The organism is Chryseobacterium sp. Chry.R1 (genome assembly GCF_039645525.1).
Classification (GTDB): Bacteria; Bacteroidota; Bacteroidia; order Flavobacteriales; family Weeksellaceae; genus Chryseobacterium; species Chryseobacterium proteolyticum.
On sequence record NZ_CP151793.1, the window covers coordinates 4,325,364 to 4,786,736 of the forward strand.

Below are 461,373 nucleotides of genomic sequence, written 5' to 3' on the forward strand. Positions count from 1 at the left end.
AGGAGGTTTGAAGATCGGTAATAACAGCATTAACAAATTTGGTATTTCAGCAGGGGTAATGCTTCCGTTCAAAACCAGTAGTATAACGAGAATGAGTGGATTGGAACTAGGTATCGAGCTTGGTAAGCGCGGAACTTTAAAAGACAACCTGATCAACCAGAATTTCATCAACCTGAGGGTAGGATTTAATTTTGCTGACAAGTGGTTCAGAAAGAGTTTATATAACTAAAATGAAGTTTAAAAACTTATCATATAAAAAAAATATAGCATGCCTTTTTAGTTGTGCTATATTTTTTATATTGACATCCTGTGAAGAGGATCTTACCAAACGAAACGGCAATCAAAGCAAAAATTTCCCTTCACAGATCATTAATAATGCCCGTATCATCCAGAGAGATTCCGGATTCGTCACACTAAAGGCGTTAGCTCCTATTATTGAAAAGTACGAGCTCATAGATAGCCCGTATGTAGTTGCCCGAAAAGGAATCAATATTGAATTTTTTGATAAGAAAAAGCCCAAGGTACCGGGAAAAATTACTGCCAAATACGCACGGATCTTCGAATATAAAAAATTCTATGAGGCAAAAGGTAATGTGAGAATTACCACCAACGAAGGACAAAGATTTGCCATGCAGAGCATCTACTGGGATCAGAGGAAAAACCGTATTTACACCAAAGATACCGTATATGTAACGATGGAAGATGGCTCTACGCTTGTAGGCGCCAACGGAATGACTGCCAAGGATGACTTCTCTGAATATACTTTCTTTAACAGTTCCGGAGATTTCAGCTCTAAACAACTGTCCGAATCCAAAAAATAATTTCTATGATTTTCCGAGCGATAGGTTTAATGTCGGGTACCAGTTTAGATGGACTGGATATTTGCTTTGTCCGGTTTGAAAAGCAGGAGCAGTGGAGTTTTCAGATTGTAATTGCCGAAACCATTCCCTACCCTGAGACCTGGGAAGAGCGACTGAGGAATTCTATTCATCTATCCGCTGAAGAACTCCTGGAGCTCAATGCTGAATACGGCTTCTATCTGGGAAAACAGGTTCATCAGTTTATAGAAACTCATCAATTAAAAAACATTGACCTTATCGCCTCTCACGGGCACACCGTTTTTCATCAGCCTCAGAAAAAGTTCACCCTACAAATCGGAGATGGAAGAGCCATAAAGCTTGAAACGGGATTACCTGTTATTTATGATTTCAGGACACAGGACGTTTTGATGGGTGGAAATGGAGCTCCCCTGGTCCCGATTGGTGACGAACTATTGTTCTCAACATATGACGCATGTCTTAACCTGGGAGGATTTTCAAATATCTCATTTCAGTCTCATCATAGAAGAATAGCATTTGATATCGTTCCGGTAAATATTGTTCTGAATAAATTAGCGGAACAGTCAGGTAAACGTTTTGATAAAAATGGTGAACTTGCCCAAAAAGGAACTGTTAACAAAGCTTTACTGGACAAACTAAGCTCAATCCATTTCTATAGACAACCATACCCTAAGTCCTTAGGTATTGAATGGTGTAATGAAAATATCTTTAACAGTTTTAAAAATATTGAAACCCTTGATCTCCTGGCAACCTTCACTGAGCATATTGCCGAACAAATTTCTCAAGTTATCAATGAGAATGCCTTGAAAAACATTCTTTTTACCGGTGGCGGAACCCATAATTCTTATCTGATTGAAAAGATAAAGGCAAAAACAAAAGCAGAAATTGTTATTCCTGAAAAACAGCTTATAGATTATAAAGAAGCATTGATATTTGCGTTTATGGGGATCTTACGACTCAACCAGCAAGTGAATGTATTATCCTCTGCTACGGGTAGCTTTAAAGATCACAGCTCCGGTATCATTGCATAAAAAAACCTCCATTTCTGAAGGTTGATATATTACTTGTAAGCTTCTATCTTATCCGTTAAGGTATTGATAAAATTCTGAAGAGGCTTCTCAACCATCATTTTTATAAATGGATTAAACTTACCCTCAAAAAGCATTTGTACTTCCGTTTGGCTGTCATTGACAGGGTTTAAAGTTGCTGTTAATGAAAAATCCAGACTTGAACTTGCCGATTTCAAAACAGCTTTTTGGTCTGTAACTTCATCTATTTTTAAAGCAATTTCCGGCATCCCCTGCAGTCCAAATTTAAATCCATCTTCTCTGCTTTCAAACTTTTGAAGTCCGTCCGGCATAAATTCTTTATAGTTGTCTGGTGTTTTTAATAGTTCCGCCAACTCTTTAGATGATTTATTGACAATAATTTTTCGTCCTTCTAAATTCATTTTTTATTTTTGTATTTAAATTCTTTGATATAAAGTTTTACATCATATTCATAATTGACTACTTATCAATATATTATACAACTCAGTAAAACAGTGCAGTAAAAAATTATCCAAACAAAATAGATAATTTTGAAGCTCGCATATTTTCACCTTAAAATTTAAATGAAAAATCGTACATCTATATTTACCACTGCAACAAAAGTATAAAAAAAAACTTTAAAGGCATCAATTCTGAGAGTTCTTTTGATGAAACAATTCTAAAAGATAAATCTTTCAAAAACATTATAGAAAAAGAAATAGGAAGGTTAGAAGCCTAACAAAATATAGTAAAACTTTAATACACTAAGCTATTCTTTCTGAACCTATTACATTTTTTGTTCAATAATATATTACATTGGTAAAAGAATTAGCAAGTTATTAAGAATAAATGTTAAGACTTAAGCCCTGATAAAAGAATAAGTATAATTAATAGATTTACATATGTAAAAAGCAGTTTAAAACGATACGAAAAACCCCATATTGTGAATTAAAAAAAATTTTAAATTAGCAAACTAAAATTATTAACTGTTTATGAAGAGAAAACTCATTGTATCATTACTTTTATTAGTAATGGGCCTGTTCTTTTTCAATTCCTGTAGAACAGATGAAACAGCGCAGGAAGAAAAAAGAACGGAAAGAGAAAAAATTGGAGCTTTTGCGAGGTTTGAAGAAAACCTTGCCTCTAAAAAGCTCTTGCAAAAGGAAGGTTTTGAATACGTGAGTTACCATGAACCTTTCATGAATATCATAAAAACTTTTATGGATAAGAATCCTGATTATTCAAAAAAGTTTAATGAACAAGTAGGAGATGTATATTTTGATTTAAGAAGTCTCACTTACGGAGATGCAAACAAGGGTATTGTCTATCCCATTATGAAAGACGGCAAGGTAAATGCTGCATTATTTGGAATCATAAATCTTGAAAGAGATTGGGTAAACTTTAGTGTATTAAAAAATGACTCTCCTGAGGTACAAAGTATTCTTGCAAAACTTCAGAAAGCTTATGATGCAATGCAACTCTCAAAAGGGAGAGAACAAATGCATGAAGAAGCAATCGAGGAGGTTATTATTACCGTATATCAATCAATACCTGGTCCATCTTACATTTTTTATTATCCATTTTTAGATTATGGAAGTAATGGAGGGAGCGGTGGTCTTGGCGGAGGAATGAGTGGCGGAGGGGCTATTCATGGAGGCGGTGGTGGAACTCCTGTAACTCCTCCAAATCCTTGTGAGAAAGCTAAAAATATTTTGAGCAAACCCGATGTACAAGCAAAAATCAAAGAACTAAAGGTTCAAGCCCCTAAGGGTGGCGAAATTGGAGTAAAAATAAAATCAGATGGAACAACTAGTGCTACAATTCCTGGGGGTGCACATGAAGTAGATTTAGGTGATACAGCCGGATACCTGGGCGGTTATCATAATCATACACCAAATGGCATTAAAATGCTTTCTCCTCCGGATATTATTAAACTTCTAAATTTTTCAATTGCTCAACCTAACGGAAATATTGGTGATGGTTTTATGGGAATGATTGGTTCAGAGTCCTGTAGTACATGTCCTAACGGGATTAAATATTACAACTATATGATTAACTTTAGTGGTACTGCCCAAGAGTTATCACAGTTTTTGTATAACAATAATTGGGATTCTAAAAAGTTAATAAAAGAGTTTCAAGTATTAGAAGGGCAGATGACATTAGATTTGTCAAATGTTGATTACCTCGGTGCAGACCTTAATAATCAAGGATTAGAAAAGCTTTTTTTTGAAACTTTAAAAGGTATGGGAATGGAAGGTAAAGTAAATTTGCAAAGAATCGAGGATAACGGAATAGTAAATAACATAAAATTAAATAGTGGTGGTACTGGCACAACAGCTACCCCATGTTCATAGGAAATAAAATCATGAAAACAATATTTTTGAGAGTTATAATTGTATTAGAACTAATTATAAACTTAACAGCTTGTAAAGCACAACAAATACAGCCCTTAAATACTAATTTGAAAGATATTACTTCTAATTCCTATCTGAAGGATTTGAATAATGAATTGGATAGTTACGTGGGAAATTTTTCTGCAAATTTTGATGGAAAAATAATTAATCTGTTTATAACAAAAGAAGTAAAGAAAAAAATTGATCTACAAACTAAAAGTTACTATCAAGATGTTCTTTGCATCAAATTTATAGTAAAAAAAACAAGTGGTCAAGTTTTACAGGATACCAAAAACATGTCAATTCCTATAAACCAAGATACTCATACAATCTACAGCTTCGGAACAAGTCCAAGTCAAAATTTAGTACTACTATATTATGGAGGCACTAATTGTGGAATTGGTTGGGGAAAGATACTTCTAAAAAAAATAAATTCAACACAGCTTTCATGGATATATAAACCAAATGATTCTCTAATTGATAGTGCCACTTGTCCTCCCAGTACAGATAAAACAGTATACTTACCTGAAATAAAGGACTTGGTATTTACTAAGCTATAGACTTAATTAATCTTAATTAAACATTAAATAAGCCTTTACCTCAATTGGTAAAGGTTTATTATTAGTGCTTATTGAATAAATCATATCTAAAGACACTAATTTTGCTCGTAATTTATAGGTCAATACAACAGCTACACCGTGTTCTTAAAACATTAAAAAATAAAATTATGAAAATTCACTTTAAAATATTTCTAATTGCGGGATTAATTATAAACTTTATTTCCTGTAAAGCACAACAACAATATCCCTTAAATACAGATTATGAAGACATCCCAAACAATTCATATTTAAAAGACCTAAATCATGAGTTAGATCCATACGTAGGAAAATACAAGGCTAATTATCAAGGAAACGAAATAATAATTTTCATCACAAAAGTAGATAATAAATTAGAAAAAAGTACTCATAAAAGCTATTTTACAGATGCATTAGTAGTAAAATATATAATAAAAAATTCTTCTGGAACAATACTTCAAGATACGCAAAGCATGGTTTTAAATAATGATTCTTATTTTAATATTGTAAGTATTGGAACCAGACCTACACTGGGAGATATAATCTTTATCTATGATGGTACAAATTGTGGTATTGGATGGGGTAAAATAATACTAAAAAAGATTAATTCGAATCAAATATCTTGGGAATATAAGCCAAACAGTTTAGTAATTGATGCTGCAACTTGTCCTCCAAGCACTGATAAAACAGTATACTTACCAGAAACAAAGGGCTTAGTATTTACTAAACAATAGAGTTAATTAATCTTAATTAAACATTAAATAGATCTTTACCTAAATTGGTAAAGATTTATTATTGATGCTCATTGAATAAATCATATCTGAAAACACTCATTTTACCCGTAATTTAAAGGTCAATACAACAGATACACCGTGTTCTTAAATCATGAAAACAATATTTTTGAGAGTTATAATTGTATTAGAATTAATTATAAACATAACTGCTTGTAAAGCACAACAAATACAGCCATTAAATACTAGTTTGAAAGATATTACTTCTAATTCTTATCTGAAGGATTTGAATAATGAATTGGATAGTTACGTGGGAAATTTTTCTGCAAATTTTGATGGAAAAATAATTAATCTGTTTATAACAAAAGAAGTAAAGAAAAAAATTGATCTACAAACTAAAAGTTACTATTAAGATGTTCTTTGCATCAAATTTATAGTAAAAAAAACAAGTGGTCAAGTTTTACAGGATACCAAAAACATGTCAATTCCTATAAACCAAGATACTCATACAATCTACAGCTTCGGAACAAGTCCAAGTCAAAATTTAGTACTGCTATATTATGGAGGCACTAATTGTGGAATTGGTTGGGGAAAGATACTTCTAAAAAAATAAATTCAACACAGCTTTCATGGATATATAAACCAAATGATTCTCTAATTGATAGTGCCACTTGTCCTCCCAGTACAGATAAAACAGTATACTTACCTAAAATAAAGGACTTGGTATTTACTAAGCTATAGACTTAATTAATCTTAATTAAACATTAAATAAGCCTTTACATCAATTGGTAAAGGTTTATTATTAGTGCTTATTGAATAAATCATATCTAAAGACACTAATTTTGCTCGTAATTTATAGGTCAACACAACAGTTACACCGCAGCCCTTATTTTTATAAATTTCATCTAAACTATATTTTTTATATTTGTAGTCAAATAAAATAGCAATTTTATTTTGCAGTAAAAACACCCTCAAAAAGTCATAAAAGCACAAATGGTAAAAAATTAAATAATTGATTATTAATGCGCTAGTAAATATATTGGAATGTATAAAGTTTTTGTGAACGAAAAAAAATTATTGCTGTCTAAACAGTCTGAAAACCTGGAAAAAAATGTAAGGTATGAGAACTTCACAACTTTTGAAATCGCATTAGATCTTCTTGAAAATACATCTGTAAAAGAATTGAATGTATTCGGAGACGATATTGATACTATTTGGAAAGAATTTCAGAGTCTCTTCAGAATTATTGAGGCAGCAGGCGGGCTTGTGAATAACAGCAAAAGTGAAATGCTTTTCATCAAAAGACTGGGCAAATGGGATCTTCCCAAAGGAAAAATGGAAAAAGGAGAATCCCGTGAGGAATCTGCTGTTAGGGAAATCGAGGAAGAAACAGGACTTAAGGATGTTGAATTAGTAAAATTCATCAACACCACTTACCATATCTACGTAGAAAGAAACGGTGAAAAAATTCTGAAATGTACCCATTGGTTCGAAATGAATTTTAATGGTGAAGACACTTCTAAACCTCAGATTGAAGAAGGTATTACAGAGGTAGCATGGAAAAACAACACTCAAATAGAAAATGAAGTTTTTCCAAATACTTTTAAAAACATTCGTCTGATCGTCACTGAATTCAGGGATGGCCAGCCTAAATAAAATCCAGCGCTTTTTCCAGCGATATACCCCGTGAAGCTTTTAATAGAATATTCTCTGATTGAATTTTATTCAGTTTAAGGTATTCTATTAATTCCTGGGTATTTTCAAAAGATAGTGTTGATTGATTTATTTGCTTAAAATTTCTGCCAACAGTGATGATTTGATCAAAACCCAGGTCCAATGCCTGTTTTAAAATGATCTGATGCTCCAGTTCACTTTCATTTCCCAGCTCAAGCATATCACCAATAATAATGGCCTTGGCTCCTTCAAAAGTTACAAAGTTATTTAGAGAGGCCGTCATTGAGCTTGGATTAGCATTGTAAGTATCCAGAACAAGTGTCCTACCCTCTTTTTTTACGATCTGGGATCGCATATTGGTCGGCGTATAGCTTTCAATAGCATGTTGTATTTTACTAATTTCTATTCCAAAATGAAGCCCCAGACTAACTGCTGCACAAAGGTTTGTAAAATTATAATTCCCTGTAAGCCTAGATAATGCTCTGGTCCCCTGATAAGATAAACCTACACAATGATTTTCTGAAAAGGCCTCAAAATAATAATCCGAATCTGGTTTTCCGAATGTGATTTTAGGATTATAATTTTCTGTTTTATCACGCTGTATCTCATCATTCTCGTTAACAATAATAGTCTTATGGAATGTTTTCAGATAGTCATACAATTCGGATTTTCCTTTGATCACCCCTTCAAATCCACCAAATCCCTCCAGGTGTGCTTTCCCGAAGTTGGTAATGTATCCGAAATCAGGTTTCGATAGCGAACATAACAGCTCTATTTCTTTCTGATGATTTGCTCCCATTTCTATTACCGCCATTTCATGTTCAGGTCTGATGGATAAAATGGTAAGAGGAACTCCAATGTGGTTATTCAGATTACCGTAGGTATACTGCACGTTATATTTTTCAGAAAGAACAGCATGGATCAGTTCTTTTGTAGTTGTTTTTCCATTACTCCCTGTAAGCCCTATGAATGGAATATTCAGCTTATTTCTGTGATGTATGGCAAGAGCCTGTAAAAAATCCAGTGTAGAAGGAACATAGAAGATATTTCCATTTGTATTTTCATATTCTTTATCCTCCACAATTACTGCCAAAGCGCCTTCGGAAACAGCCTTTTCTGCCAAAGTAGCTGCGTTAAAATTATCTCCTGAAAAGGCAAAGAAAATATCATTATTTTCTATTTTTCTGCTGTCAATAGTAACTTTATTAGCTTGCAGAAACAAAGGATAAAACTGTTCTATATTCATAGTCCAAAAATAAAAAAACCTTCCTGTATTTAGGAAGGTTTTTTTCAATTATTTTTTGATAAATATTATCTTCTAGTTCTATTCTTGTCAGCAACTCTGGCATCTTGAGCGACACGGAATCCAATCCAGCCATAAGCTCTGTTTTGATCTTTATATCTTCTTTGTCCCGGATCCAGCCAGTATGCCGTATCCTGCCAAGAACCACCTTTTACTACTCTGATGTCGTTAGACATAGCAGATGTTCTGTCTCTGGTGTCTTTTTGCAGTATTACTTTACCGCTTCCATCTACAATGAATCTTTGTTTAGGAGAGTTGTACATATCATATGCTGTTGCAGAATCTCCGGCTTTATAGTACTCTAAAGAAGATTGTCTGTCACCGTCTCTATAATTTCTGTAATCAGCGATTGTTTGTCTTTCAAACTGTCCAGGTAAGTTTCTGTAAACTAATCTTCCGTCAGCTAAAGTATCATATTTAATGCTTCCTTCATCTACCATTTTGTAAGTTCCGTCTCCGTTCTTTACAACAGCCTGAGGCATATTTCCTCTATAGTAATTGAAGTCACTGAAATCTTCATCAATAATAGGTCTGTAAACATCCGCTGTCCATTCAGACACGTTTCCATACATTCCATAGATTCCAAGATCGTTAGACGGATATTGTCTAACATCTGAAGTTCTTGCAGAACCGTCATTCTTCCAACCTGCGATACCTGAGTAATCTCCTCTACCCATTTTGAAGTTTTCAAGGAACATTCCTCTGTCTCTTCCTTTGGTACCTCTTAATCTTTCAATTTCAGGCTTCTTTCCAAGATATTGGTTATATTCTCTGTTTTTAGCCATACCAAGCGCTGCGTATTCCCATTCAACTTCTGTAGGAAGTCTGAACTTCTGAACCATTGCAGAGTTTGGAGCTCTGTTAGCAGCAAGCAATCTTTGGTTGGTTGTTTTCAAACCCGTTTTTTGCTGCATTCTTTGTTCGTTAATATATCCTTGCATTTCAGGATCATTCGCTTTGAATTTATCCATGTTAAATGCAGTTCCTCCTTGATTATTGGATTCGTTGATATACAAATCTTTAGCGATGATCCCTGCAGACATTAAAGCTTTTTCATTAGCTCTGTCTGTTAACCATTCGCAATATCTGTTTGCCTGAGTCCAGGAAACACCTACTACCGGATAGTAATCAAACTCCGGAGAACGGAAATACGTCTCGTTGTAATCATTTCTAGATAGTTTGTTATCCCATAATAAGGTATCTGGTAAGGCACCATTATAGATTTCCTTAAAACTTGGATCACTAGGTGGGAACACATACTTCAACCATGTAAGGTATTCGCGGTATTCGTAGTTAGTAATCTCTGTTTCACCGATAAAGAAAGAACTTACCTGCATTCTGCGAGGCGAATTATTCCAATCGTGCATGACATCATCTTTCACTAATCCCATTGTAAAAGTTCCACCTTCTACATATACCATCCCCGGCCAACCTTTCTGTTTTTGTTGCTTTCCTGCAAAAAACCAACCTTGTTTTTCGTTTGGTTTCCAACCCGTCTTACTGATAAATTTTTTAGTACCTCCACCTTTGTTGGTACCCGATCCACCACAACTGGTTAATGCAAGTGTAGAACTTAATGCTATTAATGAAAACAACTTTAGTTTTTTCATAGTCGATATAAATATTTTCAAAGTACAAAGAAAAAATAAATTATTCAATAAATCAAGTAATCATTTGATTTTTTTGAAAAACGTTAACAAATTAATTTTATTGTATCGCAATTTAATTATAAAATTTTCATTTATTTTGTAATTTAGTAATTTCAAAAACAAACATGAAACAAATAATTACGTTTTTACTTCTATTAACTTCTGTATCAACGATTTATGCTCAAAGAATCACCATCGAGTGGGATGGATCAAAAATTCAAGATTTTGGAGACACAAAAATCAATCTTCCCAATTTTAAAAATAAGGGATTTTCATATGGCCAAAATAACATTTTTATAATAACCACACAAAAAATAGGTGAAAAGCAATTAAAAATTTCCAATTTAGTTTGGGAAGCAGTTTCAAACCGGGAGCTATTTGAGTTAAGCAAAAACGCATTACCTGATTATGATGTTTCTAATGTTTCTTATTATTACTCAGAAGGGGAACAATACGCCAGCGTACATGTTGGCCTGTTTAAAAATGTAAAAGGAAGAATACAAAGACTTTCATCATTTGAAATTTCAGAAGGAAACGGCTCTAATCAGATGATGAATGCAGCTAAGGTGGGAACGACCAACAACCCTTTGGCTAGCGGCGCTTTTTATAAAATTAAAGTAGACAAGTCCGGTATTTTTAAAATTACCACTCAGTTTTTAAAGGATAACGGGATCAATCCTTCATCTGTAAATCCAAGAAATTTCAGGATATATGGGAACGGAGGAATCATGTTACCGGAATATAACCAGGATGTAAAATACAGTGCTCTTCAGGAAAACGCCATACAGGTAGTGGGTGAAGATGATGGAATATGGAACGATAATGATTATGCCCTATTCTATGCTCAGGGACCTAATGGATACAATCTGTATAATAGTTCCAATGGTAAAGGATTCAAAAGAGCGGAAGAAAGAATTGACCGCAGTGAAAACGTAAAGAATATTTATGAAGATTTTTCCTATTACTACATCAATTTTGATAAAGGTGCGGGAAAAAGGGTTCAGCCTATAGATGCCAACCTGCCGGCTTCCCCACTAATTACACGATTTGATAATTACCAGGTGATCAATAATGATCAGAAAAACATCATGAAAGTCGGAAGGGTATGGACAGAGGAAGCTCCGTTTACCACCGACAAATCGGTTACCTTTAACCTCACCACTCCGATCCTGGGCGGCGATCCCGTAAAATACAGAACACGGGTAATTGGATATAAGTCTCAGGGAAACAGTATAACTTTTGATATTAATAATCAAAATGCTCAGCCTTTTTCATCCGGTTCAACGGACCCTGATTATGTCCCATATGTTTATTTTGGAGATGTTACCAATTTAAGTGGCAATCAGCTCACGATCAACTATAAACCGAACATCGCTACAAATCCTAATGGTTTATTTTATTTTGATTATGCCGAAGTTCAATATAAAGAGGACCTTAGATATAACGGGTCACAGATGAATTTCAGGGATTTTTCCCTTGTAAGCGGATCCAACACCAGTTATGGATTCAGCGTAAGCAATACGGCGGGATTGGAACAGATCTGGGATGTCACGGATATCACCAATGCCAACAGAAGAGTCAACAAAGCAACGGGAGGTGGTAATTTTAATTTCGGGTATATTACTTCTGATTTAAATTTCAATAACGAATTTGTTGCATTTAAAGCTGATGCCGCTTATTCACCTCAATTCGTAGAGAGAATTGCCAACCAGAACCTTTCAGGATTACAAAATGTAGATTATCTGATTATTACAGTCCCTGAAATGATGTCCCAGGCTCAAAGGCTTGCCACCTACCATCAGACTAAAAATAATTATAATGTACAGATTGTAGATGTTAATAAGATCTATAATGAATTTGGAAGCGGAAGTAAAGATCTTACTGCTATCCGTGATTTTATAACCAAATTAAATACACCACTGGGAAGTTTAAAATATGTATTTATTCTGGGTGATACCTCTTACGATTATAAAAACAGGGTTCCTAACAATTCCAATGTGGTATCCAGCTATGAAAGTGAACAGTCTTCAGATTTCATTACTTCGTTTGTTACCGATGATTATATCGTAATGACAAAACCACAAACTTCTGCTTCGATCCCGAATAACTTACCTGATGTGCCGGTAGGAAGACTTCCTGCGGCAAATGCTACTGAAGCAGCGGTAATGATGGATAAAACCCTTGCATATTACAATTCTTTACCGGGGCAGTCGACTCCTTTTGGGGAATGGCGTATGAAGCTTGATTTCGTAGTAGATGATGATGATGATGGCGGAGGTCCTTTCCATGATGTAATGAACACTACATTAGCAACTGTTTTCGAGCAGCCGGGATCTACAAATCTTAAAGAATATAATGTAAGAAAACTCTATCTGGATGCTTTTCAGGCTCAGAGTACAGCAGGCGGACAAAGATACCCACAGGTTAACCAGGCAATCTCCAATGATATCGGAAACAGTATGTACCTGTTTTATTTCGGACATGGAGGAATCAGCGGATGGGCTCAGGAAAGAGTGCTTACCCTTGATGAGATCAATAATGCCAATAACTTTTCCAATGTGTACAGCAGATTTCCATTCGTGTCTACGATTACTTGTGAATTTACGCTCTGGGATGAACCGGAAACCTTTTCTGCCGGAGAACGTTTTCTAAAAATGAAACAGGGAGGGCCGGCAACAATGATCACCTCAAGCCGTGCTATTGGTGTGGATTATGGTCGTGATTTTACAGACCTTTACACCAAAGATATTTTCAAACTTGTGAATGATGATTTTGAAACCCTTGGTGTTGCCCATTTAAATGCTAAAAGACAAAAAGGTCCGCAAGCAGACCACTTGAAAGTAAACCTTCTGGGTGATCCTGCTATGAAATTAAGCAGACCAAAAAGGTTATTGGTAATCGATGCTATAGAAACTCCGGTACCGGGACTGATCAGAGGTCTGGACTTTGTAAAAGTAAAAGGACATATCAACAATACAAACGGAAGTATTAATACCTCTTTTAACGGAAGAGTGGTTATCAATATCTTCGATAAGAGGCTTAATAAAAAAACATTGAATAACGACGGAAACCTCACCCCTATCCTTGAATATACTGAAGAAGGAAGTGCTATTGTGAAGGCGTCAGGTACTGCTGTGAATGGGGTATTCACTGTAGAATTTTATGTACCGAAAGATATTAATTATGCCGTAGGTGAAGGAAGAATCCTCGGATATGCTGACAATAAAGCTACGGACGTATTCAATAATCAGGCGGTACAGGTTGGAGATATTAACCCGAACGGAATTAATGACAGCCAGCCCCCTAAGGTAAAGCTGTACATGAACAATACAAACTTTGCGGATGGAGGTATTACAGACCAGAATCCGATGTTGCTTGCCTGTATCACAGATGATACGGGAATAAATTCAACAGGATCCGGTATTGGCCATGATATTACTGTATATTTGGATGGCCAGATCATCAATACTATTGTTTTAAACGATTTTTATTCTTCGGGAGAAGGAAATGGATGTCTGAGTCCGAGTCTTGCAGATTATCAGAAAGGAAATGTAACCTACCCTTTCAGGAATTTATCGGTAGGTCAGCATCAATTATCATTTAAAGTTTGGGATATAAACAATAATTCTACATCTGCAACGTTAAACTTTGAAGTTAAGGATGAAGCGGATCAGCATCTGGTAATCAACAGACCTCTTAACTGGCCGAATCCGTTTACCAATAAAACGTATGTTCAGTTTGAGCATAATTGTGATGATATTCTGAATGTAAATGTTCAAATCTATACAATAACAGGAAAATTGGTAAGAACTTTATCACAGGCTGTAGTTGCAGAACCTTTCCTACAGGGCTTTAGAACGCCACGTCAGGCAATTGAATGGGATGGAAGAGACGATTTTGGGGCAACTGTTGGGAAGGGAACATATATTTTTAAGATATTTGCAAAAAGTCAAAACCAAGAAAAATGCAAAGGAAGTGCCACAGCTGTAGAAAAAATGGTACTTTTGAAGTAAAATAAAATAAGGATAATAATAATATTAATAAAAAACTGATAATATATAAAAGACAACATATGAATTTAACTACTAAACTGCTTTTAGGAATTGGTTTAAGTGCTGGTTTTTTAGGCTATTCGCAAGATCTGGGGCAGGTAAGACCTGTATTGACCGGAGCTCCATTTCTAAGAATTGCACCAGATGCAAGATCTGGAGGTATGGGTGATCAGGGTGTCGTTACCTCTCCGGATGCATTTTCACAATTCTGGAATGCAGCGAAATATCCTTTTAGCAGAACGAGTTCTTCCGTAGGCCTTAACTACACCCCTTATATGGGAAAATTAACCAATGACGTATTTCTATTATATGGTGCATTCCATAAATTCTTAGGTCAGGATGAAAGATCTACGATCTCAGCAAGTATTTATTACTTCAACATGGGACAGGTAGACTTGACTCAGTTAGTAGGTAGCGAAGTAGCTTCAATGGGAACATCAAAACCAAATGAATTCTCTATTGATGTTGCTTATGGATTAAAGCTTTCAGATTCATACTCAATGGCTGTAACGGGTAGATTCATCCGTTCAGATTTGGCCGGAGGGTTCAACACAGATACTACATTAAAACCTGCCAATTCATTTGCGGTAGACGTTTCAGGATACTATACCTCTCCAAGATTTTCAAGTATCGGAGGATATGATGGTAAAGTGAATGCCGGTTTTGCTATTCAGAACCTGGGTCCGAAACTGGATTACACAGGAAATGAAGAATCAAGATCTTATCTTCCTACCATGGCAAGATTAGGGGTTGGTTATGATATGTATCTGGATGACCTTAATAAAATCGGGATCAGTGTAGAAGGTTCTAAAATCTTAGTTCCGGGATCAGAATTCGTAGGAATGGATCCTAATACCAGACAGCCTATGTATGCGGTACCAAATGTGGGACCTATTGCGGGAATCGGAAAGTCTTTCAAAAACAAGAACAGTATCATGTATAGTGGTGCATTGGAATATTCATACGATAATGCTTTTGCAGTAAGAACTGGTTATTTCCGCGAAAGCCCTGAACAGGGAGCCAGAGAGTTCGCAACAGCAGGTATTGGTTTGAAGTACCGTTCTTTCGGACTTGATATTTCTTATCTGATCAATATGTCTAAAATTAATACAGCTTTAGATAACACGCTTCGTTTCGGTTTGACCTGGAATATCGGAGATGAAACATCTAATGTTGATAATTAAAAAAATATAACATTTAAGTTTAGAAAAGTCTCATATTTATGAGGCTTTTTTGTTTGTCAATAATTATTTTTGTAATATGAACTATTCGGCGGAACTAAAAAAATTTGTAACCAGTCAGTATGTATATTCTGCAATCAGGATTACATTAGCCACTGTATTACCTTGTTTGGTTCTCGCCCACTTTGGAATTTTAAAAGAATATTTTCTCTTCCCTCTGGGAACCAGCTTCGTAGCCCTTACTGATCAGCCGGGACCGTTTATCAGAAGAAGGAATGCCCTTACTTTTGCCATTGTCTGTTTTGTGTTTGTAGCACTTATTGCCAGCCTGGTGATGCATATCAAAGTACTGGTGATCCTCGAGATCATCGTATTTGCCATGTTTTTTTCACTTATCGGGGTATACGGGCAAAGGCTGGCTGCCGTTGGTTCTTTATCTCTGGTGGTACTAGCGATCTTTATCGACGGACATCTGACCGGAGACAATATTTTTAAAAGTCTGCTGATCTTTGCGTCAGGCTGTATATGGTTTTTATTGATCTTCCTTATTGTTACGACTATCCAGCCTTATAAGCTGGCAAGCCAGATGATCGGCGAAAATTATCTCCAGCTGGCAGAATTTTTAAAAATAAAAGCAAATTATTACCAAAAGAATCCCGATTTCGATAAACTGACCACCCAGGTTATTGCCAAGCAGATAGGAATCAAGAACCTTCAGGAGGAAACCCGGGAAACCGTTTTTAAGACAAGAACCATTGTTAATGAATCTACGACGACCAGCAGATTATTGATGCTGATGTTCCTGAACTCAATGGACCTTCATGAGAAACTGATGACTTCTGAAAGTGATTATCAGAAGTTGCAGGAAAGTTTCAAGGACAGCATGATATTGGTTAATATCCATGATTACCTCAACCTGCTTTCCGAAGAAATAACAAACATTGGAATTTCCTTACAGTTGGGTACCCGTGCAAAACCTATTTTTGATCTGGAAATGGAACTTAAGAAACTGAATACCCTGTATTTTGAACTAAGGAACAGGCAGATCACACCCGAAACATTAGAAAACTTTATGATCCTGCGTCAGATCCTGATGCGTATCAGCGAGATTACAAAGGAAATCAACGAGATCTATAAAGTTTTTTCACAAGATGTAAAACTTGCAAAAAGTCTTTCAACAGGATTAGACCTAAGAAAGTTTATGCCTAATGAAGAAAAGCTGAATTTCAAAGTCCTTAGAAACAACATATCCCTATCTTCCTCTCAGTTTCGTCATGCCATTCGCATTACGACCGCTTTACTGATCGGGTATCTGTTTTCTCTTTTTCAGTTTTTAGGAATCGGCCATACCTACTGGATATTAATTACGATTACCGCTATATTAAAACCGGCTTATTCCATAACAAAACAAAGAAACGGACTTCGTTTGTACGGCACTATTGTAGGAGCTACAATAGCCTATATCATACTCCACTTTGTTCACATCAATGCTATATTATTTGCCACACTTCTGATCAGCATGATCCTTTGCTTCAGTTTACTAAAAGGTAAATATTTCTGGGCTGTATTATTCATGACGATCTATGTCTTTATGAGTTTTAATTTTTTAAGCCCCGGAAAGGTTGACGTTATTTTCAAAGACAGAATTGTGGATACCATGATTGCAGGTATTATTGCGTTCCTTGTTTCCTATATTGTCCTTCCTGTCTGGGAGCATACCCAGAATCTGGATCTGATGAAAAAATCTGCAGAAAGTAACCTCATCTATTTTCAGAGTGTTATTTCCAAATTCCTTGAAGATAATTTTGACCTCGAGGACTATAAGGTAAAACGTAAAAATGCGATTATTTCCCTGGCCAATCTTTCCGACAATTTCCAGAGGATGATCTCAGAACCCAAAAATCAGCAGAAGAAGCTGGAAGTTGTTCACCAGTTTGTAGCAACTTCCCATCTTGTTACGGCTTATACAGCTTCGCTTTCGCAATATGCTAAAAATGACGAGAAATATCCTGAAATAGATGCTGACAGCTGGAGCCGGAAAATAGAATCGGAGTTACAGCAGACCTATGCCCTTCTTAATGGTGAAAAAATCCATGAATCCCTTAAAATGGAAAGCCGTCTGGAACCGGAGGATTCTTCTATTGACGACCTCATGCTGAAAAGGAAGACAGAGCTTGAAGAAAATGAAGCTTCAGAAGTTAACGATCCCAATAAGATATCTCATCTTACAGAACTGAAAAACATCCATGATGTGCTTGAGCTTATTTATGATGTTGCTAAAGAGCAAAGAAAAGTGATCGAGAAATACAAGAACGAATCCGAAGCGGCTACTCCTCCACAATCGTAAAGCAGTAGTCATCAAAAAATTCTACCCTTGCTTTGAACTCATCTGAAAACTGATCATCATACACCCGGCAGCTTATTTTGTGAAGATTTTTTAGCTGAAAAGGCTTCACTTCATAGTTTTTCTTCAAGGACCAGTATTTGGAATGATGGATCTTATACATGCTTTCTTTTACGCTCCAGATAATGGTATAATAAGTATGGGCGAGATCTTCAGGAATAAATCCTCTTTCATTTTCATACGTAAACTTATCAATAACCCTCATGATCTTAGGATTGAATTTTTCAATATCAATTCCGATTTTTCTTTTTGAAATGGCAATAGCTGCAAAAGGAAATGAATGGGTGATTGAAATTTCCGCATCCTTTGGGGAAAGAAAAGGTTCTCTTTCTTTATAGAGTATTTTAGAATCCGGCTTTAATCCTTTTAAAAGTTTACGAACCATTAAGACTTCCAGTAATTTCTTGGGATGGTAGTCTTTTACTTTTTCCGCATTTTCAGGTTCTAAAAGATCATTAATATGTAATTCTTCGCTCTCATCATATTTCCAAATAAGAATTGTAGCGGTTTCATCTGAAAAATCTCGGTAAAGGGGCATTGTTTTTTATTGGATAAAAGTAATAAAAAGAAATGTAATGATCATATAATTGTAGAAGATGAAGTCGGGTTTTACTAAAAAGAAATCCTTTAATGAAAAAGGCAATCGTAAAAAACACTCTTCCTCTCCTACCTTCCAATTTATTTTGATTGATGGTTAACATCATTTCTATGCTCAAGGATTTCCAGATTCTCATCAACAAAGTAAGCACTTCCAAAACCATTCACATAGGAACCTTTAAGCGGATGTAAAGCAATAAGAATAAAATCTTTCATTTCGGAAATAAGATCGACTACTTTTCCATGAGATTCTTTTAATTGACTTACCGCATTATTCCAGCTTTCAGAATCTCTTTCTATTGGTGATGTTTTGGCTTCAAAGGTTAACCGTTCACGGGCATATATCTGCTTGGTAGCCATCTCATCTTCTATAAGCATTACAGAAGTACTCCTTCCCTCTGCAAGATTTTTTGTATGTTTTACCATAAAAGATACCAAAATGTAAAATGTATTTTCTATCTGTACAAAAGGAGCATAGCTGGAATGGGAATTTCCTTCGGCATCTACGGTGGCTAAAATCACACTTTTAGATCTATTTATTAACTCTTTTACTTTGGGAGTAAGTGGCTTTGTCTTTTTTTGAGCATTATCCTGGGCATGGTTATCATTCATCTTACAACGATTTTATTGATGCAAAAATAGCTTATTTAGAGTAAATAAAAATAATATTAATTCATGTATAATCTCATCAATTGAACTTGATCCATCGTTTTTATATCTTAATTATTAATTGTAATTTTGCATTTCATTATCAATTGAATTTAAACTTATTCATTAACATATGAGTACTACAACACAATACGTTCCTTATAAAGTTAAGGACATTTCTCTTGCAGAATGGGGAAGAAAAGAAATTACTCTTGCTGAGGCAGAAATGCCTGGCCTGATGTCTATCCGTGAAGAATACGGACCATCTCAACCCCTAAAAGGAGCAAGAATTGCAGGATGTCTACATATGACGATCCAGACAGCTGTGCTTATCGAAACCTTAGTAGCTTTAGGTGCTGAAGTTACATGGTCTTCTTGTAATATTTTCTCTACACAAGATCATGCTGCTGCTGCTATTGCTGCTGCAGGAATTCCTGTTTATGCTTGGAAAGGATTAAATGAAGAGGAATTCGACTGGTGTATTGAGCAGACTTTATTCTTCGGTGAAGAAAGAAAGCCATTAAACATGATCCTTGATGACGGTGGAGATTTAACGAACATGGTTTTTGATAAATACCCTGAATTAACAAAAGATATCAAAGGACTTTCTGAAGAAACCACTACAGGAGTACACAGATTATACGAAAGAATGAAGAACGGTACGTTAGTAATGCCGGCTATCAATGTGAATGATTCTGTTACCAAGTCTAAATTTGACAACAAATACGGTTGTAAAGAATCTGCAGTAGATGCTGTAAGAAGAGCTACAGACGTAATGTTGGCAGGTAAAAGAGTGGTAGTTTGTGGTTACGGAGATGTAGGTAAAGGTACGGCAGCTTCTTTCAGAGGGGCAGGTTCTATCGTAACGGTTACTGAAATTGATCCTATCTGTGCTTTACAGGCTGCAATGGATGGTTATGAGGTAAAAAGATTAGATACAGTTGTAGATAATGCAGATATCATCATTACGACTACCGGTAACTTCAATATCGTGAGAGCAGAGCACTTCCTTAAAATGAAAGATAAGGCGATCGTTTGTAACATCGGTCACTTCGATAATGAAATTGATATGGCATGGTTAAACAAAAACTATGGTCACACAAAATCAGAAGTTAAACCACAAGTAGATATCTATACCTTGGAAGGAGGAAAAGAAATTATCATCCTTGCGGAAGGAAGACTGGTAAACCTTGGATGTGCTACAGGACACCCTAGTTTTGTAATGTCCAATTCTTTCTCTAATCAGACTTTAGCTCAGATCGAATTATGGAATAATGCTGCAGCATACAAAAACGAGGTGTATACACTACCAAAACACTTAGATGAAAAAGTAGCTGCCCTTCACCTTAAAAAATTAAGCGTTGAGCTGGAAACTCTTTCTCCTGAACAAGCTGAATATATCGGTGTAGATGTAAAAGGTCCGTTCAAACCGGAATACTACAGATATTAAGATATAATCATACGCAATATACGGTCCCATTATTTGAATAATGGGACTTTTTATTTTATATCTCGCGAAGTAATTGCAGAGATATCTTGTCACATTTTATTTTATGACAAACTTAATATACATATAATACTTAGATAACATTTACTTTTTCTTCATAGAGTATTTTAGCCCATCAAATAAAAAATACATATGAAAAATTTCGACAGGAGATTCTATCTTCTTGCATTATTATGCTTTCTTTCATTTATTTCATGCGGTGAACAAGCCTCTTTTGAAGAAAATGACTCTATTGCCAATCAGGTAAATAAAAACGATAGATTTTCACGTTTAGGAGATAATGATCTCAAAGTACTCACTTACAACACATTCTTATTACGGGATATCGCCGTAGCCTCTACCACACAATGGTCGCAAAATCAAAGGGCAGAAAAAATCGGGAGGGCAGACTTTATCAAAAATTATGATGTATTACTCCTGCAGGAATGCTTTGACAATACAGCTTCAACAATACTTCGAGAAAAACTTTCTTCAAAATTCCCTTACCAGACACCTATTCTTGGACAAACCAAACAAGGCTGGAATAGCACTTCCGGAGACTGGAGAGAAGTAGTCTCGGGCGGACTGGAAAACGGTGGAGTGATGATTGCCAGTAAGTACCCGATTGAAATAATGAATCAATATATCTTTCCCAAAGGATGTGATTTCGATGCCCTTTCTTTAAAGGGCTTTGTGTACGCACGTATTATTAAAAACGGAAAACGGATTCATTGTATTTCTACCCATCTTCAATCTACCCAACCCGGCTGCCAGGGAAATGAAGTCAGCATCAGAAAAAGCCAGCTGGAAATGATCAAATCTTATGTGGATGCGCTTCAAATTCCTGCTGATGAAATGCTTTTGTATGGCGGAGATTTTAATATTATTAAGAACAGCCAGGAATACCCTGTCATGCTGCAAACGTTAAATGTATCTGCACCTTTCTACAAAGGTCTTTCACAGACATGGGATACCCAAACGAACACCATGGCATCTTACCATTATCCTTATCCTAAGAATCAGCCGGAATATCTTGATTATATCTTCGTTTCCAACGAACACCTTACTCCTCTATCCTGGCATAATATCGCTTTTGATCCCGTAAGCAATACCCTTATGACGTATACCAATCTCACCCAGGACACTTATTACTGGACAGATTATTCGGATCATTATCCTGTAGAAGGAGCCATCAGTACGGATGAAACATCTCCCAAAAAGAGTATGAAATTCAGAATATATGATAAGGTATCTTTAAGATCCGTAGCTACCGGAAAGTATATTACCAGCAACCTTTCAAAACCAGATGATTGGCTTACCGTATCCGCTTCTGCTCCTGATCAGAATACATGGTTCAATCTTGTTAACCTTGGGGCTGGGGACAATTATTTCGATCTCAAAGAAGGTCCGGTACGGGTAGAGACCAGCGAGCGTATTAATAATTTCTGGTATTGGGAGTATCTGAACGGAGGAGCTTATTACTATTTCCCGAAATTTAGCAAATCCCTTAAAAACCTCGAACTGGTCCTTGTGAAAAAGAAAAACGGAAACACTTCTACAAGCATAGAAAATGGAGATACCGTTGCCTTCAAGGATAAAACCTCCGCAGGAAAAACATATTTCCTTCAGGTATATCAAAAGAACGGTACCGATTGGATCTATTTAAATGGAAATACAATCGGTGCTGCCGAACAATTTGAAGTACGGATGAACAATACTTCCCAACAAAATTGGTATTAAATTTCATCCCTGAAAAAACATAAAACTCTCCACATTAGGAGAGTTTTTTTATAGAGCTATTTCCCGCTATCCGCTCATACTCCTCGCCCCCAACCTTACCATTCCCTGCTCCGGGGTAACCGCTTCTATCGGGGCTAGGAACAGTCCAAAAAATACCTGGAAAACAGGCTTCCGGAATAAAAAGCCTTCACTATTTAAAAATTCAAAAAATTTATTACTTTAGCTTTTATAGTTAATAAAAAATTAAAATAAATCAAATACAGTAATAAACTATTCAAAAATTTTGTGATTTTATTATTTTCATTATCTTTATTTCACAAAATCTTGATATGTATAAAAAATTTTTACCCCTTATTTTATTTATTACTTTTTTCCACATCCTGAACGCCCAAAATGAATTTATCACCATCTGGAAACCTAATACTCCAGCAATCATTCCACAGATGGATGTTATTGTTCCTTATCCGGCAGGCAATAACCAGATATGGTTCCCGGGAATCGGAGAAAATTATACGATAACCTGGGAAGAGATAGGTTTTCCCCAGCACAATGGAGTCCTGAACAATGTGACTTCTACAAAACAGGTCTTTATCGATTTTGGAGCATCATTAAATCCTAATACCACTGATGCTGCTTATCAGGTAAAAGTAAGCAATGGGAACGGAGTTTTTAAGCAGATCCGGTTTGGTGATCCTGAAATCCTAAATGTCCCTACTGCTTACATGGCTATTTTCTGGCACAGTGTAGGCAGCATTGATAAAATTACCGAAGTTTCCCAATGGGGAAATATCAACTGGATTTCTATGGAGAATGCCTTTAGTAATTGCAGGGCTCTTCAGGTTACCGCTACGGACATACCTAACCTTTCCGGTGTAACAGACGCTTCATTCATGTTTTATGGAAATTCAGCTTTTACAGGACACCCGTCTATGACGGTATGGAATACATCCCAAATAAAAAAATTTACATACATGTTTGGTCACACTTCCCCCACTCCGGCTACCGCCGCAGTTGATCTGTTCAATCTCAACATCGGTTCATGGGATATGTCTTCGGCACAAGACATCAGCTATATGTTTTTCCACAGAAGATCATTCAATCAAAATATAAACAACTGGAATACTTCGAACGTAACTACAATGGCCCATACATTTGAAAATTGTTACACATTCAATCAGCCATTGAATAACTGGAATACTTCAAAGGTCACCAATATGGCGTATTTATTTCATTTTATCCCCGATTTTAACCAGCCTATCGGTAATTGGGACACGTCCAATGTTACTAATTTCAGCCACATGTTCCACAACTGTACTTCTTTTAATCAACCACTAGACAACTGGAACACGGCTAAAGGAACTACCATGGAGATGCTATTTACAGGAGCCTCTGCCTTCAATCAATCTGTAGCAAGCTGGAATACAGGGTTGGTGGGAACAATGCTTTTCACTTTTCGTGATGCAACAAGCTTTGACCAATCTTTAGAAAACTGGAACCTGGCTTCCCTTACTATTGGAGACCAGATGCTGACGAATTCCGGATTAAAATGCGAAAATTACAGCAGAACCATCGCAGGATGGGCCAATAACCCAAATACGGCGAATAACATCAACCTGATTTCTACTGCACCATTAATGTATTCTTCGGATGTAGTACCAGAAAGAAATGTACTTATCAATAAAGGTTGGGTATTTAATGGTGATACTCAAGGAGAGTGCAGATTAGGAATTTCTGAAATACCTCTCAATAATCTTTCCATTTATCCCAATCCTGCCAGCGACTTTATTTATATCAAAAATATAAAAGGTTCCGGAAGTTACAGGATAACTGACATGGCAGGTAGAATCATCCTTCAGGGACTTTTAAATAATGAAAAAATCGATGTAAGTTTTTTAATAAAGGGAAATTATCTATTACAAATTATTTCCGCAGATAAGGTCCAATCTTTAAAATTCATCAAAAAATAACGATCCATATGATAAAAAAACTAATCCTATTCCTTCTCTTCAGCTTTTTCTTTCAATCCGGAAAAGCTCAAAATGAATTTATCACCGTCTGGAAACCAAGCCTTCCCCGTTATGCAACACAGTATATCGGGATATCCGTAGCTTCTACAGATACACAGATCTGGCTTCCTGCTGTAGGAACCGATTTTCAGGTATACTGGGAAGAAATTGGTTTCCCGGCACACCATGCCACATTAACCAATCTCAACTCTACTTACCAAGTACTGATCGACTTTGGGACCCCTTTAAACCCTAATCCAGCAGACGCAACTTATCGTTTAAAAATAACTAATGGCATCGGTAATTTTCATAGGATCCGGTTTTCCAACTGGGATATGTTTAATGGTGATGGCCTGATAGGTGATGTGCATAAAATAGTAAGATTGGAACAATGGGGAAACATCCACTGGTCTTCTATGGGACAGGCATTTCAGGGTTGCAGAGACTTCGATGTAACTGCCACAGACACTCCAGACCTGTCAACCGTTACAGATATGTCCAATATGTTCTTAGGTAATTATAGTTTGATAGGAAATCCCTCTTTCAATAATTGGAACACCTCCCATGTAACCACTTTGCTAAGTACATTTGCAGGTTGTTTTCTTTTCAATCAGCCTGTTGGAAACTGGGACACTTCAAACGTTACCATGATGGGAATTACATTCAGCTCTGCTTTGGTATTCAACCAATCTCTGGCGAACTGGAACACCTCTAAGGTAAACCACATGACTGCCATGTTCAGTGGTGCTAAGGAGTTTAATCAACCGATCGGAAATTGGGATCTTTCCAATACTATCGATTGCGAATTTATGTTTTCCGGTGCTAAAAAATTCAACCAGCCTATTGGTAACTGGAATACCTCAAAAGTAGTTGAAATGGACCGTATGTTCAACCAGGCACAAGATTTCAATCAGGATATCAGCAATTGGGATACTTCTAGTGCCACCATTATGGAGGGCATGTTTGCTGGAGCTTCCAGTTTTAATCAAAACATCGGAAACTGGAACATAAGCAATGTAGTCTATATCAACGATATGTTCAATGGGGCTACCAGCTTCAATCAGGATATTGGAAACTGGGATGTAAGCAAAGCAGTCTGGATGCACAATATGTTTAAAGATGCAAAGAATTTTAATCAGAATATAGGAAACTGGAATGTAGGACTTGTCACCAACATGAACAATATGTTCAATGGAGCCACTCATTTTAATCAAAATCTTGGACAATGGAACATCAGCTCTCTTACCTCAGCCATAAACATGCTACAAAACTCAGGACTGAATTGTCAAAGCTACGATAATACCCTTTACGGCTGGAACCTGAAGCCCACAACCCCTAATAATATCAACCTTGCAAATACTTCACCTTTGGTTTACTCCAACCCGCTTGCTGTCAATGCCAGAAATAATCTTATCAATAATAAAGGATGGACGATCAGCGGAGATACTTACAACGGAGAATGCCAGTCTGTTTTATCCACATCAGATGCGTTACCTCTCAACGAGATCAGTATCTATCCAAATCCCGCAACGGACTTTATCTACATCAGAAATATGAAAGATTCCGGTAATTATAGAATAATGGATATGGCAGGAAGAATAATACTTCAGGGTATGATAAATAATCAAAAAATAGACGTTAACTCATTAATCAAAGGAAACTATATCCTTCAGATCATTTCGAAAGACATGGCACGTTCACTTAAATTTATTAAGAAATAATATCATAATCCATCCGTATGTATAAAAAAATTATCCTCCTAGGTTTATTCTTACTCTTAGGGCAAATGATAAAAGCACAAAATGAATTTGTTACGATCTGGCAACCCAACAGGCCCGACACAATGCCTCTTATTGATGTAAATGCTCCTTATGCCGCCTCCACTAATCAGATATGGTTTCCGGGAATCGGTGAGAATTACACAATAAGCTGGGAAGAAGTAAACTATCCTCAGCATAACGGGGTTATGAATAATGTTACCTCTACGAAGCAGGTATTGATTGACTTTGGAACTTCATTAAATCCTGATACGGCAAGCGCTTCTTATCGAGTAAAAGTAAGCAACGGAAATGGCATATTTAAACAGATACGATTTGGAGAATGCCAGATCATTTATGTAGCAGACTCATATATTCTCATGTGGGATATATTCGGAAATTCTGATAAAATAACTGAAATAGAAAATTGGGGAAATATTCAATGGACCTCTATGAATACTGCATTTGCGCACTGCAGATTGCTTCAGCTCACGGCTACCGACAGTCCAAACCTCACTAATGTAACGGATGCTTCATTCATGTTTTATAATGCCCATGATTTTTTAGGGGCAAGTTCAATGCAAAACTGGAATACCTCAACTATAAAGGATTTTAAATTTATGTTTGCAAGGATGGGAGATTATGTGCAGGCAATAGATCAGTTTAATTCCCCTTATTTGAGTACCTGGAATATGTCATCAGCTAAAAATCTGAATAATATGTTTTCCGGAAGAAAGGTATTTAATCAACCCTTAAATAATTGGAACACTTCGAGTGTGGAAGATATGGGCTGGATGTTTGCTCTTTGCCTGAATTTTAATCAGCGTTTAGACAGCTGGGATACTTCTAAAGTAAAAGATATGTCTTTTATGTTCCATTTTATTCCTGTTTTCAATCAAGACATTGGCGGATGGAATACTTCCTCTGTAACCAATATGGCTCATATGTTTCACGGCTGTACTGTTTTCAATCAACCTCTTAACTGGGCAACTTCCCAGGTTACTCATATGGGATTTATGTTAACAAGCGCCACAAGCTTTAACCGGTCTTTAGGCAACTGGAACCTCAGCTCATTAACCGATGCTACCAATATGCTTACAGGTTCAGGATTAAATTGTGATAATTACAGCAAAACCCTGTCCGGATGGGCAGATAATCCTGTTACTCCTGATAATATTCCTCTTGTTTCAGTAACGCCTTTACAATATGCTTCCAATGCTGCTTCTAAAAGAAATATTCTTATTGGTAAGGGCTGGAATATAACAGGAGATACAGTAGGAAACTGTTTGTTGTCAACTTCAGAAATCCACACCAACAGCCAAAACTTATCAATATATCCTAACCCGGCAGAAGATAACCTGCACATCAGGCATGCTCACGAACTCAAAAGTTATAAAATCCTGGATACCAGCGGAAGATTGGTACAACAGGATGCTCTGAATACAGACATGATTAATATAAGCTCACTGACAAAAGGAAATTATATACTACAGATTACAACGAAGAATAAAACAGAATCGTTTAAGCTGATCAAAAAGTAAATAAAAGCCTCACTTGTAATAAAGTGAGGCTTTTTATAATGCGTATTTTTATTTATCGTACTGGTTGGGGTGCTGAGCTTTAATATCGTCAACAGTTCCTAGTACTTTATCTTTTAAAGAATCCTGATATTTCTGTAGTTTTTCCGCCACCTGTTCATTTCCGCTTCCTAAAATTTTAGCCGCAAGGATTCCCGCATTTAAAGCTCCGTTCAATGCTACTGTTGCTACAGGGATTCCGCCCGGCATCTGAAGGATGGATAGTACAGAATCCCATCCGTCAATAGAATTACTGGATAAAATAGGAACTCCGATTACAGGTAAAGTAGTACAGCTAGCCACCATTCCTGGTAGATGGGCAGCTCCCCCGGCCCCTGCAATGATAACTTTCAAACCTCTTTCTTTTGCTGTTTTGGCATAATCAAACATTCTTTCGGGCGTTCTGTGAGCAGATACCACAGTAAGCTCGTAAGGGATTTCGAGAGTTTTCAAAAAGCCTGCAGCTTGTTCCATAATTGGTAAGTCACTTTGACTTCCCATGATAATTCCTACCATCTTCAATTTTATTAGATTTTCAAAGATAAAAATTAAAATCTGTTTTCTAAAATTACACTATGTATAAATCCCTGGATAATCTGATCTGAAAAAATTTTAACCCTGAATATATCAACTGATTACAAACAACATGCAAAATCACGTTTTATAATTATACTTAAATAAGATATATTTGTATACCATTTCACTAATATTTTGAAAGATTATAAACTTACACTTGCTGTTCTTACTGTAGCTATTGTCTGGGGAACGACTTTTTTATCGATTCGGGTGGCAGTACAAACGATTCCAGCCTGGTTTGTCGCGGGAATAAGACAATCTCTTGCAGCATTAATTATGCTCCTTGTCCTTTTATACAGAAAAGAATTACGATGGATCGGATGGAAAAACCTGAAATACCAGATTGTTTTTTCGTCACTTATGCTGATCATTGCCAATGGAATGACCACTGTTGCTGAAGAAACGGTAACAAGCAGTGTGACCTCTCTGATAAGCGCCTGCTCTCCTATTTTAGTTTTTCTGGGCAGTGTGGCTGTGGGAATACAAAAATTCAGCCTCAGGGCTGTGGTAGGAATTCTGATGTCTTTCGGTGGTATTGTTTTTATCTTTTGGGACGGTATAAAAGATCTGGCCAATCCAGATTATGCCATGGGAATTGTTTTTCTTCTTATCGCGATTGCAGGCTGGGCATCAGGTACCATTTTCACAAAAAAACTAAACATTCAAAGCGGAAATATATCGTTGAATCTTTTATATCAGTTTGCCTTTGCAGGAATTATCCAGATTATTTTTGCCTTCTTATTTTCTGAAGATTATAACTTCGAAAACTGGAGTTTCAAAAGTATTTCAGCCATGTTTTACCTTTCCATCTTCGGCTCTGTTGCAGCCTTCTTTGCCTATCATTATGCTTTGACAAAGGTTTCACCGGTTCAGGTTTCTATTCTGGCCTATATCAATACCATTATTTCTATCTTTTTAAGCTGGCTGATCCTTGATGAAAGTATTTCTGTTAAATTTATTGTGGCCGCAATATTAATTATTCTGGGAGTATTCATAATTAACTACAACCCAGCCATGTTTAAAAAACAAAGAATTCAATAAACGCGGGACACCTATCTCAACCCGCTGCTTATCGTACATTAAGGAACTTTCATATTATGATTGCTTCCTATTTTCATTATTCATCCAACAGAATATATCTCTATTTATCCACTTTCACATCTCTTTTTTTATTTTTTTTCCCTATCTTGTTTAGATCAATTTCTATGATATGCTAAAAAACACTCTGCTGATTTTATTTATTGTCCCATTGCTTCTTCTAAGTTGTGATAATCGCCAAAAGGAAAAAGACCTGCTGGAAAGAGAGCAGCAGCTTTTGGAAAAAGAAAAGCTATTTGCCCACAAAGAATCTGAATATCAAGCCTTAATTAAAATGCGTGACAGCATCTTTACCCGAAAGGACTCTGCCAAAGTAATGACATGGCCGGAAGAAATTTCCGGAGATTGGAACGGCAAAGTGATCTGCACGGAATCCAATTGTAATGATTATGTTGTTGGAGATCAGCGAACAGATACCTGGGAATTCGACAGTGATTCCACTCAATTGGTGGCTAAAATCATCAACAATAACAATCTTATCAGGTTGTATTCCGGAAAGTTTGAAAACAATGAGATCAAACTGAATTTCAAAACAGATTCTGCTGCCAAAAAGAAAGTAGAAATGAATATTCTTCTCAATGATATTTCCGACACTAAGATAAGAGGAACAAGAACTGTAATAACAGATAATAATTGTACTGCAAAATTTTCTGTAGAATTAACGCGTTCGTCCAAATAAAACACATTTATGATTTTACTGAGCATACACAACCTGAGCTTCCCTATTGAAGATCCTGTATTAAAATTTTTATTGGTCCTGGTCATTATTCTGGCAGCTCCATTACTTCTGAATAAAATTAAAGTTCCCCATCTGTTAGGCCTTATTATCGCAGGTGCAGTAATCGGACCCAATGGATTCAATCTGTTGGCGAGGGATAGCAGTATTGTAGTTACGGGAACTACAGGACTTCTTTATATCATGTTTCTCGCAGGACTGGAAATTGATATGGGTGATTTTAAGAAAAACAAATGGAAGAGTCTCGGATATGGAGCTTATGCATTTATTTTTCCTTTTATACTCGGATTTGTCGGAGCGTATTATTTATTGGGATTTTCGGTACTGACTTCCGTCTTATTCGCCAGTTTGTTCTCGTCTCAAACCCTTATCACTTATCCTTTAATCAGTAAACTTGGAATTGCAAAAAACCGGGCTGTAAATATTACCGTAGGCGGAACAATGATCACCGATATTGCCACATTATTGGTACTTGCTGTGGTTGTAGGTATGGTCCAGGGAGACGTGGGAACTTCTTTCTGGGTAAAGTTATCCGTATCTGTTATACTTTTTAGCCTGATCGTTCTATTGTTATTCCCTATTATTGGACGATGGTTTTTCAAAAAAGTAAATGATAAAATATCCCAGTACATTTTTGTATTGGTGATGATTTATCTGGCGGCACTATTGGCAGAATTAGCCGGCATTGAAGCCATCATCGGGGCATTCTTTGCCGGGCTTGCATTAAACAGACTGATTCCTCATACATCTTCCCTCATGAACAGGGTGGAATTTGTAGGGAATGCGATATTTATCCCTTTCTTCTTGATCAGTGTGGGAATGCTGATCGATTTTACCGTATTCTTCAAAAGTTTTGAAACCCTTAAAGTTGCAGCGATCATGTTGGTCGCATCAATCGGTGGTAAATATATTTCAGCCGTGATCACCCAAAAGACATTCAGGTTTACAAAAGAAGAAGGTAAACTGATCTTTGGTTTAAGTTCAGCTTCTGCAGCTGCTACATTAGCTACAGTAATGGTAGGATACAACATCATTGTTTCCGAAACGGAAACAGGAGAACCTGTAAGATTACTGAATGAACATGTATTGAACGGAAGTATATTACTTATCCTTATTTCATGTACCATTTCTTCATTTGTATCTATGGCCAGTGCACAGAAAATCGCAGAAACGGATAATGAAGATACGGTATCCGGAAACAGCCATGAGGAGGAAAGCCTGCTATTAGCCATCAATCATCAGGAAACTGTAGAGCGAATGGTCAATCTGGGTATTCTGATTAAGGCACATTCCAATACTGAAGACTTTTTTGCATTGAACGTCATCAATGAAGATAAAAATGAGTCTTCTGTAAAAAATGCCGAAAAATTACTCCACCAGGCTACAGATGCTGCAGCATCGGCCGATGTCAAATTACAACCTCTGAAAAGATATGATAATGATGTTGTAAACGGCGTCAATAATGTGATCAAAGAGCAGGAAATAACGGATCTTATGATCGGTCTTGAAGATGAAAAAGGTTTTTCTCCTTCCTTCGTTTACAATCTTTATAATGGCTACCTTCAGAATGATCACGTGAACGTACTGGTATACCATGCTGCCCAGCCTATTTCTACAATAAAAAAATATGCAGTGATGATTCCTGAAAATTCAGATAAAGAAGCCGGCTTTTTTCATGCTCTTTTAAGGGTATGGAACATTGCCCGGAATTCAGGAGCAACCATGATATTTTATGCTCCTGAAAGTATTATTGATCTTTTACAAAGGATCATCAAAAAAGCCAATATAGAAGCTGAATTTATCATTATGAATACCTGGCATGACGGTGAAAAAACAGCTGCGGGACTAAAAGAGGATGAAGCCCTTATTGTGTTTATGGCTAAAAGAGGAATGGTATCCTATATTCCTCAAATGAGGCTTATGCCGGAACTTCTCAACAAAAATCTAAAAGAAAACAATTATCTTCTGATCTATCCTTTTTCAGAATATGACAAAAACAGTCCTGAAAAAAGATCATTTGGAAATCACAGGGATTTCATCGAAATCGGAAATGTTATCCAGAAAATTTTCAAGTAACAACCAATACCAATAGAATAAATTCAATCAATTCAACTATTTCTTAGTTGTTTGTTTTCAGTAAATTAGACCTTAAAACCGAATTCAATTATTTAAAACGGAAATATAAAAACGGACTCGCCGAACACCGTATTTCAAAGTAGGCAACAAAATACTTTTAATTATGCCAAATCTATTAAAATCATTCAGAAACTCTGTAAAGCACTGGTATATCCCGCTTATACTAGGAATCCTTTTTATTGGATGTGGAGTATATGTATTTTCATCTCCCCTTGAAACCTATCTGACATTATCTCTTCTTTTTAGTGTCTCTTTTATCGTCTCGGGGATCTTCGATATCTTTTTCTCGATCAATAACGCGAAAGTATTAAATGGATGGGGCTTATATCTGGTAACGGGACTACTTTCCTTTATTATGGGAGTCTATCTGGTTTCTTATCCTCAGATTTCAATGACCATTCTACCATTTATTGTAGGATTTACAGTGATGTTCCGTTCTTTTCAATTACTGGGTATCTCATTTGATTTGAAAGATGCGCATGTACTAAGATGGGGTAATCTTGCCATATTCAGTATCCTCGGAATTATCCTGTCGTTTATGCTTTTGGCTAATCCTATATTTTCAGGAATGTCTCTTGTAGTCCTTACCGGTTTATCATTTATTTTCGTAGGAGTAGCTTCTGTCATCTTAGCCTTTGATCTAAAGAAAATAAAGGACTATCCTTTAAAACTGGGTAGTGAGCTCAAGGATAAAATAGAAAATCTTCATAATGAACTCAATGATAAAATGAGATAAAAAAATAAGAAAGACTGCTTTTCAGCAGTCTTTCTCTCAATATTTTAAGCTATTACTCTTACCATAGCCTTTACTTTGATGAGCTTTTCCATCAGTTCTTCTTTAGAGTCAGCCAGCACATTAATATGTCCCATTTTCCTTCCCGGTTTGGTTTCCGTTTTTCCATATAAGTGAACATAAGTTTTAGGCAATTTCAGGACTTCTTCCATTCCTTCATAAATTACTTTTCCTGAATATCCTTCTGCTCCGACAAGGTTAAGCATTCCACTATAACCTAAACTTTCCGTATCCGCTAATGGAAGGTTCTTAACGACACGGTACATTTGCTCAAATTGTGAATTCGCGTTTCCTTCCTGGCTTTGGTGCCCTGAGTTATGAAGTCTCGGCGCAGTCTCATTTACCCATACTTTTCCAGCCTTATCCAAAAACAGTTCTATGGCAAAAAGCCCGGGAGAGTTTATTGCGTTCAGAAACTTTTCCGTAATTACATCAATTTGCTTTTGAGTGTCTTCCTGTAAAAAAACCGGACAAATATTAAAATCCAATAAATTTAACTTAGGATCAGCCACCATTTCTGTAACCGGAAAAGTCTTCGTTTCCCCTTTTTCATTTCTTGCAACAATTACAGACAATTCTTTATCGATATCAACAAGCTTTTCGATCACAGAAGGCTCCTTCCATAAATTTTGAAGATCTTCTTCATTTTTAATTACCTGAACACCTTTTCCATCATATCCGCCTGTATTCATCTTTTGTACAAAAGGAAGTGTCATTGTAATTTTTTCATCACTATTCCAGACAGCCTGAAATTCAGGGCTTGGGATATCATGGGTCTTATAGAATTCCTTCTGAAGAATCTTCTGCTGAATGGTTTTAATGATTGCAGAATTTGGAACAACTTTGATCCCCTGGTTTTCAAGTTCTGATAGGGCATCGGCATTTACATGCTCGATCTCTATTGTTACAACATCTTTATTTTTTCCAAAGTTCAGGACTGTTTCATAGTCATTGAAATTTCCCTGTGTAAAATTTGAAATAGTACTGCAGGGAGCATCAGAGGCAGGATCCAGCGTATAAAATTCATCATCATACTTCAATGCGCTCTGTATCAGCATTCTTCCCAGCTGACCACCTCCTAAAATTCCTATTTTCATTCTATATTTTTATTAGATATATTTTCAATTGAGACCATCCGGATCAATAGGCAATTATCAAATGTTTTTCAACATTACAATACAACACCAGATCATTGATCCAAGACTTTGCAAAGATAAAAATTTTATATCCGATTACCTAAATTTTCGTATCTCCGATCCTTGCCGTACTTAACGTGTTACGCCGGCTTAAAAGCCGGCGTAAGTGATTATGGGAAGTTTATACTTTATCTATTTTAAGATATCCTAGACCTATTGGGTTTTCCTGATTTTCCGTATCAGATTTTTCTAAAACAATGGTGTATTTCTCTTTCATTTTTTGAGGAAGGATATCATTAACGTTAAAAATATCATCGATATCCACACCGTGCTTATCGTCAACATGGCTTACAGCTCCTTCGAATCCCATTGTTTTGTAAAATTCCGTTTCCTTCACTCTCTTTATGATTTCGCCCATGGATGTTCCAACCATCAGATGTTGCTCATGGAATTCTTCAAAATATCCCCTCTTATAGCCTCCTAAATTAATAAAGAATAGCTGGTTTTCAGAAACCTGATCTGTTTTCTCAACAATTTTCACTTCATATCCATCTGCAAATCTTACCTCCTGATGGCAGTCCAGGTGGATTTTACCATCAGCCTCTTTCCAGAAGTCTTTCATATCCGGAACCAGATCCTTTAAACTTTCAGCAATTCCAAAAAACACATCGTGCTGTTCGATATTCCTGCCTGGAGGAGTGGCACCTAGGATCACGTAGAATAATTTCATTTTCATTTTTTTAGTCATACAAAAATACGTCAAATTTATCTTTTTGAAAGTTTGGCAGAAAACTGCAATAGTTTTATATTTGTATTCATGTCAGAAATCATTATTCTCTTCCTTGGAGCAATCTCAGCAGGCCTATTGGGCTCACTTACAGGTTTAGGAGGAGGAGTTATCATTATCCCTTTATTGACGCTTGGTTTTGGCGTCCCTATGCATTACGCAATCGGAGCTTCCTTAATATCTGTGGTGGGTACATCTTCCGGTGCCGCCGTAGCTTTTGTTAAAGAAGGATTTACCAATATGAGAATCGGAATGTTTCTGGAAATAGCAACTACAGCAGGTGCTATTGCCGGAGCTCTTGTTTCCGGAATTCTGAACCCAAATACCATCGGGATTATTTTTGCCAGTATTCTTCTCCTTACCGTAATTTTAAATCTTAAAGGAAAACCCGACCACCAGGAACCCCTGATCAAGGGAAGTTTAGAAGATAAACTTAAATTGTACGGAACCTTTCCGGATAAAGGAGTCATTAAAAAATATTCTGCTCGAAACACGATTCCAGGATTCTTTATGATGATGTTTGCGGGAGCAATGTCCGGTCTTTTAGGAATCGGTTCAGGTGCATTGAAAGTATTGGCAATGGATAATATGATGAAGTTGCCTTTTAAAGTTTCTACAACCACGAGTAATTTTATGATCGGTGTTACGGCTGTCGCAAGTTCCCTGATCTATTTTCAAAGAGGAGAAATTATCCCGGTAATTGTAGCTCCTGTTTTGGTAGGGGTTGTGGTAGGAAGCTTCATTGGGTCTAAAACATTGATGGTTTCAAAAACTAAAAAACTGAAGGTATTTTTTGCTATTGTAATTACAGTCCTTTCAATCTATATGATGTATAACGGTATAAATCAAAGTTTCCGATGAGAAAAAATTTCACAGACGTTGATTTGAACCGCTCCGTAGGAAATCTCCTGAGACTTGGAGTGATTTTGTCCGTAGCTATATCCATTATTGGCTTTGTAAAGCTGTTTCTGGAAGGTTTTAAAATGCCCAAAAACTATTCCTTACTGGAGACCGGTTCTTCGTCGGAAAAAGTATGGGGCCAGTTTTGGGAGTCTCTCTGCAAAGGTGAAGGAATGGCCATCATTCAACTGGGAATCTTGGTTCTTATTTTCACTCCTTTAATGCGAATTGTTTTTGCATTAATAGGATACCTGAAAGAAAAAGATTACATCTATGTGATCATATCCTCAATTGTTTTAGCCATTATGGCAATCAGCTTTTTTACGGGATACGCACATTAAGCCCATTTACATTTCATAAAACTCCAAAGGAAGCTGATCCGGATCTTGTGTAAAGAAAAACTCTTTACCGGTAAATTCGTCGATCCTTATCTCCTCACATTCCAGTCCCTTTTCCATAAGTTCCTGTCGCTTTGCGCCAACATTTTCAACGGAAAATGCAAGATGCCTTAATCCGCATGCTTCGGGACGGGAAGGTCTTGCGGGAGGATCAGGGAATGAAAAAAGTTCTATCACATAATGATCTCCGATAGCAAGGTCCAGCTTATAAGATTGCCTTTCTTCACGGTATACTTCACGGATCACATTCAAACCTAAAATCTCTGTGTAAAACTTTTTAGAAACTTGATAATTGGAGCCTATAATGGCGATATGGTGAATTTTCATTGTATATTATTTCTTATTCTCGCAATTTTCCTTTCTTCTTGTATCAATGATGTACTGAATTTTCCAGCTGTTATTCTGCTTTACCAGCTGAAAGCTGTTCGCTCCGCAATGTGAAAACTTTCCCTGGTAATAAAACTGATAAGGAGTGAAAACGCTCGCCATATTGCCGTCTACAAGTACAGATGCTATAGTAATCCTTTCATCCAGATCGCCTTTTGCGGCTTTGGAAACAGCAGATATAAAACCAGATATATCATCTGTTTTCACTACTCCTTCTTTTGTAATAGTCTGTAGAATGGCCGTTTCAGTAAATGCCGACTTTACCAGTTCCGAATCTGCATTCTTCATACCTGCGAACAAATCCCTGATAGGTTTCTCAATGTCCGGGTTCTGGAGTTGCTGTCCAAAGCAGAATGTACTTAAAAAGCATACAACTGCGAAAATTTTATTCATAGTATTGATTCAAAATATAACAGAATAAAAGTAAGAAAAATCTGACTCAAACTTCATTTATTTCACACTAAAAAAGATGATTTCATTTGAATTCTTGTAAAAAAGGATTATTTTTAGCCATCTATTTTTATAACATGTGGAGTGCTTATTTGATCTTAACCGGCCTGCTGGTTCTATTGACGTTATTACCTAAAATTCAAAACCAGCATTGGATATTTCGGGTTCCTGAGTTTGGAAAAATTCAAATCACGTACTTTATTGTGCTTACCTTCCTCTTAGGATTTTTCTTTAGATCAGCCGAATATTTCTGGTATTTCCAGGGCACTCTTTTTATCTTATTTGTACATCATGGGGTAATTCTTGTAAAGTATACTCCTCTCTACAGAGTAAGGAAACATCAGAGGGGCAAGCGGTCCTCTCAAAAATTACATTTCATTTCTGCCAATGTCTATCAGTTCAATACGGAATATGACAAGTTTATCGGTCTTATCAACCGAAACAAGCCGGAAATGTTCCTTACCATGGAAAGCAATAGAGTTTGGGAAAATGCATTAAGAGCTTTAGAAAAAGACTACCCCTATCATCATAAGGTAACCTTGGAAAATACTTATGGGATGCATTTTTATTCTAAAATTCAGATCAAAAATTCCACTACACATTATTTTGTAGCTGAAGATATTCCAAGCATTGAAATCCATTTAGAGACAGAAGACGGCTTCTCTTTTGTTTTTTTCGGGGTTCATCCACCACCTCCCAGCCCAACGGAAGAAGCGACATCAAAGGAGCGGGACGGCGATCTCCTGAGCATTGCAAAACGCGTGAAAGATATCACTGAACCTGTACTTGTCGTTGGTGATTTTAATAATGTTGCCTGGTCAAGGTCTTCTATACTGTTCAGAAAAACAAGCCACCTTATTGATCCGAGAATCGGACGTGCCTTTGTTCCAACCTTCCACGCCAGATACCAATTACTGAGATTCCCTATCGATTTAATGTTTCATAGTGAAGACATCTTTATTAAAGAACTTAAGACCCTAGACAATTTTGGCTCGGACCACCTACCGGTATATTGCGAATTCTTTATCGATCATCATAATACGGGTCAGGAAGAAAGAATAGAAGTTGCTGACGCCGAAGAAAAAGCTGAGGCTGAAGAAATGATCATCGAGGGGAAAAAAGAAGATGGTGACCGGGATGCTGTTGTTACAGAATAATATGTTTATCTATAGCAAGCGCATTCTTCGATTAAATAGAATAAAAAAAACTGTTTCATTTCTGAAACAGCTTTTATATCAAAGTAAACGATGATTAAAATTTAATCACAGATTTCATTTTTTCGTTTTCTTCCATTACCAATTCATCATCAACAAGGATTTTTCCTGAATGTTCATCGATAATGATTTTCTTTCTCTGAGCGATTTCCATCTGTTTTTGTGGAGGAATTGTAAAGAAAGATCCTTTCGGAGCACCTCTTTCTAAACCTACCACAGCTAATCCGTTGATAGAGTTTGTTCTGATTCTGTTGTAAGAAGCTAGTAATCTTTCATCAATCTTACCTGCAAATTCTTTAGACTGCTCAATTAAATAATCTTCCTCTTTCTGAGTTTCAGAAACTAAACCTTCTAATTCTTCTTTTTTGAATTTAAGGTGGTTTTTAAGATCGTTAATTTTTGAATTCAGTTCTTCCAGAGTCTCATTTTTATGAGTGATCTTGATCCCAAATTCTTTAATTCTTTTTTCCGCAAGTTGGATTTCAAGATCTTGGAATTCAATCTCCTTACCTAAAGCTTCAAACTCTTTATTGTTTCTTACGTTATCTTGTTGAGATTTGTATTTCTCAATTAGAGTTTTCGCATGGTTAATTACTTCATGCTTTGTTTTGATCTGATCTTCCTGATCCTTAATTTCTGCATGAAATTTTTCAGCTCTTTTTTCAAGCCCTTCTATCTCGATTTCAAGATCTTCAACCTCAATTGGCAATTCTCCTCTTGTATTTCGGATTTCATCCAATCTTGAATCTATGATTTGTAAATCGTATAAAGCTCTTAATTTCTCTTCAACTGAAATATCGTTGGTTTTTGCCATATCTAAAGGAAATAATTTACTGGGTTTGTTTTTTCGTTGGATTTTGAGATTGCAAATGTACTAAATTTTTGTGACAAAATTTCAAATAATTGTTTTACAACCCATTGTTCTGATTCATAATGTCCTATATCACAAATCAGCATTTTAGATTCTGCTAAAAAAAAATCGTGGTATTTAACGTCTCCGGTTAGGTAGGCATCACATTTTTTAGATAATGCGGATTTTATTCCACTCGCTCCTGAGCCTCCTAAAACGCCAACTCTTTTAATCTTTTTATTAGTAAGCCCTGAATATCTGATCATTTCAAGATTAAATTTCTCCTTAACAAAACATAAAAAGTCCTCTTCATTCATTGCTTCTTCAAACTCTCCATACATTCCCAATCCTGAATACTGGTTTTCATTGTCCAGACTATAGATCTGGTAGGCTACTTCCTCATATGGATGTGAAGATTTCATAGCAGAAATAATCTGATTTTGTTTATAGCCTTCAAAAATTACAGAAATCATATTTTCATCTGCATTTTCCCTGATATTCTGCTTTCCTGAAAATGGATTCGAGCCCTCAATTGGTCTGAAAGTTCCATTGCCATTAATACTGAAACTGCACTCATCATAGAAACCAATATTTCCTGCCCCGGCAGAGAAAAGAGATTCTTTTACTTTTTCAGAATGGTCTTTGGGAACAAATACGGTAAGTTGTTTCAGATTATCTTTCTTCGGCTGAAGGATTTTCATTTCTTTTAATCCCAACTGGTTGCATATTCCTGCATTAACCCCAAAAAAATCATTATCAAACGCAGTATGAATTGCATAGATCGCAACCTTATTCTCGATGGCTTTTAAAACAGCCCTTTCAACATAGTTTTTCCCGGTAAGAGATTTTAACCCTGAAAAAATAATCGGATGAAAACATACGATCAGATTTAATTTCTTTTGAATAGCTTCTTCTACAACATTCTCTAAAGCATCGTGACATACTAAAATACCACTCACCTCCCGTTCCGGAACCCCACACAACAACCCTACATTATCAAAGTCTTCTGCCTGTTGTAAGGGAATACGTTTTTCTATTTCCGAAATTACTTCTCTTATTGTCATTTATTATGTATGTTTGCTACGAAAATAGGGATAATTTCTTAAATTAGAAAAAACTCAAAGTATGGAAAAAGAACACAATCTTGTCCCGGAGGATACATTATGGAAAAGATTTCTTTATCGTGTTATTTACCGTTCCGATACCAGATTGGGAAAGCTTTTCGATATTATATTGTTGGCATTAATCCTTGTCAGCACACTTATCATTATGATGGAAAGTGTTCCGAAGCTGGATCAAAGATTCCATCTTACATTTATTGTTTTTGAATGGATTATTTCTTTATTTTTTTCCGCAGAATACCTGCTGCGTATTATGGTCGTAAAAAATAAGAAAAATTATATCTTCAGCTTCTTTGGAATTATAGATTTTCTTGCCCTGGTTCCTTTCTACCTCAGTTTTTTCTTTCCGGTAACCAAATATTTCCTGATATTCAGAATGTTGAGAATGCTAAGGGTATTTAGAATTTTCAATTTACTGGATTTTATGAATGACGGATATCTCATTGTACGGGCATTGAAAAACAGTTCAAGAAAGATCTATATTTTCCTGTTGTTCCTTATCATTTTTTCGGTGATTGTAGGTTCTCTGATGTTTATGGTGGAAGGAGGAAGAACCGGTTTTGAAACCATTCCCCAATCTATTTACTGGGCTGTGGTTACAGTAACTACAGTAGGTTACGGAGATGTTTCACCCATTACACCTATGGGAAAATTTTTTGCAGTTATACTGATGCTTGCCGGCTACTCTATTATTGCTGTACCCACCGGTATTGTAACGGCAGAGATGAGGAATAAAAGACAAAACCTGGAAAAGATCTGCGAACGTTGCGGAAATGAAGATATTGATGATGATGCGAGGTACTGCAAACAGTGTGGCAAGAAATTAGCTTGATACCATTTATCAAATTAATCTATTAACCCAATACCACAAAATCATGGAACCAAAAAAGAAAAACAAGCCCAATAGTTTAGTTATTATTCTTTTTGCTTTAGTTGCATTAATGATCATTATTTATTTTATACTAGCTATGTTCTTCCCTACTGTTTTTGAACATATGAGCACAGGTGATATACAACCTGTTCCTAATAAATAAAAAAGGTGGCTGATGCCACCTTTTTTGTTGAATATAAATTACTTATTTCTTAATTACTTTGGTCGTCTTTTTAGAGCCGTCCTTCATTTCAAGAGTAACCAGATACAATCCTGATTTCAGATCCTCCAAATGAATTACCGTATCTGGGCTTACGATCATTTTAACCAATCTTCCTGAAACATCTGATACAGAAATAGATTTAACGTTATCAATATCTGCAATGTTCAGAACATCAGTAAACGGATTCGGATAAATTCCACTGGCTTTTTTAATTAAAGCAGGAGTTGAAATACCTGAAGCATGTCTATCTGAACTCTCTTTATTGATATTGATCGTAAACGCTCCTTCGAGCTCATCTGTATACTCGCTATAATATCCTACATTCACATAATAAACAGTTCCGGATATAGTTGGAACAGACAATGTTTCAGTCTCTCCATCTGCCATATTATCTACAGTATCCACACATACTAAACTGCCGCATGTTCCACTGAAAACACCAATCTGAGGATCGAAATCACTTCCTGAAGGCATACTCACGGTAATATTAACTGTTTCTCCGTCACCAACAAATGTGAACCATGTTCCATCATTCATTCCACTTTCACAAGCGGTGATAAATCCTCCGTTATTTGTTGCACCACCTCCGTCAGTCTGCACATAAGTATAAGGGAAAGAAGATGCCAGCAGAGCTCCTGAACATTCGTCATTAGCCGGTGCCGGTGGAATACTTCCGACACAGATGTCAAAGCTTTGATTGCTTCCTGTTCCATAGTAGCTGTAAACTCTGATGTAATAAGTTTGTCCTATAGTTAGCCCGGAAACAACAGCTGACGTAGGATCCGAACAAAGAATGCTGGATAAAGTACCACAAGATCCGCTAAATACCTGGAAGTAAATATCATCATCATCTTCTGTACCGATAGAAGTTATATTCAGAAGAGAGATTTTCTGGCTTGTTCCTGTCGCTACAAATTTAAACCACACGTCATCATCAGGATTACCATAGCAAGGAGCAGCAGCAATTCCTGAAGCCGTAGCTCCTAGTGTATAACCTGATGTTACTGTTCCACAATTGAGATCAGGATTCACCGTTAAGGTTACTGCTCCTATACAGTTATCATTCAGAGGAACCGGAGGGGCTGTTTTAAATTTCACTTCAGCGCATCCTGAAGATTCACCGGCCGCTGATACAGAAACCACCCGTAAATAATAAGTAGTATTTACACTTAATAAGGTAGGAACAGCAAAACTAGCAGCACTTACAGATTGTTGATTGATGATTTGTGTTCCACCAGGAGTTGTACCTATGGAAACTTTATATCCTGTAGCTCCTGCAACCGGGCTCCAGAGAATGGTAGGTAACAATGGAATAAACACGGCGTTATTTGTCGGATAAGTTACTGACGGACAAACGGGAACAGGTTTTGGTGTTAATCCGTTGATTGTAATGGCCGATTTAAAGGAAGCCTGATGCCCTACAGGAGGATAAACAGGATTCGGATTGGTCCCATCATTTCTGAAATAAAGAGTAGAATTAGGTGCTGAAGGATACACATGCATGATCTCGTCCCCATTATCATCATAATCGGCTGAATTTTCATCAACAGCGACCACAAGGTTATCTGTATTATTATAATGAAAAGGAGTCGCAAAAGTGATGTTGATAACTCCATTCACATTAGTAACTGTTCCGGCATACACCTGAGTCAGTCCGGAAACAGGGATCCAATCGGATTCGGTGTCGAAACTGGATTTTGTGGTAAGCCCTAAATAGACCACCCAATCTGAAGAATTAACCATTGACATCGACGGATTACTATAAAATGTAAGCCCTGTTATATTCCCTGCCGCATCAGCATTAATTTCCTGTTTTGAGAAAATCTGCTGCACATAGGAATATCCATAGTATGTACTGATCGGAGCTGGTCCTACATCAGTACTTCCCGAGCCCAAATTGATTTGAGCATTCAACACCATGCTTAAAAACAATAAGCATGAAAGTAAAATTTTTTTCATAAATATAATGTTTGGTATTAGACTACTAATTTACCAATAATACAGCAAGCATCGAAGAAAAATGACAGCTAAAATTTAGCTGTCATCAATATTTATGGATAAAATCGGATTCTATTTTTTAATTGCTTTGATCGTTTGTTTAGATCCGTCTTTCATTGTTAATGTGACCAGATATAGACCTGATTGAATATCAGCCAGATGAATAACCGGACCAGGATTATCAATTGTTTTTATCCATCTTCCGGAAATATCAGTAACCGTAACGGATTTTACATTAGCAATGTCAGAAATATTCAAAATATCTGAGAAAGGATTCGGATAAACACTGATTCCTTTCTTATTTCCTGCTACTTCAGAGGTTCCAAGATTATTTTTTGCTATATTAATCGTGAAAGTTCCTTCCATGTTATCCGTGAATCCACTGTAATTACCCACATTTACATAATATGTAGTACCAGGCTGAGTAGGTATTGATAGAGTTTCTGTTCCTCCGGAGCCATTATTATCTACTGTATCCACACATGCAAGGCTTCCACATGTTCCACTGTAAACACCGATCTGAGGATCAAAATCACTACCTGCCGGCATTGTAACAGTAATATCAAATGTTGCACCATCACCGGTAAATGTAAACCAGGTACCATCATTCATACTATCGGAACATACAGTTACAAATCCGCCATTATTTGTTGCACCACCTCCGTCAGATTGTACATAAGTATAAGGGAAGGCTGACGCCGTCAACGCTCCGGAACAATCATCATTGGCTGGTGGCGGTGGCATTGTACCTACGCAGATATCAAAACTTTGATTGGATCCTGTATCGAAATAACTGTAAACCCTCACATAATAGGTATCTCCAACAGTAAGTCCGGTTAAAACTGATGATGTATCATCGGAACATAGAATGCTCGACAATGTACCACAGGCACCGCTAAACACCTGGAAATAGGTATCATCATCATTGGTAGTTCCTACAGAAACCACATTCAGGAGTGATATTTTATGCGTTGTAGCAGTAGCAACAAATTTAAACCATACATCATCATCAGGATCGCCATAACATGGATCAGGAATTAAGCCTGAATCTGTTGCTCCCAAAGTATATCCTGCGGTTACAGCACCACAATTAAGATCCGGATTTACTGTTAAAGTAATCGCTCCCGCACAATCGTCATTCGATGGAGCTGGCGGAGAAGTCTTAAATGTAATTTCTGTACATCCTGAAGATTCACCGGCCGCTGATACTGAAACTACCCGTAGATAATAATTGGTATTAGCACTTAAAGGTGCAGCTGGAGTAAAGCTATTGGTCGCTACAGATTGTTGATTCACCACATCAGTTCCTCCCGGAGTTGTTCCTATAGAAACCTTATAACTTGTCGCTCCCGATGTATTATTCCAGTTGATGGTAGGTGATAATGGGATGAAGGTTGAATTATTTGAAGGATATGTTATGACAGGACAGGCAGCAATTGGATTTGCCGTTAATCCCAGAAATGTAATTACCGATTTATAATCTGCCAAATCTCCTGCCGGAGGTGAAGCCGGATCAGGATTGTTGCTGTCATTTTTATAAAACAAAGTAGAATTTGCGGCACCGGAATAAACATACATTGCCTCATCATTATTATCATATCCCGGCGAATTTTCTTCTGCAGCTACGACTAGATTATCCGTATTGTTATAAGGAAATGGTGTTGTAAAAGTAACTTCCACCACTCCGTTAGCATTGGTAATTGTTCCTGCATATACCTGAGTCAACTGAGAAACCGGTATCCAGTCTGTATCTGAAGTAAATCCTGATTTTGAGGTATGCCCGAGATATACCACCCAGTCGGATGAATTTGCCAAAGACATCGAAGGATCCAGGTAGAACTTAAGTCCCGTAATGTTTCCTGCTGCATTTGCATTGATTTCCTGCTTAGGGTAAATCTGCTGAACATAGGAATATCCGTAATAGCTACTGATCGGAGCTGTACCAACGTCAGTGCTTCCAGCGCCCAAATCAATCTGGGCGTTTAGTGCCATGCTTACAATCAAGAAACATGAGAGTAAAAATTTTGCCATAAAATAACAGTTTTAGTGTTTAATATACTAATTTACTAATAATATAATGAATAAAATAAAAAAATGACAGCTAATATCTTAGCTGCCATCATTATTTATAAATTAAATCGAATTCTATTTTTTGATCGTTTTAATCGTTTGTTTAGAACCATCTTTCAATTCAAGTGTAATCAGATACATTCCTGAATTCAATTCTCCTAACTGAAGAACCGAAGTAGGGTTCGCAATTGTTTTTACTAATCTTCCTGCCACATCAGAAACAGAAACAGATTTCACTTTAGAAACATCAGAAATGTTCAGCACATCTGCAAATGGATTAGGATAAACTTTAATCGTATTCTTAGCATTAGCTACTTCTGAAGTTCCCAGACTCGGATCCAGCATATAGCTGATATCATCTATAAGAACACTATTGGCAGGAGTTCCTGTATGTTTAAATACAAGCTTGTTAACACCAGCCGGCACTCCTGTAATACTAAGTTGGTAATCATCAGCAACCGTTACACTTGTAGAAGTATACGTTCCCAATACTACAAAAGTTGAAGTATTAGCAGGATCTGTTAAATAACCGATCTGAACAACTCCTCCGGCAGTATAATTTGCTCTTGCCTTAAATTTAAGGATGTAGTTATTAGACTGTAGATTTGCAATTTCAGGAGTCGCTAACATTCCTGTACTTGAGCCACTTGTATAAAGGTACAATGCATTAGCCCCACTGATTATAGCACCAGTATTTGCACTCGTATAAGCCATTACTTTCGCATAACTAACGGTAGAACCTATACTTGTCCAGCATGGAGGAAGACTTCCTTCCGCTGTTGAATCAAAGTTTTCAGTCAATGTTTGTGATGTAATACAAGCAGTTGTAAATGTTGCCAATTGAGACCATGCACTTTTATCTGAAGAACTACATACTGAACGTACCCAAACATAATATACGGTAGCTGCAGTAAGATTATTTAAATCAGCCGTAACCGTAGTACTCGTTCCCGATGCTTGAGTAGTAGCAGTTGGAGCCGTGTTAGAAGTAGAATAATAATACTCATAACCACCGGCAGGTACAGTAGCAGGAGCAGTCCATGAAATCGTTGCCGTAGTAGCCGCTACATTCGATACTACCAATGCAGAAGGCTCAGCACAAGTCGGTGTAGCATCAATAACGATATTATCTACGTACAATCTGTTCATATCAGCATCTGAGTATGCATTAAATCCAAAATAATACACTCCGGAAGCTGCAGGAACAAAATCTACAGTTGCAGAAATTGGTGTAGTACCATTGGTTACATTAGGGTAATCTGCTAATACGTTGGTCATTGAAGCACTGGATTCAGCAGTACCATAAGCTACTTTCAGTTTTTCAGGATATGTAGTACCACTTGCATTTCCATAGATGTATTTTATTCTGTAAGATACTCCCCCTGTAAGGTTAATACCTTGCGTATAAAACCATGCATTAGCAGCATTTGAACTATTGTAAGTGTAGTTAAGAACCTTAGTATTGAAGCCTCCTCCCGCAGAAGAATAGGTTGTCCAGTTATTACCATTCCCTGCATTTTCAATAGAAGTACAAGCTGGCAATGCAGGAGTCGATACACTTTCGAAATTCTGAGAGTAAGGAATATTGGTTGGTCCACAAATCGTAGAGAAACTTCTTTCTGTACAAGATGACGACGTACTTGTTGGGCTGTAGGAATTTACAGTATAATAATAAGTACTGCTTAATGCTAATGGAGTAGTAAATGTATATGTAGTAACATTTCCTAAATCCAGATTATTCAGGATATCTGTTCCACCTGGTGTAGTTCCTACAGTAAGTTTATATCCTGTAGCAGAATTTACCGCACCCCATGTAATGGTAGGAGTTAATGGCTGTCCGATAGCCCCTGCAGATGGTGCAGATACAGTCGGGCAAACTACTGCGCGTGTTGTGAAAGAAGTACTTGTACATCCGGATGCAGATCCAATGTTATTCTTCGGAATTACTGTTACATAATACAACGTTGAATAATTCAGCGCTGAAGTATTTGGAATGATATAGCTGGTTACTGCACCCACATCAAGACCATTTACAACATCAGTTCCCCCTGCTGTTGTTCCGATATTTAATGTATACCCTGTTGCAAAGGCAGCAGAAGCCCAGGTAATAGTTGGTGTTACCGAGATTCCTGTTGCTGCATCGGCAGGAGCTGAAATCTGAGTACATGAAGGCGCATTTGTTAAGGTCTGAGCTAGCTGAACATCATCAAACCCCATATAGAAGTCTCCGGTAGATGTACTTGTGCTTTTCAGTCTGAACTTAAAGCTTGCGCCTGTTGGGATAGTTCCCGCAGGAATTGTTCCTGAAACGGTCGTACATGGAATCGGGGTTCCGTTAGGACTATCAAGAACCACAGGCGCTAGGATATCAACCCATGTCGTCCCTCCATCTACAGAGTAATCAGCAGCTACACTTCCGCTAACGGCACCTGAAGTACTATACCCTTTCGCAAGATATTTGAAAGAATACGTAAGCGCAGTTGCATTAGAAGTTGTGGAAGAATAGGTCAAATTCCAACCTGTGTAGGTAGATCCATAAATATTCTTATAGACCGCTTTGCTCCCGACACAGGCCGTACCCGCACTTGTCCCATACCCTCCAGGTGTGGAACTCGTCCCTGATCCGGTCGTTGTACTGGCCCATCCTGAAGGCAAACTTGAGCCTTCGAACCCCTCAGTAACTAAAATCTGTGCAGATGCCCCTATACCAAGAGCCATCATACACGTGAGTAGAAGTTTTTTCATATATGGTAGAAAATTTAAATTGGACGGTAAATGTAAATAATATTTCAATTAAATTCAATAAAAACTTAAAATCGTTATTAAATAAGATACCTTTTAACCAATTTTATTAAACAAAACCAAACAATCATTTAATTTTATTTAAAAACTCAACAAATATTGAATTAAATTAAACTACTAATAATCAATTAATTACAAAATTAATTTTGAAGTCACTCATTGTTAAAATCCACTTGAGATACCACAGAAAAAAAATATTAACTTTTTTTAAACTATTTTTAAATATTAAATTAAATACCACAAAAAAAGCGGTCAAAAACCGCTTTTTTTTAATCCAATTATCTTTTAATTTAAATAAAATTCATATTTATTGAGCAACTGAATCTCTTTAATGAGGTCCCCATTCAGATCAACGGAATGTTTCATGGACTGTACTTCAATCTGTGAATCATCTTCAATATCCTTAATATAAAATTTAAACTTCTGATCTCCGCGGTTCCTATCCAGCACATTTCTGAAAAATTCCAGATCCTCAGGTCTGAAATCCATAACATCCATGACCAGAGAGATGCTTTTCGCAAATCTTTCAAATGCTTCCTGAAGTTCGATCACATCATTTACATTAACAAAAACACGTCCGTCCTTCACCTGGGCGAATTTTATTTTAAAAATAACGAAACGCTGGACTTCCAGCTTTTCCTTTAGCTTCATATAATCTCTATCCCCTAATCTGAATGAATATGATCCAGAATAATCCTCAAGGGTAACGAAAGCTACCTTTTCACCACTCCTGAAACCATCCTGAACCCTGTATTCAGTAATCAGACCGGCCACAGTATATTCTTTTCCGCCACCTCCATTTTCTCTTTCCTTCTGTAAGGTTTTCCAGTCCTTTTTCTTTTCTTCAAATAGTTCTTCCTGCTTATTAGCGAAGGCTTGTTCTTTATATGCATCCACCTCATCAAGGTTCAGGAATAAAAAGTTACCTTTTGGTTCTGCCTTTTTAACCACCTCTTCAATAATTTCTTCTCCTCCCAAAATCTCATCAGAAACAATCTCCGTTAAATCAACGGTTTCTTCCTGAGAATCTGCTTCAAGAATAGGGGCTTCATCTACAACCGCTTTATTATGTTCATCTTTTTCCAGAACAGATTTCTTTGAAAGGCTTCCCTGTATAAACTGGAACTGATATTTAAATTCATCCAAGGGATGCGCGGAAAGATAGAAGCCAATTATTTCTTTTTCTTTGTTCAGCTTGTGCATATTCGGCCATTCCGGACAAGGTGCTAATTTAGGCTGTTCAATCTGAACCTCTTCCGCAAAATCCGCGAAAAGGGAATTTTCCATTTCATTCTTTCCTTCCTGAAAGCTCTGTCCATATCTTATCAAACGCTCCAGGTTTGTTTTGCCCGCGGCATCAATGTCAAAATACTGTCCCCTGTGAAACGTGTCCAATTCGTCAAATGCACCGGCCAAAACCAAACTTTCAGCCACTCTCTTGTTCATCTGTGAAGGTAAAATCCTTTCAAAGAAATCATAAATATTCTTGAATCTTCCGTTTTCTCTTTCACGCGTTATGGCCTCACTAGGTCCCTCCCCGATTCCTTTAATCGCTCCCAATCCGAAGCGGATCTGTCCTTTTTCGTTTACTGAGAATTTATATTGAGATTCATTAACGTCAGGACCTAATACATCAACTCCCATACTTTTACAATCCTCCATGAACATGGTAATGGAGTCTGTATTGTTAATGTTATTACTCATAACACTCGCCATATACTCTGCCGGGTAATTGGCTTTCAGATAAGCAGTCTGATAAGCAATAAATGCATAGCATGTTGAGTGAGATTTGTTGAAGGCATATTCCGCAAAGGCTTTCCAGTCATTCCAGATTTTCTCCAGCCTTTCTTCGTTCAGGTTATTTTTTCTACCCCCTTCAATGAACTTAGGATACATTTTATTAAGAACGTCGATCTGTTTCTTACCCATCGCTTTTCTCAAAGTATCCGCTTCACCTTTTGTAAAATTAGCCAGCTTCTGGGACAAAAGCATTACCTGCTCCTGGTAAACGGTGATCCCGTATGTTTCCTTTAAATATTCTTCTGTTTCCGGTAAGTCATACACAATCTCTTCTATTCCGTGCTTCCTGTTAATGAAGTTTGGAATGTATTTGATTGGTCCCGGACGATATAAGGCATTCATGGCAATAAGGTCGGCAAAAACCGTTGGCTTAAGCTCCCTCATATATTTTTGCATTCCGGGACTTTCATATTGGAAAATCCCTACCGTTCTTCCTTCCTTAAATAATTGATAGGTCTTAGCATCATCAAGCGGAATAAGATCCGGATCAATATCTACATTATAACGAGCCTTTACAAGCTTCAATGCATCCTTAATAATGGTTAGAGTTCTCAGCCCAAGGAAGTCCATCTTCAAAAGACCGGCACTTTCCGCTACCGAGTTATCGAACTGAGACACCAAAATATCAGCATCTTTGGCCGCAATTGTTATAGGAACCAGATTACTTACATCTTCCGGAGTGATAATCACCCCGCAGGCGTGAATACCTGTATTCCTGATACAACCCTCCATCTTTTTCGCACTCGCAAGTACATTGTGACGGGCATCATCAGGACTTTGAAGAACATATCTCATTTCATCAACAAGCATCTGCTCTTCCGGTTTCAATTTATCGTATTTCGCCAGAGCTTTGGCAATATTCATTCCTGGTGTGGAAGGAATAAGCTTGGCTATATTATTCGTATCAGGGATCGGAACATCCAATACCCTTCCGGCATCCTTAATCGCAGATTTTCCACCCAGCACCGAATAGGTGATAATCTGAGCCACCTGGCTTTGTCCGTATTTTTCGATTACCCATTTGATCACTCTATCTCTTCCTTCGTCATCAAAGTCAATATCAATATCGGGCATAGATACCCTTTCAGGATTCAGGAATCTCTCAAATAGGAGATCATATTTGATAGGGTCTACGTTAGTAATCCCAATACAATAAGCAACTGCCGATCCGGCAGCCGAACCCCTTCCGGGTCCTACCCAAACTCCCATTTTACGGGCTTCATTACAAAAATCCTGTACAATAAGGAAGTACCCCGGATAACCGGTATTGGCAATTACTTCAAGTTCGAAATCGAGACGTTCCTTAATTTCATCCGTAATACCTGTATCCACATACCTTCTTTTTGCCCCTTCATAAGTAAGGTGGGTAAGATAAGCCATCTCCCCTCTTTTTCCTCCATCTACTTCATCTTCTGCATGGATAAATTCTTCCGGAATATCAAATTTAGGAAGCAATACATCCCTTTTTAATGTATACGGACTGAATTTGGCGAAAAATTCTTCATAAGCCTCAAAAGCATCAGGATAAGCCAAAAACGCTTCTTTTACCTCATCGGAATTTTTGATATAATATTCACCCGTCGCAAGACCTCTTCTCTTACCAAATCCTTTTCCTACAGGTGTTGAAAGCTTTTCACCATCTTTGATACAGCTTACGATATCCTGAATATTGGCATCATCTTTATTGGTATAAAAAGTTTCGTTCTGAGCTAATATTTTAACATTATATTTATCTGCCAGATACAACAATACTTCATTCAAATGCTCTTCCTCTGGAAGCTTGTGATTCTGAAGCTGAACGTAGAAATCATCTTCAAAGGTATCTTTCCACCACTTAAACAATTCTTCCCCTTTCTGCTCACCCGTGTTCAGGATCGCGCTTGGAATGTCTCCCAAAATCCCTGAAGTCAGAGCAATCAGTCCTTCCTTATACTCTGCAATCAATTCTCTGCTTATCCTTGGAACCCCAAAGTAAAATCCTTTAAGGAAACCAATACTTGAAAGTTTTGCCAGGTTCTTATATCCGTTAAAATCCTTAGCTAGCAGAACCACCTGTGTCCGTCTGTCCGGATCATCTTTTGTAAATTGTTTCTGTTCATAACGATCGGAGATATAAAATTCACATCCCACAACCGGTATCAACGGGTCAGAGACAGGCTCTTCTTCATTAAAATCCAATCCCTGCTCTTCAGCCTCCTGCTTCTTTGCAAGATATTCCTTATGTTTTTTCGATCTGTCTGAATTGGTAGCTTCTACGGCGGAAACAAATTTAAATGCCCCCATCATATTTCCCAGGTCGACCATTCCTACAGCAGGAAAATTATCCTCCGTGGCCTTATTGATCAGGTCAGAAATACTTGATGTAGCCGATAATGTTGAAAATACACTGTGATTATCAAAATGGAAATACTTACCAAGATCAATTTCTTCAATACTTCCAAAATCAGATTGTTTTTTCTTGTTATGGAAATCCGCAACCTGCCTTCTGATTACGATATCAAACGGCTTGATAGGATCCGGATGTAAGGTTTTAAAATAAGCAAGCTGATCTTCTGAAATTTTCAACACATCAGAAGGAATTACTCCTATTCTCATCATTTCAAAGAAAACCTGAGCAGTAGCATTTACGTCGGCAGCTGCATTGTGGGCTTCATCAAACTTATTTCCATATAATTTTTCATAAAGTTCTTCCAGTTTCGGCGGCTTAAATCTACCTCCTCTTCCACCCCCAAGCTCACAAAAATTCGTTCCCAGAATCATCGTGTCTGCTTTAGGTTTTTCCTGAAGAATGTCCTTTATATTTTTTCTGAAAAGCTCAGCTCCTACAATATTGTAATCAAACTCTACATTGTGTCCGGAAACAACCCTTACTTTTTCTAAGACTGTAGAAAACTCTTTAAGAATTTCTTCAAGGTCTCTACCTTCTTCATTGGCAATCTTCGTCGTAATTCCGTGAATACGGGCTGCATTAAAGGGAATATCGTATCCCTCAGGCTTTATAATATAATCCTGATTTTCAATCAGCGTTCCATCATCATCATGTAACTGCCATGCAATCTGCACCATTCTTGGCCAGTTATCGGAATCTGAAAGTGGAGCATTGAAATTCTTTGGTAACCCTGTTGTTTCTGTGTCAAAAACTAAATACATGTATTTTCTAGCTTTTTAATTAAAAAAGAGAATGTAAAGTTACTCCAATTTTTTTTGATCTGAATGAGTTTTTATCCATAAACGTCAATTCTGCCGATATAAATAATCCATAAAATAAGATAGCGCCTTAGTTAATATAGGTAATACCCAAGGCAGAAAAATTAAAAAGAAAAATAGATGATCACAAAATACTAACAGTTGTTCGTATTTTGTTTTTTTATGTATATTTGCTTCCTATGGAAAATACACTTCACGAGAAAGTTTCTCAGGATATTTTACTTAAAGCTTATACCCATATGATGCTTGCCAAAGCCATGGCAGACATCTACGAAGAAAACAGAAATGTTTGTAAATATGTTCATAGTACTTCAAGAGGTCATGAAGCAATCCAGCTGGCTACCGCATATCAGTTAAAAAAAGAAGACTGGGTTTCTCCCTATTACAGAGATGAAAGTATTCTTTTGGGGATAGGATTTGAGCCATATCAATTGATGTTGCAGCTATTGGCAAAAGCAGAAGACCCTTTTTCAGGAGGAAGATCTTACTACTCCCATCCGTCCAGCAGGGATGAAAAAATGCCAAAGATCATTCACCAGAGCTCAGCAACAGGAATGCAAACCATCCCGACTACTGGTGTAGCACAGGGAATAAAATATATTCAGGATTTTAATTTACAGAATTTTGAAAACAACCCGGTTGTTGTGTGCAGCCTGGGTGATAATTCGGTCACTGAAGGTGAAGTAAGCGAAGCATTACAGTTTGCTGCCTTACATCAGCTTCCGATCATCTTCCTTGTTCAGGATAATGAATGGGGAATTTCTGTAACCAAGGAAGAAGCACGGACTTGCGATGCTTATGATTTCGTTGCAGGATTTACAGGTCTCAGCAGAATGAGAGTAGACGGAACTGACTTTGCGGAAAGTTTCGAAGTGATGAAAAAAGCTGTAGACTTTGTAAGGACCGAAAGAAAACCATTAGTGGTTTGTGCAAAAACGGTACTTATCGGACACCATACATCAGGCGTGCGAAGAGAGTTCTACAGGGATGATGAAGATCTTGAAAAGCACAGAGCTAAAGATCCGGGAGAGATCCTGAGAAAACAATTACTGGAAACAGGAGTCGATGAAGAATTACTGAAACAGATCACGAAGAAGGCAAGGCTTGAAGTTGAAGAAGCTTTTGACAGAGCTCAAAAAGCAGAAGACCCGAAACCGGAAACCGTAATGCAGCATATTTTTGCTCCTACTCCAATTACCGAAGAAGTAGGAACCCGTGAACCGGCAGGTGGAGAAAAAATCGTAATGGTAGACGCTGCCATTCATGCAATTCAGGAACTGATGTGGAAACATCCTGAAGCATTGCTTTACGGTCAGGACGTAGGAGAGAGAATCGGTGGTGTTTTCCGTGAAACGGTTACATTAGGTAAAAAGTTCGGAAGCAAAAGAGTATTCAATACGGCAATCCAGGAAGCTTATATTATTGGATCTACTGCAGGAATGAGTGCTGTAGGCCTTAAGCCGATTGTAGAAGTTCAGTTTGCAGATTATATTTATCCGGGTATCAACCAGCTGATCACTGAGATTTCAAAATCAAATTATTTAAGCAACGGAAAATTTCCGGTTAGTAATATCATCCGTGTTCCGATTGGGGCTTACGGAGGTGGCGGACCTTACCACAGCGGTAGTGTTGAAAGTATTTTAGCCAATATTAAAGGGATTAAAATTGCGTACCCGAGTAATGCAGCGGATTTCAAAGGTTTATTAAAAGCAGCTTATTATGATCCGAATCCGGTCATCATGCTCGAGCACAAAGGTCTATACTGGAGTAAAGTGCCGGGAACCGAAGATGCTAAAACAATTGAACCAGCAGAAGATTATGTACTTCCGTTTGGTAAAGGAAAGGTTATTATTGAAGCTGATAAGGATGAAACATCCAAAGGAAGAACGCTATTGGTGGTAACCTATGGTATGGGAGTTTACTGGGCGAAAGAAGCGGCAAAAAATTTCAACGGTAGAATTGAAGTGATTGATCTGAGGACATTAATCCCTCTTGATGAAGAACTTGTTTTCGAAAGGGTAAAAGCCCATGGAAAATGTATTGTTCTTACAGAAGAACAAATTAATAATTCATTTGCTGAAGCTTTTGCGCACAGAATTTCCAAAAATTGTTTTAAATACCTTGATGCACCGGTGGAAACAATGGGCTCTCTGAATACCCCGGCAGTGCCTATCAATCTGATCCTGGAAAAAGAAATGCTTCCAAATGCCGAAAAGCTGACGAAGAAAATAAAAGAAATGTTACAATATTAAATTTTATCTATAAAACACAACCTCTAATTATTTAGAGGTTTTTTTATGCTCTTTTTTTACTAATTTTAAAAAAGTATTTGTTTCCATTATATACTTGAATACAGATGATTAAAATTAAAAAACTACAAAAGAGGCTTATGATCCGTGCAGAATAAAGTCCATAACCTTTTTTTATGGTATTTATTTTGCTAAACAAAATCTTTATAAAAACACATCTCCTTCTATGATCACAACAAAATATTTCAACTATAAACAAATATTTAATCTTGCAGGTTCTCATTTAATATGGCTTACCGCATGGTGTACCCTTGTAGCAGCAATTTATTATTTCTTCAACTGGCAATGGATGATCATTCCTTGGGTACCGCTGGCATTAATTGGAACGGCAGAAGCTTTTTACGTAGGATTTAAGAATAACCAGGCTTACGACAGGTTATGGGAAGCCAGAAAAATCTGGGGCGCTATTGTCAACTCAAGCCGTTCTTTTGCGGCAATGCTTTATGCTTTTGAAACCGAAGATGCTGATCATACCAATCTCGAGGAAAGGAGAAAAACAATTGCCTACCGCCACATAGCATGGTTGTATACTTTCCGCGAACAGCTTCTTGCTCCCACCGAATGGGAACACATCAGTCTTAAAAAACATTTCGGCGCCATCAATATCAGACGTCACAGATTGATGAAAGCAGGATTTCCTGATTATGGGAGAACACCTATTTTTTTACATAAATATCTTTCTGCTGAGGAATTTGCCCTCCAAGCGGATTACAAGAACTTTGCAACCTTTCTAATTTCAAAACAGGCAAAAGAAATCAACGAACTGAAAAACGACCATACCATTTCAGATTTCAATCAGATGCAGTTACAAAGCTGTCTCAATCAGTTTTATGATTTTCAGGGACAGGCTGAAAGAATTAAAAAATTCCCTTCGCCCCGACAATTTGCAAGTACAGCATTCGTTTTCAATGTTATCTTTATTATGCTGCTCCCTCTTGGTCTTGTGAATGAGTTCGCAAAGTTGGGTGACTGGGGAATATGGACAAGCATCCCATTCTGCGTAATAGTGGGATGGATCTACATCGTAATGGAACTTGTAGGAGATTATTCCGAAAACCCTTTTGGAGGACTCATGTTCGATATTCCTATGTTATCCATCTGCAGAACAATAGAAATTGATGTCCTTCAGATCATGGGAGAAGAAGATCTTCCGGAGCCAATCGCATCAAAGAATGGCGTCCTTGTTTAGCAAATCTTTTTAAAGAATAATAGCCGTAGTATTCTTCACCTCAGAGATCATAAAAGAACTGTGAGTGCTTGCGATGTGTTGTAAAGTTGTCAGTTTTGTTAACATGAAATTTCTGTAATCAGCTATGTCCTGTACACAGATTTTAAGAATATAGTCATAATCGCCGCTTACATGAAAACATTCTGTAACCTCATGCAGATTCATCACTTCCTTCTCAAACTGGAGAACATATTCCTTTTTATGCTGGGTAAGTTTAACGTGGCATAAAACCATAAAATCCTTCTGGATCTTATGTTTATCCAATATCGCTACATATTTTGAAATGACCCCTGTATTTTCAAGCTTGCGTACTCGTTCATATATCGCTGTAACCGATAAACCAAGCTTATAAGACAGCTCTTTAGTGGTTTGTTTCGAATCTTCCTGCAAAAACAACAGCAGTTTCTTATCTGTTTCATCAAAGACCATAGATTTTTTTTTGGAAAAAAGTTATTTCACTCAAATATAATAAACATATTTTCTACAATAATCCAAATTTATAGATTTATACTCTAATATTTATCAAAACCATTGTAATAAAACTTAAAATAACTCAAATTTAAAAACAAAAACAATGGAAGATTTCAACGCAGCAAACGAAATACAGGACTTACAATACTTTGGAGAATTTGGCGGAGTAAATCCTTCAATTTCTGACAGTTCAACCTACACTTTTCTTTCAGCTAAAACAATGTTCGATACATTCGAAGGAAATGCAGAAGGTTGCTATCTATACTCCAGACATTCATCTCCAATGAACCTTTATCTGGCTCAGGCTTTAGCCAAATTGGAAAACACGGAAGCCGCCAATGTTACCGCATCAGGAATGGGAGCAATTACATCCGTACTTTTACAGGTTTGTAAAAGTGGTGACCATATAATTTCCAGCAGAACAATTTATGGAGGAACCTATGCATTTCTGAAAAACTTCCTTCCTCCTTTTAATATCGAAACCACTTTTCTGGATATCAATAATATTGAATGGATCGAAAAGTCGATACAGCCCAACACTAAAGTTATTTATTGTGAAAGTGTAAGCAACCCGCTCCTGGAAGTTGCAGATCTTAGAAAACTTTCTCAAATATGTAAAAAACATAATCTTAAGCTGATCGTTGATAATACATTCTCCCCTCTTTCAATTTCTCCGACTTTATTGGGAGCTGATATTGTAATTCATAGTTTAACAAAATTCATCAACGGAAGCAGTGATACCGTGGGAGGCGTTTATTGTGGATCACAGGAGTTTATAAATGATACCAAAAACGTAAATAACGGAGCTTGTATGCTATTGGGACCAACAATGGACAGTTTCCGTTCGGCCAGTATTCTAAAAAATCTGAGAACACTTCACATCCGGATGAAGCAGCATAGCTATAACGCACAATATCTTGCTGAAAAATTCGAGCAGGATGGATTAAAAGTTTCCTATCCTGGATTGCCCTCTCATAAAAATCATGAACTCATGAAAAGCATGATGCATGAAGAGTACGGATTCGGAGGCTTGATGACTTTAGATGCAGGTACAACAGAAAAAGCCAATGAGCTGATGGAACTGATGCAACAGGAAAATTTAGGATATCTTGCTGTAAGTCTCGGTTTTTATAAAACGTTATTCTCTTGCTCAGGCAGCTCAACATCATCTGAAATCCCTGAAGAGGAAAGAATTGCAATGGGAATATCTGACGGATTGATCAGATTCTCGATAGGTCTTGATCACGACATTGAAAGAACCTATCAAAAAATGAAAGAATGCATGGTAAAAACAGGCGTTCTCCACCATGAAAACACATCCATATACTAATCAATCATTGTAATAAGTGCTGTTGAATTTCAACAGCATTTATTTTTTATGATAATGCTTTGGAAACGCATCTTCGGGCTTCATCCTGAACACATTGAGTAAAATCCATGATTTCAGAAATCCGTATCCATAAGAAAACATCTGAACATAGGTAGAAATCACAGCCATACCGGCAATGCTTATATTTTTGGTTACCCACATAGCGTGAAAGAAAACCAGAAAAGTATATAATCCATAAAAAGCAAGAATAATCCCTCTTCCCATTACAAAATACTCTATAAAACCAAGAATATATCCTAATAAAAAAAGGCTGGGAAAAGCAAAGGAAATCTTCACATAATTCGGATGCCGCTGATTCAGAATAGGCCTTGCACAGCCAAACTGAAATACCTGTTTGGAAAATTTCCCAAAATCTACCCTGCGCTTATGATACACTGCAATATTATCGAAGAAAGCTGTAGTAAAGCCGTTTTCCCACAATGTCATAGACAGATCCGGATCCTCCCCGATTCTCATTTCAGAAAATCCTCCAACTTTATCGAAAACCTCTTTTTTCACTCCCATATTAAAGCTACGAGGCTGAAATTTAGAAACGGATTTCTTACTGCCACGAATCCCTCCGGTAGTAAACACGGAAGTCATAGAATAGGAAATCGCCTTTTGCATCAGATTAAATCCTTTATGGGCTTTATCTGCTCCTCCAAATGCATCACAGGGAATTTCCAGAATATCTTTCTTAATATTTTCTATGTAATCATTTTCCACAATTACATCACTATCCACAAAAACAAGCCAATCGTTTTCAGCTCGCTGAGCTCCATAATTTCTTGACAAACCAGGTCCTGAATTATCTTTCCTGAAATACCTGATCGAAAGGATGTCATCAAAATTTTTAATCGTGGGTTTAAGATCAATCATAGAACCATCATCCACAATAATAATTTCAAACTCCCTGTCTGTTTGTTGAGTCAGAGAGTTCAGCAGCTCGAAAAGCTCATCTTTCCGGTTGAAAATAGCGATAACGATGGAAATAGTAGGTTTCAAATTGAAAATTTGTCAAAATTAACCATTCATAAAAGAATTCGCAAACAGTTTAACAGGTATTCACCTAAATTAACACCAATATGGTAGAACAAATCTTTATTACAAAAGAAGAGGTCATTACAGCAATTTTTCCATGAGTGTGCATGAAATTTTAAACAAAGTAAATTGACATTTTAAACAAATTACCACATTCCTGTACGCTATACCTTTGTCATATCAATTAAAAATAAAAACATGACACAAGACAAAAATGTACAAAGTCCGATCCATTCCGGTTTCAATGCACAATCAACAAGCTGGGATGTTATTAAAGGAATTGATCTTACTGGAAAAACGGTTATTATTACCGGTGGATATGCAGGAATCGGCCTTGAGACTACGAAAACTCTGGTTTCGGCAGGTGCTGAAGTCATCGTTCCTGCCAGGGATATTGAAAAAGCAAGGAAAAATCTGTCCGGAGTTCAAAATATTGAATTTGAATTACTGGACCTTATGGATCCTCAATCCATTGATGCTTTTGCAGAAAAATTTATTGCTTCAGGAAAAAAATTGGATCTCCTGATCAATAATGCCGGAATTATGTGGGTTCCGCTACGTAGAGATAGCCGCGGAATAGAATCACAACTCGCCACCAATTACCTGGGACAATTCCACCTTACCGCCAGATTATGGCCTGCTCTAAAAAAAGCTAACGGAGCCAGAGTAATCAGTGTTTCATCTTATGGGCACCAGATGGCACCATTTCATTTTGAAGATCCTAATTTTGAGCATCGGGAATATCAAACCCTACTCGGATATGGTCAGTCAAAAACAGCATGCAATCTTTTCGCTGTAGAGCTTGACGCAAGAGGAAAGGCATTTAATGTAAGGGCTTATTCCGTCCATCCGGGTTCTGTATACGGAACTGATTTAGGAAGAGAAGAACCCATTGACCTGTTCAAGCAAATGGGCACCCATGATGAGGATGGAAACATAAAACCTGAAGTGGAAGCCAGATTAAAAACCATTCCCCAGGGAGCAGCAACAACAGTATGGTGTGCTACAAGCCCTCTTCTCCATGACATCGGAGGAGTGTATTGTGAAAACTGCGATATTGCAGAGATAGATCACGGACAAATTGAACACCGGTTTGATGACCCTGCCACTATACGAGGAGTACAATCTTATTCTCTGGATAAACAAAATGCTGAACATCTCTGGAAACTTAGCGAAGAAATGATTGGAATTCCATTCAATATAGGATAAATATACTTTGAAAATGAATAATTTTGTTATTGAAAACTAGAAGCAATGGATTTTCACATCAAATACATCACACCGGATATTAAGCTTTCTTCCTATGAAGATAAATTATTTAAAACTGAAACTGTTTTTGAATATCATATGCTGGTGTGGTTTATTTCCGGGGAAACGAAGATCATCCAGGCGGATCGCTCTTATCATTTTACATCGGGAGACATTTTTCTTATTCCGAGGAACCAATTGGCAACAATTATTAATTACCCTAAAGACGGCCGCCCCCATAAAGCAGTAGTAATGCATCTGACGACCGAGCGTTTAAAGGAGTTTTATTCAAATATGGATATCCACGATTCTGTAATCCGGAAAGAACCTGAAATCTTCAGTTTCAGCAATCATCCTTTATTACAAAGTTGCCTTGCCTCATTAATACCTTATTTTGAGATGACCCAAACTTTCCCGGAACATATCGCATCACTGAAAATCATGGAATCAATCAGTATTCTACGGGAAATTAACCCGGAAATTGACACTGTTTTAGCTGATTTTGAGGAACCCGGAAAAATCAATCTCGTTGATTTTATGGAGAAAAATTATATGTTCAATATGCCTTTGGAACGATTTGGTTACCTTACAGGAAGAAGTTTGTCCACTTTCAACCGAGATTTCCGGAAAACATTTCAAACCACACCTCAGCGGTGGCTTACCCGTAAAAGACTTGAATTAGCTCATTACCACCTTGCTGAAAAACATAAGAAACCATCAGATATATTTATGGAAGTAGGCTTTGAGGATTTATCCCACTTCTCCTATGCATTCAAAAAGCAATATGGCTACGCTCCATCCATGATCAGATAAAAATAAAAAGGACAGACCCCAGGTTGGAATCTGTCCTTTTTATATGTAAATTACCGGATTATAATTTTACCAACTTCCATTTTTGTGCATTCCCTGTATTTGCCGTCCAGATCTGAATTTTTGTTCCGTTAGTTGAAGAACCATTATTCACGTCCAGATTAAAGCCTGATGCGTGAGCAGGTGACAAAGTGTAATAGTCATTTCCTACGGATGTTATTTTCCATTTCTGTGCGTTGGTTCCATTATCAGTATAGATTTGCACCTGGGTTCCGTTTGTTGTCCCGGAATTGGATACATCTAAAGATTTTGTGGGTGCATTCAAAGGTTGGAGCTTATAATATCCTCCTCCCACATCAGTAATTTTCCATTTTTGTGCCGTATTGCCATTGGATGCCCATAGCTGAACTTTTGTTCCATCTGTAGTACCTGCATTCAAAACATCCAGCATGCTTGTTCCATTGGTCGCAGAAACCAATTGATAAGTGGCCCCCGAAGTAATTCCTGTCGTAGGTGTTGTTGTCCCGTCTCCATACACTGTATTTTGCCCATACAATATACTTGTAGCATTGGTAAAATAAGAGGCGATATTGGTAGATCCAAGGTCATAATATAAAAATACGCCATATCCGTCATCTTTGGTTCTCTGTGCAAAATTTGAAACCGTAGAAGTACCTGTATAGCTGGAAGTTGAAGAGTTTACGTTGACAGCCGCAGCCCCTTTATGAGCGCTATCAAGGCCTGGGATATTAGGTGCTGAGTATGTACTGTAATAAGGATTCCATGCATAATCTACCTTTGACCCAACAGTGACCCCATTATAGGAAAGGTTGCTTGCAGAAGGTCCGATATTGTAAAAAGAAATAATTTTATCAGGAAGTAAGTCTCTAAGCGCCGTTACAAGGTATACAAATGAAGACTGATTAGCCTGCCCTGTTCCATTGGCACCATAATTTGCATATTCATCATCAAAATCAATTCCGTCTAATCCGTACGTATTTACAGCATCAGCCAGTTCCTGGGCAAAAGCCTTTGCAGCAGCCTGGCTGGGAAAGTTAGCAAATCCTGCTCCCTGGTGATTTCCCAGAATGGATAACATTACTTTAATACCCTTATCCTGCAAAGGTTTTATATAGGTATTTTTATTGCTGAGCACGTTGGTTACCTGAGGATTAAAATACAAATAAGCCTTTTGGGTTGTCGTATTATAATTGATGTTGGCGGCAAAAATAATTGCCACGTCAAAAAGTTGTCTTCCGTCTGCCAGTTTATATTTACCAACTTCCCTGATATCATTGTTGTTGACCTCAACATACATTACGGAAAGTGGATTCTTACCAAAAGCAGCCACTTTAGAGGTTAAACTACTCTTTGCTGATAAGGAATTTTCCTGTGGCGTTACTGAATCATCCAAAGAATCGGAATTACATGATATAACGCTGAAAACACCTATCAACAGAATAAGTAGGGATAGTAAGCTAATTTTTTTCATAATAAAAGTATTTAACTGTTTATTACGAATCTAAAATAAACCTTAACAATTAATTAATAATAAATTATCAAAATCACCTATTATTTTATCAATGAAAATATAAAACAGCTATTAATATAGAATCAAACTACATTAAAACGTTTTAAAGTTGATAATAGAAGAGGAAAATTGAGCTTGTTATAAAAATAATCCGGATTTAAAATAGAGGAATAATACCGATGCACTAGAAAAAAGAATCAGAGAAACGCAGAAAAAAATCATGGAAAACAAACTTCTGAAATAAAATACAGTCAGAATATGCATAACAAAACAACATAAAGAAGCGATGAAAATACCAATTAGAATACCGACGAATAATGTTTGAAAAGGATATTGAACGGGCAATGGTTCTTTAAAAATAAAAAATAATAATACAGAGCCTGTAAAGATTAGGCCAGCACTTGTCCACTCAAGTTTATACTTTGAGCTTTTAATTTTCTTAGATTTCTGTTCCTTTCTCCAGGATGGGCTATCTAATAAATTCAGGAGATCAAAAACGGCTTCGATTGCATCAAAAATATTCCAAGACACGCAGTAAATTTAAATCACTTTATAAAATCAAATATAGATCTTTAATTCCATAGAACTATGCTAATAAAATATTTTTGCGGATCAACATTCCTTATGATAAAATTTATCATATTTGTCTTACAACATAGAAGCCTACTGTAATGAGAAAATATATCCTAACATTATTTATTTTAATATTTACATTGGCGACAATTCCCGGTCAAAATACTGAAACTTTAATGAAGGAAGGAGTAAAAAGTGATAGCATGTTCTGGGTAGCCTACAACAAATGCAATGTGAGTGAAATGATGCGTTTTATTCCTGCTGATGTTGAATTCTATCACGATAAGGGAGGAATAACAAAAGGAGACGAAGCATTAAAAATCACATTCCAGAAAAACCTTTGCGGAAATAAGGATTTTCATTTAAGGAGAGAAGCAATTGATAAGACTGTCAGGGTTTTCCCAATGAAAAAAGATGATAAGCTGTACGGTTTAATTATTTCCGGTGATCATTATTTCTACATCAATGAAACGGGTAAAAAAGAATTCAGGGATGGTTTGGCCAAGTTCACTGATCTTTGGATTTTAGAGAACGGAAAATGGAAAATGTCCAGGGTTTTAAGTTATGACCACGGCCCAGCACCATACCAAAATGAAAGAAAGGAAATACCTTTAAAGGATCAAATTATGAAAATCTATCAAGGTAATTACAATAGCAGAAAAAACGGAATTATTAGCGTTGAACCCAAAAATTCCATTCTGAATCTGACTGTTGGAGGTAAAACACTTTTACTTTATCCGGAAACAGAAAACAGATTCTTCACAAAAGAAAAGGATCTTGTGTTTGAATTTGTAAAAGAAAAAAATAAGATCATAAAAATGAATGTTTATGAAAACGGGAATCTTATCGAAGAAGATTATTTTACGAAATAAAAAGCCTTCCAATAAGGAAGGCTTTATCTCATTTTATTGATTTTCCAGTTTATGTACCTTTTTAGTTCCCTCGTACATTTCGTATTGTAAAAATCTTGTCTCCAGTTTTCCGTTGAAGAGCTTAATCTTTCTGGAAGGACGAAGTCCTATTTTCTTTACCGCTTCAAGGTCTGAAGAAATCAGCCAGGCTAAAGTATTCGGGTAATGGGTTTTAAAAGTATCTCCGATTTTCTTGTAAAACTCATCATCATTAATAGAGATTCTTTCATCATATGGTGGATTGAAAACCATTAATAAAGGGAAAAGTTCTTTTTTAGACTCAAAAAAGTTTTGCCTCTTAACTTCAATTACATCTTCCATTTCAGCCGACTCGATATTGGTACGGGCAGCGTTAAGCATTCTTCCGTCTATATCGTACCCTACAATTTTACCCTGAAATTCTTTCACTCTATTGATTCTGAATTCCTTGATCTTGGTAAAAAGATCATTATCATAATTATTCCAGTTTTGGAACGCAAATCTTTTCCTGAAAATCTGCGCTGGAAGATCCATAGCAATCATTGCTGCTTCGATCAGAAGAGTTCCTGAGCCACACATCGGATCCAGAAAATTTCCTTTTCCGTCCCATCCGGCAAGCTGAAGCATTCCACTTGCCAATACCTCATTAATAGGTGCCTCACCCTGTTCTTTTCTGTATCCTCTTTTGAATAAAGGATCACCTGAAGAATCAAGAGAAATTGTTACTAACTCCCTGTCGATATGCAAATGAAACTTGATATCAGGACTTTTAGGCTCCACATTAGGGCGCTTTTTGAATTTTTCCTGAAAGTAATCCACAATAGCATCCTTCATTTTTAATGTAACAAATTGTGAATGCTTAAAGGTCTCTGAATTTACGGTAGCATCAATTGCAAATGATTGATCCACATCCATAAACTGTTCCCATTCCAGCTTAAAAAGCTTGTCATAAAACTGATGCTGGTTAAAAGCCTTGAATTCAAAAACCGGTACCAGGATCTTCAATGCCGTTCTTGCCGAGTAATTGATTTTATAAAGAAAACCTAAATCTCCTTCACAGTTTACCGCGCGGTTTTTAACTTCAACATTTCGTCCTCCTAATTTTTTAATCTCTTCAGCTAAGATCTGCTCCAATCCGAAGAAAGTTTTTATCTGAATTTTTATATTTTCTATGTCCATAAATAGTTATTAAAAGATTTAATAATTTAAAAATTAAAAGATTAGCCTTCCAATATTTTGATTAATTGAATTTTTCAATCTTTCAATCTTAAAATACTTTTCCTTTTACCGCACAAATTTAGTTATTTTTGCATTATGGAATGGTTTGAATCTTGGTTTGATACCCCTTATTATCATTTACTTTATAGCAACAGGGACTATACGGAAGCTGAAAACTTTATTACAAAGCTTACTCAAAGTCTTCAGCTGCCGCCTTCTTCTAAAATTATTGACCTTGCCTGCGGAAAAGGAAGACATTCCGTATTCCTTAATAAATTGGGATATGATGTCTTAGGGCTTGATTTATCAAGACAAAGTATTGAGTTTGATAAGCAGTTTGAAAACCAAACCCTTATTTTCGATGTTCATGACATGCGAAACCCTATCGATGCAGATCCTGTGGATGCCGTTTTTAATCTTTTTACGAGTTTCGGATATTTTGACCAGGAAAGTGATGATAAAAAAGTTTTCCAATCCGTTTATTCAGTTTTAAAGCCTGGAGGCTATTTTGTTCTTGATTATCTGAACGAAGAGTACGTAAGAAGTAAAATTGTTCCGGAATCAGTCATCAACCGCGGTGATATCGATTTTAAAATCTGCAAAAAAATTGAAGGAAGACATATTATCAAAGACATCCGGTTTGAATCTAAAGGAAAGCCTTATCATTTTTTTGAGAAGGTAAAGCTACATACACTGGAAGAAATCAATTCCTACGCTTCAGAATGTGGCTTTGAACGATTGAAAATCTGGGGTGATTATCAATTGAATAGCTTTAATAAAGAAACGTCACCACGCTGTATCAATTTATTTAAGAAAAAATCATGATCATAGTCCTTTTACTGATTTTAAGTGTAATCGCAGGAGTATTTCTTGGAAAGCATTTTGGTAAAAAAGAAAAACTGGCTAAAAATCTTTTGATTCTGAGCGCAGGGTTTCTTATTACCATCTGTTTGAACGAGGTTTTTCCACAGGTTTACACTTCCGAAAAAAGTAATATTATAGGTATTTTTGTAATTCTGGGTGTCTTATTACAAATGATTCTGGAAGCTTTAACCAAAGGGTTTGAGCATGGCCACTTTCATCATCATAATGATCATAATATACTTCCCGTTGCTTTAATGGCCGGATTGTTTGTCCATGCATTTATAGAAGGTATTCCTTTAGGAAATGAAAAAGAAGTATTATCACCCTATCTACTTGGTATCGTTTTTCATAACATTCCTATTTCATTTATTTTGGGAGCCTTTTTATTCAACAGAAAGGAGGGAGAGAAAAGATCACCGTATCCTACCTATATGATCATTGCATTATTTGCGCTCGCCTCTCCTATGGGAATGTTATTGGGGAATTATTTCAATCCGGAGTTACAGCCTTATTTTCTGGCAATTGTCGGAGGAATTTTCCTGCATATCTCATCAGTAATTATTTTTGAAAGTAATAAAAACCATAATATTGACTGGACGAAAATAGGTTTAGTAATCCTTGGTATATCACTTGCCCTGATCATGCACCTGTTTCATTCACATTCGGTGATTTCCGGCCATTAGGAACAGCCCTATGTAAATCCGGCCTTAGTTGTATTTAAAAATCACTACAATTTAATTCATAAAACCCTGACTAAAGGAAACTTATAATTAGCAAGATAATTCCTTTTATAGAGAAAATTACGGAAAACAAACAATTAAAGTGCATAATACATCGCACAATCAAATAATTAGCTAATTCTTTTAATTATTCATAATTTTTACATCAAATTAATATTGATGTAATTTTTTTTGTACTTTAGCCCCGCCACTAAATCACTTACGTATGAATAAACGAACTAAACGTTTGACAACAGCTGTGTCCTGTTTTTTATTATGCGGTATTTTGTCCGCCCAAACGAATAAAAAAAAAGACACCCTGAGGGAAAAAAGCATTGAAGATGTTGTAATTGTAGGATACAAAACTCAAAAAAGATCGAGTCTTACAGCAGCTGTCTCAATTATTTCTGACAAAAAACTAAAAGATGCCAATACCTCTGATGTATCAAGTCTCTTACAAGGAAAAGCCGCAGGAGCACAAATTATGCAAGGAGGAGGCGGTCCGGGATCTTCAGCAACCGTAAAAATCAGGGGTACCGCTACCATCAACGGTCCAAGCCAGGCATTATGGGTCGTAGACGGTGTAATGATGAACGGAACTCCCAATCTGGATCCCAATCAAATCGAAAGCATCAACATTTTGAAAGATGCGACATCAACAGCCTTGTATGGTTCCAGGGGAGCAAACGGAATTGTACAGGTCTTCACAAAATCCGGAACAGCAGGAAAAAGCACGATGAATGTTTCTGTAAACAATTCGTTTAATACATTCAATAACGGGCGCTTCAAGTTGATGGACGGTACCCAATTGTATGATTATTTCACTTCATTAAAAAATGCCCCTTCAATCCCTTCCGAACTCAGAAATCCTGGATATAACTGGCTGAAAAACGGCACACAGACGGGAGTAGTTCAAAACTACACCATTGATTTCAGAGGAGGCTCTCAAAATTCAAGGACGTACATTTCCGGAAACTATTATGACGAAACCGGAACTGTAAGAGGATACGACTATAACAGATTGTCATTCAGGATCAATCATGAACATACCGTAAAGCCCTGGCTGATATTAAAACCCAAAGTGAGTCTATCATATACCAGCGGAAAAGACCGTCAGGGTTCGCTGTATCAGATGTACCTCAATATGCCTTGGGATAATCCAAAAGCCCCGGATGGAAGTCTCATAAACCCTAATTCATATAGTGGAACATGGTATGGAAGAGATTACTCCAATTACCTTTACGATTTGCAATGGAACTATGGTAAAAGCAATCAGCTGGATCTGATCGGGAATTTTGATGCAGAAATTAAATTTACCGATTATTTAAAGTTTGTTACCACCAATAATGTCACCTACAGAAATTATGACGATATGTATTATACCGATCCGCGATCCATTGCGGGGGATAGTAACAAAGGTGAATTAACAGAATCCTATTCCAAAGATGTAAGCAAATTCTTTAACCAGATGTTGAGATTCGACAAAGATTTTGGAGTTCATAACGTAAATGCTTTAGCAGCCTATGAGTATAACGACAGAATATATAAGATTTCCAGAGCCGGTGTATACGGAATTGTTCCGGGAACAGACGTCTTCGACAACGGAGCAACGACAGGAAGGAAGCCCTCAGGCACAAAGTATGACAGAGCATACAATGCATTTCTTTTCAACGCAGAATATGTATATGATAAAAAATATTTCATTCAGGGTTCTTTAAGAAGTGAATCTTCTTCTGCATTTGGTGCCAGCCAGAGAAATGGATTATTTTATTCATACAGTTTAGGATGGAATATTCACAAAGAAAAATTTTTCGAAGTAAAACCAATCAACGAATTGAAATTAAGAGCCAGCAGGGGACTTGTAGGAAATACCCCAAGTCCTAATTACGGATGGCAGGACCTGTATGCGCTGACTCAGATGTACAATGCTCAGATAGGAGCGACATGGTACCAGCTAGGCAATCCTAATCTAACCTGGGAGTCGATTTATCAGAACAATATTGGTACGGATATCCGGGCATTCGATAACCGCCTGACCCTGAACGTGGATTATTTTAATAATAAAACCAAAGATCTTCTGATGCTCGTTACACTTCCGTCATTAACAGGAGTCGACAGACAATACCTGAATGTAGGAGACGTAAGAAATAAAGGATGGGAATTCAATGTTAATTATGCTGTCATTAAATCTGAAAATGTGAACTGGGATATTGGTTTCAATATCAGTACCTACAACAACAGGGTTCTTTCAACAAGAAACAACAGCATCCAGCTTCTATCCAATAATCAGGTCGCTATTGCCGGAAACGATGTTACTTCATTCTATATGCGAAAATGGATGGGGGTAAATCCTGATAATGGTGCCGGGCAATGGGAAGTGATTAACGCTGATGGAACCAAAAGTGTCACATCTAATTACAATCAGGCCACACTGCAGATTGTAGGCGCTGCTACACCCGATTATTATGGATCTTTCAGTACCAATCTTACCGTAAAAAGGTTTTACCTTAATGCCAATATTTATTTTTCGCAGGGAGGACAGATTTACAACTCCTACCGGGAACTGTTTGATTCTGATGGCGCTTATCCTTACTACAACCAAATGGTCCTGAAGGATAGCTGGAATAGATGGGAAAAACCTGGAGATATAGCCACACATCCTGTAGCAATTTTCAACAATAATACACTTACCAACAAGCCTTCTTCAAGGTACCTTGAAGATGCAAGCTATATGAAATTAAGATCCCTGAGGTTAGGATACAATTTTCCAGATTCTTTAGCGGAAAAACTTAAAGTCTCTTCGGCAAGTATTTATATCATGGGGGAAAATCTCTTTACCATTACCAAATTTTCCGGAGTAGATCCGGAAGCCGGACCTGCAGATAACCAAACTACCTATTCCGGAACAGCAGGCGCAATTTATCCTATCCCAAGAAGATTTTCTCTTGGCTTCACCTTCACCTTTTAAAACTTACAAAACATGAAAAAGATATTTTTAGCACTTATCGCACTAACATCGGTAGCTTGTAATATAGACCGGTCTCCATATGATTCAAAAGAGTCTGATACCATATTAACAGATCCAACAGGGCTACAGACCATTACTCTCGGAAACTATGCTCTTTTGAAAGGAGATGCAACCGGAGGAGGATTTTTCAACAATCTTTACAGAGTGGGTGAATATGGCGGAGATAATATTGATATCAGCGGTACGACCACCGACCAGTTCTTTTATTATTATAACTACAGAAGTATTAAAAATAATGGTCGCTCCAATACGATATGGAATGCAGGATATAAGGCTATCATTGGATGCAATAAAGTTATTTCCAAATTTGCCGAAGGAAAAGATACCAATACCGATCAGCTGATCGGGGAAAATTATTTTCTAAGGGCCTACGTTTATTTTTCTTTGGTAAATGTATTTGGAAAACCTTACAATCAGGGAACCGGTAATCTGGGAGTACCATTAAAAACATCGGATGATGTAAACGAATTACCGGGCAGGGCCACGGTAGGTCAAATTTACGATCAGGTAGTCAATGATCTGAGAAAGGCGGAACAATTGATGACTCTCGATAAAAACAACACCTACGCATCTAAAGAAGCTGCTCAAGCACTGCTATCCAGAGTGTATCTGTATATTGAAAATAATGATAAAGCTATTGAATATGCTGATAAGGTGATTAATTCCGGAAAGTATATGCTATTGTCTAATTCCGAACTTCCTTCTTATGCCACGAAAACTCCTGAAACCAACAAAGAAACCATTTTTGCATTCAAATACAATAAAGATGGTGATTACAGTGATGGCTGGTACACTATAGGATCCATGTATGCCAATATTCAAAATGTAGGCTGGGGTGAGATGTACGCGTCTTCTTCTTATCTGGATCTGATCAATCAAAATCCACAGGATGCACGATTGAAGTTCATTTCTCCGAAATATGCAACCCCATCTGTTCCTGTTGCTTATTGGGTACAACAAGGTACAAATGCTTCCGGAGGAATAACTTATAATTACACTTTTCAGAAAACATTCCAGCAGGGAGGGAATACCTATTTCACGATGAATAATATTAACTATCAGGTGCAATCAGAAATTTTGCCTACCAAAACGAATTATTACTTTATTAATTCTAATAACGTAAAAGTTTATGTAAATCTGGACAATGATATGGACAAAAGAAACGGTTATCCGAAATTCTATGTTTTAAAATGTTCATTACAGGAAGGAGTTCCTCAATTATGGTCACCGGTTATTCTGAGATTGGCTGAAATGTATCTGAACCGGGCCGAAGGCTATGCTAAAAAGGGAAATTCAGCTTCAGCACTGGCTGACGTAAACACGATCAGATCAAGAGCGGGAATTCCAGCATATCCTTCAGTTCCATCAGGACAAACTATTTTAGACTTGGTTCTTCAGGAGAGAAGACTTGAAATGGCTTTTGAAGCACATAGAAAATATGATGTCTTCAGAAATAAATTAAGTCTCGACCGTAATTATCCTGGAACCCATTTAAACGGAAACAACCCCTTTTATACGGTTCCTTATACCAGCAACAGAATTATTGAATATATCCCTGAACAGCAGATTCAGATCCAGCCCAATCTGATCCAGAATCCTGATTAATCAGATCTTACTTCAATACATATAAATTAAAAGCTCCGAATTAAAAATTCGGAGCCTCAATTTAATCACTTGCTACACAATCCGGAAATTAGAATTTCCAGCCGACTGTAAGAAAGAAGTTATCTCTGTTGCTTTTCACACTGGAAACAACGGATGTTGGTGTATTTACATCAAAATCACCTGAATAATATCCTGTTCCCAGGTCAGCACTCCCTCTCAGGAATGGATTATTATATTTTGAGCTGACATTCTGATACGCTGCATCCACATAGAAGTTTCCAAAATCATATCCTATACCTGCTCCTATCGTATTTCTTTCTCCCAAAATCAAATTACTATAGCTGTTATCCCCTGCAACTCCTGCATTGGAATAAGAACTGATCGTAAAAGCATCAAAAGGACTTGATGTATAGGAATATCCACCTCTTATTCTGAATGCCTTAATTCTGTATTCCGCACCTACCCTTACTTCCGATAGGTTTTTATAATTGTCACTGAAGAAAGAATTCAATTCTCTTTCCGCAGCACCTTGTACTTCATATTTAGGTTTGGTAAGTCCCAAAGTATAGTCTACGTTAATGGCAAAATTCTTATTGGGAACAAACGCGCCACTTACAGTAGCCTTCATTGGGGACCTGAAATTTCTGTCTTCCACATAGTTGTCATAATTGATCCCGTTACTTCCGTCATAATATTCGCGGAAGACCCTGTCGATATTCCACCAGGTCGGTGTTTCAATAGATGCTCCCAATCTGAACTGATTGCTTAATTTTCCGATAACCCCTACTGTTGCTGAAAAACCATTTGATTTTTCCGAAAACGGGGTATACTGCTTATCAAAAGTATTCACCGATCCATCCAGATTAAGCCCGAATAAAGCACTGTCATACTGATCGATTTCAGCGTAATGCATATTAATGCTTGCTCCCAGATAAAGTGAATTGTTATAGTTCGCACCTACACCCAGGTTAAATTTGGTCTGATTACCATATCTGTTATAAGCATGCCCAAGATAAGACAGGTTACCTACCACAGGATTTCCATTAGAATCTAACAGGTTTTTGGAGATCACTACATTGGAATTCCCCGGGCTCTCAACATAATTCTCAAGAGATTGCGTTGATAGATTGGCACCGATATTAATAAACTTCCATGGTGATTCTGTCATCAGCTGGATCGTTGCAACACCACCAACATTTCCAAGCGTAAATTTATTTAATTTATAATCTGTTGAAGATCCAGCCAGAGAGCTGGTATTTTTAGTATTGCTTAAAAACAACGTTGCCGATACATCTCCCGCAATAGCAACACCTAATCCCGCAGGGTTTGTCATCAATGAAGTAGCATCACCTCCAAGTGCCCCGTTAGAGCCGGCCATCGCATTAAATTTTGAAGAACCTATCATCGGAGTGTTAGAATAAACATCAATCGAATTCCTGATTGTAGAAATATCCTGTGCCTGCACAAAGTAAGCAGCAGAAATACCTAGTACTACTAAAGATTTTTTTAACATTATTATTTGAATAGTTAGTTATTATGTTTAAAATTATCTGCCTCCTGATCTGAAGCCGCCTCCGCCGCCGGATCTAAATCCACCGCCGCCTCCACCGGAACCGCCACGGAAACCACCTCCGCCACCAGAGTTGAATCCTCCGGATCTGAAGCCACCGTTGTCATTTGATCTGAAACCACTATCGTTTCTGTATCTTGGCTGGCTGTCGTAATTAGGTCTTGGCTGAGTATTCATATTAGGATTACGATATCCTGAATTATTATTTCTGAAACCACTGTTATTGTTGCCTCTGAATCCGGAATTGTTACCATTAGTCATTGTTCCGTTTCTGAAACCACCATTGTTATTTCTGAACCCTGAACCATTCGTATTGTTTCTGAATCCTGAACCTGCAGAATTGTTTCTGAATGCAGAGTTATTGATGTTGTTTCTGTATACTGATCCGTTACTTCCGTTATATCCGCTTAAACCATATCCAAGTCTTCCGTCAGCACCACTTCTCCTGTAAGCCGGTCTGTTGTAATATCCATTACCCCAGTAACCGCCGCCCCAGCCCCAATATGGGTTTCCGTAGTAGCCGCCGCCCCAGCCCCAGAAAGGATCATAAAATCCTCCATAGTTCCAGCCCCAGTAAGGGTAACCACCCCAGCCCCATGAGCCGCCCCAGCCCCAGCCGAAGGACATTCCGAAGCCCCAGCCTCTGTTCCAGCCCCAATATGGGCTATAGCCTCCATACCATCCACCCCAGCCCCATGGTGAACCCCATGAGTTGTCGTAATAGTTGGTCTGAGATCCGGCAAAAGCGCCCCAATCAGAATCTGTTGCGGTATTATTCCATGAATCGCCTCCCCATGTGCTGTATTTGTTATCCTGATCTTTGGAGTTGGTTTCCGCATTCTGAATAAGATTGGTATTGTTTGCATCCTGATAGTAATCATAGTATTCTCCAACCCTGTTTCCGCCATTAATGATCACTCCTTCTGGCAGCGTATCTTTATTGGGATCATAATAGACCCCGTCGGTCTCGCTGTACCCTCCCATCTGTGCACCACAAGACATTAATAACAATCCACTTGATATGGCTAAAATACCTTTTGATTTTAGCATACCAAATAAATTTTTATGTATATTTTTTTTCATGATAACGTAAAGATTTTTAATTTAAATTATATTTGCAATGTGTACCAAAAATGTACCAAACATCGGTAAAAAAATCTATCAAAAATAGATTTTTATTTTTAGATAACAATAATGTTAAAAAGTTAAAAAAAATTTAAAAAAACAATGGCAAAATTAACCTCAAGGAGCGAAGATTACAGCAAGTGGTATAACGAGTTAGTTGTAAAAGCAGATCTGGCAGAAAACTCCGGAGTACGTGGAAGTATGGTTATAAAACCATACGGATATGCGATCTGGGAAAAAATGCGTGATGAAATGGATAGAAAATTCAAAGAAACAGGTCACGTTAATGCTTATTTCCCGCTTTTTGTACCCAAAAGTCTGTTCGAAGCTGAGGAGAAAAATGCAGAAGGTTTTGCAAAAGAATGCGCCGTTGTTACCCATTACAGATTAAAAACCGATCCGGATAATCCTCACAAGCTGATAGTAGACCCTGATGCCAAGCTGGAGGAGGAACTTATCGTTCGTCCTACCTCGGAAGCTATTATCTGGAATACTTATAAAAGCTGGATCCAATCATACAGAGATCTACCGATATTGATCAATCAGTGGGCGAATGTTGTTCGTTGGGAAATGAGAACCCGTCTATTCCTGAGAACCTCTGAATTCTTATGGCAGGAAGGTCACACGGCTCATGCAACCAAAGATGAGGCCATAGAAGAAGCAGAAAAGATGAATAAAGTGTATGCAGATTTTGCAGAGAACTTTATGGCAATGCCTGTAGTCCAGGGATTAAAGACCCCTTCCGAAAGGTTTGCGGGAGCGGATGAAACCTATTGTATTGAGGCATTGATGCAGGATGGAAAAGCTCTTCAGGCTGGTACTTCTCACTTTTTGGGCCAGAATTTCGCAAAAGCTTTTGATGTGAAGTTCACCAACAAAGAAGGAAAAATAGAACACGCATGGGCTACATCATGGGGAACTTCTACCCGATTAATGGGAGCGTTGATCATGACACACTCTGACGATTTCGGATTGGTATTGCCTCCAACTTTGGCTCCAATACAAGTGGTTATTGTTCCGATCTTCAAAGGAGAAGAACAACTGAGCCAAATCAGTGAGGTTGCTTTAGACATTCAGACAAAACTTAGAGCTAAAGGTATTTCGGTAAAATTTGATAATGACACCCAAAACAAGCCAGGCTGGAAATTTGCTGAATATGAATTAAAAGGTGTTCCTGTAAGAATTGCAATCGGGCCAAAAGATCTGGAAAATAAATCGGTTGAAATTGCAAGAAGGGATAACCTGACCAAAGAAACGGTTTCTATTGAAGGATTGGATTCCCATATCGATCAATTATTAAAAACCATCCAGAAAGATCTTTACACCAAGGCTCTTAATTTCAGAGAAGAAAATATGACTAAAGTGGATTCTTACGAAGAGTTTAAAAAAGTTCTGGAAGAAAAAGGAGGATTCATCTATGCACATTGGGATGGTACCGCTGAAGAAGAAGAACAAATCAAGGAAGAAACGAAAGCGACCATCAGATGTATCCCTTTGGATGATGATATTGAAGAAGGTGTTTCATTAATCTCCGGAAAGCCTTCTAAGAGACGCGTACTGTTCGCTAAAGCATATTAATAATTTTAATCATTTGCAAAAAAAAACGTTGAAAATCAAATAAATATTTAAAAAATATGACATTTGGACAGATTTTTGTTTAATTTTATGTCAACATTAATCTAAAAAATATTTATTATGTCTTTAAACGTTATTGATTTAATTAAAGGACAATTGGGTCCCGCTTTAGTTTCTCAGGCGGCTTCACAGCTTGGAGAAAGTGAGTCTGGTATTTCAAAAGCAATTGGAGGTTTATTGCCTGCCGTTGTTGGCGGATTAGCTAATAATGCTAATAATCCCGGAGTTTTAGATGCAATCACCAGTGCTTCATCTAATGGAATTTTAAGTAATTTATTAGGAGGCTCTTCTAATAATTCTATGATTTCAGGTTTATTGACGTCCATTTTTGGAGATAAACTGAGTGGCTTGGTAAATTCCATCGCCAGCTTTGCCGGAATTAGTAATAATTCTTCCAGCTCTTTGCTGAATATGGTAACAGGAGCTACAGTAGGTACTATAGGAAAGTATGCTGCAGACAATAATCTGGATGCATCAGGAATTTCAGGGCTACTGAATGATCAAAAAGGAATTGTTTCTACTTTACTGCCTGCCGGACTTTCTTTAGCATCATTAAATATTGGTGACTGGGCTAAAGGATATAAATTTGATAATGATAACGACGCCATAAAAACGCCGGTACAGGAGGAACCAAAAATTGAAGTAACAAGAAGTACAACTCCAACAGGTACCAACCCGGACAGAAATGACGGAGGTGGTTCTATCTGGAAATGGTTATTACCTCTTCTGCTATTGATTGCTGCAGGATACTTCTTATGGAAGCAGTGTGAGAAAAAAGAAACGACTACCACTACAATGGGCGCAGATTCTACAGGAGCACACTCTGATACGGCTACGGCAGTATCTCCATCTGATACAGCAGCAGCGCCTGCCGCTACAACCACGAAAGTTGACGAAAATATCGACTTGAACGGTACAGCGCTTAAAGGGTACAAAGGCGGAATGGAAGACAGAATGATTGCATTCTTAAAATCTGACGGCTACAAAAATGCAGCAGATGATAATGCATTAAAAGACACTTGGTACGATTTCGATCATGTGAATTTTAAATTAGGAAGCGCTACAGAACTGGAAGCAGGTTCTCAGGGACAATTGGAAAACCTTGCAGCTATTTTAAAAGCTTATCCTGATGCTAAAATTAAAATAGGAGGATATACTGACAAAACAGGTAATGAAGCTTCTAATGTAAAACTTTCTACTGCAAGAGCTAACTTTATCAAAGAATGGTTAGGCAAACAAAATCTAGGTGGTCAGGTATTAGGTGCAGAAGGTTATGGAAGTAAATTTGCAACGGTAGACGCAAAAGCTTCTGACGCTGAAAGAGCCAAAGACAGAAAAATGGCAATAAGATTTGCGAAATAATCTTTTAAAATAAATACTACGTATAAGATCCCGAAAGTTTTTTCGGGATTTTTTTATTATATATTTTCTATTTACATTTATTTAATTAAATTTGTTAGTCATTTCTAACATTTATGAATTTTACAAAAGGCGCTTGGCGAAAAGATAAAACACTCCACTCATTACCAGAAGTATACTCATCCATTAAAGTACCTAAAAACGGTTCTTTCTGGAGGAAATACCTTGCGTTTGCAGGTCCCGGTTTAATGATTGCAGTGGGATACATGGACCCCGGAAATTGGGCTACCGATATCGCGGGAGGAGCTCAATTTGGCTACACCCTGCTTTCCGTTATACTTATTTCCAACATTTTCGCAATGGTTTTACAGCATTTATCAGTAAAGCTGGGAGTAGCTACAGAGAGAGACCTTGCACAAGCCTGCAGGGACCACTTTAGCCCGACTACCAATTTTATCTTGTGGATCCTGTGTGAGATTGCCATTGCCGCCTGTGATCTCGCAGAAGTTATAGGATCTGCGATCGCACTCAACCTGCTTTTTCATATTCCCCTTACCTGGGGAATCGTAATAACCACAATAGATGTTTTACTTATCCTTTTGCTCCAGGCTAAAGGATTCAGATGGATCGAAAGTATTGTAGGAGGACTTATTTTTATTATTCTCGCATGTTTCATTTATGAAATCGTTATTTCAAAACCGGCCGTTAATGAAATATTGGGAGGTCTTGTTCCGCAAAAAGAAATTATTCAGAATCCTGCTATGCTCTATATTGCAATAGGAATCCTGGGAGCTACGGTAATGCCCCACAATCTCTATTTACACAGCAGTATTGTACAGACGAGGGATTATACACGGGATAACGCAGGTAAAAAAGAAGCTATAAAATTTGCCACTTTAGATAGTACGATCTCCTTAATGCTTGCTTTTTTCATCAACGGAGCAATTTTAATACTGGCAGCAGCTACCTTCCATATCACAGGAAATAAACATGTTGCAGATATCCATGATGCTTATAAAATGCTGACCCCAATCCTGGGTGCTTCTATGGCAAGTATAGCATTTGCGATCGCTTTGCTCGCCTCAGGTCAGAATTCTACATTAACAGGGACACTGGCCGGACAAATTGTAATGGAAGGTTTTCTGAATATCAGATTAAAACCCTGGTTAAGAAGATTGATAACCAGACTTATCGCGGTTATTCCTGCTTTAATTGTTGCGATTCTGTACGGAGAAAAAGGGACAACAGACCTTCTGGTTTTAAGCCAGGTTATCTTATCCATGCAACTCAGCTTTGCTGTAGTTCCACTCGTCATGTTTACTAATGACAAAGCCAAAATGGGCGATTTCGTCAATAAGCCATTCATGAAAATCTGTGTCTGGGTTATCTCAGCCATTATCATTGTCCTGAATCTTTATTTGTTGTATCAAACATTTTCCGGAGAATAATTTTTCTGCCTTAATGTCCATATTTGCTATTTGGCAGAATCTTTGACAAACAACTCTTTAAAATAGTTATTGAATATGGAAAATCAGGATATCAACGAAGAAAACATCAATAAGCAACAAGAAGACAACATTCAGAACGAAAATGCTTCTGAACAAAATGTGACAAATACTCCGACTGCGGAAGAACTTTTGGCAGAAGAGAAAGACCGTTATATTCGTCTTTATGCTGAGTTCGAAAATTATAAAAAGAGAACTTCCAAAGAAAAGATGGAGTTCTTCCAATATGCTAATCAGGACATGATGGTTTCTATGCTTGGAGTACTGGATGATTTTGAAAGAGCGTTAAAAGAAATCGCTAAAAACGGAAATCCGGCGGATCTGCAGGGTGTAGAACTTATCTATCAGAAATTCAAAAATAAACTTACAGAGAAGGGGTTGAAATCAATGGAAGTAAAAGCCGGAGATTCTTTTAATGTGGACCTTCACGAGGCAATTACTCAGATTCCTGCTCCATCTGATGATTTAAAAGGTAAAATCGTAGATGTAATCGAAACGGGATATACTTTAGGAGATAAAGTAATCCGTTTTGCTAAAGTAGTAACAGGAAACTAATATTAATAAGTGATAAATGGTGAGCAATATCCGGTGAAAACATCCCTTATATGCTGCTCTACACATCTTTTGTCATTTATCTGAAATCAATTATACAATTGTCATGTCAAAAAGAGATTATTACGAGGTTCTTGAGATAAGCAAATCTGCTTCAACCGAAGAAATAAAAAAATCATACCGTAAAATGGCCATCAAATATCACCCTGATAAAAATCCGGGAGATAAAGAGGCTGAAGAAAAATTTAAAGAAGCTGCCGAAGCTTATGAAGTATTGAGCGACGATCAGAAACGTGCAAGATACGATCAGTTCGGTCATGCAGGTGTAGGTGGAAACGGCGGATTCGGCGGTGGATTTGGCGGCGGAATGAATATGGAGGATATTTTCAGCCAGTTTGGAGATATTTTCGGTGGTCATTTTGGCGGCGGCGGATTCGGTGGCGGTGGACGTCAGCAGGTAAAAGGTTCTAATTTAAGAATCCGCATCAAGCTGAATCTTGAGGAAATGGTAAACGGTACCCAAAAGACTCTTAAAGTAAAAAAAATGAAGATGGCAGAAGGTGCCACTTCTAAAACGTGTCCTACCTGTAATGGTTCCGGAGTTCAGGTGAAAGTAATGAACACTATGTTCGGACAAATGCAGACACAGGCTACGTGCGGAACTTGTCAGGGTATCGGAAAAGTTGCCGATAAAATCCCGGCAGGTGCAAATGCACAAGGCCTTATAAAAGATGAAGAGGAAATTACCATCAATATTCCTGCAGGAGCAAGAGACGGAATTCAGCTTAATGTAAGAGGAAAAGGTAACGACGCTCCGTTCGGAGGAGTTCCGGGAGATCTGCTTGTTATCGTAGAGGAAGAAGTAGATAAAACAATCAAAAGAGAAGGAGACAATCTTCACCAGGAGTTATATATTTCATTTGCAGAAGCTGCATTGGGAACCAAAAAAGAAGTTCCTACGGTAGGTGGAAAGGTAAAAATCACTGTAGATCCCGGTACACAATCAGGAAAAATCCTGAGACTAGCCGGAAAAGGCCTTCCAAGCATTGACAGTTATGGAAAAGGAGATATGTTTATACACATTAATGTATGGACTCCACAAAAATTAACGAAAGATCAGAAAGATTTCTTTGAAAAACAGATGTCCAGCGGAGAAATGGTTGCAGAACCATCCGGGAAGGAGAAGACATTCTTTGATAAAGTAAAAGATCTTTTCAACTAAAATATAAAAAGAGGCCTGCAAGGTCTCTTTTTTTATTGGCGTTCTGTTTTAATGTTCCGGCATTTATATTTTCTCACCTAAGACCATAGATGATCAAACTTTTTAAGCCATTACAAAAGATATTTCAGTTTGCGGTTAGCCAATACAAGAATAAAACTGGCAGTCAGTAATGTTATCACGAAAATCAACATTTCGAACGGATAATATAAACCAAGTGTCCATTTCATAATCAGAGGATGTATCACATAGATTGCAGTGGACAAGCTGGCAAGAATTTTAGTATCTATCATTACAGACACATTTTTGCAGTAGATAAATACCAGCGGGCAGGCTAATAATAAAGAAAACAACAGGTCAATATTTTCTGTAGGACTGATCATCATAAAATTAAAAAAGGACTCTGAAATCACAAGCCCGGTCAAAGCAATAACTGTGATCAGTGAAGGCCTGTATCTCATATCAAGGTTAAGCTTATTGATCAGATATCCTACTGTTAAAAAAGGAAAGCATACCAGGAGAAAGTTCCTGTAAGACGGATAAAGATTGATTAATTTGTCTTTTTGGCCCCCAAAATAATGGAGATTTCCTATCGTCTGTAACGCGTAGCCTATACTGAATAATAAAACGATAAGCGCTACTAGAAACCCTACCGGTTTCTTCCTGATTAAAAATAAAATAATCGCTGAAAAAAAAGTTCCTATCAAATACCATAAGTGATGATATCCAAATAGAATGTTTATGAATATATCTTCTTTTTTCCAGAAGGGAATATAAACCAGCGACCAGATCAGGTAAAGCAAAAATGTCCTTACCAGCCACTTTTTAAGCTTTTGTGTATTGTCTACGTAATAAAAATAATATCCCGTAATGATTAAAAATGTGGGCACCGCCATTCTGAAAACCCCGTTAACAAGTACGAAACCAAGTACAGGACGGGTATCCTGAAATAAATGCATGTGCAGGAAGACAACAAAAAATGCAAGGACAATTTTCAATATATCAATGGACAGATTCCTCATGAGCCGTAAACATAATACAGCGTAAACAAGAATGATAAGTCAATCGTCTTGCTGTCTATTTTTAAAAGAGAACCTGCATACATCTATTTACGGGTTGCCAGAGTATATATTTTTTTGCCTAATGTAAAAAGTGCCACGGCAAGTAAGCCCCCTATCATTCCAAACGTAAACTCTTTAAGTACTGATGGCCAGTCAGGGAGAAAATGATGAAGATACGCTATATTATGAACAAAAATTCCTCCGGAAACCAAAATGAGGGCTATTGTTCCCACGATTGCCAGCATTTTAATAATAATAGGTAATGCTTTCACCAGTAAATGCCCCAGTTTGGAGAAAAAGCCTTTATCATTACTCTTTCTGATCAGCTTAAAGCCGGCATCATCCATCCTTACAATTAAAGCCACAATACCATACACTCCTATGGTTGCCAGGAAAGAAACCAAACTTACCGTAATGATTTGTGTCAGTAGAGGATGTTGTTCTTCAAGAACAGTTCCAAGAGCGATAATTACAATTTCGATTGAAAGAATAAAATCTGTGGTAATTGCTGATTTAATTTTCGATTTTTCTGAATTTTCATCATCTTCATTTTTTGTGCTTTCTTCTATGACTTCATGTCCTTTTTTATCCCGATGAAATAAAAACTCAATGATTTTTTCAACTCCCTCGAATGCAAGGTAAAAACCTCCTAAAATAAGAATGATTTCTATTGCAGGCTTATACAGCCAGTGTAGTAAAAACGCGATCGGCAGAATAATTAGCTTATTAATAAAAGAACCTTTGGTAATTGCCCATAACACAGGTATCTCCCGTGATGAAATGAAACCTGTAGCCTTTTCGGCATTTACCGCCAGGTCATCTCCCAAAATCCCTGCAGTTTTCTGAGTTGCTATCTTACTGGTTACAGCCACATCATCCATAAGAGCAGCGAGATCATCTAAAATTGCAAAAAAACCGGAAGCCATATGTAATTTATTATTTAACAACAAAAATAACTATTTAATTCTATATCTCATTTTCTTTTAAAATCAATTTAACAAAGAAAAAATTCATAAATCATAAGAAGCCTTGTGATCGTATCATCTATTTTTTTTATTGAACTTAATAATAAACCTCACAATTCTTCTCATATTTGCCAGGGTATAAAATCCTTAACAATATGGACGAAACTGAAATCTGGGAAAAACAACTGCAATCCATCTGGCAGCAATTAGGGAAAATAAGCAATGAAGATTTTATCCAGCGGATCAAAGATCATGTTCAGCATCTAACGGATAAAAAAGCAATTGCTGATTTTGAAATGGCTTGTGCATTTGATTCAACAGGAAATGAAAAAGAAGCTGAACCATTGTATCGTTCAGCCTTAGACCATGGCTTACCGGGTCTGCGTAGAAGAAGGGCCAGAATTCAGCTTGCAAGTACACTGAGAAACAATGGAAAGATTGATGAGAGTATTCGGATCCTCAGAGAAGAAAAAATAAATGAGTCTGATGAGCTTGATGATGCAGTGGATTCTTTTCTTGCACTTTCATTGTACTCAGCCGGAGAGAGTAAAGAGGCATTGTCCTTAGCGTTAAAAGCTTTATCCCGGCATTTACCCCGATACAACAATTCATTATACATGTACGCTGAAAATTTAGAAACATCCAATAAACATGATAGCACCGGATCTTGAAAACAGCCCTGCCTTAACCCAGAATCATCATATTTTTCTTACATTTGATTTATGAAAAAGCTCATACTCAGATATCATTTTTTTATTTTAGGATGTATCGGCTTTTTATTAAATTCATGTAATTCAAGATTCAGAGTTTGGGTGGGGAATAACAATCAGCAGAAAATTTACAATTTAAAATATGGTGAGCATAAAAGACAGAAGATGGATATTTTCCTTCCGTCGGGATATGCTAAAGAATCCCCTGTTGCTCTTATTGTACATGGAGGGGCTTGGAAGTATGGCAGAAAAGAACATATGATCCAGATCCAAAAAATGCTTTTTAAAAATAATATTCCCAGCATCAACATCAATTACAGGCTGGTTTCAAAATCTAAAAAAATTACTTACAGGGAGCAGTTGGAGGATATCAGCTCGGTAATTGAAAAATTTAATTCTTTAGCGGAGAAAGCGGAACTCCAACCTGATAACTATATTATCCTGGGAGAAAGTGCGGGTGGACATTTGGCTTTACTTTATGGTTACCAGCATCCGGATCAGATCAAAAAGATCATTTCTTTAAGCGGTCCTACTGATTTTTATTCTCCGGAATTTTTACACTCATTTTACTCGAAATATACCTCACCTACCTTACAAAAGGTGGTAGGAACCAGATTTAACCGTCACAACCTATCTGAGGAATTTAAAATAGCAAGCCCGATTGCCAATATTACAAATGTTCCTACGCTGATCTTTCAGGGAAATCAGGATTTTCTGGTTAATAAAAACCAGGGGCTCGCGCTGGATTCGGCTTTAGCAAGCCGGAATATTACCCGTAAACTGGTTTTCATGAAAAATACAGGACATGCCCCAAGATTTTTCAGCAAACGAAAAAGAGACAGTATCATCTACCCTAATATCCTGGAATGGATAAAAAAATAACCTGCAAAAAGCAGGTTATTATATTTTAAAATTCAAATCACTTTATTCAGGTGAATTATCTTCGTATTTACTGTGATCCACTTTCTTACCAAAAAGAAACTTAATAATGATCGGAAGCGTAGTGATCAGAACGATCACAATAATGATCAGTTCGAGCTTTTCTTTAAGATTGATACCAAATTGTTCCTGGAATAATTTATCCAGATAGTGACCTGCAAAGATCAGGATGAACGACCATAGTACTGCTCCGATGATATTGTCTCTGAGGAACTCTTTTTTGTCCATTTTCACAATTCCCGCAACAATAGGAGTAAACGTTCTTACCACAGGTAAAAATCTTGCCATGATAACGGCTAAAGCTCCATGCTTTTCAAAAAAATCATGAGCCTGGTACAGGTATTTTTTCTTAAACAAAAAGGTATCTTGTTTTTTATAAAGAGCAGGACCTGCCTTTACCCCAAAGTAATATCCCACTTCATTACCTACAACAGCAGCAAATGCTACAGCAGTGGCAAGGATGGTAGTATCAAGAAGATCGCTCCCTGTAGAGCCAAATGTCTCTTTGATAATTTCAACAGCATAAATTCCCGAAACAAACAATAAAGAGTCTCCTGGTAAAAAAAATCCTACAAAAAGACCAGTTTCAGCAAAAATAATAAACAGAATCAGCCAAAACCCTCCCATTTTAATATAAAACTCCGGGTTTAATAAATCTTTCCAGCTATTGAAATCTTCCATACATATTGATAAGTAACAAAAATAAGTCTAAAAAGTCTGATTAAGAAATTAATTATAAGATTTTAACTAAAAAACCAGAATAATTTTTACAGGTCTAAATCATCGTCAGAAACCGCGGTTCCATCGGCCATGAGAAAAGCTTTCAGGAATGGCGTAAGATTTCCGTTCATTACCGAATCCACATCTGAAGTCTCATAACCAGAACGTACATCTTTTACCAGTTTGTAAGGATGCATCACATAGTTCCTTATCTGACTTCCCCACTCGATTTTCATCTTATTGGATTCAATCTCGTTTCGGGCTTTCATTCTTTCTTCAAGCTCCATTTCATATAATCTGGAACGAAGCAATTGCATTGCCTTTTCCTTATTCTGCAGCTGCGATCTTGATTCCGAGTTTTCGATAATGATCCCGGTTGGCGCGTGACGGAGACGCACCGCTGTTTCCACCTTGTTAACGTTCTGCCCTCCGGCTCCTGAACTTCGCATGGTTTCAAATGAAATGTCCGCAGGGTTTATATTAATTTCAATAGTATCATCTACTAATGGATAAACATACACGGAAACAAAGCTTGTATGTCTTTTGGCATTACTGTCAAAAGGTGAAATTCTTACGAGCCTGTGAACACCATTCTCTCCTTTAAGGTACCCGAAAGCGTATTCTCCATCCATTTCCAGGGTCACCGTTTTTACGCCGGCAACGTCTCCTTCCTGATAATTCAGCTCCCGAATTTTATATCCCTGCTTTTCTGCCCACATCGTGTACATTCTCATCAGCATTGCCGCCCAGTCACAACTTTCCGTACCTCCAGCCCCTGCCGTGATCTGTATGACGGCTGAAAGCTCATCTCCTTCGTTGGAAAGCATATTTTTAAATTCAAGGTCTTCTATTTTTTCTACCAGTTTTGGAAATGTCTCATCCAGCTCTTTTTCAGAATCAGGATCTTCTTTGGCAAATTCCATTAGAACCTGCAGATCCTCAAACTGAGTAGCAATTTCCTGGTAATCTTCCACCCATCTTTTTTTAGAACGAAGCTGCTTTAAGAACGCCTCCGCCTCTTTCGGATGATCCCAAAATTCAGGAGCAGCCGTTTTTTCGTCGTCATTAGAAATTTCTATTTTCTTCTTTTCAATCTGAAGATATTTATGGAGATCTTCAATTCTGGACTGAACATCTTTTATATGGTCGTTGTTAATCACGAAATTTTATTTTTTGCAAAAATAAGGATAAAATTTTGAGCAAAGAGCGATAGCTGATCAGCAATCATTTTTTCCTGGAGTTAATGTTGAAAAAGATCAATAATATTTTTTGACTCAATGGAAATAGATATTAATCAGAATAAGCTATTATTTGCAGCCATAAAGCCAATAATTATAAGTAAAAAATGTGCAGCTAATATAAATGGCAAACTCTTCTTACCACCAAACCTATCAATAATATTTCCATAAATGGCAAATTGAAGTATGCCAAATACCAGAAAATACATGGATATATTATCCGGTAATACAATTCCTAAAAAGCAAAGTGGAAAAATAACTGTGATCAGAGCATAATTTCCATGACCCGCTCCTGCAAAGAAAACTGATAAAAAAATAAGAGGAACTGTTAATACAGCAAAAAGATTCGTATATCTATATCTCATAACACCTTTAATTGATCTTATCCGCAATGATCTCTCCAATTTTTGGGGCCAGTGCAACGCCCATCCCGGAGAGTCTTACAGCACAAAACTGTCTTTCCGACACCTGTTTTACAATGGGAGTTTTTTCTGAACCCATTGCCATGATCCCCGACCATCGAAGGCCAATTTTAAAATCATGATCAGGCAGAATTACCTCTTTCAAAAAATTTTCCAGATGATTCTGTAAAAATTCAGTAGTCTGAAAATCATGGGTTTCTTCAATCTTAAAATCCTGGTTTCTCCCGCCTCCCAACAGCACCCTGTTTCCTACATTTCTGAAATAATAAAATCCCTCATCGTAATGGAAAGTTCCTTTTAATTTTAAATTTTGAACGGGTTCCGTTACTAAAATCTGACCTCTGGCAGGAATGATTTCTTCATTTTCTAAAAATTGGGAGCTAAAAGCATTGGTACAGTGAATAACCTGCTCTGCATGAACAGACAAATCTTCAGACAATCTGACTTCCATTCCGGTGTTTTCCTCAATTACATCCGTAACCGGTGTTCCAAAAAGGAATTCAACTTTCAGGTCTTGACATTTCTCCAGAAGCTTCTGTAAGAGCTTTCCTGAGTGGAGACTCCCTTCACATGGATTTTCAATCAGAAAGTCCGATTTTCCCAACCCAAATGCTTTGATTTTATCTTGTTGTAAAGAATAAGTGGCTGAAATTCCTGTTATGGGCTTCATTTTTTCATTCACTTCTTGCATCTTTTCTAAGGGAGATTCATTATTCAGGATTTCAAAGCCCCCACTCAAATCAAAATCAATTTCTGAATTCTTAAAATACTTCTGAATTTTCAGAAGCCCTTCAAACCTCATCTTAATCAATTCCAAGGTCTTGTCCCATCCCATTTTTCCCTGATCGGCAATAATTTCCGTCAGGCTCCCAAAGCAGGCAAAGCCGGCATTTCTTGTTGAAGCGCCCAGCGGAATCGGACTTCTTTCAATAATTAAAACAGATAGGTCAGGATGTTTTTCTTTAATGGAAATAGCTGTCCAAAGCCCGGTAAACCCTGCTCCAATAATAATAACGTCCCTTCTCCGGTAAAAGGTTTCAAGTTCCCAGATGCTGTTCATCGGTGATGAGTAATTAGCCTTTGTCTTTTCCTCCCTCCTCTTCACCGTTGTGATGAAAACCTATTGCCCGTGCAGGTTCTTCTACCACTTTATAGGTTTCGAGTTCGGTTCGTAAGGATTTAATCCTGTATTGAAAATCATCAAAATTATTGATAATCGCATCATTTAAAAATTGTTCAACCTGTTGCAGGTATTCTTCTGTAAGTTTGCCCGCTGCATCTCTCAGGGCTCCATTTAAGAGGACATCGTCAATTACAAGTTTTTCATTTTTTGTTCGCTGGTAAAGATTTTTTATCCTCTTCTTCAAACTTTGTGTAAAATCCATCAGCATGGTATTGCTGAAAGCCTTCATTTTGGATGCACTTCCATTCCAGAAAGGTACTTTATCTGCTTTGTTATTTTTAAGGATCTTATAGAGCAAAGAATCGCTTTCCAGCCCTTTCGTCATTCCGTACAGGATAATTTCCGAACGCTCTGCAGCATTAGGAGGAAAAACAGGAATCATTACATCGAATCTTCCCGGCGCCAGAATCTCCTCATCAATCTCCGATACGGACTTGGCAGACCCCACCATCACTACGTCTTCTTTTGCAAATTTTCCGATGTAATGAAGAATGATCTCCTGCGTTTCAAGATTGCAGGATGCCACATTGTTCTCTGCACTTCTTTCCATCATGATTTCATCAAAATCATCCATAAAAAGAAGCACCTTATCCTCCGTCATCATCTTTATGAGAAAATCATTAAAATTTGTTTTATTCCCATCGATTAATGATGTTCCCAGATAATGTTTTTTAACTTCCTTAAACTGATAATTGATGATCTCTGCAATTTTGTTGGCCCAGAAAATCTTACCACTTCCCGGAGGTCCGTAAAGAATGATCCCCGCAGGCTTATTGATTCCCCAGTCTTTTATCTGTTGCTTATTTAAAAATGGCTCCAAGACACTGGAAATATAAAAGAACAGATCCCGGTAACCTATGAAATCCCGGTGTTGAAGACTGGTCTTATGTCCAAAATAGTTGTAAACAAACTGATAATTTCCACCCAGCTTATTATCTATTCCGTAACTGGAAATTGAAGAACGGAATATTCCGTTATCAAAAATATTAGGAGTGCTGTCCTGAATTGCTTTTTCTATCTTTTCTTTAGGCTGATTGATCGTCTCCGCAATTTGTTCAAGGGTTTTATTCTGATCAAGATCTTTTTCGTAGGTCCTTAAAAAATCTACATTCTCGCGGGCAAACTTTTCAAAATCATCTTTGATCTCAAAATTGGTACTCATACATACCCCAAGTTCCAGGTCAAAATCCTGGATAAATTGCTTGATTGCCTCTACGGAAATATTTAATTCTTTTGCAAGCTCAATTAACTTCATATTCACGAATTATACTACCAAATTTAATATTTTAATCTCATACAAGATCAGACAATTTAAGTAAATATTGTAACATTCTGTTAAAAACAAAGACTACTACTATGTAAAACAAATTACATGGAAAAAGTTTTGTCAGTAAAGAATTTAACAAAAAAATTCAAACGAACCGTTGTAAACAATATCTCTTTTGATGTAGAAAAAGGAAACGTTTACGGACTTCTTGGCCCGAATGGAAGTGGGAAATCCACTACATTCGGAATGTTGCTTTCCACCATAAATCCCACCAGTGGCGACTGGTACTGGTTCGGAAAAAAGGGCACAGATCCCGATACTTTAAAAAAAATCGGGGCTATTATTGAGCAACCGAACTTCTATCCATATCTGAGCGCCGAAACCAACTTAAAAATTGTTGCCGAAATTAAAGGAGCTTCCTACCAGCGTATTGATGAAGTTCTGAAGACGGTAAATCTTCTGGACAGGAAGAAAGATCCATTTAAAACGTTCTCACTTGGAATGAAACAGCGACTGGCGATCGCCTCCGCTATGCTGAACAATCCTGAGGTCATGATACTGGACGAACCTACAAACGGACTGGATCCCGAAGGCATTATCCAGATCAGGGAAATCATTTCCAATATTGCCAAGCAAGGAATTACGATCATTATTGCCAGCCATCTTCTGGACGAAATTGAAAAAATATGCAGCCATGTTATTGTTTTAAAGGAGGGGAATTCCATTTACAGCGGGCGGGTTGATGAAATTACAAGCAACAAAGGTTTTTTTGAATTAAAGGCAGATAACAATACGGCACTTTTAAATGCCCTTGAAGAACTGCAATGGTTCAGCTCTATAAATACCGAAAATGATATCATTAAGGCTCAGATTCGTGAAGACGCTTCCATTTCTGCTTCGGCACTCAATCAGAAGCTGGCAGAAAAAGGTATTTTCTTATCCCACTTGTCTAAGAAAAAATTATCGCTTGAAACTCAATTCCTTGAACTTGTAAAAAACACGAATACCAATGCTTAAATTATTAAAACTCGAATACCACAAAAATCTGAATTACAGACCGTTCAGGATTTTCACCATATTGTATTTTGCTATTTTAGTGGCGCTTCTTTTCATCGGATTGGTCGATCTGGATGTCTTTGGTGCAACAATTAATCTAAAGGAACAGGGGATTTATAATTTTCCGGAAATCTGGAACTTTACTACCTGGATTGTAGCCTTGCTAAAGATATTCCTTGGATTGATTATTGTTTTTTCGATCTCACAGGAGTTCAGCAACAGAATGTTTAAGCAGAATACCATTGATGGGCTGAGCAGAAAAGAATTCATCGGATCTAAGCTACTGACGATAACTATTTTTTCTGTTGTATCTACCCTTATTGTATTTGTCATTACCCTTTTCTTGGGATATAATTACTCCAAGGTAACAGACTCTGCATCGGTCTTCAAAGAAATGTTCTTTATCGGAAATTATTTTGTAAAACTTTTTACTTTCTTCTGTTTTTTAATGTTTCTTTCAGTACTCCTCAGAAAATCCATGTTTGTATTTCTAGGATTCTTTGTGTATTGGATCGGTGAAGGAATCTTAACCGCCATCGAAGTATTCCAAAAAGTCCGTGGAACACAGGAACTGGAGAGAATCAAGATTATGAAAGAAGATTTCTTCATCACCCATCTTCTTCCTTTGGAAAGTATGTCTAACCTGATTCCCAATCCTATGCTGAGATTAAATATGGCTAAAATGATGGGATTGAAATATGAATTCACCTATCCTACCGAAAGTTTAATCGCCTGTATTGTTTGGAGCGGACTTTTTATTTTCGGATCATACTGGATCCTGAGAAAAAGGGATTGGTAGTTTTTTTGATTGGATGATTAAAAGATTTGAAAATTAAAATATTAAAAAGTGATTCATTGAGGATCACTTTTTTTATTTTGTATTTGTTATTTTTTTAATTTTATAATGGTAAAACTATAAAAATCAACACAATGGAAAATTTCAAACTTCGTAAACTGGGCAAAAATGAATTAAAAGTTGTGAACGGTGGCTTCAGACAATGTCTTGCAAGTGGCCCCAATCAGGGCTGTGGACCTAATGAGTGCTGTATTGGCAGCGCATGTCATCCGATTTCTGATTCCGGTCATCAGTGGGGATATTGTAATGCACCTACTGTTTAGTTTAATAACACTAAAAAATAAAGGCAATATAATGTAATTGTATTGCTTTTATTTTTCATGATCTTCAGATTTTGCTTGAATGTGGCTGATTATTTTAATTTTATAAAAATGCGAGGCTTGAAAAAAATATATTATTTCCCTGGGCTCATAAGCGCTGTTATTATTCCTTTGTTATTGTGGTATTATGTCCATCAGAGAATTCATACTCCTTATACTATTTTGGATTTAGGACTTCCTTCAAAACATAAATTGAATGACAGCGTAGATAATACATTTGAATCTTTCAGAAACTGGAATTATAAAAAAATCTTTGTCAAACCTAATACCGCATTACAAAATCAACAGTACTACGTTTCAGAACTTCAGCAACTTCAGAAAAGAAATGAAAGGGAAACAGGTATTGAATTCGTTATCGGTGATAAAAATAATCTACAGGATTTCATAGTCCTGATGGATGCTATGGCAATAGCAAAACAGGAAACCTTTGGAATTGATGTGGGAAAAACGGGTCATTTTTTTGCTGTGCATTTTTATAAAGATCCCAACAAAAATACCCGCCCAATTTGTGGAGGCACTGTTGGCGCCCCTATTTACAGCATGAAATATTATTATACAGGATACCAAAAATTTGAATATCAGCTTAAACAATTACCTCAACAAGCCTACTACATCATTTTTGGATTTTTACTATTTTTAAATATCTCCATGTTTAGCATTAAAGATACCGTTCAATTTAATAAAAGACAATAATATGAAAAGGATATACTACTTCCCTGGGCTTATAAGCGCTATTATTATTCCATTATTGTTTTGGTATTATGGGAGCCGGAAGTTTGAGGAGATCAATCTCAATGTTCTTGATATTGGGTTACCTGCTAAGATCAGACCTGGAGAAAAAGTAAATGAATCTGCAACTTTCGAATCCGTACGAAACTGGAATTATAAAAAAATCATAGTAGAACCTAATTCGGCAAGAGAAAATTCCAAACGTTATATATATGACATTAAACAGCTTCAAAAAGAAAACCGCAAGGAATCTGGAATAGAATTTATTTTAAATGACGAAAATACATATGATGACATTATATCTTTATTAAATGATATAGAATCCAGCGGACAATTATCATACTGCTTAGACCTTAACAAAACAGGACATTTTTTTGTTCCTCATCAGTACATTGATCCTACTATAACAAAAATTGATGATGATCAGATTTTTAGATGTGGGACGGGATTAATAATGCAAAGCGATTTGAAGAACAATCCGTCACAACAATTTTACGAATTTGAAACTTCAATTTCACAATTACCCAAGCCTTCATTTTACATCATTTTTGGATTTTTACTATTTTTAAATATCTCCATGTTTAGCATTAAAGATACCGTTCAATTTAATAAAAGACAATAATGAAAAAGATATACTACTTTCCGTGACTTATTAGTGCTGTACTTATTCCATTATTGTTTTGGTATTATGGAAGCCGGAAGTTTGAGGAGATCAACCTCAATGTTCTTGATGTTGGATTACCTGCTAAGATCAAGCCTGGAGAAAAAATAAATATTCATAAAAAAAGGTTGCTTTTCAGCAACCTTTACACATTATTTTTTCTCGAGTAATGGAAGATACTCAGCATATCCTTTCATCTCCATCTCAGCCTTCGGTATAAACTTTAGAGAGGCACTATTGATACAGTAACGTAAACCTCCTTTATCTTTAGGGCCATCTGTAAAGACGTGTCCCAAATGAGCGTCACCTGTCTTACTGCGAACTTCCACTCTGGTCATTCCCGCAGACCTGTCTAATTTTTCATCGATAACGTTTTTAGTAATCGGCTTCGAAAAACTTGGCCATCCACAACCGGATTCAAATTTATCTGTTGACACAAATAATGGCTCCCCTGTTGTAATATCTACATAGATCCCTTCACGAAACTCTTTATCATATTCATTCTGGTAAGGCATTTCTGTAGCATTTTCCTGTGTTACACGGTATTGTTCAGCCGTAAGTTTTTCTTTTAAAACCTTTTTATCCTGTTTCTGGTACTTAGCTTTTGGAAGCGGATTCGCATTTTTAGCCATTTCAAAAAGTCCCGGTTCAATGTGGCAGTATCCGCCAGGATTTTTATCCAGATAATCCTGATGATAATCTTCCGCCCTGTAGAAGTTTTTCAGTGGAATGGTTTCTACCACCACAGGCTTACTGTAATTTTTAGCCAGTTTTTGTACTTCTTCTTTCACAATGGCTTCTGTAGCCTTATCTGTAGAGTAAATTCCGGTTCTGTACTGGTCTCCCCTATCATTTCCCTGCTGATTCAGACTTGTAGGATCAATGGTTTTGAAATACAGATCGATCAATAATTTCAAATCAACCTGATCAGGATCATATTTCACTTTTACGGTCTCTGCAAAGCCGGTTGTATGGCTTACAACTTCTTCATAGGTAGGATTTGTCTTGTTTCCGTTAGCATATCCTACTTCAGTTCCCACAACCCCGCGAATCTGTTGGAAAAAGTGCTCTGTTCCCCAAAAACATCCACCTGCAAAATAAACTTCTTTTACATTTTTACTGTCCATAATGGTCTCATTTTCTTTTTTTATTTCTGACGATTTCTTTGAATCGCCACAGCTTCTTGCAAATACGGCAATACCTAAAACAACTGCCAGTAATATTAATATACTTTTCATTTTTATCTTTTTATTCATTATTATTTTTTTTGATATATCATCAATCCAAATCCTAAAAGCATGAGATCTTTAAGAATAAAGAAATCTGTTACCGGAACTCCGTCCACTATTTTCCAGATTCCCGGAGTTGTAAATAAATAGCTTAAAGTAACAAGGAAAGTCACTGTCATTCCGATTCCCGCATACTTCTTCAGAGCTACAAATTTCGGACTAAATATCAGCAGTAGTGCAATGATAATTTCTATCGTTCCGATAGCATTTGACACCGTTTGGACGCTTGCTATATTATATACGAAAAAGGTGAGAAAATGGTTTTCAACCAGGCTTTTTATTCCTTGTGCTTCGGTTGGAGTAAATTTGAAAATTCCAATCCAGAGTAAGATAAGTGCCGCTCCGTATAATGAGATGTAATATCCCAGCTTATACGTTATAGATCCTTTAGTAAGTTGTGCTGTTCCGTTCATTTTTTTAAGATTTTGAATGACTACTTTTATTATTTTCAGAAGTATAGTCGGAACGGCTTCAAAATCCTGACAGAATTTTTATCAAAAATCTATCTTTTTAATCATATCATCTTTAAAACCTTGAATATCAGAATCATTAATTTCATCACTTTCCTTTTTTATAAAAGTTTTCTTCATAATTTCATCAAGGATGGCGAGCTTTTTCTGATAAGCCCTGCACCATTTGCAAATTTTCAGATGCATAGTAAGCTTACGGTCTTCTTCCGGAGAAATAGACCCTGCATTTTTCTTTTCCATAAGGAGTGTGGCTACACTGCATGGAAGAAATATCAAATGAATCAATTTTTCCAACATGTTCAACATTTATGATTTTGCAAACCAATTAAAATCCAGGCACTCCCGCAACTGCATTCTGCTTCTTTGTAAAATCTTCCATAGATTAGTCGTAGAAATATCCAATTCCTGACTCACATCCGGAGCTTTTTTTTCCTGGAGGTAGTACATTTTCACAGGAATCTTCCATCGGACGGGCAATTCTTCAATACAATCTTCTAAAGTTTTATTGAATTGCTGGTCATCCAGAAGCTCAGGTTCTTTATTAGAAATATCCCAGTCATTCAGAACCTGGCTACTTTTCCAGGATCCTGTTTCATCAAAAAAATGATCCAGCCTGATCTGAGGCTCAGACTTGTACTTTCCACGGTAGAAATCGGCAACTTTCCGGTTGAGAATCGTCATCAGCCAGGTAAGGGGCTGGCTTTTTCCCTCAAAAGAATCATAAGATGACAATGCTGAAAGAAAAACTTCCTGAACGACATCTCTAGCATCATCCTTGTCTGAAAGAAGATACATTGCTCTCTTTAAAAGGGCTCCGGAATACATTTCTACCCAGCTTTTCAGCACTTCATTTTTCGTCATATTACGCTTTTATCATTTCAGATCATAACGAAGATAGTAAGTTAAGCGGAAAAGCACAAAAAAATATACTGCCTAAAATTCCCGTTCCGCAGAGAGCATACAATTCCTTAGTTTTTGGTATAATTATTTTAAGGCACTTTTTTCTAGCCCCGATTGTAGTATTTGTCTGAGCTCATTTTTCTTATCAAAGAAAAATAGCGAGTACGGAAAGCGGGAAACAGCTTCTAAAAACTGTTTCAGATTATCGACACAAATGTTTCCAAAAGTATCAATAAATTGAAACTAAATCACCTAAAAACATTAAATTTGCATCTTATCATAAAAAGCAAAGCAATACATTACTTATGACATCACAAGAGATACGTCAAAAATTTTTAGATTATTTTAAAAGTAAAGACCACCTTATCGTTCCTTCTGCACCGATTGTGCTGAAAGACGATCCTACCCTGATGTTTTCCAACTCAGGAATGACGCAGTTTAAAGATTTTTTCTTAGGTTATAAAACACCTACTGCTCCAAGGATTGCCGACACACAAAAGTGTTTAAGGGTTTCCGGAAAACATAATGACCTGGATGATGTAGGTAGAGATACTTACCACCATACGATGTTCGAGATGTTGGGGAACTGGTCTTTTGGTGATTATTTTAAAAAAGATGCTATTGCTTTTGCCTGGGAATTGTTAACCGGCGTATACGGAATTCCGAAAGAAAATTTATACGTAACCATTTTTGAGGGAGATGCATCTGAAAATCTGGAAAGGGACCAGGATGCGTACGACTTCTGGAAGACCCATATTTCTGAAGACAGGATCATTAACGGAAATAAAAAAGATAATTTCTGGGAAATGGGGGAAAGCGGACCTTGCGGACCTTGTTCTGAAATTCATATCGACCTTAGAACTCCTGAAGAAAAAGCAAAAATTTCCGGACTTGAACTGGTGAATAATGATCACCCGCAGGTTGTTGAGGTCTGGAACCTGGTTTTCATGGAATTCAACAGAAAGGCTGATAAAAGCCTGGAAAAACTTCCGCAGCAGCATGTAGACACCGGAATGGGATTTGAGCGTCTTTGTATGGCGTTACAAGGTAAATCTTCGAACTACGACACCGATGTTTTCACGCCACTTATTGCTAAAGTTGAGGAACTTTCAGGCAAGAAATACACAGGAATTTTAGAAGATGAAAAAGATATTGCCATCCGCGTGGTGGTAGACCATATCAGAGCGGTTTCTTTTGCTATTGCAGACGGACAGCTTCCTTCTAACGGAGGAGCCGGGTATGTGATCAGAAGAATTTTAAGAAGAGCAATTTCTTACTCTTACCGTTTTTTAGGAATGAAAGAACCCTTCCTTTTCGAATTGGTTGCTGTTCTTAAAGATCAGATGGGACCATTCTTCCCGGAGCTTGAAAAACAGGGAAATCTTGTTACGGAGGTTATCAAAAGCGAAGAAGAATCATTTTTAAAAACCATTGAAAGCGGCCTTGTACGCGTTGAAAGACTGATTCAGCAAACCATTTCGGATGGTTCGAAGGTGCTGCCTTCTGTAGAAGTTTTTGAACTGTATGATACTTATGGTTTCCCGGATGATCTGACAAGAATTATTGCGGAAGAAAAGGGATTGACCATCGATGAGGTGGGTTTCCAGGCAGAAATGGAGAAACAAAAACAGCGTTCTAAGAAAGACTCTGCTTCTAAAGTATATGACTGGGTGGTTCTGGAAGAAAAGCCGGAAACTTTTGTAGGATATGACCAACTTGAAGCTGAAACCTATATTACCCGATACAGAAAGGTAGAAAATAAAGACGGGGAATTCTATCAGGTAGTTCTTAGCAACTCTCCTTTCTACCCTGAAGGAGGTGGACAGGTTGGTGATAAAGGAGTCCTGGAAAATGCTGCGGAAAGCTTTGAAGTATTGGAAACGAAAAAGGAAAACGGATTGATCATTTCATTGATCAATGGTCTTCCAAAAGATGCAGGAGCTGTTTTCTATGCTAAAGTAAATGCTACGGAAAGGAAGAATTCTCAGGCCAATCACTCGGTTACCCACCTTCTGCATGAAGCACTAAGAGAAGTTCTGGGAACTCATGTGGAGCAAAAAGGTTCTTATGTAGGACCTGATTATTTGCGTTTCGACTTCTCTCATTTCAATAAGATGACGGAAGAAGAACTTGCTTTGATCGAAGAAAAGGTAAACCAAAAGATCAAAGACAGCATTGCTCTGCAGGAATTCAGAAACATTCCGATCCAGGAGGCTATAGACAAAGGAGCTATGGCTTTGTTTGGTGAAAAATACGGAGATAATGTAAGAATGATCCAGTTTGGAAGTTCAAAGGAATTATGTGGAGGAACCCATGTTAAGAACACCAGCGAAATCGGTCATTTTAAAATCACTTCGGAAAACTCTGCGGCTGCAGGGATCAGAAGAATTGAAGCAATTTCAGGAGATAAATCTGCCGAATACTTCAAAAATATAGAACAGCAGATCACCGAGCTTTCTCAGCTGCTGAAGTCAAAAGATGTGGTACGATCTATTGAAAAGCTGATTGAAGAAAATGCCTCATTGAAATCTGAGGTGGAAGCATTGAAGAAGGAGAAAGCAAAAGGAGAAATCGGAGACTGGAAGAATGCTTATGAGCAAAAAGGAGATAAGCAGCTATTGGTTAAGAAGACCTCATTGGATGCAGGCTCTGTAAAAGACATTGTCTTCCAGCTAAAAAAAGAAATCCCAACATCGATAACCATTGTACTTTCCAATGCTGATGACAAACCGATGATCACCGTAGGAGTTTCTGACGATCTGGCTTCTAGCTATCAGGCTGGAGCTATTGTAAAGGAACTGGCAAAAGAGATCCAAGGTGGCGGTGGTGGAAACCCGGGCTTTGCTACTGCGGGTGGAAAAAACCTTGCCGGTTTAGAAAATGCTTATCAGAAAGCCTTAAATATTTAAATAACAATATTTTAACAATAACAATAAAAACTTCCAAAATTTTTGGAAGTTTTTATTTTGCCTTGATCCATATAAGCGAATTTACTTGCATTTCTATTAAAACAACCAATCAACAACAGATTGAAAATTATATCAATAACGCTTATAAAAGTTTTTCATGATAAGAAATATCACTAATTTTGATTCACATTTATTTCATGAAAAGGGTTTTATTTATTATATTTTTCTGGACTTGTATTTTTGGTTATTCGCAATCAAAAATCAAAGTCATCGATGAGATAGACAAAACCCCTGTCCTCAATGCTAAAATCTTCTGTAATGATAAACTCCTTGGACAAACAGACTCCCGGGGAATTTTTGAATTCAAAACCAAATGCAACAGCATAGAAATCCGGGCAGATTATTATCAGAATGAAATTGCGTTGGTAGAAGAAAATATGGAGGTATCACTCCTTAAAACTTCTTCAAAAACCACTGCTATTGAGACCGTCATCCTGCAGGATAAAAGTGATCCGAGAGCCCTGGAGATTCTGAATAAGGTTAATAAATATTTTAAAGAAAACTCTCCCAAAAGCCTGAGCTCATACACGTATAAATCGTATGAAAAAGTATCTTTAGATATTGACGAAGATAGTATAACTCAGTTTAATCAGTTTTTTAACGATACTAATTTCTTCAAAAAGAAAAGGGAGAAGGATTCTTTAAACAATATTTCCGCTAAAAAGATCTTTTCAAAAAGCAAACTTTTTCTTTGGGAAAGAGCTCAGGAGTTTTTGTATTCAAAAAAATATGGAGAAAAGATCAATATTTTAGATAACAGGATTTCGGGTCTTAAACAACCTATCTATGAAATGATTGCTCTCCAGCAAAGTAACAGGGACCGAATTCCGAATCAGGTTAAACAGGAAAACAGAGGTTTATACCGTTATTTTCTTACCGATACCCTAGAGCTGGACGGACGGAAAAACTTTGTAATCCGTTTCCGTGAAGTGAATTATAAAAAGTCCGATAAAAAAAGAAAGTTCAACGGAACGATCTATATAGATACCGAGACCTATGGTATAAAAAAGATCGAAAACATCAGTAAAAATAAAAACGACGGAATTATTACCAGCACCTGGGTGTTTTATAATAACAAATGGTTCCTTGCTCATGAAAAGGTAAAACTACGGATGAGTAAAATGGCCGTAAAGGACGACAGTAAAGACCATTCTGAAGATACCGCTGAAAAAAAAGAGAGAAACAGTTTTGGAACCTACGCTTTCCTTACCTCAAGGTATTTTGATTTCAAGTCCCCTATTGAAGAAAACGCCAAAGATTTTAAAGGGTATACCTTTTCTGTAAAAAATGCGGACGGGACATCTCTTGACCAGTACAGAACGGATCCGCTAACGGAAAGGGAAAGAAATACCTATACAACTATAGACAGCCTTGGAAAGATCTACAATATTGATAATAAAGCTAAAATACTGACAGGGCTTATCAATGGGCAGATAAGGGTTGGTATCGTTGACTTTGCGGTAGATGAAATTGTGAACTACAACCTCTATGAGGGATTCAGGCTTGGCTTAAAAGCTAAACTGAATGAAACTTTTAATCCTTATTTTTCTCCGGATTATTATTTCGCCTATGGGTTCAAAGATGATAAATGGAAGTACGGAATCGGCCTGGACATGAAAACAACCCTGGAAAAGAATTCGTTTTTCAGAATAGAATATTATAATGATGTAACTGCATCAGGGGAATTTTACAGAAGGCTGTGGAACTTTAAGATGAGAATGATGAACTATGGAAATAACCTTAATAATGACAGGTATTACCATTTCCGCGGGGCTTCTTTGTCTTATCTTAATGATATCACCAACGGACTTACCCTGGTTTTTGCGGCAAGGAGAAATTTTGAGCAGGCTATGTTTGATTACCAGTTCCGAAACAGTGGTCCTTCGTTTGAAAACTTCAATACACTATTTACTTTGAAGTTCTCACCTAATTCCACCAATATTATGACCCCACAGGGCAAGTCTCTTATTGATCAGAAGTACCCTGAACTTTATTTCAATTATGAACAGAGCTACAAAGTATTGGGTGGTGATTTTAATTATACCCGTTTTGATGCACTTTTTGTTCATAATTTTAAAACGGTTTTAGGAACTACCGGTGTAAGGCTCTATGGAGGGATCGTTCTGGGTGAAGCTCCGATCTGGAAAAATTTCACGATGAACGGACTGGCTTCTCCGGGAAGAGATATTAATTTTAACCTTACCTCCTACCTTGGATTTGCAACATTAGAGGGAGGAAAGTATTATAATGATAAATTTATTGCCTACTATTTCACCCATAAGCTTCCGCTATACCTGAAAAGTATCGGACAAAATGTATCAAGTTTTGATTTTGTTCTTAGAGGAACCATTGGAGATATGAAACATCCGGAATATCATGATTTCAAATTCAGAAAGCTGGATCACCTGTATCAGGAAGTAGGTGTGGAATGGAATAACTTCCTTTCAAGTTATTTTAATCTTGGCGTATTTTATAGAGTAGGATATTATACCACCTCTAATTTTAAGCAAAATTTTGCCATACAGTTTAAATTAAAATTATTGGAATTTTAACAATCAGAACATGAAAAAAATAGAAATAAAAGCGGACGATTTTTTTGACCTTTTACGGTTAAAGGACGTTTCCATGTGGGAAATATTCCTGCAGATGATTGATGGTGAAGAGAAGGAAATTATTTTCATCGATCGCGAAGAAAAGATTCTCTTCAATTATATTTTACCTGCTGACAAAGAAAAACTGGAAGAAGACCGGAAAGAGTTTTCCAAACAGTTCTCGGAAAAGCTGTCCTATCTTAATTAATTTGTTCACCCTATGAATAAAAATTATTTTCTATCAATTATCGGCGTATTTGCTATCTTTTTAGCCCATGCCCAAAGCTATAAAAAGCCTTTAGTATCTGCAATCAAAGAATCAGATCTTAAAAAAGATATGTATGAAATGGCTGCTGATCAGTTCTGGGGGCGTGAAGCAGGAACGTTAAATGAGTTAAAAGTCTCGATGTGGCTGGCAGATAAGGCGAAAGAGTCCGGGATGTCTCCGGCAGGAGAAAACGGCACTTTTTTTCAGTATTTTGATATGTACAGGCATCAGGTAATTCCGCAAAGCAGCGTAAAACTGGGTGAAAATACATTAAGATTATGGAAAGATTTTCTTGTTGCAGAACCTGTAAATGCTCATCTGGAAACTGATGTTGTGTACGCCGGAAATACCGAACCTGAAGATCTATCTAAATTGAATCTTAAAGGAAAAGTACTGGCCGTAAACGCTTCCGATAAAAATATTGAAAAGGAAATGACCCTTTTTGTAAGAAGATATCCTGGATTTGTAAGAACAAAATACTATAATACGGCACTAAATCTTGGCGCTAAAGCCATTATTTTCATCACAGATGATACTTCTGAAAAAAGTTGGGTAGAAGTTCTTCCACAAATGACAAGAGGATCGTATGGTGTAGAAGGATTAAGAGAAAGCATTACAAACAATATCCCTGTTTTGTGGATCAAAAGAGAAAATGCCGGCTGGGTAAAAAACAACCCTAAAGTGTCTATCAACCTGATCACAGAAACCTATAAGTACCCATCTGTAAATGTTATCGGAAAAATTGAAGGAACAGATCCCAGGTTAAAAAATGAATATGTTCTGATCAGCGGACATCAGGATCATGACGGGATAAGACATCCGGTTAAAAATGATACCATTTACAACGGTGCAGATGATAACGCGAGTACCTGTGTAGCTATGCTTGCTATGGCAAGAGCTTACATAAAACAACCCGGAAAAAGAAGTATTCTTTTTGTTTTTCATGGTGCCGAAGAAAGAGGACTTTTGGGGTCAAGATGGCATGCAGCCCATCCTGTAGTTCCTAAAGAACAGATCGTTGCAGTATTGAATGGCGATATGATCGGCAGAAACAGCAATGAAGAAGCAGCTCTGTTAGGAGGAAATGCTCCGCATAAAAATTCTGAAGAACTGGTAAAAATGGCTGAAGAAGCCAATAACGAAAGTACGAAATTCAGATACCTTAAAGACTGGGATTCTCCTAATCATGCTGAATATTTTTACTTCAGAAGTGATCATTTACCGTACGCAAAACTAGGAATCCCTGCTATATTTTTTACCAGTGTTTTACATGAGCAGTACCATACTCCACAGGATGAGTCTGAGAACATCAATTACAAAAAGTTATATAAAATGACGGAATGGATGTACAGAACTTCATGGAAAGTAGCTAATGAAAGTGATCGTCCGAAAGTGATCCCAAACTTTACATTAGAGAGATAAAATATGATTGGTTTACCATTTAAAACTATGCGTTGATTCTTTTTAGCGCATAGTTTTTTTTAGCCCATTTATCATTTTTCTTGCAAAAAGAACTCCACTGTTTTTTTAGCTTCGGCAACATCGTGCACCCTGAGAATTTTTGCCCCTTGTTTTAAAACTTTCATGTGAAGTTTTTGGGTTTCTTCATTAATATCCAATGGGGTTTTACCGAGAGGTCTGTAAATAAAAGATTTTCTGGAAATACCAATCAACAGAGGAAATCGTCCAAATTCCAGATACTCCACTTCTCCTATTAATTTCATCTGATCTTCCACCGTTTTTCCAAAACCAAAACCGGGATCCAGAATAATATCCCTCACTCCTTTCTGTAAAAGCTCATGGGTCTTTTCACTAAAATACCGGTTCACCTCTAATGTAATATCCTCAAATTTTGTTTTGTCATGCATCCTCTCATAGGAAGGGTTAATATGCATCAGAATATAAGGAAGTCCTGTTGCTGAAACAATATCGAACATATTATGATCAAATTGTCCTCCTGAAATATCGTTAATGAGGTCAATTCCTTCATCAAAACCAAACTTCACCGTTTCCGAATAGAAGGTATCCAATGAGATCAATGCTTCAGGGAATTCTTTTTTGATCTGAGAAATCAGCTTTCCGATCCTTAGGATCTCTTCTTTGCTCGTAAGAAATTCAGCGTGAGGACGCGTAGACTGTGGACCGATATCAATGATTTCCGCTCCTTCTTTCAGTAATTTCTCCGTGTGCTCCAGTGCGGTCTTTTCATCGTTAAACTTCCCTCCATCAGAGAAAGAATCCGGCGTAAGATTTAAAATTCCCATAATTTTTGGAATCGTTAAATCTACTATTCTTCCATTGCAGTTGATAGAGTGAAAAGGTTTATGAGTTGGGGAGTTGGAGAGCATGAGAGTTTGAGGGTTTTTAAGGTTGGGGAGTTGGAGTGTTTGAGCGTGTGAGCGTATGAGTATGAGGGTTTGTGAGTGATAAAGGTTATGATGTACTAGTGAATTTTAATAATACAAAGCTAAGGAGTAAAAGTAATATGAGCAAGGTTATTTGATAAGCAATGGGCACCAGATCATAAGCAATTTGACAATGTATTCTCCCCTTAGTATTTACAATCTTTTCATCCCCAACTCTCCAACCTCCACCACCCTCTTACACTCAAACCCTAAAACACTCTACGCTCCAACCCTCCAACTCCCCAACCCTCAAAACCTCCTACTCTCCCACCCTCAAACCTAAAAGCATTTCTGCTCAAAATCACACTCCAATTCCCACAACCTAATACGTATTTTTGTATATTTGGGCTATTAAGAGAATTTATGTTAAAAACTTCAGTACAGTTCGGGAAAGTTATCAATCAATGTCGTGATCTTTTTAGTAAAAAATTACAGGATTACGGCGCAGCATGGAGGGTTCTAAGACCAAGTTCAATTACAGATCAGATCTATATTAAAGTGAACAGAATCCGGACCCTGCAGATGACGGATAAAAAAATGGTTGAAGAAAGTGAAGAAGACGAATTTATTGCGATCGTCAACTATTCGATCATCGGACTTATTCAGCTTGAAAAAGGTCTTTCCAACGATTTCAATGAAAATAATGATGAGATTTTAAGCCTTTATGACAAATATGCATCTGAAGCTCAGGCTCTGATGGAAAGAAAAAATCATGATTATGGCGAAGCATGGAGAGATATGAGAATTTCTTCCATAACAGATCTTATTTACCAGAAGGTCCTGAGAACAAAACAGATCGAAGATAACCAGGGAAAAACGATCGTTTCCGAAGGCCTGGATGCCAACTATTTTGATATGCTGAATTATGCTGTTTTCTGTCTGATCAAATTCTCTGAAAAAGAAAACAATTTCGAACCTAAAACTATTTAAAATGATCAAAGGTGTACTTCGTTTTATTATTGCAGTTATTTTTATCCTCTCCGGGTTTGTAAAAGCTGTGGATCTGGTGGGTTTTTCCTTTAAAATGGAAGAATACTTTTCCCCCGCAGTTTTCAACATGCCATTTTTCGAAAAATTTGCTTTGCTGTTTTCAGTTATTGTGGTGGTACTGGAGCTTTTCCTTGGATTTATGCTTTTAATAAAATTAAGACTGAAATTCACCTTATCCATGCTCATTGCCCTTTGTGTTTTCTTTGGGTTCCTTACTTTTTATTCAGCTTATTTCAATGTTGTAACCGATTGTGGATGCTTTGGAGATGCAATAAAATTTACGCCATGGCAGAGTTTCTTTAAAGACGTTGTTCTGCTGATCGGACTGATTATTTTATTTGTTCTGTACAGAAAAGAATTCGCCCGGAAAGACGAATACAGCAGCACAACGAAAACACCTACGGCCAAGTACAAATATTTCCTTTTGGGAGCTTTTGGTCTTGTAATGGTCTACATAATGGCACAGGGAATTATGCACGAACCGTTGATCGATTTCCGCGATTATAAAATCGGTACGGATATTAAAGCAGAAAAAGATAAAATCAGTAAAAACCCGTCGGAATATAAAACCTTCTACTCTCTTAAAAATCAAAAAACCGGGGAGGTTTTAAAGGTAAATCAGGATGATTACATCAAAGAAACAAAATATTGGGCTGACGGTTCTCCATGGAAGATTGAAGAAGGAAAAAACGAATCTGTCATCGTAAAAGAAGGCTACAAGTCTGAGATTGTAAAATTTAAAATTGAAGATCCTACCGGCCTTGAGGTTACTGATGAGATTATTAAAGCTCCAAAGGCTGTTTTGGTATTTTCTTATCACCCTAAAGAGCTTTCTCAGGAGTTAATCCAGAAAGTTGAAGCTAAGGTAAATGCCCAGAAAGGTGCAGTTATCTATGGTGTCTCTACGGATCCGAACACATTTAAAACCATTAAAAATGCAATGATGGATGGAACCGCCATTAAAACCATTGCCAGAAGCAACCCGTTTGTCCTGATATTACAGAACGGAAAAATTGTAGACAAACAGCCTGCAAAAGATTATATTAAATAATAACGTATACATAATAGGAGTCAATTGACCCGCTTTAAACACTAAACTTTTAATCAACTCATGCAAAAGTCAAATAAGCCAATCGCCGGTTACCATTTATTAATGATTCTTTCTTCCGTAGACGGAGAATTTGCCCCTGAAGAAGGAATGCTTGTACAGCAATATTTAGCTGATGAATTTCCGTTCAAAATGAATTTGGATAATGAACTGGAAACCATCGCCCTGCTTCAGCCTGAAGAATGGAAAGATCATTTTGAATTTCATGCCCGTTGTTTTTATGATGACTCTACGGAAGAAGAGCGCGTAAAATTTGCAGAATTTGCCAAAACACTTATAAAAGCTGATAACAAAGTAACGGATGAAGAACATACCTTCTATAAGCTTTTAAAGAATATGTGGCATCTGAACTAGACACCTGCACAAAAAACAAATATGAGTATGAAAAATTTATATCTAGGACTATTTATCATGAGTGCTTCTACCCTCCAATCTCAAAAATTCCCTGATCTTAAGGCTCCTGTTGCAGAGAAACAGGAACACATCAGAACGATACATGGTGATAAGGTAAATGATCCGTATTACTGGATGATCGATTACTTCAAAAAAGGAAAAGACTCCACAAAAGTTGTTGATTACCTGAAGGCCGAAAATTCCTATTGGGAAGGAATGATGAAGGATACGGAACCTTTCAGGGAAAAACTTTTCCAGGAAATGAAATCCAGGATCAAAGAAAAAGATGAATCGGTTCCCTCGTTCAAAAACGGATATTATTATTATACACGGACTGAAACGGGAAAACAATATTTTAAATATTGCAGAAAGAAAGGTAGTCTTGAGGCACCTGAAGAAATACTCCTGGATGTGGACCAGCTTGCTGAAGGACACCCTTATTATTCAGCGGCAGGATTCAACATAAGCCCGGATAATACAAAACTGGTGTATGGTGTGGATGATGTTTCGAGACGGCAGTATAAATTGTTTTTAAAGGACCTTTCTACAGGAAAAACAACCGATCTGGGCATCAAAAATACCGAAGGTGAAGCAATATGGGCTAATGATAATAAAACCATTTATTATACTGAGAATAATCCCGTAACACTTTTGTCTGAAAAAATCAAGAGGCATACACTCGGAACAGATCCTGGTAAAGATGTGGTGGTTTATGAAGAACAGGATAAATCCAATTACATCGGGGTAGGAAAATCTAAAAATGAGAAGTTCATTATGATTTATTCTACTGCCACGACTTCTTCCGAGACAAGATACCTGAATGCAGATGATCCTAATGGTACATTTAAAGTATTTCAGCCCCGTATGAAGGATGTTTTATACGATGTAACACCATTAGAGGATAAATTCCTGATCACCACAAACAAAGATGCCCTTAATTTTAAAGTCGTAGAAACTCCCTTAACCAAAACAGGAGTTGAAAACTGGAAAGATTTCATTCCCCACAGAAAAGATGTTTTAATGCAGGGCATTACGGAATTTAAAAATTACCTGGTTTTTAGCGAAAGGCAGAATGGGCTTTCCCAGTTGGTCATTTATGACAGGAAAACCGGGAAAAAAGAGTTTGTAAAATTCGATGAACCTACTTATACCGTTTCTCCGGCAGGAAACCCGGAATACAATACGGACAATTTCCGTTTCGGATACACGTCTATGATTACACCGCTTTCCCAGTTTGAACAAGATCTGAAAACAGGGAAAAGAACTCTTTTAAAGCAGCAGGAGGTCTTAGGAGGCTACAATAAGGATAATTATGTAACAGAAAGACTTTTCGCTACCGCTAAAGACGGCACAAAAATACCTCTTTCAGTTGTGTACAAAAAAGGATTAACAAAGGACGGAAAAAATCCGCTGTTGCTTTATGCCTATGGTTCTTACGGAAATTCATCCAATGCCTCTTTCAGCATTACCAGATTAAGCCTTTTAGACAGAGGATTTGTCTTTGTGATGGCTCACATCCGTGGAGGTCAGGAGATGGGACGGCAGTGGTATGAAGATGGTAAAATGATGAAAAAGAAGAACACATTTACGGATTTCATCGATGCTGGAGAATATCTTGTAAAGGAAAAATTCACTTCTCCAAAGCATATGTATGCTCAGGGCGGAAGCGCCGGAGGTTTATTAATGGGAGCGATTGCCAATATGAGCCCGAATCTTTGGAATGGAGTTATTGCTCACGTTCCGTTTGTAGATGTGGTGAATACCATGCTTGATGAAAGCATCCCATTAACCACCAATGAATATGATGAATGGGGAAATCCCAATAATAAAGAGGCATATTTCTATATGAAATCCTATTCGCCTTATGAAAATGTAGAAAAGAAAAATTATCCCAATCTTTTGGTAACAACAGGATTGCATGACTCACAGGTACAGTATTTCGAGCCTGCAAAATGGGTCGCAAAATTACGGGATATGAAAACAGATAAAAATGTATTGTTTTTAAAAACTGATATGGCTTATGGTCACGGAGGTGCTTCTGGAAGATTCGACTACCTGAAGGATACTGCTTTGGTGTACGCCTTTATGTTTAAATTAGAAGGAATTAATCAATAATTTTATGAAAAAACTATTTGCCATATCCTTATTTTGTATTGGAATAGGATTAACAGCACAACAAAAAACCTACGATCCAAAGATGGTAGGATGTTATAAGGGTTCTGAACAAAACCAACAGATCGAAGGTTTTTCAAAGTACTGGGTTTCATGCAGGATGGAAAACGGAAAAAGCATGCTTTTATTTGTTGCTATTGATCAGGACGGTAACGTACAACAGGAAACTGAAAATGGCAGCTGGTGGACAGAATCCGGAAAATATTATGAACTTCATAACTATGATAAGGTGATTGATGTGTACAATTATGAAGTACTGGATAACGGTAATGTAAAGTTCCAATCAATTGAATTAATGGGTAAAAAAGATAACACCTATACATTTATAGACACTAAAATAAAAGAAGATTAAATAGTAAAATAATTATGAGAAGAAAGATCGTTGCAGGAAACTGGAAAATGAACAAAAATGTAATTGATGCTCAGCAATTAATGATTCAATTACTTAGCTATAAAAACAATAACCCGACGAATTGTGAGGTTTGGATCGCTCCTCCTTCATTGTATCTGATGATGGCAAAAGACATCTTTGAAAAAGATGAGATCGGAGTTTTTTCCCAGGATATGAGCGAGCATGAAAGCGGAGCCTATACAGGAGAGCTTTCTGCAGATATGCTGGAATCTATTGATGTGACCGGATCACTTATCGGGCACTCTGAAAGAAGACAATACCACGGTGAAACAGATTCACATTGCAACAGAAAGGTTAAGCTAGCACTTGACAAAGGTTTAATTCCGGTATATTGCAATGGGGAAACACTTGAACAGAGAAAAGCAGGCCAGCACTTTGAAGTAGTAAAAAACCAGACTGAAGTGGCTTTATTTACCCTTTCCGCAGAGGAAATCAAAAAAGTAGTAATTGCTTACGAACCCGTTTGGGCAATCGGAACCGGTGAAACGGCTACACCTGAGCAGGCTCAGGAAATCCATGCACATATCAGAAGCATCATTGCTGCAAAGTATGGGCAGGAAGTTGCAGATGAAGTTTCTATCCTTTACGGAGGTTCAGTGAAGCCGGATAATGCTAAAGAGATTTTTTCCCAACCGGATATCGATGGTGGACTGATTGGCGGAGCTGCTTTAAAACTGGAGGATTTCTCTAAAATTATTGAGGCCTTTAATTAGTTAGATATTAGATATTAGAGGTTAGAGATTAGATGCTCTATTGAATCAATATCATAAAAATAAAAAGCGGCGGAATAAAATTCCGCCGCTTTTCTTTTAAAAATATGATTACTGAATATCGACTACGTACATCGTTCCTTTATCAACTTTTCCTGTCTTAGGAAGAATCTTCGCTTTCGGGTTTCCGTTTCCATCATCGGTAACGCCAAAATCATCGTCATTGAAAACAGCCAGTTTATTTCCTCCCAGATAAACAATTCCTTCGAATTTGTCGTGTTCATATCCCAATTTAGCAACCAGATCCACAGCTAAAGTCTTGGAAACCGGCTTTAGCCCGGCAGCATCAATCTCAGCCCATGTGGATTGTTCCAAAGCTTTATCATTGATCTTTAGCCCATCAACAGCCGCCAGGTCGGGACCGGTAACATCTGATGCGCCAGAAAGATTAATTCTGTACACTTTCTTCAGTCCGCCCTGAGAACCGAATTTCCCGTCTCTTTCAATAACTAAAAACTCAGTATTACTGATTGCTGTAATATCACAAACGGAATCGGATGCTCCCCCATCCTGTTTATATAAATATTGTTTTGTCTGCCCGGTTGCAAGGTCAAATGTTACAATCCTTGTTAAAGTAGTATTGGTAGCGAGAGCTTTGGTAGGAACATACATGGTCGACTGCATCGTTCCCACCAGCATCTTTCCGTCAGGAGTCATACACATTCCTTCCATTCCCCGGTTAGGTCTTCTTTTTGCGAAAACGGCAGGCAATTTCCTGTTTCCTGTATTCACTCCAATAGGACTGATCCTTTCCATCTCCACCCCATCCGCATTATAGTGAACGATGTGAGGTCCATATTCATCAGACACCCAAAACGTCCCGTCAGCAGCAGCTACAATACTCTCACTGTCCAATCCGTAATTATCAGTACCCAATACATTTCCATTGACACCATAAGCAATTTCACCCGTACTTCCCATTCCCTGAGGGTTTGGAAGTCCTGTAATAGGTTGTCCCGAAGGATTTTTAAGCTTGATATACTTCAGTACTTCGATATTTCCATCAGCATTGATCTTAAAATGCATGATCGTGGGTGTATAGTTGGGAATGAGGAATTTAATTCCATTCTGATAAGCGGTATTGGGACCACGGTCCGTGATCACATAAAATTCTCCTTTACGGGTAGGATGGGCTGTTGCTCCGGAACCGAAACCACCATTAATTACAGCGACTCCATTGATCGTAGCAACCGTTGTAAAAGGAAATTCCTGTGGCAGTTTATTATAATTGATGTCCTGGTTATTTACCGTATCATCGTTGTTGCATGACCATAAAGTTCCTAGGATAAGAGATGAAAGAAGAAGTTTTTTCATGATTACTTTTTATGGTTGCGAATGTAAACAGCGATTGTGAACTAATGTTGAATTGAATAATAATTGTATTTTAAATATGACTTAATTTCTTTGTCTTGAAACAAAGGTTCAAGATTTAATATTTACTTCTCCCTCAGACAGTAGAATTTTCTTAACGTTTATAGGATTCATTTTTTTAATATTTCCGGTTCCCAGGTCGCTGTCAAAATCAAAGATTTTTTTTAAAACTTAAGTGTATTTTCTATACAGCATTCTGGCCCTTAAAAATAGCTAACGTGTTTAAAAACTTTTGTGACTTTTGTGGTTAAAAAAAAACATATAGTATTAGATTCCTTCACTTCCTATGCGCTCCGTTCTCAAGTCGAAGATCAGACGTAGTTAATGACATAGGATTATTATAAAAAAAGAAAAGCGCACCTATCGGTGCGCTTTCATTAGTATTTAAAGAAACTTATTTTTTCTCTTTGGATCTCTGTAAAACCTCATCTACCATTCCGTAGTTTTTAGCTTCTTCAGAAGTCATCCAGTAATCCCTGTCAGAAGATTTTTCAACCCACTCATAAGTTTGTCCTGAATGCTCTGCAATGATATCGTAAAGCTCCTGCTTTAATTTCAACATCTCTCTCAGGTTGATCTCCATATCAGAAGCAACACCTTGTGCACCTCCTGAAGGCTGGTGGATCATTACCCTTGAATGCTTAAGAGCGGAACGTTTTCCTTTTTCTCCGGCAACTAACAATACAGCTCCCATTGAAGCAGCAATACCTGTACAGATTGTCGCTACATCCGGCTTGATGATCTGCATCGTATCGTAGATACCTAAACCTGCATATACACTACCACCAGGAGAGTTGATATAGATCTGAATATCCTTTGAAGGGTCAGCACTTTCAAGGAATAAAAGCTGTGCTGTCACGATATTAGCTACCTGGTCATCGATTCCGGTTCCAAGGAAAATAATCCTGTCCATCATCAAACGGGAGAAAACGTCCATCTGAGCAACGTTCAATCTTCTTTCCTCCATAATGTAAGGCGTAAGATTCGTTGGACCATACATTCCCATATACTGATCGGTAACCAAACCGCTGTTTCCTAAATGCTTTACAGAGAAATCTCTGAATTCTTTTTTAATGTCCATATTTCTATTGGTATTATTTTAAATTTTTCTGAAGTTTAAATTACAACTTTTATTCCTAAAATTTTATAGGACTTTTTGTCAGAAATGATTGATGCCCCGCCAACAGTTTGTCTTAAAATTATCTTTTGCTGTCTCTATAAATCCCTTTAATGGGTGAGTATTCGATAATATCATTGAGTTTCATTGATGCTTGTTTCAATAAGGTGATCTTTTTGATCAGTTCAAAATATTTTCCTTCATCTTTTCCACTGTATTGATCCAGCTCTTTAGCCGTTTCTTTGATCAGGTAGTCGATATACCGGTATTTATGCAGCAAGACGTCACCTTTAATCTGCTCTGCCACTTTATCCCCGTAATTGGGAGGATAAATATTCCGGGAAGCCCAGTTTTCAAGCTCATCCAATGGAATTAACGCATCTACTACCTTCGAGGTGATCTGCTCGTCCATAAAAGATACGAAAAAATTCCCGCTTCTCAGTTCATCCTGCTGGATGCCTTCTTTTACCTGATTAATGATGATCTCATTTCCTTTTACCAAAAATTGATATTGCTCTTCCTCAAAATGGTGCAGAATTTCTTCAATGACCGTGATCTGATACTCCTCATTATTAGCGTCCGTTCTTTTTAAAACAACATCTCCAAACATCAGCATATGATCCACAAGCTTACTCTCCATAAACAAGACATCATACAGAAAAGGATCCCCTTTATCCTCATCCGGAGGAACAATATCCATTTTAACGGGAACATTTTCTTTCTGCTGCTGAACATGCTGGTTCTGATTTTGGGTAATCTGTCTCTGGACATCCAGTTCATTAAACAAGCTCTGTTCAGAAAGTCCGAATTTATTGGAAACTTCTTTTAAGTAAACCTCTCTTTTCAAGGCATTCTGAACAAACCCTACGGATTTAACGATGTTCCTGATCGCCTCGGCTTTTTTAATAGGATCACCTCCTGCTTCTTTTAAAAGAATTTCAGCTTTAAAATCAATAAAATCCATCGCCTCATTTTCGATGAATTTTTCCACATAGTCCTGCGGATGTTTTCTGGCAAACGAATCCGGGTCATCTCCTTCAGGAAATAAAAGAACTCGGATATTCATTCCTTCTGTCAGCAACATATCAATACTTCGGAAACTGGCTTTAATTCCGGCATTATCTCCATCAAAGAGAATGGTTACATTTTCCGTAAGTCTTTTGATCAGTTTGATCTGTTCTGTCGTCAGGGAAGTTCCTGAGCTTGCCACCACATTTTCAATTCCGGAAAGATGAAGGGAAATCACGTCCATATATCCTTCCACCAAAAGACAGACGTTTTTCCTGGAAATAGCCTGCTTACTTTGGTTTAATCCATAAAGGACATTCGATTTATGGTAGATCTCCGTTTCCGGGGAATTGAGGTATTTTGCTGTTTTTACATTATTTTTAAGGATCCTGGCACCAAAACCCAATACCCTTCCCGAGAAGCTATGGATCGGAAAGATGACCCTTTCACGAAAGCGGTCAATTCCATTCGGTGCATTTTCAGGAAAAATAGAGAGTCCTGATTTCTCCAGAATTTCTTTAGAATATCCCTTCTCTAAAGCATACGCCGTAAAGGCATTTTTCTTTTCAGGAGAATACCCCAGCTGGAATTTTTTTATGATATCATCTTTCAGCTCACGCTCCCTGAAATAAGCCAATCCAATGGATTTTCCTTCTTCAGCCTCCCAAAGGAAATTCTGAAAATAATCATTGGCCACTTCATGAATTTTATATAATAAATCCCTTTCAGACTGGGCATTTTTAGCTTCTTCAGAAAACTCGCGCTGATCTTCTTCAATTTCAATTCCGTATTTTTTGGCAGCATGGCGAAGCGCTTCGGGATAGGTGAAGTTTTCAATTTCCATGAGGAAGGAAATCGCAGTTCCTCCTTTTCCTGTGGAGAAATCCTTCCAGATCTGCTTACTCGGAGAAACGACAAAACTGGGAGATTTTTCTTCGTGGAAGGGACTGAGTCCTTTATAATTAGACCCTGCCCGTTTCAGCTGCACATATTCACCCACAATCTCTTCTACCCGGATCGTGGAGAATATCTTATCAATGGTCTGTTTGGAAATCATGGTGTAAAAGTATAATATTTCTATTGTAAAACAAAAAAATCCCCCTTCGTGAAATTCTTAAAATTGATAAAATTCGTGTTCGATCTAAATAAAATAATTAGGCTAAATTTGACAAATGAAAAATGACACCCGGATGAATGACAGGATGCCTGGTTGAACGCATTCTCAATAAAAGTTTCATGTATGGCTAAAGATTATAAAGCTTTTAATATCTACAAACCTGCCAACGGTTTTGTATGGACAAGGGAAAGATTAATTTATATTTTAATAGGTATCCCTTTCCTGACTGTTGCTTTTGTGCTTTATATACTCAAAGTTCCGGAAAAGGAAATTCCGGGCTGGTTCGCATGGATCATAGGAATACCTATGTTTATTGCCTTCATCGGAGGTTTTATTAATGTCTGGTTTCCGGAACAGCTAAAAGGTCGAATGGAAGGAAAACTTATTTTTGAAAAAGAAAAAATTACCGTCGACAATGAGGTTTTTTTGACGCAAAATCTAAAGTATGTGGAAATTGTACAAAATGATCATAAGGGAAGGTTCATTATCAGGAACGGTGCTGACGGTGCTTTTTCCCAAGGCTGCAATAATTATTTAAAAATCAGACTTTTGGATAATGAGGAAAGGAAAGTTCTGTTTCAGATAAAACAACCAGGAGAACTTTTACAAATATCCAATCAGCTTAACTTTTACATAGAACAGGGTTTAATGACCAAGGAAGCCCGAAACAATATATTAAATTATACATCATAAATGGAATTGAAAATCAATAAAATCGAAGACTGGCAGGCTGTAGTGGAAAAGATCATTCCTCAATTGCAGCACCCTATTCTTTTGCTAAAAGGAAACCTGGGAGCAGGAAAAACAACATTTACACAGTTTTTGCTTAAAAACCTGGGAAGTGAGGATGAGGTAAGCTCCCCAACCTATTCTATTGTGAATGAGTACAGCAGTCCGAAAGGAAAAATTTTTCACTTTGATCTTTACCGTCTGAAAAATATTGACGAGGTGTATGATATCGGTATTGAGGAATATCTGGACAATGCTTATCTATGCATTATCGAATGGCCGGAAGTGTATGAAGAAGACCTGTACGGCCTGGAATATCACTCAATGAGCATTTTAAATACCGGTGAAAGCAGAGAAATCACTTTCGAGTAAATATTATGTATCTTTGCTTACTAAATTTGATTATAAAAACATTTATCTGTAAGACATAATTAATGTAAAGAATGAGTACTACAAATATTTTCACTCCTTTTACTGAAGAAGAATTGATGCCGAAAGAGGAAAAACTGGAAGTTATAAAGAAGGGTAAACAATTTAGTATTGGTGTTCCCAAAGAAACGTGTCTTCACGAAAGAAGAACCTGTATCACCCCTGATGCAGTGCAGGTATTGGTAGATCACGGCCACGAAATCATTATCGAATCGGGAGCCGGAGTAGGATCTTTTTTTACAGATTTACAGTACTCCGAATCAGGAGCGAAGATCACTACAGATCCCAAAGAAGCTTTCGGACAGGATTTGATTTTAAAGATCAACCCTCCTACTGAGGAAGAAATTGATTATATGAAGCCTAATACGTATCTGGTTTCTGCCCTTCAGATCAATTTAAGAGAGAAAGAATATTTCCTGAAGCTTGCTGAGAAAAAGATCAATGCAATCGCTTTCGAATTTATTATCGACGAATACAAGCAGCTTGCCCTGGTAAGACTGGTAGGTGAAATTGCCGGAACCGTTTCCATCTTGTATGCATCGGAATTGCTGGCTTTATCCAATGGCCTTATGCTGGGTGGAATTACAGGTGTGAGACCTTCGGAAGTCCTGATCCTTGGAGCAGGAATCGTGGGCGAATTTGCCACTAAAGCAGCTATCGGTTTAGGGGCCAGTGTAAGGGTTTTTGATAATTCCCTATCGAAACTACGCCGACTCCATACCATCGTAGACAGCCGTGTTCCTACTTCTATTATCGATCCTAAAGAGCTGGGTAAAGCTTTAAGACGTGCAGATGTTGTGATCGGAGCCCTTCCGAGATTGAATATGCAGCCGATCGTTACGGAAGATATGGTAATGAAAATGAAAAAAGGAAGTGTAATCATAGATATCACCATCGACAATGGCAAAGTGATCGAAACTTCGGAACTTACTACCATGGATGAGCCTTATATTATCAAACACGGAGTGATCCATTGCGGTCTTCCGAATCTTACGTCAAAAATGCCGAGAACGACAACAAAGGCTATTTCTAATTTCTTTTTATCCTACATTTTAAATTATGATGAGGAAGGTGGCTTTGAAAATATGCTGATCCGCAAAAATGAAATGAAGCAAAGTCTTTATATGTATAAAGGAAGACATACGAAAAAGATCATCTGCGACCGTTTCGGGCTTACTTATCATGATATCAATCTTTTAATTTTCTAATGAAAAAACTTAAGTTTTATTTAATCGGCCTTATTCCGGGGCTTATTATCGTATTTTTTATATTAAACAAAAAAGGGGCAAGCTGCTCGGGATATTTGCCCAACAGCCGTGTTATTGCTGAAACGCTTTCCAAGGATTTTAAGTATTCAGAGACATTCAGTAATGAAATGAAAACCTTAAAGATTGATGAAAAATTTCTGAAAGACAGTATTATCACCAAAGGAAAAGTAGATTTCGACCGCAGCCATGCTCAGAAAAAACCATGTCCGGAATATATACTGATCTATCCGGAAACCCATCCGGCCTACGAGATCGGATATGAAAAATGTGAAGAAACGGTAACGCTGAACAGCCTTAAAAAACTGAAATAAGCAGGTATTATTTAAAGAAAACAACCATGGATGGCAATTATTACATGATTCATGATTATCTGATATTCATTGGAGTCTTTGCTATTTTCTTTTTTCTTACGGTAAGCATCTACCTGTTTGGCCAGAATAAAAAATTCAAACAACGAAATACTAAGCTGTCGGAAACGAATAAGCTGATTGAGCAACGATTGAATGAAGTTCAGCTGGAACACATTGGTACCAAGCTGAATCCGCATCTGTTTAAAAATATCCTCAATTCCGTTCAGTCTCACGCTTACCAGACCTATATGTCCCTTGATAAGCTGGCGAACGTGCTGGATTATATCTTATACGAAAGCAATAATAAATTCGTAAGCCCGAAGGAAGAGCTCACTTTTGCCTTAAGCCTTATTGAAATCAATAAGATCAAGATCAACCCCCTTTTTGATTTCAGGATCAAATCCAAAATCGATAAATCCGACCGTATCTTTGAAGAGAAAGTATTTGCCCCGCTGATTTCTGTAGACCTGATAGAAAATGCTTTTAAACATACGGATTTTTTAGCCCAGGATTCTTTTATATCCATATATCTGGAGCTGGAAAACGGGATCTACACCATGAAAGTGATCAACAAGGCTTCTCTGAAAAACGTTCTGGAAAAAGAAAAAAGCGGATTCGGAAGCCAGTCCCTGGATCAAAGGCTGAAGATGATCTATAACACGCATTATCAGCTTCAAAAAAGTTCCAAAAACGGGATCTTCACAGCAGAATTACAAATTAATTTAGGAGAGTTCTATGATAAAGTGCGTTATTCTTGATGATGAATTGCTGGCGATAAGCTATTTAAAGCTTCTATGTGAACAGATCGATCATGTAGAGGTTGTAAAGGCTTTTAACGATCCTAAAATTTTCCTCAGCGAAATCCATTCCATCGACTGCAACGTATGCATCCTGGACATTGAAATGCCGGGAATGACGGGACTTCAGGTAGCAGAATTGATTTCAGATTCTAAAAAGATCATTTTCACGACAGCCTATAAAGAATATGCCGCCGAAGCGTTCGATCTTAATGTGGTGGATTATGTGCGTAAACCTATTAAAAAAGAAAGACTCATTCAGGCTTTTGAAAAGGCGAAGGAACTGGTCAACAGCCCACAGAAGAAAGACTTTATCGAATGGAATACGAATATCGGGAAAACCATTATCTTCACAGAGCAGATTGCTTATATTAAAACCTCGGAGATCGACAGCCGCGATAAAGATATTATTCTCAACGACGGAACCAATATCGTCCTTAAAAACCTCAATTTTAAGAATCTTCTTGACATGCTTCCTGCTAAAGATTTCGCCCAGGTCAATAAAAAAGAGATCATCGCGTTGTCTTCCATCAAAGTATTTTCAACCAACGAGATCATTACCACAATTCCTGCGGAAGATGACAATTTCCTGAAACTTCAGATCGGAGATACCTATAAAAGTGCTCTGATGGAAATGTTCGGAAAATAGATCCTTCAAATGATCCGGTTTTCGCTGCAGAATTCAGGTCTTTCATTACAGGCTCCTTTTTACAATGATCAGTCCGCGTACTTTTGCCTCTGATTAAATGATTGATCATGAAAAGATTTTTTTATGCATGTGGAATTCTCATATCCGGATGTTGTTTTTCTCAGGAATCTACTTCTCAAGTGAAAGCCGCATTTTTTGACGGAGTGGCAGCAGCCGGATATGTGGATCATGGGGCTTTCATCAATTTTACGGGACCGAATATCAACATGACCTGGCGCCATACAAAATTTATTGTAGGAATGCTTCCTTCCCTACGGATCAAAGAAGACCGATCAGAAGGGACGAAAAACAATACAGTTACTCCTAACCTGGGGGCAGGCCTTACTTTTGTTTACAAAAAGATAGCCCTTCAGGTTCCGCTGTATTATAATACCAAGACTTCTACACAAAATGGCAGCTGGAAAGTAGGAATTGGGCTTGGATATTCTTTAAAATAGATTTTTCATTACATTATTTATGGCATTTATTACATTTTACAAAAAATAATATCTGTCATCCATATATTCTTTAGAAATTTACACTAAAATAACGGATTATGAATTTGGGGAAATACAGAAATATTGTTTTTTATGCAGTTACGATCGCTGTTTTCTCTTGCCTGATGTACTTCTTTATTATTGAAGGACAAACATTGGAGGTAAAAGAAAATCTTGTTGTAAAAACAAGTTCAGGATCTACCTGGGATAACTTTATAGAATCATTTAAAGCCAACCTTCATCATCCATTGGCTTTACTGTTGGCACAAATCGTTACCATCATCCTGGTCGCCCGGTTATTCGGATGGATCTGTATGAAAATAAAACAGCCGACGGTGATCGGAGAAATGATTGCCGGTATTGTTCTGGGACCTTCATTACTGGGAATGTACTTTCCGGAGTTTTCATCCTTTCTTTTTCCAAAAGAGTCCCTTGGGAATTTACAGTTTTTAAGCCAGATCGGGCTGATCCTGTTCATGTATATTGTTGGTATGGAACTTGACCTTAGCGTCTTAAGAAAAAAGGCGCATGATGCCGTAGTGATCAGCCACGCCAGTATCATTATTCCTTTTGCACTGGGTATCGGACTCTCCTATTTCATCTATCAGGAATTTGCACCGGATGGTATCCAGTTTACTTCTTTTGCCTTATTTATTGCTATTTCAATGAGCATTACCGCCTTTCCGGTACTGGCAAGGATCGTCCAGGAGAGAAATCTTCAGAAAACCAAACTGGGAACCATCGTTATCACCTGTGCCGCAGCAGATGATATTACCGCATGGTGTATCCTTGCAGCCGTGATCGCTATTGTAAAAGCCGGATCTTTTGCCAGTTCGATTTACGTGATCTTAATGGCCATAGGTTATGTCTTTTTTATGATCAAGATCGTAAGACCGTTCCTCAAAAGGATCGGTGATCTGCAGGCAGGTAAAAACACCATCAACAAACCGATGGTCGCCATCTTTTTTTTAACGCTTATTCTTTCTGCATATGTAACGGAAGTGATCGGAATCCATGCCTTGTTCGGAGCTTTTATGGCTGGAGCTATTATGCCTGAGAACGCTAAATTCCGTACGATGTTCATCGATAAGATCGAAGATGTGGCCCTGGTTCTTTTACTTCCTTTATTCTTTGTATTTACAGGACTTCGGACACAGATCGGACTGCTCAATGACGGACACCTTTGGATGACAGCCGGATTTATAATTCTGATTGCTGTAGCCGGAAAATTTGCAGGAAGTGCTTTAGCTGCACGATTCCTCGGGATCAACTGGAAAGACAGCTTAACAATCGGTGCTTTGATGAATACCCGGGGATTAATGGAACTTATCGTTCTGAATATCGGATATGACCTCGGTGTTCTGGGCCCCGAAATTTTCGCCATGCTGGTGATCATGGCTTTGTTCACCACCTTTATGACCGGACCGGCACTGGATTTTTTCAATTATCTTTTTAAATCTAAAAAGGATGAAAATATCTCAAATGGGCATCATGATTCGAAATACCGAGTTTTGCTTTCCTTTGACAATCCTGAATCGGGAAGTACCTTATTAAAACTCGCCCATGATTTTACCAATAAAATGAATGGCAATAAAAGCATTACTGCCATGAATATTGCTCCTGTCGAGGAAATGCATGCCTATGACATCAATGAGTACGAAAACGACCAGTTTAAAAATGTAATCGAAACCTCCCACGACCTGAAACTTGAAGTCACTACCCTTTTCAAAGCATCTACGGATATTGAAAACGATCTCACCAGCATTTCAAACAAAGGAAATTACGACCTCCTTTTGATCATGCTTGGAAAATCGATGTATGAAGGAAGTTTATTAGGCAGGCTGCTGGGTTTCACCACGAAGATCATCAACCCGGAAAAGCTCCTGAATACCGTAAAAGGAAAAGGATATATTTTCAACAACTCCCCTTTTGATGATTTTACTTTACAAATCCTTGATAAAACCAATATCCCGGTAGGAGTTCTGGTAGAAAAAGATTTCAAAAGTGCTGATAAAGTATTTGTCCCGATCTTCAACCTCAGCGATTTCTACTTACTGGAATACGCCAAGAGGCTGATCAACAATAATAATTCGCAGATCATCATTCTGGATGTCGCAGGACAGATCCGGAATAATATCGAGGTGAAAGAACTCATCAGAAGCATTGAACAGGTTGCCCCTAATCACATCACCCTATATAACGAGAAAAAGATCGAAAAGGAGTTTTTAAGCTCCCAGGATCTTATGCTCATCAGCAGTAAAAGCTGGAAAGGATTAATCGATACCAAAAGTATCTGGCTATCCGATATCCCTTCTACTCTTATTATATCCAATCCATAACAGGTGCGGTTAGCACTTGTGTGGTTCGTACCTATGAAAAAGACCGGCTGTAGAGCCGGTCTTTTTTGTTTATTCGAAATTAAAAATTTAGATAGTTTGAGGTTATTATTTTAGCGCAAAGTCATACCAAGGAAAATGTAACTGAACACATAAAAAATGACTTTATGCAGGATCTGCAAATCCTACTGAAAGCATACCGAATAGTATTAAAAAATAATAATTGTATTCATCTTTTCTATTAAAAAATACATCATACTTGTTATTTAAAAAAGTAGATGCATCTTTTATTACCCCAATCTCTTCATTATTTAATAAACATACAGCTTCATATTTTAGTATACTAAATTTTTCCTTTATGGAAAGTGTATTATTATCCATAATGAGCGTATTATTTTTTACTAGAAGTGTTTTGTTTAAATTTTGATGTAATATCCTTATTTTTCTTTTAAAGAAAATATTAAATATTTTGAAAACTAATAATTCTTCATTATTGATTCCTAAAATTCTTTTTTTATTTAAATAAAAGTGTCCAAATATTACTTTTAAAATCAATTTATCATTTTCAAAAAATTCTGAAGCATCAGAATGAATCTTAACAGAATAATTCATAACATTATTACTCAGAGCTTATTACAATTCTCAATAGCACGAACATCTTGTTGTTGCATATTTATACATTACAAATCTAGTCCAAAAGATAAAAAAAATCCGATACCCTTATTTTATCTGATTTTTATCACCATTTATGAGCTTGATATTCTTCAAACGGAGTATCCCAAAATGTTGGAGGTGAACAGAATTCCGTTAATTCGGAAAGTATGTCCTGCATCCTTTCCTCATAAATTGGATTACTTCCATAATCATTATGATCATATTCAATATGTTTATTATTGACAAATTTTCTAAAATCTTCATTTAAGGTCAGGCCTTCATCTCTAAGCTTGTTTATCCCTATGAAGAAATTATGCGTTAATGTTCTAAAATCCTTGTTATCTAAAGTTGAAACTGTTTTAAAGTCTAACCTTTCAAATAAAATGTTCAGTTGATCACTGATCATACTAAATTCCATAAAGATATTCTTTGTTGTATGTGACGTTTTTATTGAAAAATAACGAAATTTCAATGGGAATATAATGAAAGATCCGGAATATATACGTCCCGAACTGTTTAATATATTATTAATTTCCCTACAACATGAAAGAACCCATCATCAACAAGGAAATGTTAAACACACGGCTAGTAACATCTTATTATTTACTTTTTAATTTAACTTTTGTTCAAAGATCTTTAAAGACCATATTTCTATAGAATTAAATTCGTGTAATTGTAACAAACAACCTTAATAAAAATCCGAGAAATTAATACTTTATAGGATTTATTATGAGTTGTTAATCTAATTTATTCGACAAGAGCGTGACGCTCGCGCAAGCAGAGAATGATATTTCTAGCTAAAAGTTTATTTGATAATCTTTTTAGGAAAAAAGTCTTTTAGATCAATTTCATAAATTATAGAATTGCATTCTTTTCCAGAACTATCCTCCTTAGGAATCTTCGAAATATTACTTAAAATATCATCTATATTTTCGTAAACAGCATTTCCTTTTAGATCAATGTGTATAATATTACAACGATTTTTATTATCCTGTATTGAAATACTAGACTTATATGTATTTATATCATATGGCAGATGAAGGTAACTATATTTCGTTAGGTATTCATAATTAAAGTCCTTATCGACTATAATCATTGAGGGTACAAACATATAATTATCTGCCGAACCTGTATATAAGGTAATATTGTAAATATCTTTCTGTTTATGATTTACACTTTGTGGAAATACAGTAATTATACCTTTATTATATTTTTTAGAAAAGAAAATAATATTTGCTTTGTCTTTAATATCTGAATGTAATTTTAAATCAAAATTTCTTCTATCTAACAAATAATAAATACTATAATTGTTATCATCAAATATTTTTATTAGATTCTGTTTTTGAGTTTTTAAATTAATTGAAAATTGTTTATTTTCTATATCTGCCATTTTCATTTGAGAAAATGCATTTAGATTAATAACAATAGCTAATAATATCAATACTTTATTTAATTGTTTTAGCTCCATATTATGTCATAATTATTTCTTTCGAGAAACATTACCATCTATATACATTACCCATCCGTCGATATAATTTTTTTTAGAGGTTTGATTAAAATTAGTAAAATCTTGAAATTTTCCTTTTCCCCTGCCACACAAATCTATTCGTGTGGTTACAAATCATAATGACCTGATAAATTATTAATATTAACAATATTTCCACTTCTTATTTTTAATTCCTCCACGGTGGCGCGAGCGTCACGCTCGTTGCCCACTCACTAATTACAAATTTAAATCTATTTCCAAAATTTTATGATCATCATTATAGTAGTTTCTTACACTACCATATTTCCATTCATAACGTTCTGTTACAAAAAACACTTTCAATAGGATTCTGATGGATGTAATTTAATTTTGCTCAAAGACCTTTAAAGACCATATTTCAATAGGTTTGTTATGTTGTTGCCAAAATTGAAATCTTTTCAATATTTGAATTTCTTTTACCTGCTAAAGTATTCCATTCTCGTAAAACTATCTATCCAAAATACTGTAGCAAAACTTATAAAATATGCCCCGTCTTTCTCCTAATAAAAATCCGAGAAAGTGTACCTTCTCGGATTTATATATAGATTGTTAATCTTTATTCGGGCACGAGCGTGACGCTAGCGCCAGCAGGGGATCGGGTAACGCCAGTTTATGAGAGGGAACTAATATTATCGCTTTTAATAAAATGTAAAACCTGGTATAAACCTTTGTATGGCAATCCTTGCTCTAAATCAAGTATAACATTATCATTATTTTTTAATCCCAATTTTAATTTTGTAAAATTATTTTTTTGATAAATGCCATTTTTCAATTCTTCTTTTAAGGCTGGAACAACTTCTATAATTTCATCTATTTTTACAAATGAAAAACTATCTTGCTTATTGATAATAATTCTATTATTAGTCAATAAAATCCAATTTGAAATATTTTCAAAAAAAGTAATTAATGGTTTTTCTTGATCAGATAAATTTGAAAACAATGCCTTGAATTGATTCTCATTATCTCTATTAATAATTTTAGTTTTAATCCCTTCCCCACCTTTTCTTTTGAAAATTGAAAGGTATATTGATGATTTATCTTTTATCATTTAAATATTATTTTAAAGTTTTTTGCAAAATAATTCCATTTCCAACCTTCTCGAATGAATAACCGAATCGTTGTGCTATATTTGGATTTAAAATCCTTGATTAATTACTGATGAATCATAAATAGATATTTTTCTTGCTCCTGCTCAAATCCCCGCTACCCCCATGCACTAATTACAAATTTAAATCTATTTCCAAAATTTCATGATCATCATTATAGTAATTTCTTGCACTGCTATATTTTCATTCATAAGGTTCTGTTACAAAACCACTTTCAATAGGATTCTGATGGATGTAATTTAATTTTTGCCCAAAGACCTTTAAAGACCATATCTCAATAGGTTTGTTATGTTGTTGACAAAATTGAAAAATCTTTCAATATTTGAATTTCTTTTGCCTGCTAAAGTATTCCATTCTTGTAAAACTATCTATCCAAAATACTGTAGCAAAACTTATAAAATATGCCCCGTCTTTCTTCTAATAAAAATCCGAGAAAGTGTACCTTCTCGGATTTATATATAGATTGTTAATCTTATTCGGGCACGAGCGTGACGCTCGCGCAAGCAGGGTTATTTATTATTGCTCACGGATTACAAAGCCGCGAGATCAGGTGATGATATTATTCATTCACTTTTGTAAACTCATATTTCTGCATATCATCTGGATCACCATCCCATATGAAAATATTCCAAGGCGGATTATTCCCATTAATTCCTTGTCCTGAAATATAAAATACGATTTCTCCTTCTCCTCCATCGTGCAATTCATATTTTATATAAACTCCACTGTTTATATTATCAATAATACCACTTTCAGCATCTTCTGTAAACTGCCAAGTTCCTTCTGCATTTAATTTTTTATTTTCATTTTTTGGAAAGCTACTGATTTTATGATAATCAATCCCTTTTAAAGTACAAGTTCCATTTTTATGCAATATGATATATGCTTCATCAGAAGACTTCCAAATACCTGTAAAGTCCGCTTTTTCCGGTTTAGAACCTATACAACTTAAGATAATTGATAAAAATGCGATTAATATATATTTTAAGTTTGTTTTCATTTTAGATATAATATTATTTCTGTCCAGTTAAATGATTGAGTTGTTTTAGACCCCCAACCTTCGCCCATTCACTAATTACAAATTTAAATCTATTTCCAAAATTTCCTGATCATCGTTATAGTAATTTTTTGCATTACTATATTTCCTTAAGGTCCTGTTATAAAACCACTTTCACTAGGATTCTGATGGATGTAATTTAATTTTACTCAAAAACCTTTAAAGACCATAAATAGTGTAATTCTAAAAACAACCTTAATAAAAATCCGAGAAATAGGTATTTTCTCGGATTTATTATGAGTTGTTAATCTAATTTATTCAGACACGAGCGTGACGCTCGCGCCAGCAGGGGCTTAAGATTCAAGCTAAATTAGCATTACAATTATTGTAAAATAATTCTCTCCAAATTAAAAAGATCCTTGAAAATTTATTCGCAGATCTTTTTATAAGTTGCTAATCTTAATGATATCTTTTATTAATTATCATAAAAAATAACACCCAGAATTGTGCTAAAATCTTCACTACTGAAGATGGAGCAACTTCTCTTATCACCATCAATGACAGATAATCTTACATTTTGTAAGTCTGAATTTTTCATTCGTGTAACTACTTCTTTATGTCCATCAAAGTAGTTTTTCGTATAATTACTTAAATCTAATCTATCATTATAAATATCATACAAATGTTGTCTTGTCTGAACAAAAGAATCCATAATTAAATTATTTTTAATCTTATTAATATAAGATTGAACTTGATCTAAATGGTCTCTAATACTATATAGATCATCTATTATTTTATCACTCATATTTATTAATTTTATCTTATATATGGTGTCCATGTTCCACGCTGGCGCGAGCGTCACCCTCGTTGCCCCTTCACTAATTACAAATTTAAATCTATTTCCAAAATTGCCTGATCATTATTATAGTAATTTCTTATACCATTATATTTCCATTTGTACAGTTAAAGGCTACTTTCAGACTCATTTAATATTAAATACTATAAACAAAAATCCGAGAAAGTGTACCTTCTCGGATTTATATATAGATTATTAATCTTTATTCAGTGACGCTTGCGCCAGCAGGGAGACAAACTACTATACTATTTTTTTAATACGTTTGTAAGTATTAGAAAGCTTAATACAAAGAATCCAAAAATCCCCACTATAATTCCAAAACTTATCCAAATCCATTTACGTTTTAATTGTTTTGGTTCTTTATCAAATTCTTCAAAATATTTTAAATATTTATCATTTTTCCATAAAAGCTGATTGTTGATTATATAAGGAATAATTAGCATAGTTGCAACAAATAACCATTTATAATAATTGCCTCCTAACCAAACATACTGTATCAAAGGTTTACCCAATGTTGCCTGAAAAATATTAAATAATCCGTATTCTATAAGAACTAATAAACCTCCCATTTGAATTCCTGCAATAGTAATGTTTTGACCATAGATGCGATTATTTATAGCATTATTGCGAGCTGATCTGATTTCTTGTGCTGAACTATTTTTTTTCTTCAACCAACTTTCTATAAATGGGATTTTATAAAATAAGTCAAATAATAATGCAATAGGATATGCTATTACTTTTGAAGCATTAACCTCGAATACATAAATGAAATAATGTATATAATTCCAAATTCTTTCTATAACTCTTATTTTAACCATTGCTTCGCCTTTTTTTCTGCGTAATCTCCACCATAATAACCTCCTAAAAATCCGCCTACAACTCCTCCAACAAATCCCCCGATAATTCCTCCTGGTAATGCTCCAACACCTTCAAAAGCAAGGCCTATAGTTCCTCCTAATTCACCTAACACAAGTGCCCCAGCTTTTGCTCCAATCCAAGCTCCGGCCATTCCTCCAGCTACACCAACACTTGCTACTTGTGCATTTTTTCCATAAGTCCAATTGTCTTGAGACACACTGTAAGCTATTTTTAAACCATTTAGAGTGTATCCTATGGTACCTGTTACTTTTCCTATTTTAGAGCCATAATTTACTAAAGACATTGTTCTTGTATATTGATTACCATAAAACACACGTCCACCTACAGTAGGGAAGTAAAGGCGTCCATTTGTTCCTATTCGGGTCATTCCTGCATTCGATGCTAACGAACCCGCGGTACTATCAAAAAAATCATTAATATTACCTGCAGTACCAATATAGTCACCTAAATCAAAACCTCCAAGCCTTACTTTATGTCCAACCAATTCTGTTGCTACAACTTCCATCTCTCCATTAATAATACTATTCTGACCAGCTGCTCCATTTGTCCAATAATATAAATAACCATTTTGGTTTGTTATACTAGAGGTAAGTCCCGACATAATGTCCTTATAAGCCTGTGTTTGCCCAAAAGATCCACCGCCACCGCCGCCATCAGTTCTAATATAAAACTTACCCATTTCATCTTCTAACCCCAGAAATTTTAAAATACCGGAACGGCTTCCAGGTCCCACATATTCCACCATACCCGGAGTGGCTCCATGGTAAAGCGACATTCCTTCGCCACTGCTGTCCGGAGCTTTTATTTTCCTCCCATCAGGATCGATAAACATAATAGGGTTATTAGCGGCATAATTATAAGGGGTAAGCCTTCTGTATTGCTCTGCTAATGGATCAATTACACCCCATCTTCCAATATCGGACATGTACATTCTGGCACCATAATCACTCCATCCTGTTTCTTTTTGTAATTCTTTGCCGTTGTATCCATAACTGTAGGCTGGATTACCTCCTAAGCTGTTATAGCCTTCATGCTTTAGTCCAAAAGGGTAATAGTTATTTTCTTCAACAATCTGGGTTCCTGCTCCATTTTTTGTATAACTTATACGCACATTTCCTAAATGGTCACTATAGCTGTAAATATACTTATTATTTTCAAAATTATAGTATCCTTCGGAGGTTGGAACAAATTTTAAAGTAAGAGGTGCCGTTGGCTTAATAATGCTCGCTGTGTTTTCATATTGGAATCCATCTACATATTCTGTTATAGTAAAGGTTTCTAAATTCTCTTCTCCCGAACCATACAGGTAAGTCTTCTTAAGCTTAACACCGTCTGCCCTGTATAAATATCTGGTATTAACATTGTATTCAGCATCCTGGGTTCCGGAAAGCCTTGGATTATAGGTTTTATCAAACATCACATAATCCGGTAGGTTCAGAAAATTATAATCAATCTGTAAAACTCCTTTGTCCACATGGTTCTTCATATTTCCATTATCATCATACGTGATCATTGTTCCTGAGCTATCCGGATATCCGGCATAATTTCCGGATGAATCCTTAACAGTGTTGAGCTTATTTCCGCTGTATGTATAAGTTAAATTATCTATTAATCCAGCCGCTCCCACTGAGTTTTTTCCATTCCTCTGCAATGAAGTAATATTGCTATTCATATCATATACAACCGACTCATTGTATAAATTGTTCTCTGGAACAGAAGCATTAGGTTCCGAATAGGTTCCCTTCTTTAATCTGTTCAAAGGATCATATTGATAATTATACCTTCTTAAAACCTGATCAGCCGCAGTTTTCCAGGTTACTTCAGCAATATTGCCGTTATATTTACCTGTGGACAATGAAGTATTGGCAGGATTCTGATATTTTAGCTCATATCCAAATAGTTTGGTTCCCAGATTACCGGGATCGTTCATTTTAATTACAGAACCTCTTACATTATAAGTGTAATCGATACTTTGCAAATTGTTCCCTACTTTTTTCTGAGACAGTTGTGATAATTCATTGTAAAAGTTCTCAGCAAGAAGTTCCTGAGGCTGGCCATTGACCTGATGCCATTGTTTTTTCAGCCTGTTCTGGTTGTCATATTCATAAGTTTGGGTAATAATTTTTTCAGTGTCTACTACCAACCTTTTATGATATACCTTTGACTGCTTTGTTATGCCTGCAAAGTCAAATTCTGTTTCTGTTTTGGTATAGCCTCCCAAGTGATTAATAGAATATCCTCCGATAGCCCGTCCTTTATTGTCGTAATACACATAATTCTTTGTCCATTTATCGTCTTCAATATTTTTCACCATTGACATAACAGGAAGGCCTTTGGTATTTACAGAAGTATTTTGTACATCCGTTATCACCGTCTGGTTCAATATAGTAGATGGAAAAGCAGGGTTGAAACTATATGAAGCATAGGTATCATAATAGTTAACACTTATTATTTTGAGATTTATTTTCGGAAAAGCATTTTGGGTATAATAAATATCTATTCCATTTGCTGTAAAGGAAGATGAGCTTCTCTCTTCATTATTGGCAGGATTTACTGTAATCCCATTAACCGAGTTTTGCAACGCTGATCTTAATTCTGTACTCGGATAAAATCCTGTATATGCCACTCTTCCATACTTATCATACTTCGTAAACATCCATCCTTTTGCTCCAAAAGTATTGGTAGTTGTCCTTAGGTTAGCATCCTGTGTTAGAATTATCCGGTCCTGCTGATCATAAATGATATATTCCCAGCCCTTTCCAGGTAATTTTTTTTCTACGAGCTTCCCTACGCCGTCGTAACGATATTGATAACAAAGGGCATCCAATTTAGTCTGATCGGGTGCTGTTGTAGCAACAGCCAATGGAGGTAATACATATACCAACTGGCCAAATTCATTATATACATAGTAAGTATCTATGTCTTTTGTTCCATCGTTTTTCCTTACCAAGACCGTTTTTCCTTCACCATTTTTAAACTCCGTGGTCGTGTTTAGATCCTCATCAGTAATGGTTGTTTTCATTAACTGATTTGCAGCATAGGTTCCAGACAGGGCAATTCCGGAATCAGTTCTGTTTTCAAGCCAATTTGTGGTACTGGTATATTTTTTCACTTCACCATTAATATTGGTATCGTAGCCCATATCAATAGGTTTCTGTGCCCAGGCCGTACCAACCGAAATTACTTGTTTCACACGATTGGTATATACATTATCGTAGATCTTTTCGGAATAAATCTTTTCATTTCCATATCCCGCAGCCGAAGCATTATCAAGGGGATTTCCATAAATGGCCCCATCTTGTGTTCCCGGCTGAGGTATAGGAAGATAATCTTTAACCTGTTTTCCAAGTGGATTATATTCAATAGGAGTCACTACATCCCTTCCAAGGGGAGTGGCTTTTATCGCAATGGTCTGAACAGGTCTCCCCAGTCCATCAAAATATTCTACGGTTTCTGTTTTCCTGACACAGTCCGCATCAAGACAATTTTTAGTATAAATAAAATTCTCAGCAGTGCTGGGGTATGTTTGTGCAAAAGATGATCCCGCTACAAACAATATGGTAAAAATATTTAAAATTCTTTTCATAAGTTTTGATTTTGTATTTATGTATTATGTACTCATGCATTTACATTAATACATTTTTAATTATGTACATTATACATCTACTGTTTGTAGTTATATTGATATTCCTGCAGTGTTTTACCTTCAGCATTCGTTACTTTAATCAATCGATTCGCATTATCGTATACGTTAGTTATTCTGATTCCGTTCGCCGAAATACTATTGGTAACACCAATTAATGGGTCGTAAGTAGTTGCTGTTATACTAAAATCTTTTAAGGCGGTGTCATTTCTCAGGTTTTCTAAGGCCGTTAAAAGAGCAGGTTCGGTTGCAGGATTGTCACGGTCATTATTAGATGCTGTAATAGCTGCCTTTACAGTGGCCAGATTAGCTACCTGTGAATACGTTGCACCCGAGATCACAGCAATAGGTTGGCTTTGGTAATATCCCCAGATGGTCGTGGTAGGAATTCCGTTTTTTGCTGTAGTTTGTACAAGGTTTCCTTTATTATCATAAATATCTAAAGTCCCACCTCCCATCGCTGTCTGATTTTCCATATTATAGCTAATCATAGAAGTGGGATAAAGATGAGCAGCATTGTCAAATTTTGTTTCCGCTTTTCCTATGAGCTTGCCGTTTTTTTTAACAGAAGTTTCCAATGGAACATCTACCATATTTGCCGTCAGAAGTTTCTGAATCCCTTTATCAGCAGGATAAAGAATCGTTTTTTCCACAATAGTTCCATCTGATAAGGTTTCCTTTGAAGAAGTCATATTGTTGTAAATATCTTCAAACTGGCTTTCAGAAGAGCTTACCAATTTTTTGGTAGTTCCAGCAATATAATTTTCAGTAGTGGAAGACTGTTTAGAGATATTGATCTTTTTTACAGGGTTTCCATTAAAGTTGATATTAGCAAGTGGCACATCTTTATAGGTGTATTGCATTTCAGATTTCTGCAAAAGTTGATTGGTAGGACTATAGTCTTCCTTTTTTTGTAAGAGTCCCATTGTAAAAAGGTAGTCACTCATACTTTTATCATCGTCACTACTAAAAGAAGATGGAAGACCTAAAAAAGTGGTATAAGGATAAAAATAATATTTTGAATAACTCTTATCAATCATATTTGTGGCCTTAATATTCGTATATCCTACTGGCGTCGTTGCCCTCGGACTGCCTTCTAAATACTGCATATTTACGGAATAATTTACTCCAAAGCCACTGGATAATAATGGATCGGTAAAAGTAGCATAATCATAGAGTGTATAACTTATAGGTATTGTAGAACCTGGATTGAAATTTTTAATGCTTTTAATTCTTAATCCATTTCCATAAATATTTTTATCTTTTCTCTGCTGCTTAGGGGCATATATTTCCACGGTTCCATATCCTTTTTTTAAACCTGAAAATTTAACATTAAGAGGGTCTGAATTGAAAAAATTAAATCGATCTACGTCAAAACATTCTTGTTGAGTTACCGGATTTACAAATTTATTTGGAGTTTGATTATTGATCGTATATTTTATGTCGTATATAATACCAGGGTGTCCGGGAGCAGAAGGATGAAGAGTATAATTGTATTTTATAAATAGATCACTTTGATATCCCACTGGTAAAGTAATTGTATAAAGGCTTGATACCTGAGTATCAAAATTTAAAGTGTATATTTTATCAAAATCATAATTATCATAGTAGCAATTGGCTCCTGAGCAATTGTTTGACCCGGCAGAAGAATGTGATTCGAATTCATATTCTGTAATTCCTCCGGTAGGTAAAATGATACGTTTTAAAGAACCATAGTTAACTGTATTACGGTTGGTGAAATAAGGAGTGCGCAATTCTCCATCATCCATATTACAAGGATCGTAATAAGATGGATATCCAAAATTATCTATCAGCATATTTGGTCCGGAATAGTTCTCATTATTGTATTCAAAACTAAATTTCTGTACAGGATTATTATTTTTATCTATGTTGATCAGCTCTTTTAAATACCCTGTATTGGTAAAGCCGTATTGATTAATAATTTGGTTTTGAGTGTTCTTTAGTATTACTTTTTTCAACACATACCAATCTTTGTCACCAGGTGAATTAAGGTTAGTGGGTGTACCATTGTTAACATAATCATATTCAATACTACCAACTCCATTAATCAATATTTTCTTTATTTTTTGAGTTTGGAGAGTTCCGGATGGTTGGGTAATATTCTCTGTAGCAGTCAAGTATTCAATCGTAGCGACCTCTTCATTTTTGACATTGAAAATTTTTGACAGAAAAAATCCGCTATTGATAAATTTGGTTTTCTGTGCTATAGCTATAGGAGTTGTATCGAAACCATCACCTATATACATTTTATTAATATTCGTTTTGTCAAATAGGTAACGGTTTCCTTTAGTATCTACGATGGTAAATGATTTTACTTTATTAGGTTTTGCATTATCTTTGGTAACAATGATCTTATCATTGGAAGGCATAGTATGAACACCTATTAATTCACCACTCGTCTTATCCATTCCAATATAAAACTTTCCACTTCCACCTGGATAATCATAATAATATACATCAGACCAGGCCTCTTTGGCAGTTCCTGTTGGAATATAAAAATCAGTATCAACTGTCGTTTTATTTCTCACAATATTTCCTATTGGAGATAGATTCCATCCTTTTCCGACATCACTGATAAGGTTAAAGGATGAACCGCTAACTGCAGTATAACTTAGGGACAAATTGATATTAACTCCCGTTGTTGGTACTGTAACATTAAATAACGGAAAAGAAATATTGGGTATGCCCTGAAACAAATTAGCATCACCGTTGGTTACATAATCATACTTTTGAAGTCCTATTTTATCCTGTGCTGAGATACTAATAATGCCCAAAAGAGCTATTAATATAAAAATATTGCGTTCTATTTTTTTCATCTTATATTATTTCTTAATCAATTTAGCATTAGCCGTTTTATTCGTATCCGTCTTGATCACCACCAGGTAAGCACCTTGTATCAACGGCTGTGTATTAATCTTAGTCACCTTATTCTTCGTTTTTAGATTCTGAAGCTGTCTTCCGCCCATATCATACAAAGTAATATCCGCTTCCCTGAAATCAAAGCCTATTTCTACATAAGCATAATCTGATACCGGATTCGGATAGATCTTGATATCTTGTTTCTCAATTAGCTGATCCAATTGCTTGTCTCCCAGCTTCACAATCTTCCAGTTCTCCTTCCCTAATTCCTCTGCACTGGTTCCTGCTAAAATAATGGAACCATCTCTGTTCAGCTTAATATCCGATAATCTCTCCTCTCTCTTTCTGGATTCTCCCTTCACATGCTTTCTCCACTGTTCATTTCCATTACTGTCCAAATACAGCATCCAGAATGTTTCATCATCTGTTTCTATTCTTCCTTCTGCCTGAGTATATCCACCCAACAATATTCCTTTAGTTGAGGGTTGAGAGCTGTCAGTTGATAGCTGATTTAGGGCAGTCATACCCATCAAAACATCCCTGTTTTTGAAATTGTAGGATTTCTGCCACTGTTCATCTCCTCGTTCATTTAAAGAAACCAACCACAAATCTGTTCCTTCTTCTATTCCTACCGTCTTGTTTCCGGATCTCTCACTTCTGGATTCTCCTCCAATGATATAACCGTTTGAGGTTAAAGCCAGTGTTCTTAGATGGTCATCTCCTTTTCCTCCCAGGTTCTTTTCCCATTCTATCTTTCCTTCTTTGTTTAGTTTTACGATCCAGTAATCTCCTTCACCAAAGTTTTCAGTTGTTTTTGCATAACGGGATACGGAATCTGAGGTTCCTGTGGCTGAGTTTTGATTCCCGGAATTGGAAATACGAAACTCGGAACTTCTTGAATAGATTCCCAGAAGTGCTCCTCCGTCTCTTGTAGGGATCATCTTCTCCACTTCGTCTAATCCTCTTCCTCCTAAAATAAGTTGTGAAAGTTCTTTTCCGTTTTTATCGAGTCTGATAATCAGGATATCTTTTGAACCGTAACCTTTGGAAGAATTCTGAACATTTCCGGCTACAACAAATCCTAAATCTGTGGTTTGGATAACTGCCCTGGCTTCTTCATCAGCACTTGTTCCCAAAGTCTTCTGCCACAATTCATCACCAAATTCATTAATCCTGATGAGCCAGATATCTGATCCTCCTTTAGATTCATCTTTTTTATCTATTCCCTTTCCGGAATATGAGGTTCCTGAAATTAGAAAGCCTCCTTCCTGGGTAGCTACGGTAGAAGACAAATAATCATGATTGTTTCCGGAGAAATACTTTTCCCAAACCTGATCTCCTTGCTGGTTCAGCTTCACCAAATGAAAGTCATATCCATTATTTTGCTGGATATTGCTTCCTGCATCTTTCTTCTGGTTTCCAGCCTGTATGACACTTCCTGTTATCAGATACTGCTGATCGATTGTTGTGGTTACCTGGCTTAGGAAATCCTGGGTAGAAGATTTGATATCTTTTTGCCAAACCACTTCCTGGGCCGATAGCCAGGAAATAATGCACATAGAAAGTACACTGAAGTAGAGTTTTTTCATGCCTTGTGTTTAATTGTTAAATTCATTTTTATAATTGCCGCAAAAGTAATCTTTTTTATCTCACAACGAAAAGACTTATCGAAAATTTTTGACTTCATCTTTTTCATTTGTACAAAGTTAGCTTTGAATTGCGACAAAACTCGTCGCATTATAAAACCAAAAGTCTTTCCTCACAAGCAAAACTTTCTATCAAAATCATATTTATCATTTCAAAAATATTTTATACCTTCGCTTCGTGATTACAAATAACGGAACATATTACTATAGAATATTTAACTCAGATCTGGGATAGAGATTCTTATATATGATATACAACCTCGTCCTAGGACGGGGTTTTTTATTTTAAAATGAAAAGAACATGAAAATAAGTATTGTCGGTGTAGGTCTCATTGGAGGCTCTATCGCTTTAAAGTTGAGAGAAAAAGGAATTGCCGATTTTATCTACGGAATAGACAACAGCAGCAGGCACCTTGATGAAGCATTAAGCTTACATATCATCGATGCCAAGGTAGACCTGGAATATGGAATCAGGAATTCCGATCTTGTGATTATAGCTATTCCGGTGGATTCTGCGAGAAAGCTTTTACCTACAGTTTTAGATCTGGTATCAGACACCCAAACGGTAATGGATGCAGGATCCACCAAAGCAGGAATTGTAAACGGCGTAAAAGATCACCCGAACAGGTCGAGGTTTGTAGCTTTCCACCCGATGTGGGGTACGGAAAACAGCGGACCGAAATCAGCCGTTGCAGAGAGCTTCTCAGGAAAAGCCGGGGTGATATGCAACAAAGAAGAATCCGCAGAAGACGCTCTTGCCCTCGTTCAGAAAATTGTAGAAGGCCTGGATATGCACCTTATTTATATGAATGCTGAAGACCACGATGTCCACACCGCGTACATCTCTCATATCTCTCACATTACATCTTACGCCTTAGCCAACACCGTGCTGGAAAAAGAAAAAGAGGAAGACACCATCTTCCAGCTGGCAAGTTCGGGTTTCTCGAGTACGGTAAGACTAGCCAAATCCCATCCGGAAATGTGGGTTCCGATCTTTAAACAAAATAAAGAAAATGTTCTGGATGTCCTTAATGAACATATTTCGCAGCTACGCAAGTTTAAGGCTGCTCTGGAAAAAGAAAATTACGAATATTTAACGGAGCTGATCTCCAATGCCAATAAAATAAGAGGAATACTGGATAAGTAATCCTCTTATTGAATATTTTTCTTTGTTATTTCGATGAAGGAGAATTATCTATCGTAACTTTAGTAATTGATTGTATCTTTTCTTTTGTCTTGAAACAAAAGAAACAAAAATTCAAGACTGGAAACTGCGGCTAAAAATGAATCCTGTTCTCTAAAAATTCTATAACTCGTGCGGATTTGAAGTATGTTTATTATTAACTTTTCTCTCCGCACTCAGACAGTAGAATTTTTTTAACGTTCACAGCATTCATTTTCTTAACGCCTACGTTTCCTAGGTCACTATAAAAAGGTACATTTTTTCTAAACTTATAAAGCTTTAGGACTATCAGTTTAAAAGAAAATTACTTTTGTGACAAATATTTCTAGCACTCCGGAACATTGACTGCAATAGCCAACCCTCCTTCCGAAGTTTCTTTAAAACGGTCACTCATCGATTGAGCTGTCTCCCACATCGTCTGAATAACTTCATCCAAAGTTACCCTCGCTTTTGCAGGATCACTTTCAAGAGCGATATTGGCTGCGGTGATCGCTTTCATTGCTCCCATTGTATTTCTTTCAATACACGGAATCTGCACCAATCCTTTGATCGGATCACAGGTAAGACCCAAATGATGTTCCATAGCGATTTCAGCCGCCATCAGCACCTGTCCTACACTTCCGCCTAAAATTTCAGTAAGTCCCGCTGCCGCCATAGCAGAAGATACTCCAACCTCAGCCTGGCATCCTCCCATAGCCGCGGAGATCGTGGCATTCTTTTTAAACAGGGTTCCGATTTCTCCGGCAACCAGTAAGAATCTTACAATATCATCCTCACTCGTGAATGGCGTGAAAGCCTGAGCATACATTAAAACGGCAGGAATAACACCACTCGCTCCGTTTGTAGGTGCTGTAATGATCCTTCCGAAGCTTGCATTCTCTTCATTGACAGCCAAAGCGAAGCAGGCAATCCATTTATTGATATTGGTGAAATTTTCTTCGGCATCTACTACCAGCTGAAACCATTCGTCAATATTCTTATATATTTTATCCCCTAAAAGTTTTCTGTTGATTCCGGCTGCCCTTCTGGTTACATTTAAACCACCAGGCAAAATTCCTTCTTTGTTGACTCCTTTGTAGATGCATTCTTTGATCTGTGTCCAGATATTCAATGCTTCCTGTCTGGTTTCTTCCTGGGTCCTCCAGCTTTCTTCATTAATCATGATCAGGTCTGAAAACTTTTCAAGCCCTAACTTATCACAATATTTTATAACATCTGAACCGTGATGACAAGGGTATAATGTGCGGACACAATGCTTTTGGATCGAATTTTTTTCCTGGCTTGCAATGAATCCTCCTCCTACGGAATAGAAGTCCTGGACCAGTTCGGTTCCATCTTCGAAAACGGCTCTGAAAATCATTCCGTTCGGATGGAAATCGAGGGATTTTTGCATATTGAGAACCAGATGATAGCCGTAGATAAAAGGAATTTCTTTCTCTCCACCCAGATTGATGATCTCATCTCTTTTTATTTTCTCAATTTTCTCATCAATTTTTGAAGTATTGATCGTCTTGTAATCCTCACCATTCAATCCCAGCATTCCCGCGATATCTGTACCATGTCCTATCCCGGTTTTTGCTAAAGAACCGAAAAATTCAAGAAAGACCTCTTTCACCTCTGTGATCGATCTTTCTCTCTTTATAATTCTGATAAATGCAGAAGCTGCATTCCATGGTCCCATCGTATGCGAACTGGACGGGCCTATGCCAACTTTAATAATCTCAAATACTGATATTGATTCCATAAAAGATTCATCATTTTTCCTCATCACAAAGATACATGATAAATCGTTATTATGCTTCCCTTCACACAAGGATTAAAATAATTATTTAAGTACCCGCTACCATTTAAGGCTTTCTTCATGCTGAGACATGTCCAGCCCCATATTTTCCGACTCTTCGGATACCCGGAGGGTAATCATTCTGTTTGTCAGCCGGTACAAAACCAGAGAGCCGAAAAATGCAAACACAGAAACCAGAACCAGCGCCATCATATGGTGGGCAAATACTTCAATCCCTCCATGCAGAAGGCTTGCATTTTCACCATGCGCAAAAATAGCGGTCAGGATCATTCCCATGATTCCCCCTACTCCATGGCATGCAAAAACATCCAGGGTATCGTCTATTTTTTTGAGTTTCTTCCAGTTCATCATCAGATTGGAAACAATAGCTGAAATAAATCCGATAAATAAACTTTCCGGAACAGATACAAAGCCACATCCCGGGGTAATGGCAACCAGACCTACTACAGCACCGATGCATGCTCCTAATGCAGAAACACTTCTCCCGTTAATTCGGTCAAAGAGTATCCATGTCATCATCGCTGATGCCGAAGCTATAGTTGTGGTTCCGAAAGCTGTGGCAGCAGTTGCATTCGCTCCCAGTGCAGATCCGGCATTGAAACCAAACCAACCGAACCAAAGCATTCCTGTTCCCAGAAGTACAAAAGGGATATTCGAAGGTTCATGGTGAGGGTTTTTCCTGTTTCCTACAACCATTGCTCCTGCCAAAGCAGCAAATCCTGCGCTCATATGCACTACGGTTCCGCCTGCAAAATCTTTGACACCAAAATATTTATTCAACAAACCGTCCGGATGCCATACCATATGGCAAAGGGGCGTATAAATGAATATACTGAAAAGAACCATGAACAGCAGATAGGAAATAAAGCGCACCCGTTCGGCAAAAGAACCGGTGATCAGTGCGGGAGTTATCACCGCAAACTTCATCTGAAAAAGAGCGAATAAAATAAACGGAATGGTAGAAGCCATCGCCTTGTGCGGCAAGACACCTACATGATTAAAAAAGGGGTAACTCAAGGGATTACCGATCAGTCCATAGTGCTCTCCGTTCATTTCAAACCCTATAGAATCACCGAATGACAAAGAAAATCCAACTACAACCCACAGAATAGAAATGACTCCTAAAGCAATAAAACTTTGCAACATGGTGGAGATCACATTCTTTTTACCCACCATTCCACCATAAAAGAAGGACAACCCCGGTGTCATCAGCAATACCAGTCCTGCTGCTGCTAAAATCCACGCCACATCAGCCCCTACGATCTTATCTTCGCTTAAAAACTCACCTGAATCCGGCAGGTCCGTTACCGGTGACCAAAACAAACCACCGATAGCAACCATTGATATCACCGCAAAGGACACGATCCATTTCAAACCAATTTTCATAAAAATCTATTTTAACCCTATCAAAAATAGGGATAAATTTCATAAAAACACATTTAAAAACAAAACAACCCTTAAATTTTAACGAATAATAATTTAAAATCTATTCCACAGGAAATATTTCATTTAAAATTTTAGATACTTCTTTTGATTTAGTAGCGGGAAACAGATGGGTTCCACCCCGTATAATATAGTTCGGTTTTGAATTTTTCACAGGAAATACAATATCCCTGTCACCTAATATCTGGATCACTTCAGGATTTTCATCAAACCTCCAATCTGAAATCTTTTCTATGGACCATTTCAGATAATAAGGATCTTTCACCCTGAAATACTGTAAAACCTTAGGATTTTTTGGATCAAAGAACTTCCTGAGCACAGAATATGCCGCTGTATTTTTTTCATTAAAAAAACGGGTAGGTAATATTTTAGGGATCCTGGTAATCTGTCCGGCTCTTATTAACCTCGATTTTTCTTTATCAGATTTAATACTTCCTAAAATCACTACTTTTTCAGCCGGTTTTATTTTATTGATCTCCTGCACCATAATTCCTCCAAAAGAATACCCCAACAGATAAAATGGTTCCGAATCATCAATCTTTGACGCCATTCTCTCAACGTATTGAGGAAAACTTTCGTTCAGCCCCGGAATGAGCCAGTCTATAAACACCACTTCCAGATGTGCAGGAAACTGCAATTTTTCCAGCACTTTAAAATCTGCACCAAGTCCGCTTATTACATAGATTTTCATACTGCTAAAATAAAAAATATGGGTAACTATTGAAAGCTATCCATATTTAATTTATTGTTAAAGTAAAACCTTTTATTTTTTCTTTACAGGAACCCTGTTATCATTATCCAGCTTTTCTGTAGAAACTTTGAATTGGATATCCATTTCATCCTTAATGAAATAATCTTTTAAAGAAGACTGATAGAATACTTTGAAATCCCTTCTGTTCAATGAGAATTTAGCAGACTCAATCACTACCGTAAATTGTGTAACATATACGTTAGCAGGGAAAGTAATGGTCTTTCTCACTCCCTTTATCGTAACATCCCCATATACCGTTGAATTGTACTCACTGTTTGCCAGAGGAATAATTTTAGTTAAGTGGAATTTCGCAATCGGAAACTTTTTAACTTCAAAGAAATTGGTACTTTTAAGGTCGTTGGTCAGCTTGATCTGATCTTCATCAGAAACGTCCCCCGCCATCAGACTTCTCATATCAATTATAAATTCACCGTCTACCAAAACCGTTTTATCAAAATTGAATTTTCCGCTTTTCAGTTTTACTGTTCCGGAATGCGATGTAGGCACGGTTTTTACAACCTTATATCCCCACCATCTGATCTCAGAAGAGGTCACCTTCGAAACCTTATCAAATTTTCTCTGAGCAGAAACAAATGATATACCTACGCACATCATAGCAAACAATAGTAGTCTTTTCATTCTTTTTTATTTACAATTCAACAAAAATAAAAAAAAGTGTAGAACTTCTACACTTTTAACAATCTTTTTTTGATTAAATTATTTAGCAGTTACTTTTACAAGCATATCGATATCATCTTTCACAAAAACATCCTGCATTGTTGATTTGTAAGCAACATCGAATTTTTGTCTGTCGAAAGAAAATTTATCAGATACTAGACTTGCTACTCCTTTGCTGTATGCAATCTTTGCAGGGAAAGAAATACTGTTAGTTTTTCCTTTTACTGTAAGATCTCCTGTTACTAGAGAGTTGTATATTTTATCATTGTTTTTCTTTACGGAAGTAATCTTAAAAGCAGCTGTAGGATATTTTTCAACTTCAAAGAAATCTCCGTTCTTTAAATGTCCGTTCAGCTTAGTCTGGTATTCTCCGGAAAGGTCTGTAGACGTAATAGAAGTCATATCTAAAACGAAAGATCCACCTACAACATCATTTCCTTTCATAACAAGGTTTCCTGACTTCACTTTTACTGTACCGTCATGAGAACTTGCCTCAGATTTTGCTACTTTATACCCCCACCAGTGAACATCAGATGCTACCACTTTTTTTGATTGCCCGAAAACCAATCCACTAGCTAAAACCGCTAATAATAATATTTTTTTCATTGAATAAATTTATTTAATTGTTATTTAACGATACAAATGTAGCTATCTTATTTGATAGATTTTATTGATGTACATCAATAAAACTAATTATTTTCATGAATAATATCAGGCATAAAAAAACTCCGGAGTTTCCGGAGTTTTTATTTTCTTATTTTCTTATTTGTTATTCGTAATAGGCTGTATACAGTGCGACACCATGCAAGCCCGTGAGATTATTCCTGATCAGGTAGATCGGAATATTCCTCAACATGTCTTCCATTTTATCGCTTATTTTAAATTTCTCATAGAATTTTGCCTTATCCATATACTCATTCAGCATCTGCGGAATATCGCCGGAAATCAGCAATCCTCCGGTAGCCTTAAGCTTTAAGGTAAGGTTATTAGCCTCTCTCGCAAGAAATTCCAGGAAGGTATCTAATGCAATTTTACAAATCAACACATCATCTTCAACGGCTGCCTTGTATATCTCCTGTGAAAAATTACCGTTGGCAAGTCGATCTGCCAGCCATTCAGGCTCAGGATGTCTTTTCACGTCTCTTAAAAACCGGTAGATATTAAAAAGCCCTGTTTTGGAAAGAACATTCTCCCAGCTAACAATCCCATAGATGTTGTTCAGAAACTGATAAAATTCCACTTCAACATTGGTTCTTGGTGAAAACTCGGAATGTCCGCCTTCCGTAGCAAAAGGTCTTAAGTATTTTCCATCAAAGAAATACCCCGCTTCCCCAAGACCATTCCCAGGTGCCAGGATCGCAACATTTCCTTTTTCAAGGTGTCCGCTTGTGTAGATAGCTTCCAGGTCGCTGTCCTCAAGAAGTCCCATTCCATAAGCAGATGCCTCAAGATCATTAAGCATATCCACTTTTTCGAATCCGAATTCATTTTTAAATTCGTCTACGTCAAAACTCCAGCCTAATCTGGCAGGGTTACTCTTCCCGTTAAGAACCGGTCCCGGAACCGCTATTCCTAAACGCTTCACATTGCTCAGCTGATTTTCCTGAATAAATTTTTTCAGGATTTCCGAAAAAGAAGCATGTTCTTTTGTCGGGTAGCTTGTCTGTAATTTTATATCAAGCCCTCCATCACCAGACACATAGTATCCTAAAGTGGTAACATCCTCACGTAAGTTGGCTCCAATGATGGAAACATCATTATTATTGCTGTCTTTTACACCCGGTAAATAAAGGGGAAATTTTGGATTTAAGTTCATAATCACAAATTTTATCAAATATAATAATAGTTTTCGGAAATCGTGTACGGTAATAAAAAACCTTTTCAAAAAGATGAAAAGGTTTTGGCTAATAATTGTTTATATATAAATCTAACTACTTTCCTAATGGAATATTGTAAGAAAATCCGACACCAATGTTACCCACATTGTAGTCCTGATTTACTAAATCACCTTTACTTCCTGTAAATACCTTCTGATATTGTACGAAGAAATTCCAGTCCTGATTATGGTACCCGATTTCAGGTTTGATATAAAAACCTCCGCTTGGTCTGTCAACCGAAGTATTGGAAGCTACTTTATCATCCCCTACAAGGAATCCATAACCCAAGTCAGTCCCAAAATAGAAACCTGTTTGCTTTGGATAAATTCTCAATAATGCTGCTACAGGAATTACCCCTACATCATTATTTTTATATCCGTTGTTTTCTTTTCCGAAATAATGGGAATAACCAGTTGCGATACCTAATCCAACTCCTGGAGTAATCAGATTCTGGTAAGCCACATCTACACCCACAGCAGCAGAAAGATTATCAGAAGGAACAGCTAATCCTACATTCGCTCCTACTTTAAGCATATTGTTCATCTGTACGCTCTGTGCACTTGCTACACCTGCTGTTAAAATTCCAGCTAGTAAAACTGCTTGTTTAAACATTTTCATAATTTCTGATCTTTAAATTTTACTATTCAGAATGCTGTAAAAATCATGCCAAGCAGGTCGTTTTTCACTTCTTTAACATCCACACGCGACTCAAATCAATGAAAATCAAATAGTTAATTTTTGTTAAAATTTAAATAAATGTTTAATTAAGTCTTGAAAAAACAATAGCCAAAAAGTGAAAAATGTTTAAAATATTAAGTTCAGTGCTTTCAGGAGCGACTTTCAATGGATTTTATCCAACCGCTATTACCTAAAAAAAAAGACTGCCTTTTCAGGGCAGTCTTTTTTATCATTCCAGATTATGTTGTACTTATGCTGGAATCTGCTTTTTTCCTTCTTCCTTTTTATCTAATTTTTCACTCACTTTTTTTACGATATATTCTATAACAAGTGGTGCAACTATGGCAATAACCGCCTTAAGAATTCTTGATTTCATATGTAGTAATTTTGGTTTATCATTACAATTTTTAAGCCATTTATTAATCCGCTTTATTCATTGGTATTCAAAAGCTGGTAATTCCGGCATGCTTCTTCCAAACTGGCCTGAATTCTTTTTTTGAGCCTCTCAGGCCTTAAAACCGTTATAAATTCGCCGAGACCCAATATCATTCTCTCCAATTCAAAGTTCAGCTGAACACATATTTTAAATGTGGTTCCGGTTTTATCTTCTTTTACAATCTCCTGGGAATGGTGAAAAGGTTTGGTTCTGACATAAGGGGCATGTTTTGGGTTAATTTTAAAGATAACATTCTGCGGACGTTGCCCATCCGAAACCGTAACCCCGATCACTTCCCCGAAGTAACGGTCCGAATCAAATTCTTTATCAATATAGCTTACCTTTTCATCAACAGAAATCTCCTCCATACGGTCCAAGGCCAGATTATACATTTTATTCTTAAACCAGCATATAAGGAACCACCGGTTATTGTATTCCTTCAGGAGCTGCGGATGTACGGTGTAATAATCCGATTCTCTTGCTTTAAAGCTTTTATAAAGAATCTTCAGTACTTTCCTGTTTAAAATGCTTTCATATAGTATATCGATGTGCTCTAGCCCTTTCAGCCGTTCATTCTTATCGAGGTGGATAATCGACTTCTGGTTTGTAGAATGGATGGAGTCTTCCAGCTTCTGGATCACTCCGTTCATATCCTTAAACATGGAAAAGTCCTTGAACTGCTTCAGGATCTGAACGGCATTATTCATTGCCTTCAGGTCACTTTCATTTACTGAAATATTATGAATACTGTAATCCGGATCACTATATCGGTAGTATTTTCTGTCATAGACTTCAATGGGTGCCTCATAGCCAAACTTTTCACTCCGCATATTCTGCAGGTCAAGCTGGACCGTACGTTTGCTGACAAATGATTCTTTGCCTTCAAACTCAAACAGGGCTTCCGAACACTCATCGATCAGATCCTCCAGCGTATATTTTCTATACTTGTTTTTCAGGCATTTATCCAATGTTTTATATCGGATCAGGGCATTTTTGTTCGATGACATAATAGTATTTTATTGAAATGTCTTTTATTCCGCAACATGATTTTTCAGCCGGAATTTTTTCTTTTCCTTATTTCCTTTCTAATTGAATGTAAATAAATCAAAAACCACAGATAGTCTTTCCGTTCAGCTCTAATCAACGACTTAATAGTTTATTTGAAAAATTAATACATTAATACATTAATACATTAATACATTAATACATCATAATCAAAATCATTTCTTCGCCAAAGCCTCTCCATCAAAAGAAACCCCATCCCATCCGAACTCCATAAAGCTTCTGATATTCTGATGATCTGTTCCATCCGGGTTTTTCAGTACATCTTCTCTGTAAAAATCTCCGAAAAGACTTAACACCTCATCCTTTGACAAATTATTCTGTATTCCAAAACTGAATACCTTACATGATCCGTTATTCTGATCCGCTTCGTTCACTGTATTTCCATTCGCGAATCTGGTAGGTGTAAAATGATAATTTTCATCAATGTAGGCAATGACATCTTTAAACTGAATGGTTTCCGGAGAATTTTTTACTTGTTCTAATAGCATATTTATTTTTTTTAGGCGAAAGAGCGAATTGGCAAAATGGTTAAATCATTAAAATATAACTTCACTTGACTTTGTGGCAATTCCATTATTTTGCTTTTCAGCTTTTTCGCTTTTGTAAAAATAATCAAAAAAAATTCATCTACGCAAAAAGATTGCATACTTGTGTATTTACTTTGCATCATCAAATTGAAAGAACACATGGAATTTAATGGAAATCACCTAATTGAATTAGGGTTCAGACCCGCAAAATGGTTTAAAGAAGCGATAGAATATATCAACGAAAATAATCTGGATGAAACTCAGATCAAAACGTATCTGGAGCAATATAAACAACCGGACCAGATTCCTTTGCATGAAACCCCAAAAGATTTCATCATCAACATCAGAGCTGAGCACGAAAGTGAAAATGATAACGTGGAAAAGGTAATCAAAACCATGCAGGTTTTAATGAAAACCCCAACATTGGTTGGAGGAGCTTTAATGCCTGATGCCTGTCCGACAGGACCAGAAGGTCATATACCGGTGGGTGGTGTGGTTATTGCTAAAAATGCAATCCATCCTGGGTTTCATAGCGCAGATATCTGCTGTTCCGTGATGTTGACTGATTTTGGAAAAGCTGATCCTAAAACTGTTTTGGATACTGCTCATTCGGTAACTCATTTCGGATATGGAGGAAGAGCACGAGGAGAACAAATGCCGATGTCGCAGGAACTGATGGATGCGTTCAGGGAAAATTATTTCCTTAATGATGAAAAGCTGATCAGCATTGCCCGCTCTCATATGGGAACACAGGGCGATGGAAATCATTTCTTATTCGTTGGTATTTCTAAAAATACAGGAAATACCATGTTGGTTACTCATCATGGTTCAAGAGCTCCTGGAGCTGCTCTTTACGATAAAGGGATGAAAGTTGCCAATCGTTTCAGACAGGATATTTCACCGGAAACGCTGAAAGAGAATGCCTGGATCCCATACGATACAGAAGAGGGAAAATCTTACTGGGAAGCCCTGCAGCTGATCAGAACATGGACGAAAGAAAACCATACTTCCATCCATGATGCCGTTTTACACAAAATGGAAATTGAAAAAGAGAACAGGTACTGGAATGAGCACAACTTTGTCTTCAAAGACGGAGATCTGTTTTACCATGCGAAAGGAGCAACCCCACTGGATGATAAATTCATGCCTGATATTACAGGACCAAGACTGATTCCATTAAATATGGCAGAACCGGTTTTAATAGTTCAGGGAAACACCAATGAAAGAAACCTGGGTTTTGCGCCACACGGAGCAGGAAGGAATTTCAGCAGAAGTCAGCATAAGAGATCATTGGCCCATAAAACCATTGAAGAAGTTTTTGCTGAAGAAACCGAAGGATTGGATATCCGTTTCTTTTCCAATGAAATTGATATTTCCGAACTACCGACCGCATATAAAAGTGCTAAAAACGTAAGAGCACAGATTGAAGAATACGGATTGTGTGAAGTATTGGATGAAGTGATGCCTTACGGGTGTATCATGGCTGGTGATGTCGGGAAAAATGCACCGTGGAAAAAGAAAAGAAAATTCAGGAAGGCATAAGGCTTTTCCTGGTTGAATATTGATCCTTCAATTGATTACACAATAATATCTGTATAATCAGGGAGCAGTAGCTCAGTAGGTAGAGCAACAGTAACTTTCCGCTATTGGCACAAAAAGTTCCTATACCGTGTGTCGCAGGTTCGATTCCTGTCTGCTCCACAAATGATGAAATAAATTATTACATTTGAGAAATAATGTATTTACATCAGTTAAAAATTTAAGGCAAAGGGAGTTCCTATATCTAGGAAAAAATACTCCCCGCCTTTTTTAAAAACTATTGGTAAAAGGAGTTTCTACATTTCAATTTCAAATGATACTCCTCACTTATTTTTATTTTATTAACGATGAAAACACTTAAATTATTCAATGCTGTTTTAGCAAAAGAATCTAACGAAAAACCCCTGGTCTTCAATGAAGGTTTCATCATAGAACCTAATGCACTTTGGGCTAAAAAGCAAATTATCTCTTATTACTCAAAAGAGAAATTAAATGGAAAAGCACTGAACAAAACTTTTCACAAATCCTGGTCAACAATTAAAAACAGTACAAGACAAGAATTGTTTCTTGAGCAAATCAGACATTACCTTTCTACCTATGGAAGTAAGTTTCAGAATGAAATCTATATTCCCAATGAAATACTTGATATTCCTGACCTGAAACTGACGTTCAAAGTGATCAAAGCTTATACAAAAGAAGAAATGCAGGAAAAATGCCTTTCTTTATTGAAATCAGGAATCTCGTTAAAAGAAGAAACTATCGATGACCTGATCTATGTATTGAATGATGAGCTTGGATATACTTTTACTGGAAAAGAAAATATAAAGAATAAAGAAGCCATAGTCAAAATTGCAGATTTATTTGATATTTATCCTGAAAATCCAGTTGAATTTTTCCGGTATGCCATCTATAAAGCTACGGGTACTACCCTTTTGATTAAGAGTGATGACCTCATTGATGCCGTTAAGAAAAGCTCTTACGACCCTGTTGAAATATTTAAAGATTTCGGGCTAGAGCAATTAGCTGAAATTTTTAATAGATTCAAACCTTTATTTCTGGCTTTTAAAAACCAGTCTCCAAAAGTCATCAATAAAATATCCAAGCTATCAAAATACTATCACAGACCTTTAATCTCGAACCCACTAAATAAAGTAACTAACAACTTATTGGAAAATGAGGATTTACCATGGTTGGATAATGCGACTCCTTTTGCCTTATTTAAGGCTTTATCAGCCTGTTATTCAAGAATGAGAGGCCAAAATACCTTCGTATACAGAATAAGAAACGGAAAATCATGGATACAAAAAGATAAGACAACTAATGTTAATGATCGTAATTATGATTTTATATTAAGGTACTTAAAATCCAGAATAGACCTTTCAGGAAAAAAAATCTATTTTCCAGAGAATGTTGAATATGGCTTGCCTACTTCTGAAAAAATGTTTGTCGGAAATATTCCTACAGGAACAAGATTTTATGGAGATAGGTTAGCGGTAGGAGTTTATTGGGAAGATGCCTGGGGAGCTTTCGATCTGGATCTTTCCGGATTGAATATAGCAGGAAAAATCGGATGGAATTCATCTTATAATCTTGATGATGGACAACTTATGTACTCCGGAGATATGACCTCTGCTCCAAAAGGTGCTGTAGAATATCTTTATGCCAATAACAAATTTAAGACCCCCACCCTTGTTATGAATAATGTTTACAACGGAGATAGTAATTGTGGCTATAAGATCGTTATCGGACAAGGAGATAAGATTTCCCGTGATTATATGATGAATCCTAACAATTTATTTGCTGAAATTAAATGTACTTCTGTACAAAAGCAAACCATATTGGGAATGTTTTTAATGCAAGAAGGAAAACAATGCTTTGTATTACTGAATTTCGGAGCTGGACATTCACATATTTCAGGAAATTCGGAAATCTCGATGATGGCAACCGATGCGCTCTATCAGCAGTGGAATGAGCCTTTATCCTTTAATCACGTAGTTGAAGAATTAGGTGCAATTGTTACATTAGAAAAAAAAGAAGCTGATTTCGATTTCTCTTTAGAAACTTTAGAAAAAGACAATTTTATTAAAGTTTTTTATGTCTTCAAATAAAGCTTAGTATTTAATATGTTTTAAATTCGACTCATTTCTTTCTCGCGGATTATGCAGTTTTTTTTAAATAATATTAATCTGCCAGATATTGAATCACTTCATTATAAGCAACTTACTATATTTTTGCTATTACAGAAGCAAAATTCATTTTTTAATAATTCAAAAAATAAAACTACGCATAAACATTGCGCAATTAGCCTGTTATTTTGTATCATCAAAAAATAACAGCAATGGAAAACAGGATATTAGAAAAATTAAAAGAGGTAGAAGAAAAACACGGTATAGAAATACTTCTTGCAGTTGAATCCGGCAGCAGAGCCTGGGGATTTGCATCGCCGGACAGCGATTATGATATACGGTTTATATACCGTCATGAAAAGGAATGGTATCTTTCTCCATGGGACAAGGATGAAACAATAGAATTCATGACAGAGGATGACCTGGATGGTAGTGGTTGGGATCTTCGAAAGACTTTTCACCTTTTGCTAAAGTCCAATGCTGCATTGCTAAGCTGGTTCTACTCTCCTGTCGTTTATAAGAAAAATGAAGAATTTACAGACTTGTTCAAGCCTTTGGCTGATACTTGCTTCTCTCCGATAGCGGTGTCTTATCATTATTTAAGTATGAGTAAAAAGTACCTGGAAGCCTGCAGACATGATGAAGTGAAATTAAAAAGTTATTTCTACTGTTTAAGAACAGCACTTACAGGAAAGTGGATATTAGACAAAGGAACCGTTCCTCCTGTTCTGTTCAGTGATCTTCTGGTATTGGTTGATGATTTTACAAAAACTAAAATAGAGAGTCTGGTTGCTTTAAAGGCTACTAAAGGAGAATCCTATAATCACTCCAATGACTGGGAGCTTTTCGGATTTCTGGAAAGTGTAGTTGCTGAGACTGAAGAAAAAACGAAAACATTGGCAGGAGGAAAAGGAAATAAAAAAGAAATGGAATTGGTGTTTAGAAAAATACTAGCTTAACGGATCGAAAGCACTTAATATTACACCATTTTTTCAATGTTAAAAAAATCGGACAATTATAATACACCATCATGACGATTCAGGATCTTAAAAATAAAAACCTTCTTCTTTTTGAAGCTATTTCCGGAAGCCGGGCTTTCGGGCTGGCAACGGAGAGTTCCGACACGGATATAAAGGGAGTTTATTACCTTCCCAAGGAGGATTTCTTTGGATTGAACTACATCCCCCAGATTTCCAATGAGACCAATGATATTACCTATTATGAAATCGGGAGATTTGTAGAATTGCTGCAAAAGAACAATCCCAATATCCTGGAAATTCTGGCAAGTCCGGAAGACTGCATCCTGTACAAACATCCGTTGATGGATCTGCTGAAAACGGAGGATTTCCTGTCAAAACTCTGTAAAGATACCTTTGCAGGTTATGCGGTTTCACAGATTAAAAAGGCAAAAGGTCTTAATAAAAAGATTGTAAACCCGGTTGATAAAGAAAGAAAATCCATCCTGGATTTCTGTTTTATCCTTGCAGGACAGGGTTCCGTTTCATTGAAAAAATGGTTGCATGAATTTTCTATATCGGAAGGACAGAATAGTCTCTCACAGGAACAATGCGGATTGGTAAGCATTGATCATACTAAGGGTATGTTTGCTTTATTTTACGATGAATCGGGAACATTGGGATATAAGGGGATTATTCAGAATGAAGAGGCAAATCAGGTTTCTGTATCATCTGTTCCTAAGGATGAAAAACCAACTGCTTATCTGTTCTGCAATCTGGATGCCTACTCTGTTTACTGTAAAGACTATAGGGAATATTGGAAATGGGTAGCTGAGCGCAATGAGGACCGTTACAATGTCAACCAGATTCATGGGCAGAACTATGACAGCAAAAACATGATGCATACCATCCGATTACTGCAATCCTGCGAGCATATTCTAAAAACAGGTTCGATGCAGATCCGCGTAGAGAACCGTGATGAGTTACTTGATATAAAAGCAGGAAAAAGATCTTATGATCATGTAATGGAAAAAGCTAAAAACCTGGTCCTTTCTATAGAGCATTATTATTCCAGTTCTAACCTACCAGACTCACCGGATCTGGAAAGGACAACTCAGAACCTCATCGAAATCAGGAAAAAACTATATCATTCAAAATAAATAAAATCCGGGAGTTGTATAGACTCATAAACCACCCAAAAAGAAAATAAGGTTGCCTTTTTCTAAGGCAACTTTATTTAAAGAGATTATCTATTCATTTCGGGTCCTTTACATTTTTACAATTTTTGAGTAAAACAGAAATTTAAATTTGTGAAAAAAATAATGAAAGTAATCTATTTTTTAACGGTTTTCTTGTTAGGCTGTACCATTCAGGCTCAAGATTCATTAGTTACTAAAATTGCTTCACAACATTATCAAATCATAAATTTCGAGAATAATCATTTTTCCGGTGAAGGAATTCGTAACCTGACTGAAACGATTGCTAAACACAAATATGTTCTGATCGGTGAAGACCATCTTAATAATGAGGTCCTGGATTTTACTTCTTATCTTACTCACAATATCAACTTCGACAACTATATTACGGAAGCAGATCAGCTTACCATTGATATCCTTAAAAAAGACTTCGAGAAAAATAAAGAATACCAATCAATTGTTTCCAGCTCTAACGGTAGATTTTCGTTTTTCTCATTTAACAAAGACCATGACCTTCTGGATTATTTTTTCCAAAATAAGAAAAACGTCATAGGCCTTGATCAGATTTATTACAATTCTGATGCAGTGATCTTCAGAGAGCTTATTGCAAGGACATCCAATAAAATAGCAAAAGCAAAATATCAATCTTTACTGAAAGAATCGAATGAGAGATGGAACACGTTCAAATCCGGACAGGGTTATCGGACTATTGATGACAGCAAAAACCAGCCCTATTTGTTCTGCAACGATTTCAGGACCCGTATTGCAGATATTCAAAAATTAGATTTGTCCGAATATGAGCATAAGGCTTTAAACAAGCTGCTACAAAGCAATACAATATATGCTCTGGAAAATAATCAAAAGGGAGACGAATCTCAGTTCCTGAAAATAGCTTCGATGAAGGAAAATCTTCTTGAAAACCAGAACAAAATAATAGGAAAAAGAAATCTTTTCAAGTTTGGAGCCAGTCATGCCGGTAAAGATCAGAGCCTACTGCAAAATAGCCCTGATATAGGAAATGTTGCATTTAATCTTGCCGAAAAAGACCACGAAAAGTCCTTACATATTGCCATTATTCAAAAAAATGGAAAAACAGGATCTTTCTTTGCTGAAAATAATGATGCTGAATACATTCTTTTTCTGAGACCCTTCTACCGCCTGGTTCATAAGGAAAATGAATGGCTCCTCTTTGACCTTACCAAGATCAATGCTGAAATAAAAAAACAAAAGACTTCCGTAAAATCCGGCACCCTAAAAAAACTATTGGCGGGCTACGATTATTTAATTATTATACCCAAAGTAACTGCTCAGAAAATAGTTGTTTAGCACATATGCTGTTTTTATTTACTTTGGGTTCAATACATGTTAATCGAGATCATTCGTAAAAATGGCCCATTAACACTACATTACTCCAAGTCCTGATATATCAGGACTTTTTTATTTTTAAATATTTTTTTTAATTAATTATTGTTTTACGATAATTAATTATACATTTGCATTATCAATTAATGATCATGCTATGAATCAAACTAAAATTATTGCAAAAATTTTATATTATATCTGCCTGGTATTATCAGGAGGATATCTTATTACAGCACTTTATTCCTTTTTCTGTATGACTACAGGTTTTGCGGTAACTCCTTATAAAGAGAATCAATATTTACATATCAATTATCCATTTACTGAACAGCCATTTCTCAACATTGAAAACAATTATCCTTACATTATATTCTCTTTCATGGCCGTTTTAGTGACATATGGTATTTTTTTCTGGTTTTCAGCAAAAGTTTTTAAAGTGTTCTTTCAACCTCAATTATTTACCGAGGTAAACATTTTACAATTGAAGAGATTTTACTTATACAATATTTTCCTTCCACTACCGCTTGTGATCATCGCAAGTTTCTTTACAGAGGTCGAAAGTATTATATGGGGATTGGTTTTTATCCATTTCATGCTAGGAATTTTCTGCCTCTTTCTTGCTAATATCTTCAGGCAAGGGCTACATTTGCAAAACGAACAAGATCTATTTATATAAAATGCCAATTATAGTCAACTTAGATGTCATGCTTGCCAAGCGAAAAATGCAGAGTAAGGAATTGGCAGAAAAATTAGGAATCACGCCTGTCAATTTATCCATTCTGAAAACGGGAAAAGCAAAAGGGGTTCGTTTTGATACCCTCGAAGCTATCTGCAAAATTCTGGAATGCCAGCCGGGAGATATTTTAGAGTATAGAGAATAGTGGTGGAAACGAGATAAAAGATGCATGATATCGGTAAGAAAGCGAAAGTGCCCATGACCTTAGCCTTTAGTTTTCATCTATCAACTCACACCCTTTAACTGTCAGCTCATTTTCATTAGCAAGTAGATACAACAACTTATTTTTCAACATCATAAAAAAAGCAACGGAAACGTTGCCTGCTATTGTATTATCCAAATTCAAAATCATGAATACATTATCCATTAACCACCTGAGCCTTACCTATAAAAATGGCTTCCAGGCAATTAAAGACATTTCATTGGAAATAGGAAATGGCATGTTCGGTTTACTGGGTCCGAACGGAGCCGGAAAATCCTCTTTAATGAAAACGATCGTTGGCCTCCAGAAACCCAGTTCGGGAAATATTATTTTCAATGGTATTGATATTTCCAGGGAGCCTGATTTTATAAGACAAAACCTCGGGTTCTTACCACAGGATTTTGGAGTTTATCCTAAAGTTTCAGCTTACGACTTATTGCATCACATTGCTATCTTAAAGGGAATAAAAGACAATACCTTTCGAAAAAGACAGATTTCCGGATTGCTGGAAAAAGTAAACCTGTCAGATTTCCGGAACAAAGAAGTCCATACTTTTTCAGGCGGAATGAAACAGCGTTTTGGAGTTGCCCAGGCTTTATTAGGAAACCCTAAAATCATTATTGTGGACGAACCTACGGCAGGACTGGATCCCGAAGAACGCAACCGTTTTAATTCTTTACTCAATGATATCAGCAAGGATGTTATTGTGATCCTTTCTACTCATCTTGTAGAAGATGTCCGGAATTTATGTTCTGAGATGGCTATTATCAATAAAGGAAAGCTTATCCGAAAAGGGAAACCCGGTGACCTGATTTCAGAATTAGAACATAAAATCTGGTCAAAACGGATCAACAGAAATGAATGGGAGGATTATCAGGCAACTCATGAGATCATCAGCCAACAGCTGATCGAAAGGGAACTGTATATCACGACTTTCGCAGCCCATCAACCAAAAGATTTCAATGCTGTTCCTCCTCTTTTGGAACATGTATACTTTCATAGCCTCACTCAAAAACCATAATCATGAACTCATTACTTTTATTTGAAGCCAGACGCAACATAAAGCACTGGCTCAGTTATCTTATTGCCTTCACTTTAGTCGTTCTGGGTATATTTTGCGGAAGCCAGTTCAACCTGACTGTCGGAGAAGGTATTTATCTGAACTCACCTTATTCCATCGGGTTTATGGTGGGTATGTTGAGCCTTTCTATTATATTTTTTGCGATTATCTACGCAAGTCAGCAGCTGTTTAAGGATTGGGATTCGAAATTTGATATGATCCTGTTTTCTTTACCTCTTTCAAAAAGAACATATCTGCAAGGAAAGTTTCTGAACTATTTCCTGCAAACCTTCCTGAGCTTCCTGTTTTTGATTATTGGCTTTATTCTCGGGCAAAATACAAGGACAGGAAGTGAGATGCAGCCCTATTTCAATCTCTGGTATTATCTATATCCGGTAGTGATTTTAGGATTCATCAACTGTCTCTTAGTCTGTAGTTTTTTATTTTTCATTGCGTACAGTACCAAAAGAAAGCTCCTGGTAGTAACCGGCGGCCTGCTGTTATATGTTCTGTATATGGTTGTATTATTATTTTCCAATTCACCTTTCATGGCGGGAAGCTTACCTCAATCAATAGAGACTCAGCAGCTCTCTGCACTATCTGATCCTTTTGGATTATCTGCCTATTTCCTGGAGGCAAAGGTATTTTCGGTGGCCCAAAAGAACCATTCTATCACTCCTCTTTCAGGATATCTATTGACGAACAGGCTGATTTTTATTGTATTTTCAGGACTGTTCTTATTTTTATCTTATCGTTTATTTTCTTTTACGACCTCTTCAGATAAAGGATCAGGAAAGAAAAATGATCTTTTTTCCGCTCCTCATATTGTGTTGTCGGATTATATTACTGCCGAATCAGATTTTGGATTCAGGGCCTCCTTCAGATCTGTTCTTTCCTTTGCCAAAATCGATCTGATTTACCTTTTTAAAAGTGTTAGCATTATTGCAGTTTCTATATTGCTATTGTTTGCAGTCGGTATGGAAATGTATGCTGAAATTGAAAAAGGAATCCGTTTACCACAAAAGTATGCAAGCTCAGGTCTCATGGCAACAACCATTTCAGAAAATTTCCATCTACTCGGATTGTTGATCATGACGTATTTCATTAACGACCTGTATTGGAGAAGTCAGTCATCAGGATTTATCCTGATTGAAAAAAGCACCCACTTTTCAAAAAATAAATTATCCGGACATCTTCTCTCCGCTGGTATTCTCATTTTCTTTTTTACAGGTATCCTTATCATAGAAGGCCTGACCTTCCAGCTTGGCTACCATTATTTCCATATTGACTGGATTGCCTATTCAGGCACAATCCTTTTCAATACGTTACCATTGCTGTTATTTTCCGGTTTTATATTGCTGATTAATGACTTTAGTAAAAACAGGTTTATAGCATTAGGAATTTCCGTTCTTGTCGTTTTTATTTTTGCAGGCCCGGCTTCGAAAAAGATTATTCCATACCCTTTGCTGAGGATATTTTCAGATTTTAAAGGGGTTTACAGTGACTTTAACGGTTATGGAATCTATACAACAGCATTTGCTGAAAGACTCTTCTTTGGAATAGGTCTGGTTGCGTTTCTATGGATCCTTAACAGATCTGTTGCTACAAAAAAATGGAATAAAAATCGATGGTTGGGTATCGCTATTCTTTTAGCAGCCGGTATTTTTAGCGGATATCATTTTATGAAAGGATACATTCCTCAGAATAAAGAAGAATCAATTACTAAGGCTGTTCTGTACGAAAAAAAATTCAAGATCTTTGAACAACTCCCTCAGCCTGTAATAACAGATGTCAGCACAGAAATCAAGCTTTTCCCGTCCGAATCTTCTTATATAATTGAAGGGAAATATACTATTACCAACACCACAACCAAAGCTATTGATAAAATTTTATTTAACTTCCATCCGAATCTAAAAATCCAATCTGCTGTTCTTACTACTTCTTCCGAGTCTGTAAAGATCCGTACAGGAACTGCAGCAATACATTTAAACCGGCCATTACAGCCCAATGAGACTGCAACCTTAAATTTCACACTCTCCTATCAATGGTATGCAGTAAACGGACACGATTCATTCAATGCTGTTATTAAAAACGGTTCGTTTATGCGGATAAGCAGATATTATCCAAGTATTGGCTATCAAAAAAGTTATGAACTTCAGGATGAGAAACAAAGAATGGATTATAAATTGGGCAAAACATCTGGCCTTAAGAAACCGGAAGCTCCAGAAATATTCCTGAATGATTTTATTAATCTTACAATGACCGTCTCAACTGAAAAGGATCAGACAGCAGTCGGAACCGGAGATTTAATTAAAGAATGGACACAGGGTAAAAGAAAATATTTTCAATACGCAGCCAGAGGTATTCCATTTCGTTTTGCCGTTTCCTCTGCTGACTATAATCGTAAAAGTGTCAGGTATAGAGGTATTTTGATCAATGTCTTTTATCATGCAAATCATAGTGAAAATGTCTTTCATTTAATTAATAATGCGAAACTGACTTTAGATTATTGTATGCGCAATTTTGGAAAATATCCGTTCCAATCAGTCAACTTCGCTGAAATTTCTTCTTATACAAAAGGTTTTGCAGCCACAGCCTATCCGTCAGCGATCTTTATGCCTGAAGACATGATCTTTCATGCGAATATTCATTCAGATAAAAAACAGGATGTGATTAATGAACTGGCAGGACATGAACTTTCCCATTTATGGTGGGGCAACAACCAGATTGATCCCGATGACAGGGAAGGTTCTGTAATGCTTACGGAAACCTTAGCCATGTATACTGAAATGATGCTGTATAAGAAGATGCATGGAAAACAAAAAATGCTCGACAGAATAGAAATGCATCAGCAGATCTATGATAACGAAAAAGGATTATCAGAAAACAAGCCCATTTACAAAGCAACCGGAGAGGAACCTCATATCGCCTATTCCAAAGGTGCAGTAGCGATGGTGAAACTAAGTGAGCTGCTTGGTGAAGAAAGGGTAAATCAGGCACTCAAGAATTTTCTTTTACATAATCAATACCCTAAAAAGCCTGCAAGTACGGATCTTCTTAAAGAGTTTTACAAAGTATGCCCCGATGCATTTTCTCAAAAAGAAGTTGACCGGTTATTTAAAACTATATAATGAATCAGGATTATCCCAAAAGAAAAATCCCTCTTGTGGAGGGATTTTTTATGCTACTAAAAGCTATATCTTATGCTTCAGTTGAAGGCTTTTCATTTTCCTTTGGCGCTTGCGCTGCAGGTTTACCACCTTCAGGTCTTTCCTGTCTCGGTTTTTGCTCCGGCTTTGGTGGTCTTGGTAATAAAACTTTACGGGATAATTTCATTTTCTTACGGTCATCGTAACCCATAAACTTCACTTCTACTTCATCTCCTTCAGCGTAAGGAACTTTATCAAGACGTGACCATTCGATCTCAGAAATGTGAAGAAGACCTTCCGTACCTTTTGCAATCGCTACAAAAGCTCCGAAATCCATTACTTTCACTACTTTCCCTTTGTATACTTCCCCAACTACCGGTACGAAAGTAATTTCATTGATCTTCGCAACAGCTGCATTGATTTTCTCTCTGTCTGTTCCTGCAATTTCAATACGTCCGATCTCGCCTATTTCTTCAATAGCAATAACAGTATCCGTATCTTTTTGTAATTGTTGAATGATTTTTCCACCAGGTCCGATCACTGCACCAATAAAGTCTTTTGCAATCTCCATAACCACCATTTTCGGTGCATGAGGCTTAACATCAGCTCTAGGCTCAGCAATTGTTTCCGTAATTTTATTAAGGATATGTAATCTTCCGTCTTTAGCCTGCATTAAAGCCTGCTCCATGATATCCATAGAAAGCCCCTGGATTTTAATGTCCATCTGACAAGCCGTGATTCCTTCTGCCGTACCCGTTACTTTAAAGTCCATATCTCCCAGGTGATCTTCATCCCCAAGGATATCGGAAAGTACCGTGAATTTCCCGGATTTAGTATCGGTAATAAGTCCCATCGCAATTCCGGAAACCGGTTTTGTAATCTGTACTCCGGCATCCATTAATGCTAATGTTCCTGCACAAACAGTTGCCATAGAAGAAGAACCGTTAGATTCCAGGATATCAGAAACAATTCTGATCGTGTATGGATTTTCTTCAGGAATTACAGCCTGTAAAGCTCTCTGAGCAAGATTTCCGTGTCCTACTTCTCTTCTTGAAGTTCCTCTTAAAGGTCTGGCTTCACCTGTTGAGAACGGAGGGAAGTTATAATGAAGGAAGAATTTCTCGTCATAATTCGCCATAACGCTGTCTACCATATTCGCATCTTTTACAGATCCTAAAGTTACAGCTGTTAATGATTGTGTTTCTCCTCTTGTGAAAATTGCGGAACCGTGCGCTCCAGGAAGATAATCAATTTCCGACCAGATCGGACGGATCGTTTTAGGATCACGACCGTCAAGACGGATGTTGTCTTCAAGGATCATCTGACGCATAGCCTCTTTTTCTACATCATGATAATATACTTTTGCGAAAGGTGATACTCTTTCCAGTTCTTCAGGATTATCAACATATTGTGCTAAAAACTCCTCAAGAACAGCTTTGAATTTCTCTCCTCTTTCTTCTTTACCTGAAGGTTGCTTGGCAACTTCGTATACTTTATCATATGTTTCTTTCCACACTTTCTCACGAATATCTTCGTCATGAATTTCGTGGTTGTATTCTCTTTTCGGGAAAGCTTTACCTACTTTTTCAGCAAGTCTTTCCTGAGCTTCAATTTGTTTTTTAATTTCAGCATGTGCAAAGATGATCGCTTCCAGCATTTCCTGCTCAGAAATTTCTTTCATCTCTCCTTCTACCATTACGATCGAGTCTTTGGTAGCTCCAACCATAATATCCAGCTCAGAATCTTTAAGATCTTCATATCTTGGATTGATCGCTAATTTTCCGTCAAATCTTACCACTCTCACTTCAGACATCGGTCCGTTGAAAGGGATATCGGTAATAGCAATCGCAGCAGAAGCCGCCAAACCTGCCAAATCATCAGGAATAGATTGTCCGTCGTAAGAAATCAGGGAAATCATTACCTGAACTTCCGCATGGAAATCTTCAGGGAAAAGCGGACGAAGAACTCTGTCCACCAAACGCATGGTTAAAATTTCCTGATCTGAAGGTCTTGCTTCTCTACGGAAAAAATTTCCAGGAATTTTTCCTCCTGCATAGAATTTTTCTCTGTAATCTACTGTTAATGGTAAGAAATCTACACCAGGATTAGCTTCTTTATTGGCTACAACAGTTGCTAAAAGCATTGTTCCACCCATTTTTACTACTACAGAACCATCAGCCTGTTTTGCTAATTTACCTGTTTCAATAGTGATTTCTCTGCCGTCTGCAAGAGTAATCGTTTCTGTAAACGCTTGAGGTATACTCATAAATAATTTTGTTTAAACACTCCGTATTGAGTGTGATTGATATAAATTCGTCTAAATTTTGTTTGCAAAGATAAACTATTTTCCCGGTAACTGGCACTATAAAAAAGAAAAGAGGCATGGGAAGTAATCAACTATCCTTCAATCACTTATTTGAGCGTCTAAAAAATTGCCTGATCAGAAAAAACGACAAAGAATTTAAGGATGTTCCTCAACGAATCTATTACTCCTAATAACTCTACTTTTCAGCCTTTTATTTTTCAACATCAGTTTATTTCAGCTTTGTTTTGTCTCAATTAGAGATAATAATTGTATTTAAAGATAAAATTAACATAAAAAGCCTCTTAAAAGTTGCAGAAAAAAAAGTTGTTCCCCTATATTTGCCCTGTTTTTTAAATCTATTTTCTTCCGGGATAAGCACATTAAAAAATTCATCTTTTTATAACCCATTGAAGGAGCGTATTATCATCTCTTTCTTTTAAATAAATGATTATGATTAATAAAGAAGTAAAGTCGCAAAACAGGAATTATACGGTTCCTTTGATCACCATTACCTTGTTGTTTTTTATGTGGGGGTTTATTACCTGTATGAATGATATCCTGATTCCTTATCTGAAACAGCTTTTCAGCCTCACTTTCTTTGAATCTATGCTCGTTCAGTTTTGCTTCTTCGGCGCCTATTTCATCGGCTCATTAATCTATTTCTTTATTTCTATCTCCAAAGGAGACCCCATTAATAAGGTAGGCTATAAAAAAGGAATCATCTTCGGTATTTTCCTGGCAGCTTTCGGATGTATTTTATTTTATCCTGCGGCTTCTTTTTCTTATTATCCTTTATTTCTTGGAGCCTTGTTTATTTTAGGATTAGGGTTTACCGTATTACAGATCACAGCCAATGCATATGTTTCTTTATTGGGAAGCGAAGAATCTGCCTCAAGCCGTTTGAACATGACCCAGGCATTTAACGCATTCGGAACCACCATAGCCCCGGTGCTGGGCGGACATCTTATTTTCGAATTCTTCTCGGCTCCGGACGGATCATTCAGTGCCGTAGCCACCAGGATTCCTTATCTTATTTTTGCAGCTATCCTGTTACTGGTTGCCTTACTGATTTCAAGAGTAAAACTACCTTCTTTCCAGACGGCAGAAGAAGAAATCGTAAAAGGTTGGGGAGCATTGGAATTCAGCCATCTTAAATTTGGTGTCTTTGCCATGTTCTGCTATGTCGGAGGAGAAGTTGCTGTGGGCAGCTTTATCATCAGTTTCCTGGAACAGCCCCAGGTAATGGGCTTTAATGAAATCATCAGTAAGAATTACCTTTCCCTGTATTGGGGAGGTGCTATGATCGGCCGTTTTCTTGGTGCTATTTCATTGAACCAGTCTATCAGTCAGGGAAGAAAAGCCATTTATATGGCAGGTGCCGCAAGCTTGGTTTTCCTGGTGATCTTCAGTATCGTTAATCTTACATTTTCGCAGATCAGCTTTTTCCTTGTATTTATCGTACTTAACTTCGTTGCATTCTTTGTAGGTAAAGCTGCTCCTGCAAGGACACTATCTATTTTTGCCGCTGTAAATGTCGCATTGCTCATCTCAGCAATGGTCAATCATGGTGAATTGGCGATGTACAGTATTTTAGGTATAGGAATTTTCAATTCAATCATGTTCTCCAATATTTACACGCTTGCTATTTCCGGGCTGGGAAAATACACAAGCCAGGGATCATCTTTAGTAGTTATGGCAATTCTGGGAGGTGCCATTGTTCCTATTTTCCAGGGATACCTTGCTGATCAGTTCGGAGTACAACATTCCTTTATCATTCCTGTATTCTGTTATCTGGTTATCCTTATTTTCGGAGCTTACTGCACCCGGTATCTGGGACATGTGAAAAGCACAGAAGCAAAGTCAGGGCATTAATTAAAATACAGAATAAAATAATACGGCTTCATTTAAAATGATCCATTTCACAGTAAAGGAATATTTTAAATGAAGCTTTTTTTATGAGTATACATACAAATTCCTATCTTCTTTCCCTTCTGGAAAAAGTATATCCGATCCTCCATTCAAGATAGTCTGCAATGTGCAGGTCATACGCATTGATCCCAAAAGAAGCAAAGAGGCGATCTGTGATCTGGTACTGTAATCCTATTTTTTGAAAAAAAGCAGGGCTGTCGTATTTACGTTCTTTCTTAAACAGATAATAACCCGCTCCTACATTCACATTCAATTTACCGATGATCAACCTGTAAGAAGGAATTACACTAAACAATAACTGATCATGTGAAAAACGTTTTTGCTGGTAAAGTGTACTATCAGCCACATACATGGTGTGGTTGTACTGTTCGTCATGAGTAATGCCCACTCCAAGTCCATACGCCGACTTAGAAGAATATTGACGCATATAAAAAGCTTCTACCCCATAAACGGAATAATTAAAACCTTCATAAAGTTTTTTCAATTCCTCGCGTTGCCCGCCCCTGTAAAAAATATTTTTCCGCCCTCCGAAAGCCGAAACTTCAAGGGTGTTATATTTCTTTGTGTTAAATGAAATTGAATCATTGGTTCGCGGAACTGCTCTTTCGGGATAATAGACAAGGCTGATCTGTGGAGCAAAAGTATTCAATCCTTTGTTCGGAAACTTTAATGACCCGTTCGAAAGATGATTGAATTTCAGATTCAGTCCGATGTCAAAATGACGACCGAGTTCATAATACATTCCCGTACCCAAACTGATGAACATATTTGTTCCGGATCCTAAAGACGTGTTGTAATATCCATGATCCTCATCGAATGGATTTGAATTAAAAGCAATTCCAAAATCTACATGGTGATACCACTTCAGTTTTCCCCATTGTCCGAGTTTCGCGTTGTAGACACCATATATTCCAAATGGTGATCCCATCTCTTTATTATCAAGAAAATCGAAAGCAAAGAATCCAATACCATATTGGGGATAATTATACTGTTTTTCCCAATGTTTATTACCTGCGGTTTGTTTGAGAATTTGAACAGAATAACCGGTATAATTAGTATTCTTGTATCCTTTTAAAGGTTCGTTAGTCCGTAGAATATTACCATATTCAAATCCGCCAGACAGAACGAATGAAGATGGTCTTGGTATTTCATTTTCCTGCGAATAGCAGTAAGCAGAAATAAGGCCGGATACAATCAGATAGAAATGCCTTAAAAACATCAGTTTAGTTTAAGATTGGCAAATCTAAGTATTCATTTGGTATAAATTAATAATATTATTAACTAAATTTAAATTTATTGTTAAAATAAAAAAGCAACCTCGTGAGAAGTTGCTTTTTATTTTTTGAAAATCTTGTAGACTATTTTCTTAAACCTAGTTCAGCAATAATTGCTCTGTATCTTTCGATATCTTTATTTTTAAGGTAATCTAGTAAACTTTTTCTTTTACCTACTAATTTCACCAAAGATCTTTCCGTTGCAAAATCGTGACGGTTCGCCTTTAAGTGTTGAGATAAGTGATTGATTCTGTAAGTGAAAAGAGCTACTTGCCCTTCAGCACTTCCTGTGTCCTGTGCAGATTTCCCGTGTTTTGAGAAAATTTCCTGCTTTTTTTCTGTTGTTAAGTACATTCCAATATTGTTTAATGATTATTATGTAACGGGTGCAAAAGTACGACTAATTTTTAATCCGGCAAAACATTATTGATTTCATATATCAAAATTGATAGAAAAAAATGTTAAAAATTTCTTAATAAAATGTATGCCATCCCATTAAAAGAGAGTAATTTTGCAAACGAAGACAAATGAGAAAAACTTTACTTTTTACCACGGTTTCCATTTTTTTATTGATCAGTATTTCAGTGAAAGCACAAAAGGGTGCTTCTTCTGAGGACAGGATAAAAAAGGTTTTATACTTCAATCCCGAGGTAGAGCCTGATATTGATGAAATAAAAGAACCTACCAATCATGCATTTTTCAGTGCTGTTTCAGATAATTTAAGCGGCTATAAAAAGAATAAAATGCTGCGTACCGAAATCCAGATTCCCTTTGACAGCGTGGATGCACAGACGATTGCTGATTATTGCATCAACAATGATGCTGATTTTGCCGTCGTTCCGAAAGTTAAATACTTTAAAGTGGGAATTGGAAAGTATGTGTTCTCCAACCAAGTTGTTGTGAGTATGAAACTTTTTGACGCAACCGGCAACCTTATTACAGAATCCGACTATGATACCTACCGGAAAAATATGCGTCTTCTGGGTTCTGCAGAGAATTCTATAAAAATCGGAACAAACGGAGCTATAAAAGCGATTCTTAAGAAACTAAGAAAAATAAAACCTTCCTCAGAAGCAGGATTCTAACAATTCTATTTTTTTTCATAATTCATTACATATCATAATTTTAATAAATTTTGATAAAAATTTTTAAAATTATTTGTGAATAATTTAAATATTTTTGTTAATTTAGTCATAAACTAAAAATTAACACACCATGAAATACTTCAATAAATCTATATAAAGAGGGCAAATATGTTTTAATACATTGCCTTATTCATCTATCGAGTATTTCATCTTGTTAATCTGATAAAATTTTAATTATAGAAAATAAATCTCTTCATTTTTTAAATTCATTATTACACCTGCGATACTCGCAGGTGTTTTTTTTTATCGTTAACAAACTCTGCCTCAATAGATAAAAAAATATTCAACAGACAAATAACTCTACAATAATGTGAATAATAAATGATTTTTTATTAAATTAGTCATTCATTAAAACCTACATACTATGAAAAATTTAAAAAAATTAGACCGACAGGAACAAAAGGCAATTAAAGGTGGAGGCCTTATAAGATGCAGCGATCATTCGCAATGCTTTGGAGGATGGTGTTGCAACAGCATATGTGTTATCGATGCATGCTTAGAATTTTAATATCATTAAACACAGAATGTATAATTTAAACACTATTTACTATGAAAAATCTTAAAAAACTCAACAGACAGGAACAAAAAGCAATTAACGGAGGAGCTCTTAAAAGATGTACAGACCATTCCCAATGTTTTGGAGCATGGTGCTGCAATAACATATGCGTACCAACTGCATGCATTGAGGCTTAACTGAAACAAACTAAAATTAAAACTGCTATGAAAAATCTTAAAAAACTAAACCGGAATCAACAAAAGGAAATAAAAGGTGCTGGTCCGATAACCAAATGTAAGAACTCGTCACAGTGTGGCTTCGGGGAGTGCTGCTCCGGCGGAATGTGTATTGCTTCCGATATACCGAACTGTGAACCTATAGAATAAAATACAGAGTATGAAATTTAAAATTTCACCGGACATCCGCAATATGCGGATGTTTTTTTATTGATAAAATTTCATAGCCATTCAATACAGGTGTAAAACTTTAATAAATCCTTAATTTTGTCACATCATTGGTCAATTTTAAAAAATTGAATTATTTTTGCATATCCTAAAATCTCACGCTTTGAATTATACTGACGAACTTATCTTAAATCCTGCCGATATTGCCGAAACTCTTAGCAACCTTCCTGCTGATGAGAGGCTCCTGGCGTTTTTAAAGGTTCCTAAAGAATACAAAGCAGAGGTTTTCTCCCATCTTGATCCTGATTTCCAGGAGGAAACGATCAGAAGTATTGGTAGTGATGAAGTTTCAGAGATCCTGAATGCGATGACTCCGGATGACAGGACTGCCCTGTTTGAAGATTTTCCTGATGAGCTTATTAAGTATTCAATCAATCATCTTAACCCACAGGAAAGGAGGATTGCATTAAAGCTTTTAGGATACCATTCCGACTCCATTGCCCGTCTTATGACTCCATATTACATCCAGATCCGTAAGGAATGGACCGTGAAAAAATGTTTACAGCAGATCAAGAAAGTAGGAAAAAGGGTGGAAACAATGAACCATCTGTATGTAGTAGATGAAAGAAACCGCCTCATTGACGATTTAGCGCTTGGTAGTCTATTACTGGCAGAAGAAGATACTCTTGTTTCGGAATTAACGGATAACCACTTTGTTGCCATTACCACAATGACCTCAAAAGAGGATGCAGTTACCTATTTCGAAAAATATGACCGCACCGCACTTCCCATTATCACGGAATCAGGAGTCCTTGTAGGGATTGTAACCATCGATGATATCCTTGACCAGATCGAACAGCAGAACACCGAAGATATCCAGAAATTCGGGGGTCTTGAAGCCCTTGATTTACCATACACCCAGACTTCTCTCATCGAAATGGTTAAAAAAAGAGGAATGTGGCTGATCATATTATTCTTTTCCGAAATGCTTACCGCCTCGGCAATGGGATATTTCGAGGATGAAATTCAAAAGGCCGTTGTACTGGCATTATTTGTCCCATTAATTATCTCCAGTGGTGGAAACTCCGGCTCACAGGCTGCAACGCTTATCATCCGGGCGATGGCACTTCAGGAAATCGGATTGAAAGATTGGTGGTATGTAATGAGGAAAGAAATCTTTACCGGGTTGTTCCTCGGAGGAATACTTGGCCTTATAGGATTTTTAAGGATCATGATCTGGCATGAAGCCGGGTTCTTCAGCTATGGTGCTCATTGGGTATATGTAGGTTTAAGCGTAGCCGTTTCCCTGGTATTAATTGTGCTTTGGGGAACACTTTCCGGTTCAATGGTTCCATTCATTCTAAAAAAATTAAAACTCGACCCTGCAACGTCATCTGCTCCTTTTGTAGCTACCTTAGTGGATGTTACAGGATTAATTATTTACTTTTCCGTAGCCGGACTTTTCTTAACCGGTAAACTTTTGTAATTTTAGGCAAAGTCTAAAAATGAAAGTTATTTCTCTGGTACCCTCTATTACGGAGGCTTTATTTGATTTGGGTTTAACTGAAAATGAGATTATCGGAAGAACAAAATTCTGTATTCATCCCAAAGACAAAATCAAAGACGTTCCCGTTATCGGTGGAACAAAAAATCTGAATATCGAAAAGATTAAAGCCCTGCAACCGGACCTTATCCTTGCCAATAAAGAAGAAAACATTAAAGAACAGGTAGAGGCTTTGATGGAAGATTTCAAAGTGGTTGTAACCAACGTTGAAACTATTGAAGACAATTATTATCTACTGAAAACTCTGGGCAATATCTTTCAAAAAGAAGAAAGGGCCAAAGCCTATAATCTAAAGATCTATGAGGTTTTAAATCAGACTAAAATCAGCTCTAAGATCAAGGCTGCCTATCTCATCTGGAAAAACCCTTATATGACAGTGGGTGCGGATACTTTTATTCACAGGATCTTGACGGAAATAGGTATTGAAAACAGTTTTAAAGATAAAACCCGTTATCCGGAGGTAACCATTCAGGACCTGGCGGATACAGACCTGATCATGCTTTCTTCAGAACCTTTCCCTTTTAAAGAAAAACATATTGCAGAATTAAAGGAATATTACCCTGATAAAAAAATAATCATCGTAGATGGAGAAGCATTTTCCTGGTATGGGACCCATATTGCAAAATGTGGAAATTACTTTAAGGAACTCGTGGCTGAAATTGATTTATAAAATGCCATAGAGTACAGTTATCCTAAACCATTATTTCAGACATAAAATAAAAAACTCCGGCTTGAATTCCGGAGTTATATTTTTATAGATATTGATTCGATTAAAGGATCTTTGAAACTTCATTACAAAGCCATTCCAGCAATTCGCGGTCTTCACTGGTAAACGGATCTATTGTGTGGGAATCGATATCGATCTGCCCTACATTTTCACCATTTTTAAAGATAGGAACCACAATTTCTGCCTTTGTATCTATCGAACAGCTTAAATAATTAGATTCCTGATGAACGTCAGGAACCACAAACGTTTCATTGGAAACAGCAACCTGTCCGCAAATTCCTTTCCCATAAGGGATGATGGTGTGATCTGTCTCTGCTCCTACATAAGGACCCAATATCAATTCTTCTTTGTCTCCATTTTTAAAATAGAAACCTGTCCAGTTGAAATAGGAGATTTCCTGATCCAGCAGATGGCAAACTTTCTGAAGTTTTTCTTCTGTATTATGTTTTGGACTTTCAAGAATAGAAGAAAGTCTTTTCTTTAATTCTGACATTATATTATTGTTTTAAGAAAATTGTTTGAAGGAAAGTTCTTCTTTATAACCGAACATTCCACGCTCTTTGATCATTTCTGCAACTCCTTCCGGAACCTGAGTTTCCCAGCCTTTGATATTGCAGGCAATTTTTCTCAATATTTCTCTGGAGTATATTTCCAGGAATTCCGGATTATAGTTTTCAATATCTACGATACGGTTATTGAGTTTGAAATATTTATAGAGCTCTTTTAAGTTTTCCTCTACTTTTAGCGTTGATGAATCTAACAACTCATGAGTTTCAGGATCCTTATACGGATATAGGTAAACCCTCATTCCGTTACGGAAAAATTTACCAAAAGCTTCCAGGATTCCTCCAGAGAGATTCTTATAGTATTTCTCGTCAAACACCATTAACAGATTATTTACCCCCATCGCAACTCCTATATTTCCGCTAGTATATGAGGCAAAATAATCGATCAATCGGTAATATTCGGAGAAGTTCGATACAATTACGGTATATCCTAATTTACCGAGGATATCCACCCTGTCCATAAAGTCTCTTTCATCGATATCACCATCAGCACGAAGGTTGGAAATGGTAATTTCAATCAGGATTTCCGTTTGTTCTTCCGTACAGGCAGCATCCTTCATAAATAGATCAATACCGTTTTGCAGCATATCAATATTCACTTTGGTCACCGGCCTGAAACTTCCTCTTACCGCAAAGATATTCTTCTTGTATAAAATATCTGCAGGAAGCATATTATTACCCTGACTATTAAAAATAACGGCATCCGTCATATTGTTTTTCACCAGCTGTAAAGACATCAGCCTGTTATCCACATAATCAAACGCCGGCCCGCTGAAATCTATCATATCAATTTCCAGATTGTCGGTCGCTATGTCGTCATATAATGACTCGATTAAGGTTCGTGGATTATCATAATATGTAAAAGCTCCAAAGATCAGATTTACCCCTAAATTTCCAAGAGTCTCCTGCTGTAATGTAGCATCATTCTCTTTAAACTTTACGTGGATAACGATTTCGTTATAACCTTCGTTTTCTTTTACCTGAAAACGGATTCCTACCCAACCGTGGCCTTTAAGCGTTTTATCAAAATTGATGGTTGTTACCGTATTGGCATAGGAAAAGAATTTTCTGTTCGGGCTGTTTTCTCTTGAAATCCTTTCTTCGATCAAGGCAACTTCATAGCGAAGCATTTTACGAAGTCTGTTCTGAGTTACATACCTGTTTTTAGCTTCTTTTCCATAGATCGCATCACTAAAATCTTTGTCATAAGCGGACATCGCCTTAGCGATTGTACCCGAAGCGCCTCCTGCTCTAAAAAAATGCCGAACAGTCTCCTGCCCTGCTCCAATTTCCGCGAAAGTACCATAAATAGTAGGATCTAGATTAATTGTTAATGCTTTTTGTTTAGGAGTTAGTTTCTGATACATTAGGACATTAAATTTTTTGTAAATTTACCAAAATTAATACCAACCTCAAAACAAAATGAAGTTGAAATTTTTAGGAACAGGTACTTCCCAGGGTGTACCCGTTATTGGCTGCACATGTGAGGTCTGCACTTCGGATAACCCCAAAGACAGCCGCTTACGATCTTCCGTAATGATCACTACAGAAGAAAACCGAAAAATACTCATCGACTGCGGCCCGGATTTCAGGCAGCAGATGTTGGTGAACCACGAAACGACGGTAGATATCGCTTTAATTACGCACGAACATAATGACCACATCATCGGCCTTGATGATATGCGGCCCCTTATCTTCAAAAGCGGCCAGAATATGCCAATATACTGCAATGAAAGAGTAGGAAACGAAATTAAAAACCGTTTTCCTTATGCCTTTGCGGATGTAAGATATCCGGGAGCTCCGGCCTTTGATCTGCACGAAATAAAAAACCAGCCTTTTACCATTCTTGATACGTTGATTACTCCTATTGAAGTCATGCATCATCAGATTGCTATTTTTGGATATAAATTCAAGAAGCTTGCCTATATCACAGATGCAAGCTTTATTTCTGATGTAGAAAAGGAAAAGCTGAAGGATCTTGATGTTTTAATCTTAAATGCGATCAGAAAATTTGATCCCCACCCTGCTCATTTTATAGTTCCGGACACGATAAAACTGTTTGAAGAGCTTCAACCCAAACAATTATTCCTTACCCATATCAGTCATCATTTAGGATTGCATGATGTTGAAGATAAATTACTTCCGCCCGGAATGCACCTGGCTTACGATGGCCTCGAATTAAATTTTTAAAGAAAAGTTGATAAAAAGTTTTCAGATTGTAAAAAAAGTTTCTATATTTGCACACCAATTTAAAGCAAGCCCAGGTGGCGGAATTGGTAGACGCGCTGGTCTCAAACACCAGTTCTTAGGAGTACCGGTTCGATCCCGGTCCTGGGTACAAGACCGGAAAGAGGTGATAATTCACTTTCCTTCCGGTTTTTTTTAGTCCCTAACTCATTGTTTATCTGGTATATATAAGAGAGTAAAACATTAGGTCGGGTGGTTCGATAATTATTTTTTGTAAATTGCAATTTTTGGGGAAATATCGAACCAATTATTTTGCGTTTAACGTCAATATCCCCGTCAGTATAGACTTTCGCGAGATCTACCAGGTTCGATAATGCTTGGTCTAGTAGTTTTAAAAAATCTATTTTTTTATTATCTTTTCCTTTAGTTAATTTAACTTCAAGCTTTTCAATTTGCCCTTTACATTCGGTCTTAATTTCAAAATAATCTTCATCATCAATTACCCCTTCCATAAGTTTATTTCTTGCCTGTTTCAACCTGCTGTTTAAACGATCTATCTCTAATAGAATTGCTTTCCTTTCCTTTTGGGGATTATTAATTAATTTTTCAAAATTTTGTTTCAATACCTTCTTTAAATAGTTTTTTATAGATGTGCGCATTTCCAATGACTGCAATATCTCTAAAAATTTTGAGTTAATAATCTCAGATTTGTAACGGTATGAACACGGGGACTGGCAATGGTAGTAATAATACTTATTTCCAGAACGTCCCGTAGATGCACTGCCTGTAATCAAATGACCACAATCCGGACATACCAGAAAACCTCGTAATGGTAAATTATCGTCAGACAATACTTTTACATTGGGTCTGGCTGGATTCACATTTCCATCCATTATACATTGAACTTTTTCGAATAGCTCTTCACTAATCAGAGGTTCATGAATACTTTTAACAAAATGAGCCTCCTCTTCATTGAATTGCTCCACGTAAATTTTCCCACAATATGCCGTATTGCGTAAACTTGCAAGAAAGGCACTTATCTTAACTGATTTTCCTTCCTTTCTGTTCATCATATCCATTATCTGGCTCGCTGAATATACGCCTTTTGACATTTCGTTAAATGCCCATCTCATGTTAGAAGCTTCTGGTTCCTTCAGAGTTACATACTTTTTTCCGTTCTCCGTTATTTTGTTAGCATAGCCGTAAGGCGCCCTTCCCATTAATCTGCCTTCCTTTTTAGCACGGCGCATTCCATAATAAGTATTCAAAGCGCGCCTGTCGTTTTCGACTTCCGGCGCAGCAAGATATATAGCCAGCATCATTTTATTTTCTGGAATTGAAAGATCTAAAGGTTGCTCAATGGCCTGCGGTTCTACGTTAATTTTCCTAAGTATATTAATCATTTGATAAGCATCGCCAGCGTTCCTGCTGAAGCGATCCCATTTTGTAAAAAGCAACAGATTTGTTTTTGAGCTTTTTCTCTTAAGTGTATCCAATAATTTGATCCACTCTGGCCTGTTAAAGGTCTTGGCTGAGTAATCTTCATAAATGATTTGACCTACCTGAATGTTATTGTTTTGACAGTAGCGTTTTAATCGCTCTTCCTGATCTCTTTGTGAGTATCCCTTATCTGCCTGCTCATCAGTTGACACACGGATATATAAATCGGCTTTTTTCATATATAAATCTTAGAAAATATTATTGTTCTAAAAAACGCTTTATAGTAATTGTTGATAGCATTTTTAGAAATTCTACAATCAGTTCCGTTTCCGCTATAGTTAGCTCAATTTTTTCCTCTTCTTTAAAAATTTTGATAATCTCATCAATGCTAATATTTTTAATTTCAAGTTTCCTTTCCATGACCGATATCTTTTAAATAAAAATATCCGGCCTAATTAATCACAATTAATTGAGGCACTTACTTGCAACACTTGGCTGAGAAGTGCAAATTAATCTTAGTTTTATCGCACTTTTAACGTTTACTCAAAAGATACTGCCGAAAGCAGTATTCCACACAAACGCATTAGCACAGGCTCCATCCCACCCGTAAGTCTGCATTAGCAACAGAATTCATAATTTTGTTTATTACTTTAAAGTGGCAACAAGATTTGTTGCGAAGAAATTCATCATTCTTAGATTCAACTAAAATACAAATAATCAGTTGAATGTTAAAATTGTACAGTATAAATCTAATTTATACCTTGTAAAATTTTGCAAGTACAAACCAAAAAACAGTATTATCGTCTTTCTATACAGTCGTATAAAACATTTTTTAGCCTTAATTTGAATTCAGGGGCTTGTGAACGCAATTATCCAATTTGCTTTTTAAGCTCCTCCTTACTTGGAAGAATAGCCCTATACTCTTTTGCAAAAATAGTATTGTTGTTTTCTGGAAGTGTAAACTCGATCACTGTTTTGTTCTCTTCTTTGCAAAGAATAATTCCAATCGTAGGGTTCTCTTCTTCCAACTTCACTTTTCTGTCATAATAATTGACATACATCTGCATTTGCCCAATATCCTGATGGGTCAGCTTTCCAATTTTTAGATCAAAAAGCACGAAACACCTCAATAAACGATTGTAAAACACTAAATCCACAAAGAAACTGTCGCCTTCGAATGTAAATCTGCGTTGCCGCCCTTCGAAGAGAAAGCCTTTTCCTAACTCCAGCATAAAATGCTCTAATTTATTAATGATCCCAGTTTCCAAATCACTTTCGGAATAGCGATTATCTTTTTTTAGATCTAAGAATTCCAAAACATAGTGACTTTTTAAAACATCGGTCGGCTTTTCTATGATCTGTCCTTTCAGAGCTAACTTCTTCACTTCTTTCTCGTTCCTGCTTAATGCCAACCTTTCATATATGGCTGAATTAAACTGTCTTGTAAGCTCTCTAACACTCCAGTTATTCTGGCTCGCCTCTATTTCATAGAAATTTCTCTCATCTGAGTTTTCGATCTTCATTAATTGAATGTAGTGAGACCACGATAATGAGAAAAAAGAATTACGAGACACTGATTCATAAATTACAGCCTCAGCAGAATTACGAGACACTGTTTCGTATTTTTCAGAAATTCTATTTTGATACATTAAATAAAACTTTCTCATCCACTGCAAATTATCCACTGAATAGCCTCTGCCGAATTCTTTTGTCAATTGTTTACTTAGATTTTTCAAGGTTTCTTTTGCATACTCTGCCCTGTCCTTTCCATCCTGCTCATTCTCAATGATTACCTTACCTATTTCAAAATAAGTCAATAACATAGCTGTATTGATATTTCGGACAATACTGCTTTTAGCATTTTCGATTAACTGCTTTACTGAAATGAAAAGATGTGATGCTAATTGACTCATACTTACAAATTTAAAATTATTTCTTTATTAAATTTCACTATTATATAGTGCTAAATATGACATTCTAAGGATATTAAAAAAAACTTGCTGCATTTGGCTGTATGTGGCAGTACTTGGCTTTGTAAGATAAAAAACACAAAGTAAAAAACTACCTGGAACTTCATTAATAATTAAGATTTCTACTACCTGAAAACTTAATTTATATTTATTAAATCTGTTAACTATTTTCCATAATAAACCGGTAAAAAGGCAGCTAAGGTATTGTTGTCAGCCAGCGCTTTTCCCACCAAAAGACTACGGCATAAACGGTTTGCTCCCTAAAGGTACCCTCCAATTATTCCGTTTCCTTTTGGTCATTTTTCTTTGTCAACACTTCATATCTGCTTTCTTTTTTCCGGTTTTTCTTTTGAAAAATATTAAACGAAGCCTGAAAGGCTTTCAGAGAAAGGACGGATAAAAGATTGAAAACAAAACAAAATATAATAAGTATGGGAAATTCAAGTCTCTGCCATACAAGAGCAATCACATGGATTTTAATATTGTCAATGAAATAAAATTGAGTTATTCACGAAAAGGCAATTCAGAGAAATTAATAAGCTGTTCACGTGATGCCGTTGATGTATTTCGTCACTACTTTGACCCTGATGAAATAGATTATAGAGAATCGTTCTTTGCATTATATCTAAATCAGGCAAACAAAGTTTTAGGGATAAAGAAAATATCCGAATCAGGAATTACCTCAACAATAGTTGATGTAAGAATTATTATGCAAGCAGCCCTATTGTGCAATGCAACTGCCATTATAGTAGCACATAATCACCCATCAGGAAATTTAAGACCTTCAGCGGAAGACTTAAAAATTACTCTGAGCATAAAAAGTGCATCAGAATTTTTAAATATTAAATTATTAGATCATTGTATTCTAACTTCTACAGATTATATGTCGTTTGCCGATGAAGGACATATTTGAATAACTTTTAAAATTACTAGAGTAAGCGACAATCATTCATTCATTGTCGCTTATTTAAAATTCGGCGAAAAGACAATCCCTTCCTGTGGTCGGAAAAGCCTTTTCGCATATTGTAAGGAGTAACCCTATTGTAAAAATTAGCTTACATCAATTTTCTCAAAAAGGTTACAGGGACATAGTAGGGTTATATCAGATAACCATAGATGTAAAAAAAGGCTATTTCTGATGAAATAGCCTGAAATTTTAAATGATGATTTCCTATAAAGTTTCTACACTTTGAGGATTAAACTGGAAATTCACTTCCTGCTTATTACCCATATTATCCGAAATCCAAATATCAAAACTTTGAGAGACTGAAGATTCAGAAGTATAGTATAACCTGAATTCCTTTTTACTTAGCGGATAGAAATCATTAGGAACAAAGGATGGATTGTCAAATAACCGCAAACTTCCGGCTCCTTCAGACTGAAAATACCGCAGCGAGTAAGTAGTACCCGCATAATTTCCACTGGGTATAATACGACATCTGATCTCTACAGTTTCACCTTTAGAAATGTATTTCTGAACAGGCATCACCTCTACATCAAAAGGAAAATTCTGCTGAATTTCCAAAGTATCATTCTCACATGATAGTATAAGTAATAAGATCATCACTGGAATGATGAAACACCCTAACAATAATTTATGATTAAGTATATTTTGCATTTTATATTATTTTTAAAAATTACATCTTATTCCAACACCAAATAGGGCTTGTAACTGCGCCTTCTGACTATTTTTCAAATAGCGAAGTTGTCCGTTGACCATGAAAACCAAATGTGGTGTCAGATAGCTTTCGATAGACAACTTACCATTTACCCCATAAATAAAGTGATCTGTTTCGGTAAGCATTGAACCGTCATATAGCAATTCATTGCCTTTGTTAACCTGCTCATAGCCTGCCAGACCGCCAATTCACATATTAAGATTAACATTTCGCATGAAGTCGCCCCCTAAGTAAAAACTGTAGCCTCCGTTAAACAGAAACATTTCTATCGGGATATTGTAGTTGGTATACTCATAATACTTTCTGCTATATTCTGCCAGCCCAAACAAATAATTCCCATTCTTTCCATAAGAAATAAGCCCTGCTGCTAAGACATAATTTTGTTTTTCGGGAGAGCTAGGAAATAAAGAATAAGATATTTCAAACCCTTTTTGCTTCGGAATCATCTGTTGTGCAAATGATTCTACATTCATTGTAATTATGAACAGGACGGCTATAAGTAATCTCTTCATCTTAATTGGTTTTGAAATTTAAACTATTGATCAGCTTAGCATTAATCAGCTCTCTGTTCTCAAGCTGAACTTTTTGATGCCGCCCTCCATTTCTCTCCAGAACTTCAATTTCTAACACTTGATCCTTTAACAATGTAAACTGATCAAGTAAATAAACAACCGTTACATTAGAATTATGTCTTGCAGTCATCATCGGCGAATATACCCTGATCGGTTCCAGCAACTTATCCTGAATAACAGTTCGCTTTAAACTCTTCTTATCAACAATCTTAAAATTCACGATTTCAATTTCGTAAGCGACATTGCTGCTGTTATCAACCTGTAAGGTAAAGTAGAATTTGTTGTCATTCACGTGTAATGCACGGACAGAAAACTGAATGCCGAAGCTCTTTGAAGCAATATGTTTAATGGTTTTCCGGCTCTTTTGATACAGGTTTTCCATAATCAATCCTGTAAGTGATGAAGAGCTTCCTTTGAGATCTTCAAAAAGTACATCAGTTGAATATTCCCTTTCAACGCTTCTCTGCATCTTTACAAGATCGTAACTCTGGACATCAGGATAGGCACTGTAAAAAACATCGAAACTATAAAATTTTCCATCTTCCGTAATAACCGAAAAGTTGGTTTCCTCTTCAAAATTCCTGACAGCTGACTTAAGCCGTAGAACATTTCCGATAGGTTCTGCTTTACTAGCAACCAAAAGTTCACTTCCCAGATCAACGTATCTTATTGATGAAGGAAAAATCACATGAGTGGTTTTACTGTAAGTAATCTGCAACCTATAAGGTTCCAGTTTAGCTTGTTCTAATGAAACATAGCTCATCACGGAATCCTGACCAGACACCCTGCTTACAACCAGCAGAAATAATATAATGAGAATATAATGGCTCTTTTGTGTATTCATTTTTTAATTTTTTGATTAATTATTTTTAGGCACAAGTAAGACCTGCTGCCCTGCTTTTACAGTAACTTTTGATTGCCGAACTCTTTTTTGAAAATAACCCGACAATCCCTGTATGACTCCCTTGCTCAAGTCAGCTGCAACCTGCTGTCCTGCCGATTGGGTCATCATAATGTTAGTACCTGAAGTCTGACTCATATTGGCAACAATATCACTGACCGCATTCTGCTCCGGCGAATACGGAACATATAAACCCAATTGTCCATCATTATTATAGATATTGATTTCTACAGGATAGACACTGCCCTTATATTGAATGGAGGATATTGTTAGCTGAAGTCGCCCACCCTGAAATTTACCTGCAGCAATAAGCAAATTTCCCGCAGGGATTTCTGTATGCCCAAGCTGCATCGCTTCTGTAAGTCTTATGGATAATGTACCTTCATTGACTAAGCTCTTCGTCTTGTAAACAATACCTCTTATTGCATTTTTAGATTGGCCCGAAATTTTTGTTTCATTCTGAGCATTATAAAACCTATTTTGACTCAGACCTGCAACAAAAGCACTGTCTGACGGCTCTCTGTACAATGAGGAAACAATATCGGAATATGCAGGTCTTGCTGAAGTGTTATTAATCTTCTTTTCAGTAGATTTGTTAGCCTCTGTTTTTGGTGAAGGTTCTTCCTGCCTTGAATTTGTCGGAAGATATTTGGCTGCCATCTGATATGATTTCTCCATCAGCTCTAACTGATCGTTCATTCCAAGACCTGCAGGAACAGTACTATTTTGCAGGGCTTCATTCTTTAACCTTGAAATTTCTTTCCTCAATTGATTGACTTCCTGATCATCACGACCGTAGAACGAGCTCAAAGTCTGCTGCGCATTGCGATAACTGTTCACTGCATTCTGATCGGATTGCTTAAGAGTACTGGTATTAGACATCGAAGCAGAAGGGTTACTGTTCGAATTTAAAGTGTTTTGGTCATTCCAATAGTCCGATAAGGTGGTTATTGAATTTCTTTTCTCTTCTTTTTTTTGCTCCAATAGTTGTTGTTCATAAGCTTTTTGCTTGTCTGACTGCAGCTGTCCGTCCTTTGCCTGCGGAATAGCAGCATTAAATCCAGCCTCTTCAACTAGGGTATTATTGGATTTTGGTTTAAAAATGAGGTAAAAGCAAGTTGCACAAACAGCAGCCATCAAAAAATAAATAACGGGCTTCTTCACTCTCTCCCATTGTCCTTTCGGATGATCACTCAACTCATTAGAATTTTGAGTAAGATCATTTTCTGTGATTTTAATTTTCTCTGAATCTTTCATGCTCTATTCTTTTACTTTTGAGTTTACTGTATCATTCTGTCCTGAATCTTTTTCGAGAGTTTTCTTAGAAATTCCGTCAATGTGATGAATCGACATGGTATTACTTCTTTGGCTTGTAGAAATAAAGACGTTGATAATAACAATGACTGTTAGCAGAGCATAACCACCAAAGAAAATTTTGGTTAGCAATCTTTGCTTCGCTACGGGAAGAACCTTCCAATGATTCTCCACCTCTAACACATAATGTTCGATTTTATCTCTTAATTTTTTCATTGTGGTCATATTAGCGTTCGACAGTTTCTACATCTTTGTTTTCAATCACATTGAATTTTTCAATAGTAAATCCCTGGGGATTACTGTCAGACCTGACAGAATTAACCAATGAACAGTTCGTAATTAGATTTCGAATAGTAAGATTACTGGATCTGATAATGAACTGCCTGGCATAAGTTTTTACATCATAAGGATAACTGTCGAAGTTCGCTACAACACTGTCCACTTCAATCCTCTGCTGGATATTGCCAGAAATGATTCTGTTATAGTATCCTTTCTCCTGGAGGTCCTTGTAGTAGTTGAATGCGGATTGGTCAGCCAAATTGAAGGCCCTTTTCACATTACTCTCGATGGCATTTTTATCAGGTGCTATCGTGAAGAACAATTCGTGAAATCTTCTCACATGCTCTCTTGCCTCCACCGGTCTGTTGATCGACATATCCTGTGATAGTGCTACCATCAGGGATTTGCCGTTATCCAGCACATAAATCTTCTGACGCTGCTCTTCGGCAAACTGGTAAGATTTGAAGACGACTACGCCTACAACACCAAAACACAGCACCACAAAAACAAACGTAAATAATCGGATCTGTTTGAAACTGCTCTCAATATTTCTTAAAGTTTTAAATTCCATAGAACTGTATTTTTATTTTAATAATCTTCCCGAAATATTTCCTGTTGCCGAACCTACTGCCGCTCCAGCAACATTACCTGATTTCGCAGCAGTTTGGTTCACATTGCGCATAAAATTGCCGGCACCTCCTGCCTGAATGATCCAGCCTGTAACAGTTGGCACTGTAAAGTAGCCGATTATACCGATTACCATATAAATAATGTACACGGTATTGGAAGTATCAGGAATGAACGTAGGATCTGCAAGCATTTCGATGTCCCTTTCTAAAATCAAAGTCTGTATCTTGGCAAGTATAGCACTGAATATATCAGCAACCGGAAGCCATAAATAAACACTAACGTATCTTGTCAACCATTGAGTTAAAGTGGTCTGAAATCCATCCCAGACGGAAATGGCAAAGGCAATGGGTCCCAAGATTGAAAGGACAATCAGAAAAAAGGTTCTGATGGTATCAATAACCAGTGCAGCAGCCTGGAATAGTATTTCTAAAAATTCACGAAAACCATCTCTGATATCTTTCTTAATGGCAAACATCTCTCTTTCAATATACATTCCCGACATGGTAACCAGATCCGAAGGCGACCAACCCAGCTCCTCCAATTTTTTGTCAAACTCTTCGTTGGAAATCAGATAAGCCATCTCTGGATTTCTGAGCATAGCTTCCCTCTCTAAAAGATCCTTTTTCTGCTGCAGGTCATTCATATCCAATACATGATTTTCCAGCATTGAATGACTTCCCTGAACAATTGGGCTCATAACGCCATTTAATCCTCCTAGAACCAATGTTGAGAAAAACATAATGCAGATGCCAATGGCAAAAGGTCTCAACATGGGAAATAAATCAATAGATTCTGCACGACTCAATGACTGCCACACTTTTAAAGCCACGTAAAACAACGCGCCCAGACCAGCAACTCCTTTTGCCACTGCAGCCATATCAGCACACATGGGCATCATTTCTTCGTAAACGGAACGCAGTACTTCGTGTAAGTTGTTCGGTTCCATTTTACCAGTATTTTTGATTGGAGGTTCCGTAAAGATCTAACACCCTTTGCGTGTTGTTCTGTTTTTTTGCTCTGAGATAACTTACCGAAATATTCTTATTGGTGTAGTACCGTACCAGATTATGATAAGCTTTAACTTCTTTATACACCCGGTCAATAACATCCATTCTTTCCTTATCATTAAGCGAGAGGCCATTTGAAGTAATAATCTCTTTGAGTTCTTTCAGCAGCTCCGTACTTTCAGTAAGAAGAGCAGAATAGCCATTGGCAATAGATGCTAATTCCTGCGCATTAAAACGGGGGTCATTTAGCATTTTACCGAAATTATTGACATACATTTCAGAAACGTCACCCACTAAAAGAACGGTTTGCTGAACCTTTCGGGCATCTTTTACCAAATTGTTGACGGCTTTGAGCTTATCGTAATACTCTTTACCCTGCTCGTACACCTTTTTAACCTCATTGAAGTTTTTAACAACGTTGGATACCGTCGATGAAGTCTGTACAATTTCGTTGGCAGAGTTCAAAATACCTGATGCCAGATTAGCAGGGTCAGTTACTACAAATTGTGCTTTTGCATAGGTCAAGGTAGCAAAGAATGCTATCACTACTGTTTTAATGATTAAATTTTTCATTGTTGTGAAATTTTAATTGATTTAGTTGTCTTTCGTATTCGATTTGATTCTCTTGAGAGAGATCCGCTTGATGGCGTGTTCCACATTCCCATCAAGTTCAGATGCAAGATTCATCACTTCCATCTTTTCTGTTTCTTCGGTAGTATAAGCGAGATATTCCTCTGTAGAAACTTCAGTCGCATAGACCGCAGAGTGTGTTCCTCCTAATCCAATCCAGACTTCCTTATACAATCTTTTGGGATCATTGTTCATGTTGATTGACAGTACTTGAGATTTTTCTTTATCAGTTAATCCCAGCATAGCCTGAATATCATCGAATTTGTTCATGTACTTTCGCTGGTCGAGAAGAATCTTACAATCTGAGTTGTTAATAATACTTTCCTTTACAATCGGCGACTGGATAATATCATCAACTTCCTGAGTCACTACTATCGCTTCCCCAAAGAATTTTCTGACCGTTTTGAATAAATACTTGATATATTCGGCCATACCCTCTTTGGCAATCGCTTTCCATGCTTCTTCAATAAGGATCAGTTTTCTGATTCCCTTGAGCCTTCGCATCTTATTGATGAAGACTTCCATAATGATAATGGTAACTATTGGAAAGAGAATCTTGTGATCTTTAATGGCATCGATTTCAAAGACAATGAAACGTTTGGATAATAAGTCCAGCTGCTTTTCTGAATTCAGGAGATAATCATACTCGCCTCCTTTGTAGTAAGGCTCCAGAACATTAAGAAAGTTGGCAATATCAAAATCTTTTTCCCTGACTTTCTTTTGTTCCAATACTTTCTGGTAATCATCTTTAACATAATCATAGAATCCATTGAAAGACGGATGTTGGTCATTGGATTTTATTTTTTCAATATATCCACTTACTGCATTGGACAATGCTACCTCTTCTGAGCGTGTCGGTGGCTCGTCATCTCTTTTCCATAAAGTCAAAATCAGTGTTTTGATACTCTCTCTTTTTTCAATATCAAAGACACCGTCATCGGTATAGAATGGGTTGAAAGCAATCGGATTATCCTCGGTATAAGTAAAATAAACCCCATCCTCTCCTTTCGTTTTTCCTCTAATCAGTTCACATAATCCCTGGTAGGAATTTCCGGTATCCACCAAAAGGACATGGGCGCCTTGCTCATAGTACTGCCGTACCATATGGTTGGTGAAGAAAGACTTTCCACTTCCTGAAGGTCCGAGGATAAACTTATTTCTATTGGTAATAATCCCCTGCTTCATGGGTAGATCTGAAATATCCAGATGAATGGGCTTTCCCGTTAGGCGGTCAGCCATCTTAATGCCAAATGGTGAAGGCGAATCCTGATAGTTGGTTTCTTCAGTGAAAAAAGATAGAGCAGGCTCAATAAATGTATAAAAGCTTTCTTCGCTTGGAAAATCACCAGCATTGCCTGGAATTCCTGCCCAATATAATGTCGCCGTATCTGTTGTGTTGTGGCGGGGTTTACATTCCATTAGCGCTAACGCACTTCCTGTATCATTCTTTAACTGCTTTAGCTCATGAGGGCTGTCAGACCATGACATTACATTAAAATGAGCCCGGATAGATTGTAATCCGAAGGAATGTGCCTCATTCAGATACTTTTCAATCCACTCTTTATTAATCTGATTCGCTCTGCTGTATCTTGCCAGTGAATGCATATTTCTTGCTGACTTTTCGAACTGGCGAAGGTTTTCATCGCTGTTGTCAATGAACAGATACTGGTTGTAAATGTGATTACAGTTTAGCAGAAGTCCTACAGGAGAAGCAAAAGACAAAAGACAGTCACTCCGATCTGTACTTAACTTTTCATAACGGCTATGCGATGATACAGTAACCGGTAAATCCTCAGTATCCGATAACGTATGCATACTGATTCGGTTATTACCGATTCGCATTTCTTCCGATCCTAATTTGATGTCCTGTAATGACGGATTGACTTCACGGGACAAGGTGAGATATTGCTCCAATAGTCCTGAACTATCTTCAGTTCCTGATATCTCATCTTCAGTCATTCTTTCGAGATAAATATAGCCACTGTCATTCATTATTCTTTCCAGCTGATCGACAGCTTCAAGAAATCGACTGATAACTTCTTTGTCCTTAATCTCCTTTGGAATCAGTTTACCTTTGCAGAGAGAAGAAAAATTGCTCTGCATCCGTATTCTCTCCTTGCTGGTTTTCGTGATGAACAGATAGCAGTAATGATTTAAAAAAGGTCTCTCATTGAAATGCCTTTCAAATGATTTTGAAAGAAAACTCTGATCTTCTCTTGATAGATCAGGATTGTAATTCTCTTTGATAAACCAATCCTGTTTATGTATTACCGTATAGTCGGGAAGCGTTTTAATTGCTTTGAACCATGAGGAGTGCATCGCTTCATAGTCAGCTGAAGCAACGGTAAATAATTCCGGAAGTTTTACCCTAAAGCAAACCGTAACATCAGCGTCCTTTGAAATAATACAATGATTTTCAATCGCCAGCAATGGAAATTTACTTTCCAACGTTGCTGCTTTGGAAGAATTTCTCATATGTTTGCTCTTTTACGGTTAGTTTTCAGATATCGGTGGATACACTTACGGCTGATAATGTAGGTGGGATGTTTCTTGCGTGCACCCAACTTCATCAGCCCATGTTCTCCGTATTTCCCGTTCAGAGCGAAAGTCTGCCAGATGAGGAGTCCGCTGCAGGATGCTCCCAGGATGAGACAGAGATATGTATTGACACCAGCCATATACATAATCATGACACAGATCAATACCGCCAGCAAACCTCCTGCGAAAATAAAAAGGTATTGTGCTTTAAGACCCTTAAATTCTACTGTCCTTCCTATTCCTTTATTGATATGATAGGTATTCATAATCATTATTTTAAAGGAAGAATGAGCGAAGAATTGTCGCTGCGACAATGAGGAAGATACATGCTCCAAACCAGCTTGCAGCAGTTTTACTCGTATCCGGATCACCGCTGCTGAACTTGTTGTAAACTTTAACTCCTCCAATCAATCCTACTACTGCACCTATGGCGTAAATTAATTGGGTAGCGGGTTCAAAATAGGAAGTGACCATTTGTGTTGCCTCATTGATTCCGGCACTTCCATTACCTTGTGAAAAAGCATGCGGAGCAATCAAGATTGCCAGTAATGCATACATCAGTTTTTTTCTCTGTTTTTCCATTTTGTAAATATTTTTTTCTTAATGAGAACTGCTCCCTGCAGTACTCAGAAGCAAATGTGCTTTGGAAAAACAGGTTTGGGGAAAAGTGTCTGTGAGAGGAACTGCTTGGCTTCTATGTGTAACTCATTTAGCGTTTTTGCATAAAAAACGTCAAACCTTCTAACTTGACGTTCATTTATCTGAAAATGACTTTTATATTTTTCTTCTTGTAGATTTATTTTTAGGCAGCTTTTCTTTGTAATCTCCAGTAATTTTTTCAGACCTTAAATTATTTTTAATCATATCGGCAAAAAAAGTTTTTTCCCATGGTATTTCTCTTCCTTCAAACTACATTCTACCCCCCCTTTTTGATAACCCTTGCCTCAATTCAAATCCGTGATGTCTGTTCCATCCAATCCGGTCAAGCTCACTTTCTATGGGAAATTGTACAGCGATTAAATCTTTGGGGAATTCTTTGACTATACTAAAGTCGATATCGTGAAATTCATGTGTCTTAGGATTGTAAGGTATAGTATAGCTGTTTTGATCTTGATCATGGTAGTTCTGTATCTCAGAAAACACTATTCCCCGAGATAGAAAATCATCTTTGGGTCTGAGCATATCCATGCGGATATCTACAAAAAATATATGTCCTGCAATCACTATGGTTGGAAGCTGTCCTTTGTTGACACGTAAATCATAAGCGTCCTCATTGATATTTTTCTCAGATGAATCCATACTGTTATAAGTTTTGACTGTTCATTTCTTTTATTCCCTCTTGGAAAAACATTGGAGAGTTTATATAAACTCCTCAATATCGAAACCATCTACAGAATTATGGCGCTTAGAAGAAATGGTCTGGTCATCATTCGAAATGCTCTCTCCCAACAAAATGGCAATTCTTTTTGAAGCATCTCCTAATGAATTCTCTAAAAGTTCAAAAAGCTCGGTTCCCTGAATTCTTTGAATTATATCTACTGCTTGTTGTTCTAAATCAGCCTCCAGTATGTCCTGCTGAAGCAGCTGATCCACAGTACTCAATTCCTGAAAGGTAACCCCTGTAGCAAACCCGCTTTCAATACTAGAGGCCTGAAACTTCCAATCTTCTTCCTGCTCCTCCCAGTCCTCATTTTTGACTAAAATATCTTCAAGATTTTTAGACTCACCGACTCTCTCTACTTCCTTGTCTATGGTTTCTGATTCAAAATTATATTTTGTCAGTACATTCGATTCATATTGACCTTTTATGACAGTGGTTGGCAGTGTCTGTCTCGCCACTTGCTTCGTTTCTCCCAAAATAGATGACAGATTGCTCTTCCTATCATCGATATCTTTTTCTCTGAAATTGATTGAAAACTTTCGATCTAAAAGAAGAAGAAGCAGGATTATGATTAATAAGAAAACTATAATGAGTGGTTCCATATAATTAAGAATTAAAAGATTGGACGATATTTGTTATTAAAATCATCAGTGATTTCCTTTTCAAACATTTCAAAATGATGCGCCAGAATATTGTCCAGATAAGCATATAATGGAATCTGGTCGTCAGCGATGATTTGAATAATACGAGAGAGACGTTCATGGTACTCGGGACGAATATAAATACTTTTGTCTCCACGTTTTGTCATTGTATGGTGCGTTAGAAACTTTGTCACATAAGTTACATCTGAAGATCTATGATGCTTCGGCTTATTTTTTGTCATCCCTTTTTCTTTTGAGGGGTCAAAATTCTGTTGAGGGAATTCCTTCTGTACATCTCCTGCCATAATAGACATCAGGTACTGTTCATCAATACTGTTGTCCTGGTTACTATTTCTTTCTTTTTCCATACTGCTATAATTTGACGATTCTCAAAAATTCTTTAATAAACCTATCCAGCCTGCACTGAGCTATCAACTTAGGATCCGCCGGCATTAGCGTCGATCGGAATACAGTTTTTGTAATGGATTCTCCTTCTTTTCTAAATCGTTTGCTGTCTGTAATTGTCGTTTCCATAAGTTGTAGTCCCAGATCAGAAATAACTTTACTGTAGTTTTTGTACAACAATGTCCTTTCTCTTCCATCCACCTGATTCCAAAACAGATTGATACTTCTTATACCTGTTTGATTTTCCTTCATCAAAACATTAGTCAGAACATCCGTAAAACTTAATGTACTCTCTAGTACAACCCGATCTGCTGTTATGGGAGAAAAAATGTAATGGACATTCGTCAATGTTTTTAAAATCCCTGCCGTATTAACTGTTCCAGGTAAATCTAAAAAGATGATATCTGGTGCTATCTCTGATCTATTTAGATAAGCTCCCATTTCTTCTAAAACCTGATCAGTTCTACTCTGAAAAATAGGATAAGCTTTTTTATTGATTCTCGTAAACTGTTTGTGAGCCAACGTTTTTAAAGTTTCATTCTGCATCACTATTTTCAAATCCCTATCTCTCATCTGAAGCAGACTGTATTGGGGAAAATCACAGTCAAAGACCGCAACCTGATAGCCCATACGGTAATGGAGAATACTTGCGATAAGTACTGTAAATGTGCTTTTTCCTACTCCTCCTTTTTGAGTTGAAAATGCAATAATTGTAGGTTCTTTTTTTGTTTTCATTTTGCTTGAATTTTAGTTAAACATAATTGGGAAGAGACCGATTGGAGTCCTCTGAGCCGTAGATACTTCATGCTCCCCTCACCGCTTTCAGTAATGCTGGAGGAGGTTCCTGTTATCAGTACTGACTTCTATCTATACGTACTGAATACTCTCCATCCTGAAGCCCTGAAAATTTGAATTCCTGACTCCTATTTCTCAAACAGGATATCCTGACGGCTGTAATTCAGGAAGGCGGAAAGGCTGGATTTCCAGAACTCGAGAATTCTGTCAAGCCGGCAGCTAGGAGCCCATGCTCTCAATCTGATGCAAATGAATGCTATTTCTATGTTGGAGATTATCTCGTGGTAATTTTTGGCTCTTAGTGTCCTATATTGGCTTTCTCTATTATACTGTCTGCACAAGTCATTGTGGTTTACTTTGCTGTAATGAGACTAAGGAGTCTGTGGAAATTGAACTTTTTTAATAGGACGCAAAATCTATTCTATTTGCTAACTTATTGCTAGCTGAAATTTCCTTTCACCCGAAAGGGGCAAGTTGTGTTTTAAGCATCTTGAAATAATTTCAGATGCTTAAAACAACTTGCCCTTGCAGGGGGCAGAAACATCCTCCGAAGTCGGTGTTTTAAAAATTAAATGGAATATTATGGAAGACAGTAACAAAAAACAGAAAAAAACGGGACGACATCCTAAGACCGACCCGGCAAAGATCCGGTATTCAATCTCCTTAAATGAAGTAGAACATGCTCGTTTTTTAAGTCTCTTTGAGCAATCCGGCATGAAAATTAAAGCCCACTTTATCACTTCATGCATTTTTGAAAATAAGATTAAAACAATAAAAATTGACAAAGGAACCATAGACTTTTATATGCGTCTAACGTCTTTTCACAGTCAATTTCGAGCGGTAGGAGTCAATTATAATCAGATTGTCAAGATGTTGTACAGTACTTTTTCTGAAAAAAAAGCAGCCGGACTTTTATATAAACTTGAAAAAAACACGCTTGAAATGGTGGACATATTTAAAAAAGTAATAGAGATCACCGAGGAATTTAATCGGAATTATGTAAAAAATACAGACTAATATGATCGCTAAAATCGGACGTAGCAACAATCTTTTTGGCGTATTATCCTATAACAATTTAAAAATACAACAGGAAAAAGGTGAAATCCTGATGACTCATAACATGATAGAAACGCCCGACGGAAAATATTCTGTCAGTCAATTGACAAAGTCTTTTGAGCCTAATTTATTAGTCAATCAAAATACTGAAAAACATACGCTACATATCTCTCTTAATCCTGACCCGAAGGACCAAGTTTCAGATGAACAGTTTAGGCAGATTGCACAAATATACATGGCTGAAATGGGTTATGGAAATCAGCCTTTCGTCGTTTTTAAGCATACGGATATAGACCGCACCCATATTCATATCGTTTCAGTTTGTGTAGATAAAAATGGAAGAAAGATTTCTGACAAGTTTGAGAAAATTCGATCTTTGAAAGCTTGCAGGGAACTGGAGAAAAAATTTGGTTTGGCAGATGCATCAAAAAAGGAAAGTATAAAAAATGAAATGATTTATAAGCCTGTTAATTATGGGGCAGGAAATATAAAAAGTCAGATCGCATCAGTGGTACGACAACTACCGGTACATTACCAATTCCAATCCTTAGGAGAGTATAACGCTCTTCTATCTCTTTTTAACATCACAGCGGAAAAGGTCGAAGGAGAATTACATGGTAAGTTCAAACAAGGGCTGCTTTATTTTCCTTTAGACAAGGATGGTAAAAAAGCTGGAAACCCCTTTAAATCTTCTTTATTTGGAAAAAATACAGGTCTGCCAGCTTTGGAAAGACGGTTTGACATATGCAAAACAGAAATGAAGACTGATATTAAAACTACATTGAAATCTAAAATTACAGCGATTTTGCAAGCATCAAAAAATATTGAAAGTTTTAAAAACAGCCTTGCAGAAAAAGGAATTGACACCGTGATTCGCAGAAATGACCAAAGAAGAATCTATGGAATTACTTTTATAGATCATATTTCCAGCACAGTCTGCAATGGATCACGATTAGGAAAAGAATACTCAGCCAATGCTTTTAACGATTACTGGAACAAACTGCCACCCGAAACAGCTGTTAATAATAAACAAATTCCGGCTAATGATCCCCTCCAAGAATACAACAATCAAATTTTTGATGTACACCCGATGTTTGATTTCTCTGACAGCAATGCTTCTGAAATAATAGAAGTATTCGGAGGACTTTTACCTGAGGTACAAAATGTGGAATACCATGAAATTGAAATTGAACCTCAATTGAGAAAAAAGAGGAAACAAAAAAGAAACAAGTAAGCACTTATTCGGCCATCCGATTATTTTAAAAGCCAATTTTCCCCGCTACAATCTCATCCCATTTACTTTTCCACTGCACTAAAAAATATAAAAATGCAGGGAGAGGACGATTTAAGGGGGCTTGCCAAAATTATGGCGTTTATGAGAGCGACAAGTATCATTATCACACTGATGAATATGTATTGGTTTTGTTACAGCTTTTTTGATGAACGGGGTTGGACATTGATAATTATTAATAGAATACTGTACAATTTCAATCGAACAGCTGGTTTTTTTTCACATCCGTTAAATTCAAAGCTTTTTTCTTTTGTACTGCTTGCTCTGAGCTGTCTTGGGACCAAAGGGGTTAAAAATGAGAAAATAACATGGTTTAAAATATCTATAGTCCTAACCATTGGAATTCTTTTATATTTCTTTTCAGTATTGTTGTTAAGGCTATCATTATCCATTGCTGTATCTCTATATATTTTCCTAACAGCCTGCGGATATATTCTTTTGATGATGGCCGGTGTCTGGATGAGCCGTCTTTTAAAAAACAATTTGATGCATGATGTATTCAATAATGAAAATGAAAGTTTCCAGCAAGAAACAAAACTTCTTCAAAATGAATACTCAATCAACCTGCCTACCAGATTTTATTATAGAGGAAAGTGGAACAGTGGCTGGATCAATGTTGTTAACCCGTTTCGTGCAACGATTGTATTGGGCACGCCAGGTTCAGGAAAGTCATTTGCCGTTGTCAACAATTATATCAAGCAGCATATTGAAAAAGGCTTCGCTATGTATATTTACGATTTTAAATTCGATGACCTTTCCACCATTGCTTACAATCATCTTTTATTGCATTCCGAAGTTTATAAAATAAAACCGAAATTCTATATCATCAATTTTGACGATCCTGGGAAAAGCCACCGGTGTAATCCGCTAAACCCAATTTTTATGACCGATATATCGGATGCCTATGAAGCAGCATACACCATTATGTTGAATCTCAATAGAACCTGGATACAGAAGCAGGGGGATTTTTTTGTTGAAAGTCCCATTATTTTGTTAGCTGCGATCATCTGGTTTTTAAAGATTTATGAGAATGGTAAGTATTGTACTTTCCCCCATGCCATAGAATTGTTGAATAAAAAATATGAGGATATTTTTACGATTTTAACCTCATACCCTGAACTGGAGAACTATCTCTCCCCTTTTATGGATGCCTGGCAGGGAGGTGCACAGGATCAGTTACAAGGACAGATCGCTTCGGCAAAGATTCCATTGTCAAGAATGATCTCTCCCCAATTGTATTGGGTCATGACGGGTGATGATTTTTCCCTAGATATCAACAATCCTAAAGAACCTAAAATATTGTGTGTAGGAAATAATCCGGATCGTCAGAATATTTATTCCGCAGCTTTGGGTTTGTACAATTCAAGGATTGCTAAGCTCATCAATAAAAAAGGACAGCTAAAAAGTTCAGTAATCATTGACGAGCTGCCAACCATTTATTTTAGAGGGCTGGACAATTTAATTGCCACCGCAAGAAGTAATAAGGTTTCGGTATGTCTGGGTTTTCAGGATTTTTCCCAGTTGACCAGGGACTATGGAGATAAAGAAAGTAAGGTCATCCAGAATACAGTTGGTAATATTTTCAGTGGTCAGGTAGTTGGAGAAACCGCAAAAAGTTTATCAGAACGTTTTGGAAAGGTGTTGCAAAAAAGACAAAGTATTTCTATTAATAGGAATGATACTTCTACCTCCATTTCTACCCAATTGGACAGTTTGATTCCCGCATCAAAAATCTCAACCTTAACACAGGGATGTTTTGTCGGTGCAGTATCTGATAACTTTGATGAAAGAATCGAACAGAAAATTTTTCATTCGGAAATCGTTGTGGATACTGTTAAACTCTCTCGGGAAATGAAAAACTATCAGGAGATACCGATGATCCGATCTTTTATGGATAAAGACGGAAATGATTCGATGAGTAAACAAATTGAAGAAAATTACAAAGGAATTAAGGCAGATATTCTTGCCATTGTCAGAAGTGAGATGGGCAGAATAAAAAATGATCCCGACTTACAGCATTTAATTAAAAATGATGAATAGTGAAACCTCAAATCTTATGATATTTGAGGTTTTGATGTAATAATTACTCTGCATCACTGTTCATAAAATACTGATTGAGATTATCACTCACCAGCTGAAGGAATTTGGTGGGTCCCTGTTTTCGGTTACGGATTTCAAATACAGTTTTATGAAAATTGCCAAGGTCGCAATCCAATGACTTTTCTACAAACTTTATGACTTCGCTTAACTCTATATTACCTCCGTTAAAACAACGCATTTGATAAAGTGCATAAGTCAGTTCTATAAGGCCAACTTTTGACCCCGTCCAGTTAAGGGGAGAAAGGACTTTTCCTGTTGTGTTTTCGCTAAAACCCTCGATCTGTTTTTTTAAATATTGGTCAAATTGCCCATTGGAAATAAATCGGGCAATCAAATGGTCATGTGATGTGGTAAAACTTGGATCATAGTTATAAAAACCTGATGATAGTTTCATTTTCAGATCATAAGAGTTACGTACAAATATTTTATGGTCAAGATAAGTTGCTTCGCGTTTATAATAGCTGTAAAATTCAGAATGTTCCACATAAAAATTTCTTAGCTTCTCCTGTTCTGCTTCGTAATATTTTTTTAGTGTTTTATTTCCTGCGGCTGGCTTATGAGACTCAATATCCAGTACAGCAGAGTAATAAATAAATTTTGAGATAAACTGTGGCTTAAGTTTCTTAAAAAAAAGTACTTCTTCGGCAATATGATCAAAATGATGGTTGGAAACCAGAAGTTTCAACTTCCTTATGGAATCATCAATAATAAGTAAGGCCTTTTCTGAAATTTTAATCACATCATTTCCGTCATCGCAGACTTCGTTAATCTTTACATCGAGATCTTCCAATAATTGGGAAGTTCTTTTAAAAATTGTTTTTGTTACCATGTCCTTTTTTCAGGAATTTACAAAAAATCCATAATGCATGGCTTAATCAGCTAATATCCAGCTCCTTTTTCCGATTCTTTATATAATCTGTCGGCCGGATACCATTGATATCGAAAAATAAATTTGAAAAGTTCTGCCGTGCAGCGATACCGCATTCCTCTGCTAAAGCCTCAATGGTATAGTTTAAATATTTGCTGTTCGTGCTGAGTAAATTGGTAATATAATTGATCCGCAGTTCAGCCATGTATCTATTAAAATTCATCCCTTTTTGCTCATTAATGTAAACAGATAGATAATGGGAATTGGTTCCTAACTTTAAGGCGATACTTTTCTGTGTAATCCCCTTCTTTCTGAATTGTTCCTCATGCTCAAACCTTTTAAGCTTTTCTTTAATCTCATTGGTCATTTCCGGGGTGAGAGAAGTCTTTCTTAGCGGAAACTCTGTCTGCTCTTCCTGTAAAATATCATTGATGTTATACGTTCCCTCTGCCATCCTATTCTGAAGAAGATTATACTGTTTTTTAATCTTTTGATCTTTTCTGTGTCGGACCACCATAAAACCAAGGAGTACGCTGCCTGATACAATTAAGATCTGAGCAATTACAATTTTTTTATTGCTCGACTTCTCTATTTCCTCTTTTGCGTCAATTAATGTCTTTCGGTCAAAGTCCCTATGAAGTTTTGAAGATAGATAAGGAAAATCTTTGCTGATTAAACTGTCTGCTTTTAATAGCTGATTGGTATAATAAAGCTGTTTGTTGACATCCTTATTTTTGTAGTTATCTATCAGGTAATGATAACTTTTATAGACCTCAGGAAGTATAAAATCATGTTTAGTAAAAATAGAGTCTATTTTTTCATAGCATCCGACCGCACGATCAATATCATTTTGAACTTCATAGGTTTTTCCCAAATAATAGTATACGACGGAAGCCCAGGCAAAATCGTTTCTTTTCAGAATAGTAGGTAAGGATTCTTGTAATTGGTTCCTTGCGCCATTGTAGTCTTTTTTGTGATACCTGGAAATTCCGATGCATTTGAGAAAATAGCTTTTTTCCAATGCAAAATCGCTGTTATCGACGGTTAACCGATAACCCAACATACTTAAACTGTCGCTTTTATCAAAGTTATCCAGATATCTGTTGAGTACGGTTAATTGATGTAAGCAGTTGAGGTATGCTTTTTCATAATTAAACTTTTCATTTTCATGATGGCTTTCATCCAACTTTGACCTGTAAAATGAAGTACATTCAAGAAAATGATTCATGGCTTCATCGTAATAGCCTAAATGGCCTTTTACAATTCCTAAATGATAAAGAACTTTGTAGTAGTGGTATTGATCTTTCGAACCCTTCAAATATGAATAGGCTTTCAGATATTCATTTAAGGCCAACTTATACTTTTTCTGATAAAAATAGTAGATAATCCCCTTGCTTAGATACTCTTTACTTATATCATCTTGAGTTCCATGCTGCAAGCTAACGGCTAACGCACTGTCAGCATACTTCATTTTGTTTTTGTAGTCGAATTGTCTTCCGTCTCTATACCCTTGAATCAGCTTTGAAAAGTTATTTTCATTTTTTGCTTTTTGAATATAGAGTTTTACATAGGGCATTGCATTAATGTCATCTATGGTCATTTTTTCATAAGGTTTTCTGATTTCACTGTACGTTCTTTCCTCTTTCTTTTGTGAGAATAAAAAATGTGAAAATGCAGAAAATAAGACGAGAAAGTAATAAAACTTTTTCATAGACTGATATTTAGAACCTCACCATCTCAAAAATAATCATTTATGTTTTAAATAAATCAAAATTAGAGGAATTGGACACCCACAAGAATAAATCAATCACAAATTACTAATAACCAGTAACTTATATTAAAATTAAAGATGTGTTAATTTTAAAATTGATACGTATCAATTTTAAAATAGAGCCGCAGATCAGTTTTTTTTACCTCTTAAGCCGGATAATTTTGATATCAGAATTCTAATATAAACCGGCCGGGATAACCAAATTAAAATTATTACAATGAAAAAGTTTATCCCATTTTTTACTATAGTGATCGGAGTAGTTTCTCTGCAAAACTGCACCCATCGAGATGATGATATAATATCAAATTATGAAAAGATTGAAAATCCAGAACCTACAATAAACGGTATGGCAATGAAACAGGATTCTGCAAAATCCATAGAGGCTATTAAAGATCCTGAAACAAAAGATCCTCCTGTGAGGGATGGTGATAATTGGCGGCTTACCCAAGATTAGAAACTACAATAAAATCATGATTCCTCATACCTCCATATCAGTTGTTACAGGCTTACCATGTCCAAAGAGTGGCATCTGGGAAAGTATGGGGAATTTCAAGACTACTGTACCCCTTTTCAAAGGTGAACCGATGCCCGAATACTGTGGTTGTAAAATTAAATGGAGATTGGTTCAAGTCTGTTAACCTCATAATAACGTGCTATGAAAAATTTTCTCAATATAGTCCCTCCTTTTGTAAGCTACTTCTTTATCTTATTATTTGTATATGCAAGTGTCAGTAAGCTTATTGACTTTGAAAGATTTCAGATTCAACTGGCACAGTCGCCACTTTTAAGTGCTTATGCAGGTTTTGTCTCATACAGCGTCATTATTATAGAATGGGTTGCTTCTATTTTACTGTTGGTACCCTTTTGCAGGCGCGCAGGCTTATACCTCTCCCTGATTTTGATGTCAGCATTTACAACCTATATTTTCATCATTCTCAACTATAGTGACTTTGTTCCCTGTTCCTGTGGAGGAATTCTGGAAAAACTAGGCTGGACTGAACATTTAATTTTTAATGCAGTGTGTGTATTACTTGCAATTATTGGCTTATTCTTAATAGAAAAGAAAATTCATGTTCGTATATCAAAAACCTCTTTAACGGTAGTAACATCAATCGTAGTAAGCATTATAGTAATGATAGGTCTGTTTCTTTCCTCTGAGCATGTCATTAAAAAGGAAAATAATTTTACAAGGCGGTTTATCAAGCACCCTGTCATCGAGCATCAATCACTACAGCTGGAGAATGATTTTTATTATTTTGCAGGGTTTGATGATCATAACATTTATCTGTCTAACCAGAAGTATCCGCAACAGCTTCTCACAGTTGACTCTTCGATGCATCGGACAGCCTCTACCTCTGCCCGAATAGAAATAGATCATCCTTACAAAAACATCAGGCAAATAGTATCAGATGGACATTTCTATATCTATGACGGATCGGTACCTATCCTATTTAAAGGCAGGCTTGGGACTGAATCTACCACAAGAATAAGTTACAAAGACGCTTATTTTAATGATCTCAGGGTTATCGACTCTTCCCGTTTTGCCATCAGGACACAGGTACGTCCGAGCAACCATCTGGTTCTAGGGCTTCTTAATATTGACAGTCCTCAGAAATTACAATTAAAAACAACCGTTTTACAGAAACAGACCGACGGCCTTTTTGATGTTGATGGAAGCATGGCTTATGAACAATATACGAAAAAACTGCTGTATACCTATACATACAGAAATCAGGTGATTGTCATGAACAGCAGTATGCAGGTGCAGCAATTACTTAAGACGATAGATACTGTAAAAACTGCCCAAATCAAAACATCGAAGCTCTCTGACGGCACTTACAAGATGACAGCACCTGCCCTGAAGGTCAATATCAGATCTGTTGTGTACAGAAATCTGCTTTTTGTTCAATCCAGTCTGATGGGCAGGCACGAATCGAGAAAAGCGTGGAAAAAATCAGATGTACTGGATGTATATGACATTGATAACAAAAGTTATGTAGGCAGCATCTATATTTTTAAAAAAGACGATCATACCCTCAATGACATCATTGTCACGGACAAATACCTGTACGCCCTCCACAATAATATGCTCACCCAATACAAAATAACAAAAGCATTATCTCAATATATCAAATCGGGGAAGCCGAAAACCGATCAACAGAGTAGGCAACACTAAATATTTCATTTTATGAAAAAGATCCTTTTCCCTGCTTTACTAGTGGTACTAGGAACAGGAACCGCATTTGCCACAAAGATGGTAAATCAGACCAACAAAGCTATTGTACCGGGATACCATATGGTTCCGGATGGTAATGGAAATTTCACTTGTGAACAAGCAGGTAAAAACTGTAGCGACATTCCTACAGGACCTATCTGTGAGCTGTCAGACGGCACTCAGCTGAAAGAACAGGTCTCAGAAACTTTCTGCGACAATGTTCTCAGAGAAATTCCACAGTAAAAAAAAGAGGATGCCTTACAGGGCATCCTTTTTCATTTCTTTATCAATCCAGGGAATATCTTTTTTATCTTTCAGAAAGTAATCCCACCAATCCAGGATCCTTAAATGCAGGTCCATGCTCTCAGCACTGTTTTTTGCCAGATCATGATCCTGATCTTTGTAATACAGTACTATCGCCTTTTTTTGATTCCGCAGTAAACCGGTATACAATTCTTCTGTATGAGTATAAGGGACATTTCCATCTTTCAGCCCTGTCCAGAGTAGGGTTGGCTTATTAATTTTCTCTACATTGGCAATAGGACTGTTATCATAGTAAAGCATTTTGTTCTTAGAAAACGGCACCTTCATATCAAACTGTCCGTTTTCAAAGCGGGGATAATTGGGAAGCTTTCTTTCCTGACTGAAGGAAAAATAAAATTTCACAAGATCCGTAACTGCTGCTCCTGATATATAGGCCGCAAAACGATGGGAACGGGTTGCTATGAAACTGGTGCCGAACCCGCCAAATGAATGCCCCATAAGTCCCACTCTATTGCTGTCAATATTGTTATTTCCTTCCAGGGCATCCAGTCCTGAATGCACACAATCCAGCGCGGAAAATCCAGGTCCGCGACTGTCCAAAACCACATCGGGAAGAAAAACAAAATAGCCATTATCAATTAATGACCGGATGTTAATCCCTATTCCTGAAAAAAAAGGGTAAGGATACACCGACGCACTTTTATTCTGGACTTCATAGATCGACAGAACCAGTGGATACTTCTCTCGGACATCAAAGTTAAGCGGATAGTACAATACACCTTTGATGGGAACACCTAAACTATTCTTGTATGAAAGTACTTCCTGCCTAGCCATAATGATCTCCTGATCATGCCTGTTGCTTTGAAACACTTTTTTCTTTTGACCGCCGTGATATTGATAAATTACCTGAGGACTGTTGAAATTCTCTTCCAGACTGAAAACCGTATGACTCCGGGTATTGATTTTGAAATCACTAACCCTGTTTTTAGTAGCCGGAAGCAGCTCCTTTATTTTACGTTGGAACCACTGAGCGTATGATGTTTCATTGCTGTTTGGATCATATTGCTCAAAGATGATGGGATTATTTGTGTCAACAGTACGGATTCGAAAATCCGCACCTAATGTTCCATATATAGCCTCTTCTTTGACATTGACAATGGTTACTTTTTTATTTTCTGTGACAGCTATTGGTGCCAGGTTTTCCGCACACAGATCAAACCGGTAAAGACCGCTTCGGCTTTCAAAAAAAACATACCGGTTATCTTGACTGAATACAGGCCTTTGGATTTCTTCATTTGCAATCGTTTTTTCTTTTGATGATAACGTATGATACAGAATCCATCGTTTTTTTTCTTCATTGAAGCCTATGATAAACTCTCCTCCCCGGCTGACCACCAGGTTTGAAGTTTGTGTGAGTATCTTTTTTGATGTTTTACCTACACGGTCATATAAATAAATGTCAAACCAGGAAACCGAACTGACATACGCATTCCTCTCCCTTCGGTCAAAGCTTAGAAAATACCTGTCATGGTCCATAGCGGCCATAAACATCCCGTTGCGATTGATCTTTTCCAACTGTTCTGACTCTACATTATACACCCAGTACTCATGATACTGCTCTCCCATTCTATAGAGCCAAAGATCCTGATCGGTACCGTATTTTATTTCCGGCTGGTTAGCTGGAGAGGGTTTTGGACGGGTATTACAATCCAGAAAAAAACCACCTCCATTATTAATCTCACGAACTTCGATATAATCTGCTTTCATAAAGTCGTTGCCAACTCTTGAAATTTTCAGGGATTTGGTGTCGAGTAATACAAGCTGCAATCCACCAGAAGACTTCTCCTGCTCTGTAACCGCCAGATACCTTTGTGAGGGCGTGAGTATGACTTTTTTAATACCCTGTTCAGAAGTATACACCTTTTTAAATGTTTTGGACTGCAGTGACCAAACAGACAAGACATTGTTCTGCTTCACAAGGATGTACAGCTGGTTCTTTTTATTGCCTACCAGCTGTGTCACATCGTTAACGGAAGCAACAAGTTTGTCTTTATTGTCAAATACTTCCAGAAGACGGTTTTTATACAAAACAGCATAGTAACCAAGAGAAGGAAGAACCTCGATGGTACCGGCTTCCTTAAAATCTTTCTTATGCCCGGACCGAAGGTCAACAAGCTCCGCTTTATCTTTTCCTAACCATAAAAAACGGTTACCTTTTAAAAACCAGCTTTCAGAAACACCTACAAAAGCAGTTGTAAGATCCTGCTGTTGACCGACTTTTACAACGACCGTCGTATCCGTATTCTTTTTATAAATCTTAGTAAAGGAAATCCACTGGTTTTCATTATCAACCTTAAGGTTGGCAATGGTGTAGAATTTGGCATACCTCTGCTTGATGGAATCCATATTATACTGCCCCAACAAACCGCTGCTCCAGATAAATGTGATTACGGCACATAGAAACGGTTTAATCTTAATAGCCTTCATTCTGAGGTTTTAAATTAGAGTTCAATAAAATGTCCTGCTGGGGTATCGGCCAAAGCTTATGATAAGGCTTCCAGTTGGGCTTCGTCTGTAAAGCTGTATCGAGCTTCCCTGTTCTTTTAAGATCGAAAAAACGATGTCCCATTTCTGTAAAAAACTCCCTGCGGTTTTCCATGACAATCTCGTTGAGTGCAACTTCATTTAATAAAGGCATGGCTAACGGCAGGATTCCTGCCCTCTGTCTGGTTTTATTGAGGTACGAAAGGGCTTCATCTATTTTATTTTGCTGTACCAAAGCCTCGGCTAAAAGAAGATAAACCTCCTCCAGGCGGGCAATGATTGAATATTCCGTTGTATTGGCTGTCCTGTTTTTGTATTTCTCAGCCCTGTACCAGGTTGTTCCGTTAAAAGTTACCGGAGCCATCCAATACTGCTTTCTTAGATCTGCAGAAGAAAAGGTATTGACAAGCCCTGAACTGAGCGCAGTCATCGAAGGTGCTGAATTGGTAAAATAATAAATTCCGGACTCTTTGGTTCCATCCCCCGAATTTTTAGGCTTCAGCTGCCAGAGGATATGGCTTCCCGATTTAATAAAAACCTTGGTAATGTCATTCTGAAACTGGTACAGCGGACTTTGAATGATACCTTTGCATAAAAGCTCTGCCTCTGACCATTTTCCCTCTAGCAGACAGACTTTAGCCAATAGCAGTTCCGCCATTTTACGGTTAGGATAAATCCTCTCCGTATTTCTGTAGTTGTCCTGAAGCAGGCTGATGGATTCTTTAAGATCTTCACTGAGTTGTATAAGCACCTGTGCCTTATCAGTTTTTGAAATCGACTGATTAACCTGATAATCGGTAGTTATCGGATATGGAATATCTCCATATACCTGCTGAAGGTATAACAGCAGCATGGATCTGACCATTAATGCCTCTCCTTTGATTCGGTTGCGGTCTGCCTGGGAAATGGAATTTGACTTTTCAATACCTTCCAGTATGGCATTGGCGACATACACCTGCTTATAAGAAGTTGACCAATCCGTATAAATACTTGCGTTGGAATCGTTCTGAAGGTTGTGGGCAATCTCAGGAAGTCCATTGGTGGCTGTAGTGGAATAAAAGTCCAGATCATCAGTATAAAGCCCTAATAATCTACCGGACTGATCCCCCGCAAACGGAGAGCTATCACGTAGTCCTGAATATAGTCCTGCCAAAACAGCATCCGCCGTCTGCACATCCACAAATACCTGATCGGAAGCAATCTGATTGGAAGGCAGTTCTACCTCGATCAGTTTTTCACAGGAACTCATACTTGATAATACTACAAATCCTGTTATGATATAGAATTGTTGATAAAGTTTCATTGTCATAGTTTTAAAAGTTAATCTGCATGCCAAAGGAATAGGTTTTAAGAGGCGGCAGGAATCCTAAAGATGAAAACTCGGGGTCCAGCCCGAAATAGCGGGTCCAGGTATAGAGGTTCTGCCCTTGAAAATAAATCTTGGCTTCTTTGATGAGTTTGCCCCGCAAAGGAATCCGGTAGCTGAGCTGAATATTTTTCAAGCGGATAAACGACCCATCGGACACGGTTGCATCACTCATCTGAAATAAACTGTGCTGGGGTGATGCGGTAGCGTGATACGGCATATACAATCCATTCGGATTATCAGGTGACCAGACATTCAGGGCCTCTACCGGAAGGTTCCGCATCAGTCCTGGGGATGACATTTGATAATTAAAATTGCGGCTCTGCTGTTTGACGAACTGGACAAGCAGTGACAGCGACCAGTTTTTATAGCTGAAATTATTGCTCCAGCCACCGAAAAACTCTACGCCTATATTTTTAATCACCTGCCTGTCATCAGGGGAACTGATCTTACCATCACCATTGTAATCCGTAAAGATATACTGACCGCTCTGAGGGTTAATGCCTTCCAGATGGTACAATTTGACAATATTCACAGGCTGCCCAATTGCATAAGAGTTGGCATAGGTAGATCCTTCCAGTCCCGGGAACGACAGAAGTTTATTCCTGGGAATGCTTAGATTGGCAGATGTTTCCCATTTAAAAGCTCCGGTAAACGGACGGCCCGCGATCTCAAATTCCCACCCCGTATTTTGAATGGTAGCATCCAGATTGGCCAACACTGAAGTAAACCCAGTTACCGAAGGAAGCTGATAACCTACCAGTTGGTTCGAGGAGCGGTTGCGGTAATGGGATGCTGTAATATGAAGTCTATCCCTAAAGAATCCCATTTCCAGTGCAGCTTCCAATTTGACGGTTTTTTCCCAACTGAAATTAGGATTGAACAATTTGGAAGGAACCAATCCCGTTACATTATTATACCCTAAAGTAGAAGTGATAAACGTATCGTTATACTGGTAGTTCCCTATATTATCGGTTCCTGAAGAACCATAACTTCCCCTCAGCTTTCCAAAGGAAAGCCAGGATAGTTCTTTCATAAAGCTTTCATTGGAAAACAGCCAGGCAGCCCCTATCGCACCGAAGTTCGCAAACTTACGGTTACTTCCAAAACGGCTGCTTCCGTCTCTTCTCCCTGTAATACTAATGATATAGCGATGGTCAAACTGATAATTAAGTCTTCCGAAGACAGCTGCATATTTATATTCCGTTTTGATTTGGTCCGAGATCAGTTTGGTAGTAGCCGCCGCAATATTTTCAATAAATGCATTGCTGGTAAAACCATACCCCTGTATGGCACCCTGAGTATTCAGATCAGCCTGATAGGTGCCCCCTGCCAGGACATCTACCTGATGGCGTCCTTTTTTGAAGGTCCAGTTCAATTGCGGTTCCAACGTGTAGGATAGCCTGCTTTTATTACTCTGCAGCGCTCTGGAATTGGCAGGACCTATACCCAATGACGGATTATAGATCGTACTGGGCTGTAAGGAAAGTTCATCAAAGGTCTGATAACTGATCCCTCCATTGAGTTTGATCTGTACATTTTTCAACAATTCGTAACCCGCCGTGAAATTATTCATAAACTGCACATTGTTGTTGGAATAGGTACTGTTATAGGCAGCCAAAGGATTATCAAAAGTATTGTTCTGCCAGTTGATATTCCCCTGTGAATCGTACAGTGCCGGAGCATTGGGAGCCAGAAATAAAGCACTGCCGGTATTGTCCAGGCTGATTACATTATGTTCCAGCTTTGAAAAGAGTGTTGACATGGTAAAGTTCAGACGGTTGTCTGCAGAGCGGTGTGACAGGTTGCCTAGTAAGGTATTGGTTTTATACCGGAAATCTTTGGCAAAGACCGTAGTCTGCTCATTGTGTCCGTAACTTACCAGAAAAGAGGTTCTCTCCCCACCTCCCGATAAAGACAGCTGGACATTGGAAGTTACCGAAGTATTGCCGAGAAGTGTACTAAACCAATCGGTATAACGGTTCTGATCCCATGTACCGTTAATATCATACGCAGTGGCCGGATATACTGAAATTCCATCATTCGCATAGGCCTGCCTGCGCATTCCCAGATATTGCTCCGTGTTCATCATGGTAAGATTGGAAAGGCTGCTGCTTAACGCATAGGATGTATTAACGGAAAGTCCTAAAGAACCTTTCTTTGCCCGTTTAGTGGTCACGAGCACCACTCCGTTGGCCCCTCTTGAACCGTAGATCGCGGTCGCATCTGCATCTTTTAAAACTTCAATGCTTTCAATATCATTGGGACTGATATTACTTAGTGGATTCAGGTTGGCATCTGACAAAATATTGGCACCGTAAACAGCAGTCATTCCGCTTCCCACGGGGACACCATCCACTATGTATAAGGGCTGGCTGCCATCAATTTCACTGTTGGCATAGGTTCTCAGGCTATTACGCCCCCGGATCTGAATACTGTAGCCACCTCCCGGAACTCCTGAATTCTGGGTGATATTCACTCCTGCCATTCTTCCCTGTACGGTTGATAAAACATTGGTGACAGGCTGGTTTTCTATATCTTTTGCTGAAACTTTGGCGATACTACCGGTTCTTTCTTTGTCTTTAACCTTGTAGTAGCCTGCGTTGAGAATAACTTCTTCGATTCCCTTTACTTTTTGTTCTAAGCTGATATTAACGACTTTCTGATTAGTGAGGATAAATTTCTCTTCTGCATAATCAGGGTGTCTGAACAATAGGATGGTATTTTCTGCTGAAACCTGTAATGTATAGGTTCCGTCGTTGCCGGTTATGGTTACCTGATCACTACCCTCTTGGGAGATTATGACTCCCTGTAAAGGTTTACCGGATGAGGTTACGGTACCGGAAATGGTGCGTGTCTGGGCTTTTACAGTAACGCTTACAGCGGTAAACATGAGCCCAAAGAAAATGCCTCCTATATTGTAATAGGAATTTTTCATAGATTTGTAAAGGTTTTTAATTTTCTAAAGATTAATTACTGAACTACGCTCTTTCCCGTTGGTCTCCAAACTGCATGGGAAGGGGCTTTTTTCTTTCTTCTGATTTTAAGTTGAGTAGTTTTTTTGATTCATTTTGTAGATAAAGACTTTCCTGATGCCTTTTAGTATGAAAAAGGACTGGTGAGGTTCTGTAAGCAGTGACTGCAAGGCACCGGAAAGAATTTAATATGAATGAAATCTGTGTTCCCGTGTAAGCTTATTAAAGCCGCAATAGGTTGTACCCTCCTATTGTATCGTGTAGTCTGATACTATTTTAGGAAGCGGGCTTAGATTTTAGCGAATATAGGCAACATAGGAAAAATAAAGCGTGGAACTTACTACGTCATCGCTTGTACTAGAGGCATCGCCAAACACCTTGCAACAAACTCCGTAAGTAAGCCCACGCCTAGGTCGTGAGCTACTTTACTTATGGTCTCGTTGCGTTTGTTTGAAAATTGGCGATTTTCTAGTACGAGATTCTAAGCAATAGCTTCTATCATTAAATTGAAGTATCGCAAAATTACTTTATTAAGTAATTTACTCCAAATATAATAAAAAAAATATATTGTGGGAAATTATACCCACAAATTATTTTATCTTTCTATGGAAATTGCTGTCAATTTGATATTGATATGGCAACAAACACTGAAAAAATTGCATTTCTAAAAGGTTTTGGAAAAAGGGTTCAGGAATTACGAGAAGAAAAACAACTTAGTCTTAGACAATTGGCTCAAAATTGTGAAATTGACTATAGCGATATTGGTAAAATTGAAAAAGGTTTAAGAAATATTCAAATGTCTACAATTTTAGAGCTATCTAAAGGATTAGACGTAATACCACAAGAATTATTTAATTTTAAAATAATAGAAAAATCCTAACTCAAAGGTTAGGATTTTTTATTTATCTTTAACTATATAGTTTTGTATTACATTCAAAACAATCGAAATAAAGATTTATTGTTTACAAAAGAAAGACATGGTTGGAACTATTTCATCATATTTCATCTAGACCCAGTTCTCTGAGAAAAGAATTATGCAAATTAGTTGCTGCTTTTATTCTTGAATTGATTCCATTTGGTCCGTTTAGCTTTTTATTAACCTCTTTCAAATCAATTTGCTTTTCAGCTTCCGATGTACTCACATATCGCGTAATATTTAGATTGTAATCATTTTTAGCGATTTCTTCTAAAGATACTCGTTTTGAATAGCGGTCTTCTTCCAATCGATCTCTAAAAGTGTCAATAATCTTTTGAACATCATCAACTCCATGATTCTTTATATCTCTTAAGAAATTTTGACGTTTACCTTTTCCATAATGTTCACTAGCATTTATTATTAAGATATCATCTTGCTTTTTACATTTCTTCAACACAATAATACAAACTGGTATTCCTGTAGAATAAAACAAATTACTTGGCAAACCAATAATCGCATCAATGTTATTATCTTTCACAAGCTTTTTACGAATGCGTTCCTCAGCACCACCACGGAATAAAACACCATGAGGCAAGATGATAGCCATTGTGCCTTGTCTGCTTAAATAATGAAAACCATGTAACAAGAAAGCAAAATCTGCGGCTGATTTTGGAGCTAAACCATAACCCCTAAAACGAAAATCTTCAGCCATAGCTTCTGAAGCATCCCATTTTAAACTAAAAGGAGGGTTAGCCACAACGGCATCAAACTCTATTTTTTTTGCTGGATTGGGTTCACTTAAAATATTCCAATCATTCTTTAACGTATCACCGTGAAAAATCTCAAACTCATTTGTCTTAACACCATGCAGAAGCATATTCATTCGAGCTAAGTTATAGGTAGTGATATTTTTCTCTTGTCCGTAAATTTGTCCAATCGTACCGCCTTCATTTACAATGTTTTTACGCACGTTCAACAACAAAGAACCAGAGCCACATGCAAAATCAATCACTCTATCCAAATTCTTTTTACGCCCGAGCCTTGGCTCTTGACTATCTAAAGTAACAATCTCTGATAAGATATCTGACAAACGTTGTGGCGTATAGAATTCTCCCGCTTTTTTACCAGAGCCTGCGGCAAACTGCCCAATCAAATACTCATAGGCATCACCTAAGGCGTCGCTATCAGTGCTAAAGCCGGCAATTCCTTCAGCAATTTTAGTAATGATTTTACATAGTTGTTCGTTACGAGCTTCGTAAGTTTTTCCTAATTTATCTGAATTAAGATTAATTTCTGAGAATAAACCTTGAAATTCACCACTAAAACTTTCGTTCTCGATATGTTTAAAACCGTCTTCAAGTTCATTTAGTAAATCATTACTTTGTGTACGTGCCAACTCATAAACACTATTCCATAAATAATTAGGCTGAATCACATAATGCATTTTTTTACGCATTGTTTTCTCAAAGAAAGCTATATCTTCTGCATTTTCTTCGTACCACACGGCTAAAGGGGTACGATTATCTCCTTTTGCTAATTGTGGATAATCTCCACGTAATTCTTTAGCAGCAGCTTGCTCGTAATTAGCCGATAAATAGCGTAAAAATAAAAACGAAAGCATGTAATCTCTAAAGTCATCTGCATTCATCGCACCGCGTAAATCGTCTGCTATATTCCAAAGGGTTTTACCTAGTTCTTGTTGTTCTTTTTGTGTCATCTCTTTTATTTTTCAGTTGCTACTTCTGCAACAGACTGCTCAATTAATAATTCTGGAAGTTCAAATTGATATTTGTCGTAAAACGCGTTAAATATTCTTCTAAATAAATCCTTATTATCATCCCCCATTTCCTTGGGTTCATAAATTGAATATTTACCATGGCTCAATAAATTTAAAGCACGAGCAAACAAAACGTCATCATCAACACCATAGATACATTTTGAAAAGTCATCATATCCAAAAAATGTAGCTGTTTTCTCTAAAACACTTCTTAGCATATTGAAATGATAGGTATTAATTTTGCCTGAATCGACCACTTGCTTTAATTCTGATAATATGGCAACATGATGAAAGAAAGGTGTATCATCTGTAGCTCTAATAGTATGACCTTCTTCACCATTTTTATGTAAAAAATGTTTAGCTGTTTTATGTTGTCTTAATTCATTGCTCATCACATTAAAAAACAATGCGTGATGCGATGAAATAACAACATTTACCTTATCTTTTGCTTTTTTTATTAAATGAGCCAAGTCACTAGCAACAGCAATAGCATTGTTGTCGTCTAATGAAGAAATAGGATCATCTATATAAATATTTTTCACCCAATTATAAGATTCATGCCCTTCAATTACCAATTCACAAATTGCCAAAAAAAGACACCAAATAAAAATATTTTCCTCTCCACGAGAAACTTTGATGTGATCTATTTTTATTAATTCAGGTTCGCCAGAATCAGGATTTTTGTATTTAGGATTTTTAACTTCTTTGCTAAAAATAACATTCCATTTGTCATAATCTATTTTGAAGTCAAAACTTGCATAACGTTCTAAATAAGCGAAAATTCTTTCCTCTAAGGCTAAATCTTTTAATCCAGAGAAAAATTTAGATTCAGCATTTATTTTAAGTACTCGCTCTGTGTCATTATCTAAATCATTGTCCCATGAAAATAAATCTTCAGTGTAGGCATTGAAATATAGCGTATCTGCACCGGGGTTTTTCTTCCTTGTTTTTGCGTAATCTTTAAATTCCATAGAAAGAAGTGTTTTTCCTGTACCATTGTAAGCGTACAACAAAACAAAATCATGATTGTTTAAGTCATCTCTCAGACGGACAACCATTTCTCTAAAGGTTTTATAATGGTAATATTTCGTTGCACTCATTTAAATCTCTATTTTAGGAAACAAGCCTTGCATTAAGCCTTTTTTATGTTCTTTTAAAATTTCTATCTTTTCGCGTTGTGCTATAATCAACTCATCAACTAATGATAAAACTTCGGCTATTTTTTTTTGTTCTTGAATGGATTTTGGAACTAATATTGGTATTTGTTTTAGAGCATCTAAACCAATTCTTTTTCTTGTTGAACCTGTAGATTTAGCTTCAATTTTACTTCTAGTAAGAACCGAATTTAAATGTGAGTATATAAAATATTTTGAAAATTCCTTTTCATTAACGACCAAACGTATACCATCCGAAGCCATTAGAAATCTTTGATTTTCTCCTGGCATTATACATGCTCTTCCAACTGGATCCCCCATTTTAGATAAAATGATATCTCCTGAGTAAATATTACAACTTAAAAGTTCATTAGTCTTTTTTAATGATGTATAAATCTTATAATCATCATTAAAAATTCCATCACCAATATTTTGTAGTTGAATAATTCTTATGCCGTTAGAAGTATAATCACTAGATTTCAGATTAGAACCAAATGGACCACCTGTAAAACTCCACTTAATATTTTTATCTGCCGTATCTATAATTGATTTCTCCACCCAATCCCCATCATTTTCAAATTCAGGGAAGCGGTATTTCGGTTGGGTTTCACCTTCTTGTGGGAAAAGGTTTTGCATTAAGCCTTTTTTATGTTCCTCTAAAGCAGTTACCTTTTCTTCATGACCAGCAATAACATCATCTGAACTACTTAAACAAGCCGCTATTTTTTGTTGTTCAGCTTGGTTTGATGGTAGTAAAATTTCAAAATTTAGAACATCATCATTTTTAAGATTTGTTTGTTTCACACCATCATCAAATGATAAGAAATAGGGATTTCTATTCATTAAATAATATAACAAACTACTTTCAATTCCTTGGTTTGGTGTTATTCTGCAAATACGCTGGTTAACAGTATATTTACTATTCTCCTTTACTAAATAACATTTAGCAATTGCTCTTCCATTTGGAACGTCACTAAGAACCATTAATATATCGTTCTTCTCAGCTAAACAATGTGCAGTATTACTATACTTTACGACAGCTCCATCAGTAGAAATATATTTAGAATTAATAACTACATATTTTCCATTAGCATCAATATCTTGTTCGTGAGCTCTTCCGTTTGTATACTTAGCAATCTCAGACAATTTATGTAACTTCCATTTTTCTTGTTTAAAAATTGGAAATCTATATTTTATATTTATTGTATCGTTATTCATATGCTTTTAATCCAGCTATTTCTTGCCCTTCGGCTAGTTGTTTTAAATAAGGCACTAAATCTTCCATTAATGCTAATTCTTTTTGTGCACGGGCTTTCCATCCTAAATCCAAGTGTTCGGTAAGGCCGTTTAATTTTTCACCATCAAATACCTTTCTTAGCATAATTAATTCTACAAAAGGTTTTAAAAGGTCTAAAGGAATTTCGTGTTTTTTTGCCACAGCAATTAATTGAGCATCTTGCTGTTGTTGCTTAAACGCTTGGTACCCTTCTCGAATCTCTTTCTCATCGAGGGCTTCATCCAATGGCAATTGATTAATATAAGCAATCATCAAATCACGCTCTTCTAATAAATTTGCACTAGAACTCAATAAACTTATTAGCTTGTCTTTAGACATTTTTTGCTTCTTAGGATCGCGTTGCGTGTATTCGGCAATCAATCCCATGATATAATCATAATCAATCAAAGAAGAGGAAAATAATACCAATTCAAAATCCAATTGCTCTGCTGGAGAATCTGCTGGCTTGTCTTTACCTTTTTCGCCTTGACGTAATTGCTGCGCAGTTTCCAAGTACATTCCTCTAAAACCACGCAAAGTATCTTCGGGCAATACCGTTTCTATTTGTTGTGTTTGTACTTGGTCCAAGTCCGTGTACTGTTCCAACTGTGTCTTTAATCGCTGTACTTCCTTAAACTTTTGCAAGAATTCCACACGTGCGGCTTCACCTCGTAAATTACTCACTTCATCTGGCATAAAATCTAATCCATGCACAGCCATAAAATTGCTTAGTTTAGTTACTGCACTTTGGTATTTCTCAATTACTACAGGAGCTTCATCCACCAACCATATTTCACGTGCTTGTTTTAAATCACCGTCTGAGAACCTTACAATTGCGGTATCAACCGAATCCTTTTGATTTCGAAAATCCATGATATTACCATAAGGTTTGGTATCATTTAATACACGATTGGTTCTAGAAAATGCTTGAATTAAGCCATGGTATTTTAAATTTTTATCTACATATAATGTATTTAAATACTGTGAGTCAAAGCCTGTCAATAACATATCTACCACGATAACAATATCGATCTTATCTTTAGGTGGTACATCTTGGTTACTGTATTTTTGGTTTTTAATTCGCGCTTGTACATCTTGGTAATACAAATCGAACTCGTTAATAGTATGATTGGTTCCGTATTGATGGTTATAATCTGCTATAATCGATTTTAATGCCTCTTTTTTTTCATCAGGATTGACTTTGTTGTCTGCCGCTTCTTGTATTAAGTCTTCTTGCAACTGTTTAATATCGGCTGCATTTTTCTGTGAATTAGCTTCACCACTCTGAGCAATAGCTTGTGCAGGAGGCGAAAAAACACAAGTAATATTTAAAAGACGGTAATCATCGTCTAATGCTTTACGTTCTGCTTGTAGTTCTTTAAACAACTGATAGTAAGCAATGGCATTATTAATAGAAGCCGTTGCCAATACTGCATTAAATTTACGTTGATTGGTCGCCCCATCATGTTTTTCAAGAATAGCTTCCACAACTGCTTTACGAGCCCCAGCTTCGGTAATCAATTCTTTTGGCACACCATCTGCTTTAAAATAATCAATATGAAAACGTAAAACATTTTTATCATCAATAGCATGGGTAATGGTATATGCGTGTAATTGCTTCTCAAAAATATCTTCGGTAATTTGATAACGACCTTCCCCACCATCAATCTTTTTATAACTTGCATTTTCTTCAAAAATTGGTGTACCAGTGAACCCAAATAATTGAGCATTTGGGAAAAACTCTTTTATAGCTTTATGGTTATCTCCAAACTGCGAACGGTGACATTCATCAAAAATAAATACAACACGTTTTTCTTTAAGAGGAGCTAAACGTTCAGCATAATTATTTTTATTTTTAGGATCGAGCGCTATACCTAATTTTTGAATAGTGGTTACAATAACTTTATCGGTATAATCGGTAGATAACAAACGACGGACTAAACTTTCTGTATTGGTATTTTCCTCAACACTTCCTTCTTGGAATTTGTTAAACTCCAATCTTGTTTGTCTGTCTAAATCTTTACGATCTACCACAAATAAACATTTTTCTATGTTTGGATTACTCTTTAATAGTGTAGACGTTTTAAATGAAGTTAATGTTTTACCAGAGCCTGTGGTATGCCATATGTATCCATTGCCGCGGTTTTCATCAATACAATTTACAATCGCTTCTACAGCATAAATCTGATAAGGACGCATTACCAATATCTTTTGCTCCGTTTCAACCAATACCATATAGCGACTAATCATCTCACCAAGCGTACACTTCACTAAGAACTTAGATGTGAATTTATCTAAAGCCGTTATTTTTTTATTCTTGTCATCAGCATATTGATAAATAGGTAAGAATTGCTCGTCAGCATTAAAGATAAAATGCTGATTGCGATTATTAGCAAAGTAATACGTATTACTGCGATTACTTACGATAAACAATTGCATAAAACACAGCAACGAGTTTTTATATCCGTTACCAGCATCATTTTTATAATCCACGATTTGTTGCATAGCTCTTCGCGGACTAATCTCAAAAGTCTTTAATTCAATTTGTACCAAAGGCAAACCGTTCAACAGCAGAATAACATCATAACGATGGCTACTATCTTCCGTATTGATCCGTAATTGATTAATCACTTCAAAATCATTTTTACACCAATCCTTGATATTGACTAAAGTATATTGCAATGGTGTACCATCTTCTCTATAAAAGGTATTACGATTACGTAACAATTTAGCAGCCTTAAATTCATCAGGCTGTATAATTTCTTCTTTTAGACGACTGAATTCACTTTCGCTTAATTTGACACGATTAAGTGTTTCAAACTTTTCTTTGAAGTTTTTTTCTAGACTTTCGCGGTTTCTAATATCTAGACGATAGCTATATTTCTGCTCAATTAATTGTTTAATTAAATCATCTTCAATATGTTGTTCTTTGGTCATGTTTTATTTAATCTGAGTAAACGTTTTAACTTTCAAATATACAACTAGCAGCCGAAATAGGAAACGTCAATGCCTTATAATAAATAAAACTTTAAACATTTATTCTCTGTCGTAGCTATAATTGACTTACAATTTTGAATCATTTCTATATAAATAAATAGGTAAATTGATTAGCAAAATTAATATAAGAAATATTTAATGGAAAAATTGATAAAATGAAATTTTTAAAAGCTTCCTGATTAGGGTGTAGCAAAAAACCAATCCCTCTATGCATTTGTTTAATTTTTTACCGGATTAAATCTGTCTACCTGTTAACCCTTTCAGAAGCCTATAATTACGGCTTTCCGTAATGAAAATGATGACCAAAATTTCCTTTTGATCTGGTATTAATCTGTTTTGATATCAAAATAATTATTAATTAATCTTTATTGCAGTATGGATACAATCGAAGCAATCAAGCCAGGACCCAAGCCTAAAAAACCGGATGGAGAGCCTGACAGAAGAAGAAGAGTAAACCCTCCCAATCAACCGAAGCATCCAAAGCTAAAACCTCACGAGCACGAAAAAGGTGATTAGACTTGGATAAAATGTAGAAGCAGCTGATTAGCTGCTTCTTTATTATATTAATTTTTTGAAATTAATTTCTACTTCCAAATTCAAATGATGTACTGAAATCATTTTTTAGAATGATAAAAGCATCAAACTTTTTACCGTTTTTACTCTTCATGTTTTTGATTAATGATGTTTTATTTTGAGTTAATAACAAAGTAAGATCTTTAATACTGAGTCGTACTCCGCATATGGTTCTAAAGAGAATCCAGTTGCACTGCTTATCTGTGCATTTTACGATTTTTTCTTTGATAATAAGATTGTGTTGTTGGCATTTGGGGCATTTTAGTTGGGGTACATTTTCTTGGGGAATATGAAGTGATAAGAGCTCGTTGGTGATTTCTGCTGTGTAGTGTTGGATGTCGTTTATGAATTGGGTTTTATTGAGTTCACCTTTTTCAATTCTATCCAGTGCTATTTCCCACTCTGCGGTCATTTGGACATTGGCTATTTTTTTGTCTTTGACAAGATTGTAAACCTGTAGGCCTTTTTCTGTAGGATGCAACGTTTTGCTTTTCCTGATGATATAGTTTCTGCTTAGCAGCGTTTCAATAATGGAAGCTCTGGTGGCTGGAGTTCCGATGCCGATATTGGAGAGTGCTTTTTGTTCTTCTTTGTTTTCAATAGATTTACCAGCATTTTCCATCGCTGATAAAAGGTCGGCTTCTGTATAAAGTTTGGGAGGCTGGGTTATTTTTTCAAGTAAGTCGGTTTTTGAGATCTTCAATTCATCTCCGATTTTGAATTCCGGAAGTTCAGTAAGGACTTCATTTTTATTATTGGAATTTTCATTGTCAGACAGAATTCCTTTGATGGCTCGCCAGCCTTTCTCTAGGATTGTAGAGCCTTTGATCTGGAATTCATAATGATGTACTTTTATCAGGATTTGGGTGACTTGTTTTATACAGGTATGGGATAGGGATTCTAATAAACGGTAAGCAATCATCTCATAAATGGCTTTTTCCGTAGCACTAAGTGCAGAAAGTGTTTTAGTGGTTATCAGTAATCCGTGATGGTCGGTAACTTTTAGATCATTCACAATCCGCTTGTTGAAGTTTCCGAATTTTAAATGGGTTATGGCTGCTTTGAAAGGTTGGGTCTGATTCAGTATTCTGACCAATTCAGGAATATCAGTCCATACATCTTCAGGAATATACTTACTGCCGGTTCTGGGATAAGTGATGAATTGTTTCTCATAGAGGGTTTGGGCTGTTTGTAAAACCTCATCGGCAGAAAGTCCCAACTTTCTGTTGGCTTCTTTCTGTAATTCTGTGAGATAGAAAAGTAACGGAGATTGTTCCTGCACTGTTGTAATAGATACATCTTCTACAATAGCTTTTCCCTCCCGCTCTATTGATTTTTGGATTTGTTCTGCCTGCTTTTTTTCTTCCCATTGTAATAGTGAAAGACTGGTGAAGTCTGTATATTCTTTTCTGTGATTCAGCTGAATTTGAAAGTACTTCTGCTTGGTGAAGTTTTGATTTTGTAGGAATCTTTGACAGATTAAAGCAAGGGTTGGTGTTTGCACTCTGCCTAATGAATAAACATCTTGGTTTCCTGCGATGGTTAATGCCTGGGTAGCGTTAACTCCCACCAGCCAGTCCGCTTCGCTTCTGGCTTTAGCAGCTTCATACAAACCATCAAAGGTAACGCCTGGCTGAAGATTCTTAAAACCTTCCTGTATTGCCTTCTCGGTAAGGGAACTGATCCATAGTCTTTCAAAGGGTTTGTCACATTGTAGGTAGTGATAGATATAGCGGAAGATCAGCTCTCCTTCCCTTCCTGCATCTGTTGCGACAATGATACTGCTGCATTGATTGATGACTTGTTTTATGGTGTTGAGCTGTTTTAAAGCCGAAGGATCAGGCTCATAACCTTTTGCTTTCTTTAGTTTTTTAGGAGTCAGAATAAAAGGATTCGGAAAGATAGGCAAAGAGGCTTTGTTAAAGCCTCTTATACCATAATCTTCCGGCATTCCTAATGCGATCAGATGTCCTAATGCCCAGGTGACACAATAGCCGTTACCGGATAAATAACCATCTTTCTTTTCATGGGCTCCTAATAATTGTGCGATTTCTCTTGCGACACTCGGTTTTTCTGCGATGATTGCTTTCATATGATGGATTTAGATGATTATTATAGTTTTTGCCTTCTTGGTTTTCTAACCTTTTTTTGCTGGTCTTCCTGCTGTTTATTGGCAGGCTGCTGCTGTTTTGATTCTAAAGGCTCCTTCACATTTTTAGTAGCTTCATTGGCTTTACCATGGGTGTTAACCGCAGTTTGGGTCTTATGATCTTCTGTAGGTTTTGCCTCCTCTTTGAGCTTATTAGGATTGGTGAATGAAAAGTCGGTTTTGGAGGTTTCTTTATTGAAGGTAATATAGCCCTGATAAGCTTTACCTTTAGCATCGGTAAGACCGTCAACGTACACGGTTTGCCCGGCTTTGAATTTTTCATATTGTGAATCGTCAAGTTCTTTTCCTCTGAATATTTTGGGTGCTTCTTTATCCCTAGATTGAGTTTGTTGTTGGTTATGCTGCTGCTGTTGACTTTGCTTCGGTGCCTGATTATTGTTAAACAGAAATTCTACATACCGCTTATCTGCATTGAACTGTACAGTGGCATCGAAAAGCTCACCTTTTTTAGAGGTCATGCCTTCAAGATACAATGGTCCTCCTTCCAGTAGGGTTTGTTTCTGATGTTCATTAAGCCTAATTCCTTTAATTTCATCAGGAATTTTCATGTACTCCGCTCTATAAGCCACGAGCTCATTCGTTAAACGGTCACGACTGATCACTGATGGAATGATTTCATCTGTTTTAGGATTGACCAGATCTACTACCCTGCCCATATTTCCACTTTCTCTAAGATTCTTTTTGTCTTCATCACTGAATTCATGTCCTAGGAATTTCATATTAAGATTGGGCTCCTTTCGAATACCATGCAGATGAACGGCAACCTGTCCTGTATCTCCTGTTTGGAGAGATAATCGAACATCCATTTTGCTGATGGCTGTTCCTAGGTTTATAGTGATGGGAATTAATGTATTGGTTTTAAAACCTCTCAGTAATGCATCCATCGCATTCATTTTTTCAAGCTTTTCCTGATTAAGTCCAAATTTTTCCATCGTTTTCCAGTCGATTTGCTCAGGCTGAAAACGATATTCCTGATTGTCTGTGTTGTTGTCCATTATATTTTGATTTTTTGGATTGTTATTGTGTTGAGGTAAAACTTCGTAGCCTTTCAGCTTTTCTTTTTCTTCGGGGGATGCCTGATCAACATATTTCTGAAGATCCTTAGCAGTATTAACAGCATCGTATTCTGAAACTTTGAAAAAGTTGAAATGCGTGGGATTTTTAAGCTGCCGATAAAAATTGGAAAAGAAATTGGAGAATAGATCGCCATGTTTATCTACCCTGATCAGCGGATCGTTATCCTTTTTTTCTTGTGGAGGAACCTTTTGAAGATTTCCATCCTGATCAACTCCCTTGACCATCTCAACCTGGTTGGTATGAATGTTCAGGACAAGGAGTGTGTCTGTTGCTGGTTTTAGTTCTTTGGGTTCCTGAGGGGTTATCAATTCATTTTCCATTGTATTTCATTTAATGGAACCAAGATATTGGCTCAATTAAGAAAATCCTCAAGATTGGAATGGTGATGAATGATTTGGCTGTAGATGTCTTGTTACTATCAAGAGTTTAAACATTCTCTGATCAATTGATGGACATCCGAAAGCTTATAGTACAGCTTACCGCTGATGGTATAATAAGGCAGCTTTTTATCAGTCCGGTACCGCTGTAATGATCGGGAACTTATTTTTAAAAGCTGTAAAACATCCTGATTATCCAGAAGCTGCTCCCCGTCTACTTCTATAAATCTGGATTGGTTCTTAATCATCTGTTCTTTTAGAATATCAAACCTTTCCATGATTCGCTCCATCCAGGCTATAAATTCTGTTCTCTCAATATTCATAACTGTAATTTTTATGATTGCTGGTAATGTAAAGTTGAACAAGAGGAATGAAATAAAATCACTACTTTTTCGTAGTAACGAAAAAAGAATATAGAATGATGGAATCTTTGACAAAAGGATTGTAACTTACAAAGCATTTGATAGCAAGGATTACCGATTATGAGTGAAATGTCTGATTTTAAAGAAAATTATATTAAACAACTTGAAAAAGAAGCGGAAAAAGCATTAAAAGACAATGAAAAAATAATTCATGAGTTTATACGCTTTGCTGCTAATAAAAATGTAGAATTAACTACTCAGGATTTTAAATACACCCAGATCTCAGGTATTGTTGTTGAATCACCTGACATACTTTTGAAGTTAAATGAAGATTTAATTCCTGATAAAGACGGTCTTTTAGATTATAAATTGCTCAGTTCTAAATTTAAAAAACAAATATTCTCTGACGGCTATTTTTTTGCAGACAATTATATAACAATGGCTAGTCCATTATTCCGACGAAGCTATTCCTCGTTAAATGGTTTCCAGCCCCGATTCATTAATAAATTTTGGGCTATGGAGCCAACTACTTATGATGAAATAAAAATAAGCTTGGATCAACACAATTTAAAAATTGATGTAAATAATGCTGCCATCTTAGAGTTAGATACCTGGTATGGTTCTGTTTTTAATCAAAATGTAGAGAACATTTCTGATCAATTGGTAAAACTAAGGCCTTCTCCTGATTTTAACGATTCTGAAATTAACTTTTTCTTTGCAGATACATACTCCTTAGATATCAAATGGGCTTTATCAAAAAATATTAAAACGTTTCAGGCAGAAGAATTTAAAAGTGAACATATCAAAGTAAAAATTGATGATATTATTTATTTCCCTGTCAGATATGTCCATGCAGAATTTGATATGAACACCCTTAGTTTTAGACATTTTGATGGAGCTTTTCATTTCTATACGGAAGAAGAATATTTCCGAAGACGGGATTCTGACCTTAACTACAACAGAAAAGATGATTCCCAAATTAAGTCAAAGTCAAAAAAATTGTTTAAAATAAATGGGAAAATACCCATCGAAACTTGGGTAGATCTGACAGGTCATTTTTTTTCTAGAAATCCCTTGATCTATGAATATTTTAATGGAGAATATCCTCCTAATATAAAAGAAATTTTAGACTTAAAACGAAAGAATCAAACCTCTTAAAAATCCTTGAAAAACTATGAAATGTTGGATATGTCAAAATAATGAAGCAAATTCCGAGGAACATAAATTTAAGGCCTCAGATATCAGGCGTCAATTCGGTAAGTCATTTGATGCCATCTATTACGATGGTGAAAATTCGCATCCATTCAATTCACCAAAAGATAAACTGATCAAATTCCCAAAAGTAATTTGCATTGACTGCAACAATAACCAGACAAGAAATGCAGATATTGCTTATACCGAATTCTTTGAAAATATTGATCTTATCAATAATATGATAGAAACCTCAAACCAAATTAACTATCAAGAAATCTTTAGCAATGATTGGAGAGTATCTAAAATGAACCTCTATCGATATTTTGCGAAGCATGCAGGTTGCAAAATTATGACAAGTGATTTATTAGGTTATGTAGATATTACTCCACTGAGACTTTTCATCTTAGGACAGGAACATATAAGTAATTTTTATATTAAGATATACTTTAATAAGACCACTAAAGATTATACTGATTATCTTAAGCTTGATCAAAAGAATAAGTATAGAAGCAATATTGCGTTCGGATCAACTATCTATGTTGGACAAGGCAATGATACCGGTTTTGCAGGAAGTATTATAAATGGCTCCCTTCGTATAGAATGGTTTTATGGTAATCAGAATAATTTTAATAAAACTATCGATTTTAATACACATACTGATAATATTGAAATATTAAATACTGATGATTTTTATCCCAAAGCCTTGAAAGATTTCCAAAATGAAGATTTCTTTTCTTATTTAAATTTTGGAAAATATCATTTAAATGAAGAAATTCTTAAAAACGATTATCAAGCCGTCTTCAAGAATCTCCAGGTTTAGAAATAATTAAACGAAATGTCAGGTTGATACGTTCTTGCATAGATATCGTTGACTTGGCAATTCTGTGTTCCCAGTTTTCCTGAAGATCTCCTTTCATGATAAGTAAGGAGCCATGAGGAAGTGGCAGACTGTATTTACTCTGATGATGATCTTTTTTTATGAAATCAAAGTTTCTGGTTTGTCCTAGGCTGATGGAGGCGATGACAGGACGTTTACCATATCGGCTTTCTTTGTCCCGATGCCAGGCGACGGAATCATTATGATCACGGTAAAGATTGAGCAATACGCCATTGAATTGATAACCGAACTCTTTTTCTATTCTTTCTTTTAAAGCATACAGTTCGGGAGTCCATTCATTTCTTTTAGTGGTATTATTATCGGCTGAATCGTAGGATTTTGCATCACCATACCAAGCAGTCAACCGTGGAGTAAGTACCATCTTATCGTACATTTTCTGGGTACGCTGTTCCCAGGGAGCAGTATCCAATAATTTGTTTTTAAGCAGGTCGGCTTCTTCCCTGCTCAGGAAATTTTCCCTGTATTCCAAAAGATCTTTTGGAAATTCATAAAATTCTTCTGCATCAAACAAACTCAGCTGGGTCATGATAACTTTATATTAAAATATCTATCTTAGCAATATCCCGTTACTACGGGATTTTTTTCATCATTTGTGTTTTTACTTCCCTTCGGGGAAGTTTTTGATTATGCCATTTACTCAAAATAGATTCAATTCCTATCTCCCATTTTTTCTTTGATCTGTTTGATATCAGTTTTAATTTCTGTGATAAAGTTTTGAATATGATGTTCTGCAAATTCATCAGGCTCATATTCTTTGGTATTAATACTACATGTAAATTCCCAGATTTCTTTAATTTCAGGCAATGGAATTTTATAAGGCTCATAAAATTGATTGTCAGCCTTAACCCATATACCATCTGCTTCATGAAACTGAAATCTTTTGTAACTGATTCCATCATTAGTAGTAATGAAAACATACGTTCTGTCCGTTTTCAAGTCCGAAAGATTTTCTACATATTTTCCCACGATATAGGTTCCGTTCTTATAGGGGGGCATTGAATCTCCGTCAGCTGGAAATGCCCTAAACTTACCCCCTTTTAAAAAAGGCAATGATATGGTCTCCAGACTTTCTATGTATTCCGGATCTCCGTAGCCATTCAGGTAGCCCATTGAAGCTTTTTGGGGAATAATCTCAATTTGATTGTTTCCATCCTGATCAACCTTTATAGGCAGAACGATTCGATTGTCAGGAAGCTCCATGAGTTCATCGATAGAAAATTTTCTGACATCTACAGTCAACAATAGGTCGATGCTGATGTTATAGAATTTTGAAATTCTAAGCAATATTTCAATAGGAGGCTCTGTTCTACCATATTCATAGGCAACATATCTAGATCGGGTAAGAAATAATAGATCTGCCAGTTCTTGCTGAGTCATATTTTTCTTTCCCCTCAAAAACACGATGTTATCAGAGAATTTTGACATTGTTACAATTTTAGACAACAAAAATACAAAATTAGTTTCAAAACGTAACTAATTTTGTAACATGGAAAGAGCAATTGCACATATGGATTTGGATACGTTCTTTGTTTCCTGTGAGCGGCTTAAAAACTCTGTATTGGAGAAAAAGCCCGTTATCATAGGTGGTGGAGACCGTGGCGTGGTAGCATCTTGCTCCTATGAGGCAAGAGAATTTGGGGTGCGGAGCGCAATGCCCATAAAAATGGCTTTAAGGCTTTGTCCTGAAGCATTGGTCATAAAAGGTGATATGGAATATTATTCCAATATGTCGCATACCGTAACAGATATTATCAGGGAAAAAGTTCCGGTCTTGGAAAAAGCAAGCATTGATGAATTTTATCTTGACCTCTCCGGAATGGACAAATTTTTCGGATGCTACCAATGGACAAATGATATTGCTGATGCAGTAACCCATAACACAGGTTTGCCGATAAGCTTTGCGCTGTCTACCAATAAAACAGTTTCAAAAATTGGAACAGGGGAAGCAAAACCGGGAAGACTGGAAGTCAAGGCACAGCATATACAACCCTTCTTAAACCCGTTATCGGTAAAGAAAATTCCGATGGTAGGACCTGAAACTTTTCAACTGTTTTCAAGACTGGGTGTAAAGACCATACAAACCCTTTCGGAAATGCCTGTTGATATCCTGCAGCAGCTGGTTGGAAAAAACGGAACAGTTCTATGGAAAAAAGCCCATGGAATTGATGAAACTCCTGTTGTACCTTATTCTGAGAGAAAATCTATATCCACTGAAAATACCTTTTCACAGGATACTATTGATATACAAAATATTCAAAGTATTCTCTCCGGAATGGTAGAAAAGCTTTGCTATCAGCTAAGGCAGGAAAAATGGCTGACCTCAACCGTTATGGTAAAGATCCGGTATGCCAATTTTGATACGGAAACCAAACAATGCAAAATCCCTTACACTTCGGCAGATCACACCTTATTACGATATGTCCTTGAACTTTTCAAGAAAGTCTATACCCGAAGAATGAGAATCCGACTTATTGGGGTAAGATTTACAGGGCTTGTTCATGGCTGCCATCAGATGGATCTTTTTGAAGATACTGAGGAATTGATATCTCTGTATCAGACATTGGATAAGATTAAAAATAGATTTGGCTCCTCTAGCGTAGGAAGGGCTTCAGGAATATTAGGCTAGTTTTTATTGATTATGTTTCTCAATTGTCATACTTATCACAGCTTGCGATACGGTACCTTATCTCTGGAAGATTTGGTTCAGCAGGCTGTTGACTATAAGCTAAAAGTGCTGGCCTTGACCGATATCAACACCATTACAGGAATCTATGATTTTTATAAATTATGTCAGGAAAAGAATATCAAACCGATTGTAGGGGTAGAAATAAGAGTTGAAAATGAATTATATTATATATGCATTGCCAAAAACCAGGAGAGTATTACCGAAGTTAACAAGCTCTTAACAGATTACAACTGTGAGGGAATAGAAATTCCAAAAACAAATCCTTATTTGAAAAATACTTTTGTGATCTATCCCTTACAGAATACTCCCGATAATCTCCTTGATCATGAATTTATAGGAATAAGAACAGATGAATTAAACCTTCTGATAAAACCGGAATGGCAATGTTTGATTTCTAAAATGGTAATTCTGCAGCCTGTCACTTTCAAAACAGAAGAAGAATATCAACTTCACAAGCTTCTTAGAGCTATTGCAAGCAATACACTGATTACCAAATTATCAAACAATGATTATTGCAAGAACAATGAAACTTTTATTGGTAAAAGGACGCTTTTAGAAAAATATCAATACTATCCTCAAATTATTAAGAATACCCAATATATTGTTGAGGCAAGCAGTTTTGAATTTGATTTTAAAACTCCAAAAAACAAAAAACATTTCACTGACAGCAAGGAGAATGATTTCTTGCTTTTAAAACAGCTGGCTTATGAAGGTTTGCATAAACGATATGGCACCAATCATCTTCAGGCTAAAGAAAGAGTCGAGAAAGAATTGGCAGTAATTGACCAGCTTAATTTTTGCGCCTATTTTTTGATCACCTGGGATATCATACAATACAGCAATCGTATGGGATTCATGCACGTTGGTAGAGGAAGCGGAGCAAATTCCATTGTCAGCTATTGTATTGGAATTACCGATATATGCCCTCTGGAACTGGATCTGTATTTTGAAAGGTTCTTAAACCTCAATCGAAAAACACCTCCTGATTTCGATATTGACTGGAGCTGGAAAAATCGGGATACAATTCTGGAATATATATTTTCAAAATATGGAAAAGATCATGTGGCTTTCTGCGGAACCAACGTAGAGTTTAAAAGCAGATCAAGGTTCAGAGAACTTGGAAAAGCATTTGGCCTGCCTAAAGATGAATTGGATGAACTCTCCAAAAAACCGAAAAATCAGCATGATCAAAACTCAATTGTCCAGCTGATTTACAAATATGAAGAACTCTTAAAAAATTTTCCTAATCAAAGGAGTATGCACTCTTGTGGAATTTTGATTTCTGAAGAACCCATCACCCGATATTCTGCATTAGAAATGCCGCCAAAAGGGTTTCCAATCGTTCAGTTTGATATGCATACTGCTGAAGATATCGGTCTGGAAAAATTTGACATCCTATCTCAAAGAGGCCTGGGAACCATAAAAGATACGGTTAATCTCATTGAGGAAAAAAGAGGTATTACCATCGATATTCAGGATACCACCCTGTCAAAGGATGAAGCCACATGCAACGAATTCCTGAGTATTGGAAAAACCATTGGCTGTTTTTACATTGAATCACCGGCTATGAGAGGGTTATTGAGAAGACTGAAATGTGATAATTATAAAGTATTGGTAGCCGCCTCTTCTATTATCCGTCCGGGTGTCGCCCAAAGTGGAATGATGCGGGAATATATTTTTAGACATAACCATCCCGGCCATTTTGAATATTTTCATGAGGTCTTTGAAAAAGAGCTCGGTGAAACCTATGGCATTATGGTATACCAGGAAGATGTGATAAAAATTGCCATGCATTTCGGGGGTGTATCTGCCGCCAATGGAGATGTACTGCGAAGAGCTATGAGTGGTAAGGGAAGATCATTGTCTGCACTACAGAAATTAAAAGATGATTTTTTTGAATCCTGTAAGAAAAAAGGACATCCCGAGCAATTATCCAAAGAAGTATACCGGCAGATAGAATCCTTTGCAGGGTATTCCTTTTGTAAAGCCCATTCAGCGTCCTATGCCGTAGAGAGCTATCAGAGTTTATACTTAAAAGTTCACTACCCTATTGAATTTATGGTATCAGCCATCAATAATGGAGGTGGGTTTTACAGAACAGAAGTATATATCCATGAAGCTAAAATGTCAGGAGCCGTGATTTACAATCCATGTGTGAATCTCAGTGAGTATCAAACAACCCTCTATGAAAAAGAGGTATACTTAGGTTTAATGCACATTGAAAGATTGGAAGGCCTTATTAAGGAATTGATTCCTGAAGAGAGAAATAAAAACGGAAATTATAAGTCATTGGAAGACTTTGTAAAAAGAATTCCCATCGGTATAGAAACATTACAGATACTTATTTTTGTAGGAGCATTCAGGTTTACCGGTAAACAAAAACATGAGCTATTGATTGAAGCCAGATTTCTGTTGTCAAAGAATCAATACAGAGCCAAAACGATTTCATTATTTGATCAGCCCCAAAGAGATTATCAATTACCCGTTATCCAAAGGGATCGTTTTGAGGATGCTTTTGATGAAATCGAAATACTCGGATTTCCTGTTTCTTATTCCATATTTGATTTATTGAAAACAAAATATAGAGGGCATGTTCTGGTGAAAGATCTGGTGAAATACCATAAGAAACAAGTCAAAATGCTGGCTTATCTTATCTCAAGGAAACATGTCCCGATCAAAAGGAAAAATTATCCTGGACAAAAAGATGATATGTACTTTGGAACCTGGATTGATGCAGAAGGACACTATTTTGATACGGCTCATTTTCCAGACAGTCTTAAAAAATTTCCATTTAAGGAAGGAGGCATTTATCTCTTGCTTGGTACAGTCGAAGTAGATTATCACTTTCCTTCTGTTACTATTACAAAGATGGCTAAAATGCCTCTTATTCCAGATCCCCGATACTCAATGGATAAAGACAAATCTCAGGAAATTCAAAGAAGCCTTCGGGAGGATGTGAGTATGACTCATCGTAGTCCATATCCGCAAGAGCATAAAATAGGATTACCTAGAAAAAAGGGTTATAAAAATAATTTAGATTAAAATTACACTGCTAGCAAAAAGCTTATTTACTTATATTTGATAAAACTAATATAACTATGAAGCCATTTGCAGAAGAAAGGATTATTTATGAAATTATTGAAGAACTGACTTTAGAAATTAATGAAAAAAGAAATGATGTATTACAAAGAGCATCCTCTATTTTAAAAAGAGATGTAACAATACAATCTTTTCATGGAATTATTGGAGGAAAAAATAATACATACGTTGATAGTGTTAGAACACAGTTTTTGGACTTTAATGATTTTTTTTCCAATTGGCTAAAAGGATTAAATGATGATTTTGAAGAAAGCAGAAAAGCTTATCTCCTAAGAAATGATGAGTTCGACTGGGATTCAAAAGCAGCCTCCCGTAATGTACTATTACTTCAGGATGAAGAAATATTCTATTATACTCAAAAGTTTTTGGAAAGAAATTTTTTTAAAAATCTCAATGCTAGGCTCAGATTAAAACCTGATGAAAATTTATGGGCTATTTGGTTTGGTTACGAATTAACCTACGGGTTAATAATTGCTCCCAAAAGAATGATCGACAAATGGGGAACAGACAAAAGTGAAATAAGAAAAGCTAACTATAGTTATTGGACTATCGGTCATATCATGGAAACAGGATTGATTGATCCCACTTTAAATGATCCTATTAAATTCAATTTATTAAATGAATTATTAACGTTCTATCAAAGTGTTTTAAAAAGACTATCCAAGTCAGAGTATGAACAACAAATTTATGATATGTATGTTGAGTATATTAAAAGTTCAAAAGACCCACTAAATGAACCTTTCTTAATTCCTGAATTCAGATATGCAGGTTTAATAAAAAAACATGAATATAGACTCGATTTTACAGTATTGAATCAACACACAGTCGATTTCGTCGGGATTGAATTAAGCCCTGCATCATCACATATGAAAATATCAAATCTTCAACAAAAACAAACATTGGTCAATCAGGAAATCAAGGAGAAATGGGAAAAAGAAATGACGAAAAGAAACAAGTATTTTGATAGTTTTGGAATAACAACTAAAACCTTTACTGATACTCACCTGAAGGAAATGAATTTATGTTTTCAACAGATAAAAAATATTTTAGAAAAACGGCCCAAAAACCCGACTTCAATTAAGAATCAAAGGGATAGACTTCACTCATTTAGTCATTAATTAAAGCAAATTTTAACTGAAATAGGATTTTTTTAATTCTGACTTAGAAATAATTAAAGTAAAAAAATCCATATAATATTTTTGAATCCTAAATACTGGAAACCGTAAAATTATTCATTTTATTGTTTGTAAATTTATTAACAAAAACACATCATAGATATTTAGTCTTTTTAACTTTTAAAATGATTTATGAACGACGGATACCTTATTGTCGATAATTTAGAAATAGAGCCTCATATAAAATTTTTGAGGATTAATCCTACTGATCTTCAATTGACCCTTAAAAATATTCTTGATTCTTTGACAAACCTAAGTTGGTTAAGCAGTTTTGATAAGGATTATATCAGATCCAGTTACGAAGAAAGAGCAAAGCCTACTGTAGAACATATAAGTACAAAGATTATTCAGGAAGATGCTAATGAAGTAACCTCTAGTTCAGGAGAATACATTGTATCTGAATTAGCACGATTATCTATCGTAAATCAATTTAACTATTTAGATGTCCCGCTCGCCGAACTTTTTAAAAAGAAAGTTATTAATAATCATGGATTTGATTTTTACTCAAAAAACTCTAATTTTAATATTCTTTTCGGAGAAGCAAAATACGTTGCAAGCCAAAATGCCTATGGAAATGCATTAGGCCAATTAGCTCAATTTTATAATGACAAACAGCATATCACTGATATTGTTGATATACAAAACTTCTTCTGTGAAACTTCGAAAGAAAATTGTTATAAGGGAGAAATTGGATTTATAGCAGCTTTTTCATCCAAAACAACGAGTACAGATTTACTTATAAAAAATATAAAATCCAATGCGGATTATATTGCACTACAGAATTTCAAAGAAATCATATTAGTTGCTGTTAATATATGAGTGAAAATTTTATACGTAATACAGGAAAATGATAATATAGATGATATATTTTCGTATGTTTTAAATAATATTTACAAAAAAGGTCCCATTGATGTTACCGATTATCAAAATCTATCAAAGAATTGTTTTAATAGATCTTTCATTAAAGTACAAAAACTTTACTTTTCGTAGACTGATCCCTAAATATAAAAATTCAAAAAATCTGTTAAAATTTTAACTAACGCTGAATAACATTTGCAATTATTCCTATTCCGCCTAATAAAACCAAGAAAAATAAAACCAGAGAAGCCAATTGAAATTTCGTCTCAAAACTTTGAGATTCAAATGAAGAAATATTGTCCACAAATTATATATTTATTTTACACATAAGACAAAAAATACTAATTTAGTCTAAGCCTACAAAAGAGACTCTGCTGGAAAAAACCTTCCAGCAATAAACTTTAGATATACGGAAATGAGACCTATAAAAGGTCTCATTATTTTATTTCCGATACTTTTCACTCCTTCTTAGTTTATAGTGAATCTATTTGATATAGCACACGCACACATAAGTATTCTAATCTTTATAATCTTTAAAAGTAGATGGGTCAACAGGTGGTTTTGGTAATTGCAGTGCAGCAATTGCAGAATAAGCATTAGGAAATTTAAATCCCCATTTTTTAAAGAAATCAGTTAAATCGTATCCCGAAATTTTGCAAGATTTAGTCATAAAATATTCATATTTATCACTACTATTTTTAAAAATTGGTCTTTCTTCTCTAGTTATTTTAAACAATTTACTGTAAAAATCATTTCCATAGGCATACTTCAATTGTATTAGCATTGCTGCTCCTAGCCATCCTGCTCCAGAAAGTCTAGCATTATAGTTTTGAATTTTACTATAATCTCGCTCATCAATTGATTTATTGAAGTAATCATCCATGTCTAACCATACATTACTCCAAGTTCCATAACCTTCTGCATATTTGTTTTTCGGTATATTAGCGTCAACACCTACAGAAATTGTAAAAAACTGTGCTATAGTCTCTGGTTGTGTTGTCCATGATTGCTGATGAAGATGTCCAAATTCATGTCTTGCAATTTTTACAAAATCGTCTTTAATGCCATATGAAGTGGCTGCTACATAGGACTGAGCAAATCCACCTGCATATGCGGGGATACATATAGTTAATAACTGAGGAATTTTCATTGATCTATGCAGATCACTTGAGTTATCCAGACCAATTAAATCATCTTCTAATTTCAAATAAGTATCTATTTTTTCTAAAATACTATTATTATTTTGAGTGCTCAAATCCTTCTGTCTCTTACTTAGAACAATATAAACATTCTGCCCAATCAATAATGCATCATCAACTCCTGCAGATGCAGATAAAATTTGTGAGGCAAAATGAGTTGATTCAGTTTTATTTTTAATAAATAAAGGGACCTTCTCATAACCCGACTCAAAAGTTATCTTTACCTTACTTGATGGTGACAAATCATTCCCATAACGTACCCAAAGCAACCCTCCTTTATCATTTGCCGTAATGGTATTTAATCCAGCAGCTAGTTGTACTTCTTGTGGTTTATTACTGATTCCTTTTCTAGCATAAGTTCCGATAAGTAATTTTGGAAGAGTTGTTCCACTAATTTGCTCGACATTAAGGGTTAATGCTTTATTGGCCTCAACATAAAATCCTGTTGGCATAAAATCAGTTAATAAAAAGTCTGATTGCAATCTATCTTTCTCATATTTAGCAGAATAATGTTCAGAAAACATCTGATTTTTTTCTCCTAAAGAATTTACATCATAATAATCGTTCGTTGGCTGATTAGACACCACCCTTTTATTAAAAGCTTTTACAGAAATATTTTCAGGTTGTTTGGAATCCATAATATCACTTTGACAACTGGAAAATAACAAAAGAAACATTCCATTTAAAAAGGCAAAAATATTCTTTTTCATAAATAATTATATTTTTTATGTACTCATACAATTGACAAAGCTACCACACTAATTGAAAAAAATATTATAATTTAAGAACTATATTTTGTAAAAAATAAACTAAAATGAATTTATTTATTTTTTTAATTGCCATTTCTTTATTTCTTCATTAGTATGACTGTCAAGAATCTTAGCGTAGCGGTAAAGGTTACAATAAGAACACATTTTGATATTTTCATAAAATAGACTAAAACTTTTCTTATCCTATTTTTAATCTCCGTTGTTTAATTTGTCTTGATAAATTTGCTTTCAAGTAAAATATTACATGCAATTCTTCGGAGATCATGCCTCGGAATTTGTCAATTACAAAAAGAAGATGCGAAATTACAATACTAGATGCAAAAAATACAAAAGTATTTGCTAAATTTTAGTTATTAATATAAATTAAAACTCTAATTGGCTTACCGTTTTCGAATATTAATATTTGGAATAAAATAATTTGAAGAAATCTACAGATCAGTATTGTTACCAACTGATAAACAACCGGAATTAGAAGAACTTATAAACCCTATTTATTGTAAATCAACATAATATTTTAAATGCTTCAAATTGATTCTGATACCTGCCACAGGTATTTTTCTATAGAAAATAATTGGAAATCATGTTATTCGTTGTCGGGATTTACTTTATTCAAAAAAAATAGCTCCTATCCTTGAAATCACAGCTAATGTGCTTGCCAGTATCAAACTTGTATAATGTACTTGAGAAGGGTAAAAAAGAAAAGCCTTAGAATATAGATTCTAAGACTCCTCCGATCGAATTATTACATTCTATTATTTTAATACAATAATTTTCTGAGTGAAATTAATTGTTTTACTTGTAATATTAACCATATAAGGTCCATTGATTAATTTGGAAACATTAACTTTCTGTTGTTGGTTAAGGTTAATATATTCTGTATTAACTAATTTTCCGGTAAGATCATAAATTGCTACCGTCGTAATTCCGGATAGGTCTGTGTTTGAAGGTACTTTTATGCTAAATTCATCTTTGACAGGATTTGGATAGATTGAGATTCCACTGTTGTTAGCAGTAATCGTTTCTTTTGTACTTAGTGTGTTACATTCAGTTGGAATGGTGAAATCTTCAACCTGATCATTAAGATCAGCTGCAGGATCATTGAAACCCATATAAAGGCCATTCAATCCACCAGGACTTGCATTGACTCCCAACCCTCTTTTTGCAAACGTTTTCCAGATCATACATTTATCAACTCCTCCTGTTGTTGCCTGGTCAGCAGCCAATATAGCATCTCTTCCCTGTATAAAACTTGGGTTACATGGCTGTAGTTTAAGAGCGTCCATAACCAATTGTAATACTTTTGCACTTCCACTATTAGGATCAGCCAATACATTACTGTTATAACCATATTTCTCTACATACTTCCAATTCAGATCCCATAACATTGTAGCCCAAATGAAACCGATGCTGTGAACATCTGGTCTTGTAACCGGATAGACACCACCCAGTACATCATTAACCTTCATCCCGTTAGTCTTGGCATAAGTGAAATTATTAATGTTAAAATCAGGTGAATATTTTGCAGGTCGTATACCAGCTCCATTGATTTGTTCTCCTTTCGTAAAAGTACCCATTCCTCTTGGCACAGAGGCATTATCTCCAGGCCTGTTGGTTACCATTAAAGCAAAAAAATCAGACCACCCTTCTCCCATCTGTTCATTATCATCGATCCATGATAAACAGCTGCTTCCTGTACCAGTCAATCGATTAGAGATACCATGTCCATATTCATGTGCAACTACACCATTATCAAGACTTCCGTCTTTATAAATATAATTCTGCTTATCATATTTCAGCGTTGCATTTACTGTAGTCCCTGCTGTTAATTGATTAGCCAAAAATTCGCCTTCTGATTTTCCAATCATAATAGTAGGTATTGTAATTGAAGCATCAGATCCTCCTAAACCCACTGGTGTATCACTGTTTGGGTGGTATTGAATAACACCAATAGCTCCAGCTGTCTGAAGATTTTTTGTTTTAAGTGCAAACGCACAACCTCCTGCAGTAGTTACGGCAATTTTCCCAGTCAGGGTTCCTGCCGAAACAGCACTACACGCATTTGCAGGAACTGGCAGAGCCAGATCACCCGTTACCGGAGGATTCCCCTCAAGTGCCGGTCCAAAAGCAGCGGTAGTACTTTTCGGTATTCTTGTTGTGAAGTTTGCCGGTGCATTATAAAAAAGATTCTGCATATCTTTTGGTTCAAAAAGATACATCTGCATTCTACCACTTGTTCCTTCTACGGCCGGGTTAAAATTTGCATTATTATAAGCTCCTCCATCTCTAGCTTCAGCAAGAACCGGATCATTTCCAGTACCACCATTGGTAAAATTATTCATCTGAAAATTTCGGGCAGATTCTGTAAATCCAAACTTATAAAACACATCATGCATTTTATTGGTGGTGTAAAACAGATTTGTTACTGCTGCAGAGGTATAATTTTGCGGAGGCAAAGTAACATCCATTGGAAAATCAAATACTCTTGATGCACCTCCATCGGGAGAAAACTGAGGTGTGTTTGTATTATTCTCATCCGTATATGTATAGGTGTTATTTCCTCTTGTTATGGTATAATGATTCGTTCCATCAGAATGCCATCCCTCTGGAGAGGCTGTTAGATCCCACGGATTAGACACCAGCGTTCTGTTTCCAAATGTTGGTCCTTCAATAGGAAATGCAAGCACCTTATAAGAGGCATCATCTGGCGCAAAAGCAAAATTAGTAGTTGTCTTTTTCAGATTTGCCGGAAGCGAATAAGATTGTGCTGTTTCATTCGTTTGAGATATCTCTAAAGGTAAATGCTCATAAGCATCAGAATGAAAATCACATGAAACAGTTGTATTTTCCTTATACAAAATAGAACCGTCTTCAGTACTTATAATCACATTCCACACATTACTTGTTCCTTTTTCTTCAATAAAGAACTGGTATCCCAATTGTAAAGTACCTGCTTTTGAGTAATAAACGGTTGTTGCTTTAATAGGATTTTGTAATGTATTACTATCCTTTGAAGAAGCGTTCTTATTAATTTTTTTTACTGCCTCATTGATCATGAGATCTTTATTGGCACTTTCTTTACCTTTAATACTGGTAGGATAATCTTTGATGAAGGTGTCTGCAAAGCTTAAAACTTCATTTCCACGAACCAAAACATTTGCTGAACTACCGAAAACAGGGATTCCATTAAGAGTCTGTTGTATCCCTACCACTTCACCTTTCAAACTTTTAGATGGATCAACATTGATAATCTGAAAAGCTTTCAGTTCCGAGCTGACTTTTTGTAAGGGTCCTTTTGCAGAATTCATATACCCTCCTATAATCCGCTCATATTTCTGGGCAGAAAGAGAGCCAAAACAGCCGAGGGAGAATAAAAGTAAAAATTTAATAGTAAATTTAATTCTAATCATAATACATATTTTTTAGTATGCTGCTAATTTATGTATTTTTTTGCGAATTAATCATTGAAATGATTAAAAAAATGAAAAATTATCAATTTAAACATTAATCAAAAAATACTATAAAATTTTAATTTAAAATTATAATTTCAATATAATTTATTATATTAAAGTTTATTATCTGTAAAATAAATCAGATTGCACTTTTTTAAAAAAGGACACCAAAGTCTCCATTTAAGGAATTACACATCATCCTAAAAGCCTAAATTTGGTTTAAACCCCATTAAGGATGAATATTAAAATTGTTGTTTTCAATCATTAACATGCCAAATTTTCTATTTTGTCGACTGACCTTATAGAAAGCAAAATTACTTGATTGGTTTGATATTCTGATGGTACTGTGGATCAATTAGATGACCGCTATAAATATTCTTACTTTTATTACTTTGTTTTTTTAGCACCTTGAATAAAATGAGAAAGTTTTATTAATGTTTTCACATTAAGGATAAATAGTGTGTGTTTATACTATACATAAAACAATATAACTATAATCAATTTTAAAACAAATAAATAATTGAAATGAGCAATTTACAAACCTGCAGAAAAAAAACAGAAAAAATTTCAAATTCATGGCTATTATCTCAATGAAGCATAAAGGCTTAAATCTTTTATACATTGAAGGAGAAGTTAGTAAGGTACACAGCATTTAGTAAAAAAGTCAAAATGATTCTAGCTGTTGTTGATGTGCTAGAAAAAGTTCCTAAAAAATTTAAAAAACCTTCAGCATTTTAGGTCCTCACAATTTAAAAGGAAACAGCTCCGATTATCGGTCTATATCATTTTCAGGGAACTATAGAATAATTTTAAGCAGGCAACATACTTGGATCTAATTGACTATCACTAATTAAAAAATGAGTCTTAATTTATGGCAATCAAAAAGACACAGAAGTCTAAATGTCCATGTTGGATAAGTTTTTAAAGAATTTGTAATCGATCCGACACAGTTAACGATAGGAGAGGCTTCAGAGTACTTGGATAGAACAATGTTGACACTATCCAATGTTATTAATTGTAAAAGTGGAATTACACCAAATATAGCACTTTGTATAAGTTTTGTGTTTGGTAGAACGCCTGATTTTTGGTCAAGCTTACAAAGAAAGTTTGACCTCATTAAAGTTGAGAACGAGTTTGACGAAAAAGGACTCAAGAAATTATTTGCTGAAAAAACAATTAAAAGTTAATATCTTTGATAGTATACTTAAGGTTAAAAAAGGTAATCTTAGATATGATTTTTAAATATAATAGTTCTAGTGATATTAATTGATGAGACTAGAGAAAAAATAATAAAATAAAAGTATGCAAGGATTAATTAAAACTGAAAAGCAGTATGAAAAGTGTCTGGAAAGAATCTATAAACTAATGCAGACTGATATTATACCAAATTCTAAAGAATCAGATGAATTAGAAATTCTTTCAATTCTAGTTAAAAACTATGAGGAAGAACATTACCTATATAGAAAATTGTACTTTTAGCAAACAAAAGTGAGAATTATAATAATGTAAAACTCTCTAGATAATTCTAGGGAGTTTTTGTTTTATGCATTAAATAGTCGTTTTGTTATTTATAAAGAATAGTAAAAATATTATGGTCTCTGTGATTATTTCGGTTATAAGTCTTTAACTAAAATTTGACTCTTTTAATAATATGCTTGATTAAGTTCATAAATACAAGAAAAGCAATATTATTCATTTCTAATTTATCATTTTTTTAATATATACGTATTTAATTAATTATTTTTGATTATCAATGTTAAAAAAAATAATTGACCCATATACAGTTGTTGGAAATTTAAATTCGAAAATTAGCATAGATGAAAGTGAAGCAAATATGATTAAATATTGTTTTAAACCAATTATTTTTAAGAAAAAGAATAATTGGCTGGTAGAAGGGCAATTTAATGATAAAATGTTTATCGTGGAAAACAGCTGCAACTTGGAATGTTGAAAAAACAATTTCAAAGGTAAGAATCCTATTAGATTCTAATGAAACAATTAAAAATATTGAATATCATATAAGGTAGGCTTTACAGAACCATCCCGCTTTAGTAAATTTTTAAGAGATATATGCATATTTCTCCTAGTCAGTATCGGTGTAAAATAAATCGCGAACTAAATTCATGAAACATAGTATCAAGTTTTATTTTCGAATCCATAATATATTAATATGTACAAAATATAGGCTATAATATATAAATATAAAGATGTATTTGGTTTTAAATTTGAATAAATATTGCCTTCTTAATTATTAATTAGAACATTTGTGCGCATTTAGAACTTAAAGAAGGCAATATTTATTCAGATAATTTTTAACCGAATAATGAAGTTAGCGAATATAAATAATGTAAGACTATTCATGCTCATAGAGATATTGTTTCTAATTTGCATTATATCTTTTGTTTTTGTCTTTCACAGCATTGAAAATTTCATATATATACTATTTTTTTTATTTTTAATAATTTGGAGGATTATATACAATCTTATGGTAGTAAAACAAATGAGGTTTGAGAGCACAGGTCAGATTCTAAGAATCAAGGTTAATCATCCTTTTATTAATAATCATGCTCATCCTTCGATATATTATATTACATCTGAAAAGAAATATCTTCTTTGCTATGAGCTGATAAGTACATTCTTTAAGACTATTCTGATTATACACTTTAAAATTTCACCTAGAATAAGTTGTTTTCCTACTAAACATACTGTTTCTTTCTGTAGGCTGAGTAGCAAACAAATTCAGGAAATTACAAATGAATTGGATAAAATTATATATCAAAATTCTTGTTTAACAAATGATTAGAGGTATTTAACCCTCTAAGATTAAAGAGAAACGGATTATATGATAATGATTGGAATGCAAAAAAAATGGTATTATGGAAATTCTCAAATATAAACTAATTAAATAATCATAAAAAATTAACTTACTCTAAATGGGCAACAGGTGATATAAAAATTTTTATATAAAATAAATCTATTTTAAATTCGTTATACTATTAAAACATTATATAAATTTATTATGAAAAAGGTTATTGCCAGCGTATTAGCGCTATCATTATTTACTACTGTTGTTTCGTGTAAAAAAGAAGCTCAAACACAATCCTCTGTAAGCACAGACACATTAGAAACAATATTACCAAAAGATTCTATTGCAATACCAAAGACCGATTCAGTATCAGCTAAGGCTCCTTTGGTAGCTACTACAATTGACATTATAACAAAAAATGACGGAAAATATCCTCATAATATCAAATTATTTGAAGATAAGAGTTTTACGGATCGTTTGAAGAAAGTGGTTGGAAAAGAATATGATGAAATGTTAAAAAGTTTCAATGTAGAAAGTCCTATTGTATCTGAGAACGGGATTTATAAAATTCATGGATGTAAGCAACATGATTGCCAGGCATATGCTACCTCTATTTATTATGACCTTAAAAATGATAACCTGAATGTTTCTATTGATAAAAATAGAAAGGTGACTGATTTTGAAGAGAAAGGAAAGATTAATGTTACAGAATTTCTGAAAGCTAAATAACAGGACAATAGTCTTTTGAGAGTAAATGGCTGCTTTTTCCAAAAGGAAAGATAGGGCTATGACTTAATAATATTTGTTTTTTTGCCAATGATCAAATTTTAGTTGTAAAATAAAAAAAAAGATACTAGATTAAATAATGAACTTAAAGTATGAAAAAGACACTATCAATATTAGCGATATTAATATTTTCGCTTTGTTTTTCTCAGGTCAAAAAGTCCGTGGAAAAAAATTACATACCGAAGAAACACAAGGTCGTTAGAAAATTAACTATTCCTAAAGGACAGAATTACTCAATTACCGTAGAGAAAGATTCCCTTAAGAAAGACACCCTTGTTGTTACAGAGGAATTTACAAGACAAGTAAACGTACAAAAAAAAGATACAGAGATAGCCAAAAAACACTAAAAACTAATGGCTATATACACTCTTGTATGGATGGATAAAACATAGATACTATCAAGATTTCCGGCTCGGCTATATGTTGAAAAAAGATAAAATTTAAGTCCTCAAATCGTTTATATAAGGGTCGGCTCACGAAATACCTACGATAGTTAAATCATAATGGTTGTACTCATGACTACTTTTTTTATAAATGGAAAAGACTCTATCACTTCTAAAAAGTATTATAGAGATTTATCAGAAAATTGGATTTTACTAGATAAAAACCTTGTTATAACTGCTGAAAGCTGGAAAGCTATTAATATGAAAACAAAATAGCAAACTAAAGAATTGTTTAGAGCTTCCTTTAAGGGAGCTTTTTTTTATTTTTATCTAACACATCCTGCTGACATTATTTTTCTGACTATAATTTAGTTTTTGGTGTTCCTACGGATAGGCTTTTCATACTCAATCTTTTTATTGAGATTCATATCAGAAATTTTTATTTTTTATTTTCTCATAAAAAGTATTTCAAACAATTGCTACAATCCCTAACGCAAATAAGTGCATATTCTTTCGTTCGCTAAATTTTAGTCCACAAAGCTCCGTTACATATATTATATCATCTTTCCGAAATTGTTTTGGAACAAAAAATTTCCTTTGCGCTAAGAAATATCCTCTTTGAAGAATATACCCAATTGTTGTTATTCCCTTTTTTAATTTAGGCTCAAAATCATTATTAAGTTCTAATGCAAATAATATTTTTTTCTTCAATTGTTAATTCAACAGGATTATCGAAAAGCTCAATATCTTTTTCTTTTAAAAGATTTATTCTAGGCATCAGAAATATTTTGTGAATATAAATATATCAGAGTATCCACCTTAAATCAAAAAATTGAAAGGCAGTTGGAAAAAGCAATATCCTGACGAAAAAATTTATATTGATAAAGTAACTGGTTCTATTCCATTTAGTCAGAGACCTTCTGCAAAGGAGCTTCTCAATGACATTGGAAAAAATGGAATTCACTTTATAAGCGTTTCTAGTATAGATAGATTGGGAAGGAATACACTTGATGTGTTACAGACAATTGAAAAGCTACACAAAATTAATATCTGTTTAAAAGTAGACAATTTAGGTTTGGAGAGTTTGGTGGGAGGTAAATAGAATCCTACATTTAAATTGATAATAAGCGTTTTAGCAAATATCAGCGAAATGGAAAGAAATTCCATATTAGAAAGGCAAAGAGAAGGAATTCAAATTGCAAAAGCCAATGGAACCTATAAAGGGAGAATGAAGGATACGACTGAATCAATAGAGGAATTCCTAGCTAAATATCCATCAGTTATTAATTATTTAAAAAGAAAAAATTCCCCAACTATTATTGAAATCTCAAAATTAACTGATTGTTCTAAAAATACAGTACAAAAGGTAAAGAAGTACATGAGAATGATTGATGAATAACATTTTTATAATTCACGATGCATTATATTATATAGATCTTATCTTATACCACGATGATTAATCGGTAACCTACTGCTCTGATATTTAAAATATTAATTCTGGGATCTTTTGAAAGTAACTTTCTCAGCTTTGAAATAAAAACATCCAGACTACGGCCGTTAAAGAAATTGTCATCTCCCCAAAGATCTATGAGCGTCTTATCACGTAAAAGAATACCGTTTTCACCGGTAGCAAGTCTATGCAAAATCTCTCCGGCCTTTGGAGAAAGGCTGAGAGATTGTTCTTTATATTTTAGCTTAAGGGTATAAGGGTTATATTCATAATCGCCTATTTTGATAGTCTTTATAGGTGCAGCCGAAACTGTTATATTTTTAAGAAGCCTAGTCATTCTTGCTATAAGCTCATCAATACTAAAAGGTTTTCGTATATAATCGTCTGCCCCTATAGAAAATCCTTTTAATACATCTTCTGTTAATACCCTTGCAGAGAGTAAAATCACAGGAATATTATTTCCCTGCTCTCTAATTCTCTTCAAGAAAGTGTAGCCATCCAGCTTGGGCATCATAATATCTGCGATAACAATATCGAATGATTGATCTTTTATAGATTCAAGCCCTTTCTCTCCGTTATTGACCCATTTTACCAAAAAGCCTTCTCTACCCAGTATTTCGCTGGTTACTTCTCCAAGATCTGCATCGTCTTCTAAATATAATACTCTGACTTTAGTATTCATACGAAAGCATATTTATTTCCATGATTGTACCTTGTGTTTGAGTCTGTAATAAGTGGATATTTCCGCCTTGTTTTTTCAAAGAGCTCTTCACAAAACTTAAACCTAAACCAAAACCCTTCACTTCGTGTAAATCATTATTCATAATTCTGAAATAAGGATCAAAAATGTCTTTCTCATATTTTTTTGGAATACCTATGCCATTATCTTGAATTGTTATCATGATGCGGTTATTTTTTTTGGTTGCAGAGATAAGTATTATGGGCTGCTTATCACAATATTTTAGAGAATTGTCAATCAGATTTAGAAATATCTGCCTTAGCTGTTCTGGATTTCCTTTTACATAAATATTTCCATTAATGTTTTCCAGCTTAACTTCTGCCTGCTTTTTTACTATAATAACCGAAAGACTATCCTTTATCTCTTGCAATAAAGATAATAAATTTACCGGCTTCATTTCCAATGTTTCCATATTACTATCAGATCGGGCATTCTGTAGGATTGATTCTACAAGAGAAGAAAGCTGATTCCCTGCTCTCTGGATAATATGTGCAAATTTTTTAACGTTTTCGGACTCATTTGCTATATCATATTTTCCCAGTCCTTCAGCTGCAATTAGAATAGTAGATACTGGAATTTTAAGCTCGTGCGTCATATTGCGGGTAAACACCTCTTTGTTTTTGAGGAGTTTCTTATTAAGCAGCAAATTACGATATAATATGAAAAGTGTTCCGAGGAAAAGGAGCATATAAAATATGGAAAATAGGATGGGACCCCATATAGAATAAATTGTGGTTATATATAAGTTTTTTATGTGAATACTAAAGTTTTCTTTATCGTTAAGCAATGAATTTATTTCTTCTGTTGTATTTTCATGATCTAAAGCCTGCCCTGAAGGATAACTGGTTATCTTTTTTTTAATTTTATGATAAACTATTATATCTCCATATCTAAACAGTACCGGCATAGACCTTTTTATAGATGAATAAAGAAGGCTGTCGGTCTTTGTACTTGAAATATTTATTTTTGTTGTTGTTTTGTTGCTTTTCAAATTATTTGATTCTAAAACAACCACCCTTATATTTTTGTTTTTTTTATAAGATTCTTTTATCACTCCTTCCTTTTCTCCAAGAGCCGATTTCACTTCAGGATTCTTCGAAAGCTCACTCATCAGTTTATTAAACAAGGTCTGCTGCATTTCTAATCTTGTCCGTTCCAGTAAATCTTTCTTTTTAGACTCAAAGGTATTCCTCAGCCAATACCCTTGAAAGATAAGAACTATCAATACTGTTAGTATTAAAAACGGTTTTCCGAAACGAATAAAAAAATTATACATGAAATTTATATTTCTATACATCAATATTACATATTATAAAATATAATAAAACAATTTGATAACATTGTTTAACACTTGATAACAATTTGATAACTAAGATACTTTTTGATAGTAACTAAATTTGTATTAATAAAAAAATTCAATGATGAATACAAAATTTAAGAAATTAACTTTCTTCCTTACTACATTACTAGGTTTAATTAATATTTATGCACAGCAGATAAAACTGCCTTTCGAATTATCAAAGGACAATAAATCTATCTTTATAAAGCTTCCCATGGAAAATCAAAAAGATAGTTTGCGCTTTTTTTTCGATACAGGAGCAAATACAACTATGTTAGACAAGAAAATAGCAGAAAAATATAACCTTAAAACGAATTATAAAACAGAAGTTAAGGGAGCAGGAGGTAAGAAACTTTATGATCTTGTGATAAATCAAAAAATATTCTTAGACCGGAACAACTCTATAGACAGCACATATATTGTATTAGATGATTTATCAAGGTTCAATACATTATATGAGAAAAAGTTTGATGGAATTATAGGTGCAGCGATTTTAAAAAATTATGTCACTAAAATTGATTTTGAAACAAAAACCATGAATTTATACAAGTTTGATGACTCAGTAGATTATAATGGCTATGAAAAGATTCCTTTTGAGTTTTACTCTGGAATTCCTAGGTTTCCAATTACTTTTGAGCTAAGAAATAACGAAAAATTTTCTGGTGATATACTATTTGATAGCGGTGCTGGACTAAATCTTCTGGTAAATGCACCTTATACAGAAAAAAATGATTTAATACATAAGATTGGAAAAACAATAACGAAAAGTAGTATCAATCTGAGCAACAAAACAAATTATAATAAAGGTCTTATTGAAAGTATTCAATTAGGTAGCACCATAATTAAAGATGAAAATTTAGGAATTCATTTCTCATCGGATAAACAAGGTGTTAGTTCTTTAGATAATCTCTTAGGGATATTGGGAAGCGAAATTATTAACAGATTTAATTTCATTCTCGATTATAAGAATAAAAATCTTTATTTAAAGCCTAATTATCTTTTTCATAAGAATTTTAAATAAGAAATTAGTCCTACATCTTTAAAGTATAGTGACGAGAGGAACGAAATTATAACATCAAGTGTTATAAAAGATACTGATGCATATAAGAAAAGCTTAAAGGAAGGGCAAAGAATTATATCTATAAATAATATTATCAGTAAAGATATATCAGATATTTCAATTCCAAAAAAATTAGTATCAATACCTACAAATTTAATGTCTGAAGTAAATATGTGATAGAGTGGAAATTTTGTCCCATTTATGGTTTGAAGCCATATACTACTGTAGAAAAAAGAAAGCCACTAGCACAAACTGAAGTAAAGCCTTCAACTACTGCAAGACTAGCAATGTGCTCTGTAAGCTCCGTATCAATGTGGTATACTGAAGATAATTACGCTGCTAGAGGTTACTGGGAAACTCGATATATTACAACATGTACGGAAAATCCTGGAGACGGAGGAACAGGGGGAACAGGAGATATAAATCCTTGCCAGAAAATGAAAGATCAAAGTTCAAATGCTAATTTTAAAGCCAAAGTTTCTGAGTTAGATAAACCGGAAATGTTTACAAAAGATGTAGAGACGGGTTTTGCTGCTGCATATGGAGCATTACCTTTCCAACAAATTGTTAATGGATATAACGGATTGATTTGTGCCATCTAAAACGGAGTTATTGTGCCAGTTGTTTCGGTTTGAATCGTGCCAGTATTGCAGTTAAAAGTCTGTAATATCGTTTCAAATAGTGCCACTTAAAAAGATCAAGAATAAATAACTTACTGCATTTAGCAGTATGGCAAATAAACTTGATCCCATGGATTTAAAACAAATTATGCAAATACATCTTGACGGCTATAGTAACCGCAATATAGGTTTAACATTAGGTATCTCCCGTAATACTGTTAATCACTACATGAAGTTGTTCAAGGCCAGTGATTATCCAATGGAAGCCTTATTATCATTTGACCAAAATCACTTGCGTAGCCAGTTTCCAGCCTATACTACAATAGATAATAAACGTTATGATGAGCTAATGCTTTACTTTGAAAAGGTTAATAAAGCTCGCTTACATCCAGGCTTTACCTTTTTCACTATACAGGGTATGAACAATCCTCTGAAAATCCGTATAGTTATACCCAATTTATGGAGCACTATAGGCGTAAGCGCTCCAAAGAAAGAGGTTCAATGAAACTTAATCATATTGCAGGGAACGAAATGTTCATTGATTTTGCAGGAAAAAAGCTTCATATAATAGATAAAAATACGGGAGAACTGCTTCCCGTGGAAGTATTTATAGCTATTTTACCTCATAGCCAGTATACTTATGTAGAGGCTTGTGTGAGTCAAAAAAGAGAGGACCTTATAGGCTGCTGCTCCAGAGCACTAAAATTTTATGGTGGGGTTCTCAAAGCTATTGTATCGGATAATTTAAAATCCGCAGTAACTCGAGCCAGTAAATACGAATCAGAGATTAATCGAAGCTTTAAAGAGTTTGCTTCTCATTATAACTGCGTGATCAATCCAACCAGGAGCTACTCACCTCAGGATAAAGCTTTAGTAGAGAATGCTGTTCACTTGGTATACCAGCGTATTTACCATCCATTAAGAGAAATGATATTCTTTTCACTCCAGGACCTAAACAAAGAGATTCATAAACTTTTACAGGGGTATAATGATTTACTATTCCAACGAAAAGAAGGTAGTCGTAAAGAATGCTTTCAATCCGTTGAAAGAAGCTATTTAAAGCCTTTACCTCAGTCCTCTTATGAACTTAAAGATTACAGACGAGCAAAAGTACAGAAGATAGGCTATGTATATTTTTCTCCTGACAAGAGTTATTATAGTGTTCCTTATCGCTATATAGGTAAATATACAATGCTCCATTATACTCAAGGTATGGTGGAAGTTTATTATAATCACGACCGAATAGCTTTACATAAGCGAAATACCGTTAAAGGTAGTTATACAACGAATAAAGATCATTTAAGCAGTACTCATAAAGTTTATAGCGACTGGAGCCCAAAGTATTTTTCTAAGCAAGCCTTGCGACATGGCGAATATGTAGTGAAGTGTATAGAAAATGTATTAACAGCAATTGATTATCCTGAAACAGATTATAAACGTGCAATGGGCATTATCCAGCTCCATAAATACTACGGTAGCGAGAGGATTAATAAAGCATGTGAAAGAGCATTGCACACTGAAGCGGTCTATTATCAAAGCATTAGCAATATTTTAAAGAATGGATTGGACAAAGTAATGCTATTTGACCTGTATACTGATCAAGACCAGTCTCATATCCCTAAACACGGAAACATCCGTGGTGCCTCTGCTTATAAGTAAAAATATGGTATAACTTTTTATAAATCAATAATAATGAACAATTATCAAACCTCTGATAAACTCAGGGAAATGCGTCTTAACGCAATGGCAGAACTTCATACCCAATATATGAAGAGTAAAGAGAATCATAACCTTACAACAGATGAGTATCTGGCTTTATTAGTAGATCATGAATGGGAAGACCACCAAAATAAAAAAATAGATAGATTGTATAAAACAGCCTATTTTAGACAAAAGGCTTCTATAGAAGAAGTCAACTTTAATCAGGGACGTAATCTGGATAAAAACATGTTCCTCAGATTAGCGAGTTTAGATTTTATATCCCGCAAGGAAAATATTATTATGACAGGTCCCAGTGGAACAGGAAAAAGCTATCTTGCAAAAGCCTTGGGGCATCAGGCTTGTAATATGGGATATAAAACCATTTATGCTATTACTGCCAGGCTACTCAAGAAGTTTATGTTATGCAAAGCGGATGGTTCCTACTTAAAAGAACTTCAAAAGCTTGCTAAATGTGACTCATTAATCCTTGATGATTTTGGTCTGCAAGCTTTTGATAATCATGCAAGAGAAACTTTAATGAATATCATTGATGATCGGTATAATAATACTTCAACTATCATTGCTTCTCAAATACCTGTATCTGCTTGGTATGATATTATTGGATAAGGAACTATTGCTGATGCTATACTGGATAGAATTGTCAACTCTTCTCATCGTAACGAACTTCATGGACAGAGTCTAAGAAAAGGTACTTTGAAAAAGGAAAATTGATTTTTTTACTATTATTGTATGACCTTTTTATGTGGCACTATAAGACCGAAATCACTGGCATCGTCACTCCGAAATAACCAGTCGTATAAGAACCAATAATAGCCCAGAATTTCTTTCCAAAGTTAATGATTATTGAGTCACAGTATATATTCAGCGTGAAAATCCTACTATATACTTAAAAAAGATTATCTCAATCCTGCGAAAGTGATCAGTTCCTGAGCAAATTGACCAAGGTATTCATGCTCAAACTGACCACTAAGAATGAAGTCATAAAATTTGTCTTGAATAACTTAGCCAAAAGATATCAATGACTAACAAAAGAATAGATATATTGAACATCAAACAATTATTATGGTTCTTCATCCAGGGAGTCAGTAAATTACAGATAAGCAAACAGCTGGGCATCTTGCGCAATACCGCCAAAAAGTATATCAACATGTTCAATGAACATCAGCTTCTCTTCGTCCAGGGATATTGATAAAAATACTATTGGAAGGTTATCTTCCTTCGATTTTATCTCTCAAAAACAGAATATTCTTATTACAGGGAGTACCAGAAGTTGGAAAAAGTTTTATTGCAGCTGCCATTGGCTACATGACAAAACGGACGGATCTTTATCTTAAAGAGATTGACTGAATAGAAAAGCAGGATCTTATTATTCTTGATGATTTTGGATTACAATTGCTGGATAATCTCAAGAGGCAGAATTTTATGGAAATTATAACAGACGATACGGAAAACGTTCCAACATTATTGCTTCGTAACTGCCTGTAAGTGCCAGGCTTGAAGTAATCGCGGAGTAAACAAGGCGACGCATACTTGAAGGAATGATTCACAAATCCCTGAGAATAGACCTTAAAGGAGAATCGATGAGAAGAAAAAAAGCTGATCAGAAAATCAGCTTAGAGTAAAGATTTATTTTTATATTTTTAAACCATCTTTTAGACACCTTTTTTGACTTTTTTGATGGTCATTTTATCTGGAATATACACTTATTGGGACAAAACTTAATAGTTGTTTCTTTTTTAATGCAGATAACCACTATTAATTAAAAGATCTACATTTGATTATTTTTACTTAGATTTTCCAATAAGACTTTCTAAACTCATTGTTATAAATCTATGAAACAAGATTTTTCGTTGGATATCTTCATTTACTCTATTGAATATAGAGTTTATAAACTCAATAATATAAAAACAACTTCTTCCATTTGGCAATTGTATTTCTACTTAACTTAAAATGTCTAGCTAGTTCAGTATTATTGTAATTATTTTTCTTCTGAAAATCCAAAATTTGTAAAATTGTCTTTTTGTCATAAGACCGATGCCTTCCAGAAATTTCTTTACCAGTATTTTTATTTAACCTACTTATTAAATTTTCTATTCTAATTACATCTAACATATCTAATTCATCTTTCTCAAAAAAAGGAAGAAATATCTTCTCATTTTCAGGATACATTTCAGATATCATTTCCGAGTAAATAAGTTTATAATTTGGTTGATTTTTCACGTATAAAAAGTTAACTTAAAAAAATTGATTTATCATTCATTGTTAATATAATATCCATATTTACTTATCCAGTTATACAAAGTTGTTTTAGGGATATTATACTCTTTTATTATTTGATTTTTTGTCTTTTTATTACTTGAGAGTTCTTTCAAAACAAAAGCAATTAGTTGACGTGAATAAAGGTTTTTTTTGAACTGAGGTAATTTAGATTTTCTATCATTTTTTGTAACATACTCTTGTCCTGCAGGCGGAGAATATAGTATTAAATGGTGAGAATAAATTCTAAAAAAGTCGAATTCTAGTAATTTACTCCATCTCATAAGAGCACTAGTATTAATATCTTTAGAATTATACGTGATTTCGATATCTTCAATATCACATTTCATGAAATTACAGATCCTAGAAGTATCCAAATCACGATCTGCTACAGCAATTTTTATTAGACTTCCAATATGAATATTTTTTAAATCAAGTTCCATTCTCACTAAAATTAAATTTATCCATTAAAACATTATTTATAATCGATTATATAAATTTTTTTCATCATTTATGTTACAATACAAAAATATAATTATACACATAAAAGTTTAATGCAAATTTTAAAGTAATATTGGTATATTTTAAACTTTAAATTAAAATACTAAATTAATTAGATCAATAACTTAGAAAAGATTAAGTAGCCTTATTATAAAATATATAAACTTTAAAAAAATAATTATTATAACCCCTACAAATAGAATTATTAAAATCAAAATTGATAATTTTTCTTTTAATAAAAACAATTTTATATTACCTATAAAATCTCTTTTGAAAATTACTTGTCTTAAGTTAAAAAGATAAACTAACAATATTACAATTAGAATTATAATAACCAAAACTATATAGTGTAAAATTTGGGTATTAATAAATTTAAGTCCGTAAATAAACTTTGTAATTTTATATTTAGTATCATATACTTTACTAGAATACTTTAACATTATTTGTGTTTTTATATTGTACTTTATAATATTCAAATACTATATGAAAAAAAAATCAATTTTAACAAATAATAATAACAATAATAACTTTGAGAGCGTTATATTAAACTAATCCCTAAAAATTGGAACTCACTTATATATAAAACACAAAAGACTATCATATGAGATAGCCCTTTATGTTTAATAAAATTTAATTAATATGATTATTATTGCTTGATTATTTTTTTTGAGATAGTCGCGCTATTCGTTTTTAATTTAACTATATAAATTCCCTCAATCAAATTTGAAAAATCAAAAGTTTCTCTATTAAAAAAGTCGGGCATATTCCGGCAAACTCCAGGCTATCACTTTAGCTAAAACAATATTCTTTCACTTGAGATAGAGACATATATAATTTTTACTTAATAAACTATTTAAATTCAATCTCCAATTTTAAATATTAATAATTGAGTAGATTTACCCCGCAACGTCATTCCCGTACCAGAACAGTTACCAGATTGCCCTCTTCCTAAATGAAGTGTCCAATTTCTTTTCTTTGATATACTAGTAACATATGTAATTGTTCCCCCATGATTAGAATTACCTCCTTCACTATGCGCTGCAGTACTATGAATTCGTGTTAAATCATTATCATTTAATGGGAAATCTACAAAATATGAACTTAAATTACAACCGGTCTTATTATGAGTTCCTTCATAAACCAATGTCATCATGTAAACGCCTGGTGGAAGCGTAACCGTACCTCCGGCATAAACAAGACCATCAATTGTGTTTTTTACTAATCCCATATTTAAAGGTTGCTTTTCACCCTCTGCTATTCCATTTAAAAAATTATTTTGATTTGTTTCTAATATAAATACAGTTGGCGTGGGTATAGATAAAACATTGAGAGCACCTATGGTTTTAACGACTCCACTAGGATCAACAACCAATAACGAATCAGTAGATGAACTACCTTTTTTAAGCCCTTGCATCCTTAGAGGATTGACCCCCTTAATATGCAATTTATTTGTAGGACTAATAATTCCAATACCCTCATTTCCCTCTTTTGTTACAATCACATCATTCGCTTGCTGATTGCTATTCGGAATACCACTTGACGGATTATCTTTATTCCCATCAATATGAAAAGTACCCTGTGGATTACTCGTATTAATACCTACCTGACCATAAATTCCTTTCATAACAAGAACTAATAAAAGGAGCGACATAATTTTTTTTAATTTCATAAACTTGTATTTATCACAAAAATAAAAAAATTAACCCCTTAGTAATTTATACATACAACACTATTTATTGTACATCTAAAACCCTACATTCTCATTAGAGTAAATTATTCTGTTTGTATTGAGTGGGAGTCAAATGGGTATGTTTTTTAAAAAATTTATTAAAATGGGAGGTGTCAAAAAATCCCAATAAATGAACAATCTCTTTAATTGAAAAATCTTTAGTTAGAAGTAATTTAGACTCAGTAATAGCTTTCTCAGTAATCCATAAAGCTGCAGATTTACCTGTTTTATTTTTTATTATACGACTTAAATAATTCGGATGCAAATCTAGCTGCCTTGCATAATCCTGTACTCTAAATACTTTATTTACTCTACCCTCTTTTAAATCATTATAATGTGAATCCATCAGTTTTTTAAATGATATTACAATCGTAGATGTTTTACTTATCGTGACATCCTTATTAATATTGCAGTCAATATATAAATCTTTAAAATAATAAAGTAAAATTGCCATTAGATTTCCTATTATTTTATATTTACTTTCAACCTCTCCATTATTAAATTCACTATAGATTTTTTTATAAATATTCTCAAATATTATAAAATCACTCTTTGAAGCATCAACAGGATACATTCTTTCCGTTAAAAGAAATTTAAATTCTTTATAAATATTCTCATTTACATACCTTTTCAAAAAATATTCGCTGAAGCAAATAAAAAAAACTTCCTGTAAATTTTTATAAGTAAAATTTCTATAGCGATAAATATTAGAAAAATTAATAGTATAGGGGGCTAAGTTATAAATACAACCTTCTTTGTAGCAAATTCCATTTCCTTTTTTAACAAATAGTAAAGAAAAATGTTTCAAATGAAAGAAAGATGACATCAGGGGTGTAAATTCAACTTGATTTAAATTAATAATGCAAAACCCTTCTTCAAATTTTTCTTTTAAATCTATACTGTCTAATTGTTTCTTAAATAAATAATGAGATTGGGTATTCGTTAATTCATTCATTCTATCTTTTTTACATTTTTAAATCACAATAATGAGATATAATTATTGATTAATATTTTCTCTATATGCACTTGGTGAAATACTAGTATGGCTTTTAAAAAATTTACTAAAATGAGAAACTTCATGAAAACCTAACATATAAGCAATATTTTGAATTTGCTCATCAGTATTTAATAATTTTTTTGCCTCAGAGATTGTTTTTTCAGCAATCCATGAAGAAATTGGCTTTCCAGTTTCCTTTTTAATAATTTTGCTTAAATAATTTGGATGATAATTTTGTTCTTTGCCATAATCTTTTACTTTAAATAAATAAGGAGCTTTTCCCTCCCTTAAATCTTTATAGTGATTTTCTAAATTTTTCTTAAAAGACAATAGAATTTCGGATTCTCTACTATTTTTAATATCAATATCTCGTTGATCAAAAATATAATCTCTTAAGTGGTAAAATAATACAGATACTAAATGCCCTACTATCTTGAATTTATTTGCCCTATTCTCAATACTAATATTATAATAAATTTCTCTACAAATATTTTCAATTGTAACATATAACTTTTCCGAAATACTTAACTTAAGGGAATTTTCATTTATTAAAAATGAAATATCATTGTAAACATAACTTGACATATACTTTTCAAAAAAAAAATAATTAAATTTTAAATAATATATTTCATCAAAATCTGTAAAAGAGATTACTTCATTAGAAGTTCCTTTCATTAATTTAAGTATGTATCTGTTTTTATACTGATTCATATTTTTTCTTTTAATAAGCCATAAGGAATGATTTTCAGTGGCACTTATATGAAAATCATATGGCTCGTCAAATCCTGTTAAATAAAAGATAGAAAATCCTTCTTCAAATCTAGAGTTCTTTGTGGGCATCTTTAATCGATTATGTATTGTAGTATAACAATGTGATTTTTTTTCATAATATTATTATCCAGAAATATTACAAGACTAATAATCCAGTTTCTTGGGGGACCGATAAAATTTTGTAAAAGGTATAAATCTCTTATAATTTACTCGTTAATTAATTTAAACCATAAATTGTATTAAGTAAACATTGAGAATTTCCAAATCACATATTATTTTACAGCAAAAAAATTGTTATATAATACTACAATTACAAACCTATAATTCAAAACTATCAGATAAAAATTGAAAATATTAAAGATGCCACATGAATAAGTTTTGGATCTTGATGTATAAAAAGTGAATATCGAAATTAACTAATTACTATTGAGATAATTTATAAAATATAGCCCTCTCGAAAACACGATAATAAACAACTATCAGTTTTTGGAAGGCAATTTAGATGATTAATTCAGTTAGTATTGAGAAAATATGATAAAAATTAATAAAGCCAATTTATGAATTGTTTCTTTTCAAACATTTTTATCAGGTTTCAACTTCTTAACTTAGTATGAGTGACATAAAAAATTCAATCTAAAATATTTATTATTGAAATACAAGCCTTTCAGTTTCACTTCCATTTTCGTTTCTGATAAAAATAGCAGTTCTTTTTCCATCAACAATTTCCATTATACAGCTCCAGCCAGGTTGGATATCTAATGTATTAGCAAGTATTTCATCTTTAGGATTACTAAAGTTAATAATAGCATTTTCTGAAGGGTTAATTTTTAATGCCTTATCATTAGTAAGCTGAACTAAAAATAAATACTCTTCGGTAATCAGACCATCTTTCCATTTAGCAATAGTAGCCATTTTGTTTCTATCAGGATAGTTTACTCCAACAACACCAGTCCACACACCTCTTGCTACATTAGGTGAATGTTGTCCTATTTTATAATCTTTGTATTGTTCAAGCATCGGCGCTAAACTTTCCCTATGTTGTTCCATTCCAATAGTACTCCATCCATCACCAAAAACCTTTACATCTTTGGAATGATAGTATGCCAAAACTTTCATATTATTATTCCAACCTATAAAATCAACTAAATGAAAGTTTTTAATATTTAACTCTTCAACCTTATAATCTCTGCTCTGTGCTTGTAATAATGAAAAGATAAGTCCCAACGTTAAAACAATAATTGTAATTTTTTTAAAGTTTTTCATTTTTTTTTTACAAATGTATAACCTTAACAAACTAACTTTAATTAACACATGTGAAGAAATGACAATTTGTGGTTTTAATTATGTTTTTACTAACTGATATGCTCTTCAATATTAAAAGAATATTAAAGGCAATTATACAATACTCCTATAATAAATTAGTAAAACTTATTATTCTTTTTCCAGTCTAATGTTTTGCTTCTTAAAACCGTGCCCTTAACAATACTTCGTCACATAATTCAACAAAATTTCCGTTTACATTTATTTCCAAAATTGCTTCTTTATTTTTATAAAAATCATTTATTATACTATCAATTTCAAGAGTATTTTTTATAGAGCAATTCTTTCCATTTATTGACAGTATTTTATCTCCCGGCTTAACTCCATTTTTTTGAGCAAATGAATTTTCCCATACAAAAGAAACAATCAAACCTGACTTATTCCGTTTTATATGAATCCCTTTTGTAATTAAAGTTTTTTGTACATCTACATTTTTATATTTTTTAAAATACATATTTCTTTTTGAGAGAATCGTTCTATATCCTAAAAGCCATACGCTACCTAAGTTAGATTCTTCATCATAATCAACACCAGCTAAAAAAGGGTCAATATTTACTTCTCCAATTCTCATTTGTAAAGGTAATAAGTAGGTTTTACCACTAGAACTACCAAATGCACTTTCAGATATAAAACCACTTCCCTCAATATATTTTTTTACCAAATTTTTACTTAATAGTCTTTCGAAAACAGAGTAACTTAAATAAAAAAATCCATTGTATCCAGTATCAAAATATACTTTTTCTTCTTTCTCTGCATTAAAATAACTCATTGATAACGTAGGAGTGCCTGAATCTAAAATTTTAGTTTTTATTTTACGAAAATCTTTTATATTTTCATATATTTTATCACTTACTGTAATGGCATTATTAGTAATATTAAAATCCCAAACACTTTTACATATAAGATTTGCACCCAAAATACCATCAATTCCTAGAGTTTTAAATAATCCAATGTCAGCTCGCATTGCTGCAAAATTTTTATACATTAAATTTCCTAGACTGAGTTTCGGAACTGAGACATAATCTACTTTTTCTACATTTCCAGAAGCATCCGTAATATCTTGTCTAACAATTAATTGAAAATTACCTTTTACATTGTTACTAATTGTTGTGGGAGCTCCAGTATCAACTAAAAACTTATATTTTTTCCCTTCGATATTAACATATACAAATATTAATTGTGATTCAATATCAAAACTTATATTTTCATTATAAGTTTTTGGATACACAATACCATTTCTGAAAATTCCTTTTTGTGCATTTATTTGAATGGACAAAATAATAACCAATAAAATAGAGATTGATGTTGAAAATTTCCCCTTTATTTGTTGCCTAAAATTATGGCAAGAAATTATTAAATTTATCATTATTTAATTTTTGAAGCAAAGAAAAAACATAGTAAGTAAAAATGAAAAAAAAGCACATCTATTTAACACCTATTATTTATAACATCCTGATTAAAAACAAGTAAAACCAAGCAAAATATAATTTCTATAACTGTAAATACTATGATATCTTCTAAAATATATTTGACATTATTAATTTGCATAATCTCATCTCAACTATATTTTGCTCAGAATCACACACAATTAAAAATTGATGAATTACTAAAAGAATCTAAGCAATTAATAGGGAAAGACGATTTAAGAGCTTTAATTCTTTCTGAAAAAGCTACTAAAATAGCAGAGAAAACTATAGATTCAAAGAGAAAGGCTTTTTGCTATCTTAATACCTCTAATTGTTTAGTTAACATGAGCCTCAATAAGGAAAGCTTAAACTATATGGAAAAGGGATTGCGTGAGTCTGCTACTAAAAACGACCTAATACTATATTCACAGTTTATCGAGATAAAAGCTTTAAATTATTTCACTTTGGACCTATTGAATCAAGCAATAGAGAACTATAAAAGTATCTTAAGCTTTCCATTGGATAATTCATCAGAGGCTGTTAAAATAAAAATAAGATGCTGCACAATGCTTGCTTCGATATATTTGTATTCTAATAAATATATAAAAGCAAAATACTACATAAATATAGCGCAAGAACTAAAAAATCAACATTCTTCAACAGAAATTCCTGAGATATATATAATCATAGGGTATATATATCTTGACCAAGGTAAAAAAGATTCAGCTTTAATCTATTTTAAAAAAAGTTCAGAAAAAATAAATCGAATCAAGGACATTAGTAATTATAGTCAATTAAGAGCCTTCGGAGACTTTTATTATTATTCAAAAGATTATAAAAAATCTTTGAAATACTATTTTGATTTATTAGAAGATATGAAAAGACATCGTGTTTGTGATGATGATTATATTTCCAACACCTATAAAAGGATTTCTGATATATTTAGAAAATTGAATGATAAAAATAATGAATTACTGTACTTGGACAAATATTTAAAACAAATTCAAAAAATAGAATCTAGAAGAAAAGAAAATATTCAAGCAGTATCTAAAATACTTTCAGAAGAAAAAAAAGTGGAGAGAAAAAATCAGAAAAGTAGATTAATTTGGATACTAACAATAGTACCTAGCATTATTATAATTATAATCATATTCTTCAAAATAAAAATTATCTCTTTAAAAAGAACTAAATATATTCAATCTATGAAACATTCACTTGAAATACAAAGTAAAGAAAAAATAATTATTAAACAAAAAGAAACAAAAAAGAATTTAGAGAAAAAAATTAACGAACTATTCCCGGAGATTATTCAACTTGCAAAAACTAATAACCCTGAATTTTTTGCTCGTTTTAATGAGATTTATCCTGAAGTAATCACTGGGGTTTTAAAACAAAATCCTAAATTAAGAATTTCAGAACTCACATTATGTGCTTATATTTTTCTAGGTTTCAATACTAAAGACATAGCAAGTATTCTGAGCAGATCTATAAGTACTGTGGCAAATCGAAAATATAATCTACGAAAAAAACTACATATTTCCCCTGAAATAAATTTTGAGATTTGGATCAAAAATTTAACAAACTTTCCATAAAGTAAAATATACTATTACCATAAAATTTAACTATTTAAGATAAAATAATATGTAGAACAAAATTTGATCTAAAAATATTATTTTAATGTGAATTAGTAAAAACTTAATATGACAGGTATAATCAAATTAAATAACTTTAAAAAAGATTAAGGATTATGACTAACCTACAAAAAACCATCAAAAAAAAGTTAGATATATTTGAATTAGCACAACATTTGGGAAACGTAACTAAAGCATTTAAAGTAATCGGATATTCACTAGATAGTTTTTATAGATTCAAAGAACTATATGATTAAAGCCGAGAGCTTGCCTTACAGGAAATTTCCAGAAGAAAACCTGTATTAAATAACATTATACAAGTCTATTGAAAAAGCTGTCATTGATATAGCAATTGAGAATTTACTTTTAGGACAAATTAGAGCAAAAAATGAGCTCACAAATAACAGTTTTATTGTTTTAACAGTGTTTTAGCAGACGGAGTTAGATGTAAGCTTTTACATGATCTCATTGCCTTTAATTTTGATTGAAAAGCTATGGAATTTAAAATCACAAAAAAGAGAATTATTATTACAGTAAGAAAGACCCAAAGAACAAAAAGGTGCAGGGCGGGATAGAAATTTACCATTCAAGGTATTAAGTAACACAGGAAACATATTTCTTAGAAAATATTTAAGGAGTTGATTGTATTTATCAGCAAACCAATATAACCAACTATTTAATGGTGCATCTGTACAGTTAATTATATGGGTATAATAATAAACTACTTATTGTGTTGATTTGCTTAACTATAAGATCGTTCCTTTCTTTAAGAAGATGGAATTTTACTTACTTAGAGTTTTGATAGAGAGGAAAACCGAATATTGAGGTACAAGCGACAGCACGAAAATAATTTATATATGGCCACTGAAGTGATTGAGTATAACTAAACAAAGGCTAAAAGTTCACAAATTAATTGTATATGTAAACGCTTTCACAGAAACACGTAATACAAATTTTACGCAATTGAATTATGAAAGAAAATTTACAGAAGTATCGGGAAACTCCAATTGGATCAACAGCTAGCGCTATTGCAAAAGAGAAATTATTGGAAACTATTGAAGAGGAAAAGATCTTTGCTTTTAGAAGTAAGGACAATATTGGATAACTGACAATTATTATTAACCATGATATTTAGATCAAATCGTAACTATTACATAATGCAAATCATTTTTCCTCAAGTCTATTATTTGAAAATATCAGAATATATCTTTAATCATTCTATAATTAATTAATTCAACCCCTTTTATCTTTACTTTTTGTTTTTTTAATACCTTAAAACCTAAATTTTCAAAAAAAGGTTTTGCTGTTATACTAACATCTGAAACTAATTCATGCTGTTTTTCAGAAATAGCCTTCTTTTCAATAACTTTAAACAACATTTTAGCAATTCCTCTACGCTGATAATTTTTATGAATATATAAATAATCGATATAAAACTTATTCTTTAAAGTTATAAATCCAATGATTTTACTTTCAAATTCTGCGACAATTAAATACTGCCCTAATAATGCATGAATCCATCTTTGAGTGTCTTCTATATTTGATATCCATACCTCTAGTTGATTGTAAGTGTAATCAACACTGCATATTTTATATATAGTATCAGAACACATTTGCTGAATAATAATTAATTCTTCTTCTTTAGCTTCTCTAATATTAATTTCCATTATATAGTAATTTTCAAGACTCTTTTAAAAGTATTTTCGCACTCTTGTATTAGTTTTATATCTAAAAACTTATGTAATCATATCTTAAAATTATCTTATTGTTTTTCGAATGATATAACATAACAAGTAATGTGCCGTTCTTTGATTAATAAATCTTACAATTTTTAACTGTCAATTATTTTTAAAAATTTCAGTTTCTATACTAAATATATTCCTAGTATCATAAATCAATATTACCATTGTCAACCTCCTATTACATAAATTACATGTCATTTTGAGGACATGTATAAAACTCCTAACTAAAAAATTGTTGCATAATGTACAGGAATAATAATCCAATAACACTTAACATAAAATTATTCACAATATGGATTAAAAGAGCATGCCAAATATTTCTTGTCCACAAAAAGATTAAATTTAAAAATAATCCAGCAACCATAAACCTTATAGTAGCTAGTAAATTCCCGTCAAAATTATAGTAATGTACAAGACCAAATAAAATAGAATTAAGGGTAACAACCAAGAATCTTATTATATTATTCTTAATAAATAGTTTATACAATAATGTATATTTGAAAATAATATCTTCAATAAAAGCAGTTAATACAGGCCCAAAAGAACATAAGATTATAGGAAAAGTAATTACATCTGTCTCATTTTCTTTTTGTAAAATCTCTTTTACATCATATAACGGGAGAAAATACCTGGTATATGTAATTAAAATTTGAAAAACAATTGCCCCTATAATTACTACAGCCCATGATTGGACTTTAGCAAAATTGAATTTCTTCCAATGTTCCTTTAACATCTTACCATAAATCAAGCAAATCAGTAAAAAAAGAAAACCTCGAAAAGCTGTATCTGCTAACACCAGATATATACCATGCACATGAAAAATTCTTGCAAAGAAAAAAGAGTTTAAAAATATTAGTGGGATCATTAATAGGGAAAAATAATCTCTTTTTTCAAACGATATAGATGCAGGAAATTCGTCAGCATTCGTTCTTTTTATAGCTTCTAAAAACATAGTATTTTTATTTTAATATCATAATGACATATGATTATCTATGATAATGTGATTAAGGATAGTTTTTAAGTTATTTCAAATTTCATCTTACAGTTTTAGTAGTTACTTTTTATCTTAATTAATTTACAATATATACTTTTATCCAAATAAATGATGATAAAATAAATAACACGACTAATTAAAACTGAACAATAGTTTTGATTTTATAATAAATTATTTTATTTGTTCAAACAAAACATTTACTAAGCAAATATTTCAATAATTCTACCCTTAAGGTTACATTTAAATGTAATATATCATTATTAAAAGCATAAATAGTTATATGTAAAAAATTAAAATATGTATATTCTAAACCTTAACAATTTAAATGATTTGTTTTCTAATTCGACTTAAAGACCCTGGTTTAATTCCAAGATAAGATGCGATCAAGTATAGTGGGACACGCTGAAATAATGATCGTGATTGATCTAAGAACATCTTATATTTAGTAACAGCATCAAAAGAATAGAAATTTGAAATTTTTAGTAATGCTTCGCTATATGCAGTCTGAAATACTATTCTAGCAAAACTCTCAAATTTCGGAATTGACTTGTAAACAGCCTCTAAATCATGCTTTGAAGCCATCCATAAATTACAATCTTCTAAAGACTTTATTCCAAAAAGAGATTTTTTATCTGTTAAATAGCTATATAAATCAGAAATCCAACCATCTTCTTTAGCAAATTGTATAACCTGCACATCTCCGCTTTCTAAAGTTTTGTAAGCATAGAGTAAACCTTTTTCTATAAAATATATTTTATCATTAAGTTCATGCTCAAGTAATAATTTTTTTTTTCTTTTTAAAGCAATTGGTTTAAAACAAGAAGCAATTAAATCCGCTTCGTCACTATTTAGGGTAATCCTCGATCTTACATTATTAACAACAGGATGTATATTCATATTATTTTAATTTTTTATTGATAAATTTAAAAAAAAAAAAATCAAAATATAGCTTGACTAATTTAATTAGGTAATAAGTAGAAAAAACACTAGATAACAGACGTGACCGACGGCTTAAATTTCTACAAATTTTCTACTAATGTAAACTCTACAGATACCACGATATTGAAAAAAATAAATTAGTTAATACCTGAAAATTAAAATTAATGATAGAATTAGTTATTGAAATGATGACGTTAATAACGGTGAACATTTTTTATATTTCTGTTGAATGAACTTAAGTTTCGCATGCTAAATAATTGATAATTATAAAAGTAAAGAAAGTAACAATATGAAAGTTAATAAATATTAAAAAAACAACCATAAATTGAATTTCTTAAACGAAACTAACTATAAATATTTATGTAAAGATCTTATTTTATAGTTTACTTACATGCAATTAATATTAGTAATTTATTACATATGTATATTATGGACAGACTAAACGATGTTAATGAATAATGAACAGGTAAACTAGTACAAAAGGGATCACCTAGGAAATTCCTATTGGTATAGTAAGGCAATTTAGGCTCGTTACAATCAGTTGGTAAATAAATATGACAATGAAACTTAATTCATATATACAGGGTCTCACCATGTGATTTGAGTCGCAGAACTAAATAAAAATAGAGCTAAAGATTGTGAACGTTATTAATTAACAATATAGGATTGGTAAAGAAGATGGCTTAAATATAATATAAGGTTATTAACTATTTCGGAAAGCTTTTTGAAAGTAAAATCTTGTAATAATAATTGATCAATTACCACATATAAAATCGCTTTAAAGATTAAACGTTATCATAAACCTGACTCAACTTCTTTTATAATTTGTAGTTTTAAACTATAATCTTTTTGCGTTCGCTTTATATAAGCTATTTTATGTGATCTCCCCATAACGACTTTTTTTGTATCGTTATTTCAGGACAAGAAAGTGCTAAAAAAATAAAAGCATAGTCAAATATTATTTTTTTTCTTTTAAATCCTATTTCGTACAATCGTTTTTGAGATTGTTTATAACAATATCTTCGTTTTTTCCGCTTTTAATATTTTTAATTTGTAGATCTTTCTCAGTTCAGAAAGAAATCACTGTAATTCTTTAACTATTTTTAATCATTTGTTAAATTTATATTAATACAAAATCATATTTAAAATATACAAATGGATTAACGAAATATATCTCCATCTTTGGAATTAACAATTAAACATTTATTTTATGAAAAATTTAAAATCTTTAGGAAAAATTGCATTAAAAAGTATTAATGGTGGTAATGGACAAGATTGTGGACCAAGACGTGAATGTCCTCCAGGATATGGATGTGATGTCAATGGGAAATGTGTAAAGAGTGTTAAATAGTCATTTACGTGATTTTTTTGTGCTAGAATACGCTATCTTCTATAAATTAAAACAATATAGCTATTAGTAAAAAAAACATGAAAAATTTCAAAAGAATTAGAAAAATTAATTAATAAATTACTTAGTATGAAAATTAAATTAATATCTTTTACACTATGTGTATTATTCCTGTCATCTTGTAACTCCGATGAGGACATCACTAATTCAAAACCAGAACAAGCTTCCCAGAAGCACTATTCATTGGGAGCCAAACTGGTAGATGAAAAGACTTTTAACTCTTATAAAAAAGCAGATATAAATGCATTGACTCTTAAGTTTAAAGGGAAAAGTTATGAGGCTTCCAAAAATAGTCTTCCAAGCAGTTATTCAATTCCAAGCTCAAGAGTCGGTGATCAGGGAAAGGAAGGTTCGTGTGTTGCCTGGGCTACAGCTTATGCAGCAGCTAGCTCGCTTGAACTTAATTTTAAAGGGATAACCCAGAGCAGGAGCCCGGAATATGTTTATAATCAGATAAAAGTGGGTACATGTGAACAGGGAGCTTATGTAACAGCGGGACTTAACCTAATCAAAGACCAGGGAGTCTGCAGCTGGGACGAAATGCCATACACAGATGATGAGTGTTCTACCCAGCCTAATAACACACAGAAAAGTGCAGCCAGTAACCACAAATTTACAAGCTGGGCAACTGTGGATAAAACTGATATTGCAGGTGTAAAAAATCTATTGAGTATGAATCTTCCTATTATTATCGCTGTAAATGTAGATCAAAGTTTTTACGATATGGGAAGTAAAGGATGGGTTTGGAAAAGTCATTACGGTAAGTCTTATGGAGGGCATGCAATCTGCGTTATTGGTTATGATGACAATAAGAAAGCTTTTAAAGTTCAAAATTCATGGGGATCATCATGGGGGAGCAATGGCTTTTTTTGGATAGATTACAACTTTTTTGCTAAAACTTTTAATGGAGCAATCATAGAAAGTTACGTAGCATATGTTCAATAATCAATTTATGTAGATCTTAAATAGTTTTTAAGAATATAAAATATTTGAGTCGTTATTAAATCCGGAGAAACACATTTCTTCGGATTTTTTAGTAAATGTTTACTGAAAATTTCAAGATAATAAATTAACGTATATCGAGAGCAGTACGCAATATAATAAATTGAATTTCCATAAATTAACACTTTGTACTTTAACTATTTAATAAGTGTCACTTCGATAAATAATACTTCAACATTCAGCATTACAGATAATTCTAATACTACTAATGCTAAGAAAGCATTTAATATTTGAAGCAAAATAATATTATAAATAATTAATAGATAATAATTCTTTAAAATATAATTCCTCTTGAGCTTGCAAAATTTCAATAGATAATAAAATAAGTTCTTAAGTGATCATATTAAATTAAAGAGGAATTAAAACATTGCCTAAAAGAGGTGGCTAAATTAAGAACAAAATGGTACAGCTATCTATTTTTATTTTGGCTGTATTTTTAGAGAAGGGATTTGTATTTGAATCTGAATATTCGACAAGATTTATGGTTTTAATGGAAATACAGTTTTAGTACAAAATCATTATGTAACTGGTTTTATTATTAACTATAATTAATTTTTTGTTATCATTTTATTAATCTCAATTTAGTGAATAATTGAGTTTCTTTGTATTGAACTTTTCAACTACCATTAAAAGCTTAGTTTAATATTAGAATGTTAGATAAAATGAAAAATGATTAACGATTGTAAAATTAATTTAAATCATATGAAACAAAAAACAACCCCTATTTTATTTTTTATTTTTTTCTTCAATGTACATTTTTCTTTGGCACAAGAAATACCTTTATCAGAACATATAATAAAAAAAACAATTATATATGATATAAAAGGAAAAGATACTTTACGTATGGATGTGATGCGTTCAAATAAATATGAAAATAATCATAGACAACCTTGTTTATTCTTTATGTTTCCTGGATCATTCGCCAAAGGAGTAAGAAATGATCCGCGTTTTAATACTTATTTCAATAGAATGACAGAAGAAGGAATAACAGTAATTAGCATTGACTATCGCCTAGGCATGGCAGACACCTGGAAAATTCCTTTTACTAATTGGTCTAATCCAATTGGTTATATTAGTGCTATTAATACTGCTGTAGAAGATTTGTATAGTGCAACTCTTTATACAATTAATAATAAGGATAAATTATATATAGACTCAGAACTAATTATGATTTCAGGATCAAGTGCAGGCGCTGTTACTTCATTACAGGCAGATTGGCTTTTAAATAATAGAAAAAGTTTAAGCAATGTACTTCCATCAGGTTTCCGGTATAAGGGGGTTCTTAGTTTTGCGGGTGCTGTATTTACAGATTTTTTTGGAATTAAATATTCTACCCCTCCATCTCCAACATTATTTATTCACGGGAATAAAGATAAAATAGTTCCTTATAATCAATGGAATTTTATTCTGGCAAAATTCTCGGGATCATATTCACTGGCAAATATATTTAAGAAAAATAAATACCCATATTATCTTATCACAGTAGAAAATGGAACCCATTCAGTTAGTGCTGATGCAATGACAGCTGTATATATGGATAGAATAGCAAATTTTATTAAAAATTTTGTTATAAATAAAACAACTTCATGTATAGAAGAGTCAATGTAAAAAATAATATTGAATTTAGTATTAATTTATTACTTAAACAATCTTGATAATTCTGTAAATTATTTTAACTTTAATTTAAATACACAACATATATACCTAATGAGAAAAAGAACTATTTATTTATCCATTTTTACAATTTCTATAATTAATATAATAATTTCTTGCGAAAGAAACAATAATTTAATAGGTCAGCAAGAAGAAACAATATCAAGAAAATGGTCAGAATTTATAACAACTGAAAGTTTAATGGATGGAGCTCATTTTAATTTAAAAAAAACTTCAGATAACCTGGCAAAACCAATAATCAATGGAGAGAAAATAGAACATTCCATTGTTTTAAAAGATTTTCTATTATATGAGTATATTGGAGATCAATTAATCGCTAAGATTCCAGTAGTTTTAAAGCAAAATCAGATTTTCATTAATGTTCCGAATGAAAGTGAAATTCTAATTTTCACAATTGATATAAACGGAAATTTAAAGCAGAATAAAGCATTGTAAATCATTATTCGAAAATATAATGAATATGTTCTTTACCTAAGCTTAAAATGCAAATAATAACCTCCAACTGGAAAAGTTACAGAACTATTGCAGGATAATAAAGCTAGCTCTCCTGTAGAATGTAGAAAAATCAACAAATGCAAATAATAAGAAAGTATCTGCTGTTATAGAATTGCTAAAGAGTATAAATCCGAATACCAAATTGGTTAGAATTGGATTTGGATTATGAGCCCATCAATATTATTAATATAAATTGACTAATCGACGAAAAGTAAAATTGAAATTTATAGTCCGCTTTTTTTGGAAGCATAATAGCATTTGTTGATAAATTTGATGCGTTGAATGATCCTGAAAAATAAATATTGATTTCAAGGATTCCCTTGATATTTCTGCCGTTAAAGCGCTAAAAAAGTCATTAAAAAATATAAAACGTATAATAAAGAATTTATTCTGAAACATCTTAATGCAGATGACATTCAACTATTGGAGATGCCAGTGGATTCGTTGAAGTTAACCTTCACGAAAAATCGACCTATAAATTTTTGCCGGATTGATAAAACATATAATAACGTAAAATAGTTGGCTAATTTTCTTGTTGCCAAATATTTTTTTCATACAGCATTCAGATTTCAAGTTAAATAGTAGTTAAATATTCGACGTTCATCCTGCTAATAAACACCTCCTAATTAAATCAGTTTACCCTATTGAAGCAATCACCTTTTAGAAGATTTTATATTTACCGTGCAGAATTTGTTTTTCGTTGACTAACCACTATTTAATACTCTTTCCTATCCCGCTAAGCGACTGAGGAGTATTTTCAAATAGGACGCAATATACTACTGAAAAACAAGCAAAGTTAGATTGGATAAAGTTCCATAAAGTCAAGATATTTCGTTCTAACCCAAAATTCAAAAGTTACTATGCTTTATTTTATTTAGCAATTTCGGTACATAATTTTTCGATTCCAATTTACTAATGATCTAGATTGTAGAATCCTTAAAACATTGAATGATTTATGTTGCTGCTTGAGTGCTATAATGGCTCTATTAATTCACTGTAAATTGTACTCCTTGAATAAAATAATTTATAATCTCTGTAGTATCTGTTTGTGGGGAGAACAACCTTAATAGACCTTTTTCCAAAAAAGCAATTCGAAGGCAATTTCATTATTTTCCAGAAAAAAACACCTTCTTTCATTACTATTTCTTAAAAAGGAAGGAATTTGATGGATATCATCTTCTTATAAAATGCCCCCGATAGCAAGTATGGACAATAGTCTTTTTATGGTTGGTTATAAGATTTCTTATTCAAAAATACTTTTAGCAAAAGCCAGAACAGTTTCTTCAAAAGATATTAGCCGCAATTGTAGTCCGTTTTTAGGCCTACTCCTCGATTTACGCCTACATCAATAATAACATATAATAAAGAAGTATCAAATATAGAAAAAAGCTTCACAATAAAATTAGGCAGTTCCTTCCTTGGTATTTTACTTTTCAGAAATGCTTTTTTTAATATTAATGCTACGACCATCATCATCAAAAAACCAAAAGAGATCATGTAACGATTATTTGCTGCAGGTGGGATTTCCATATGTTTGATTAAAGCATCAGCTGCTTATCATCGATAAATTAAAAAACCGATTTTGGAACAGCGGAAATACTACCGTCCATCAGTTTAATTACAATATTGACTGATGTAAACCGTTCCTAAAATAGCTCCTAGCAATATAGAAATAAATTCAGTTACAAAATTATTTGTCTTCATAAATTACTAGGCTGTGGCTTCTGCAATCGTTTTGCTTTTAAAATAAGGTGTAGGCTTTTTCGCATAATTAGTGCCTGCCCTTTCTCATTCATTGTCTGTTCTATCTTCCATAGACTGCTACTGCGCCGGAAGAAGTTATTACGACCCATTTTACCTTGTTGAAAGATGCGGCTTTTAAAATATGGAACACATGAACTTTGTCAGGAAGAACAAGTTCCTCTTCTTGGGTAATTCTCTGGAAAACGGTAATGCTATATGTTGAATATAACCCATATCCTTCATAAAGTCAGCACATACTTCACTGTCATTTAAGTCCGCCTCAGCAAACGATAAATGCACTACAAAACGGGTTTGTTTCGCAATAATGTTCTTGATGGAGGAAGCCACATTCAAGTTTGTTAATGTACCTTTTACCTGATATCCTTCTTACAAAAACTTGATAGCTATATGCGACACAAAATAAAAGGCTGATAACTTTTACAAAGATTTTTTTATATTCATAATAATAGTGATTTGATACAAAATTGAGAAATATTGCTCCATTACCATTTGATAAAAAATGCGCAAACTATATATTTCTATGTCAGAATTTGTTAATACATATTATAAATTAATGATTAGGCGAGATTATTTCTTTCCTCATAACATACTCTATTTAAGATATTTACAGATATCGTTAAAAAAAGATATAAAATAACAGTAAGACCATTAACTGTCTTTAACTTTTGGATAAGAGATGAGATATTATATTTTTCTCAAAATTTCTTTTCTGTAATTGTTTGGGTATCCATAAAAAAAATAATCCAATCATAAAAAACTAACTATACTCCTTACAGATCTCATATACAATTATTAGCATAGAAGATTTTACGAGATATTGCATAGAAAAGTCGAGTCCTCGATAACATAGCACACAATACAAATTAAAACTAAATCATTAAACAATATAACTACTATTTAATAAATAAATTATTATTAATACCAAAAATCGAAACAATGTTGCTAAAAAATTTAAAAATTCAAGGATTAATGAAGTAATAAATATTCTGTCAAATCCTAGTACTGATTTTGAATAGAAAGCTCAAATAAATTATCCAAAAGTATAAATTTCACGGAGTGTTGCACATATCATAGCGCGTCCTAAACATAAAAAAAGGAATATGAAATTGTTTGTGGAGAAAAGTGTTATCAGGTATCTTGTATTACAGCTGTTAAAACAATTCATGACCCTTTAACAAATTTAAATGATAATGAAGTTTTTGAATATTATAAAAAATAAAGATAATAGGCCATAAATTGAAACTATTCAGGATATAAACCATTTAAAAAACATATTATTAAAAAAAACCTAATTATAATTATATACTAATTCCATTATGACCTATTACTTTACTATACTTATTAAGATTATTTTCTCTTCTCTTCTATTTATTCCCCCTATAATCGCTTGTTAAACAATAATTTAATATATAATGTTATCCAATTTCATTGTAATTTTCACATTTTGTTTACTATTCAGCTTACAGAAGGAAATAATGTATAATAGGATTTTCTTAAAAAACATTGTTATATGTTCATGGCAAAGAAGATATTTTTTTCAAATGCAATATATGAAGGATAGGCTCGATTATTAATAAATGTATGAATCTGAACTGCACTCTCAAATTTACTTTTTAATACCACAAGATTGTATATAATCCTTATTAACAGTACAAAAAATAGTATATACAGAAAATTTTGAATACTAAGAAAAACAAAAATATCTGATATAATGCAAATAAGCATTACCACATGTATGAGTTTAAATAGTCTCACATAATTTATATTAGCTAACTTAATTGTTCTATTAATACGATTTGAATAAATATTGCCTTCCTTTTAAGTTTAATTGTAAACAAATAATTAAAAATTTAGAAGGCAATAGTAATCTGCAGGAATAAATCAAACCCATGAAAAACACCAAATGTAAAATGATGTGATCCTTATTCCTACAAACCTTAATAAATTGTTGTGATATTCTACGGCTTCTTTATAATTTAATTTATACATCAAATTTACTACCAATTACACTTTTAATAATTATATATTATAAACCATATTTTGTACAAATTAGAAACATTATCGGTTTAGAAATGTAGCTTTTTATAATTTCATAAATTAATTTATTTTACTCCGTACGCCTACAAAAACATTTAAATCTCTTATAAATTCAGTAGAGTGCGATGATTACGTAAAACTTACTGTCTACTACTCTAAGTTATGTCGATATCATATTAAAACTCTTTTGCCCCAAGATACTTTTAACAAGGGCATCAAAGTTGTCATTTGCCTAAAATAAAAATTTTTAACATCTCTTTTAAACTCTACTTAGTATCGATGCAGCTAAAATACAGCCGAATTTCTACAATAAGACTCTATTGTAATGAATATACTGATATACTGCAAAATCTTTTATAACCAACTCCTTTTTAAATAATGACTTATCTTATCGTAAATTTCTAACTCTCTTTACATAGTGTTAGATCAGGATAGAAACTACACATAATTTTCCAAAAAGAAAATATATAATAATTATGTCTCAAAATAGTAATTATAAATTCTATTGTTAACGTTAATACTAAATATGTTTTTTTATACATTAATAAGTGAAAGGTTATTAGTAAATAAAAGTTTTAAAAATTAAAAATTTCGACTATCATTTCTTTTTGATTTCAATATTATTGATAACTTATTTATAAGATAACCCTACTAACATATCACTATAATTCACCTGCTAATGCCTTAAATAACAACACATTGTTTCTGGTATTTTCATGTTGAAATTTCAAAAGATCAAGCTCAGCTTGCAGCTTGCTTTTCTGAGCATTGATCAGTTCAAAGTAGTTTGCATACCCCGTAATATACAAATCGTTGGATACCTCTATTCCCTTATCAAGATAATGGACTTCCTCTTCTTTAAGTTCTAAAACTTTATGAAATATTTGAGTCTGTTTCAGAATAGACTGTAGCTCATTGAAGGCAGTAGTAACACTCTTCTGATAATTCAGAAATGCAATTTCCTGTTCTATGCCAGCGACTTTAAATTCATATTGCAGCTGGCCTTTGTTAAAAACAGGGATCATCAGACCTCCTAAAATCTGTCCCGCCAAGGAGGCTGGTTTGAAAAGTGTTTCGGCAGAAAAGGAATTGATTCCAAATCCTGCTCCAATATCAATTTTAGGATAAAAAGCAGCTCTTGCAGCCTTGGCATCAGCATGTGAAGCCTTAAGATAATAATAGTTTGAAATCACATCCGGCCTGGAATGAATTATCTTATCAACATTGATATTGGAATTCAGGATATTGAAATTCGTAGGCAAAAGCGTGTCTCCTCTCTGTATATCACCACCGTATACACCCGTTAATGTTGATATGGCCTGCTTCACCGTAACTATTTCTACTTTAATATGTTCAATTTCCGCCAGCCAGTTATTGTTCTGCGCCTTAAACTGCTGTACAGCCAGTTCAGTTACCTTACCGACTTCACGCTGTGCTTTGATAATTTCAAAGGCACGCTTCTGAAGATTGTAATTATCCTGGTAGATTTTTAACCGCTTGTCTAAAGCAATCAGATCATAATATAAATTGGCGATATCCGTAAAAAGATCAGTCTGAAGAAGCTTCAAACCTTCTGTTGATGCCAGAAATTTGTTCTGAGCTGAAAGTTTCTTATTTTTTAGTTTTCCCCAGGCATCAATTTCCCAGCTACTTCTGGCGCCCATCCAGTAATTCGGGGTAAAGGAAGTATTGATCTTTTGTTCTTCTGTGATATTGGAGGAGAGATTGGTATCATAATTGCCAACCCCTTCCATTGTATATTTTCCATACCGGTTGCCGGAAACCTGAACTCCAACTTCCAGAGAAGGCAGTAATTCTGTTTTTGACCGCTTTAATAAGCTATTGGCTATTTCTACTCTTTGCTGGGCTATTTTAAAATCAGGATTGGCTTTTTTTACCTCCCCGAAAAGATATAATAAATGGGGATCCGTAAAATAACCTTTCAGATCTATTCCTGAAAATTCAGATCTGCCGATAGCTGAATCTGCTGCAACGGCATCCGGTAGTCTATTGGCTTCCTTCATAGAAGCTACTTTAGGAACAGCACAGGATGTCACAAGTAGTCCTGTAATCCCCAAAAATATAAGTTTTAATTGAATTCGTTTCATGCTTTTTTTCTATTTTCAAGGGTTGCAAAGAAAATGTAAAGACCAGGAATGATGATAAGACCGAAGACTGTACCGATTAACATCCCTCCTGCTGCTGCAGTTCCAATGGAACGGTTCCCGACAGCTCCGGCACCCGATGCCACACATAATGGAATTAATCCTGCGATAAAGGCGAAAGAGGTCATCAGAATGGGACGAAGACGCTGTCTTGCTCCTTCTATAGCAGCCGAAATAATGCTGTTTCCCTCCTTGTAACTTGCAATGGCAAACTCCACAATTAAGATCGCATTTTTGGCAAGCAGCCCTATCAGCATCACCAAAGCCACCTGAGCATAAATATTGTTGTCAAGACCACAAACCAGCAGAGCGATATAGGAACCAAAAATTCCCGTTGGTAAACTTAACAGCACCGGTATAGGAAGCAGAAAACTCTCATATTGTGCTGCCAGTAAAAGGTAGACAAAAATCAGGCAGACCAGGAAAATATAAACCGTTTGATTTCCTGATAAGATTTCTTCACGGGTCATCCCCGACCATTCAATATCGAAGCCTTTAGGAAGAGTTTCTTTTGCTATTTTGTCTACTGTAGCAATAGCGTCACCTGAACTAAAGCCCTCAGCAGCCTCTCCATTGATCATCGCAGACATATACATATTATAGCGAGTCAGTACCTCGGGTCCATATACTCTTTCAATCGTTAAAAAGGTTGAAAAAGGCACCATTTCACCTTTATCATTTTTTAAGTACAGGTTCAATATGCTCTCGGGAGTATCACGGAATTCAGGTCCTGCCTGAACCATAACTTTGTACATCTGCCTGAACCGGATGAAATTGGTCGCGTAATAGGATCCCAGTAAAGTTTGTAAAGTGGACATTGCATTATCTGCTGAAATTCCTTTCTTAGCTGCCATATCATAATCAATATTCACCATATACTGTGGAAAAGTAGCATCAAAGCTGGTAAAACTGTTCTTAAGCTCAGGAGTTTCATTCAGTTTCTTAACAAAATCCTTGGTTACTTTATCCATATTTTCAATGCTTCCGCCGGTTCTATCCAGGAGACGAAGTTCAAAGCCGCTGGTATTCCCAAATCCCGGAACTGTTGGGGGGGCAAAAGCTTCAATTTGCGCATCAGCAATCCCTTTCGTTTTCTCATTTAATTCTTTAATAAAGTCATCCACAGATATATTTCTTTCCTTCCAATCCTTAAGATTGATCATCGCCATTCCATAGGATGATCCTGCAATTTCAGTGACCACATTATATCCTGCAAGAGTCGTTACATTTTCTACTCCATCCATCTTTTTAGCGATTTTGGTAATTTCATCAAGTACCTTTTCAGTTCTTTCTACCGTTGCTCCCTGGGGTGTGGTAACACTTACGTAGGCCATGCCCTGGTCTTCCATAGGAATGAATCCCGATGCCAGAAATTTTGACGTCAGTCCCGTTAGCAATATAAATAAAGTCAGTAGTCCGAAAGTCACTGTCGTCCGGGTGGCAAATTTTGACAGGACTTTTACATAACCGTTGGTAACTGTGTCAAGAATGCTATTAAATACAGAGAAAAAACGATCCAATAAACCTTTCTTACGATGATCATCATGAGGCTTCAATATGAGTGCGCATAAAGCTGGAGTAAGGGTTAACGCATTAATACCTGAAATCACGATACTGATTGCCAAAGTAAGTGAAAACTGCCTGTAAAATACTCCTACAGGACCATCCAGGAATGCTACAGGAATGAAAACCGCCGACATGACCAAGGTTATCGCTACTACTGCACCCGATATTTCTTTGGCTGCCATTATCGTGGCCTCAAAAGGCATATACCCTTCTTCCATTTTGACATGAACAGCTTCAACAACAACAATGGCATTATCTACCACAATACCAATAGACAGAACCAGTGCAAATAAAGTCAACAAGTTAAGTGAAAAACCCAGCATATCCATAAAAGCAAATGTACCTACCAATGCCACGGGAATAGCGAGCACCGGAATAAGCGTAGAACGCCAGTCCTGAAGGAAAAGAAAAACAACTATCGCCACCAGAATAAAAGCTTCGATAAGGGTCTTCAAAACAGCATGAATAGAAGCATCCAGAAACCTTGAAACATCATACGCAAGGTTATAGTCCATCCCAGGTGGGAACGAGCCTTCTTTCAGCTCCGCCATTTTATTTTTGACATTCTGGATAACCTCAGAAGCATTGGATCCCGGTCTTTGTTTCATCATGATTGATGCTGACGGCCTTCCATCGGTTTTCGAAACCATTCCATAAGTCATTGCTCCAAATTCAATTTTTGCAATATCTTTCAACTTTAGTATCGTTCCTTCCTCATCCGCCCTAACAGGAATTTCTTCATATTGCTGAGGCTCAAAAAATTTCCCTCTGTATTTTACAACATACTGAATCTGGCCTGCTTTTTTACCGGAAGACTCTCCTACCTTTCCCGGAGCTGCGGAAATATTCTGTTTCTGCAGGGAACTGATTACTTCTTTCGTGGAAATATTATAAGCCGCCATTTTCTGTGGATCAAGCCAGACTCTCATGGAATATTCTTTCTGCCCCATAATCTCTGCTCTCCCCACTCCATCTAAACGCTTGAGTTCCTGAAGAATATTAATATCTGTAAAATTGTAAATAAACTGTTCATCCTGGCTGGGATCTGTGCTGGTAATATTAAGGTACATCAGCATGCTGTTTACCTCCTTTTCAGTAGTCACCCCAGCCCGGATTACTTCCTCAGGAAGTTCGTCAAGAATTGTAGTTACCCGGTTCTGTACATTCACTGCAGCCAAATCCGGATCAGTACCCACTTCAAAAAAGACCTGTATAACGGTCAGCCCATCATTTGAAGTAACGGTCGACATATAGGTCATTCCCGGCACACCATTAATAGCACGCTCCAGGGGCAGGGCAACCGCATCTGCTGAAACTTCTGCATTCGCTCCGGTATATTTTGCCGTAACGGTTACTGAAGGTGGAACGATGTCAGGAAACTGGGTGATCGGCATCTTAGTCACCGCCATAATTCCTATCAAAACAAAGACAATGGAAATCACCAGCGAAAGTACTTTTCGCTTTATAAATATCTCTACCATAATCAACTATTTAAGAATTATAACCTGTCTTTAATTTTGATGATATCACCATCTTTAAGAGACTGCGCTCCCTCATAAATAATCAGATCTCCCTTTTTGATGCCACTTTCAACCAGATAGGAATTCTTTATGGCCGGACCGACTTTAATATTGGTCATCTTTACCTTATTATTCTTATCTACAAGGAATATGTAGGTTTTATCCTGAATTGAAAAGGTTGATTTTTGCGGAATGAGAAGTGCATTATTCTGAACATCAGAAATGGTCAGCTTACCGGAAGTCCCATGCTTGATGATATGTTGTGGGTTTGGGAAAAGCACCTTATATCTGATAGATCCGGTAGCACGATCAATCTCGCTTTCAGCAGATTTTAAGGTACCATTAAACTGATAGTTCGTTCCATTAGGAAGGGTAAGCTCAATCTTCTGATGTTTTCCTAATTTATCACTTGCTAAAAGCTCAAAGTATTTATTTTCAGGAATGGAAAAGTAAGCATATACCTCATCCAGCTGCGAGAGTGTCGTCAGCAGAGTTCCGTTATTGACCAGACTTCCGCTTTTATGAGGAATGACATCGATCACTCCGTCGAATGGCGCTGTAATCAATGTAAAGTTAATCTGCTGAACAACCGCTTTTTTTTCAGCCTCGGCAAAAGAACATTTTGCCCGAGCCGATGCCAGTCTGGCCTTAGCAAGTTCAAACTCGTTAGCAGCAACAAACTTTTTGGCATATAAACTTTCAATCTGCCTGACTTCAACCTCAGCGATCCTAAGGTCAGCTTTTGTCTGTTTAAATCTGGCCTCAGCCTTCAACAGATCCATTTGTAACTCAGCATCATTGATCTTGAAGAGCGACTGCCCTTTTTTTACAAACTGTCCTTCATTCACATAAATATGTTGAATGATGCCGTCAATTCTGGAGCGGATTTCAACATTTCTTTTGGCCTGTATATCGGTAACAAACTGACTGCTGATCAGTGTATCTTTCTGTTTTACCTCAAGAACGGGGACTTCCTTAGTATTTTTATTTTTATTGGGATTGTTTTTACCACATGATAATGCGCATAATAATGCACTTACGCATAAAATGAAACTTTTTATATTCATTATAGAATTTTATAACTGAAACTTTACGAAAAAAATTAAGTGGAAGTATCAGTTTAAAACAGCTGCAATAAATGAAGATAGAATTTTACGGCGCAAAATATGTCTCCAGTAGAAACTGGTGAACCCTTTCGAACAACTTTAATAAGGACTTCGGGACAATTCTCCGATTTGCCTGGAATATCAAAATAATTTAGGTATTTAGAAAAACTTTTATTCTCAACTTCAACTGCCTTTACGTTGTTATACTTCTTGATAGAGCGATTCGCGCCACTACGTACAGGATGCTTAAAAGCAACAATATTTACCGATGCCTTGCCAGCTCTGTCTGAGCTGAAAACGAAAAACAGAGTAAAAATATAAAAACAAAAAAACGTTCTAAATAATAACATTCAGCCGTAAAATTGAAAATTCAGGGGATTAAAAATAGTATATCAGCAAATGTAAGTCATTTTGCTTTAATTTTTTTTTAATTTATGTTAAAAATTTATAAAATAAAAGTTAATTAATAATTTCATTCGTTTCAATTATCCGCCAGAAAAAGAGTAATTTCAAGCCGGTCACATTTTTCAAAATTCATTATTAGTACCTTTGATCACTCATTTACAAGATCAAAATTGTACTAAATAATATTTCAGACGTTCAGTTTTTTCGAAATCAGTAAAATATGTCATGTAATTTGATATAAAAGAATCTTTTCTTTAAAATATAGTAAGTTCATTTCTATCTACTCGATGCTTAGAGACTTAAAATAAAGCTTTCGGAAACTTGTCTAAAACCATATTTTTCAAAAAAATGATGAGCTCCCTTATTATCAATGCCACTTTCCAAAAGGAGAAAGCTGATATTCCACTTTCTGGATTCTTCGATCGCATTTTCCAGTAGGGTACTTCCGATAGATTGCCCACGGTAAGACTGATCTATGAGCATGTCTTCAAGCACTGCATAATTTTTAAAACCACTGTAAATCACATTAAAAACCAGCATCCCAATGATTTCTTTTTCAGCATTTTCCGCAATTAAAATCTTGACCGTTGATTCAGAAGGACTTCCAGCATTAAAATCACTGTTAAACTGCTCCGTCAGAATGGATTCAAGATCAGCACTCCATTCTTCCGAGCTTTCAGCTCTTCCTGAAATTATTTCTCCATGTGAAATATATGACTTTGTTTTATGGGTGATAAAAAAGTCAACAAGTTCTTTAATCCGGCTTTTATCAGTAAGCCATTGAGTGGTATATTGCATCATTTGGATTTTTAAATCTATTGCTAAATAATCATTTTATATTTAATAATTCGTTTAGTAATTTATACAAGTTAATAATAAAGATTTTGAGCAACTAAGTAAGATTATTGATTCTCTTTTTATCTAAACAAATGATATTAATTAGCTCATTAAAAAATCGAGATAAGATGTATAAAAGATTATTTCGATGGTTATTACAATTATCATTATTAAATTATCAGGAATCTAAAAAAATTTATTATTAATTTCAAATTCGAATTTACATTTATTAAAAAAAGAAGTATTTACAAATGTAGAAATTAAAATTGTATATTTAAAACCTACATAAAATCAATTCCCGATTCATTCTTTATTATTGAAATTCTAAATTGTAAACGAAATAAAAAAGTTTTTCTTTTGTAATTTATGTTATTTTTAACATTATTATAATCAAATAAATTTAAAAGAAAGCTGTTAACTTGCACAACTTTCTTTTATTTTGAGACTTTCTTCAATAATAAATTTACCCTAGCTTATTTAAAAGTTTGTTTAATCATTAGTATTTTCAAATACTACAAATCTATTTTTTTGCCTACTACTATTGAGACAAATACTGAAATAATAACTCCAGCAAAAGTCCAATTAGTGAAAGTAAAATATTATATTATACAATGTTTCTGATGCATAAGAAAATATCAAGGATAAAGCCGAGTAACCATGGGAAAGCACAAAAGATACAGCGGACAACGTTAAGGTTAAATTGAGGAAAAAACAAATTAGTTTTAAAGTATTATACTAGAAATGTCCAAAGCTGATAAAGTTTCGGACAATTTTTTAGTTTGTTTATGTGCTTTGTAATTTAGCAGTCTAAATCGTGTATAAAATATTAATAGCTTCCGCTTTTTTTATCATTTTTTTGAAAAAATGTAGTATTTAAGTAGAAAAATGATATTAAATTAAACTTGATATTTTGTATAGTATTTAATTAAAGTGAATTTTACCCTCATTAAAAGAATTTATGACTCTTCTTGAGTAGTTCGAGTCAGATAATAAAAACATCTTCAAATTTTTATCCACCTACTATTGTAGACTTTAAGTTTTGGATTACGGCTAGAGAGAAGGTTGATTATGAAAGTATTCTTGATGAACTGTGTTGGGAAGGAAAATAGAATGGAAGAACTGCTGAAAATCCAATATGTACATTAATTTTCCATCTAAACCTATACGTTAATACTTATTCAAAGTCCACTATTATTGATTCTAAGTTTTCGACTCAAGAAGACTTTATTTATCTTATCAACTTAAAAGCTTTTGATGAAATGACGAGGTACATTTGAATATAAAAGAAAGTATCAATACAATATAATTTCAAAATGGATCTTTCATTACCTCAAGTTCCATAATTTGTAAAATTCCGTCATAGATAAAGCACAACCCAAACCAAATTTAAGAATTAAAACTATGAAAGATTACAAATAGATCTCCTTTCCATATCTAAATGCATGAGGCTCATCTGTAAACTTCTTGTTCCTTTTGATTTCATATAAAAGCAGCAGTTGATTCGCGGTATCTTGCTTGTACAAAAATAAACCCGTTTGCTTCTGCGTATGTTTTAGCTCCGTCTTGCAGTAATTACCTTTTGCGTTAGTCCAGAAACTTTCTGAATATCATTACTGAACTTTTTTAGCTGACTTATAGCAACTCTATTTTTTTAAGTCCTTAAATTCAATAAAGTAAGCTATCAAAAATAGTTCTGCATTTGACGAACAGAGTTCGATGACATAATCAAATTCAACACAACCATCTCTTGATAACGATTGTATTTTTCTTTTCTTATAAGGAGGGATATACTTAATATTAATGAGAAGCTTTTCTTCTTCAATTAATTTATATAAAAAATCTCTGCGATGTCTTCAAATTTGTCTCTTTTTAAAATGGTATTATAGCTTTTTGAGATTATTCATAACAATAACTTCTTTTTTCCTTTTTTCATATTTTTAATTTGTAGATTTTTCTCAGTTCAGAAAGAAATTTCTGTTCTTCTTTAATTATTTTTCAATCATTTATTAAATTTATATTAAAATAAAATAATGTTTAAAATATATAAATGGATTAACGAAATATATCTCCATCTTTGGAATTAACAATTAAACATTTATTTTATGAAAAATTTAAAATCTTTAGGAAAAAGTGCATTAAAAAGTATTAATGGTGGTAATGGACAAGATTGTGGACCAAGACGTGAATGTCCTCCAGGATATGGATGTGATGTCAATGGGAAATGCGTAAAGAGTGTTAAATAGTTATTTCCGTGATTTTTTTTGTATTAGAAAAAAGGATTTAGCTAAAATGAAGGGTGATTTTTAGAAATTATCCCACGAAATTAATTTAGCAATAAAAGGGGAGACAGTTCTTCCCTTTTATTATTAAATATTATTAATATACCTCTATTAATAAACTCCAAACTCAGTAATTTTTCGCTTTTAAAATGTTTCAATCCCATTAAGAGAGAACAAAAATTTGTAATAGGTATCAAATTGGCTGTTTTACTTCTCCTCCAAATCTTCTGATTAAGTCTGCAAATTTTTCATAATATAAATTTATTGTTGTTTTTAATTGTTTTTTCTGATATACTATTTTTTATTATACAGTTTTTTGTCTTCAAGAGCTTTATAAAGATCACAAGACTTGTCATTAATAAGATAGTATACTGTTATGACTACCATATAATAATTAGGTATCTCATCATTTAGGACTATTTCTATAGGAGTCTGTCGACGAAAACGAAAATTTTCTATGCTACGGATATAATTTGTTGATTTTAAATTTAATATATATTTAAATATTATCTTGACTTCTAAGAGTTTAAACCATTAAAAAATTTTTAAATGAAGTTCTACAAAAATTATGAAAAAAAATTATAGTTTTTTTATATTATTTTTTAATGTCTCTTTCGCGTTGTGGTCCGCCGTGTGGATTCACAAATAAAGGGAACCCTTTTTCCTTGCAGGGCTGCTTTAGGCAAAGTAATATAACATCTTATAGTAAGCCCGTCTCAGCTTTTGAATTCTATAGGTCTCATTTCTGCCATATCCCCTTCTTTTAACTGAGGCATAAGATTATTTAGAACATTCAGCTTTTTGGTTTTTGTATCTCTGCTGTCCATTAATGGATGAACAGGAAGTGAAAGATTCAGATATTTGTTATATGATATTAAATCATTAAAAGTTTTCATGGTTTAAAAATTGTAAAATTCTTTCCAAAACTATTAGCAAATGTTCCGATATTTCTTCATTCCAATAAAAAAGGGACGAAAAACTAAAACCAAGTTATGTAATTTTTTCTGCTCAAAGATTTAAGTATAAACGATCAATACTTTTCTTGAACCACACAAGCAAGTAAATTGAACCCTACACAAAAGTAGAATATGCAATAATACCTGAACTTTGTCCTATTAAATTAAATAAATCAAAATGTCAGAAATTAAAAAAATACAGTTAGGTCAAAATGGACCTATGGTTTCAAAACTTGGTTTGGGATGCATGAGAATGTCATCAGTTTGGGGCGGTTCGACACCTGATGAAGCAGAAAGTATTGCTACTATTCGTCAGGCATTGGATAATGGAATAAATTTTCTCAATACCGGAGATTTTTATGGTGCAGGTCATAACGAGATGCTCATTGGAAAAGCAATTAAGGGAAGACGTGAAGATGCATTCATCAGTGTCAAGTTTGGCGCTATTTTCCACAATGGTCAGTGGATTGGAATGGATCTTCGTCCTGTAGCAATCAAAAATTTTGTCAATTACTCTCTTACCCGTCTGGGAATTGAGACCATTGATCTTTATCAGCCAAGCAGGATGGATGGCAGTGTTCCTATAGAAGATATTATTGGAACAATCGCCGGTCTTGTTAAGGAAGGGAAGGTACGTCATATCGGAGTATCGGAGATCACAACGGATCAGCTTCGTAAAGCTAATAATATATATCCAATCAGTGCTTTGGAAATCGGATACTCTTTGGCAGACCGCCAGATAGAAGAAGATTTATTACTTGCCGCCCGAGAATTAGGAATCGGTGTCATCGCTTTCGCAAATACTGCGGAAGGGCTTTTGAGCGGGGATCTTCAGTCACCATTATCAGAGAATGATTACCGAAATCATTTCTCCCGTTTTAAGAGTGAAAACCTGATTCATAATCTTGAAAAAGTAGAAGTGCTCAAACAGATGGCTCTACGCAAAGGTTTCACACCGACACAGCTTGCTATTGCATGGGTAAAGGAACAAGGTAAGAATATAATGCCGCTCGTAAGTATGAGCCGCAGATCGAGACTACCTGAGAATATTTCTGCAATGGAAATTATATTCACTCCTGAGGAAATGAACATTTTAAACACTACATTTGCAATAGGCGCCATAAAAGGCGGTACCTATCTTCAAAGATAATGGAAAGTCCAGCAGAGATTTTACCCGGCGTTATATTTTATTCCTATCTTTCTTCGGAGCAGAAACAAAAGGTCTGCTTTTGGAATCATCATACCTTAGTTTTACAGGTTTCAGGTCAACTTGTCTTGGAGACCTCAGAGCAGAATATTTCCATCTCTGCAGGAGACCAAAACGAGCGTATCTTCAAACACTTTCATCGATGATTTGGTTCGATTAAGTCAAATTAACCAAGAGTTGCAAAATTCATTTTTAAAAATAATTTCTATTAATTTTTTGTCTATGGCTTTTAATTCTACAAATCAAAAAAATTAGTAGAATAGTAGGCCTTTTGGATTCAACGGTTTTTTTAATTATAAATGAAGATTTAATTATGAAATAGGAAATAGTATGATATTACTAGATAATTAGATTGGAAAATATAGTTTGGTACATTAAAATATCAAATAGTATCAGACTCATATAAAAGCCGGCTCTGAAGAGTTTTAAACTACTCAGAGCCGCTTCATATGTATTAATTATCATTTTTTTACAAAACCAATGTAGGTGCTTTTCCGAATTTCTTTTTAAAAGCATGGGAAAAATGAGAAAGGCTTTCAAATCCCAGGTCAAGATAAATGGAAGATGGACGTTGGTTTACTTTCGATGAGATGTCTCGCCTCATTCAATCTTTTATCCTACAGCCATTTTCGAGGAGGCATTCCAAATGTTTTCTGGAAGTTTCTCTTAAATCCTGAAAGGCTTCTTCCTGTCAATTTGGAAAATTTTTCAACTGAAATATTAAAATGATAATTGCTGAGCATAAATTTTTCAAGATCTATTTTGTAAGGCTCAGAAAAATCGAATAGAAAGTTTTGTAGTTCAGGCATGGCAAGAATCATAAGTTTAATGCCTTCCTTCACTTTTAAAAGTCCCATTTCGTCGGTCATTTGAGCACCTGAGTTTCTGGCATAGGGAACAATAGACTGGAAATATCCTTTTAGAAATTCATATAGAACTTACCTACCCGATGAGATAGAATTAAAGTAACTTATTGAAGCTGACCGATTAAAACTTGAACTGGACGACCTGACATAGTCATTATTCATTTGTACACATTAGTAAATTAGTACGATTTGATTCGTCCAGGGAGGTTACACAATAATTCTTCCATCAGTTAATCTCGACTGTCTGGCAATCTTTTATGATAAACCATATTAAAAAAACTCCCGTTTACAAATTAGATCACCCATCTTGTTACTATAACGAAATTTTATATCCTGTATTTTTTACAGGATTTTTTATTTAATGTTCTGATATTTTCAAAAATAACCGGTAAAAAGAGCCAACTATATTAGAGAACTCATCTACTCTACTGATTTAATGCTTCTAAACATTATTGAAATAGGAAAAACAAATCCAAATTTAATTCTCAGAATTATAATCAAGATTAAAAATATTCCTATTAAAAACAAGAATTAATAAAATAATGTAAGAATATTATTTTTTTTATATATATTGCAACATTGTTGCGTTATAATTATAGAGATTAATTTTAAAAAAATAAACTATTAGTAGTAATGTTTAGATATTTCAAAGGAATATATTATCCTTTTTTTCGACAGTTAGACACAATGGACTGCGGACCAGCCTGTCTTAAAATGATTGCGGCATTTTATAAAAAAGAAATATCATTAAATTATTTACGGGAACTTTGTGATGTACGAAGCCAGGGAACCTCAATTTCAGGTTTGACCTATGCTGCTGAAAAACTTGGTTTCAAAACATTAGCTGCTGAATTAACTCAAGAAATACTACTTGAAAAAGCGCCATTGCCTTGTATACTCCACTGGGATCATAATCATTTTGTCGTTTTATGGCATCTTACTGCAACACATGCCTATGTTGGAAATCCTGCATTGGGAAAGAATATGCGTTATACAATCAGTGATTTTATGGAACATTGGAATGCTTCCGGACAGGGAGATAAAGGCATTGCCATTTTTATTGAACAGACAGAAATTTTCAAACAGTTAGAGAATCAACCAGAACAAAGTGTAAGTCTTTTTTCGCTACTAAAGAGAATCAATGATCAACACAAAAGTATTTCTCTGGTCATGGCAGCTCTTTTAGTCGCTACTCTTCTAACTCTGACAATTCCACTATTAACGCAGGCTGTTGTTGACAAAGCCGTTTCGAAAAAGGATATTGGAATATTATCACTGATCTGTGCAGGCCAGCTTGTTTTGTTTACAGGCAGGATTATAACAGATTTCTTTCGCAGCCGAATCCTTTTTAAGCTCGGAATGAACATTAGCATAAAACTTATTTATGAGTTTGTGGATAAACTCATGCAACTTAAACTCTCTTTCTTTGAATATAGAGGCAATGGTGATAATTTGCAGAGAATCTACGACAATCAGCGTGTAGAAGAATTTCTTACAAAAAACTGTGTAAGTGCGGGACTTTCCATTATCATTCTCATCGTTAATGGTGGATTATTATGCTATTATAACTGGAAGCTTTTCTTTTTATTTCTGGCTGCCAGTGCCATAAGTGTTATCTGGACCAAACTTTTTGAGGAAAAAAGAAGACGTTTGGACCAGCGAACTTTTGGCCTGCTTTCAAATGCTCAGCGTCATCAAATAGAAACATTCGAAGCCATGACAGAAATAAGGCTGACTGGCGCGGAGGAAGAAAAAAATCAGTTGTGGAAAACAATGCAGGAAGAAACCTACTGGGTGAAAATGGAAAGTTTAAAATTAGATCAGCGCATACAAGGTGTAGCACTTTTTATCACTGAAACGACAGGTGTATTAACTACTTTCCTAACTGCATCTTTAGTCATCAACGGAAATCTTACCCTTGGGGCAATGATTGCCATTACATACATGTACGGTTCACTAAATGGTACAGTAAATCAGCTGTCAGATTTTATCCGCTCAATGCAAACTGCAAAATTCAGTCTGCAGCGTATTTCTGAAGTAGAAAATGAAGAAACAGAAGATGCTAATTCAACCCTGACTTTACTCAAAGGAAATTCAGGTTCAATAGAGTTGTTAGACGTTAGTTTCAGGTATGGAAAATTATCGCCCAATGTGTTGCATAATATATCCTTATCCATTCCAGCCGCAAAGGTGACTGCCATTGTTGGTATGAGTGGTAGTGGAAAAACAACGCTATTGAAATTGCTTCTTAAATTTTTCCATGCAACACAAGGGACTATCACTTTTAGTGGGCAAGATCTTAAATTAATCAATGCAAAAAGTTTACGAAGACAATGTGGAGCCGTTATGCAGGATTCATTTTTATTTACAGACACTATAGCAGGTAATATCTGGATAGGAAGTCAGGAAAAAGATCTTTCGCGTTTAAAAAATGCCTGTAGAATGGTCAATATGCAGGATTTTATTGAAAGTCTACCCTTTTCTTATGAAACTCAGATCGGGAGTGAAGGAATCGGACTTAGTGAAGGACAAAAACAACGTCTACTTATTGCACGCCTGATTTACCGGCAACCTGATTATATATTTCTGGATGAAGCCACAAATTCCCTCGACGCAAACAATGAAAGGTTTATCGTTGAAAATCTGAATAGTTTCTTTGTGGGCAGAACGGTAATCATTGTTGCGCACAGACTTAGCACAGTGGTACATGCAGACAATATTATCGTCCTGGATAAGGGAAGTATCGTCGAACAGGGAACTCACGAGACTTTAGCAAAGTCAAGAGGTGCTTATTATAATTTAGTTAAAAATCAACTTGAACTCGGAAAATAAATTTTGGAAATGAGCCTGAATATTTTACCCTACATTTTTACACGGTTTGGTGCATTACCCGTACAAAGTTTAAATGCAATGATCATCCCCGAAATTGAAGAACAACTCGACAGTTGGCAAATAAGTATTAGGTATTATAAAACTTGTACTGAAAAACTGTGTGATGAACTTTACAATCTGATCCAACAATCTTCTGACGATATGGAAAGAAAACTTTTACTCAACCTGAAACGTTCGGTATACAATGGTCGATACAATGCAGCTGATTTAGCAACAAAAATAGATCCTGAATCTTTTAATTCTATCAAAAATTTATGGGAAGAATGGCAAAATTCAGTTTTAAAATATAAAGAATTTGAGCACTCCTGGGAAAAACATTTTCATGAGCATGTATGGACACATAGAGAGGATATTCAAAAACTTACCGATCAATACCCGTTCAAAAATGGAGTACTTCTTTCAAGTAAAGATCTGTATGAACAATTGGATAGTTTCAGAAACGCGGATGTGAAGTCTTTAAACAAGGACACGGAACGAATTGAATTCAGCGTACTGCGTTATCTTACCCGTATGACTTATAAAACCTCGCCATTCAGTACATTTACCTATTTGGGTCTCACAGAAACGGTTCCCAATAATGGAACAGTTCCCCTTCCTTCAGAAAATCTAAATTGCAAAATAAGACTGAATAACAAGCTTCTGAAACGCATAAAAAAACTGATGGAACATCATCCCGATCTACAGGGTTTATTATTCGTAAACGTAAACAGCAGTGTAACGGAGCATGATGGTCGCTTCAATTTCCTGCTAAACTGCGCAAATATTGAGGTTTTCCAGGAAATTCAAGCAACAAGTGTGAATCAATTCATTAGAGAATTGCTTCATGATTCTCAAGCCCCCATATCATTAACGTTCTTTATCGAACATTTATCTACACAGATTGAAGCTGATTTCTCAGAATTACAACATTATGTGTTAAGATTGGTTGATTCGGGATTTTTAGAACTGACTCTGGAAGGCTCTGAAATTGATCCTGATTGGGACTATCAACTATCAACATTTCTTGCCAAACATAAAGAAAACAATAATGCTGTCGAACAACTTCATGGACTTATCTCTAGTCTTCAGCAATCTAAAAATGAATTTGAGACCGCTGCAATATCACAAAGGGAGGCTCTTTTGAAAAAAACATCAAAGATATTTGACGCTACTATTTCAGATCTTGAAGATCAAGCTGGCATTGTAAAACTTGGGAAAGATGAAATACAGTCTGTGCTCAAAAATATTCTCGAACGATACAGGAATGGACAAGGTTTTGAAAAGCTACCCTATATTCCTGTTGATTACCGTCAGGAAGGATTTATCTATGAGGATGTTTATACCAACCAGATCCATAAAGTCAATGAAGGTAATACTCAAGAGTTTGCCCAACTGTTATCGGACCTAGCCAACCATCTGACAGCTTTCGATATAAGGGGTAAAGAGAAAAACAGCATTAAAAATTTTTTCCAATTTAAATATAACGACAATCAATATATTCCGCTGATCACTTTTTATCACGAGTACTATCGTCACAAAAATGAACCTGAATCAAATCAGGATCAAAAGCAGTCAGATTCATGGTCCGAAGTATTTTGGGAAGATCTTCGGAAGGAAAGACATCAAGCTGATGAAATAAAGGTCACAAAAAGGAATCTGATTCACATTCCTAAATCAAATCATACTTCTCCAACCGGTTCTGCATTCCTGCAATTTTTCAATGAGGAATCAGAAACCGAAGCTAAAGCTGTTGTCAATGGGTTCATGCAGGGAATGGGAAAAATGAGTGGCAGATTTCTACATTTATTTGACCCTGAAATTGCTCAAGTCCATAAAGATCATAGCGAGCGCTTATTTCCAGACAAAATACTTATTGAACTAAATGATGACTCCAGCTTTAATGCCAATATTCATCCACCTTTACTAGGTTATGAGGTAAAAATGCCTTCCTCCAATACACAGATGAAAAAATCTCAGCAGATACCTTTAGACCGGATATCTGTTGGTTATGACCAAAATAATGACACCCTTTGTTTGATGGATAACGTCCTGAAGAAAGAAATTTATGCATTCGACCTATGCCTGGAAACGATCACCAACAGATCCAATCTTTACCAACTCATGTCTCTATTCAACCCTTGTGCTTATGTCAGTTATTTCCCCCTCATACATGCTATCGACCGTCATTATTCAAAACAATTAAAAAAAGAAAATATTCAAATATTCCCACGAATTATCTTTGAAGAAAAACTTGTGCTCCGTCGGAAAGGATGGCTAATAAACCTTACTGCTATTCCCCGACAAGATAAAGATGAAACCAATAGTATCTACTTTTTGCGTTTCCATCAATGGCTCTTGGAAAACACATTACCTTCTTCTGCATTTCTTTATTTGCAGTCTTCTTATATCCCGGAAGATCGTTCGTCTGATAAAACTGCAGGGAACAGAGATGATTACAAACCTCAATTTATAAGTTTTGAGCAGCCTTTACTTTTTAATCTTTTTACTAAACTGCTGAACAGAGCAGTATCCTATATTTATCTAGAAGAAGTATTGCCGTCTGTGAATAATCAGGAAAGAGTTGCCGAACATTTGATCCAATGGTATAATTTTTAGAACGATGCGAAAAATCTGGAATACTTATTATTTATACTATGAGGGCAGTGCTGATCTTGTATTAAAAGAAATAGTATATCCTTCTATTCAGGATATACAGGACAACCTTGGAAATGAAGTAAAGTTTTTCTTCATCCGGTATTTTGAAGATGGTTATCATATTCGTTTACGCTTGTTTTTATCTGCTGAAGAATCATCTGTACTCTTACTTTTACTAAAAAAAAACATTTCGGTATATGAACATTCCAGGCAGATCAATATAGTAGTAAAAGAAGCTGAATATATTCCCGAAACAGACCGGTATGGAAATACTGATACCATTGAATTTGCTGAAAGTCAATTCTGTGCTTCATCCCGATTTGTTCTGCAAAATTTAATGTACAACAGTAATTTAACCTCATCGGAAAGGTATCTTCTTGCTATAGAAGCTCATCTGACCTTTTTTAAAGGAATCGGGATCCCACGGAATCACTGTCAGGAGCTATGTCAAAAATTTGTAGAAAGTTGGCTCCCAGTTCCTTTTTCAAATGATATGATTGAAGAGGAACAAAATAGAAGAGGCATTTTATCGGCCTTCGAACAGCAGTTTAATGCTTATCGAATTTTACTGTATGAAAGAACAGAGGCGTTTTGGAATTCACTAGATCAAACAGATGATCCCTTCGTACAGCAATTTCTCAAAATAACCAATGAAATGTGGGAAGGATATTTTCATTCTCAGTTGCCTCCAGAAAACATTGATGAGGCTTTGCTCAGTTTTATTCACATGACCAATAACCGCTTGGGAATAACAAATTCTGAAGAATCTTACTTGCTTTTTTTAATTATGAAAATTATCCCCTTAATCAAGGATTATGACAACAAACAAAGAACTTAAAGAATTCCAAGTGGGGTTGGATGAAATAAGCCAACTCCTCCTATCCAGAGTAAAACAAGATAAAGATGGTTTCTATTGGGATACCATTCACCGTGACAATGATTCCGGAGCTATTTCTTTTATATTCAATTCATCTTTATGGAATGGAACCGGAGGTATTGCCTGGTTCTTTCTGGTACTTTATGAAAACTACGGAAATGGCCACCATCTTGAAATCGCAGAAGGATCTTTTTCAAAAATATACCATTATTCAGTTGACCGTAAAATTTCAAATTCAAGCCTTTATGACGGAATAACCGGGGTTATTTATTTAGGTTTGGAGTTATTTAGGATCACTGGTAAGGACTTATATCTTCAACAATCTGCTGAAGTTTATACAATATACAGGGAGAAAATACTGACAGAACAAACAGAAGATATGCTGATTGGTATCTCCGGTATATTAATGGTCATCTGCACCCTTTACCATTTCACAGGAGATCAGAAATTAGAAGAGGATGTTGCAAAATTAATAACTACCCTTTTAGAAAAATCATTGGTAGCAGAATCCGGCATCAAATGGGGAGACAATACACTTTCAGTAGATTCTTTATGCGGTTTTTCACATGGTAATTCAGGTATTGCATTTTGTCTGTTACAACTTGGAAGGTACTTTGATAATAGTGAATTCATTTGGTTAGCTGAACAGGCGTTTTGCTATGAAGACACTTACTATGATCCCTTAAAAAATAATTGGCTGGACTTAAGATGGGAAGATTCCAAAAATAGGTTACCCGATTTGTTTGATTGGAATAAAAATACTTTCCTTTCTGAAGACTTTGACATCAATGCATGGGCGCATGGAGCTTCTGGCATAGGTACAGCTAGAATTTCAGCACTCACCATTACCGATAATCCTGCATACAAAGTAGACTGTAAAAAGATATTTGAAAGGTGCAGAAATGATATTATGACAAGATCCAAACGAAATCATATTCTGTTTAGCGGTTACGGAGGGCTTTCTGATTTTCTATTGCAATATCATGAAGTATTTGACAATAAAGAGGCATTAGAACTTGCTACAGAGATTACTTTAGAAGCCTTAAAAAAAAGCAGAGAACATGGTCATTCCTCCTGGGGAATTCAAAATAGTGAAGACTTAGGACTCATGACAGGTACTGCAGGAATCGGACTTTCTTTACTTATGATGATAAATGGAAAAACATTTAACTCTATTCTGCATCCGGAACTTCTTACTACTGGTGAAAAAAGAGAAAATATAATCTTGAAAAACTTTAAAATTAAAAAGATCTTTTTTGAACGCTATTACCCTAAGACACTCGCCATTTTGAAAACGCTGTCCAAACTGGAAGATTCTATTTACGATTTGCAAACAATAGAAGAATTTGGTAATGGCCTACTGAATATAATTAAGAGTATACCTGAAAAACAGTCGGCCTACCTTTCAGATATCCATCAACTTGAAACCATCCAAATCAATATCCGAAAAAAGCATAAAGGAACCTTATGCTTTCAAACCCGATTGATTATGCTAAAAAAAGAATTGGAAGAAGTACAGGATTATGATGAAAATGATCTTCAGGAAAAACGTTTTATTCGTAATCCTTTTATCGACATTTACGAATCCAGATGGAACTGGAAGGAAGAAAATGACATGGATTCTGAACCTGGAAAACATTACAATGTCTTTTACAGTACAGATCAAGAGCTATTTCATCTTATATTAAACCCTTTCTCCGCAACAGTGCTCCAGATTTTGGAAAATCCATTGGGCTTAGAGGAGCTGACAGCATCTTTTCACTATTCCGAAAAAGAAAAGGAAATAATAGAAAAAAAAGTACTGGAACAAATCCATCAACTGCTTACCAATTTCTTCATAAGAATAAGTGAATAAAATAACTGTATAAAAAAAGCTGCTTTATATACATAAAGCAGCCCTTAAATCGTCTTTCTATATTAACACTGAACAGTATTACAAACGTGAAGTCTGTCCTGAGTTTTTATAGTGTGGGTTGGGTGATCATGATCTCCTGCAGGAGAAATTCCCAAACCACCTTGTAATTTTTTAGACAAATCTTTGTCTAGGGCTGTTACGAAGCTTTCGATCTTAAGATCGTCGATGTTAAGCTTCATCTTTTTTTTGTTTTCCATAATAAAACTTTTTTTAATTTGTGCCTACTGTCTAAGGGTTTCGGCTTTCCCTGTTTTGTAAAGATACTTATTTTATTGCAACTAAGTTGCATTTAAATGTTAAAATTTAATCCCTAGCTGTAATTTAAAATTGAAAGGATTACTTTCTTTATACATCCACAACTGCCCTACTACGGATGTCCAGTCTGCATTGTATCGGTCCCTTACATTTCCATCAGTTATATACCTTTTATTCATAAGATTATCGAATATTCCACGGACGAACCATTTTTTATATTGGTACATTATACTTGCATCGAATTTTATAAAATCAGGAATACGTACTCCCGGCACATCAGTTTCCCTTACCATCGCAGCGGTCTCACCCAAAGCTAAAGAAAGTCCGTTTAGTTTCCCTTTCTGGAATTTATACATCACCCACATATTAATCTGATGCCTCGGGACGGTAGAGAACCGTTGTCCCACCAAAGTTGTTGCATAAGGATCTTTTGAGTAAACAGAATTAATATATGAATAGTTAGCCGTCAAAGTAATGTTTGGATATATAGAACCAATTAGGTCGATCTCAAGCCCTTTGTTTCTAACCTGATTAAGCTGGGTAAGTAAGCCTGTAGCCGGATTTTCAGAGAAGGAATTATTCCTTATAATTCTGTAAACACTTACAGAAGTCGACAATAACCCTTCAAACCAATCTTTCTTTAGTCCTAATTCTGTATTGTAACTTTCCAACGGCTTCCATTCTTTTCCCTGAGGATCAATACCAGCCATCGGATCAAAACTCTGATCATAAGAAAAGAAAGCAGCAAAATTCTTCTGGATCAAATAAGTGACTCCAACTCTTGGATTAAATGCATGATGTCTATAGGTATTACTCTCCCCATTAGGAGTATAGGGTCCTTTAAGATAGCGCTCCCTCCTATTTTTGCTGTATCGGAATCCTGCATCTACAAATAATCGTTCCCAGAATTTAAAGTTGTTATAAAGATACGCACCCACTGTTCGGTCTTTCGACATGGTGTAATCAATCTGATCATCTGCTTCAGATTGGATCAGTAAGTCTCGGTTAATACCATAATTCAGCTGATTCCGGTTAAAAACAAACTCATTGGCTCCCTGAATATGTTCAGTATCGCTCTTACTGCTGTTAAAATCAACACCCGTAAGTATTGTATGGACAATCTTCGGCGTGATATTATAGCTGCCATTTACAAATAACTGGGTATTATAGGTAAGGTATTTCTGTTTATTTCTGAAACTGGAACGAAGTGCTTTTCCTTCATCATCGAATAATGGCGGATTATAGCTCGCGGTTCCTCCAAGAAGACTCCATTGATCCAATGGGGTACTTTTAATTGATGATTGAGAAACTATTTTCCATTTATCACTAAACTTATGATGGATCACAAATCTTCCATACTGTTCATCAAGTTTCGATGTTGGTAAGTTCGGATCACCCTGATAGTTTGCATTCCATGGATGTTTCTGAACGGTAGCTTCTGTTTCATATTGAATAAAATTACTCGATTCCAACGCTCTTCCCTGGATCATATTCCATTCAGCGAGTAAAAATGTATCTTTACTGAAATTATACTGAACTACCGGTGCCACAACAAATTTCCGACGTTTTGCATAATCAGCATAATATCCCTGAGACTCATAAGCCGCATTGAATCGAAAAGAAAAACCTCTTTCTTTTATTGGGCTCCCGAGATCAACAGATGCCCGGTAGAATCCAAAACTTCCTATTGCTACGTTGGCTTCCCCAATCCTATTGGCGCGTGGAGTTTTTGTTTCAATATTCAGAGACCCTCCCCCGGTTCCCATGGAATTGATGAAACCTGCAGGTCCTTTAATAATATCCACTTGTTCTATCAATGCCACATCTTCCTGTGAAAGCCCCCCCGCAAATGAAGGTAATCCATTCCTAAAAGTACTCACAGGACTAAAACCGCGTAACTGAACATTGAAAGTGCCTGCAAAAACATTACCTGCTCCGGTAGCATCACCAATATAGATCCCACTCGCATTACGAAGGATATCCTGAACATCGAATACTCCCTGGAGATTGAGCAAACTGCCTTTAATACTCACAATATTCTGTGGAATCTCCAACAACTTATCACTGCGTTTTAGATTTCCGGAAAGGCTATCTGTTTTAATCTGCTTCATGGCAGTAAGTATCACTTCATCAATATTCTTTGTAGACATGGAATCTTTCTTTTCCTGTGCATATGCTAAAGAAAACGTCCCCAAAAGGGCAGCTGTCAGTAGGACGTAATTTTTCTTCATCTTCTCAATATTTATAGTATAAATCTTTTTATTAATAATAATCCTCCCGTAAAACAAATCAGGCTTATGATCCATAGAATAAGGATCCCATAAATAAATTCTGATAGTCTAACTTCATGATATTTAATTTTAAAAACAGGCAATTTCTTAATCTCCTCCGGCGAGATGTTGACCAAACTTCTCTTTCCGTTTTTGAGAGAGAAAACCTTATCATAAAAATAGATTTGCCATACATGCTGAAAATCTTTAACATCATCTTTATATCCTAGATAATCTGCCCTGCTTGTTCGTCCCAAAAGCGTAAAAAGATGTTCCGTATTTTGTATAGGATTATATTTAATTAATTGATGTGCTGTTTGATTGGCTTTATAATCTCCCTCCCATAAAGAATCAACAATTGCTTTCATGCGATTTTGTTTAATACAGTAATAACCCGCAAAAAAGGCATCATTCTGATTATCTATCGTATCAGTAGGCATATAAGCATTATTATATCCAGGAAAATCTTTGTAAAAGCGATCAACAACTATTTTGGGCCTCATCGTCCAGACCTCATCACTTATCAGTCTGTCTTTCTCTTCAAGATCAAGAAGTTTGAGATCAGAAGGATTATTGAACTGTGCTATTTTGTTGATCAATATGGGTAAGAGGAACATTAAAAAAATCCATACTGCCAGACATGAAAATAGATTGAATACACTGTTTTTGTCTATCGAAATGATCATAAAACATAAGGATGTCCAGAATAAAACATATGAAAACATTAAAAAAATCCACATCAAAGCATCCTGAACCGATGGCAATCCTGATGCAGAAAAAAGCATTCCTAAGACATTAACGATTGAGGCTGCCAAAAAAACAATGATAAAACGAATCGAAAGCTTAACGAGTAGCACGCGCCTGAGTGTTCCTCCCTGGACTATCAATAAATTGCTAATTCCTTTTTCCTTTTCTAAAGAGATCGTATTATAAACCAAAACGATGATCAGAAGAGGAATTAAATACAGATTGACATACATAAGATCCAAACGTCCTTCAAAGAGAATGGAAGGATTCGTCATTTCCTTATCAACTGCAGCATAATCTGTATAATAATTAACCTTCTCCGTAATTGGGGTAATATCTTTAATTCCGGTAGCCAAACCAGCGAGTGGATAAGGATGATCGTAAGCGATACGAGGATATCTGTAATCTATCACATAAGGATTCCCAGCATTCTTGGCCTGTTGCTTTTTTTCAACAGTTGCTGTATCACTAAAAGCAAGCAGTGTATTGTGATAATCTTTAGCGGATTCTTTTTTTGCTTCATCTATTGCCTGCAGCTTTTTGATAGTAAGTAAATTTCCTGAATAAATAGCATATCCACCAATAACAAAGAAGAAAAAAAACAGGAACCATACCGCTGGCTGTCTGGAAATATGTTTCCATTCGAATAATAACAACATTATCTTATCCTTCATAGCTCTAAGAAAAATTTCGTTTGATAATGAATCTGAAAGATAAAATCAACAGAATGATCCAAAAAAATATTGAAAGAATCGCCCTTAAATGATGCCTGATAACATATCCGACAGCTGGATAATTATATTTAAAATCAGGAAGACTGCTATAGAAATCCCTATTGTTTACATTATCTTTTTTAGAAATCGCTAGCTCCAATTCTCTTTTGTTCAACCTATCCATCATGTTATTTCTATAATGCTCAGCTTTGTTGAAAAAATCAATATGATGATCCACATCGGTTCCGGCTAAAGCCATGGATAGTTGACGCACTGCAATAAAAGGATTAATAAAACCCATGTATTCCATCAATCTTTGTTGATCCTCAAATTTCTTTTCTACCTGTTTTGAATAAAAGAGATACACCTTGTTCTCATAATTTTCAGCTTGCACAAGATCAAGCGCAAATCGGATATTTTCAGGTAATTGTCCCATATTATTTACATTAAACCTCCTTAGTTGTTGCTTTAAATAAATTTCTGATCGGGTTGTATAACTTCCATCGTTACCAAGCCCTTTATCGAACCCTGTTTTAATATGATGTTCAAACTCCTGATAAGACGGAAGAGGATATTCACCATCAGCTGCCGAGCTGCTGAATTTTGGAATTAAAAGAACACACAATATCCACAACGTAATATTGCTCATCAATGATGACCAGGAAGATTTGCTTAATGAAGATATCAATAATACAACTCCGGAAACAAGAAAAAAATACACTGCATATAAACCTAACCAACAAACTGCTCTTACCAAATGATTCACAGACTCATTTTCAAAGACCAGACCTAAAATCATTACTACAAATGGAGGGACTGTGACCATCAGGACAGCTGCATAAAGCGCTATCCATTTCCCTGTTATCAGTTGTCCGAAAGAGGCTCCCTGTACAGATAACAGTTTCAGAAAACCTTTTTCTCTTTCAGATGAAATGGATGAAAATCCTAAACCAATAATGAATAATGGCATTAGCCATTGGAAAAAAAATGCAGTATTAAGATCCGGTTTCCTCATAAAAGCTTCTAAGTCCGGTAACCTGTTAGCGTGTATTTGTGGACGTTTGTGCGCCTCGACCCTATAATAATTTTCGGAATACATATTGGTACCCGATTCCAGAAGAGCAAGATAACTGGTTGGTTTAAAAAGAAAAGTTCCCCAATGTGCTGCACTATGATTGCTTCGATTCTGATCTTTCCATTCCCGGTCTATCTTTTCTTTAGTATGGTTATTTTTTATCGAAGCTGTACTGAGCTGTACATAATTACTCATATACACTCCCAATAAAATAAGAATAAAAAGTAATGCAAATATTTTCAAACCATTTACCTGGAAGGCTCTAAATTCATGTTTAGCTACTAAAAATATTATTTTTAAATCAGTCATTATTCATATTTAGTTATTTCAATTCAGGATAGGCTTCCTTCTCTGAAACTTTAAAGACAATTCCTTGCTTGTTAGAGCTGTCTGAAGCAATCACTTCATCCTGTATTATCGCAACATTGTAGCAAAAATAATATTTATTTTCAATAATGCAATAAAGTTGCAATAAATTATTAGATAAAATTTTTTATATTAAAATGGGTGTTTATTTTGTTGTGAACATAAATCAACTTTGCATATAATTAAGATATATCTTCTCAAGTTCACCAGCTGTTACTCCTGATGTATCCATTTCTTTAACCAAAATTCCACTTTTAAGGATCCCAATTCGGTTGCATGTTTCTCTAACCCTGAAAATATCATGGGAAGCCATTAATACAGCGGCTCCTTCTTTTGCCAATTTTTTCAGCAATGCTGAAAGTTCATTACTAGCCAACGGATCAAGGCCACTGGCTGGTTCATCCAACAAATACACTTTTGCCTTTTTTGCATAAGCTATAGCAATACCCACTTTTTGCCGCATTCCTTTTGAATAAGCTCCAGTCCTTTTATTGTGCGAATCCCTTTGTAGTCCACATGTATTGAGAATATCAGAAAGCTCTTCTGTATTGTAATTCTTGCCTGCCAGCTTACAGAAATAGTGAAGATTTTCAATTCCCGTTAAATAAGGGTATAGATTTACATTTTCAGGAATATATCCTATTGCTTCCCTTGCTTTTTTTGCATCAATACTTGTATCCACATCATTGATTTTTGTGATCCCCATGTCAGGTTTTAAGAACCCCAACAGCATGTTCAATGTGGTTGATTTTCCAGCGCCATTTGGACCTAGCAATCCATATATATCGCCTTCAACTACAGATAAAGAAAGTTCTTTTACAGCTTCTTTATTTTTATATGACTTACTTGTATTTATTATTTTTATCATCCTTTCTCTCGGTATAAATTCCCTTAATGCAATATTGTTTCAAAAATAAAAAAAATATTCAATAACGCAATTAAATTGCATTAAATAAAATTGATAATTCTCAAATAGCAAATTCTTAGCATGACATAGTACCTAGGAAAAAGTGGAATAGAAATAAGTATCTCTTTCTGAAAAAAGACTGTACCATAAAATTCGTTATAATAAGGCAAAGTGACAAAAAATAAGTTCGGTGTTCCTCGAGTATTTAAAATTTGACTGTAATCAACATAGTATTTAAAGATTAAATCCCGCTATTCACATTATCTATCATAATACTACCGAATTAAAGAACAAAAAAAGGACAAATCTATCTTTTGTAGATTTGTCCTAACATGTGAGTTTATTTAAACAAACTCCCTAATATTAAAACCCTCAATTCCATTATCATAATTGGACGAAACTGGCTTTTTATCGTTTAGGTAACTTCTATTTAGTAGTTCTGTAGGCCTTTCAGAAGCTGTACCTAAAGATTTTTCTAAAAGACTGAAAAGTTCGGTTCCTTGAATTTTTTGAAGAATATCAACTGATTGTTCTTCTAAGCCAGGCTCCAATTCATCTTCTTGGAGCAATTGACCCGCAGCATTTAATTCCTGAAAGGTAACCCCTGTGGCAAAACCGCTTTCATGAATTACTTTCATTTCATAACGCCAGTCTTCTTCCTCTTCCATCAACATTTCACTTTTGACAAGAAGTTCATGTAAATCTTTTTTAACATATTTGCTTTCAAGACTTGTCTTTTTGGTTTCTGATTCAAAATTATCTTCTTGATGTGAATGAACTGATGATTGTCTTTGATTGGCCTCAAATTTCAGGCACTGGCTTTTTTTCTCTTTTATCCTTCCAACAATAGATGGTAATTTAAACTTAGGAAGAATGACTTTTTCATTTGATATCTCACTTATGTGTAATTGTAGTAACCATTTTGAAATGGATATTTTACAAAATAAGAATTCCAAACAAAATATGGATAGCCTCACTTATAGCGTTAACAGGCTTATGTATTATTGCATTAACGAATCATTTAAAAATCAACAAAGGTTCGATTTATACAATGCTGGGGACATTAGGTTTTAGCATATATCTGATATAGGTAGAAAGAGAAAACAAAAATATAGATATTGTAACTACACTAGTACCCATGTTTGCAATCTGTTGATTATTATCTTTCTGTTATACGAGTACAGAGACTATTACAAATTGACTTCCCACTGACAGCGATTTCTGGCTATCAGTAATATTTTGTGAACTTTGAAGTTGTATTATTTGCTCACCGGTAAAATCTTGCAGGTAGAAAGAAAAATCTTTACATACATTATCCTTGTCTTTTAATATTAATTCAAACGATGATTTTCAATTGAAAAATCCTGAAGCGTCCCCGATGGCTTAAGTGTATCAGATCATCAATAAAAGTGTTTGAATATATGCTCGTCTTGGTCATATGACAGGGTTATTTAATTCTATAATTCTTTCCAAATCTTCCACTAAATGTTTCGATATTTCTTCGGTTACGGGTACAAAAAACCTCTGAAAGTATTTTCGGAGGTTTTTATTTTTGGTATAATTTACTAACAAAATCAAAAATTTTTAATATTCAAATTCTTTAACCCGTTTTATGCACACCAATTGCAAGCCCGGGTGGCGGAATTGGTAGACATGCTGATCTCAAACACCAGTATCGGTTAACAGTCAAAGAAACCTTTAGCTCCTACTTACCATATCTTGAATGGTTCGAAGACGTAATGGCTTCAAAATATATTAGCTCACCTATTTGTTATTTTTTATAATTTAGGCTTCTTGACATATAAAAACAATACCGTTATTAAAACGTCGAAATGATACAGGTTGAATTTGCAAACAAGGCTAAAGAGATTCTGCAAACTGATGAGACCATCATCGGTTTGGCTGTCGGAGGCTCATGGATATCAGATCAGATGGATGAATTTTCTGATCTGGATTTGATTATTGTAACCGAACAAAAAGTTACCGGAGACAAAAATGTGATGATTGATTATGCAAAACGTTTAGGTAATTTCCTTTCAGCATTTACAGGTGAGCATGTTGGGGAACCAAGGCTTTTAATTTGTTTATATGACAACCCTCTTTTGCATGTAGATCTAAAATTTGTCACTTTGGAGGAATTTCATGAAAGAGTTGAAACACCCACCATTCTTCTTGACAAAAATGGCAGACTTCAGAAAGTTATCGACCATTCCGTCTCCAGTTTTCCGTATCCGGACTATCAGTGGATTGAAGACCGGTTTTGGATATGGATACATTACGCTTTACTGAAGGTAGGTCGAGGTGAGTATTTTGAAGCCTTTGACTTCTTAGGTTTTTTGAGGATGAGTGTCTTTGGACCACTCCTCCATATCAAAAACAATAATTTACCGAGAGGTGTAAGAAAAGTAGAAACAGATCTGGAGGTTAAGGATCTTGAAGATTTAAAACTTACCCTGCCACAATACAATCGGCACTCATTATTGGAATGTCTCCGCCATTCAGTTTTGTTATACCGGAAATTAAGGAACGTCCTCTTCGGTAACAACATAATCTTACAAGATGAAACTGAAAAAAAAGTAATGCTTTATTTTGAAGAGCTGAAAGAAGAATAATTTTTGAGATTTTCTTTACGTAAAACTACGATTCAATAACGGTTTTCATCCGGTCCTCTTTTTCGCATTAGACAAATAATAGTGCCAGAGCATCATAGAAGCGACAGACCTGAAGGGTTTCCACTGTTCACTGATTTCAAGTATTTCTTCTCTGGCGACTTTGGACGGAAGTTGTTTCAAACGTTTTAAAGCATTGACCGCAGCCAGGTCCCCAATCGGGAATATATCTGCCCGCTGGAGGGTAAACATCAGATAAACATCAACTGTCCAGTTACCTATTCCTTTTAGGCTTACTAATGTTTTACGTGCTTCGTCATCCGACATTTCCGATAGCTTTTCAAGAGCTATTTCACCTTTTATAATGGCTTCTGCAAGACCTCTGATATATACAATCTTCTGCCGACTTACATAGCATTTTCTCAACTCTTCATCCGTAAGTTTGAGAATATGTTCAGGAGTAATCTCCTGCATTTTTTCTTTTAGTTTATTGAGGGCAGCTAAAGCAGAAGCCAATGAAACCTGTTGTTCCAGAATAATATGGACTAATGTTTCAAAAGTGTTTTCACGGGTCCACATCGGCGGGTAACCGTGGTTTTCTAAAACTTCCCTTAAATCCTGATCATGAGCTGCTAAATGCTCACATAGCTCATGGAAATTTTCAAGGTTAAAAACTCTGGTCTCCGATGTTGATTCCATACAATCTGTTTTTTTTATATTAAATTTAAAATAAAGACGGCATTCTGAAGCTTTTCTCGAGATCAAGTAAAATTAATTTGTTTTCCAACCCTCCGGCAAAGCCCACCAATTTCCCTGACGCTCCTACTACTCTATGACAAGGGACAATAATGGAGATGGGGTTCTTATTTAGAGCACCGCCTACTGCACGTACTGCTTTTGTATCTCCCAGAATCTTAGCCATTTCCCCGTAGGTTTTTGTCATACCATGAGGGATTTTCAGTAAAGCTTTCCAGACTTTAACCTGAAATTTCGTTCCTTCCAGATCCAATGGAACATCAAAGACTTTTCTGCTGTTTTCAAAATATTCTTTTAACTCTTTTTCCGTCTGTAAAAGTATAGGGTGCTGATTCTTCCTTTTCGGAATAGAAAGTTGGGTTCTTTTATAATCTTCGCCTTCCCAGATTATAGCCACAAGCCCCACATCTGAAGCGATTACCCTGATTAATCCGACAGGAGAAGAAACATCTTTGTATACTAGCCTTTTATCATCCATGGTTCATGTTTTAAGTACTTTTCCATTAGTTTCGTTTACCGATTTTGCTCCGGGAAGTAACTGTAACATCAGCCCTACGATTACAACGCAAATCAACAGGCAGATAACCCCGAAATGGTAAGCCTCCTGCCAGCCGTCTTTTGAAAAATAAAAGAACACACCTCCAATGATACTTACTCCCAGTGCCGATGCTGTTTGCTGAAAAGTTGAATAGATTCCAGCAGCTGCACCTGCATACTGTGAAGGTACATTTTTCAGAGCAACATTTAATAATGAAGGAAGGACCAATCCGTTTCCGAGTCCCCACATTCCCATTAGACCAATAATCAGCGAGGTACTGATCCCGGGTTTCCAAAGTGTCATCTGGAGATAAAATGCGATAAACAGAATAACCACTCCCACTTGTAATACTCTTTTTCCAAATATAACAATCAGCCTCGACGCCATGAGAGATGATATGATAAATAAAATCCCGGGAACAACAAAGTACAATCCGCTATCCATTGCTGAGATACCCAATCCATTTTGTAAATAAACTGCACTGAGTAAAAGATATGCCGTATGCAGCATAAAATGAAATAATACCGCAACCAGACCGATATTGAAATCTTTTATTCTAAACAATCTTACATCAATCAAAGGGTTTCCATTTCTGGAAAGTTTAATTTTCTGATTATAAATAAAAAATGTAAACAAAATGGCTGATAAAATAAGCAATGCAAAACTCCACAGCGGCCACCCTGCTTCACGACCCTGGATCAGGGGGTAAATAAGGGAAAATAATGCCAGCGTTAAAATCAATATTCCCGTATAGTCGAATTTAGTAGACTCATGTTTCGGGGTTTCCGTGAGGTATTTATGAGTTGCCCAAAGTGTAACGATCCCGATAGGAAGATTGATAAAAAACACGAGTCTCCAGCCTTCTATGAACCAATGGGTATCCGATAGGTATCCTCCCAGCATTTGACCGATGGCTGCAGCAGTTCCAAGTGTTATACCATACAGGCCAAATGCTTTTGCCCGCTCTTTAGTATCAGTAAAAAGAACTTGTATAAACGCTATGGTTTGCGGAACCATAAATGATGCACTGAGCCCCTGGAGTATCCTGGTTGAATTCAGCTGAAAAGAGGATTGGGAAAGACCACATAAGCATGAAGCAACTGTAAAGGCAAACATTCCCCAAAAGAAAACTTTCTTTCTTCCAAAATGGTCTCCCGCTCTACCTCCGGTAATAAGAAAAGCAGCATAACCAAGCAGGTACCCCGCAATAACGAACTGCATTTCGCCATCAGTCGCATGAACTCCTTTTTTAATGGTAGGTATCGCCACGTTGATGATGAATACATCAATTACAGAAAGTAAAGGTGCGGCCAATACAATGATCAGCTCCAGCCACTTATTTTTTATATCTTTCATTCTAGATCAGTTTTTCAATGATTTTTTTGGCAGACTGGATTTCATCAGGTTTTTTAAAGACGGAAGCGGTAACAATAGCGCCTTCCAGCATAACGTAGATTGTTTCTGCCAGCTCTTCATCAGACAATATGTTCTTATGTCCGGAATTTTCAACAAGGGTTTTTATAAATTCTTTACTGTGCACTTTAGCTGATTGTATTTCGGCTAAAACTTCCGGATCACTTGTCCCTGCTTCATCATTTGCTTTAATGAACGGACAGCCTCCGAACTGCCTGAATTTCTGACGTTCGGTGTGATGATCAAAAAGTGCCAGTAGTTTCTGTTTAGGATCTTTAACTTTGTTGACACTGCTTTCCAGCCTGCTGAACCATAGCTCATGCGTACGGCGAATATAAGCGATCAACAGGTCCGTCTTTGTTTCAAAATGTTTATACAAAGATGCCTTGGCAATATCAGCCTCTTCAATGATCTGATTGATACCGGTATTACTATAACCCTGTGTATAAAATAAACGTTCGGCGGTATCCAATATCCTGTCGGTTACAACTTGTCCTCTTTGTTTCATGGTACAAAGATATAAATTAAATAGACAGACTTGTATATTTAAATTTTCACTTTTTTCTATAATGTATATATCAAAAGCTATGTTAAGATATCCATTAATGAAAGTAATAGCATTATATAATCTCAAAGTATATCTTTGCAAAAACATCAAATTATGAAAGTGTTCCTGCTGGTCTTATCAATTCTTTTTCTTACTTCCTGCATAAGTGATTCGGATTATACTTCTCCTGCTCCATCTGAAAAATCTAGCAGATACTATTTGTACCAGTCGTTTAAGAAAAAAAATGGGGTGGTAACCTTTACCGTATCGCATGATGGTACCTGTGCTGCAAAATCATACTACCAGATCGATCAGCTCATCGATACTACTCCTGCAACTTTTGTATCGTACATAAACTGCGAAAAATATGAAATACAAAAGGGGTATTATAACAGTTCCTCTTCAAATATGACCCTTAATTTTGTCAATTACAAAGCTTCAATAAATGGCAATGAACTAACGCTAACGAAGACCACTACTAATAAGTGGGACATTTATGAAGAAATCAATATTGCAAGGGCTTATTAAATTAAGCAGTCAACCTTATTAGAATTGAAGAAAGTATTTTTTCCATCACATTTTTGACGCAGTTTAATGCATACTGTCAAAAATTAAATTACTAAAAACTAGCTCATTGCAAATTTAACAATTATTAAAATGCCCATATATAAAGTATTTGAGGAGATTTAATACAATAATAAGTATCTTTACCGTGAATTAAACATATGTAAAAACTATCCTGACGATACAATTTTAAATTGCAATGAAACCTATTCTCAATATTCTTTTAGTTTCGACATTACTCATTTCATGTGCGGGAAATGATGATATTTCTGAAAAACCAAAACCAACGGAAAAAACATTATATAACCTAGAATATAAAAATTATCTTGTAAAAAATGTTACTCTTTATAAAGGACCGATTGCCCAGGAATCTGATCCCGGCGAATCTTATCTGACTGCTTATTGGGGAACTTATCAGGAACCAATATGGAGGAAAATAAGTCTTGACATAAAAAACAGCTCTTTACATCTGATTTCCGAAACATCAGCCGGCATAAAATATACCATTACAATGGACAAGGATTCTGTATTTATCAATGATCATAACGAATTGATCTATATCGGTAATTTTAACAGAGAAAAATCTTCATTTACATTAAAGAGATCACTACGGTATGTAAAAAAAGTACCAAGAACTGATTTCGGACCCATGTTTATTTCACAAACGAACACTTTTGGTGTTACACAATATGAAACTATTTTCGGTAAAAGTGCTTTTAATAAACCAGCAGAAATGACCGAATCCGGTGATGTTGTTTTGTGGAGTAATATCGAATACCAATATCAGTAATCTGCTCAATAAAATACTGAGCGCAAAGTTTATTATTCTTTAATTGAAAGCCGTAACTTTCCATATTATCAAATTATACTGTTGATATAAGTTTTACCGCTAACTAAACTGTTTTAGAATGGATAATGCTTTACTTGTGGCTATAAAAAAGATAGTAGAAATAAGTTCTGATGAAGAAAAAATAATTCAGAACTTATTCAAATTGAAAGAATATAAAAAAGGAGATTTTTTCCTTAAGGAAGGTGAAATCTGCAAATATGTCGGCTTTATTGAAAATGGTCTTGTCCGTTATTACATCAATGATGATGGCGAAGAAAGAACTTATGGCTTCTCAAAAGAAAATGAATTTACCTGTAATTTTGAAAGCTTTGGCCCGCAGACACCATCCAAGCAACTCATTCAGGCTTTAGAAAATACCCGTATCTGGACCATCAGCTATGAAAATCTTCAGAAGCTGTATGAACAGGTAAAAAATGGAGAGCGATTTGGACGGCTATCTATTGAGTATGTTCTTATCAAAACATTAAAAGACAGGAATTCATTTTATACGGATTCTCCAAAATCCCGCTACGAAAAATTTATTAAGGAGCATTTTGATCTGCAACAAAGGATATCTCAATATTATATTGCTTCCTATGTGGGAGTAAAGCCACAATCATTGAGCAGAATCAGAAAAAGAATATCACTTTTATGATTTATTAACCTGGGTGCATCAATTTCTATTAAACGTTGAAGAATTTTGTATCAACAAAATAAAGTTCTTATGAAACGTTTACAACAAAAAACATCATTCTGGCTTAGCCTCATTTCAGGTATTGGTTTACTTTACATTGGAATCCGCTTTTTTATTAATCCTGTTGGTGCTGAAATAGATTATGGTATCCGTACTGTCACCAATGGGGATTTTTCTTTTCAGTATATCAAAGGAATCCGTGATTTTTTCTTTGGATTGATCATTATCCTTCTTTTAGGGAAAAAACAGTTCTTTGCATTAGGTATTATTCTGCTTTTAGGAACTATCATTCCAGCTACAGACTTCTTCGTCGTACTATCATATCCTGGCTCCACAGCCGGTCATTTAGTTTCCCACCTGATCGCCATTATCATTTGTCTGTCGTGTGGATTTTATTATTTACAAAACCATAAACTAATACTATCATGATTTTATTTAATATCGTTCTGGTTTTACATTTCATCGCATTCTTAGTATTTATTATTCAGCTTGCCATATTATTTCCTCAACAGAATAAGGTCCTTCATAAAAAAAACATTCTTATTGGAGTTACCATTTTATTAACAGGAATTCTCCTTGTCGTCCTGAAATACCCTCACATCAATTTATATAAGATCATCCCAAAATCATTTTTGTTTTTAGGAGTTTCAACTTTTTGCGGAATATACAGTGGGAAAAATGTTCCAACGAAAGTGTTCTATCTTTTATTCGGAATGGCTATCCTTGCAGGCTTGATAGGAGTCATCAAAACGTAGGTATTCTTCGATACAATTTCAATTTTATTTTCAATAAAAAGTTATTACATATCAAAGCCTGAACTTCACGATTGTTCAGGCTTTGGAAAAAAAATCAAATATCTGTTTTAAGGTGTTTGGTAAGTTAGTATTTGTTTTATTTTTCTGAAATTATTTATTGAATTTCAGATAATTAAACAATCAAAAGATCCACAAACTCATTAACATTGAGGTTAACCAGCTTATCATACTCCAGAGAATTTTCCAATACAAGTCTTTGCTGCTTTTCCGGGAATATACGGGCGAGATTCACTTTATACTTTTTAATCAGTTCAGGAATTCCTTCATCCCTTCTTCGTTTATGTCCTATAGGATACTCTACTTTTACTTCTTCCAAAACAGTTCCGTCATTTAACTCTACTGTTAATGCATTGGCAATGGAACGTTTTTCAGGATCATGGTAATCAGTGGTAAACTGAACCTCCTCGATACATTCAATTTTATCACGAAGAATATCAATCCTTGGATCTGAAGCAATATTATCTTCATAGTCGGCAGCAGTCAGCCTTCCGAAGATAAGAGGTACCGCTACCATATATTGAATCGCATGATCTCTGTCTGCAGGATTATTCAGGGGACCTTTTTTATCGATAATCCTGATAGCCGCTTCATGCGTACGAATAGTAATTTTTTTAATATCGTCAGCTGTTTTACCAATCCCTTTTAATTGATGGTGCAATGTCATAGCTGCTTCCACGGCTGTTTGTGAATGGAATTCAGCAGGGAAAGAGATCTTAAACAATACATTCTCCATTACATAAGAACCGTATTCACGCTGAAATTTGAATTCATTTCCTTTAAATGAAACATCATAGAATCCCCATGTTTTAGCCGTAAGTACCGAAGGATAACCCATTTCGCCGGTTTTGGCAATTAATGCTAAACGCACAGCTCTGGAAGTGGCATCTCCGGCTGCCCATGACTTACGACTTCCTGTATTAGGAGCGTGACGGTATGTTCTTAAAGATTGTCCGTCCACAAAGGCCAATGAGATCGCATTGATCAGCTCATCACGGGTTAATCCAATTAATTTTCCTACAACGGCCGTAGAAGCCAACTTCACTAATAAAACGTGATCTAAACCTACTCTGTTGAATGAATTTTCAAGAGCAATTACTCCCTGAATTTCATGCGCCATGATCATGGCTTCCAGCACCTGCTTCATTTTCAAAGGAGCTTTTCCTTCTGCAATATGGGTTCTGGACAACCAGTCAGCGGTTGCTAAAATTCCTCCTAAGTTATCAGAAGGATGTCCCCATTCTGCAGCTAGCCACGTATCATTAAAATCCAGCCAACGAATAATAGCTCCAATATTGAAAGCCGCCTGAACCGGATCCAGTTGAAACTGAGTTCCCGGCACTTTTGCACCATTCGGAACAACAGTTCCTTTTACGATAGGCCCCAATAATTTCGTACATGCAGGATAAGTTAAAGCTTCCAATCCACATCCAATAGTATCTAAAAGGCAGTAGTGGGCCGTTTTCCAGGCCAGGTCGTTTTTAATTTCGAAGTTCAATACGTAATCTGCAATATCTGTTAATACCTGATCCGGTTGTGGTCTTTCATTTGAAATGTGTGATGACATCTTTTTGTTTTAAGTTTAATTAGTTTATATTTTAAATTGATTGTATTATCTGCTTGTGATAGGAACAAATTCTTTATTTTCAGGCCCGGTGTAATTGGCACTTGGACGGATAATTTTGCCATCCTGCCTTTGTTCAATGATGTGGGCACTCCATCCCGTGACTCTTGAAATAACAAATAACGGAGTGAACATAAGGGTTGGCACTCCCATCAGATGATACGAAACCGCTGAGAACCAATCCAGGTTAGGGAACATTTTCTTTTCTTCCCACATTATGGTTTCCAGCCTTTCAGCAATATGATAAAGCAACATATCTCCTGCCTCTTCGGAAAGTTCTTTCGCTACTTTTTTTATCACTACGTTTCGCGGATCCGATATGGTGTACACCGGATGTCCAAATCCAATAATTACTTCTTTGTTACCAATACGCCTTCTGATATCCTCTTCCGCTTCATCCGGGGAATTATAACGACTCTGAATTTCGAAAGCCACTTCATTCGCCCCACCATGTTTAGGACCTCTTAAAGCACCGATAGCTCCCGTTATACAGGAATAAAAATCTGAAGAGGTTCCCGCAATAACACGCGCAGTAAAAGTAGAAGCGTTAAATTCATGCTCTGCATAAAGATTAAGAGAGATTTCCATTGCCTTCACCCAGGAATCAGGTGCTTTTTTACCATGTAACAGGTGAAGAAAATGGCCCCCAATAGTATCATCATCAGTTTCTACATCAATCTCTTTTCCGTTATGCGTATAATGATACCAATACAAAAGTCCGGAACTGAATGATGCCAGTAATTTGTCTGCAATATCCCTTGCTCCCGCCACATTATGATCGTCTTTTTCAGGCTGAATACTTCCAATTGCTGAAACCATGGAGCGCATTACATCCATCGGATGGGCAGCTGCAGGAATACTTTTCAGGATATTTCTTACAGAATGTGGTAATCCTCTCAGTGATTTTAATTTGGCTTTATAGTTTTTTAACTGGGCTCCTGTTGGTAGCTGTCCGTAAATAAGAAGATAGGCTACTTCCTCAAATTCTGCTTTTTCTGCGAGGTCCAAAATGTCATAACCTCTGTAATGGAGATCATTTCCACTTTTTCCTACACTGCAAAGGGCAGTATTACCTGCGGCAACCCCTGAAAGCGCTACACTTTTCTTAGGCTTAAATGTTGATTCGTTATTCGTTGACATTCTTGTTCTGTTTAAATAGGTTATCTAATTTTTGTTCGTAATCATGGTATCCAATGCTTTTGTAAAGCTCTTCCCGAGTCTGCATGGTATCAATTACGTGAGCCTGGGTTCCGTCTTTCCGGATATGCTCGTAAACATTCATTGCTGCCTTATTTGCCGCCCGGAAAGCAGAAAGGGGATATAAAATCAAACCGACTCCCGCATCTTTCAGTTCATCAGCAGTATACATTTTAATCATTCCGAATTCTGTAATATTGGCCAGTACAGGAATACCTGTAGCGTCTACAAACTTTTGATAATAGCTTAAATCAGGAACAGCCTCCGCAAAGATGAAATCTGCTCCGGCTTCTTTATAGGCAACAGCCCTTTCCAATGTTTTTTCAAGTCCTTCATTGGCAAAAGCATCTGTACGTGCCCCGATCACAAAATTTTCATCCGTCCGCGCATCAACAGCAGCCTTCAAACGGTCTACCATTTCATCTTTGCTTACCACTTCTTTACCTGGACGGTGTCCACAACGTTTCGCTCCCACCTGGTCTTCAATATGCAAAGCACCTGCTCCGGCTTTAATTAATGATTTTACAGTTCTTGCTACGTTGAATGCCGAAGGACCAAACCCCGTATCTACATCCACCAATAGAGGTAAATCACATACATTGGTTATTCGCTGAATATCGATCAGAACATCCTCAAGGGTCGTAATTCCCAGATCCGGAATTCCCAACGATCCTGCAGCAATTCCTCCTCCGGAAAGATAAATAGCATTGAATCCTGCCTGTTGCGCCAGCAATGCATGATTGGCATTGATAGCCCCGACAATCTGAAGAGGGTTTTCTTTTTGCATCGTCTCCCGGAAACGTAATCCGGCAGACTCTAGACTTACATTTTTACTCATCTTTAATATTATTGTTCGTTTTGATGTATTTTAATTCACATTCTTCCAACAATTTAAAGAAAGATTATTCTTTAAATGATTAAAATAATTAAACGACCTATAAACCTTAATGAATGGTTGAACAGCCCATTACATTTTCATGTAATAACAATCCGGTTAAAGATTGCTGCCATCAGCCTGTAATGCTTATAAATCAATATAAAAGGTGCTGATAAAACTTCACAATACTTTGTAAAAGAGAAAATTATGGAAAGGGACTAATACGAGCAAGCTGTAGAAATGATACAGCCCTGAAAAGCAAAACCTGTAAACCATTTCTTAAAAATGATAATGTACACAAAAAGATATCGGGCACTGTTATCACATCGTATCATACCTGACTATAAGCTTCAGATCGCGAAAGCATCGTCAATTCGAAATAGGCAGGTCTCCTGACTTGTAACAATTTTTATCGTCCTTCCCATTCAAAAAAGAACAGTGGACCCTGATTGATAAAAACCTTTTGAGTGTTACTTACAGTTGCGCGACAGTTCGTGATTCACACACGATTCCCTTTTAATTCACAGCTAAGTGTAACCAATTCCGGTTGATAAAGAAGTATAAATGAACTCCTTGGTGGTAAATATAGGTATTTTATTGAAACACGAAAATAATTATTTACGAACAACAGTTAGGAATTCGTAATTCTTTGAAAATAGGCATTATAAATATATTTTCAATTTTCAAAATCATAATTAAAATGATCTTGATTATGTAAAAATCACTTGCAAAAAAATCCGACAAACACAATTATTGAGAAAAGCATATGCTCTCAATATGAAAATATGATTCTGAATTAACAGATAAAAGCCTGAAAAACACTCACAATATCTGTTTCAAATTCTCACCTATATTTTGCAAAGCCAACAGGCTATGGGATGTGATACGTTCTGCAAAAATAATCCTGAAATGGCACCTGAACTGATCGGTAATGCTAAAAATTTCTCCTGGAGTAAATAATATTCTTTGCTGTTCGCAATAAGCGTAAAATTTCTCCATATCTACTCCTTCAGGCAAACTTCCCCAAATGCTGTATCCACCCTGAGGATCTTCAAAATAAGACCCATCCGGAAAATGGCTTTTTAATACCTCTAGCACATCTTTAGCCTGCTTATATAGTTGTTTACGAAATGAACGCAAATGTTTATCATAACTATGGTCTTCAAGCAGTTTAATGACCAGTTCCTGATATAGCGGAGCAACAGATCTTCCTAAGGCAAACCTGGTTCTCTCTGCTTCCGCATGGAATTTTCCCGAATGCATCCATCCCAGGCGAATACCAGGAGCCAATGTTTTGGAAAAAGAAGAAAAAGTTATTACCCAACCACCGGTATCAAAACTCCCGATCCCCGAAGGTCTCTCATTGCCAAAATATAGGTCTCCGTAAATATCATTTTCGATAATCGGAAACTCATATTCTTCCGCAATGGAAAGCAGTTCTTTTTTTACAATATCAGACATCAGAATTCCGGTAGGATTGTGAAAATTAGGTGTAACTACAAGAGATCTGATATTATGATCCGCGCATATCTTTTTTAAATATCCCGTATCAAAACCATCTCTATCCCGGACAGGAATTTCTATGGCTTTAAGTTTCAGATTGGCAATTACTTCCAAAACAGAAAAAACGCACGGACTTTCAACAGCAATGAGATCACCGGCATTTGTCACAGATGCCAGGGCAATGTAAAGTGCCTGCAATGCTCCATCTGTAATGATTAATTTTTCAGGATGTAATATGTATCCATATTGAGAAGCACGTTTAGCGATAAGATCTCTTAGTTCTAATGACCCGTTAGCAGGATAGTAGCGAAGAAGTGAAGTCCCTTTTTCGCGGATCACTTCCTGCATTTTTTTTAAAATGAGCTTTTGCGGAATCAAAAGATCCGTAGGTGCTGCCGAATTAAATGAGGTATATTCGGAGGGCTTATTTCTTGATGAAATCAGAGCAACGTTTTTATTGAAAACTTCATTTTTTGAGACTGGGTAAAGTGGTAAGATTTCACTGTTTATTTGTGGAATATCAGCTGCTACAAAATAACCGGAACGGGGAATATTTTTCACCCATCCTTTCATCACCAGATGATCATAACCACTTTGAACCGAACTTGTACTCAGATGATAATTTTCTTTAATCTCTCTCACAGACGGTAGACGGGTGCCGGGCTTAAACATTCCAGTCTTTATTTTATCTTCAATAGCAGTGGTAAAAATCTCATATCTGTACGTCTTCATGGCGTTTCATCTTTTTCATAGCAAATGTACAAATGTGTTTGCACAAATGATTAAAAACCAACTGTACTGATTCAATTGTACTCAACTGTACTCATACAACAGTTTAATAATCCATTAGCTTTGGGTAAAAAAAGAATCATAATGGAAATTATATCCAAATTTACCGTAGGATCAGACCAGGGAATCGATCATCTTTTTGCTGTCATGAGACCTTATATCAGAAATACCTATTCTGGAAAAGTTTCATCGGAAAAAATTGAAGAATACCTTGCCGAAAATGTAGAATACAGGAAAATGATCAATATCCTGAATGACTTATCCACCCAGCTCATTATGGTATTTGCAGATCATGAACCCGTCGGTTATTGCCTTTTTAAAAGCGGATCATTATATCCGGAAGCAACCGAAGGGGAGAGAATGACGGAAATAATTGATTTTTCTATCCTTCCTGAATATGATCAGCCTGAAATAAGACAATCATTATGGAACAAAAGCAGATCAGCTATTACTTTTACAGATCGTATCTGGATCAGCATAACTGAAGATGATCCCATGCTCTCATTCTTCAATTCGGTTGGATTTGAATTTATAAAAACGACCACCCTGAAAGCATTTTCACTCCCCGCAAAAATATACGAACTGAAGCTGAAGTAAATAAGACTATTCCTTTCTCATATTTACATTGTTATTTTTTGGAACAGATGTGGACAATATTTTAATTTTCTTAGCTTAGAGGAGGAAAAGCAACCTCAACAAACAGATCCTGTTAGCAAATATAATGTTGCTGACAGGATCATGTAATACATTAATTAAAAAAACAACCCATTACAAAAGATTTTGACCCTATATTTACAAACAGAAGCCCGATTCTTTATGGCTAAAAGCTGTTTTTAAACAATTTTTTGAAAATCAATTAATTAAAACATCGATTATCCCTTATTTTTTCGTATCTTTGCACTTAATAAATAACCAGGCCTCTGCCTTTGCTATCTGTTACAGTTTAGAATACTTATTTTTTTCTTTCAGTTTTTGCTTTTTCAGCTGCCAAAAATTAACCCTTATTTATTTCTTGAATGAATATATATACAGGCAACTTAAAAAAACAAAGAATAGAAAAACAATTTGAAGATCCTTTTACTCCTTTAGGAGATTTACTCTCAGTAGAAATTACAAAAGAAGACCATTACGCAGGCTCCAGGGTTTACGGGCGTATAGAGGTGCTCATTTAATGTGAGGCATGCCACGCTATTGCAAACTCAGCAACGATCTTTATTTATTCAGATTATTGGTGAACAAAGCAAATGAAACAACGGGAAAAATTATTTTTTTCCCGATACACCAACAATAAAATAAATATTCAATTCCTGATAAAGAATTGGTCAAAGGTCGAAGATTCGGCAAACCTTATCAATGAATTTCAAAAATTTAAATTTAATTAATCCCATTATCCGCGCCGCTACAGAGACAGGATATTCTAAACCGACAGAAATACAGGCGGATGTTATTCCGCAGATTTTGATGGGTAGAGATATTTTGGGGTTTGGACCTAAGGAACCTGGAAAAACAGCAGCATTTACCATGCCTGTTATTCAGCTGTTGAAGAAAAGCGCACCGGAACATAAAGAAATACGGACACTGGTATTAACGCCGACACAAGAAATAGCGGTGGAGATTGAAGAAGATTTCAGAATTTACAGTAAATATCTTCCTTTATCCCAGTTGACCATTCATGATGGAACATCACAAGGAAATCAGCTTGCCGCTTTAAGAGTAAGAGTGGACGTTCTTATAACAACCCCTGCTGCTTTACTTGAATTAATCAATCAGAGACCTATCAGTCTTTCCAGGATTGAAATCCTGGTTTTAGATGAAGCAGATAAAATGCTCGATACGAATTTTGTGAATGATGTGAAGAAAGTTATTAAACTTCTTCCTCATAAAAGACAAACCTTACTTTTTTCTTCGGTCATATCAGACAAGGTTAAAAGATTTGCTGATCCATTGCTAAGCAACCCGGTGGAGATTAAACCTACACCTATAGAAAAAAATGCAGATCATACAGTGATACCCGTAGGAAAAAAAGAAAAAACGGACAGGCTTTTTAGCGCCGATCCGCTCCAGTACTTTAATATAATAACTAAATAATAAAATTAATTTATGGCAGATTCTTTCTCTAAAAAAGAAAATTTCAAGAAAAAAATTCAAAAACAAAAAGAAAAGGCTTTACGCCGTGAAGAACGAAAAACTAATAACAATAAAGGAAAGGGACTTGATGAAATGCTAACGTATGTGGATTCATACGGAAGACTTACTTCTACTCCACCTGAAGAGACACAAGAAATTAACCTTGATGATATTCAGCTGGGAGCTGCTCCTATTCCTGAAGAGGAAATCCGTAAATCAGGAATTATTACTTTTTTCAGTGAAAAAGGTTATGGTTTTATTACAGAAGATAAAACAAAGGAAAATGTATTTTTCCATTCCAACAACTGTGCGGAACCCGTAAAGAAAGGAAATAAAGTATCATTTGAAAAAGAGAGATCTCCGAAAGGATTTTCTGCTATTGATATTCAACTGATCAAATAATAAATAACAACAATTTTTAATAACAATTACAATGCAAGAAGGCACAGTAAAATTTTTTAACGAAACAAAAGGTTTCGGATTTATTTCTCCAGCAGACGGAGGACAGGATATCTTTGTACACGCTTCAGGGTTAAGCACAAGAATTATTCGTGAAAACGATAAAGTAACTTTTGAAGTACAAAAAAGTGAAAAAGGATTAAACGCAGTAAACGTAAAACTTGCATAGTTTTCCAGATATTTTCCGATAAGATAATATCAAATCACACAGAAGGCCCCATTTGGGGTCTTTTTTTTATTTCAAATAAATCCAGATAAAGTATAATCCAAAGTCGATCGTCCTATAAATAATAAACCCATCATTACTTTATTGGGAAGTATTATCTTTATGTAATAAAAACACATCACTGATGTTCCGGGTGATCTGGACATCTAAAAACATTTTGAAGTAAAAAATCAATCACATTGAAAAGAATTGTAAAAGTATTCCGGAAAATATTGATCCTGCTGGTCCTCATTATCACTGTTCTTGGTATCGTTACCTTTTTCTATATGAGGCGGGAGGAATTCGGAGCCCTGCCGGAGGGTAAACGTCTTGAACTGATAAAAGCTTCTTCCCATTATAAAGATGGCAGATTCAGGAATATTGTGGAGAGGCCAACGCTTACTAAAGGCTACTCGATGCCGGGTGTATTGTACGAAACCCTGTTTACAAAATTTCCTCACCGTAGCCCCGTAGATTCGCTACCATCCATAAAGACCAATTTAAAAGCACTGAATATTCATGATAACGCGTATGTATGGTTTGGGCATTCTTCATTTTTTCTTCAGCTCGATGGCGTAAAGATCCTTGTTGATCCTGTATTCAGTGGAAAAGCCTCCCCTATCCCTGGAAGTGTTACGGCTTATAAAGGAAGTGATATTTATACGGTAGCAGACCTGCCTGAAATCGACTACCTACTTTTATCGCATGATCATTATGATCATCTGGATTACGAAACCATAAAAGAACTGCAAAAAAAGACAAAACATGTAGTCTGTGGTTTAGGGAACGGAGCTCATTTTGAACGCTGGGGATATACACCCGATCAGATTATAGAAAAAGACTGGTACGAATCCGTAAACGTAAAGCCAGAATTTACCATATTTACGGAATCTACACATCATGATTCCGGAAGAGGATTCAGAAGCGGACAGGCATTATGGCTTTCTTTCCTGATTCAGACACCTTCTATGAAAGTGTACTACAGCGGAGACGGAGGTCGTGATGATAGATTTAAATCTATAGGTTCAAAATACGGAAAAATTGATTGGGCCATTATGGAATGCGGGCAATATAATAAAGCATGGCAATCGGTACATGAGCTTCCGGAAGAAGTTGCTTTGGGAACAAAAGAGCTGGGTGCCCAAAATTTATTACCCGTGCATAATTCTAAATTCACCCTGGCCAACCACCCCTGGAAAGAACCTTTGGAAAAAATCACAGCTCTTTCTAAGAACCAAACTTATCGATTAGCAACCCCTATGATCGGCGAATTAGTTCATTTAGACAAAACAGATCAGAAGTTTAACGAATGGTGGAAAAATGTTCAATGAGGCATCTGAAAAGTTATTCCATACAAAAATGTAAGTAATTAAAGAAAATATATCATTATTTCATAGTCCTTCAAATTCATTGTTTTGGAATATAATTTTATTATCTGTTCTGAAATAACTCCAATATAAATATTTAGTTTAGGTAAATTTTCAAATCATTTTTATTTTATTGAGGCCTAAAAAAGCTAAAAATAATTTTCAAAAAAGAAACTGGGATGCGGTATTGTATCTAATTTAGATTTAATCTCTGGATTGCTATTAATCCATTTCTGTAATTGGCTGCTAGTCATACTGTCATTAACCAAAATATTAGAATATAACCTATTATTATATACATTATCATTAAGATATATTACTAAGTAACTTTTATGTAATTTCTTTTCAGCTTCTCCATATTTTAGGGGATAAATATCACAGTATGATTTATATTTTTTGCCACTAACACTAAAATTATAAATAAAATTAAAGCCCGTTCCTCTTCCATACCCCTTAATATCATTAATTTTTCCAATAGTATAAATCCCTTTTTCTTTATAAGTATTTTTAAATTCCTTTCTTAAATGATTATCATAAAAAAGAATCCCTCCTAAAAAAAGGATTATTATTAGTAGGTAATGTTTTCGTAAAAATTCCAGCATTTGAGAAATTATATTTTTCATTAACAACAAAAAATTAATGTTTTCAAGAAAATCTTAAACATCAATTTCTGGATAAAATCCGATCAATCAAACACATAACTCTAATTATTTATAATGCCTGAATATTCCAAAATCTGTAGCCGTCCACAGAGCTGCTTTTTGTCCCGCAGCTTTTAGGGCATCATTTGTCCAGGTGTTACAGGTATACGTGAAATTGTAGCTTCCCTTAGCATCATAAAAGGCATCGTTATCAGCATACACAGCATTTGTCGGGATGAGAATAAAATTACCATTCTTATCTCTATCGAATTTGGCTTCTACGAATTCAACTAATTTTTTATACTGGGACCTGCTGATCATAATCATTTTACAGTCTTCTCCTTCTTTCATCGTACTATAATAAGTACAGTGCATTGCAGATTCACTTAACCAGAAAGCAGCTTTGAAAGCTGTTGAAAATTTTAAATCAGCCCATGTCGGAGTGTCCAGGTAGAAGCCTTTATCTCCCCATCCGATTCCTATATACTGATAATCAGTTCTCTTTGAAGTGGTATTGGAGAAAGGAACTTTTGTACTCCAGTCCTGCAGATCGTTTTTTATCTGCATTACAATATCCGTGTGTACTCCATTGGTATAAATATAAATTGGGATCTCTTTCTTTTCACCGTCATCCTTCGCTGAAACCCCGATAAACGGGACTAACAGGGCAAGAACAACATAAAGAGCAACGATCCCGAGGATGATTCCTAAAGCTTTTAAAACGATAATAAGTATTTTTTTCACAGATATGTCTTATAAGGTTACGTAAAATTAATTTTTAATTTATCACAAAAATATTTGTTTTAATCGGAAAAATCAGTACATTTAAGTATGAAATAGTCACAAATATGCGTAAAAACACTAAATCCCAAAAAAGATTTAAAATAAGAGTAAAAACAGCTCCGAAAAGAATACAAAAAAAACGTTGATTTTCTAAAAGATTTTATCTTTTTGAAAGTCAATTTTTCTTTTTAGGAAAGGCTTTTCAGAGAATTTTTATTCACAAAATCTTTACCTCCTTAAACCGCTAAATTTAAGGAATGGTCGACTACCCTCTTTAATTTGGAACAGCAGAAATTCCAAACGAGGGTTTATCACCAAAAATTTAACGCTTAACTCCTCATACGAAACTCAATTTTTCAGTTTCTCACCACCATATCCCCTTCAATCTTCCCTTTTTTTGGATACATTCTCATCAAGAACTTGCAATCAGGCATTTATTGTAATTATATTTTACATTTTTATCATTTTTTTAACACATTTTTAATCCCTACGTTTTGTTTCAATTTTCAAGTTTAGTTACCTTTGTCATTGGATGCGGGGAAGATTTCATCAATATTTGTTTACCTTTTTATTTGCACTACTCACTGTTTTAGGTTTGTACTCTGGTCAGATACCGGAGTATCCCGATTTTGATGTCAACTTCAATTCAAAATCCGTAAGTGATGATTCTTCGGAAAACAATATAAAACATTCTTATGCTTTTCTAAGAGACCATGAACTTCATGATCAATATGTTGTTTCACACCTGCCCTATCATAAGCTTAGAGCAAACCTTTCCGAAAGCGATAATGAAAACGATGATAATGTAGAGACATCCGGTTTTACGGGACCTCCAATCTGTTTAGGGACTGACATCGGACATCTGAAACCTGATTTTGTTACGAAATTCCATAACAGACAGAGTGCTGTTTCACTTGCTAATTCAGAACATCTAAAATATTTCAATGATGACCTGTACATCCAGTACAGGGTCATCCGGCTGTGATCTTAGTATATTTTTACGGAAAATTTATAGGTTCTCATGCTGAGAGCCTGCAACCTTATTTTTTCAATTAAAAAAATTTACTATAAAATGATTATCATGGTCAAGAAAAGTCTCATGTATATAAACCTGTGCATTATTTTGCTATGCATAAGCTGTCAATCAGAGAAAAAAGAAAAAACAGAAGCTGCGGTTTTCAATGTAACAAGCCCGCTAGTGAAAGATACTTTAATCGACAAAGATTATGTAGCACAAATTCGATCCATTAACCATATAGAACTCCGTGCTCAGGAAAAAGGCTATATCCAGACCTTATACGTAGATGAAGGTCAATATGTAAAAAAGGGACAACTGCTATTTAAAATTATGCCCAACCTTTATGAATCTGATGTTAACAGGGCAAAGGCAGAAGCAAAATATGCTCAGATAGAATACCAGAACACTAAAAATCTTTCAGATAAAGATATTGTAGCTCCGCAGGAAATGGCAATGGCTAAGGCGAAATATGAAAAAGCCCAGGCTGAGCTTTCGTCAATGAATACACACCTGAAATTTACCGAGATCAGGGCTCCTTTTAACGGAATTGTAGGTCGTCTGCATGTTCGGAAAGGAAGTCTGGTAGACGAAGGTGAGCTGATCACAGAACTTTCGGATAACAGCAAGATGTGGGTATACTTCAATGTTCCGGAGGCTGAATACCTGAATCAGATGAGTGACAGAAAGGACAATGATCCTATGCATGTCCGTTTAAAAATGGCCAATGGAAAAACATTCAGCCAGGATGGTATTGTGGAAACCATCGAGTCTGATTTTGATAATGAAACAGGAAATATTGCATATAGAGCAACTTTTTCTAACCCTAAGGGTCTTCTCAGATATGGGGAAACCGGAAATATACAGATTACAGCTCCCTATGCCAACGCTATGCTGATTCCTCAGAAAGCAACTTTTGAAGAGCTGGAAAAGAAATATGTATATGTAATCAACAAAGACAACAAAGTAAAAGCACGGGAAATAAAAATTGCTGCTGAATTACCACATATTTATGTAGTGGCGTCAGGACTTGGAAAAGATGAAAGAATTCTTTTGGACGGGCTTCGAATGGTACAGGAAAATCAAAAAATTTCCACCCGCTATCAGAAGCCTGAAAAAGTGATGTCGAACCTGGATCTCTATGCTGAGTAATTAAAAAGCAGAATTATGTTTAAAAAAGTAATACACCGGCCGGTATTCGCAATCGTAATATCGGTCATCATCCTCTTTGTCGGTGGATTGGCCATTAAACAGCTTCCTACCGAACAATTTCCAAAAATCGCACCTACTACGGTTGCCGTATCCATTGCTTATCCGGGTGCGAGTGCCGATGTACTGGTGAAATCCTCATTGATTACCATTGAAAATGCCATCAATGGAGTACAGGGAATGCGTTACATCACCACCGATGCGACCAGTGCCGGAGAAGCTACGGTAAACGTTGTTTTTGATCCCGGAACAGATCCCAATGCTGCTGTTGTTCTTGTAAAAACGAGAGTAGACCAGGTGATGCCCCTTTTACCTGAACTCGTACAGAAAGAGGGGGTTGTAGTAAATCCCATTCAGCCCAGTATGTTGATGTATGTCAATTTATATAGCACCAACAAGAGCATGGACGAAAAATTCCTTTACAACTATGCAACCGTAAACATCATTCCTGAAATCAACCGTATTCACGGTATCGCAAAATCCCAGATCCTGGGAAGCCGAAGATATGCAATGCGAATCTGGCTGAATCCCGATCGTATGCGTGCTTATTCTATTTCTGTGGATGAGGTAATGAAGGCTATTGGTGAGCAAAGCATCATCGGGCGTCCCGGAAGAATCGGTCAGAGCTCAGGAATTGCAGCGCAGTCCCTTGAATATGTTCTTACCTATAAAGGACAATATAACAAACCTGAAGAGTATGAGAACATCATTGTCCGTTCCAATGCTGAGGGGGAAAATATTAAGCTTAAAGACGTAGCTAAGGTAGAACTGGGAAGCGAATTCTTTGATATTTATTCCAATCTCGACGGACATCCTTCTGCTTCTATAGTCCTGAAGCAGAATTATGGAAGTAACGCGAATGACGTAATAAAAGATGTGAAAGCAAAGCTTGAGGAAATGAAAGGTAGCTTCCCACCAGGAGTAGATTACAAGATCAGCTATGACGTATCCCAGTTTCTGGATGCTTCCATCGAACAGGTGGTCCACACATTGAGGGATGCCTTTATTCTTGTAGCCATTGTAGTTTTCATCTTCCTTGGAGACTGGAGGTCAACATTGATCCCAATCATTGCTGTTCCCGTCTCTTTAGTAGGAACGTTCTTTGTTATTCAGCTTTTTGGCCTATCCATAAATCTGGTAACCTTATTTGCCCTTGTTCTAGCTATCGGTATCGTTGTGGATAATGCGATTGTGGTTATTGAGGCTGTACACGCCAAGATGGAAGAAAGCAACATTTCACCTTATAAAGCTGTGAAAGAAGTAATGGCTGAAATTGCAGGCGCTATTATCGCAATTACTGCTGTAATGGTGGCAGTATTTGTCCCTATTTCATTTATGACAGGGCCGGTAGGAACCTTTTATCGTCAGTTTTCAATTACAATGGCGAGTTCCATCGTGATTTCTGCTGTAGTTGCCCTTACATTAACGCCTGTTTTAGCGGCAATGCTGCTGAAAAACAATCATGGAAAACCTAAAAAAGCCAATCTCTTTACAAAATCACTGGATGCATTTAATAAAGGTTTTGATAAAGTAACCGGTAAGTATGCATTGCTTCTGAGAAAAATCGTTAACAGAAAAGTGGTAACCTGGGGAATCCTGATTTTATTTTCAGCCGGAATTTTTATCATCAACAAAACACTTCCGGGAGGCTTCATCCCCAATGAAGACCAGGGAACGATTTATGCCATTATTCAGACACCTCCGGGTTCTACATTGGAACAGACCAATAAGGTTTCCAGAGCATTACAGAAGATCTGTCAGGGTGTGGACGGTGTAGAATCCGTATCCTCACTGGCGGGTTACGAAATTATGACGGAAGGGCGTGGTTCTAACGCCGGAACTTGTCTGATTAACCTTAAAACCTGGAGTGCCCGTGACCATTCTGTAAAAGAAATCATGAAAGAACTTGAAGAAAAATCAAAAGATCTCGGAGCAACCATTGAGTTTTTTGAACCGCCGGCTGTTCCCGGATTTGGATCTTCAGGAGGATTTTCCATGAGACTGCTGGATCTGAACAGAACCACAGATTATCAGGATTTCGATAAGGTAAACAAGGAATTTATTGCCAACCTTAAAAAGCGTAAGGAATTAACAGGGGTATTCACCTTTTTTGCAGCCAATTATCCGCAATATGAGCTTGTTTTTGATAATAATGCCGCCATGCAGAAAGGAGTTTCTATCGGTAAGGCGATGGACAACCTGAATATCCTGATCGGAAGTACCTATGAGCAAGGATTTATCAGATTCGGGCAGTTCTTTAAAGTATATGTACAATCTTCTCCTGAATTCAGAAGACTTCCTTCGGATATCATGAAGCTCTATGTAAAGAATGACCGTGATGAAATGGTTCCTTATTCAGCATTCATGACGCTGAAAAAAACACAGGGCCCTAATGAAATTACCCGCTACAACATGTATAATTCTGCTGCGATCCGGGGGTTACCAGCTGCAGGGTACACAACTGCGGATGCAATTAATGCGATTAATGAAACAGCAATTAAAACTTTACCTCACGGATACAAAGTAGCCTGGGAAGGATTATCATATGATGAAGCACAACGCGGAAATGAAGCCATTTATGTATTCCTGGTTGTTCTTGTATTCGTATACCTCGTACTTGCGGCGCAGTATGAAAGCTTTGTCATTCCATTCGCTGTCTTATTTTCGCTTCCTGTGGGGGTATTCGGATCTTTCCTTCTCCTTAAGGCAATGGGTCTGGAAAATGACATCTATGCTCAGGTAGGACTGATCATGGTAATCGGTCTTCTGGGTAAAAATGCAGTATTAATCGTTGAGTTTGCCGTACAGCGGCGACAGTCAGGGGATTCCATATTTGAAGCAGCCGTGGAAGGTGCAAGGATCAGGTTCCGTCCGATCCTGATGACTTCTTTTGCATTTATTGCAGGTCTTGTTCCTTTAATTTTTGCAGGAGGTGCCGGAGCGATCGGAAATCACACCATTGGAGCTTCTGCATTGGGAGGAATGCTCGTGGGAACTATTTTAGGAGTCATCATTATTCCTGGCCTCTATTACATTTTTGCCAAATGGTCTGATGGCAAAAAAATGATCAAAGACGAAGATGAATCACCGCTAAGCGAAGATATGATACACTATGAATAAGAATAAAATATATCAATATGCAGGGATCGCGTTGGTCCTATTAAGCCTTGCTGCCTGCAAACCTATAGAAATAGAACAGCGTGCCGAAAATAAAACAGTTCCTGAACAATACGGGACTGATGATAATAGTTCTTCCAATACAGGAAAGATCAAATGGAATGAATATTTTAGTGATCCAAATCTCCAGGCACTGATCAATGAAGCTCTTAAGAATAACCAGGAGCTGAATATTGTTCTCCAGGAAATAGAAATTTCCAAAAATGAGATCAAGGCCCGTAAGGGAGAGTATTTGCCGTCAGTAGGTTTGAAAGCCGGAGCCAGTATGGATAAAGTAAGCAGATACACTAATATCGGAGCAATGGAAGCAAATACTGAAATTGAACCGGGCAGAGAAATGCCGGATCCTTTATTTGATTTTGCCGTAGGAGCCCAGGCAAAATGGGAAACTGATATCTGGGGTAAACTGCACAATGCCACAAGAGCTCAGGTACAGAGGTACCTTGCCGGTGTAGAGGGAAAGAATTTTATGACTACGAATCTAATTGCTGAAATTGCTGATTCTTACTATGAACTGCTGGCTCTGGATAATGAACTGGATATCCTACAGCAGAATATAAAGATTCAGAATGATGCTTTAGAGGTTGTAAGAGATCTTAAAAAATTTGCCCGTTCCAATGAACTTGCCGTACAACGTTTTCAGGCTCAGGTTTTAAAAACCCAGGGAATGCAGTACGATATCAGGCAGAAAATTGTGGAAACAGAGAACAGGATCAACTACCTTGTCGGAAGATTTCCACAGCCTGTGGAAAGAACCCGCAATACTTTTGATACCCTCGTTCCACAACCGGTATATACGGGGATTCCTTCAGAGCTACTGGAAAACAGACCTGACATTAAACAGGCTGAATATGAGCTTGCTGCATCAAAGCTGGATATAAAATCAGCAAAAGCAAGGTTTTATCCTTCTCTTGATATTGCTGCGGGAGTAGGATTTCAGGCTTTTAACCCTCTGTACATTGTCAAGCCTCAGTCCTTTCTGTATTCTCTTGCAGGAGAGCTTACTGCCCCACTGATCAATAGAAATGCAATAAAGGCAGCTTATTATAATGCCAATGCAAAACAGGTGCAGGCTGTTTACCATTATGAGCAAACTATACTGGGTGCTTATATTGAGGTAGCCAACCAATTATCAAAGATTCATAATCTGGAAAATAGTTTTGATATTAAAAATCAGGAAGTAAATGCCTTAACAAAGTCCATTGATATTTCCAATGATCTTTTTAAATATGCCCGTGCAGATTATATGGAGGTTCTCCTGACTCAACGGGATGCGCTTGAATCCAAGTTTGAACTTGTTGAAAAGAAAGTGAATCAGTTAAAAGCAAGTGTTGCCATTTACAGGGCACTTGGTGGCGGATGGGATCAGAATCCTGTTGCACCCCCCGATATTATTAAAAAATAATATATACCAATTTAATTTTTTCTTAGGGAAGCTTACCGAAAGGTAGGCTTCTTTTTTAAGATTCAGGATCACTACCTTTTTCCAAAAACTCAATATTTCTTTTCAGGCCTGCATATTTTGTTCTTTTTACAGGCGATTTCCTGAAGATTTCAGAGAATAATTCCTGCGTAAGCTCTTTCCATTCGCCTTTTTTAAAATTTTTAAGGCTATCGTTAGGCTTGAACTTGCTCTGCATGTTCGGAGCTGAAAACCGGTTCCAAGGACAAACATCCTGACAGATATCACAGCCAAACATCCAATCCTGCATTTTATCCCTGAAATAATCGGGAATTTCGCTTTTCAGTTCAATGGTAGCATATGAAATGCATTTGCTTCCATCAACGATTTTATCCGAGATGATAGCATCTGTAGGACAAGCATCGATACATTTTCTGCAGGTACCGCAATGGTTGGTGGTTTCGTGATCTGCAATCAGCTCAAGATCGCAAATGATCTCCGCTAAAAAATAAAAGGAGCCGTTTTGCTTCGTGATCAGATTGGCGTTTTTCCCGACCCATCCAATTCCGGATTTCCTGGCCCAGCTTCTTTCAAGTACGGGAGCAGAATCTACAAAAACCCTGAATCCGAATTCCCCGATCTCCTCCTGCAGCTCAGTCACCATTTCACGAAGAATTTCCTTAATTACCTCGTGATAATCTTCAGCATATGCATACTTTGAGATCTTGTAGTTTTCCAGCGTGGAAAGCTTCTCTTCAGGGAAATAGTTATAGGATAATGAGATCACTGACTTCGAGCCTTCTACCAGTAATCGGGGATCTAATCTTTTATCAAAATGGTTTTCCATGTATTTCATTTCCCCATGGAAGTTATTCTTTAACCATTTCTCCAGATGACGGGCATCTTCTTCGAGGAAATCGGCTTTGGAGATACCACAATTCTGAAATCCAAAACGTTGTGCCTTGGACTTTATCAGTTCAGAATATTTTTCAGCAGTTGAATTCATGATTTCCCATTGCAAAACTAAGATTATTTTATAAATTTGTTGGAGTTTGGGTGTGTGAAATATTTCAGACAGCCATTTTATACTTTTAACACTAAATATTTACAATTATGTCATTAGCAGATGTATTAAAATCCGGAAATTATCAATTAATAGATGTTCGCGAACCAATGGAACTGGAAATGGATGGTAATATAGAAGGAGCTCAAAATATTCCATTAGGTGAAGTTGAAGATAGAAAAGAAGAAATTCTATCGATAGAAAAACCAGTTGTAATTTTCTGCAGAAGTGGAAACAGAAGCGGAAAAGCGTTGGAATATTTAAATTCCCAGGGATTAAAGGACGGTTATAACGGCGGTGGCTGGGCAGACCTGAAAGCAACAATCGAAGCAAATCAAGGAACTTTTTAAGTTCCTTTTTTTATCCCTTTTAATAATATGAATCTGAAAAAAAGATTAGCTCAGAATCTCCTTCCTTACACACAGGACCAGTATCTCATTAATAAATTGTGGCAGGAAATACAGACCCAATACTCCCAAAAAGGAAGATTTTATCACAATCTGGAACATCTGACTGCTTTATTTTCGGAGCTAGAAAAGATAAAAAGTGATATTTCAGATTTTCAGGTGATAAGTTTTGCAGTATTTTATCATGATATTGTTTATGATGCTTCCTCAAAAGCTAATGAGAAAAAAAGTGCTGAATTGGCGAAAATAAGGCTTAGTGAAATTAAGGTAGATAAAAGGTCCATAGATAATATCTTTCATCAGATTCTGGCGACTCAACTGCATCAAAAATCCCCAGATAATGACACCAACTATCTTTTAGACGCTGACTTATCGATTTTAGGACAAGACCCTCAAACCTATCTGGAATATACTAAAATGATCAGAAGAGAATACTCTATCTATCCTGACTTTCTATATAAACCTGGCAGAAGAAAAGTACTTCTCCATTTTCTGGAGTCGGATTATATTTTTAAAACTGACTATTTTAAGAATAAATATGAACATCAGGCCAGAAAAAATATAGAGTATGAATTAACAAATTTATAGACCAACCTTATTAAATGTGTTTCTCTATGAACTCTTTCGCCTTCTCCAATATAATATCAGGTACTTCTTTGTGTGGTGTATGTCCTACTCCTGGTATAATATATTTCTCTGAGAATCCGCTCACCTGTACTACTGTTTTTTCTACCTGATCTAAAGTTCCATATTCATCAGCATCTCCCTGAATAAATAGTAATGGACATATAATATCTTTCAATATATACTCGATGTTCCAATTTCTGTATCCCTCCCGAGTCCAGGTTTCTGTCCAGGCCTTGAAAAGCATTTCTACTTTATCTCCGTGGTATTTTTGCAGACGCTCAGGAAGATTCGTAGTTTTATAAGCTTCCCATGCATCGTACACTCCTTTCAGCGTAACATCTTCAACGAAAATATGTCCTGCTTCACAAATAACGGCTTTTATTCTTTCGGGATATTTACCGGCAGTGATCAGAGCTATGGTTCCTCCGTCACTGTGCCCGAATAAAATAGCATCTTTGATGTTAAGCTCCTGCAACAACTCATTCAGAAGATCTGCTTCCAGCTCCATATAATTATCGGGTCTTTCGTGTGTAAGCATCGGACCTGATTTACCATATCCTAAACGATCATAAACCAGAACATTACATTGGGAAGCTTCGGAAAGTTTTTGAGGAAAATCCCTCCATAATTGGGTACATCCAAGGGAGTCGTGAAGAAAAACCAATGTAGGCCTGTTGCCCCGTGAATTATCGTATTCTATATAAAGATTTTTTATTTGGGGTTTTGCTAAATTAACCGACATTCAAGTTATTGCTTCATTAAAATTTAGGTATTTTTACCTCTTCAAATTCGTTCAGAAGGTTAGCAAAAACAGTTTCAACAGGTAGGATGTCATTGATCAATGCAGACACTTGTCCTATTTCCAGTTCTCCATCTTCCAAATCTCCTTCGAACATCCCCTTTTTTGCTCTTGCCCTACCCAAAGACGCCGCTAAAGCTTCCGCATCTCTCCCGGACTGATAAATATTTTCTAGCTCATTGAAGAATTTATTTTTGACCATCCTTACCGGAGCCAGTTCTTTTAAGGTAAGATGAGTATCTCCTTCATTCAGCTCTGTAATTTTCTTTTTCCAGTTTTCGTGGGCGCTGGCTTCATGGGTTGCCGCAAACCGGGACCCTATTTGTACACCATCTGCTCCCAAAATCATAGCCGCTTTTATCTGAGAACCTAAAGCAATTCCTCCAGCTGCAATTAAGGGCTTAGAAATGTGCTGCTTTACATTAGGGATGAGGCAGAAGGTCGTAGTTTCATCCCTCCCGTTATGTCCTCCTGCTTCAAAGCCTTCCGCTACCACAGCATCTACTCCCGCATCTTCACATTTAATGGCAAATTTTGTAGACGAAACAACATGAGCCACCTTAATACCTTCTTTCTGTAAAGTTTCTGTATAGGTTTTAGGATTTCCTGCTGAGGTAAAAACAATCTTCACTCCCTCTTCCAAAATGATTTGAATAATTTCCGCGATATTAGGATAAAGCATAGGTACATTTACGCCAAAAGGCTTGTCTGTAGCTGCTTTGCATTTCTGAATATTCTCTCTTAAAATATCGGGGTACATACTTCCTGCACCGATTAATCCCAGCCCTCCGCAATTGGAAACTGCTGAAGCAAGTCTCCATCCGGAATGCCATATCATTCCTGCCTGAATGATCGGATATTTTATATCAAAAAGTCTGGTAATCCTGTTTTGTTCTGATTCCATCCCATAAATTTTTTTAGCCGCACTAAAATCTATAAAATTACTCATGCTGTAAAAATACTAAAAAACAAAAATTTCATCCCTTTCTATTTGAAGAATATTCAGATAAATTTTCTTTTTAATTTTAATTATCCCGGATGCCATCTATAAAAAAAAACCTTCAGATCATCTGAAGGTTTTTCTATTATTTCTTTAAAGCCTCTTTTTTCCAGTTTCCTTTAAACTTGCAGGAATCGTAACGGCTGTCTATCGATATAAATGTTGTTGGTAATTTGGAATTCACAAATTTTTCAACCATTTCATTTCGCTTCTTATTAAGTGCCATTTGCTTTATTCTGTCATAATCGGTTTCCAGAGTGATCTGGTGAGAAGGAATCACATCTTCGATCTTCACAATTTTCACTACTTTTCTTTTTCTCTCGTCTTCATCATCAAAAGCACTGGTAATATCATCCTTATTAAGACCTGCCAATTCATAGCTGATAGTTCCCGGAATAGTTTCTCTTTCGATCTTATTAGAACCATCAGATCCGGAAATTACCCCACCATTGAATTTTGTTCTTTTATCATCTGAATATTTAAAGGCAGCATCTTTAAATGTAATTTTCCCTTCTGTAATCAGGGTTTTAATACTGTCTAATTTCTTTTTAGCTGTTTTAATTTCGTCTTCAGTAGGAGTAGCCATCAAAAGGATATGTCTTGCATCATATATCTTTCCTGATTTTTTCACCAATTGAATGATATGGTACCCAAATTCTGATTCTACAGGGTCTGAAATTTCCCCTTCCTGAAGGTTTAGTGCAGCCGCCTCGAATGGTTTTACCATCTGTCCTTTAGAGATATTTTTCATTAAACCTCCAGTAGATGCAGAACCCGGATCCTCAGAATAGATTCTCGCCTGGCTTTCAAATGATTCTCCACCTGCAATATCCTGTTTAATCTTTTTTAACTTATTGATCAGCTCATCTTTATGGGCTTCCGTAAGTTTAGGATACATCATGATCTGCGCTAAAGTTACTTCATCTTTGATTTCAGGTAACTGAGCTTTATACATATTATAAAAATCGGTTACTTCATTTGGCGTAACATCGGCCTTATCAGTAACTCTCTGATATTTTGCCTGCCCGTAATAGGTATCCGTGTCTATCTTTTCGATAGCATTCTTCATTTCGTAAGCAGTTCTGAACTTGTAGGCGGCTAACATTGCTTTTTCGTCAGGAAATTGGGAAAGTAACTGGCTGTACTTTGCATTAGCCTGAGTTTTAATAGCAGCCGATCTGTTTTCAATCAAGGTATCCTTTTTTGCTTCGAATACAAGAAGTTTATTGTTGATCAGATTCTCCAAAAACTCACACTTATCTGTGTTGGAAGCGCCCTGCTGTTTTGCATAATTCATCTGTTCATTAACGTCAGACTCTAACACAATTTCATCTCCGATTACAGCAGCAATACCATCCACCAGGTCCCCTTGTTTTAACTGGGCCTTCATGTTAGTAGCAAACAGCATCACAAAAACTCCAAAAAGAAAAGTGATCTTTAGTTTATTTATCATTTTAGTATTTTAAACAAGTTGCAAATTTAGAATTCTTAACGAATTACACTAAATTTTTTATTATAAATATTTCTTAAAAACATCTATTTATTGTAGTTCAACGTCAAATGTTGTTAATTCTTTGAATTGTCTCAGTCTGCTGAACATATCCGATTCACTTACTTCTTCAATTCTTTCGGTCCCGAACTTCTCTACAGTAAATGAGGCCATTGCTGAACCAACGATCAATGCTGATTTCATTGTTTCAAAATCGATCTTCTGTTTCTTGGCTAAATATGCAGCAAAACCACCTGCAAAAGTATCTCCCGCTCCGGTCGGATCAAAAACATCTTCTAACGGAAGTGCCGGAATAGCGAACACCTGAGTTTCATTGAACAGTAATGCCCCGTGTTCCCCTTTTTTAATGATCACATATTTAGGTCCCATTTTAAGGATCTTTTTTGCCGCTTTTACTAAAGAATATTCTCCTGAAAGCTGTCTGGCTTCTTCGTCATTGATGGTAATCACATCTGTTTTGGCGATCATATCCATTAAAATATCCATCGCAGTATCCATCCAGAAATTCATGGTATCCAGGACAACAAGCTTTGGACGTTCATTCATTTTTTCCAGTACGGACAGCTGTACCCCCGGATGAAGGTTTCCTAACAACAAAATCTCTGCATCCTGCATAGAATCCGGGATTTTCGGATCAAAATTTTCCAGAACATTTACTTCCGTAGCTAAGGTATCTCTCGTATTTAAATCATTATGATACTTTCCTGACCAGAAAAATGTTTTTCCTTCTTTCACGATCTCAATTCCTTCGATATTTACATCCCTGTCGGTAAACATATCAAGATGCTCTTGTGGAAAATCCCCTCCAACAACAGAAACAATCCCTGATTTTACGCCTAAGATAGATGAAGTGATCCCGATATAAGTAGCGGCACCCCCCAAAATTTTATCTGTCTTACCAAATGGTGTTTCAATTGCATCAAATGCAACACTTCCAACAACTAAAAGTTTCATATATTTTTCAATGTATTTTAAACTGATTTATTTTTTCCATTCGAAAGTATCCAGCAGATGCTTCATATCATTCTTGATATAATTTACTGCAGGAGCCAATGAATCCGGTTTCGGTCTTGTATTAAAGTATAGATAAGCAGTTACAAAGTGTTTTGTACTGTCTGTAATATAAAATTGAAGATTGGAAGCACTTTGCCCCTTTAATTCGTAAAAATTCCCGTAGACTTTCTTTTCGGGATATTCAAAAGACTTAGTGTCAATGGCACTGGCCTTAATGGTGTGCTCATACACCATTTTTTCAGCTTCTTTGATATGATCGGCAAAATCATTCTGAATCGGATAATAGGTAACAAAAACCTTAGCCTTCATTTTAGGATAATTCAGATAGTACCAGCAAGGCCTTTTAGCATTTGTGATCATTGCAAAATCCGAGTATTCAAAACTATAAGCACAGTTAGGATCAAATTTTTGATATTTTGGTGTGGGGTATTCCAAACGCAATTCTCCGTATGGTTTTGGGATTGGATCTTTTCCACATGAAATTAAAAGCAATGAAGCAAATATAAAAATGACTTTTTTAATCATTTTGCAAAAGTACAAATTAGATTTCAGATTTAGGAAGACAAATTTCAGTCTTTCAACGAGTTTTGGATATAGCTTTCCAGAGGCTTGGGAAAAGATTTATCCTGTGATCCCCGGTAGTCCGTTACAATATATTGATTATTTAATGTAAAATCCTCCCAGATAGCTTTTGAAGTGATTTCAACATTATAAATATCTATGGTAAGATTCTTATGGGTGAGCTTATGTTGAACTGTTTTAAGGTTTTTTATAAATATCTTGAAATCCTCAGGAAGAGAGGATGGAAATTCAAAAAGTTTCTTCCAGATAAAATCATCTTTTCTTTGTTGGATCACAAATTGGCCTTTGTAATGAACAAAATAATACTGCAGATGAAGGTCTTCTGTTTTTACTTTTTTTGTTTTAACCGGAAACTCTGAAACCTTGTTCAAAGCAACAGCCAGGCAATCATCTTCTAACGGACATTTTTCACACAGAGGATTTTTGGGCTTACAGATTTCAGATCCCAGATCCATCATGGCCTGATTAAAATCTCCGACATTCTCCGGCATAACTAATGTTGCCAACTGAGAAAAATAAGCAAAGGCCTTTGAACCGGAAATATCAAAATCATCTGCGAAAACACGACTTAATACCCTGTAGAAATTCCCATCAACGGCAGGCATGCGTCCGTTAAAACAAATGCTCGAAACTGCAGCTGCAGTATACTTCCCCACTCCTTTTAGCTGTAATATATCCTCATACCGGGCAGGAAAAACACCATCAAAATCTGTCATGATCTGTTGGGCTGCCTTATGGATATTGATTGCTCTGGAATAATACCCCAAGCCTTTCCAGTGAAGCAAGACCTCATCTTCTTCTGCTGAGGCCAGGGATTTCACATCCGGAAATCGTCTGATAAAATTATTATAATGGTTAAGCCCCTGAGCAATTCTGGTTTGCTGAAAAACAATTTCGCATATCCATATTTTATATGGATCTTTTGTTTTTCTGAATGGTAAATCTCTGGCATTTTCCTTGTACCATCCCAACAGCTTGTTTCCGACGTGAAGAAAGTCCGAACCCTTAAAATTCTTTTCCAAAAAGTGACTCTGTTTAAATAATTCAACCTGCCTTTTACATCATTTCACAAATAGGATAGGAAATCAATCAAAGCAATTGCAAAGATAGAACTATTTACTTTCTGTACCTACAGTATATACCGGAGCAGATTTCAGCCATTGATACTTAAGCTTTTTCTCTTCTGCGATAAAACGGTATCCGTTAAGTTTTTTCAAAAAAACATACATGGAATCTTTTTTAAGCTTTAGTCTCTGGTTGGATAGAAACTGGAACGGATAAGTAACCACAGAGTCCCTTGTCGTTTTTTCTATCTCACCGGAGGTAAGTCTGTAAATAAAAATAGGTCTCCCACGACCGGATGAGCTGTCTACGAGCTTTATATCTGAACTGACAAGAACCATATCACTGCCGTCGATACATTCTTCTTTATTCATAATATAAGCTTTCCCTTCCTGTCTCTCATCTTCAAAAAGATCTTTTTTATAGTAATTCGGGCTTTGATATTTCTTCTCGCAGCCTATAAAAAGCATCAGGAAAACGGGTATGCAATAGGCAAACCTGGATGTAAACATATTAATTTTCATATAAATTTGGTAGAAAAAAACCGATGTAAAATTGCATCGGTTTTTATTATTTGGTAAGGATATATTAGTCCTGAGTATATTGAGACTCCCATTCGTTACCATCATCCCCTTTATGTCCATCCAATTTAATAACGAAACTCTTTGTTGGGAAATAAGGCGTTAAACGGATATCAAGCCATACCCTGTCTTTATTTACTTTATCCTGTTCGAAACGAACGATCTTGAATTTTTCAATCAGTTTATCCGGACCTTTGATACCATCAAGGAAGGTCACAATCTGTCTTCTCAGATCATCTTCATTTTTAGCGGTCCAGTTTTCAAATGCTCTTCTGTTAAGGAAATCCAGCAAAACTTTGGTTACATAATCGAATACACGAACTACAGAATAGGTTTGAAGACCAATATTATCTCCTGTAAACAACGTTTTTGCAGAGAAGGCCATGATCTTGCCATATTCATTAACCATCGGGACCAATCCCATTTTTTCCAACTGAGAAATTTCACTTTTCTTCAATTCGAATTTTACGGCATCTACTTCGTTGATGTTACCATGATTTTTACCGGCCGCTACCTGAGACATTAATGTTTTATGAATTTTACCGGCCAATGAAGTAGAAGGTGGAAGTTCCACATTTTCTTCTTCACCCACTTCCTCAGCTCTTCCACGTCCTACAAGCCAGTTGCAGGTCATGATTACATTACTTCTGTGAAGTTCTCCACCGGTAAGGTTCGCAGAATGAAATAAATCCACCACGTCATCCGGTTTGTCAAGATTAGCAAAATCGGTAACCAACATTACTTTGTTCTCATTACAGATCTTTGCCCATTTTTCGACTACTTTATTTGATCCTAAATAACCTGGAATGGCTAATAGGGAATAATTGTCTCTAAGATCCAGACGATCATAATAACTCTTGAATTCTTCAGCAATAGCATCGATGAAAAGCGGATTATCAAGATCCGATAGCTGATCTAAGCTTGCATTCACAATACTTACATTATCAACCTTATCAAGTTCGGTATTTTTATAGAACTGGGCTACTGTACGATAAGAGGTTTCTAACTGACGAACCGTATCCAGAGTGTTCTTTAAATTTGTTTTTAAACTATTTTCTGCCTGTTGTGCTTTATTTTTGCACACTTCTGCCATTTTATCTGCAGATTCGTTTCCTTCCAGAAGGCTTACCCAAAGATTAATCTTCTGTAGCAATTCTTTTCTTTCATCTCCTTTATTATTATCGGTGAGGAATATTTCTTTTCTTGCTTTTCTGGTAGGATTCATGTTGGCGATGCCGTCAACAACAGATTCTACAAAACCGAAACCACCAATTTTATTGAGTTCGGCAAGGGGATTACCTTTCGGTTGTCCCGAATGTTGCTGCTGGCCTTGTTGTTGGCTTTCAGCTGCCTGTAATTTACTATCCATGATTTAATGTAAAGTCTTTAGGTTATTTTTCAAGTTCTTGTGCCACTTCTTTCAACACTTCCACAAATGCAGCTCTTGTCTGCTCATTTTCCAGCATACTGCGTAGAACCTTATTGGTTTTTAGCTGGCGGACAATTTTATTATATTGTTCCTGTTCCATACTAAGTTGCTGTAAATAATCTGATTTTTGCGTAAGGCTTTTAGGAGTGAAGTCTCCCAGATTTTGAAAACGGAATTCTTCATTGATTACACTACCATCTTCCGTTTCATGTTGTACACTTATCGAAGGTTGAAAATGTTTGAAGACGTCATCCACAGTCTTTAATCCTGTTACAATTTCAGGGGTATAAGATTCATCGGTAGTAAGCTGGCTTACAATTAATGACTTATTCTCTTGGATTTCCTGAATAGCTTCATTAGCGTCTACTTTTATCTCGTTTCCGCCAACACCATAATTAAACATTGCCATATTATTATTATTTTGAGATTTTTGATTTTGGTTAGAACTGGCTTTACCCGACGAATCGAATAAGTCGCCAATCCAATGTTTAAATTTAAAAAAAAACTCCAACATACAAAATTTTGTTAAGATTTTTCTTACATTATTTAATCCTATTTGGTCTGTGACACTTAAATATGTCATTTTCACCTCACTAAACTATGAAAAATAAATAAAAATAAGCTATAAAGAGATAAAATAAAATCCTGGTGTACTTTACCCTTATGCAAAGATGTTAAATCCCGGACAAAATAAAAATTCTTCTTATATCTGAAAAAAATACTGAAAAAAATATTCTTTATATTTAAACAAAGAAACAGAATTATGAAAGATGTAAAGATAGCGTTTAGAAAACCAATATTTCCTGTTTCAGAAGCATTACAGCAATATCTGAAAAAACACAACAGAATAACCAAGATTCATTTTCTGTATGAAGAGCTCCTGAGATTTAGTGACAGCGTAAGTATCCTGGATAATGATGGTAAAGATACTTTGTGGCTTGGGGTATTGTATTCTGAACATGAGTTTAAAGAAATAGAAGCTAATCTAAACAAGATCTATACTCTTCTTCATTCTGACGGAGATGAGGCTACTTTACCCTACCTGAAAGTAGATACAATCGACTTTTGCACCTTCGGAAATTCTAAACCTTTTCGAATCCGGGTGAGAAATATTCTGAACGACAATTACACTAACTTTTATATTAAGCAGGCAGATGCTTCCCGTATTTATGGGCTGGAGCTTGAGGACCTGCTTTCTCCCAATCGAATTAACTTTCTGATTTACAAAAACACTTTAATAGAAGAGCATATTTTAGGAATTCCCGGTGATGTTTTTATTAAGAAGCACCTACCCAATTGTACGGAGTCCGAAAAAGCTCAGATCTCCAAGGAATTTGTAAAATTCAATGAACGCTGTCTTATTGGGCTCCTTGGTGACATGCGCTCTTATAACTATGTCATTATTCCAATACATGATTTTGACCAGGTTATTTACAGAATCCGCCCCATTGACTTTGACCAACAAACTTATGAAGGAAATCTGAAGGTATACCTCCCCCAATATTTTAAAGAAAATAGTCAAATGGTCAATATGGTACTGGAAAAACTGAAACCCAGTTCCATAGAACAGTACCGTAAAGAAGTACGTTCACAAATTGTAAAAAGGGTAACCAGCAGTAAAAACAGATTTGATGAACTCATTTCTATTATGAAAAAAGAAGATCTCGCACCGGAAGCCAATGTTACAGAACTAAAGACGGCTTTGCAAAAACTCACTTACGATGTAAATTTCAAATATTGTAAAACCATGGGAGACATTATAGAAACCGGAATAAAGTTTGTGATCCGGAATTATAAAAATGCATATTAAAAGAAAATCCGTCCCCACTAATGTGAGAGACGGATTTTTTCTTTTCTAACAATTTTCGGTTGAATTACCAAATTTTTATACGATCCTGAGGTGCTTTGTACAGCTTATCTCCAGGTTTTATGTCGAATGCTTTGATAAATGCATCCTGATTCACCAATGGGCCAAAGGCTCTGAAATATCCAGGAGAATGCGGATCGGTCTTCACCTGATTTACCATATACTGATCCGTAGACTTAGTTCTCCAAACTGTTGCCCAGCTCATGAAGAATCTCTGATCTTGAGTAAATCCACTGATTAATCCCGGATTTCCATGATCTTTAAGGTACATCTGCAATGCATCATATGCTACCGCCACTCCACCAAGATCGCCAATGTTTTCACCGCTTGTAAACTTACCGTTCACAAAACTTCCCTTCACAGGCTCATATCCGTTATACTGAGCTGCAAGTTGTCCCACTTTTGCATCAAAGTTTTTACGGTCGGCATCTGTCCACCAGTTATTCAGATTTCCATCTCCATCGAATCGGGAACCACTATCATCAAAACCATGAGAAATTTCGTGGCCGATAACAGCTCCTATTCCACCAAAGTTAACAGCAGCATCCGCTTTAGGGTTATAGAAAGGAGGCTGAAGAATAGCAGCAGGGAATACAATCTCATTATTTGAACCGCTATAATATGCATTTACCGTTTGTGGAGTCATTCCCCACTCAGTTTTATCAACAGGCTTGCCTACTTTTTCCAGACTTCTCTGGTATTGCCAAGCGGCAACATTCTGTAAGTTAGAATATAACGTTGCTCCCTTAGATGGTGCTTCTACTTTCAATGCAGAATAATCTTTCCACTTATCCGGATAAGCAATTTTTACGGTGAACTTAGAAAGTTTTTCCTGCGCTTTAACTTTTGTTTCCGGAGACATCCAATCCATTTCATTGATATGGGTCTTGAACGATTTCAGAATGTAATCAATATAAGTTTCCATCTGCTCTTTTGCTTCAGGAGTAAAGTATTTCTCAACATATAATTTTCCAAAAGCTTCACCAAGAACACCATTCACCAGGCTTAGCCCCCTTTTGTTCATCGGACGTTGTTCTTTTTGTCCCTGAAGATATTTGGAGTAGAAGTCAAAACGGATTTGCTCCAGACCATCATCGAGGTTGCTTGCATTACCGTTAATGACATGATATTTTAAATAGTCTTTCAATAATGGAAGATTCTTCTGTGTGATGAACTGATCCATATTCTGATAATATTTCAATTCACCTACAATAACTTTATCTGTTTTTACTCCGGCCTCTGCAAGATATTTAGCCAGGTTTACATTTTTAACCAATCCTGATAGCTCAGAAACATTTTTAGGGTTATATCTTAAATTGGCATCCCTGTTCTGCTCCAGGGTTAAAAGGTAGTTTGCCAATTGTTTTTCAAAGGCAACCACATTTTCTGCAACCTGGGTAGAGTTTTTATATCCTAATACTCCGAATAGCTTTCCTACATAAGTAGTATACTCACCCAAAGTTTTGGTATTGGCTTCATTTACTTTTTGATAATAATCTCTTCCTAATCCGAGATCCGGTCCACCAAGATAAACAGCATTCATTTTAGAATTCTTCATATCTGCACCTACTCTCCATCCATAGAACGAATTGTCACCTAATCTTGTCGCATCCAAAAGGTATTTCTGAAGATCATTAAGGTTTTTAATGGCATCAATTTTAGCCAGATCACCTTTTATAGGAGCTAATCCATCAGCATTTCTTTTGTTTACATCCATAAAAGATGCATACAAATTCTGTATTTTTTGCCCTTCCGAACCATCAGAATATTTTTCAGATAAGATTTTATTCAAAATATCAAGGGAAGCATCATCCACATTTTCCCTCAATGCATTGAAGGAACCCCAGCTTGCTTTATCAGACGGAATCTGTGTATTTTTCACCCAATTTCCGTTCACGTAATTAAAGAAATCATCCTGAGGACGAACACTTTTATCCATGTAAGAAAGGGTAATCCCTTCTTCTTTCACCTCTTCTTTTACGGGTTGTGTAGTTGCCACCGGAGTTTCTGTTTTAGTAGTTTTTTCTGCAGTTTTTGTTGTTCCGCAAGAATTTAAAAATACCATACCCGAAAAGGCAAGTATCCCAATATTTAGCTTTTTCATTAAAGATCGTTTTTTGATTTTACACAAACTTACCAAATATACGAATTTTCATTATGTAAGATGGTAGAATTGAGAAATTGTTAAAAGTTGAGGAATATGGCAATCAGGTTAAGAGAGTATAAGCTCCAGGATTTGAGATTAGAGAAAAAATACCGATTATAGAAATAAAAGTATAGACCCATTTCTTCCGATTGAAATTTACCAACTACTGTACATGATTTGCTCAGCAAGTAAATAAAAAGCCGCTCATTTCTGAACGGCTTCATTTATTATTACCAGATTTTGATTCTGTCCTGAGGAGCTTTATACAGTTTGTCTCCCTGTTTTACATCAAATGCTTTATAGAATGCGTCAACGTTCGTTAACGGACCGAAGCTTCTGAAATATCCAGGAGAATGCGGGTCTGTTTTCACCTGATTGATCATGTACTTTTCACTTGATAATGTTCTCCACACCGTTGCCCAGCTTAAGAAGAATCTTTGATCCTGTGTGTATCCGCTGATCACTCCAGGATTTCCTTTATCTTTCAAATACATTTGTAATGCATCATAAGCGATATTTACACCTCCTAAATCTGCGATATTTTCACCATTTGTAAAGGTTCCGTTTACGAAAGTTCCTTTTACCGGCTCATATTTATCATATTGGGCAGCAAGGGCTTTTGTTGCTTTTTCAAAGTTCGTTTTATCTTCAGGCGTCCACCAGTCTACCAGGTTTCCGTCTGCATCAAACTGAGCTCCTGAATCATCAAATCCGTGGCTCATTTCATGACCGATAACAGCTCCGATTCCACCGAAGTTCACAGCAGCATCAGCCTGAGGATTAAAGAACGGCGGCTGAAGAATAGCTGCAGGGAATACAATCTCGTTATTTACCGGATTATAATATGCATTTACCGTTTGTGGAGTCATTCCCCATTCAGTTTTATCAACCGGTTTTCCAATTTTAGCTAAATCTTTATTATACTGCCATTCCGAAACATTCTGAAGGTTTTGGTATAAAGTACCTCCTTTTGATTCTGGAGTGATAACCAATTTGGAATAATCTTTCCATTTATCCGGATAAGCAACTTTTACAGTGAATTTATTAAGCTTGTTTAATGCTTTTTCTTTTGTTGTAGAAGACATCCATGTTAAATTGTTGATGTGAACCACAAAGCTTTTCTTTAAATAATCGATCAATTCAACCATCTGAGCTTTAGCTTCAGCCGGGAAATATTTCTCAACATATAATTTACCGAAAGCTTCGCCCAGAGAACTGTTGATCAGCTCATATCCTCTTTTGTTTAAAGCTCTCTGTTCCTGCTGACCTCTAAGGTATTTTCCATAGAAAGCAAATCTCATGTTCCCAAGGTTTTCACTCAGATAAGATGCACTTCCGTTGATCAGGTGGAATTTCAGATAATCCTTGATAACCGGAAGATTATTAGCATTTACCAATTGGTCGAAGTTTTTATAATAACCCAGTTCTCCAATGATTACTTTATCTGAATTTACTCCAACTTTTTTAAGGTAAGCCGGTAGATCAACATTTTTTACTAAAGCAGAAAGTTCAGACATCGTCTTCGGATTATACTGAAGATTGGAATCACGGATCTGCTCGTTTGTCAGATAGGTTTTAGCAATGCTTTTTTCGTAATCAACAATTCCTTTTGCAGCTTCATCAGCATTTTTGTACCCTAATTCTTTTAACATAGAAGCCACATACTTTTGGTATTCAGCAATCGCTTCCGTATTTTTTTCATTTACTTTCTGATAATAGTCTCTTCCTAAACCAAGAGATGCATCGCCAAGATAGATCGCATTCATTTTAGAATCCTTAAGGTCAGCATCTACGCCCCATCCGTATAACACATTCTCTCCTTCTTTAGTTACAGAGATCAGGTAATTCTGCAGATCAGCAAGGTTCTTAATAGCATCGATTTTACTAAGGTTAGCCTGGATAGGTTTGATACCATCAGCATTTCTCTTCTGCATGTTCATATAAGTAGCATACAGATCCTGGATTTTTTTACCTTCACTTCCCTCTGCAAATTTATCCTTCAAAAGAGAATTCAAAATCGTCATTGAATTATTGTCAGTATCATCTGCCAGTTTATTGAAGCTTCCCCATGTTGGTTTATCAGCTGGAATTTTGGCCGTTTTCATCCACGTTCCACTCACGTAGTTGTAAAAATCATCCTGTGGACGTACAGATTTGTCCATTAAACTAAGGTCTAAACCTTTATCCGTTGTACTCATTACTGTTTTAGTTGTTTTAGCCTGAGCATTCACTGTATTCTGTGAGCAAATTCCCGCTAGTAAAAACAAAGAAAGCGTTAGTTTTTTCATTATAATAACAATTTATATAATATGTCTTTATATTGTAACATATGTTACGTTTACAAAAACAAATTTAAACAAATATTAAGAAGTTGTTATCTCCTTTACATTCCCTGTCCTTTTCAGAAATCCCCAGGACTGCATTTCTCCTTTCAGGGCCCTTCTCAGGCTTCTGAACAATACAATATACATCAGCCATCTGTATCCGAATCTTTGCGGAATCACATACACGAGATTGATCAGCTTTTCTTTTTGCATTAAAAACGCAATGATTGCAAGGGAAGCATCAACCAAAAGAAAAAGTAAATAGTATATAAATATTTTTTCTCCGTTTCCAAATAAGATCCCAAAAAACATAATGACATCTGCAAAAGGTGAAAAGAACGGAATAATATATTGAAACAATAAAATATTTGGCATTGCCCAAAGTCCCAGTCCTTTATATTTAGGGTTTAAGAAGGTTTGTTTTTGCTTCCAGAACATCTGCATAATTCCATAGGTCCATCGGAAACGTTGTTTTAAAAACTGTTTTACCGTCTCCGGAGCTTCTGTTACGGCAACAGCATTGTTTTCATTAGCCACAGTATATCCTTCTCTAAGAATTTTTACCGTAATATCACAATCTTCAGCCAGTGTATCCGAAGAATATCCACCTACCTCATCAATTACGGATCTCCTAAACGCTCCGATTGCTCCCGGGATTACTGTAATTGCATTAATATTCGCATAAGCTAACCTGTCAAAATTCTGGCTGGTTGTATATTCTATTGCCTGCCACTTTGTAAGCCAGTTGACCTGATTTCCAACTTTTACATTTCCCGCAACTGCTGCAATCTTCTCTTCAGCAGAGGCATTCAAAAACCTTGCAATCAAATATTTTACGGCATCTTGCTGCAGTTTGGTATCGGCATCGATACAAACAACATATTCAGCATCAGTTTGTGAAATCCCAAAATTTAAAGCGGTTGCTTTTCCTCCGTTAGCTTTCGTGAAAATCTTAAGTTTAGGATGTTCAGCAAATGCTTCCCTGGCCTTTGTATAAGTGAGATCTTTACTTCCGTCATCTACAAGAATAACATCAAAATTAGGATAGGACTGTTTTAATAAATTATGCAAAGAGGATACAATATTAACTTCCTCATTATAGGCAGGAACAATAATAGATACTTTAGGATAGCTATCCAATACGGGAAAATTTGAAAGCTTTTTCTCTTTGCTTTTTTCTTTAACTGCCCAGTACACCATGAATAACAAACGGATAATTCCTAAAATAATGAAGATGGTAAATAAGGCCACCAGAAAATGACTAATCCCATAAATTACAGTCGCTAATACAAGATTCAACTGCATAATGTAATACGACTTGGTTTTTGGAACCGCAGGCATCAGCTCATTTTTACTTTTATGTAAAATGCTTGCCAGATTCGTGAAATGATAACCTTGCTTCTGCAAAGTAGGAATTAAAATTTTCAGAGCTTTGATCGTCTCTTCTCTTGTGTCTCCTCCAGCATCATGCAGTAGAATAATATTTCCTCTCTCCTGCTTGATACCCTGCATTACACGTTTTACGATCTCATCTGCTTTAATACCAGGTTGCCAGTCTTCGGGATCTATACTTTCACCGATATCGAGATAATTCTGCTGTCTGGCCAGGGCAACGGGAATAATCTCTTCAGAGGTTGTAGGCTCGGAATCTGCATTATAAGGTGCTCTGAACAGGATCGTGCTATGACCGGTTATGCATTCAAATAAGAGCCTCGTCAGTTTCATCTCTAATAAAGCCCTCTCCGGACTTACTTTGGCCACATTTTCATGAGTGAAAGTATGGTTTCCTATTTCATGTCCCTCTCTATAGATTCTTTTTACCAGAGGAAGATTTTTCTCAGCATTCAGGCCGATTAAAAAGAATGCAGCCGGAACGTGATATTTTGATAAGATATCAAGGACCTGAGGAGTATACGTTTCATCCGGACCATCATCAAATGTCAGTACCAGTTCTTTCTGTGGTGCCCAACCATATTTTTTCACTTCATAAGAACTTGGATACGTGATATAGTTCTCATCTGTAATAATTTTTTCTTTAGGATCTGTTTCCAGAGCTATTTTCCCGTCATGTGGAGTATTCAGGACATCCAATACTTCACCATCCCCGATATAATCTACCATGGTCTGACCTTTTACATTCTCCAGTTTTTTAAGATCAAGCTTAGGCAGGCCGGCAAAAGTGAGATCTTTATCATAAAAATTCCAGATTCTGCTGTCCTCGCTTCCCAATCTCCAAAGTGCAGTTCCCGCCAAAGGATATTCCGAAGAAAAGCGCATAGTATTAAAAATCGATGCCGCATCATTAAAAAATACCGTATGGGTATTATTCTTAAAATCTGTGTATGAATAGTTAAGATTAAAAGTATTATCATCAAAATTGATAACCGATTTACTTGCACTGGCCTTAGTAATAGCCTGCATATAGGAAACCGAAATATTATCATCCGGATTTGAGCTCCAGTCATATCCATAAGCCCCAAGACCTAGAATAATCTTGTTTGCCGTTGTTTTCTTTAAAATTTTCCCGGTTTGAGCTTCAATCCATTTTTGAGAAGAGATAGGTCCTGCATCCCCCGAAGCTGAATATTCATCGTATGCCATTAACACAAAATAGTCTACGTAAGGATTTAATTTCTGAATATTATAATCGTCATTATCCGTCATAATATCCATGGTCACCAGCAGCTTATTCTGTTTAAAATTATCTGAAAGCTCTTTCATAAAAGCGATAAGATTTTCATCAGAATCCAGATTCATTTCCTCAAAGTCAATATTGATTCCTTTGAAATGAAACTTCACGCATTCCTCCGCAAGCTTCCGGATCAGTTTGGTTCTTCTTAACGGATCGTTAAGTACTTTTGCCAAGCCCTCAGCACGGAATTCTCTGTCTGAGTTATTACTGAGAATCGGCATCGCTGCAACTCCCGTTCTTTTTATAACCTTATATCCTTCGGGATCGATGTTGGTTTTAAGATCTCCTGTTTTAGGATCAAGGAAAAACCATTCCGGAAAGACTAAATTGATGTGCTTAACATTCCTTTTCAGAGACATGAGGGATTGAGGATCCCAGGCTACATAGAAAGCAGAACGGATCCCTCCTGGAAATTGAGCCCAGTTCCTGTTTTGGTTTTTTAATCTTTCTGCTTTTGCTTCCTCAATTTTGGAAACATTGGTACGAATCGTCTTTTCAGAAATAAAGCTTCTGAATCCCTTATATTCTTTTGAGATTCTATTCTCCTGAAGGTAAGGCTTTCCTGCTGTGATAACGGTTTTGTAATCTTCATGAAAAGGGATTTTGGGACTTTTGTCCAGTTTCATCATGAGTGCCAACGCCAGGAAAAGCAATATTCCGACAAAGATAAAAATGCGGGATCCCCACTGCACATTTCTCCAGCGTTTTTTATTAGTTGTTTGAAAAACCTGTTTTGAATTTTCCACGTTTTGATATTTTCGGCTGAAGATTCAAAAAGTGTGAAAAACTGTTGTATTTAAAATTAAAAAAAAATTAAAAAAAAGAAAAGTTTAACTAATTATTTACAAGCAAGCTCACCAAATCCTGAATAATTTTCTGTGAAACGAAATTCATAAAGTCAAGTCTTTCCAGATGGGGCATATAAAGTTTGAAGTTTTGAGCCTGATCATGAATCCTGATTGTATAGAAAACGGTTCCTACATCCTTTCCATCCTCTCCTTTTCCCGGTCCGGCAACTCCAGTTGTAGAAATGGAAATATCCGTATCAAATAAGCGCTGACATCCCTTTGCCATTTCTTCAGCTACCTGTTCACTTACAACCGTAAATTCGTCCACCGTGCTTTGAGAAACTTTTAAAATTTCAACTTTTTTTTCTGTTGCATAGGGAACAATTCCACCTATAAAATATTTGGAACTTCCTGAATTCGAAGTGATCATTTTTGCCAATTCTCCCCCCGTACAGCTTTCGGCCGTGGAAAGCGTAAGTTTTTTTTCACCCAAAAGTTCCCCTAATATTTTCTCAATTTTGTCCTCAGTAGTAGCGATAATATTTTCACCTACCAATGGAAAGAGTTTTTGAATCTCTTCCTCAAGTTGTCTGTTCAGAATATTTTCATCATGTCCAGATGCTGTAAGGCGAAGCTTCACGCGGGTTCCCACCGGAAGATAGGATAAAGCCAGATTCTCAGGTAACGAAAGCTCCCAATCCTCAATGATATCCGCTAAAATACTTTCAGGAATTCCTACTACGGAAACAATTCTTGTGGTGATATATTGTAAGCTAAAAGTATTTTTTAGGTAAGGAATAATCTGGTCTTTGATCAGGGGCTTTACTTCATAAGGCACTCCGGGAAGACTAAAGCTCAGTTTATCACCATACTTCATCATCATACATGGAGCAGTCCCATACTGATTCTGGAAAACTGTAGATTTAGTAGGAACAAAAGCCTGTTCTCTGTTTCTTTCCAGAATTTCCAGACGGCCTCTTTTTTCCATATATTTTTTTAAATGTTCGAAAGTCGGTTCATCCAGAGCTATTTCATCATAAAAAAAATCGGCAAGCGCTTTTTTAGTTTTGTCATCCCTTGTAGGACCCAGCCCACCTGTTGTAATAACAAGGTCTCCTATCTCAAAAGCAGCATGTAAAGTATCCTTAATAGTTTCAATTTCATCAGAAATCGTGAAAATCTGTGAAACTTTTATCCCTATATTCTTAAGTTCAGTAGCAATAAAATTAGAATTGGTATCTATTGTATTTCCTGAAAGGATCTCGTCTCCGATAGTAATGAGAACAGCATTTTCCATATTGTACATTCTTGAAAAAAAATCTAATACAAATGACGGAAAAATCTGTGGCCTCGGCAATGTTTATTATAGAAATCTTTTTAGGCAAATCAGCCTTTTTGCTAATTATGCTTCACCCAGATCAATTCATTCGTATTGTATCCTATTCTCTTTGCTTTTTCTAAAAACCGTAATCTTATGCTTTCCGGGATTTCAGTCGTTCTGGATAATATCCACAGGTATTTTAAGCTGTTTCCTGCTACTAAGGCATACTGATAGTTTTCATCGATATCAATCACATTATAGCCTGCCCAAATAGGTTTAAAAAAAGAAACTTTTAAGCGGGCTTCCGTTTTATCTTTTACAAACCTTGCCTCTCCTATGGACTCTTTCCATTCTTTTTTCACATAATTATACCCTTTATTATCTACCCGGATGCTTCCATCGGGATTTTGGGAATAGGTTGCCGTAACATTGTCCATGTCTTTCTCAAACTTATAATCGAAGCGAGCAATTTCATACCATTTTCCCAGGTATCTTCCGGAATCAAAACGGGTGACAGGCACAGCACCTTTTGGTACCCTTACAGAACATTGATTAAAAATGAGAAATCCTAAAACTCCTATCGAGACAGGAATAACTATTTTCTGAAAATTTTTCATAATAATATAAGTTTGTGGTTATGAAAAAGTCCAAAAATGATGCCTTTAGGTTCCCCTTAACATAAAGCTAAGAAAAGGTTTTAAGAAAAGCTTCTTTGAATGTCCCTGAAACCTCAATTTCAGCATCATCCAATAAAGTAACAGTCCCGCTTTTGTGATATGATTTAACAAAACCTGTATTGATGATATGTGAACGATGAACTCTGACAAAGGGAGCTTCAAGAAGATCATCAAAATGTTTTAAAAATCTGCATACCATCTTTTTGGTTCCGTCTGTAAGATAAACGAGGGTAAAATTTCCATCTGCCTGCAGTCTTACTATTTCTTCAGTTTTCACAACATCAAATCCCTGTAATGTTGGCAGAATAAGTTGCTGCTTATCAGGCTTTACTTTGAGATTTTCCAACAGTATTTTATTCCGGTTCAGCTCTTCCTTTTTTTCAAGGCTTTCTGCTACTTTATTGACGGCAAGAATCAGCTCCTGGATATCTATAGGTTTTAAAATATAATAGCTGGCCGACTTATTAAGAGCATGTAAGGAATATTGAGAAAAAGCAGTTATAAAGATCGTTTCATAGGTGTAATCCTTAGTAGCTTCCAAGACATCAAAAGCATTCCCGAATGGCATTTCCACATCCAGAAAAACAAGCTGCGGAAGCTTCTCAGCGATCAGAGGAACGGCATCTTTTATATTTTCGGCTTCACCGAGGATTTCTACCTGAGGACAGTATTTTGTAAGATAATTCCTTAGAACCTCTCTTGCAATAACCTCATCATCTATGATAACAGCTTTTATTTTCATTGATACAGATCCGGATAATGTCCGGTTTACTTGTAAAAATATAATATTTAGTTGAAATATAAACGTCTATTAGCTAAGATAATCCTGAAAAAGTTATAATTTATAGCGGATCTGTACAGTTACACCTTGTTCATTCTTTTTATCCGTTATGGCACAGTGGATGTCCTGTTTATAAAGGTCATTTAACAATGTAATTCTTTCCATCGTATTTTTCATCCCCCTTCCTTGCCTTGATTTTTGATGTTCTGTTTTCAATTTTTTACTTTCTTCAATACCTATTCCGTTATCGTCAACGGTTATTATCATATATTGACCCTGCTTCTCAAAATTCAGTTGTAAAAATCCTTTGTTCTGACGATATCGTAGCCCATGCCATATCGCATTTTCCAAAAAAGGCTGGATCAGCATGCCGGGTATCAGTAGACTCTGTAAATTCAGGCTTTCATCCACCTTGATTTCATAGTCAAATTTATCTGCAAAACGTGTTTTTTCCAGGGCAAGATAGTTCTGTAACAGATCAAGCTCCTGTTGGAAAGGAATAAAATCCTCTGCTGAGTTTTCCATAACACCGCGCATCAGTTTCGAAAATTTTGTCAGGTATTGATTCGCCTCCAACTCATTATTCGTGGCGATGAATTGATTCACACTATTTAAACTGTTGAAAATGAAATGTGGATTCATTTCCCGGCGAAGGGATTGTAAAGCTATTTTTTTATTTTTGATCTGAACTTTCTTTAATGTCCATAAAATGAAGCCTGCCAATCCTGCCAATACAACCAAGGCTCCTATAAGGCTATAATTAAATGCATTCTTTTTGCGGATCAGCTCATCTTTTAATTCCCTTTCTTTTTCTAATTGTGCTATTCTTTGTTCGGTGTCTTCAAGAATTTTATTATCTACAAGACTTCTGTCCTTTGAAACAAGATCCGGTAATCGTCCGAGAAAATCCCTGTATAGCTTTACCGATTCACCTGTATTTTCGGAAACACTGTACAAACTGTCCAATCTTTTTACACTTTTCTGGGCCTCCAGCGTATGTCCTTTTTCCAGTGCAATATTGTAGGCATTTTTCAATGTTTCAATAGCACTTTTTGTGTCATTTTTTTTAATATAAATATCAGCGAGCTCCTGGATCTGTTCTACTTTTTTCTGAGAATTATCTTTTACAAAGTCCTCTTTCAAAACTTTCTTCTTGGCTTCAATGGCTTTATCAAAATCTTTATTCTCAACATAAAAATTGGTCAGCTTCTGATTAATTTCCAGAGCCTGCTGAGGTTCCGTCTGCTTTTTGGAAATTGTGTAAGCACTTTTAAGATTCGCTTCAGCTTTAGGGATATCGTTTTGCTGGATGTTTACATCAGCTAACTGACTGTAACTGGCTGCCAGATCTGCTTTTTCATTGTCTTTCCTGCTGATATCAATATTGCTCTGGATCGCTTCCGCCCTCTCTTCCTTAGAAGGTGACGAGAGCCTGGTTACATCGTTGGTATTGATGCTTTTGTTTTCCTTTGAGTAGCTGATATCAGCTGCTCTGCTGTAGTTAAGGATCGCCGGACTTATTTTATTTTGTTTTTCCTGGGACTGCGCGAGCTTTCGGGTTACAAATTCGAGGTTCTTTTTATCGTTTAGGTTTTGGTATAGATTCCTTGCCTTTATCAGGTATTCTTCACTTTTTGCATAATTTCCCTGACCGTAATAATCATTTGCCATACCGACATAGGTATCTGCGACCGTTTTATTATCATTATTATCAACCGCTTTTCTAATTTTTGAGGCAGACTTAAGTACTTTAGAAACCTTCATGGAATCCTGGGCAAAAGAAGAACTTCCAATTGCCAAGGTAATGAGTAATATAATTTTAAAAAGTAATTTCACTTGTATCCAAATCTATTATGCAAAGTAAGTAAAACTTTAGGTATCGTCTCTTACCATTCACCAAGTGAAACGTATATTTCACCAAGTTTAAAAGAAATAATAATCAATACACCTGTTTTCATATATTTGTGAATTACAAATCTCTTAAAAGAAACTCATGAAAACCTATTTGTATTTACTGTCCCTTCTGTATTTTCTTACCCAGACAATTCATGCACAAACCTACATTCAGAATGTAACGATTGTGGATGTGATGAATAAAAAAATGATTCCCAATCAAACCGTAGTGGTTACAAAAAACATGATCTCTGAAATCAAACCGGGGCATAAAGTAACAATTCCTAAAAATGCGACGGTTATAGATGGAAAAGGTAAATTTCTGATGCCGGGAATGACGGATGCCCACGTTCATTTCTTCCAGAGCGGGGGCTTATATACGAGACCGGATGCATTTGATCTCAGAAAGCAGATCCCTTATGAAAAAGAAATAGATTGGGTACATCAGAATATGGAAGATTTTTTACTGCGTTATCTTAAAAATGGAATTACTTCCGTCATCGATGCCGGGGCTACTTTCAACTTTCTGAAATTAAGAGATTCATTTGCAAAAAATCCTACTCTGCCTTCTGTTTATATGACAGGACCGCTCATTACAACCTACGAGCCCGAAGTTTTTAAAAACCTGGATAAAAATGAGCCTTTCAAACTGGTTAAAACCAGTGAAGAGGGACGCAAAATGGTTCAGGAGCAGCTTCCCTATAAACCCGACTTTATCAAAATATGGTATATCGTTATGGCAGACCCGAAAGAAATAGAAGCCATGGCAAGAAAATATGAGCCTATTATTAAAACTATTATTGAAGAAGCTCACAAAAACAACCTTAAAGTTGCAGTACATGCTACGGAAAGAATTACCGCACAGATTGCCGTACAAAATGGAGCCGACTTTTTAGTGCATGATGTGGAAGATGAAGTTGTACCGAATGACTTTATCAAACTTCTTAAATCAAAAAAAGTAGTGCTGAGCCCGACACTCACAGTGATGGATAATTACTTTAAAACCTATGCCCAGAAAAAGAAATACAATACCTATGAACTGGAGAATTCGAATCCACAAACAGTAGGATCTATCTATGATCTTCAACATTTAGCAGATTCTGCAGACTCCACAACGATCAATAAGATGAAAAAGCGTTTCAACCTACCTCAGCTGAACGCTTACGCCAGAAAGAAAGATTCTGTAAGAATCATTAATCTAAAAAGACTTTCGGACGGAGGAGTAACCATTGCAGCAGGTACAGATGCGGGAAACATTGCCACCCAACATGCTACTTCCTTTCTTGCCGAGCTAAAAGCAATGAAAGAAAGTGGAATGAACAACTGGCAGATCATTCAGTCTGCAACAATTAATCCAGCCAAGATCTTTGATAAAGAAAATATTTCGGGAAGTATAAACACAGGTAAAGTAGCAGATATGGTTCTTTTACGCGCAGATCCCACTGAAAATCTGGATCATCTTACCCAGATAGAAATGATTTTCAAAAACGGACAGCCAATACAGCCTGATAAAATTTTAAAAATCACCCCGGAAATCCTTGTCCAGCAACAGGTAAACGGATACAATGCCAGAAATATAGATGCATTTCTAGAACCTTATGCCGACGATGTCGAACTTTATACTTTCCCTGATAAATTAATAAGCAAGGGAAAAGATGCCATGAGAAAAACCTACAGCGCTATGTTTGACAAATTGCCGGATCTTCATTGTGAAATTACCAATAGGCTGATCAAAGGGAATTTTGTAGTGGATAAAGAAAGTGTTTCAGGAATCAGGAAAAACGGAAAAGTAGAAGCAACTGCCATCTATGAAATAAAAGACAATAAAATTTCAAAGGTCTTTTTCTTGCCTTAAAAAAAAATTTAAATACCTATAATAAAAAAGACAGTTCGAGTGAACTGTCTTTTTTTTGTCATTTCACCAAGTGAAAACTTCATTTCACCAAGTCTCTCCATTTCAGGTTTACAATCGGGCTAATTTTACTTCAGAATTTAAAACAAGAAATTATGAAATTGAGACATTTTTTATTAATCGGATTCCTTACAGCAGGAAGTTTAATAAACGCACAGGAAGTAAAGAAAAATGCAATTGAGGTAACGGGAGTTGCTGAAATGGAAGTAGAGCCGGACGAAATCATCTTCAACATCGGAATAAAGGCCGATAACAAAAATGAACTGGCAGACAATGAAAAGAAATTATTTGAAACTTTAAAAAGCAATGGGGTAAAGAATGAGGATATCACCTTCAAATCAATGTATCAGAATCTTTACTCAAAAACAACCAAGTTCACCAAAAGTTTTCAGTTTAAAGTAAATGCTAAGACCAACCTCAGTAAGGTATTCGAAGGGTTAAATCAAAAGTGGGTAAGCAACCTGAATATTGCAGAGGTAAAAAATACCAAAATTGCAGATTTCAGAAAAACCGTAAAAATAAATGCATTAAAGGCAGCTAAAGAAAAGGCGGATTATTTACTGGAAAGCATGGGTAAAAAAACCGGAGCTCCTTTAGAAATTACAGAGATCGAGGATTATACAAGTGACACTATTATGCCAATGTCTGCCTACATGAGAAAATCCAGTAACGTACAAATGGAAGCTGATGCAGGAGTTGATTATTCATTTGACAATATTGAAAATATCAAATTGAAATACAGCATTAAAACCAGATACGAGATACTTTAAAAATACTTAAAGGCAACTATCCGCAGTTGCCTTTGTTCAAACTAAGGAGTCATCAATTTTTCCTTTAAGGTAAAGTCCCAAAACATTGCAGATTCATTAGTATAGAAAATAAACAATTAAAAATATAAATAATGACAACTTTAAAAATTTTAACATTGAGTATTGGTGCTGCTTTTTTAAGTTCTAATAGCCTTACAGAGACACGTTGTATGGGAAAAAGCAATCCTTCGGTAATTGAGTATATTACAACACAAAGATCTTCTTTGTATACTGCACAACCATCATCAGGGGATAACAAAATTCAGGTTGCCCTTTTACTGGATACTTCGAACAGCATGGACGGATTAATCGATCAGGCTAAATCCAGACTCTGGAATATTGTAAATACACTGACTACACTAAAGTATGAAGGAAAAGCACCACAAATAGAAATTGCATTGTACGAATATGGCAATGACGGAATTCGCGATGAAAATTTCATCCGCCAGGTAACTCCCCTAACACAGGATCTGGATCTGGTTTCAGAAAAATTATTCGGATTAAGAACCAATGGTGGAAGTGAATACTGCGGTGCCGTGATCCGGGATGCGGCTATGAATCTGAACTGGGATAAAAATGATAAAAGTATGAAACTTATCTACATTGCCGGTAATGAGCCGTTTGATCAGGGAAGAATTAACTACAAGGAAGTTATTTCATCTGCTAAGGCAAAAAAAATCTATACCAATACTATATTTTGTGGTGACAGAAATGAAGGCATTCAGTCATTCTGGCAAAATGGAGCTGTTACAGGTGATGGAAAGTACTTTAATATCGATAGTGACAGAAAGGTAATCTATGTGGAAACACCATATGATGCTAAAATTTCAGATTATAACACGAAACTCAATGACACTTATGTATACTACGGAAGCCATGGTTCCGAATACAAGAGCAAACAGATCATGCAGGATAAAAATGCAGCAGTTCAGTCTGTTTCCAATGCTGTGGAAAGAACGGTCGCCAAAAGTAAAAAGAATGCATATAAGAATGATCATTGGGATCTTGTAGACAAAGCGGAAAAGGATGTCAACTTTATAACAACTGTTAAAGAAAGTGAACTTCCCGCTGAATTAAAAGGCAAAACTAAAGAAGAAGTAAAAAGGCTGGTAACCGAGAAATCTGCCGAACGGGAAAAGATTCAAAAAGAAATTGAGGGGCTATCCAAAAAAAGACAGGAATATATCGATAACGAAATGAAAAAAAGAGGAAATGCAGACTCTGATGATCTGGGCAAAGCTATCGAAACTTCAATCTTGGAATTGTCCAGAAAAAGCGGATATACTATATAATATTGGCAGCTTGGAAGCCACCAATATAGTAATGATAAAACCAGGTGAATGATGTTTCATAACCATCTGGTTTTATCTTTCAAACTTAAAATATCTCGATAAGGGATGTTTTTTATTTTTCATAAAAAGGGATGTCATTTCCATTCCTGTAACTGAAAAAGTAATCCCGTTTCCACCAAAACCAAGCACAAAATAGGAATTATTGAATTTCTCATGTTCACCTATATAAGGTAACCCGTCTTTAGTTTCCCCGAAGGTTCCAGCCCATACAAAATCTGTATAAAAATGGTAATCGGGTCTGATCTTTTTTAATGTTTTCAGAATCTGTCTTTCTTTTTTATCCAGCAATGCATCCCGCTTTTTCGCGTCATAAAAATCCTCATCCCCTCCTCCGATCAGTAACCTTCCGTCATCAGTAGTCCTCATATACATATAAGGTTCATCTGTATTCCAGACCAGTGTACTGGAAATATTTTTAAATTTATCATCATCAATCTCGGAAACTAGAGCATATGTGCTTTTGAGATCCACAAAATTTTCTTTGATCAGACTTTTACTCTCATAGCCTATACAATAAATGATCTTTTTAGCTTTGATCTGTGGTCCGTTTGTTGTGCTTACAAGATTATATCCTCTGTAACTCTTTGCCGCTTTCATCTCTGTCTTATCAAATACAAGAAGTCCTTTCTTATGATTAAATTCCAATAATTCATGGGCCAATTTGAATGCATCTACGCTTGCTCCCTGCTTAGATACAATTCCTCCAAATGTATTTTGAAATCCGAATTCTTTTTGAATTTCTTCAGCATCCAGCCATTCCACTTCGAATCCGTATTTTTTTCTGGCTTCAAATTCCTGCTGCAACCACGATACATCTTTTTTTCTTGACGCATAATACAGAGATCTTTTTCTTTTAAAACCGGCCTTTGATTTTAATTCTTTTGTAAGCTGTTCTATTATATCAATAGCATCTGAACAGGCTTTGTAGCTTTCAACAGCTCCTTTTTCCCCGATCTGATCAATCAGTTTAAAAAGTGGAATATCAATTTCATATTGCAGCATAGAAGTAGTGGCTGAGGTGCTTCCGTTACAAATCTCCCGTTTATCAATAAGGATCGTCCTGTATCCATCTTTTACCATCTGGTGGGCAATCAGACTTCCCGTTATCCCACCCCCGATAATCAATACATCACATTCTTCATCTGATTTTAAAGAAGGATAAGAGGCTGTCAATCCATTCTTTAATAACCAAAATGGTTCATTCGATTTTAAATCCATATTAATATTTTAAACTAAAATACTAATATTTGTGAGTATTTTAACGATTTTCAGACGATTATTGGTGTAATTATTGTTGGTGAAATATCACCAAACCATAAAAAATATACTATGATTACTATTATTCCAGATGCCCCGGAGAATGTTGCGGCGTTCAGCGCAACGGGAGAAGTGACCCGAGAGGACTTTGAAAACCTTGTTATTCCCCATGTAAAACAAAAGGTCGATCAGTTTGATGAACTTAATTATTTATTGTATTTAGATACGGATCTGGAGAATTTTACCATGGGAGCCTGGTTACAAGACGCACTTTTGGGACTAAAAAACCTTGCTAAATGGAATCGTACAGCTATTGTCACGGATAGCAAAGGTGTTCAGAATTTCACCGATATATTCAGTGTCCTGATGCCCGGTGAATTCAAGTCTTTTCCTAAAGAAAATGTATACAATGCCCTTTACTGGTGTAAGAACGGTAATGAAGTTGAAGCATAAAGGGTTAAAAAAAGAGGCAAATGCCTCTTTTTTTTATTGATCTCCCGGAATACATTCCACTGTTATTTCTTCTGTTATAAGTTTTGAAGATCTGTATAAATACATATACCGTATACTGATCATCAGTCCTATAAACGTCATTCCGACACCCACCAAAGAAGGATATTTAAACGAAAATCCATGTTCTAAAGGAATTCCACCTAAAAATGCTCCCATTGCATTGGCAATATTAAAAGCAGCCTGCATAAAGGCCGCAGCCATCATTTCGCTTCTTGGAGCGGCTTTCATCATCATAATATTAATCGGGGCAGCCACAGACATTGATAACGCACCACATACAAAAGTAAGTACCAGAGCAATAATACTGTTTTCTGAAAAGAAAAATACACCTGCCAATGACGACATCATCAGAAGTAATAAAAGAGAACATGTTTTTTCGGGCCCTAATTTATCTGATAAAAAACCTCCAGCCAGATTTCCCACTACCATTCCTGCTCCCGCCAAAATCATAACATATGCCATCTGACTTGCCTTAATGCCTGCAATGATGGTCATTAGTGGTGTAATATAACTAAACCAGGTAAATAGTCCGCCAAATCCTATTGCGGTAATTAATAATACCAGCCAGGATTGTTTATGTTTTAGAAATTTTAATTCCTCCAGAAAGTGTGTATCCTGCTTTGTTTCCATGGTAGGAAGCCAGAACTTTAAAAACAATAAGGCAAATAATCCAATTACCGCGACAATCACGAAATACCATCTCCAGTGGAAGGTATGCCCTATATAAGTGACCAGGGGCACCATTGCCAGGTTCGCTATAGTAAGCCCGGTGAACATTAAAGAAATATAGAATGCCTCCTTGCCTTTTCCTGCCAGCCTAGATGCCACTACGGTCCCTACTCCGAAAAATGCTCCATGTGGCAGGCCAGACAGAAACCGGATAATGAGCATTGATGTGTAATCTGGTGCTATCGCTGATAAACCGTTAAACAAAGTAAAAATCATCATTAAAACAATCAATACTTTTTTAGGTGGAAACTTCACAGAGTAACCGATTAATATCGGAGCCCCAATAACGACTCCTAGTGCATATGCAGAAATAAGATGCCCGGCTTCGGGAATACTTACCTGTAAAGTTTTAGCAATATCGGGCAGTAAGCCCATAATGGTGAATTCTGTTGTTCCAATCCCCAAACCACCAATGGCCAGTGGTATAATCCTCTTATCTATCATTCCCATATCATTTTGTTTCTTTTAATTGCTTCTTTGTTTTAGAGATAATAAAAGCAATCCTATTATTTGAAAGTGCAAAAATCGATAGAAATTTTCAATTTTGCTTCCACTCAAATGATAAAAATTTGCTCCATATTGACCTTTTTATTTAATTTTAAATCTTAAAATAATCAAGATAGAACCAAATGAAAATCCAGAAAGAAATTATTGACTTCGAAAAAGGAAAGTCATTCAAGCTTTTTTCTCCTTCCTTGAAAGACTGCTTTTTCTGGCATTATCATCCTGAAATAGAATTGGTTTATGTTGAAGCCATAAATGGAATCCGCCATATAGGAAAAGATATTTCCGGTTTTACTAATAGTGACCTTTTACTGATTGGCTCTAATGTTCCACATCTCAACTTCGATTACAAAATCCAAACAGAGTGCAGACAGATGGTTCTCCAGATGAGAGAAAATTTTTTACAGGATATTATTGATCCGGTTCCCGAATTTGACGATATCAGACATCTTCTGGAACGTTCCTATCTTGGACTATCTTTCTCCGGAGACACAAAGCGGATCGTCGTTGAAAAAATGCATAGCCTCATGACTACAGGAAATTTTGATTCCCTCATCGGATTAATTGAAATCCTACAGATCCTTGCCAACTCAAATGAAGTAAAAGAGCTGAATAATGAAGATACCCGGATCAAATGGTTTCTTAACGATAAAATAAGAATGGGAACAATTTACGATTACATTCATGAAAACTATGATAAAAAAACGAATGTCAATCACATTGCAGCAACAGTAAACCTGAGTACTGCGGCTTTCTGCCGGTATTTTAAAAAGCAAACCAATATGACATTTACTGATTTTGTAAACAACTACAGGATCAATCAGGCAAAGATATTTTTGTTAAAAGATTCGTCCGTAACGGAAGTTTGTTTTCAGGTAGGTTTTGAAAGTCTGTCGTATTTTAATAAGCTATTCAAACAGCATGTAGGTGAAACACCATCAGAGTTCAGGAAAAAGCATTTGGCTAAAATTGAGGGGTGATGAAGGCTAAATAGCTAAATTGAGTTTTACTGGTTTATATATCAACTGCCCTTTTCTAATAAAAAAAAATCGCTCCGTGTTGGAGCGATTTATATTTTTAGTGAATATGTTTTTCTGCGTGATAAGAACTTCTTACAAGTGGTGAACTTTCAACATGTCTGAAACCTAAGCTTCTTGCAAAATCACCGAATTCATCAAATTCTTCCGGTGTAATGAATTTTTTTACAGGAAGATGTTTTTTAGTAGGCTGAAGATACTGCCCCAAGGTAATCACATCCACGTTGGCATTTCTGATGTCCTCAATCGTCTGGAAAACTTCATCTCTTGTTTCTCCCAAACCAAGCATAACACCCGTTTTGGTTCTTCTCTGTCCTGCTTCTTTCAGGTATCTTAATACTTCAAGGCTTCTTTCATATTTAGCCTGAATTCTCACTTCCCTTGTTAAACGTTTTACTGTTTCCATGTTATGAGAAATCACTTCCGGAGCAACATCCACCAATCGATCAAGGTGCTTTGTTATTCCCTGGAAATCAGGAATCAATGTTTCCATGGTAGTTCCCGGAGAAATTCTTCGTACCGCATTTACAGTTTCCCCCCACAGAATGGATCCCATATCCTTCAGATCATCGCGGTCCACTGAAGTAAGTACTGCGTGCTTAATTTTCATTAATTTGATTGAACGTGCTACCTTCTCGGGTTCATCCCAGTTTACATCCATAGGTTTTCCGGTTTTTACACCACAAAATCCACAGCTCCGCGTACAGATATTACCCAGGATCATGAAAGTTGCAGTTCCCTCACCCCAACATTCCCCCATATTCGGGCAGCTCCCGCTCTGGCAAATTGTATTTAATTTATATTTATCAACCAAGGTTCTCAGTTCTCTGTAATTCTTTCCGGTAGGCAGTTTTACACGAATCCACTTTGGTTTTTGAACGGTAGTGTCTTGAACTAAATTTTCCATTTCTAAAATTGAACTTCAAAGTTAAGGAATTTTTAATGGAAACCATCTAATGCAGAAATTGATGGAACACATAATTAAAAATATAATTGTAATTTAGATCACCAAATTTTTTCCATGAAAACAACCTTCTTCCTTTTATCTCTACTTTTTAGTATCATTTGTTCTGCCCAAAAAGAATTTCAACCGGTGGGATCTGAGATTATAGAAACCGTAGATGGCGATCTTGACGGCGATAAAATCCCAGAAAAAGTAATTATCTACAATACAAAAGATACAACGGATATGGGAAATATCCGTGAAATCCAGATTCTAAAAAAAACAAATGGTAAGTGGGGCATCTTAGAAAAATCAAGAAAAGCCATCCTCGAAAGCAATCATGGAGGAATGATGGGAGATCCTTATCAGAGTATGGCCATTAAAAAAGGAATTTTAGAAATTACTCAGGCTGGTGGAAGCAGCTGGAAATGGGGATACACGGATAAATACCGTTTTCAGAACGGACATTTCGAACTGATTGGTCATTCCCTTAGCTACGGAAGACCGGGAGACTATTGGGCGGATATTGATTATAACCTTTCCACCGGACAGTTGGTATATTCTAAAGAAGTAGAAGGTAAAGATAACCCAGACAACGGAAAATCTGAAAAAGAAACCGTCATAAAAAAAGACTGGAAGATTAATTTACAAAACAGAAATTCAGAAGAAAGAACCTTTAAGTTTCCAAAAACAAAAGCTGAGTTTCATTTGTAGTCATATCTTTTGAAACTTCTGAGATATTTTAATGCTTAAGGCTTATCAATCCTCATCAAACTCATTGTTTTTGAGAAGCTCAGCCAGGACTTTTTTAGCACGCATTACCCTTACTTTGGTATTTGCAACAGAAATTCCCAACTCTTCAGCTATTTCTTTTATGCTTTTCTCTTCAAAAAATCTAAGTTTTATGATATCCTGATAATTGGCATCTAAGGATTCAATTGTTTTAATGATTTTCTTTTGCTCTTCGTCAGAAATCATCAGTTCTTCCGGAGATTTGGCAAACTGGTTCTTCACTTCATCCAGGTTTTCTGTCGGATCCTGATTTTCACGGCTTCTCTTTCGCCAAAAATCAATAACCGTATTCTGAGCAATTGTCAGTATCCATGTTTTAAACTGAAAATGAGGATCGTACATATCCAGTTTAGATAAAACCTTTGAAAAAACATTGACCGTAATTTCATCTGTATCATTTTCGTCACGGACTTTTTTCATCACAAAAGAAAAGACATCCACCCAAAAAATATTAATAAGTTTTGTCTGGGCCTTCTGGTCTTTTTCTTTAGCTTTCTGAATAAGTGAAAATAACTGTTCGTCGTTCATTAGTAACAAATATAATTTATTTTCAGGGAAATGACAATAAGGCTGAATGGCAAAATCGCAAAATCCAGGATTCGTAAAAAAGTTACTCGGACAGTTTTTACATGATAAAATGATTATGCCGTGATCGAGAAATCATGAAGGGTAAATTGAACCAATACAGTATGGGATTCTTGTCTTTCAGTTTTTTGGCTTTTCACTTTTTAGCCCTCACACTTTACCATCCGTACTTCTGAATTTACTATCTTTGCACAGTTAAATTTTAAAGAAAAATTATAATATGAATTCCTTTATTGAAGAATTAAAATGGCGTGGTCTTTTTGCTGATATGATGCCAGGAACCGATGAACAACTGAATAAAGAGGTAACTACTGCGTATATCGGTTTTGATCCAACTGCTGATTCTTTGCATATTGGAAGTCTTATTCAAATTAAAATTTTAGCTCATTTTCAACAGCATGGCCACAAGCCTATTGCATTAGTAGGAGGTGCTACCGGGATGATCGGGGATCCTTCAGGAAAGTCTGCAGAGAGAAATCTTCTGGATGAGGAAACACTTTTACATTATGTCGACTGTTTGAAAAATCAGCTTTCTCAGTTTCTGAATTTTGATGGAGATGGAGCCAATAAGGCTGAGTTGGTAAACAATTACGACTGGATGAAAAACATCTCGTTTTTAGACTTTGCCAAAAATGTGGGAAAAAACATCACTGTAAACTATATGATGGCTAAAGATTCCGTAAAGAAGAGATTCTCAGGGGAAGCCGGAGCTGAAGGGATGAGTTTTACTGAATTTACTTATCAGCTGATTCAGGGGTATGATTTCCTGCACTTGTACCAGAATAATAATGTAAAGTTACAAATGGGAGGTTCTGATCAGTGGGGAAATATCACTACAGGGACAGAACTAATCCGTAGAAAGGCACAAGGAGAAGCTTTTGCATTAACGGTTCCTTTGATCACGAAAGCAGATGGCTCCAAATTCGGAAAATCCGAGAGTGGTGAAAATTACTGGTTAGATAAAAAGAAAACATCACCGTATAAATTCTACCAATTCTGGCTGAATGCAACCGATGCTGATGCCGAAAGATTTATTAAATTTTATACATTTCTGGGTAAAGAAGAAATTGAAGCATTAATAGAAGAGCACAAAACAGCTCCACATGAAAGAAAACTTCAAAAGAAATTAGCAGAAGAAGTAACCGTATGGGTTCATGGAAGAGAAGAATATGAAAAGGCTTTAAAGGCTTCAGAAATTCTTTTCGGCCGCTCCACTGCTGAAGATTTAGTAAGTCTGGATGAGGAAATTTTCCTTGAAGTTTTTGACGGAGTTCCACAAAAAGAAGTAGCAAAAGCAGATGTATTGGGAATCAACATTATTGATCTTCTTTCAGAAAAATCAGGGTTTTTAAAATCAAAAAGTGAGGCCCAAAGAGAGATCAAAGGAAATTCGATTTCCGTAAACAAGCAAAAAATAAATGATACTTTTACAGCAAACGAAAGTGACCTGATCGATGGTAAATTTTTATTGCTTCAGAAAGGTAAAAAGAGTTATTTTATTGTAAAAGTAGTATAATTCAAAATCATATATAAATATATAAAAAGACTATCTTTCTCAAGATAGTCTTTTTTAACTTTACATTATGTATATGCGTGTTTTATTAAAAACCCTCTGCAATAATCATATAAGTATAAGTATTGCCTCCGCCCGAGATATAAAATGTAACGCGATAATACTTATTCACAGAAGCATCTACAATGTGAATGATATTTAATTCACTATTGGCAATCGAATCCGTATTAGATTTGTCTAAGAATTGGCCTGTTGAAAAATTTGTATTAGTGTAAGTAATTGATTTATTATCATATTCAAAACCACCACCTGCATATTGTTGATTGATTCCTAAAAATAATATCTTGTCATTGCCTGGGTTATCTGTTAGAGCCAAATAAGGTTTACAACCTCCTACATTGTCTCCATTTCTACTTCTAAAATAAAATTTAAATTGATCAATTTCTACTGCCCCATCTGTTAAAGCAGCTGTACAAGGTGCCGTTTTCGTAAAAATTATTTTTTTCACTTCACTGCCGCTTATATTGGTTTGGGGTTGAAAGTAAGACCAAACCGGAGCTCCAGGTGTATTTGAATTATAATAAAATCCAGCTCTTTTTAGGTCCCCTGCACCTGTATTGTACACCAATAGACCTGTTGCAGGATTTAAAATGGTAGTAGCGTCTGTTGTTGATTTAAGAGCTACCCTATTTACTAAAAAACCTTTATTATCACTCGCTAATGTAAGATCAGCAGACGGATCTGGTGTAATAGTAGCCACACCTACATTTCCTCCGGAAGTTATTACAAAATCATTAGCTTGCTGAGTAACAGTAGGAACACCAGTCTTTTCGTTATCTTTCCCACCATCAACATGGAGAATTGCTTGAGGATTGGAAGTGTTAATCCCTACTTGAGCAATTGTGATATTAAATATACAAAAGATTCCTACTAAAAATAGTTTTTTTTTCATCTTGTTTTATTTTTGAATTAATTTTATACGTTTTTAATGGGATTATATTTTATTGATTATCTGACCAATATAACAAATTCTTTTTTTTTCTGCCAAAATTAGAATATGATTATGCTCAGTAATCGTAATACTTAGAAAGAAATTTTTATTCTATCAAAGGTTAAATTTAAATATGGTTTTGCTCTTTAATTTTATATTCTTTCACCGCAATAAAAAGTTTGATACCCATATTTCTTCAACAATAAAGAGCTCAATGTTGTAGTTTACTTATAATATTTTTTTATCCAAATCAAATATTCTGTAATAAAAAATACTAATTCCCAACATGCACGTAGTGTTTAACAGAGCTACAAAAAATATTATCTGAAAATAAGAAAACCGCCTAAAAATAAGCGGTTTGTTCTTTATTTGTAAATTTGATTTTTATAATTCCAAGAAGCTGTGAAAAACAGCAGCACTTAAAACACCTTTACCAACAACGGTATCACTCTTTGCCACTTCTCCATCAATCCAAATGCTTACAATAAGTTTAGAATCATCGTCAGGCATCGTTGCATTAGCTGAAAGATTTAACTGGGCCTGGCTAGAGTTAACAAAAAATTCTCCGCTTGACCAAGGAAGGGTAATGGGAGTCAATGTAGTATTATACATATTATTTACCGTAGTTCCAACCTGAGTAACGATGGTTTTTGAAATAACACCTGTACTCCCCTTTACTTCAAATTGTACGATATGATCTTTAAAGTCTTCATCGTCGTCATCTTTTTTACAAGAATTTAATATAGAAATTACCGAAAATAATACGATGAATAAAAAAGAAAGTCTTAATAAACTTTTTGATTTGTAAAATTGCTTCATTTCTCCAAATAGATTTTTTAATGTTTCAAATATAGGTTTTTTATCAATATAAAAATAACTTTTATGAAAAATTTCCAATAAAGATTTCCAAACAATATCAAATCAATAAAAATAATATTTATGTCTGATTTTAAGCATTATTCATATTTTATAGTTAAAATTAAAGCCGTGATTATTCAAAACATAAAAATTTAGCAATTTGATTTATTACTTATCTTTGTAGTATGAATTTAGATTATATTGTAAGAGAACCAGAAAATATTACTTCTTCTACTCCAATACTTTTTATGCTTCATGGTTATGGAAGCAATGAACAGGATCTTTTTAGTTTCAGGGAAACCCTCCCCGGCGACTGGATCATCGTTAGTTTCAGGGCTCCAAAGAATACTCAATTCGAAGGATATTCATGGTATGACATTGATTTTAATAATCCAGAAAACTTTATAGATGTCCATCAGGCAAAAGAATCTCTGAACAGTGTTCTGGAGAATATTTTAAAAATAATTAATCAATACGGAATTACTGAAAGCAGGGCCCATTTATGCGGCTTCAGTCAGGGTGGAATTTTATGCTATGCCCTGGCATTACAATATCCTGATTTATTTAATTATGTGGCGTGTTTGAGCAGCTATCCTGAAGAGAAAATCTTAGGTGATATCGTTAGAGATAAAAAGAAATTGGAAAAGCTTAGATTTTTTATCTCTCATGGAACCGATGACGCTGTAATTCCATTAGAATGGGGACGAAAGGCTGCAGATCTGCTGTATGAATTGAGTTGTTATTTTACTTTCAGAGAATACATGAGTGGACATGGAGTAAATCAAAAAAATTATATTGACCTTATGGATTTCTTTTCGAAATAATTTACGGATAATAAAACATATCAGACAAAACATTAAAAATTACATAAACATTCTCAAAATAGAGAATGTTTTTTATTTTACATAGCGATAAATTGCTTATATTCAGTAAATGAAATATCGATGTTTTATCTGGCTTTTATTGATTAGCATTTTTATCAATGCTCAGAACTCTTTTGAGATTAAAGATGCTAAAAAGACGGTAGTTCCATTTAAGCTGATTAATAATCTGATTTTCATTCCGGTCAATATTAATGGAGCGGATCTAACCTTTTTGTTAGATACAGGAGTTGCTGAAACATCAATTTTTAGCCTCGAAAACAAAGAAGTAAAACTAACAACACTTGAAAAGATCAAATTTTCAGGTTTGGGTGGGAACGCAAGTATAGATGGATTTCGTTCTGATAATAATACAGGTTCAATAGGAAAAAATTTCATCAATAAATCTCTGAGCCTTTTTATTATCGTTAATCAGGAATTTAATATTTCTTCTCATGTAGGAATCCCTGTTAATGGCATTATAGGATATCATTTTTTTAAAGATCATGCTGTTTCTATAGATTACGTTTCCAAAAAGATTACCATCTACAACGATATTGAACTGCTTAGGAAAAAAACCAAAAGATTTGAGGAGTTCCCCATTTCTATTGAAAAAAATAAACCGTATATTGAAGCAGAGGTTGAAATGACCAATGAAAAGAAGACATCCAAACTCCTTATAGACTTAGGAAACAGCGATCCTATATGGCTATTTCCTACTCTTATAAAGAATTTTGTGTACAACCGTCCCAATATTGATGATTTTTTAGGCAGAGGATTTAACGGAGATGTATACGGAAAAAGAAGCCGTATTCATAACTTTTACCTGGGGGATTTTAAATTTGAAAAACCTCTTACCGCGATGCCGGATGAGTTTTCTATTCAGCATGTAAATCTTGTTGAAAACAGAAGGGGTTCAGTGGGAGGAGAAATTCTCCGCCGATTTACTATCATTTTTGATTATCCTAACCAGAAAATCTACTTAAAGAAAAATAAAAATTATGACGACCCCTTCCATTTTAATATGAGTGGTCTTGATTTTCAACAGGATGGATTATCCTGGGAAAAAGATTTTGTAGCCCTTGAAACCGGTGCAAAAAAGGCAAGTAATGAAATCGAAGTGATTAATAATAACTTACAGTACAAATTTGTACTAAAGCCTTTATTTTCTATTGCAGGTGTACGTAAAGATTCTCCTGCAGATAGAGCAGGACTAAAAAAAGACGATCGGATTATTACAATCAATGGTAGAAAAACCCTTGATATGACTTTGGAATACATTATGGAACTGATGAAATCTGAAGAAGGAAAGACCATTACTATGCTTATAAAAAGGAAAGACCAGGAACTTACACTGAGCTTTACTCTGGAAGACCCAATCCCCTATCAGGAATAATATGAAAACAGAAGAAACCACATTAGATAAGATACGCACACGACCGAGGTTTAAAATGTTTACCCATCTCAGTAAGGAAGAATATGCTGAAAACCTTAACAAATATCTCAAGGAACACAAAGGAGAATTTTCCGGCAATGTCAATAAGGAGGTAGCTACCATCTGTGTGAAAACACCTTATGATAATTACTGGAAACCCAGACTTTCTCTTCGCGTGGAGGCAGAAGATGATGATATTGTGATCCGTGGGGTATTTGGGCCAAGCTCGGCTGTGTGGACCTTCTTTATGTTTCTCTATTTCTCTTTTTCAATTTTATGGATGACCTTTTTCACCATGTACTATGTAGAAAAACAAATCAAAAGCAATGAATTTCCTTGGGCACTCAATGCCTCGTTTATCATGTTGCTTTGTATTGCCGCAACATATGCTGCGGCCAGATTCGGACAAAGTAAAGCTAAAGATGAAATGCAGAAGCTCAGAAAATTTGCAGAAGAATCTACTTTACAATTTGAAAAGAAGTCTTAAGGTGCAAGCACTTGTGGCTTCACTGCAGGTTCCTGAATCTCAACAGCCTTCGCTGCCTTGATAGAATCTGCCACTTTTTCCCTGTTCTCCTGCTCTTTTATTATTTTTTCAATATGGGGTTCTATGAGCTTATTCATTTCTTCTACAGAAATATTATTCGCATTAGGATCATCCAACAGATTTCTCCACGGTTTCCTGTGCCCCCATTTGTAATCACCAAAAACCATTACTGCAGTTCCTTTTGCTTTAGTGGTGGCCCCTCCCGGATTCAGGATCCAGGTATCTGCATAAGAATATAACCATTGGGCATCATTTTTCAATAGCCGCAAGCAAGAATGCGAGGCCGGATAGCCGGGTAGGTCATATTGATGCCATCCGATTCCTCCTGTGTTAAAAATATTGAAATTATAAGGTAATTTCCATTCACTACTAACCGTCGAAATGGAAAGCTTCTTTTTCCAGTTGGCAAAAGTTAATCCTCTTGTGGTCTGTGCGGTTTTTTTTCCCATACTGGTTGGTCCCCACTTTACAAGACTCCCGTTGGAATACACTCCATACGCCTGAATCGGATATGAAAAAATAACAAATTTCTTTACATTACTTAATACATCCAATTGCATTGGAAAAGGTGAATAAGCCATCAATGTGGTATCTATTTTGGCAGGAACTACCAATGTATCAGAATTCCATTTATTTTTAGAATCCAATCTGTTCAGTGCTAAAATAGCATACCGTTCTCTTTCATTATATTTTTTGCTGAATGCAGCATATACAGAATCTCTAAGCTTTTTATCTTTTGGAAGTACAAAAGCATTATAAAAGCCGGTTTCCTGCATTGCCGGAGGTACAGATTCCTTTTTAACCACTGAATCTTTTTGTATTGAATCAGTTTTTTCCTTTGGACTTTCTGCTGTAGTTGTATCGGTTCCTAAAGTATCATTTATTTTTTCAATTTCCTTTTTACATGATACTAAAAATAAAACCAGTATAAGACTGTATAAAAAAGATTTTTTCACAATTACGTTCATAAATTTAAAAGGTCGATTAGTTTTGCTACTCAGTACAAATATCAGACCTAAAACGGAATAATCATAATGATGGTTAAAAATATCGTAAAAATACGGTTAAGAACGATTAAAGTATCAGTATAAAAGCTGACTGACACTATCATCATCTATGAAAAATCAATTTGTTTTCATTAATAAAAACAAACCCGCCAGGTTTGAGAAATGAATTCAACATAAAAACAGATATAAAACAAATACATTACTGTGATATTGCTACCACAAAACTTATTTTTACTAATATTGCATTATTAAATATTTAACAAAAGACACAAAACCTATGATTAAAAAACTAATTATTCCGTTTCTAGCCTTGCTATGTACAATATCCTGTAGCAGAGATAATGAATTCAGCAATGGATCATCAGATTACAACCACACGCGTCCTGTTGGCGCGTCAGCCAACGACCTATTAAGCAATAACCGGTATAATTCATTATTGATCGAAATTCAGTATATGCCGGGATATGCCCCGAATTCGCAAGCTGTTGATCATTTGAAAAACTTCCTATCCACTTTTCTCCGCAAAGATGGTGGTATAACCGTTATTCAAAGAGAAATTCCGGGAACGTCCTCCTCCACTTTATCTGCGGATGATATAAGGCAAATTGAGAATACAAACCGAACTGTATTTACCAACGGATCAACTCTTGCAGTAAACATTCTATATACCAACGGGAAATATAGCGGCAATTCTAATACGTTAGGAATTGCATACCGCAATACCTCGATTGCTTTATTCGGAAAAACGATTCAGGAAAATTCCGGAGGATTTGGGCAGACTAGTAGAACAAAACTTGAAGCTACAGTGCTTGAGCATGAACTGGGACATTTGGTGGGATTAGTAAATATAGGATCACCGATGCAGACAGATCACAAAGATCCTTCCAATGGAAACCATTGTAATAATCAAAATTGTCTGATGTACTACGCTTCTGAAACCACAGATATTTTAGGCTTTATTATAAATGGAAATGTTCCTCAATTGGATAATAATTGTAAAGCTGACCTTAAGGCAAATGGTGGAAAGTAACTAACAAAAGGATAACATTATATAAATACATTGTATAGTATAAGAATATACCATACAATGTATTTTATTTCTTTAATAATTAAGCTAATATCCTTATAACTCCATTATAGATCTTAAATTAAATGATAAGAATGCATTTCAGCTAAAATACTATACTTTAATGATTCAATTCTTACACAGATTTTTTTCTTGTTATCTATTTTTATTATTTCACAGTCATAATTTTCAAAAGGCCCTGAAGTGATTCTCCTCTTCTCACCAACTTTAATATCTAATGAATTTCTAAGTTCAACATCCGAGAATTCATTAAGAAATACTCTTATTCTATCTATTTCTTCATCAAGAACACGAACCAGTCGGTTTCCAAACTTTATAAATATGACCACACCTTCAATCGCGAGAGCTCGTAAGTAATCTTTTATTGTTTCTAAATAAATAAAAACGTAAGAACTAAAAAGCGGTTTTTCAACCTTCTTTTTTCGATCACTCCATTGAGAGATTGTTTTATTGAGAGGTAAATACACTTTGAAATTTTGCTCAGTTAGGATTTGAGCAGTTTTTTTTTCGTAACGTGATTTGGTATAAATAACATACCATCCTTTCATGAAATTCATTTCTATATAATTATAATCATTTTACACCTTCTCCTTTCAAGTCACACCTGTTAACTTAAATTTTTCTTGAAAACTATAAGGGACATGAAATAACAGAAAAAGACATTTGCAATACTTCTACTTTTTCTTACCATGAAAAATAAAACGTTAGTCAGTACGGTCACAATTCCTCTATCTGTAGAGCAAAGATGCATTAGCTTTACACAGATAACAACTAAAGCATATCTAGATTTATAAATCTGGGGTAAGTTATTATAAGAAATTTATACGTACTGATAATGCGATAGAGATTTAATTATATGATTATCAATGATTTATAAACAAAAGCTAATCATATAATCAGGAAGGAGTTTAAAATATATATTTTGCTTTTTAAAGCATGAAGTTTAAAAGAAACCGCTACTTATCTCCTGATTTATTTCAATATTTTTTGTTTTTCGCACCGTATAAAATAGGTTTCATTTACATGATTCTTTATAAACGGAATTGAATGATAAAAAAACTTTACATACATAAAGTAAGGCTAAAATTTATGCTAATACTATCCTTTAAAAAGAAAAGTAAAAAATGCTCATGTATATTTGATATTACTTCGAGTAAGGATAAATTAAAAAGTAATTATACTTAGATAGCATGATCAATCTATCACAAAAGATGAAATTTCTGATTATTGACAGGGAAGTAGTTTATGTGTTGTAGAACTCCATTATAAGCTCACATTCTTTCTTTATGCCAACCACAAATATCTATATAGTAAATCAAAAGTAAAAAGGAAATCTTTCCGATGATTATATTCACATTAAAACAAAAAATGCTGTAAATAATATTTACAGCATTTTATATTGCGATCCGGACGGGACTCGAACCCGCGACCTCCGCCGTGACAGGGCGGCATTCTAACCAGCTGAACTACCGGATCAGTAGTCCTGAGTTTTTCAATCAAATTTGATATGCGATCCGGACGGGACTCGAACCCGCGACCTCCGCCGTGACAGGGCGGCATTCTAACCAGCTGAACTACCGGATCAGTAGTTCTATAATTTCAAATAAATTTGATTGCGATCCGGACGGGACTCGAACCCGCGACCTCCGCCGTGACAGGGCGGCATTCTAACCAACTGAACTACCGGATCAAATTTTGTTAAAGAACTTGTTTCTTTTTTGTGATTGCAAAATTACACCTTTTTTAATTACCTGCAAATTATTTGTTAAAAAAATGCCTCCCAAAAGCGGAAGGCATTCATTATCAAAGTTATTTTTTTTATAAGTGTGCGCTTAATTTTTCTGCGATCACTTCTTTTGGTGTTACTCCAACTAATTTATCAACAACTTCACCATTCTTAAAAATAAGAACTGTAGGGATATTTCTGATGCCGTACTGCATAGAGATTTCCTGGTTGTTGTCTACATCTACTTTTCCTACTACAGCTTTTCCTTCAAAATCTGTTGCTACTTCTTCAATAATTGGTCCCAGTGTTCTACAAGGTCCACACCATACCGCCCAAAAGTCTACCAATACTGGTTTATCAGATTTCAAAACCGTTTCCTGAAATGAGCTATCCGTAATTTCTAAAGCCATTTTTTTTATTTTATTTAAATTAATATTCTATTGTTTTTTTAATCCTTAATTGGATCATCAAAATTACTACTTTTCAGCAATAAGGTTATCTATGCTGAACATTTGTTTTTTCTATAACCAAATCATCTGAAATTTCTTTCAGGGCATTTACGAAAACATCAATATCCGCTTTTGTGGTCATATGGCTAAATGAAATACGTAAAGGTGTACAATTATCCATTTCATCTTCTGATAGAACCATCATCATAACCATTGAAGGTTTTGATGCTCCTGACGAACATGCACTCCCCTGAGAAATGGCGATCCCTTTCATATCCAACTGCAAACCTATTAGCGGATTTTTATATGGTAAAAGGGCACTTAAAACAGTGTATAAACTATTTTCAGTTTCGGCACTTCTTCCATTGAACTTAATCCCTGCTATTTCAGCAGATAATCTTTCAATGGTATAATTTTTTATTTCCTGGATATGATGGGTGTATGCTTCCATATGATTAAGAGAAAGCTCTAAAGCTTTTCCAAGCCCCACAATACCTGCAACATTCTCAGTACCGGCTCTCAGACTTCTTTCCTGAGGTCCTCCTGTGATAATCCCCTTAAGGCCTGTCGCTTTTCTGATAAAGGCAAAACCTACTCCTTTTGGTCCATGGAATTTATGTGCACTGCATGAAGCAAAATCTACCGGAATGTCAGAGAAATCAAGATCGATATGCGCCATGGTCTGAACAGTATCAGAATGCAGAAGTGCATTATTTGCTTTGCATATCTCAGCCATCTTTTTAAGGTTGGTGATATTTCCGATCTCATTATTGGCATGCATTAAGCTTACAAGGGTCTTTTTATCTGATGCCTTTAAAAGTTCTTCCAATTTATTAAGATCGATATCTCCTTTTTCATTCGGACGGATATAAACAACCTCTACCCCTTTTCTTGCCTTCATATCAATTATACTCTCTGAAACACATTTGTGTTCCAGTGGAGAGCTGATGATTCTTTGTACTCCAAGGTGTTCCACACTGGATTTAATGATCATATTGTTGGACTCTGTTCCACATGATGTAAAAATAATCTCAGCGGGCGTTACATGAAGATAATCAGCCACCTGCCTTCTCACATTTTCGATCAGGATTTTAGCTTCCTGCCCAAAACTATGTGTAGAAGAAGGATTTCCAAAGTTTACCTTCATGGTACCTACCATTGCATCAATAACTTCTTCTGAAAGGGGTGTTGTTGCTGCGTTATCTAAATATACTTTATTCATTTTATTTTGAATATTTTAATACGACGGAATTGAATTGATAATTGGAAGGAACTGTAAAAACCACCCAAGGATTGGATATCACCTGGATCTCCATTCCTCCGGACTCACGCTGTGGAACTTCTACATACAAAACATTATCCTTCACTGAAAGACTTTTTATCTCACTGATCTTATGGTCTCCTGACCTAAAAGTTCCAAGGTTGTATAAAACAGCTTTTTGATTTTTTGGAAAGGCAGGGTATTTAATTGCTGCATCCTGTCCTAGTTCAGCAAGGCTGGAATTACCTTTTATAATTTTCTGAAGCTCTTCTTCACTTTTAAGAATTTTGAAGCCAGCGGTTTCAGTGCCACCCTGAGATTCAGAAACAAGGATTTCACCTCCTTTTTGTGTATCATTAGATACTGAAGACGGTGCACTTGTACAGCTCATGAAAAAAGCAAGGAACCAAATAAACAGTTTATTCATTGTTACATTTTTACCTCCCAAAATTAGTGAAAAAATTGGTAATGTCCTTCATTTGCCCATTTCAGCATTTGCTTATCTCCTGAAGTATCGCCAAAAGCAATTATTTTATCGTATTTTGAATTGTTGATCTGCTCCTGTATTCTTATCAGTTTTTCTTTTCCGTTACAGTTTTTCCCTATAAAATTCCCTGTAAAAACCCCGTTTTTAAACTCTGCACGCGTGGAAACCAGCTGCATTTTCAACTCCTCTGCAAATGGTTTTACCCAAATATCCAGAGAAGCCGTAACTAATAGACTCTGAGTATTATTACGATCTATATTTTTAATAAAGTCGAGTGCATTTTCACGTACAATCTTAGGATAGTGCTGCTCAAAAAACTGTCTCGATTTTCGTTCTATTTTTTCTTGTGATTGTCCTTTCAGTATTGAACCGATGAAGCTTTTTTTGACCTTTTCCGTTTCCGCCAGTTTTAATTTCAATAAAATAAACAGAGGAACATGTCTTAAAAATTGTATATGGTATTTCGTAGAATCATAAAATTTCAGATACATAAACATTGTATCCTTATAGGTAATCGTTCCATCAAAATCAAAACAATACAATTTTTTCATTTTATCAGAGCTTTAATTTTTTAAATATAAATTCAGGAATATTCCTGATAATCATCATAATAATTCCCCAGACAGGCAATACATAAGCTACATTTTTTTGTTTTTTATACGCATTGTAAATGGAAGCTGCAGCCTGTTTTGGCTTAGCCGTTAATCTTGGATTTAACGGAAGCCCTTCTGTCATTTTAGTTTCCATAAACCCTGGTTTAATCGTCAGCACATATACTTTCTTATCAAACAGATAATTCCTCAGCCCACTTAAATAGGCTGTAAATGCTGCTTTTGCACTTCCATAAATGAAGTTACTCTGCCTCCCCCGATCTCCTGCCACAGATGACAATCCTATGATTGTACCTGATCTTCTGCTTTCAAATTTCTGGGCAAAATAATTCATCACAGGAACCAGTTTTGAATAATTGATATTAATTATTCTTTCCGTATTTTTATTATCATACAAACCTTCTTCTGTTCCATCACCTAAATATCCCGTTGCACAAAATAATACATTTGAATTGACATGATCAAATCGGGTGTAATCTATTTCTTTCATTAAATCCAACTCAATCACCTCAGCCTGTTGCAGAAATTTAACATCAATATGTCTTGCGAACCTTTCCGTGGTTTCCTTATTTGAGGTCAGAAGATAGATTTTCTCATATTTTTCACCTTCCTGCAGAGCCTTTTCAACAAAGGCTTGTGCTACTTCAGAGGTACTTCCCAGAACTATCATTTATGAATTATTATTTATGATTCTTTTGTGCTGTAACGACACAAATTTAGGATTTTGAATATTTTTAAGGTAATTCGTCAAAGAAGATTTACTCATGCTGTCTTTGGTCAAATAAATTCTACCTCCGAATTCCTGAACAATATCATCAAGCTGTTTTACCAGCTTTTTAAGTTTCGAATTTACTTTAAAATCAAGTGCCAAAGTGTACCCTTCTATAGGAAATGAGTTGTAAGCTTCCTCGTTATTCTTTCCAAAGAGTTTTAAAACAGCCAGAAAGGATCCGTTTCCGCTATTGGCAATGGTTTCCAGGATCTTCTTCATCCCCTCCTTTCCGGAGTCTTTAGGAATTACCATCTGATATTGGATAAAACCTGATTTACCATAAATTTTATTCCAATCGGTAACAAAATCCAGAGGGTAAAAGTATGTTTCATAATCTATAAAGCTTTTAACTTCTTTTTTAGACTGCTTTTTATAATACAGCAGATTAAATATTTTTACCGTTAAAGCATTCAGTACAAAGCCTGGAAAATAAAAAGGAACAGTTGGTTGAAACTTTTTCTTAAGCCGTAAAGGGCTTTTTGCCATATTCTGAGGAAGTTCATGCTGAAAAGCATGTTCTCCCCTCATCAAAATGCTCCTTCCAATATTCTTACCCTTTTGTAAGCAATCGATCCAGGCAACAGTATATGTCCAGTTTTCACTTTCTTCAAAAAGCCTGAATATTTCATCAAGGTTTTCAGCTTTAATGCTTTCCTGGCGAATATAAGCTGATTCTATATTTTTAAGCTTAAACTTTGCCGTCAGAATAATGCCCGTAAGTCCCATTCCGCCGATAGTTGCCCAGAATTTATCTGAATTCGTCTCTCTTGAACATGTTATGATCTCCCCATTTTCATTCATGAGTTTAAACTCAATGACATATTCTGAAAAACAACCTTCTGAATGATGGTTTTTACCATGTACATCTGATGCGATGGCGCCTCCAACAGTAACAAACTTGGTTCCCGGAGTTACATAAAGAAAGTATCCTTGCGGAACAGCTATTTCCAAAACATCTGAAAGCAGCACTCCGGATTCGCATTCTATAATACCGTTCAACCGGTCAAAGCTGATAAATTTATTGAGTTTTTTTGTCGAAAATATATGTTCCCCTAATGAAGCATCTCCATAACATCTTCCATTCCCTCTCGCGATCACTTCATTATGGTTCAATACAAATTCCCTTATATTTCTGAAGCTGTCTTCAGACTTCATTTCTTTTTCCACTACAGGAAAATTGCCCCAATTGGTAACTTTTTGTATGAAATTCGGCTTCATTTTTTAAAATAAATTTGAATTAAAAATGTTGCAACCCACAATAGTAAGGTAACCTGTATATACCTGTCCCTGTACACTATTTTTGTAGGGGATTCCGTTCTGTTATACACTAGAGTCTGCTGCAGGTATCTGAGAAAGGCAAATACTACAAAAATAACGGTATAAAAAACCCTTTCATGAAATTTTGCCTGTACCTCCGGTGACAGGGTAAACATTAAATAACACATAATGGCCAATGTAACAGAAATAGACAGTGCTATATCGGCAAACTGTACGTTATAACCGTCCAGAGCACGTCTCGTCTTACCCGAAACCTGCGCATTGATTAATTCACCTCTTCTTTTTCCTATTGCCAATACCAATGCCAGAACAAATGTAAGCAGTATAGCCCACTGTGAAATACTGATTCCGGTAATGTAACCTCCTGCAAGAACCCTTAATACAAACCCTGTGGCTATGATAAAAATATCAATAATAGGAACATGCTTCAACCTGAATGTATAAGCAAGATTCATCACAAAGTAAAATGCAATAATGGTTGCAAATTTCCAGAGAAGTTGCTCGAAATAGAACTGAGCAAAAAGAACAAGGAAAATATCTGTAATTGCGAGTCCTATTAAAATTCCTATAGCTTTTGATTTAGAGATAGCACCACTCGCCAGCGGTCTTCTTCTTTTTTCAGGATGCCTGCGATCTGCCTCTATATCATTGTAATCATTCAGAATATAAACCATGCTGGCAGCAAGCGAAAAGATAACAAAAGCAAAAATACTCTTGGTAAGCAGATCAAGGTTTTTGATATTGCCGGAAAAAAATAATGGCACAAAAACAAATAAATTTTTTACCCATTGTTCTACACGCAGCAGTTTAAGATATTTCTTCATTTATGTTATTTCAATTGCAAAAATAGTAATTTCAAGATGAGTAGCATAAAAGTACAAAAAAAACCGCCGTGGCGGTCTTTTAAGAAAATATTTATATATTAAATTAATTACTTGCCTTGTTTGGCTTCATTAATCATTTTTTCATTGGCTGTAATGGCAAACTCTACCCTTCTGTTTTTTGCTCTTCCTTCTTCCGTATCATTGCTGGCTACAGGCATATTTTTACCTTCTCCTTTCGTAAACATTCTTCCTGAAGCGATTCCTTTACCTGCTAAATATGCTTTAACCGCATCTGCTCTTCTCTGAGAAAGGGCCATATTATAAGCATCTTTACCAACGCTATCTGTGTGTCCGTAGATATTGATGTTCGTGTCTGGATTATTGGCCAATACCTGAGCTAATTTATCAAGGTTGGTCTGAGCTACAGAGGTAAGGTTGGATGAATCGAATGCAAAGTTTACTATACTTTCATTCATCGTCACTTTAATACCATCTCCTACTCTTTCTACTTCAGCACCAGGTAAAGTTTCTTTAATTTCTTTAGCCTGCTTATCCATTTTGTTACCGATAACGTTACCTGCAACACCACCAATAATACCACCTAATACAGCTCCTAAAGCTCCGTTTCCTCCTTTACCTACGTTGTTACCTAAGATACCTCCAAGTACAGCTCCCGATGCAACACCTACTGCTGTACCTCTTTGCTGGTGGTTAGAATTCTGAACTGCTTCACAACTAGACAACAATAATGTTGATGATAGGAAAAGACCTGCGATATATGTTTTATTAAATTTCATCTTTTTATTTTTTTTGTTACTTAAATTATTTTACTCCTGTTCTCTGGAAATTATACACAACTCTTACTGTGCTTCCGTCAAAAGGAACATTCTGTTCAAGGGAAAACTGATCTGTTGATTGGTTGATCAGGTTTAAAGAATATCCTACTGTATTTTGCTTAGCTTTTGTTCCTGTAGCAATCTTTTTGAACATAAAGGTATTTCCGTTCTTTACTTCAAACTTAATTGGCTGTGTAATGCTAGGGCATGAACCACCTCCGCTTAGAGTATACGCTCCGGTATAGTTATTGGGAATCAATCTCCAATGACTTCCTACGAAACATTGTGCATCTGCTCCTTCATCAAACGGTTTAATTTTAAATCCTTTATCATAATCGATACTAACAATCTCCCAATCTCCTTTAATCTTTAAAAAATCAGATTTTTGGTTTTGTGATGTTTGTGCATTTTTCACTGAGGAACAAGACACTGCAAAAAGTGATGTTCCCAACATTCCTGCAAGTAGTAACTTTTTCATTTTGTCGTTTATTTTTTGTTACATTAAAGTTACAAAAAACCGTGCCAAAATTGAAAAATAAAAACAAAAAAGTCCGAAAAATTCGGACTTTTTATCACATACACTGTAATACAGTGAAATATATTATTTTTTAACGGCCTTTTTTACGGATTTCGTAGCCTTTTTTACAGCTGATGCCTTACCGTTATAGAAGTTCGTATAAGCATATTCAGCAGCCTTCTTTAGATCGATAACACCTCCGGCTTGAGAAAGGTCGGCAAATCCATTTTCCGTACTTGGATTACTTGACTTTACAAGAGCTTCAATGATCTGGTCAGGTCTTAAATTAGGCATATAAGCTAATAAAACCGCAGCAGCACCGGCAACAACAGGTGATGCCATTGAAGTTCCCTGAAGATATTCATATTCACTCGTTGGAACCGTAGAATAAATCTCTTCACCCGGAGCAAAAACATTTACCATTTTCTTATTAAAGTTTGAGAAGCTCGCTCTCAACTCATTGTTTCTATTAGTACTTGCTCCTACAACAATCACGTTATTTACGAAAGGTTTTTCGTCTGTAATATTTTTAAAGTTGGTAGGATATGCAAGGTGCTCAGCAACATCTTCATTTTCATTTCCGGCTGCCTTTACAAGGAGAACTCCTTTATCTTCGGCATATTTGAATGCATCCCAAACAACATTTTTACCTGGAGACACTGGTTTTCCAAAGCTCATATTTAATACTTTAGCTCCATTATCTACAGCATATCTGATAGCGTTAGCAACATCCTTATCTCTCTCATCTCCATTAGGAACAGTTCTCACGGACATAATTTTTGCTACTCTTGAAGCTACCCCGTACTGAACTTCTTTCCCCTGAGGTAATCCAGCAATAATACCGGCAACGTGAGTCCCGTGTTCTGCATCAGGCCCCTGATAATGATTATTACCGTAATTTTTTTGAGAATAATCATCATAGTTATCTCCAACAATTTCGGCTCTTGTATCATAGCTTAGATCATATTGTTTTGCTGCAGGAGCAAAATGATCGATAGCACCTTTCATTTCTTTCTTCATTGAAGTTTCGAAATCTGCAGAAGATTTCCCTGCAAATTCAGGACTATGGGCAACCTGAGTCAGAATATTAAGTGCAATTGCATCTTTTTGTTCTGTTGGAGCCTTTATAGCAGCAATATTTTCAGAAGTCACTGATTTCCCTCCTAACAATTTAATCATGTTCGGAATCAGATCATTGATCATTGTGTATTGCTGGAGACTTTGCTTAGCTTCAACACTTTTCTTTGTGAAAAGTTCTTTAGCCTTCATATACATGGCAAACTCTTCAGGCATTTTAGCTTGATTGGCTTTATTCTTAGTAGAATCATCTCCTTCGAATACAGGCTTATATTTAGCTACGACCCTTGTCACCTCCATATTATCAACGTCTACATCACCATTCTTTCCTCCGATAAAATTCCATCCGTGAACATCATCGATATAGCCATTACCGTCATCATCTTTTCCGTTACCCGGAACTTCATTCGGGTTTGACCAGATATTTTTGATCAGTCCCGGATGATCCACCTGCACTCCACTGTCCAGAACACCTACAACAACAGTCTTAGGCTTCAGACCTTTAGATTCTAAATATTTATATGCATTTTCTGTATTGACACCATATACTTTGGTTGTTCCAAAATCTTTATGGTACCAGGTCATTAAATCTTTATTTTCTTTCGGGTCAACGCTCTTCGCCTGTGCTTCCTGTGCAAAAGCAGAATTAAAGCCTGCTAAAAAGACAGCAGCTAATAATACCTTTTTCATGCTAGTATGATTGTTTAATATTTTTTATATAAGTCAAAGATTCAGGCCCTTTGTTACAAATAAGGTCCAAAATTGACAGATCACTTAAAAATCCCATTTTATCAGAAAATGTCTGATAGTAATCATCCATTTTATATTCGGAAGCAAATTTTGCAGAAAATTTTTCTCTGAAATTTACTTCTTCAGGATTTTTGATATACTCTTCATTCAAAGAGTATGCCTTTTCCGTTTTTAGGATTTGTTGTATGATCTCTAAACCTTTAAGATTGAAATCCAAAAGATAGTTTTCTTTTAATTCAAATAATCTGATCAGTTTGTCTTCATAAAATTCGAAATAAGGAGAACTTTGATAAGCTGTCTTGATTGATTTCCAATGGAGCTTTCTCCAATCTTCCCTGTTGGAGATCTCTATTTCTTTGAATTGTCTTTTACCCGTATGACTGATCGGAATGATCAAAGAAAGTTTTCCGTTTGCCCCATACATATTCGCCCGGTTTCGGTACGTTTGTTTGGGGAAATTTTCGAATTGTTCAAAGGTAACCTCATTTTCAGGGTCTAAAAACACTGAAAACCAGGAAATCGGTGGTAAATAAAACACCGGTAATAATACATTCTTCATATTCATAATACAAAAATGAAGTATTTTTTCAAATACTTCATTCTATTTTAAAATTTATTTTACTTTATAAATCCTCCTCAGTTTTTTTCTTTCTGAATAGTTTAACAAAATAGTCCCATCCGAAGAATAGAATAAGAATCATCGCTGCAATCCACCAGTATGAAGTTTTATTGGCTTCTCCTGTATTTGTAGCTTTAAACATTCTCTCCCAACGGATCTTGAAAGGCGCCTGATATGTAGAGCTGGCATCTTTGAAAACACCTTGCAGACTCATCCATGTAAACATTGGCTTTCCTACAATATTTTCTTCAGGAACAAAACCAAAGAATCTTGCATCAAGTGAAGCATCTCTGTTATCTCCAACCATCATATAATAATCCTGTTGGATTGTATACTGATTGGCTTCTTTACCATTGATTAGAATTTTTCCGTCTTTATTTTCCAGGCTATTGTGTTCATACTCCGAAATAATCCACTGATACATCGGAAGCGTTTCTTTATTAATTGCGACCACATCACCTTTCTTAGGTATTCTAAGAGGTCCGTACCAATCCTGATTCCAAGGCTTATTGATAGGAAATATAGATTGAGTGGTATCGATACTTTTTGTGTAAGCCGTTCTGTCGGCATTAAGCTTGTGCTGAACCGTAGCTGAATCCTTAGGAAAAATACTTTCTTCCATATCAATTACGTTCGGCAATGCTTTGATCTCTTTAGCCGTTTTATCAGTTAATCCCTGGAACATGTATACAAATCCTTTATCCGTCTGCATTTCCCTTACCGGCAAGAATCCATACGTATTGTATAATCCTGGAATATCCAATTGAGTACCTGTGTTAACTGTATATGCGTGCTGAACTTCCTGATCCCCTAAAACCGTTTCTGGCTTTCCATTTACAAAAAGTCTTCCAGCTCTCATTTCAAAAGTATCGCCGGCAGTTGCCACACATCTTTTTACATAAGGGTCTTTCCTGTCAATAGCTGTATGCACTGAATCCTGAGGATAGTTGAAAACAAGGACATCATTTTTCTGAGGTTTGCTGAATTGCATTATTCTGGCGTAAGGTAGCTTCACTCCATCAACATAAGATTTGGGATCATCCTTCGGGTTTCCTTTTTCTCCGGAATCAAAGATTGTTCCCTGTAAGAAAGGAATTGCAAGCGGACGCATCGGCAATCTGTACCCATAGCTCCATTTATTTACAAAAAGGAAATCTCCTACTAAAAGGGTTCTTTCCATGGATCCTGTAGGGATACCGAAAGGTTGTGTTACAAAAACGTGAATAATCGTTGCAAATACAACAGCAAAAGTCACTGAACCTATGAAGGAATCTTTCTTTTTGGCATTTTTCTCTTCATCCGTCAGGAATAGCTCATTTTCGTCTTCTAACTCTGTATCTTTAGAATAATTGACCGTAGCCATATATATGAACGGCAAAATAACAGTTAGAAGCTGGTGCTGGAAAAGATTTTTTCCAAACTTTTTCATAAGATAAATATGAAAAACCGACATCATAATCGGACCTACGATCGGCAAATAGGATAAAATAGCCCACCATTTAGGGTGTTTGGTCTCTTTTAAAACAATAAAATAATTGTAAAAAGGTATAAAAGCAAATAAAGGGCTATACCCTAATTTTTTGAACAGCTTCCATGTTGAAATCCCCATTAATACGGATAAAATGAGAACGTATACTGTATAAGTTAAAAAATAATTCATAAATTTTGTGCCTTATTCTATTGATTTGTGTTGAGCAACTGTTTTTATTAGTTTACTATTTGGAGCATTTGTTACAAGTTAAAGCCCTAAAACATCTTTCATTGTAAAGTTTCCTTTCTTGTCTTTAATCCATTCCGCAGCTACTACGGCCCCTAATGCAAAACCGTTTCTGTTAAATGCGGTATGTTTTATTTCAATTTCATCCACTTCACTTCTGTAAAAGACACTGTGCGTTCCCGGAACTTCATCTTCACGAATAGCGAAAATACCCAGCTGATTCCCCTGAGTTTCTTCAAGCTTCCAGGCATCAAATTTGGGATTATTTCTAAATATTCCTTCGGCCAGAGAAATTGCCGTTCCGCTTGGAGCATCCAGTTTATGAATGTGGTGAATTTCTTCCAACTGACAAGAATATTCGTTAACATTTTTCATCAGATCAGCCAGCTTTTCATTCAAAGCAAAGAATAAATTAACGCCTAAACTAAAATTGGAACCATATAAAAATGCCGTCTGATTTTCCACCGCAATTCTTTCTACTTCAGCCTTTTTCTCTAACCATCCTGTTGTACCGCAAATCACTGGAATTTTATTTTCCAGACATGCTTTTATATTATTAAAAGCTACTTCAGGTAACGAAAACTCGATAACAACATCGGGATTATTAAGGTTTTCAGCAGTTGGAGTTTCTTTAAGGCGGGCAACTACTTCATGTCCTCTATTTGTTGCAATCTCATCAATGATCTTGCCCATTTTTCCATATCCAACTAATGCTATTTTCATGTAATTTATTTTAGATATACCTACTTACGATCTAGAACCTGTAGCTCAGACTTAATCCGGTCTTTGGAGGTTCTATACTAAACTGGTCCTGAATAACTGTAGGTTTAAAAGTTAAATCAGGGTCATGGCGGCTTTCATAAAGGTGTGCATCTACAACAGCATCTACTATACTCAGGATATAGATCAGCCCGGTAATTGCGATTGCATAGTCCCTTTGTCTTTTCGCTCTGTCCTGAACGTTCGCCAGTGCAACTTTATCAAGCCATGGACGACTATCGATAAATTCATTGGGAGTTCCGTTCAATTTAGCAATATAGTACTCTCTGTACTTCTTGTATTGTTTATCATTCCACATGGCTATTCCTACTCCGGTACCTACAGCACCCCAAACGATAGGAATTTTCCAGTATTTTTTGTTGTAAAATTGCCCTAGTCCAGGGAAAACAGCCGAGTATAAACCCGCTTTTGTTGGATTTAATTTTAATGTTTTTGCTGTGGGGCCGTTGGCTTTTTCCAGATCAGCCACCACTTTAGCTTCAGACTTTTGAGGCTTTGCGGCAGGGATACTATCCTTCGGGTAGTGCTCTACCCGAATGGTATCATTAGGATTTACTTGTGAGTAAGCAGCAGCATACAGGCACAAGAAAAAAGTGAACAATAATTTCTTCATTTATTTAATGTGGGATAGAATATATTCCAATTCATCCTCATTCTTAAAGTCAAGAACAATTTTACCTTTTTTACCATTTCCGGTGGTTTTGATCTCCACTTTTACATCTAAAATGTCAGCAATTGTTTTCTGAGCTCTTTTATAGTTATTGGAAAGTTCAGCCTTTACCTTTTTGGCAGCAGGTGATTTTGGATTTTTTAAAGCTGTAGCAGCCTGTTCAGCCTGACGTACATTCAACTGTTCTTTAATGATAAGGTCAAACAAAATTTGTTGTAGCTCCTCATTTTCCATACTGATAATAGCACGGCCATGTCCTGCAGAAATCTCACCACTTCTGATAGCATTCTGAATATCGGGGCTTAGTCTCAATAACCTGATAGAATTGGTAATCGTACTTCTGTCTTTTCCTACTCTCTGGCTAAGGTTTTCCTGAGTCATTCCGATTTCGTCCAAAAGTCTTTGATACGTCAATGCAATCTCAATAGAATCAAGATCTTCCCTCTGGATATTTTCAACAAGAGCCATTTCTAAAAGCTCCTGATCGTTTACCAAACGGATATAAGCAGGAACAGAAGTTAGTCCGGCAATTTTACTCGCTCTGAAACGTCTTTCCCCTGATATAATTTCAAATCTCTCGCCTTCTTTTCTAAGAGTGATCGGTTGGATCACCCCTAAATTTTCTATAGACTGTGCGAGTTCATTGAGTGCTTTTTCGTCAAAATAAGTTCTTGGCTGGGTTGGGTTGGGATAAATATCTTCAATCGCTACTTCTACGATATTTCCAACAAACTTATCTGCTCCCTCATCAGTAGCAGAGTTCACTGTAGCTTTGGATTCAGCACTTAAAATAGCACCCAAACCACGTCCCATAGCTCTTTTTTTGTCCTTCATAGATATTTTTGATAAATGATGACAATTACAACCAAGATCAGCTGATCCACATTGCAATTATCTATTATTTACTCTTAATTAATTCTTTACTAAATTTTCATTTTTCAACAGAACTTCTTCTGCTAACTGAATATACTGAATTGCTCCTTTACTTTCGGCATCATAATTCAGGATGCTTTCCCCGAAACTTGGTGCTTCACTTAATCTCACATTTCTGCTGATGATGGTTTCAAAAACCATTTCCGGGAAGTGTGCATTTACTTCTTCCACCACCTGATTGGATAATCTTAACCTGCTATCATACATCGTTAGAAGTAAACCTTCAATGTCCAGATCTTTGTTATGAATCTTTTGAACATTTTTGATGGTATTCAAAAGTTTTCCTAAACCTTCCAATGCAAAATATTCACATTGGATCGGAATGATTACAGAATCAGCAGCTGTAAGCGCATTTACAGTAATCAATCCCAAACTCGGAGCACAGTCAATAATGATAAAATCATACTCATTTTTTACGCTTTCCAATGCTTTTTTCAGCATATACTCACGATCTTCCTTGTCTACCAATTCAATTTCAGCTGCTACAAGGTCTATATGAGACGGTACGATATCTAGATTTGGTGTTGCTGTCTTTTTAATACAAGTGGCAGTATCCACACTGTGTTCTAAAAGATTGTACGTAGAATACTGGACATCTTCCACACCCAATCCTGAAGTAGCATTAGCCTGAGGATCGGCATCGATGATTAATATTTTCTTTTCCAATACCCCTAATGCCGCAGCAAGATTTACAGCTGTTGTCGTTTTTCCAACTCCCCCTTTCTGATTAGCGATACCTATGATTTTTCCCATTATTAGAACTTTAAGCCTCAAAAATACACATTTTTCTTTGCTCTGAATGAATGATGAAAAGTAAAAATGAGTTAAAATATTGTTAATAAGGAAATTAACCCTAAAAAAAATTATCCACAAAAAATAGTATTTTGTGGATAACTGTCAAGATTTGTTTGATATAGATTATTCAAACTTCATAGAAATCGGAAATTTGAAATAACTTCTTACGGCTTCACCTTTTTTATTTTTTCCAGGAATCCATTTTCCTCTGATCGATTTTACTGTTCTGATTGCTTCACTATTGAAATCTGCATTTCCTCCATTGGCTTTGATACCGGAAATAGTTCCATCAATTTCAACAATAAAAGTGATCGTTGTTTTCACGACTCCGTCGCTCTCAAATCCGGAGACATCAAAGTTATTCATTACTTTATTTCTGAAGGAATCGATTCCACCTACGAAATTAGCTTCAACACTAAGCGCTTCTGCATCCACTATGGAATTCCCGGGATTTGCAGGTTGTACAGGCTGTGGGTTTGCCGGCGGAGAAGCAGGACCTGTTCCGATATGGGGTGCGGGCGGTATATAAGTATTTTTGATCGACTCCCCATCAAGATTATTAACCAAACCCGGAGCTGCATCGGCAGGCTTTTCAACTTTTACAGGCTCTATTGCATGCGCTGCTGGTGTTGGTATCTGGCTATCATACTGTTTAGTGTTTGGAGGGGTTACAGGTTTAACGATCTGCACTGGTGGAGTTTGTTCAGGAGTAGCGGGGTCTTTGAGTTTAATAACTACTGGCGGCCCATCAACAGGCACATGCACCGGAGTGCTGTTACTAAATGCTGAAATGATCATTGGAGTAATGGAAACCGCAGCCAACAAACTTACACCTACAAACAGTGCCTTTGTTAGTATTTTATCGGACTCATTTCTCAAAACATAAGCGCCATATTCCTTGTTACGATGCTCGAAAAGAACTTCATTGAAGCGAAATTCCTGATTAGTGTGTAGGTGTTTCATCACTTAAAAGATTTAAACGGTTAATAAAAAATCTGATTATTAGTTTTTATAGCACTTATCGATAAGTAATGTTACACCATCAAAACATTTGCCATTTTATTGACAAAACATTAATATTTTAAAAAAATTTATGACAATCGATAAAATTAACTATGCAAGCAATAGTAAAGTATTAAAAACACCATTATAGATATTAAAATTATTCAACAATATTATACTTTTGACTAATTAAATTCATTAATATTTTAAAAATAATAAAAACCACATCTTAAAATAGGAAAAATACTGAGATATTGAACCCAAAGTCAAAATACATTTGTACCATACCAAACCGGGGATGCTGAAAACCGAAAAGAGTAAGCAAAAAAAATAAAAACTTAATAATTATGCCAACTTTAACTCAAGAAGCAAAATCAAACTCATTAATGAGCATGCTTTTAAAACAAGTGTATGACACCGTAACCAATGGTGGAGACCCGGACTCTCTGGGACCAAATGATTTCATTTCATTTGACCCGGTAGGGATTACTCTATCCGAAGACACCTTTGATTACGCACTCAACGGACTATTTGGGGACGCCCCGTCACCAAAACCAATGCTGGACGCTAAAGGAGAACCTATCCTGGATGCTAACGGAAATCCGAAAATTGACATGGAGGCTTACCAGAACGCCCTGTCAAACAGTAAATTCAGAAAATATCTTCAAATGGAGCAATTTGCTGCAATGGTGGATGTCATTCCTTCTCAGCTTCCTCCACTTACCAGTTCAGGCAACGGAAGGGTAATGTCGATCATGAGCATTATGAACGATTCCCAGAAAAGAGTATCTAAAGTATATGAAGATCTTTTGCAATGGTCCGTAGTCGTTGATACTCAATTTGATGAAAAAGTAGAAAAAAAGCTGAATACGTTAAGGGATAAGCTTTTCAAAATTAAGAAGGTAAAAAACACAGACTTTGATCCTAATTCACCTATAGACGACACAAACAAACCTGAGATCTTCCACACTTTCGTTTCTCCGATGTATTCTAAATATGTAGAATATCAGATGAAATATTACGATATCGTAGACGCCAATAATGAAATCAGAACTGCTGCCGATAACGGAGATGCGGAAGCAATGGCCAAATTATCGATCGATGGCAAGAACATGAAAAAAAGAGAAGATGCATCCCTTAAAGCGTGGCAATCTCTTGGATACAAAGAAGCCGTCGAGAAAATACAAAATTATTTAAGTGAAGTAGAGCAGAAAAACATGCTCGTCATCAAAAAAAGGATGGAATCTGAGTTCAGAAACAGTCAGAGAACAAGGGTTCTGGACTATACAAATTATTCACCATCCGTTCCGGTTGCCGCTAATGCATTAAAAGAGTCTAAAGGATGGCCCACAGTTACCATCGTAGAAGGTGAATCTAATTATGATTATTCAAAATCAGTTCACAACTGGGGTGCAGCCGCAGGATTTAGCATGGGCATTTTCTCTATCGGTGCAAAAGGTGGCGGAAAGCACGAAAAAACAAAGATCAATACAGATTATACGAATATGAAGGTCTCTTTCAAGCTTGGAAAAGTAAGAGTGGAAAGAGGATGGCTTAATCAGAACTTTATTGAATCCAAATACTGGAAATTACATGAGCAATCTCCTCAAACTTTAAGTGGCGATGTCATCAGCGACGGAAAAGGAAAAGGATTAATGCCTTCTATCATTACAGAGCTTATCATTGCCAAAGACGTTTGCCTTGATTTTACAAACAACAGTACTGCTTTTACGGATGTTAAAAACTCTGTCAGTGCGGGGGCTGCAGTTGGAATAGGACCGTTCGTTTTCGGCGGAAGCTATAGTTACGATAACCAGGATGTACAATCCAATGCCAAATGGAATGGAAAGAAACTGAATTCTGACGGAATCTACATTATCGGTTATAAATGCCATGTCATTCCGAAATCACCGGATCCAAATCCGGAGATCAAAAAATGGACTGACGGAAAATCATAATATCCTTCTCATCAAGAATAGCCGGCAGATTTTTCTGTCGGTTATTTACAAAACAAAAACTAATGCCATGAAATATTTTATTGCCGTCTACCAGAAACTTAAAAACACTTATCTATCCCAAAGCTCGATGGAAAATGACCTTCCCATGATATGTCCTTCCCTCAGGGTATATGAAAATGAAGAACTTGAGCTTTTAAAGCCACAAAACCAGCTCAACGATGATCAGAAAAAAGCCCTTTCTATTATTAAAAAGCAGAATATGGCCTACGAACTTAACTCAGTTCCTATATCTTCTCAGTTCTGGGACCTGAATCCTAACAATTCCCTGTTTGACATTTATCGTGATATTCTAGATAAAAACAATTTAAAAAATCTTGAAGAAAGCCTTGATAAGACACTGGCAATTGAAAGTTCCATCCTTTTCGATGCTAAAAAGAATGACACTAAAGAATTTAAAGCTTACAAAAAATACAGACTGGCCCATGAGCAGGTAATTGATAAGATCACAGCTCATCTCGAGCTTTTTGACGGTCTGGACAGCGATGAGGAAAGAAACAATTGGAATGATCAGCTTACTCATTTAAACGGAACAAAAGAGATCGCCTTTTCAGATTGGAAAATAAAAGGAAATAAAGATAACATCGATAAAGAATTGACAAGAATCAACAAAGCTTCTGATGCAGATGTCTATCTCGCAATGGCCCAAAATGCTAAAAACACCTTTGAAGCTGCTGAAAAAACCGACGTAATCACTAATGCTTCTATTCATGATATTAATTTTATCCCTTATGATTTCATGGAAAATGAATCAGGATGGAACAATATAAGAATTGAAAAACAGGAACTCGAAACCTTATATACGGAAGCAAAAAACTCCCACGAAAACCTCCCTTCAGAAATTCTTTCGATTGACTATGACGAGGATGTTATTCAGGCGGTCGAACTGGATTATTCTTTTGTGCATTTAAAAAGAAACTGGTTCAGCAAAAACTTTATGCTCTCGCAATTATTTGAATGGAATGAGCCAAAAAAAATATCGGACGGACAAACAATTTCCAGTGATTTTAAACTACCCGCTTTTCCAAAGACCATGATTTTAATAAAGAATCTGAAAATAATTTTAGATCCTTCAATTACAAATGATGCAATCAACAACCCGGATCAACTTATTTATTTTGGTCCTCTGATCATGAAGCAGCAGCTTTTTGTCAATAAAAACAATAATCAAAAGTTCTTAAAGGCCATTACAAATGTAAAAACCATTAAATCCGACCAGCTCAGCAACTTAACCAGAAAAACAGCCCTTTATGAAAACTCAAAGATTACTGCCACAGAATTCATAACAAAACCTGAATCTGAACCTGTTGCGGAAACAGCCAAAGTACATCCGATCCCTGCATTCAACAGGATTAATATGAATGTTCTCAATAGTGTAAGGAATGTAAGACCGGTTACTCCCGTTTCAACACCACAACCCGTAACTCCTGCTCCACCAGTAAAACCTGTAATCCCCATTAGAAATACAGGAATCTTTGTCCCCATAAAATACCCTATCCAGGTTCCATCATCAGGAGCGAATATACAATTCAGGGTCCTGGATAAAATCAATAACGATCCTGTTTATAAATGTTCAATCTCCATTAAAGGAACCAACAACAGCAGAATTTATGAAATAGAAACAAACGAAGCAGGAATTGTCAATCAGGTTATCGCATTAGGCGAATACAGTATTGAGCTGAGAATAGATGATTACTCAGTTTTGAACCAAAACTTCAGTGTAACAAGTACAACTCCTATTAATTTAGAATACAAACTTCAGAGAGAGGAAATTAAATTCAAGTCATTTTTCTTGATCGGAATGATTTGTGAGAAGATGCCAAAGATTCCCGTTAGCTAACTTTCGTGAATATATGGACGAACCCTACTCAAAAATAGTTTAATCTTTTAATAAACAAAAAAACACCATGAAACTCTTAAAATACAATACGAAAGCGCCTGAAGTTCTCACATTATGTGAACTTCTTTATAAGCTGGGATATCCTATTAAAATTTCAGATTCTTTCAGCCTGGAAGTAGATGCGGCAGTTAAAGATTTCCAAAGCAAAAATGCTTTAGTAATAGACGGAATTGTCGGAATAAAAACATGGGCAGTATTACTGCAGAAAAATTCTAATCCGATTATCTCAACGGATAAATTCCTTAAAGAAAGTGACCTTATCTCGTTTGCTGACCAGTACGATCTTGAATTAGCAGCTGTAAAAGCCGTTAATGAAATTGAAAGCAGTGGAAAAGGTTTTTTAATCAACAATAAACCTAAAATTCTTTTTGAAGGGCATATTTTCTGGAATGAACTCGAAAAGCGAGGAATTAATCCAAACTCTTATTACAACGAGTCAAGTAAAGACATTCTTTATCCTAAATGGACCAGAACCTATTACCTGGGCGGGGTTAGAGAATATGACCGATTAAATGAGGCTATAAGTTTAGGGACTGATGTTAAATTTAAAGACGCCGCATTATCTTCAGCATCCTGGGGAAGCTTTCAGATCATGGGATTCCATGCTAAAAATTTAGGTTATACCGATGTTAATGATTTTGTGTCCAAAATGGAGATCAATGAAGGAGAACACCTGAAAGCTTTTGGAAAGTTTTTAGAAAAGAATGGACTTTTGGTTCATTTGAGAAATAAAAACTGGGGCAATTTTGCAAAAGGCTATAATGGTACGGGTTATAAGCAGAATAAATACGATGAAAAGCTTGCTAAGGCTTATGCAAAATATTTGAATTAGATGGTTAAAAGCAGTACACTGATTTCAAAAGTTCCCTTTGTTCTGCAATTGAAACTCTCACAGAAAAAAATTCGGATTAATCGATGAAATCTGTGGGAGTTTTTTTCATATATAATTTAAGTTAACATTCAAAATGTAACAACAATACATGAAATGATTAATTATTTTACCACAAATAATCCTCACAGTGAGAAGAATAAACCTTATGGATCAAAAAAAGAGACCATCACATCTGACAGTCTCTTTTTTTTATAAATGATATTCTATAATATTAGAATAATTCTTTTCTGATAATGTTCTGACTTCTTTCCGGTCCAACAGAAACCAAATACACATTGATTCCTAAATACTGCTCGATAAATTCGATATATTTCTGAGCGTTATCAGGAAGTTCATCATAGCTTCTTACCTTCGTAAGATCTTCACTCCATCCTGGTAAATCCTGGTAGATAGGCTCATAATTGTATAATTTTTCTGTAGAAGAAGTGAAGTAATCGATTACTTTACCATCTTCTGTTTTATACTGAGTTACAATTTTTAGGTTTTCAATTCCTGTAAGAACGTCAAGTTTAGTAATTACAAGGTTATTGATACCATTGATCATACAAGCATGTTTCAACGAAACAAGATCTAACCATCCGGTTCTTCTTGGTCTTCCGGTAGTCGCTCCGAATTCACCACCGATCTGTCTGATTTTTTCTCCTAATTCGTTATCCAATTCAGATGGGAAAGGTCCGTTCCCAACCCTTGTGCAGTATGCTTTGGCAACTCCAATAAGGTTCTGAAGTGAAGTTGGCGGAACACCGGCTCCCGTACAAACTCCTCCTGTAGATGGAGAAGATGAAGTAACGTATGGATACGTTCCGAAATCAATATCCAACATCAATGCCTGAGCCCCTTCAAAAAGAACGTTTTTACCATCTCTGATCGCTTCATTCAATTCAACTTCTGTATCTACAATTCTGTCCTGAAGCTGTTTTCCTATCTCTAAAAATTCGTTGTAAATTTCTTCTACGTCTAAAGTCGGTTTTCCGTAGTATTTTTCAAAAAGAGAATTTTTAATTTTAAGGTTTTTCTCTATTTTCTCTCTTAAAATCTCAGGATTCAGAAGATCTATCATTCTGATTCCAACTCTTGCAATTTTATCTTCGTAACAAGGTCCGATTCCTTTTTTAGTGGTCCCGATCTGAGTTCCTCCATGCTCTTCTTCACGGTAAGTATCCAAAAGAATGTGGTAAGGCATGATCACATGCGCTCTTCTGCTGATAAAGATGTGGTCGGTTCTTAAACCTTTGCTCTCAATCTGGCTAACTTCTTTGATGAAAGATTTAGGATTCACCACTACTCCATTGGCAATGATGCATTTTCCTTTGCACTGCAAAACTCCTGAAGGAAGAAGGTGTAAAACAAATTTTTCATCACCCACATAAACCGTATGACCTGCATTGTCTCCACCCTGGAAACGTACTACATAATCCGATTTAGCGGATAAAACATCCGTGATTTTCCCTTTACCTTCATCTCCGTACTGAAGACCTACAACTACGTAAGTTGACATATTTTACTATTGTTTTTAGATTCATGCAAAATTACTCTGAAAAAATAGGGTGGGCAAATTATGTGGAAAATTTATTTTCATTCTAGTTTAAAATCATAGAATTACAGGCATTTTTTACGACATCATTGATCTATCATCAAACCAAAAATCTTTTATTTATGTGTATATTTGAGTAGCGTTTGAGAATAATAAAGATAGTTTATGATATGAGAACATTACATCAAACAGGATACTTGTCTAAAAATACCAGTGATCAGCCTAAACTTTTTTACAATGTATTTACCCCCGAGACGAATGAGATAAAGGCAAGTCTTTTAATTATCCATGGAATGCAGGAACATAGCGGAAGGTATAAAGAAATAGCAGAATATTTTGCCGGTCACGGATTAGCTGTAATCACTTACGATCATCTGGGACATGGAAAATCAGTGAAAGAAAAAAAAGATATCGGATTTTTTCAATTGAACCGACCGGATAAAAAATTGATCGATGATGCGGAAATGATGAGTGATCACTTGAGCGATCAATATCCTGATGTCCCCCATTTTGTCCTCGGTCATTCGATGGGTTCTTTTGTTACACGGTGTCTTCTTCAAAGAATTAGCAACCGGCTTACAGGAGCTGTCATCGTTGGCACCGGAGGTACTTTAGCGGGTATCAGTCTTTTGAATACCTATTTTTCAATCGCCAATAAAATAGCACCCAAACAAAAAACATTTTTCAATTCACTTTTTAATTTCGTAAACAACAACCATTTCAGAAAAGATAAAAATTTTGGCGACACAAGCTGGCTAAGCCTCAATGAAGCCAATAGAGATGCTTTTACCCAGGATGAACTTTCTGGAATTCCTTTTACCAACAATGCTTTTTATGCATTATTCAAACTGTATAAAAAAGCAACTAAAAGAAACTGGGCAAATCCCATTTCCAAATCCTTCCCTTTTTTATTTGTTAGTGGAAAAAACGATCCTATCGGGAATTTTGGAAAAGGAGTTATGCAAACAGTAAATAATTTAAAACAGGATGGATTCATTAAGGTGGATTACAGTATCTATCCTGAAATGAGGCATGAAATTATGAATGAGGAAATCCGGAAAGAGGTTCTGGATGATATTTACAAGTGGATTGAGAAACTTTTGTAACAAATATTCTTATAACTCTTTCATTTTAGGCATTTTGATTATTGTATATTTGATCATCAATACCAACACAAAATTAAAAACAAACATGCCTAAAAAATCACTCCTTCTTATTATCCTGTTTCTATACTCTTCTCTTTCTTTAGACGCACAAAATAAAATTAATGAGTATCTGAATATTCCCGGACCTATTAAAATTGATAATACATTCTATAATCTAATCTGGAGCTCTCATCCTAATGAGAATTACTACAAACAAGAATACCTAAGCCCAAACGAGAAAATCGAAAAATACGGCACATTAGTTATGATCGATTATATTCAGGGAACTCTTAAAATTGAAGATGTAATTAATCGAAAAGTAACAGAACTTGAGAACCTGAAAAAATCCAATCCGGTCGTCAATTACAAAATCTATGAAAACGGCGAAGAATATATCTTAGATTTTCTCATTACTGAGAATTCGAAAGATGGGAAAGAAATACTCATCGCAGAAAGAAATGTTTACCGTTATAAACTTATTTCAAACAATAAAAGTAAAGGAGTCCTACTTTTCGGCGTTAGTGAAAGGGGATATAAAGAAAACATAGAAAATTTCTTCAATAACTTGAAAAATAACTCTTCCAAATTAATAGAAGTCGTTGGAAATTATCAATTACCGAACATTGAAATAAAATAGGTGCTAAATTACCATTCCGAAGGATTCCAAAGCCATTATTCACATTTAACAGTTAGATTCCTTCGGAAGGATTATTCCAAAATATTATCAACCTAAAATCCCCGCAACTTAAAAAGTATCATTCTTAAAATACTTATCGCTGCATTAATCCAGCACAATTTCACTTTCTATACCAATCTCATCCAGGAAGATTTCATCATGAGAAATCACTAATAACGTCCCCTTATAATCTTTAATGGAATTTGTAAGAATCTCTACATTTTGCAAATCCAGATTATTTGTGGGCTCATCGAGAACAATGATATCGGGAGCCTTATTACTGATGGAAAGCCCACACAATAAAAGTCTAAGGCGCTCTCCTCCACTTAACATTTCTCCTTTTTTATCCCATGTTTCTTTTCCAAATAAAAATCTGGACAATATGGTTTTTACTTCGGACTCCTGTAACGCATTATCATTAAACCTTTGGGCAAATTCATAAATGGTTGCTTCCTGAGCAATTAATGAATATTCCTGATCAATATAAATACTATTAAAATCAGTTCTTGAAATAGTTCCAATGGAAGCATCCAAATCACCAATTAAAAGTTTAATTAAAGTCGTTTTTCCGGAGCCGTTCGGTCCTTTCACACAAATACTATCCCCACTTCTGATTTCAAGATCCAGATTTTTAGCCCATAAGAGTTTTTCATGGTATCTGAAATTAATATCATCCGCTGTCATAAGAATTCTCCCTGTGTGAAGATCAGAATCGTTGAAATTTACTTTCATTTGTTCTGTATTTTTCACAGATGAACGCAATCCTCTAAGTCCTGCGGAAAGATCACTAATCTTTTCGGCATGAATATTCTTGAGTTTGGAGGTATTCTTTTCAGCATTATTCCGAAGGGTATTCATCATAATTCTTGCCACTCCTGATTTTTCCTGCTTTTTCTTTCCCCGGGCATCTAATTTTTGTTTCCTTTCCAACGTCTCCCTTTCTTTTTCCTTTGCCTTTTTCAAAGCCCGCTCCTTGGCATGAATGTCATGATGCAATGCCTCCTCCTCTATTTCCTTTTGTTCAACATAAAAATCAAAATTTCCACCATAGGTTGAAATGCCTTGATTGCTCAATTCGTAAATCGTATCAACCAGATTTAATAAAGTTCTGTCGTGACTCACAATAACTATTGTAGCACTTGTTTTCGCGATATAGTCATATAAAAGACTCCGTCCTTCAAGATCGAGATGGTTACTCGGTTCATCCAGCAATATGATATCAGGTTGATGGATCTGTAAACCTGCAAGAAAGACTTTTGTCTTCTGTCCTCCGCTCAGGCTCTCTATCTTTTGATGTAAGTCCAGGTTTTCAAGGTGCCAGTATTGTAATGCCGTTTGGCAACGATCTTCAATATCCCAATCATCGTTGAGAATATCAAAATAAATGTCATCTACTTCACCGGCGGTAATCTTCTGTAAAGCATTTAATTTTTTGTCAATCCTCAGGCTTTCAGCAATAGTGAGATGATTGAAATTCCCAAACATTTGAGGAACGTAATATAAATTTCCGCCGACATGTAAGTTCCCTTCCAAAGGTTGGATTTCATTTGCTATAATTTTAAGCAGGGTAGATTTTCCCATGCCGTTACTTCCAACCAAAGCCGTTTTTGAAGATGTTGGGATCGTTACATTGATATGATTAAAAAGCAGGTCTCTGTTGGGAAACCTATAGGATATATTTTGTAGAAAAATCATGATTTCTTTCTAATTAAAGTTAAACATCAATAATCCAAGGGGATTATCATCTGATCAAATCTGAAAGAAATTATATCCTACATGAGCGTATTTTTAGGTTTTGTGTATGCAAATATAATGCAAATAATAGATTAAACATAAAAACATTTTAATCAAAAATCAAAAATCCGTAACTTTGCCAACTACTAAATTTTTTTATGGAAAGCATTAAAGTTCACGACAAAACTTTTGTTCCTTATCTAAAGGACGCGGAAATTCAGGAAATAGTAAAAGCGACAGCGCTGAAAATTTATGAGGATTACAAAGATGAAGTTCCTGTCTTCATAGGAGTTTTGAACGGAGTTATCATGTTCTTCTCAGATCTTTTAAAGCATTATCCGGGAAACTGTGAGATTGCTTTTATCCAGATGAGTTCTTATGTAGGAACGGAATCTACAGGGATTGTTTACCAGAAGATGGAGCTGACGAAAGATGTTAAGGACCGTCATATTATTCTGGTTGAAGATATCGTAGATACAGGAAATACTGTTGAAAGCCTTTTCAAATATTTCAAAGAAACACAACGACCAAAATCTGTAAAACTGGCTTCTTTCTTACTAAAACCTGAGGTTTACAAGAAGGATTTTAAACTGGATTATATTGGAAAGGAAATTCCAAATAAATTTGTTCTGGGTTACGGATTAGATTACGATGAATTGGGAAGAAATCTTTCGGATTTATATCAGTTAGAAGAAGGTAAAATCAACCATTAATTTCAAAACCTGAAATTTAAACTTAAAATATCTAATTAAATAAAAATGATAAACATTGTTCTGTTCGGGCCTCCAGGAAGTGGAAAAGGAACACAAGCTCAGAATCTCATCGAAAAATTTAACTTAAAGCAAATCTCTACAGGTGATCTATTCAGATTCAATATGAAGAATGACACGGAACTTGGGAAATTAGCTAAATCTTACATCGATAAGGGAGAATTGGTTCCGGACCAGGTGACAATCGACATGTTGGTGGACGAATTGAGAAAACCAACCGATGCGGCAGGGTTTATTTTCGATGGATATCCAAGAACAGCAGTACAGACAGCGGCCTTGGAAAAAATCGTTAAAGAGGAACTGAATGACGAGATTGATGTTTGTCTTTCATTAATCGTTGAAGATAAAATTTTGGTTGAAAGATTGCTGAAAAGAGGAGAAACCAGTGGAAGATCTGATGACAGCAACGAAGAAATCATCCAGAACAGGATTAAAGAATATTATGCGAAAACAGCTGAAGTAGCTGAATTATATAAGCAACAAGGAAAATATGTAGAGGTAAACGGAGTTGGTGAGATCAATGAGATTTCTGAGAAATTGTTTGCTGAAGTAGAAAAAATTCAAAAATAAATTTTTGATTCAAGGTTCAAAGTTAAATATTCAAGGTTTAAACTTTGGACCTTACACATTAAACCTTGAATTAAAATTATGTCAAATTTTGTAGATTACGTAAAGATTCATTGTAAAAGCGGTCATGGAGGTGCAGGTTCTGCGCATCTTCGCCGTGAAAAATACATTCCCAAAGGTGGCCCTGATGGTGGAGACGGAGGTCGTGGAGGCCACGTTATTATGAAGGGGAATGCTCAGGAATGGACTTTACTACCACTTCGTTATACCCGTCACGTGAAAGCGGAGCGTGGAGAAAACGGAGGAAAAAATCAGTTAACAGGAGCTTATGGTGCCGATGTTTATATAGAGGTACCTATCGGAACCATTGCCAAAAATGAAGAGGGTGAAATCATCGGGGAAATTTTAGAAGATGGTCAGGAAATCATCCTGATGGAAGGAGGAAAAGGAGGACTTGGTAACGAGCACTTTAAATCTTCAACAAACCAGACCCCACGTTACGCACAGCCGGGAATGGAGGGACAGGAAGGTTACGTGGTTTTTGAGCTTAAAATTTTAGCTGACGTAGGGCTTGTAGGTTTCCCGAATGCCGGAAAATCAACATTGTTGGCTTCCGTATCCGCGGCAAAACCTAAAATTGCTAATTACGCATTTACAACATTGACGCCTAACCTGGGAATCGTAGACTACAGAAATTACAAATCATTTGTAATGGCTGATATCCCGGGGATTATAGAAGGAGCCGCTGAAGGAAAAGGCCTTGGCCATAGATTCCTAAGACATATTGAGAGAAATTCAATCTTGTTATTCCTTATTCCGGCAGATTCCGAAGATCATTTCCAGGAGTTTAAAATTCTTGAAAATGAGCTTAAAGAATACAATCCGGAATTATTGGATAAAGACTTTATTATTTCCATTTCAAAAGCCGACCTTCTGGACGATGAACTGAAAAAAGAAATTTCAGCAGAATTCCCTGAAAACAGGCAGCCGCTATTCTTCTCGGGTGTAACCGGTGAAGGACTTACGGAACTTAAGGATGTTATCTGGAAAAAACTACATGGATAGAACACTGTTCTTCATATTAGTTTTATTTTACCAATTTTGTTTTTCACAAAGCAGTAAGACTTTATCAAAAATTGACAGCCTCAAAACAGACATTGAGGCTGTCAATTTTATACGGTCATGTTCACAATCAAAAGATGATTTTTTATCTGAGTTTAGGTTAAAAACGATCAGGAGCTTTGAAGATGATAATTTGTCACCCCTTATAAAAAGGACTGCTGATAGTCTGGGTGTTGACAAAAGTTTTTATAAAGGAGACTTTGATCATAATGGAAAAACGGATTTATTATTTATCGGGGATGACAACAGCTGTCAATCATCCAGAGGCAGTTGTAGCGCAGTTGTAAAGGTTATTTTCGATATAGACAATAAGTATATGACCAGGAGTTTACTTCTGAATCATTTTGATTTTGTAATCCCGAAATTGTCTACCATAAATGGCAAAGATTATATCTCTGTTTTCTACGATGAAGTTACCGAAGATTTTAATTCTGAGAAATACAATTTTTACCACAAAATCGTCAATAAGATTCTGACTTATAAATTTGATAATTTCGTAGAGTATAATCCGGAACCTCAAAAGTATAGTATTGAAAAAATATTTTTTGAAACAGAGCCCTGTTTTGGAACCTGTCCGGTGTTTACGCTTGAATTGAGTAAAAACGGCACCTCTCAATTTATTGCCAAGACTTACAATTTCATCAACCGTAATGATTCCTTTGAAAAAATAGAAAGGAAATCCCGTAAAACTTTTGAAAAAGGTGAAGGAAAATTTACAACCCAAATAAAAGCATCGGACTTTCAAAAAATTGAAACAATTCTTGGTTATATTAATTTTCCGGAGCTTAAAGATGATTATTCCGTAAGTTGGACCGATGATCAGTTGTCAACTTTAACAATTACCTATGACAACGGGAAGATCAAAAAGATTAAAGATTATGGTTTAGTTGGAAGTTATGGATTAACAACTCTTTATAAAACCCTGTTCGACCTAAGATTCAATCAGGAATGGAAGAAGATAAAACATTAAGTCCCCTGATCATCTGATACTCGTTGATCCTATTTCTGTACATTTCACAGATTAAAAATATCGATAACAGACCTTAATTGCGCAGGTATGGAAGTAAAATAATAAACTTCAAATATTTTAACTACCTTTGTAGCATATTTCGCGGCATTCTCAGCCCTTTCGGTAATTAATTTTACTTAAAAATTCTGTTAATCAATTTTAGCAGATTCGCTAAAAATGATGAAGTATACTACTTCGACCGCATTATTTTAATACGCAATATATTTTGTTATTTACAGATTTAAAAATCATCAAGCCCATTTTAGATGCGCTTCAACAGGAAGGTTATGAAAAACCAACTCCTATACAGCAAAAGGCTATTCCCTCTATTTTAGAGAAAAAAGATCTACTGGGAACGGCGCAGACCGGAACCGGTAAAACTGCAGCTTTTGCTATTCCCATTCTCCAGAACCTTTCAGAACGTCCAAAGACTAATCAGATCAAAGCTTTGGTTTTAACGCCTACAAGGGAACTGGCTATTCAGATTGAAGAAAGCTTTAATGCTTACGGAAGAAATCTTCCATTAAGAAAATTAGTTATTTTCGGAGGTGTAAAACAGGGCTCACAAGAAGCAGCTTTAAGAAAAGGAGTAGACATTCTTGTAGCAACACCGGGGAGACTCCTTGACTTCATTGCACAAGGAATTATCAGTCTTAAAAACCTGGAGATATTTGTTCTGGATGAAGCTGACAGAATGCTGGATATGGGATTTGTACATGACGTTAAAAGAATTATTAAGCTTTTGCCACAGAGAAGGCAAACTTTATTTTTCTCTTCAACTATGCCTCCTGAAATACAAAAGCTTGCCAATTCCATCCTCAGCAATCCGGTACAGGTAGAAGTAACGCCTGTTTCTTCGACAGCTGAAACCATTAAACAATCTGTCTATTTTGTTCAGAAAGAAGATAAATTGGGATTACTTACGCATATTCTTAAAAATCATATCTCTGAATCTGTTTTGGTTTTTTCAAGAACCAAGCACGGAGCTGATAAGATTGCAAGAACATTACAAAAAAATGGCATTTCAACGGAAGCGATTCATGGAAATAAATCTCAAAATGCACGTCAAAATGCGCTAAACAACTTCAAATCCGGAAAGACCAGAGTTTTGGTTGCTACAGATATTGCAGCAAGAGGAATTGATATCGATGAGCTGAAATATGTAATTAATTACGAGCTTTCTGATGTTTCCGAAACCTATGTTCACAGAATCGGAAGAACAGGAAGAGCGGGTTCGGAAGGGACTTCTTTATCTTTTGTAGATGGTCTGGATTTACTGAACCTTAGAAATACGGAAAAACTTATCGGACTTAAAATTCCGGTGGTTAAAGATCACCCGTTCCACACCGAAAACCTGGTTGCACAAAAAAGGGATTCAAATAATAAACCTATGAATCCGGGACAGGGAAAGCCTAAACCTACTCAGAAGAAAGATATTGGTTTCAAAAAGCCAAAAAATAAAAGTTTCTTTAGGAAAAAATTAAAAAAAGCTTTCAGGGTTATTCCTGAAAGCTTTTTTATTCGCCTTATTTTTCTTTTAGCTTATAAATTGTCACCGAGTCATACTGCGCCTGCCAGGTCTTTGCAGGATTTAAATACGTTTTCACTTTAATTAACTCATTTTCATCAAGACTGTCTATGATCTTCTTACTTAAAGTATTCCTAAAGTAAAACATATTACGATTATTTTTCTTTTTAACATCCATGCCCATAAAAGTGATTGAGTTCCTTCCTTTTTCCAGTTGACTGGGAAAGAGCATATAGTTAATTTTATTTTTTTTGAGATAATCTTTAAAACGGAGCGTATTTATTTCATTAAAAAAAGTAGAGTTGGCTACCAAAGCATCTGCCGGTATAAAATTAAAATCGGAGTAAAAAGCAAATTTACCCGGAAAATCATAAACATATATTCGAGACTTTCGGGGAACTACTTTAACCAGATCTTCTGCCAAATTCTTTACCAGATCCTTTGTTTTCTTTTCAAATTTTGACTTGTCATCAAAAACATTATGAAATATGCTTAGGTTGGTCTTGAGCTTCAAAATCCCGATTGTACATAAGAAAAATGTTGAACCCAAAGAATAAATTATAAACTTGGATCTCGCAGGTACTATTCTCAATTGAAATTTTTCAACAATATCATTGATAAAAAAGCCACAAAAAATAAATTGTGATACAAAATACCACTGTCCTGTATATGACTGGAAAAATACATTATACAATAAATGAATAAAGCTTCCGCCAATAAACAAAATTTTGACAGAGCGGTAGTGTATATTTTTAGTAAAAATCAAAAATATCAAATATGCGGAACCCACAAATAAGAATAAATCAGGAAGTAAACCAAAAGGATCATCCAGATTAGCTTTAGGAAAGGAACTTTTTATTCTGCCACTGACAGGAACCATATCTCCGAACAAATACTGATTGGAAAATAAATAAGGTCCTGCCAAAAGTAAAAATCCTAAAATTACTTTAGAAATGCTTTGAATTTTCCAGTCCCGGTGTTTCCAATAAAGAAAGCCTAAAGGAATAATGATAAAAATATGATCCAGCCTTGCCAGAAAAACGAGGCTACAAATGAATCCGAACAGAAAATCGTTGGTGTATCTTTTACAAAGAAAATAAAGCAGCCATGCAATGGTGAAAAAGGTGAGATGCGCTTCCGTTAAATATAATGATCCAAGGCTGAAAAAAATTAAGCAATACAATGCTAAGCTCAATACTTTTCCACTTACTGAATCTTTGAATAAGGTTTTTTCAAAAAATCTGTATCCCGCAATGATAAAGATAACCTGAAAAAACCATAGAATGTATACTGAGAAACTTTTACCCAAAAAATTGATCGCTTCCGCAATAACACAGAATACCATCCATAAAGGATGGAAGCCATTGGTAAGGTATAAATCATTAAACCCCATAAAGCCATTTCTGACCATATTATAGGCAATCTGTGGATAAAAATAACCATCATCAACCGGAAACTTCGCCGGATTCCATAGAAAAAACACAGCAGAAAGGAAAAGAAGATAATGGATATTTTCTTTTAAAAGCTTCATATAGGCCTAGTAATTGTAAATGTGTTTTGCATTCTGGCTTGTGATTCTGTCAATTTCAGAAAAATCTTTATTGTAGATATTCACCAGCTTTCCTACCACCAGATCAAGATAAGAACTTTCATTTCTTTTACCCCTGTGAGGAACCGGAGCCAGGTAAGGAGAGTCTGTTTCCAGAACAATCTTTTCTAATGGGATTTCTTGCAGGAACTGATCTATTTTCCCGTTTTTAAAGGTCACTACTCCACCAATTCCTAATAAAAAATTAAGATCGATAGCATGTTTTGCTTGTTCAAGGTTACCGGAAAAACAATGAAATATTCCTCTCAATTTCGGATGCTTTTTTCTTTCCAAGACTTCAAAAGTTTCATCAAAACTTTCCCTTGTATGGATTACAATAGGCAGATCCATCTCAATAGCCCAGTCGATTTGTTGTTCAAAAGCCTTTACCTGGATATCTAGAGTTGATTGATCCCAATAGAGATCGATTCCTATTTCCCCGATGGCAGGAAATGCTCTTTTATCAAGATACTCTTTAACAATTGCCAGTTCTTTTTCCCAGGATTCGGGTTTTACGTAGCAAGGGTGCAGCCCCATCATTGAAAAAACCTGTCCAGGATATTCAGCTTCCAATTGAAGCATTTTTTCATGAGACTCAGAGTCAATAGCAGGAAGATAAAACTCCGTAATTCCTTTATCTAAAGCCCTTTGAATAGCCTCTTTTCTATCTTCATCAAATTCTTCAGCGTATAAATGTGTATGGGTGTCAATCATAATTTTAAAATTTTAATAGATCTTCATAAGGGTTTTCTAAATTCATTAATACACCGAAAGCCGGTTCCGTTTTTATCCCTTTCTTCTTAAGCTCTATAATCTGTTGTTTAAATTCCTCTCCTTTCTCCTGTAATATTGTGTACTCTGCTATCATATGGCGATAAGCATTTTGTTGCGTCGTCGGTTTATCTTGACCAAAAATCTCTATGGGAAACTCTTCGAGATTAAAATTGATCACAATAGATTTTTCCCCTTTTATCTTAATCTTTTCTACTTTGGAATGAATTCCTGGTGGAATAAGTTGAGAAAGGCGGATCGTTTCCAAAAAGAAATCTTCATCTTTAACTTCACAAATGATATCCAGATCGCTTCCGTCAATATCAATTTCAATAGGAATAGTTCCTGCAAGCAAGGGTGAGAAATCTTTTAGTTTTTCCAGAATCTGATATTTTGTAAGCAATACGTGAGCCCTTTGCTGCCTCTGGTTACCGCTTTCCAAATAATCCATCTTTGTAAAGTCTGTTATCATTACTGGAATATCTTATGTTTTACCTTTTTCTGTTGAGCTTCAATTCTTTGCTTTAATTTTTCTCTAAAATCAACATATTTAGGATCTTGTTCATCTGCTGTCCTGTGCTGCAGCGCTTTATGGATTTTAAAATTTTCTTTGATAAACTCCTTTGTGTCTTCCGCAAAATAAGCAGCTCCAAATTTATCAAAGATATACTGAACAGCCTGAGAATTGGGATGAATCATATCTTCTTTATAAAAACGATAATCCCTTAAATCATCCATCAATATTTCATAAACGGGTAAATAATGACAGTTCTCAATCCCTGAAATAGCTTCATGTACTGCAGATATCAATTTTGATTTGCTTAACTGATTTTCCATCATACCGTCTTTGGTATGTCTTACGGGAGAAACCGTAAACAAAATCTGAACATCTTCTTTACAGATATCTTTCAGGCTAAAAATGGTCTGATAAATAGAATCTGTGATTTCCTGATGGGTTAGCAACCTTTTATTAAAGAATTTTTGTGGAATTTTGTGACAATTGGCTACCAGCTTGTTTTTAGGCTGAAATTCATAAATAAAGGAGGTTCCATAGGTTATAATAACCCAATTAGTATCCTGCAAAAAGAGATTCCCTTCTTCTAAATGGCCATTGATCTTATCCAGTGTCTGATGAATATACCTTGTATCGAATTTCGTATGATGGTCAAGGGAAATAAATTCGTCATTAAACGTGATTAAATCTTCTTCTTCATAAAAGTGTGAATCATGAAGCCTTTGTATTGCGTTATTGATCGAAAACGGATTAAACAGGGTTCCAAACGGATTATTGACCGTCTGAAGCTGTCCCTGGTGAAGCAGATCCGACATCTCTGAGGCAAAACAGGAACCTATTGAAAATATTTTATCTTCAATTTCAATCTTTTTTGCAGATTCTTTGATGTCAACTTCGGTTCTGAATTTCATTGTAAATATAAGAGGCTAAAGCTAAAGGTGGAAGAAGAAGCCTAAACAACTCCTTACCAAAATCTTTAATAATCAGCGACTCATTAGCTTTCCCTTCTTAAAAGATAATTAGCGAGTTCTATGAATGGCTTTTTCTTTTCTTCAGGAATATTAATTTTTTTAAGATAACTCTGCCCTATTTCATTGTGCTTTTCAATTAAGCGCAATGCTTTTTCATCTACTTTGGTTCTTCTGAAGATTTTTTCTACTCCGTACACCTTATCGATATTATCGGTTTTTTTAGAGTACCAGTGATCCAATTCTTTTCTTTCTTCCTCCGTGGCGTGTTCTCTTGCCAAAAGATAAAGAACAGTCTTTTTATTTTCATAAATGTCACCTGCATGTTTTTTTCCAAACTGAGCCTGATCTCCAAAAACGTCCAGGTAATCATCCATGATCTGGAAAGCAATTCCTATATGTTTTCCAAAATTAAAAATAGACTTGGCATCTTTAAAATTAGCTTTAGCAATTAAAGCTCCGATCTCAAAAGATGAAGCACTTAATACTCCGGTCTTATAAGTAATCATTCTGATGTAATCATCGAAAGTCACATCTTCCTGTGTTTCGAAATTAATGTCGTACTGCTGCCCTTCACATAAGAGGAGCCCGGTATGGGTAAATATTCGGATACAGGCTTTAAATATTTCCGGTTCAAGATCTTCAAAAAATTTATACGCCTTCAGCATCAGCCCGTCTCCGGATAAGATCCCTACATTAATTCCATGTAAAGTATGAATAGTAGGTTTGTTTCTTCTCAGAGGAGCTTCATCCATAATATCATCATGAATCAATGTGAAGTTATGGAAAAATTCAATCGCCAAAGCCGGCTTAATAGCCTGTTTAAGATCACCACCAAATAAGTCACAAGCCATCAGAACCATAATAGGTCGCAGACGTTTTCCACCATGTGAAATGATGTAATTCATCGGTTCATATAATTCCGCGGGTTTGTCTTTAAAAGTGTACTTGGTAATAGCGTCAGCAACCAGCTGTTGGTACTTGTCTAAAAATTCCATAAAATCCAATAATTTCCAACAAAAATACGATTTTTCAAATCTTTATAAAACAAAAAACTTTGCCCATTTGGACAAAGTTCAGTATTGTAATTTTAAATTAATATCTAGGAAAGAAAAGCGACCAAAAGATAAGTAACTGCCGCTACAATAGCAGAGATAGGAATCGTCAATACCCAAGCCCAAAGCAAGCTTACTGTAATCCCCCATCTTACCGCTGAAATCCTCTTCGTTAATCCAACTCCAATAATAGACCCGGTAATCGTATGTGTGGTAGATACCGGAATACCAAAATGATCGGTAATAAATAAGGTAATAGCTCCTGCAGTTTCAGCACTTACACCTTCCAGCGGAGTTACCTTTGTAATCTTGGTTCCCATTGTTTTGATGATCTTCCATCCACCACTCATTGTTCCCAGACCTATTGCCAGGAAAGAAACCAGAGGTACCCAAAGATAATGTTCTGCAAAATAATCAAATCGTCCGGCAGAAGGTATATTTAAGTATACAGGATCCTGTAAAATCTGTACATGGTAATAAATTAAAGCCGCACCGATAATTCCCATTACTTTTTGTGCATCATTCAGACCATGTCCTAGACTAAAGAGGGCTGAAGAAACAAGCTGTAATCTTTTAAAAGACTTATCTGCTTTATGAGGGTTTGATCTCTTATAAAGATGAACGATAATCAATGTGATAATGATTGAAATAACCATCCCAATAACGGGTGCCATAAAAATAAACAGGAAGATAGGAATTACTTTATCAAATTTAACCACACTTTGTGTTGTAACCTGATAAAATGCCTGTTTGAAAGTATCTATAAAACCTAGATTGGGCTGAGCAGCTGCTACATCATGATAATCCAGGATGAAAGCATGCATTAAAGCCGCACCTAAGAAACCACCAATTAGGGTATGTGATGAAGAAGATGGTATACCAAACCACCATGTTAAAAGGTTCCAGGCAATAGCTGCCACAAGACCTGAAAATATTACCTCCAGGGTAATAAAGTTTTCATTAACGGTTTTGGCAATCGTATTACCAATTTTAAATTCTCCAATGATGTATGCTGCGATAAAAAAGGCTGCAAAATTCCATAGTGCCGCCCAAAGCACAGCCTGAAAAGGAGTTAAAACTTTTGTAGAAACAATAGTAGCAATTGAATTGGCCGCATCATGAAAACCATTAATATAATCGAAAATTAAAGCTAAAGCAATAATAACCGTAAGTAAAATCGGAAATTCCATTTTTTGTTATATTGTTTATGCGTATTTGATCATAATGTTTTCAATAGTATTAGCTACATCTTCAGCCTTGTCGGTTACTATTTCAAGATAATTAAGTACAGATGAAACTTTGATGATATTGATAGCGTCGTTTGTTTCAAACAATTCTACCATTGAGTTGGAAAGTAAGTCGTCAGCAATATTCTCAATAGAGTTTACTTTGATACAAGCTTCTTTCACCTGATCCATATTTTTGAATCCTTTCAGGTTTTTCATTGCATTCTGAATTTCAAGACATACCTTATGAATCAACAATGAGAAGTCTGCATATGCCTTCATTAAAGGCGATTTATATAAGAAAATATATTTTGTTGAAGCATAGATATAATCTGCGATATCATCTAAACCTGTGGCCAAAGTGTGAATATCTTCACGGTCAAAAGGAGTTATAAAGTTTTTTCCAAGCTCAATAAAGATTTCGTGCGTAAGCTCATCATTTTTGTGTTCGTAGTCACTCATTTTCTTCAACATAGAGTCGTCATTAAGGTCAAAATCTTTCACCCCGTTGTTGAACTCTTCAGACATTGCTACTAGATTTTCAGTTACTTTTTCGAAAAGGACGAAGAAGATTTTATCTTTAGGCTGAAAAGCGTGGAAAATATTACCAATTCCCATTTTTAAGTATTTATAATTCGTCTGCAAATTTCCTAAAAAAGCACCTTACCAAAAAGTATATAACATTAAGTTTTGTTAACATTGGTTTAAGTGCTGATTATCAAACAAAAAAACCGGCTATAAGCCGGTTTATATTATATAAAAATGAGTTTTAATTAGCTTCTTCAGCTCTCATATCTTTTCCTCTGAATTTCATTGAAGAAATATTATTCAAAAGCTCTCCCTTAAATGATTTCTCAATTTCAAAGAATGAGAATTTCTCTAAAATTTCAATATCACCAATTTCAGCTCTCTTTTTACCATTTCCGGCAGTTGCTTTATTGATAATATCCAAAACATCCAGTTTCTTCAATTGATCTTTCTTTCCAAGGTTGAAGAAGAATCTTACCATATCTTCATTCTTTCTTCTAGGTTTTCCTCCACGATCTCTTCTGTCTCCACCTCTACTATCACGGTCTCTTCCTCTGTCTCGGTCACGATCTCTTCCTCTGTCTCTTCTTGAGTAATCATCATCTCTGGTACTGAATTTCTGTTCAGCAAGATCATGCTTATCTTTATAGTACAATGCAAGATCTTTCAACTGGAACTGCAGTAACTGATGTACCAATTCTTCTTTCGTGAATTTGCTAAGATCCGGAATCAAGCTGTCGTCAAACTCAAATAAGTCTTCATGCTCCGTAAATAGCTTTTCGAAAACGCCTCCTACCTGTGCTTTGATGATATCATCACCTGTAGGGATTGTTTTTTCAACAATATCAATCTTTGTTGTTGATTTAATCTGTTTTAGCTTTCTGCTTTCTTCAGGCTTAATCAAAGCCATAGAAATACCGTCTTTTCCAGCTCTACCCGTTCTACCACTTCTGTGAACGAATACTTCAGGATCATCAGGTAGAGAGTAATGGATAACGTGAGTTAGTGAGTTCACATCCAAACCTCTTGCTGCTACATCGGTAGCCACCAAAATGTCGATATTTTTCAATCTGAATTTCTTCATTACTGTATCTCTCTGCGCCTGAGAAAGATCACCATGAAGTGCATCAGCTGCATAACCGTTCTGCATTAAGAAATCTGCCACTTCCTGAGTTTCCATTCTTGTTCTACAGAAAATAATGGAATACTGATTAGGGTTTGCGTCAATTAATCTCTTTAGAGCTTCTTTTTTATTACGATATCCTACCACATAGTATTCGTGCTTAATGTTCTTTTTAACTTCGTTAATAGAACCCACTGAAATACGGTGAGGTTTTGTAAGATAATTTTTAGAAATTCTTTCCACTTCTTTATTCATCGTTGCAGAGAATAAGAAAGTTTGTTTTGTTTCAGGAGTTTCACTTAAAATTGTTTCCAATTCATCTTTGAAACCCATTGAAAGCATTTCGTCAGCTTCATCTAAAACCAACCAATGGATCGCAGAAAAATCAAGTGCTTTTCTGTTAATCAAATCAATTACTCTTCCAGGAGTACCTACAATAATTTGTGGTTTTTCCTTCAAAGAACGTATTTGGTCCATAATACTGCTACCTCCGTACACTGCTGTAGATTTGATATTCTGCATGTACTTAGAGTAATTCTTTATGTCTTTAGAAATCTGAAGACATAATTCCCGTGTCGGACAAAGCACCAATAGTTGGATTTTGCGACTCGTATCGTCAATCATATCCAAAATCGGAAGCGAAAAAGCTGCTGTTTTGCCTGTCCCAGTTTGCGCAAGTGCGATCAAGTCGCGTATATCTGAAAGAATAAAAGGGATAGTCTGTTTTTGGATTTCTGTCGGGCTTTCATAACCCATTTCGCCAATAGCCTTAAGGATGTCAGGACTTAAATTGGACTCCGTAAATAAATTCATTAAATATTTTAAAATTTTTGCAAAGATACAATTAATATTTGACTTTATTTTGAATAAAGTGTTAAATAACGAATCTTAATTTCAGAATACTTTAATATATTTTTAATTTTTAAAAAATTAAACGCAAAAAATAAACCGTTATGTTAAAAAAATATTAAACAATATTTTTTTTTGTTAAATTGGATTGATTTTTTCGTGGAGATTAATGAATTTTCAAAAATAAAATCAGGAATTATAATTTTTTTATTTTAATATTCCCGAAAATTGCATGAAATATGTAAAAGAAAGATCTTCAATTATTGTTGTGAGACTTTCTGTTATGCAAACACCATTTGCCATTTCACTACAGGATTCTTTATCGTATTTGCTGTCTTGCCATAAAAAATATAGTTTCTGGACATCATCCTGTTTTAATGCTTCAAATCCTGATCGGATTGAGGCATTGACATATGAATAGATTTACTTAAATTTGGTTAAAATTAAAAAACATGTCCGCCACCATTTCTACAAAAACCTTTGATTTTCTCAAAAAATTATCCAAAAATAACAACCGCGAGTGGTTTAATGAAAATAAACATCTTTACACCGAATCGCAGGAAAATGTGGTTGCATTTCTGGAAGACCTTATAAAAGAAATGTCGGCGTTCGATGGAGAGCTTGCTAAAATAGATGCTAAAAAAGCTCTATTCCGGATTTACAGGGACACCCGTTTTTCAAAAGATAAAATACCTTATAAAACAAACTTTGGAGCGTCATTAGGAATGGGAAAAGGAAGCCAGAAAGGAGGTTACTATCTTCACCTGGAACCAGGAAAGTCTTTTTTGGCAGGAGGTATTTACATGCCTGAATCATCAGTTTTAAAAGAAGTACGAAAAGAGATCTCCTTATATGCTGATGACTTTATTAAAATTGTTAATAACAAAGATTTTAAAAAGCATTTTCCTGAACTGGATCAAAGTGACCAGTTAAAAAAGATACCCCAGGGATTCGAGAAAGAAGATCCGATGGCAGAATATTTAAAACTGAAAAATTTTATTGTTGTGTACAACATCAAGGATGAAACAGTTTTGGATAAAAATGCCGTTAAGGAGCTAACCAAAGTTTTCAAACTTATGAAGCCATTCAATGATTTTCTGAATACCCCTTTTCTGTAACTACAAGAATCTATTTTAAACATGCCTGAAATAAAAGAATTACAACCAGTTACACATTCTTTTAAAATAAAACAGACATGTATATATTAATTGAAAATCAATGCGTTAGATTTAAACAAAATTAACATGAGTTTAACATTTTTGATTATCTTTGCTTTCTGTCAAATAATCAAGGATGTCTTTATACCAAAGAATTGCAGAAAACTTACAGTACATCAGTCCAAGTTTTTATAAAAGCAGATATTTTAAAAGTTTACATCACCTTTCAAAGGATAACTTTTCAGCACGAAATGTAGAACCGGAGCTGGTGTGGATCAAAGAATATCTGTCAGAAGAAGCTGTTATTCTTGATATTGGTGCCAATGTAGGTACATTTTTATACCAGCTGGAACATAAACTCAAACCTCAGCATATTTATGCTTTTGAGCCTAACCATAAATTGTATACCCGCTTAAAAAGGTTGTTTCCTTCTATGAATCTTCTTTCTTTAGCACTTTCGGATGAAAATACAATTGCTGAATTTAAAGTTCCCTTCATCAATGGAAAAATGGTAGCTTCAAGGGGGACACTGTATACTTCCTATAAGGAAAAAGGTGAGGAAAAGAGTTACACAGAAAAAGTAACAGTCACAAAATTGGACGACTGGGCAGAAAAAGAAGGTCTTAAAAAACTGGATTTCATCAAGATAGATGTTGAAGGAAATGAGATGAAAACCCTATTCGGCGGAAAGAAAACCATCCTAAAGTTCCTACCAACCCTTATGGTGGAAATGGAACAAAGACATCATGACAAGCCTATTTGGGGAGAGATTTCCGAAGTAGAAAGCTGGGGTTATGAAGCGCATTATTTAGACCGATCCCTTTTCAGGCTTGAAAAGCTTACGGAGGAAATTTTGGTCCGAAATATAAGTGACGAAAAAAACAAAACGGAATATATCAACAACATTATTTTTATACCCAAAACCTTTTAAAATATCTTTATGAGTGTAGTAGCAAGACAAGGATTCAAATATTCCATTATCGGTTATATAGGTTTCTTGTTAGGTACCGTATCAGCCATATTCATCTTTCCGAGCAATTTTGAATTTTACGGAAAGCTTCGCTACATTTTGCCTACTGCAGAAATGCTTGTTCCCTTTGTTGTATTGGGAATTTCTTATTCTAACGTTAAATTTTTCCACAGGGTAGAAAAGGATGGCAAAAAGCAAAATATGCTTTCCATCTCACTGCTCACCATTCTGATTAATTTTGCGGTATTTGCTATTGTTTTCTTCATCATTCCGTTGATTTATCCCAAGTTTACAAAGCTTGAAGCCTGGAAAAGTAAGGAAATTATTTTACCTATGGTTTTGATTTTATCACTCTGCGCCCTATTCAATAAATACACTTCAAATTATAAGAGAATTGTTGTCTCCAATATCTTCGACAATATTTTCCCTAAAATAGCAAACCTAGGAGCCTTCTGCCTTTTTTCATATTTACTTCTGTCTCAGCAGATCGCTTTTGCCTTTTTCTTTGGTATGTTTGCATTGATGCTCTTAGGGTATATTTATTATACGAACAGGTTAGAAAAGATTAAACTCGACTTCAGTACCGACTATTTCAAAAAAAATAATTTCTGGAAAGAATTTACGAACTACAGTTTCTTCGGTTTTTTAGGAACCTTTGGAAATTATCTGGCGATTAACAGTTTCATGATCGGTGAATTCATGGGAATGGAAGAGAATGGGATCTATGCTGTCCTGTACGCGCTGATTTCGCTCATCTCTATTCCACAACTGGGATTATTTAATATTTCTGCTCCGATCATCAGCAAAACATTAGCGGAAGGGAATATGGAAGAACTGGACAGATTTCATAAAAAAACCTCATTATCATTATATTTTCTAGGGGCCATATTATTTTCCTGCATTATGGTAGGGTTCCCCTTTCTTACTCAGTTCATGCCCAAGAACGGAACAATGCTCAGGGAATATGAACCTGTAGTCTGGATTTGGGGTTCAGCGGTTTTAATAGATCTTGCAACAGGATTCAACGGAAATATTATTTCTCTTTCAAAATACTATCGTTTCAACATCGTAGTTATGCTTCTTCTCGCAGGCTTAACAATAGGACTTAACTATTATTTCATTAAGCATACCGATTTGAAATTGATTGGAATTGCCTTGTCGACGGCCATTTCATTAACTACTTATAATGTCATTAAAATAGCCTTTAATTATTTCGTGTTTAAGGTTTCACCCTTATCTATTGAGATGATCTTTGTGTCTATTATCTGTACGTTAGCAATTACCGTGGCTATTGTATTGCCTACTTTCAATAATAATTTCATTAACCTGATCTACAAACCAAGCGTAGTTTTGGTGCTTATTTATATCGGAAATTATTTCACAAAAATATTCCCTGTTGAGGATTATCTGAATGCAGCTTTCATCAAAGGGATATTTAAGTTTAAATAAGACCATTTAAAACATTCCCGAGCTTTTTCCGGATACTTTCTTTGCTATAGTTCTTCCGAAAGTTAAAACTCTGTCTTTTAAGCTGTTGAAACTGCTCGGCAATGTTCTCATTTTCCGGAATGATAAAATCCAATTGCGAGGAATAGTTTTTAGGAAAAACAGCCAATTTTCCATATTTGATCGCATCTCCTACATTTCCGGTCATTTTGGTTTTTCCATAAATCTCTATCTGACTGAAAAATTCAGTTTGCTGCTGAACAGGACACCATAATACATCTGCTTTTGCCATCCATAGGTCATAATCTTCTGCCGAAACCCTTTCTTTAAAATAATGTATGGTAATATTACCAGGTAAATTCCCGGATAATTTTTCAAGCGCTTTCAACTCTTCACCCTGAGCTTTCCCAAGAAATATAAAAGTGAATCTTTGATCTGTTTTTAAAGTCCGGATTGTTTTAAAAATATGATCATAATCCCTTCTTTTCTGAGAGACTCCTCCTGGAATTACAATATTGACATCATCCTGTTGAACCCTATTAAAATTGGAAGTATAAAACAGGGGAAGAAACTGATATTTACCCGTACAGAGCGCATTATCCAACACAAGAAGATGACCTGCATGCTGGTAAACTTTTGAAGAATAGAAAAGACCTTCTTTCCACCATAATTTAAGCCTGTAAATAAAGTCTTCTTTGAAAATGCTTTTGATTAAGCTTAATTTTGAGGATTGAGGAAAATTCTGGTTATGGGTAATAACAGCAGCTTTATATTTCTGAACAATCGCGAGGAAAGTACTGAAATAACGATGTGCCGTCCCGATGATAACGATATCATACTTTTTTGCTTTCAGCTGATCACTGATCATGGAACTGTCGGACAAAAAAATCGTTTCGCCATCTTCCCTAATTTGATCTTTGATTTTTTTTGAAAAATAATAGTCTACCGTAAATTCTTCCGACCCTTTCATAATATCCATGAAAGCACGGGCAATTTCAGCATGTGTATCTATTTCTATGTAAGCTATGTTTTTCAAAATGTTTTTATTTATTTTATCCTCAAAGCCATTTCTTTTTTAAAGTCTCCCATCGTTTATTGTTAATAACCTGTTGTTCTTCTTTGCTGATTTTCAGTTTCATTTTTTTAGACCTGCAGCTTTCATAGGCTTTAATGATAGAGAAAAAAAATGAAACAGATCTGATTTTCATCGCTTCCTTTAAGGATGCAACATATGCCAGAAATCTGTTTAGCCCAAGAAAGTAAAAATAACGTCCGTAATAATCCGATTCCCTGACTGTATAATCAGCTCCTTTTACTTTAATCAACTTTACTTTTAATTCCGGTAGAACGACTTCTTTCCATCCTAAATGCTCCAATAGTATAGAGTCTATATTATCCCAGCCCAATGTTTCCCTTAATCCACCGATCTCAAGAAAGCATTCTTTGCGGTACGCCTTCAACGGGCCCCTGACATGATTTTTATTTGAATTTCCCTCATAAACCCAATCTCCTTCTTTTTCTACATACAGCAGACCACCTACCAAACCGTATTTGGGGTTATTGCTGAAAGATTTTTCTATTGTTTCAAGATAATTTTCGTCCAAAATAATATCCGCATCAAACTTGCAGATTATATCAAAATGATCCAAATCCTGAGTCTCCAATCCTTTTTTAAAAGCATTAACTACTTTGGAACCTGGCTGATGAGCCGACTTCTGCAGGTTAACTGTTTCAAAACGGGAATCTGTATCTGTATATCGTTTAATAATTTCAGGGGTATGGTCTGTGGAACCATCATTGGTAACCACAACTTTGAAATCCTTATAACGTTGTTGCTGTAAAGAATCCAGGGTAAATGGAAGATGATCCTCTTCGTTGTGTGCAGGAATGATAATTAAAAACCTCAATGTCTGGTTGTATTAAAAAGATCCCCACCTGAATATTTTCAGATGAAGATCTTATATTATTTTATTCTTAGGTAATAACCAATTTTATTTGTTATGCGGCATCAGCATGTTCTTAGGATCAAGAATTTCATCAAGCTTCTCCTGAGTAAGCACTCCTTTTTCAAGTACAAGGTTGTATACACTTTTTCCTGTCTCCAATGCTTCTTTAGCGATTTGTGTCGATTGTTTGTATCCAATATAAGGATTAAGTGCAGTCACAATACCAATGCTGTGTTTTACCATATTCAAACAAACTTCCTTATTAGCGGTAATGCCAACTATACATTTTGTACGAAGTGTATCCAAAGCGTTGGAAAGGAAATTAATGTTCTCCATAATCGCATGAGAAAGTACCGGCTCCATTACATTAAGCTGCAACTGTCCTGCTTCGGCAGCAAAAGTTACCGTAAGGTCATTTCCTATTACCTTAAAGCATACCTGGTTTACCACTTCAGGGATCACAGGGTTTACTTTCCCCGGCATGATCGATGATCCCGGCTGCATTGGAGGTAGATTAATTTCAAAAAGACCCGCTCTAGGACCTGAAGTCAGCAACCTTAAATCATTACATATCTTGGATAGTTTTACCGCAAGACGTTTCATAGCAGAAGAATAAATTACATAAGATCCTGTATCCGGAGTTGCCTCTACAAGATTTGGTGCGGAAACAATCGGAAATCCGGTCAGCAGAGCCAGATTTTTAGCACAAAGAGAAGCATAGCCGATCGGAGCATTAATCCCTGTTCCAATAGCAGTCGCTCCCATATTGACCTCAACAAAGAGATCGGCATTATTATTCAGTTTAGAAATATCTTCTTCCAGATTAGCAGCAAATGCTTCAAATTCCTGTCCTAAAGTCATAGGAACCGCATCCTGAAGCTGAGTTCTACCCATTTTAATAACATCGTGAAACTCCTCTCCTTTAGCACGAAAAGCAGCTACTATTTTTTCCAGTTTTTCAACCAATCGTACATTCATACGTAAAAGTCCAACTTTAATAGCTGTAGGATAAGCATCATTGGTAGATTGGGAAAGATTGATATGATCGTTTGGCGAACAATACTGATATTCTCCTTTGTTCTTTCCTAGCTTTTCTAAAACCCTGTTGGCGATTACCTCATTCGCATTCATGTTGATCGAAGTACCGGCTCCTCCCTGAATCATGTCCACAGGGAACTGTTCATGAAGTTGTCCATCAATGATCTCATCACATGTTTCTGCAATCTTGAAATAAAGATCTTCTTCCAAAAGCCCTAATTCATAATTAGTCTTAGCCGCAGCTTTTTTTACAAAAGCCAATCCTTTAATAAAATCAGGATATGAAGACAGAAGCTGTCCCGAAATTTTGAAGTTATCGATCGCTCTCTGGGTTTGCACTCCATAATAAGCGTCCACCGGCACGTTAAGTTCTCCCAGCAAATCACTTTCTTGTCTGAAATTTTCCATTACAGATTTTCTATTTTTTTATCGTTTAAATATAGCAAAAACGCATCGTTAACAGATGCGCTTTTTTTCATTTTATTTTACCGGATACTTCTGATTGAGAGCCTGCAGTATGGCCCATGTCTCAGCATCCATTATTCCATCATAATTCTGAGGGCGGAAATGATATTGAAAAGCCTCAATGGTTTTCTTTGTTGCATCATCCCATTTTCCGCTCGGCTCAATCCCGTACCCGAACTTCTGAAGTGCTGTCTGAATTAAAAAGATAAACGACGGCTCATTATATCGGGTTGTAAAATCGGTTTGTGCCAGTTCAAAGATACTTTGTTTTGCTGCTTCATCGTACCACATTCCTATCTGATATTCGTCATATAATTTTTTCCATGGAAACATTGGTCCCGGATCCTGTTTTCTGGTTGGTGCAATATCGGAATGGGCCAAAACATTGGTCGCCGGGATCTGGTATCTGGTGGCAATATCTTTTGCTAATGCGGCTACCTTTCTTACTTGTTCATCACTAAACGGGGCGAAAATCCTTTTTCCGGTCCCATCAGTAGTATATCCGGTATTTACAATTTCAATTCCAATCGAATTATCATTAAGGTTTTTATCATTTCTCCATGAACTTATCCCTGCATGATACGCCCGTTTATTCTCATCTACCAATTGATAAATTTCATTATCCCCTATATTATTAACAAGATAATGTGCGCTCACCGCTTGCTGGGTAAGCACAGTTATGGATTTATCATCCGGTAAAGCAGTATAGTGTAATATTAAATATCTCTGTCTGAAATTTTGCGCTATCGCAGGAAAATAGGTTTTTACTACTTTATATCCGGCCGGTTTTGCGGAGACAATGGAGCCGTAACTTGCTGTATTATCATTTTTGGTAGGATCTGCAATATTGGTTGTAAAAAACTCTACTCCATGATCACTTGTAATTTGTGGTTTCGGCTTATCTGCAACAGGAGTTTTAACTACGGTTTTTGGCTGTGTCACTGGATTTTTCGGCTTATATGTTGTTTTCACAACTTTCTTCTGAGGGGCACAAGAAAAAACAAAAGCGGTTAATCCGATGATATATAATGTTTTACGCATTAGTCTAATTTTTTAATCATTTATTAGCTCAAAAATACGCAAAATTTTCTTGAAATTTATTTGGTAAATAAAGAAATCTATTCTATATTTGCACTCGCAATAACGGAATAACGATCATTAAAAAATAAAGATAAAAGGAGGGTTGCCGGAGTGGTTAACGGAGCAGTTTGCTAAACTGTCGACGCGAAAGTGTCGCAAGGGTTCGAATCCCTTACCCTCCGCTTTTCTTTTTCTTACAATATACTCGGGGCGTAGCGTAGTCCGGTCATCGCGCCTGGTTTGGGACCAGGAGGTCGCAGGTTCGAATCCTGCCGCCCCGACTTTTTTTAATGCGCTTGTAAAACTAAGCGGGAATCAACTTTTTATGGGTGCGTAGCTCAGCTGGATAGAGCATCTGCCTTCTAAGCAGACGGTCAAAGGTTCGAATCCTTTCGCGCTCACTTAATGAGACAACTTTTAAAAAGTTGTCTCATTTTTTATATCCATAAAAACCTGTGGCCCAAACTTTTACAATTGGGATATTTAGAGTTCGATTTTTGAAGCTAGAATTCTTCTATTACTTGTTTGAAATTATCTAGAAGAGCCTCAATATATTTCCTATAGATACTTTTCAGCAAATTCGAAATCTCCTTAGGGTTATACTATCTTTTTTTCTGGTTTTTTGTAATTTTTTGAGATAAGATAAAGCAGGTCCAATATAACTGCTATTTCTTCATCATCTACTTTAATGCCATTTTTTGCTAACAGGGCAATTGCCTGTTCAATTGATATTTTTTTATAAGTGAAATTCATTTTTCATATTTTTTCGATTAGCTTTTTTCAATAGTACTTTTAATAATGCATCATTTAGATCTAAAGAAAGACTCCCTTTTTGGTAGTCAACATTAACAGGAGGAATCAAACTCACAACATGCTTTTTATCAGCTATATCAAATTCCGAAAATCCGTGAAAAAGATCTAAAAATAATTTGCTTTCCAACTGTTCCTGCCTATCAATATCTCTTAATTTAGTATTGATATTACGTAACTCTTTTTTTAAGCATTGAGAATTAACCTGGTTCTCTTTTTTTAATTCATTGTAATCGTCCAGTTTCAAAATCCTTGCTACAAATAGCTTTCTAGCTTGGGAAAGAGTTAATCCTTCTTCTTTCAATTTTCTCTCTGCCAACATCCGTTCATGTAAATAGTTTGTTTTCTGTGTTTTTATATTCTGATCTTCTAAAATACTGTTGAATAATTCAGCTGCATTATTTGATAATATTAGTTCTTGAAGTTTATTCTGATAACATTCATTGAGAAGAATTGCATTTATTCTTGTCTTACATCGCCCATGACAGTGATAATAGGGATATTTTTTGGTTTTGCCTTTAGAAAAGCTTCCACTAAGTTTTTGATTACAGTGGGGACATATTAAGAATCCTCTTAGAAAAAACGTTGCTTTTAGAGTATCTGCTTTAGCGGTAACTTGTCTTTTCGTTGTAATAATACGCTGTACGTCATAAAACTGGCTTTCAGAAATTAATGCCTCATGCATTCCTTTAACCATTTGTTGTTCCTCAGCGCTAATATTTACCGATATAAGACCACAATAAACCGGATTACGTACCAGCCTAAAAAAATGCGATCGTGAGCATATCAAACCTTTATCTGTCGCCATTTTTCTGATCTCTTCTATCTTATGAATATTTTTTGAAAGTTGATGAAATACCCATTTTATAATTTCTGCTTCCGGTTGTTTAGGTGTAATTATTTTTTTACCATCTAACAGTGTCAGATTAATAAATCCTAATGGAGCCTTATTAGTATACCTACCCATTAGTTTCGCCCGACGAATGCCATTTGCTGTATTCTGGGCTCTCCTACTATTTTCCGCTTCTGGTACGGAAAGATATACTGCAAGCATAACCGTGCTTTCCGGAACTGAAAAATCTACAGGCTGATCAATAGCCATTGCTATTGTTTTATATTTCCGAAGCTTTCCTATCATTTCATAGGCATACTCAACATTACGGCTGAATCGATCCCATTTAATAAATAATATATTAGCTTCTTCCTTAGGCGATTTATGCTTAATTGTTGTGAATAGACTTTTCCATTCAGGCCGATTGAAATTCTTAGCTGAAAAGTCTTCACGATAAATCCCCTTGACTTCAATATTGTTATATTTACAATATTTTAATAACCTGTCCTCTTGCTCGGGTAAGGAGTACCCTTTTCTTTTTTGCTCGTCCGTACTTACACGGACATATAAATAGGCTGTTTTCATATGAATAATATTAATTTGATCTACAAATTAATAATTAAAAACATCATGAAATAAGCCATATTGATTTTGATTTCAATTACGGATTTCCATAAAAAGGTTATATAAAAATGATTTATTTTTGTGTAGATACTATATAAAATCAATATCAACTATTACTCACTATGAATACTCCACAAAAAGCACCGACTTTAAATAAGTTTACTGAAGAATTAGAAAACTTGTTAAAAAAAAGAATTGGAGGATCAGTAAATTTTAGAGGCATCTACTATCAAATATTATATGCATCTTATTTAATACTTAACGAGCTTAGAGGAACTTGCGAAATATCGATAACAATGGAAGGTATTGAGGATATTGACTTAAATACCTCTCAAAATATTCTTAACGGTCAACTATATACTCAGATTAAATCATCTGTAAATAAAATGGACGCCGGAAGTTTTTGGGATTTAGGAGTATTACAAAATTTCGCTGAAACTTTTGAAATTAATCCTAACAGCAAGTTTAAGTTAGTGTATAATATGGAAATTGCTAAAGGAAACCTTCACTCTTTAATGCATAAAAAGGATTTATCTGACTTCTGGCAAACAAAATTCACCACATTAAAATACAATATAAACTATAATGATCTATTATCAAATATCTCATTTGAATATAAAACATCGACAGAATTGTTCAATGATATTCTGATTTCATTATTTAAGGACTGGGGGATAAACAAAGGAACAGAACTTCAATTTTTAAGATCATTATTTTACAATGTCTTTATTTGGTCAAAAAATAGAATTACAGTAACTAATACTGATATTACTGCCCTATTTCAGGATATAAAAGACTCTTACTCTAAAGCACCTGTTAATAATGCGATATTAAATAATTGGATCATCAAAGTTTCATATGATATTACTGAAAGTCATAATGCAGAAGATTTTTATGATGGAAAAGCGGCAAGACCCGCTCATATCAAATTAGGATTACCCGTAAAAAGAAAGATTTGGCAAAAAAAAGTTTATGATAGCGTATTTGAATCAGATGTTACTGTGATTAGATCTTCAAGCGGACAAGGAAAATCTACCTTAGCGTGGCAAACGGGATATGATCTAAAAGAAAAAAACAATTATTCTATCTATGAATTACGAAGCTGTAAGGACTACAATGAAGCTAATTCTATTGCTGAATTTTTGGAATCCCGAATTCTAATTGGTGAAAAGCCTCTGTTAATTATAGATGGATTAAATACTTTAGTAGAATCGTGGTTTGAAATAGTTTCGACAACAAGGGATTTTCCTGTAAAATATCTACTTACAACTAGACAAGAAGATTGGTTTAGATTTGGTGCTGACATTTCACGAATTAACCTAGCTACGGTTGATATTTTATTATCAATGGTCGAAGCCAGAGAATTATTTGAAGAATTAAAAAGAAAGCACAAAATACATCCGGATATTCAAAAATGGCAACCTGTATGGGAACAGGTTCATCCAAAAGGACTATTGATTGAATATACATATCTTCTGACAAGAGGTGAAATGATCGAAGAGCGACTTTCAGCACAAATAAACTATTTATCCAATTCGAAATCAGCAGGAGCCAAGTTAGAAATATTACGAATGATTTCTCTTGCGGATTGTTTAAATATTAAATTAAAGACAGCAAAATTACTTAGTTATGTAAAAACGGAAATAGGATTCGAACAAGACCGAGGTGAGTTATTAAATGAATTAGAAAAAGAATATTTCCTAAATTTTGATGGTCATTTTGTAGAAGGCTTACATCCTGTTCGATCTCAACACCTAAAAGATCTATTGCACAAAAACATACCTGTAGAGGAATCTCTTAAAAACCTGTTTAAGATTATTACTGATGATTACAAACAGGATTTCTTTAATAATATTCCTTTTCTACTTGATCAAAACTATAAAAATGAATTTTACGAAACATTAGCAGAAATAGTTTCTGAAGACTCATTAGAAAATATTGTAGTCGCTGTTGATGGTATTATGCACGCTGAACCGCATCGATATTTGAATGAAAATAAATTAGAATTTGATGAAGCTTATAATGTCGGAGGTATAGAATTATTTTCCGTAGCTTCTACTCCATTTTCCGAACTTAATACTTTAGAGGAAATGTCAAATATTCTTGGTGAGCAAGGAGGCAACTTTAGACTATTAGCAGATTTAAAGAAAAGATTACCTAAATATCAATTTGAAAATTCTGATGTAGTCATATTTGCAAACGCTTTAAAATTAAATTTGCAAAAACGTTCTTCAGCTATTATTTCTTATAAAGGTCTTGGCTTTTTGATAAAATGGTTTAGCCATTTAAAAATAGCCATTAATATTCCATCAATAAACAACAATATCAGTATCGACGAGCTAATAAAAATGGATTTTAGTGAGGCGAAAGAATTGATGTCTTTTTTACAATTAACTGATTCTGTTGAATATAATAATTTCATAATAAAAAATAAAGAGACGCTCTTCAGTTATCTTAAAGTCAATACTAATTCTATTATTATAGAGGACTCTGGGAATAAAATTAATATTAAATATCTTCTATTTGATCAAGATTCAAAACACGCCAATAATTTGAGTGTATCTAGGATTGAGGATATTTTTGAATTCTTTCCATTTTATGAAGAGTATTGTACTGAGGGAATAATGTTCCCGTTTCCTTCTGAAGAAATGACTACTACAGTTAGAGATGATGCACGTAAACGAATGACTCCGGCTTCAATTGGGAATTCTTTTGACATTCATCTCAACCAGATTTGGTATAACGAAATACAGAAAATGTATTTAGACTCGTCGGCTTACAGTTGGCAAGAGAGAATAATAAACATTAGAAAATTAGCTTTGGAATGGGTTAAAATTGTTACACGGATGATTGACGGATTATTAGAAGGCAACAAGAATAAAATTCAAAAAAATGTCACTGAATTACAGCAGAAAGGAGAACTTCTTAACAACACTATAAAGCTTAAGAAAAAATATCCAATTTATAAAAAGTATAATGAAAAAAATAATGCTGTCGAAGGCGAAAAAGAAATAGGCTCGTGGATTAGTTCCCTTACAAATATTAATAGTCAAATATTCAATATTTTCCTGCCAAAAAAAGAACAAGACACAAGATTGGCATTAATTAATTTCAAAGGTGTTTATTTTGACTTAGAAGCACTGCAAAATGCGTTTAGAACTATTGAAAATAAAACAATAGCTTATTTTGACTCGGAGAGCATTTGCATAGAAGAAAATATACATTATGAAAGACTATATGCTTCAATCTTATATTATTTATCGCAAATACCGTTAGAAGATAAAATGCCTGTTCCAGTTGGGAGAAAGGCTGTTGAAGAATGGTGGATGAAGGCTAAAAACGCTAAACTTGATGACCTCAATCATTCTTTAGCAATAATTGAGGCAAGTTCTGATTTTAAATTCGTTTATCCCAATGGAATAGAAGAAACTGACACCATTACTTATTTGACAATTGGAATAATCGATTTTAATTTTTCTGATACCCATAGTTTGGAAAGTTTATTATTCGCATTAGGTATTTTGAGAGATTTAGATTATCAATTTATTACAATTATCAGTGTAAAAGATAATATAGCAGTTAGTGGTTTCAGAATAAGTAAAGAACTCATTAATGCTTATGATAACTTAATAACCGGCGCTGAAAATATTGATATCAATTTTCCTGCACTTCCTGTTACAATTGAAGAAAAAACATTAAAAAATTTGCCAGAAGTTTTACTTCCGGAAAAATCTGTTAATGGCGATCTGAGTAAGAAATTTGAAATTTTGATTACGTTATGGAAGTTGTCAGAATTTAAAAGACATCTAAATGAAAATTCCTCTATTGAAATGAAATGGTTGAAAGGTCTTAACCTCGAATCGGAAATTAGAAATAGTTTAAATTCTTTAAACGTCTCATCCGAAAGCTTTACAAAATTCATTGGAAAAGGTTTAGAATCGGATTATATTTACCGCGTGGAAGACATATCTCAAGAACTACAACAACAAATTATATCACATATATAATCTTAAATTAACAATTTCATATATGTAAAATAATAATGACTTAGCAGCTGTAATAAGCAAAAAACATGTGGCTCATTACTTAAGTACTTACAGCTAATATATCTTATTTTTCTATCTTGACGTCACTGATTTATATTATTGATTCAATAAATGCCTGTTGAAATTCAACACCAAAATCTTTTTTAAGATTTTGGTATACCGTATTCATTTGTATAAAATAAAGTAGCCCTTTCTTATAATCTAAAGATAATAATGCAAATTTTGTTAAATTACGGTTTGCTAGGCTTTTGTTCTTATCTCCGAGGTTATGGGCAAGAATTGTGTTTCTCAGATCTATTACTTCATCCCAATCTAGATCATTAATTAGATGCTTATTGTCTTTTTTAAACTTTAAAATTTTCTCTCTTAGGAATTCATCTTCTGTACAATTTTCAATCATGACCGTCCCTTTTAAAGTAAGTCATACTGCTTTTATGTTTTCAATTTCTCTGGCAGCAACTTATACCTATAACAAGATGACCTTTGCACTCATTCCTGTCGGTTTTGATTTTGGAACCGACAAAGCTGGCAAAAAATGGATCAATAATGGCAGATACTAGTTCGGATTTGGTCTGGGAATAGATGCTGAGTTGTTTGGGGTTTAAGTTTTCTATCTACTAAAATGCTTTAGAAAGAATATAAGCATGCACAGTTTTTTTCTATATTTACAACAAGTTAAAAGTGGTTGTATTATATATACATGCATTGAGTTTTTAACTGTTCTAAAAACGAATTAACCTTTAATGAGAATAATACATATTTCGGACATTCATTTGTCTAGTGCAAATTATGATGAATTTTCACGGAATTACATCGTAGATCTACCTAAGGTTCTGCAGGAAGAAAATCAAAAAAAAGATATTGACCTAATTGTTATTACAGGGGACCTAGTAGATCAGGGAGGAAATTCCCTTCTTAAAATACCAGGTTTTGAAGCAATTGAAGATCCATATCAGATTTTTGAAGAAAAGTTCATATATCCTATAAAAGCAGAGCTAGGCTTTGAAAATGATCGATTTCTGTTCATCGCAGGTAATCATGACATCGATGAAAGTAATATATTATGGGTGGATGAGAAAAACATGCAAAAAGAAGAGGTGGCGGGAAATATAAAAAAACTCCTTTCTTTGAGCGGTGATGATGCTGACAGATATCGAGCCAGAATCAAACGTTTCAAAGATTTTGAAGAAAGATTTCATAAAGATACCTCAAATTACAAATATTCGATAAATCAGTCAAGCTATGTCTACCAATTTAACGACCAAATAAAAGTTGGTTTTGCGCTGATAAATGACAGCTGGAGATGTAGCACATGCAGGCTAGCAGAACCTCCCAAAAAATTACTTTTTTTTGGTACCGATCAAATATATAATGCTTTACCCGATCTGCAGGGTACAGCAATGAAGGTAATTTTAACTCATCATCCAATTGAAAGTTTTCATGAACATACAGAATTCAAAAGAGCCTTACTGACGCAACAATATCATTTACATCTATTTGGGGATAAACACCAAAGAGACATTTCTTACCATATTAACCCAACTGGACAATGCATAGGTCTTATGGCTCGTGCTGGATTAAATAAACCTGATGAAGAAATTAATAAATGGCAACCCGGGTTCCATATTATCGATATCGATTTTGAACAGGCAATTATAAGTTGTATTACATACTATAGATATTCATATGACAACGGAGTATTTGCCGTAGATTCTGATGCAGCTCCTCGTGATGGCATTGATAATACACCACGAGGACTGGGATTCGCTAAAATTGTCTCCCAGCCTAAAATTGACCTAACAAAATTAGAAGAGAAAACATTTTTTAAACCATGATCGAACAATACCACGAATTAAGATATATTGAAACTTCACCGCAGGATACGGTAACACTCTCTTTGTTTGAAGATGTAGATGAGAGATTGACATTACTCGATCTTTTGAAACAACGTGATTATATCTTTTTATTAGGAAATCCAGGAGTTGGAAAAACAACAGAACTTACAGCGGTCTTTAAAAAATTATGGCAAGATAAGCAGGAAACTCAGTTAGTACCTCTCTTAATAAATATCAAAAATTTTAGATATACTTACAAAATCGAAGATTTGATTTTGTTTGAAAATTGGCAACAAATGCCGGCTCTGTTATTTCTTTTCGACGGCTTGGATGAAATTGGAAATATCCGCGATTTTATCGCAGAATTACAAAATTTCATTGCAAGATATCCAGATTTAAAATTAAAGTTTATTATTTCCTGTAGAACCAATATTTACCAAAAATATCTAACGGATCTCACATATTTTACTACTGCATATCTGAAGAACCTATCCTATGACCAAATTGAAAATATTCTAGATAAAAAATACGATTTGCAATTAAACTACGAAACGATCACGAGCTCTTTTCTGATTTTGCAAACACCTTTTTTTCTTAATCTTTTCGCCAATTATTACATCAAAAACGGAAGCTTTCCAGATACCTTAGAAAAGTCATGGGATTTAATGTTGAACGAGTCAATAAACGATACGTTGGTCAAACTAAAAAATCGTTTCGATACACACAAAGCTCAAATTAATCATATGCTGCAAAAGGTTGCAATAGCAAATGAATTGATGCAGGAAACGCTAATAAGTGAGGAACATCTTTATAAGTTGGTCGGCGACGAAGGTATCAAAATATTTCCTGAATTGAACTTTATATCAAAAGATGAATCTTTAGAGAATTACAGCTTTATTCATAAGAATTATCAAGAGTATTATGCAGCGAGATTTATCTCCCATTTGACTAGTGAAGAAATTATTGCATTTATCAAAGCAGTGGATTTAGAAAAGGTAAAGCCAAATTTATTTAATACAACTACATTCCTATTAAGCATTTTAGAGGGTGAGAAATTTAGTACACTTAAAAATTGGCTCTTAACGAACGACATTGAAATTTTATTCTTCGCAGATGAAAACCGATTCGAGGACGAACTAAAAAATGAGATTTTCGAAAAGTACTTTCGAGAAATCTGCATTGAGAAAACCTATTGGATCAATAACAATGAGAAGCTGGCTTTGGATACCCTCGCAGAATTTGCCAATTTTGATTTTTTGATGGATCAGCTTCTAAATAAAGATCTACATCACAGAGGTAGAGCATCAGCTTTAGAAGTGCTTGGGTACAAGTCTCTCAATGGGAAATCAACCGAAGTTCTTAAATGCCAGCTGCTAAATTTATTGATACATGAAGTAGGATTCTTGACTACCGAAATCTTAAGAACGATAAAAATCCAAGGGTTTCATAAAGATTCCGATTATTTAGATCAAGTACTTACTTATACTAAATTCATAGAGAATAAGGACGTATATTATGAAATTCTAGCTATTGAAAGTGACCTTCCAGATGAGACTCGTGATGCTGAATTGTTTTTAGAGATAATAAGAAAGTATTATACTACTTACGACAATGTTATCAGGTCGACAGATTATCTATTTGCTTCTACTTTGCTGAAAACCGAGGATCCAGATTTCAACCTTGCGTTACTTGAAATAATGTTCGATGAAAAGTATTCATTTCGGGCTAATAGCGTATTTCTTGATAGCTTTGACGACAGAATACTGGACCGGATCGAATTTTTCGGCGATGATCCAAATTACATCCTTAAATTAATTGAAATTGCATTTTCTGGATCACATCGAATAATGAGTAATCCGTTGCTGCAAAAAATAATATTAAATATAAAATTAACTCCAGAAATAGTTACCTATATCCTTCTTAAAGAAAAACTGTCAACAGATGTATTATACCAGATTTCTAATTATTTGGATAAGAGCTCGATCGACCATATCACAAGTAAATTCCATGAAGGTACATTTAAGTTTGACCCTGAAGAAAACATTGAGAAATTACGAAACTGGATAGCCAATAACAATTGGGAATTAGGAATTTATTTTGAGCTTAAATTTATGGAGGCAGGCTTTGTGTTCAGCATACCTTTGATAACTGAAATTGAGGCTGCAGAGAGAAATGAAGTATACAACAATTTTAAATCGAAAAATTTTCAATTACTGTTTGATAAAAGAGCTTTAGTCACTGAAATAGAGGATTATTTCATCCGTAATAAGGTAGAACAATTATCAAATAAAGAGTTTAGACCTTTATTTTTCAAATGGTATGAGGACTTCAATTTTCATGGGTTACAATATACGGTCCATACCGTTCTGGAAACCGCTTTTAGATTACACCCGGGAATAACTGTAGATATTTCAAGAATTGCTCAGCTTTTGGATGAGCCCTATTTTTATTTAAGTGTGATTAAGTCTTGCTTAGCTCATTCTTCATTCGATGCAGACTTGAAAGAACCGCAATTATCTTTAATCAGGTCTTTAGTGGAACTTTTGGCAGAAAAGATTGATTTCAATAATGTAATTGTTATAAATCCTACCGATCCGAACCGATTTAGCACGACCATGAATTTTGCATACCTCAAGATTGTGCTTTTTTATGATTTAAGCTACAATATTTTACTAGACAAAGATTTTTATCTCAATGCAATTGAATTTGGAGATGCTGGACAAGAAAAACATCCTAATGCGAAAAACTCATTTATAGCTCATGTATTAGAGAGAACTAATGACAAACAGGCCGTAAATAAGAGAGTAACGGAGAATATAACTAAAGGCAATCTCACATTCTTTTCTAAAGAAGATCATATTTCTTATGCTATAAATAATAACTTAGAAGAATGTTTTGAAAAAATCGGCGAAGAAATTCTATTGGACGAGACATTGTTTAATAAAAGCAATATATTAACAAGGTATATTGAAATAATTGATGACCCACTGTCATTTCTAAAAGCATGCTGTCGCGAGCCCAAGTCATATTTTTACTGGTACATCATTAAGATAATAAAGGAAAAAGAAATGGATAATGAATTTATCTTACAGGCTGCACTCAATTATCTTGAAATTCAAGATTTAAATTTCATTGATGATGCCGTAAACATATTCTTTTTTTTAAACCACAATAACGCATTAAATTATTATTTTAACTCTTTAGTAAGAGTTGTAAGCATTAAATCAGATTCGAGCGGTTTCTTCCCTAAAGATGTCATTAAATACAAAAATCTAAACGAACTCTATCTTTATGAGAGTCTTTTTAATATAATATATGAGCCTTCAACATTCCAAACATTCTATCTCCACCAGTCTAGAAACTTTATGAATGCCCTCACAGCGAATTTAAGCGTGGATGATCGAGGTCATGAGTTGGTAATCAATAATTTATTGGCTATTAAATCGAAAATAGAAGTGCTTGAAGATAAAGACGAATTGGATCATAAACTTTTTTACATTAACGGGCTTATAGACTTTTCAAATAACAGCCATTTAAAATCGAAATCTACCGAATTGACTTTCGAGGAAGCAGTAGCCGTAATAGGAAAGAGTAGATTTGCATAGGAAATTTAATATTAATGGTGATTCAAATAATTGAGGTAACAGGTTTTCCGTTAAGGACAACCTGTTACTTTATGTGTAAAAAATATAGGAGCTTCTTCAATAAAAACTCGCCATTAATACTTAAAGATTACCGACGTTAGCTGGTTGTGATCTCGAATCATACTTCAGCGCATATACCGACGAACTCAATAACTATATTACAATGGGTATAGGACAGCAAGGATCTTTCCTTAACCAGCAGATCGACACTAATATTAATGTCTAGTCCACTGCATATAAACATATCTATTCCTCAAATTCTATTTTAGAAGTTGTAACCGCCTCCACTGGAATTTCAACCTTAGGCAAAAGATATTTAAGAGGTGAAGCTTTGCTTATAAAGTCTTTCATGTTTTTTTATTACTTACAGCTAAAGCTAATATATCTTATTTTTCTATCTTGACGTCACTGATTTGCATTATTGATTCAATAGATGCTTGTTGAAATTCGACATCGAAATCTTTTTTAAGATTTTGGTATACCATATTCATTTGTATAAAATAAAGAAGTCCTTTCTTATAATCTAAAGATAATAATGCAAATTTTGTTAAATTACGGTTTGCTAGGCTTTTTGTTCTTATCTCGGAGGTTATGGGCGAGAATTGTGTTTCTCAGATCTATTATTTCATCCCAATCTACATCATTAATTAGATGCTTATTGTCTTTCTTAAACTTCAAAATTTTCTCTCTTAGGAATTCATCTTCTGTACATTTTGAATTAAAAAAGTTATCATATTCTTTAAAAGAATACAAATCGACTATACCTTTAGCAAAATTTTCATGAACTAAAGAAAACTTTTCAGAGGCTTCTTCAGCAATAAACTGACCGTATTTTTCTGAATCTAGTATTTCTTCAGAAACTCCTATATTATAAAGCTTTCTATACATATCTCTTTTTATACCTGTCAGTAAATCTGTAAAGCCATAGTTTATGTGAACGTTATTAAGGTGCTCTATTTTTAAACCTATAAAGTTTAGAATGATAAGACATTCCGATAGTTTCGTCATAAATATTTGTCAATAAATGCCAAAAGTATATAATAATAAATAAACTAATTAATAGAAATCTTTTAGACTATGGATATGATTCTTTGAATAAATAAGATTATTATCTAATTTTTTTTATGGATTTCCATAATTCTTTAACTCCTAAATTTAATATATTTGTTAAAAACTGACTTTTAATAGTCAATCCTAATAACCTGGTAAACATATTATTAAAAAAATAAAACTCTTATGAACAAGAATAGAGGTTCCCAATGGAGGAAATGGGATTTACATATTCATACTCCTGCATCATTTCACTGGAGTGGTTCCAAAAGGCTCAGGGAAATGAGTCCAGCTGAAAAAGAGGCTGAAATTAAAACTTTTATTGCACATATTAATTCTTCGGATGTCGAAGTATTCTGTTTAATGGACTACTGGACATTCGACTGGTATATCGAATTACAGGATTATTTGAAAAAGAATCCTGATGAATTGAAAAAAACTATTTTCCCTGGGATGGAGCTAAGAATTGAAAGTCCAACAAGCTATAGGCTGAACATACATGTTATTCTTTCAAATAAACTTAGCAAACAAGATCTTATCGATTTTAAATCTGAGTTATACATAAGGTCAATAGACAAAAAACTTTCGGATGATTCTTTAATAAAATTTGCCAAAAGCCTAGATACTAGTAAAGCTGCTTTTCATAGTTTTTCAGATCCAGCACATCTTAGTGATGATTTGCTTTTAAAACTGGGTTCACAAACTGCAGAAATAACAAAAGAATCGCTTCAAGCAGCAATAGAGCAAATACCACAAAACAGCGGATTTATTATAATGCCATACGATACCAGTGATGGACTTTTAAAACTAGATTGGAAAAAGCACCCCCATGCTGATAATTATTTTATGCAATCTACTCATATTTTCGAAGCGCGAGATGAGGTAAATATAGATTTGATTAATGGCACAAAGACAACAGCAAATGAAGCATTTTTTGAAAATTTCACAAAAACAATTGGGAATAAATCCAAGCCATGTGTTTCTGGTAGTGATGCGCATAAGTATACCGATTATGGTAAATATCCCTCAGATCGTGCTACTTGGATTAAAGCAGATCCAACTTTCGAGGGGCTAAAACAGATATTGTTTGAACCAAAATATAGAGTAAAAATTCAAAGTTCCAGACCAGAACAAAAAGAACAAAAACTCATTATCGATTCAGTTAGGTTTATATCAGCAAACAACAAGTTTAACTCGGACCCGATTTATTTGAATGAAAATTTAAATGTTATTATCGGCGGGAAATCATCCGGAAAATCAATTTTACTTTACAATATTGCAAAGACATTATTAGCTGATAAAGAATTTCTGAAAAAAGAAGGAATTGAAGATCGTTATAAGTTTCAAAAAGATGATCCATCATTTAATTTCGAAATTACAACAAAAGGTAATTTTTCACAGTTAATGTATCGAAATAGTGATGAAAATAGTATAATACCTCAAATTAAATATATTCCGCAGAATTACTTGGTAAAACTCGCTGAACCTGAGGAAAATAAAAAAGGTGATGCTCTTAATAAAATAGTTCGTGAACTGATTACTGAAACCCCGGAAGCACGAGAAAATTATGAAGGCTTTATCTCGCGGGTACGTGCAAATGACAGAAAGAGAGAATCACTGATAGACACCTATTTTGAATTAGAAGAACGTATTATTAATCTTGAAAGTCAGCTGCTGACAAAATCCAAAAAAGAAATTTTAGAAAATAATATTGAGAATAACAATAAAATAGTTAAGGATCTTAATGAAGCAGCAGGTATGACACCAGCCCAAATTGCAGAATATGACACCCTTCAAAAAGATCTTGGAGAAATTACCACATTTAGAAATACTGCATTTGCAGATTTTAATAGGATTTTAGAGTTCAATAAGGATCTGGAAGCAACCTTAAACACAGTGAAAAATAAGGAAAAATTAATGTTGGAAGCCTTCCAAACGACTGTATTCAAAGATATTTATGCTGAGGCATCAAAGTTCCTTGACACTACAATTGAATCGCTGACAGCATTTAATGAGAAATTTATCTTAATCCAGAAAGAGGGTGAAGGAAACCGTTTTAAGGTTGCCTCAAATGTATCTGATATTTTTACTGGCAGTTCGCAAAGAAAAAGAGAAATTGAAGAGAAACTTTCCCCATATTTAAAGAATGAGGCTCTAAAGAAACAAATCGAAGAGATTAATAAATCTATTGCTGATGATAAAGCTTCGGTCCTTGCAATTGATCAGATTAATAAGGAAATAGCAGGTTCCAAGAAATCTCTTGAAGAACTAAAAAAACAGATCTTTCTTGACTATCAAAAGAATTATAGCGAGTATGGAGCTATAATCAACGAACTTAAAGTTAGAACAGTTGATCTTGAAAAAGATAAATTAAAAATCGAGGGGCTTACTAAATTTAATTTTTCCAAATTTAGAAAAGCTGTTCATGATTTTAGCCACGGACGTTCCGCTAATTACAAAGCATACACTATTTGTGCTGAAGATAAAAACTCGTTAGCAAACTATTCTTTAGCCGAATTGGTAAATGATTTACAAAATATGTTCGAGTCCATTGTTGAAAAAAAGGAATATTCCCTAGTCGGAAGATTTGATCGGAAAACTGCTGCAAAAATTCTGCTTGAAGACTATTTTTTCGACTATTGGGAAATAGAATATAAAAATGACAAATTAGGTGAAATGTCTACGGGTAAAGCCAGCTTTGTAATACTGATGCTAATCGTTGGGTTGAGTACATCAAAAGCGCCAATCCTTATTGATCAACCTGAAGATAATTTAGATAACCGGTCAATTACAGCTGATCTAGTAGAATATCTTCGAGAAAAAAAAATGGAGCGACAGATAATTCTGGTTACACATAATCCAAATATTGTAGTAAATGCCGATGCAGAAAACATAATAATTGCTAATCAACAGGGCCAAAATGAAGATGAAAATGAAGCTTTTAGCAATTTTCGATTTGATTATATAAATGGAGCACTAGAAAACTCTTTCAAAAAAAATAATTTAGAAAAAGATCTGCTGAGATGTATGGGAATTAGAGAACATATTGCTGATATAGTTGAAGGTGGGCAGGAAGCATTTAAAAAGCGAGAAGAAAAATATGGCTTTACCGAATCTTAATCTCTTGTTATGAAACTGTTATGCATTAGTATCCAACCACATTTCAAAAGTTAATTCTGTGAATTATGAATAGACAAATCCTGCAAATAGTCAATTTGCAGGATTTTTTAATATAAAGATTATGAAATTTCCCTAACGGGAACCAAACTCCTCCCAACAAAAAAACTACTGATAATCAACAAAATACACGTAAAACCCAATTAAGATCAGCAACCAAAGAGTTCGAGGATAATCCTGTCAAGTTCACTTTAAAACTCACAATTTGTATTGTGAGTTTTTTTGTGTTCTATAACTTCAATTAATACATCAGACAGGATAGAGCATCCCGGTTTTTAATCGGGACGATCAAAGGTTCGAATCCTTTCGCGTTTACTTAATTCGTTGTTTGTTCCATTGGGGAAGTTCAACCTGAAGGAATTATCATAACGCTTCCGCCGCCGAAATTCCGCAGGAAATAAAAGAAAAGCTCTTACTCCCGGCTCTTTATTATCATTTCTTCCCAACAATTACTTTTCGATGTTCGATTCCCCAATCAGCCAAAGTATCAATAATTTTTTTCAGCGTTAAACCATATTCTGTCAGCTGATATTGCACCGTCACGGGTTGAGTATCCTTAACTATTCTTTTTACAAGCTGGTTCATTTCCAGTTCTTTCAGCTCTTTACTGAGCATTTTATTGGAAATACCCTTCACGTCATTCAAAATATCAGAAAAACGCCGTTTGTTGTAATAACAAACTGATGATATTATTGAAATTTTCCACTTACCATTCAATACGTCCATTGCATCGTGAACAGCCATGATTTGTTTTCTGTTTGTCTCGTTATCAGAGCATTCAATTTCCTCCATAAGTTACTTTGTTACTCAAAAGTTACTGTTACTTTTAGTTACAAAGTTACTAAAATAAATTTATTCATTTTAACTTTGCATCGTTAAAGAAATCGATTTCAAACACAAAAAGTCTTAGACTAAAATTAATTTTTCAATCATTCAAAATTTAAAAAATGGATTTTAAAAATAAAAATATAATAATCACCGGCGGAAGCGCAGGAATTGGATTGGCAACTGCCCAAACATTTATCACAAAAGGAGCAAACGTTTTAATAACAGGAAGAAATAGTGATAGCCTGAATGCAGCATCACTAAAAATTAATAGCCAAAATTTAAAAACCCTCGCGTCGGATATTTCGAAAATACCAGAAATTGAAACGTTGGCAAAAGAAGTTGCGGAAAGCGGAAATAAAATTGATGTACTTGTGCTGAACGCAGGTATAGCGAAACAACACTCCATTGAAGAAACGACTGAAGAAGTTTTTGATGATTTGTTCAACATCAACGTAAAAGGCTTATTCTTTACTTTACAAAAACTAATTCCGCATTTAGCAGAAGGAGCTTCCGTAATCCTGATCTCTTCCGGAGTTTCAGTCAGTGGATATGCACAAATGGGAGCTTATGCTGCAACAAAAAGTGCCGTTGATGCAATTGCCCGTACAGCAGCAACTGAATTGGCAGACAGAAAAATCCGAGTCAATACCGTAGCTCCGGGATTAACTGATACCCCGATGAATCATCAAACACCTGAGGATATTAAAAATGCTATTGCAGCAGCGGTTCCGCTGAAACGAATCGGGGAAGCTGAAGAAATAGCCAATGCTATTGTTTTCCTGGCTTCAAAAGAAGCGTCTTATATTTCGGGTTCATACCTGTCCGTAGACGGAGGAGTAACCATTCGCAGATAATAAAATAGCAAACGGCATCCTTTAAAGATGCCGTTTTATTTAATTAAATAGATTATTAAACTTAACTCTTATCCATTGTTATTCTATAATTCTTCGGAGTCCAGCCTGTCTGTGTTCTGAAAAAATATGAAAAATGAGAGAAATTATTAAACCCAAGCTCAAAAGCTATTTCTTTGATTGATTTATTTGAACTATGTAATAATTTCTTTGCTTCCAATACTATTCTTTGCTTTATAAATTCCAATGGAGATATTTTATACTGCTTCCTGCATAGAACACCTAGATAATTGGGCGTAATACATAGCTTTTCAGCATAAAAAGCTACACTTTTTTGTGTTTTGTAATAGGTTTCGACCAGTTCATGAAACCGGAAAGCAGGGTTATTATGATCACTCAATGCAGATTTTCCATACATCTGCTCTATCCAAAGATTGATCATCAGAGCCAAAAGCCTCACCCTTGCATTAATAAGTTCAGGAAACACTATTTCCGAATGTATCTCTTTACGGATGGCATCAAATTCCATACTGAACTTTTCATAAGCTTCCTCGTTTGACTGGATCATTTCATAGGTACTGTGAGGGGAAAAAGTATGTTTTAATGTCGGAGAAAATGTTTCAAGAATAGAGTCATTAATGATCAATCTTCTGCCATTTGCATTTGAAGGCAGATCCCATATGTATTTTCTATTGGGAAGGTGAACAAATAATTGCCGGGAATTTAAAATATAGGTATCTATGTCGGTAACACAATTCCCTTTTTCACAGTCATCTAAAAGTATAATTGTAAAAGAATGATCGGGAAAACGATTGAGTTCGGAAGAACTTATTGTATCCTGATACACAACATACACATCTTTAATCTGATCTTTTAATGTTTTAAAATTATCGTGTGGCATTTTCTATTTTAATGACGGATAAAGTTACTTAAAATAGATATGAAGAAGAATCTATATCCGGAATTGTGAAATAAATATGGTCTATTATCTGCAATTATAGAATTTCCCTTCGGGAAGGGAAACATTCAGTATATTTGTAATAAGACTTATTTTATTTAAAATGTTGACAGATAAATTTGGAAGGAATATCAACTATCTAAGGCTTGCTATTGTAGACCGGTGTAATCTCCGGTGTACGTATTGCATGCCGGAAAAAGGTCTTACCTGGATTAAGCAGAATGAATTAATGACCGATGAAGAAATGCTGAGGATCTGTTCGGTATTTACAGCCATGGGAGTAGATAAAATCAGAATAACGGGAGGAGAACCATTTGTCAGAAAAAACTCTATTGACCTCATCAAAAATATATCACAATTAAACGGACTTACTGATCTCAGTATAACCACTAATGGCCTTCTCACCGAGCCATATATTCCGCAGCTTAAACAATACGGAGTAAAATCTGTCAATCTAAGTCTTGATACAATGGATAGGGACCGTTTTTTCAAAATTACCCGGAGAAATAGTTTTGATAAGGTCATGAAAACTTTAGATGGTTTACTACAGCATGATATAAAAGTAAAAATCAATACCGTGGTAATGGAAGGACAAAATACCGAAGATATTATTCCGTTGGTTCTGCTTACAAAAGGTCTTCCGGTAGAGGTGCGCTTTATTGAAGAGATGCCTTTTAATGGCAGCGAAACAGATGTTTCCCTGAATTGGAACTTTACAAAAATTCATAGCTATATAAAAGAACATTTTCCTGACATCCAAAAGACAGTTGATCCTAAAAGTTCAACATCATATAATTATAAGATTCCTGGTTTTGAAGGAGGTATAGGAATTATTGCAGCTTATACCCGTTCATTTTGCGGAGACTGCAACAGGATAAGAATCACCCCTTCCGGTATTCTGAGAACCTGTTTGTATGAAGGGGGCGGTATCAATCTGAAGGATGAAATCCGTATGGGAAAAACAGATGAAGAGCTGAAAAATATAATTATCAGCAGTATACACCAAAAACCAAAGGACGGTTGGGAAGCTCAAAAACTGAGTCTGACCGCATCACAAATACATCAGTCAATGGCAACTATAGGAGGATAATTATGGAAATGATCAGTGTACAGCAGGCAGAAAAAATTATCTTTTCGCAGATAAGAGATTTCGGAACAGAAGATATTTCCTATGAAAATGCCTTGGGAAGAATTTTAGCAGAGGATATTTTGGCAGATCGTGATTTACCACCTTTTGACAGACCTACGGTGGATGGAATTGCGATCAGTTTCAAATCCTATGAAAAAGGAGTGCGCAACTTTACCATCAAAGCTGTCCAGGCAGCGGGTGAAGCTCCGGTTTTTATTGATGAAGAAAATAACTGCGTCGAAATTATGACCGGTGCTGCATTGCATTCTTCGATGGACACTGTGATTCGTTATGAAGATATCCTGATCAACAACAATTTGGCAAACATCAATATTGATGTAAAAAAAGGGCAGAATATCCACCTGAAAGGAAGGGATAAAAAAGTGGGAGAAATACTGGTAAAAGCCAATCAGGTTATAACACCGTCTATTCTCGGGATTGCCGCATCCGTCGGAAAAACATTTCTGAAGGTGAAAAAACTTCCGAGGGTGGCTATTATTTCCACAGGAGACGAAATGGTGTCACCTGACATACCCCCTACTCCATTTCAGCTGAGACGTTCCAATGGAATTACCATACAATCTGTTTTGGAAAAATATAGGATCAGTGCTGACTGGCTGCATTGGAATGATGATCTTGAACTCATAAAAAAGGAACTTTCCCAATGTATTGACCGTTACGATATTTTACTAATGAGTGGCGGAGTTTCTATGGGAAAATTCGATTATCTGCCCAAGGCTTGTGAAGAGCTGGGAATCGAAAAACTTTTTCACAAAATAAAGCAAAGACCAGGAAAACCATTCTGGTTTGGAAAAAGCCGGAACGAAAAATTAGTTTTTGCATTCCCGGGAAATCCGGTTTCCGTATTTATGTGCCTGCACCGGTATTTTATTCCCTGGCTGGAAAAATCTTTAGAGATCCCGGAAACAGTACGGTATGCCGTTTTACAAAATGATATAGACTTTCCTTTTCCATTGCAATATTTTGCCCAGGTAAAACTCAGTGTAAATACATCGGGACAAGTAATTGCAGAATCAGTGAATACCAATGGTTCCGGAGATTTCTCTCATCTTGCAGAGACCCATGCATTTATAGAGCTTCCTCTGGAAAAAAATGAATTTAAGAAAGGCGAAGTCTATACCATCTGGAAATATAATTTTTAATTGTACTCATGACAAATTTTTCACATCTTAACGAAAAGGAACAGCCAGGTATGGTGAATGTGGGTGATAAAAAGGTTACCCACAGGAAAGCAACCGCCAAAGCCATTGTGGTAATTCCTGAAAATATTCTGGAAGCGCTTCAAAAGGATGACTTTAAAACTAAAAAAGGTTCTGTGTTTCAAACTGCCATCATTGCAGGGATAATGGCTGCAAAAAAAACAGGCGACCTTATCCCACTGTGCCATCCTATTGGTATGGATAATTGTGAAATAGGTATTGAAATCAATTCTCAGAATGAAATTGAAATCTACTGTACTGCTGAGATTGAAGCTAAGACCGGCATCGAAATGGAAGCACTGACAGGGGCATCTGTGGCAGCACTTACCATCTATGACATGTGCAAGGCAATGAGCCATGATATTGTGATAAAAGAAATACAACTCATCGAAAAAACAGGAGGAAAAAATGATTTCAAAAGAGACTGATTTCCCCAGACTCAACGGGCTGGTACTGGCAGGAGGAAAAAGCCGGCGAATGGGAAATCCTAAAGATAAAATCAACTGGCATGGCAAAGAGCAACGGTATTATGCGGCTGATCTTTTAGCTCCATTTTGTGAGGAAGTCTTTATTTCCTGCAGACAGGACCAGCTGGAAAATTTTAATAATGATTACAACGCCCTTACCGATACTTTTCTGGACATGGGTCCTTTTGGAGGAATACTTTCGGCATTGCGCTCCCAGAGAGAAAAAGCATGGCTGGTAGTAGCCTGCGATCTTCCTTTGCTGGATAAAAATGCATTAGAATTTCTGATACAATCCAGAAACCCCGAAAAAGCGGCAACAACCTACGAAAGCCCTTTTGACGGACTACCCGAACCATTAATTACGATCTGGGAACCTAAAAGCTATCCTCTGCTTCTGAATTTTTTGGGATCAGGAAATACCTGTCCAAGAAAAGTTCTTATTAACAGTGATACGTTAATCCTGAAACCAGATAACCCGGATTCTTTAATGAATGTAAATACTCCTAAAGATATGGCAAAAGCCCAGGAGATTTTAAGAAAATAAATTTAATTAAAGGCTGATATGAATATTTCTCTTGAACGTTATCATTGCCAGATGGCTTTACCCGGATTTGGGACAGCTTCTCAGGAACTCCTTAAAAATGCTAAAGTTCTCATCGTGGGCATGGGAGGACTTGGATGTCCTTCAGCACAGTATCTTGCTGCTTCTGGTATAGGAACGATTGGTCTTGCAGATGACGATATTGTTTCTGAAAGCAACCTGCACCGCCAGATTTTGTATACTCCGGATGATATCGGGAAATCAAAAGTTGACATTGCCGCCAAAAAATTACAGCAACAAAATCCATCAGTGAAGATCATTCCCTTTAATTTTCGGGTAACTTCCGAAAATGTCATGGATTTAATTTCTGATTTTGATCTGATTATTGAAGGAACAGATAATTTTGAAACAAAATGCTTGCTGAACGACGCTTGTGTATTAACCGGAAAACCTTTGGTTTATGGTGCTATTTACCAATATGAAGGCCAGGTAAGCATATGGAATGTTATGCAGAAAGACGGTACATACTCTCCCAATTACCGCGATGTTTTCCCTAATGCAGAAGAATCACAGGTTCCCAACTGCAGAGAAGGCGGAGTACTTCCTACACTGGCAGGAATTGTGGGATGCATGCAGGCAAATGAAGCTATAAAATATTTTACAAATCCTGAAGATGTATTGGCAGGAAAACTCTGGATGATGAATGTGCTGAATGGCAAAACCCAAATTATTAAATTAAGAAAACTTGCCCTACCCATTACAAGCTTATCTCAGACAGTTGAGATCATCACATTTGAACAGTTGATGCAGGATAAAGATCACTTTGAAATCATAGATGTCCGTACCCTAGAAGAGCATAAAGAGTTTAATATTGGAGGAGTCAATATAGCTGTAGATGAGCTACAACATCATTCAGAATATATTTCCGGGCTTACCCGGCCTATTTTAGCTTATTGCCTATCCGGAAAACGCAGCGCAGAAGCAGTGAGGAAAATTAAAAGTCTTTTTCCTGAGAAGGAAGTGTTTTCTTTAAAAGATGGTATTCACAAAATACACAGATAAAACAAAAACTAATCAAATAAACTTTCGTCGGAATAAAAAACTTTGCCATCACTTATTCTTGCCGGTGAAGTGTAAGGATGTTCTTCTGTTTTACCGACATTCATTATATGCTCGACTTTCCAGCCCTTTGCTTTAAGATAATCTGACACCATAGCCCTGTGACAGCTCCACCATACCGCTTCCGAACACATAAAAGCCGTAATTTTTTCCCTCGCAATATCTTCAAGTTTTTCTATAGCCGCTACAAATTCTCCGGTTTGCATATAATCGGCGTACCCACGGAAAGATTCATTCCGCCACCGGCTGTTTATTGAATCCGGCTGTACCTTTCTCCTTCCTCCCAATTCTTCAAGATGGGCATATCCTATACTATTTTCGCGTAGGTGTATTTCCAAATTTTCTCTATTAAACCATGGATATCTTTTTGATCCCGGAAACCGCCGGATATCAACCAGCATCTCAATCTTAAACGAATTAAGTATTTCAATAAAGTATTCTAATGAATGAACAGAATGTCCAACTGTATAAATCAATTGCTTTTCCGAAGCTTCCATACCTGTCTTTTGAGAAGGGATCAATCAATAATATTCTGGGTATTCTTTCGGGAAACAGCAATATGTTCTCCCACCATCTCATGAATGGTCTCGTCAATCATGATACACATGCTGTTAAGAGCTAAATCATTCGCATCTGTTCCAAACGGCTCCTCGATTTCATCCGCTATCGCTTCAAATGCAACAAATGTATATGCAACAAATACAACAATAAGAGGGGTAAACCATCCGAGAGAATCTACAAGTCCGAAAGGCAACAGAAAACAGTATATATATACAGTCCGGTGCAGTAAAACCCTGTAGCTATATGGAATAGGGGTAGAAATTATTCTTTCACAACCTCCTAAGATATCAGAAAGCTTATCAAAGTTTTCATCAAAACGCGCCTGCTGGATAGAATCCATTCCCCCTTCGTCTTTTAGCTTCTGAACCCATTCTGCAAGAAGGCGCATAATAACAGCCGGTTTATATTTTGATGCAGCAACAAGTTTCAGCTGATCTTCGTTAAGCCTGGATTTTAAATCTTCATAAGCGTCCGTTCCTCTCAGCTGATGTTTCAGTGCAAAAACAAATGCACCCAGCAACTGCACAAAATTGTGAACTGAATCCTGATCTTCCTTTATATTTTTCAGCGTGATGGCCTGGCGGGTCAGTGCCCTGGAAGTATTGAGCAGAGCGCCCCACAGCTTTCTTCCTTCCCAGAACCTATCATAGCTGGCATTGTTCCTGAATCCCAGGAATAAAGCCAGTACGAAACCGAACAGGGTAAGTGGTGCAGGATTTAACGGAACTTTAAACGAGAAAATGATTCCATGAAAATAAGTGACCAATAAAGAAAGAATTAAAAGCAATCCCAACCGCGGAAGCAATGCAGGCAAAACAGAGCCATGCCAAACAAAAAGCATTCTGAACCAATGTTCTTTTTTTCTTATGATCATTATTTTTGCCTTTCTTTTTTCAATTGATTAATATTCATTTTCATCAGAACCGAAACAATAAGTGCGATCACGAACATTCCTGAAAAAACCTCTAAGGTAGTCGTTAGGGATCCGGTCTGTTTTTTAACATAATCATATATCGAGGGACCGGCTACCCCTGCTAATGCCCAGGCTGTAAGCACAAATCCATGTATTGCACCTAATTGTTTTGTACCAAACAAGTCTCCCAGAAATGCAGGAAGTGTAGCGAAACCTCCACCGTACATTGTAATAACGGTAAAGAGAATAGCAAGAAATAAAATTTCTATGGAAATTTGAGGTAAGAAATAATAAGCTAAAATCTGAAATACAAAAAATAAAATATAGGTATTAGCCCTTCCCAGGTAATCTGATAAACCAGACCAAAGCAATCTTCCAATCCCGTTGAATACGCCAATTAAACCCACAACTGCAGCTGCCTGCAAAGCGGTATAATGAAGTTTCTCCTGAGTCATCGGACTCGCTGCCGCAATAATTGCAATACCACAGGTAATGTTAATAAACATCATGATCCAGATATAATAGAATCGTTTTGTCTTCAATGCAGTTTTTGCATCTATATAGGCTATATCATTTGTTGCGGTCTTACTTTCGGAAGGATTAAACCCTTTGGGCAAATAACCTTCCGGTGGTTTTTCTATGTAACTTGATGACAAAAGAATCACAACCAGATAAATACTTCCCAAAATATAAAAAGCATTAGAAACACCTACTTTTTCAAATAAAATTTGCATCAGGGGACCGAATATCAAAGCTGAAAAACCAAATCCCATTATCGCCATTCCTGTTGCCAGGCCACGCCTGTCAGGAAACCATTTTACCAGGGTGCTTACCGGTGTTATGTATCCAATTCCTAATCCAATACCTCCTATAAATCCATAGCTGATCAAAAATAAGGGCAGGGATACAAGTTGTACGGCAAGCCCGGAACCTAAGATTCCCACTCCGTAAAAAATTCCCGCGACAGTTCCACTTTTTTTAGGCCCTACTTTTTCTACCCAGGTGCCCATAAACGCGGCGGATAAACCAAGTAATAGAATGGCAATTTTAAATGCCCACTTTATGGTTCCTTCATCTATTTTAAAAATCTCTCCCACAGGATTTGTCATTACAGAATAGGCATACACAGAGCCTATGGAGATATGAATACCGACAGCAGAAGCAGCTATCAGCCAACGATTTTTAAGTTTCGATGAGTTCATTTACAATTAATTTTTTATTGAATTAATAAAAATTTCTTTAACCTGATAAGAACTTCTTGCCGGCTTCTTTTCCCCTTCCGCAATAATCCTGAGAGGACCTTTTTCCTTTGGCAAGGGTTTCCCATCTACAGTATCTGCAATAATGACATTTTTATCCTGAATGGAAGCGTCCAGCTCTGCCAGTGAAAATAAAACCTGATAACCATCCGAACATTTTATCAGTACATATTTTGAAAGGTTTTCGGCTCCATGAAGTGCTTTTCCGGACGAAACTCCTGCCTTTTCCAAGACGTCCATGATAGGAACCCCCGTAAAAATATGTGAGCTTCCATCTTTGTCCTTCATTACGGCATCTTTTCTCGGCATTTTTGAAAGATCGGATAAGCTTAAATCCAAAGGATGGGCAACTTCACCGGAAACTTTTAATTTGAATTCTGTCTGAGCTGACAGCAATCCACAAAAAGAAAATATGAAAACAAAAAACAGTCTTCTCATGATTATAATCTGTTTAAACAATAAAATATTTTAAACATTACTCCACACTCGTTCCGGCTGCTGCAATCACATGGTCATCAATCTTTTTAAAAATATCAGGATCATGTTTCCGGATTTTAATACGGACATATTTGGAAGCCGGCATATTGGCTCCGTTGACTACATTATTGATGGACACCAAAACATTAGTTTCCGGGAAATAGGTCATGGTGCTTTTTTGTGGAATAGGATATTTTACGACAATAAAAAGCGGTGCAATCCTTTCGATACCATCATCATAGTTGAAAAGATCTACATGATCACCTTCTTTGAGGCCTGCCTTTTCAATATCTTTTTCATTCATCATCACAACCCTCCTTTCATTGAAGATCCCGCGGTAACGGTCATTTAAACCATAAACAACGGTATTGAACTGATCATGGGTTCTGGTTGTTCCCATCAGATATTCGTCATCTGCAAGCGAATTATCCGGTACAGCGGTAATATTGAAAGCCGCTTTTCCCGGGTAAAATTCACTGTTGAAAATACCATCTCTTGGTCCGTTCGGAAGATAAAAGCCTCCTTTTTGTACTACTCTTTTGTTATAATTTTCAAATCCGGGAATACATTGCTCAATATCGTGACGAACGGCATCATAGCTGTTGATAAACTTATCCCAATCCACAACTGAGCGTTCCCCTAACACCGCTTTCGCCATTCTGCAGGCAACATGGGTTTCATTGATCAGGTTTTTTGAAATAGGATCGAGAACCCCTCTTGACCATTCCACAACGCCCATTGAATTTTCTGTGCTTACATGCTGAAGCTCCCCATTGATCATATCTTTTTCACTTCTGGAGATGACCGGTAAGATCAAGGCTTCCTTCCCGTGGATAAGGTGGTTTCTATTTAATTTTACTGAAACAATCACAGACATTTCAAGACTGCGCATCGCTTCTGCTGTAAAAGTGGTATCTGGTGCAGCAGAAAGAAAATTACCTCCCATGCAGAACATGAATTTCACTTTACCTTCATGCATCGCTTTGAGTGCATTTACAACATCATATCCTCCTTTTCTTGGTACTTCAAAGCCGTAATATTCCTGCAGCCTATCCAATTGTTCCTTTGTTGGATGATGATTAATAAGTAACGTCCTGTTACCCTGAACATTGCTATGCCCTCTAACCGGACACGCACCTCCACCCTGAATTCCTATACTTCCTTTCATCAACAGGAGATTCACAATATTGTAAATCATTTCCACACCATTATGCTGCTGTGTAATTCCCATTCCCCAACAAATGATAATCCTCTTTTTTGAGGCAATCATTTGTGCAGCTTCTCTCAAGCTCTCAACCGGAATACCACATTCTTCCGATAAAAAGTTGAGATCATATTTTTTTAATTCCTCAACCAATTCATTAAATCCGGCGGTTTTGTTCGCTATAAAATCCTGGTCAAGAACTTTTCCCGGATTTTTAGCTTCTTCTTCCAGCACAAGAATTTGCAGTGCTTTTAAAAGCGCCATATCTCCATTAATCCTAACAGGAAGATACAGATCTGACAATTCATATGGTTTATTGAGCAGAGCCCGAACATCCTGAGGATTTTTGAATCCTTTTAATCCGGCTTCGGGAAGCGGATTGACAGCCATAATTTTTGCTCCGTTTTTCTTTCCTTTAGTTAGGGCGGAGAGCATTCTTGGTGAATTGGTCCCGGGATTCTGCCCTATGATTATGATAAGATCCGTGTCATAGAAGTCTTCCAGCTTTACGGTTCCTTTTCCAATACCTATACTTCTTGATAGAGCATAACCGGAAGTTTCATGGCACATATTGGAACAGTCCGGAAAATTATTGGTTCCGAATTCTCTGGCAAACAGCTGATAAACCCATGTTGCTTCATTACTTGTTCTTCCGGATGTGTAAAATATGGCTTCGTCGGGCGAGTCCAGAGCGTTTAGTTTTTCAGAGATTTTCTTAAAAGCATTATCCCAGCTGATTGGCTGATAATGCGTTTCTCCTTTAGGCAGATACATAGGCTCCGCTATTCTTCCCAACTGGCTGATTTCAAAATCTGTCATCTTTGCCAAATCATATACCGAGTTTTCTTTGAAAAAGTCAGCCCCGATCTTTTTTGAAGTCGCTTCTTCTGCTAAGGCTTTTGCCCCGTTTTCACAATATTCACCCAATCTGGAACGTTCGTCATCCGGGTCTGGCCACGCGCAGCTCGGACAATCGAAACCATCAAACTGATTCATACTGAAAAGAGCTCTACCTCCACGAAGAACAGAGGCATTCAGCACCAACTGATCCAATGAATGAATAACTGCAGGAACTCCGGCTGCCCATGCTTTTGGTGGTTTCAGCTTCAGATCCAGCAGTTTATAAGGTGGTTCTGCAGAAGGTAATCTGCTGTCCTCTTTTTTATTGAATATATCTTTGTTTTCCATGATTTCTACATTTAAAAAGATGAAAAATTAGCATTTTATGTTCGGGTTGGGATAATTGTCACTTTGGTCTTCCACTGTATTATCAATACATACAAAGTCTTTTTCTATCAAGAGTTTGATTTTTCCGGCCTGCCCTTCAAAACCGACTCTATCCGTGGAAATCCATTCCGTAATCATTGTTGCCGGCATTTTCAGAACAATCCTGTTTTCAATGAAAGCCGCCGAAAGATCCACATCTTCTGTTCTTTCGATAGAGTAAATAAACGGACGGTCCACAAATTCCGTAAAGCTGGAGATCATTCCCTCTTCTCCTAATTTTGCCACTTCGGATTGGGTAAGACGAAATCTCAATGAGTTATCTTTAATTCTTATTTTCATAATACATTTTCAATTTTAAAATGGCTGCCGGAATGGTAAATATTAAACCGGTTGTCCCGGAGAAAGCCTAATAAAGTGATATCAAATTCTTTTGCCAGATCTACCGCAAGGCTGGAAGGAGCTCCTATTGCTGCAATAATGGAAATACCGGCCATTGCCGCTTTCTGAATAAGCTCAAAACTGGCTCTTCCACTCAACACCAAAATTTTGTCATGAAGCGGCAGGAGCCCTGCTGATAATGCATGACCGATGAGTTTATCCAAAGCATTATGTCTTCCCACATCTTCACGCAACGCCAGAAGGTTACCTTCCCGGTCAAAGATACCGGAGGCATGTATACCGCCTGTAGCACTAAAATTATTCTGGAAAGACTGTAGCTTTTCAGATAATTGATACAAGGTTTCCAGAGAAACCTCTATATTTTCTTTTGTCTGGTTATGAAAAGAACTCACTGTTCTTATAGATTCAATGGATCCTTTTCCACAAACCCCACAACTGGAAGTAGTATAAAAGTTCCTGTCAGCATTCATAAGGTCAGGAACAAAACCTTCTGCAAGTTCAACAATGATAATATTTTCGCTGTTCCTGGCACATTCTGCCTGAGGAGCGTATATGCTTTCAATTTGTTTACGGTCAAAGATAATCCCTTCCGTAAATAAAAAGCCAGCAGCCAGCTCTGCATCATTACCAGGTGTTCTCATTGTTACAGATATATTCCTCGATTCTTTTTTATCTGCTAAATGATAGACCACCCTTATTTCTAAAGGTTCCTCAACAGAAACATCATCCGTATATTGGAAACTGCTGTTGTCCTTAACTTTGACGATTTCTATCTGCTTTACCGATTTATTTGATAACAGATGGGCTTTCATAATTTAATAATTGATACTTAAAGATACAAAATTTTATTCCTCAAATTACGGGTGGGCTGAAACCCACTCTTCTCCGTTATCAAAAATTTCTTTTTTCCAGATGGGAACGGTTTTTTTTATATTTTCAATAACATAGCTGCACGCATCAAAAACAGTATTCCGGTGACCATCGCTCACCACGATTATCACTGCTGCATCACCAGGAAATAAAATTCCTGTACGGTGATGAATTACAATATTTTTTACCGAAAATAAGGAAATAGCTTCATCTGCTATTTTCCTCATCTCCTTAACCGCCATAGACTCGTAACATTCATATTCCAAACGGATGACAGCCTGGCCTTTCGTATGATTTCTTACCGTTCCTACAAATGATGCAATCCCTCCGCATGCAGGATCGGAAGCAAGGGTAAAGCAATTTGTAAGATCCAGTATATTTTCTGTTATTTTAATATCAACCATAGTTGTTACCCTCCGCTTACCGGAGGAATTATTGCTATTTCGTTAGAGACTTCAATGATCTGATTGTCCTCCGCATATTCATCGTCAATGGCAATAAAATAGGATTTTAATTTTTTAAGCTCCGGAAAATCTTTTTCCAGAAACTCCTTGAGTACTTTGACGCTTGCTCCTTCATTTATTTCTATTTCTTTTTCTGAACCTCCGAAAATATCTTTCGTTATTCCGAATGCTAATATTTTAATTATCATTTTTACATTTAGCTTTTTACCAATATTTTATTAAAACATTTATCCCGGCCACCAGTACCAAAATAGCGGTCATTCTTTTGATGACCAAAGGATTCCATTTCAGGGACATTCTGGAACCTACCTGTCCACCGATAAATACGGCAAAACATAAACTCAGAATTCTGAAATAATCCATATCGGCAGAGAGTTTGGATAACTGTCCGAAAATCCCTGACACTGAATTGACCAGGATGAAAACACTTGATGTTGCTGCAATTTTTCGTGGAGTATCCCATTTCATAAGGTTTAAGAGAGGGGAAAGAAAAATTCCCCCACCAATGCCTACCAATCCAGATAAAAATCCTATTCCACCTCCCAGGAGTCCGTTTTTGAATAGAGAAGTGCCCGTACGTTCCGGGTGATCTTCTCCATTTTTTAAATCTGTTCTTATCCAAAGCAACAATGCCGCAATGATCAAAGTGATCCCTAATATCAGAAAAAAAGTTTCCTGGCTTATTTTTAAAACCGCTCCCAAAAATGCCATAGGAACACTTATAATGGTAAGCGGTATTATTTTCCTCCAGTCCGTCTGCTTATTTCTGATGTAAATAAATACCCCTCCAACGACCACAATAACATTACAAATAAGGGCCGTTAAGCGTATTTCCTGGTAAGGAAGGTTATACATAGCAAGAACTGCAAGATAACTGGATCCTCCGCCAAACCCTACCGAAGAATAAATGAAAGCGATGATTAAAAAAAACAAAAAGATCTCCCAGTTCCCCATATATTTTGCAGAAATTAATTTTCTTACAATAATACTCATTTTTAAGGCGCCATCCACGGTTGTTACATAAAGTTTCTGCTACAATTTGTGAGAAGAATGTTGTAAATTGTTTATTTAATGTATTGATTGTTTTGTGAGCAGATGATTTTGCCAATTTTTTACATTTAATAAATGTTAACCATACTTACCATATAAAAGTAATTTGATTGACCTGCATTGCAAAACAAAAAATCCCTTATACATTTAACATAATGATTAAAAGCCTTATAGCAAGTCTTTCGTTTAATTAAAAAATATTTTATTGATTTTTATTTTTATAATTCAAAAAAACTCTATATATTTGCACCCACAAAAAACGAGGTAAAATTCGTTTCAGATGACCTTTAATCGGGGCGTAGCGTAGTCCGGTCATCGCGCCTGGTTTGGGACCAGGAGGTCGCAGGTTCGAATCCTGCCGCCCCGACTGTTTTAGTAATTTTCTCAAAATTACCAATGGGTGCGTAGCTCAGCTGGATAGAGCATCTGCCTTCTAAGCAGACGGTCAAAGGTTCGAATCCTTTCGCGCTCACTTTAAGACTCACAATGAAAATTGTGAGTTTTTTTGTGTCCTATAATTTCAATTAATACACAACAAAGGATAGAGCATTCCGATTTTAATCGGAACGGGTCAAAGGTTCGAATCCTTTCGCGCTCACTTTAAAACTCACAATGAAAATTGTGAGTTTTTTTGTGCTCCATATTCACCATACTTTTATGTCATAAAAACACTGATTATGTATTACTTAACTTTCTGAAATTTTCAAAGAGACAAATATTTTATCCGGCAATCCATCCATTTAATTGCAGCAAAAACCAAATAGCCCTAAATTTGTTTTCTCTATATTAATTCAATGAAAAATTTTAAATTCATTATCGCAAACTGTTTGTTTGTTTTGGTATTATCCTGCAAAACAGCAGCTCCGGTTTCAAAAGTTTCTGCCCAGGACGGTCCTTATCAAAATCTTGGGCGTGACGGAAAAATATACGCTGCGTTTTATCAGCAACGGGCAGCAGAATACGAAGCACTTTGTCTCCAGGCATATAATATTGCCAGGCTCCGTTTGGATGAAGCTTTACTACAAAAATCAGAAAAACCTTTAGCTATTGTTTCAGATATTGATGAGACTTTTTTAGATAATTCTTATTATGCCGTTGAACTTTCTAAGATGGGAAAGGGTTATGACCAGACCACCTGGGAGGAATGGACCGCTAAGGGAATTGCAAAACCGCTTACGGGCTCTCAGGAATTTTACCAATATGCCGCTGACAAGGGTGTTCAGGTATTTTATGTAACCAATCGTCTGGAGCAGGAACGTGCAGGAACAGTAAAAAACCTGAAAAAATACAATTTCCCGCTTCAAAATGATACTAACCTTATCCTCCGTGCAAAGGAGAGCAGTAAAGAAAACCGAAGAGCTGATATTGCTAAAGATTATAATATTGTTTTATTGTTGGGAGATAATCTTTCTGATTTCTCCGGCATATTCGACAAAAAATCAGAAACAGAAAGGTCTGCTGCAGTAAAGAATTCAGCAAAGGATTTCGGAAAAAAATTCATTATCATTCCTAATGTTGGTTATGGTGATTGGGAATCTTCATTTTATCACTACAAATATGATTATACTGACCAACAGAAAGACTCAATGATGTATAATGCAGTAAAAACTACTCCTTAAAATAAGAAAGTCTTTTTTACAATTTTATCTATACCTGATAAATAACAAAAAATCCCGCTGTTTTACAGCGGGATTATTATTTTAGTTGGTAAGAAGTTCCATTCCAGAGATAGGTTTTTGAGGAATATTTTTTCTTTTCCCTGTCTTTTTCATCCTTTTCCATTTCCTCCATTTTGAAGATAATGGTATTAGGAGATCCTCCTTTATCATTGGGAAAAATAAAATTTTCACTGTGATAATAAACATCGGCATCTCCAACATTCATAAGCTGCGGCAATGCAATTAACTTTTTATCTTTAAACAATACATATTGGTCGTAGCTGGCAATACCACACGCTTCCCCGGAAACCACAGATTTTAGGGTAAGCTCCACATTTTGCAGTTTATGGTTGCTTTCTACGGTAAAAGTTCCATAGCTCAATTCTTCCCCACGTCCTGTATTAAAGAAAACCTCATCTAAAAGGGTATTACCTTCAAGCACTTTAATACTGGCTATATTTTGTTTAAAATTTTCCCCTGATCTTTTATCCTTTCTGTTTTCAGTTTTTGAAAGACCAAAAAGAAAATCATATCCGTTTTTATTTCTGTATCCTACACAAAGATTTCCACCCCAGATGTACCCTTCAGCAACCTGTTCTCCCTTTTGATAGGATATTTTATACCAGTTGGAAGACCTTTCTCCTAATTTTAAAACAATTTCTTCTTTCTTAACAATAAGAATCTGCTGATTGGTTTGCAAAGAGTCGAGAATTTGTGCATCTACTTTAGGCTCCTGCCTTACCCTCGTCCAATCGGTAAATATTTTTTGTGTTTTATTTTCCTGAAAATTAAAAACTCCGTAAGGGTATTCCTCCTCCTGTGCTGAAAAGAACTGCAGAAAACCCAAAAATAAAACAGTGAAAAGAGATTTCATACAATAATTTTATATTCTTATTTTTCAAGCAATAAGCTTACCCACTCTTCTCTCTGCAGCTGTTTTTTTAACTCAAGGTTATTTGCCCTACATACTTCAAGAATATCATCTACATCGAAGAAGCACAATCCTGACAGCAATAATTTACCCCCGTTATTTAAAACAGAAACATAAGTAGGAATATCTGAAATCAAAATGTTACGGTTGATATTCGCCAAAATAACATCATAATGCTCTTTTCCCAGATTCTCTGCGGTTCCCTGCTCAATATCAAGGACAACATTATTTCTTTCAGCATTTTCTTTAGAATTTTCAACAGACCATTCATCAATATCAATAGCTTTCACATCATCAGCTCCCTGTTGCTTTGCATAAATGGCCAATACTGAAGTTCCGCAGCCCATATCCAAAACCTTTTTACCATGAAAGTCAATATCCATCATTTGCTGGATCATGAGATGGGTCGTAGGATGATGTCCGGTTCCGAAAGACATTTTGGGCTGGATAATGATTTCATGCATTCCAGGTACGGAATCATGAAACTCAGCTCTGATCAAGACTTTATCATCAATATTAATGGGTGAGAAATTTTTCTCCCATTCCTCATTCCAGTTGATGTTTGGCATTTCCTGGAAAGTATATTCAATTGTTACATTTTCATTTTCAAAAAGAGGCAGTGCCTTCAATTCATTTTCATTAAATAAATCTTTCTGGATATAACCCAGAATTCCTTCCAATTCTTCCGTAAAACTGTCGAAGCCTATTTCGATAAGCTCTGCCATTAATATTTCATTCCATGGTTGAAGCGGAGAAATTCTGAAGTTGAATTCTAAATAATTTTGCATGTGATCAATTTGGTACAAAAATAAAGAAAAGCGGGCTAAAACCCGCCTGTATTCATATAAAATAAATCATTCAGCAAATAGCTCATCTATCTGTATTGCTAAAGATCTTTTCTTATGGATTTGTAGAGAAAATAGAACCGTTTGCAATTAATGCTCTTCTGTTCATTTTCAGGATATCTCTTACCCATTCTGCGAAATCTTCCGGCTGAAGAACTGTTTCAGGGTTTCCATCTGTTAATCCTCCCTGAATGCTCATATCGGAAGCAATAGTACTTGGCGTTAAGGTTACGACACGGATATTCTGCTTTCTCCATTCTGCCATCATGGATTGTGAAAGAGAAATAACGGCAGCTTTTGAAGCTGCGTAAGCTGACATATTTCCTCCTCCTTTTAAACCGGCCGTGGAAGCAACGTTTACGATATCTCCTTCTCCTTTTTCTTTCAGAAACGGATATACTGCTTTTGCCGCATAATACACCCCAAAAAGATTGGTTTTAATAACCTGTTCCCAGGTTTCAGAAGGCATTTCTTCGATCGTTCCAAAATCTCCGATCCCAGCGTTATTGATTAAAATATCTACACCTCCAAGTTCTTTTACTAAAGATTCGATACCGGCTTTTACTGCTGATTCGTCATCAACACTGAAAATAGCATACGCCGCATTGACCCCAATATTTTTAATTTCTTCAACAGTCGCTTTTAAGTTGGCTTCATTTCTGCCTGTAATGGCAACATTCACTCCTTCATTCGCCAAAGCCAAAGCAACTGCTTTTCCTAAGCCTCTTCCACCACCTGTTACAATGGCATTTTTTCCTTTTATGTTCATAATAATACTTTTTCGTCATACAAATTTACGAAAGCATATTTTGTTTAAAGATGAATCATGTGAATGTTTTTCCACGATATTCTTTAAAATAAAACCGGCTTACAGAAGCCGGTTCTCAGAAAGTATAGTAAAAAAAGAATAAATTAAGGAATAAGCACGGGCTCTTTCACTTCAAATTCTTCAGAAGCTGAAAACTGGTTTCCATACATATCCATAGCTCTCACTTCCACCTTGTGCTTCCCTTGTGCTAATTTATTAGTAAATCCACCGATCCATATGTGTTTTGCCATTTCAGGATTTGAGGGTCTTCTTCCCGGAAAAAGATTCTGTGTGGTATCCCATTTGAATACGGACAAAGCAAAATTAGGATCGATCGTTTCGTCATACTCCATATCTTTCCATTCCGCATTATCTATCCTGTACTCCACTTTATCTTTTTTACTCCCCATAAAGAAGTTGGCAAGAATTTTAGCTGATGTTTTTGATGGATAAGGAATGACCTTCGGAACATACAACTTTATCTGATAGTCATCAGGTTTACCGGCTGTTTTGTATTTAACTTTATACTGGTTATCCGCAAAACTTATGAATGAATATCCTTTGGCTGTTCCGTCTCTCATCGTAGAAGTAGGCAATCCCATTTCATCAGGAGTTCCGGAATACCAGTCACCACAGGTTGTTCCTACATTATATTCATGAAGGTCTTTAGCTCCATTCCAACCTGCTTTTTTGCCATAAAAGATCTGCTGTTGGATATGAGTATGTGCTGATAAAAGAAGCGCGTTAGGAAAAGGGCTTAAAAAATCAAACAATTTCTGACGGTCCGCATTTCTGAAATTATCTTCATTAGTATGTTCCAACGGAATGTGGAAAGAGATCACAATCAGTTTGTTTTTATCCACCAGCTTCAGGTCATTTTCAATGAATTGCAGCTGATCATTTCGGAATCCTCCCCAATATCCTTTTCCGTCTCTCGGATCCGGATAAAGAATATCGTCTAAAATAATAAAATGTACATTCCCGTAATTAAAAGAATAATTGGCAGGTCCAAAATTAGCTTCAAAAGTTTCGTCTGAAAACTGATCTTCCTTTGCATCATAATTCATGTCATGATTTCCCATTACATTGTACCATGGTAAACCAATCTCTTTCATAACATCAGCATACGGTTTCTGAAGGCTCAGATTATCTCCCACTAGATCACCAAGGCTGATTCCCAGAACCGCATTCTTTTTTGTGTTCTTTACTTCATTTACAATTCCTCTTTTGAAATAATCCAGTTCTTTCTCCGTATAAGGCTGAGGATCTCCAAAAACCAGGATATCAAAGTTTTTATCCTCCTTTTGTCTGTACAATGCAAAGTTGAGCTCTTTTGGTAACTCCCCTGTCGGCAGCGTTCCTTTGTATTTAAAATCCGAAGGAGATCCTTTTGGTTTGTAATGATAGTAATATTGAGGTAAATTATTACTGTTAACAGGCGTCATGTAACCCGATGGTTTGATCACAAAAATGGTTTGATTTTCACTAATCGGTAAACTATATCTTCCATTTTTATCTGTTAAAACAACCTGGGCACCGTTAGATACCGCTACTCCTTCGATTCCTTTCTCACGGCTTTCTTTTTTTTGATTTTTATTCATGTCTTCGTACACGTAGCCGGATACGGAAGTTTGTGACCATGCCATTGCTGAAATCAGAAGGCATGGCATTAATAATTTAATATTCATAGGATGATTTATTTTTATTAAGATGTATTACTTCAGGTTTTTATTAGTTATTCCACCAGGTTTTAATATTGATATTATCTCCTCCCATCTGCTGAACAGCAGCCTGATAGTTTGTTGTATTTAAAACTTTTGGATTAGGTGGATACATCAACCTTTGGGGCAGATTTCCATTGTTAAGTAGACCTCCATTATTGGGAAGTACAGGAAAACCGGTTCTTCTCTTTTCAAACCATTGTTGCTGATCTACAAAGAACAATGCAATATATTTCTGAAGCATAATCCTGTCGATATTTCCATTATAAGCGACATTCGGATTCGCAAAATAATTTGCAGGTACAACAGCTCCCCATTGTTCTATTGCAGCCTTTACCCCATTTTCATAAAAGGTCTGGGCATTTCCCTGAATGATTCCTTTGTTTGCTAATTCCGAAAGGATGAACTGCAGTTCTGCATAAGGATAAATGAGAATATTCAGCGGAGCTTTTGCTAGATTCTGATTCATATTGGACGGTTGATAACTGAATATCGTTCCATAAGCATAACCTGATGGAGCACCTTTATACCCTATATTCTGCTGGCTGGCAATATCTTTAGCCTGGCCGAAAAACATAGCCAGACGTGGATCGTTATTCGCTTTAAGTGCTTCTACAAAAAATTCCGAAGCCGCTCTTCCTGTAGTAAAATCCTGAGGCCTTGCAATAGGAGGAAGAAGTGGTGATACTCCTGTTATATTGAGCTTTGCTGTCTCATTGTTATTTTGAAAAAGAGGATATGTGGCAGGATCATTTACAATCTCCTGAATTCGCTGATGAACATTTACTTCTCCGTTTTTCTTCAGGATTCTTGTCAGCAACCTCAACGACAAAGAATTACAAAACTTCTTCCAGTTTATAATCCCATTGGCATCCGATTCTGCCTTATAGAAAAGATCATTCCCTGTAAGTGGCTTATTGGTAATAAAAAGTGCATTGGCTACTTTCAGATCATCCAGCAATCGAATATAAATGTCTTTTTGTTTATCAAATTTAGGCTGTGATATCCCATCGTCTAATCTTGAAGCTTCAGTAAAGGGAATATCACCATAGGTATCTGTAAGATTGGAATAAATCCAGGCATTTAATACCATAGCAATAGCCTGATAATTCTGATCTTTTTCTACTATTGCTGCCTCTTTCAGGTCTTTTACCTGTTTCAGCCATTTATATGAGTTATTCCAGAATCCGGCTCCTGTATTTTCGGTAATATAATACCGGCTCAACGAATTTCCTTCATTCGGAAAATCAAGTGATACCTGCATAATGTCAAACGTAAAATCATTGGCCCGCATGTAATTAACGGAAGCCATGTTGTATTGAATAGGAACAAGTAATTTAGCCGCTACCGGATCACTTATCCTGCTTTCGTCAATATTTACTTCATCAAGACTTCTGCTACAGGAAACAGGGATAAGACCTATTCCCGAAATTAATAATATGTTGAGTAATAATTTTTTCATGATTTTCAATTTTAAAATTTAACGTTAAGTTGAATTCCCACTGTTCTGGCCGTAGGCAGCTGTCCCATTTCCACTCCCGGTGTAATCTGACTGTCATTAAGAGTTGCAGCTTCAGGATCGAATAACGGGAACTTTGTCCACATCCAAAGATTTCTTCCAAATAATGCTATTGTAAGATCAGTCAGCTTAAGCTGCTCCGTTACACTTTTAGGCAAAGTATAAGATATTCTTGCATCCCTTAATTTGACAAAAGAGGTATCAAATGAGTTGGTTTCTACATTGGCTCTTCTGTAATAATCAGCGTAATAAGCCGAAACGGCGACACCTTTGGTGTTTGGTGAGTAAGATCCGTCAGGATTTTGTACCACTCCTTCTCCTACGATCAGACCATTCGGATTATCTCTTCCGATCAGGGTATGCGTTAATTTACCCTGTTCAGTCATTTTGTGATGCGACTGGGAATAGGCCATTCCTTTGTATTGTCCGTCAAAAGAAAAGCTGATAGTAAAATTCTTGTATCTGAACTCGTTTTGAAGACCGGCCCTCCATTTCGGATATGCATTTCCTATCTTTTTCATCTCAGTTGGCTTCGCTGTTAAGCCGTCACTTCCATATACAACCTGTCCGTCAGGTGAATACATCAGTCCATAGCCATACATATCTCCCAACGATCCACCAACTACTGCATTATAATACACCACTCCACCTACACTGCCTAAAGTATAAGGCTGTCCCTGAAATTCATCCGGAAGTGAAAGGATCTTATTTCTGTTCATTGACCAGTTCGCATTTACACTCCACGAGAAATTTTTATTTTTAACGGGAAAGGTATTTAAAGTCATTTCCAATCCCCTGTTTCGTACCTCCCCTGCGTTGATGGTTCTTTTACTATATCCTGTTTCATACAGAGCCGGGATATCAACGATCTGGTCCTTAGAATTGTTCTGGTATGCGGTAATGGAATAGCTGATCCTGTTTTTAATTATACTGAAATCCATTCCGGCTTCAATATTGGTAAGCATCTCAGGTCTCAGGTTAGGATTAGGAAATAAAGAGGGAGCCTCTACTGATCCGGAGAACACACTGTTGTTATAATATTTTATAAGTTTATAAGGGCTTGTGTCATTTCCAACCTTTGACCAGGAAGCCCTTAATTTCCAGTAATTGAACTGGTTTGAGCTAAGTTTGAATATGTCTGAAAGAATAAAAGAAAGACCTGCGGAAGGGTAAAAATAGGATCTGTTGTTTTTAGGAAGTGTGCTGCTCCAATCATTTCTTGCCGTAAGGTCAAGGAAGATCTTATTCTGATACCCCAAAGTCACCAAACCATAGGCACTATTGACCTGCTTATCGTTTGGAGTTGCAAATTTTGTAATGTTGGCAATACCATTGGGCAGTGTATAAACTCCCGGCTTCAAAAGACCGTCGGCGAGATAATCATACATCGTGTATTCGGAATAACGGATATTTCCTCCTACTGATGCGCTGAAATCAAAATCTTTAAATGTATTTTTATAAGTAAATAATAAATCGTTATTAAGATCCATCTGTTTAATATGCTGCTCCCTGTACATTCCCTGAAGATAGTTGGCAGAACTCCATGGCCTTTGCTGAGTACGTTCTTCATTGGTGAGCTCCATACCGGATCTGAACATGACCTCAAAGTTTTTGGCCAATTTATAGTTAAGGTTTATGTTTCCTGTGATAAAATTCTTATCCACCCCGTTTAACATTTCGTAGGCGATCATGTATGGATTATCAATATAGGAACTGAAGGGATGGATCTGATCCACCTGGTATTTATCTTTTTTCCATATTGGCCGATACCAGGCAAGATCTACATTCGGGTTCTGGAAAATCATGAAATAGGAAATCGATTGATTGCTGTAACCTGTCGCAGGCAGGTTATCACTTGTCATTTTATTATAGTTGAACTTAACTCCTATTTTTAATTTTTCATTGATCTTATGGTCAAAAGAAATCGCTGCATTAAATCTGTCGAAACCCGTATTAGGCATCATCCACTCATTTTTAAGATACGTTAATGAGGACCTGAAAGAGGTATTTTCATTGGATGCCTCTACAGCAATATTGTTTGAAAATGTGCTACCTGTTTGCCAGAAGCCTTTGATATTGTCTTTGTATGGTCTCCATAATTGTCGTTCCGCACTCTGACCTTCCAATGTGGGATCATATTGAAAATAATATTGGCCTGCAAATTTCGGCCCGAATGCACTACTTGTACCACCCGTATTTACTCCATCCGGTGAAGCCCCATACGAATAGAAATAATTCCCTTTCGAATCCTTTTGCATAGTCCCCTGACCATACTCATATTGATAGTCCGGCCATTTTAGCACTGTATCATAGCTTGAATAGGAATTTAAGGTAACCTGTATCTTTCCCTTTTTGGTTTTTCCGGATTTGGTTGTGATCATTACTGCACCTCCCGCACCTCTTGATCCGTATAAAGCTGCTGCCGTAGATCCCTTTAAAACTGTTATTGTTTCAATATCATCAGGGTTGATGCTGTTGATTCCATTCCCGTAATCAATAGGTAAATCAGCTTTTGCTCCTGCTCCATAGGCTGAAAATCCGGTACCTGTGGTTGAATTGCTCAATGGAACACCATCCACTACGATAAGTGCATTATTCTGATCCATATTCATCGAGATATCACCTCTAAGTTTGATGAGTGAGCTTCCTAAAGGTCCCGCTCCCGCTGTTTGGATCTTCAAACCGGCAACTTTACCTTCAAGAGCCTGAGCCCAGTTATTATTCTGAGTTTTTAACAGCTCTTCAGATTTGATGGTTTCAGCAACATATCCTAAAGATTTATCGTGTCTTTTAATACCTAAAGCAGTCACAACCACTTCATCAATATTTTTAATGGTATCTTTCCTGGCTTTCTGTTGGGCTGTCAGGCTGGAACTAACTAATCCCAAAAATGATAAAAACAATAGTTTCTGTTTCTGTTTACGCATATCTTTTTGTTTGCGCAAAAGTAAAAGCTACTGGTGAAGATGGTTTTAATACTATTTTAACATTTATTAAAAAAATATTAAACATAATATGAACTTATTATCAACAAGGGTTTGTACTTTTCTGGTTAACAGCACATTAAAATAATGAATATTATTTAATGCGACATGCATAACTTATTTCATTATCTTTATTGTCTTTTTATGATACATTACATTCACATCACAATAAAAATTTAGTAATCAAATACTTGATCAACAGAACCGTTCTCATCTGAATGTATATTATAAAAAAAGCAGCTTGCCATGGGCAAGCTGCTAAAAAATATCTACGTTTAAATAAACTTTTAAGGCCTATTTACCTTTTAACTGATCAGGAATATTTGTTGTAATAAAACCGATTCCCTGGCTTTTTAATTTCTCGTAAACCGCAATATCATTCACAGTCCATGAATTGGTAATTAAACCCAATGCTTTAGCTTCGGAAATCCATGTCGGATTTTTGTCGAAAACACTGTAATGATAGTCCATCCCGTCCAAACCTTCATTTTTAATCTGTTCCGGAGACAATTCTCCATTAAGGTATTGAACTTTAAATTTCGGTTCTGCCTTTTTAATTTCTTTACAAATATTCAGGCTGAAAGAAATAAATTCACTCTGAGATTCCAGTTTCAGGTCCTTTATTGTTTTGATTGTTTTTTGAACCAGCTCATCTTCCTTTTCTTTTGTCTTATCGGGCTTAATTTCAACGATCAGCTTAAGAGACTTATCTTTCTTTCCCTGTTTCAGATAATCTTTAAGGGTCGGGAAGTTTTCACCGTTTGAGAGCTTCACTTTTTCCAACTCTTTGAAGTCTGTTTCGGAAATTTCCATTTTTCCATGGTGCTCATCATGGTTAACGACCAGGACTCCATCCTTTGTCATTCTCACATCGAATTCAGCTCCATAAATCTTAAGCTTTTGGGCATTCTCCAACGATTTTAATGAATTTTCGGTGGTTGGAGGTTGTGTTTGCCAATAACCTCTGTGTGCGATAATCTGGGTTTGTGCCTTCATTGCAACTGTACTTAAAACTGCTAACCCTAAGATAAAATTTTTCATAATATAATCAGATAATTAAAAATGTCAAAGTCCGGGACTTTGACATAAAGGTAGTATTAAAATTTTAGAAAGTATATTTCGCTCCTAACTGAATCTGGTAAGGATTACCTGATAAAGGCTCTAATCCACTGGTATTCAGTTTATATTGATATTGTTGCGTTGCTGCATCAAATCCGGTAATTCTATACAATGCAGTATTTCCATAGGATTTATTCACTCCCCACTCTTTATTAAGAAGATTGGCAACATTAAAAATATCAACTGAAAGTTCAAATCCACCAATTTTTTCAAACTTGATCTTCTTAGCAATACGGATATCCCATACTCCATAGAAACCGTTCTTACCTCCATTACGTTCAGCAATTTTGTTATTGTAGTCGCTGATGTAGTTTTTCAGAGCTTTACCTACTTCAGGGTTATCAATTAAAGTCTGTGTAAGATTCGGGAATATGTATGCCAGATCGTTCGTATCAACAAAATCTCCGTTCGTATTTCCTCCGGAAGTCACTGAGAATCTGGTTCCTCCTATCCCTGAATATCGTATACCTACGGTAAATCCAAAGAAGGTAGGTGAATTCCCATACAATACCACCTTATTACGGAACTGATTATCGGAATATGTCATTCTCAGATTTCTCGGGTCACTTTCAACCATTGTGGATAAAGTTGCAGAATTGGCAACATTCCCATTATATGAGGTATTATCCTTGATATCAGACCATGTGTAGCTTGCTGTAATTTCTCCATCTTTGTAATAACGGTAACTTGTATCAAATACAAACGAAAACTGATTTACTTTCCCGTCGCTTACAAGTTCAAGTACCCTTCCGAAATTATTATTAATTCTGCCTGCTTTCCAATCAACAGTTCCATTGGCATTTACTGTATTCAAAGGAACAAAAACACCTCTTCCCCCTTCATTATTTAAAGTAAAATAAGGATTGGCTACCATGTTTCTGTCATAATAGAAATAATTATTTCTTCCTAAGGCAGCATAAGCAGCAACACCCGCTCTGAATCTTTCATTAAAGAAGTGAGTATAGGAGATATTCGCCTTATAAACGATTGGAATTTTAGCATCTTTACCTGTATAATTAATGGTAGGAATCTGATATTGTGATAAAGTAGGAACAGTTCCGTAATCATTCCTATAGCTGGTGAAGTTCGGGACAGGAACATCTTTACCAGTCACATCTACCGTTGCCAAGTGTCTTCCGTCAAATACAAGGTTGTTGATCACCATATAATTGTTGATATCCGAAGAGAAGATTCCTGCACCAAATTTCAAGAAGTCTTTACTTTCTTCATTGATATTCCAGTCAAATTGAAATCTGGGTTGAATAACGAATGATTTAATACGGTTATCGGTTCTGATTCCCATTTGATCATATAGCTTTTGATTAAGCTCGGCTTTCGGATATCCACCATAATCCAGCCTTAAACCAGCCATTAAGTCAAGTCCTTTAGCAATTTTTGTTTGAATCTGACCATATACGCCAACATTCCAAATGTTCGATTTTACAGAAGGATCATCCATTAAAGGAACCTCTCTGTAAAACCTGTAAGGCGTAAGGTTATTAAAATTATCAATTCCTAAGAATTGAAATCTTCCGTTCACCTCGCTACCATAAATAGATTTTGATTTCGTGTACATCAGGTCGATACCTGCTGTGTATTTAATCTTATCTGTATTATAGTATAAATTGTCTACGATCTGGAATACATTATTTCTAAAGCTTTCCTGTCCGAAACGGTGTCCGCCGATCTGGATATTGGTTGTAAGGTCCTTTCCATCAATGGTAGACGGTACACGTTCTACAATTGCCCTTGGAACAGCATGCCCCAGCTGATTGTTCTGATAGCTGTTCTGGTAAGTATATAAATATTGTGCTTTTAATTCGTTGGTGAGATTTGATTTCAGATTTGATCTTAAGGTTAATAATAAGCTATTATCCAGGTTTTTGTCATTTCCATAAGATTCAAAAAAATTGATGGCTGTGTTATCTGCCAATCCGTTTTTATTAAAATCATAAGTAAAATTATTTCTTAAGGTTAATAAGTTTTTAGGGTTGATCTGCCAGTCTAAACGCAGGAATCCGGCATCAGAATTCCTTACTTTATCAAAGCTTCCGAATTGCGGAGTATTTCCGACACCATATTTAGCTCTCCCAATATTTAAAACCTGATTAAGTGTTTCATTGGTTACATTAAACCTTAAAGCATCATCTTTAGTTCTTACATCTGCAATGATCAAAGGCCTGGAATCCAATTGATGATCCCATGCGGCAAAGAAATGCAACTTATTTTTAATAATCGGACCTCCTAAAGATACCCCGAACTGTGAGGTTGAAAAGTCGTTCACCCTTTCATTTCCTCTGATATCATATTTGCTGGATAACCATCCTGTTCTTAGATATTCCCAGGCACTTCCCGTAAAGGTATTGGTTCCTGATTTCGTTACAGCACTCACCGTACCTCCTCCACTTCTTCCCAATGTAACATCATACTGGTTGGTCGTAATTTTAAATTCACGTACTGCTTCAATTGAAATGGAATAAGGTGCGCCACTTCGGCTGGTTGTAGATCCTGCAGAAGTTGGATTCTTGGCAGTCATTCCATCGATGGTAAAGTTGGTTGAAGATCCTAATTGTCCTGATAAATTCCCTCCCTTTCCACTTAACGGAGACAATTCTGTAAGATTGGTAAAATTTCTTCCATTAACAGGCAATATCCCCATGTTTTTAGCAGAAATAGCTGTTGCCGCACCAAGATTTCCGATCTTGTTTTTAAGGTTTCCCGTTACAACTACAGTTTCAATTACCTTTTCATGATCCCCAAGATTAACATCTACGGTAACCTGATCTCCAAAATTGACATTGTAGCCCTCTCTTTTTTCATCGTTTACAATAACCGTATAAGGACCACCAAGAGGAATTTCTTTAAAAATATACTCTCCTTTTGAGTTGGTTTCAGTTTCTGTTCTAAAACCTGTAGACTCATTAACGATGGTTACCTTTACTTTTTCCTGGGCTTTAGTCCCGGTGATTTTTCCGGTAATGGATGCCTGTGTGGTCTGTGCATAAGCCATTGTACCAAAGCTCAAAAACAATAATCCCAATACAATCTTTACTTTTCTCATCTTTTCAAATTAGCTGGGGCAAAGGTATTGGGTCTGTACAAGCTTGCTATTTAAGGAAATTTTAACATTTCTTTAATTAAATTAGAACAATATGTTAAGCTATTACTAACAAATAAAATAAAGAAATGGCAATCAACAACTTATCATGTATTACAAATTTTTAATGTATCCATATTATTTAATTATGTTATTTTTTTAATGATATTAGTTTTAGCTATTTTTGCTTAAAAGAAAAAATAGCAATGTCCGAAAACATTCAACAAAAGATAGAACAGCTTCGTAAAGAACTTCATCAGCATAATGAAAATTATTATTTACTGGATGAACCTACCATTTCAGATTTTGAATTTGACCAATTATTAAAGGAACTTCAGGATCTCGAAGCAAAGCACCCGGAATTTTATGATGCCAACTCTCCCAGTGTACGTGTTGGAGGTGGGATCACTAAAGTCTTTCCTACTATTCAGCATCAGTTCAGAATGTATTCCCTGGATAATTCCTATGATTTTGATGATCTTGAAGACTGGGAAAAGCGAATTATTAAAACGATTACCGGCCCCGTGGAATTTGTTGCAGAATTAAAATATGATGGTGCTTCTATTTCTATTTTGTATGAAAATGGTAAACTGATACAGGGAGTTACTCGTGGAGACGGTTTCCAGGGAGATGAGATCACTGCTAACGTACGTACTATTTCAGATATTCCTTTGACATTGAAAGGAGATTTTCCGTATCGTTTTTTCATGCGTGGGGAAATATATCTGACGAGAAAAAATTTCGATAAAATCAATAAACTAAGAGAGGAAGAAGGATTAGATCCTTTTATGAATCCACGAAATACGGCAAGCGGAAGTTTGAAAATGCAGGATAGTGGCGAGGTAAGAAAACGCGGGCTTTCTTCTGTATTGTATCAGTTTATTTCCGAGGAAATTCCGGCAGAAACGCATTGGGAATTGCTTCAAAAAGCTCAAACCTGGGGTTTCAAAACTTCCCAGCAGGCAAAACTTTGTAAAACTTTAGATGAAGTAAAAGATTTCATTACTTTCTGGGATACAGAACGACATAATCTTCCTTTTGAAATTGATGGTATTGTATTAAAAGTAAATTCTTTACAACAGCAGAGACAGCTTGGATATACTGCAAAATCACCTCGCTGGGCAATGGCCTATAAATTTAAAGCAGAAAAAGTAGAAACGGAATTACAAAGTGTATCCTATCAGGTCGGAAGAACAGGAGCCATTACTCCGGTAGCTAATCTGAAACCTGTTCTATTGGCAGGAACCACTGTTAAGAGGGCATCTCTTCATAATGAAGATATCATTAAAAAACTGGATCTGCATGAACACGATTTTGTCTATGTAGAAAAAGGAGGTGAAATTATACCTAAAATTGTGGGTGTCAACAAAGACAAAAGAACAGAAAAAAGCAGGGAAATCGAATACATTAAACATTGCCCTGAATGCGGAACCGAACTTATAAAAGTGGAAGATCAGGCGATTCATTTCTGCCCGAATGAACTTCACTGCCCTCCGCAGGTAGTAGGAAGAATGATTCATTATGTTTCAAGAAAGGCTTTAAACATAGAAAATTTAGGGAGCGAAACCATCGAACAACTGTACCGGGAAAAATTAATTGAAAATCCGGCAGACTTTTACACTTTAACCAAAGAGCAATTACTTCCGCTGGAAAGAATGGCTGAAAAGTCGGCACAAAATATTATCTCAGGAATTGAAAAATCTAAGGAAATTCCTTTTGAGAAAGTATTATATGGAATCGGTATCAAACATGTAGGAGAAACAGTTGCCAAGAAACTGGTTAAAAACTTCCCTACTATTGATGACCTGAAAAATGCAACTGCCGAAGAATTGTGTCAGGTGGAAGATATAGGAGGTAAAATTGCATATAGTATTGAAGCGTTCTTCAATAATCCGGAAAATATTTTAATGATCGAACGCTTAAAAACCTATGGTGTTCAGCTTGAAAAAGGAGAAAATACCAATGAAGTTTTATCCCATGTTCTGGATGGAAAAACATTTCTGTTCACCGGAAAACTGTCTCTGTTCACAAGAGAATCTGCAGAGGATATGGTGGAAAAACATGGTGGAAAAAATATTTCCGCGGTTTCTAAAAACCTTAATTATCTTGTTGTGGGCGAAAAAGCCGGCAGTAAATTGAAAAAAGCTCAGGATATTGGAACTATTGAGATCCTTGATGAACAACAATTTTTAGATTTGATAGAAAATCAATAAAAAAAACAGACATTTTAACAATAATTAAATAATAAGCCATTGATATATACTATTGATGGCTTATTTTTGCTTTTTAAAATAAAAAAATAACTACTAACTAGTAATACATGAAAAAAATCTACTTAATCATTTCTCTGATTATATTTGCTATGTTTCAGGCACAGATTGTGAATATTCCAGATGCTAATTTTAAAGCCAAACTTCTGTCAGCAAACACAACAAACGGGATCGCATACAACAATAACCACCAAAAAATTGTAATTGATACAAACGGAGATAGTGAAATTCAGGTTTCAGAAGCATTGAATGTATCAGAACTTTTTATTCCCGGTCAAACAGGTAATATGATTGCTGATCTTACAGGTATCAATCAGTTTACCAATCTTACGGCTTTAAGTGCTTTTAATAATGCTTTGACTAATCTTCAAATAACAGGATTATCCAACCTTACACTTATACATGTAGCCAACAACAATCTTACTAACGTTTCTTTTGATAATTTGAACAGTCTGCAGACTTTATCTATCGCTAACAATCAACTTTCTGGTTTCTCAATTACTAACTCCCCCAATCTACAAAGTCTCTCATGTAGTGGAAATCAATTAGTATCGGTAGATATTTCCAATTTCCCAAATCTGGTCACTTTAGAATGTAATAATAATTTAATTACAACATTAATTTTAAATAACAATAATAATTTGACAAACATTGTTGCCTCACATAATAAGCTTGTAACCATTCCGTTTGGGGAGGCTCCTAATGTGGCAAATTTATATATTGATTATAATCTTTTTACTACAATTGATGTGGGACAACTTACACAGCT

At 35.6% G+C, this 461,373-nt stretch carries 385 protein-coding genes, 10 tRNA genes, 3 pseudogenes and 1 riboswitch (2 of these 399 running past the window's edge); of the genes and pseudogenes, 181 read left to right on the top strand and 217 right to left on the bottom strand.

Annotation, left to right across the window (positions count from 1 at the left end; translation table 11 throughout):
* The 3 genes in view from AAEU33_RS19305 to AAEU33_RS19315 are tightly spaced (at most 5 nt apart) and all read left to right on the top strand, a layout consistent with a single transcriptional unit that may run on beyond the window.
* Positions 1-229, top strand: partial view of a hypothetical protein gene (locus AAEU33_RS19305; RefSeq protein ID WP_345989750.1) — the final stretch only. 1,046 nt of this gene lie to the left of the window's left edge; 229 of the gene's 1,275 nt are visible here — the last part of the coding sequence; its start codon lies off the left edge, out of view; it ends in the stop codon at positions 227-229.
* Position 230: 1 nt separating this feature from the next.
* A complete protein-coding gene (gene lptC, locus AAEU33_RS19310) occupies positions 231-821 on the top strand; it encodes an LPS export ABC transporter periplasmic protein LptC (protein ID WP_273647368.1) in 591 nt (196 codons plus the stop codon).
* A gap of 5 nt (positions 822-826) precedes the next feature.
* Positions 827-1,870 (top strand): anhydro-N-acetylmuramic acid kinase, encoded by a 1,044-nt coding sequence (locus tag AAEU33_RS19315; RefSeq protein WP_345989752.1) that lies wholly within the window; start codon positions 827-829, stop codon positions 1,868-1,870.
* 29 nt (positions 1,871-1,899) lie between these two features.
* Here AAEU33_RS19315 and AAEU33_RS19320 read toward each other — a convergent pair whose 3' ends face one another.
* On the bottom strand, positions 1,900-2,289 hold the full coding sequence (locus AAEU33_RS19320) for an SRPBCC family protein (RefSeq protein ID WP_172277284.1): 390 nt from the start codon (positions 2,287-2,289) through the stop codon (positions 1,900-1,902).
* Positions 2,290-2,859: 570 nt separating this feature from the next.
* Between AAEU33_RS19320 and AAEU33_RS19325 the strand changes: the two genes are divergently transcribed.
* From AAEU33_RS19325 to AAEU33_RS19345, 5 genes are all read left to right on the top strand, one after another.
* Positions 2,860-4,221: a hypothetical protein gene (locus AAEU33_RS19325; protein WP_345989753.1), complete on the top strand. Its 1,362-nt coding sequence runs from the start codon at positions 2,860-2,862 to the stop codon at positions 4,219-4,221.
* An 11-nt stretch (positions 4,222-4,232) separates the two neighbouring features.
* Complete coding sequence (locus AAEU33_RS19330; protein ID WP_345989755.1) at positions 4,233-4,820, top strand: hypothetical protein; 588 nt, start codon at positions 4,233-4,235, stop codon at positions 4,818-4,820.
* A gap of 167 nt (positions 4,821-4,987) precedes the next feature.
* Positions 4,988-5,569: a DUF6705 family protein gene (locus AAEU33_RS19335; RefSeq protein WP_172277281.1), complete on the top strand. Its 582-nt coding sequence runs from the start codon at positions 4,988-4,990 to the stop codon at positions 5,567-5,569.
* Positions 5,570-5,720: 151 nt separating this feature from the next.
* Complete coding sequence (locus AAEU33_RS19340) at positions 5,721-5,978, top strand: hypothetical protein (RefSeq protein WP_345989757.1); 258 nt, start codon at positions 5,721-5,723, stop codon at positions 5,976-5,978.
* Between the two features lie 632 nt (positions 5,979-6,610).
* Positions 6,611-7,222: an NUDIX domain-containing protein gene (locus AAEU33_RS19345; protein ID WP_345989758.1), complete on the top strand. Its 612-nt coding sequence runs from the start codon at positions 6,611-6,613 to the stop codon at positions 7,220-7,222.
* Here the strand turns inward: AAEU33_RS19345 and murF are convergent.
* Together murF and gldJ are read right to left on the bottom strand one after the other, a co-directional pair.
* Positions 7,215-8,486 carry a UDP-N-acetylmuramoyl-tripeptide--D-alanyl-D-alanine ligase gene (gene murF, locus AAEU33_RS19350; protein WP_345989760.1) on the bottom strand — a complete coding sequence of 424 codons (1,272 nt, stop codon included), beginning with the start codon at positions 8,484-8,486 and terminating at the stop codon, positions 7,215-7,217. The two genes, AAEU33_RS19345 and murF, sit on opposite strands and share 8 nt — an antisense overlap.
* 65 nt (positions 8,487-8,551) lie before the next feature.
* Positions 8,552-10,153 (bottom strand): gliding motility lipoprotein GldJ, encoded by a 1,602-nt coding sequence (gene gldJ, locus AAEU33_RS19355; RefSeq protein ID WP_172277267.1) that lies wholly within the window; start codon positions 10,151-10,153, stop codon positions 8,552-8,554.
* A 164-nt stretch (positions 10,154-10,317) separates the two neighbouring features.
* Between gldJ and porU the strand changes: the two genes are divergently transcribed.
* The 3 genes from porU (at position 10,318) to AAEU33_RS19370 (ending at position 17,772) form a co-directional block, all read left to right on the top strand.
* The gene (gene porU, locus AAEU33_RS19360; protein WP_345989762.1) at positions 10,318-14,205 is read left to right on the top strand and encodes a type IX secretion system sortase PorU; all 3,888 of its coding nucleotides are present in this window, start codon (positions 10,318-10,320) and stop codon (positions 14,203-14,205) included.
* Between the two features lie 59 nt (positions 14,206-14,264).
* Positions 14,265-15,428 carry a type IX secretion system outer membrane channel protein PorV gene (gene porV, locus AAEU33_RS19365; protein ID WP_172277261.1) on the top strand — a complete coding sequence of 388 codons (1,164 nt, stop codon included), beginning with the start codon at positions 14,265-14,267 and terminating at the stop codon, positions 15,426-15,428.
* Positions 15,429-15,504: 76 nt separating this feature from the next.
* Positions 15,505-17,772 carry an FUSC family membrane protein gene (locus AAEU33_RS19370; protein WP_345989763.1) on the top strand — a complete coding sequence of 756 codons (2,268 nt, stop codon included), beginning with the start codon at positions 15,505-15,507 and terminating at the stop codon, positions 17,770-17,772.
* Here the strand turns inward: AAEU33_RS19370 and AAEU33_RS19375 are convergent.
* Entirely contained in the window at positions 17,753-18,367 is a 615-nt protein-coding gene (locus AAEU33_RS19375; protein ID WP_172277255.1) for a 4'-phosphopantetheinyl transferase family protein, read from the bottom strand. The genes AAEU33_RS19370 and AAEU33_RS19375 overlap by 20 nt on opposite strands.
* 140 nt (positions 18,368-18,507) lie before the next feature.
* On the bottom strand, positions 18,508-19,038 hold the full coding sequence (locus AAEU33_RS19380) for a pyridoxamine 5'-phosphate oxidase family protein (RefSeq protein WP_345989765.1): 531 nt from the start codon (positions 19,036-19,038) through the stop codon (positions 18,508-18,510).
* Positions 19,039-19,207: 169 nt separating this feature from the next.
* Here AAEU33_RS19380 and ahcY point away from each other — a divergent pair, with 169 nt between their 5' ends.
* The 5 genes from ahcY (at position 19,208) to AAEU33_RS19405 (ending at position 27,604) form a co-directional block, all read left to right on the top strand.
* The gene (gene ahcY / locus AAEU33_RS19385) at positions 19,208-20,524 is read left to right on the top strand and encodes an adenosylhomocysteinase (RefSeq protein WP_172277249.1); all 1,317 of its coding nucleotides are present in this window, start codon (positions 19,208-19,210) and stop codon (positions 20,522-20,524) included.
* 189 nt (positions 20,525-20,713) lie between these two features.
* On the top strand, positions 20,714-22,300 hold the full coding sequence (gene sph, locus AAEU33_RS19390) for a sphingomyelin phosphodiesterase (RefSeq protein ID WP_345989767.1): 1,587 nt from the start codon (positions 20,714-20,716) through the stop codon (positions 22,298-22,300).
* A 329-nt stretch (positions 22,301-22,629) separates the two neighbouring features.
* Positions 22,630-24,267, top strand: a complete 1,638-nt coding sequence (locus tag AAEU33_RS19395) for a BspA family leucine-rich repeat surface protein (protein WP_345989768.1) — start codon at positions 22,630-22,632, stop codon at positions 24,265-24,267.
* Between the two features lie 8 nt (positions 24,268-24,275).
* On the top strand, positions 24,276-26,027 hold the full coding sequence (locus tag AAEU33_RS19400) for a BspA family leucine-rich repeat surface protein (protein WP_345989770.1): 1,752 nt from the start codon (positions 24,276-24,278) through the stop codon (positions 26,025-26,027).
* A gap of 17 nt (positions 26,028-26,044) precedes the next feature.
* On the top strand, positions 26,045-27,604 hold the full coding sequence (locus tag AAEU33_RS19405; RefSeq protein WP_345989771.1) for a BspA family leucine-rich repeat surface protein: 1,560 nt from the start codon (positions 26,045-26,047) through the stop codon (positions 27,602-27,604).
* 48 nt (positions 27,605-27,652) lie between these two features.
* Here the strand turns inward: AAEU33_RS19405 and purE are convergent, their stop codons facing one another.
* Entirely contained in the window at positions 27,653-28,156 is a 504-nt protein-coding gene (gene purE / locus AAEU33_RS19410) for a 5-(carboxyamino)imidazole ribonucleotide mutase (protein ID WP_273647357.1), read from the bottom strand.
* A gap of 195 nt (positions 28,157-28,351) precedes the next feature.
* Between purE and AAEU33_RS19415 the strand changes: the two genes are divergently transcribed.
* The 4 genes from AAEU33_RS19415 (at position 28,352) to AAEU33_RS19430 (ending at position 32,922) form a co-directional block, all read left to right on the top strand.
* Positions 28,352-29,257, top strand: coding sequence for an EamA family transporter (locus AAEU33_RS19415; protein WP_345989773.1), 906 nt, complete (start codon positions 28,352-28,354; stop codon positions 29,255-29,257).
* A gap of 169 nt (positions 29,258-29,426) precedes the next feature.
* Complete coding sequence (locus AAEU33_RS19420) at positions 29,427-29,993, top strand: hypothetical protein (protein ID WP_273647355.1); 567 nt, start codon at positions 29,427-29,429, stop codon at positions 29,991-29,993.
* 9 nt (positions 29,994-30,002) lie between these two features.
* Positions 30,003-32,126, top strand: coding sequence for a cation:proton antiporter (locus AAEU33_RS19425; RefSeq protein ID WP_345989774.1), 2,124 nt, complete (start codon positions 30,003-30,005; stop codon positions 32,124-32,126).
* Between the two features lie 163 nt (positions 32,127-32,289).
* Positions 32,290-32,922 (top strand): DUF308 domain-containing protein, encoded by a 633-nt coding sequence (locus AAEU33_RS19430; protein ID WP_345989776.1) that lies wholly within the window; start codon positions 32,290-32,292, stop codon positions 32,920-32,922.
* 44 nt (positions 32,923-32,966) lie between these two features.
* On the opposite strand, the gene AAEU33_RS19435 is transcribed toward AAEU33_RS19430, so the two are convergent.
* A complete protein-coding gene (locus tag AAEU33_RS19435; RefSeq protein WP_345989777.1) occupies positions 32,967-34,076 on the bottom strand; it encodes a 5-(carboxyamino)imidazole ribonucleotide synthase in 1,110 nt (369 codons plus the stop codon).
* Positions 34,077-34,296: 220 nt separating this feature from the next.
* Positions 34,297-34,845, bottom strand: a complete 549-nt coding sequence (locus AAEU33_RS19440; RefSeq protein WP_345989779.1) for a DUF1543 domain-containing protein — start codon at positions 34,843-34,845, stop codon at positions 34,297-34,299.
* Between the two features lie 87 nt (positions 34,846-34,932).
* Between AAEU33_RS19440 and AAEU33_RS19445 the strand changes: the two genes are divergently transcribed.
* Positions 34,933-35,763 (top strand): sulfite exporter TauE/SafE family protein, encoded by an 831-nt coding sequence (locus AAEU33_RS19445; RefSeq protein ID WP_345989781.1) that lies wholly within the window; start codon positions 34,933-34,935, stop codon positions 35,761-35,763.
* Complete coding sequence (locus AAEU33_RS19450; RefSeq protein WP_172277211.1) at positions 35,760-36,143, top strand: DUF1634 domain-containing protein; 384 nt, start codon at positions 35,760-35,762, stop codon at positions 36,141-36,143. Before AAEU33_RS19445 ends, AAEU33_RS19450 begins: the two co-directional genes overlap by 4 nt.
* Positions 36,144-36,149: 6 nt before the next feature.
* Here the strand turns inward: AAEU33_RS19450 and AAEU33_RS19455 are convergent, their stop codons facing one another.
* Together AAEU33_RS19455 and AAEU33_RS19460 are read right to left on the bottom strand one after the other, a co-directional pair.
* Positions 36,150-36,527, bottom strand: coding sequence for a VOC family protein (locus AAEU33_RS19455; protein WP_172277208.1), 378 nt, complete (start codon positions 36,525-36,527; stop codon positions 36,150-36,152).
* A gap of 6 nt (positions 36,528-36,533) precedes the next feature.
* Entirely contained in the window at positions 36,534-36,980 is a 447-nt protein-coding gene (locus AAEU33_RS19460) for a nuclear transport factor 2 family protein (protein ID WP_345989783.1), read from the bottom strand.
* Positions 36,981-37,066: 86 nt separating this feature from the next.
* On the opposite strand from AAEU33_RS19460, the gene AAEU33_RS19465 reads away from it, so the two are divergent.
* Positions 37,067-38,194 (top strand): endonuclease/exonuclease/phosphatase family protein, encoded by a 1,128-nt coding sequence (locus tag AAEU33_RS19465; protein ID WP_345989784.1) that lies wholly within the window; start codon positions 37,067-37,069, stop codon positions 38,192-38,194.
* 94 nt (positions 38,195-38,288) lie between these two features.
* Here the strand turns inward: AAEU33_RS19465 and AAEU33_RS19470 are convergent, their stop codons facing one another.
* Entirely contained in the window at positions 38,289-39,065 is a 777-nt protein-coding gene (locus tag AAEU33_RS19470) for a hypothetical protein (protein ID WP_172277199.1), read from the bottom strand.
* Positions 39,066-39,067: 2 nt separating this feature from the next.
* The gene (locus tag AAEU33_RS19475) at positions 39,068-40,165 is read right to left on the bottom strand and encodes a Nif3-like dinuclear metal center hexameric protein (RefSeq protein WP_345989786.1); all 1,098 of its coding nucleotides are present in this window, start codon (positions 40,163-40,165) and stop codon (positions 39,068-39,070) included.
* A 61-nt stretch (positions 40,166-40,226) separates the two neighbouring features.
* Between AAEU33_RS19475 and AAEU33_RS19480 the strand changes: the two genes are divergently transcribed.
* Both AAEU33_RS19480 and AAEU33_RS19485 read left to right on the top strand, forming a co-directional pair.
* On the top strand, positions 40,227-41,054 hold the full coding sequence (locus tag AAEU33_RS19480; protein WP_172277193.1) for an ion transporter: 828 nt from the start codon (positions 40,227-40,229) through the stop codon (positions 41,052-41,054).
* 43 nt (positions 41,055-41,097) lie between these two features.
* Positions 41,098-41,256: a hypothetical protein gene (locus AAEU33_RS19485; RefSeq protein ID WP_172277190.1), complete on the top strand. Its 159-nt coding sequence runs from the start codon at positions 41,098-41,100 to the stop codon at positions 41,254-41,256.
* Between the two features lie 42 nt (positions 41,257-41,298).
* Here the strand turns inward: AAEU33_RS19485 and AAEU33_RS19490 are convergent, their stop codons facing one another.
* The 4 genes from AAEU33_RS19490 to dnaE (AAEU33_RS19505) all read right to left on the bottom strand — a co-directional run bounded on the left by AAEU33_RS19490 (position 41,299) and on the right by dnaE (AAEU33_RS19505) (position 53,136).
* A complete protein-coding gene (locus AAEU33_RS19490; RefSeq protein ID WP_345989788.1) occupies positions 41,299-43,275 on the bottom strand; it encodes a T9SS type A sorting domain-containing protein in 1,977 nt (658 codons plus the stop codon).
* Between the two features lie 111 nt (positions 43,276-43,386).
* On the bottom strand, positions 43,387-45,345 hold the full coding sequence (locus AAEU33_RS19495; protein WP_345989789.1) for a T9SS type A sorting domain-containing protein: 1,959 nt from the start codon (positions 45,343-45,345) through the stop codon (positions 43,387-43,389).
* Positions 45,346-45,459: 114 nt separating this feature from the next.
* Positions 45,460-48,129, bottom strand: a complete 2,670-nt coding sequence (locus AAEU33_RS19500) for a T9SS type A sorting domain-containing protein (protein ID WP_345989791.1) — start codon at positions 48,127-48,129, stop codon at positions 45,460-45,462.
* 342 nt (positions 48,130-48,471) lie between these two features.
* Entirely contained in the window at positions 48,472-53,136 is a 4,665-nt protein-coding gene (dnaE, locus tag AAEU33_RS19505) for a DNA polymerase III subunit alpha (RefSeq protein WP_345989793.1), read from the bottom strand.
* Between the two features lie 236 nt (positions 53,137-53,372).
* Between dnaE (AAEU33_RS19505) and AAEU33_RS19510 the strand changes: the two genes are divergently transcribed.
* Complete coding sequence (locus AAEU33_RS19510) at positions 53,373-55,445, top strand: thiamine pyrophosphate-dependent enzyme (RefSeq protein ID WP_345989794.1); 2,073 nt, start codon at positions 53,373-53,375, stop codon at positions 55,443-55,445.
* Between the two features lie 223 nt (positions 55,446-55,668).
* A complete protein-coding gene (locus tag AAEU33_RS19515; protein WP_172277172.1) occupies positions 55,669-56,691 on the top strand; it encodes a bestrophin family ion channel in 1,023 nt (340 codons plus the stop codon).
* Between the two features lie 9 nt (positions 56,692-56,700).
* Here AAEU33_RS19515 and AAEU33_RS19520 read toward each other — a convergent pair whose 3' ends face one another.
* Positions 56,701-57,159 carry an Lrp/AsnC family transcriptional regulator gene (locus tag AAEU33_RS19520; protein ID WP_172277169.1) on the bottom strand — a complete coding sequence of 153 codons (459 nt, stop codon included), beginning with the start codon at positions 57,157-57,159 and terminating at the stop codon, positions 56,701-56,703.
* A gap of 145 nt (positions 57,160-57,304) precedes the next feature.
* Here AAEU33_RS19520 and AAEU33_RS19525 point away from each other — a divergent pair, with 145 nt between their 5' ends.
* Positions 57,305-58,531, top strand: coding sequence for an aminotransferase class I/II-fold pyridoxal phosphate-dependent enzyme (locus AAEU33_RS19525; RefSeq protein ID WP_172277166.1), 1,227 nt, complete (start codon positions 57,305-57,307; stop codon positions 58,529-58,531).
* A 39-nt stretch (positions 58,532-58,570) separates the two neighbouring features.
* Here the strand turns inward: AAEU33_RS19525 and AAEU33_RS19530 are convergent, their stop codons facing one another.
* Positions 58,571-59,575: a glycosyltransferase gene (locus AAEU33_RS19530; protein WP_345989796.1), complete on the bottom strand. Its 1,005-nt coding sequence runs from the start codon at positions 59,573-59,575 to the stop codon at positions 58,571-58,573.
* A gap of 234 nt (positions 59,576-59,809) precedes the next feature.
* Between AAEU33_RS19530 and AAEU33_RS19535 the strand changes: the two genes are divergently transcribed.
* Positions 59,810-60,820 carry an SDR family NAD(P)-dependent oxidoreductase gene (locus AAEU33_RS19535; protein WP_345989798.1) on the top strand — a complete coding sequence of 337 codons (1,011 nt, stop codon included), beginning with the start codon at positions 59,810-59,812 and terminating at the stop codon, positions 60,818-60,820.
* A gap of 45 nt (positions 60,821-60,865) precedes the next feature.
* Positions 60,866-61,672, top strand: a complete 807-nt coding sequence (locus AAEU33_RS19540; protein ID WP_345989799.1) for a helix-turn-helix domain-containing protein — start codon at positions 60,866-60,868, stop codon at positions 61,670-61,672.
* Positions 61,673-61,730: 58 nt separating this feature from the next.
* Here AAEU33_RS19540 and AAEU33_RS19545 read toward each other — a convergent pair whose 3' ends face one another.
* Positions 61,731-63,161, bottom strand: coding sequence for an endo-beta-N-acetylglucosaminidase H (locus AAEU33_RS19545; protein WP_345989800.1), 1,431 nt, complete (start codon positions 63,159-63,161; stop codon positions 61,731-61,733).
* A gap of 710 nt (positions 63,162-63,871) precedes the next feature.
* Here AAEU33_RS19545 and AAEU33_RS19550 point away from each other — a divergent pair.
* Entirely contained in the window at positions 63,872-64,645 is a 774-nt protein-coding gene (locus tag AAEU33_RS19550) for a nuclear transport factor 2 family protein (RefSeq protein ID WP_345989802.1), read from the top strand.
* Positions 64,646-64,678: 33 nt separating this feature from the next.
* On the opposite strand, the gene AAEU33_RS19555 is transcribed toward AAEU33_RS19550, so the two are convergent.
* Positions 64,679-65,842, bottom strand: a complete 1,164-nt coding sequence (locus tag AAEU33_RS19555; RefSeq protein ID WP_172277148.1) for a class I SAM-dependent RNA methyltransferase — start codon at positions 65,840-65,842, stop codon at positions 64,679-64,681.
* Between the two features lie 135 nt (positions 65,843-65,977).
* On the opposite strand from AAEU33_RS19555, the gene AAEU33_RS19560 reads away from it, so the two are divergent.
* From AAEU33_RS19560 to AAEU33_RS19575, 4 genes are all read left to right on the top strand, one after another.
* Positions 65,978-66,706 carry a class I SAM-dependent methyltransferase gene (locus AAEU33_RS19560; protein WP_172277145.1) on the top strand — a complete coding sequence of 243 codons (729 nt, stop codon included), beginning with the start codon at positions 65,978-65,980 and terminating at the stop codon, positions 66,704-66,706.
* On the top strand, positions 66,706-67,428 hold the full coding sequence (locus tag AAEU33_RS19565; protein WP_273651039.1) for a ZIP family metal transporter: 723 nt from the start codon (positions 66,706-66,708) through the stop codon (positions 67,426-67,428). Before AAEU33_RS19560 ends, AAEU33_RS19565 begins: the two co-directional genes overlap by 1 nt.
* A gap of 262 nt (positions 67,429-67,690) precedes the next feature.
* A complete protein-coding gene (locus AAEU33_RS19570; RefSeq protein ID WP_345989804.1) occupies positions 67,691-70,432 on the top strand; it encodes a SusC/RagA family TonB-linked outer membrane protein in 2,742 nt (913 codons plus the stop codon).
* Between the two features lie 12 nt (positions 70,433-70,444).
* Positions 70,445-72,097, top strand: coding sequence for a RagB/SusD family nutrient uptake outer membrane protein (locus AAEU33_RS19575; protein ID WP_345989806.1), 1,653 nt, complete (start codon positions 70,445-70,447; stop codon positions 72,095-72,097).
* An 88-nt stretch (positions 72,098-72,185) separates the two neighbouring features.
* Here the strand turns inward: AAEU33_RS19575 and AAEU33_RS19580 are convergent, their stop codons facing one another.
* Together AAEU33_RS19580 and AAEU33_RS19585 are read right to left on the bottom strand one after the other, a co-directional pair.
* Positions 72,186-73,610, bottom strand: coding sequence for a hemin receptor (locus AAEU33_RS19580; protein WP_172277136.1), 1,425 nt, complete (start codon positions 73,608-73,610; stop codon positions 72,186-72,188).
* A gap of 33 nt (positions 73,611-73,643) precedes the next feature.
* On the bottom strand, positions 73,644-74,717 hold the full coding sequence (locus AAEU33_RS19585; RefSeq protein WP_273647336.1) for a prolyl-tRNA synthetase: 1,074 nt from the start codon (positions 74,715-74,717) through the stop codon (positions 73,644-73,646).
* A 177-nt stretch (positions 74,718-74,894) separates the two neighbouring features.
* Between AAEU33_RS19585 and proS the strand changes: the two genes are divergently transcribed.
* The 5 genes from proS (at position 74,895) to dnaJ (ending at position 81,065) form a co-directional block, all read left to right on the top strand.
* Positions 74,895-76,370 (top strand): proline--tRNA ligase, encoded by a 1,476-nt coding sequence (gene proS / locus AAEU33_RS19590; protein ID WP_273647335.1) that lies wholly within the window; start codon positions 74,895-74,897, stop codon positions 76,368-76,370.
* A gap of 117 nt (positions 76,371-76,487) precedes the next feature.
* Positions 76,488-77,789, top strand: coding sequence for an OmpA family protein (locus AAEU33_RS19595; protein WP_273647334.1), 1,302 nt, complete (start codon positions 76,488-76,490; stop codon positions 77,787-77,789).
* Between the two features lie 113 nt (positions 77,790-77,902).
* Positions 77,903-79,234, top strand: a complete 1,332-nt coding sequence (locus AAEU33_RS19600; protein ID WP_172277124.1) for an Nramp family divalent metal transporter — start codon at positions 77,903-77,905, stop codon at positions 79,232-79,234.
* A gap of 75 nt (positions 79,235-79,309) precedes the next feature.
* Positions 79,310-79,846 carry a nucleotide exchange factor GrpE gene (locus AAEU33_RS19605; RefSeq protein ID WP_172277121.1) on the top strand — a complete coding sequence of 179 codons (537 nt, stop codon included), beginning with the start codon at positions 79,310-79,312 and terminating at the stop codon, positions 79,844-79,846.
* Positions 79,847-79,949: 103 nt separating this feature from the next.
* A complete protein-coding gene (gene dnaJ, locus AAEU33_RS19610; protein WP_172277118.1) occupies positions 79,950-81,065 on the top strand; it encodes a molecular chaperone DnaJ in 1,116 nt (371 codons plus the stop codon).
* Between the two features lie 110 nt (positions 81,066-81,175).
* On the opposite strand, the gene AAEU33_RS19615 is transcribed toward dnaJ, so the two are convergent.
* Together AAEU33_RS19615 and AAEU33_RS19620 are read right to left on the bottom strand one after the other, a co-directional pair.
* Entirely contained in the window at positions 81,176-82,084 is a 909-nt protein-coding gene (locus AAEU33_RS19615) for an acyltransferase family protein (protein WP_345989808.1), read from the bottom strand.
* Between the two features lie 83 nt (positions 82,085-82,167).
* Positions 82,168-83,049: a DUF808 domain-containing protein gene (locus AAEU33_RS19620; RefSeq protein WP_172277112.1), complete on the bottom strand. Its 882-nt coding sequence runs from the start codon at positions 83,047-83,049 to the stop codon at positions 82,168-82,170.
* 194 nt (positions 83,050-83,243) lie between these two features.
* Here AAEU33_RS19620 and AAEU33_RS19625 point away from each other — a divergent pair, with 194 nt between their 5' ends.
* Together AAEU33_RS19625 and AAEU33_RS19630 are read left to right on the top strand one after the other, a co-directional pair.
* The gene (locus AAEU33_RS19625) at positions 83,244-83,759 is read left to right on the top strand and encodes a tetratricopeptide repeat protein (RefSeq protein ID WP_345989810.1); all 516 of its coding nucleotides are present in this window, start codon (positions 83,244-83,246) and stop codon (positions 83,757-83,759) included.
* Between the two features lie 51 nt (positions 83,760-83,810).
* A complete protein-coding gene (locus AAEU33_RS19630; protein WP_345989811.1) occupies positions 83,811-84,680 on the top strand; it encodes an alpha/beta hydrolase in 870 nt (289 codons plus the stop codon).
* Between the two features lie 42 nt (positions 84,681-84,722).
* Here the strand turns inward: AAEU33_RS19630 and AAEU33_RS19635 are convergent, their stop codons facing one another.
* The 5 genes from AAEU33_RS19635 to AAEU33_RS19655 form a co-directional block, all read right to left on the bottom strand.
* Entirely contained in the window at positions 84,723-85,418 is a 696-nt protein-coding gene (locus tag AAEU33_RS19635) for a VTT domain-containing protein (RefSeq protein ID WP_172277103.1), read from the bottom strand.
* 86 nt (positions 85,419-85,504) lie between these two features.
* Positions 85,505-86,617 carry a peptide chain release factor 2 gene (prfB, locus tag AAEU33_RS19640; RefSeq protein ID WP_172277100.1) on the bottom strand — a complete coding sequence of 371 codons (1,113 nt, stop codon included), beginning with the start codon at positions 86,615-86,617 and terminating at the stop codon, positions 85,505-85,507.
* 134 nt (positions 86,618-86,751) lie between these two features.
* Positions 86,752-87,060, bottom strand: coding sequence for a hypothetical protein (locus AAEU33_RS19645; RefSeq protein WP_345989813.1), 309 nt, complete (start codon positions 87,058-87,060; stop codon positions 86,752-86,754).
* Between the two features lie 7 nt (positions 87,061-87,067).
* Complete coding sequence (locus tag AAEU33_RS19650; RefSeq protein WP_345989815.1) at positions 87,068-88,177, bottom strand: FAD-dependent oxidoreductase; 1,110 nt, start codon at positions 88,175-88,177, stop codon at positions 87,068-87,070.
* Positions 88,178-88,190: 13 nt separating this feature from the next.
* Positions 88,191-89,555, bottom strand: a complete 1,365-nt coding sequence (locus tag AAEU33_RS19655) for an AAA family ATPase (RefSeq protein WP_172277094.1) — start codon at positions 89,553-89,555, stop codon at positions 88,191-88,193.
* Positions 89,556-89,672: 117 nt separating this feature from the next.
* Here AAEU33_RS19655 and AAEU33_RS19660 point away from each other — a divergent pair, with 117 nt between their 5' ends.
* From AAEU33_RS19660 to AAEU33_RS19680, 5 genes are all read left to right on the top strand, one after another.
* Positions 89,673-90,584 carry an ATP-binding cassette domain-containing protein gene (locus AAEU33_RS19660; protein ID WP_172277091.1) on the top strand — a complete coding sequence of 304 codons (912 nt, stop codon included), beginning with the start codon at positions 89,673-89,675 and terminating at the stop codon, positions 90,582-90,584.
* A complete protein-coding gene (locus tag AAEU33_RS19665; protein WP_273647325.1) occupies positions 90,577-91,422 on the top strand; it encodes an ABC transporter permease in 846 nt (281 codons plus the stop codon). Before AAEU33_RS19660 ends, AAEU33_RS19665 begins: the two co-directional genes overlap by 8 nt.
* Before the next feature lie 131 nt (positions 91,423-91,553).
* Positions 91,554-91,742, top strand: coding sequence for a hypothetical protein (locus AAEU33_RS19670; protein WP_345989817.1), 189 nt, complete (start codon positions 91,554-91,556; stop codon positions 91,740-91,742).
* A 117-nt stretch (positions 91,743-91,859) separates the two neighbouring features.
* Complete coding sequence (locus tag AAEU33_RS19675) at positions 91,860-92,492, top strand: hypothetical protein (RefSeq protein ID WP_345989819.1); 633 nt, start codon at positions 91,860-91,862, stop codon at positions 92,490-92,492.
* Between the two features lies 1 nt (position 92,493).
* Positions 92,494-93,150, top strand: coding sequence for a hypothetical protein (locus tag AAEU33_RS19680; RefSeq protein WP_345989821.1), 657 nt, complete (start codon positions 92,494-92,496; stop codon positions 93,148-93,150).
* A gap of 191 nt (positions 93,151-93,341) precedes the next feature.
* Here AAEU33_RS19680 and msrB read toward each other — a convergent pair whose 3' ends face one another.
* The 4 genes from msrB to AAEU33_RS19700 all read right to left on the bottom strand — a co-directional run bounded on the left by msrB (position 93,342) and on the right by AAEU33_RS19700 (position 95,809).
* Positions 93,342-94,427, bottom strand: a complete 1,086-nt coding sequence (msrB, locus tag AAEU33_RS19685) for a peptide-methionine (R)-S-oxide reductase MsrB (RefSeq protein ID WP_345989823.1) — start codon at positions 94,425-94,427, stop codon at positions 93,342-93,344.
* A gap of 20 nt (positions 94,428-94,447) precedes the next feature.
* Complete coding sequence (locus AAEU33_RS19690) at positions 94,448-94,891, bottom strand: DUF417 family protein (RefSeq protein WP_345989824.1); 444 nt, start codon at positions 94,889-94,891, stop codon at positions 94,448-94,450.
* Positions 94,892-94,972: 81 nt separating this feature from the next.
* Positions 94,973-95,245, bottom strand: a complete 273-nt coding sequence (locus AAEU33_RS19695) for a hypothetical protein (protein WP_345989826.1) — start codon at positions 95,243-95,245, stop codon at positions 94,973-94,975.
* Positions 95,246-95,254: 9 nt separating this feature from the next.
* Positions 95,255-95,809, bottom strand: a complete 555-nt coding sequence (locus AAEU33_RS19700) for a sigma-70 family RNA polymerase sigma factor (RefSeq protein ID WP_172277073.1) — start codon at positions 95,807-95,809, stop codon at positions 95,255-95,257.
* Positions 95,810-96,153: 344 nt separating this feature from the next.
* Between AAEU33_RS19700 and alaS the strand changes: the two genes are divergently transcribed.
* The 4 genes from alaS (at position 96,154) to AAEU33_RS19720 (ending at position 103,098) form a co-directional block, all read left to right on the top strand.
* Positions 96,154-98,757, top strand: a complete 2,604-nt coding sequence (gene alaS / locus AAEU33_RS19705; protein WP_345989828.1) for an alanine--tRNA ligase — start codon at positions 96,154-96,156, stop codon at positions 98,755-98,757.
* A 197-nt stretch (positions 98,758-98,954) separates the two neighbouring features.
* Complete coding sequence (locus tag AAEU33_RS19710) at positions 98,955-101,369, top strand: hypothetical protein (RefSeq protein WP_345989830.1); 2,415 nt, start codon at positions 98,955-98,957, stop codon at positions 101,367-101,369.
* 10 nt (positions 101,370-101,379) lie between these two features.
* Positions 101,380-101,616, top strand: a complete 237-nt coding sequence (locus tag AAEU33_RS19715) for a hypothetical protein (protein WP_172277064.1) — start codon at positions 101,380-101,382, stop codon at positions 101,614-101,616.
* Positions 101,617-101,628: 12 nt separating this feature from the next.
* On the top strand, positions 101,629-103,098 hold the full coding sequence (locus AAEU33_RS19720) for a M28 family peptidase (protein ID WP_345989832.1): 1,470 nt from the start codon (positions 101,629-101,631) through the stop codon (positions 103,096-103,098).
* Between the two features lie 71 nt (positions 103,099-103,169).
* Here AAEU33_RS19720 and folP read toward each other — a convergent pair whose 3' ends face one another.
* Positions 103,170-103,940, bottom strand: a complete 771-nt coding sequence (gene folP / locus AAEU33_RS19725; protein ID WP_345989834.1) for a dihydropteroate synthase — start codon at positions 103,938-103,940, stop codon at positions 103,170-103,172.
* A 504-nt stretch (positions 103,941-104,444) separates the two neighbouring features.
* Here folP and AAEU33_RS19730 point away from each other — a divergent pair.
* From AAEU33_RS19730 to tpiA, 6 genes are read left to right on the top strand one after another with little or no spacing between them, the layout of a single operon-like run.
* Positions 104,445-105,011, top strand: coding sequence for a DUF1599 domain-containing protein (locus tag AAEU33_RS19730; protein ID WP_172277058.1), 567 nt, complete (start codon positions 104,445-104,447; stop codon positions 105,009-105,011).
* Position 105,012: 1 nt separating this feature from the next.
* Positions 105,013-106,122 (top strand): BT_3928 family protein, encoded by a 1,110-nt coding sequence (locus tag AAEU33_RS19735; protein ID WP_345989836.1) that lies wholly within the window; start codon positions 105,013-105,015, stop codon positions 106,120-106,122.
* A 60-nt stretch (positions 106,123-106,182) separates the two neighbouring features.
* Positions 106,183-106,533, top strand: a complete 351-nt coding sequence (locus AAEU33_RS19740) for a TerB family tellurite resistance protein (RefSeq protein ID WP_172277052.1) — start codon at positions 106,183-106,185, stop codon at positions 106,531-106,533.
* A gap of 27 nt (positions 106,534-106,560) precedes the next feature.
* Positions 106,561-108,687 (top strand): S9 family peptidase, encoded by a 2,127-nt coding sequence (locus AAEU33_RS19745; RefSeq protein ID WP_345989838.1) that lies wholly within the window; start codon positions 106,561-106,563, stop codon positions 108,685-108,687.
* Positions 108,688-108,691: 4 nt separating this feature from the next.
* Positions 108,692-109,096: a hypothetical protein gene (locus AAEU33_RS19750; RefSeq protein ID WP_172277046.1), complete on the top strand. Its 405-nt coding sequence runs from the start codon at positions 108,692-108,694 to the stop codon at positions 109,094-109,096.
* A 14-nt stretch (positions 109,097-109,110) separates the two neighbouring features.
* Positions 109,111-109,869, top strand: a complete 759-nt coding sequence (tpiA, locus tag AAEU33_RS19755) for a triose-phosphate isomerase (protein ID WP_172277043.1) — start codon at positions 109,111-109,113, stop codon at positions 109,867-109,869.
* A gap of 108 nt (positions 109,870-109,977) precedes the next feature.
* Here the strand turns inward: tpiA and AAEU33_RS19760 are convergent, their stop codons facing one another.
* From AAEU33_RS19760 to dnaG, 3 genes are all read right to left on the bottom strand, one after another.
* Positions 109,978-111,240, bottom strand: a complete 1,263-nt coding sequence (locus AAEU33_RS19760) for an esterase-like activity of phytase family protein (protein WP_172277040.1) — start codon at positions 111,238-111,240, stop codon at positions 109,978-109,980.
* Positions 111,241-111,691: 451 nt separating this feature from the next.
* The gene (gene clpP, locus AAEU33_RS19765; protein ID WP_007842699.1) at positions 111,692-112,378 is read right to left on the bottom strand and encodes an ATP-dependent Clp endopeptidase proteolytic subunit ClpP; all 687 of its coding nucleotides are present in this window, start codon (positions 112,376-112,378) and stop codon (positions 111,692-111,694) included.
* Positions 112,379-112,496: 118 nt separating this feature from the next.
* Positions 112,497-114,479 carry a DNA primase gene (dnaG, locus tag AAEU33_RS19770; RefSeq protein ID WP_345989840.1) on the bottom strand — a complete coding sequence of 661 codons (1,983 nt, stop codon included), beginning with the start codon at positions 114,477-114,479 and terminating at the stop codon, positions 112,497-112,499.
* A 183-nt stretch (positions 114,480-114,662) separates the two neighbouring features.
* On the opposite strand from dnaG, the gene AAEU33_RS19775 reads away from it, so the two are divergent.
* From AAEU33_RS19775 to AAEU33_RS19810, 8 genes are all read left to right on the top strand, one after another.
* Positions 114,663-115,232: a hypothetical protein gene (locus AAEU33_RS19775; RefSeq protein WP_345989842.1), complete on the top strand. Its 570-nt coding sequence runs from the start codon at positions 114,663-114,665 to the stop codon at positions 115,230-115,232.
* Positions 115,233-115,640 carry a tRNA (adenosine(37)-N6)-threonylcarbamoyltransferase complex ATPase subunit type 1 TsaE gene (gene tsaE / locus AAEU33_RS19780; RefSeq protein ID WP_345989845.1) on the top strand — a complete coding sequence of 136 codons (408 nt, stop codon included), beginning with the start codon at positions 115,233-115,235 and terminating at the stop codon, positions 115,638-115,640. It begins immediately after the preceding gene.
* A 71-nt stretch (positions 115,641-115,711) separates the two neighbouring features.
* The gene (locus AAEU33_RS19785) at positions 115,712-116,905 is read left to right on the top strand and encodes an alanine dehydrogenase (protein ID WP_273647311.1); all 1,194 of its coding nucleotides are present in this window, start codon (positions 115,712-115,714) and stop codon (positions 116,903-116,905) included.
* Entirely contained in the window at positions 116,905-117,276 is a 372-nt protein-coding gene (locus AAEU33_RS19790) for a hypothetical protein (protein ID WP_345989847.1), read from the top strand. The genes AAEU33_RS19785 and AAEU33_RS19790 overlap by 1 nt, the downstream gene beginning before the upstream one ends.
* Before the next feature lie 26 nt (positions 117,277-117,302).
* The gene (locus tag AAEU33_RS19795) at positions 117,303-118,073 is read left to right on the top strand and encodes a histidine kinase (RefSeq protein ID WP_172277022.1); all 771 of its coding nucleotides are present in this window, start codon (positions 117,303-117,305) and stop codon (positions 118,071-118,073) included.
* Positions 118,051-118,761, top strand: a complete 711-nt coding sequence (locus tag AAEU33_RS19800; RefSeq protein WP_273647309.1) for a response regulator transcription factor — start codon at positions 118,051-118,053, stop codon at positions 118,759-118,761. The genes AAEU33_RS19795 and AAEU33_RS19800 overlap by 23 nt, the downstream gene beginning before the upstream one ends.
* A gap of 107 nt (positions 118,762-118,868) precedes the next feature.
* On the top strand, positions 118,869-119,258 hold the full coding sequence (locus tag AAEU33_RS19805; protein WP_345989849.1) for a hypothetical protein: 390 nt from the start codon (positions 118,869-118,871) through the stop codon (positions 119,256-119,258).
* Positions 119,259-119,356: 98 nt separating this feature from the next.
* On the top strand, positions 119,357-121,636 hold the full coding sequence (locus tag AAEU33_RS19810) for a cation:proton antiporter (RefSeq protein ID WP_345989850.1): 2,280 nt from the start codon (positions 119,357-119,359) through the stop codon (positions 121,634-121,636).
* A 162-nt stretch (positions 121,637-121,798) separates the two neighbouring features.
* On the opposite strand, the gene AAEU33_RS19815 is transcribed toward AAEU33_RS19810, so the two are convergent.
* From AAEU33_RS19815 to AAEU33_RS19865, 11 genes and pseudogenes are all read right to left on the bottom strand, one after another.
* Positions 121,799-122,245 carry a hypothetical protein gene (locus tag AAEU33_RS19815; protein ID WP_345989852.1) on the bottom strand — a complete coding sequence of 149 codons (447 nt, stop codon included), beginning with the start codon at positions 122,243-122,245 and terminating at the stop codon, positions 121,799-121,801.
* A 127-nt stretch (positions 122,246-122,372) separates the two neighbouring features.
* The gene (locus AAEU33_RS19820; protein WP_345989854.1) at positions 122,373-122,705 is read right to left on the bottom strand and encodes a hypothetical protein; all 333 of its coding nucleotides are present in this window, start codon (positions 122,703-122,705) and stop codon (positions 122,373-122,375) included.
* A 387-nt stretch (positions 122,706-123,092) separates the two neighbouring features.
* Positions 123,093-123,755, bottom strand: a complete 663-nt coding sequence (locus AAEU33_RS19825) for a hypothetical protein (RefSeq protein ID WP_345989856.1) — start codon at positions 123,753-123,755, stop codon at positions 123,093-123,095.
* 667 nt (positions 123,756-124,422) lie between these two features.
* On the bottom strand, positions 124,423-124,860 hold the full coding sequence (locus AAEU33_RS19830; RefSeq protein ID WP_345989857.1) for a hypothetical protein: 438 nt from the start codon (positions 124,858-124,860) through the stop codon (positions 124,423-124,425).
* A 172-nt stretch (positions 124,861-125,032) separates the two neighbouring features.
* Positions 125,033-125,314: pseudogene (locus AAEU33_RS19835) on the bottom strand (hypothetical protein).
* 163 nt (positions 125,315-125,477) lie between these two features.
* Positions 125,478-125,918, bottom strand: coding sequence for a hypothetical protein (locus AAEU33_RS19840; RefSeq protein ID WP_345989859.1), 441 nt, complete (start codon positions 125,916-125,918; stop codon positions 125,478-125,480).
* 472 nt (positions 125,919-126,390) lie between these two features.
* Positions 126,391-126,720, bottom strand: a complete 330-nt coding sequence (locus AAEU33_RS19845) for a hypothetical protein (protein WP_345989861.1) — start codon at positions 126,718-126,720, stop codon at positions 126,391-126,393.
* A gap of 296 nt (positions 126,721-127,016) precedes the next feature.
* Positions 127,017-127,589, bottom strand: a complete 573-nt coding sequence (locus AAEU33_RS19850; protein WP_345989863.1) for a hypothetical protein — start codon at positions 127,587-127,589, stop codon at positions 127,017-127,019.
* Positions 127,577-131,236 (bottom strand): DUF6443 domain-containing protein, encoded by a 3,660-nt coding sequence (locus AAEU33_RS19855; RefSeq protein ID WP_345989864.1) that lies wholly within the window; start codon positions 131,234-131,236, stop codon positions 127,577-127,579. Before AAEU33_RS19855 ends, AAEU33_RS19850 begins: the two co-directional genes overlap by 13 nt.
* A gap of 77 nt (positions 131,237-131,313) precedes the next feature.
* A complete protein-coding gene (locus tag AAEU33_RS19860) occupies positions 131,314-134,130 on the bottom strand; it encodes a hypothetical protein (protein ID WP_345989866.1) in 2,817 nt (938 codons plus the stop codon).
* 6 nt (positions 134,131-134,136) lie between these two features.
* A complete protein-coding gene (locus AAEU33_RS19865) occupies positions 134,137-135,762 on the bottom strand; it encodes a T9SS type A sorting domain-containing protein (RefSeq protein WP_345989867.1) in 1,626 nt (541 codons plus the stop codon).
* A gap of 358 nt (positions 135,763-136,120) precedes the next feature.
* Between AAEU33_RS19865 and AAEU33_RS19870 the strand changes: the two genes are divergently transcribed.
* Positions 136,121-136,966, top strand: coding sequence for a prephenate dehydrogenase (locus tag AAEU33_RS19870; RefSeq protein ID WP_345989869.1), 846 nt, complete (start codon positions 136,121-136,123; stop codon positions 136,964-136,966).
* 361 nt (positions 136,967-137,327) lie between these two features.
* On the opposite strand, the gene AAEU33_RS19875 is transcribed toward AAEU33_RS19870, so the two are convergent.
* The 10 genes from AAEU33_RS19875 to AAEU33_RS19920 all read right to left on the bottom strand — a co-directional run bounded on the left by AAEU33_RS19875 (position 137,328) and on the right by AAEU33_RS19920 (position 146,219).
* Positions 137,328-138,746, bottom strand: a complete 1,419-nt coding sequence (locus tag AAEU33_RS19875) for an L-serine ammonia-lyase (RefSeq protein WP_345989871.1) — start codon at positions 138,744-138,746, stop codon at positions 137,328-137,330.
* A 96-nt stretch (positions 138,747-138,842) separates the two neighbouring features.
* Positions 138,843-140,189 (bottom strand): ammonium transporter, encoded by a 1,347-nt coding sequence (locus AAEU33_RS19880; protein WP_345989872.1) that lies wholly within the window; start codon positions 140,187-140,189, stop codon positions 138,843-138,845.
* A 100-nt stretch (positions 140,190-140,289) separates the two neighbouring features.
* A complete protein-coding gene (locus AAEU33_RS19885) occupies positions 140,290-140,937 on the bottom strand; it encodes an alpha/beta hydrolase (RefSeq protein WP_273647295.1) in 648 nt (215 codons plus the stop codon).
* Positions 140,938-141,009: 72 nt separating this feature from the next.
* Positions 141,010-141,636 carry a YceI family protein gene (locus AAEU33_RS19890; protein ID WP_172276964.1) on the bottom strand — a complete coding sequence of 209 codons (627 nt, stop codon included), beginning with the start codon at positions 141,634-141,636 and terminating at the stop codon, positions 141,010-141,012.
* Positions 141,637-141,714: 78 nt separating this feature from the next.
* Complete coding sequence (locus tag AAEU33_RS19895; protein WP_172276961.1) at positions 141,715-142,281, bottom strand: YceI family protein; 567 nt, start codon at positions 142,279-142,281, stop codon at positions 141,715-141,717.
* Positions 142,282-142,444: 163 nt separating this feature from the next.
* Positions 142,445-143,491, bottom strand: a complete 1,047-nt coding sequence (locus AAEU33_RS19900; RefSeq protein WP_345989874.1) for a glucokinase — start codon at positions 143,489-143,491, stop codon at positions 142,445-142,447.
* Between the two features lie 115 nt (positions 143,492-143,606).
* Positions 143,607-144,170, bottom strand: a complete 564-nt coding sequence (locus tag AAEU33_RS19905; RefSeq protein WP_273647291.1) for a hypothetical protein — start codon at positions 144,168-144,170, stop codon at positions 143,607-143,609.
* 310 nt (positions 144,171-144,480) lie between these two features.
* A complete protein-coding gene (locus tag AAEU33_RS19910; protein WP_262888793.1) occupies positions 144,481-144,606 on the bottom strand; it encodes a hypothetical protein in 126 nt (41 codons plus the stop codon).
* A 53-nt stretch (positions 144,607-144,659) separates the two neighbouring features.
* On the bottom strand, positions 144,660-145,673 hold the full coding sequence (locus tag AAEU33_RS19915) for a WYL domain-containing protein (protein WP_345989876.1): 1,014 nt from the start codon (positions 145,671-145,673) through the stop codon (positions 144,660-144,662).
* 213 nt (positions 145,674-145,886) lie between these two features.
* Positions 145,887-146,219 (bottom strand): HopJ type III effector protein, encoded by a 333-nt coding sequence (locus AAEU33_RS19920; RefSeq protein ID WP_345989878.1) that lies wholly within the window; start codon positions 146,217-146,219, stop codon positions 145,887-145,889.
* Between the two features lie 198 nt (positions 146,220-146,417).
* On the opposite strand from AAEU33_RS19920, the gene AAEU33_RS19925 reads away from it, so the two are divergent.
* From AAEU33_RS19925 to AAEU33_RS19970, 10 genes are all read left to right on the top strand, one after another.
* Positions 146,418-147,800, top strand: coding sequence for an RtcB family protein (locus AAEU33_RS19925; RefSeq protein WP_345989879.1), 1,383 nt, complete (start codon positions 146,418-146,420; stop codon positions 147,798-147,800).
* A gap of 61 nt (positions 147,801-147,861) precedes the next feature.
* Positions 147,862-147,959, top strand: a tRNA-OTHER gene (locus AAEU33_RS19930).
* 185 nt (positions 147,960-148,144) lie between these two features.
* On the top strand, positions 148,145-149,905 hold the full coding sequence (locus AAEU33_RS19935) for a hypothetical protein (RefSeq protein WP_345989880.1): 1,761 nt from the start codon (positions 148,145-148,147) through the stop codon (positions 149,903-149,905).
* 230 nt (positions 149,906-150,135) lie between these two features.
* Complete coding sequence (locus AAEU33_RS19940) at positions 150,136-150,882, top strand: nucleotidyltransferase domain-containing protein (RefSeq protein WP_345989882.1); 747 nt, start codon at positions 150,136-150,138, stop codon at positions 150,880-150,882.
* Positions 150,883-150,953: 71 nt separating this feature from the next.
* A complete protein-coding gene (locus AAEU33_RS19945; protein WP_345989884.1) occupies positions 150,954-152,039 on the top strand; it encodes a nucleotidyltransferase domain-containing protein in 1,086 nt (361 codons plus the stop codon).
* A gap of 162 nt (positions 152,040-152,201) precedes the next feature.
* A complete protein-coding gene (locus AAEU33_RS19950) occupies positions 152,202-153,401 on the top strand; it encodes a hypothetical protein (protein WP_345989886.1) in 1,200 nt (399 codons plus the stop codon).
* 193 nt (positions 153,402-153,594) lie between these two features.
* Positions 153,595-154,110 carry a DUF2975 domain-containing protein gene (locus AAEU33_RS19955; RefSeq protein WP_345989887.1) on the top strand — a complete coding sequence of 172 codons (516 nt, stop codon included), beginning with the start codon at positions 153,595-153,597 and terminating at the stop codon, positions 154,108-154,110.
* A gap of 1 nt (position 154,111) precedes the next feature.
* A complete protein-coding gene (locus AAEU33_RS19960; protein WP_040995723.1) occupies positions 154,112-154,315 on the top strand; it encodes a helix-turn-helix transcriptional regulator in 204 nt (67 codons plus the stop codon).
* A 205-nt stretch (positions 154,316-154,520) separates the two neighbouring features.
* Positions 154,521-155,393 carry an ABC transporter ATP-binding protein gene (locus AAEU33_RS19965; RefSeq protein WP_345989889.1) on the top strand — a complete coding sequence of 291 codons (873 nt, stop codon included), beginning with the start codon at positions 154,521-154,523 and terminating at the stop codon, positions 155,391-155,393.
* A 2-nt stretch (positions 155,394-155,395) separates the two neighbouring features.
* The gene (locus AAEU33_RS19970) at positions 155,396-158,563 is read left to right on the top strand and encodes a M1 family aminopeptidase (RefSeq protein WP_345989891.1); all 3,168 of its coding nucleotides are present in this window, start codon (positions 155,396-155,398) and stop codon (positions 158,561-158,563) included.
* A gap of 70 nt (positions 158,564-158,633) precedes the next feature.
* Here AAEU33_RS19970 and AAEU33_RS19975 read toward each other — a convergent pair whose 3' ends face one another.
* The gene (locus tag AAEU33_RS19975) at positions 158,634-160,847 is read right to left on the bottom strand and encodes a polyribonucleotide nucleotidyltransferase (protein ID WP_345989892.1); all 2,214 of its coding nucleotides are present in this window, start codon (positions 160,845-160,847) and stop codon (positions 158,634-158,636) included.
* A 489-nt stretch (positions 160,848-161,336) separates the two neighbouring features.
* Between AAEU33_RS19975 and AAEU33_RS19980 the strand changes: the two genes are divergently transcribed.
* Complete coding sequence (locus AAEU33_RS19980) at positions 161,337-162,758, top strand: sugar MFS transporter (RefSeq protein ID WP_345989893.1); 1,422 nt, start codon at positions 161,337-161,339, stop codon at positions 162,756-162,758.
* Between the two features lie 103 nt (positions 162,759-162,861).
* Here AAEU33_RS19980 and AAEU33_RS19985 read toward each other — a convergent pair whose 3' ends face one another.
* Positions 162,862-164,034, bottom strand: coding sequence for an acyloxyacyl hydrolase (locus AAEU33_RS19985; RefSeq protein ID WP_345989895.1), 1,173 nt, complete (start codon positions 164,032-164,034; stop codon positions 162,862-162,864).
* A 139-nt stretch (positions 164,035-164,173) separates the two neighbouring features.
* Positions 164,174-164,443 carry a 30S ribosomal protein S15 gene (rpsO, locus tag AAEU33_RS19990; RefSeq protein WP_172276901.1) on the bottom strand — a complete coding sequence of 90 codons (270 nt, stop codon included), beginning with the start codon at positions 164,441-164,443 and terminating at the stop codon, positions 164,174-164,176.
* Between the two features lie 173 nt (positions 164,444-164,616).
* On the opposite strand from rpsO, the gene AAEU33_RS19995 reads away from it, so the two are divergent.
* The 4 genes from AAEU33_RS19995 (at position 164,617) to AAEU33_RS20010 (ending at position 168,368) form a co-directional block, all read left to right on the top strand.
* The gene (locus AAEU33_RS19995) at positions 164,617-165,174 is read left to right on the top strand and encodes a pyruvate decarboxylase (protein WP_345989897.1); all 558 of its coding nucleotides are present in this window, start codon (positions 164,617-164,619) and stop codon (positions 165,172-165,174) included.
* Positions 165,175-165,783: 609 nt separating this feature from the next.
* Positions 165,784-165,927, top strand: a complete 144-nt coding sequence (locus AAEU33_RS20000; RefSeq protein ID WP_172276895.1) for a protein with bacteriocin-type signal sequence — start codon at positions 165,784-165,786, stop codon at positions 165,925-165,927.
* A 370-nt stretch (positions 165,928-166,297) separates the two neighbouring features.
* On the top strand, positions 166,298-167,620 hold the full coding sequence (gene mgtE / locus AAEU33_RS20005) for a magnesium transporter (protein WP_172276892.1): 1,323 nt from the start codon (positions 166,298-166,300) through the stop codon (positions 167,618-167,620).
* 19 nt (positions 167,621-167,639) lie between these two features.
* Positions 167,640-168,368 (top strand): helical backbone metal receptor, encoded by a 729-nt coding sequence (locus AAEU33_RS20010; RefSeq protein WP_345989898.1) that lies wholly within the window; start codon positions 167,640-167,642, stop codon positions 168,366-168,368.
* A gap of 100 nt (positions 168,369-168,468) precedes the next feature.
* Here the strand turns inward: AAEU33_RS20010 and AAEU33_RS20015 are convergent, their stop codons facing one another.
* Together AAEU33_RS20015 and AAEU33_RS20020 are read right to left on the bottom strand one after the other, a co-directional pair.
* Positions 168,469-168,918, bottom strand: a complete 450-nt coding sequence (locus AAEU33_RS20015) for a GAF domain-containing protein (protein ID WP_172276886.1) — start codon at positions 168,916-168,918, stop codon at positions 168,469-168,471.
* A 12-nt stretch (positions 168,919-168,930) separates the two neighbouring features.
* Positions 168,931-170,358: a TonB-dependent receptor gene (locus AAEU33_RS20020; protein WP_172276883.1), complete on the bottom strand. Its 1,428-nt coding sequence runs from the start codon at positions 170,356-170,358 to the stop codon at positions 168,931-168,933.
* A gap of 55 nt (positions 170,359-170,413) precedes the next feature.
* On the opposite strand from AAEU33_RS20020, the gene AAEU33_RS20025 reads away from it, so the two are divergent.
* A complete protein-coding gene (locus tag AAEU33_RS20025) occupies positions 170,414-171,181 on the top strand; it encodes an MBL fold metallo-hydrolase (protein ID WP_273647265.1) in 768 nt (255 codons plus the stop codon).
* Between the two features lie 68 nt (positions 171,182-171,249).
* Positions 171,250-171,329, top strand: a tRNA-Leu gene (locus tag AAEU33_RS20030).
* Here the strand turns inward: AAEU33_RS20030 and AAEU33_RS20035 are convergent.
* From AAEU33_RS20035 to AAEU33_RS20045, 3 genes are all read right to left on the bottom strand, one after another.
* A complete protein-coding gene (locus AAEU33_RS20035) occupies positions 171,283-172,857 on the bottom strand; it encodes a recombinase family protein (protein ID WP_345992798.1) in 1,575 nt (524 codons plus the stop codon). The genes AAEU33_RS20030 and AAEU33_RS20035 overlap by 47 nt on opposite strands.
* 19 nt (positions 172,858-172,876) lie before the next feature.
* A complete protein-coding gene (locus tag AAEU33_RS20040; protein ID WP_345989900.1) occupies positions 172,877-173,038 on the bottom strand; it encodes a hypothetical protein in 162 nt (53 codons plus the stop codon).
* 449 nt (positions 173,039-173,487) lie between these two features.
* Entirely contained in the window at positions 173,488-174,531 is a 1,044-nt protein-coding gene (locus AAEU33_RS20045; RefSeq protein WP_345989902.1) for a PDDEXK nuclease domain-containing protein, read from the bottom strand.
* A gap of 526 nt (positions 174,532-175,057) precedes the next feature.
* Here AAEU33_RS20045 and AAEU33_RS20050 point away from each other — a divergent pair.
* Positions 175,058-175,501, top strand: a complete 444-nt coding sequence (locus AAEU33_RS20050) for a JAB domain-containing protein (protein ID WP_288447060.1) — start codon at positions 175,058-175,060, stop codon at positions 175,499-175,501.
* A 258-nt stretch (positions 175,502-175,759) separates the two neighbouring features.
* Here the strand turns inward: AAEU33_RS20050 and AAEU33_RS20055 are convergent, their stop codons facing one another.
* The 15 genes and pseudogenes from AAEU33_RS20055 to AAEU33_RS20125 form a co-directional block, all read right to left on the bottom strand.
* Positions 175,760-176,206 (bottom strand): DUF3872 domain-containing protein, encoded by a 447-nt coding sequence (locus AAEU33_RS20055; RefSeq protein ID WP_120233080.1) that lies wholly within the window; start codon positions 176,204-176,206, stop codon positions 175,760-175,762.
* A gap of 12 nt (positions 176,207-176,218) precedes the next feature.
* A pseudogene (locus AAEU33_RS20060) lies at positions 176,219-176,779 on the bottom strand (conjugal transfer protein TraO).
* 1 nt (position 176,780) lies between these two features.
* Positions 176,781-177,683 carry a conjugative transposon protein TraN gene (gene traN / locus AAEU33_RS20065; RefSeq protein WP_345989904.1) on the bottom strand — a complete coding sequence of 301 codons (903 nt, stop codon included), beginning with the start codon at positions 177,681-177,683 and terminating at the stop codon, positions 176,781-176,783.
* A 15-nt stretch (positions 177,684-177,698) separates the two neighbouring features.
* Positions 177,699-178,997 carry a conjugative transposon protein TraM gene (gene traM, locus AAEU33_RS20070; RefSeq protein WP_345989906.1) on the bottom strand — a complete coding sequence of 433 codons (1,299 nt, stop codon included), beginning with the start codon at positions 178,995-178,997 and terminating at the stop codon, positions 177,699-177,701.
* A 3-nt stretch (positions 178,998-179,000) separates the two neighbouring features.
* Entirely contained in the window at positions 179,001-179,279 is a 279-nt protein-coding gene (locus tag AAEU33_RS20075; protein ID WP_120233076.1) for a hypothetical protein, read from the bottom strand.
* A 1-nt stretch (position 179,280) separates the two neighbouring features.
* The gene (traK, locus tag AAEU33_RS20080) at positions 179,281-179,904 is read right to left on the bottom strand and encodes a conjugative transposon protein TraK (protein ID WP_345989907.1); all 624 of its coding nucleotides are present in this window, start codon (positions 179,902-179,904) and stop codon (positions 179,281-179,283) included.
* 12 nt (positions 179,905-179,916) lie between these two features.
* Complete coding sequence (gene traJ, locus AAEU33_RS20085; RefSeq protein ID WP_345989909.1) at positions 179,917-180,909, bottom strand: conjugative transposon protein TraJ; 993 nt, start codon at positions 180,907-180,909, stop codon at positions 179,917-179,919.
* Position 180,910: 1 nt separating this feature from the next.
* Positions 180,911-181,543, bottom strand: coding sequence for a DUF4141 domain-containing protein (locus AAEU33_RS20090; protein ID WP_120233073.1), 633 nt, complete (start codon positions 181,541-181,543; stop codon positions 180,911-180,913).
* Positions 181,544-181,564: 21 nt separating this feature from the next.
* Positions 181,565-184,075 (bottom strand): TraG family conjugative transposon ATPase, encoded by a 2,511-nt coding sequence (locus AAEU33_RS20095; RefSeq protein WP_345989911.1) that lies wholly within the window; start codon positions 184,073-184,075, stop codon positions 181,565-181,567.
* Positions 184,072-184,404: a DUF4133 domain-containing protein gene (locus AAEU33_RS20100; RefSeq protein ID WP_345989912.1), complete on the bottom strand. Its 333-nt coding sequence runs from the start codon at positions 184,402-184,404 to the stop codon at positions 184,072-184,074. Before AAEU33_RS20100 ends, AAEU33_RS20095 begins: the two co-directional genes overlap by 4 nt.
* A gap of 10 nt (positions 184,405-184,414) precedes the next feature.
* Positions 184,415-184,720: a DUF4134 domain-containing protein gene (locus AAEU33_RS20105; protein WP_345989914.1), complete on the bottom strand. Its 306-nt coding sequence runs from the start codon at positions 184,718-184,720 to the stop codon at positions 184,415-184,417.
* Positions 184,721-185,047: 327 nt separating this feature from the next.
* Complete coding sequence (locus AAEU33_RS20110) at positions 185,048-185,437, bottom strand: hypothetical protein (protein ID WP_345989915.1); 390 nt, start codon at positions 185,435-185,437, stop codon at positions 185,048-185,050.
* Positions 185,438-185,497: 60 nt separating this feature from the next.
* Positions 185,498-186,121 carry a hypothetical protein gene (locus AAEU33_RS20115; RefSeq protein WP_345989917.1) on the bottom strand — a complete coding sequence of 208 codons (624 nt, stop codon included), beginning with the start codon at positions 186,119-186,121 and terminating at the stop codon, positions 185,498-185,500.
* 11 nt (positions 186,122-186,132) lie between these two features.
* Positions 186,133-186,528 (bottom strand): DUF3408 domain-containing protein, encoded by a 396-nt coding sequence (locus AAEU33_RS20120; protein WP_345989919.1) that lies wholly within the window; start codon positions 186,526-186,528, stop codon positions 186,133-186,135.
* Positions 186,529-186,532: 4 nt separating this feature from the next.
* Complete coding sequence (locus AAEU33_RS20125; protein ID WP_345989920.1) at positions 186,533-187,300, bottom strand: ParA family protein; 768 nt, start codon at positions 187,298-187,300, stop codon at positions 186,533-186,535.
* A 642-nt stretch (positions 187,301-187,942) separates the two neighbouring features.
* On the opposite strand from AAEU33_RS20125, the gene mobA reads away from it, so the two are divergent.
* From mobA to mobC, 3 genes are all read left to right on the top strand, one after another.
* Positions 187,943-188,377, top strand: a complete 435-nt coding sequence (gene mobA, locus AAEU33_RS20130; protein ID WP_345989922.1) for a conjugal transfer protein MobA — start codon at positions 187,943-187,945, stop codon at positions 188,375-188,377.
* A 1-nt stretch (position 188,378) separates the two neighbouring features.
* Complete coding sequence (mobB, locus tag AAEU33_RS20135; protein ID WP_345989923.1) at positions 188,379-189,650, top strand: conjugal transfer protein MobB; 1,272 nt, start codon at positions 188,379-188,381, stop codon at positions 189,648-189,650.
* Positions 189,651-189,743: 93 nt separating this feature from the next.
* Positions 189,744-191,747 carry a conjugal transfer protein MobC gene (gene mobC / locus AAEU33_RS20140; RefSeq protein WP_345989925.1) on the top strand — a complete coding sequence of 668 codons (2,004 nt, stop codon included), beginning with the start codon at positions 189,744-189,746 and terminating at the stop codon, positions 191,745-191,747.
* Between the two features lie 43 nt (positions 191,748-191,790).
* Here the strand turns inward: mobC and AAEU33_RS20145 are convergent, their stop codons facing one another.
* Positions 191,791-192,636: an RteC domain-containing protein gene (locus AAEU33_RS20145; RefSeq protein WP_345989926.1), complete on the bottom strand. Its 846-nt coding sequence runs from the start codon at positions 192,634-192,636 to the stop codon at positions 191,791-191,793.
* A gap of 46 nt (positions 192,637-192,682) precedes the next feature.
* On the bottom strand, positions 192,683-194,386 hold the full coding sequence (locus AAEU33_RS20150) for a helix-turn-helix domain-containing protein (RefSeq protein ID WP_345989928.1): 1,704 nt from the start codon (positions 194,384-194,386) through the stop codon (positions 192,683-192,685).
* Positions 194,387-194,663: 277 nt separating this feature from the next.
* Here AAEU33_RS20150 and AAEU33_RS20155 point away from each other — a divergent pair, with 277 nt between their 5' ends.
* From AAEU33_RS20155 to AAEU33_RS20165, 3 genes are all read left to right on the top strand, one after another.
* A complete protein-coding gene (locus AAEU33_RS20155; protein WP_345989930.1) occupies positions 194,664-194,900 on the top strand; it encodes a hypothetical protein in 237 nt (78 codons plus the stop codon).
* 201 nt (positions 194,901-195,101) lie between these two features.
* Positions 195,102-196,622 carry a DoxX family protein gene (locus AAEU33_RS20160; protein WP_345989931.1) on the top strand — a complete coding sequence of 507 codons (1,521 nt, stop codon included), beginning with the start codon at positions 195,102-195,104 and terminating at the stop codon, positions 196,620-196,622.
* Positions 196,623-196,634: 12 nt separating this feature from the next.
* Complete coding sequence (locus AAEU33_RS20165; RefSeq protein ID WP_123842670.1) at positions 196,635-196,904, top strand: DUF6520 family protein; 270 nt, start codon at positions 196,635-196,637, stop codon at positions 196,902-196,904.
* Positions 196,905-196,919: 15 nt separating this feature from the next.
* Here AAEU33_RS20165 and AAEU33_RS20170 read toward each other — a convergent pair whose 3' ends face one another.
* The 3 genes from AAEU33_RS20170 to AAEU33_RS20180 are packed head-to-tail and all read right to left on the bottom strand — an operon-like array spanning position 196,920 to position 203,773.
* On the bottom strand, positions 196,920-199,412 hold the full coding sequence (locus tag AAEU33_RS20170) for a prolyl oligopeptidase family serine peptidase (protein ID WP_345989933.1): 2,493 nt from the start codon (positions 199,410-199,412) through the stop codon (positions 196,920-196,922).
* Positions 199,399-200,772, bottom strand: a complete 1,374-nt coding sequence (locus AAEU33_RS20175) for a RagB/SusD family nutrient uptake outer membrane protein (RefSeq protein ID WP_345989934.1) — start codon at positions 200,770-200,772, stop codon at positions 199,399-199,401. Before AAEU33_RS20175 ends, AAEU33_RS20170 begins: the two co-directional genes overlap by 14 nt.
* Positions 200,773-200,782: 10 nt before the next feature.
* Positions 200,783-203,773: a SusC/RagA family TonB-linked outer membrane protein gene (locus tag AAEU33_RS20180; RefSeq protein ID WP_345989936.1), complete on the bottom strand. Its 2,991-nt coding sequence runs from the start codon at positions 203,771-203,773 to the stop codon at positions 200,783-200,785.
* Between the two features lie 671 nt (positions 203,774-204,444).
* Here AAEU33_RS20180 and AAEU33_RS20185 point away from each other — a divergent pair.
* Entirely contained in the window at positions 204,445-204,690 is a 246-nt protein-coding gene (locus AAEU33_RS20185; protein WP_120233056.1) for a helix-turn-helix transcriptional regulator, read from the top strand.
* Positions 204,691-204,805: 115 nt separating this feature from the next.
* Here AAEU33_RS20185 and AAEU33_RS20190 read toward each other — a convergent pair whose 3' ends face one another.
* From AAEU33_RS20190 to AAEU33_RS20205, 4 genes are read right to left on the bottom strand one after another with little or no spacing between them, the layout of a single operon-like run.
* Positions 204,806-206,443 (bottom strand): type I restriction-modification system subunit M, encoded by a 1,638-nt coding sequence (locus AAEU33_RS20190; RefSeq protein WP_120233055.1) that lies wholly within the window; start codon positions 206,441-206,443, stop codon positions 204,806-204,808.
* 5 nt (positions 206,444-206,448) lie between these two features.
* On the bottom strand, positions 206,449-207,603 hold the full coding sequence (locus AAEU33_RS20195) for an AAA family ATPase (protein ID WP_345989938.1): 1,155 nt from the start codon (positions 207,601-207,603) through the stop codon (positions 206,449-206,451).
* Positions 207,604-208,875: a restriction endonuclease subunit S gene (locus AAEU33_RS20200; RefSeq protein WP_120233053.1), complete on the bottom strand. Its 1,272-nt coding sequence runs from the start codon at positions 208,873-208,875 to the stop codon at positions 207,604-207,606. It abuts the gene before it with no gap.
* Positions 208,868-211,870, bottom strand: coding sequence for a type I restriction endonuclease subunit R (locus AAEU33_RS20205; protein ID WP_345989940.1), 3,003 nt, complete (start codon positions 211,868-211,870; stop codon positions 208,868-208,870). The genes AAEU33_RS20200 and AAEU33_RS20205 overlap by 8 nt, the downstream gene beginning before the upstream one ends.
* Before the next feature lie 435 nt (positions 211,871-212,305).
* On the opposite strand from AAEU33_RS20205, the gene AAEU33_RS20210 reads away from it, so the two are divergent.
* Positions 212,306-212,446, top strand: coding sequence for a hypothetical protein (locus tag AAEU33_RS20210; protein WP_185248280.1), 141 nt, complete (start codon positions 212,306-212,308; stop codon positions 212,444-212,446).
* Positions 212,447-212,507: 61 nt separating this feature from the next.
* On the opposite strand, the gene AAEU33_RS20215 is transcribed toward AAEU33_RS20210, so the two are convergent.
* The 3 genes from AAEU33_RS20215 to AAEU33_RS20225 all read right to left on the bottom strand — a co-directional run bounded on the left by AAEU33_RS20215 (position 212,508) and on the right by AAEU33_RS20225 (position 216,450).
* Positions 212,508-214,595, bottom strand: coding sequence for a DNA topoisomerase 3 (locus tag AAEU33_RS20215; protein WP_345989942.1), 2,088 nt, complete (start codon positions 214,593-214,595; stop codon positions 212,508-212,510).
* Positions 214,596-214,615: 20 nt separating this feature from the next.
* Positions 214,616-216,070 carry a DUF3945 domain-containing protein gene (locus AAEU33_RS20220; protein WP_345989943.1) on the bottom strand — a complete coding sequence of 485 codons (1,455 nt, stop codon included), beginning with the start codon at positions 216,068-216,070 and terminating at the stop codon, positions 214,616-214,618.
* 98 nt (positions 216,071-216,168) lie between these two features.
* Positions 216,169-216,450 (bottom strand): helix-turn-helix domain-containing protein, encoded by a 282-nt coding sequence (locus AAEU33_RS20225; RefSeq protein WP_345989945.1) that lies wholly within the window; start codon positions 216,448-216,450, stop codon positions 216,169-216,171.
* 168 nt (positions 216,451-216,618) lie between these two features.
* Here AAEU33_RS20225 and AAEU33_RS20230 point away from each other — a divergent pair, with 168 nt between their 5' ends.
* Together AAEU33_RS20230 and AAEU33_RS20235 are read left to right on the top strand one after the other, a co-directional pair.
* The gene (locus AAEU33_RS20230) at positions 216,619-217,647 is read left to right on the top strand and encodes a hypothetical protein (protein WP_345989946.1); all 1,029 of its coding nucleotides are present in this window, start codon (positions 216,619-216,621) and stop codon (positions 217,645-217,647) included.
* A 16-nt stretch (positions 217,648-217,663) separates the two neighbouring features.
* Positions 217,664-218,503: a hypothetical protein gene (locus tag AAEU33_RS20235; protein WP_345989948.1), complete on the top strand. Its 840-nt coding sequence runs from the start codon at positions 217,664-217,666 to the stop codon at positions 218,501-218,503.
* Here the strand turns inward: AAEU33_RS20235 and AAEU33_RS20240 are convergent.
* Entirely contained in the window at positions 218,484-219,107 is a 624-nt protein-coding gene (locus AAEU33_RS20240) for an alpha-ketoglutarate-dependent dioxygenase AlkB (RefSeq protein ID WP_345989949.1), read from the bottom strand. The genes AAEU33_RS20235 and AAEU33_RS20240 overlap by 20 nt on opposite strands.
* Positions 219,108-219,229: 122 nt before the next feature.
* A complete protein-coding gene (locus tag AAEU33_RS20245) occupies positions 219,230-220,006 on the bottom strand; it encodes a LexA family transcriptional regulator (RefSeq protein ID WP_345989951.1) in 777 nt (258 codons plus the stop codon).
* A 61-nt stretch (positions 220,007-220,067) separates the two neighbouring features.
* Here AAEU33_RS20245 and dinB point away from each other — a divergent pair, with 61 nt between their 5' ends.
* The 4 genes from dinB (at position 220,068) to AAEU33_RS20265 (ending at position 226,360) form a co-directional block, all read left to right on the top strand.
* Complete coding sequence (dinB, locus tag AAEU33_RS20250) at positions 220,068-221,207, top strand: DNA polymerase IV (RefSeq protein ID WP_345989954.1); 1,140 nt, start codon at positions 220,068-220,070, stop codon at positions 221,205-221,207.
* A 12-nt stretch (positions 221,208-221,219) separates the two neighbouring features.
* A complete protein-coding gene (gene dnaE, locus AAEU33_RS20255; protein ID WP_345989956.1) occupies positions 221,220-224,309 on the top strand; it encodes a DNA polymerase III subunit alpha in 3,090 nt (1,029 codons plus the stop codon).
* A gap of 56 nt (positions 224,310-224,365) precedes the next feature.
* Positions 224,366-225,484 carry a hypothetical protein gene (locus tag AAEU33_RS20260; RefSeq protein WP_345989957.1) on the top strand — a complete coding sequence of 373 codons (1,119 nt, stop codon included), beginning with the start codon at positions 224,366-224,368 and terminating at the stop codon, positions 225,482-225,484.
* A gap of 189 nt (positions 225,485-225,673) precedes the next feature.
* Positions 225,674-226,360, top strand: a complete 687-nt coding sequence (locus AAEU33_RS20265; protein ID WP_345989959.1) for a hypothetical protein — start codon at positions 225,674-225,676, stop codon at positions 226,358-226,360.
* 556 nt (positions 226,361-226,916) lie between these two features.
* Here AAEU33_RS20265 and AAEU33_RS20270 read toward each other — a convergent pair.
* Both AAEU33_RS20270 and AAEU33_RS20275 read right to left on the bottom strand, forming a co-directional pair.
* Complete coding sequence (locus AAEU33_RS20270) at positions 226,917-228,308, bottom strand: M60 family metallopeptidase (RefSeq protein WP_345989961.1); 1,392 nt, start codon at positions 228,306-228,308, stop codon at positions 226,917-226,919.
* Positions 228,309-229,120: 812 nt separating this feature from the next.
* Positions 229,121-231,775, bottom strand: a complete 2,655-nt coding sequence (locus AAEU33_RS20275) for a T9SS-dependent M36 family metallopeptidase (protein WP_345989962.1) — start codon at positions 231,773-231,775, stop codon at positions 229,121-229,123.
* A 3,061-nt stretch (positions 231,776-234,836) separates the two neighbouring features.
* On the opposite strand from AAEU33_RS20275, the gene AAEU33_RS20280 reads away from it, so the two are divergent.
* Together AAEU33_RS20280 and AAEU33_RS20285 are read left to right on the top strand one after the other, a co-directional pair.
* On the top strand, positions 234,837-235,352 hold the full coding sequence (locus tag AAEU33_RS20280) for a hypothetical protein (RefSeq protein ID WP_345989964.1): 516 nt from the start codon (positions 234,837-234,839) through the stop codon (positions 235,350-235,352).
* 149 nt (positions 235,353-235,501) lie between these two features.
* Entirely contained in the window at positions 235,502-235,756 is a 255-nt protein-coding gene (locus AAEU33_RS20285) for a hypothetical protein (RefSeq protein ID WP_345989966.1), read from the top strand.
* A gap of 504 nt (positions 235,757-236,260) precedes the next feature.
* On the opposite strand, the gene AAEU33_RS20290 is transcribed toward AAEU33_RS20285, so the two are convergent.
* Complete coding sequence (locus tag AAEU33_RS20290; protein WP_345989968.1) at positions 236,261-236,503, bottom strand: hypothetical protein; 243 nt, start codon at positions 236,501-236,503, stop codon at positions 236,261-236,263.
* A gap of 121 nt (positions 236,504-236,624) precedes the next feature.
* Between AAEU33_RS20290 and AAEU33_RS20295 the strand changes: the two are divergent.
* A pseudogene (locus tag AAEU33_RS20295) lies at positions 236,625-237,191 on the top strand (recombinase family protein).
* A 43-nt stretch (positions 237,192-237,234) separates the two neighbouring features.
* Here the strand turns inward: AAEU33_RS20295 and AAEU33_RS20300 are convergent.
* Together AAEU33_RS20300 and AAEU33_RS20305 are read right to left on the bottom strand one after the other, a co-directional pair.
* A complete protein-coding gene (locus AAEU33_RS20300) occupies positions 237,235-237,924 on the bottom strand; it encodes a response regulator transcription factor (RefSeq protein WP_345989969.1) in 690 nt (229 codons plus the stop codon).
* Positions 237,914-239,107: a HAMP domain-containing sensor histidine kinase gene (locus AAEU33_RS20305; protein WP_345989971.1), complete on the bottom strand. Its 1,194-nt coding sequence runs from the start codon at positions 239,105-239,107 to the stop codon at positions 237,914-237,916. Before AAEU33_RS20305 ends, AAEU33_RS20300 begins: the two co-directional genes overlap by 11 nt.
* Before the next feature lie 292 nt (positions 239,108-239,399).
* Between AAEU33_RS20305 and AAEU33_RS20310 the strand changes: the two genes are divergently transcribed.
* The 6 genes from AAEU33_RS20310 (at position 239,400) to AAEU33_RS20335 (ending at position 243,911) form a co-directional block, all read left to right on the top strand.
* The gene (locus tag AAEU33_RS20310) at positions 239,400-240,341 is read left to right on the top strand and encodes a retropepsin-like aspartic protease (protein ID WP_345989972.1); all 942 of its coding nucleotides are present in this window, start codon (positions 239,400-239,402) and stop codon (positions 240,339-240,341) included.
* A 212-nt stretch (positions 240,342-240,553) separates the two neighbouring features.
* Positions 240,554-240,982 (top strand): hypothetical protein, encoded by a 429-nt coding sequence (locus AAEU33_RS20315; RefSeq protein WP_345989974.1) that lies wholly within the window; start codon positions 240,554-240,556, stop codon positions 240,980-240,982.
* A gap of 127 nt (positions 240,983-241,109) precedes the next feature.
* Complete coding sequence (locus tag AAEU33_RS20320; RefSeq protein ID WP_345989975.1) at positions 241,110-241,505, top strand: hypothetical protein; 396 nt, start codon at positions 241,110-241,112, stop codon at positions 241,503-241,505.
* Positions 241,460-242,659: an IS21 family transposase gene (gene istA / locus AAEU33_RS20325; RefSeq protein ID WP_345989977.1), complete on the top strand. Its 1,200-nt coding sequence runs from the start codon at positions 241,460-241,462 to the stop codon at positions 242,657-242,659. Before AAEU33_RS20320 ends, istA begins: the two co-directional genes overlap by 46 nt.
* 33 nt (positions 242,660-242,692) lie before the next feature.
* Positions 242,693-243,328 (top strand): ATP-binding protein, encoded by a 636-nt coding sequence (locus AAEU33_RS20330; RefSeq protein ID WP_345989978.1) that lies wholly within the window; start codon positions 242,693-242,695, stop codon positions 243,326-243,328.
* A gap of 412 nt (positions 243,329-243,740) precedes the next feature.
* Complete coding sequence (locus AAEU33_RS20335) at positions 243,741-243,911, top strand: hypothetical protein (RefSeq protein WP_345989980.1); 171 nt, start codon at positions 243,741-243,743, stop codon at positions 243,909-243,911.
* A 704-nt stretch (positions 243,912-244,615) separates the two neighbouring features.
* On the opposite strand, the gene AAEU33_RS20340 is transcribed toward AAEU33_RS20335, so the two are convergent.
* The 7 genes from AAEU33_RS20340 to AAEU33_RS20370 all read right to left on the bottom strand — a co-directional run bounded on the left by AAEU33_RS20340 (position 244,616) and on the right by AAEU33_RS20370 (position 251,662).
* On the bottom strand, positions 244,616-244,942 hold the full coding sequence (locus AAEU33_RS20340) for a helix-turn-helix domain-containing protein (protein WP_345989982.1): 327 nt from the start codon (positions 244,940-244,942) through the stop codon (positions 244,616-244,618).
* Between the two features lie 32 nt (positions 244,943-244,974).
* Positions 244,975-245,421, bottom strand: a complete 447-nt coding sequence (locus AAEU33_RS20345; RefSeq protein WP_345989984.1) for a transposase — start codon at positions 245,419-245,421, stop codon at positions 244,975-244,977.
* A gap of 917 nt (positions 245,422-246,338) precedes the next feature.
* Positions 246,339-247,148 (bottom strand): hypothetical protein, encoded by an 810-nt coding sequence (locus AAEU33_RS20350; protein WP_345989985.1) that lies wholly within the window; start codon positions 247,146-247,148, stop codon positions 246,339-246,341.
* A 94-nt stretch (positions 247,149-247,242) separates the two neighbouring features.
* A complete protein-coding gene (locus AAEU33_RS20355) occupies positions 247,243-248,163 on the bottom strand; it encodes a helix-turn-helix domain-containing protein (protein WP_345989987.1) in 921 nt (306 codons plus the stop codon).
* Between the two features lie 42 nt (positions 248,164-248,205).
* Entirely contained in the window at positions 248,206-249,045 is an 840-nt protein-coding gene (locus tag AAEU33_RS20360; RefSeq protein ID WP_345989988.1) for a helix-turn-helix domain-containing protein, read from the bottom strand.
* A gap of 576 nt (positions 249,046-249,621) precedes the next feature.
* The gene (locus AAEU33_RS20365; protein ID WP_345989990.1) at positions 249,622-250,239 is read right to left on the bottom strand and encodes a hypothetical protein; all 618 of its coding nucleotides are present in this window, start codon (positions 250,237-250,239) and stop codon (positions 249,622-249,624) included.
* A 199-nt stretch (positions 250,240-250,438) separates the two neighbouring features.
* Positions 250,439-251,662 carry an aspartyl protease family protein gene (locus tag AAEU33_RS20370; RefSeq protein WP_345989991.1) on the bottom strand — a complete coding sequence of 408 codons (1,224 nt, stop codon included), beginning with the start codon at positions 251,660-251,662 and terminating at the stop codon, positions 250,439-250,441.
* A 141-nt stretch (positions 251,663-251,803) separates the two neighbouring features.
* Here AAEU33_RS20370 and AAEU33_RS20375 point away from each other — a divergent pair, with 141 nt between their 5' ends.
* Positions 251,804-253,294, top strand: a complete 1,491-nt coding sequence (locus tag AAEU33_RS20375) for a hypothetical protein (protein WP_345989992.1) — start codon at positions 251,804-251,806, stop codon at positions 253,292-253,294.
* 1,009 nt (positions 253,295-254,303) lie between these two features.
* Positions 254,304-254,438 (top strand): hypothetical protein, encoded by a 135-nt coding sequence (locus AAEU33_RS20380; RefSeq protein WP_345989994.1) that lies wholly within the window; start codon positions 254,304-254,306, stop codon positions 254,436-254,438.
* A 91-nt stretch (positions 254,439-254,529) separates the two neighbouring features.
* On the opposite strand, the gene AAEU33_RS20385 is transcribed toward AAEU33_RS20380, so the two are convergent.
* The 3 genes from AAEU33_RS20385 to AAEU33_RS20395 form a co-directional block, all read right to left on the bottom strand.
* The gene (locus AAEU33_RS20385) at positions 254,530-255,000 is read right to left on the bottom strand and encodes a GNAT family N-acetyltransferase (protein WP_345989995.1); all 471 of its coding nucleotides are present in this window, start codon (positions 254,998-255,000) and stop codon (positions 254,530-254,532) included.
* 295 nt (positions 255,001-255,295) lie between these two features.
* Complete coding sequence (locus AAEU33_RS20390; RefSeq protein WP_345989996.1) at positions 255,296-256,027, bottom strand: type II CAAX endopeptidase family protein; 732 nt, start codon at positions 256,025-256,027, stop codon at positions 255,296-255,298.
* A gap of 363 nt (positions 256,028-256,390) precedes the next feature.
* Positions 256,391-256,966 (bottom strand): cyclic nucleotide-binding domain-containing protein, encoded by a 576-nt coding sequence (locus tag AAEU33_RS20395; RefSeq protein WP_345989998.1) that lies wholly within the window; start codon positions 256,964-256,966, stop codon positions 256,391-256,393.
* Between the two features lie 1,252 nt (positions 256,967-258,218).
* Here AAEU33_RS20395 and AAEU33_RS20400 point away from each other — a divergent pair.
* The 4 genes from AAEU33_RS20400 to AAEU33_RS20415 all read left to right on the top strand — a co-directional run bounded on the left by AAEU33_RS20400 (position 258,219) and on the right by AAEU33_RS20415 (position 261,527).
* The gene (locus tag AAEU33_RS20400) at positions 258,219-258,359 is read left to right on the top strand and encodes a hypothetical protein (RefSeq protein WP_345989999.1); all 141 of its coding nucleotides are present in this window, start codon (positions 258,219-258,221) and stop codon (positions 258,357-258,359) included.
* Positions 258,360-258,485: 126 nt separating this feature from the next.
* Positions 258,486-259,361: a C1 family peptidase gene (locus AAEU33_RS20405; RefSeq protein WP_345990001.1), complete on the top strand. Its 876-nt coding sequence runs from the start codon at positions 258,486-258,488 to the stop codon at positions 259,359-259,361.
* Between the two features lie 759 nt (positions 259,362-260,120).
* The gene (locus tag AAEU33_RS20410; protein ID WP_345990002.1) at positions 260,121-261,026 is read left to right on the top strand and encodes an alpha/beta hydrolase; all 906 of its coding nucleotides are present in this window, start codon (positions 260,121-260,123) and stop codon (positions 261,024-261,026) included.
* A gap of 99 nt (positions 261,027-261,125) precedes the next feature.
* Complete coding sequence (locus AAEU33_RS20415) at positions 261,126-261,527, top strand: hypothetical protein (RefSeq protein ID WP_345990004.1); 402 nt, start codon at positions 261,126-261,128, stop codon at positions 261,525-261,527.
* 1,353 nt (positions 261,528-262,880) lie between these two features.
* Here AAEU33_RS20415 and AAEU33_RS20420 read toward each other — a convergent pair.
* The 5 genes from AAEU33_RS20420 to AAEU33_RS20440 form a co-directional block, all read right to left on the bottom strand.
* On the bottom strand, positions 262,881-263,117 hold the full coding sequence (locus tag AAEU33_RS20420; protein ID WP_345990005.1) for a hypothetical protein: 237 nt from the start codon (positions 263,115-263,117) through the stop codon (positions 262,881-262,883).
* Between the two features lie 2,933 nt (positions 263,118-266,050).
* Positions 266,051-267,496 (bottom strand): TolC family protein, encoded by a 1,446-nt coding sequence (locus tag AAEU33_RS20425; protein ID WP_345990007.1) that lies wholly within the window; start codon positions 267,494-267,496, stop codon positions 266,051-266,053.
* Positions 267,493-270,600: an efflux RND transporter permease subunit gene (locus AAEU33_RS20430; RefSeq protein WP_345990008.1), complete on the bottom strand. Its 3,108-nt coding sequence runs from the start codon at positions 270,598-270,600 to the stop codon at positions 267,493-267,495. The genes AAEU33_RS20425 and AAEU33_RS20430 overlap by 4 nt, the downstream gene beginning before the upstream one ends.
* 17 nt (positions 270,601-270,617) lie before the next feature.
* Positions 270,618-271,706, bottom strand: coding sequence for an efflux RND transporter periplasmic adaptor subunit (locus tag AAEU33_RS20435; protein WP_345990010.1), 1,089 nt, complete (start codon positions 271,704-271,706; stop codon positions 270,618-270,620).
* A 735-nt stretch (positions 271,707-272,441) separates the two neighbouring features.
* Positions 272,442-272,951, bottom strand: a complete 510-nt coding sequence (locus AAEU33_RS20440) for a GNAT family N-acetyltransferase (protein ID WP_345990011.1) — start codon at positions 272,949-272,951, stop codon at positions 272,442-272,444.
* Positions 272,952-275,089: 2,138 nt separating this feature from the next.
* On the opposite strand from AAEU33_RS20440, the gene AAEU33_RS20445 reads away from it, so the two are divergent.
* Complete coding sequence (locus AAEU33_RS20445) at positions 275,090-275,230, top strand: hypothetical protein (protein ID WP_345990013.1); 141 nt, start codon at positions 275,090-275,092, stop codon at positions 275,228-275,230.
* Positions 275,231-275,982: 752 nt separating this feature from the next.
* On the opposite strand, the gene AAEU33_RS20450 is transcribed toward AAEU33_RS20445, so the two are convergent.
* Positions 275,983-276,162 carry a hypothetical protein gene (locus AAEU33_RS20450; protein ID WP_345990014.1) on the bottom strand — a complete coding sequence of 60 codons (180 nt, stop codon included), beginning with the start codon at positions 276,160-276,162 and terminating at the stop codon, positions 275,983-275,985.
* Between the two features lie 238 nt (positions 276,163-276,400).
* On the opposite strand from AAEU33_RS20450, the gene AAEU33_RS20455 reads away from it, so the two are divergent.
* The gene (locus AAEU33_RS20455; protein ID WP_345990016.1) at positions 276,401-277,372 is read left to right on the top strand and encodes an aldo/keto reductase; all 972 of its coding nucleotides are present in this window, start codon (positions 276,401-276,403) and stop codon (positions 277,370-277,372) included.
* Between the two features lie 526 nt (positions 277,373-277,898).
* Here the strand turns inward: AAEU33_RS20455 and AAEU33_RS20460 are convergent.
* Positions 277,899-278,033 (bottom strand): AraC family transcriptional regulator, encoded by a 135-nt coding sequence (locus tag AAEU33_RS20460; protein WP_345990018.1) that lies wholly within the window; start codon positions 278,031-278,033, stop codon positions 277,899-277,901.
* Positions 278,034-278,046: 13 nt separating this feature from the next.
* A complete protein-coding gene (locus AAEU33_RS20465) occupies positions 278,047-278,298 on the bottom strand; it encodes a hypothetical protein (protein WP_345990019.1) in 252 nt (83 codons plus the stop codon).
* Positions 278,299-278,928: 630 nt separating this feature from the next.
* On the opposite strand from AAEU33_RS20465, the gene AAEU33_RS20470 reads away from it, so the two are divergent.
* The 4 genes from AAEU33_RS20470 to AAEU33_RS20485 are packed head-to-tail and all read left to right on the top strand — an operon-like array spanning position 278,929 to position 286,553.
* Positions 278,929-281,127 (top strand): peptidase domain-containing ABC transporter, encoded by a 2,199-nt coding sequence (locus AAEU33_RS20470; RefSeq protein ID WP_345990020.1) that lies wholly within the window; start codon positions 278,929-278,931, stop codon positions 281,125-281,127.
* Between the two features lie 9 nt (positions 281,128-281,136).
* A complete protein-coding gene (locus tag AAEU33_RS20475; RefSeq protein WP_345990022.1) occupies positions 281,137-283,782 on the top strand; it encodes a lantibiotic dehydratase in 2,646 nt (881 codons plus the stop codon).
* A 4-nt stretch (positions 283,783-283,786) separates the two neighbouring features.
* Positions 283,787-284,659, top strand: coding sequence for a thiopeptide-type bacteriocin biosynthesis protein (locus AAEU33_RS20480; RefSeq protein WP_345990024.1), 873 nt, complete (start codon positions 283,787-283,789; stop codon positions 284,657-284,659).
* On the top strand, positions 284,637-286,553 hold the full coding sequence (locus tag AAEU33_RS20485) for a lanthionine synthetase LanC family protein (protein WP_345990025.1): 1,917 nt from the start codon (positions 284,637-284,639) through the stop codon (positions 286,551-286,553). The genes AAEU33_RS20480 and AAEU33_RS20485 overlap by 23 nt, the downstream gene beginning before the upstream one ends.
* 62 nt (positions 286,554-286,615) lie before the next feature.
* Here AAEU33_RS20485 and AAEU33_RS20490 read toward each other — a convergent pair whose 3' ends face one another.
* The 6 genes from AAEU33_RS20490 to AAEU33_RS20515 all read right to left on the bottom strand — a co-directional run bounded on the left by AAEU33_RS20490 (position 286,616) and on the right by AAEU33_RS20515 (position 293,902).
* Positions 286,616-286,810, bottom strand: a complete 195-nt coding sequence (locus AAEU33_RS20490) for a pinensin family lanthipeptide (protein ID WP_345990027.1) — start codon at positions 286,808-286,810, stop codon at positions 286,616-286,618.
* A 99-nt stretch (positions 286,811-286,909) separates the two neighbouring features.
* Positions 286,910-289,099: a TonB-dependent receptor gene (locus AAEU33_RS20495; protein WP_345990028.1), complete on the bottom strand. Its 2,190-nt coding sequence runs from the start codon at positions 289,097-289,099 to the stop codon at positions 286,910-286,912.
* A gap of 11 nt (positions 289,100-289,110) precedes the next feature.
* A complete protein-coding gene (locus AAEU33_RS20500; RefSeq protein ID WP_345990030.1) occupies positions 289,111-290,559 on the bottom strand; it encodes an ABC transporter permease subunit in 1,449 nt (482 codons plus the stop codon).
* A gap of 4 nt (positions 290,560-290,563) precedes the next feature.
* Entirely contained in the window at positions 290,564-291,982 is a 1,419-nt protein-coding gene (locus AAEU33_RS20505; RefSeq protein ID WP_345990031.1) for a DUF2705 family protein, read from the bottom strand.
* Positions 291,983-292,205: 223 nt separating this feature from the next.
* Positions 292,206-292,907, bottom strand: a complete 702-nt coding sequence (locus AAEU33_RS20510; protein ID WP_345990033.1) for an ABC transporter ATP-binding protein — start codon at positions 292,905-292,907, stop codon at positions 292,206-292,208.
* Between the two features lie 383 nt (positions 292,908-293,290).
* The gene (locus tag AAEU33_RS20515) at positions 293,291-293,902 is read right to left on the bottom strand and encodes a hypothetical protein (protein ID WP_345990034.1); all 612 of its coding nucleotides are present in this window, start codon (positions 293,900-293,902) and stop codon (positions 293,291-293,293) included.
* 876 nt (positions 293,903-294,778) lie between these two features.
* Here AAEU33_RS20515 and AAEU33_RS20520 point away from each other — a divergent pair.
* Entirely contained in the window at positions 294,779-295,558 is a 780-nt protein-coding gene (locus tag AAEU33_RS20520) for a hypothetical protein (protein ID WP_345990036.1), read from the top strand.
* 45 nt (positions 295,559-295,603) lie between these two features.
* Here the strand turns inward: AAEU33_RS20520 and AAEU33_RS20525 are convergent, their stop codons facing one another.
* The 4 genes from AAEU33_RS20525 to AAEU33_RS20540 are packed head-to-tail and all read right to left on the bottom strand — an operon-like array spanning position 295,604 to position 298,770.
* On the bottom strand, positions 295,604-296,254 hold the full coding sequence (locus AAEU33_RS20525; RefSeq protein ID WP_345990038.1) for a DNA-3-methyladenine glycosylase: 651 nt from the start codon (positions 296,252-296,254) through the stop codon (positions 295,604-295,606).
* A 25-nt stretch (positions 296,255-296,279) separates the two neighbouring features.
* The gene (locus AAEU33_RS20530) at positions 296,280-296,789 is read right to left on the bottom strand and encodes a methylated-DNA--[protein]-cysteine S-methyltransferase (RefSeq protein WP_345990039.1); all 510 of its coding nucleotides are present in this window, start codon (positions 296,787-296,789) and stop codon (positions 296,280-296,282) included.
* 3 nt (positions 296,790-296,792) lie between these two features.
* On the bottom strand, positions 296,793-298,205 hold the full coding sequence (locus tag AAEU33_RS20535; protein WP_345990040.1) for an MFS transporter: 1,413 nt from the start codon (positions 298,203-298,205) through the stop codon (positions 296,793-296,795).
* Between the two features lies 1 nt (position 298,206).
* A complete protein-coding gene (locus AAEU33_RS20540; RefSeq protein WP_345990042.1) occupies positions 298,207-298,770 on the bottom strand; it encodes a TetR/AcrR family transcriptional regulator in 564 nt (187 codons plus the stop codon).
* A 153-nt stretch (positions 298,771-298,923) separates the two neighbouring features.
* On the opposite strand from AAEU33_RS20540, the gene AAEU33_RS20545 reads away from it, so the two are divergent.
* From AAEU33_RS20545 to AAEU33_RS20565, 5 genes are all read left to right on the top strand, one after another.
* The gene (locus tag AAEU33_RS20545; RefSeq protein ID WP_345990044.1) at positions 298,924-299,337 is read left to right on the top strand and encodes a hypothetical protein; all 414 of its coding nucleotides are present in this window, start codon (positions 298,924-298,926) and stop codon (positions 299,335-299,337) included.
* A gap of 235 nt (positions 299,338-299,572) precedes the next feature.
* Positions 299,573-300,163: a hypothetical protein gene (locus tag AAEU33_RS20550; protein ID WP_345990045.1), complete on the top strand. Its 591-nt coding sequence runs from the start codon at positions 299,573-299,575 to the stop codon at positions 300,161-300,163.
* A gap of 118 nt (positions 300,164-300,281) precedes the next feature.
* Complete coding sequence (locus AAEU33_RS20555) at positions 300,282-300,857, top strand: Crp/Fnr family transcriptional regulator (protein WP_345990047.1); 576 nt, start codon at positions 300,282-300,284, stop codon at positions 300,855-300,857.
* Positions 300,858-300,926: 69 nt separating this feature from the next.
* The gene (locus AAEU33_RS20560) at positions 300,927-301,325 is read left to right on the top strand and encodes a DUF4267 domain-containing protein (RefSeq protein WP_345990049.1); all 399 of its coding nucleotides are present in this window, start codon (positions 300,927-300,929) and stop codon (positions 301,323-301,325) included.
* On the top strand, positions 301,322-301,651 hold the full coding sequence (locus AAEU33_RS20565; protein ID WP_172276853.1) for a hypothetical protein: 330 nt from the start codon (positions 301,322-301,324) through the stop codon (positions 301,649-301,651). Before AAEU33_RS20560 ends, AAEU33_RS20565 begins: the two co-directional genes overlap by 4 nt.
* 172 nt (positions 301,652-301,823) lie before the next feature.
* Here AAEU33_RS20565 and AAEU33_RS20570 read toward each other — a convergent pair whose 3' ends face one another.
* The 4 genes from AAEU33_RS20570 to AAEU33_RS20585 all read right to left on the bottom strand — a co-directional run bounded on the left by AAEU33_RS20570 (position 301,824) and on the right by AAEU33_RS20585 (position 307,641).
* Positions 301,824-303,275 (bottom strand): bifunctional 2-methylcitrate dehydratase/aconitate hydratase, encoded by a 1,452-nt coding sequence (locus AAEU33_RS20570; RefSeq protein ID WP_345990051.1) that lies wholly within the window; start codon positions 303,273-303,275, stop codon positions 301,824-301,826.
* 45 nt (positions 303,276-303,320) lie between these two features.
* Complete coding sequence (gene prpC / locus AAEU33_RS20575; protein ID WP_345990052.1) at positions 303,321-304,472, bottom strand: 2-methylcitrate synthase; 1,152 nt, start codon at positions 304,470-304,472, stop codon at positions 303,321-303,323.
* The gene (gene prpB / locus AAEU33_RS20580) at positions 304,459-305,367 is read right to left on the bottom strand and encodes a methylisocitrate lyase (protein WP_345990054.1); all 909 of its coding nucleotides are present in this window, start codon (positions 305,365-305,367) and stop codon (positions 304,459-304,461) included. The genes prpC and prpB overlap by 14 nt, the downstream gene beginning before the upstream one ends.
* A gap of 403 nt (positions 305,368-305,770) precedes the next feature.
* Positions 305,771-305,963: riboswitch (cobalamin riboswitch) on the bottom strand.
* Positions 305,964-306,228: 265 nt separating this feature from the next.
* Entirely contained in the window at positions 306,229-307,641 is a 1,413-nt protein-coding gene (locus AAEU33_RS20585) for a PLP-dependent aminotransferase family protein (protein WP_345990056.1), read from the bottom strand.
* A gap of 141 nt (positions 307,642-307,782) precedes the next feature.
* Here AAEU33_RS20585 and AAEU33_RS20590 point away from each other — a divergent pair, with 141 nt between their 5' ends.
* The 6 genes from AAEU33_RS20590 (at position 307,783) to AAEU33_RS20615 (ending at position 311,820) form a co-directional block, all read left to right on the top strand.
* A complete protein-coding gene (locus AAEU33_RS20590; protein WP_345990058.1) occupies positions 307,783-308,295 on the top strand; it encodes a hypothetical protein in 513 nt (170 codons plus the stop codon).
* A gap of 419 nt (positions 308,296-308,714) precedes the next feature.
* Positions 308,715-308,870, top strand: a complete 156-nt coding sequence (locus tag AAEU33_RS20595) for a hypothetical protein (protein WP_172276835.1) — start codon at positions 308,715-308,717, stop codon at positions 308,868-308,870.
* A 181-nt stretch (positions 308,871-309,051) separates the two neighbouring features.
* Entirely contained in the window at positions 309,052-309,786 is a 735-nt protein-coding gene (locus AAEU33_RS20600; protein ID WP_345990060.1) for a DEAD/DEAH box helicase, read from the top strand.
* A 12-nt stretch (positions 309,787-309,798) separates the two neighbouring features.
* The gene (locus AAEU33_RS20605; protein ID WP_172276829.1) at positions 309,799-310,227 is read left to right on the top strand and encodes a cold shock domain-containing protein; all 429 of its coding nucleotides are present in this window, start codon (positions 309,799-309,801) and stop codon (positions 310,225-310,227) included.
* 31 nt (positions 310,228-310,258) lie between these two features.
* Positions 310,259-310,453 carry a cold shock domain-containing protein gene (locus AAEU33_RS20610; RefSeq protein WP_089029390.1) on the top strand — a complete coding sequence of 65 codons (195 nt, stop codon included), beginning with the start codon at positions 310,259-310,261 and terminating at the stop codon, positions 310,451-310,453.
* Positions 310,454-310,689: 236 nt separating this feature from the next.
* Entirely contained in the window at positions 310,690-311,820 is a 1,131-nt protein-coding gene (locus AAEU33_RS20615; protein WP_228456924.1) for an MBL fold metallo-hydrolase, read from the top strand.
* A 185-nt stretch (positions 311,821-312,005) separates the two neighbouring features.
* Here the strand turns inward: AAEU33_RS20615 and AAEU33_RS20620 are convergent, their stop codons facing one another.
* Both AAEU33_RS20620 and AAEU33_RS20625 read right to left on the bottom strand, forming a co-directional pair.
* A complete protein-coding gene (locus tag AAEU33_RS20620; protein ID WP_345990062.1) occupies positions 312,006-312,479 on the bottom strand; it encodes a hypothetical protein in 474 nt (157 codons plus the stop codon).
* Positions 312,480-312,563: 84 nt separating this feature from the next.
* Entirely contained in the window at positions 312,564-313,241 is a 678-nt protein-coding gene (locus AAEU33_RS20625) for a TIGR02117 family protein (protein ID WP_345990064.1), read from the bottom strand.
* Positions 313,242-313,836: 595 nt separating this feature from the next.
* On the opposite strand from AAEU33_RS20625, the gene AAEU33_RS20630 reads away from it, so the two are divergent.
* The 4 genes from AAEU33_RS20630 (at position 313,837) to AAEU33_RS20645 (ending at position 320,086) form a co-directional block, all read left to right on the top strand.
* Positions 313,837-314,265 carry a hypothetical protein gene (locus tag AAEU33_RS20630; RefSeq protein ID WP_273650953.1) on the top strand — a complete coding sequence of 143 codons (429 nt, stop codon included), beginning with the start codon at positions 313,837-313,839 and terminating at the stop codon, positions 314,263-314,265.
* 96 nt (positions 314,266-314,361) lie between these two features.
* Complete coding sequence (locus AAEU33_RS20635; protein WP_345990066.1) at positions 314,362-315,447, top strand: efflux RND transporter periplasmic adaptor subunit; 1,086 nt, start codon at positions 314,362-314,364, stop codon at positions 315,445-315,447.
* Between the two features lie 15 nt (positions 315,448-315,462).
* Positions 315,463-318,624 (top strand): efflux RND transporter permease subunit, encoded by a 3,162-nt coding sequence (locus AAEU33_RS20640; protein WP_172276814.1) that lies wholly within the window; start codon positions 315,463-315,465, stop codon positions 318,622-318,624.
* Positions 318,617-320,086 carry a TolC family protein gene (locus tag AAEU33_RS20645; RefSeq protein WP_345990067.1) on the top strand — a complete coding sequence of 490 codons (1,470 nt, stop codon included), beginning with the start codon at positions 318,617-318,619 and terminating at the stop codon, positions 320,084-320,086. The genes AAEU33_RS20640 and AAEU33_RS20645 overlap by 8 nt, the downstream gene beginning before the upstream one ends.
* Positions 320,087-320,141: 55 nt before the next feature.
* On the opposite strand, the gene queG is transcribed toward AAEU33_RS20645, so the two are convergent.
* Positions 320,142-321,089: a tRNA epoxyqueuosine(34) reductase QueG gene (queG, locus tag AAEU33_RS20650; RefSeq protein WP_345990069.1), complete on the bottom strand. Its 948-nt coding sequence runs from the start codon at positions 321,087-321,089 to the stop codon at positions 320,142-320,144.
* A gap of 107 nt (positions 321,090-321,196) precedes the next feature.
* On the opposite strand from queG, the gene AAEU33_RS20655 reads away from it, so the two are divergent.
* A complete protein-coding gene (locus tag AAEU33_RS20655) occupies positions 321,197-321,496 on the top strand; it encodes a rhodanese-like domain-containing protein (protein WP_172276805.1) in 300 nt (99 codons plus the stop codon).
* A gap of 27 nt (positions 321,497-321,523) precedes the next feature.
* Complete coding sequence (locus AAEU33_RS20660; RefSeq protein ID WP_345990071.1) at positions 321,524-322,141, top strand: hypothetical protein; 618 nt, start codon at positions 321,524-321,526, stop codon at positions 322,139-322,141.
* A gap of 10 nt (positions 322,142-322,151) precedes the next feature.
* Here AAEU33_RS20660 and AAEU33_RS20665 read toward each other — a convergent pair whose 3' ends face one another.
* The 9 genes from AAEU33_RS20665 to AAEU33_RS20705 form a co-directional block, all read right to left on the bottom strand.
* Entirely contained in the window at positions 322,152-322,922 is a 771-nt protein-coding gene (locus AAEU33_RS20665; protein ID WP_345990072.1) for an alpha/beta hydrolase, read from the bottom strand.
* A 16-nt stretch (positions 322,923-322,938) separates the two neighbouring features.
* A complete protein-coding gene (locus AAEU33_RS20670) occupies positions 322,939-323,883 on the bottom strand; it encodes a nitronate monooxygenase (RefSeq protein ID WP_345990074.1) in 945 nt (314 codons plus the stop codon).
* 181 nt (positions 323,884-324,064) lie between these two features.
* The gene (locus AAEU33_RS20675) at positions 324,065-325,432 is read right to left on the bottom strand and encodes a peptidylprolyl isomerase (RefSeq protein WP_172276793.1); all 1,368 of its coding nucleotides are present in this window, start codon (positions 325,430-325,432) and stop codon (positions 324,065-324,067) included.
* Positions 325,433-325,519: 87 nt separating this feature from the next.
* Positions 325,520-326,443: a PfkB family carbohydrate kinase gene (locus AAEU33_RS20680; RefSeq protein WP_273650948.1), complete on the bottom strand. Its 924-nt coding sequence runs from the start codon at positions 326,441-326,443 to the stop codon at positions 325,520-325,522.
* Positions 326,444-326,470: 27 nt separating this feature from the next.
* On the bottom strand, positions 326,471-327,028 hold the full coding sequence (gene gldD, locus AAEU33_RS20685; RefSeq protein ID WP_172276787.1) for a gliding motility lipoprotein GldD: 558 nt from the start codon (positions 327,026-327,028) through the stop codon (positions 326,471-326,473).
* 44 nt (positions 327,029-327,072) lie between these two features.
* On the bottom strand, positions 327,073-328,107 hold the full coding sequence (mutY, locus tag AAEU33_RS20690; RefSeq protein ID WP_345990076.1) for an A/G-specific adenine glycosylase: 1,035 nt from the start codon (positions 328,105-328,107) through the stop codon (positions 327,073-327,075).
* A gap of 90 nt (positions 328,108-328,197) precedes the next feature.
* Positions 328,198-328,671: a hypothetical protein gene (locus AAEU33_RS20695; RefSeq protein ID WP_273650945.1), complete on the bottom strand. Its 474-nt coding sequence runs from the start codon at positions 328,669-328,671 to the stop codon at positions 328,198-328,200.
* Between the two features lie 64 nt (positions 328,672-328,735).
* Positions 328,736-330,097, bottom strand: a complete 1,362-nt coding sequence (locus AAEU33_RS20700; protein WP_345990078.1) for a DUF5458 family protein — start codon at positions 330,095-330,097, stop codon at positions 328,736-328,738.
* Between the two features lie 22 nt (positions 330,098-330,119).
* The gene (locus AAEU33_RS20705) at positions 330,120-330,566 is read right to left on the bottom strand and encodes a type VI secretion system contractile sheath small subunit (RefSeq protein ID WP_228456922.1); all 447 of its coding nucleotides are present in this window, start codon (positions 330,564-330,566) and stop codon (positions 330,120-330,122) included.
* A 354-nt stretch (positions 330,567-330,920) separates the two neighbouring features.
* Here AAEU33_RS20705 and AAEU33_RS20710 point away from each other — a divergent pair, with 354 nt between their 5' ends.
* Positions 330,921-331,967 (top strand): hypothetical protein, encoded by a 1,047-nt coding sequence (locus AAEU33_RS20710; protein WP_345990080.1) that lies wholly within the window; start codon positions 330,921-330,923, stop codon positions 331,965-331,967.
* Between the two features lie 64 nt (positions 331,968-332,031).
* Here AAEU33_RS20710 and AAEU33_RS20715 read toward each other — a convergent pair whose 3' ends face one another.
* From AAEU33_RS20715 to AAEU33_RS20745, 7 genes are all read right to left on the bottom strand, one after another.
* Positions 332,032-334,128 (bottom strand): M13 family metallopeptidase, encoded by a 2,097-nt coding sequence (locus tag AAEU33_RS20715; protein WP_345990081.1) that lies wholly within the window; start codon positions 334,126-334,128, stop codon positions 332,032-332,034.
* Positions 334,129-334,400: 272 nt separating this feature from the next.
* Positions 334,401-336,458 carry a M13 family metallopeptidase gene (locus tag AAEU33_RS20720; protein WP_172276769.1) on the bottom strand — a complete coding sequence of 686 codons (2,058 nt, stop codon included), beginning with the start codon at positions 336,456-336,458 and terminating at the stop codon, positions 334,401-334,403.
* A 75-nt stretch (positions 336,459-336,533) separates the two neighbouring features.
* A complete protein-coding gene (locus AAEU33_RS20725; protein ID WP_345990083.1) occupies positions 336,534-339,932 on the bottom strand; it encodes a glycosyltransferase in 3,399 nt (1,132 codons plus the stop codon).
* A gap of 88 nt (positions 339,933-340,020) precedes the next feature.
* Positions 340,021-341,271, bottom strand: a complete 1,251-nt coding sequence (locus tag AAEU33_RS20730; protein WP_345990085.1) for a CinA family nicotinamide mononucleotide deamidase-related protein — start codon at positions 341,269-341,271, stop codon at positions 340,021-340,023.
* Between the two features lie 101 nt (positions 341,272-341,372).
* Positions 341,373-341,912, bottom strand: a complete 540-nt coding sequence (locus tag AAEU33_RS20735; protein ID WP_345990087.1) for a lipocalin family protein — start codon at positions 341,910-341,912, stop codon at positions 341,373-341,375.
* 67 nt (positions 341,913-341,979) lie between these two features.
* A complete protein-coding gene (locus AAEU33_RS20740; protein WP_345990088.1) occupies positions 341,980-342,714 on the bottom strand; it encodes a LytTR family DNA-binding domain-containing protein in 735 nt (244 codons plus the stop codon).
* Between the two features lie 93 nt (positions 342,715-342,807).
* Entirely contained in the window at positions 342,808-344,589 is a 1,782-nt protein-coding gene (locus tag AAEU33_RS20745) for a histidine kinase (protein WP_345990090.1), read from the bottom strand.
* A 157-nt stretch (positions 344,590-344,746) separates the two neighbouring features.
* Between AAEU33_RS20745 and AAEU33_RS20750 the strand changes: the two genes are divergently transcribed.
* The 3 genes from AAEU33_RS20750 to AAEU33_RS20760 all read left to right on the top strand — a co-directional run bounded on the left by AAEU33_RS20750 (position 344,747) and on the right by AAEU33_RS20760 (position 348,659).
* On the top strand, positions 344,747-346,501 hold the full coding sequence (locus tag AAEU33_RS20750; protein ID WP_345990092.1) for an amidohydrolase family protein: 1,755 nt from the start codon (positions 344,747-344,749) through the stop codon (positions 346,499-346,501).
* A 152-nt stretch (positions 346,502-346,653) separates the two neighbouring features.
* Entirely contained in the window at positions 346,654-347,328 is a 675-nt protein-coding gene (locus tag AAEU33_RS20755; protein WP_172276751.1) for an SIMPL domain-containing protein, read from the top strand.
* Positions 347,329-347,459: 131 nt separating this feature from the next.
* Positions 347,460-348,659 carry a VWA domain-containing protein gene (locus AAEU33_RS20760; RefSeq protein ID WP_345990094.1) on the top strand — a complete coding sequence of 400 codons (1,200 nt, stop codon included), beginning with the start codon at positions 347,460-347,462 and terminating at the stop codon, positions 348,657-348,659.
* A gap of 72 nt (positions 348,660-348,731) precedes the next feature.
* Here AAEU33_RS20760 and AAEU33_RS20765 read toward each other — a convergent pair whose 3' ends face one another.
* Complete coding sequence (locus AAEU33_RS20765) at positions 348,732-349,937, bottom strand: FAD-dependent oxidoreductase (RefSeq protein WP_345990096.1); 1,206 nt, start codon at positions 349,935-349,937, stop codon at positions 348,732-348,734.
* Positions 349,938-350,048: 111 nt separating this feature from the next.
* On the opposite strand from AAEU33_RS20765, the gene AAEU33_RS20770 reads away from it, so the two are divergent.
* Complete coding sequence (locus tag AAEU33_RS20770) at positions 350,049-350,429, top strand: STAS/SEC14 domain-containing protein (RefSeq protein ID WP_172276742.1); 381 nt, start codon at positions 350,049-350,051, stop codon at positions 350,427-350,429.
* Between the two features lie 33 nt (positions 350,430-350,462).
* Here AAEU33_RS20770 and AAEU33_RS20775 read toward each other — a convergent pair whose 3' ends face one another.
* On the bottom strand, positions 350,463-351,668 hold the full coding sequence (locus AAEU33_RS20775) for an MFS transporter (protein ID WP_345990098.1): 1,206 nt from the start codon (positions 351,666-351,668) through the stop codon (positions 350,463-350,465).
* Between the two features lie 179 nt (positions 351,669-351,847).
* Here AAEU33_RS20775 and AAEU33_RS20780 point away from each other — a divergent pair, with 179 nt between their 5' ends.
* Positions 351,848-352,702 carry an AraC family transcriptional regulator gene (locus AAEU33_RS20780; protein WP_273650933.1) on the top strand — a complete coding sequence of 285 codons (855 nt, stop codon included), beginning with the start codon at positions 351,848-351,850 and terminating at the stop codon, positions 352,700-352,702.
* A 97-nt stretch (positions 352,703-352,799) separates the two neighbouring features.
* On the opposite strand, the gene lipA is transcribed toward AAEU33_RS20780, so the two are convergent.
* Positions 352,800-353,666, bottom strand: a complete 867-nt coding sequence (lipA, locus tag AAEU33_RS20785; protein ID WP_172276733.1) for a lipoyl synthase — start codon at positions 353,664-353,666, stop codon at positions 352,800-352,802.
* 114 nt (positions 353,667-353,780) lie between these two features.
* Between lipA and AAEU33_RS20790 the strand changes: the two genes are divergently transcribed.
* Positions 353,781-354,416: a hypothetical protein gene (locus AAEU33_RS20790; protein WP_345990100.1), complete on the top strand. Its 636-nt coding sequence runs from the start codon at positions 353,781-353,783 to the stop codon at positions 354,414-354,416.
* Positions 354,417-354,461: 45 nt separating this feature from the next.
* Here the strand turns inward: AAEU33_RS20790 and AAEU33_RS20795 are convergent, their stop codons facing one another.
* The gene (locus AAEU33_RS20795; protein ID WP_172276728.1) at positions 354,462-355,022 is read right to left on the bottom strand and encodes a sigma-70 family RNA polymerase sigma factor; all 561 of its coding nucleotides are present in this window, start codon (positions 355,020-355,022) and stop codon (positions 354,462-354,464) included.
* A 277-nt stretch (positions 355,023-355,299) separates the two neighbouring features.
* Here AAEU33_RS20795 and tyrS point away from each other — a divergent pair, with 277 nt between their 5' ends.
* Entirely contained in the window at positions 355,300-356,595 is a 1,296-nt protein-coding gene (tyrS, locus tag AAEU33_RS20800) for a tyrosine--tRNA ligase (protein ID WP_273650930.1), read from the top strand.
* A gap of 85 nt (positions 356,596-356,680) precedes the next feature.
* Here tyrS and AAEU33_RS20805 read toward each other — a convergent pair whose 3' ends face one another.
* Together AAEU33_RS20805 and AAEU33_RS20810 are read right to left on the bottom strand one after the other, a co-directional pair.
* On the bottom strand, positions 356,681-357,544 hold the full coding sequence (locus AAEU33_RS20805) for a hypothetical protein (protein WP_345990101.1): 864 nt from the start codon (positions 357,542-357,544) through the stop codon (positions 356,681-356,683).
* A gap of 423 nt (positions 357,545-357,967) precedes the next feature.
* Positions 357,968-358,402, bottom strand: a complete 435-nt coding sequence (locus AAEU33_RS20810; RefSeq protein WP_172276723.1) for a hypothetical protein — start codon at positions 358,400-358,402, stop codon at positions 357,968-357,970.
* Between the two features lie 224 nt (positions 358,403-358,626).
* Between AAEU33_RS20810 and AAEU33_RS20815 the strand changes: the two genes are divergently transcribed.
* From AAEU33_RS20815 to AAEU33_RS20825, 3 genes are all read left to right on the top strand, one after another.
* A complete protein-coding gene (locus AAEU33_RS20815) occupies positions 358,627-359,265 on the top strand; it encodes an alpha/beta hydrolase-fold protein (protein ID WP_345990103.1) in 639 nt (212 codons plus the stop codon).
* A 109-nt stretch (positions 359,266-359,374) separates the two neighbouring features.
* The gene (locus AAEU33_RS20820) at positions 359,375-360,697 is read left to right on the top strand and encodes a PDZ domain-containing protein (protein WP_345990104.1); all 1,323 of its coding nucleotides are present in this window, start codon (positions 359,375-359,377) and stop codon (positions 360,695-360,697) included.
* Between the two features lies 1 nt (position 360,698).
* Positions 360,699-361,223 carry a hypothetical protein gene (locus AAEU33_RS20825; protein WP_345990105.1) on the top strand — a complete coding sequence of 175 codons (525 nt, stop codon included), beginning with the start codon at positions 360,699-360,701 and terminating at the stop codon, positions 361,221-361,223.
* Here AAEU33_RS20825 and AAEU33_RS20830 read toward each other — a convergent pair.
* Positions 361,220-362,239: a L,D-transpeptidase gene (locus tag AAEU33_RS20830; protein WP_345990107.1), complete on the bottom strand. Its 1,020-nt coding sequence runs from the start codon at positions 362,237-362,239 to the stop codon at positions 361,220-361,222. The two genes, AAEU33_RS20825 and AAEU33_RS20830, sit on opposite strands and share 4 nt — an antisense overlap.
* A gap of 328 nt (positions 362,240-362,567) precedes the next feature.
* On the opposite strand from AAEU33_RS20830, the gene AAEU33_RS20835 reads away from it, so the two are divergent.
* On the top strand, positions 362,568-363,320 hold the full coding sequence (locus AAEU33_RS20835) for a hypothetical protein (RefSeq protein ID WP_345990109.1): 753 nt from the start codon (positions 362,568-362,570) through the stop codon (positions 363,318-363,320).
* A 113-nt stretch (positions 363,321-363,433) separates the two neighbouring features.
* Here AAEU33_RS20835 and AAEU33_RS20840 read toward each other — a convergent pair whose 3' ends face one another.
* The 21 genes from AAEU33_RS20840 to AAEU33_RS20940 form a co-directional block, all read right to left on the bottom strand.
* Positions 363,434-363,925, bottom strand: a complete 492-nt coding sequence (locus AAEU33_RS20840; protein ID WP_345990110.1) for a UpxY family transcription antiterminator — start codon at positions 363,923-363,925, stop codon at positions 363,434-363,436.
* An 854-nt stretch (positions 363,926-364,779) separates the two neighbouring features.
* Positions 364,780-364,853, bottom strand: a tRNA-Asp gene (locus AAEU33_RS20845).
* A gap of 34 nt (positions 364,854-364,887) precedes the next feature.
* A tRNA-Asp gene (locus tag AAEU33_RS20850) sits at positions 364,888-364,961 on the bottom strand.
* Positions 364,962-364,993: 32 nt separating this feature from the next.
* Positions 364,994-365,067: transfer RNA gene (locus AAEU33_RS20855), tRNA-Asp, on the bottom strand.
* A 128-nt stretch (positions 365,068-365,195) separates the two neighbouring features.
* Positions 365,196-365,513, bottom strand: coding sequence for a thioredoxin (gene trxA, locus AAEU33_RS20860; protein WP_034682284.1), 318 nt, complete (start codon positions 365,511-365,513; stop codon positions 365,196-365,198).
* 85 nt (positions 365,514-365,598) lie between these two features.
* Positions 365,599-366,774, bottom strand: coding sequence for a cysteine desulfurase family protein (locus AAEU33_RS20865; RefSeq protein ID WP_172276707.1), 1,176 nt, complete (start codon positions 366,772-366,774; stop codon positions 365,599-365,601).
* 1 nt (position 366,775) lies between these two features.
* Positions 366,776-367,240: a hypothetical protein gene (locus tag AAEU33_RS20870; protein WP_345990113.1), complete on the bottom strand. Its 465-nt coding sequence runs from the start codon at positions 367,238-367,240 to the stop codon at positions 366,776-366,778.
* 23 nt (positions 367,241-367,263) lie between these two features.
* Positions 367,264-367,851 carry an HAD family hydrolase gene (locus AAEU33_RS20875; protein WP_345990115.1) on the bottom strand — a complete coding sequence of 196 codons (588 nt, stop codon included), beginning with the start codon at positions 367,849-367,851 and terminating at the stop codon, positions 367,264-367,266.
* Positions 367,852-367,855: 4 nt separating this feature from the next.
* Positions 367,856-368,581 carry an SDR family NAD(P)-dependent oxidoreductase gene (locus tag AAEU33_RS20880; RefSeq protein ID WP_345990116.1) on the bottom strand — a complete coding sequence of 242 codons (726 nt, stop codon included), beginning with the start codon at positions 368,579-368,581 and terminating at the stop codon, positions 367,856-367,858.
* On the bottom strand, positions 368,582-369,901 hold the full coding sequence (locus tag AAEU33_RS20885; protein WP_172276695.1) for an FAD-binding protein: 1,320 nt from the start codon (positions 369,899-369,901) through the stop codon (positions 368,582-368,584). It abuts the gene before it with no gap.
* Entirely contained in the window at positions 369,898-370,785 is an 888-nt protein-coding gene (locus AAEU33_RS20890; protein ID WP_172276692.1) for a decaprenyl-phosphate phosphoribosyltransferase, read from the bottom strand. The genes AAEU33_RS20885 and AAEU33_RS20890 overlap by 4 nt, the downstream gene beginning before the upstream one ends.
* Positions 370,786-370,892: 107 nt before the next feature.
* Positions 370,893-371,582, bottom strand: coding sequence for an OmpA family protein (locus AAEU33_RS20895; protein ID WP_345990118.1), 690 nt, complete (start codon positions 371,580-371,582; stop codon positions 370,893-370,895).
* 25 nt (positions 371,583-371,607) lie between these two features.
* A complete protein-coding gene (locus AAEU33_RS20900; RefSeq protein ID WP_345990120.1) occupies positions 371,608-372,099 on the bottom strand; it encodes a hypothetical protein in 492 nt (163 codons plus the stop codon).
* A gap of 123 nt (positions 372,100-372,222) precedes the next feature.
* Positions 372,223-373,905, bottom strand: coding sequence for a S8 family serine peptidase (locus AAEU33_RS20905; protein WP_172276663.1), 1,683 nt, complete (start codon positions 373,903-373,905; stop codon positions 372,223-372,225).
* Position 373,906: 1 nt separating this feature from the next.
* Positions 373,907-374,524, bottom strand: a complete 618-nt coding sequence (locus AAEU33_RS20910) for a WbqC family protein (protein ID WP_345990121.1) — start codon at positions 374,522-374,524, stop codon at positions 373,907-373,909.
* A 64-nt stretch (positions 374,525-374,588) separates the two neighbouring features.
* Entirely contained in the window at positions 374,589-376,244 is a 1,656-nt protein-coding gene (lepB, locus tag AAEU33_RS20915; protein WP_345990123.1) for a signal peptidase I, read from the bottom strand.
* A gap of 78 nt (positions 376,245-376,322) precedes the next feature.
* Positions 376,323-377,024, bottom strand: a complete 702-nt coding sequence (gene dapB, locus AAEU33_RS20920; protein WP_172276654.1) for a 4-hydroxy-tetrahydrodipicolinate reductase — start codon at positions 377,022-377,024, stop codon at positions 376,323-376,325.
* A gap of 31 nt (positions 377,025-377,055) precedes the next feature.
* Complete coding sequence (locus tag AAEU33_RS20925) at positions 377,056-377,694, bottom strand: DUF5683 domain-containing protein (RefSeq protein ID WP_172276651.1); 639 nt, start codon at positions 377,692-377,694, stop codon at positions 377,056-377,058.
* On the bottom strand, positions 377,695-378,585 hold the full coding sequence (locus AAEU33_RS20930; RefSeq protein WP_172276648.1) for a ParB/RepB/Spo0J family partition protein: 891 nt from the start codon (positions 378,583-378,585) through the stop codon (positions 377,695-377,697).
* Between the two features lie 78 nt (positions 378,586-378,663).
* Positions 378,664-379,437, bottom strand: a complete 774-nt coding sequence (locus AAEU33_RS20935) for an AAA family ATPase (protein ID WP_172276645.1) — start codon at positions 379,435-379,437, stop codon at positions 378,664-378,666.
* A gap of 165 nt (positions 379,438-379,602) precedes the next feature.
* Positions 379,603-380,442, bottom strand: coding sequence for an energy transducer TonB (locus tag AAEU33_RS20940; protein ID WP_345990125.1), 840 nt, complete (start codon positions 380,440-380,442; stop codon positions 379,603-379,605).
* Between the two features lie 386 nt (positions 380,443-380,828).
* Here AAEU33_RS20940 and AAEU33_RS20945 point away from each other — a divergent pair, with 386 nt between their 5' ends.
* The 3 genes from AAEU33_RS20945 (at position 380,829) to AAEU33_RS20955 (ending at position 385,228) form a co-directional block, all read left to right on the top strand.
* On the top strand, positions 380,829-382,439 hold the full coding sequence (locus AAEU33_RS20945; RefSeq protein ID WP_172276639.1) for a hypothetical protein: 1,611 nt from the start codon (positions 380,829-380,831) through the stop codon (positions 382,437-382,439).
* Between the two features lie 67 nt (positions 382,440-382,506).
* On the top strand, positions 382,507-384,336 hold the full coding sequence (locus tag AAEU33_RS20950; protein ID WP_345990127.1) for a hypothetical protein: 1,830 nt from the start codon (positions 382,507-382,509) through the stop codon (positions 384,334-384,336).
* A 67-nt stretch (positions 384,337-384,403) separates the two neighbouring features.
* Positions 384,404-385,228 carry an N-acetylmuramidase family protein gene (locus tag AAEU33_RS20955; protein WP_345990128.1) on the top strand — a complete coding sequence of 275 codons (825 nt, stop codon included), beginning with the start codon at positions 384,404-384,406 and terminating at the stop codon, positions 385,226-385,228.
* A 271-nt stretch (positions 385,229-385,499) separates the two neighbouring features.
* Here AAEU33_RS20955 and AAEU33_RS20960 read toward each other — a convergent pair whose 3' ends face one another.
* Positions 385,500-386,786, bottom strand: coding sequence for an adenylosuccinate synthase (locus AAEU33_RS20960; RefSeq protein WP_172276629.1), 1,287 nt, complete (start codon positions 386,784-386,786; stop codon positions 385,500-385,502).
* A 206-nt stretch (positions 386,787-386,992) separates the two neighbouring features.
* Here AAEU33_RS20960 and AAEU33_RS20965 point away from each other — a divergent pair, with 206 nt between their 5' ends.
* Entirely contained in the window at positions 386,993-387,928 is a 936-nt protein-coding gene (locus AAEU33_RS20965) for an alpha/beta fold hydrolase (protein ID WP_345990130.1), read from the top strand.
* A gap of 85 nt (positions 387,929-388,013) precedes the next feature.
* Positions 388,014-388,604, top strand: a complete 591-nt coding sequence (locus AAEU33_RS20970) for a hypothetical protein (RefSeq protein WP_345990132.1) — start codon at positions 388,014-388,016, stop codon at positions 388,602-388,604.
* Between the two features lie 144 nt (positions 388,605-388,748).
* Here AAEU33_RS20970 and AAEU33_RS20975 read toward each other — a convergent pair whose 3' ends face one another.
* Positions 388,749-390,338 (bottom strand): ABC-F family ATP-binding cassette domain-containing protein, encoded by a 1,590-nt coding sequence (locus tag AAEU33_RS20975; protein WP_345990133.1) that lies wholly within the window; start codon positions 390,336-390,338, stop codon positions 388,749-388,751.
* 197 nt (positions 390,339-390,535) lie between these two features.
* Here AAEU33_RS20975 and AAEU33_RS20980 point away from each other — a divergent pair, with 197 nt between their 5' ends.
* The 5 genes from AAEU33_RS20980 (at position 390,536) to AAEU33_RS21000 (ending at position 395,457) form a co-directional block, all read left to right on the top strand.
* Positions 390,536-391,090, top strand: a complete 555-nt coding sequence (locus AAEU33_RS20980) for a phosphoribosyltransferase family protein (RefSeq protein ID WP_172276617.1) — start codon at positions 390,536-390,538, stop codon at positions 391,088-391,090.
* Between the two features lie 45 nt (positions 391,091-391,135).
* Positions 391,136-391,717, top strand: coding sequence for an adenylate kinase (locus AAEU33_RS20985; protein WP_172276614.1), 582 nt, complete (start codon positions 391,136-391,138; stop codon positions 391,715-391,717).
* A gap of 78 nt (positions 391,718-391,795) precedes the next feature.
* Positions 391,796-392,779, top strand: a complete 984-nt coding sequence (gene obgE / locus AAEU33_RS20990) for a GTPase ObgE (protein ID WP_172276611.1) — start codon at positions 391,796-391,798, stop codon at positions 392,777-392,779.
* Positions 392,772-393,806, top strand: coding sequence for a DUF6438 domain-containing protein (locus AAEU33_RS20995; protein WP_345990136.1), 1,035 nt, complete (start codon positions 392,772-392,774; stop codon positions 393,804-393,806). Before obgE ends, AAEU33_RS20995 begins: the two co-directional genes overlap by 8 nt.
* A gap of 265 nt (positions 393,807-394,071) precedes the next feature.
* On the top strand, positions 394,072-395,457 hold the full coding sequence (locus AAEU33_RS21000) for a DEAD/DEAH box helicase (RefSeq protein WP_345990137.1): 1,386 nt from the start codon (positions 394,072-394,074) through the stop codon (positions 395,455-395,457).
* On the opposite strand, the gene AAEU33_RS21005 is transcribed toward AAEU33_RS21000, so the two are convergent.
* The 8 genes from AAEU33_RS21005 to AAEU33_RS21040 form a co-directional block, all read right to left on the bottom strand.
* Positions 395,372-396,904: a hypothetical protein gene (locus tag AAEU33_RS21005; protein ID WP_345990139.1), complete on the bottom strand. Its 1,533-nt coding sequence runs from the start codon at positions 396,902-396,904 to the stop codon at positions 395,372-395,374. The two genes, AAEU33_RS21000 and AAEU33_RS21005, sit on opposite strands and share 86 nt — an antisense overlap.
* A 6-nt stretch (positions 396,905-396,910) precedes the next feature.
* Positions 396,911-397,675 carry a TatD family hydrolase gene (locus AAEU33_RS21010; protein ID WP_345990140.1) on the bottom strand — a complete coding sequence of 255 codons (765 nt, stop codon included), beginning with the start codon at positions 397,673-397,675 and terminating at the stop codon, positions 396,911-396,913.
* A 4-nt stretch (positions 397,676-397,679) separates the two neighbouring features.
* Positions 397,680-398,204 (bottom strand): DUF4269 domain-containing protein, encoded by a 525-nt coding sequence (locus tag AAEU33_RS21015; RefSeq protein ID WP_345990142.1) that lies wholly within the window; start codon positions 398,202-398,204, stop codon positions 397,680-397,682.
* Complete coding sequence (locus tag AAEU33_RS21020) at positions 398,204-399,157, bottom strand: GSCFA domain-containing protein (RefSeq protein ID WP_345990143.1); 954 nt, start codon at positions 399,155-399,157, stop codon at positions 398,204-398,206. Before AAEU33_RS21020 ends, AAEU33_RS21015 begins: the two co-directional genes overlap by 1 nt.
* A gap of 83 nt (positions 399,158-399,240) precedes the next feature.
* A complete protein-coding gene (locus AAEU33_RS21025; RefSeq protein WP_172276595.1) occupies positions 399,241-400,212 on the bottom strand; it encodes a polyprenyl synthetase family protein in 972 nt (323 codons plus the stop codon).
* Between the two features lie 104 nt (positions 400,213-400,316).
* The gene (locus AAEU33_RS21030) at positions 400,317-401,459 is read right to left on the bottom strand and encodes an inorganic phosphate transporter (protein ID WP_172276592.1); all 1,143 of its coding nucleotides are present in this window, start codon (positions 401,457-401,459) and stop codon (positions 400,317-400,319) included.
* A 15-nt stretch (positions 401,460-401,474) separates the two neighbouring features.
* The gene (locus AAEU33_RS21035) at positions 401,475-402,113 is read right to left on the bottom strand and encodes a DUF47 family protein (RefSeq protein WP_345990145.1); all 639 of its coding nucleotides are present in this window, start codon (positions 402,111-402,113) and stop codon (positions 401,475-401,477) included.
* Between the two features lie 151 nt (positions 402,114-402,264).
* A complete protein-coding gene (locus tag AAEU33_RS21040) occupies positions 402,265-403,959 on the bottom strand; it encodes a DEAD/DEAH box helicase (protein ID WP_172276587.1) in 1,695 nt (564 codons plus the stop codon).
* A gap of 488 nt (positions 403,960-404,447) precedes the next feature.
* Between AAEU33_RS21040 and AAEU33_RS21045 the strand changes: the two genes are divergently transcribed.
* The 3 genes from AAEU33_RS21045 (at position 404,448) to AAEU33_RS21055 (ending at position 407,571) form a co-directional block, all read left to right on the top strand.
* Positions 404,448-405,113, top strand: a complete 666-nt coding sequence (locus AAEU33_RS21045) for a DUF2461 domain-containing protein (protein ID WP_172276584.1) — start codon at positions 404,448-404,450, stop codon at positions 405,111-405,113.
* Positions 405,114-405,288: 175 nt separating this feature from the next.
* A complete protein-coding gene (locus tag AAEU33_RS21050; RefSeq protein ID WP_345990148.1) occupies positions 405,289-406,083 on the top strand; it encodes an FkbM family methyltransferase in 795 nt (264 codons plus the stop codon).
* A 9-nt stretch (positions 406,084-406,092) separates the two neighbouring features.
* Complete coding sequence (locus AAEU33_RS21055) at positions 406,093-407,571, top strand: oligosaccharide flippase family protein (protein ID WP_345990150.1); 1,479 nt, start codon at positions 406,093-406,095, stop codon at positions 407,569-407,571.
* Here the strand turns inward: AAEU33_RS21055 and AAEU33_RS21060 are convergent.
* From AAEU33_RS21060 to AAEU33_RS21075, 4 genes are all read right to left on the bottom strand, one after another.
* Positions 407,564-408,604 (bottom strand): hypothetical protein, encoded by a 1,041-nt coding sequence (locus tag AAEU33_RS21060; protein WP_345990152.1) that lies wholly within the window; start codon positions 408,602-408,604, stop codon positions 407,564-407,566. The two genes, AAEU33_RS21055 and AAEU33_RS21060, sit on opposite strands and share 8 nt — an antisense overlap.
* A gap of 22 nt (positions 408,605-408,626) precedes the next feature.
* Positions 408,627-409,475: a glycosyltransferase family 2 protein gene (locus AAEU33_RS21065; protein ID WP_345990154.1), complete on the bottom strand. Its 849-nt coding sequence runs from the start codon at positions 409,473-409,475 to the stop codon at positions 408,627-408,629.
* Positions 409,476-409,559: 84 nt separating this feature from the next.
* A complete protein-coding gene (gene aspA / locus AAEU33_RS21070) occupies positions 409,560-410,960 on the bottom strand; it encodes an aspartate ammonia-lyase (protein WP_345990156.1) in 1,401 nt (466 codons plus the stop codon).
* A gap of 72 nt (positions 410,961-411,032) precedes the next feature.
* Positions 411,033-412,058: an N-acetylmuramoyl-L-alanine amidase gene (locus AAEU33_RS21075; RefSeq protein ID WP_345990158.1), complete on the bottom strand. Its 1,026-nt coding sequence runs from the start codon at positions 412,056-412,058 to the stop codon at positions 411,033-411,035.
* Positions 412,059-412,194: 136 nt separating this feature from the next.
* Here AAEU33_RS21075 and AAEU33_RS21080 point away from each other — a divergent pair.
* The 3 genes from AAEU33_RS21080 to AAEU33_RS21090 all read left to right on the top strand — a co-directional run bounded on the left by AAEU33_RS21080 (position 412,195) and on the right by AAEU33_RS21090 (position 412,498).
* Positions 412,195-412,279, top strand: a tRNA-Ser gene (locus AAEU33_RS21080).
* A 24-nt stretch (positions 412,280-412,303) separates the two neighbouring features.
* Positions 412,304-412,378 (top strand) — tRNA-Pro (locus AAEU33_RS21085).
* 46 nt (positions 412,379-412,424) lie between these two features.
* Positions 412,425-412,498, top strand: a tRNA-Arg gene (locus AAEU33_RS21090).
* Between the two features lie 196 nt (positions 412,499-412,694).
* Here the strand turns inward: AAEU33_RS21090 and AAEU33_RS21095 are convergent.
* Together AAEU33_RS21095 and AAEU33_RS21100 are read right to left on the bottom strand one after the other, a co-directional pair.
* Positions 412,695-412,850, bottom strand: coding sequence for a PTS sugar transporter subunit IIBC (locus tag AAEU33_RS21095; RefSeq protein WP_306596593.1), 156 nt, complete (start codon positions 412,848-412,850; stop codon positions 412,695-412,697).
* Positions 412,834-414,324 (bottom strand): recombinase family protein, encoded by a 1,491-nt coding sequence (locus AAEU33_RS21100; RefSeq protein WP_345990160.1) that lies wholly within the window; start codon positions 414,322-414,324, stop codon positions 412,834-412,836. The genes AAEU33_RS21095 and AAEU33_RS21100 overlap by 17 nt, the downstream gene beginning before the upstream one ends.
* Positions 414,325-414,485: 161 nt before the next feature.
* Here AAEU33_RS21100 and AAEU33_RS21105 point away from each other — a divergent pair, with 161 nt between their 5' ends.
* Positions 414,486-418,370, top strand: coding sequence for a hypothetical protein (locus tag AAEU33_RS21105; RefSeq protein WP_345990162.1), 3,885 nt, complete (start codon positions 414,486-414,488; stop codon positions 418,368-418,370).
* Between the two features lie 130 nt (positions 418,371-418,500).
* On the opposite strand, the gene AAEU33_RS21110 is transcribed toward AAEU33_RS21105, so the two are convergent.
* Positions 418,501-418,809 (bottom strand): hypothetical protein, encoded by a 309-nt coding sequence (locus AAEU33_RS21110; RefSeq protein WP_345990164.1) that lies wholly within the window; start codon positions 418,807-418,809, stop codon positions 418,501-418,503.
* Between AAEU33_RS21110 and AAEU33_RS21115 the strand changes: the two genes are divergently transcribed.
* The 3 genes from AAEU33_RS21115 to AAEU33_RS21125 all read left to right on the top strand — a co-directional run bounded on the left by AAEU33_RS21115 (position 418,808) and on the right by AAEU33_RS21125 (position 423,849).
* Positions 418,808-418,969 carry a hypothetical protein gene (locus tag AAEU33_RS21115; protein ID WP_345990166.1) on the top strand — a complete coding sequence of 54 codons (162 nt, stop codon included), beginning with the start codon at positions 418,808-418,810 and terminating at the stop codon, positions 418,967-418,969. The genes AAEU33_RS21110 and AAEU33_RS21115 overlap by 2 nt on opposite strands.
* 183 nt (positions 418,970-419,152) lie before the next feature.
* On the top strand, positions 419,153-420,244 hold the full coding sequence (locus tag AAEU33_RS21120) for a metallophosphoesterase (protein WP_345990168.1): 1,092 nt from the start codon (positions 419,153-419,155) through the stop codon (positions 420,242-420,244).
* Positions 420,241-423,849, top strand: coding sequence for a hypothetical protein (locus AAEU33_RS21125; RefSeq protein ID WP_345990170.1), 3,609 nt, complete (start codon positions 420,241-420,243; stop codon positions 423,847-423,849). The genes AAEU33_RS21120 and AAEU33_RS21125 overlap by 4 nt, the downstream gene beginning before the upstream one ends.
* A gap of 591 nt (positions 423,850-424,440) precedes the next feature.
* Here AAEU33_RS21125 and AAEU33_RS21130 read toward each other — a convergent pair.
* Positions 424,441-424,896 (bottom strand): hypothetical protein, encoded by a 456-nt coding sequence (locus tag AAEU33_RS21130; RefSeq protein WP_345990172.1) that lies wholly within the window; start codon positions 424,894-424,896, stop codon positions 424,441-424,443.
* A gap of 228 nt (positions 424,897-425,124) precedes the next feature.
* On the opposite strand from AAEU33_RS21130, the gene AAEU33_RS21135 reads away from it, so the two are divergent.
* Positions 425,125-428,058: a TrlF family AAA-like ATPase gene (locus AAEU33_RS21135; protein WP_345990174.1), complete on the top strand. Its 2,934-nt coding sequence runs from the start codon at positions 425,125-425,127 to the stop codon at positions 428,056-428,058.
* A gap of 489 nt (positions 428,059-428,547) precedes the next feature.
* On the opposite strand, the gene AAEU33_RS21140 is transcribed toward AAEU33_RS21135, so the two are convergent.
* Entirely contained in the window at positions 428,548-428,907 is a 360-nt protein-coding gene (locus AAEU33_RS21140) for a helix-turn-helix domain-containing protein (RefSeq protein WP_345990176.1), read from the bottom strand.
* Positions 428,908-429,062: 155 nt separating this feature from the next.
* On the opposite strand from AAEU33_RS21140, the gene AAEU33_RS21145 reads away from it, so the two are divergent.
* Positions 429,063-429,797 carry an SDR family oxidoreductase gene (locus AAEU33_RS21145; RefSeq protein ID WP_345990178.1) on the top strand — a complete coding sequence of 245 codons (735 nt, stop codon included), beginning with the start codon at positions 429,063-429,065 and terminating at the stop codon, positions 429,795-429,797.
* A gap of 61 nt (positions 429,798-429,858) precedes the next feature.
* Here the strand turns inward: AAEU33_RS21145 and AAEU33_RS21150 are convergent, their stop codons facing one another.
* Positions 429,859-430,695 carry a helix-turn-helix domain-containing protein gene (locus AAEU33_RS21150; protein ID WP_345990180.1) on the bottom strand — a complete coding sequence of 279 codons (837 nt, stop codon included), beginning with the start codon at positions 430,693-430,695 and terminating at the stop codon, positions 429,859-429,861.
* A 160-nt stretch (positions 430,696-430,855) separates the two neighbouring features.
* On the opposite strand from AAEU33_RS21150, the gene moaA reads away from it, so the two are divergent.
* From moaA to AAEU33_RS21175, 5 genes are read left to right on the top strand one after another with little or no spacing between them, the layout of a single operon-like run.
* The gene (gene moaA / locus AAEU33_RS21155) at positions 430,856-431,842 is read left to right on the top strand and encodes a GTP 3',8-cyclase MoaA (protein ID WP_345990182.1); all 987 of its coding nucleotides are present in this window, start codon (positions 430,856-430,858) and stop codon (positions 431,840-431,842) included.
* A 2-nt stretch (positions 431,843-431,844) separates the two neighbouring features.
* Complete coding sequence (locus AAEU33_RS21160) at positions 431,845-433,044, top strand: molybdopterin molybdotransferase MoeA (protein ID WP_345990184.1); 1,200 nt, start codon at positions 431,845-431,847, stop codon at positions 433,042-433,044.
* Positions 433,045-433,052: 8 nt separating this feature from the next.
* Positions 433,053-433,529 carry a cyclic pyranopterin monophosphate synthase MoaC gene (gene moaC, locus AAEU33_RS21165; protein ID WP_345990186.1) on the top strand — a complete coding sequence of 159 codons (477 nt, stop codon included), beginning with the start codon at positions 433,053-433,055 and terminating at the stop codon, positions 433,527-433,529.
* Complete coding sequence (locus tag AAEU33_RS21170; protein WP_345990188.1) at positions 433,510-434,112, top strand: NTP transferase domain-containing protein; 603 nt, start codon at positions 433,510-433,512, stop codon at positions 434,110-434,112. The genes moaC and AAEU33_RS21170 overlap by 20 nt, the downstream gene beginning before the upstream one ends.
* Before the next feature lie 18 nt (positions 434,113-434,130).
* Entirely contained in the window at positions 434,131-435,171 is a 1,041-nt protein-coding gene (locus tag AAEU33_RS21175) for a HesA/MoeB/ThiF family protein (protein WP_345990190.1), read from the top strand.
* Between the two features lie 8 nt (positions 435,172-435,179).
* Here AAEU33_RS21175 and AAEU33_RS21180 read toward each other — a convergent pair whose 3' ends face one another.
* Genes AAEU33_RS21180 through AAEU33_RS21225 form a run of 10 tightly spaced genes read right to left on the bottom strand, consistent with a single transcriptional unit; the run spans position 435,180 to position 443,595 of the window.
* A complete protein-coding gene (locus tag AAEU33_RS21180) occupies positions 435,180-435,725 on the bottom strand; it encodes a DUF488 domain-containing protein (protein WP_345990192.1) in 546 nt (181 codons plus the stop codon).
* A gap of 20 nt (positions 435,726-435,745) precedes the next feature.
* Positions 435,746-436,663 carry a bestrophin family ion channel gene (locus AAEU33_RS21185; RefSeq protein WP_172276544.1) on the bottom strand — a complete coding sequence of 306 codons (918 nt, stop codon included), beginning with the start codon at positions 436,661-436,663 and terminating at the stop codon, positions 435,746-435,748.
* The gene (locus AAEU33_RS21190) at positions 436,663-437,904 is read right to left on the bottom strand and encodes an OFA family MFS transporter (protein WP_345990194.1); all 1,242 of its coding nucleotides are present in this window, start codon (positions 437,902-437,904) and stop codon (positions 436,663-436,665) included. Before AAEU33_RS21190 ends, AAEU33_RS21185 begins: the two co-directional genes overlap by 1 nt.
* Positions 437,905-437,910: 6 nt before the next feature.
* Entirely contained in the window at positions 437,911-438,399 is a 489-nt protein-coding gene (locus AAEU33_RS21195) for a molybdopterin-dependent oxidoreductase (RefSeq protein ID WP_345990196.1), read from the bottom strand.
* Between the two features lie 37 nt (positions 438,400-438,436).
* Entirely contained in the window at positions 438,437-440,830 is a 2,394-nt protein-coding gene (locus AAEU33_RS21200) for an FdhF/YdeP family oxidoreductase (RefSeq protein WP_345990198.1), read from the bottom strand.
* A gap of 27 nt (positions 440,831-440,857) precedes the next feature.
* Positions 440,858-441,208: a hypothetical protein gene (locus tag AAEU33_RS21205; protein ID WP_345990200.1), complete on the bottom strand. Its 351-nt coding sequence runs from the start codon at positions 441,206-441,208 to the stop codon at positions 440,858-440,860.
* The gene (gene fdhD / locus AAEU33_RS21210; protein ID WP_345990202.1) at positions 441,205-442,080 is read right to left on the bottom strand and encodes a formate dehydrogenase accessory sulfurtransferase FdhD; all 876 of its coding nucleotides are present in this window, start codon (positions 442,078-442,080) and stop codon (positions 441,205-441,207) included. The genes AAEU33_RS21205 and fdhD overlap by 4 nt, the downstream gene beginning before the upstream one ends.
* A gap of 45 nt (positions 442,081-442,125) precedes the next feature.
* The gene (locus AAEU33_RS21215) at positions 442,126-442,542 is read right to left on the bottom strand and encodes a molybdenum cofactor biosynthesis protein MoaE (protein ID WP_345990204.1); all 417 of its coding nucleotides are present in this window, start codon (positions 442,540-442,542) and stop codon (positions 442,126-442,128) included.
* 5 nt (positions 442,543-442,547) lie between these two features.
* A complete protein-coding gene (locus AAEU33_RS21220) occupies positions 442,548-442,790 on the bottom strand; it encodes a MoaD/ThiS family protein (RefSeq protein ID WP_345990206.1) in 243 nt (80 codons plus the stop codon).
* Positions 442,791-442,806: 16 nt separating this feature from the next.
* Positions 442,807-443,595: a sulfite exporter TauE/SafE family protein gene (locus AAEU33_RS21225; RefSeq protein ID WP_345990208.1), complete on the bottom strand. Its 789-nt coding sequence runs from the start codon at positions 443,593-443,595 to the stop codon at positions 442,807-442,809.
* A 349-nt stretch (positions 443,596-443,944) separates the two neighbouring features.
* On the opposite strand from AAEU33_RS21225, the gene AAEU33_RS21230 reads away from it, so the two are divergent.
* The 3 genes from AAEU33_RS21230 to AAEU33_RS21240 all read left to right on the top strand — a co-directional run bounded on the left by AAEU33_RS21230 (position 443,945) and on the right by AAEU33_RS21240 (position 445,271).
* Positions 443,945-444,019, top strand: a tRNA-Pro gene (locus AAEU33_RS21230).
* Positions 444,020-444,050: 31 nt separating this feature from the next.
* Positions 444,051-444,124 (top strand) — tRNA-Arg (locus AAEU33_RS21235).
* A 322-nt stretch (positions 444,125-444,446) separates the two neighbouring features.
* Positions 444,447-445,271 carry a 5'-nucleotidase, lipoprotein e(P4) family gene (locus tag AAEU33_RS21240; protein ID WP_345990210.1) on the top strand — a complete coding sequence of 275 codons (825 nt, stop codon included), beginning with the start codon at positions 444,447-444,449 and terminating at the stop codon, positions 445,269-445,271.
* A gap of 76 nt (positions 445,272-445,347) precedes the next feature.
* On the opposite strand, the gene AAEU33_RS21245 is transcribed toward AAEU33_RS21240, so the two are convergent.
* The 8 genes from AAEU33_RS21245 to AAEU33_RS21280 form a co-directional block, all read right to left on the bottom strand.
* Positions 445,348-446,184 (bottom strand): SH3 domain-containing protein, encoded by an 837-nt coding sequence (locus AAEU33_RS21245; RefSeq protein ID WP_345990212.1) that lies wholly within the window; start codon positions 446,182-446,184, stop codon positions 445,348-445,350.
* Positions 446,185-446,201: 17 nt separating this feature from the next.
* Positions 446,202-447,029 (bottom strand): 50S ribosomal protein L11 methyltransferase, encoded by an 828-nt coding sequence (prmA, locus tag AAEU33_RS21250; protein ID WP_345990214.1) that lies wholly within the window; start codon positions 447,027-447,029, stop codon positions 446,202-446,204.
* A gap of 112 nt (positions 447,030-447,141) precedes the next feature.
* Positions 447,142-447,855 (bottom strand): 3-ketoacyl-ACP reductase, encoded by a 714-nt coding sequence (locus AAEU33_RS21255; RefSeq protein WP_172276511.1) that lies wholly within the window; start codon positions 447,853-447,855, stop codon positions 447,142-447,144.
* A gap of 143 nt (positions 447,856-447,998) precedes the next feature.
* Positions 447,999-449,582 carry a calcineurin-like phosphoesterase C-terminal domain-containing protein gene (locus tag AAEU33_RS21260; RefSeq protein WP_345990216.1) on the bottom strand — a complete coding sequence of 528 codons (1,584 nt, stop codon included), beginning with the start codon at positions 449,580-449,582 and terminating at the stop codon, positions 447,999-448,001.
* Between the two features lie 43 nt (positions 449,583-449,625).
* Complete coding sequence (locus tag AAEU33_RS21265; protein ID WP_345990218.1) at positions 449,626-451,077, bottom strand: SusD/RagB family nutrient-binding outer membrane lipoprotein; 1,452 nt, start codon at positions 451,075-451,077, stop codon at positions 449,626-449,628.
* Positions 451,078-451,088: 11 nt separating this feature from the next.
* A complete protein-coding gene (locus AAEU33_RS21270) occupies positions 451,089-454,061 on the bottom strand; it encodes a SusC/RagA family TonB-linked outer membrane protein (protein ID WP_345990220.1) in 2,973 nt (990 codons plus the stop codon).
* A gap of 351 nt (positions 454,062-454,412) precedes the next feature.
* Positions 454,413-455,159, bottom strand: a complete 747-nt coding sequence (locus tag AAEU33_RS21275; protein WP_172276502.1) for a glycerophosphodiester phosphodiesterase family protein — start codon at positions 455,157-455,159, stop codon at positions 454,413-454,415.
* Positions 455,160-455,223: 64 nt separating this feature from the next.
* A complete protein-coding gene (locus tag AAEU33_RS21280) occupies positions 455,224-458,298 on the bottom strand; it encodes a carboxypeptidase-like regulatory domain-containing protein (RefSeq protein ID WP_345990222.1) in 3,075 nt (1,024 codons plus the stop codon).
* Positions 458,299-458,540: 242 nt separating this feature from the next.
* Between AAEU33_RS21280 and ligA the strand changes: the two genes are divergently transcribed.
* On the top strand, positions 458,541-460,547 hold the full coding sequence (gene ligA / locus AAEU33_RS21285) for an NAD-dependent DNA ligase LigA (protein ID WP_172276496.1): 2,007 nt from the start codon (positions 458,541-458,543) through the stop codon (positions 460,545-460,547).
* Positions 460,548-460,654: 107 nt separating this feature from the next.
* A protein-coding gene (locus tag AAEU33_RS21290) for a T9SS type A sorting domain-containing protein (RefSeq protein WP_345990224.1) crosses the window boundary here: on the top strand, positions 460,655-461,373 show its 5' portion. 1,564 nt of this gene lie beyond the right edge of the window; only the first 719 of its 2,283 coding nucleotides appear in the window; its start codon is at positions 460,655-460,657; its stop codon lies off the right edge, out of view.

Excerpts from the sequence above, each read along its gene's own strand:
- lptC (WP_273647368.1), top strand. The coding sequence starts at position 231 with ATGAAGTTTAAAAACTTATCATATAAAAAAAATATAGCATGCCTTTTT.
- AAEU33_RS19315 (WP_345989752.1), top strand. The coding sequence starts at position 827 with ATGATTTTCCGAGCGATAGGTTTAATGTCGGGTACCAGTTTAGATGGA.
- AAEU33_RS19320 (WP_172277284.1), bottom strand. The coding sequence starts at position 2,289 with ATGAATTTAGAAGGACGAAAAATTATTGTCAATAAATCATCTAAAGAG.
- AAEU33_RS19325 (WP_345989753.1), top strand. The coding sequence starts at position 2,860 with ATGAAGAGAAAACTCATTGTATCATTACTTTTATTAGTAATGGGCCTG.
- AAEU33_RS19330 (WP_345989755.1), top strand. The coding sequence starts at position 4,233 with ATGAAAACAATATTTTTGAGAGTTATAATTGTATTAGAACTAATTATA.
- AAEU33_RS19335 (WP_172277281.1), top strand. The coding sequence starts at position 4,988 with ATGAAAATTCACTTTAAAATATTTCTAATTGCGGGATTAATTATAAAC.
- AAEU33_RS19340 (WP_345989757.1), top strand. The coding sequence starts at position 5,721 with ATGAAAACAATATTTTTGAGAGTTATAATTGTATTAGAATTAATTATA.
- AAEU33_RS19345 (WP_345989758.1), top strand. The coding sequence starts at position 6,611 with ATGTATAAAGTTTTTGTGAACGAAAAAAAATTATTGCTGTCTAAACAG.
- murF (WP_345989760.1), bottom strand. The coding sequence starts at position 8,486 with ATGAATATAGAACAGTTTTATCCTTTGTTTCTGCAAGCTAATAAAGTT.
- gldJ (WP_172277267.1), bottom strand. The coding sequence starts at position 10,153 with ATGAAAAAACTAAAGTTGTTTTCATTAATAGCATTAAGTTCTACACTT.
- porU (WP_345989762.1), top strand. The coding sequence starts at position 10,318 with ATGAAACAAATAATTACGTTTTTACTTCTATTAACTTCTGTATCAACG.
- porV (WP_172277261.1), top strand. The coding sequence starts at position 14,265 with ATGAATTTAACTACTAAACTGCTTTTAGGAATTGGTTTAAGTGCTGGT.
- AAEU33_RS19370 (WP_345989763.1), top strand. The coding sequence starts at position 15,505 with ATGAACTATTCGGCGGAACTAAAAAAATTTGTAACCAGTCAGTATGTA.
- AAEU33_RS19375 (WP_172277255.1), bottom strand. The coding sequence starts at position 18,367 with ATGCCCCTTTACCGAGATTTTTCAGATGAAACCGCTACAATTCTTATT.
- AAEU33_RS19380 (WP_345989765.1), bottom strand. The coding sequence starts at position 19,038 with ATGAATGATAACCATGCCCAGGATAATGCTCAAAAAAAGACAAAGCCA.
- ahcY (WP_172277249.1), top strand. The coding sequence starts at position 19,208 with ATGAGTACTACAACACAATACGTTCCTTATAAAGTTAAGGACATTTCT.
- sph (WP_345989767.1), top strand. The coding sequence starts at position 20,714 with ATGAAAAATTTCGACAGGAGATTCTATCTTCTTGCATTATTATGCTTT.
- AAEU33_RS19395 (WP_345989768.1), top strand. The coding sequence starts at position 22,630 with ATGTATAAAAAATTTTTACCCCTTATTTTATTTATTACTTTTTTCCAC.
- AAEU33_RS19400 (WP_345989770.1), top strand. The coding sequence starts at position 24,276 with ATGATAAAAAAACTAATCCTATTCCTTCTCTTCAGCTTTTTCTTTCAA.
- AAEU33_RS19405 (WP_345989771.1), top strand. The coding sequence starts at position 26,045 with ATGTATAAAAAAATTATCCTCCTAGGTTTATTCTTACTCTTAGGGCAA.
- purE (WP_273647357.1), bottom strand. The coding sequence starts at position 28,156 with ATGGTAGGAATTATCATGGGAAGTCAAAGTGACTTACCAATTATGGAA.
- AAEU33_RS19420 (WP_273647355.1), top strand. The coding sequence starts at position 29,427 with ATGCTAAAAAACACTCTGCTGATTTTATTTATTGTCCCATTGCTTCTT.
- AAEU33_RS19425 (WP_345989774.1), top strand. The coding sequence starts at position 30,003 with ATGATTTTACTGAGCATACACAACCTGAGCTTCCCTATTGAAGATCCT.
- AAEU33_RS19430 (WP_345989776.1), top strand. The coding sequence starts at position 32,290 with ATGCCAAATCTATTAAAATCATTCAGAAACTCTGTAAAGCACTGGTAT.
- AAEU33_RS19435 (WP_345989777.1), bottom strand. The coding sequence starts at position 34,076 with ATGAAAATAGGAATTTTAGGAGGTGGTCAGCTGGGAAGAATGCTGATA.
- AAEU33_RS19440 (WP_345989779.1), bottom strand. The coding sequence starts at position 34,845 with ATGAAATTATTCTACGTGATCCTAGGTGCCACTCCTCCAGGCAGGAAT.
- AAEU33_RS19445 (WP_345989781.1), top strand. The coding sequence starts at position 34,933 with ATGTCAGAAATCATTATTCTCTTCCTTGGAGCAATCTCAGCAGGCCTA.
- AAEU33_RS19450 (WP_172277211.1), top strand. The coding sequence starts at position 35,760 with ATGAGAAAAAATTTCACAGACGTTGATTTGAACCGCTCCGTAGGAAAT.
- AAEU33_RS19455 (WP_172277208.1), bottom strand. The coding sequence starts at position 36,527 with ATGAAAATTCACCATATCGCCATTATAGGCTCCAATTATCAAGTTTCT.
- AAEU33_RS19460 (WP_345989783.1), bottom strand. The coding sequence starts at position 36,980 with ATGAATAAAATTTTCGCAGTTGTATGCTTTTTAAGTACATTCTGCTTT.
- AAEU33_RS19470 (WP_172277199.1), bottom strand. The coding sequence starts at position 39,065 with ATGGCAAAAACCAACGATATTTCAGTTGAAGAGAAATTAAGAGCTTTA.
- AAEU33_RS19475 (WP_345989786.1), bottom strand. The coding sequence starts at position 40,165 with ATGACAATAAGAGAAGTAATTTCGGAAATAGAAAAACGTATTCCCTTA.
- AAEU33_RS19480 (WP_172277193.1), top strand. The coding sequence starts at position 40,227 with ATGGAAAAAGAACACAATCTTGTCCCGGAGGATACATTATGGAAAAGA.
- AAEU33_RS19485 (WP_172277190.1), top strand. The coding sequence starts at position 41,098 with ATGGAACCAAAAAAGAAAAACAAGCCCAATAGTTTAGTTATTATTCTT.
- AAEU33_RS19490 (WP_345989788.1), bottom strand. The coding sequence starts at position 43,275 with ATGAAAAAAATTTTACTTTCATGCTTATTGTTTTTAAGCATGGTGTTG.
- AAEU33_RS19495 (WP_345989789.1), bottom strand. The coding sequence starts at position 45,345 with ATGGCAAAATTTTTACTCTCATGTTTCTTGATTGTAAGCATGGCACTA.
- AAEU33_RS19500 (WP_345989791.1), bottom strand. The coding sequence starts at position 48,129 with ATGAAAAAACTTCTACTCACGTGTATGATGGCTCTTGGTATAGGGGCA.
- dnaE (WP_345989793.1), bottom strand. The coding sequence starts at position 53,136 with ATGTATTTAGTTTTTGACACAGAAACAACAGGGTTACCAAAGAATTTC.
- AAEU33_RS19510 (WP_345989794.1), top strand. The coding sequence starts at position 53,373 with ATGGAAAATACACTTCACGAGAAAGTTTCTCAGGATATTTTACTTAAA.
- AAEU33_RS19515 (WP_172277172.1), top strand. The coding sequence starts at position 55,669 with ATGATCACAACAAAATATTTCAACTATAAACAAATATTTAATCTTGCA.
- AAEU33_RS19520 (WP_172277169.1), bottom strand. The coding sequence starts at position 57,159 with ATGGTCTTTGATGAAACAGATAAGAAACTGCTGTTGTTTTTGCAGGAA.
- AAEU33_RS19525 (WP_172277166.1), top strand. The coding sequence starts at position 57,305 with ATGGAAGATTTCAACGCAGCAAACGAAATACAGGACTTACAATACTTT.
- AAEU33_RS19535 (WP_345989798.1), top strand. The coding sequence starts at position 59,810 with ATGACACAAGACAAAAATGTACAAAGTCCGATCCATTCCGGTTTCAAT.
- AAEU33_RS19540 (WP_345989799.1), top strand. The coding sequence starts at position 60,866 with ATGGATTTTCACATCAAATACATCACACCGGATATTAAGCTTTCTTCC.
- AAEU33_RS19545 (WP_345989800.1), bottom strand. The coding sequence starts at position 63,161 with ATGAAAAAAATTAGCTTACTATCCCTACTTATTCTGTTGATAGGTGTT.
- AAEU33_RS19550 (WP_345989802.1), top strand. The coding sequence starts at position 63,872 with ATGAGAAAATATATCCTAACATTATTTATTTTAATATTTACATTGGCG.
- AAEU33_RS19555 (WP_172277148.1), bottom strand. The coding sequence starts at position 65,842 with ATGGACATAGAAAATATAAAAATTCAGATAAAAACTTTCTTCGGATTG.
- AAEU33_RS19560 (WP_172277145.1), top strand. The coding sequence starts at position 65,978 with ATGGAATGGTTTGAATCTTGGTTTGATACCCCTTATTATCATTTACTT.
- AAEU33_RS19570 (WP_345989804.1), top strand. The coding sequence starts at position 67,691 with ATGAATAAACGAACTAAACGTTTGACAACAGCTGTGTCCTGTTTTTTA.
- AAEU33_RS19575 (WP_345989806.1), top strand. The coding sequence starts at position 70,445 with ATGAAAAAGATATTTTTAGCACTTATCGCACTAACATCGGTAGCTTGT.
- AAEU33_RS19580 (WP_172277136.1), bottom strand. The coding sequence starts at position 73,610 with ATGTTAAAAAAATCTTTAGTAGTACTAGGTATTTCTGCTGCTTACTTT.
- AAEU33_RS19585 (WP_273647336.1), bottom strand. The coding sequence starts at position 74,717 with ATGCTAAAATCAAAAGGTATTTTAGCCATATCAAGTGGATTGTTATTA.
- proS (WP_273647335.1), top strand. The coding sequence starts at position 74,895 with ATGGCAAAATTAACCTCAAGGAGCGAAGATTACAGCAAGTGGTATAAC.
- AAEU33_RS19595 (WP_273647334.1), top strand. The coding sequence starts at position 76,488 with ATGTCTTTAAACGTTATTGATTTAATTAAAGGACAATTGGGTCCCGCT.
- AAEU33_RS19600 (WP_172277124.1), top strand. The coding sequence starts at position 77,903 with ATGAATTTTACAAAAGGCGCTTGGCGAAAAGATAAAACACTCCACTCA.
- AAEU33_RS19605 (WP_172277121.1), top strand. The coding sequence starts at position 79,310 with ATGGAAAATCAGGATATCAACGAAGAAAACATCAATAAGCAACAAGAA.
- dnaJ (WP_172277118.1), top strand. The coding sequence starts at position 79,950 with ATGTCAAAAAGAGATTATTACGAGGTTCTTGAGATAAGCAAATCTGCT.
- AAEU33_RS19615 (WP_345989808.1), bottom strand. The coding sequence starts at position 82,084 with ATGAGGAATCTGTCCATTGATATATTGAAAATTGTCCTTGCATTTTTT.
- AAEU33_RS19620 (WP_172277112.1), bottom strand. The coding sequence starts at position 83,049 with ATGGCTTCCGGTTTTTTTGCAATTTTAGATGATCTCGCTGCTCTTATG.
- AAEU33_RS19625 (WP_345989810.1), top strand. The coding sequence starts at position 83,244 with ATGGACGAAACTGAAATCTGGGAAAAACAACTGCAATCCATCTGGCAG.
- AAEU33_RS19630 (WP_345989811.1), top strand. The coding sequence starts at position 83,811 with ATGAAAAAGCTCATACTCAGATATCATTTTTTTATTTTAGGATGTATC.
- AAEU33_RS19635 (WP_172277103.1), bottom strand. The coding sequence starts at position 85,418 with ATGGAAGATTTCAATAGCTGGAAAGATTTATTAAACCCGGAGTTTTAT.
- AAEU33_RS19645 (WP_345989813.1), bottom strand. The coding sequence starts at position 87,060 with ATGAGATATAGATATACGAATCTTTTTGCTGTATTAACAGTTCCTCTT.
- AAEU33_RS19650 (WP_345989815.1), bottom strand. The coding sequence starts at position 88,177 with ATGAACAGCATCTGGGAACTTGAAACCTTTTACCGGAGAAGGGACGTT.
- AAEU33_RS19655 (WP_172277094.1), bottom strand. The coding sequence starts at position 89,555 with ATGAAGTTAATTGAGCTTGCAAAAGAATTAAATATTTCCGTAGAGGCA.
- AAEU33_RS19660 (WP_172277091.1), top strand. The coding sequence starts at position 89,673 with ATGGAAAAAGTTTTGTCAGTAAAGAATTTAACAAAAAAATTCAAACGA.
- AAEU33_RS19665 (WP_273647325.1), top strand. The coding sequence starts at position 90,577 with ATGCTTAAATTATTAAAACTCGAATACCACAAAAATCTGAATTACAGA.
- AAEU33_RS19670 (WP_345989817.1), top strand. The coding sequence starts at position 91,554 with ATGGAAAATTTCAAACTTCGTAAACTGGGCAAAAATGAATTAAAAGTT.
- AAEU33_RS19680 (WP_345989821.1), top strand. The coding sequence starts at position 92,494 with ATGAAAAGGATATACTACTTCCCTGGGCTTATAAGCGCTATTATTATT.
- msrB (WP_345989823.1), bottom strand. The coding sequence starts at position 94,427 with ATGAAAAGTATATTAATATTACTGGCAGTTGTTTTAGGTATTGCCGTA.
- AAEU33_RS19690 (WP_345989824.1), bottom strand. The coding sequence starts at position 94,891 with ATGAACGGAACAGCACAACTTACTAAAGGATCTATAACGTATAAGCTG.
- AAEU33_RS19695 (WP_345989826.1), bottom strand. The coding sequence starts at position 95,245 with ATGTTGGAAAAATTGATTCATTTGATATTTCTTCCATGCAGTGTAGCC.
- AAEU33_RS19700 (WP_172277073.1), bottom strand. The coding sequence starts at position 95,809 with ATGACGAAAAATGAAGTGCTGAAAAGCTGGGTAGAAATGTATTCCGGA.
- alaS (WP_345989828.1), top strand. The coding sequence starts at position 96,154 with ATGACATCACAAGAGATACGTCAAAAATTTTTAGATTATTTTAAAAGT.
- AAEU33_RS19710 (WP_345989830.1), top strand. The coding sequence starts at position 98,955 with ATGAAAAGGGTTTTATTTATTATATTTTTCTGGACTTGTATTTTTGGT.
- AAEU33_RS19715 (WP_172277064.1), top strand. The coding sequence starts at position 101,380 with ATGAAAAAAATAGAAATAAAAGCGGACGATTTTTTTGACCTTTTACGG.
- AAEU33_RS19720 (WP_345989832.1), top strand. The coding sequence starts at position 101,629 with ATGAATAAAAATTATTTTCTATCAATTATCGGCGTATTTGCTATCTTT.
- folP (WP_345989834.1), bottom strand. The coding sequence starts at position 103,940 with ATGGGAATTTTAAATCTTACGCCGGATTCTTTCTCTGATGGAGGGAAG.
- AAEU33_RS19730 (WP_172277058.1), top strand. The coding sequence starts at position 104,445 with ATGTTAAAAACTTCAGTACAGTTCGGGAAAGTTATCAATCAATGTCGT.
- AAEU33_RS19735 (WP_345989836.1), top strand. The coding sequence starts at position 105,013 with ATGATCAAAGGTGTACTTCGTTTTATTATTGCAGTTATTTTTATCCTC.
- AAEU33_RS19740 (WP_172277052.1), top strand. The coding sequence starts at position 106,183 with ATGCAAAAGTCAAATAAGCCAATCGCCGGTTACCATTTATTAATGATT.
- AAEU33_RS19745 (WP_345989838.1), top strand. The coding sequence starts at position 106,561 with ATGAAAAATTTATATCTAGGACTATTTATCATGAGTGCTTCTACCCTC.
- AAEU33_RS19750 (WP_172277046.1), top strand. The coding sequence starts at position 108,692 with ATGAAAAAACTATTTGCCATATCCTTATTTTGTATTGGAATAGGATTA.
- tpiA (WP_172277043.1), top strand. The coding sequence starts at position 109,111 with ATGAGAAGAAAGATCGTTGCAGGAAACTGGAAAATGAACAAAAATGTA.
- AAEU33_RS19760 (WP_172277040.1), bottom strand. The coding sequence starts at position 111,240 with ATGAAAAAACTTCTTCTTTCATCTCTTATCCTAGGAACTTTATGGTCA.
- clpP (WP_007842699.1), bottom strand. The coding sequence starts at position 112,378 with ATGGACATTAAAAAAGAATTCAGAGATTTCTCTGTAAAGCATTTAGGA.
- dnaG (WP_345989840.1), bottom strand. The coding sequence starts at position 114,479 with ATGATTTCCAAACAGACCATTGATAAGATATTCTCCACGATCCGGGTA.
- AAEU33_RS19775 (WP_345989842.1), top strand. The coding sequence starts at position 114,663 with ATGGCTAAAGATTATAAAGCTTTTAATATCTACAAACCTGCCAACGGT.
- tsaE (WP_345989845.1), top strand. The coding sequence starts at position 115,233 with ATGGAATTGAAAATCAATAAAATCGAAGACTGGCAGGCTGTAGTGGAA.
- AAEU33_RS19785 (WP_273647311.1), top strand. The coding sequence starts at position 115,712 with ATGAGTACTACAAATATTTTCACTCCTTTTACTGAAGAAGAATTGATG.
- AAEU33_RS19790 (WP_345989847.1), top strand. The coding sequence starts at position 116,905 with ATGAAAAAACTTAAGTTTTATTTAATCGGCCTTATTCCGGGGCTTATT.
- AAEU33_RS19795 (WP_172277022.1), top strand. The coding sequence starts at position 117,303 with ATGGATGGCAATTATTACATGATTCATGATTATCTGATATTCATTGGA.
- AAEU33_RS19800 (WP_273647309.1), top strand. The coding sequence starts at position 118,051 with ATGATAAAGTGCGTTATTCTTGATGATGAATTGCTGGCGATAAGCTAT.
- AAEU33_RS19805 (WP_345989849.1), top strand. The coding sequence starts at position 118,869 with ATGAAAAGATTTTTTTATGCATGTGGAATTCTCATATCCGGATGTTGT.
- AAEU33_RS19810 (WP_345989850.1), top strand. The coding sequence starts at position 119,357 with ATGAATTTGGGGAAATACAGAAATATTGTTTTTTATGCAGTTACGATC.
- AAEU33_RS19815 (WP_345989852.1), bottom strand. The coding sequence starts at position 122,245 with ATGAATTATTCTGTTAAGATTCATTCTGATGCTTCAGAATTTTTTGAA.
- AAEU33_RS19820 (WP_345989854.1), bottom strand. The coding sequence starts at position 122,705 with ATGGAATTTAGTATGATCAGTGATCAACTGAACATTTTATTTGAAAGG.
- AAEU33_RS19825 (WP_345989856.1), bottom strand. The coding sequence starts at position 123,755 with ATGGAGCTAAAACAATTAAATAAAGTATTGATATTATTAGCTATTGTT.
- AAEU33_RS19830 (WP_345989857.1), bottom strand. The coding sequence starts at position 124,860 with ATGATAAAAGATAAATCATCAATATACCTTTCAATTTTCAAAAGAAAA.
- AAEU33_RS19840 (WP_345989859.1), bottom strand. The coding sequence starts at position 125,918 with ATGAAAACAAACTTAAAATATATATTAATCGCATTTTTATCAATTATC.
- AAEU33_RS19845 (WP_345989861.1), bottom strand. The coding sequence starts at position 126,720 with ATGAGTGATAAAATAATAGATGATCTATATAGTATTAGAGACCATTTA.
- AAEU33_RS19850 (WP_345989863.1), bottom strand. The coding sequence starts at position 127,589 with ATGGTTAAAATAAGAGTTATAGAAAGAATTTGGAATTATATACATTAT.
- AAEU33_RS19855 (WP_345989864.1), bottom strand. The coding sequence starts at position 131,236 with ATGAAAAGAATTTTAAATATTTTTACCATATTGTTTGTAGCGGGATCA.
- AAEU33_RS19860 (WP_345989866.1), bottom strand. The coding sequence starts at position 134,130 with ATGAAAAAAATAGAACGCAATATTTTTATATTAATAGCTCTTTTGGGC.
- AAEU33_RS19865 (WP_345989867.1), bottom strand. The coding sequence starts at position 135,762 with ATGAAAAAACTCTACTTCAGTGTACTTTCTATGTGCATTATTTCCTGG.
- AAEU33_RS19870 (WP_345989869.1), top strand. The coding sequence starts at position 136,121 with ATGAAAATAAGTATTGTCGGTGTAGGTCTCATTGGAGGCTCTATCGCT.
- AAEU33_RS19875 (WP_345989871.1), bottom strand. The coding sequence starts at position 138,746 with ATGGAATCAATATCAGTATTTGAGATTATTAAAGTTGGCATAGGCCCG.
- AAEU33_RS19880 (WP_345989872.1), bottom strand. The coding sequence starts at position 140,189 with ATGAAAATTGGTTTGAAATGGATCGTGTCCTTTGCGGTGATATCAATG.
- AAEU33_RS19885 (WP_273647295.1), bottom strand. The coding sequence starts at position 140,937 with ATGAAAATCTATGTAATAAGCGGACTTGGTGCAGATTTTAAAGTGCTG.
- AAEU33_RS19890 (WP_172276964.1), bottom strand. The coding sequence starts at position 141,636 with ATGAAAAGACTACTATTGTTTGCTATGATGTGCGTAGGTATATCATTT.
- AAEU33_RS19895 (WP_172276961.1), bottom strand. The coding sequence starts at position 142,281 with ATGAAAAAAATATTATTATTAGCGGTTTTAGCTAGTGGATTGGTTTTC.
- AAEU33_RS19900 (WP_345989874.1), bottom strand. The coding sequence starts at position 143,491 with ATGAACTTAAATCCAAAATTTCCCCTTTATTTACCGGGTGTAAAAGAC.
- AAEU33_RS19905 (WP_273647291.1), bottom strand. The coding sequence starts at position 144,170 with ATGAAAATGTTTAAACAAGCAGTTTTACTAGCTGGAATTTTAACAGCA.
- AAEU33_RS19910 (WP_262888793.1), bottom strand. The coding sequence starts at position 144,606 with ATGAAATCAAGAATTCTTAAGGCGGTTATTGCCATAGTTGCACCACTT.
- AAEU33_RS19915 (WP_345989876.1), bottom strand. The coding sequence starts at position 145,673 with ATGTCATCGAACAAAAATGCCCTGATCCGATATAAAACATTGGATAAA.
- AAEU33_RS19920 (WP_345989878.1), bottom strand. The coding sequence starts at position 146,219 with ATGCTATTAGAACAAGTAAAAAATTCTCCGGAAACCATTCAGTTTAAA.
- AAEU33_RS19925 (WP_345989879.1), top strand. The coding sequence starts at position 146,418 with ATGGAATTTAATGGAAATCACCTAATTGAATTAGGGTTCAGACCCGCA.
- AAEU33_RS19935 (WP_345989880.1), top strand. The coding sequence starts at position 148,145 with ATGAAAACACTTAAATTATTCAATGCTGTTTTAGCAAAAGAATCTAAC.
- AAEU33_RS19940 (WP_345989882.1), top strand. The coding sequence starts at position 150,136 with ATGGAAAACAGGATATTAGAAAAATTAAAAGAGGTAGAAGAAAAACAC.
- AAEU33_RS19945 (WP_345989884.1), top strand. The coding sequence starts at position 150,954 with ATGACGATTCAGGATCTTAAAAATAAAAACCTTCTTCTTTTTGAAGCT.
- AAEU33_RS19950 (WP_345989886.1), top strand. The coding sequence starts at position 152,202 with ATGAAAGTAATCTATTTTTTAACGGTTTTCTTGTTAGGCTGTACCATT.
- AAEU33_RS19955 (WP_345989887.1), top strand. The coding sequence starts at position 153,595 with ATGAATCAAACTAAAATTATTGCAAAAATTTTATATTATATCTGCCTG.
- AAEU33_RS19960 (WP_040995723.1), top strand. The coding sequence starts at position 154,112 with ATGCCAATTATAGTCAACTTAGATGTCATGCTTGCCAAGCGAAAAATG.
- AAEU33_RS19965 (WP_345989889.1), top strand. The coding sequence starts at position 154,521 with ATGAATACATTATCCATTAACCACCTGAGCCTTACCTATAAAAATGGC.
- AAEU33_RS19970 (WP_345989891.1), top strand. The coding sequence starts at position 155,396 with ATGAACTCATTACTTTTATTTGAAGCCAGACGCAACATAAAGCACTGG.
- AAEU33_RS19975 (WP_345989892.1), bottom strand. The coding sequence starts at position 160,847 with ATGAGTATACCTCAAGCGTTTACAGAAACGATTACTCTTGCAGACGGC.
- AAEU33_RS19980 (WP_345989893.1), top strand. The coding sequence starts at position 161,337 with ATGATTAATAAAGAAGTAAAGTCGCAAAACAGGAATTATACGGTTCCT.
- AAEU33_RS19985 (WP_345989895.1), bottom strand. The coding sequence starts at position 164,034 with ATGTTTTTAAGGCATTTCTATCTGATTGTATCCGGCCTTATTTCTGCT.
- rpsO (WP_172276901.1), bottom strand. The coding sequence starts at position 164,443 with ATGTACTTAACAACAGAAAAAAAGCAGGAAATTTTCTCAAAACACGGG.
- AAEU33_RS19995 (WP_345989897.1), top strand. The coding sequence starts at position 164,617 with ATGAGAAAAACTTTACTTTTTACCACGGTTTCCATTTTTTTATTGATC.
- AAEU33_RS20000 (WP_172276895.1), top strand. The coding sequence starts at position 165,784 with ATGAAAAATCTTAAAAAACTCAACAGACAGGAACAAAAAGCAATTAAC.
- AAEU33_RS20010 (WP_345989898.1), top strand. The coding sequence starts at position 167,640 with ATGAAAGTTATTTCTCTGGTACCCTCTATTACGGAGGCTTTATTTGAT.
- AAEU33_RS20015 (WP_172276886.1), bottom strand. The coding sequence starts at position 168,918 with ATGTCAGAATTAAAGAAAAGACTTTCTTCTATTCTTGAAAGTCCAAAA.
- AAEU33_RS20020 (WP_172276883.1), bottom strand. The coding sequence starts at position 170,358 with ATGTATCAGAAACTAACTCCTAAACAAAAAGCATTAACAATTAATCTA.
- AAEU33_RS20025 (WP_273647265.1), top strand. The coding sequence starts at position 170,414 with ATGAAGTTGAAATTTTTAGGAACAGGTACTTCCCAGGGTGTACCCGTT.
- AAEU33_RS20035 (WP_345992798.1), bottom strand. The coding sequence starts at position 172,857 with ATGAAAAAAGCCGATTTATATATCCGTGTGTCAACTGATGAGCAGGCA.
- AAEU33_RS20040 (WP_345989900.1), bottom strand. The coding sequence starts at position 173,038 with ATGGAAAGGAAACTTGAAATTAAAAATATTAGCATTGATGAGATTATC.
- AAEU33_RS20045 (WP_345989902.1), bottom strand. The coding sequence starts at position 174,531 with ATGAGTCAATTAGCATCACATCTTTTCATTTCAGTAAAGCAGTTAATC.
- AAEU33_RS20050 (WP_288447060.1), top strand. The coding sequence starts at position 175,058 with ATGGATTTTAATATTGTCAATGAAATAAAATTGAGTTATTCACGAAAA.
- AAEU33_RS20055 (WP_120233080.1), bottom strand. The coding sequence starts at position 176,206 with ATGCAAAATATACTTAATCATAAATTATTGTTAGGGTGTTTCATCATT.
- traN (WP_345989904.1), bottom strand. The coding sequence starts at position 177,683 with ATGAATACACAAAAGAGCCATTATATTCTCATTATATTATTTCTGCTG.
- traM (WP_345989906.1), bottom strand. The coding sequence starts at position 178,997 with ATGAAAGATTCAGAGAAAATTAAAATCACAGAAAATGATCTTACTCAA.
- AAEU33_RS20075 (WP_120233076.1), bottom strand. The coding sequence starts at position 179,279 with ATGACCACAATGAAAAAATTAAGAGATAAAATCGAACATTATGTGTTA.
- traK (WP_345989907.1), bottom strand. The coding sequence starts at position 179,904 with ATGGAATTTAAAACTTTAAGAAATATTGAGAGCAGTTTCAAACAGATC.
- traJ (WP_345989909.1), bottom strand. The coding sequence starts at position 180,909 with ATGGAACCGAACAACTTACACGAAGTACTGCGTTCCGTTTACGAAGAA.
- AAEU33_RS20090 (WP_120233073.1), bottom strand. The coding sequence starts at position 181,543 with ATGAAAAATTTAATCATTAAAACAGTAGTGATAGCATTCTTTGCTACC.
- AAEU33_RS20095 (WP_345989911.1), bottom strand. The coding sequence starts at position 184,075 with ATGAGAAATTCTTCCAAAGCAGCAACGTTGGAAAGTAAATTTCCATTG.
- AAEU33_RS20100 (WP_345989912.1), bottom strand. The coding sequence starts at position 184,404 with ATGAATACCTATCATATCAATAAAGGAATAGGAAGGACAGTAGAATTT.
- AAEU33_RS20105 (WP_345989914.1), bottom strand. The coding sequence starts at position 184,720 with ATGGAAAAACAGAGAAAAAAACTGATGTATGCATTACTGGCAATCTTG.
- AAEU33_RS20110 (WP_345989915.1), bottom strand. The coding sequence starts at position 185,437 with ATGGATTCATCTGAGAAAAATATCAATGAGGACGCTTATGATTTACGT.
- AAEU33_RS20115 (WP_345989917.1), bottom strand. The coding sequence starts at position 186,121 with ATGGAACCACTCATTATAGTTTTCTTATTAATCATAATCCTGCTTCTT.
- AAEU33_RS20120 (WP_345989919.1), bottom strand. The coding sequence starts at position 186,528 with ATGGAAAAAGAAAGAAATAGTAACCAGGACAACAGTATTGATGAACAG.
- AAEU33_RS20125 (WP_345989920.1), bottom strand. The coding sequence starts at position 187,300 with ATGAAAACAAAAAAAGAACCTACAATTATTGCATTTTCAACTCAAAAA.
- mobA (WP_345989922.1), top strand. The coding sequence starts at position 187,943 with ATGGAAGACAGTAACAAAAAACAGAAAAAAACGGGACGACATCCTAAG.
- mobB (WP_345989923.1), top strand. The coding sequence starts at position 188,379 with ATGATCGCTAAAATCGGACGTAGCAACAATCTTTTTGGCGTATTATCC.
- mobC (WP_345989925.1), top strand. The coding sequence starts at position 189,744 with ATGCAGGGAGAGGACGATTTAAGGGGGCTTGCCAAAATTATGGCGTTT.
- AAEU33_RS20145 (WP_345989926.1), bottom strand. The coding sequence starts at position 192,636 with ATGGTAACAAAAACAATTTTTAAAAGAACTTCCCAATTATTGGAAGAT.
- AAEU33_RS20150 (WP_345989928.1), bottom strand. The coding sequence starts at position 194,386 with ATGAAAAAGTTTTATTACTTTCTCGTCTTATTTTCTGCATTTTCACAT.
- AAEU33_RS20155 (WP_345989930.1), top strand. The coding sequence starts at position 194,664 with ATGAAAAAGTTTATCCCATTTTTTACTATAGTGATCGGAGTAGTTTCT.
- AAEU33_RS20160 (WP_345989931.1), top strand. The coding sequence starts at position 195,102 with ATGAAAAATTTTCTCAATATAGTCCCTCCTTTTGTAAGCTACTTCTTT.
- AAEU33_RS20165 (WP_123842670.1), top strand. The coding sequence starts at position 196,635 with ATGAAAAAGATCCTTTTCCCTGCTTTACTAGTGGTACTAGGAACAGGA.
- AAEU33_RS20170 (WP_345989933.1), bottom strand. The coding sequence starts at position 199,412 with ATGAAGGCTATTAAGATTAAACCGTTTCTATGTGCCGTAATCACATTT.
- AAEU33_RS20175 (WP_345989934.1), bottom strand. The coding sequence starts at position 200,772 with ATGAAACTTTATCAACAATTCTATATCATAACAGGATTTGTAGTATTA.
- AAEU33_RS20180 (WP_345989936.1), bottom strand. The coding sequence starts at position 203,773 with ATGAAAAATTCCTATTACAATATAGGAGGCATTTTCTTTGGGCTCATG.
- AAEU33_RS20185 (WP_120233056.1), top strand. The coding sequence starts at position 204,445 with ATGGCAACAAACACTGAAAAAATTGCATTTCTAAAAGGTTTTGGAAAA.
- AAEU33_RS20190 (WP_120233055.1), bottom strand. The coding sequence starts at position 206,443 with ATGACACAAAAAGAACAACAAGAACTAGGTAAAACCCTTTGGAATATA.
- AAEU33_RS20195 (WP_345989938.1), bottom strand. The coding sequence starts at position 207,603 with ATGAGTGCAACGAAATATTACCATTATAAAACCTTTAGAGAAATGGTT.
- AAEU33_RS20200 (WP_120233053.1), bottom strand. The coding sequence starts at position 208,875 with ATGAATAACGATACAATAAATATAAAATATAGATTTCCAATTTTTAAA.
- AAEU33_RS20205 (WP_345989940.1), bottom strand. The coding sequence starts at position 211,870 with ATGACCAAAGAACAACATATTGAAGATGATTTAATTAAACAATTAATT.
- AAEU33_RS20210 (WP_185248280.1), top strand. The coding sequence starts at position 212,306 with ATGGATACAATCGAAGCAATCAAGCCAGGACCCAAGCCTAAAAAACCG.
- AAEU33_RS20215 (WP_345989942.1), bottom strand. The coding sequence starts at position 214,595 with ATGAAAGCAATCATCGCAGAAAAACCGAGTGTCGCAAGAGAAATCGCA.
- AAEU33_RS20220 (WP_345989943.1), bottom strand. The coding sequence starts at position 216,070 with ATGGAAAATGAATTGATAACCCCTCAGGAACCCAAAGAACTAAAACCA.
- AAEU33_RS20225 (WP_345989945.1), bottom strand. The coding sequence starts at position 216,450 with ATGAATATTGAGAGAACAGAATTTATAGCCTGGATGGAGCGAATCATG.
- AAEU33_RS20230 (WP_345989946.1), top strand. The coding sequence starts at position 216,619 with ATGTCTGATTTTAAAGAAAATTATATTAAACAACTTGAAAAAGAAGCG.
- AAEU33_RS20235 (WP_345989948.1), top strand. The coding sequence starts at position 217,664 with ATGAAATGTTGGATATGTCAAAATAATGAAGCAAATTCCGAGGAACAT.
- AAEU33_RS20240 (WP_345989949.1), bottom strand. The coding sequence starts at position 219,107 with ATGACCCAGCTGAGTTTGTTTGATGCAGAAGAATTTTATGAATTTCCA.
- AAEU33_RS20245 (WP_345989951.1), bottom strand. The coding sequence starts at position 220,006 with ATGTCAAAATTCTCTGATAACATCGTGTTTTTGAGGGGAAAGAAAAAT.
- dinB (WP_345989954.1), top strand. The coding sequence starts at position 220,068 with ATGGAAAGAGCAATTGCACATATGGATTTGGATACGTTCTTTGTTTCC.
- dnaE (WP_345989956.1), top strand. The coding sequence starts at position 221,220 with ATGTTTCTCAATTGTCATACTTATCACAGCTTGCGATACGGTACCTTA.
- AAEU33_RS20260 (WP_345989957.1), top strand. The coding sequence starts at position 224,366 with ATGAAGCCATTTGCAGAAGAAAGGATTATTTATGAAATTATTGAAGAA.
- AAEU33_RS20265 (WP_345989959.1), top strand. The coding sequence starts at position 225,674 with ATGAACGACGGATACCTTATTGTCGATAATTTAGAAATAGAGCCTCAT.
- AAEU33_RS20270 (WP_345989961.1), bottom strand. The coding sequence starts at position 228,308 with ATGAAAAAGAATATTTTTGCCTTTTTAAATGGAATGTTTCTTTTGTTA.
- AAEU33_RS20275 (WP_345989962.1), bottom strand. The coding sequence starts at position 231,775 with ATGATTAGAATTAAATTTACTATTAAATTTTTACTTTTATTCTCCCTC.
- AAEU33_RS20280 (WP_345989964.1), top strand. The coding sequence starts at position 234,837 with ATGAAAAAGGTTATTGCCAGCGTATTAGCGCTATCATTATTTACTACT.
- AAEU33_RS20285 (WP_345989966.1), top strand. The coding sequence starts at position 235,502 with ATGAAAAAGACACTATCAATATTAGCGATATTAATATTTTCGCTTTGT.
- AAEU33_RS20300 (WP_345989969.1), bottom strand. The coding sequence starts at position 237,924 with ATGAATACTAAAGTCAGAGTATTATATTTAGAAGACGATGCAGATCTT.
- AAEU33_RS20310 (WP_345989972.1), top strand. The coding sequence starts at position 239,400 with ATGATGAATACAAAATTTAAGAAATTAACTTTCTTCCTTACTACATTA.
- AAEU33_RS20320 (WP_345989975.1), top strand. The coding sequence starts at position 241,110 with ATGGCAAATAAACTTGATCCCATGGATTTAAAACAAATTATGCAAATA.
- istA (WP_345989977.1), top strand. The coding sequence starts at position 241,460 with ATGGAGCACTATAGGCGTAAGCGCTCCAAAGAAAGAGGTTCAATGAAA.
- AAEU33_RS20330 (WP_345989978.1), top strand. The coding sequence starts at position 242,693 with ATGAACAATTATCAAACCTCTGATAAACTCAGGGAAATGCGTCTTAAC.
- AAEU33_RS20335 (WP_345989980.1), top strand. The coding sequence starts at position 243,741 with ATGACTAACAAAAGAATAGATATATTGAACATCAAACAATTATTATGG.
- AAEU33_RS20345 (WP_345989984.1), bottom strand. The coding sequence starts at position 245,421 with ATGGAACTTGATTTAAAAAATATTCATATTGGAAGTCTAATAAAAATT.
- AAEU33_RS20350 (WP_345989985.1), bottom strand. The coding sequence starts at position 247,148 with ATGAAATTAAAAAAAATTATGTCGCTCCTTTTATTAGTTCTTGTTATG.
- AAEU33_RS20355 (WP_345989987.1), bottom strand. The coding sequence starts at position 248,163 with ATGAATGAATTAACGAATACCCAATCTCATTATTTATTTAAGAAACAA.
- AAEU33_RS20360 (WP_345989988.1), bottom strand. The coding sequence starts at position 249,045 with ATGCCCACAAAGAACTCTAGATTTGAAGAAGGATTTTCTATCTTTTAT.
- AAEU33_RS20365 (WP_345989990.1), bottom strand. The coding sequence starts at position 250,239 with ATGAAAAACTTTAAAAAAATTACAATTATTGTTTTAACGTTGGGACTT.
- AAEU33_RS20370 (WP_345989991.1), bottom strand. The coding sequence starts at position 251,662 with ATGATAAATTTAATAATTTCTTGCCATAATTTTAGGCAACAAATAAAG.
- AAEU33_RS20375 (WP_345989992.1), top strand. The coding sequence starts at position 251,804 with ATGATATCTTCTAAAATATATTTGACATTATTAATTTGCATAATCTCA.
- AAEU33_RS20380 (WP_345989994.1), top strand. The coding sequence starts at position 254,304 with ATGAAAGAAAATTTACAGAAGTATCGGGAAACTCCAATTGGATCAACA.
- AAEU33_RS20385 (WP_345989995.1), bottom strand. The coding sequence starts at position 255,000 with ATGGAAATTAATATTAGAGAAGCTAAAGAAGAAGAATTAATTATTATT.
- AAEU33_RS20390 (WP_345989996.1), bottom strand. The coding sequence starts at position 256,027 with ATGTTTTTAGAAGCTATAAAAAGAACGAATGCTGACGAATTTCCTGCA.
- AAEU33_RS20395 (WP_345989998.1), bottom strand. The coding sequence starts at position 256,966 with ATGAATATACATCCTGTTGTTAATAATGTAAGATCGAGGATTACCCTA.
- AAEU33_RS20400 (WP_345989999.1), top strand. The coding sequence starts at position 258,219 with ATGAAAAATTTAAAATCTTTAGGAAAAATTGCATTAAAAAGTATTAAT.
- AAEU33_RS20405 (WP_345990001.1), top strand. The coding sequence starts at position 258,486 with ATGAAAATTAAATTAATATCTTTTACACTATGTGTATTATTCCTGTCA.
- AAEU33_RS20410 (WP_345990002.1), top strand. The coding sequence starts at position 260,121 with ATGAAACAAAAAACAACCCCTATTTTATTTTTTATTTTTTTCTTCAAT.
- AAEU33_RS20415 (WP_345990004.1), top strand. The coding sequence starts at position 261,126 with ATGAGAAAAAGAACTATTTATTTATCCATTTTTACAATTTCTATAATT.
- AAEU33_RS20420 (WP_345990005.1), bottom strand. The coding sequence starts at position 263,117 with ATGGAAATCCCACCTGCAGCAAATAATCGTTACATGATCTCTTTTGGT.
- AAEU33_RS20425 (WP_345990007.1), bottom strand. The coding sequence starts at position 267,496 with ATGAAACGAATTCAATTAAAACTTATATTTTTGGGGATTACAGGACTA.
- AAEU33_RS20430 (WP_345990008.1), bottom strand. The coding sequence starts at position 270,600 with ATGGTAGAGATATTTATAAAGCGAAAAGTACTTTCGCTGGTGATTTCC.
- AAEU33_RS20435 (WP_345990010.1), bottom strand. The coding sequence starts at position 271,706 with ATGAATATAAAAAGTTTCATTTTATGCGTAAGTGCATTATTATGCGCA.
- AAEU33_RS20440 (WP_345990011.1), bottom strand. The coding sequence starts at position 272,951 with ATGATGCAATATACCACTCAATGGCTTACTGATAAAAGCCGGATTAAA.
- AAEU33_RS20445 (WP_345990013.1), top strand. The coding sequence starts at position 275,090 with ATGAAAAATTTAAAATCTTTAGGAAAAAGTGCATTAAAAAGTATTAAT.
- AAEU33_RS20450 (WP_345990014.1), bottom strand. The coding sequence starts at position 276,162 with ATGAAAACTTTTAATGATTTAATATCATATAACAAATATCTGAATCTT.
- AAEU33_RS20455 (WP_345990016.1), top strand. The coding sequence starts at position 276,401 with ATGTCAGAAATTAAAAAAATACAGTTAGGTCAAAATGGACCTATGGTT.
- AAEU33_RS20460 (WP_345990018.1), bottom strand. The coding sequence starts at position 278,033 with ATGAGGCGAGACATCTCATCGAAAGTAAACCAACGTCCATCTTCCATT.
- AAEU33_RS20465 (WP_345990019.1), bottom strand. The coding sequence starts at position 278,298 with ATGACCGACGAAATGGGACTTTTAAAAGTGAAGGAAGGCATTAAACTT.
- AAEU33_RS20470 (WP_345990020.1), top strand. The coding sequence starts at position 278,929 with ATGTTTAGATATTTCAAAGGAATATATTATCCTTTTTTTCGACAGTTA.
- AAEU33_RS20475 (WP_345990022.1), top strand. The coding sequence starts at position 281,137 with ATGAGCCTGAATATTTTACCCTACATTTTTACACGGTTTGGTGCATTA.
- AAEU33_RS20480 (WP_345990024.1), top strand. The coding sequence starts at position 283,787 with ATGCGAAAAATCTGGAATACTTATTATTTATACTATGAGGGCAGTGCT.
- AAEU33_RS20485 (WP_345990025.1), top strand. The coding sequence starts at position 284,637 with ATGACAACAAACAAAGAACTTAAAGAATTCCAAGTGGGGTTGGATGAA.
- AAEU33_RS20490 (WP_345990027.1), bottom strand. The coding sequence starts at position 286,810 with ATGGAAAACAAAAAAAAGATGAAGCTTAACATCGACGATCTTAAGATC.
- AAEU33_RS20495 (WP_345990028.1), bottom strand. The coding sequence starts at position 289,099 with ATGAAGAAAAATTACGTCCTACTGACAGCTGCCCTTTTGGGGACGTTT.
- AAEU33_RS20500 (WP_345990030.1), bottom strand. The coding sequence starts at position 290,559 with ATGAAGGATAAGATAATGTTGTTATTATTCGAATGGAAACATATTTCC.
- AAEU33_RS20505 (WP_345990031.1), bottom strand. The coding sequence starts at position 291,982 with ATGACTGATTTAAAAATAATATTTTTAGTAGCTAAACATGAATTTAGA.
- AAEU33_RS20510 (WP_345990033.1), bottom strand. The coding sequence starts at position 292,907 with ATGATAAAAATAATAAATACAAGTAAGTCATATAAAAATAAAGAAGCT.
- AAEU33_RS20520 (WP_345990036.1), top strand. The coding sequence starts at position 294,779 with ATGATACAGGTTGAATTTGCAAACAAGGCTAAAGAGATTCTGCAAACT.
- AAEU33_RS20525 (WP_345990038.1), bottom strand. The coding sequence starts at position 296,254 with ATGGAATCAACATCGGAGACCAGAGTTTTTAACCTTGAAAATTTCCAT.
- AAEU33_RS20530 (WP_345990039.1), bottom strand. The coding sequence starts at position 296,789 with ATGGATGATAAAAGGCTAGTATACAAAGATGTTTCTTCTCCTGTCGGA.
- AAEU33_RS20535 (WP_345990040.1), bottom strand. The coding sequence starts at position 298,205 with ATGAAAGATATAAAAAATAAGTGGCTGGAGCTGATCATTGTATTGGCC.
- AAEU33_RS20540 (WP_345990042.1), bottom strand. The coding sequence starts at position 298,770 with ATGAAACAAAGAGGACAAGTTGTAACCGACAGGATATTGGATACCGCC.
- AAEU33_RS20545 (WP_345990044.1), top strand. The coding sequence starts at position 298,924 with ATGAAAGTGTTCCTGCTGGTCTTATCAATTCTTTTTCTTACTTCCTGC.
- AAEU33_RS20550 (WP_345990045.1), top strand. The coding sequence starts at position 299,573 with ATGAAACCTATTCTCAATATTCTTTTAGTTTCGACATTACTCATTTCA.
- AAEU33_RS20555 (WP_345990047.1), top strand. The coding sequence starts at position 300,282 with ATGGATAATGCTTTACTTGTGGCTATAAAAAAGATAGTAGAAATAAGT.
- AAEU33_RS20560 (WP_345990049.1), top strand. The coding sequence starts at position 300,927 with ATGAAACGTTTACAACAAAAAACATCATTCTGGCTTAGCCTCATTTCA.
- AAEU33_RS20565 (WP_172276853.1), top strand. The coding sequence starts at position 301,322 with ATGATTTTATTTAATATCGTTCTGGTTTTACATTTCATCGCATTCTTA.
- AAEU33_RS20570 (WP_345990051.1), bottom strand. The coding sequence starts at position 303,275 with ATGTCATCACACATTTCAAATGAAAGACCACAACCGGATCAGGTATTA.
- prpC (WP_345990052.1), bottom strand. The coding sequence starts at position 304,472 with ATGTCAACGAATAACGAATCAACATTTAAGCCTAAGAAAAGTGTAGCG.
- prpB (WP_345990054.1), bottom strand. The coding sequence starts at position 305,367 with ATGAGTAAAAATGTAAGTCTAGAGTCTGCCGGATTACGTTTCCGGGAG.
- AAEU33_RS20585 (WP_345990056.1), bottom strand. The coding sequence starts at position 307,641 with ATGAAGACGTACAGATATGAGATTTTTACCACTGCTATTGAAGATAAA.
- AAEU33_RS20590 (WP_345990058.1), top strand. The coding sequence starts at position 307,783 with ATGGAAATTATATCCAAATTTACCGTAGGATCAGACCAGGGAATCGAT.
- AAEU33_RS20595 (WP_172276835.1), top strand. The coding sequence starts at position 308,715 with ATGAATATATATACAGGCAACTTAAAAAAACAAAGAATAGAAAAACAA.
- AAEU33_RS20600 (WP_345990060.1), top strand. The coding sequence starts at position 309,052 with ATGAATTTCAAAAATTTAAATTTAATTAATCCCATTATCCGCGCCGCT.
- AAEU33_RS20605 (WP_172276829.1), top strand. The coding sequence starts at position 309,799 with ATGGCAGATTCTTTCTCTAAAAAAGAAAATTTCAAGAAAAAAATTCAA.
- AAEU33_RS20610 (WP_089029390.1), top strand. The coding sequence starts at position 310,259 with ATGCAAGAAGGCACAGTAAAATTTTTTAACGAAACAAAAGGTTTCGGA.
- AAEU33_RS20620 (WP_345990062.1), bottom strand. The coding sequence starts at position 312,479 with ATGAAAAATATAATTTCTCAAATGCTGGAATTTTTACGAAAACATTAC.
- AAEU33_RS20635 (WP_345990066.1), top strand. The coding sequence starts at position 314,362 with ATGGTCAAGAAAAGTCTCATGTATATAAACCTGTGCATTATTTTGCTA.
- AAEU33_RS20640 (WP_172276814.1), top strand. The coding sequence starts at position 315,463 with ATGTTTAAAAAAGTAATACACCGGCCGGTATTCGCAATCGTAATATCG.
- AAEU33_RS20645 (WP_345990067.1), top strand. The coding sequence starts at position 318,617 with ATGAATAAGAATAAAATATATCAATATGCAGGGATCGCGTTGGTCCTA.
- queG (WP_345990069.1), bottom strand. The coding sequence starts at position 321,089 with ATGAATTCAACTGCTGAAAAATATTCTGAACTGATAAAGTCCAAGGCA.
- AAEU33_RS20655 (WP_172276805.1), top strand. The coding sequence starts at position 321,197 with ATGTCATTAGCAGATGTATTAAAATCCGGAAATTATCAATTAATAGAT.
- AAEU33_RS20660 (WP_345990071.1), top strand. The coding sequence starts at position 321,524 with ATGAATCTGAAAAAAAGATTAGCTCAGAATCTCCTTCCTTACACACAG.
- AAEU33_RS20665 (WP_345990072.1), bottom strand. The coding sequence starts at position 322,922 with ATGTCGGTTAATTTAGCAAAACCCCAAATAAAAAATCTTTATATAGAA.
- AAEU33_RS20670 (WP_345990074.1), bottom strand. The coding sequence starts at position 323,883 with ATGGAATCAGAACAAAACAGGATTACCAGACTTTTTGATATAAAATAT.
- AAEU33_RS20675 (WP_172276793.1), bottom strand. The coding sequence starts at position 325,432 with ATGATAAATAAACTAAAGATCACTTTTCTTTTTGGAGTTTTTGTGATG.
- AAEU33_RS20680 (WP_273650948.1), bottom strand. The coding sequence starts at position 326,443 with ATGAAACTTTTAGTTGTTGGAAGTGTTGCATTTGATGCAATTGAAACA.
- gldD (WP_172276787.1), bottom strand. The coding sequence starts at position 327,028 with ATGATTAAAAAAGTCATTTTTATATTTGCTTCATTGCTTTTAATTTCA.
- AAEU33_RS20695 (WP_273650945.1), bottom strand. The coding sequence starts at position 328,671 with ATGAAAATTAATATGTTTACATCCAGGTTTGCCTATTGCATACCCGTT.
- AAEU33_RS20700 (WP_345990078.1), bottom strand. The coding sequence starts at position 330,097 with ATGGATAGTAAATTACAGGCAGCTGAAAGCCAACAACAAGGCCAGCAG.
- AAEU33_RS20705 (WP_228456922.1), bottom strand. The coding sequence starts at position 330,566 with ATGGCAATGTTTAATTATGGTGTTGGCGGAAACGAGATAAAAGTAGAC.
- AAEU33_RS20710 (WP_345990080.1), top strand. The coding sequence starts at position 330,921 with ATGAAAGATGTAAAGATAGCGTTTAGAAAACCAATATTTCCTGTTTCA.
- AAEU33_RS20715 (WP_345990081.1), bottom strand. The coding sequence starts at position 334,128 with ATGAAAAAGCTAAATATTGGGATACTTGCCTTTTCGGGTATGGTATTT.
- AAEU33_RS20720 (WP_172276769.1), bottom strand. The coding sequence starts at position 336,458 with ATGAAAAAACTAACGCTTTCTTTGTTTTTACTAGCGGGAATTTGCTCA.
- AAEU33_RS20730 (WP_345990085.1), bottom strand. The coding sequence starts at position 341,271 with ATGGAAAATGCTGTTCTCATTACTATCGGAGACGAGATCCTTTCAGGA.
- AAEU33_RS20735 (WP_345990087.1), bottom strand. The coding sequence starts at position 341,912 with ATGAAAAATTTTCAGAAAATAGTTATTCCTGTCTCGATAGGAGTTTTA.
- AAEU33_RS20740 (WP_345990088.1), bottom strand. The coding sequence starts at position 342,714 with ATGAAAATAAAAGCTGTTATCATAGATGATGAGGTTATTGCAAGAGAG.
- AAEU33_RS20750 (WP_345990092.1), top strand. The coding sequence starts at position 344,747 with ATGAAAACCTATTTGTATTTACTGTCCCTTCTGTATTTTCTTACCCAG.
- AAEU33_RS20755 (WP_172276751.1), top strand. The coding sequence starts at position 346,654 with ATGAAATTGAGACATTTTTTATTAATCGGATTCCTTACAGCAGGAAGT.
- AAEU33_RS20760 (WP_345990094.1), top strand. The coding sequence starts at position 347,460 with ATGACAACTTTAAAAATTTTAACATTGAGTATTGGTGCTGCTTTTTTA.
- AAEU33_RS20765 (WP_345990096.1), bottom strand. The coding sequence starts at position 349,937 with ATGGATTTAAAATCGAATGAACCATTTTGGTTATTAAAGAATGGATTG.
- AAEU33_RS20770 (WP_172276742.1), top strand. The coding sequence starts at position 350,049 with ATGATTACTATTATTCCAGATGCCCCGGAGAATGTTGCGGCGTTCAGC.
- AAEU33_RS20775 (WP_345990098.1), bottom strand. The coding sequence starts at position 351,668 with ATGGGAATGATAGATAAGAGGATTATACCACTGGCCATTGGTGGTTTG.
- AAEU33_RS20780 (WP_273650933.1), top strand. The coding sequence starts at position 351,848 with ATGAAAATCCAGAAAGAAATTATTGACTTCGAAAAAGGAAAGTCATTC.
- lipA (WP_172276733.1), bottom strand. The coding sequence starts at position 353,666 with ATGGAAAATTTAGTTCAAGACACTACCGTTCAAAAACCAAAGTGGATT.
- AAEU33_RS20790 (WP_345990100.1), top strand. The coding sequence starts at position 353,781 with ATGAAAACAACCTTCTTCCTTTTATCTCTACTTTTTAGTATCATTTGT.
- AAEU33_RS20795 (WP_172276728.1), bottom strand. The coding sequence starts at position 355,022 with ATGAACGACGAACAGTTATTTTCACTTATTCAGAAAGCTAAAGAAAAA.
- tyrS (WP_273650930.1), top strand. The coding sequence starts at position 355,300 with ATGAATTCCTTTATTGAAGAATTAAAATGGCGTGGTCTTTTTGCTGAT.
- AAEU33_RS20805 (WP_345990101.1), bottom strand. The coding sequence starts at position 357,544 with ATGAAAAAAAAACTATTTTTAGTAGGAATCTTTTGTATATTTAATATC.
- AAEU33_RS20810 (WP_172276723.1), bottom strand. The coding sequence starts at position 358,402 with ATGAAGCAATTTTACAAATCAAAAAGTTTATTAAGACTTTCTTTTTTA.
- AAEU33_RS20815 (WP_345990103.1), top strand. The coding sequence starts at position 358,627 with ATGAATTTAGATTATATTGTAAGAGAACCAGAAAATATTACTTCTTCT.
- AAEU33_RS20820 (WP_345990104.1), top strand. The coding sequence starts at position 359,375 with ATGAAATATCGATGTTTTATCTGGCTTTTATTGATTAGCATTTTTATC.
- AAEU33_RS20825 (WP_345990105.1), top strand. The coding sequence starts at position 360,699 with ATGAAAACAGAAGAAACCACATTAGATAAGATACGCACACGACCGAGG.
- AAEU33_RS20835 (WP_345990109.1), top strand. The coding sequence starts at position 362,568 with ATGATTAAAAAACTAATTATTCCGTTTCTAGCCTTGCTATGTACAATA.
- AAEU33_RS20840 (WP_345990110.1), bottom strand. The coding sequence starts at position 363,925 with ATGAAAGGATGGTATGTTATTTATACCAAATCACGTTACGAAAAAAAA.
- trxA (WP_034682284.1), bottom strand. The coding sequence starts at position 365,513 with ATGGCTTTAGAAATTACGGATAGCTCATTTCAGGAAACGGTTTTGAAA.
- AAEU33_RS20865 (WP_172276707.1), bottom strand. The coding sequence starts at position 366,774 with ATGAATAAAGTATATTTAGATAACGCAGCAACAACACCCCTTTCAGAA.
- AAEU33_RS20870 (WP_345990113.1), bottom strand. The coding sequence starts at position 367,240 with ATGAATAAACTGTTTATTTGGTTCCTTGCTTTTTTCATGAGCTGTACA.
- AAEU33_RS20875 (WP_345990115.1), bottom strand. The coding sequence starts at position 367,851 with ATGAAAAAATTGTATTGTTTTGATTTTGATGGAACGATTACCTATAAG.
- AAEU33_RS20880 (WP_345990116.1), bottom strand. The coding sequence starts at position 368,581 with ATGATAGTTCTGGGAAGTACCTCTGAAGTAGCACAAGCCTTTGTTGAA.
- AAEU33_RS20885 (WP_172276695.1), bottom strand. The coding sequence starts at position 369,901 with ATGAAGCCGAATTTCATACAAAAAGTTACCAATTGGGGCAATTTTCCT.
- AAEU33_RS20890 (WP_172276692.1), bottom strand. The coding sequence starts at position 370,785 with ATGAAGAAATATCTTAAACTGCTGCGTGTAGAACAATGGGTAAAAAAT.
- AAEU33_RS20895 (WP_345990118.1), bottom strand. The coding sequence starts at position 371,582 with ATGAAATTTAATAAAACATATATCGCAGGTCTTTTCCTATCATCAACA.
- AAEU33_RS20900 (WP_345990120.1), bottom strand. The coding sequence starts at position 372,099 with ATGAAAAAGTTACTACTTGCAGGAATGTTGGGAACATCACTTTTTGCA.
- AAEU33_RS20905 (WP_172276663.1), bottom strand. The coding sequence starts at position 373,905 with ATGAAAAAGGTATTATTAGCTGCTGTCTTTTTAGCAGGCTTTAATTCT.
- AAEU33_RS20910 (WP_345990121.1), bottom strand. The coding sequence starts at position 374,524 with ATGAAGAATGTATTATTACCGGTGTTTTATTTACCACCGATTTCCTGG.
- lepB (WP_345990123.1), bottom strand. The coding sequence starts at position 376,244 with ATGAATTATTTTTTAACTTATACAGTATACGTTCTCATTTTATCCGTA.
- dapB (WP_172276654.1), bottom strand. The coding sequence starts at position 377,024 with ATGAAAATAGCATTAGTTGGATATGGAAAAATGGGCAAGATCATTGAT.
- AAEU33_RS20925 (WP_172276651.1), bottom strand. The coding sequence starts at position 377,694 with ATGAAGAAATTATTGTTCACTTTTTTCTTGTGCCTGTATGCTGCTGCT.
- AAEU33_RS20930 (WP_172276648.1), bottom strand. The coding sequence starts at position 378,585 with ATGAAGGACAAAAAAAGAGCTATGGGACGTGGTTTGGGTGCTATTTTA.
- AAEU33_RS20935 (WP_172276645.1), bottom strand. The coding sequence starts at position 379,437 with ATGGGAAAAATCATAGGTATCGCTAATCAGAAAGGGGGAGTTGGAAAA.
- AAEU33_RS20940 (WP_345990125.1), bottom strand. The coding sequence starts at position 380,442 with ATGAAACACCTACACACTAATCAGGAATTTCGCTTCAATGAAGTTCTT.
- AAEU33_RS20945 (WP_172276639.1), top strand. The coding sequence starts at position 380,829 with ATGCCAACTTTAACTCAAGAAGCAAAATCAAACTCATTAATGAGCATG.
- AAEU33_RS20950 (WP_345990127.1), top strand. The coding sequence starts at position 382,507 with ATGAAATATTTTATTGCCGTCTACCAGAAACTTAAAAACACTTATCTA.
- AAEU33_RS20955 (WP_345990128.1), top strand. The coding sequence starts at position 384,404 with ATGAAACTCTTAAAATACAATACGAAAGCGCCTGAAGTTCTCACATTA.
- AAEU33_RS20960 (WP_172276629.1), bottom strand. The coding sequence starts at position 386,786 with ATGTCAACTTACGTAGTTGTAGGTCTTCAGTACGGAGATGAAGGTAAA.
- AAEU33_RS20965 (WP_345990130.1), top strand. The coding sequence starts at position 386,993 with ATGAGAACATTACATCAAACAGGATACTTGTCTAAAAATACCAGTGAT.
- AAEU33_RS20970 (WP_345990132.1), top strand. The coding sequence starts at position 388,014 with ATGCCTAAAAAATCACTCCTTCTTATTATCCTGTTTCTATACTCTTCT.
- AAEU33_RS20975 (WP_345990133.1), bottom strand. The coding sequence starts at position 390,338 with ATGATTTTTCTACAAAATATATCCTATAGGTTTCCCAACAGAGACCTG.
- AAEU33_RS20980 (WP_172276617.1), top strand. The coding sequence starts at position 390,536 with ATGGAAAGCATTAAAGTTCACGACAAAACTTTTGTTCCTTATCTAAAG.
- AAEU33_RS20985 (WP_172276614.1), top strand. The coding sequence starts at position 391,136 with ATGATAAACATTGTTCTGTTCGGGCCTCCAGGAAGTGGAAAAGGAACA.
- obgE (WP_172276611.1), top strand. The coding sequence starts at position 391,796 with ATGTCAAATTTTGTAGATTACGTAAAGATTCATTGTAAAAGCGGTCAT.
- AAEU33_RS20995 (WP_345990136.1), top strand. The coding sequence starts at position 392,772 with ATGGATAGAACACTGTTCTTCATATTAGTTTTATTTTACCAATTTTGT.
- AAEU33_RS21005 (WP_345990139.1), bottom strand. The coding sequence starts at position 396,904 with ATGAAGCTTTTAAAAGAAAATATCCATTATCTTCTTTTCCTTTCTGCT.
- AAEU33_RS21010 (WP_345990140.1), bottom strand. The coding sequence starts at position 397,675 with ATGATTGACACCCATACACATTTATACGCTGAAGAATTTGATGAAGAT.
- AAEU33_RS21015 (WP_345990142.1), bottom strand. The coding sequence starts at position 398,204 with ATGATAACAGACTTTACAAAGATGGATTATTTGGAAAGCGGTAACCAG.
- AAEU33_RS21020 (WP_345990143.1), bottom strand. The coding sequence starts at position 399,157 with ATGAAATTCAGAACCGAAGTTGACATCAAAGAATCTGCAAAAAAGATT.
- AAEU33_RS21025 (WP_172276595.1), bottom strand. The coding sequence starts at position 400,212 with ATGGAATTTTTAGACAAGTACCAACAGCTGGTTGCTGACGCTATTACC.
- AAEU33_RS21030 (WP_172276592.1), bottom strand. The coding sequence starts at position 401,459 with ATGGAATTTCCGATTTTACTTACGGTTATTATTGCTTTAGCTTTAATT.
- AAEU33_RS21035 (WP_345990145.1), bottom strand. The coding sequence starts at position 402,113 with ATGGGAATTGGTAATATTTTCCACGCTTTTCAGCCTAAAGATAAAATC.
- AAEU33_RS21040 (WP_172276587.1), bottom strand. The coding sequence starts at position 403,959 with ATGAATTTATTTACGGAGTCCAATTTAAGTCCTGACATCCTTAAGGCT.
- AAEU33_RS21045 (WP_172276584.1), top strand. The coding sequence starts at position 404,448 with ATGTCCGCCACCATTTCTACAAAAACCTTTGATTTTCTCAAAAAATTA.
- AAEU33_RS21050 (WP_345990148.1), top strand. The coding sequence starts at position 405,289 with ATGTCTTTATACCAAAGAATTGCAGAAAACTTACAGTACATCAGTCCA.
- AAEU33_RS21055 (WP_345990150.1), top strand. The coding sequence starts at position 406,093 with ATGAGTGTAGTAGCAAGACAAGGATTCAAATATTCCATTATCGGTTAT.
- aspA (WP_345990156.1), bottom strand. The coding sequence starts at position 410,960 with ATGGAAAATTTCAGACAAGAAAGTGATTTGCTGGGAGAACTTAACGTG.
- AAEU33_RS21075 (WP_345990158.1), bottom strand. The coding sequence starts at position 412,058 with ATGCGTAAAACATTATATATCATCGGATTAACCGCTTTTGTTTTTTCT.
- AAEU33_RS21095 (WP_306596593.1), bottom strand. The coding sequence starts at position 412,850 with ATGAATTTCACTTATAAAAAAATATCAATTGAACAGGCAATTGCCCTG.
- AAEU33_RS21100 (WP_345990160.1), bottom strand. The coding sequence starts at position 414,324 with ATGAAAACAGCCTATTTATATGTCCGTGTAAGTACGGACGAGCAAAAA.
- AAEU33_RS21105 (WP_345990162.1), top strand. The coding sequence starts at position 414,486 with ATGAATACTCCACAAAAAGCACCGACTTTAAATAAGTTTACTGAAGAA.
- AAEU33_RS21115 (WP_345990166.1), top strand. The coding sequence starts at position 418,808 with ATGACCGTCCCTTTTAAAGTAAGTCATACTGCTTTTATGTTTTCAATT.
- AAEU33_RS21110 (WP_345990164.1), bottom strand. The coding sequence starts at position 418,809 with ATGATTGAAAATTGTACAGAAGATGAATTCCTAAGAGAGAAAATTTTA.
- AAEU33_RS21120 (WP_345990168.1), top strand. The coding sequence starts at position 419,153 with ATGAGAATAATACATATTTCGGACATTCATTTGTCTAGTGCAAATTAT.
- AAEU33_RS21125 (WP_345990170.1), top strand. The coding sequence starts at position 420,241 with ATGATCGAACAATACCACGAATTAAGATATATTGAAACTTCACCGCAG.
- AAEU33_RS21130 (WP_345990172.1), bottom strand. The coding sequence starts at position 424,896 with ATGACGAAACTATCGGAATGTCTTATCATTCTAAACTTTATAGGTTTA.
- AAEU33_RS21135 (WP_345990174.1), top strand. The coding sequence starts at position 425,125 with ATGAACAAGAATAGAGGTTCCCAATGGAGGAAATGGGATTTACATATT.
- AAEU33_RS21140 (WP_345990176.1), bottom strand. The coding sequence starts at position 428,907 with ATGGAGGAAATTGAATGCTCTGATAACGAGACAAACAGAAAACAAATC.
- AAEU33_RS21145 (WP_345990178.1), top strand. The coding sequence starts at position 429,063 with ATGGATTTTAAAAATAAAAATATAATAATCACCGGCGGAAGCGCAGGA.
- AAEU33_RS21150 (WP_345990180.1), bottom strand. The coding sequence starts at position 430,695 with ATGCCACACGATAATTTTAAAACATTAAAAGATCAGATTAAAGATGTG.
- moaA (WP_345990182.1), top strand. The coding sequence starts at position 430,856 with ATGTTGACAGATAAATTTGGAAGGAATATCAACTATCTAAGGCTTGCT.
- AAEU33_RS21160 (WP_345990184.1), top strand. The coding sequence starts at position 431,845 with ATGGAAATGATCAGTGTACAGCAGGCAGAAAAAATTATCTTTTCGCAG.
- moaC (WP_345990186.1), top strand. The coding sequence starts at position 433,053 with ATGACAAATTTTTCACATCTTAACGAAAAGGAACAGCCAGGTATGGTG.
- AAEU33_RS21170 (WP_345990188.1), top strand. The coding sequence starts at position 433,510 with ATGATTTCAAAAGAGACTGATTTCCCCAGACTCAACGGGCTGGTACTG.
- AAEU33_RS21175 (WP_345990190.1), top strand. The coding sequence starts at position 434,131 with ATGAATATTTCTCTTGAACGTTATCATTGCCAGATGGCTTTACCCGGA.
- AAEU33_RS21180 (WP_345990192.1), bottom strand. The coding sequence starts at position 435,725 with ATGGAAGCTTCGGAAAAGCAATTGATTTATACAGTTGGACATTCTGTT.
- AAEU33_RS21185 (WP_172276544.1), bottom strand. The coding sequence starts at position 436,663 with ATGATCATAAGAAAAAAAGAACATTGGTTCAGAATGCTTTTTGTTTGG.
- AAEU33_RS21190 (WP_345990194.1), bottom strand. The coding sequence starts at position 437,904 with ATGAACTCATCGAAACTTAAAAATCGTTGGCTGATAGCTGCTTCTGCT.
- AAEU33_RS21195 (WP_345990196.1), bottom strand. The coding sequence starts at position 438,399 with ATGAGAAGACTGTTTTTTGTTTTCATATTTTCTTTTTGTGGATTGCTG.
- AAEU33_RS21200 (WP_345990198.1), bottom strand. The coding sequence starts at position 440,830 with ATGGAAAACAAAGATATATTCAATAAAAAAGAGGACAGCAGATTACCT.
- AAEU33_RS21205 (WP_345990200.1), bottom strand. The coding sequence starts at position 441,208 with ATGAAAATAAGAATTAAAGATAACTCATTGAGATTTCGTCTTACCCAA.
- fdhD (WP_345990202.1), bottom strand. The coding sequence starts at position 442,080 with ATGAAAGCCCATCTGTTATCAAATAAATCGGTAAAGCAGATAGAAATC.
- AAEU33_RS21215 (WP_345990204.1), bottom strand. The coding sequence starts at position 442,542 with ATGGTTGATATTAAAATAACAGAAAATATACTGGATCTTACAAATTGC.
- AAEU33_RS21220 (WP_345990206.1), bottom strand. The coding sequence starts at position 442,790 with ATGATAATTAAAATATTAGCATTCGGAATAACGAAAGATATTTTCGGA.
- AAEU33_RS21225 (WP_345990208.1), bottom strand. The coding sequence starts at position 443,595 with ATGAGTATTATTGTAAGAAAATTAATTTCTGCAAAATATATGGGGAAC.
- AAEU33_RS21240 (WP_345990210.1), top strand. The coding sequence starts at position 444,447 with ATGAAAAATTTTAAATTCATTATCGCAAACTGTTTGTTTGTTTTGGTA.
- AAEU33_RS21245 (WP_345990212.1), bottom strand. The coding sequence starts at position 446,184 with ATGAAATCTCTTTTCACTGTTTTATTTTTGGGTTTTCTGCAGTTCTTT.
- prmA (WP_345990214.1), bottom strand. The coding sequence starts at position 447,029 with ATGCAAAATTATTTAGAATTCAACTTCAGAATTTCTCCGCTTCAACCA.
- AAEU33_RS21255 (WP_172276511.1), bottom strand. The coding sequence starts at position 447,855 with ATGAACATAAAAGGAAAAAATGCCATTGTAACAGGTGGTGGAAGAGGC.
- AAEU33_RS21260 (WP_345990216.1), bottom strand. The coding sequence starts at position 449,582 with ATGAATATTAAATTATTAATGCCATGCCTTCTGATTTCAGCAATGGCA.
- AAEU33_RS21265 (WP_345990218.1), bottom strand. The coding sequence starts at position 451,077 with ATGAAAAAATTATTACTCAACATATTATTAATTTCGGGAATAGGTCTT.
- AAEU33_RS21270 (WP_345990220.1), bottom strand. The coding sequence starts at position 454,061 with ATGCGTAAACAGAAACAGAAACTATTGTTTTTATCATTTTTGGGATTA.
- AAEU33_RS21275 (WP_172276502.1), bottom strand. The coding sequence starts at position 455,159 with ATGAAAAATTTTATCTTAGGGTTAGCAGTTTTAAGTACAGTTGCAATG.
- AAEU33_RS21280 (WP_345990222.1), bottom strand. The coding sequence starts at position 458,298 with ATGAGAAAAGTAAAGATTGTATTGGGATTATTGTTTTTGAGCTTTGGT.
- ligA (WP_172276496.1), top strand. The coding sequence starts at position 458,541 with ATGTCCGAAAACATTCAACAAAAGATAGAACAGCTTCGTAAAGAACTT.